This window comes from Streptomyces sp. TG1A-8 (assembly GCF_030499535.1).
Taxonomy (GTDB): Bacteria; Actinomycetota; Actinomycetes; order Streptomycetales; family Streptomycetaceae; genus Streptomyces.
Window position 1 is genome coordinate 5214862 of record NZ_JASTLB010000001.1, and the last position, 461373, is coordinate 5676234.

General features: G+C 73.0%; 389 protein-coding genes, 2 tRNA genes, 3 rRNA genes, 25 pseudogenes and 1 riboswitch (2 of these 420 cut by a window edge). Of the genes and pseudogenes, 257 read left to right on the forward strand and 162 right to left on the reverse strand.

The annotated features are described in order from the left end of the window. From murF to QQY24_RS22950, 12 genes and pseudogenes are all read left to right on the forward strand, one after another. Positions 1-510, forward strand: partial view of a UDP-N-acetylmuramoyl-tripeptide--D-alanyl-D-alanine ligase gene (gene murF, locus QQY24_RS22895; protein WP_301974583.1) — the end only. 897 nt of this gene lie to the left of the window's left edge; the window shows 510 of its 1407 coding nt (coding positions 898-1407); the start codon falls outside the window, past its left edge; it ends in the stop codon at positions 508-510. Continuing rightward, positions 507-1580 (forward strand): phospho-N-acetylmuramoyl-pentapeptide-transferase, encoded by a 1074-nt coding sequence (gene mraY / locus QQY24_RS22900; protein ID WP_301974584.1) that lies wholly within the window; start codon positions 507-509, stop codon positions 1578-1580. Before murF ends, mraY begins: the two co-directional genes overlap by 4 nt. Then, a complete protein-coding gene (murD, locus tag QQY24_RS22905) occupies positions 1562-3001 on the forward strand; it encodes a UDP-N-acetylmuramoyl-L-alanine--D-glutamate ligase (RefSeq protein WP_301974585.1) in 1440 nt (479 codons plus the stop codon). The genes mraY and murD overlap by 19 nt, the downstream gene beginning before the upstream one ends. 86 nt (positions 3002-3087) lie before the next feature. Beyond that, positions 3088-4448: pseudogene (gene ftsW / locus QQY24_RS22910) on the forward strand (putative lipid II flippase FtsW). Positions 4449-4454: 6 nt separating this feature from the next. After that, the gene (gene murG / locus QQY24_RS22915) at positions 4455-5543 is read left to right on the forward strand and encodes an undecaprenyldiphospho-muramoylpentapeptide beta-N-acetylglucosaminyltransferase (protein ID WP_301974586.1); all 1089 of its coding nucleotides are present in this window, start codon (positions 4455-4457) and stop codon (positions 5541-5543) included. Positions 5544-5569: 26 nt separating this feature from the next. Continuing rightward, a complete protein-coding gene (locus tag QQY24_RS22920; RefSeq protein ID WP_301974587.1) occupies positions 5570-6364 on the forward strand; it encodes a cell division protein FtsQ/DivIB in 795 nt (264 codons plus the stop codon). A gap of 279 nt (positions 6365-6643) precedes the next feature. Then, positions 6644-7849 (forward strand): cell division protein FtsZ, encoded by a 1206-nt coding sequence (gene ftsZ / locus QQY24_RS22925; RefSeq protein ID WP_301974588.1) that lies wholly within the window; start codon positions 6644-6646, stop codon positions 7847-7849. Further along, positions 7846-8577: a peptidoglycan editing factor PgeF gene (gene pgeF, locus QQY24_RS22930; RefSeq protein ID WP_301974589.1), complete on the forward strand. Its 732-nt coding sequence runs from the start codon at positions 7846-7848 to the stop codon at positions 8575-8577. Before ftsZ ends, pgeF begins: the two co-directional genes overlap by 4 nt. Before the next feature lie 6 nt (positions 8578-8583). Continuing rightward, positions 8584-9303: a YggS family pyridoxal phosphate-dependent enzyme gene (locus tag QQY24_RS22935; protein WP_301974590.1), complete on the forward strand. Its 720-nt coding sequence runs from the start codon at positions 8584-8586 to the stop codon at positions 9301-9303. Positions 9304-9431: 128 nt separating this feature from the next. Beyond that, positions 9432-10073 carry a cell division protein SepF gene (locus QQY24_RS22940; RefSeq protein WP_301974591.1) on the forward strand — a complete coding sequence of 214 codons (642 nt, stop codon included), beginning with the start codon at positions 9432-9434 and terminating at the stop codon, positions 10071-10073. Positions 10074-10123: 50 nt separating this feature from the next. Beyond that, on the forward strand, positions 10124-10411 hold the full coding sequence (locus tag QQY24_RS22945) for a YggT family protein (protein WP_066992668.1): 288 nt from the start codon (positions 10124-10126) through the stop codon (positions 10409-10411). 55 nt (positions 10412-10466) lie between these two features. Next, positions 10467-11633 (forward strand): DivIVA domain-containing protein, encoded by a 1167-nt coding sequence (locus QQY24_RS22950; protein WP_301974592.1) that lies wholly within the window; start codon positions 10467-10469, stop codon positions 11631-11633. A gap of 219 nt (positions 11634-11852) precedes the next feature. Here QQY24_RS22950 and ileS read toward each other — a convergent pair whose 3' ends face one another. Next, positions 11853-14996 carry an isoleucine--tRNA ligase gene (ileS, locus tag QQY24_RS22955; protein ID WP_301974593.1) on the reverse strand — a complete coding sequence of 1048 codons (3144 nt, stop codon included), beginning with the start codon at positions 14994-14996 and terminating at the stop codon, positions 11853-11855. 596 nt (positions 14997-15592) lie between these two features. On the opposite strand from ileS, the gene QQY24_RS22960 reads away from it, so the two are divergent. From QQY24_RS22960 to QQY24_RS22980, 5 genes are all read left to right on the forward strand, one after another. Beyond that, a complete protein-coding gene (locus QQY24_RS22960; protein ID WP_301974594.1) occupies positions 15593-16627 on the forward strand; it encodes a TraR/DksA C4-type zinc finger protein in 1035 nt (344 codons plus the stop codon). A gap of 67 nt (positions 16628-16694) precedes the next feature. Next, positions 16695-17264, forward strand: coding sequence for a signal peptidase II (lspA, locus tag QQY24_RS22965; RefSeq protein ID WP_301974595.1), 570 nt, complete (start codon positions 16695-16697; stop codon positions 17262-17264). Positions 17265-17350: 86 nt separating this feature from the next. After that, complete coding sequence (locus tag QQY24_RS22970; RefSeq protein WP_301974596.1) at positions 17351-18295, forward strand: RluA family pseudouridine synthase; 945 nt, start codon at positions 17351-17353, stop codon at positions 18293-18295. Positions 18296-18297: 2 nt separating this feature from the next. Next, positions 18298-18759 carry a GNAT family N-acetyltransferase gene (locus QQY24_RS22975; protein WP_301976332.1) on the forward strand — a complete coding sequence of 154 codons (462 nt, stop codon included), beginning with the start codon at positions 18298-18300 and terminating at the stop codon, positions 18757-18759. Positions 18760-18863: 104 nt separating this feature from the next. Then, positions 18864-20450 carry a Na+/H+ antiporter gene (locus QQY24_RS22980; protein ID WP_301974597.1) on the forward strand — a complete coding sequence of 529 codons (1587 nt, stop codon included), beginning with the start codon at positions 18864-18866 and terminating at the stop codon, positions 20448-20450. A 167-nt stretch (positions 20451-20617) separates the two neighbouring features. Here QQY24_RS22980 and QQY24_RS22985 read toward each other — a convergent pair whose 3' ends face one another. Next, entirely contained in the window at positions 20618-21724 is a 1107-nt protein-coding gene (locus tag QQY24_RS22985; protein ID WP_301974598.1) for a mechanosensitive ion channel family protein, read from the reverse strand. A 105-nt stretch (positions 21725-21829) separates the two neighbouring features. On the opposite strand from QQY24_RS22985, the gene QQY24_RS22990 reads away from it, so the two are divergent. Further along, the gene (locus QQY24_RS22990) at positions 21830-22399 is read left to right on the forward strand and encodes a dienelactone hydrolase family protein (protein WP_301974599.1); all 570 of its coding nucleotides are present in this window, start codon (positions 21830-21832) and stop codon (positions 22397-22399) included. A gap of 7 nt (positions 22400-22406) precedes the next feature. Here QQY24_RS22990 and QQY24_RS22995 read toward each other — a convergent pair whose 3' ends face one another. From QQY24_RS22995 to QQY24_RS23010, 4 genes are all read right to left on the reverse strand, one after another. Next, complete coding sequence (locus QQY24_RS22995) at positions 22407-24077, reverse strand: alkaline phosphatase (protein ID WP_301974600.1); 1671 nt, start codon at positions 24075-24077, stop codon at positions 22407-22409. Positions 24078-24169: 92 nt separating this feature from the next. Continuing rightward, positions 24170-25012: a thioredoxin domain-containing protein gene (locus QQY24_RS23000; RefSeq protein WP_301974601.1), complete on the reverse strand. Its 843-nt coding sequence runs from the start codon at positions 25010-25012 to the stop codon at positions 24170-24172. A 103-nt stretch (positions 25013-25115) separates the two neighbouring features. Then, the gene (locus QQY24_RS23005) at positions 25116-25799 is read right to left on the reverse strand and encodes a hypothetical protein (protein WP_301974602.1); all 684 of its coding nucleotides are present in this window, start codon (positions 25797-25799) and stop codon (positions 25116-25118) included. A 68-nt stretch (positions 25800-25867) separates the two neighbouring features. Continuing rightward, complete coding sequence (locus QQY24_RS23010; protein ID WP_367658014.1) at positions 25868-27193, reverse strand: DUF2252 domain-containing protein; 1326 nt, start codon at positions 27191-27193, stop codon at positions 25868-25870. Between the two features lie 224 nt (positions 27194-27417). Between QQY24_RS23010 and dnaE the strand changes: the two genes are divergently transcribed. Next, the gene (gene dnaE, locus QQY24_RS23015; protein ID WP_301974603.1) at positions 27418-30957 is read left to right on the forward strand and encodes a DNA polymerase III subunit alpha; all 3540 of its coding nucleotides are present in this window, start codon (positions 27418-27420) and stop codon (positions 30955-30957) included. A gap of 196 nt (positions 30958-31153) precedes the next feature. Here the strand turns inward: dnaE and QQY24_RS23020 are convergent, their stop codons facing one another. After that, positions 31154-31333, reverse strand: coding sequence for a hypothetical protein (locus tag QQY24_RS23020; RefSeq protein ID WP_301974604.1), 180 nt, complete (start codon positions 31331-31333; stop codon positions 31154-31156). A gap of 236 nt (positions 31334-31569) precedes the next feature. On the opposite strand from QQY24_RS23020, the gene QQY24_RS23025 reads away from it, so the two are divergent. The 4 genes from QQY24_RS23025 (at position 31570) to QQY24_RS23040 (ending at position 35634) form a co-directional block, all read left to right on the forward strand. Further along, positions 31570-32799 (forward strand): NYN domain-containing protein, encoded by a 1230-nt coding sequence (locus QQY24_RS23025; RefSeq protein ID WP_301974605.1) that lies wholly within the window; start codon positions 31570-31572, stop codon positions 32797-32799. A 199-nt stretch (positions 32800-32998) separates the two neighbouring features. Further along, a complete protein-coding gene (locus QQY24_RS23030; protein ID WP_301974606.1) occupies positions 32999-34012 on the forward strand; it encodes an ABC transporter ATP-binding protein in 1014 nt (337 codons plus the stop codon). A 112-nt stretch (positions 34013-34124) separates the two neighbouring features. Next, a complete protein-coding gene (locus tag QQY24_RS23035; RefSeq protein ID WP_301974607.1) occupies positions 34125-34946 on the forward strand; it encodes an ABC transporter permease in 822 nt (273 codons plus the stop codon). Between the two features lie 34 nt (positions 34947-34980). After that, on the forward strand, positions 34981-35634 hold the full coding sequence (locus QQY24_RS23040) for an AAA family ATPase (RefSeq protein WP_301974608.1): 654 nt from the start codon (positions 34981-34983) through the stop codon (positions 35632-35634). 98 nt (positions 35635-35732) lie between these two features. On the opposite strand, the gene ybaK is transcribed toward QQY24_RS23040, so the two are convergent. From ybaK to QQY24_RS23060, 4 genes are all read right to left on the reverse strand, one after another. Beyond that, positions 35733-36233 (reverse strand): Cys-tRNA(Pro) deacylase, encoded by a 501-nt coding sequence (ybaK, locus tag QQY24_RS23045; protein WP_301974609.1) that lies wholly within the window; start codon positions 36231-36233, stop codon positions 35733-35735. A 22-nt stretch (positions 36234-36255) separates the two neighbouring features. Beyond that, positions 36256-36996, reverse strand: a complete 741-nt coding sequence (locus QQY24_RS23050) for an LON peptidase substrate-binding domain-containing protein (protein WP_301974610.1) — start codon at positions 36994-36996, stop codon at positions 36256-36258. Between the two features lie 11 nt (positions 36997-37007). Continuing rightward, entirely contained in the window at positions 37008-38060 is a 1053-nt protein-coding gene (locus QQY24_RS23055; RefSeq protein WP_301974611.1) for a hypothetical protein, read from the reverse strand. A 240-nt stretch (positions 38061-38300) separates the two neighbouring features. Further along, entirely contained in the window at positions 38301-39878 is a 1578-nt protein-coding gene (locus QQY24_RS23060) for an oxidoreductase (protein ID WP_301974612.1), read from the reverse strand. A 200-nt stretch (positions 39879-40078) separates the two neighbouring features. On the opposite strand from QQY24_RS23060, the gene hisD reads away from it, so the two are divergent. From hisD to QQY24_RS23105, 9 genes are all read left to right on the forward strand, one after another. Further along, the gene (gene hisD / locus QQY24_RS23065; protein WP_301974613.1) at positions 40079-41404 is read left to right on the forward strand and encodes a histidinol dehydrogenase; all 1326 of its coding nucleotides are present in this window, start codon (positions 40079-40081) and stop codon (positions 41402-41404) included. Beyond that, positions 41401-42507 carry a histidinol-phosphate transaminase gene (locus QQY24_RS23070; protein ID WP_301974614.1) on the forward strand — a complete coding sequence of 369 codons (1107 nt, stop codon included), beginning with the start codon at positions 41401-41403 and terminating at the stop codon, positions 42505-42507. Before hisD ends, QQY24_RS23070 begins: the two co-directional genes overlap by 4 nt. Then, positions 42504-43097 carry an imidazoleglycerol-phosphate dehydratase HisB gene (gene hisB, locus QQY24_RS23075; RefSeq protein WP_301974615.1) on the forward strand — a complete coding sequence of 198 codons (594 nt, stop codon included), beginning with the start codon at positions 42504-42506 and terminating at the stop codon, positions 43095-43097. Before QQY24_RS23070 ends, hisB begins: the two co-directional genes overlap by 4 nt. Before the next feature lie 4 nt (positions 43098-43101). After that, the gene (locus tag QQY24_RS23080) at positions 43102-43266 is read left to right on the forward strand and encodes a hypothetical protein (protein WP_301974616.1); all 165 of its coding nucleotides are present in this window, start codon (positions 43102-43104) and stop codon (positions 43264-43266) included. Further along, positions 43257-43907 carry an imidazole glycerol phosphate synthase subunit HisH gene (hisH, locus tag QQY24_RS23085; RefSeq protein WP_301974617.1) on the forward strand — a complete coding sequence of 217 codons (651 nt, stop codon included), beginning with the start codon at positions 43257-43259 and terminating at the stop codon, positions 43905-43907. The genes QQY24_RS23080 and hisH overlap by 10 nt, the downstream gene beginning before the upstream one ends. Before the next feature lie 3 nt (positions 43908-43910). Next, entirely contained in the window at positions 43911-44636 is a 726-nt protein-coding gene (gene priA / locus QQY24_RS23090) for a bifunctional 1-(5-phosphoribosyl)-5-((5-phosphoribosylamino)methylideneamino)imidazole-4-carboxamide isomerase/phosphoribosylanthranilate isomerase PriA (protein WP_301974618.1), read from the forward strand. Next, positions 44633-45028: a RidA family protein gene (locus QQY24_RS23095; protein ID WP_301974619.1), complete on the forward strand. Its 396-nt coding sequence runs from the start codon at positions 44633-44635 to the stop codon at positions 45026-45028. The genes priA and QQY24_RS23095 overlap by 4 nt, the downstream gene beginning before the upstream one ends. Next, positions 45025-45780 (forward strand): imidazole glycerol phosphate synthase subunit HisF, encoded by a 756-nt coding sequence (gene hisF / locus QQY24_RS23100; protein WP_301974620.1) that lies wholly within the window; start codon positions 45025-45027, stop codon positions 45778-45780. The genes QQY24_RS23095 and hisF overlap by 4 nt, the downstream gene beginning before the upstream one ends. A gap of 306 nt (positions 45781-46086) precedes the next feature. Further along, on the forward strand, positions 46087-47388 hold the full coding sequence (locus tag QQY24_RS23105) for an MFS transporter (RefSeq protein ID WP_301974621.1): 1302 nt from the start codon (positions 46087-46089) through the stop codon (positions 47386-47388). A gap of 3 nt (positions 47389-47391) precedes the next feature. On the opposite strand, the gene QQY24_RS23110 is transcribed toward QQY24_RS23105, so the two are convergent. Together QQY24_RS23110 and QQY24_RS23115 are read right to left on the reverse strand one after the other, a co-directional pair. After that, the gene (locus QQY24_RS23110) at positions 47392-47790 is read right to left on the reverse strand and encodes a VOC family protein (protein ID WP_301974622.1); all 399 of its coding nucleotides are present in this window, start codon (positions 47788-47790) and stop codon (positions 47392-47394) included. Between the two features lie 28 nt (positions 47791-47818). Next, the gene (locus tag QQY24_RS23115; RefSeq protein ID WP_301974623.1) at positions 47819-48454 is read right to left on the reverse strand and encodes a TIGR03085 family metal-binding protein; all 636 of its coding nucleotides are present in this window, start codon (positions 48452-48454) and stop codon (positions 47819-47821) included. 116 nt (positions 48455-48570) lie between these two features. Between QQY24_RS23115 and hisI the strand changes: the two genes are divergently transcribed. From hisI to QQY24_RS23180, 14 genes are all read left to right on the forward strand, one after another. Continuing rightward, entirely contained in the window at positions 48571-48963 is a 393-nt protein-coding gene (gene hisI, locus QQY24_RS23120) for a phosphoribosyl-AMP cyclohydrolase (protein WP_301974624.1), read from the forward strand. A gap of 11 nt (positions 48964-48974) precedes the next feature. Beyond that, positions 48975-50492 (forward strand): anthranilate synthase component I, encoded by a 1518-nt coding sequence (locus tag QQY24_RS23125; RefSeq protein WP_301974625.1) that lies wholly within the window; start codon positions 48975-48977, stop codon positions 50490-50492. A 25-nt stretch (positions 50493-50517) separates the two neighbouring features. Beyond that, positions 50518-51156 carry a TIGR02234 family membrane protein gene (locus QQY24_RS23130; RefSeq protein WP_301974626.1) on the forward strand — a complete coding sequence of 213 codons (639 nt, stop codon included), beginning with the start codon at positions 50518-50520 and terminating at the stop codon, positions 51154-51156. Positions 51157-51303: 147 nt separating this feature from the next. Further along, the gene (locus QQY24_RS23135) at positions 51304-51561 is read left to right on the forward strand and encodes an HGxxPAAW family protein (protein WP_301974627.1); all 258 of its coding nucleotides are present in this window, start codon (positions 51304-51306) and stop codon (positions 51559-51561) included. 148 nt (positions 51562-51709) lie between these two features. Continuing rightward, positions 51710-52150: a DUF2752 domain-containing protein gene (locus QQY24_RS23140; RefSeq protein ID WP_301974628.1), complete on the forward strand. Its 441-nt coding sequence runs from the start codon at positions 51710-51712 to the stop codon at positions 52148-52150. A 133-nt stretch (positions 52151-52283) separates the two neighbouring features. Next, positions 52284-53093 carry an indole-3-glycerol phosphate synthase TrpC gene (trpC, locus tag QQY24_RS23145; RefSeq protein WP_301974629.1) on the forward strand — a complete coding sequence of 270 codons (810 nt, stop codon included), beginning with the start codon at positions 52284-52286 and terminating at the stop codon, positions 53091-53093. Positions 53094-53112: 19 nt separating this feature from the next. Beyond that, the gene (gene trpM / locus QQY24_RS34810) at positions 53113-53307 is read left to right on the forward strand and encodes a tryptophan biosynthesis modulator TrpM (RefSeq protein ID WP_367658015.1); all 195 of its coding nucleotides are present in this window, start codon (positions 53113-53115) and stop codon (positions 53305-53307) included. Between the two features lie 310 nt (positions 53308-53617). Further along, the gene (trpB, locus tag QQY24_RS23150; RefSeq protein WP_301974630.1) at positions 53618-54901 is read left to right on the forward strand and encodes a tryptophan synthase subunit beta; all 1284 of its coding nucleotides are present in this window, start codon (positions 53618-53620) and stop codon (positions 54899-54901) included. Then, positions 54898-55716: a tryptophan synthase subunit alpha gene (gene trpA, locus QQY24_RS23155; RefSeq protein ID WP_301974631.1), complete on the forward strand. Its 819-nt coding sequence runs from the start codon at positions 54898-54900 to the stop codon at positions 55714-55716. The genes trpB and trpA overlap by 4 nt, the downstream gene beginning before the upstream one ends. A gap of 116 nt (positions 55717-55832) precedes the next feature. Next, positions 55833-56609, forward strand: coding sequence for a thioredoxin domain-containing protein (locus QQY24_RS23160; protein ID WP_301974632.1), 777 nt, complete (start codon positions 55833-55835; stop codon positions 56607-56609). An 83-nt stretch (positions 56610-56692) separates the two neighbouring features. After that, positions 56693-57649, forward strand: a complete 957-nt coding sequence (gene lgt, locus QQY24_RS23165) for a prolipoprotein diacylglyceryl transferase (protein WP_301974633.1) — start codon at positions 56693-56695, stop codon at positions 57647-57649. 463 nt (positions 57650-58112) lie between these two features. Next, the gene (locus tag QQY24_RS23170; protein WP_301974634.1) at positions 58113-58844 is read left to right on the forward strand and encodes a VIT1/CCC1 transporter family protein; all 732 of its coding nucleotides are present in this window, start codon (positions 58113-58115) and stop codon (positions 58842-58844) included. A 405-nt stretch (positions 58845-59249) separates the two neighbouring features. Beyond that, on the forward strand, positions 59250-63845 hold the full coding sequence (gltB, locus tag QQY24_RS23175; protein ID WP_301976334.1) for a glutamate synthase large subunit: 4596 nt from the start codon (positions 59250-59252) through the stop codon (positions 63843-63845). After that, positions 63838-65301, forward strand: coding sequence for a glutamate synthase subunit beta (locus QQY24_RS23180; protein WP_301974635.1), 1464 nt, complete (start codon positions 63838-63840; stop codon positions 65299-65301). The genes gltB and QQY24_RS23180 overlap by 8 nt, the downstream gene beginning before the upstream one ends. Before the next feature lie 373 nt (positions 65302-65674). Here QQY24_RS23180 and QQY24_RS23185 read toward each other — a convergent pair whose 3' ends face one another. Continuing rightward, entirely contained in the window at positions 65675-66556 is an 882-nt protein-coding gene (locus tag QQY24_RS23185; RefSeq protein ID WP_301974636.1) for a hypothetical protein, read from the reverse strand. Positions 66557-66732: 176 nt separating this feature from the next. Here QQY24_RS23185 and QQY24_RS23190 point away from each other — a divergent pair, with 176 nt between their 5' ends. From QQY24_RS23190 to QQY24_RS23200, 3 genes and pseudogenes are all read left to right on the forward strand, one after another. Further along, positions 66733-67083: a chorismate mutase gene (locus QQY24_RS23190; protein WP_301974637.1), complete on the forward strand. Its 351-nt coding sequence runs from the start codon at positions 66733-66735 to the stop codon at positions 67081-67083. A gap of 129 nt (positions 67084-67212) precedes the next feature. Beyond that, positions 67213-69693, forward strand: a complete 2481-nt coding sequence (gene pepN, locus QQY24_RS23195) for an aminopeptidase N (RefSeq protein WP_301974638.1) — start codon at positions 67213-67215, stop codon at positions 69691-69693. A 462-nt stretch (positions 69694-70155) separates the two neighbouring features. Next, positions 70156-70545: pseudogene (locus QQY24_RS23200) on the forward strand (lysine 6-monooxygenase); the annotation flags it as partial. Positions 70546-70671: 126 nt separating this feature from the next. Here QQY24_RS23200 and QQY24_RS23205 read toward each other — a convergent pair. After that, positions 70672-72477 (reverse strand): bifunctional UDP-sugar hydrolase/5'-nucleotidase, encoded by a 1806-nt coding sequence (locus tag QQY24_RS23205; protein ID WP_301974639.1) that lies wholly within the window; start codon positions 72475-72477, stop codon positions 70672-70674. Positions 72478-72625: 148 nt separating this feature from the next. Between QQY24_RS23205 and QQY24_RS23210 the strand changes: the two genes are divergently transcribed. Both QQY24_RS23210 and pyk read left to right on the forward strand, forming a co-directional pair. Then, positions 72626-73321 (forward strand): SIMPL domain-containing protein, encoded by a 696-nt coding sequence (locus tag QQY24_RS23210; RefSeq protein ID WP_301974640.1) that lies wholly within the window; start codon positions 72626-72628, stop codon positions 73319-73321. A gap of 155 nt (positions 73322-73476) precedes the next feature. After that, positions 73477-74913 carry a pyruvate kinase gene (gene pyk / locus QQY24_RS23215; RefSeq protein ID WP_301974641.1) on the forward strand — a complete coding sequence of 479 codons (1437 nt, stop codon included), beginning with the start codon at positions 73477-73479 and terminating at the stop codon, positions 74911-74913. 90 nt (positions 74914-75003) lie between these two features. Here pyk and QQY24_RS23220 read toward each other — a convergent pair. Next, a tRNA-Leu gene (locus tag QQY24_RS23220) sits at positions 75004-75078 on the reverse strand. 100 nt (positions 75079-75178) lie between these two features. Between QQY24_RS23220 and QQY24_RS23225 the strand changes: the two genes are divergently transcribed. Next, positions 75179-75835 carry an ANTAR domain-containing response regulator gene (locus QQY24_RS23225; RefSeq protein WP_301974642.1) on the forward strand — a complete coding sequence of 219 codons (657 nt, stop codon included), beginning with the start codon at positions 75179-75181 and terminating at the stop codon, positions 75833-75835. A 73-nt stretch (positions 75836-75908) separates the two neighbouring features. Here QQY24_RS23225 and QQY24_RS23230 read toward each other — a convergent pair whose 3' ends face one another. The 7 genes from QQY24_RS23230 to QQY24_RS23260 form a co-directional block, all read right to left on the reverse strand. Then, positions 75909-76625: an ABC transporter ATP-binding protein gene (locus QQY24_RS23230; RefSeq protein ID WP_301974643.1), complete on the reverse strand. Its 717-nt coding sequence runs from the start codon at positions 76623-76625 to the stop codon at positions 75909-75911. Next, positions 76622-77503 carry an ABC transporter ATP-binding protein gene (locus QQY24_RS23235; protein WP_301974644.1) on the reverse strand — a complete coding sequence of 294 codons (882 nt, stop codon included), beginning with the start codon at positions 77501-77503 and terminating at the stop codon, positions 76622-76624. The genes QQY24_RS23230 and QQY24_RS23235 overlap by 4 nt, the downstream gene beginning before the upstream one ends. Positions 77504-77509: 6 nt before the next feature. Continuing rightward, the gene (locus QQY24_RS23240) at positions 77510-79330 is read right to left on the reverse strand and encodes a branched-chain amino acid ABC transporter permease (RefSeq protein WP_301976335.1); all 1821 of its coding nucleotides are present in this window, start codon (positions 79328-79330) and stop codon (positions 77510-77512) included. A 5-nt stretch (positions 79331-79335) separates the two neighbouring features. Next, positions 79336-80265, reverse strand: a complete 930-nt coding sequence (locus tag QQY24_RS23245) for a branched-chain amino acid ABC transporter permease (protein ID WP_301974645.1) — start codon at positions 80263-80265, stop codon at positions 79336-79338. 120 nt (positions 80266-80385) lie between these two features. Continuing rightward, positions 80386-81594: a branched-chain amino acid ABC transporter substrate-binding protein gene (locus QQY24_RS23250; RefSeq protein ID WP_301976336.1), complete on the reverse strand. Its 1209-nt coding sequence runs from the start codon at positions 81592-81594 to the stop codon at positions 80386-80388. 692 nt (positions 81595-82286) lie between these two features. Then, positions 82287-82775 (reverse strand): PaaI family thioesterase, encoded by a 489-nt coding sequence (locus QQY24_RS23255; protein ID WP_301974646.1) that lies wholly within the window; start codon positions 82773-82775, stop codon positions 82287-82289. A 47-nt stretch (positions 82776-82822) separates the two neighbouring features. Beyond that, positions 82823-85126 carry an FdhF/YdeP family oxidoreductase gene (locus QQY24_RS23260; RefSeq protein WP_301974647.1) on the reverse strand — a complete coding sequence of 768 codons (2304 nt, stop codon included), beginning with the start codon at positions 85124-85126 and terminating at the stop codon, positions 82823-82825. A 146-nt stretch (positions 85127-85272) separates the two neighbouring features. Between QQY24_RS23260 and polA the strand changes: the two genes are divergently transcribed. Next, entirely contained in the window at positions 85273-87999 is a 2727-nt protein-coding gene (gene polA, locus QQY24_RS23265) for a DNA polymerase I (RefSeq protein ID WP_301974648.1), read from the forward strand. A 215-nt stretch (positions 88000-88214) separates the two neighbouring features. After that, a complete protein-coding gene (locus tag QQY24_RS23270; RefSeq protein WP_301974649.1) occupies positions 88215-88679 on the forward strand; it encodes a hypothetical protein in 465 nt (154 codons plus the stop codon). On the opposite strand, the pseudogene QQY24_RS23275 reads toward QQY24_RS23270, so the two are convergent. Continuing rightward, positions 88579-89436 (reverse strand): annotated as a pseudogene (locus QQY24_RS23275) (DUF4184 family protein). The gene QQY24_RS23270 and the pseudogene QQY24_RS23275 sit on opposite strands and share 101 nt — an antisense overlap. A gap of 339 nt (positions 89437-89775) precedes the next feature. On the opposite strand from QQY24_RS23275, the gene QQY24_RS23280 reads away from it, so the two are divergent. Next, a complete protein-coding gene (locus QQY24_RS23280) occupies positions 89776-91506 on the forward strand; it encodes a lytic transglycosylase domain-containing protein (RefSeq protein ID WP_301974650.1) in 1731 nt (576 codons plus the stop codon). 96 nt (positions 91507-91602) lie between these two features. On the opposite strand, the gene hrpB is transcribed toward QQY24_RS23280, so the two are convergent. Next, positions 91603-94128, reverse strand: coding sequence for an ATP-dependent helicase HrpB (gene hrpB / locus QQY24_RS23285; RefSeq protein WP_301974651.1), 2526 nt, complete (start codon positions 94126-94128; stop codon positions 91603-91605). A gap of 99 nt (positions 94129-94227) precedes the next feature. Beyond that, the gene (locus QQY24_RS23290) at positions 94228-95196 is read right to left on the reverse strand and encodes a class I SAM-dependent methyltransferase (protein ID WP_301974652.1); all 969 of its coding nucleotides are present in this window, start codon (positions 95194-95196) and stop codon (positions 94228-94230) included. Between the two features lie 232 nt (positions 95197-95428). Here QQY24_RS23290 and rpsA point away from each other — a divergent pair, with 232 nt between their 5' ends. From rpsA to QQY24_RS23310, 4 genes are all read left to right on the forward strand, one after another. Continuing rightward, positions 95429-96919: a 30S ribosomal protein S1 gene (gene rpsA, locus QQY24_RS23295; protein WP_301974653.1), complete on the forward strand. Its 1491-nt coding sequence runs from the start codon at positions 95429-95431 to the stop codon at positions 96917-96919. A 395-nt stretch (positions 96920-97314) separates the two neighbouring features. Further along, positions 97315-98253 (forward strand): PAC2 family protein, encoded by a 939-nt coding sequence (locus QQY24_RS23300; protein ID WP_301974654.1) that lies wholly within the window; start codon positions 97315-97317, stop codon positions 98251-98253. 281 nt (positions 98254-98534) lie between these two features. Next, on the forward strand, positions 98535-99182 hold the full coding sequence (coaE, locus tag QQY24_RS23305; protein WP_301974655.1) for a dephospho-CoA kinase: 648 nt from the start codon (positions 98535-98537) through the stop codon (positions 99180-99182). A 91-nt stretch (positions 99183-99273) separates the two neighbouring features. After that, on the forward strand, positions 99274-99654 hold the full coding sequence (locus tag QQY24_RS23310; RefSeq protein ID WP_301974656.1) for a M48 family metallopeptidase: 381 nt from the start codon (positions 99274-99276) through the stop codon (positions 99652-99654). Between the two features lie 61 nt (positions 99655-99715). Here the strand turns inward: QQY24_RS23310 and QQY24_RS23315 are convergent, their stop codons facing one another. Continuing rightward, complete coding sequence (locus QQY24_RS23315) at positions 99716-100018, reverse strand: DUF6343 family protein (RefSeq protein ID WP_301974657.1); 303 nt, start codon at positions 100016-100018, stop codon at positions 99716-99718. 74 nt (positions 100019-100092) lie between these two features. Continuing rightward, positions 100093-100881 carry a hypothetical protein gene (locus QQY24_RS23320; protein ID WP_301974658.1) on the reverse strand — a complete coding sequence of 263 codons (789 nt, stop codon included), beginning with the start codon at positions 100879-100881 and terminating at the stop codon, positions 100093-100095. 262 nt (positions 100882-101143) lie between these two features. On the opposite strand from QQY24_RS23320, the gene QQY24_RS23325 reads away from it, so the two are divergent. Further along, the gene (locus tag QQY24_RS23325) at positions 101144-101836 is read left to right on the forward strand and encodes a bifunctional 2-polyprenyl-6-hydroxyphenol methylase/3-demethylubiquinol 3-O-methyltransferase UbiG (protein WP_301974659.1); all 693 of its coding nucleotides are present in this window, start codon (positions 101144-101146) and stop codon (positions 101834-101836) included. Between the two features lie 183 nt (positions 101837-102019). On the opposite strand, the gene QQY24_RS23330 is transcribed toward QQY24_RS23325, so the two are convergent. After that, a complete protein-coding gene (locus tag QQY24_RS23330; RefSeq protein WP_301974660.1) occupies positions 102020-102658 on the reverse strand; it encodes an RNA-binding S4 domain-containing protein in 639 nt (212 codons plus the stop codon). 88 nt (positions 102659-102746) lie between these two features. On the opposite strand from QQY24_RS23330, the gene QQY24_RS23335 reads away from it, so the two are divergent. Next, entirely contained in the window at positions 102747-103442 is a 696-nt protein-coding gene (locus tag QQY24_RS23335) for a uracil-DNA glycosylase (RefSeq protein WP_301974661.1), read from the forward strand. 264 nt (positions 103443-103706) lie between these two features. Here the strand turns inward: QQY24_RS23335 and QQY24_RS23340 are convergent. Both QQY24_RS23340 and QQY24_RS23345 read right to left on the reverse strand, forming a co-directional pair. Continuing rightward, a pseudogene (locus QQY24_RS23340) lies at positions 103707-104654 on the reverse strand (IS481 family transposase); the annotation flags it as partial. A 121-nt stretch (positions 104655-104775) separates the two neighbouring features. Further along, on the reverse strand, positions 104776-105201 hold the full coding sequence (locus QQY24_RS23345) for a RidA family protein (RefSeq protein WP_301974662.1): 426 nt from the start codon (positions 105199-105201) through the stop codon (positions 104776-104778). Positions 105202-105470: 269 nt separating this feature from the next. On the opposite strand from QQY24_RS23345, the gene QQY24_RS23350 reads away from it, so the two are divergent. The 3 genes and pseudogenes from QQY24_RS23350 (at position 105471) to QQY24_RS23360 (ending at position 108657) form a co-directional block, all read left to right on the forward strand. Next, positions 105471-107339 (forward strand): FUSC family protein, encoded by a 1869-nt coding sequence (locus tag QQY24_RS23350; RefSeq protein WP_301974663.1) that lies wholly within the window; start codon positions 105471-105473, stop codon positions 107337-107339. 240 nt (positions 107340-107579) lie between these two features. Then, positions 107580-108221, forward strand: a pseudogene (locus QQY24_RS23355) (DUF899 family protein). Between the two features lie 259 nt (positions 108222-108480). Then, on the forward strand, positions 108481-108657 hold the full coding sequence (locus tag QQY24_RS23360) for a hypothetical protein (RefSeq protein ID WP_301974664.1): 177 nt from the start codon (positions 108481-108483) through the stop codon (positions 108655-108657). A 34-nt stretch (positions 108658-108691) separates the two neighbouring features. Here QQY24_RS23360 and QQY24_RS23365 read toward each other — a convergent pair whose 3' ends face one another. From QQY24_RS23365 to QQY24_RS23375, 3 genes are all read right to left on the reverse strand, one after another. Further along, complete coding sequence (locus tag QQY24_RS23365; RefSeq protein WP_301976337.1) at positions 108692-110554, reverse strand: ABC transporter ATP-binding protein; 1863 nt, start codon at positions 110552-110554, stop codon at positions 108692-108694. A gap of 263 nt (positions 110555-110817) precedes the next feature. Further along, positions 110818-111246 carry a hypothetical protein gene (locus QQY24_RS23370; RefSeq protein ID WP_301974665.1) on the reverse strand — a complete coding sequence of 143 codons (429 nt, stop codon included), beginning with the start codon at positions 111244-111246 and terminating at the stop codon, positions 110818-110820. Next, on the reverse strand, positions 111243-111989 hold the full coding sequence (locus QQY24_RS23375; RefSeq protein ID WP_301974666.1) for an ATP-binding protein: 747 nt from the start codon (positions 111987-111989) through the stop codon (positions 111243-111245). The genes QQY24_RS23370 and QQY24_RS23375 overlap by 4 nt, the downstream gene beginning before the upstream one ends. Positions 111990-112184: 195 nt before the next feature. Between QQY24_RS23375 and QQY24_RS23380 the strand changes: the two genes are divergently transcribed. The 3 genes from QQY24_RS23380 (at position 112185) to QQY24_RS23390 (ending at position 114198) form a co-directional block, all read left to right on the forward strand. After that, complete coding sequence (locus QQY24_RS23380) at positions 112185-113045, forward strand: helix-turn-helix transcriptional regulator (protein ID WP_301974667.1); 861 nt, start codon at positions 112185-112187, stop codon at positions 113043-113045. Continuing rightward, complete coding sequence (locus QQY24_RS23385; RefSeq protein ID WP_301974668.1) at positions 113046-113300, forward strand: DUF397 domain-containing protein; 255 nt, start codon at positions 113046-113048, stop codon at positions 113298-113300. Positions 113301-113388: 88 nt separating this feature from the next. Then, the gene (locus QQY24_RS23390; RefSeq protein WP_301974669.1) at positions 113389-114198 is read left to right on the forward strand and encodes an SAM-dependent methyltransferase; all 810 of its coding nucleotides are present in this window, start codon (positions 113389-113391) and stop codon (positions 114196-114198) included. 232 nt (positions 114199-114430) lie between these two features. On the opposite strand, the gene QQY24_RS23395 is transcribed toward QQY24_RS23390, so the two are convergent. After that, entirely contained in the window at positions 114431-115918 is a 1488-nt protein-coding gene (locus tag QQY24_RS23395) for a glutamate synthase subunit beta (RefSeq protein ID WP_301974670.1), read from the reverse strand. A 223-nt stretch (positions 115919-116141) separates the two neighbouring features. Between QQY24_RS23395 and QQY24_RS23400 the strand changes: the two genes are divergently transcribed. Continuing rightward, a complete protein-coding gene (locus tag QQY24_RS23400; protein WP_301974671.1) occupies positions 116142-116783 on the forward strand; it encodes a uridine kinase in 642 nt (213 codons plus the stop codon). Between the two features lie 37 nt (positions 116784-116820). On the opposite strand, the gene QQY24_RS23405 is transcribed toward QQY24_RS23400, so the two are convergent. Then, complete coding sequence (locus QQY24_RS23405) at positions 116821-117945, reverse strand: magnesium and cobalt transport protein CorA (RefSeq protein WP_301974672.1); 1125 nt, start codon at positions 117943-117945, stop codon at positions 116821-116823. Between the two features lie 176 nt (positions 117946-118121). Here QQY24_RS23405 and QQY24_RS23410 point away from each other — a divergent pair, with 176 nt between their 5' ends. Beyond that, complete coding sequence (locus tag QQY24_RS23410; RefSeq protein ID WP_301974673.1) at positions 118122-118967, forward strand: methyltransferase domain-containing protein; 846 nt, start codon at positions 118122-118124, stop codon at positions 118965-118967. Here QQY24_RS23410 and QQY24_RS23415 read toward each other — a convergent pair. After that, positions 118954-119925: a carbohydrate kinase family protein gene (locus QQY24_RS23415; RefSeq protein ID WP_301974674.1), complete on the reverse strand. Its 972-nt coding sequence runs from the start codon at positions 119923-119925 to the stop codon at positions 118954-118956. The two genes, QQY24_RS23410 and QQY24_RS23415, sit on opposite strands and share 14 nt — an antisense overlap. Further along, complete coding sequence (locus tag QQY24_RS23420; protein WP_301974675.1) at positions 119910-120818, reverse strand: pseudouridine-5'-phosphate glycosidase; 909 nt, start codon at positions 120816-120818, stop codon at positions 119910-119912. Before QQY24_RS23420 ends, QQY24_RS23415 begins: the two co-directional genes overlap by 16 nt. Before the next feature lie 99 nt (positions 120819-120917). Between QQY24_RS23420 and QQY24_RS23425 the strand changes: the two genes are divergently transcribed. Next, complete coding sequence (locus QQY24_RS23425; protein WP_301974676.1) at positions 120918-121346, forward strand: VOC family protein; 429 nt, start codon at positions 120918-120920, stop codon at positions 121344-121346. Positions 121347-121369: 23 nt separating this feature from the next. Here the strand turns inward: QQY24_RS23425 and QQY24_RS23430 are convergent, their stop codons facing one another. Together QQY24_RS23430 and QQY24_RS23435 are read right to left on the reverse strand one after the other, a co-directional pair. Next, the gene (locus tag QQY24_RS23430) at positions 121370-121924 is read right to left on the reverse strand and encodes a methylated-DNA--[protein]-cysteine S-methyltransferase (RefSeq protein ID WP_301974677.1); all 555 of its coding nucleotides are present in this window, start codon (positions 121922-121924) and stop codon (positions 121370-121372) included. A 45-nt stretch (positions 121925-121969) separates the two neighbouring features. Next, on the reverse strand, positions 121970-122839 hold the full coding sequence (locus QQY24_RS23435) for a glycerophosphodiester phosphodiesterase family protein (RefSeq protein ID WP_301974678.1): 870 nt from the start codon (positions 122837-122839) through the stop codon (positions 121970-121972). Positions 122840-123116: 277 nt separating this feature from the next. Here QQY24_RS23435 and QQY24_RS23440 point away from each other — a divergent pair, with 277 nt between their 5' ends. The 7 genes and pseudogenes from QQY24_RS23440 (at position 123117) to aroQ (ending at position 131988) form a co-directional block, all read left to right on the forward strand. Then, the gene (locus QQY24_RS23440) at positions 123117-124004 is read left to right on the forward strand and encodes an MHYT domain-containing protein (RefSeq protein ID WP_301974679.1); all 888 of its coding nucleotides are present in this window, start codon (positions 123117-123119) and stop codon (positions 124002-124004) included. Positions 124005-124044: 40 nt separating this feature from the next. After that, positions 124045-126201, forward strand: a complete 2157-nt coding sequence (gene uvrB / locus QQY24_RS23445) for an excinuclease ABC subunit UvrB (RefSeq protein WP_301974680.1) — start codon at positions 124045-124047, stop codon at positions 126199-126201. A gap of 153 nt (positions 126202-126354) precedes the next feature. After that, the gene (locus tag QQY24_RS23450) at positions 126355-126933 is read left to right on the forward strand and encodes a TerD family protein (protein WP_301974681.1); all 579 of its coding nucleotides are present in this window, start codon (positions 126355-126357) and stop codon (positions 126931-126933) included. A gap of 55 nt (positions 126934-126988) precedes the next feature. After that, positions 126989-128882: pseudogene (locus QQY24_RS23455) on the forward strand (TerD family protein). Between the two features lie 222 nt (positions 128883-129104). Beyond that, positions 129105-130112 (forward strand): TerC family protein, encoded by a 1008-nt coding sequence (locus tag QQY24_RS23460; RefSeq protein WP_301974682.1) that lies wholly within the window; start codon positions 129105-129107, stop codon positions 130110-130112. Between the two features lie 144 nt (positions 130113-130256). Continuing rightward, the gene (locus QQY24_RS23465; RefSeq protein WP_301974683.1) at positions 130257-131357 is read left to right on the forward strand and encodes a calcium:proton antiporter; all 1101 of its coding nucleotides are present in this window, start codon (positions 130257-130259) and stop codon (positions 131355-131357) included. Between the two features lie 157 nt (positions 131358-131514). Beyond that, positions 131515-131988, forward strand: coding sequence for a type II 3-dehydroquinate dehydratase (gene aroQ / locus QQY24_RS23470; protein WP_301974684.1), 474 nt, complete (start codon positions 131515-131517; stop codon positions 131986-131988). An 11-nt stretch (positions 131989-131999) separates the two neighbouring features. On the opposite strand, the gene QQY24_RS23475 is transcribed toward aroQ, so the two are convergent. The 5 genes from QQY24_RS23475 to QQY24_RS23495 form a co-directional block, all read right to left on the reverse strand. Then, on the reverse strand, positions 132000-132767 hold the full coding sequence (locus QQY24_RS23475; RefSeq protein ID WP_301974685.1) for an amino acid ABC transporter ATP-binding protein: 768 nt from the start codon (positions 132765-132767) through the stop codon (positions 132000-132002). Further along, positions 132764-133699, reverse strand: a complete 936-nt coding sequence (locus QQY24_RS23480; protein WP_301974686.1) for an amino acid ABC transporter permease — start codon at positions 133697-133699, stop codon at positions 132764-132766. Before QQY24_RS23480 ends, QQY24_RS23475 begins: the two co-directional genes overlap by 4 nt. Beyond that, positions 133696-134580 (reverse strand): ABC transporter substrate-binding protein, encoded by an 885-nt coding sequence (locus QQY24_RS23485; protein ID WP_301974687.1) that lies wholly within the window; start codon positions 134578-134580, stop codon positions 133696-133698. The genes QQY24_RS23480 and QQY24_RS23485 overlap by 4 nt, the downstream gene beginning before the upstream one ends. A gap of 286 nt (positions 134581-134866) precedes the next feature. Continuing rightward, positions 134867-135523 carry an MBL fold metallo-hydrolase gene (locus tag QQY24_RS23490; protein WP_301974688.1) on the reverse strand — a complete coding sequence of 219 codons (657 nt, stop codon included), beginning with the start codon at positions 135521-135523 and terminating at the stop codon, positions 134867-134869. A gap of 45 nt (positions 135524-135568) precedes the next feature. Then, positions 135569-136258 (reverse strand): maleylpyruvate isomerase family mycothiol-dependent enzyme, encoded by a 690-nt coding sequence (locus QQY24_RS23495; protein WP_301974689.1) that lies wholly within the window; start codon positions 136256-136258, stop codon positions 135569-135571. A 224-nt stretch (positions 136259-136482) separates the two neighbouring features. Between QQY24_RS23495 and uvrA the strand changes: the two genes are divergently transcribed. Then, on the forward strand, positions 136483-139509 hold the full coding sequence (gene uvrA / locus QQY24_RS23500; protein ID WP_301974690.1) for an excinuclease ABC subunit UvrA: 3027 nt from the start codon (positions 136483-136485) through the stop codon (positions 139507-139509). A 160-nt stretch (positions 139510-139669) separates the two neighbouring features. Here the strand turns inward: uvrA and QQY24_RS23505 are convergent, their stop codons facing one another. Next, a complete protein-coding gene (locus QQY24_RS23505; protein ID WP_301974691.1) occupies positions 139670-140581 on the reverse strand; it encodes a carbohydrate kinase in 912 nt (303 codons plus the stop codon). Further along, positions 140578-141792 (reverse strand): LacI family DNA-binding transcriptional regulator, encoded by a 1215-nt coding sequence (locus tag QQY24_RS23510; protein ID WP_301974692.1) that lies wholly within the window; start codon positions 141790-141792, stop codon positions 140578-140580. Before QQY24_RS23510 ends, QQY24_RS23505 begins: the two co-directional genes overlap by 4 nt. Positions 141793-142050: 258 nt before the next feature. Between QQY24_RS23510 and QQY24_RS23515 the strand changes: the two genes are divergently transcribed. Further along, a complete protein-coding gene (locus QQY24_RS23515) occupies positions 142051-142476 on the forward strand; it encodes a Rieske (2Fe-2S) protein (RefSeq protein ID WP_301974693.1) in 426 nt (141 codons plus the stop codon). Between the two features lie 26 nt (positions 142477-142502). On the opposite strand, the gene QQY24_RS23520 is transcribed toward QQY24_RS23515, so the two are convergent. After that, positions 142503-143456 (reverse strand): hypothetical protein, encoded by a 954-nt coding sequence (locus QQY24_RS23520; protein ID WP_301974694.1) that lies wholly within the window; start codon positions 143454-143456, stop codon positions 142503-142505. Positions 143457-143860: 404 nt separating this feature from the next. On the opposite strand from QQY24_RS23520, the gene uvrC reads away from it, so the two are divergent. The 10 genes from uvrC (at position 143861) to QQY24_RS23570 (ending at position 155160) form a co-directional block, all read left to right on the forward strand. Further along, positions 143861-145936 (forward strand): excinuclease ABC subunit UvrC, encoded by a 2076-nt coding sequence (uvrC, locus tag QQY24_RS23525; RefSeq protein WP_301974695.1) that lies wholly within the window; start codon positions 143861-143863, stop codon positions 145934-145936. Continuing rightward, entirely contained in the window at positions 145933-146958 is a 1026-nt protein-coding gene (gene rapZ / locus QQY24_RS23530; RefSeq protein ID WP_301974696.1) for an RNase adapter RapZ, read from the forward strand. Before uvrC ends, rapZ begins: the two co-directional genes overlap by 4 nt. Next, positions 146955-148040, forward strand: a complete 1086-nt coding sequence (yvcK, locus tag QQY24_RS23535; protein ID WP_301974697.1) for a uridine diphosphate-N-acetylglucosamine-binding protein YvcK — start codon at positions 146955-146957, stop codon at positions 148038-148040. Before rapZ ends, yvcK begins: the two co-directional genes overlap by 4 nt. Then, positions 148031-149020 (forward strand): DNA-binding protein WhiA, encoded by a 990-nt coding sequence (gene whiA, locus QQY24_RS23540; protein ID WP_301974698.1) that lies wholly within the window; start codon positions 148031-148033, stop codon positions 149018-149020. Before yvcK ends, whiA begins: the two co-directional genes overlap by 10 nt. 731 nt (positions 149021-149751) lie before the next feature. Next, complete coding sequence (gene gap, locus QQY24_RS23545) at positions 149752-150759, forward strand: type I glyceraldehyde-3-phosphate dehydrogenase (RefSeq protein WP_301974699.1); 1008 nt, start codon at positions 149752-149754, stop codon at positions 150757-150759. Between the two features lie 134 nt (positions 150760-150893). Then, on the forward strand, positions 150894-152105 hold the full coding sequence (gene pgk, locus QQY24_RS23550; protein WP_301974700.1) for a phosphoglycerate kinase: 1212 nt from the start codon (positions 150894-150896) through the stop codon (positions 152103-152105). Positions 152106-152146: 41 nt separating this feature from the next. Beyond that, positions 152147-152902, forward strand: coding sequence for a triose-phosphate isomerase (gene tpiA / locus QQY24_RS23555; RefSeq protein ID WP_301976338.1), 756 nt, complete (start codon positions 152147-152149; stop codon positions 152900-152902). A gap of 108 nt (positions 152903-153010) precedes the next feature. Beyond that, positions 153011-153247, forward strand: a complete 237-nt coding sequence (secG, locus tag QQY24_RS23560) for a preprotein translocase subunit SecG (protein ID WP_301974701.1) — start codon at positions 153011-153013, stop codon at positions 153245-153247. Positions 153248-153444: 197 nt separating this feature from the next. Then, positions 153445-153780, forward strand: a complete 336-nt coding sequence (locus QQY24_RS23565; RefSeq protein ID WP_003957010.1) for an RNA polymerase-binding protein RbpA — start codon at positions 153445-153447, stop codon at positions 153778-153780. 111 nt (positions 153781-153891) lie between these two features. Further along, positions 153892-155160 carry an MFS transporter gene (locus QQY24_RS23570; protein WP_301974703.1) on the forward strand — a complete coding sequence of 423 codons (1269 nt, stop codon included), beginning with the start codon at positions 153892-153894 and terminating at the stop codon, positions 155158-155160. A gap of 144 nt (positions 155161-155304) precedes the next feature. Here QQY24_RS23570 and QQY24_RS23575 read toward each other — a convergent pair whose 3' ends face one another. Genes QQY24_RS23575 through QQY24_RS23585 form a run of 3 tightly spaced genes read right to left on the reverse strand, consistent with a single transcriptional unit; the run spans position 155305 to position 158900 of the window. Continuing rightward, positions 155305-157587, reverse strand: a complete 2283-nt coding sequence (locus tag QQY24_RS23575) for an ABC transporter permease (RefSeq protein WP_301974704.1) — start codon at positions 157585-157587, stop codon at positions 155305-155307. Positions 157588-157638: 51 nt separating this feature from the next. After that, complete coding sequence (locus QQY24_RS23580) at positions 157639-158388, reverse strand: ABC transporter ATP-binding protein (protein ID WP_301974705.1); 750 nt, start codon at positions 158386-158388, stop codon at positions 157639-157641. After that, on the reverse strand, positions 158385-158900 hold the full coding sequence (locus tag QQY24_RS23585) for a PadR family transcriptional regulator (protein WP_301974706.1): 516 nt from the start codon (positions 158898-158900) through the stop codon (positions 158385-158387). The genes QQY24_RS23580 and QQY24_RS23585 overlap by 4 nt, the downstream gene beginning before the upstream one ends. A gap of 129 nt (positions 158901-159029) precedes the next feature. Here QQY24_RS23585 and QQY24_RS23590 point away from each other — a divergent pair, with 129 nt between their 5' ends. From QQY24_RS23590 to QQY24_RS23610, 5 genes are all read left to right on the forward strand, one after another. Beyond that, positions 159030-160301: an ABC transporter substrate-binding protein gene (locus QQY24_RS23590; RefSeq protein ID WP_301974707.1), complete on the forward strand. Its 1272-nt coding sequence runs from the start codon at positions 159030-159032 to the stop codon at positions 160299-160301. 142 nt (positions 160302-160443) lie between these two features. Beyond that, positions 160444-162105, forward strand: a complete 1662-nt coding sequence (locus QQY24_RS23595; RefSeq protein ID WP_301974708.1) for a glycoside hydrolase family 13 protein — start codon at positions 160444-160446, stop codon at positions 162103-162105. A 39-nt stretch (positions 162106-162144) separates the two neighbouring features. Further along, positions 162145-163470 carry an ABC transporter substrate-binding protein gene (locus QQY24_RS23600; protein WP_301974709.1) on the forward strand — a complete coding sequence of 442 codons (1326 nt, stop codon included), beginning with the start codon at positions 162145-162147 and terminating at the stop codon, positions 163468-163470. 8 nt (positions 163471-163478) lie between these two features. Next, complete coding sequence (locus tag QQY24_RS23605; RefSeq protein WP_301974710.1) at positions 163479-164831, forward strand: ABC transporter permease subunit; 1353 nt, start codon at positions 163479-163481, stop codon at positions 164829-164831. 8 nt (positions 164832-164839) lie between these two features. Next, on the forward strand, positions 164840-165679 hold the full coding sequence (locus QQY24_RS23610; protein ID WP_301976339.1) for a carbohydrate ABC transporter permease: 840 nt from the start codon (positions 164840-164842) through the stop codon (positions 165677-165679). A gap of 100 nt (positions 165680-165779) precedes the next feature. Here the strand turns inward: QQY24_RS23610 and pgl are convergent, their stop codons facing one another. From pgl to tkt, 5 genes are read right to left on the reverse strand one after another with little or no spacing between them, the layout of a single operon-like run. Next, positions 165780-166562, reverse strand: a complete 783-nt coding sequence (pgl, locus tag QQY24_RS23615) for a 6-phosphogluconolactonase (RefSeq protein ID WP_301974711.1) — start codon at positions 166560-166562, stop codon at positions 165780-165782. Beyond that, positions 166559-167644, reverse strand: a complete 1086-nt coding sequence (gene opcA / locus QQY24_RS23620; RefSeq protein WP_301974712.1) for a glucose-6-phosphate dehydrogenase assembly protein OpcA — start codon at positions 167642-167644, stop codon at positions 166559-166561. Before opcA ends, pgl begins: the two co-directional genes overlap by 4 nt. Further along, on the reverse strand, positions 167641-169179 hold the full coding sequence (gene zwf / locus QQY24_RS23625) for a glucose-6-phosphate dehydrogenase (protein ID WP_301974713.1): 1539 nt from the start codon (positions 169177-169179) through the stop codon (positions 167641-167643). The genes opcA and zwf overlap by 4 nt, the downstream gene beginning before the upstream one ends. A gap of 1 nt (position 169180) precedes the next feature. Beyond that, positions 169181-170323, reverse strand: a complete 1143-nt coding sequence (tal, locus tag QQY24_RS23630; RefSeq protein ID WP_301974714.1) for a transaldolase — start codon at positions 170321-170323, stop codon at positions 169181-169183. Between the two features lie 32 nt (positions 170324-170355). Next, complete coding sequence (tkt, locus tag QQY24_RS23635) at positions 170356-172443, reverse strand: transketolase (RefSeq protein WP_301974715.1); 2088 nt, start codon at positions 172441-172443, stop codon at positions 170356-170358. Between the two features lie 373 nt (positions 172444-172816). Here tkt and QQY24_RS23640 point away from each other — a divergent pair, with 373 nt between their 5' ends. From QQY24_RS23640 to QQY24_RS23650, 3 genes are all read left to right on the forward strand, one after another. Next, positions 172817-173773: a heme o synthase gene (locus QQY24_RS23640; RefSeq protein WP_301976340.1), complete on the forward strand. Its 957-nt coding sequence runs from the start codon at positions 172817-172819 to the stop codon at positions 173771-173773. A 57-nt stretch (positions 173774-173830) separates the two neighbouring features. Next, the gene (locus QQY24_RS23645) at positions 173831-174163 is read left to right on the forward strand and encodes a hypothetical protein (RefSeq protein WP_301974716.1); all 333 of its coding nucleotides are present in this window, start codon (positions 173831-173833) and stop codon (positions 174161-174163) included. A gap of 212 nt (positions 174164-174375) precedes the next feature. Beyond that, the gene (locus QQY24_RS23650; protein ID WP_301974717.1) at positions 174376-175482 is read left to right on the forward strand and encodes an amidohydrolase family protein; all 1107 of its coding nucleotides are present in this window, start codon (positions 174376-174378) and stop codon (positions 175480-175482) included. A gap of 119 nt (positions 175483-175601) precedes the next feature. Here the strand turns inward: QQY24_RS23650 and QQY24_RS23655 are convergent, their stop codons facing one another. From QQY24_RS23655 to QQY24_RS23670, 4 genes and pseudogenes are all read right to left on the reverse strand, one after another. Continuing rightward, positions 175602-176615: a heme A synthase gene (locus QQY24_RS23655; RefSeq protein ID WP_301974718.1), complete on the reverse strand. Its 1014-nt coding sequence runs from the start codon at positions 176613-176615 to the stop codon at positions 175602-175604. A gap of 78 nt (positions 176616-176693) precedes the next feature. Next, entirely contained in the window at positions 176694-177410 is a 717-nt protein-coding gene (locus QQY24_RS23660) for an ABC transporter permease (protein WP_301976341.1), read from the reverse strand. 70 nt (positions 177411-177480) lie between these two features. After that, positions 177481-178404, reverse strand: coding sequence for an ABC transporter ATP-binding protein (locus tag QQY24_RS23665; protein ID WP_301974719.1), 924 nt, complete (start codon positions 178402-178404; stop codon positions 177481-177483). A 31-nt stretch (positions 178405-178435) separates the two neighbouring features. Next, positions 178436-179265: pseudogene (locus QQY24_RS23670) on the reverse strand (aminoglycoside N(3)-acetyltransferase). Between the two features lie 182 nt (positions 179266-179447). Between QQY24_RS23670 and QQY24_RS23675 the strand changes: the two are divergent. The 12 genes from QQY24_RS23675 to QQY24_RS23730 all read left to right on the forward strand — a co-directional run bounded on the left by QQY24_RS23675 (position 179448) and on the right by QQY24_RS23730 (position 188830). After that, on the forward strand, positions 179448-180182 hold the full coding sequence (locus QQY24_RS23675; protein WP_301974720.1) for a metalloregulator ArsR/SmtB family transcription factor: 735 nt from the start codon (positions 179448-179450) through the stop codon (positions 180180-180182). Beyond that, a complete protein-coding gene (gene sufB / locus QQY24_RS23680; RefSeq protein WP_301974721.1) occupies positions 180179-181600 on the forward strand; it encodes a Fe-S cluster assembly protein SufB in 1422 nt (473 codons plus the stop codon). The genes QQY24_RS23675 and sufB overlap by 4 nt, the downstream gene beginning before the upstream one ends. A gap of 57 nt (positions 181601-181657) precedes the next feature. Continuing rightward, a complete protein-coding gene (gene sufD / locus QQY24_RS23685) occupies positions 181658-182878 on the forward strand; it encodes a Fe-S cluster assembly protein SufD (RefSeq protein ID WP_301974722.1) in 1221 nt (406 codons plus the stop codon). Beyond that, positions 182875-183192, forward strand: a complete 318-nt coding sequence (locus tag QQY24_RS23690; RefSeq protein WP_301974723.1) for a non-heme iron oxygenase ferredoxin subunit — start codon at positions 182875-182877, stop codon at positions 183190-183192. The genes sufD and QQY24_RS23690 overlap by 4 nt, the downstream gene beginning before the upstream one ends. Before the next feature lie 7 nt (positions 183193-183199). Then, complete coding sequence (gene sufC, locus QQY24_RS23695; RefSeq protein ID WP_301974724.1) at positions 183200-183964, forward strand: Fe-S cluster assembly ATPase SufC; 765 nt, start codon at positions 183200-183202, stop codon at positions 183962-183964. Then, entirely contained in the window at positions 183961-185217 is a 1257-nt protein-coding gene (locus QQY24_RS23700) for a cysteine desulfurase (RefSeq protein ID WP_301974725.1), read from the forward strand. The genes sufC and QQY24_RS23700 overlap by 4 nt, the downstream gene beginning before the upstream one ends. Positions 185218-185233: 16 nt before the next feature. Further along, positions 185234-185701, forward strand: a complete 468-nt coding sequence (gene sufU / locus QQY24_RS23705; RefSeq protein ID WP_301974726.1) for a Fe-S cluster assembly sulfur transfer protein SufU — start codon at positions 185234-185236, stop codon at positions 185699-185701. After that, entirely contained in the window at positions 185698-186030 is a 333-nt protein-coding gene (locus tag QQY24_RS23710; protein ID WP_301974727.1) for a metal-sulfur cluster assembly factor, read from the forward strand. Before sufU ends, QQY24_RS23710 begins: the two co-directional genes overlap by 4 nt. A gap of 205 nt (positions 186031-186235) precedes the next feature. Beyond that, positions 186236-187225 carry a 2,3,4,5-tetrahydropyridine-2,6-dicarboxylate N-succinyltransferase gene (dapD, locus tag QQY24_RS23715; RefSeq protein WP_301974728.1) on the forward strand — a complete coding sequence of 330 codons (990 nt, stop codon included), beginning with the start codon at positions 186236-186238 and terminating at the stop codon, positions 187223-187225. A gap of 190 nt (positions 187226-187415) precedes the next feature. Continuing rightward, the gene (locus QQY24_RS23720) at positions 187416-187556 is read left to right on the forward strand and encodes a hypothetical protein (RefSeq protein WP_301974729.1); all 141 of its coding nucleotides are present in this window, start codon (positions 187416-187418) and stop codon (positions 187554-187556) included. Then, positions 187553-188242, forward strand: a complete 690-nt coding sequence (locus QQY24_RS23725) for a hypothetical protein (RefSeq protein WP_301974730.1) — start codon at positions 187553-187555, stop codon at positions 188240-188242. The genes QQY24_RS23720 and QQY24_RS23725 overlap by 4 nt, the downstream gene beginning before the upstream one ends. Positions 188243-188401: 159 nt before the next feature. Then, positions 188402-188830: a DUF3618 domain-containing protein gene (locus QQY24_RS23730; RefSeq protein ID WP_301974731.1), complete on the forward strand. Its 429-nt coding sequence runs from the start codon at positions 188402-188404 to the stop codon at positions 188828-188830. 81 nt (positions 188831-188911) lie between these two features. Here QQY24_RS23730 and QQY24_RS23735 read toward each other — a convergent pair whose 3' ends face one another. Continuing rightward, a complete protein-coding gene (locus QQY24_RS23735) occupies positions 188912-190747 on the reverse strand; it encodes an endonuclease/exonuclease/phosphatase family protein (RefSeq protein ID WP_301974732.1) in 1836 nt (611 codons plus the stop codon). Between the two features lie 280 nt (positions 190748-191027). On the opposite strand from QQY24_RS23735, the gene QQY24_RS23740 reads away from it, so the two are divergent. Both QQY24_RS23740 and QQY24_RS23745 read left to right on the forward strand, forming a co-directional pair. Further along, positions 191028-192437, forward strand: coding sequence for a hypothetical protein (locus QQY24_RS23740; protein ID WP_301976342.1), 1410 nt, complete (start codon positions 191028-191030; stop codon positions 192435-192437). Positions 192438-192687: 250 nt separating this feature from the next. Then, a complete protein-coding gene (locus QQY24_RS23745; protein ID WP_301974733.1) occupies positions 192688-194148 on the forward strand; it encodes an alkaline phosphatase PhoX in 1461 nt (486 codons plus the stop codon). Positions 194149-194253: 105 nt separating this feature from the next. On the opposite strand, the gene QQY24_RS23750 is transcribed toward QQY24_RS23745, so the two are convergent. The 7 genes from QQY24_RS23750 to QQY24_RS23780 form a co-directional block, all read right to left on the reverse strand. Further along, positions 194254-195450 carry a TerD family protein gene (locus QQY24_RS23750; RefSeq protein ID WP_301974734.1) on the reverse strand — a complete coding sequence of 399 codons (1197 nt, stop codon included), beginning with the start codon at positions 195448-195450 and terminating at the stop codon, positions 194254-194256. Between the two features lie 86 nt (positions 195451-195536). Beyond that, positions 195537-196529, reverse strand: a complete 993-nt coding sequence (locus QQY24_RS23755; protein WP_301974735.1) for a zinc-dependent alcohol dehydrogenase family protein — start codon at positions 196527-196529, stop codon at positions 195537-195539. Next, a complete protein-coding gene (locus tag QQY24_RS23760) occupies positions 196526-197371 on the reverse strand; it encodes a carbohydrate ABC transporter permease (protein WP_301974736.1) in 846 nt (281 codons plus the stop codon). Before QQY24_RS23760 ends, QQY24_RS23755 begins: the two co-directional genes overlap by 4 nt. Next, a complete protein-coding gene (locus QQY24_RS23765) occupies positions 197368-198306 on the reverse strand; it encodes a carbohydrate ABC transporter permease (protein ID WP_301974737.1) in 939 nt (312 codons plus the stop codon). Before QQY24_RS23765 ends, QQY24_RS23760 begins: the two co-directional genes overlap by 4 nt. Beyond that, a complete protein-coding gene (locus tag QQY24_RS23770; RefSeq protein WP_301974738.1) occupies positions 198303-199673 on the reverse strand; it encodes a sugar ABC transporter substrate-binding protein in 1371 nt (456 codons plus the stop codon). Before QQY24_RS23770 ends, QQY24_RS23765 begins: the two co-directional genes overlap by 4 nt. A gap of 78 nt (positions 199674-199751) precedes the next feature. Continuing rightward, entirely contained in the window at positions 199752-200522 is a 771-nt protein-coding gene (locus QQY24_RS23775; RefSeq protein WP_301974739.1) for a DeoR/GlpR family DNA-binding transcription regulator, read from the reverse strand. A 262-nt stretch (positions 200523-200784) separates the two neighbouring features. Beyond that, positions 200785-201594, reverse strand: coding sequence for an NAD(P)-dependent oxidoreductase (locus QQY24_RS23780; protein WP_301974740.1), 810 nt, complete (start codon positions 201592-201594; stop codon positions 200785-200787). 249 nt (positions 201595-201843) lie between these two features. Here QQY24_RS23780 and QQY24_RS23785 point away from each other — a divergent pair, with 249 nt between their 5' ends. The 10 genes and pseudogenes from QQY24_RS23785 (at position 201844) to QQY24_RS23830 (ending at position 210933) form a co-directional block, all read left to right on the forward strand. Beyond that, positions 201844-202785, forward strand: a complete 942-nt coding sequence (locus tag QQY24_RS23785) for a 5-dehydro-4-deoxyglucarate dehydratase (protein WP_301974741.1) — start codon at positions 201844-201846, stop codon at positions 202783-202785. Beyond that, positions 202782-203993, forward strand: coding sequence for a hypothetical protein (locus QQY24_RS23790; protein ID WP_301974742.1), 1212 nt, complete (start codon positions 202782-202784; stop codon positions 203991-203993). Before QQY24_RS23785 ends, QQY24_RS23790 begins: the two co-directional genes overlap by 4 nt. A 61-nt stretch (positions 203994-204054) precedes the next feature. Then, complete coding sequence (locus tag QQY24_RS23795) at positions 204055-204639, forward strand: TIGR03086 family metal-binding protein (RefSeq protein ID WP_301974743.1); 585 nt, start codon at positions 204055-204057, stop codon at positions 204637-204639. A gap of 252 nt (positions 204640-204891) precedes the next feature. Continuing rightward, positions 204892-205548: a GntR family transcriptional regulator gene (locus QQY24_RS23800; protein WP_301974744.1), complete on the forward strand. Its 657-nt coding sequence runs from the start codon at positions 204892-204894 to the stop codon at positions 205546-205548. Then, the gene (locus tag QQY24_RS23805; protein WP_301974745.1) at positions 205545-206456 is read left to right on the forward strand and encodes a dihydrodipicolinate synthase family protein; all 912 of its coding nucleotides are present in this window, start codon (positions 205545-205547) and stop codon (positions 206454-206456) included. The genes QQY24_RS23800 and QQY24_RS23805 overlap by 4 nt, the downstream gene beginning before the upstream one ends. Continuing rightward, positions 206444-208186, forward strand: a complete 1743-nt coding sequence (gene araD, locus QQY24_RS23810; protein WP_301974746.1) for an L-arabinonate dehydratase — start codon at positions 206444-206446, stop codon at positions 208184-208186. Before QQY24_RS23805 ends, araD begins: the two co-directional genes overlap by 13 nt. Before the next feature lie 29 nt (positions 208187-208215). Next, positions 208216-209066: pseudogene (locus QQY24_RS23815) on the forward strand (carbohydrate ABC transporter permease). A gap of 5 nt (positions 209067-209071) precedes the next feature. Beyond that, positions 209072-209425 (forward strand): annotated as a pseudogene (locus tag QQY24_RS23820) (Gfo/Idh/MocA family protein); the annotation flags it as partial. Between the two features lies 1 nt (position 209426). Further along, a pseudogene (locus QQY24_RS23825) lies at positions 209427-209912 on the forward strand (sugar ABC transporter substrate-binding protein); the annotation flags it as partial. A 223-nt stretch (positions 209913-210135) separates the two neighbouring features. Further along, positions 210136-210933, forward strand: a complete 798-nt coding sequence (locus QQY24_RS23830) for an HAD family acid phosphatase (protein WP_301974747.1) — start codon at positions 210136-210138, stop codon at positions 210931-210933. Positions 210934-211008: 75 nt separating this feature from the next. On the opposite strand, the pseudogene QQY24_RS23835 reads toward QQY24_RS23830, so the two are convergent. Continuing rightward, positions 211009-211292, reverse strand: a pseudogene (locus QQY24_RS23835) (sigma factor); the annotation flags it as partial. A gap of 248 nt (positions 211293-211540) precedes the next feature. Next, a complete protein-coding gene (locus QQY24_RS23840; protein ID WP_301974748.1) occupies positions 211541-212314 on the reverse strand; it encodes an IclR family transcriptional regulator in 774 nt (257 codons plus the stop codon). 128 nt (positions 212315-212442) lie between these two features. On the opposite strand from QQY24_RS23840, the gene QQY24_RS23845 reads away from it, so the two are divergent. The 3 genes from QQY24_RS23845 (at position 212443) to QQY24_RS23855 (ending at position 216026) form a co-directional block, all read left to right on the forward strand. Beyond that, positions 212443-213972 carry an aldehyde dehydrogenase (NADP(+)) gene (locus tag QQY24_RS23845; protein WP_301974749.1) on the forward strand — a complete coding sequence of 510 codons (1530 nt, stop codon included), beginning with the start codon at positions 212443-212445 and terminating at the stop codon, positions 213970-213972. A 178-nt stretch (positions 213973-214150) separates the two neighbouring features. After that, positions 214151-214867 (forward strand): DsbA family oxidoreductase, encoded by a 717-nt coding sequence (locus QQY24_RS23850; protein ID WP_301974750.1) that lies wholly within the window; start codon positions 214151-214153, stop codon positions 214865-214867. Positions 214868-214964: 97 nt separating this feature from the next. Further along, entirely contained in the window at positions 214965-216026 is a 1062-nt protein-coding gene (locus QQY24_RS23855; protein ID WP_301974751.1) for an aminotransferase class V-fold PLP-dependent enzyme, read from the forward strand. Between the two features lie 132 nt (positions 216027-216158). Here QQY24_RS23855 and QQY24_RS23860 read toward each other — a convergent pair whose 3' ends face one another. Beyond that, positions 216159-217259: an alanine--glyoxylate aminotransferase family protein gene (locus QQY24_RS23860; RefSeq protein ID WP_301974752.1), complete on the reverse strand. Its 1101-nt coding sequence runs from the start codon at positions 217257-217259 to the stop codon at positions 216159-216161. A gap of 229 nt (positions 217260-217488) precedes the next feature. Here QQY24_RS23860 and QQY24_RS23865 point away from each other — a divergent pair, with 229 nt between their 5' ends. From QQY24_RS23865 to QQY24_RS23880, 4 genes are read left to right on the forward strand one after another with little or no spacing between them, the layout of a single operon-like run. Then, entirely contained in the window at positions 217489-218331 is an 843-nt protein-coding gene (locus QQY24_RS23865) for a transporter substrate-binding domain-containing protein (protein ID WP_301974753.1), read from the forward strand. Positions 218332-218335: 4 nt separating this feature from the next. After that, positions 218336-219169 (forward strand): amino acid ABC transporter permease, encoded by an 834-nt coding sequence (locus QQY24_RS23870; protein ID WP_301974754.1) that lies wholly within the window; start codon positions 218336-218338, stop codon positions 219167-219169. Continuing rightward, the gene (locus QQY24_RS23875) at positions 219166-219960 is read left to right on the forward strand and encodes an amino acid ABC transporter ATP-binding protein (RefSeq protein ID WP_301974755.1); all 795 of its coding nucleotides are present in this window, start codon (positions 219166-219168) and stop codon (positions 219958-219960) included. The genes QQY24_RS23870 and QQY24_RS23875 overlap by 4 nt, the downstream gene beginning before the upstream one ends. Before the next feature lie 18 nt (positions 219961-219978). Next, positions 219979-221070, forward strand: a complete 1092-nt coding sequence (locus QQY24_RS23880; RefSeq protein ID WP_301974756.1) for an amidohydrolase family protein — start codon at positions 219979-219981, stop codon at positions 221068-221070. Between the two features lie 67 nt (positions 221071-221137). Here QQY24_RS23880 and cobC read toward each other — a convergent pair whose 3' ends face one another. Genes cobC through cobM form a run of 6 tightly spaced genes read right to left on the reverse strand, consistent with a single transcriptional unit; the run spans position 221138 to position 227455 of the window. Beyond that, positions 221138-222211, reverse strand: a complete 1074-nt coding sequence (gene cobC, locus QQY24_RS23885; RefSeq protein ID WP_301974757.1) for an Rv2231c family pyridoxal phosphate-dependent protein CobC — start codon at positions 222209-222211, stop codon at positions 221138-221140. After that, positions 222201-223136, reverse strand: a complete 936-nt coding sequence (locus QQY24_RS23890) for a sirohydrochlorin chelatase (protein WP_301974758.1) — start codon at positions 223134-223136, stop codon at positions 222201-222203. The genes cobC and QQY24_RS23890 overlap by 11 nt, the downstream gene beginning before the upstream one ends. Next, complete coding sequence (locus tag QQY24_RS23895) at positions 223133-223720, reverse strand: precorrin-8X methylmutase (protein ID WP_301974759.1); 588 nt, start codon at positions 223718-223720, stop codon at positions 223133-223135. The genes QQY24_RS23890 and QQY24_RS23895 overlap by 4 nt, the downstream gene beginning before the upstream one ends. Continuing rightward, positions 223717-225411: a precorrin-3B C(17)-methyltransferase gene (cobJ, locus tag QQY24_RS23900; RefSeq protein WP_301974760.1), complete on the reverse strand. Its 1695-nt coding sequence runs from the start codon at positions 225409-225411 to the stop codon at positions 223717-223719. Before cobJ ends, QQY24_RS23895 begins: the two co-directional genes overlap by 4 nt. Next, positions 225408-226640 carry a precorrin-6y C5,15-methyltransferase (decarboxylating) subunit CbiE gene (gene cbiE / locus QQY24_RS23905; protein ID WP_301974761.1) on the reverse strand — a complete coding sequence of 411 codons (1233 nt, stop codon included), beginning with the start codon at positions 226638-226640 and terminating at the stop codon, positions 225408-225410. Before cbiE ends, cobJ begins: the two co-directional genes overlap by 4 nt. Further along, positions 226637-227455 carry a precorrin-4 C(11)-methyltransferase gene (gene cobM, locus QQY24_RS23910; protein WP_301974762.1) on the reverse strand — a complete coding sequence of 273 codons (819 nt, stop codon included), beginning with the start codon at positions 227453-227455 and terminating at the stop codon, positions 226637-226639. Before cobM ends, cbiE begins: the two co-directional genes overlap by 4 nt. Before the next feature lie 141 nt (positions 227456-227596). On the opposite strand from cobM, the gene QQY24_RS23915 reads away from it, so the two are divergent. Continuing rightward, positions 227597-228328: a ZIP family metal transporter gene (locus tag QQY24_RS23915; RefSeq protein ID WP_301974763.1), complete on the forward strand. Its 732-nt coding sequence runs from the start codon at positions 227597-227599 to the stop codon at positions 228326-228328. Between the two features lie 14 nt (positions 228329-228342). Here QQY24_RS23915 and cobI read toward each other — a convergent pair whose 3' ends face one another. The 10 genes from cobI to QQY24_RS23965 all read right to left on the reverse strand — a co-directional run bounded on the left by cobI (position 228343) and on the right by QQY24_RS23965 (position 242028). Next, a complete protein-coding gene (cobI, locus tag QQY24_RS23920) occupies positions 228343-229074 on the reverse strand; it encodes a precorrin-2 C(20)-methyltransferase (protein ID WP_301974764.1) in 732 nt (243 codons plus the stop codon). Continuing rightward, complete coding sequence (locus QQY24_RS23925) at positions 229071-230444, reverse strand: cobyrinate a,c-diamide synthase (protein ID WP_301974765.1); 1374 nt, start codon at positions 230442-230444, stop codon at positions 229071-229073. Before QQY24_RS23925 ends, cobI begins: the two co-directional genes overlap by 4 nt. Continuing rightward, the gene (cobO, locus tag QQY24_RS23930) at positions 230438-231037 is read right to left on the reverse strand and encodes a cob(I)yrinic acid a,c-diamide adenosyltransferase (RefSeq protein ID WP_301974766.1); all 600 of its coding nucleotides are present in this window, start codon (positions 231035-231037) and stop codon (positions 230438-230440) included. The genes QQY24_RS23925 and cobO overlap by 7 nt, the downstream gene beginning before the upstream one ends. Further along, positions 231037-233049, reverse strand: coding sequence for a putative cobaltochelatase (locus QQY24_RS23935; protein ID WP_301974767.1), 2013 nt, complete (start codon positions 233047-233049; stop codon positions 231037-231039). The genes cobO and QQY24_RS23935 overlap by 1 nt, the downstream gene beginning before the upstream one ends. Continuing rightward, positions 233046-236699: a cobaltochelatase subunit CobN gene (gene cobN, locus QQY24_RS23940; RefSeq protein WP_301974768.1), complete on the reverse strand. Its 3654-nt coding sequence runs from the start codon at positions 236697-236699 to the stop codon at positions 233046-233048. Before cobN ends, QQY24_RS23935 begins: the two co-directional genes overlap by 4 nt. Next, positions 236696-238228, reverse strand: a complete 1533-nt coding sequence (locus QQY24_RS23945) for a cobyric acid synthase (RefSeq protein WP_301974769.1) — start codon at positions 238226-238228, stop codon at positions 236696-236698. The genes cobN and QQY24_RS23945 overlap by 4 nt, the downstream gene beginning before the upstream one ends. Then, positions 238225-239169, reverse strand: a complete 945-nt coding sequence (locus QQY24_RS23950; RefSeq protein ID WP_301974770.1) for a cobalamin biosynthesis protein — start codon at positions 239167-239169, stop codon at positions 238225-238227. The genes QQY24_RS23945 and QQY24_RS23950 overlap by 4 nt, the downstream gene beginning before the upstream one ends. 117 nt (positions 239170-239286) lie before the next feature. Next, a riboswitch (cobalamin riboswitch) is annotated at positions 239287-239359 on the reverse strand. A gap of 179 nt (positions 239360-239538) precedes the next feature. Further along, on the reverse strand, positions 239539-239766 hold the full coding sequence (locus tag QQY24_RS23955; protein WP_301974771.1) for a hypothetical protein: 228 nt from the start codon (positions 239764-239766) through the stop codon (positions 239539-239541). A 28-nt stretch (positions 239767-239794) separates the two neighbouring features. Further along, positions 239795-241075 (reverse strand): inorganic phosphate transporter, encoded by a 1281-nt coding sequence (locus tag QQY24_RS23960; protein WP_301974772.1) that lies wholly within the window; start codon positions 241073-241075, stop codon positions 239795-239797. 143 nt (positions 241076-241218) lie between these two features. Next, entirely contained in the window at positions 241219-242028 is an 810-nt protein-coding gene (locus tag QQY24_RS23965) for a lysozyme (RefSeq protein ID WP_301974773.1), read from the reverse strand. Between the two features lie 188 nt (positions 242029-242216). On the opposite strand from QQY24_RS23965, the gene QQY24_RS23970 reads away from it, so the two are divergent. From QQY24_RS23970 to QQY24_RS23995, 6 genes are all read left to right on the forward strand, one after another. Continuing rightward, complete coding sequence (locus QQY24_RS23970; protein ID WP_301974774.1) at positions 242217-242885, forward strand: class II aldolase/adducin family protein; 669 nt, start codon at positions 242217-242219, stop codon at positions 242883-242885. Positions 242886-243066: 181 nt separating this feature from the next. Further along, complete coding sequence (locus tag QQY24_RS23975; protein WP_301974775.1) at positions 243067-244194, forward strand: alpha/beta hydrolase; 1128 nt, start codon at positions 243067-243069, stop codon at positions 244192-244194. A 259-nt stretch (positions 244195-244453) separates the two neighbouring features. Beyond that, positions 244454-245872, forward strand: a complete 1419-nt coding sequence (locus QQY24_RS23980; RefSeq protein WP_301974776.1) for a hypothetical protein — start codon at positions 244454-244456, stop codon at positions 245870-245872. A gap of 493 nt (positions 245873-246365) precedes the next feature. Then, a complete protein-coding gene (abc-f, locus tag QQY24_RS23985) occupies positions 246366-247964 on the forward strand; it encodes a ribosomal protection-like ABC-F family protein (RefSeq protein WP_301974777.1) in 1599 nt (532 codons plus the stop codon). Between the two features lie 334 nt (positions 247965-248298). Then, positions 248299-248520 carry a helix-turn-helix domain-containing protein gene (locus tag QQY24_RS23990; protein WP_004002281.1) on the forward strand — a complete coding sequence of 74 codons (222 nt, stop codon included), beginning with the start codon at positions 248299-248301 and terminating at the stop codon, positions 248518-248520. Positions 248521-248648: 128 nt separating this feature from the next. Beyond that, positions 248649-249452 carry an enoyl-CoA hydratase/isomerase family protein gene (locus QQY24_RS23995; RefSeq protein WP_301974779.1) on the forward strand — a complete coding sequence of 268 codons (804 nt, stop codon included), beginning with the start codon at positions 248649-248651 and terminating at the stop codon, positions 249450-249452. A gap of 40 nt (positions 249453-249492) precedes the next feature. On the opposite strand, the gene QQY24_RS24000 is transcribed toward QQY24_RS23995, so the two are convergent. The 8 genes from QQY24_RS24000 to QQY24_RS24035 all read right to left on the reverse strand — a co-directional run bounded on the left by QQY24_RS24000 (position 249493) and on the right by QQY24_RS24035 (position 258365). Further along, positions 249493-250218 (reverse strand): nucleopolyhedrovirus P10 family protein, encoded by a 726-nt coding sequence (locus QQY24_RS24000; RefSeq protein WP_301974780.1) that lies wholly within the window; start codon positions 250216-250218, stop codon positions 249493-249495. Positions 250219-250363: 145 nt separating this feature from the next. Continuing rightward, on the reverse strand, positions 250364-251119 hold the full coding sequence (locus QQY24_RS24005; RefSeq protein WP_301974781.1) for an SDR family oxidoreductase: 756 nt from the start codon (positions 251117-251119) through the stop codon (positions 250364-250366). A gap of 5 nt (positions 251120-251124) precedes the next feature. Further along, complete coding sequence (locus QQY24_RS24010; protein ID WP_301974782.1) at positions 251125-252927, reverse strand: glycoside hydrolase family 15 protein; 1803 nt, start codon at positions 252925-252927, stop codon at positions 251125-251127. Between the two features lie 80 nt (positions 252928-253007). Further along, positions 253008-253805 carry an SURF1 family protein gene (locus QQY24_RS24015; RefSeq protein ID WP_301974783.1) on the reverse strand — a complete coding sequence of 266 codons (798 nt, stop codon included), beginning with the start codon at positions 253803-253805 and terminating at the stop codon, positions 253008-253010. 49 nt (positions 253806-253854) lie between these two features. After that, on the reverse strand, positions 253855-254088 hold the full coding sequence (locus QQY24_RS24020) for a hypothetical protein (RefSeq protein ID WP_301974784.1): 234 nt from the start codon (positions 254086-254088) through the stop codon (positions 253855-253857). Positions 254089-254220: 132 nt separating this feature from the next. Further along, the gene (locus tag QQY24_RS24025) at positions 254221-255207 is read right to left on the reverse strand and encodes a DEDDh family exonuclease (protein WP_301974785.1); all 987 of its coding nucleotides are present in this window, start codon (positions 255205-255207) and stop codon (positions 254221-254223) included. Positions 255208-255377: 170 nt separating this feature from the next. Beyond that, positions 255378-256751 carry a CoA transferase gene (locus QQY24_RS24030; protein ID WP_301974786.1) on the reverse strand — a complete coding sequence of 458 codons (1374 nt, stop codon included), beginning with the start codon at positions 256749-256751 and terminating at the stop codon, positions 255378-255380. A gap of 87 nt (positions 256752-256838) precedes the next feature. Continuing rightward, positions 256839-258365, reverse strand: coding sequence for a S8 family serine peptidase (locus tag QQY24_RS24035; protein ID WP_301974787.1), 1527 nt, complete (start codon positions 258363-258365; stop codon positions 256839-256841). A gap of 246 nt (positions 258366-258611) precedes the next feature. Here QQY24_RS24035 and QQY24_RS24040 point away from each other — a divergent pair, with 246 nt between their 5' ends. The 3 genes from QQY24_RS24040 (at position 258612) to moaA (ending at position 261751) form a co-directional block, all read left to right on the forward strand. Next, positions 258612-258968, forward strand: a complete 357-nt coding sequence (locus QQY24_RS24040) for a DUF485 domain-containing protein (protein WP_301974788.1) — start codon at positions 258612-258614, stop codon at positions 258966-258968. Further along, on the forward strand, positions 258965-260590 hold the full coding sequence (locus tag QQY24_RS24045; RefSeq protein ID WP_301974789.1) for a cation acetate symporter: 1626 nt from the start codon (positions 258965-258967) through the stop codon (positions 260588-260590). The genes QQY24_RS24040 and QQY24_RS24045 overlap by 4 nt, the downstream gene beginning before the upstream one ends. A gap of 171 nt (positions 260591-260761) precedes the next feature. After that, positions 260762-261751: a GTP 3',8-cyclase MoaA gene (gene moaA, locus QQY24_RS24050; protein ID WP_301974790.1), complete on the forward strand. Its 990-nt coding sequence runs from the start codon at positions 260762-260764 to the stop codon at positions 261749-261751. Positions 261752-261855: 104 nt separating this feature from the next. Here moaA and QQY24_RS24055 read toward each other — a convergent pair whose 3' ends face one another. Then, a complete protein-coding gene (locus QQY24_RS24055; protein ID WP_301974791.1) occupies positions 261856-262071 on the reverse strand; it encodes a hypothetical protein in 216 nt (71 codons plus the stop codon). A 329-nt stretch (positions 262072-262400) separates the two neighbouring features. Next, a pseudogene (locus QQY24_RS24060) lies at positions 262401-262700 on the reverse strand (DUF3099 domain-containing protein); the annotation flags it as partial. Between the two features lie 241 nt (positions 262701-262941). On the opposite strand from QQY24_RS24060, the gene QQY24_RS24065 reads away from it, so the two are divergent. After that, positions 262942-263223, forward strand: a complete 282-nt coding sequence (locus tag QQY24_RS24065; protein ID WP_301974792.1) for a GlsB/YeaQ/YmgE family stress response membrane protein — start codon at positions 262942-262944, stop codon at positions 263221-263223. An 83-nt stretch (positions 263224-263306) separates the two neighbouring features. On the opposite strand, the gene tyrS is transcribed toward QQY24_RS24065, so the two are convergent. The 3 genes from tyrS to QQY24_RS24080 are packed head-to-tail and all read right to left on the reverse strand — an operon-like array spanning position 263307 to position 267555. Further along, complete coding sequence (gene tyrS, locus QQY24_RS24070; RefSeq protein ID WP_301974793.1) at positions 263307-264575, reverse strand: tyrosine--tRNA ligase; 1269 nt, start codon at positions 264573-264575, stop codon at positions 263307-263309. Positions 264576-264631: 56 nt separating this feature from the next. Continuing rightward, positions 264632-266035, reverse strand: coding sequence for a metallopeptidase TldD-related protein (locus QQY24_RS24075; protein ID WP_301974794.1), 1404 nt, complete (start codon positions 266033-266035; stop codon positions 264632-264634). Further along, positions 266032-267555, reverse strand: a complete 1524-nt coding sequence (locus tag QQY24_RS24080; RefSeq protein ID WP_301974795.1) for a TldD/PmbA family protein — start codon at positions 267553-267555, stop codon at positions 266032-266034. Before QQY24_RS24080 ends, QQY24_RS24075 begins: the two co-directional genes overlap by 4 nt. A 248-nt stretch (positions 267556-267803) precedes the next feature. On the opposite strand from QQY24_RS24080, the gene fabG reads away from it, so the two are divergent. The 3 genes from fabG to QQY24_RS24095 all read left to right on the forward strand — a co-directional run bounded on the left by fabG (position 267804) and on the right by QQY24_RS24095 (position 269810). Then, complete coding sequence (fabG, locus tag QQY24_RS24085) at positions 267804-268508, forward strand: 3-oxoacyl-[acyl-carrier-protein] reductase (protein ID WP_301974796.1); 705 nt, start codon at positions 267804-267806, stop codon at positions 268506-268508. Between the two features lie 5 nt (positions 268509-268513). Next, positions 268514-269281 (forward strand): enoyl-ACP reductase FabI, encoded by a 768-nt coding sequence (gene fabI, locus QQY24_RS24090; protein WP_301974797.1) that lies wholly within the window; start codon positions 268514-268516, stop codon positions 269279-269281. Positions 269282-269459: 178 nt separating this feature from the next. After that, a complete protein-coding gene (locus QQY24_RS24095; RefSeq protein WP_301974798.1) occupies positions 269460-269810 on the forward strand; it encodes a hypothetical protein in 351 nt (116 codons plus the stop codon). Here QQY24_RS24095 and QQY24_RS24100 read toward each other — a convergent pair. Further along, the gene (locus tag QQY24_RS24100; protein ID WP_301974800.1) at positions 269788-270480 is read right to left on the reverse strand and encodes a FadR/GntR family transcriptional regulator; all 693 of its coding nucleotides are present in this window, start codon (positions 270478-270480) and stop codon (positions 269788-269790) included. The two genes, QQY24_RS24095 and QQY24_RS24100, sit on opposite strands and share 23 nt — an antisense overlap. A gap of 70 nt (positions 270481-270550) precedes the next feature. On the opposite strand from QQY24_RS24100, the gene QQY24_RS24105 reads away from it, so the two are divergent. The 4 genes from QQY24_RS24105 (at position 270551) to QQY24_RS24120 (ending at position 273078) form a co-directional block, all read left to right on the forward strand. After that, positions 270551-271879 (forward strand): CynX/NimT family MFS transporter, encoded by a 1329-nt coding sequence (locus tag QQY24_RS24105; RefSeq protein WP_301974801.1) that lies wholly within the window; start codon positions 270551-270553, stop codon positions 271877-271879. 51 nt (positions 271880-271930) lie between these two features. Then, positions 271931-272047, forward strand: coding sequence for an SGM_5486 family transporter-associated protein (locus QQY24_RS24110; protein ID WP_301974802.1), 117 nt, complete (start codon positions 271931-271933; stop codon positions 272045-272047). Positions 272048-272276: 229 nt separating this feature from the next. After that, positions 272277-272483: a hypothetical protein gene (locus tag QQY24_RS24115; protein WP_301974803.1), complete on the forward strand. Its 207-nt coding sequence runs from the start codon at positions 272277-272279 to the stop codon at positions 272481-272483. A 76-nt stretch (positions 272484-272559) separates the two neighbouring features. Further along, positions 272560-273078, forward strand: coding sequence for a histidine phosphatase family protein (locus tag QQY24_RS24120; protein WP_301974804.1), 519 nt, complete (start codon positions 272560-272562; stop codon positions 273076-273078). A gap of 122 nt (positions 273079-273200) precedes the next feature. On the opposite strand, the gene serB is transcribed toward QQY24_RS24120, so the two are convergent. After that, on the reverse strand, positions 273201-274409 hold the full coding sequence (serB, locus tag QQY24_RS24125) for a phosphoserine phosphatase SerB (protein WP_301974806.1): 1209 nt from the start codon (positions 274407-274409) through the stop codon (positions 273201-273203). A gap of 559 nt (positions 274410-274968) precedes the next feature. On the opposite strand from serB, the gene QQY24_RS24130 reads away from it, so the two are divergent. Next, positions 274969-277536 (forward strand): FHA domain-containing protein, encoded by a 2568-nt coding sequence (locus QQY24_RS24130; protein ID WP_301974807.1) that lies wholly within the window; start codon positions 274969-274971, stop codon positions 277534-277536. A gap of 93 nt (positions 277537-277629) precedes the next feature. On the opposite strand, the gene QQY24_RS24135 is transcribed toward QQY24_RS24130, so the two are convergent. Together QQY24_RS24135 and QQY24_RS24140 are read right to left on the reverse strand one after the other, a co-directional pair. Further along, on the reverse strand, positions 277630-278394 hold the full coding sequence (locus QQY24_RS24135) for a transglycosylase SLT domain-containing protein (protein WP_301974808.1): 765 nt from the start codon (positions 278392-278394) through the stop codon (positions 277630-277632). A 502-nt stretch (positions 278395-278896) separates the two neighbouring features. Next, complete coding sequence (locus QQY24_RS24140) at positions 278897-279688, reverse strand: hypothetical protein (RefSeq protein ID WP_301974809.1); 792 nt, start codon at positions 279686-279688, stop codon at positions 278897-278899. Positions 279689-279839: 151 nt separating this feature from the next. Here QQY24_RS24140 and QQY24_RS24145 point away from each other — a divergent pair, with 151 nt between their 5' ends. The 3 genes from QQY24_RS24145 (at position 279840) to QQY24_RS24155 (ending at position 282226) form a co-directional block, all read left to right on the forward strand. Continuing rightward, entirely contained in the window at positions 279840-280637 is a 798-nt protein-coding gene (locus QQY24_RS24145; RefSeq protein WP_301974810.1) for an ABC transporter ATP-binding protein, read from the forward strand. 59 nt (positions 280638-280696) lie between these two features. Then, on the forward strand, positions 280697-281128 hold the full coding sequence (locus QQY24_RS24150; RefSeq protein ID WP_301974811.1) for an NfeD family protein: 432 nt from the start codon (positions 280697-280699) through the stop codon (positions 281126-281128). 144 nt (positions 281129-281272) lie between these two features. Beyond that, positions 281273-282226 carry an SPFH domain-containing protein gene (locus QQY24_RS24155; RefSeq protein ID WP_301974812.1) on the forward strand — a complete coding sequence of 318 codons (954 nt, stop codon included), beginning with the start codon at positions 281273-281275 and terminating at the stop codon, positions 282224-282226. 227 nt (positions 282227-282453) lie between these two features. Here the strand turns inward: QQY24_RS24155 and QQY24_RS24160 are convergent, their stop codons facing one another. Continuing rightward, positions 282454-283356, reverse strand: coding sequence for a LysR family transcriptional regulator (locus tag QQY24_RS24160; RefSeq protein ID WP_301974813.1), 903 nt, complete (start codon positions 283354-283356; stop codon positions 282454-282456). 126 nt (positions 283357-283482) lie between these two features. On the opposite strand from QQY24_RS24160, the gene QQY24_RS24165 reads away from it, so the two are divergent. From QQY24_RS24165 to QQY24_RS24175, 3 genes and pseudogenes are all read left to right on the forward strand, one after another. Then, on the forward strand, positions 283483-284364 hold the full coding sequence (locus tag QQY24_RS24165) for an NmrA family NAD(P)-binding protein (protein WP_301974814.1): 882 nt from the start codon (positions 283483-283485) through the stop codon (positions 284362-284364). A gap of 187 nt (positions 284365-284551) precedes the next feature. Next, positions 284552-285535, forward strand: a complete 984-nt coding sequence (locus QQY24_RS24170; protein ID WP_301974816.1) for an IS481 family transposase — start codon at positions 284552-284554, stop codon at positions 285533-285535. Between the two features lie 77 nt (positions 285536-285612). Next, positions 285613-285870: pseudogene (locus QQY24_RS24175) on the forward strand (IS5/IS1182 family transposase); the annotation flags it as partial. 283 nt (positions 285871-286153) lie between these two features. Here QQY24_RS24175 and QQY24_RS24180 read toward each other — a convergent pair. The 3 genes from QQY24_RS24180 to QQY24_RS24190 all read right to left on the reverse strand — a co-directional run bounded on the left by QQY24_RS24180 (position 286154) and on the right by QQY24_RS24190 (position 288181). Beyond that, a complete protein-coding gene (locus tag QQY24_RS24180; RefSeq protein WP_301974817.1) occupies positions 286154-286660 on the reverse strand; it encodes an HNH endonuclease in 507 nt (168 codons plus the stop codon). A gap of 154 nt (positions 286661-286814) precedes the next feature. Next, on the reverse strand, positions 286815-287354 hold the full coding sequence (locus QQY24_RS24185) for a YbhB/YbcL family Raf kinase inhibitor-like protein (protein WP_301974818.1): 540 nt from the start codon (positions 287352-287354) through the stop codon (positions 286815-286817). Between the two features lie 44 nt (positions 287355-287398). Next, entirely contained in the window at positions 287399-288181 is a 783-nt protein-coding gene (locus QQY24_RS24190) for a sporulation protein (protein ID WP_301974819.1), read from the reverse strand. 106 nt (positions 288182-288287) lie between these two features. Here QQY24_RS24190 and QQY24_RS24195 point away from each other — a divergent pair, with 106 nt between their 5' ends. The 5 genes from QQY24_RS24195 (at position 288288) to QQY24_RS24215 (ending at position 296792) form a co-directional block, all read left to right on the forward strand. Then, positions 288288-288938 carry a DNA-3-methyladenine glycosylase gene (locus QQY24_RS24195; protein WP_301974820.1) on the forward strand — a complete coding sequence of 217 codons (651 nt, stop codon included), beginning with the start codon at positions 288288-288290 and terminating at the stop codon, positions 288936-288938. Between the two features lie 549 nt (positions 288939-289487). Next, a 16S ribosomal RNA gene (locus QQY24_RS24200) occupies positions 289488-291014 on the forward strand. A gap of 307 nt (positions 291015-291321) precedes the next feature. Next, positions 291322-294443, forward strand: a 23S ribosomal RNA gene (locus tag QQY24_RS24205). Positions 294444-294547: 104 nt separating this feature from the next. Beyond that, positions 294548-294664 (forward strand): 5S ribosomal RNA (gene rrf / locus QQY24_RS24210). The 16S, 23S and 5S rRNA genes sit together here, the layout of an rRNA operon. A 1285-nt stretch (positions 294665-295949) precedes the next feature. Next, positions 295950-296792 carry a tetratricopeptide repeat protein gene (locus QQY24_RS24215; RefSeq protein WP_301976343.1) on the forward strand — a complete coding sequence of 281 codons (843 nt, stop codon included), beginning with the start codon at positions 295950-295952 and terminating at the stop codon, positions 296790-296792. Positions 296793-296879: 87 nt separating this feature from the next. Here QQY24_RS24215 and QQY24_RS24220 read toward each other — a convergent pair. Further along, a pseudogene (locus QQY24_RS24220) lies at positions 296880-298162 on the reverse strand (DUF1015 family protein). Between the two features lie 73 nt (positions 298163-298235). Here QQY24_RS24220 and QQY24_RS24225 point away from each other — a divergent pair. From QQY24_RS24225 to QQY24_RS24270, 10 genes and pseudogenes are all read left to right on the forward strand, one after another. Next, positions 298236-299264 (forward strand): HAD-IIA family hydrolase, encoded by a 1029-nt coding sequence (locus tag QQY24_RS24225; protein WP_301974825.1) that lies wholly within the window; start codon positions 298236-298238, stop codon positions 299262-299264. Between the two features lie 80 nt (positions 299265-299344). After that, positions 299345-300388, forward strand: coding sequence for an iron ABC transporter permease (locus QQY24_RS24230; RefSeq protein WP_301974826.1), 1044 nt, complete (start codon positions 299345-299347; stop codon positions 300386-300388). After that, positions 300385-301431 carry an iron chelate uptake ABC transporter family permease subunit gene (locus QQY24_RS24235; RefSeq protein WP_301974827.1) on the forward strand — a complete coding sequence of 349 codons (1047 nt, stop codon included), beginning with the start codon at positions 300385-300387 and terminating at the stop codon, positions 301429-301431. The genes QQY24_RS24230 and QQY24_RS24235 overlap by 4 nt, the downstream gene beginning before the upstream one ends. Continuing rightward, complete coding sequence (locus tag QQY24_RS24240) at positions 301428-302276, forward strand: ABC transporter ATP-binding protein (protein ID WP_301974828.1); 849 nt, start codon at positions 301428-301430, stop codon at positions 302274-302276. The genes QQY24_RS24235 and QQY24_RS24240 overlap by 4 nt, the downstream gene beginning before the upstream one ends. A 361-nt stretch (positions 302277-302637) precedes the next feature. Then, on the forward strand, positions 302638-302925 hold the full coding sequence (locus QQY24_RS24245; RefSeq protein ID WP_301974829.1) for a hypothetical protein: 288 nt from the start codon (positions 302638-302640) through the stop codon (positions 302923-302925). A gap of 7 nt (positions 302926-302932) precedes the next feature. Further along, complete coding sequence (locus QQY24_RS24250) at positions 302933-303748, forward strand: TlyA family RNA methyltransferase (RefSeq protein WP_301974830.1); 816 nt, start codon at positions 302933-302935, stop codon at positions 303746-303748. Continuing rightward, complete coding sequence (locus QQY24_RS24255) at positions 303745-304650, forward strand: NAD kinase (protein ID WP_301974831.1); 906 nt, start codon at positions 303745-303747, stop codon at positions 304648-304650. Before QQY24_RS24250 ends, QQY24_RS24255 begins: the two co-directional genes overlap by 4 nt. Positions 304651-304830: 180 nt before the next feature. Next, complete coding sequence (recN, locus tag QQY24_RS24260; protein ID WP_301974832.1) at positions 304831-306573, forward strand: DNA repair protein RecN; 1743 nt, start codon at positions 304831-304833, stop codon at positions 306571-306573. 120 nt (positions 306574-306693) lie between these two features. After that, positions 306694-307569: pseudogene (locus QQY24_RS24265) on the forward strand (alpha-amylase family glycosyl hydrolase); the annotation flags it as partial. 967 nt (positions 307570-308536) lie between these two features. Continuing rightward, the gene (locus QQY24_RS24270; RefSeq protein ID WP_301974833.1) at positions 308537-309673 is read left to right on the forward strand and encodes a glycosyltransferase family 4 protein; all 1137 of its coding nucleotides are present in this window, start codon (positions 308537-308539) and stop codon (positions 309671-309673) included. Here QQY24_RS24270 and QQY24_RS24275 read toward each other — a convergent pair. Both QQY24_RS24275 and QQY24_RS24280 read right to left on the reverse strand, forming a co-directional pair. Next, entirely contained in the window at positions 309637-311364 is a 1728-nt protein-coding gene (locus QQY24_RS24275; RefSeq protein WP_301974835.1) for a PucR family transcriptional regulator, read from the reverse strand. The two genes, QQY24_RS24270 and QQY24_RS24275, sit on opposite strands and share 37 nt — an antisense overlap. A gap of 190 nt (positions 311365-311554) precedes the next feature. Then, complete coding sequence (locus QQY24_RS24280) at positions 311555-313357, reverse strand: glycoside hydrolase family 15 protein (protein WP_301976344.1); 1803 nt, start codon at positions 313355-313357, stop codon at positions 311555-311557. A 532-nt stretch (positions 313358-313889) separates the two neighbouring features. Here QQY24_RS24280 and QQY24_RS24285 point away from each other — a divergent pair. From QQY24_RS24285 to der, 15 genes are all read left to right on the forward strand, one after another. Further along, positions 313890-315557: a CTP synthase gene (locus QQY24_RS24285; protein WP_301976345.1), complete on the forward strand. Its 1668-nt coding sequence runs from the start codon at positions 313890-313892 to the stop codon at positions 315555-315557. A 100-nt stretch (positions 315558-315657) separates the two neighbouring features. Beyond that, positions 315658-316284: an NUDIX hydrolase gene (locus QQY24_RS24290; protein ID WP_301974836.1), complete on the forward strand. Its 627-nt coding sequence runs from the start codon at positions 315658-315660 to the stop codon at positions 316282-316284. A gap of 170 nt (positions 316285-316454) precedes the next feature. After that, positions 316455-318512, forward strand: coding sequence for a tetratricopeptide repeat protein (locus QQY24_RS24295; protein ID WP_301974837.1), 2058 nt, complete (start codon positions 316455-316457; stop codon positions 318510-318512). A gap of 139 nt (positions 318513-318651) precedes the next feature. Further along, on the forward strand, positions 318652-319776 hold the full coding sequence (ald, locus tag QQY24_RS24300) for an alanine dehydrogenase (RefSeq protein WP_301974839.1): 1125 nt from the start codon (positions 318652-318654) through the stop codon (positions 319774-319776). Positions 319777-320190: 414 nt separating this feature from the next. Next, positions 320191-321324: a ParA family protein gene (locus QQY24_RS24305; protein WP_301974840.1), complete on the forward strand. Its 1134-nt coding sequence runs from the start codon at positions 320191-320193 to the stop codon at positions 321322-321324. Continuing rightward, the gene (locus tag QQY24_RS24310) at positions 321309-321863 is read left to right on the forward strand and encodes a hypothetical protein (protein ID WP_301974841.1); all 555 of its coding nucleotides are present in this window, start codon (positions 321309-321311) and stop codon (positions 321861-321863) included. Before QQY24_RS24305 ends, QQY24_RS24310 begins: the two co-directional genes overlap by 16 nt. A gap of 39 nt (positions 321864-321902) precedes the next feature. Then, a complete protein-coding gene (locus tag QQY24_RS24315) occupies positions 321903-323066 on the forward strand; it encodes a ScpA family protein (protein WP_301974842.1) in 1164 nt (387 codons plus the stop codon). After that, the gene (gene scpB / locus QQY24_RS24320) at positions 323063-323713 is read left to right on the forward strand and encodes an SMC-Scp complex subunit ScpB (protein WP_301974844.1); all 651 of its coding nucleotides are present in this window, start codon (positions 323063-323065) and stop codon (positions 323711-323713) included. Before QQY24_RS24315 ends, scpB begins: the two co-directional genes overlap by 4 nt. A 12-nt stretch (positions 323714-323725) precedes the next feature. Next, entirely contained in the window at positions 323726-324790 is a 1065-nt protein-coding gene (locus QQY24_RS24325; RefSeq protein ID WP_301974845.1) for a pseudouridine synthase, read from the forward strand. A gap of 154 nt (positions 324791-324944) precedes the next feature. Continuing rightward, positions 324945-325664, forward strand: coding sequence for an NUDIX domain-containing protein (locus tag QQY24_RS24330; RefSeq protein ID WP_301976346.1), 720 nt, complete (start codon positions 324945-324947; stop codon positions 325662-325664). After that, the gene (locus QQY24_RS24335; protein ID WP_301974846.1) at positions 325661-326689 is read left to right on the forward strand and encodes an ADP-ribosylglycohydrolase family protein; all 1029 of its coding nucleotides are present in this window, start codon (positions 325661-325663) and stop codon (positions 326687-326689) included. The genes QQY24_RS24330 and QQY24_RS24335 overlap by 4 nt, the downstream gene beginning before the upstream one ends. Positions 326690-326885: 196 nt before the next feature. Next, the gene (locus tag QQY24_RS24340; protein ID WP_301974847.1) at positions 326886-327971 is read left to right on the forward strand and encodes a prephenate dehydrogenase; all 1086 of its coding nucleotides are present in this window, start codon (positions 326886-326888) and stop codon (positions 327969-327971) included. 114 nt (positions 327972-328085) lie between these two features. Beyond that, positions 328086-328781 (forward strand): (d)CMP kinase, encoded by a 696-nt coding sequence (gene cmk, locus QQY24_RS24345; RefSeq protein WP_301974848.1) that lies wholly within the window; start codon positions 328086-328088, stop codon positions 328779-328781. A 53-nt stretch (positions 328782-328834) separates the two neighbouring features. Continuing rightward, complete coding sequence (locus QQY24_RS24350) at positions 328835-329437, forward strand: 1-acyl-sn-glycerol-3-phosphate acyltransferase (protein ID WP_301976347.1); 603 nt, start codon at positions 328835-328837, stop codon at positions 329435-329437. Between the two features lie 61 nt (positions 329438-329498). Next, complete coding sequence (gene der, locus QQY24_RS24355) at positions 329499-330980, forward strand: ribosome biogenesis GTPase Der (protein ID WP_301974849.1); 1482 nt, start codon at positions 329499-329501, stop codon at positions 330978-330980. A gap of 74 nt (positions 330981-331054) precedes the next feature. On the opposite strand, the gene QQY24_RS24360 is transcribed toward der, so the two are convergent. Both QQY24_RS24360 and QQY24_RS24365 read right to left on the reverse strand, forming a co-directional pair. Further along, on the reverse strand, positions 331055-331450 hold the full coding sequence (locus QQY24_RS24360) for a hypothetical protein (protein ID WP_301974850.1): 396 nt from the start codon (positions 331448-331450) through the stop codon (positions 331055-331057). 67 nt (positions 331451-331517) lie between these two features. After that, positions 331518-332291, reverse strand: a complete 774-nt coding sequence (locus QQY24_RS24365; protein ID WP_301974852.1) for a hypothetical protein — start codon at positions 332289-332291, stop codon at positions 331518-331520. A gap of 541 nt (positions 332292-332832) precedes the next feature. On the opposite strand from QQY24_RS24365, the gene QQY24_RS24370 reads away from it, so the two are divergent. Beyond that, complete coding sequence (locus QQY24_RS24370) at positions 332833-333474, forward strand: transglycosylase family protein (RefSeq protein ID WP_301974853.1); 642 nt, start codon at positions 332833-332835, stop codon at positions 333472-333474. A gap of 172 nt (positions 333475-333646) precedes the next feature. Here QQY24_RS24370 and QQY24_RS24375 read toward each other — a convergent pair. After that, positions 333647-334041 (reverse strand): annotated as a pseudogene (locus QQY24_RS24375) (cbb3-type cytochrome c oxidase subunit I); the annotation flags it as partial. Between the two features lie 425 nt (positions 334042-334466). On the opposite strand from QQY24_RS24375, the gene QQY24_RS24380 reads away from it, so the two are divergent. Continuing rightward, positions 334467-334682 carry an I78 family peptidase inhibitor gene (locus QQY24_RS24380; RefSeq protein ID WP_301974854.1) on the forward strand — a complete coding sequence of 72 codons (216 nt, stop codon included), beginning with the start codon at positions 334467-334469 and terminating at the stop codon, positions 334680-334682. 149 nt (positions 334683-334831) lie between these two features. Here the strand turns inward: QQY24_RS24380 and QQY24_RS24385 are convergent, their stop codons facing one another. Together QQY24_RS24385 and QQY24_RS24390 are read right to left on the reverse strand one after the other, a co-directional pair. Further along, positions 334832-335872, reverse strand: a complete 1041-nt coding sequence (locus QQY24_RS24385) for a phosphatase PAP2 family protein (protein ID WP_301974855.1) — start codon at positions 335870-335872, stop codon at positions 334832-334834. Between the two features lie 237 nt (positions 335873-336109). After that, the gene (locus tag QQY24_RS24390; RefSeq protein ID WP_301974856.1) at positions 336110-337396 is read right to left on the reverse strand and encodes a hypothetical protein; all 1287 of its coding nucleotides are present in this window, start codon (positions 337394-337396) and stop codon (positions 336110-336112) included. Positions 337397-337651: 255 nt separating this feature from the next. Here QQY24_RS24390 and QQY24_RS24395 point away from each other — a divergent pair, with 255 nt between their 5' ends. Further along, complete coding sequence (locus tag QQY24_RS24395; protein WP_301974857.1) at positions 337652-339295, forward strand: MFS transporter; 1644 nt, start codon at positions 337652-337654, stop codon at positions 339293-339295. Between the two features lie 123 nt (positions 339296-339418). After that, a complete protein-coding gene (locus QQY24_RS24400; protein ID WP_301974858.1) occupies positions 339419-340609 on the forward strand; it encodes an acyl-CoA dehydrogenase family protein in 1191 nt (396 codons plus the stop codon). A 36-nt stretch (positions 340610-340645) separates the two neighbouring features. Here the strand turns inward: QQY24_RS24400 and QQY24_RS24405 are convergent, their stop codons facing one another. Beyond that, positions 340646-341083: a cell division protein SepF gene (locus tag QQY24_RS24405; RefSeq protein ID WP_301974859.1), complete on the reverse strand. Its 438-nt coding sequence runs from the start codon at positions 341081-341083 to the stop codon at positions 340646-340648. 312 nt (positions 341084-341395) lie between these two features. On the opposite strand from QQY24_RS24405, the gene QQY24_RS24410 reads away from it, so the two are divergent. Further along, complete coding sequence (locus tag QQY24_RS24410; RefSeq protein WP_301974860.1) at positions 341396-342538, forward strand: DUF5685 family protein; 1143 nt, start codon at positions 341396-341398, stop codon at positions 342536-342538. A 55-nt stretch (positions 342539-342593) separates the two neighbouring features. Here QQY24_RS24410 and QQY24_RS24415 read toward each other — a convergent pair whose 3' ends face one another. Further along, complete coding sequence (locus QQY24_RS24415) at positions 342594-343541, reverse strand: ABC transporter substrate-binding protein (protein WP_301974861.1); 948 nt, start codon at positions 343539-343541, stop codon at positions 342594-342596. Positions 343542-344006: 465 nt separating this feature from the next. On the opposite strand from QQY24_RS24415, the gene QQY24_RS24420 reads away from it, so the two are divergent. The 6 genes and pseudogenes from QQY24_RS24420 (at position 344007) to QQY24_RS24445 (ending at position 351774) form a co-directional block, all read left to right on the forward strand. Further along, complete coding sequence (locus QQY24_RS24420) at positions 344007-344864, forward strand: amino acid ABC transporter permease (protein ID WP_301974863.1); 858 nt, start codon at positions 344007-344009, stop codon at positions 344862-344864. Further along, on the forward strand, positions 344861-346618 hold the full coding sequence (locus QQY24_RS24425; protein ID WP_301974864.1) for an FAD/NAD(P)-binding domain-containing protein: 1758 nt from the start codon (positions 344861-344863) through the stop codon (positions 346616-346618). Before QQY24_RS24420 ends, QQY24_RS24425 begins: the two co-directional genes overlap by 4 nt. Before the next feature lie 35 nt (positions 346619-346653). Further along, positions 346654-347415, forward strand: a complete 762-nt coding sequence (locus QQY24_RS24430; protein WP_301974865.1) for an amino acid ABC transporter ATP-binding protein — start codon at positions 346654-346656, stop codon at positions 347413-347415. Positions 347416-348253: 838 nt separating this feature from the next. Further along, on the forward strand, positions 348254-349153 hold the full coding sequence (locus QQY24_RS24435) for a S1 family peptidase (RefSeq protein WP_301974866.1): 900 nt from the start codon (positions 348254-348256) through the stop codon (positions 349151-349153). A gap of 357 nt (positions 349154-349510) precedes the next feature. Then, a pseudogene (locus QQY24_RS24440) lies at positions 349511-350592 on the forward strand (S1 family peptidase). A gap of 318 nt (positions 350593-350910) precedes the next feature. Further along, entirely contained in the window at positions 350911-351774 is an 864-nt protein-coding gene (locus QQY24_RS24445; protein WP_301974868.1) for a triacylglycerol lipase, read from the forward strand. 63 nt (positions 351775-351837) lie between these two features. Here the strand turns inward: QQY24_RS24445 and QQY24_RS24450 are convergent, their stop codons facing one another. From QQY24_RS24450 to QQY24_RS24465, 4 genes are all read right to left on the reverse strand, one after another. After that, positions 351838-352854: a lytic polysaccharide monooxygenase gene (locus QQY24_RS24450; protein ID WP_301974869.1), complete on the reverse strand. Its 1017-nt coding sequence runs from the start codon at positions 352852-352854 to the stop codon at positions 351838-351840. A gap of 191 nt (positions 352855-353045) precedes the next feature. After that, positions 353046-353180, reverse strand: a complete 135-nt coding sequence (locus tag QQY24_RS24455) for a hypothetical protein (protein ID WP_301974870.1) — start codon at positions 353178-353180, stop codon at positions 353046-353048. Positions 353181-353371: 191 nt separating this feature from the next. Beyond that, a complete protein-coding gene (locus QQY24_RS24460) occupies positions 353372-353872 on the reverse strand; it encodes a DUF402 domain-containing protein (protein WP_301974872.1) in 501 nt (166 codons plus the stop codon). After that, a complete protein-coding gene (locus tag QQY24_RS24465; protein WP_301974873.1) occupies positions 353853-354782 on the reverse strand; it encodes a GNAT family N-acetyltransferase in 930 nt (309 codons plus the stop codon). Before QQY24_RS24465 ends, QQY24_RS24460 begins: the two co-directional genes overlap by 20 nt. An 84-nt stretch (positions 354783-354866) precedes the next feature. Here QQY24_RS24465 and QQY24_RS24470 point away from each other — a divergent pair, with 84 nt between their 5' ends. Beyond that, entirely contained in the window at positions 354867-355238 is a 372-nt protein-coding gene (locus QQY24_RS24470; RefSeq protein WP_301974875.1) for a GntR family transcriptional regulator, read from the forward strand. 13 nt (positions 355239-355251) lie between these two features. Here the strand turns inward: QQY24_RS24470 and QQY24_RS24475 are convergent, their stop codons facing one another. Both QQY24_RS24475 and QQY24_RS24480 read right to left on the reverse strand, forming a co-directional pair. Then, a complete protein-coding gene (locus tag QQY24_RS24475; protein WP_301974876.1) occupies positions 355252-356022 on the reverse strand; it encodes a DUF72 domain-containing protein in 771 nt (256 codons plus the stop codon). 28 nt (positions 356023-356050) lie between these two features. Further along, positions 356051-357145 (reverse strand): DUF5925 domain-containing protein, encoded by a 1095-nt coding sequence (locus tag QQY24_RS24480; RefSeq protein WP_301974877.1) that lies wholly within the window; start codon positions 357143-357145, stop codon positions 356051-356053. Between the two features lie 292 nt (positions 357146-357437). On the opposite strand from QQY24_RS24480, the gene QQY24_RS24485 reads away from it, so the two are divergent. The 3 genes and pseudogenes from QQY24_RS24485 (at position 357438) to QQY24_RS24495 (ending at position 359103) form a co-directional block, all read left to right on the forward strand. Further along, complete coding sequence (locus QQY24_RS24485; RefSeq protein WP_301974878.1) at positions 357438-358241, forward strand: SGNH/GDSL hydrolase family protein; 804 nt, start codon at positions 357438-357440, stop codon at positions 358239-358241. 334 nt (positions 358242-358575) lie between these two features. Then, a pseudogene (locus QQY24_RS24490) lies at positions 358576-358707 on the forward strand (anti-sigma factor); the annotation flags it as partial. A gap of 126 nt (positions 358708-358833) precedes the next feature. Then, entirely contained in the window at positions 358834-359103 is a 270-nt protein-coding gene (locus QQY24_RS24495) for a hypothetical protein (protein WP_301974879.1), read from the forward strand. Positions 359104-359149: 46 nt separating this feature from the next. Here the strand turns inward: QQY24_RS24495 and QQY24_RS24500 are convergent, their stop codons facing one another. The 3 genes from QQY24_RS24500 to QQY24_RS24510 all read right to left on the reverse strand — a co-directional run bounded on the left by QQY24_RS24500 (position 359150) and on the right by QQY24_RS24510 (position 361203). After that, a complete protein-coding gene (locus tag QQY24_RS24500) occupies positions 359150-359431 on the reverse strand; it encodes a CoA transferase (RefSeq protein ID WP_301974880.1) in 282 nt (93 codons plus the stop codon). Next, positions 359389-359919 carry a CoA transferase gene (locus tag QQY24_RS24505; protein ID WP_301974881.1) on the reverse strand — a complete coding sequence of 177 codons (531 nt, stop codon included), beginning with the start codon at positions 359917-359919 and terminating at the stop codon, positions 359389-359391. The genes QQY24_RS24500 and QQY24_RS24505 overlap by 43 nt, the downstream gene beginning before the upstream one ends. 402 nt (positions 359920-360321) lie before the next feature. Further along, positions 360322-361203 (reverse strand): LysR family transcriptional regulator, encoded by an 882-nt coding sequence (locus tag QQY24_RS24510; protein WP_301974882.1) that lies wholly within the window; start codon positions 361201-361203, stop codon positions 360322-360324. A 76-nt stretch (positions 361204-361279) separates the two neighbouring features. Between QQY24_RS24510 and QQY24_RS24515 the strand changes: the two genes are divergently transcribed. From QQY24_RS24515 to QQY24_RS24525, 3 genes and pseudogenes are all read left to right on the forward strand, one after another. Further along, positions 361280-362494, forward strand: a complete 1215-nt coding sequence (locus tag QQY24_RS24515; protein ID WP_301974883.1) for an MFS transporter — start codon at positions 361280-361282, stop codon at positions 362492-362494. A 394-nt stretch (positions 362495-362888) separates the two neighbouring features. Beyond that, the gene (locus tag QQY24_RS24520) at positions 362889-363446 is read left to right on the forward strand and encodes a hypothetical protein (protein WP_301974884.1); all 558 of its coding nucleotides are present in this window, start codon (positions 362889-362891) and stop codon (positions 363444-363446) included. A gap of 32 nt (positions 363447-363478) precedes the next feature. Then, positions 363479-363604, forward strand: a pseudogene (locus QQY24_RS24525) (IS6 family transposase); the annotation flags it as partial. Positions 363605-363811: 207 nt separating this feature from the next. Here QQY24_RS24525 and QQY24_RS24530 read toward each other — a convergent pair. Together QQY24_RS24530 and QQY24_RS34815 are read right to left on the reverse strand one after the other, a co-directional pair. Further along, on the reverse strand, positions 363812-364681 hold the full coding sequence (locus tag QQY24_RS24530; RefSeq protein ID WP_301974885.1) for a fumarylacetoacetate hydrolase family protein: 870 nt from the start codon (positions 364679-364681) through the stop codon (positions 363812-363814). A gap of 115 nt (positions 364682-364796) precedes the next feature. Next, a pseudogene (locus tag QQY24_RS34815) lies at positions 364797-365075 on the reverse strand (GntR family transcriptional regulator); the annotation flags it as partial. Between the two features lie 445 nt (positions 365076-365520). Between QQY24_RS34815 and QQY24_RS24540 the strand changes: the two are divergent. Continuing rightward, positions 365521-366060, forward strand: coding sequence for a YbhB/YbcL family Raf kinase inhibitor-like protein (locus QQY24_RS24540; RefSeq protein WP_301974886.1), 540 nt, complete (start codon positions 365521-365523; stop codon positions 366058-366060). 256 nt (positions 366061-366316) lie between these two features. Here the strand turns inward: QQY24_RS24540 and QQY24_RS24545 are convergent, their stop codons facing one another. Next, entirely contained in the window at positions 366317-367003 is a 687-nt protein-coding gene (locus QQY24_RS24545) for an ABATE domain-containing protein (RefSeq protein ID WP_301974887.1), read from the reverse strand. A gap of 193 nt (positions 367004-367196) precedes the next feature. Here QQY24_RS24545 and QQY24_RS24550 point away from each other — a divergent pair, with 193 nt between their 5' ends. The 10 genes from QQY24_RS24550 to QQY24_RS24595 all read left to right on the forward strand — a co-directional run bounded on the left by QQY24_RS24550 (position 367197) and on the right by QQY24_RS24595 (position 380018). Further along, the gene (locus tag QQY24_RS24550; protein ID WP_301974889.1) at positions 367197-368090 is read left to right on the forward strand and encodes an SDR family NAD(P)-dependent oxidoreductase; all 894 of its coding nucleotides are present in this window, start codon (positions 367197-367199) and stop codon (positions 368088-368090) included. Continuing rightward, complete coding sequence (locus QQY24_RS24555) at positions 368087-369262, forward strand: epoxide hydrolase family protein (RefSeq protein ID WP_301974890.1); 1176 nt, start codon at positions 368087-368089, stop codon at positions 369260-369262. The genes QQY24_RS24550 and QQY24_RS24555 overlap by 4 nt, the downstream gene beginning before the upstream one ends. A 77-nt stretch (positions 369263-369339) precedes the next feature. Beyond that, positions 369340-370089, forward strand: a complete 750-nt coding sequence (locus QQY24_RS24560) for an SDR family oxidoreductase (RefSeq protein ID WP_301974891.1) — start codon at positions 369340-369342, stop codon at positions 370087-370089. A gap of 756 nt (positions 370090-370845) precedes the next feature. Further along, positions 370846-371505, forward strand: a complete 660-nt coding sequence (locus tag QQY24_RS24565; RefSeq protein ID WP_301974892.1) for a GntR family transcriptional regulator — start codon at positions 370846-370848, stop codon at positions 371503-371505. A gap of 558 nt (positions 371506-372063) precedes the next feature. Next, positions 372064-372153, forward strand: a complete 90-nt coding sequence (gene kdpF / locus QQY24_RS24570; RefSeq protein ID WP_301974893.1) for a K(+)-transporting ATPase subunit F — start codon at positions 372064-372066, stop codon at positions 372151-372153. Positions 372154-372185: 32 nt separating this feature from the next. After that, entirely contained in the window at positions 372186-373847 is a 1662-nt protein-coding gene (kdpA, locus tag QQY24_RS24575) for a potassium-transporting ATPase subunit KdpA (protein WP_301974894.1), read from the forward strand. After that, the gene (kdpB, locus tag QQY24_RS24580; protein WP_301974895.1) at positions 373847-375976 is read left to right on the forward strand and encodes a potassium-transporting ATPase subunit KdpB; all 2130 of its coding nucleotides are present in this window, start codon (positions 373847-373849) and stop codon (positions 375974-375976) included. Before kdpA ends, kdpB begins: the two co-directional genes overlap by 1 nt. 5 nt (positions 375977-375981) lie before the next feature. Beyond that, on the forward strand, positions 375982-376650 hold the full coding sequence (locus QQY24_RS24585) for a potassium-transporting ATPase subunit C (protein WP_301974896.1): 669 nt from the start codon (positions 375982-375984) through the stop codon (positions 376648-376650). 130 nt (positions 376651-376780) lie between these two features. Further along, positions 376781-377464 (forward strand): response regulator, encoded by a 684-nt coding sequence (locus tag QQY24_RS24590; RefSeq protein ID WP_301974897.1) that lies wholly within the window; start codon positions 376781-376783, stop codon positions 377462-377464. A 13-nt stretch (positions 377465-377477) separates the two neighbouring features. Continuing rightward, positions 377478-380018, forward strand: coding sequence for a DUF4118 domain-containing protein (locus tag QQY24_RS24595; RefSeq protein ID WP_301974899.1), 2541 nt, complete (start codon positions 377478-377480; stop codon positions 380016-380018). Positions 380019-380211: 193 nt separating this feature from the next. On the opposite strand, the pseudogene QQY24_RS24600 reads toward QQY24_RS24595, so the two are convergent. Next, positions 380212-380919: pseudogene (locus QQY24_RS24600) on the reverse strand (transposase); the annotation flags it as partial. A 109-nt stretch (positions 380920-381028) separates the two neighbouring features. On the opposite strand from QQY24_RS24600, the pseudogene QQY24_RS24605 reads away from it, so the two are divergent. Continuing rightward, positions 381029-381189, forward strand: a pseudogene (locus QQY24_RS24605) (IS5/IS1182 family transposase); the annotation flags it as partial. Here the strand turns inward: QQY24_RS24605 and QQY24_RS24610 are convergent. The 4 genes and pseudogenes from QQY24_RS24610 to hmgA form a co-directional block, all read right to left on the reverse strand. Next, positions 381190-381583, reverse strand: a pseudogene (locus tag QQY24_RS24610) (CoA transferase); the annotation flags it as partial. Between the two features lie 59 nt (positions 381584-381642). Beyond that, the gene (locus QQY24_RS24615; protein ID WP_301974900.1) at positions 381643-382806 is read right to left on the reverse strand and encodes a type ISP restriction/modification enzyme; all 1164 of its coding nucleotides are present in this window, start codon (positions 382804-382806) and stop codon (positions 381643-381645) included. Positions 382807-382832: 26 nt separating this feature from the next. After that, positions 382833-383582, reverse strand: a complete 750-nt coding sequence (locus QQY24_RS24620; protein ID WP_301974901.1) for a GntR family transcriptional regulator — start codon at positions 383580-383582, stop codon at positions 382833-382835. A gap of 45 nt (positions 383583-383627) precedes the next feature. Continuing rightward, a complete protein-coding gene (gene hmgA / locus QQY24_RS24625) occupies positions 383628-384941 on the reverse strand; it encodes a homogentisate 1,2-dioxygenase (RefSeq protein ID WP_301976348.1) in 1314 nt (437 codons plus the stop codon). Positions 384942-385161: 220 nt separating this feature from the next. Here hmgA and QQY24_RS24630 point away from each other — a divergent pair. The 6 genes and pseudogenes from QQY24_RS24630 to QQY24_RS24655 all read left to right on the forward strand — a co-directional run bounded on the left by QQY24_RS24630 (position 385162) and on the right by QQY24_RS24655 (position 392497). Beyond that, positions 385162-385778 (forward strand): annotated as a pseudogene (locus QQY24_RS24630) (TetR family transcriptional regulator). 125 nt (positions 385779-385903) lie between these two features. Continuing rightward, complete coding sequence (locus tag QQY24_RS24635; protein ID WP_301974902.1) at positions 385904-388156, forward strand: molybdopterin oxidoreductase family protein; 2253 nt, start codon at positions 385904-385906, stop codon at positions 388154-388156. Positions 388157-388396: 240 nt separating this feature from the next. Then, the gene (locus tag QQY24_RS24640) at positions 388397-389050 is read left to right on the forward strand and encodes a hypothetical protein (RefSeq protein ID WP_301974903.1); all 654 of its coding nucleotides are present in this window, start codon (positions 388397-388399) and stop codon (positions 389048-389050) included. After that, positions 389037-389750, forward strand: coding sequence for a class F sortase (locus QQY24_RS24645; RefSeq protein WP_301974904.1), 714 nt, complete (start codon positions 389037-389039; stop codon positions 389748-389750). The genes QQY24_RS24640 and QQY24_RS24645 overlap by 14 nt, the downstream gene beginning before the upstream one ends. Positions 389751-390010: 260 nt before the next feature. Then, a complete protein-coding gene (locus QQY24_RS24650; protein WP_301974905.1) occupies positions 390011-391399 on the forward strand; it encodes an aldehyde dehydrogenase family protein in 1389 nt (462 codons plus the stop codon). 15 nt (positions 391400-391414) lie between these two features. Then, positions 391415-392497 carry a Zn-dependent alcohol dehydrogenase gene (locus tag QQY24_RS24655; RefSeq protein ID WP_301974906.1) on the forward strand — a complete coding sequence of 361 codons (1083 nt, stop codon included), beginning with the start codon at positions 391415-391417 and terminating at the stop codon, positions 392495-392497. A gap of 138 nt (positions 392498-392635) precedes the next feature. Here the strand turns inward: QQY24_RS24655 and QQY24_RS24660 are convergent, their stop codons facing one another. Then, positions 392636-393277 (reverse strand): TetR/AcrR family transcriptional regulator, encoded by a 642-nt coding sequence (locus tag QQY24_RS24660; RefSeq protein ID WP_301974907.1) that lies wholly within the window; start codon positions 393275-393277, stop codon positions 392636-392638. A 90-nt stretch (positions 393278-393367) separates the two neighbouring features. Here QQY24_RS24660 and QQY24_RS24665 point away from each other — a divergent pair, with 90 nt between their 5' ends. From QQY24_RS24665 to QQY24_RS24675, 3 genes are all read left to right on the forward strand, one after another. Next, complete coding sequence (locus tag QQY24_RS24665) at positions 393368-394519, forward strand: acyl-CoA dehydrogenase family protein (RefSeq protein ID WP_301976349.1); 1152 nt, start codon at positions 393368-393370, stop codon at positions 394517-394519. A gap of 99 nt (positions 394520-394618) precedes the next feature. Beyond that, on the forward strand, positions 394619-394906 hold the full coding sequence (locus QQY24_RS24670; RefSeq protein WP_301974908.1) for a YiaA/YiaB family inner membrane protein: 288 nt from the start codon (positions 394619-394621) through the stop codon (positions 394904-394906). 100 nt (positions 394907-395006) lie between these two features. Continuing rightward, positions 395007-395651 carry a TetR/AcrR family transcriptional regulator gene (locus QQY24_RS24675; RefSeq protein ID WP_301974909.1) on the forward strand — a complete coding sequence of 215 codons (645 nt, stop codon included), beginning with the start codon at positions 395007-395009 and terminating at the stop codon, positions 395649-395651. On the opposite strand, the gene QQY24_RS24680 is transcribed toward QQY24_RS24675, so the two are convergent. After that, positions 395642-396103 (reverse strand): MaoC family dehydratase, encoded by a 462-nt coding sequence (locus QQY24_RS24680; protein ID WP_301974910.1) that lies wholly within the window; start codon positions 396101-396103, stop codon positions 395642-395644. The two genes, QQY24_RS24675 and QQY24_RS24680, sit on opposite strands and share 10 nt — an antisense overlap. A gap of 105 nt (positions 396104-396208) precedes the next feature. On the opposite strand from QQY24_RS24680, the gene soxR reads away from it, so the two are divergent. After that, a complete protein-coding gene (soxR, locus tag QQY24_RS24685) occupies positions 396209-396667 on the forward strand; it encodes a redox-sensitive transcriptional activator SoxR (RefSeq protein WP_301974911.1) in 459 nt (152 codons plus the stop codon). Positions 396668-396992: 325 nt separating this feature from the next. Here the strand turns inward: soxR and QQY24_RS24690 are convergent, their stop codons facing one another. Next, complete coding sequence (locus QQY24_RS24690; protein ID WP_301974912.1) at positions 396993-397595, reverse strand: hypothetical protein; 603 nt, start codon at positions 397593-397595, stop codon at positions 396993-396995. A gap of 256 nt (positions 397596-397851) precedes the next feature. On the opposite strand from QQY24_RS24690, the gene QQY24_RS24695 reads away from it, so the two are divergent. Continuing rightward, complete coding sequence (locus QQY24_RS24695) at positions 397852-400641, forward strand: penicillin acylase family protein (protein WP_301974913.1); 2790 nt, start codon at positions 397852-397854, stop codon at positions 400639-400641. Positions 400642-400711: 70 nt separating this feature from the next. Here the strand turns inward: QQY24_RS24695 and QQY24_RS24700 are convergent, their stop codons facing one another. Beyond that, complete coding sequence (locus QQY24_RS24700; RefSeq protein WP_301974914.1) at positions 400712-401941, reverse strand: DUF1343 domain-containing protein; 1230 nt, start codon at positions 401939-401941, stop codon at positions 400712-400714. A gap of 166 nt (positions 401942-402107) precedes the next feature. Between QQY24_RS24700 and QQY24_RS24705 the strand changes: the two genes are divergently transcribed. The 3 genes from QQY24_RS24705 to QQY24_RS24715 are packed head-to-tail and all read left to right on the forward strand — an operon-like array spanning position 402108 to position 405184. After that, on the forward strand, positions 402108-402881 hold the full coding sequence (locus QQY24_RS24705; protein ID WP_301974915.1) for an SDR family oxidoreductase: 774 nt from the start codon (positions 402108-402110) through the stop codon (positions 402879-402881). Then, positions 402878-404545, forward strand: coding sequence for a class I adenylate-forming enzyme family protein (locus QQY24_RS24710; protein WP_301974916.1), 1668 nt, complete (start codon positions 402878-402880; stop codon positions 404543-404545). Before QQY24_RS24705 ends, QQY24_RS24710 begins: the two co-directional genes overlap by 4 nt. Before the next feature lie 45 nt (positions 404546-404590). Next, positions 404591-405184, forward strand: coding sequence for a TetR/AcrR family transcriptional regulator (locus QQY24_RS24715; protein WP_301974917.1), 594 nt, complete (start codon positions 404591-404593; stop codon positions 405182-405184). Positions 405185-405244: 60 nt separating this feature from the next. On the opposite strand, the gene QQY24_RS24720 is transcribed toward QQY24_RS24715, so the two are convergent. The 6 genes from QQY24_RS24720 to QQY24_RS24745 form a co-directional block, all read right to left on the reverse strand. Further along, positions 405245-406459 carry an acyl-CoA dehydrogenase family protein gene (locus QQY24_RS24720; RefSeq protein WP_301974918.1) on the reverse strand — a complete coding sequence of 405 codons (1215 nt, stop codon included), beginning with the start codon at positions 406457-406459 and terminating at the stop codon, positions 405245-405247. 6 nt (positions 406460-406465) lie between these two features. After that, complete coding sequence (locus QQY24_RS24725) at positions 406466-407488, reverse strand: phosphotransferase family protein (RefSeq protein ID WP_301974919.1); 1023 nt, start codon at positions 407486-407488, stop codon at positions 406466-406468. A 314-nt stretch (positions 407489-407802) separates the two neighbouring features. Then, a complete protein-coding gene (locus QQY24_RS24730) occupies positions 407803-408126 on the reverse strand; it encodes a DUF202 domain-containing protein (protein ID WP_301974920.1) in 324 nt (107 codons plus the stop codon). Next, entirely contained in the window at positions 408114-408506 is a 393-nt protein-coding gene (locus QQY24_RS24735; RefSeq protein ID WP_301974921.1) for a YidH family protein, read from the reverse strand. Before QQY24_RS24735 ends, QQY24_RS24730 begins: the two co-directional genes overlap by 13 nt. Before the next feature lie 20 nt (positions 408507-408526). Further along, positions 408527-409042, reverse strand: a complete 516-nt coding sequence (locus QQY24_RS24740) for an NUDIX domain-containing protein (RefSeq protein WP_301974922.1) — start codon at positions 409040-409042, stop codon at positions 408527-408529. 42 nt (positions 409043-409084) lie between these two features. After that, entirely contained in the window at positions 409085-409978 is an 894-nt protein-coding gene (locus QQY24_RS24745) for a DMT family transporter (RefSeq protein WP_301974923.1), read from the reverse strand. Between the two features lie 423 nt (positions 409979-410401). On the opposite strand from QQY24_RS24745, the gene QQY24_RS24750 reads away from it, so the two are divergent. The 3 genes from QQY24_RS24750 to QQY24_RS24760 all read left to right on the forward strand — a co-directional run bounded on the left by QQY24_RS24750 (position 410402) and on the right by QQY24_RS24760 (position 412862). Further along, the gene (locus tag QQY24_RS24750; protein ID WP_301974924.1) at positions 410402-411379 is read left to right on the forward strand and encodes a hypothetical protein; all 978 of its coding nucleotides are present in this window, start codon (positions 410402-410404) and stop codon (positions 411377-411379) included. Positions 411380-411463: 84 nt separating this feature from the next. Next, entirely contained in the window at positions 411464-412207 is a 744-nt protein-coding gene (locus tag QQY24_RS24755) for a molybdopterin-dependent oxidoreductase (protein WP_301974925.1), read from the forward strand. Then, positions 412191-412862 (forward strand): cytochrome b/b6 domain-containing protein, encoded by a 672-nt coding sequence (locus tag QQY24_RS24760; RefSeq protein WP_301974926.1) that lies wholly within the window; start codon positions 412191-412193, stop codon positions 412860-412862. Before QQY24_RS24755 ends, QQY24_RS24760 begins: the two co-directional genes overlap by 17 nt. Here QQY24_RS24760 and QQY24_RS24765 read toward each other — a convergent pair. Together QQY24_RS24765 and QQY24_RS24770 are read right to left on the reverse strand one after the other, a co-directional pair. Beyond that, positions 412848-414246 (reverse strand): annotated as a pseudogene (locus QQY24_RS24765) (GntP family permease). The gene QQY24_RS24760 and the pseudogene QQY24_RS24765 sit on opposite strands and share 15 nt — an antisense overlap. A 140-nt stretch (positions 414247-414386) precedes the next feature. Beyond that, complete coding sequence (locus QQY24_RS24770) at positions 414387-414905, reverse strand: gluconokinase (protein ID WP_301974927.1); 519 nt, start codon at positions 414903-414905, stop codon at positions 414387-414389. A 143-nt stretch (positions 414906-415048) separates the two neighbouring features. Here QQY24_RS24770 and QQY24_RS24775 point away from each other — a divergent pair, with 143 nt between their 5' ends. Continuing rightward, positions 415049-415750, forward strand: a complete 702-nt coding sequence (locus QQY24_RS24775) for a FadR/GntR family transcriptional regulator (protein WP_301974928.1) — start codon at positions 415049-415051, stop codon at positions 415748-415750. Positions 415751-415768: 18 nt separating this feature from the next. Here QQY24_RS24775 and QQY24_RS24780 read toward each other — a convergent pair whose 3' ends face one another. Continuing rightward, positions 415769-416146, reverse strand: coding sequence for a YchJ family protein (locus QQY24_RS24780; protein ID WP_301974929.1), 378 nt, complete (start codon positions 416144-416146; stop codon positions 415769-415771). A gap of 125 nt (positions 416147-416271) precedes the next feature. After that, positions 416272-416359, reverse strand: a tRNA-Leu gene (locus QQY24_RS24785). A 198-nt stretch (positions 416360-416557) separates the two neighbouring features. Between QQY24_RS24785 and QQY24_RS24790 the strand changes: the two genes are divergently transcribed. The 3 genes from QQY24_RS24790 to QQY24_RS24800 all read left to right on the forward strand — a co-directional run bounded on the left by QQY24_RS24790 (position 416558) and on the right by QQY24_RS24800 (position 419146). Next, positions 416558-417883: a M20/M25/M40 family metallo-hydrolase gene (locus tag QQY24_RS24790; protein ID WP_301974930.1), complete on the forward strand. Its 1326-nt coding sequence runs from the start codon at positions 416558-416560 to the stop codon at positions 417881-417883. Positions 417884-418047: 164 nt separating this feature from the next. Next, positions 418048-418281: a chaplin gene (locus tag QQY24_RS24795; protein ID WP_301974931.1), complete on the forward strand. Its 234-nt coding sequence runs from the start codon at positions 418048-418050 to the stop codon at positions 418279-418281. 115 nt (positions 418282-418396) lie between these two features. Next, a complete protein-coding gene (locus QQY24_RS24800) occupies positions 418397-419146 on the forward strand; it encodes a chaplin (RefSeq protein ID WP_301974932.1) in 750 nt (249 codons plus the stop codon). A 66-nt stretch (positions 419147-419212) separates the two neighbouring features. Here QQY24_RS24800 and QQY24_RS24805 read toward each other — a convergent pair whose 3' ends face one another. Then, positions 419213-419401 carry a DUF5703 family protein gene (locus tag QQY24_RS24805; RefSeq protein WP_005485166.1) on the reverse strand — a complete coding sequence of 63 codons (189 nt, stop codon included), beginning with the start codon at positions 419399-419401 and terminating at the stop codon, positions 419213-419215. 47 nt (positions 419402-419448) lie between these two features. Between QQY24_RS24805 and QQY24_RS24810 the strand changes: the two genes are divergently transcribed. Then, a complete protein-coding gene (locus QQY24_RS24810; protein ID WP_301974933.1) occupies positions 419449-420156 on the forward strand; it encodes a hypothetical protein in 708 nt (235 codons plus the stop codon). Between the two features lie 74 nt (positions 420157-420230). Here the strand turns inward: QQY24_RS24810 and QQY24_RS24815 are convergent, their stop codons facing one another. Next, positions 420231-422537: a helix-hairpin-helix domain-containing protein gene (locus QQY24_RS24815; protein ID WP_301974934.1), complete on the reverse strand. Its 2307-nt coding sequence runs from the start codon at positions 422535-422537 to the stop codon at positions 420231-420233. Beyond that, the gene (locus tag QQY24_RS24820) at positions 422534-423517 is read right to left on the reverse strand and encodes an aldo/keto reductase (protein ID WP_301974935.1); all 984 of its coding nucleotides are present in this window, start codon (positions 423515-423517) and stop codon (positions 422534-422536) included. The genes QQY24_RS24815 and QQY24_RS24820 overlap by 4 nt, the downstream gene beginning before the upstream one ends. 194 nt (positions 423518-423711) lie before the next feature. Here QQY24_RS24820 and QQY24_RS24825 point away from each other — a divergent pair, with 194 nt between their 5' ends. Further along, positions 423712-424767: an LLM class F420-dependent oxidoreductase gene (locus QQY24_RS24825; RefSeq protein WP_301974936.1), complete on the forward strand. Its 1056-nt coding sequence runs from the start codon at positions 423712-423714 to the stop codon at positions 424765-424767. A 182-nt stretch (positions 424768-424949) separates the two neighbouring features. Here QQY24_RS24825 and corA read toward each other — a convergent pair whose 3' ends face one another. Beyond that, positions 424950-425945 (reverse strand): magnesium/cobalt transporter CorA, encoded by a 996-nt coding sequence (gene corA, locus QQY24_RS24830; RefSeq protein WP_301974937.1) that lies wholly within the window; start codon positions 425943-425945, stop codon positions 424950-424952. A 62-nt stretch (positions 425946-426007) separates the two neighbouring features. Between corA and QQY24_RS24835 the strand changes: the two genes are divergently transcribed. From QQY24_RS24835 to mshC, 4 genes are all read left to right on the forward strand, one after another. Next, complete coding sequence (locus QQY24_RS24835; protein ID WP_301974938.1) at positions 426008-426694, forward strand: histidine phosphatase family protein; 687 nt, start codon at positions 426008-426010, stop codon at positions 426692-426694. A gap of 90 nt (positions 426695-426784) precedes the next feature. After that, positions 426785-427375, forward strand: coding sequence for a DUF3090 domain-containing protein (locus QQY24_RS24840; RefSeq protein ID WP_301974939.1), 591 nt, complete (start codon positions 426785-426787; stop codon positions 427373-427375). Next, on the forward strand, positions 427339-428175 hold the full coding sequence (locus QQY24_RS24845; RefSeq protein WP_301974940.1) for an SCO1664 family protein: 837 nt from the start codon (positions 427339-427341) through the stop codon (positions 428173-428175). Before QQY24_RS24840 ends, QQY24_RS24845 begins: the two co-directional genes overlap by 37 nt. Positions 428176-428277: 102 nt before the next feature. Continuing rightward, positions 428278-429507, forward strand: coding sequence for a cysteine--1-D-myo-inosityl 2-amino-2-deoxy-alpha-D-glucopyranoside ligase (gene mshC, locus QQY24_RS24850; protein WP_301974941.1), 1230 nt, complete (start codon positions 428278-428280; stop codon positions 429505-429507). Positions 429508-429573: 66 nt separating this feature from the next. Here the strand turns inward: mshC and QQY24_RS24855 are convergent, their stop codons facing one another. The 5 genes from QQY24_RS24855 to QQY24_RS24875 all read right to left on the reverse strand — a co-directional run bounded on the left by QQY24_RS24855 (position 429574) and on the right by QQY24_RS24875 (position 436034). After that, the gene (locus QQY24_RS24855; RefSeq protein ID WP_301974942.1) at positions 429574-430602 is read right to left on the reverse strand and encodes a PAC2 family protein; all 1029 of its coding nucleotides are present in this window, start codon (positions 430600-430602) and stop codon (positions 429574-429576) included. Positions 430603-430826: 224 nt separating this feature from the next. After that, positions 430827-432443: a glycerol-3-phosphate dehydrogenase/oxidase gene (locus QQY24_RS24860; protein WP_301974943.1), complete on the reverse strand. Its 1617-nt coding sequence runs from the start codon at positions 432441-432443 to the stop codon at positions 430827-430829. 47 nt (positions 432444-432490) lie between these two features. After that, positions 432491-434029, reverse strand: a complete 1539-nt coding sequence (glpK, locus tag QQY24_RS24865) for a glycerol kinase GlpK (protein ID WP_301974944.1) — start codon at positions 434027-434029, stop codon at positions 432491-432493. Positions 434030-434103: 74 nt separating this feature from the next. After that, the gene (locus tag QQY24_RS24870; RefSeq protein ID WP_301974945.1) at positions 434104-434922 is read right to left on the reverse strand and encodes an MIP/aquaporin family protein; all 819 of its coding nucleotides are present in this window, start codon (positions 434920-434922) and stop codon (positions 434104-434106) included. Positions 434923-435269: 347 nt separating this feature from the next. Next, positions 435270-436034 carry an IclR family transcriptional regulator gene (locus QQY24_RS24875; RefSeq protein ID WP_301974946.1) on the reverse strand — a complete coding sequence of 255 codons (765 nt, stop codon included), beginning with the start codon at positions 436032-436034 and terminating at the stop codon, positions 435270-435272. A 345-nt stretch (positions 436035-436379) separates the two neighbouring features. Here QQY24_RS24875 and metH point away from each other — a divergent pair, with 345 nt between their 5' ends. The 3 genes from metH (at position 436380) to QQY24_RS24890 (ending at position 442799) form a co-directional block, all read left to right on the forward strand. Next, the gene (metH, locus tag QQY24_RS24880; RefSeq protein ID WP_301974947.1) at positions 436380-439895 is read left to right on the forward strand and encodes a methionine synthase; all 3516 of its coding nucleotides are present in this window, start codon (positions 436380-436382) and stop codon (positions 439893-439895) included. A gap of 108 nt (positions 439896-440003) precedes the next feature. Continuing rightward, the gene (locus QQY24_RS24885; protein WP_301974948.1) at positions 440004-440747 is read left to right on the forward strand and encodes an HAD family phosphatase; all 744 of its coding nucleotides are present in this window, start codon (positions 440004-440006) and stop codon (positions 440745-440747) included. A gap of 447 nt (positions 440748-441194) precedes the next feature. Then, on the forward strand, positions 441195-442799 hold the full coding sequence (locus QQY24_RS24890; protein WP_301974949.1) for an ABC transporter substrate-binding protein: 1605 nt from the start codon (positions 441195-441197) through the stop codon (positions 442797-442799). A gap of 94 nt (positions 442800-442893) precedes the next feature. Here the strand turns inward: QQY24_RS24890 and QQY24_RS24895 are convergent, their stop codons facing one another. Together QQY24_RS24895 and QQY24_RS24900 are read right to left on the reverse strand one after the other, a co-directional pair. After that, positions 442894-443565, reverse strand: a complete 672-nt coding sequence (locus tag QQY24_RS24895; RefSeq protein ID WP_301974950.1) for a response regulator transcription factor — start codon at positions 443563-443565, stop codon at positions 442894-442896. A gap of 14 nt (positions 443566-443579) precedes the next feature. Continuing rightward, entirely contained in the window at positions 443580-444698 is a 1119-nt protein-coding gene (locus QQY24_RS24900) for a RecB family exonuclease (RefSeq protein ID WP_301974951.1), read from the reverse strand. A gap of 177 nt (positions 444699-444875) precedes the next feature. Between QQY24_RS24900 and QQY24_RS24905 the strand changes: the two genes are divergently transcribed. From QQY24_RS24905 to QQY24_RS24915, 3 genes are all read left to right on the forward strand, one after another. Then, positions 444876-446363 (forward strand): site-2 protease family protein, encoded by a 1488-nt coding sequence (locus QQY24_RS24905; RefSeq protein ID WP_301974952.1) that lies wholly within the window; start codon positions 444876-444878, stop codon positions 446361-446363. A 58-nt stretch (positions 446364-446421) separates the two neighbouring features. Then, positions 446422-447324 (forward strand): tRNA (adenine-N1)-methyltransferase, encoded by a 903-nt coding sequence (locus QQY24_RS24910; RefSeq protein ID WP_301974953.1) that lies wholly within the window; start codon positions 446422-446424, stop codon positions 447322-447324. A 221-nt stretch (positions 447325-447545) separates the two neighbouring features. Next, complete coding sequence (locus QQY24_RS24915; RefSeq protein WP_301974954.1) at positions 447546-448124, forward strand: hypothetical protein; 579 nt, start codon at positions 447546-447548, stop codon at positions 448122-448124. A gap of 22 nt (positions 448125-448146) precedes the next feature. On the opposite strand, the gene QQY24_RS24920 is transcribed toward QQY24_RS24915, so the two are convergent. Further along, positions 448147-448449 (reverse strand): ferredoxin, encoded by a 303-nt coding sequence (locus QQY24_RS24920; protein WP_301974955.1) that lies wholly within the window; start codon positions 448447-448449, stop codon positions 448147-448149. 519 nt (positions 448450-448968) lie between these two features. Here QQY24_RS24920 and arc point away from each other — a divergent pair. From arc to prcA, 6 genes are all read left to right on the forward strand, one after another. After that, the gene (arc, locus tag QQY24_RS24925) at positions 448969-450735 is read left to right on the forward strand and encodes a proteasome ATPase (RefSeq protein ID WP_301974956.1); all 1767 of its coding nucleotides are present in this window, start codon (positions 448969-448971) and stop codon (positions 450733-450735) included. A 233-nt stretch (positions 450736-450968) separates the two neighbouring features. Next, entirely contained in the window at positions 450969-452480 is a 1512-nt protein-coding gene (dop, locus tag QQY24_RS24930) for a depupylase/deamidase Dop (RefSeq protein ID WP_367658016.1), read from the forward strand. 196 nt (positions 452481-452676) lie between these two features. Continuing rightward, entirely contained in the window at positions 452677-452895 is a 219-nt protein-coding gene (locus QQY24_RS24935; RefSeq protein WP_301974957.1) for a ubiquitin-like protein Pup, read from the forward strand. Between the two features lie 369 nt (positions 452896-453264). Continuing rightward, positions 453265-453348 (forward strand): endonuclease domain-containing protein, encoded by an 84-nt coding sequence (locus QQY24_RS34820; protein WP_367658053.1) that lies wholly within the window; start codon positions 453265-453267, stop codon positions 453346-453348. Positions 453349-453399: 51 nt separating this feature from the next. After that, positions 453400-454245 carry a proteasome subunit beta gene (gene prcB, locus QQY24_RS24945; protein WP_301974958.1) on the forward strand — a complete coding sequence of 282 codons (846 nt, stop codon included), beginning with the start codon at positions 453400-453402 and terminating at the stop codon, positions 454243-454245. Between the two features lie 61 nt (positions 454246-454306). Beyond that, complete coding sequence (prcA, locus tag QQY24_RS24950; protein WP_301974959.1) at positions 454307-455044, forward strand: proteasome subunit alpha; 738 nt, start codon at positions 454307-454309, stop codon at positions 455042-455044. Positions 455045-455170: 126 nt separating this feature from the next. Here prcA and QQY24_RS24955 read toward each other — a convergent pair whose 3' ends face one another. Next, entirely contained in the window at positions 455171-456187 is a 1017-nt protein-coding gene (locus tag QQY24_RS24955; protein ID WP_301974960.1) for a LacI family DNA-binding transcriptional regulator, read from the reverse strand. Between the two features lie 120 nt (positions 456188-456307). Here QQY24_RS24955 and QQY24_RS24960 point away from each other — a divergent pair, with 120 nt between their 5' ends. From QQY24_RS24960 to QQY24_RS24980, 5 genes are all read left to right on the forward strand, one after another. Then, positions 456308-457567 carry an MFS transporter gene (locus tag QQY24_RS24960; RefSeq protein ID WP_301974961.1) on the forward strand — a complete coding sequence of 420 codons (1260 nt, stop codon included), beginning with the start codon at positions 456308-456310 and terminating at the stop codon, positions 457565-457567. 9 nt (positions 457568-457576) lie between these two features. Beyond that, positions 457577-458938 (forward strand): Pup--protein ligase, encoded by a 1362-nt coding sequence (gene pafA / locus QQY24_RS24965; RefSeq protein WP_301974962.1) that lies wholly within the window; start codon positions 457577-457579, stop codon positions 458936-458938. 142 nt (positions 458939-459080) lie between these two features. After that, entirely contained in the window at positions 459081-460085 is a 1005-nt protein-coding gene (locus QQY24_RS24970) for an FKBP-type peptidyl-prolyl cis-trans isomerase (protein ID WP_301974963.1), read from the forward strand. A 94-nt stretch (positions 460086-460179) separates the two neighbouring features. Further along, positions 460180-460560, forward strand: coding sequence for an FKBP-type peptidyl-prolyl cis-trans isomerase (locus QQY24_RS24975; RefSeq protein ID WP_301974964.1), 381 nt, complete (start codon positions 460180-460182; stop codon positions 460558-460560). Between the two features lie 140 nt (positions 460561-460700). Beyond that, on the forward strand, positions 460701-461373 hold the 5' portion of the coding sequence (locus QQY24_RS24980) for a YafY family protein (protein WP_301974965.1). 281 nt of this gene lie beyond the right edge of the window; only the first 673 of its 954 coding nucleotides appear in the window; it begins with the start codon at positions 460701-460703; its stop codon lies off the right edge, out of view.

The window sequence follows — 461373 nt, forward strand, 5'->3', positions numbered from 1 at the left end:
TCCGCGGAAGAGATCGCCACCGCGCTCTCCGAGGCGGGCTCCCTCTCCCGCTGGCGCATGGAGGTCACCGAGCGCCCGGACGGCGTGACCATCGTCAACGACGCCTACAACGCCAATCCCGAGTCCATGCGGGCCGCCCTCAGGGCGCTCGCGGCCATGGGCAAGGGACGGCGCACGTGGGCGGTGCTCGGCAAGATGGCCGAGCTGGGGGACGAGTCGCTCGCCGAGCACGACGCCGTCGGACGGCTGGCCGTCCGGCTCAACGTCAGCAAGCTCGTCGCGGTCGGGGGGATTGAGGCCTCCTGGCTGCAACTGGGCGCATATAACGAGGGTTCGTGGGGTGAGGAGTCGGTGCACGTGTCCGACGCACAGGCGGCGGTCGACCTGTTGCGCAGCGAGTTGCGCCCGGGGGACGTCGTGCTGGTGAAGGCGTCCCGTTCGGTGGGGCTGGAGAGCGTCGCCCAGGCGCTCGTCGAGACGGGTGCCGAGGGTGAGGTCGCCGCCCGATGATGAAGCAGATCCTGTTCTCAGGAGTCATTGGCCTGTTCCTGACGCTGGTCGGCACCCCGTTGCTGATCAAGCTGCTGGCCCGCAAGGGCTACGGCCAGTACATCCGTGACGACGGCCCGCGCGAGCACGCCAGCAAGCGCGGTACGCCGACCATGGGCGGTATCGCCTTCATCCTGGCGACGATCGCCGCGTACTTCCTGAGCAAGCTCATCACCGGCTACGCCCCGACCTACTCCGGACTGCTGGTCCTGGGCCTGATGGCCGGCATGGGCCTGGTCGGCTTCCTGGACGACTACATCAAGATCGTCAAGCGGCGTTCGCTGGGTCTGCGGGCCAAGGCCAAGATGGCCGGCCAGCTGATCGTCGGCATCGGCTTCGCGGTGCTCTCCCTGCAGTTCGCCGACGGCCGCAACAACACCCCGGCCTCCACGAAGCTGTCGTTCATCACCGACTTCGGCTGGACCATCGGCCCGGTGCTGTTCGTCGTGTGGGCGCTGTTCATGATCCTCGCGATGTCGAACGGCGTGAACCTCACCGACGGCCTGGACGGCCTCGCCACCGGCGCCTCCGTCCTCGTCTTCGGCGCCTACACGTTCATCGGCGTCTGGCAGTTCCAGGAGTCCTGCGCCAACGCGACGACCCTGACCAACCCCAACGCCTGCTACGAGGTGCGCGACCCGCTCGACCTCGCCGTGGTCGCCTCCGCCCTGATGGGCGCCTGCCTCGGCTTCCTGTGGTGGAACACCTCGCCGGCGAAGATCTTCATGGGCGACACCGGCTCGCTCGCCCTCGGCGGCGTCCTCGCCGGCCTGGCCATCTGCTCCCGCACGGAGCTGCTGATGGCCATCCTGGGCGGCCTGTTCGTCCTCATCACCATGTCGGTCGTCATCCAGGTCGGCTCCTTCCGGCTCACCGGCAGGCGCGTGTTCCGGATGGCGCCGCTCCAGCACCACTTCGAACTCAAGGGCTGGTCCGAGGTCCTGGTGGTGGTCCGTTTCTGGATCATCCAGGGCATCTGCGTGATCGTCGGGCTGGGCCTCTTCTACGCGGGATGGGCAGCGGACAAGTGACCTCCTCGGTGTCTTCCGGGTTCCAGGGCGAGCGCGTCACCGTCGCCGGTCTCGGCGTCTCGGGCGTCCCGGCGGCCAAGGCGCTGCACGCGCGCGGCGCGGTCGTCACGGTCGTCAACGACGGCGACGACGCACGCGCGCGCGAGCAGGCCGCGGAGCTGGAGGCGCTCGGCATCACCGTGCGCCTCGGCGACGGGGCCTCCCTGCCGGAAGGCACCGGGCTGATCGTCACCGCGCCCGGCTGGCGGCCGGACAAGCCGCTGTTCCTGGCGGCGCGGGAGGCGGGCGTCCCCGTGTGGGGCGACGTGGAGCTGGCCTGGCGCCTCAGGGGACCCGGCGCGGCCCCCTGGCTGGCCGTCACGGGCACCAACGGCAAGACGACCACCGTGCAGATGCTCGCCTCGATCCTGAGGGCGGCGGGCCTGCGCACGGCCGCCGTCGGCAACATCGGCGTCTCCCTGCTGGACGCCGTCCTCGGCGAGGAGACCCACGACGTCCTCGCCGTGGAGCTGTCCAGCTACCAGCTGCACTGGGCGCCCTCCCTGCGGGCGCACTCCGCCGCGATCCTCAACCTCGCGCCCGACCACCTGGACTGGCACGGTTCCATGGAGGCCTACGCCGCCGACAAGGGCCGTGTCTACGAGGGCAACCGGGTCGCCTGCGTCTACAACGTGGCGGACAAGCTCACCGAGGAGCTGGTGCGTGAGGCAGACGTCGAAGAGGGCTGCCGCGCCGTCGGGTTCACCCTCGGCACCCCGGCGCCCTCCCAACTCGGCGTCGTGGATGGCATCCTGGTCGACCGGGCCTTCGTGGCGGACCGGCAGAAGAACGCGCAGGAGCTGGCCGAGGTCCGCGACGTCGACCCGCCGGCCCCGCACAACATCGCCAACGCCCTCGCCGCGGCGGCCCTGGCGCGCGCCTTCGGGGTGCCCGCCCACGCCGTGCGCGACGGCCTGAGGGCCTTCCGGCCGGACGCCCACCGGATCACGCACGTCGCCGACATCGACGGGGTGGCGTACGTGGACGACTCCAAGGCGACCAACACCCACGCCGCGGAAGCCTCTTTGGCGTCATATGAACCGATCGTATGGATTGCGGGTGGTCTGGCGAAGGGGGCGACCTTCGACGAGCTGGTCACCAGGTCCGCCCGGCGGCTTCGCGGTGCCGTCCTCATCGGCGCCGACCGCGCCCTGATCCGCGAGGCCCTGGCGCGACACGCGCCGGAAGTACCCGTGGTCGACCTCGGCCGGACCGACACTGGGGCGATGCTCCAGGCGGTGACGGAGGCGAAGCGGCTGGCTCGGCCCGGTGACACGGTGCTGCTGGCGCCGGCCTGCGCCTCCATGGACATGTTCACCAACTACAACCAGCGCGGTGACGCGTTCGCAGAGGCGGTCCGCGAACTCGGAGCGGGCGCCTGACGGCGGGTCCCGGCCGCTCGGGGTGCTTCGGGACCCTTGGAAGGACGGGGTGACTCGGATGTGGCTGAGGTCGGGAGGAGCCGGTGATGCCCGGTAGCCGGACAGGTCGTCCCCCCTCCAGCGGGCTGCCAGGAGGCCCCCGGCCCCACGGCCCCCGCGCGACAACCCCGTCCGGCGGCTCGTCACCCGGGCGCGCCGGGCCTGGGACCGCCCGCTGACCGCCTACTACCTGATCTGCGGCGGCAGTCTGCTGATCACCGTGCTGGGCCTGGTGATGGTCTACTCGGCCTCCCAGGTCACCGCGCTGCAGCTCTCGCTGCCCGGGTCGTACTTCTTCCGCAAACAGTTCCTCGCCGCCCTCATCGGCGGCACCCTGATGCTCGCCGCCTCGCGCATGCCGGTGAGGCTGCACCGGGCGCTGGCCTACCCGATCCTCGCCGGCGCGGTCTTCCTCATGGCCCTGGTCCAGGTGCCGGGGATAGGGATGTCGGTCAACGGCAACCAGAACTGGATCTCCCTGGGCGGCTCCTTCCAGATCCAGCCCAGCGAGTTCGGCAAGCTCGCCCTGGTGCTGTGGGGGGCGGACCTGATCGCCCGCAAGCAGGAGAGGAAGCTGCTGGCCCAGTGGAAGCACATGCTGGTGCCCCTGGTGCCGGTCACCTTCCTGCTGCTCGGGCTGATCATGCTCGGCGGTGACATGGGCACCGCGATCATCCTCACGGCGATCCTGTTCGGCCTGCTGTGGCTCGCCGGCGCCCCCACCCGGCTGTTCGTCGGCGTGCTGTCGGTCGCCGCCGCGATCGGTGTGGTCCTCATCAAGACCAGCCCCAACCGGATGGCCCGCCTCGCCTGCATCGGCGCCACCGAGCCCAAGTCCGGCGTCGCCGACTGCTGGCAGGCCGTGCACGGGATCTACGCCCTCGCCTCCGGCGGCCTCTTCGGGTCCGGGCTCGGCGCGAGTGTGGAAAAATGGGGACAACTCCCCGAAGCGCACACCGACTTCATCTTCGCCGTCACCGGTGAGGAACTGGGTCTGGCGGGGACTCTGTCGGTGCTCGCCCTGTTCGCGGCTCTAGGCTATGCGGGTATCCGCGTGGCCGGACGCACGGAGGACCCCTTCGTGAGGTACGCCGCGGGAGGCGTGACCACCTGGATCACCACCCAAGCGGTGATCAACATCGGTGCGGTGCTCGGCCTGCTGCCGATCGCCGGCGTCCCGCTCCCGCTGTTCTCCTACGGAGGGTCCGCCCTGCTGCCGACCATGTTCGCCATCGGGCTGCTGATCGCCTTCACGCGCGACGAGCCCGCTGCGCGGGCGGCGCTTGCGATGCGGCAACCCCGCTTTGGTAGAAAGCGGACGGGAGGCTCCGGTGCCGAGCGGGGGCCTCGGAGATGGAACACGATGCGACGGCGCGCCTCGGCGGCGCGCTCGTCCGGAGAGCGGTGAATTTCGGTGCATGTCGTACTCGCCGGCGGGGGAACCGCAGGCCACATCGAGCCCGCGCTCGCCCTCGCGGACGCCCTGCGCAGGCAGGACCCGACCGTGGGGATCACGGCCCTGGGCACGGAGCGGGGGCTGGAGACCCGGCTCGTTCCGGAGCGCGGCTACGAGCTGGCGTTGATCCCGGCCGTGCCGCTGCCGCGCAAACCCACCCCCGAGCTGATCACCGTCCCGGGCCGGCTGCGCGGCACCATCAAGGCCGTCGAGCAGATCATGGAGCGCACCAAGGCGGACGCCGTGGTCGGCTTCGGCGGTTACGTCGCCCTGCCCGGCTACCTGGCCGCCAAGCGGCTCGGCGTGCCCATCGTGATCCACGAGGCCAACGCCCGCCCCGGCCTCGCCAACAAGATCGGCTCCCGGTACGCCGCCCAGGTAGCCGTCTCCACGCCGGACAGCAAGCTCCGCAACGCGCGCTACATCGGCATCCCGCTGCGCCGCTCCATCGCCACGCTGGACCGCGCCGCCGTCCGTCCCGAGGCGCGCGCCCGCTTCGGCCTCGACCCGAACCTGCCCACGCTGCTCGTCTCCGGCGGCTCCCAGGGCGCCCGGCGCCTCAACGAGGTGACCCAGCAGGTCGCCCCGTGGCTGCAGCAGGCCGGCATCCAGATCCTGCACGCGGTGGGTCCGAAGAACGAACTGCCGCAGGTGCACCAGATGCCGGGCATGCCCCCCTACATCCCGGTAAGTTACCTGGACCGGATGGACCTCGCGTACGCGGCGGCCGACATGATGCTGTGCCGCGCGGGTGCGATGACCGTCGCCGAGCTCTCCGCCGTCGGGCTCCCGGCCGCCTACGTCCCGCTGCCCATCGGCAACGGCGAACAGCGGCTCAACGCCCAGCCGGTGGTCAAGGCCGGCGGCGGACTCCTCGTCGACGACGCGGAGCTCACGCCCGAGTGGGTGCAGCAGAACGTCCTGCCCGTGCTCGCCGATCCGCACCGGTTGTACGAGATGTCGCGCGCGGCGAGCGAGTTCGGCCGCCGTGACGCCGACGACCTGCTCGTCGGCATGGTGTACGAGGCGATCGCCTCGCGCCGTTAGGACCGTATGACGAAAGGGCAGTGAGCGTGGCCGGACCGACGACCGCCGAGCGCGGTGAACGCCAGCAGGAGTCGTCCGGCCCGCCGTCCGCCCGCGGACCGGGGAGGGCGCGCCTTCGCGCGGTCGTCGTCCTGGCCGTGGCCGTCGTGCTCCTGGCAGCCGGTACCGGCTGGGTGCTGTACGGCTCCGGATGGCTGCGCGTGGAACACGTCTCCGTCTCCGGAACGCGTGTGCTGACCCCCGCCGACGTCCGCGAGGCCGCCTCCGTGCCCGTCGGGGCGCCGTTGGTGTCCGTCGACACCGGTGCCGTCGAAGCGCGCCTGCGCCGCAGGCTGCCGCGCGTCGACACCGTTGACGTCGTCCGCTCCTGGCCGCACGGGATCGCCCTGGAGGTGACCGAGCGGACCCCGGTGCTCCTGATCCGCGAAGCCGGCAACTTCGTCGAGGTCGACGGGGAGGGGGTCCGTTTCGCCACGGTTTCGCGGGCGCCGAAGGCCGTTCCGGCACTGGAACTGACCGCGTCGCGCACGGGTCCGGCCGCCGCGAGCCTCAGGCGCTTCGGCACCGATCGGCTGAGGCGCGAGGCGGTCCGGGTCGCCGGCGACCTGCCGTCCGCCGTCGCGCGGGACACCCGCGGCGTCCGCGTCCGCTCCTACGACGACATCACGCTGGAGTTGGGCGGGGGGCGCACGGTGGCGTGGGGCAGCGGCGGGAGCGGCGGCGCCAAGGCGCGGGCCCTCACAGCTCTCATGAAAGCAGTTCCCGGCGCACGGCACTTCGATGTCAGCGTCCCCACCGCCCCTGCGGCATCGGGGAGTTGACGCACATTAGTGCAGGCCAGCACCCTGGTTGGGCACCGCCGCGCCTGATCACATAGGGTGAAAAGAAAAACGGGAGGTTCGGCGTGTTCGTTGAACGGGCGCCGCTTGTCGACTTAGTGTCCTGTTCAGAAGAGTCCAGGGAACAGACACACTGGTAACCCTAAACTTCAAGGTTAGGGTTCGGGTCGGCGCTACGGACCGTCCCATTCGGCATCCGTCGTCCCGACGCGGGGCACCGCTCGGCGGCGACAACGTAATTCGAGGCGAGAGGCCTTCGACGTGGCAGCACCGCAGAACTACCTCGCAGTCATCAAGGTCATCGGTGTCGGCGGCGGTGGTGTCAATGCCATCAACCGGATGATCGAGGTCGGTCTCAAGGGTGTCGAGTTCATCGCCATCAACACCGACGCACAGGCACTGTTGATGAGCGACGCCGACGTGAAGCTCGACGTCGGCCGTGAACTCACCCGCGGACTCGGCGCCGGAGCCAACCCGGCCGTCGGCCGCAAGGCCGCCGAGGACCACCGCGAGGAGATCGAGGAGGTCCTCAAGGGGGCCGACATGGTCTTCGTGACGGCCGGCGAAGGCGGCGGCACCGGCACCGGCGGCGCGCCCGTCGTGGCCAACATCGCGCGCTCGCTGGGCGCGCTCACCATCGGCGTGGTCACGCGCCCGTTCACCTTCGAGGGACGGCGCCGCGCCAACCAGGCCGAGGACGGCATCGCCGAACTCCGCGAAGAGGTCGACACCCTCATCGTCATTCCCAACGACCGGCTGCTGTCCATCTCGGACCGCCAGGTCTCGGTCCTGGACGCCTTCAAGTCCGCCGACCAGGTCCTGCTCTCCGGTGTCCAGGGCATCACCGACCTCATCACCACCCCCGGTCTGATCAACCTCGACTTCGCCGACGTGAAGTCGGTCATGTCCGAAGCCGGTTCGGCCCTCATGGGCATCGGATCGGCCCGCGGTGACGACCGTGCGGTGGCCGCGGCCGAGATGGCGATCTCCTCGCCGCTGCTGGAGGCGTCCATCGACGGCGCCCGGGGCGTGCTGCTCTCCATCTCCGGCGGCTCCGACCTCGGCCTGTTCGAGATCAACGAGGCGGCCCAGCTGGTCAGCGAGGCCGCCCACCCCGAGGCCAACATCATCTTCGGCGCGGTCATCGACGACGCGCTCGGCGACGAGGTCCGGGTCACCGTGATCGCGGCCGGCTTCGACGGCGGCCAGCCGCCGGCCCGCCGAGACGTCCTCGGCTCGGCCTCCGGCCCCTCCCCGGTCCCGCGCCGCGAGGAGCCCGCTCCGGTCCGGCAGCCGGAGAGCCGGCCGTCCTTCGGCTCGCTGGGCAGCGTGACCCCCAAGGAGGAGCCGGAGCCGGCGCCCGAGCCGGTCGCGGAGATCCCGGTCGCCCCGCCGATTCCGCCGGCGCCGCGCACCTACGCGGACAGCGCGGCCGAGGAACTGGACGTACCGGACTTCCTGAAGTGATAGGACGGCGCGAGAGCGTGAGCGGCGCGCACTTCGCCTTCACCGACCGGTGGGGCGGGGTGAGCGCCGCTCCGTATGAGGAGCTCAACCTCGGCGGAGCGGTCGGTGACGACCCGGAGGCCGTGCGCGTCAACCGTGAGCTCGCCGCCAAGTCACTGGGTCTCGAACCGGCGCGGGTGGTCTGGATGAACCAGGTGCACGGCAACGACGTGGCCGAGGTGGAGGACGGTCCGCGGACCACCCGGCTCACCCCGCGGGCCGACGGACTGGTGACCGCCGTGCGCGGCCTGGCCCTCGCCGTCCTCACCGCCGACTGCGTGCCGGTCCTGCTGGCCGACCCGGTCGCGGGCGTGGTCGCCGCGGCCCACGCGGGCCGTCCGGGCATGGTCAAGGGGATCGTGCCCGCTGCGATCGGCGCGATGGAGTCGCTCGGCGCCGAACCGGCCAGGATCGTCGCCCGCACCGGACCGGCGGTGTGCGGCCGGTGCTACGAGGTGCCGGAGGAGATGCGCGCGGAGGTGACCGCCGTCGAACCGGCGGCGCACGCCGTGACGAGTTGGGGTACGCCGGCGGTCGACGTGAGCGCGGGGGTGCACGCGCAGCTCGACCGGCTCGGCGTGCGCGACCGGACGCACTCGCCGGTGTGCACGCGGGAGTCGGACGATCACTTCTCGTACCGCCGCGACCGCACCACCGGGCGGCTCGCGGGCTATGTGTGGCTGGACTGATGGGGCATGACGGACCGTAAGACCGAAATCGCCTCGAACCTGGCGAAAGTGGAGCAGCGCATCACCGCCGCGTGCGCGGCGGCGGGACGCGGGCGGGAGGAGGTGACCCTGATCGTGGTCACCAAGACCCACCCGGCGGACGACGTCCGCGTCCTGTCGGGGCTCGGGGTGCGCCACGTCGCCGAGAACCGCGACCAGGACGCGGCCCCGAAGGCCGCGGCCTGCGCGGACCTGCCGCTGAAGTGGCACTTCGTGGGCCAGTTGCAGACCAACAAAGTCCGTTCCGTGCTCGGTTATGCGGATGTCGTGCAGTCCGTCGACCGGTCCCGGCTCGTCACGGCGCTGTCGAAGGAGGCGGTGCGGGCGGGGCGCGAGGTGGGCTGTCTCCTCCAGGTCGCGCTCGACGCCGACGAGAGCGGGCGGGGCGAGCGCGGCGGCGTGGCGCCGTCCGGGATCGAGGAGTTGGCCGACCTCGTCGCCGGGGCCCCGGGGCTGCGGCTCGACGGACTGATGACCGTCGCCCCGCTCACCGGGGAGTACGCGGGGCGCGAACGGGCGGCATTCGATCGGCTCATGGATTTGTCGACCGACCTGCGCCGGGCCCATCCGGCTGCAACCATGGTGTCGGCGGGGATGAGTGCGGATCTCGAACAGGCCGTGGCGGCCGGAGCGACACATGTGCGCGTCGGTACTGCGGTACTCGGAGTCCGACCCAGGCTCGGGTAACGTCGCCAAGAAGTCGGACCACAGCAGAAAATATGGTCAATGTCGCCGAAGACAGGCGCAAGGACCACGTGGATCGCGGGCACTTGGCAGTCGTCAGCCGATCCACCACAGAGCGGAGGACTCAGAGCATGGCCGGCGCGATGCGCAAGATGGCGGTCTACCTCGGCCTCGTGGAGGACGATGGGTACGACGGCCGTGGATTCGATCCCGATGACGACTTCGAGCCCGAGTTGGACCCGGAGCCCGAGCGGGACCACCGGCGGCACGAACCGTCCCACCAGCCGCATGGTGCACATCAGTCGCAAAGGGACGAACCGGTGCGAGTGGTGCAGCCTCCGGCGCCCCGCGATCCGGTTTCCCGCCCGGCTTCGCTACCCGCGGAATCGGGACGTCCGGCGCGTATCGCGCCCGTGGCGTCCATCACACAAGAACGTCAGTCCCTGGAGAAGAACGCACCGGTGATCATGCCCAAGGTCGTGTCCGAACGAGAGCCTTACCGGATCACCACGCTGCACCCGCGGACCTACAACGAAGCCCGTACCATCGGGGAACACTTCCGTGAAGGCACCCCGGTGATCATGAATCTGACCGAGATGGACGACACGGATGCGAAGCGACTTGTCGACTTTGCGGCCGGTTTGGTGTTTGGTCTTCACGGCAGCATCGAGCGGGTGACGCAGAAGGTGTTCCTGTTGTCTCCTGCTAACGTCGATGTCACGGCGGAGGACAAGGCCCGCATCGCAGAGGGCGGGTTCTTCAACCAGAGCTGAGACGTACGACCGGAGAGAAGCACGGGACAGGGGAGAGTGAAGCGCAGGCCATGAGCGTGTTCGCGCAGGTGATCTACATCGCGCTGATGGTGTTCCTCGTCGTGCTCATCTTCCGGCTCGTCATGGACTACGTCTTCCAGTTCGCCCGCTCGTGGCAACCCGGCAAGGCGATGGTGGTCGTCCTGGAGGCCACCTACACTGTCACCGATCCACCGCTGAAGCTTTTGCGGCGGTTCATCCCGCCGCTGCGTCTCGGGGGCGTGGCGCTCGACCTGTCCTTCTTCGTACTGATGATCATTGTCTACATCCTCATCTCCGTGGCACGGAGCTTCCTGTGAGGAGAGTGGACGATACGGTCTTGCCGACTGCCGATGACTACGTTGAGGTGAAGAGATGCCGTTGACCCCCGAGGACGTGCGGAACAAGCAGTTCACGACCGTCCGCCTCCGAGAAGGCTATGACGAGGACGAGGTCGATGCCTTCCTCGACGAGGTCGAAGCCGAACTGACCCGACTGCTGCGCGAGAACGAGGACCTGCGCGCCAAGCTGGCCGCGGCCACGCGCGCGGCCGCGCAGAACCAGCAGAACATGCGCAAGCCGCCGGAGCAGGACCAGCAGCAGCATCCGCAGCAGCAGCATCCGCAGCACCCGCAGCAGCAGCACCCCCAGCAGCAGGGCATGCGAGGTCCCGGCGCGCCGGTGCCCGCCGGGATATCGGGCCCGCCGCAGCAGCAGATGGGCGGCCCCATGGGTGGTCCGCCCCAGCTGCCGAGCGGTGCCCCGCAGCTGCCCGCCGGCCCCGGCGGTCAGGGCGGTCCGCAGGGTCCCGGCCCGATGGGCCAGGGTCCGATGGGTCAGGGCCCCATGGGTCAGGGCCCCATGGGCGGCCAGCCGCCCATGCAGCAGCAGATGGGCATGGGCGGCCCCATGGGTGGACCCGGCATGCCCGGTCAGGGACCCGGCGGCGACAGCGCGGCCCGTGTCCTCTCGCTGGCCCAGCAGACCGCCGACCAGGCGATCGCCGAGGCCCGCTCCGAGGCCAACAAGATCGTCGGTGAGGCCCGCAGCCGCGCCGAGGGCCTGGAGCGCGACGCCCGTGCCAAGGCCGACGCGCTGGAGCGGGACGCGCAGGAGAAGCACCGCGTGGCCATGGGCTCCCTGGAGTCCGCGCGCGCCACGTTGGAGCGCAAGGTCGAGGACCTGCGCGGCTTCGAGCGCGAGTACCGCACGCGCCTGAAGTCGTACCTGGAGTCGCAGCTGCGCCAGCTGGAGACCCAGGCCGACGACTCCCTGGCCCCGCCGCGCACCCCGGCCGCCGCGTCCCTGCCGCCGTCCCCGGCGCCTTCCATGGCCCCGGCGGGCGCCGGTGCCCCGTCCTACGGCGGCAACCAGACGATGGGCGGCAACCCGGGTCCCTCCGGCCCGTCCTACGGCAGCCAGCAGCAGATGACCCCGGCGATGACCCAGCCCATGGCTCCGGTCCGGCCGCAGGGTCCGTCCCCGATGGGCCAGGCCCCCTCGCCGATGCGCGGGTTCCTGATCGACGAGGACGACAACTGACGGGCGGCGACCACCAGTACGACAGGGACGTCGGCAGCGTTCACAGGGCGGGGCCCCGGACTTCGGTCCGGGGCCCCGCCCTTTTCACGCGTGCCGAGAGCGGTGCCGGGGAGGCGCAGGCGTACCGCCCGGGCCGCGCGCGGCACCACCGGTCCGGCACCGGTGACAGCGGGGCCCGGCCCCCGCACGGGGACCGGGCCCCGTCCGCCCGCCGGGTGCTTACGCCCTGCGCAGCCGGAAGGTGAGGGAGAGGCCCTCGTCGGTGAACGGCTCGCCGTAGGTGCCGTCCGCCTCGCCCCGGTCGAAGTCGGTCGACAGGACCTCCTCCGCGATCAGGCCGGTGTGCTCGGTCAGCGCCGCGGTCACCGCCGGGTCCGTGGAGGTCCAGCGCAGCGCGATCCGGTCGGCCACGTCGAGGCCGCTGTTCTTGCGGGCCTCCTGGATCAGGCGGATGGCGTCGCGGGCCAGACCGGCCTGCCGCAGCTCCTCCGTGATCTCCAGGTCCAGGGCGACCGTGGCGCCGGAGTCGGAGGCCACCGACCAGCCCTCGCGCGGAGTCTCGGTGATGATCACCTCGTCCGGGGCGAGGGTGACCGTCTCCCCGTCGACCTCCACCGACGCCGTGCCCCCGCGCAGGGCGAGGGAGAGCGCGGCGGCGTCGGCGTTCGCGATCGCCTTCGCCACGTCCTGCACCCGCTTGCCGAACCGCTTGCCCAGCGCCCGGAAGTTGGCCTTGGCCGTCGTGTCGACCAGCGAACCGCCCGCCTCGGACAGCGACGCCAGGGAGGAGACGTTCAGCTCCTCCGTGATCTGGCTGTGCAGCTCGGGGTCCAGCGCCTCGAAGCCGGCCGCCGCGACCAGTGCCCGGGACAGCGGCTGGCGCGTCTTGACGCCCGACTCCGCGCGCGTGGCCCGGCCCAGCTCCACCAGCCTCCGGACCAGCACCATCTGCCGGGACAGCTCCGGGTCGACCGCCGAGAGGTCCGCCTCGGGCCAGGGGGCCAGGTGGACGGACTCCGGCGCGCCGGGGGAGACCGGCACGACCAGGTCCTGCCACACCCGCTCGGTGAGGAACGGGGTGATCGGCGCCATCAGCTTCGTGACCGTCTCCAGCACCTCGTGCAGCGTGCGCAGCGCGGCCTTGTCGCCCTGCCAGAAGCGGCGGCGCGAGCGGCGGACGTACCAGTTGGAGAGGTCGTCGACGAACGCGGACAGCAGCTTGCCGGCCCGCTGGGTGTCGTAGGCGTCCAGCGCCTGCGTCACCTGGTCGGTGAGCGCGTGCAGCTCCGACAGCAGCCAGCGGTCCAGCAGCGGGCGCGCGGCCGGGGCCGGGTCCGCCGCGCCGGGCGCCCAGCCGGACGTGCGGGCGTACAGCGCCTGGAAGGCGACCGTGTTCCAGTACGTCAGCAGGGTCTTGCGGACGACCTCCTGGATGGTGCCGTGACCGACCCGGCGGGCCGCCCAGGGCGAACCGCCGGCCGCCATGAACCAGCGCACCGCGTCCGCGCCGTGCTGGTCCATCAGCGGGATCGGCTGCAGGATGTTGCCCAGGTGCTTGGACATCTTGCGGCCGTCCTCGGCGAGGATGTGGCCCAGGCAGACGACGTTCTCGTACGACGACCGGTCGAAGACGAGCGTGCCGACGGCCATGAGGGTGTAGAACCAGCCGCGGGTCTGGTCGATCGCCTCGGAGATGAACTGCGCCGGGTACCGGCTCTCGAACAGTTCCTTGTTCTTGTACGGGTAGCCCCACTGCGCGAACGGCATCGAACCCGAGTCGTACCAGGCGTCGATGACCTCCGGCACGCGCGTGGCCCGCCGGCCGCACCCCTCCTGCGGGCAGGCGAAGGTCACGTCGTCGATGTACGGGCGGTGCGGGTCGAGGCCCGACTGGTCGGTGCCGCTCAGCTCGGTCAGCTCCGCGCGGGAGCCGGCACAGGTGAGGTGGCCCTCCTCGCAGCGCCAGATCGGCAGCGGGGTGCCCCAGTAGCGGTTGCGGGACAGCGCCCAGTCGATGTTGTTGTTCAGCCAGTCGCCGAAGCGGCCGTGCTTGACCGTCTCCGGGAACCAGTTGGTCTTCTCGTTCTCCTGGATCAGCCGGTCCTTGACGGCCGTCGTGCGGATGTACCAGGAGGGCTGCGCGTAGTAGAGCAGCGCGGTGTGGCAGCGCCAGCAGTGCGGGTAGCTGTGCTCGTACGGCAGGTGCCGGAAGAGCAGGCCGCGCTCGTGCAGGTCCTCGGTGAGCTTTTCGTCGGCCTTCTTGAAGAAGACGCCGCCGACCAGCGGGACGTCCTCCTCGAAGGTGCCGTCCGGGCGGACCGGGTTGACCACGGGCAGGCCGTAGGAGCGGCAGACCCTGAGGTCGTCCTCGCCGAAGGCGGGGGACTGGTGGACCAGGCCCGTACCGTCCTCGGTGGTGACGTACTCGGCGTTCACCACGTAGTGCGCCGGCTCCGTGAACTCCACCAGTTCGAACGGGCGCCGGTACGCCCAGCGCTCCATCTCGGCACCGGTGAAGGTGCGGCCGGTCCTCTCCCAGCCCTCGCCGAGCGCCTTGTCCACGAGCGGCTCGGCGACGACGAGCTCCTCCTCGCCGTCGGTGGCGACGACGTAGGTGACCTCGGGGTGGACGGCGACCGCCGTGTTGGAGACCAGGGTCCAGGGGGTCGTCGTCCACACCAGCAGTGCGGCCCGGCCGGCGAGCGGGCCGGAGGTGAGGGGGAAGCGGACGTAGACGGAGGGGTCGACGACCGTCTCGTAGCCCTGCGCCAGCTCGTGGTCGGACAGGCCGGTGCCGCAGCGCGGGCACCAGGGGGCGACGCGGTGGTCCTGGACCAGCAGGCCCTTGTCGAAGATCACCTTCAGCGACCACCAGACCGACTCGACGTACTCGGGGTCCATGGTGCGGTAGGCGTCGTCCAGGTCGACCCAGTAGCCCATGCGGGTCGTCAGCTCGGCGAAGGCGTCCGTGTGCCGGGTCACCGACTCGCGGCACCGGGCGTTGAACTCGGCGATGCCGTACGCCTCGATGTCCTGCTTGCCGGAGAAGCCCAGCTCCTTCTCGACCGCCAGCTCCACCGGCAGTCCGTGGCAGTCCCAGCCGGCCTTGCGGCCCACGTGGTAGCCGCGCATGGTGCGGAAGCGGGGGAAGACGTCCTTGAAGACGCGCGCCTCGATGTGGTGGGCGCCGGGCATGCCGTTCGCGGTGGGCGGCCCCTCGTAGAACACCCATTCGGGGCGGCCCGCGGACTGCTCCAGGCTCTTGGCGAAGATCTTCTGCTCGCGCCAGAAGTCGAGTACGGCGTGCTCAAGCGCGGGCAGGTCGACCTGGGCGGGTACCGGGCGGTACGTCGGCGCTGTCATCTGCGGGCATCCTCCAACGGACGTGCTGACTTCCGTCGGAGGGACGAGAGCTTTCCTCTGTACGCCGTGTGCGGCGCGCTCCCGCGGTACCACCCTCCTTGGCCCCCCGGCGCGCCGTGCCCGCCGGTGAGCCCGCTCATTGGGCTCGCGATGCCGGTTCTACTCGCCGCCAGGTGTGCTGCGGCTTTCTTCCGGCGGCTCCGGGGTGATCTTCACGTCGCGCTCGCCCCCGGGCTCACACCGTCCCCGGGTCGCTCTGGGCCGCCTACGCCGCTACTCGTCCCCATCCACGCTTCTCGCTGCGCCCAGTGTACGGCGCCGCGCGGGCAGCGGCCGACCGGTTTCGGGGGCGGTGGGCGGCGGTCGGCCGGCGGAGGGCGCTTGACCCGATCGGCGAGGGTGCGGACGTCCGGATCCGCGGCCGCCGGCGCGGCGATTACCCGGCGGGGAGCTGGGCACAACGCATGCAGACCTGCCGCGCGGGCGCGCGGGGCGGGCGAATCGGGCGGCGTGCCCCGTTGCCGCGGGACTCATGTCGATTTATCGTCCCAGCACGATGCGGGTGCAAGATCACAACATGTGAAGGGGTCGCGGCCATGGTGGCGAAGAAGACCGCCCTGCAGCAGCCGGCGACCGGCCGGTCCAGGGGCGTGGCCGCCCCGGGCGGCGCGGCCTGCGCCGGTGAGGCGGAGGAAACCGGCGGCGGGGACACCACGTGTGCGGACGCGCCTCCGGCCGGCCGGGCCGGGCCGGTGCGGCCGGCCCGGGCACCGGCTCCGGAGGCGGTGCAGGAGTCCCCGGGCGCGGACCCGGCCGCCGCCGCGGGGAAGGCGGGGGCGCGGGAGCGCGGACGGGGCGGGGGTACTTCGCCGCGGACCGGGAAGACGGAGCCGTCCGGGAGCGCCGCGGGGGCGGTGGCGGCCGGGAGGGCCGTGGGCGGGGGCGCGGTGGCCGACGCGGACCGGGCGGTGGCCGGGAAGGCGGCCGGCGGGAAGGCGTCCGCCGCCGGCGGGGGCACCGCCGGGAGCACTGGTGGGGAGGCGGCCGTCGGAGGGGAAGGCGCCCGCGGAGGCGTCGCCACGGGAGCGGACGGGAAGAGCACGGCCAAGAAGGCGGGCGCGGCGCGGGCCGCGAAGCAGACGGGAGCCACGACAGTGGTTGCGAAGAAGACTCCTGGCACGGTCACGGCGGAGCAGAGCCCCGTTCCGAAGGCGCGGGGCGCCGCGGTGGAGCCCGGCGAGCTGGCGGTGCGCCCCGGCGAGGATCCCTGGACCCCGCAAGAGGCCGAGGAGGCCCGCGCGGAGCTGACGTCCGAGGCGGAGCGGCTGAGGAACGAGATCAGCTCCTCCGAGGCGTCGCTCGTGGGCCTGATGCGGGACTCCGGGGACGGCGCGGGCGACGACGACGCGGACACCGGCACCAAGAACATCACGCGCGAGCACGAGATGGCGCTGGCCGCCAACGCGCGCGAGATGCTCGTCCAGACCGAACGGGCCCTGGAGCGGCTGGACGCGGGCACCTACGGCCTGTGTGAGAACTGCGGCGACCCCATCGGCAAGGCCCGCATGCAGGCGTTCCCGCGCGCCACCCTGTGCGTGGAGTGCAAGCAGAAGCAGGAACGCCGCTCCTGAGGCCCGGGGGGTGCCGGAGCGTGCCGTAGTCTCGTCCTCGGTCAGGAACCTAGGTCGAGGGACTCACGTGGCAGAGGCGGAGCGCATCATCGGTACGCCGGACACTCCGGACGACGGCGACGAGCGGCAGGCGCCGGCGCGGCGCACCGGGCGCGGGCGCCGGGTCGCCGTGCTGTTCGCGGTGGCCGCGTTCGCCTACGCCCTGGACCTGGTGAGCAAGATGCTCGTGGTCGCGCGGCTGGAGCACCACGCGCCGGTCCGGGTGTTCGGCGACTGGCTGGAGCTGAACGCCCTGCGCAACCCGGGCGCGGCCTTCGGCTTCGGCGCGGCCTTCACCGTCATCTTCACGCTGATCGCGGCCGCGGTCATCGTGGTGATCGTCCGCCTGGCGCGCAAGCTCCACAGCATGCCCTGGGCGATCGCGCTGGGCCTGCTGCTCGGCGGCGCGCTGGGCAACCTCACCGACCGGATCTTCCGGGCGCCCGGGATATTCGAGGGCGAGGTCGTGGACTTCATCGCGCCCAAGGGCTTCGCGGTGTTCAACCTGGCCGACTCGGCGATCGTGTGCGGCGGCATCCTGATCGTGCTGCTGTCCTTCCGCGGCCTGGACCCGGACGGCACCGTCCACAAGGACTGACGGACCCGGCGGACCCGGCGGGGCGGCCGGGGCGGCCGTCCACGGGCTCGTTCGGCACCGTCGTCGCCGTCCGGCATACTCGACGGGTGAGCACGATTCCCGAGATCCGCACCCTGCCCGTGCCCGACGGCCTGGAGGGCGAGCGCGTCGACGCCGCCATCTCCCGCATGTTCGGCTTCTCCCGCACGAAGGCGGCGGAGCTGGCCGCGGCCGGCAAGGTGCAGGTCGACGGCGCGGTGGTCGGCAAGTCCGAACGGGTGAGCGGCGGCGCCTGGCTCGAGGTGGAGATGCCGCAGGCGCCCGCGCCGGTGCAGGTGGTCGCCGAGCCGGTCGAGGGCATGGAGATCGTGCACGACGACGACGACGTGGTCGTGATCGTCAAGCCGGTCGGCGTCGCCGCGCACCCCAGCCCCGGCTGGACCGGCCCTACCGTCATCGGCGGTCTCGCCGCCGCCGGGTACCGGATCTCGACCTCCGGCGCCGCCGAGCGCCAGGGCATCGTGCACCGCCTCGACGTGGGCACCTCCGGCCTGATGGTGGTCGCCAAGTCGGAGTACGCGTACACGTCGCTCAAGCGCCAGTTCAAGGAGCGCACGGTCGACAAGCGGTACCACACCCTCGTCCAGGGCCACCCGGACCCGACGAGCGGCACGATCGACGCGCCGATCGGCCGTCACCCGAACCACGACTACAAGTGGGCGGTCACGGCCGAGGGCAAGCCCTCGGTGACCCACTACGACCTCCTGGAGGCCTTCCGCGCCGCCTCCCTGCTGGACGTGAAGCTGGAGACCGGCCGCACCCACCAGATCCGGGTCCACATGGCCGCGCACCGCCACCCCTGCGTCGGCGACCTGACCTACGGCGCCGACCCGACCCTCGCCAAGCGGCTGGGCCTGACCCGCCAGTGGCTGCACGCCGTCCGGCTCGGCTTCGAGCACCCGGGCGACGGGCAGTGGGCGGAGTTCTCCAGCGACTACCCCGAGGACCTGCAGCGGGCCCTGGACCAGGTCCGCGAGGAGACGTACGCGTGAGCATGCGGTACACCGTCCGGACCGCCGAGGACCCCGCCGACCGCGAGGCCTGCTTCGCGGTCCGCAAGGAGGTCTTCGTCGGCGAGCAGGGCGTGCCCGAGGACATCGAGTACGACGCCCACGACGCCGTGGCCGTGCACGTGCTGGCGCTCCGCGAGGACGGCGTGCCGCTCGGCACCGGGCGCCTGCTGTACGGGGAGGCGGCCGCCGCGAAGACCGGCGGGGACGCCTCGGTGGGTTCCCTGGGGCGGCTCGCCGTCGCCCGCGAGGCCCGCGGCCTCGGCATCGGCGCGGCCCTGGTGCGGGCCGTCGAGGACGCGGCCCGCGCGCGCGGTCTGACCGCGGTGGACCTGCACGCCCAGACGCACGCCCTCGGCTTCTACGAGCGGATCGGGTACGAGGCGTACGGCCCGGAGTTCCCGGACGCCGGGATCCCGCACCGGGCGATGCGGCGCGCCCTGTAGGCGCACCCCGCCGCCCGGTGCGGGAGGGACGAAGGGGCCGGTCGGCCGGGGACCGTGGCAGGCTGGAGACCTGCACGTGATCATCGACTCCCGGAGCGCTCGCCGTGGATCAGCTGGCCCTGTTGTTCGTGTTGCTGCTCGGGGCCCTGGTGAGCGTCCCGGTGGGGAACCGGTTCGGGGTGCCCTCGCCCGTGCTGATGACGCTGTTCGGCGGCGTGCTGGCGGTGGCCGACTTCGTGCCCAACGTCGACATCCCGCCGGACCTGATCCTCCCCGCGCTGCTGCCGCCGCTGCTCTACGCCGCCGTGCGCCGCACCTCCTGGCGCCAGTTCACGGCCAACAGGCGCCCGATCTTCCTGCTGGCCGTCGCCCTGGTGCTGGTGACGATGGTGTGCGTGGCGGTCGTCGCCCACGCCGTGGTGCCCGGGCTGCCGATCGCCGCCGCACTGGCGCTGGGCGCGCTGATCGCCCCGCCCGACCCGGTCGCCGCGACCGCCGTCGCCGGACAGCTGGGGCTGCCGCGCCGGCTCGTGTCCATCCTGGAGGGCGAGGGCCTCTTCAACGACGTCACGGCCATCGTGCTGTACCACGTCGCGATCGCCGCGGTCGTCAGCGGGACGTTCTCGCCGTGGCGGGCCGGTCTCGAACTGGTGCTCTCGGCCGTCGTCGCGCTCGTCGTCGGCCTGGCGCTCGGCTGGGGCGCGAACAAGCTGATGGACCTGCTGGAGGACCCCACCCTGCAGATCGGGATGACCCTGCTGGTGCCGTACGCCTCCTACGTCCTCGCGGAGGAACTGCACGGCTCGGGGGTCCTGGCGGTGCTCACCACCGCCCTCTTCCTCGCCGAGTACGCCACCGACGCCGACAACGTGATGACCCGGCTGGCCGGGCACGCCTTCTGGGACATCATCGACACGCTCGTCACCGGCGTCGCCTTCGGGCTGATCGGCCTGGAGCTGCACAACGCGATCCGCACGGCCTCGGGACGCTGGGGGGAGATGCTCGGCTGGGCCGTCGCGGTGGTGGGCGTGGTGGTGGTCGTACGGCTGCTGTGGCTGCTGCCCGCGACCTGGCTGACCAAGCGGCTGCACGCCCGGCGGGACAGCGAGGAGGACATCCCGGTGAGCTGGCGGGAGACCGTCGTCATGTGGTGGTCCGGGATGCGCGGGGTGGCCTCGGTGGCGCTGGCGCTGGCGATCCCGCTCAGGACCGACGACGGTTCCCCGTTCCCGGACCGGGACGAGATCGTGTTCATCGCGTTCGGGGTGATCATCGCCACGCTGGTGCTGCAGGGGCTCACCCTGCCGTGGCTGGTGCGGTGGCTCGGGGTGCGGGCCGACTCCGAGCGGGAGAAGGAGTTCGAGAAGGAGCTGGCGGTGCGGGCGTCGAAGGCCGCGAAGCGGAGGCTGCGGGAGATCGAGCAGGTGGAGGAGTTGCCGGAGGACCTGTCCGAGCAGATGCTGCGGCGGGCCTTCGACATCGGGATCCGGATCAATCCGGAGATGGGGGAGGAGGAGCGGCGGGAGGCGCACCAGCAGCGGGTGCGGAGGCTGAAGCGGGTACGGCGGATCCAGCAGGAGATGCTGAGCGCGGCGCGGCACGAGGTGCTGGCGGCGCGCAGCGAGCCCGGGGCGGACCCGGAGGTCGTGGACCGGGTGCTCAGGCATCTGGACGTGCGCAGCCTGCGCTGAGCGTGCGCGCTCTGCCGCCCGCGCACCGCCCGTCGGCCGCGGGACGGGACCGGCGCGCGGGGGCGGGGGCGACGCGCGGGGCGGAGGGGGAAGGGGGCGCCGGCCCGGGCCCGCGCGCGGAGCGCAGGGGGCGCGGGCCCGCCTCCCCCTGCGCACGGGGCGGCGCCTCAGCCCCTGCCGGTGCGGGGGAACTCGTAGGCCTTGCGGAGGGTCGCCCGGTCGGGGGACGGGATGCGGTTCGGCGCGAGGGGCGCGTCGGAGGTGTTGACGCGGGGGAGCGCGTAGGGGTGCTCCGAGGCCAGCCAGGCGATCATCTGCTCGCGCACCGTCACCCGTACCGTCCAGATGTCGTCCGAGTCCTTGGCGGTCACCAGCGCCCGCACCTCGATGGTGTTCTGCGTCGTGTCCGTCACCTGCAGCCCGTAGGCGCGCCCGTCCCAGGCCGGGCAGTGGCGCAGGATGTCGCGCAGCTTCTCCCGCATCGCCTCGACCGGCGCGCTGTGGTCGAGGTACCAGTAGACGACACCGGTCATCTGCGGGGTGCGCCGCGACCAGTTCTCGAAGGGCTTGGAGGTGAAGTACGACACCGGCATGGTGATCCGGCGCTCGTCCCAGGTCCGCACGGTCAGGAAGGTCAGGGTGATCTCCTCGACCGTGCCCCACTCGCCCTCCACCACCACGGTGTCGCCGATGCGCACCATGTCGCCGAAGGCGATCTGCAGCCCCGCGAACAGGTTCGACAGGGTCGACTGGGCGGCCACACCGGCGACGATGCCGAGGATGCCGGCGGAGGCCAGCAGCGAGGCGCCGGCCGCGCGCATCGCCGGGAACGTCAGCAGCATCGAGGCGGCGGCCACGACGATGACGACCGCCGAGACCACCCGCATGATCAGCTCCACCTGCGTGCGCACCCGGCGCACCCGGGCCGCGTCCCGGTGGACGCGCGCGTACCGGCTGTACGACGTCTCGACCACCGCCGCGGCGATCCGGATGGCCAGCCAGGCGGCGGACCCGATCAGCACCAGGGTCAGCGCACGGCCGACGGCGGCCTGGTGGCGCTGCAGGAGCTGCGCCTGGTCGTACGACCCTCTGAGCATGGCCGCGCACAGCACCAGCTGGTAGGGGACGCGCGCGCGGCGCAGCAGCCCCCACAGCGGGGTGCCGTGGTTGCGGTCGTCGGCCTTGCACAGCAGCCGGTCGGTGGCCCAGCCGACGGCCAGGGTCAGCGCGACCGAGCTGCCGATCACGATCAGGGGGCGGAGCAAGTTCTCCATGCCTCCGCTCCTAACCGGCGTCGGCACGCATGAACATGTGAGTTCGGCTACCCAACGGGGTACGGCGGCCCCGGAGCGGTCCCGGCCGGCTGGCACCATGGCCCCATGGACATCATGCTCTTTCACTCGGCCTACGGGCTCAGGCCCGCGGTGCGCGAGGCCGCCGGCCGGCTGCGCGCGGCGGGCCACGAGGTGCGGACGCCAGACCTCTTCGGGGGGCGCACCTTCGACACGGTCGAGGAGGGCGTGGAGTGCTCGGACGCCCTCGGCAAGGACGAGTTGCTGAAGCGGGCGGTGCTGGCCGCCGCGCCGTACTCGGAACGGGGGCTGGTGTACGCCGGGTTCTCGCTCGGCGCCTCCGTCGCGCAGACCCTGGCGCTCGGTGACGTGCGGGCGCGCGGCCTGCTCCTGCTGCACGGCACCTCGGACCTCGCCCCCGACGCCCGCGTGGACGGCCTGCCGGTGCAGCTGCACGTGGCCGAGCCGGACCCGTTCGAGACGGACGACTGGCTCAGCGCCTGGTACCTGCAGATGGGCCGGGCCGGCGCGGACGTCGAGGTGTACCGGTACGCCGGGGCCGGCCACCTCTACACCGACCCCGGCCTGCCGGACTACGACGAGGAGGCCGCCGAGGCCACCTGGCGGGTGGCGCTCGGCTTCCTCGAAGGCCTGTAGCGCGCGGCTACACCGGGTCGTAGGCCCGCTCGACCCGCTGCGTGCCGCTGCGCGTGCGGTACGAGCGCACCCAGGTGGAGGTGGCGTCCGCGTCGGTGCGGTCGGACAGGACGTAGTAGTCCATCTGCGCCCGGTCGGCGGTGACGTCCAGCACGCCGTAGCCGTGGCGGTCGGTGTCCACCCAGTGGACGTGCCGGTTGGCGGCCCTGATGACCGGCGAGGCGATCGCGGAGACGCTGCCCTCGGGCGCGTTCACGGCGTCGTCGAGGTTGTCGGAGGTGATCGAGGTGACCACGAACTCGGTGGCCGCGGACGCCGACAGCGGGTAGGTGCCCGCGTCCACCGGCACGTCGTTGGCCCACGCCATGTGGATGTCACCGGTGAGGAAGACGGTGTTGCCGATGGCGTTCGCGCGCAGGTGGCCCAGCAGTTCGCGCCGGTCGTCGGTGTAGCCGTCCCACTGGTCGGTGTTGACGGCCAGGCCCTCCTGCGGCAGCCCGAGCAGCTTGGCGAGCGGCTTGAGCAGGTCGGCGGAGAGGGAGCCCACGGCGAACGGCGAGATCATCACCGAGTTGCCGACCAGTCGCCACGTGGTGTCGGAGGACTTCAGGCCCGCCTTCAGCCAGTCGAGCTGTGCCCGGCCGGTGAGGGTGCGGTCCGGGTCGTCGACCGAGCCGCCGGCCGCGGACGCCTGCTGCGAGCGGAAGGAGCGCAGGTCCAGCAGGGACAGGTCGGCCAGTTTGCCGAAGCGCAGCCGGCGGTAGGTGGTGCCGGCGACCGCGGGGCGCACCGGCATCCACTCGAAGTAGGCCTGCTTGGCCGCGGCCTGACGGGCCGTCCAGGTGCCCTCGGCGCCCTCGGTGTGGTTGACCGCGCCGCCGGACCAGGCGTTGTCGGCGAACTCGTGGTCGTCCCAGATCGCGATGACGGGCGCCCCCAGGTGCAGCGCCTGCAGGTCGGGGTCGGTCTTGCAGGTGGCGTGCCGGAGCCGGTAGTCGGCGAGGGTGAGGATCTCGTTCGCCGGCGCGTGCGGGCGCACGACCTCGCCCCGGGCCGCGTACCCGCCGGATTCGTACTCGTAGACGTAGTCGCCGAGGTGCAGCCAGGCGTCCAGGTCGCCGCGGGCCGCGAGGTGGCGGTAGGCGGAGAAGTGGCCGGCCTCCCAGTTGGCGCAGGAGACCACGCCGAGGCGCAGACCGGGCACGGCCGCGTCCGCCGCCGGCGCGGTGCGGGTGCGCGCCGCCGGGGAGACGGTGCCGCCGGCCGAGAAGCGGAACCAGTAGTCGGTGGCCGGCTCCAGGCCGCGGATGTCGGCCTTCACGGTGTGGTCGGAGGCGGCCGTGGCGGTGGTGGAGCCCCCGGCGACGACGCTGGTGAACGCCTTGTCCCGGGCGACGACCCAGCGCACCTCGGTGTCCGGGCCCACCCCGGAGCCGGGCGTCGCCTCCGGAACGGGGGTCACCCGGGTCCACAGCAGGACGCCGTCGGGCAGTGGGTCGCCGGAGGCGACGCCGTGCAGGAAGGCGGGGGCGTCCGTGGCCGCGCGCGCCGGGCGGGCGGCGGCGAGCGGGCCCGCGACGAAGGCCGTGCCCGCGGTCGCCGCCGCGGCCTTGACGACCGTGCGGCGGCGGGGCGCGGCGGAGTGGGCGTCCTCGGTTGCTCTGTATCGGTTGGTCACGACCGATCAGGCTACTGATCGGTATGCGCAGGAGCGGGTGAACCCGCGAAGTTCGCCCGCCCTTCACGCGGTGATCCGGTCCTGACGGGAGGTCAGGCCTTCAGGGCCGCGTCCACCACCTTGGTGAAGTCGGCCACCGTCATGGGCGGGTTGCCCTGGCTGTCGGTGGTGAGCATCTTGCCGTTCATCACGAAGCTCGGGGTGCCGGTCACGCCGTCCTTGTTGGTGTCGAAGGTCTTCGACATGGCCAGCGCCCAGGCGTCGTACGTGCCGTTCTTCACGGCCTTCCGGAACGCGGCGTTGCCCTTCAGCGCGGGAACGGTGTCGGCGACCTTGATGAGGTAGGCGTCGCTCTTGAACTTGTCGTCCGTCTCCTCGGGGTGGTACTTCGCTGAGTACAGCGCCGTCTTGTACTCCAGGAAGGCCTCCGTGCCGACGTTCAGCGCGGCGCCCATGGCGCTCATCGCGTTCTTGGAGCCCTCGCCGTTGCTGCCGATCTTCCCCTTGCCCAGCGAGTCGCCGTCGATGAACGTGCCGCCGATGTACTGGATCTTGAACTTGCCGTCGTCGATGTCCTTCTTCACGGTCGGGCCGACCGTCTGCTCGAACTGGGCGCAGATCGGGCAGCGCGGGTCCTCGTAGACCTTGAGGGTCTTCTTCGCGGTGTCCTTGCCGAGGACGACGGTGGTGCCGTCCGTGCCGGTCGTGTGGGCGGGGGCGACCACCCGGGCGTCCTTCAGGCCCTCCCAGTAGCCGGGCTTGTTGGCCTGGACGACGGCGTAGCCTATGCCGCCGGCCGCGGCCAGCACGGCCACGACCGAGGCGGCCACCACGACCTGCCGCCTGGCCTTGGTGCGCCGGGCCTGCCGCTCGCGCTCCTCGCGCAGCCGCTCCCGGGCCGCCGTCTTCGCCACCTGGCTGTTCCGCTTGCTCATGTCGGTGATCCTCCTGTGGGACGCGCACGCGTCGTGCGCGGGATACGTCTGGGGACGGGTCGTGCTCGCGAGCCGTCGCCCGGGCGGGGGCGGATGCCGTCGCTCAGGCGAGGGCGGCCGAGCACGGCGGTCCGCGCCGTCCCAGGGAGTGCACGAGGAGCCGGTCCGCACCGGTGGCGGTGCGCGGGGCGGGGCGCGGCAGCGGGCGCGCGGGGCGGCGCCGCGCGGTGCCCGCGGACACCGCCAGCAGCAGGGGCCGGAAGGTGGACGCGGCCACCGCGCGCAGCAGCTGGACCAGCGCCCGCTCGCCCCGGCGCAGCCAGGCGGCGGCCAGCAGGCCCACGCCGACGTGCGAGGCCAGCAGCAGCCAGGCGGCGGCCGGGCCGGCGTGCGCGAGCAGGGGCCCGGCGCCGTGGCCCGGGGGGCCGGTCACCTGGACGAGCCGGGTACCCACCGTGCCCTCGCAGAGCACGTCCAGGCCCACCGCGCGCAACGGGCCGGCCACCGGGCCGCCGGCCCGGCCGTAGCAGGCGTGCTGACCGGTGGTGAACACCGTGTCCACGGCCAGCTCCAGCGGGACCAGCAGGGCCGCGATCCGGCCGAAGCCGCGCTCGCGGCCCGCCAGCGCGTACGCCGTGGCGAACACCCCGGCCGCGACCGGGGCCACCGCGGCCACCGGCAGCGGGGTCCGGGACAGCAGGACGTGCGACGCGGTGCCGAGCGTCACGACGAAGGCCGTGAACAGCGCCGCGCGCACGGCCCTGAGCTGGTTCCCGGATATGTTCATGGCGGTAGGAGAGTCTGTCACGTACGCGGTTAAGGGACCCCTAAAGAGTGCCTGTGAGTGCGCGAGAGTTACAGCCCCGGGATCCGGCCGTTGCGGAACAGGTCGAGGAAGATCTGGTGGTCGGCGCGCGCGCGTGCGCCGTAGCGGTGCGCGAAGTCCACCAGGAGGGGCGCGAAGCCCTCCTCGTCGGCGGCGAGCGCCGCGTCGATGGCCCGCTCGGTGGAGAACGGCACCAGGGACTCCCCGGACTGGTCGTCCGCGGCGGCGTGCATCGTCGCCGTGGCCCGGCCCAGGTCGGCGACGACGGCCGCGATCTCCTCCGGGTCGTCGATGTCGCCCCAGTCCAGGTCGACGGCGTACGGCGAGATCTCGGCGACCAGCTGGCCCGCGCCGTCCAGCTCGGTCCAGCCCAACCACGGGTCGGCGTGCGCCTGCAGGGCGCGCTGGGAGATCACCGTGCGGTGGCCCTCGTGCTGGAAGTAGCCGGCGATCGCCGGGTCGGTGATGTGCCGGGAGACGGCCGGGGTCTGGGCCTGCTTGACGTAGATCACGACGTCGTTCTCCAGGGCGTCGCTGTGGCCCTCCAGGAGGATGTTGTACGACGGCAGGCCCGCCGAGCCGATGCCGATGCCGCGCCGGCCGACGACGTCCTTGACCCGGTAGGAGTCCGGGCGGGCCAGGGAGGTCTCCGGCAGCGTCTCCAGATAGCCGTCGAAGGCGGCCAGCACCTTGTAGCGGGTGGCCGCGTCCAGCTCGACGGAGCCGCCGTCCGGCGCGAAGCGGCGCTCGAAGTCGCGGATCTCGGTCATCGAGTCCAGCAGTCCGAAGCGGGTGAGCGAGCGGGCGTCGCGCAGCGCGTCCAGCAGCGGCCCCCGCGCGGTGTCCAGGGTGAACGGCGGCACCTCCTCGCTCTTGGCGCCCGTGGCCAGCGCGTGGACGCGCTCGCGGTAGGCGGCCGCGTAGACCGTCACCAGCTCGGTGATCTGCTCGTCGCTGAGCGCCTTGGCGTACCCGATGAGGGCGACGGAGGCCGAGAAGCGCTTCAGGTCCCAGGTGAAGGGGCCGACGTAGGCCTCGTCGAAGTCGTTGACGTTGAAGACCAGGCGGCCGTTGGAGTCCATGTAGGTGCCGAAGTTCTCCGCGTGCAGGTCGCCGTGGATCCACACGCGCGAGGTGCGGTCGTCCAGGTACGGGCCGCCGCGCTTCTCGGCGTCGAGGTCGTGGTAGAAGAGGCACGCCGTGCCCCGGTAGAACGCGAAGGCCGAGGCCGCCATCTTCCGGAACTTCACGCGGAACGCGGCCGGGTCGGCGGCCAGGAGCCGGCCGAAGGCGGTGTCGAAGACGGCGAGGATCTCCTCGCCGCGCTGCTCGTCGTCGAGCTGGGGGACCGGCATCGCGGGTGCCTCCTGGTGCAGGGGTGGTGGTGCGGGAACGTGCTGGGCCGGGTACGACGGCGCTCGCGCCCTCTCCAACGGGCGACGCCACGCCGGAGTGCCCGGTTCCCGCACGACGGTACGCGGGACGGTCCTCCGGGTGCCGGCGGCGGGGCATAGACTTCGAGGCACCCCCCACACCGCCCGCCAGCCCCTCGCCGAGTGTTCCCGTTGGAGGCCACACCGTGTCGAAGCCGCCCTTCACGCACCTGCACGTCCACACCCAGTACTCGCTGCTGGACGGTGCCGCGCGGCTCAAGGACATGTTCAACGCCTGCAACGAGATGGGCATGACGCACATCGCCATGTCCGACCACGGCAACCTCCACGGGGCGTACGACTTCTTCCACTCCGCGAAGAAGGCCGGAATCACCCCGATCATCGGGATCGAGGCGTACGTCGCCCCCGAGTCCCGGCGCAACAAGCGCAAGATCCTCTGGGGCCAGCCGCACCAGAAGCGCGACGACATCTCCGGTTCCGGCGGCTACACCCACAAGACGATGTGGGCCGTGAACCGGACCGGCCTGCACAACCTCTTCCGCCTGTCCTCCGACGCCTACGCCGAGGGCTGGCTGCAGAAGTGGCCCCGCATGGACAAGGAGACCATCGCCCAGTGGTCCGAGGGCATCGTCGCCTCCACCGGCTGCCCCTCCGGCGAGGTGCAGACCCGGCTGCGCCTCGGCCACTTCGACGAGGCCCTGAAGGCCGCCGCCGACTACCAGGACATCTTCGGCAAGGACAAGTACTTCCTGGAGCTGATGGACCACGGCATCGAGATCGAGCGCCGGGTCCGCGACGGCCTGCTGGAGATCGGCAGGAAGCTCGGCATCCCCCCGCTGGTCACCAACGACTCGCACTACACGTACGCGCACGAGGCGGGCGCCCACGACGCCCTGCTGTGCATCCAGACCGGCAAGAACCTCTCCGACCCCGACCGCTTCAAGTTCGACGGCACCGGCTACTACCTGAAGTCCACCGACGAGATGTACGCCATCGACTCCTCGGACGCCTGGCAGGAGGGCTGCGCCAACACGCTCCTCGTCGCCGAGATGGTCGACACCACCGGCATGTTCGAGAAGCGCGACCTCATGCCCAGGTTCGACATCCCCGAGGGCTACACCGAGGTCACCTGGTTCCAGGAGGAGGTCCGCCGCGGCATGGAGCGCCGCTACCCGGACGGCATCCCCGAGGACCGCCAGAAGCAGGCCGAGTACGAGATGGACGTCATCATCCAGATGGGGTTCCCCGGGTACTTCCTCGTCGTCGCCGACTTCATCATGTGGGCCAAGCGCCAGGGCATCGCCGTCGGCCCCGGCCGGGGGTCCGCGGCCGGCTCGATCGTCGCCTACGCCCTCGGCATCACCGACCTGGACCCGATCCCGCACGGCCTGATCTTCGAGCGGTTCCTCAATCCCGAGCGCATCTCCATGCCCGACGTCGACATCGACTTCGACGAGCGCCGGCGCGTCGAGGTGATCCGTTACGTGACCGAGAAGTACGGCGCCGACAAGGTCGCCATGATCGGCACCTACGGCACCATCAAGGCCAAGAACGCGATCAAGGACTCCGCGCGCGTGCTGGGCTACCCGTACGCGATGGGCGACCGCATCACCAAGGCCATGCCCGCCGACGTCCTCGGCAAGGGCATCCCGCTGTCCGGCATCACCGACCCCGACCACCCCCGCTACTCGGAGGCGGGCGAGGTCCGGGCGATGTACGAGAACGAGCCGGACGTGAAGAAGGTCATCGACACCGCGCGCGGCGTGGAGGGCCTGGTCCGGCAGATGGGCGTGCACGCGGCGGGCGTGATCATGTCCAGCGAGACCATCACCGAGCACGTCCCGGTCTGGGTGAGGCACACCGACGGCGTGACCATCACCCAGTGGGACTATCCGAGCTGCGAGTCGCTCGGCCTGCTGAAGATGGACTTCCTGGGCCTGCGCAACCTCACGATCATGGACGACGCGGTCAAGATGGTGAAGGCCAACAAGGGCCTCGACATCGACCTGCTGTCCCTGCCGCTGGACGACCCCACGACCTTCGACCTGCTCCAGCGCGGCGACACCCTCGGCGTCTTCCAGTTCGACGGCGGCCCCATGCGCTCGCTGCTGCGCCTGATGAAGCCCGACAACTTCGAGGACATCTCCGCCGTGTCGGCCCTGTACCGGCCGGGCCCGATGGGTATGAACTCCCACACGAACTACGCCCTGCGCAAGAACGGGCAGCAGGAGATCACGCCGATCCACCCCGAGCTGGAGGAGCCGCTCAGGGAGGTCCTGGACGTCACCCACGGCCTGATCGTCTACCAGGAGCAGGTGCAGAAGGCCGCCCAGATCATCGCCGGCTACTCGCTCGGCGAGGCCGACATCCTCCGCCGCGTGATGGGCAAGAAGAAGCCCGAGGAACTGGCGAAGAACTTCACCATCTTCCAGGCCGGCGCCCGCAAGAACGGCTACAGCGACGAGGCCATCCAGGCGCTGTGGGACGTCCTGGTCCCGTTCGCCGGCTACGCCTTCAACAAGGCGCACTCCGCCGCGTACGGCCTGGTGTCGTACTGGACCGCCTACCTCAAGGCGAACCACCCCGCCGAGTACATGGCCGCCCTGCTGACCTCCGTCAAGGACGACAAGGACAAGTCGGCCGTCTACCTCAACGAGTGCCGCCGCATGGGCATCCGGGTGCTGCCGCCGAACGTCAACGAGTCCGAGGCGAACTTCGCCGCCCAGGGCGACGACGTGATCCTCTTCGGCCTCTCCGCCGTCCGCAACGTCGGCACCAACGTCGTCGAGTCGATCATCAAGTGCCGCAAGGCCAAGGGGAAGTACCTCTCCTTCCCCGACTACCTCGACAAGGTCGACGCGGTGGTCTGCAACAAGCGCACCACCGAATCACTGATCAAGGCGGGCGCCTTCGACACCATGGGGCACACCCGCAAGGGGCTCACGGCGCAGTACGAGCCGATGATCGACAACGTGGTCGCGGTCAAGCGCAAGGAGGCCGAGGGCCAGTTCGACCTCTTCGGCGGCATGGGCGAGGAGACCGGCAGCGAGCCCGGCTTCGGGCTCGACGTCGAGTTCACCGCCGAGGAGTGGGAGAAGACCTACCTGCTCGCCCAGGAGCGGGAGATGCTCGGCCTGTACGTCTCCGACCACCCCCTCTTCGGCCTGGAGCACGTGCTGTCCGACAAGGCCGACGCGGGCATCGCCCAGCTCACCGGCGGCGAGCACGCCGACGGCGCGGTCGTCACCATCGGCGGCATCATCTCGGGTCTGCAGCGCAAGATGACCAAGCAGGGCAACGCCTGGGCCATCGCCACCGTCGAGGACCTCGCCGGCTCCATCGAGTGCATGTTCTTCCCGGCGACCTACCAGCTGGTGTCCACCCAACTGGTCGAGGACGCCGTGGTGTTCGTCAAGGGCCGCCTCGACAAGCGCGAGGACGTCCCCCGGCTCGTCGCCATGGAGCTGATGGTCCCGGACCTGTCCAACGCGGGCGCCAACGCCCCCGTGGTCCTCACCATCCCCGCGGTGAAGGTGACTCCGCCCATGGTCAGCCGCCTCGGCGAGATCCTCAGCCACCACCGGGGCGACAGCGAGGTGCGGATCAAGCTCCAGGGCCCGCGCAGGACGACCGTGCTGCGCCTGGACCGGCACCGGGTCAAGCCGGACCCGGCGCTCTTCGGCGACCTGAAGGTGCTGCTCGGCCCGTCCTGCCTGGCCGGCTGAGCCGGACGCCGCCGGTCGTCCGTGCGGCACCGGCGCCGAGGGGCGCACCCGCGACCGGGTGCGCCCCTCCTGTGCGGTCGGACCGCGACCGCCCGCCGGGGTCCTTCGTCCGGATCGGGCCGGATCAGGCGGGACCGGGCCGGACCGGGGCGCGGTGCCGGGGCCCGCGAGCCCGGCAAGGTCCCGGGGAGAGGCCCTAGTTGTGGCCGAAGCGCTTGTGCCGCTTGCGGGCACCGTCCGCGGGGCCGCCCGGGACGCCCGCCACCGGTGACTCCTGTTCCTCCGGCGACGGGCGCTGCGCGCGCTCCGGCACCTGCTCGCTGCGCGCGGTGCGGTTCTTCGGGCCCGCCTGCTTGCGGTTCTTGTTCTTGGCCATGGTGATCTGCCTCCTGAGGGGGATCTAGGGGCCAGGGCCGGGACCAGGTTCACACACGCCGACATCGGACGCATGTCGGGCAATTACCGTCCGTGACAGGGGAGGTGGCCGGACAAGGGGCGCAAACGCCACGCCGAAGATCGAGTTCGGGCCGTTAACCTCCGCGCGGTCGGGCAGACTCGAAGCGAGTCCGAAGCACGTCCGAAGCAAAGCCTCCCGGGAAGAGGGTGAGTCGCGTGGACCGCTGCATCGTCCTGGTGGACGCCGGGTATCTGCTGGGAGCCGCCGCCAGCCTCCTCGCCGGCGAGCCCTCGCGGTCCCGGATCACCGTCGACCACACCGCCCTGGTCCAGGGCCTGCGTGACCGCGCCGAGTCGGAGACCGGGCACCCGCTGCTGCGCATCTACTGGTTCGACGGCGCCCCCGACCGCGTCCCCCAGCCGGAACACCGGCGGCTGCGCGTGATGCCCCGGGTGACCGTCCGGCTGGGCGCCCTGACCCGCAGCGACGGGCGCTGGGCGCAGAAGGGCGTGGACGCCGCCATGCACGCCGAGCTGACCGAGCTGGCCCGCAACCGCGCCTGTTCCGACATCGTCCTGGTCACCGGCGACGGTGACCTGCTGCCCGGGATGATGGCCGCCAAGGAACACGGCGTCGCCGTACACCTGTGGGCCGTCCAGGCCGCCGACGGCGACTACAACCAGTCCGAGGACCTGGTCGCCGAGGCGGACGAGCGGCGGGTGCTGGACCGGGCCTGGATCACGCAGGCGGTCCGCGCCAAGGAGCTGACCGGCGTGTGCGCCCCGGCGCCCGTGCCCCGCCCCGAGATCGCCGCCATCCTCTCCGCGCCGCTGCCCGAGTCCGCGCTCGGCGGCACGGCCGAGCGGGCCGCCGAGGAGGCCGCCCGCCCCCCGGCGGTCACGGGCGCGCAGAACGGCGCGCAGGAGCGGGTGCCCGCCCCCAAGGGCGTCCCCACCCCCAAGGACCTGGCCGCGCTGCGCGCGCCCGGCGCGCACGCCGTGCACGCCGTGCAGCACCCGGCGACCGCGACCCTCAGGTGGTCCTCCGACAAGGGGTGGGTCGACCGGCCCGGAGCGGTCCCGGAACCGCCCGAGGCGGCCGCCATGCCGACCCTGGCCCAGCTGACCACCGCCGAGCAGCGGTGGGCCGACCGGGAGGAGGACATCACCACCGTCGGCGGCGATCCGTACGAGGTGGGGCAGGTCTTCGCCCGCCGCTGGATGTCCCGGCTCGGCGACCCGGGCCACCTGCAGCGGCTGTCCGCGATGTACCCGCGCATCCCGCACCGCATCGACGGCGAGCTGCTGCGGTACGCCGCCCGCTTCGGGCTGCTCGCGCACAAGGACGACCAGATCGACGAGCACGACCGTTACGCCATCCGGGCGGGTTTCTGGCGCGAGATCGACGTACCGGCCGCTTCGGAGCAGGGTCCTTCCGGGGAGTGACCGGGGCCGGGCGGTCGCCCGGGATGAGCGGCCGGCCGGACGGCCGGGGCGGGTCCGGCGCGGCCGGTCCGTGGCGCCGCGGCCGGTCGCCGGGGCGGCGGGGCCCGGAAGCCGCGGGCGGGCGGGGCGCCGGCGGGGGCGGGGCGATGTGCGGCCCCAAAGACGGGTAAAGGCGTTCGACCCCGTACCCTCGTCCTTTGTGAGCACGCGCGCGGCACAGGCACTTCGGCAGGACGAGGTCGTCCGTGTGCGCGGGCTCGGCAAGACCTACCCGCCCGTGAAGGGGCGGCGCGGCGCACCCGGCACCCCCGAGGTGCGGGCCACCGACGGGGTGGAGCTGGAGGTGCGGCGCGGGGAGGTCTTCGGCCTGCTCGGACCGAACGGCGCCGGCAAGTCCACCCTCGTCCGCCAGCTGACCGGACTGCTGCGGCCCGACACCGGCGGCGTGGAGATCCTCGGCCACGACATCGTGCGCCACCCCGAGCGGGCCGCGCGGCTCCTCGCCTACCTCGGCCAGGAGTCCACCGCCCTGGACGAGCTGACCGTCTCCCTCGCCGCCGAGACCACCGGACGCCTGCGCGGCCTGGACGTACGGCGGGCCCGGGCCGAGCGGGACGCCGTCCTCGACGAACTGGGGCTCGCCCCGATCGCCGGACGGGCGCTGAAGAAGCTGTCCGGCGGGCAGCGGCGGCTCGCCTGCTTCGCCGCCGCCCTGGTCGGCGAGCGCCCGCTGCTCGTGCTGGACGAGCCGACCACCGGCATGGACCCGGTGGCCCGGCGCGCCGTGTGGGCGGCCGTGGACCGGCGCCGCGCCGAGCGCGGCACGACCGTGCTGCTGGTCACCCACAACGTCATCGAGGCCGAGACCGTACTCGACCGGGTCGCGGTCCTGGACCAGGGCCGGGTCATCGCCTGCGACACCCCGGCCGGCCTCAAGGAACAGGTCGCCGGCGAGGTGCGGGTGGAACTGGTGTGGCGGGACCGGCCGCCGCTGGAGGTGCCCGAGGTCGCCGTGCTGCGCGGGCGCGCGGTGGAGTCCGGCCGGCGCTGGACGCTCCGCCTCGCGCCCGAGGAGGCCCGGGCCGCGGTCGCCACCGTCACCGGCGGCGCCGCCTTCGCCGCCCTGGACGACTTCACGCTCGCCACGCCCAGCCTGGAGGACGTCTACCTGGCGCTGGGCGGCGCGGCACGGCAGGGTCTGGTGAGGGCGTGAACGCACCGGGCACCGGATGCGCACGGCCCCGGGAGCGGTCCCGGAGGGGCATCCCGTCGTGGTCCCTGCGGGACGGCGGGGCGACCGTCGTCGGGAAGAGGAGCAACTCGTCGTGAGTGTCGTACCCGCCGAGGTCCTGCCGGGCGGTGCCCGGCCGGTGCCGGAGACGGCCCGCGGCGCGGCCGAACTCGGTCCGTCCGCGCGGCTGTGGCCGTCGCTGGCGGCCGTCTACCGCGCCCAGCTCTCCCGCGCCCGGGTGGCGCGGATCCCGCTGCTGTTCGTGGCGACCTTCCAGTCCGTCGGCATCACCGTGATGATGCGGGGCGTCGTCGACAGCGGCAGCGAGGCCCGGTCCGTGGTGGCCGGCTCCTCGGTGCTGGTCGTCGCGTACGTCGCGCTGAACCTGCTGTCGCAGTACTTCGGGCAGCTCCGGGCCAGCGGCGGGCTCGACCACTACGCCACGCTGCCGGTGCCGCCGGCGGCGGTGGTGCTGGGCGCGGCCGGGGCGTACGCCTCCTTCACCGTGCCCGGGACGCTGGTGACCGCCGTCTTCGGGTGCGCCCTGTTCGGGCTGCCGCTGACCAACCTGTGGGTCCTGCTGGCCGTGATTCCGCTCGCCGGGGGCGCGCTGGCCGGGCTCGGTGCCGCCTGCGGGCTGCTCGCGCCGCGGCCCGAACTGGCCACGCTCCTGGGGCAACTGGGCATGTCGGCCGCGCTGCTGCTCGGTGTGCTGCCGGCCGACCGGATGCCGCAGGCCGTACGGCTGGCACGGGACCTGCTGCCGTCGACGTACGGCGTGGAGGCGTACGCGCGGACCTTCGGGGCGCACCCGGACTGGACCGTCGTCCTCGCTGACCTGGGCGTGTGCGCGGGTGTCGGGGTGCTCTCGCTGGCCGTGGCCGCCCGGGCGTACCGCCGGGCCGCCGTCCGGTGACGCGGCGCGCGGTACGACCTGGCACGATGTCAGGGTGACCGCACCGCTGAACCCACCGCCACCGCCGCACGACGACTCCCCGCACCAGGTCTGGCAGCCCGCCCCCGTCGGGGCGCCGGGCGCGGGCGCGTACGAACAGGACGGCCCAGGGATGAAGACGGAAGCGCGCGAGGCCGCCGTGATCACGGTCGCGCTGGTGCTCGGCGGGGTGCTGCTCGGGCTGGTGTGGTGGTGGCTGGCGCCGCACATACCGCTGGTCGGGAACCAGTCGGGCAAGAGCTGGGTCGTGTACCTGAAGGACAGCGAGGGCGAGCAGGCGGTCGGGGTCGACGGAACGTTCACTCTGCTGGGGCTCGGCTTCGGACTGGTCAGCGCGGTCGCGGTGTTCCTGCTGCGGCGGCGCGGGGGCGTGCCGCTGGTCGTGGCGCTGGGCGTCGGCGGCCTGCTCGGATCGCTGCTGGCCTGGCGGCTGGGGATGTGGCTGGGGCCCGAGTCCGACGTGATCGCCCACGCCAGGGCGGTGGGGAAGGGGGTCACCTTCCCGGCGCCGTTGAAGCTGGGCACGAAGGGCGCGCTGCTGGCCTGGCCGCTGGGCGGGGTGCTGGTACACCTCGTGCTCACGGCGCTGTTCGGGCCCCGGGACCCCGAGGTGCCGTCGCCGTACGGGACACCCGCGCCGCCGGTGTAGCCGTCGGCCCGCCCCGGGCCGCGCCGGCACCGCCGGCCGGCTCCGGCCGGCCGGCACCGCGACGGTCCCCGTCAGCCCCGTCAGCCCCGTCAGCCCCGTCAGCCCCGGCCGATCGGGGCCACGACCGCCCCCGTCAGCCGCGCCAGGGCCTCGGGGGCCAGTTCGACCTCCAGGCCCCTGCGGCCCGCCGAGACGTGGATCGTCGGGTGCGAGCGCGCCGAGTCGTCGAGGACCGTGGGGAGCTTCTTGCGCTGGCCCAGGGGGGAGATACCGCCGCGGACGTAGCCGGTGGTGCGTTCCGCGAGGGCCGGGTCGGCCATGGCGGCCCGCTTGCCGCCCACCGCCGCGGCCAGGGCCTTGAGGTCCAGCGTGCCGGACACCGGGACCACGGCCACCGTCAGGGCGCCGTCCACGTCGGCCACCAGGGTCTTGAACACCCGGTCGGGGGAGACGCCCATCGCCTCGGCGGCCTCCTCGCCGTAGGAGGCGTGGGAGGGGTCGTGGTCGTAGGCGTGCACCGTGTGCTCCACGCCCGCCGCGGCCAGGGCCACGGTCGCGGGCGTTCCTCCGGACTGCTGCTTCTTCGACTTCTTCGCCATCGGGGTATCGGCCTCGGTTCCGTCAGTTCGGACTGGTCGGCGTCCGCGTCAGGTCCTGCGCGGGCAACGACGGCAGATTACGGATGATGGCCGTCTCCGAGCGAAGGAGTTTCAGCTCGTCGCGCAGCCGGGAGGCCGTGTCCGGGGCCTGCAGCAGCCGCTGCTTGGTCGGCGTGTCCAGTGCCATCGCCGCCGCCACCAGGTACGACACCACCGACGGCTCGTCCGGGAGTTCGGCGCTTGCGGTCAAGGAGCGCTCCCGGGCGCCCGCGAGGCGCTTCTGGTACTGCCGGAAGGAGCGCAGGACGCCCTCCGCGAGGGCGCCCGCCCCGTCGCCGGGCTCCTCCGGCAGTTCCTCCAGCTCCGCGGTCAGGAACGGCCCCGAGGCCTCCACGGACAGCAGCCGCACCCGGGTGGTGCCGGTCGCCAGCACCTCGAACGTGCCGTCGGCACGCTCCCGGACGGTCGCCGCGTCCGCCACGCAGGCCACCGCGTGGAAGGCCTTCACGGGGTCGGGGCCGAAGCCCGCGGCCGGGCCCCGGTCGGGCCGCGCGGTCGGGTCCGGCATGCCCGGGGCGCTCGGCGCCACCTCGTGGCCGTCGCGGATCGCCACGACGGCGAACCGGCGGGGTTCGTCCTCGGGCGTCTTCAGCAGGTCGCGCATCATGGCGCGATACCGCTCCTCGAAGACGTTCAGCGGCAGCACGAGCCCGGGGAACAGCACCGAGTTCAGCGGGAAGAGGGGCAGACGGACGGTGGTCACGGCGCCCCAGCCTAATGGTCCGGGGCACCGGCTCGGCCCCGGTGCCCGTTCCCCGGCCGCGGGTGCGCCGGCACCAGCCCGGCGAGGGTGGCCCCGGGAGCGGCCCGCAGCAGTTCCTCGCGCAGCCGCAGGAAGTGGCCGAGCGGGTCCCCGGAGACCCGCTCCCAGGGGAACGAGGTGGCGTACGGGCCGATCAGGCGCAGCTGGGTGCGGGCCTCCTCCCAGCGGTCCAGCCGCGCGAGGACGTACACCAGCTTGTTGCGGACCTCGGCGGGCCGCGGGTCGGCCGCCGGGAACCGGCCGGAGAGCGCGACGGCCCGGTCGGCCGCCGCGTCCAGCCGCTCGCGCGGCACCTCGGGACCGCAGTCGTCCGTCAGGTAGCCGACGGCCGCCCGGGCCGGCAGCGCCTGCACGAGCGAGCCGGCCGGGGCGTCCTGCGCGGCCCGCTCGGCGAAGTCGAAGCACGCGCGGTGCGAGCCGTGCCGGAAGGTGGCCAGGTAGCGCAGGGCGGCCACGTGGCAGCCGTAGTGGTGCGGGGCGCGCCGGACCGCGGCCTCCCACAGCTCCTCGAAGTAGCGGTGGCCGGCCCGGGAGCCGCGCGCGTGGTCGAGCGCGACCCGCCAGGGCACCGGGTCCCGGTGGTCGGCGCGCGCGGCGGCCGTGACCAGCGGGCTCACCTCGCGCAGCAGCTCGGCCCGGGCCGGCGAGGGCCAGGCGCGGTCCACCGCCAGCTGCGCCCCGAGGAGCAGGGCGTCGGGGTCCTCGGGAGCGGCCCGGCGCCACTGCTCGAACCACTCGGGGCGGGAGCGGGCGAAGGCGGCCAGGCGCCTCACGTACTGGTCCCGGTCCTCCCACTCGGCCGCCGCGCGGGTGGCGGCCAGGAGCGCGGAGGCGGCGCCGTGCTCGCCCCGGCCGGCCGCGACCAGCGCGGGCGCGAGGCGGGCGTCGGGCGCGTCGAGGACGGCCTCGTCCCCGGCCGGCCGTGCGGCGGCGGGGTGCGGGGCGCGACGTGTCGTCCGGACGGGGCGCAGGAACGCGGGCAGCAGAGCCATGGTGCCGACCATTGAAGGACGGTGGGCCGGCACCGCGCCAGGGGGACCGGGCAAGTCGTGGAAGGTTGTACGTCGGGCGGTCAAGGGACGGTAAAGGGTGACTGTTCAAGCGTTCCGGCGTCCCCGTCGGCGCCGGACGGCCGCGGGCGGCGCGGTCCGGCCCCTCCGCGCGCCGCCCCGGTCCCGGCACCGGGGCCTTTCGTCCGGCCCCTGCCGGACCCCGCGGGCCCGGCAGGATCCGGACGGCAGGCACTAGCTCCGGCGCAGCAGGCGGGTCGCCCCCGCCGCCACCGTCGTGGCCAGGACCCAGCCCAGCAGGACCATCGCCGTCACCAGCCACTGCCAGTCGCCGCGCAGTTGCCACTGGCCGGCCTGGCCCAGGTCGATCACCGGCAGCAGCAGGTCCAGGGTGAACAGGGCGGGGCTCCAGGCCGGATGGCCGCCGGGGTTCGTCGGCGGGTGGTCGGCGTGCGCGAACGCCAGCGTGCCCGCCGCCCACAGCACCGCCATCCACACCGCGGCCCGGCCCGGCCGGTAGCCGTAGGCCACCACCCAGTCCTGCAGGAACCCCCAGCACTTGGCGGCCGGCGGCAGCGTCTCGCGGCGCCGGCGCTGCTTGGCGAGCAGCACCTCACGGGCGTCCTCGTCCTCCCCGGCCGCGCGCAGCACGGCGGCCAGCCGCTCGTACGGCTCCGGGTTGTACTCGGCGGTGGCCGCCGCCACCCAGTCCAGCCGCGCGGCCAACGGGAACGGTCCCTGTGGCACCAGGTTCTCGTAGGTGAAGCCGCCCATGTGCAGGTGGCCCGGCTCCGGCCAGGCGCCCGCGCGGTCCACCAGGTTGATCACCCGGGCGCCGGACAGCACCACCTTGCCCCGCTGCGGCCGGTCCCCGAGGAAGCGCAGCTCCGGCGTCTGCACCCGGCGCAGGGACAGCTCCTGGTCGTCGGTGAGGGTGAACCCGGCCCGCTCCAGGTCGACCGCGTCCCCGAACCGCCCGTCGTCCAGCCGCACCCCGCCCCGGCACTCGAAGCGCTGGATGCGCGTCCCGCGCGCGGGGGTCGTCCCGCTCAGCAGCGGGTTGCCCACCCCCGCCGGGGTCAGGTACAGCGAGCGCTCGACGGTCAGCTGGGGCGCGTTGAGCGCGAGGCGGGCGTACGGGTTGGCCAGCTTCGCGCCGCGCAGGCTCAGCGAGACCCCGATCTTGGCGCTGCGCAGGCTCAGCTCGCCGTGCGACTCCAGCAGCTCGGCCTGCAGGTCCTGGCCGACGGTCATGCCGTCCGCGGCGAGGGACCGGCCGCTGCGGTCCCGGTACACGACCGCCTGGTTGAGCAGCAGGTCGGTGCCTATGCGCGCGTCCGTCAGCCGCACCCCGTTCTGGAAGCGGCAGCGCGGCAGGTGCAGGTCGCCCTCGGTGTGCACCCGGGCCGCCTCCAGGCGCGGCACCGAGCAGTCCACCAGGCGCACGGTCGTGAAGCGGGCCTCCGGCAGCACGATCTCCGCGTCGAAGCGGCAGCCGTGCATCTCGACGTACGGGGTGACCGTGCCGCCCGCCAGGTCCAGCGAGCCCAGCACCCGCACCCCGACGATTTTCAGCGCGGGCACCCGGCCCGCGAGCGCGGGCGGCCCGTCCAGCAGCAGCCAGCAGATGATGCGCGCCCTGACGCTCCGCTCGGGTCCCCAGGGGTGCCCGCCGTGCGGATCGTCCACGACGGCGTCGCCGCTGCTCAGGTCGTACACACTGCCGTTGCGGAAGGCCTGCCACATGCCGGCCTCGGCCGCGGTCAGGTCGTCCGGCAGGTCTCCGGCGTCCGCGCCGGCTCCCTCGGTCACCGCTGTTCCTTCTTCCTCGGCTACTCGCCAGTCACGTCGTCCTACACCTTTCATGCCCGCTCGGTGACCCCGCGTACACAAGGGGTGAACGGGATCTTCCGGGTTTCGGCCAGGCTGTGTACCGGCCGCTGTCCCGTGTTCTGTATCAGCCATTGATACGCGCGGACGGCTCGCGACGCCGGTCTGAGAGAATTGGAACCGTGATCTCCCGAATCGATCTGCGCGGCGACGCCCTCCCCGAGGGCCCCGCCCTGCGCGACCTGCTGCCCCGAGCCGACTTCGACGTTCAGGCCGCCCTGGAGAAGGTGCGTCCGATCTGCGAAGCCGTGCGTCATCGCGGCGACGCGGCGCTGATCGACTTCGCCGAGAGGTTCGACGGAGTACGGCTGGAATCCGTCCGTGTCCCGGCCGAGGCGCTCGCCGACGCCCTGCGGGCCCTGGACCCGGACGTGCGCGCCGCCCTGGAGGAGTCCGTCCGGCGGGCCCGCCTGGTCCACCGCGCACAGCGCCGGACCGCGCACACCACCCAGGTCGTGCCCGGCGGGTCGGTGACCGAGAAGTGGGTGCCGGTCGACCGCGTCGGCCTGTACGCGCCCGGCGGACGCTCGGTCTACCCCTCATCCGTGATCATGAACGCGGTGCCCGCCCAGGAGGCCGGCGTCGCGTCCATCGCGCTCGCCTCCCCGCCCCAGGCCGAGTTCGGCGGACTGCCGCACCCGACGATCCTCGCCGCGTGCGCGCTGCTCGGCGTGGACGAGGTCTACGCGGCCGGCGGCGCCACCGCCGTCGCGATGTTCGCGTACGGCACCGAGTCCTGCCCGCCCGCCACCATGGTGACCGGCCCCGGCAACATCTGGGTCGCCGCCGCCAAGCGCTTCTTCACCGGCCGGATCGGCATCGACGCGGAGGCCGGCCCCACCGAGATCGCGATCCTCGCGGACCACACCGCCGACCCGGTGCACGTGGCCTCGGACCTGATCAGCCAGGCCGAGCACGACCCGCTCGCGGCGGCCGTGCTGGTCACCGACTCCACCGAGCTGGCGGACGCGGTCGAGAAGGAGCTGGAGCCGCAGGTCGTGGCCACCAGGCACGTCGAGGACCGGATCCGCCCGGCGCTGGCGGGCCGGCAGTCCGCGATCGTCCTCGTGGACGGCGTCGAGGAGGGCCTGCGGGTGGTCGACGCCTACGGCGCCGAGCACCTGGAGATCCAGACCGCCGACGCCGCCGGGGTCGCCGACCGGGTCAGGAACGCCGGCGCGATCTTCATCGGCCCCTGGGCCCCGGTCTCGCTCGGCGACTACGCGGCCGGGTCCAACCACGTCCTGCCCACCGGCGGCTGCGCCTGCCACTCCTCCGGCCTGTCCGTCCAGTCCTTCCTGCGCGGCATCCACGTCGTGGACTACACCAAGGACGCCCTGGCCGAGGTCGCGCACCACGTGGTGACGCTGGCGGAGGCGGAGGACCTGCCCGCGCACGGCGCGGCGATCAAGGCCCGGTTCGACTGGAAGGTTCCCGAGGGCAAGTGACCGGCATCGACGAACTCCCCGTCCGGGACGAGCTGCGCGGCAAGTCCCCCTACGGCGCGCCCCAGCTGGACGTGCCCGTACGGCTGAACACCAACGAGAACCCCTACCCGCTGCCCGAGCCGCTGGTCGACCGGATCGCGGAGCGGGTGCGCAGGGCCGCCCGCGACCTGAACCGCTACCCCGACCGGGACGCGGTGCAACTGCGCACGGAGCTGGCCGGGTACCTGACGAGGACCGGCGGCCACCCGCTCGGCGTCGGGAACGTCTGGGCCGCCAACGGCTCCAACGAGGTCATCCAGCAGCTGCTGCAGGCCTTCGGCGGACCCGGCCGCACGGCGATCGGCTTCGAGCCGTCGTACTCGATGCACGCGCTCATCGCCCGCGGCACCGGCACCGGCTGGCTCTCGGGCCCCCGCAACGAGGACTTCACCATCGACCTCGCCGCCGCCGAGCGGGCCATCGCCGAGCACCGCCCGGACGTCGTGTTCATCACCACCCCCAACAACCCCACGGGCAACGCGGTTCCGCCCGGCACCGTCCTCGCGCTGTACGACGCCGCGCAGGCGGCCAAGCCGTCGATGGTGATCGTGGACGAGGCCTACGTCGAGTTCAGCCACGGCGACTCGCTGCTGCCGCTGCTGGCGGGCCGCCCGCACCTCGTCGTCTCGCGGACCATGTCGAAGGCCTTCGGCGCGGCCGGCCTGCGCCTGGGCTACCTCGCCGCCGACCCGGCGGTCGTGGACGCCGTCCAGCTCGTCCGGCTGCCGTACCACCTCTCGTCCATCACCCAGGCCACCGCCCTGGCCGCGCTGGAGCACACCGACACCCTGCTCGCCTACGTCGAGCAGCTGAAGGCGGAGCGGGACCGGCTCGTCGCCGAACTGCGCGCCATCGGCTACGAGGTCACCGAGTCCGACGCGAACTTCGTGCAGTTCGGCCGGTTCGCCGACGCCCACGACGCCTGGCGGAGGATCCTCGACCGGGGCGTCCTGGTCCGCGACAACGGCGTACCGGGCCGGCTGCGGGTGTCCGCCGGCACCCCGGAGGAGAACGACGCGTTCCTCGACGCGGTGAACCAGTTGAAGAAGGAGCTTGAGGCATGAGCCGCGTAGGACGCGTGGAGCGCACCACCAAGGAGACCTCGGTCCTGGTCGAGATCGGCCTCGACGGCACCGGGAGGACCGACATCGCCACCGGCGTCGGCTTCTGGGACCACATGCTGGACCAGCTCGGCCGGCACGGCCTGTTCGACCTGACCGTGAAGACCGACGGCGACCTGCACATCGACTCCCACCACACCATCGAGGACACCGCCCTCGCGCTCGGCGCCGCCTTCAGGCAGGCGCTCGGCGACAAGGTGGGCATCTACCGCTTCGGCAACTGCACGGTCCCGCTGGACGAGTCCCTCGCCCAGGTCACCGTCGACCTGTCCGGCCGCCCCTACCTCGTGCACACCGAGCCCGAGAACATGGCGCCCATGATCGGCGAGTACGACACCACGATGACCCGGCACGTCCTGGAGTCCTTCGTCGCCCAGGCGCAGATCGCACTGCACGTGCACGTGCCCTACGGGCGCAACGCGCACCACATCGTGGAGTGCCAGTTCAAGGCCCTCGCCCGGGCGCTGCGCTACGCCAGCGAGCGCGACCCGCGCGCGGCCGGCATCCTCCCGTCGACGAAGGGCGCCCTGTAACCCCATGAACGGCCTGTCCACCGTCCTGATCGTCGTCGGCCTCTTCCTGGTCGGCGGCATCGTCTCCTTCGTCAAGCAGAAGATGCCCACGAGCCTCGTCGTGCTGCTCTCCATCGGAGCGGCGATGTGCCTCGTCGCGGGCGTCGTACGGCTGGAGGTGTGGAATTGAGCACCGCGCCCAAGAAGGTCGTCGTCTTCGACTACGGCTTCGGCAACGTCCGCTCCGCCGAGCGCGCCCTCGCGAGGGTGGGAGCCGACGTGGAGATCACCCGCGACTTCGACACGGCGATGAACGCCGACGGCCTGCTGGTGCCGGGCGTCGGCGCCTTCGCCGCCTGCATGCGGGGCCTGCGCGCCGCCCGCGGCGACTGGCTGGTCGACCGGCGGCTGGCCGGCGGCCGGCCGGTGATGGGCATCTGCGTCGGCATGCAGATCCTGTTCGCCCGCGGCATCGAGCACGGCGAGGAGGCCGAGGGCCTGGACGAGTGGCCCGGCACGGTCGGGCCGCTCCAGGCCGGCGTCGTGCCCCACATGGGCTGGAACACCGTCGACGCCCCGGCCGGCTCCCGGCTGTTCGCCGGCCTCGACGCGGACGCCCGCTTCTACTTCGTGCACTCCTACGCCGTCCACGACTGGAGCCTGGAGAGCCACAACCCGGTGATCGAGGCGCCCAGGGTCACCTGGTCCACGCACGGCAAGCCCTTCGTGGCCGCCGTGGAGAACGGCGCCCTGTGGGCCACCCAGTTCCACCCCGAGAAGTCCGGCGACGCCGGAGCCCAGCTCCTCACCAACTGGATCGGAACCCTGTAGAACATGGCCAAGCTCGAACTCCTCCCCGCCGTCGACGTCCGCGACGGGCAGGCCGTCCGCCTCGTGCACGGCGAGTCCGGGACCGAGACCTCCTACGGCTCCCCGCTGGAGGCCGCCCTCGCCTGGCAGCGCTCGGGCGCCGAGTGGCTCCACCTGGTCGACCTGGACGCCGCCTTCGGCACGGGGGACAACCGCGACCTGATCGCGGAGGTCACCGGGGCGATGGACATCAAGGTGGAGCTGTCCGGCGGCATCCGCGACGACGACACCCTCGCCGCCGCCCTCGCCACCGGCTGCACCCGGGTCAACCTCGGCACCGCCGCCCTGGAGACCCCCGAGTGGGTCGCCGGGGTCATCGCCGAGCACGGCGACCGGATCGCGGTCGGCCTCGACGTGCGCGGCACCACCCTGCGCGGGCGCGGCTGGACCCGTGACGGCGGCGACCTCTACGAGACGCTGGAGCGCCTCGACAAGGAGGGCTGCGCCCGCTACGTCGTCACCGACATCGCCAAGGACGGCACCCTCCAGGGCCCCAACCTGGAACTGCTGCGCAACGTGTGCGCCGCCACGGACCGTCCGGTCGTGGCCTCCGGCGGCGTGTCGTCGCTGGACGACCTGCGGGCCATCGCCGAACTGGTGCCCCTCGGTGTCGAGGGCTCCATCGTCGGGAAGGCCCTGTACGCGAAGGCGTTCACGCTGGAAGAGGCACTGGAGGCGGTAGCCAAGTGAGTGACGTACGACGCGTGAGGTCGGGCGCGCCCTGGGAAGAGGAGTTCGGCTACTGCCGGGCGGTGGAGCTGCCCAACGGCCTGGTACTGGTCTCGGGCTGCACGTCCGTCGTGGACGGGCAGATCGCCGGGGGCGGCCCCTACGAGCAGGCGGTCAACTCCTTCAACGTCGCCCTGGCCGCACTGGAACAGGTGGGGCTCGGCCGCGAGGACGTGGTGCGCACGCGCATGTACATCACGCACGCCCGGGACGTGGAGGAGGTCGGCCGGGCCCACAAGGAGCTGTTCGACTCCGTCCGCCCGGCCGCCTCGATGATCATCGTCTCCGGCTTCGTGGACCCCAGCCTGGTCGTCGAGGTCGAGGTGGAGGCGTACCGGGGAGGCCCCGCATGACCCTGGCGGTGCGCGTCATCCCCTGCCTGGACGTGGACGGCGGCCGGGTGGTCAAGGGCGTCAACTTCCAGAACCTGCGCGACGCGGGCGACCCCGTCGAGATGGCCAAGGTGTACGACGCCGAGGGTGCCGACGAGCTGACGTTCCTGGACATCACCGCCTCCTCGGGCGACCGGGAGACCACCTACGACGTGGTGCGCCGCACCGCCGAGCAGGTGTTCATCCCACTGACCGTCGGCGGCGGCGTGCGCACGGCCGGGGACGTGGACAAGCTGCTGCGGGCGGGCGCCGACAAGGTCGGTGTGAACACCGCGGCCATCGCCCGGCCGGAGCTGATCCGGGAGATCGCGGAGCGCTTCGGCAGCCAGGTGCTGGTCCTCTCCGTGGACGCCCGCCGCACGGAGTCGGGCTCCTTCGAGGTCACCACCCACGGCGGCCGCAGGGGCACCGGCATCGACGCCGTCGAGTGGGCGCACCGGGCCGCCGAGCTGGGCGCCGGGGAGATCCTGCTGAACTCCATGGACGCGGACGGCACCAAGGACGGCTACGACCTGGAGATGATCGCGGCCGTCCGCAAGCACGTGACGGTCCCGGTGATCGCCTCCGGCGGCGCGGGCGGGCTCGGCGACTTCCCGCCGGCCGTCGAGGCGGGCGCGGACGCGGTGCTGGCCGCCTCCGTCTTCCACTTCGGCGACCTGTGCATCGGTGAGGTGAAGCAGACCCTGCGGGAGGCGGGCCACCCCGTGCGGTGACCCCGCCCCGGCCGGGACCGGGGAGGAACCGCGCGGCGTCCCCGCGCGGCTCCTCCCCGGTCTCCGCGCGAGCGTCCGGCCCGGAGCGGAGCACCGGGTGGGACGCCGCCCCCGACAGCGCGTCCCGGCCGCATCCGGCTGCATCCGGCCGTACCCGGACCGGGCCATCCGCGTGCCGCACCCGGCCGCCCCGGCCGGCAAGCACGACGCGGGCCGGACCGTCCGAGCCGCCGGTGAACCGGGCGCGAGCACGTCGCGCCGCGCGTGCCCGGCCTCCCGCCTCCGCGTCCGAAGGACCCGCCACCCGTGACCGACACGCTCGCCCCCCAGACCCCCGCCGCCGGGGAGCGCCCCGCCCACCGCGACCCCAACGTGCTGCGCTGGCTCGGTGCCTACGCCTCCTCGATGCTCGGCGACAGCGTCTACCACCTCGCCCTGTCCTGGGCCGCCGTCCAGGCCGGGACACCCGCCCGGGCCGGGGCCGTGATCGCGGCCAGCGCCCTGCCCAGGGCCCTCCTGATGCTCGGCGGGGGAGTCGTCGCCGACCGGCTGGGCCCGCGCCGCGTCGTCATCGGCAGCGACGCCGTGCGCTGCGCGGCCGTCCTCGCCGTCGCCGCCCTGCTCCACGTCACCCGCCCCGGGCTGTGGCCGCTCGCCCTGCTGGCCCTGGTCTTCGGCACCGTCGACGCCGTGTTCCTGCCCGCCGTGGGCGCCCTGCCGGCCCGGATCACCGGCAGGGGACAGCTCGCCCGGGTGCAGGGCATGCGCGGCCTCGCCATCCGCTGCGCCGGCGTGCTCGGCGCCCCGCTGGGCGGACTCGGCGTGGCCGCCGGCGGCGCACCGGCCGCCTTCGCCCTCGCCGGGCTGCTGATCGCCGTCTCCGTGCCGCTGCTGGTCTCCCTGCGCATCCGGGCACTGCCCGCCGAGGAGGGGGCCGGCGGCCGGACCGGCGACGGGACCGAGGAGGGGACCGGTGGCCGGGCCGGCGGCGGACGCCCCGGCGTGCGCTCCGACCTCGTGGCCGGACTGCGCCACATCCGCGGCCACCGCGTCCTCGCCCCGCTGATGCTCACCATCGCCCTCGGCGACATCGGCTTCGTCGGCCCGCTCAACGTCGGCCTGACCCTGCTCGCCGACCGCCGCGGCTGGGGCGCCTCCGGCATGGGCTGGGTGCTCGCCGGATTCGGCGTCGGCGCCGGCGCGGCCTCCCTGCTGATCACGGTGCGCGGACGGCTCCCGCACGCCGGCCGCGCCGCCGGGTGGGCCATCCTCGCCGGCTCCGTCGCGATCGGCGCCCTCGGCCACGTCCCGGCCCTCGCCGGCGCCGTGGCCGTGGCCGTGCTCGTCGGACTGTTCACCGGGCTCAGCGGCGCCCTGTGCGGGGCCCTGCTGCAGACCCAGGCCGATCCCGCCTGCCTCGGCCGGGTCACCGCCGTCGCCGGCCTGGTCAGCCTGGGGCTGGCCCCGCTGAGCATGCCGTTCGCGGCCGCCGCGATCGGCGCCTGGGGCCTCGGCCCGGTGTTCGTCGCCAGCGCGGCCGTCTGCGGACTCGGCGGAGCCGTCGCCCTGTGCGCACCGGACCTGCGGCGCGCCGAACTCCCCGGCTGACGTTCACCCCACCGGCTGGGTGAGCTGCACCAGATTGCCGACCGTGTCGTCGAACACCGCCGCCAGCACCGGCCCCTGGTCCCGCGGCGGATGCGTGAACCGGACACCGAGGCCGCGCAGCCGCTCGTACTCCGCGCGCAGGTCGTCCACCGAGAAGACGATGCACGGGATCCCCGCCTCGTACAGCGCCGTGCGGTACGGCTCCGCGACGGGCCCCCCGCCGGGCTCCAGCAGCAGCTGCAGCTCCCGCTGGGCCCCCTCGGGCGCCCCGACCGTGACGAACGGCGCGCCGTCGCCCGGGTCCACGTGCAGCCGGGTCTCGAAACCGAGGACGCCGGTGTAGAAGGCGTGCGCCCGCGCCACGTCGTCGACGTACACACTGGTCATCGCGACCCTGATCACGACGGCGCCTCCCCGGGGTCCGGTCCGCTCAGATCCCCAGCTCCCCGGACTCGTGCAACCGGGTGACCGCCTCCGCGTCGCCGTCCAGCTCCACCTTCGCCGCGCCCTGCCGCCCGTAGGTGAACAGCAGCAGCTCCGAGGGCTCCCCGGTCGCCGTGACCACCGGGACGCCCCGGTGCGCCACCACCGTCCGGCCGTCCGGGCGGCGCAGCACCAGCCCCGTCGGCGCCTTCCGGCCCATCAGCCGCGCGGTGCGCTCCAGACGCGACCACAGCGTGTCCTGGAACACCTGGTCCAGTTCGCGCGGGGTCCAGTCCGGCTGGGCCCGGCGGACGTCCTCGGCGTGCACGTAGAACTCGACGGTGTTGGCGGCCTCGTCGACCTGCTTGAGCCTGAAGGGCGAGAAGCGCGGCGGACCCGTGCGGATCAACTGGACCAGCTCCTCGTACGGCTTCGCGCCGTACTCGGCCATCACCTTCTCCAGGCGCGGCGCGAGCTGCTTGATCAGGGTGCCCCCGGCCGCGTCCGGACGGCGCTCGCGCACCACCAGGTGCGCGGCCAGGTCGCGCGTCCGCCAGCCGGCGCACAGGGTCAAGGCGTCCGGACCGGCGGTTTCCAAGAGATCGGCGAGCAGGAGCCGTTCACGCTTGGCGAAGGTCGACATGCAGCCAGCCTACGACCGCGCGCGGGGTACGCCCACCCGTCGCCCCGCGGCGCGCCGCGATGACCATCCCGTGGACACGCCGCCGGGTTCCCCGCTCCGGGCGGCACAATGACCCCATGACCGGCACGCCCCCGCCCAGCAGCCTCGCCCCCGACATCGCCGCGCGCCTGAAGCGCAGCGCCGACGGACTCCTGCCCGCCATCGCCCAGCAGTACGACACCGGTGAGGTGCTGATGCTCGGCTGGATGGACGACGAGGCGCTGCACCGCACGCTCACCACCGGCCGCTGCACCTACTGGTCCCGCAGCCGCGGGGAGTACTGGGCCAAGGGCGACACCTCGGGCCACGTCCAGTGGGTGAAGTCGGTCGCCCTGGACTGCGACGCCGACACCGTGCTGGTCAAGGTCGACCAGGTGGGCGCCGCCTGCCACACCGGCGCGCGCACCTGCTTCGACGAGGACGTGCTGCTGAAGGACACCGGTTCGGGCCCCGCGCCCTCGGATCAGTAAGGTCTGCCGCCATGGACCTCGAGACCTTCCGCAAGCTCGCCACCGACCGGCGCGTCATCCCGGTCACGCGAAAGCTCCTCGCCGACGGCGACACCCCGGTCGCGCTCTACCGCAAGCTCGCCGCCGAGCGCCCCGGCACCTTCCTGCTGGAGTCCGCGGAGAACGGCCGGTCCTGGTCCCGCTACTCCTTCGTCGGCGTCCGGTCCGCCGGCACGCTGACGGAACGCGACGGCCGGGCCCACTGGCTCGGCACCCCGCCCGTCGGCGTCCCCGTGGACGGCGACCCCCTCGCCGTCCTGCGCGCCACCCTCCAGGCCCTGCACACCCCGCACCAGGAGGGCCTGCCGCCCTTCACCGGCGGCATGGTCGGTTACCTGGGCTACGACATCGTCCGCCGCCTGGAGAAGATCGGCCCCGGCGAGCGCGACGACCTGCGGCTGCCCGAGCTGACCATGCTCCTGACCAGCGACCTCGCCGTGATGGACCACTGGGAGGGCTCGGTCCTGCTGATCGCCAACGCGATCAACCACAACCACCTGGACACCGGTGTCGACGAGGCCTACGAGGACGCCGTGGCCCGCCTCGACGCCATGGAGGCCGACCTCGGCCGGGCCGTGCCCCAGCCCCCGGCCGTCCTGCCGCCCTCCGAACTGCCCGAGTACACCGCCCGGTGGGGCGGTCCCGACTTCCGGGCGGCCGTCGAGGACGTCAAGGAGCGCATCCGCGCCGGCGAGGCCTTCCAGGTCGTCCCCTCCCAGCGCTTCGAGACGCCGTGCACGGCCAGCGCGCTGGACGTCTACCGGGTCCTGCGGGCCACCAACCCGTCCCCCTACATGTACCTGTTCCGCTTCGACGGCTTCGACGTCGTCGGCTCCTCCCCGGAGGCGCTGGTGAAGGTCGAGGACGGGCGCGCGATGGTCCACCCCATCGCCGGCACCCGGCACCGCGGGGCCACCCCGCAGGAGGACCAGGCCCTCGCCGACGAACTGCTCGCCGATCCCAAGGAGCGCGCCGAGCACCTGATGCTGGTCGACCTCGGCCGCAACGACCTCGGCCGGGTGTGCGAGCCGGGCTCGGTGGAGGTCGTGGACTTCATGTCCATCGAGCGGTACTCGCACGTCATGCACATCGTCTCGACGGTCACCGGCAGGGTCGCCGAGGGCCGCACCGCCTTCGACGTGCTCACCGCGTGCTTCCCCGCGGGCACCCTCTCCGGCGCCCCCAAGCCCCGCGCCATGCAGATCATCGACGAGTTGGAACCGTCCCGGCGCGGCCTGTACGGCGGCTGCGTCGGCTACCTGGACTTCGCCGGCGACTCCGACACCGCCATCGCGATCCGCACCGCCCTGCTCCGGGACGGCACCGCCCACGTGCAGGCCGGCGCGGGGGTCGTCGCCGACTCCGACCCGGTCGCCGAGGACCAGGAGTGCCGCAACAAGGCCGCCGCGGTGCTGCGGGCGGTGCACACGGCCAACCGCCTGGGCACGCAGGGCGCGGGAGCGGGCCGCTCCGCACGCAACCCCGGGTGACGCACCGCCCGGGGTCCAGGCGATAGTGGAGTACGTGACTGCCGTACCTCACTCCCGTTCCGAAGCCGCCGCGCCCGTCCGCTCCGGCCGGCGCAGCCTCGCCACCGCCCTGCTGTGCGGTGCGCTCGGCGCGGCCGTCGCGCTGCTGTCGACCCGCCAGCGCTGGTCGGAGGGCACCGCGACGGTGGCCGGCGGCACGTTTCCGCTGACCGCCAGGGGCAGCGACGTCACCGGCGTCCCCGCGGCCCTCGCCGTGGTGGGCCTCGCGGCGCTCGTCGCCGTCTTCGCCGTGCGCAGGGCCGGCCGCCTCGCCGTCGCCGGGCTGCTCGCCCTGTCCGGCGCCGGTATCGCCGCCGCCGCCCTCGCCGGCGTCTCCGACAGCTCCGCGCTGGACGGGAAGGCCGCCGAGGCCACCGGCGACACCTCGGCCACGGTCGCCGCCCTCAGCCACACCGGCTGGCCCTACGTGGCGGCCGCCGGCGGCCTCCTCCTGCTGCTCGCCGGGCTGCTCGCGCTGCGCTACGGCCGCCTGTGGCCCGCCATGTCCGGCCGCTACGAGCGCGGCACCGACCGCCCGCGCCGCACGGCCCGCCCGGCCGACCCCGAGCGCCCCGAGGAGATGTGGAAGGCGCTGGACCGCGGCGAGGACCCCACCTGCACCTGAGCGCGCCGCGGGGTGTGGCGAACCAGACGCCACCCCCGCGTCCGGCGCGCGCACGCGTACGGGACAATGAGACGAGAACGTCCGGCTCGGACAGTGACGGGCGGGCTCGGAAACGTACGACACGTACACAGCAACGAGGAGCAAGTCATGGCGGGCAGCAGCCACGGTCACACCCCGGCCGCCTGGACCGGCGTCACCATCGCCTTCATCGGTTTCTGCGTCTCGGGCGCCTTCGTGGTGATGGCGCAGCCGGTGGGCTTCTGGGCCGGCATGGTGATCGTGGTGCTCGGCGGCGTCGTGGGCGGCGTCATGCGCGCCATGGGCCTCGGCCAGCCCAAGCAGGAGCGCACCCCGCCGCACCGGGCCCCCGCCGCCACCCGCGAGCCCGCCCACGCCGAGGGCTGAGCACCCCGCCGGCCGGCCTCCCCGGCCGGCACCACCGCTTCCCGCCGGGGGCGGTCCGCACGCCGTCCGGCGCGGGCCGCCCCCCGCGCGCGTGCGGCGCGGGCCGCCCCCCCGCGCGCGTGCGGCTGCCGCGGGGCACAATGCCCGCGTGAACGCCGACAGCCGCACCGCCCCGCGCGCCGCCACGCCCCCGGCCCTCCGGGAGCGCCTCGCCGTCCCGGCCGCCCTCCTCGCGGCCGTCGCCGGCGCCTTCGCCTACGTCGGCGCCGTGGACCCCAACCGGCCCGGTCACTACCCGGTGTGCCCCCTGTACCGGCTCACCGGCCTGTACTGCCCCGGCTGCGGCGGACTGCGCAGCGCGCACGCCCTCGTCCACGGCGATCTCCTCGGCGCCCTGCGGGACAACGCGGCGGGCGTGGCCGCCTACGCCGGTTTCGCGGTGCTGTGGACCGTCTGGGTGGTCCGCGCGGTGCGCGGCCGGCCGGTGCGCCTCGAAGCCGGGCGGACGCAGATGTGGGTCGTCGGGGTGTCCCTGCTGGTCTTCACCGTCGTCCGGAACTCGCCGGCCGGCAGCTGGCTGCATCCCTGAGCGGTCCCGCGGCGTCCGGGCCGCGGGACGGGTGCGGGCCGGATGCAGAGCCTTCGTGGTGCTGCGGATACCATTCAGTGACCACAGGTTCTCGACACCCGAAGGAACCACCGTCTGGAAGGGGGCCGCTCGCGTGAGTGTGCTCGACGAGATCATCGACGGAGTCCGTGCCGACCTCGCGGAGCGGCAGGCACGCGTCAGCCTCGACGAGCTCAAGGAACGTGCGGCCAAGGCCCCCGCCGCCAAGGACGGGGCGGCCGCGCTCAAGGGCGACGGCGTGAAGGTGATCTGCGAGGTCAAGCGCTCCAGCCCCTCCAAGGGCGCGCTGGCCGCGATCGCCGACCCGGCCGGGCTCGCCGCCGACTACGAGGCGGGCGGCGCCGCCGTCATCTCCGTCCTCACCGAGCAGCGCCGCTTCGGCGGTTCGCTCGCCGACCTGGAGGCCGTCCGGGCGCGCGTGGACATCCCGATCCTGCGCAAGGACTTCATCGTCACGTCGTACCAGCTGTGGGAGGCCCGTGCGTACGGCGCCGACCTCGCGCTGCTCATCGTGGCCGCCCTGGACCAGCCCGCCCTGGAGTCGCTGATCGAGCGGGCCGTGTCCATCGGCCTCACCCCGCTGGTCGAGGTGCACGACGAGGACGAGGTCGAGCGGGCCGTGGACGCGGGCGCCCGGGTCATCGGCGTCAACGCGCGCAACCTGAAGACGCTGGAGGTCGACCGCGGCACGTTCGAGCGGGTCGCCCCCGAGATCCCCGACGGCCTCGTGAAGGTGGCCGAGTCCGGGGTGCGCGGGCCGCACGACCTGATCGCCTACGCCAACGCGGGCGCCGACGCCGTCCTGGTCGGCGAGTCCCTCGTCACCGGACGCGACCCGAGGACCGCCGTCTCCGACCTGGTCGCCGCGGGCGAGCACCCCGCGCTGCGGCACGGGCGGGACTGAGCGTCCGGTGGACCCGGCGATGGCGCTCCCGACCACCCCGGCGGCGCGGGACCCCTATGCCCGCCTCGCCCGCGGTTGCCGGCCCCGCGGCTGCCGTGCGCCCGCCCGGCGGGTGCACGGGCGGCGGGTCCGCTATGTGATCGGCGACGAGCCCGGCCAGGTGAACGGCAGGCGATGGCGTCGCCGCGCGTGCGCGTCACCTTCGGTGGGCTGAGCCCCCTCCCGCCGCGAAACGCCGGCCCCCCGGGGCGGCCGACCGCCGCAGGCCCGCGGGCACACCGGTCGTCCGGCACTCCGAGGACCCCGGCGACGGGGTCCGGGCGGAGGCCGCGGCGAGGCGTACCCGGCCGACGGGGCGCCTCCCGGTCGGCGTGAACCCCCGTCACCGGCGCCGGGTGTCCCCGGCCGGGTGAGGGCGGCCTCCCGCCCGCCGGGGACGCCGTCGAAGGACAGCACGCGCACGCGTGATCCACGTATCCCGAGTCCAGCGATCCAGGGCCTCAGGGCCCCTGCGAGGTATCCGTATGCCCAGCCAGTTCTTCATCCCCGACCCCGAGGGCCGGGTCCCCAGTCCCGAGGGCTACTTCGGCGCGTTCGGCGGCAAGTTCATCCCGGAGGCCCTCGTCGCCGCCGTGGACGAGGTCGCCGTCGAGTACGACAAGGCGAAGGCCGACCCCGAGTTCGCCCGTGAGCTGGACGACCTCCTCGTCCACTACACCGGCCGCCCCAGCGCCCTGACCGAGGTGCCGAGGTTCGCCGAACACGCCGGTGGCGCACGGGTGTTCCTGAAGCGGGAGGACCTGAACCACACCGGCTCCCACAAGATCAACAACGTGCTCGGCCAGGCCCTGCTCACCCGGCGCATGGGCAAGACCCGCGTCATCGCGGAGACCGGTGCAGGCCAGCACGGCGTCGCCACGGCCACCGCCTGCGCCCTGTTCGGCCTCGACTGCACCATCTACATGGGCGAGATCGACACCGAGCGCCAGGCGCTCAACGTGGCCCGCATGCGCATGCTCGGCGCCGAGGTCGTCGCCGTGAAGTCCGGCAGCCGCACCCTCAAGGACGCCATCAACGAGGCGTTCCGCGACTGGGTGGCCAACGTCGACCACACCCACTACCTGTTCGGCACGGTCGCCGGCCCGCACCCCTTCCCCGCCATGGTCCGCGACTTCCACCGGGTGATCGGCGTCGAGGCGCGGCGTCAGCTGCTCGAACGCGCCGGCCGGCTCCCCGACGCCGCGGTCGCCTGCGTCGGCGGCGGCTCCAACGCCATCGGCCTGTTCCACGCCTTCATCCCCGACGAGGGCGTCCGCCTGATCGGCTGCGAGCCCGCCGGGCACGGCGTGGGGACCGGCGAGCACGCGGCCACCCTCACCGCCGGCGAGCCCGGCATCCTGCACGGCTCCCGGTCCTACGTCCTGCAGGACGAGGAGGGCCAGATCACCGAGCCGTACTCGATCTCGGCCGGCCTCGACTACCCCGGTATCGGCCCCGAGCACTCCTACCTCAAGGACTCCGGCCGCGGCGAGTACCGCGCGGTCACCGACGACGCCGCCATGCAGGCCCTGCGCCTGCTGTCGCGCACCGAGGGCATCATCCCGGCCATCGAGAGCGCCCACGCCCTCGCCGGCGCCCTGGAGGTCGGCCGGGAACTGGGCGGGGACGGGCTGATCGTCGTCAACCTGTCCGGCCGCGGCGACAAGGACATGGACACCGCCGCCCGCTACTTCGGCCTGTACGACACCGATGCCGAGGTGGCCGCCGACGAAGCCGACACCGCCGAGATCGAGGGGGACGCCAAGTGAGCGGGAAGACGCAGCTGCTGTCGGACACCCTGGCCGCCGCGAAGGCGGAGGGCCGCGCCGCGCTCATCGCCTACCTGCCGGCCGGGTTCCCGACCGTGGAGGGCGGCATCGAGGCCGTCAAGGCCGCCTTCGACGGCGGCGCCGACGTCGTCGAGGTCGGCCTGCCGCACAGCGACCCGGTCCTGGACGGCCCCGTCATCCAGACCGCCGACGACATCGCCCTGCGCGGCGGCGTCAGGATCGCGGACGTCATGCGGACGGTCCGCGAGGCCCACCGGGCCACCGGCAAGCCCGTCCTGGTGATGACCTACTGGAACCCCGTCGACCGCTACGGCGTCGAGCGCTTCACCGCCGAGCTGGCCGAGGCGGGCGGCGCCGGCTGCATCCTGCCCGACCTGCCGGTCCAGGAGTCGGCGCTGTGGCGCGAGCACGCCGAGAAGCACGGCCTCGCGACCGTCTTCGTCGTCGCCCCCAGCAGCAGGGACGAACGGCTCGCGCAGATCACCGCCGCGGGCAGCGGCTTCGTCTACGCGGCCTCGCTGATGGGTGTCACGGGCACCCGCGAGTCCGTCGGCGCGCAGGCCCAGGACCTGGTCGAGCGGACCCGGGCCACCGGCACCGCGCTGCCGGTGTGCGTCGGGCTCGGCGTCTCCAACCCGGCCCAGGCCGCCGAGGTCGCCGGGTTCGCCGACGGCGTCATCGTCGGCTCGGCGTTCGTGAAGCGGATGCTGGACGCCCCGGACCACGCCCGCGGCATCGAGGCGGTCCGGGCGCTGGCCGGCGACCTGGCGGAGGGCGTGCGCGGGCGGGCGTGACCCGGCGCCCCGTCCGGAACGGCCCGTGCCCCGGCGCTCCCACGGCGTTGGTCACTCGAACGGGTGGACCTCGGGCCGGGGAGGCGCGCTGCGCCTCCCCGGTTCGTTCTGGGGGTGTGAGCGAGAACAACCGTGACGGAAAGCGCACCGCCCGGGAGCGGCTGGCGGTCGAGCGCGAGAAGCAGAGGGCCGCGGACAGGCGGCGGCGCACGCTGATCGTGGGAGCGAGCGTCGTCTGCGTCCTCGGCCTCGCGGCGGTGGCCGGCGTGGTCGCCGCGAACGCCGGCAAGGACAAGGGCAGCGACAACGCCGGCCCGGTCGTCGCGCCGTCCGGCGCCCAGGGCAAGGACAGCCTCGCGGTCCCGGTCGGCGGGGACGGCGCGAAGTCGGCACTCACGGTCTGGGAGGACTTCCGCTGCCCGGCCTGCCGGTCCTTCGAGACGGCGTACCGCCCCGTGCTCCACCAGCTGACCGACGCCGGCAAGCTCAGGATCGAGTACCACCTGGTCCGGCTGATCGACGGCAACCTCGGCGGAAGCGGCTCCCTGCGCGCGGGCAACGCCGCGGCCTGCGCCCAGGACGCCGGGAAGTTCCGCGACTACCACGACGTGCTGTACGAGAACCAGCCCGAGGAGAGGGACGACGCCTTCGGCGACGACACCAGGCTGATCGCGCTGGCGGGCAAGGTCGGCGGCCTGGACACGCCCGCGTTCCGGAAGTGCGTCAAGGACGGCACCCACAACAGCTGGGTGGACAAGTCCCACAAGGCCTTCCAGGCCGGCGGCTTCGGCGGGACGCCCACGGTCCTGTTCGGCGGCAGGAACATCTACCAGGACCGGTCGATGACCCCGGCCAAGCTCAAGCAGATGGTGGAGGCCGCCGACGGACGGTGAGCGTGGTTCCCACCTCCCCGTTATGGACCCGTAGCCGGGCGGCCTGCCGCCCCGCGGCCCGGCACGGTAGCGTCAACCCCGCCATGGAACTTGCCTACATTCCCAGTCCGTCGCGCGGGGTGCTGTACCTCGGCCCCATTCCGCTGCGCGGCTACGCCTTCTGCATCATCATCGGCGTCTTCGTCGCCGTCTGGCTCGGCAACAGGCGTTGGATCGCCCGCGGCGGACGGTCCGGCACGGTCGCCGACATCGCGGTCTGGGCCGTGCCCTTCGGGCTGGTCGGCGGCCGGCTCTACCACGTGATCACGGACTACGAGCTGTACTTCAGCGACGGCCGTGACTGGGTGGACGCCTTCAAGGTGTGGGAGGGCGGCCTCGGCATCTGGGGCGCCATCGCGCTCGGCGCGCTCGGCGCGTGGATCGGTGCCCGTCGGCGGGGCGTCCCGATGCCCGCGTACGCCGACGCCGTCGCGCCCGGCATCGCCCTCGCGCAGGCCATCGGCCGCTGGGGCAACTGGTTCAACCAGGAGCTGTACGGCCGCGAGACGGACGTGCCGTGGGCACTGCACATCACCTCGACGGAGGGCGGCCGGGTACCGGGCTACTACCACCCGACCTTCCTCTACGAGTCCCTGTGGTGCGTCGGCGTGGCCCTGCTGGTGATCTGGGCCGACCGCCGCTTCAGGCTGGGCCACGGCCGGGCGTTCGCCCTGTACGTCGCCGCCTACTGCGTGGGCCGCGGCTGGATCGAGTACATGCGCGTCGACGAAGCCCACCACATCCTGGGCCTGCGCCTCAACGACTGGACCGCGCTGATCGTGTTCCTGCTGGCGGTCACCTACATCGTGGTGTCGTCCAGGAAGCGGCCGGGCCGGGAAGCGGTGGTGGAGCCGGGCGTCACGGACGGTCCGGCGCCGAGTGACGGCACGGACGCCGGTCCGGGCGACGCGACCGGCCGGGACACGGCTGCGGACACGGACACGGACACGGCCGCGGACGCGTCGGACGGCGAGGCGGAGTCGGCGGCGAAGCACGGCTGACGGCCGCCGCGAGGACACCGAGGGCGCCCCGGGACCACCGGGGCGCCCTCTGCGTGCACGGGCCGGGGCCGTGGCACGTCCGGCACCGCCGACCGCCGCCGTGCCCCCCCCGGGGCGGTGCTCGGCCCGCGCGCCGGTGGCGGGACCGGCCCCGGGGCCGCCGCGACCACCGGCGCGTCGGCGAAGCGGCCCTCGGACAGCGCCTGGGCGCCGTGGCACGAAGGCCACGGCGCCCAGGCGGATGCGCCCCCACGGCAGGCACACGGATGAGCTCCGACGGGCCACGCGTCACCCGGTCGACATCTGAGGGTTACCTAGCACATATGAGTGAAACTGGCAAAAGTGCAGGTTAGCCGAGCCTTTCCTTGCTGGCGCACGGGAAATGAATGGCGTACGTTCGGTGTTGTCAAAAAATAGAACTCGTCCAAAGTTAGCTTTGGCTAAGCTTCCCCGGGGGTCCCGCATGGCCATCATCGACACCGAGGCCGCGCTGCACGAGGCGCACCGAGACAACCACACGCACCGCGACGTGAACGGCGGCTGGTTGCGCCCCGCCGTATTCGGCGCCATGGACGGCCTGGTCTCCAACCTCGCGCTGATGACCGGCGTCGCGGGCGGCTCCGTCAGCCACCGGACGATCGTGATCACCGGCCTCGCCGGCCTCGCGGCCGGCGCCTTCTCCATGGCGGCCGGCGAGTACACCTCGGTCGCCTCGCAGCGCGAACTCGTCGAGGCGGAGCTGGACGTCGAGCGGCGCGAGCTGCGCAGGCACCCGCAGGACGAGGAGGACGAACTGGCGGCACTCTACGCGGCCCGCGGCGTGGAGCCCGCGCTGGCCCGTGAAGTGGCCCGGCAGCTGTCGAAGGACCCCGAGCAGGCGCTGGAGGTCCACGCCCGCGAGGAACTGGGCATCGACCCCGGCGACCTGCCCTCGCCGCTGGTCGCGGCGGTGTCGTCGTTCGGGTCCTTCGCCCTGGGTGCCCTGCTGCCGCTGCTGCCCTACCTGCTCGGCGCGAGCGCCCTGTGGCCGGCCGTGCTGCTCGCGCTCGCCGGGCTCTTCGGCTGCGGTGCGGTGGTGGCCAGGGTGACCGCGCGCAGCTGGTGGTACAGCGGCCTGCGCCAGCTCGCGCTGGGCGGCGCGGCGGCCGGTGTGACGTACGCCCTGGGCGGCCTGTTCGGAACGGCCGTAGGATGATGCCGCCGGAACTTATGCGCGGGGCCGCATAAGTAGCCGTTACCCGCTGGTTTCGGAAGCTTTACCACCGGGCATGAGCCGTACGCGCCGCGGGCAATGACGCCCGTGACGCACACCTCGGGACAGCGGCGACGCTTCCCCCGGCCCTCCCGGGCCGACGGACACCGATCAGATCGATCTCGTCCGGTCCGGCCCCCATTTTCTTCCGCCGCCCGTGCGCGGCACCCGCCGCGACCCCGTGGCACCCCGCCGGCCACCCCTGCGGCGTCCGCATGATGGAACGCAGTATCCGCTTCCCGAGAACCGTTCCATCATGTAACCTGCACGAAATTTTGCATCCCCCGCAGAGGGCCAACGTCGTCCCTCGGCACCAGCACATGCCACATGACGACGACGGGAGAGCCGATGCGTACGCCGCGCCAGCCGTCCCAGCATTCCTCGAATGGCCAGAAGTGGTCGTTCATGGATGCTCGCCCTGCTGCGCAGGGTATGTACGACCCCCGCAACGAGCACGACGCCTGCGGCGTCGGCTTCGTGGCCACCCTTACCGGCGAGGCGTCCCACACGCTGGTCGAACAGGCGCTCACCGTCCTGCGCAACCTGGAGCACCGCGGTGCCACCGGCTCCGAGCCGGACTCCGGCGACGGCGCCGGCATCCTCTCCCAGGTGCCGGACGCCTTCTTCCGCGAGGTGGCCGGATTCGACCTGCCCGCGGCGGGCTCGTACGCCGTCGGCATCGCCTTCCTGCCGGAGGAGGGCATCGAGGACGCCGTCTCGCACATCGAGGCGATCGCGGCCGAGGAAGGCCTCACCGTGCTCGGCTGGCGCGCCGTCCCGGTCGCCCCCGAGCTGCTCGGCGCCACCGCCCGCTCCACCATGCCGGTCTTCCGCCAGCTCTTCGTCACCGACGGCGCCAGCGCGGGCATCGCGCTGGACCGCAGGGCGTTCGTGCTGCGCAAGCGCGCCGAGCGCGAGGCCGGGGTCTACTTCCCGTCCCTGTCCGCCCGGACGATCGTCTACAAGGGCATGTTGACCACCGGCCAGCTGGAGCCCTTCTTCCCGGACCTGTCCGACCGCCGCTTCGCCTCCGCGATCGCGCTCGTGCACTCCCGCTTCTCCACCAACACCTTCCCCTCGTGGCCGCTCGCACACCCCTACCGGTTCGTCGCGCACAACGGTGAGATCAACACCGTCAAGGGCAACCGCAACTGGATGCGCGCCCGCGAGTCGCAGCTGGTCTCCGACCTGTTCGGCCCGCAGGAGCGGATCGACCGCGTCTTCCCCGTCTGCACCCCGGACGCCTCCGACTCCGCCTCCTTCGACGAGGTCCTGGAGCTGCTGCACCTCGGCGGCCGCTCGCTGCCGCACTCCGTGCTGATGATGATCCCGGAGGCGTGGGAGAACCACGCCTCCATGGACCCGGCCCGGCGCGCCTTCTACCAGTTCCACGCCACGCTGATGGAGCCCTGGGACGGTCCCGCCTGCGTGACCTTCACCGACGGCACCCAGGTCGGCGCCGTGCTCGACCGCAACGGCCTGCGCCCCGGCCGCTACTGGGTCACCGACGACGGCCTCGTCGTCCTCGGCTCCGAGGTCGGCGTCCTCGACATCGACCCGGCCAGGGTCGTCCGCAAGGGCCGGCTCCAGCCCGGCCGCATGTTCCTCGTGGACACCGCCGAGCACCGCATCATCGAGGACGACGAGATCAAGGCGGCCCTCGCCACCGAGAAGCCGTACGCCGACTGGCTGGAGGCCGGCGAGATCGAGCTGGGCGACCTGCCCGAGCGCGAGCACATCGTGCACACCCACGCCTCGGTCACCCGCCGCCAGCAGACCTTCGGCTACACCGAGGAGGAGCTGCGCGTCCTCCTCGCGCCGATGGCCCGCACCGGCGCCGAGCCGATCGGCTCCATGGGCACCGACTCGCCGATCGCGGCCCTGTCCGAGCGCCCGCGGCTGCTGTTCGACTACTTCACCCAGCTGTTCGCGCAGGTCACCAACCCGCCGCTGGACGCGATCCGCGAGGAGCTGGTCACCTCCCTGCGCTCGTCGCTGGGCCCCGAGGGGAACCTGCTGGAGCCGACAGCCGCCTCCTGCCGCACGGTCACCCTGCCCTTCCCGGTCATCGACAACGACGAGCTGGCCAAGCTCATTCACATCAACGCCGACGGCGACATGCCCGGCCTCAAGGCGGCGACCCTCTCCGGCCTGTACCGGGTCTCCGGCGGCGGCGAGGCGCTGGCCGCGCGCCTCGACGAGATCTGCGCCGAGGCCGACGCGGCCATCGGCAACGGCGCCCGCCTGATCGTGCTCTCCGACCGGCACTCCGACGCCGAGCACGCGCCGATCCCCTCGCTGCTGCTCACCTCGGCCGTCCACCACCACCTCATCCGCACCAAGCAGCGCACCCAGGTCGGCCTGCTGGTCGAGGCCGGCGACGTCCGCGAGGTCCACCACGTCGCCCTGCTCATCGGCTACGGCGCCGCCGCGGTCAACCCGTACCTGGCGATGGAGTCCGTCGAGGACCTACTGCGCGCCGGCACCTTCCTGAACGGCATCGAGTCCGAGAAGGCCATCCGCAACCTGATCCACGCCCTCGGCAAGGGCGTGCTGAAGGTCATGTCCAAGATGGGCATCTCCACCGTCGCCTCCTACCGCGGCGCCCAGGTCTTCGAGGCCGTCGGCCTGGACGAGACCTTCGTGGAGAAGTACTTCAACGGCACCGCCACCAAGATCGGCGGCGTCGGCATCGACGTCGTCGCCCGGGAGGTCGCCGCCCGCCACGCCAAGGCCTACCCCGCCTCCGGCATCGCTCCCGCGCACCGCGCGCTGGAGATCGGCGGCGAGTACCAGTGGCGCCGCGAGGGCGAGCCGCACCTGTTCGACCCGGAGACGGTCTTCCGCCTCCAGCACTCCACGCGCACCGGCCGCTACGACATCTTCAAGAAGTACACGGACCGCGTGAACGAGCAGTCCGAGCGCCTGATGACGCTGCGCGGCCTGTTCGGCTTCAAGTCCGGCCGCGCGCCGGTCCCGGTCGAGGAGGTCGAGCCGGTCTCCGAGATCGTCAAGCGCTTCTCCACCGGCGCGATGTCGTACGGCTCCATCTCCAAGGAGGCGCACGAGACCCTCGCCATCGCCATGAACCAGCTGGGCGGCAAGTCCAACACCGGTGAGGGCGGCGAGGACGCGGAGCGACTGTACGACCCCGCGCGCCGCTCGGCGATCAAGCAGGTCGCCTCGGGCCGCTTCGGCGTCACCTCCGAGTACCTGGTCAACGCGGACGACATCCAGATCAAGATGGCCCAGGGCGCCAAGCCAGGCGAGGGCGGCCAGCTGCCCGGCCACAAGGTCTACCCCTGGGTCGCCAGGACGCGGCACTCCACGCCGGGCGTCGGCCTGATCTCCCCGCCGCCGCACCACGACATCTACTCCATCGAGGACCTGGCGCAGCTGATCCACGACCTGAAGAACGCCAACCCGCAGGCCCGCATCCACGTGAAGCTGGTCTCCGAGGTCGGCGTCGGCACGGTCGCCGCGGGCGTCTCCAAGGCGCACGCGGACGTGGTCCTGATCTCCGGCCACGACGGCGGCACGGGTGCCTCCCCGCTGACCTCGCTGAAGCACGCGGGCGGCCCCTGGGAGCTGGGCCTGGCCGAGACGCAGCAGACCCTGCTGCTCAACGGCCTGCGCGACCGGATCGTGGTGCAGACGGACGGCCAGCTCAAGACCGGCCGGGACGTGATCATCGCCGCGCTGCTGGGCGCCGAGGAGTTCGGTTTCGCGACCGCGCCGCTCGTCGTCTCCGGCTGCGTGATGATGCGCGTGTGCCACCTGGACACCTGTCCGGTCGGCATCGCCACCCAGAACCCCACCCTGCGCGACCGCTTCTCCGGCAAGGCCGAGTACGTGGTCAACTTCTTCCGGTTCATCGCGCAGGAGGTCCGCGAGCTGCTCGCCGAGCTGGGCTTCCGCTCCATCGAGGAGGCCGTCGGCCACGCCGAGGTGCTCGACGTCGAGCGCGCGGTCACCCACTGGAAGGCGCAGGGCCTGGACCTAGAGCCGCTGTTCCACGTCCCCGAGCTGCCCGAGGGCGCGGTCCGCCACCGGCTGGTCGCCCAGGACCACGGTCTGGAGAAGGCGCTGGACAACGAGCTGATCAAACTCGCCGCGGACGCGCTCGCCGCCCCGGACGCCGCCGGGGCCCAGCCGGTGCGCGCCCAGGTCGCCATCCGCAACATCAACCGCACGGTCGGCACCATGCTCGGCCACGAGGTGACGAAGAAGTTCGGTGGCGCCGGCCTGCCCGACGACACCATCGACATCACCTTCACCGGCTCGGCCGGCCAGTCCTTCGGCGCGTTCCTGCCGCGCGGCGTCACACTGCGCCTGGAGGGCGACGCCAACGACTACGTCGGCAAGGGCCTGTCCGGCGGCCGGATCATCGTCCGCCCGGACCGCGCGGCCGACCACCTGGCCGAGTACTCGACCATCGCCGGCAACACCATCGCCTACGGCGCCACCGGCGGCGAGCTGTTCCTGCGCGGCCGCACCGGTGAGCGGTTCTGCGTCCGCAACTCCGGCGCGCTGGTCGTCTCCGAGGGCGTGGGCGACCACGGCTGCGAGTACATGACCGGCGGTCACGCCGTCGTCCTCGGCCCGATCGGCCGCAACTTCGCGGCGGGCATGTCCGGCGGCGTCGCCTACGTCATCGACCTGGCCCGCGACGACGTCAACGCCGGCAACGCCGACGCCGTCGAGGAACTGGACGACACGGACCGGCAGTGGCTGCACGACGTGGTGCGCCGCCACGCCGAGGAGACCGGATCGACGGTCGCCGGGAAGCTGCTGGCCGACTGGGACAGGGCCGTGGCGCGGTTCAGCAAGATCATCCCCAGCACGTACAAGGCAGTGCTCGCCGCCAAGGACGCCGCCGAGCGAGCCGGTCTCTCCGAGACCGAGACCACCGAGAAGATGATGGAGGCGGCGAGCAATGGCTGACCCGAAGGGCTTCCTGAACCACGGCCGTGAGGTCGCCAAGACCCGCCCCGTCGCCGAGCGGGTCAAGGACTGGAACGAGGTCTACGTCCCCGGCTCCCTGCTGCCGATCATCAGCAAGCAGGCCGGCCGCTGCATGGACTGCGGCATCCCGTTCTGCCACAACGGCTGTCCGCTGGGGAACCTGATCCCCGAGTGGAACGACTACGCCTACCGCGAGGACTGGGCGGCGGCCTCGGAGCGCCTGCACGCCACGAACAACTTCCCGGAGTTCACCGGCCGCCTCTGCCCGGCTCCTTGCGAGTCGGCGTGCGTGCTCGGCATCAACCAGCCGCCGGTCACCATCAAGAACGTCGAGGTCTCGATCATCGACAAGGCGTGGGAGACCGGGGACGTCGCCCCGCAGATCCCCGAGCGCCTGTCCGGCAAGACGGTCGCGGTCATCGGCTCGGGCCCCTCGGGCCTGGCCGCCGCCCAGCAGCTGACCCGGGCCGGCCACACGGTCGCCGTCTACGAGCGCGCGGACCGCGTCGGGGGCCTCCTGCGGTACGGCATCCCCGAGTTCAAGATGGAGAAGCGGCACATCAACCGCCGCATCGAGCAGATGCGCGCGGAGGGCACCCGCTTCCGCACCGGCGTCGAGGTCGGCCGCGACCTGAAGGCGACCGACCTCAGGAAGCGGTACGACGCGGTCGTCGTCGCCGCCGGCGCCACCACCGCCCGCGACCTGCCGGTCCCCGGTCGTGAGCTCAAGGGCATCCACCAGGCGATGGAGTACCTGCCGCTGGCCAACAAGGTCCAGGAGGGCGACTACGTCACCCCGCCGATCTCGGCCGAGGGCAAGCACGTCGTCGTCATCGGCGGCGGCGACACCGGCGCCGACTGCGTGGGCACCGCCCACCGCCAGGGCGCGGCCTCCGTCACCCAGCTGGAGATCATGCCCCGCCCGAACGAGGAGCGGCACCCGGTCAGCCAGCCCTGGCCGACCTTCCCGATCCTGTACAAGGTCACCTCGGCCCACGAGGAGGGCGGCGAGCGGATCTACTCCGCCTCCACCACCCACTTCGAGGGCGACGAGGACGGCAACGTGCAGTGGCTGCACCTGGCCGAGGTCGAGTTCGTCGACGGCAGGCTGACGCAGAAGCCGGGCACCGAACGCAAGATCCCGGCCCAGCTGGTCGCCCTCGCCATGGGCTTCACCGGCACGGACCGCGAGAACGGCCTCGTGGACCAGTTCGGCCTGGAACTGGACGAGCGCGGCAACATCGCCCGCGACGCCGACTTCCAGACCAACGTGCCGGGCGTGTTCGTCGCCGGCGACGCCGGCCGCGGCCAGTCGCTCATCGTCTGGGCCATCGCGGAGGGCCGCTCGGCCGCCCGTGGCGTCGACCGCTACCTGACCGGGGCCAGTGACCTGCCGGCCCCCGTCCGCCCGACGGACCGCGCCCTGACGGTCTGACGAGCCCCCCGGAACGTCCCGTACAAAGGCGTACGGAACACCAGACGGCGCCTGCCCCCTCACGTCCCCGACCGGACACCGGGGCAGGCGCCGCCTCGTCCTGCCGGGACGGGGCGCCGCGGGCCGCTTGCGCCGCGAGCCCCGGCACCCCGCCCGCGCCGAGCCCGGCGGCGGGGCGGGCAGGAGCACGCACACGCCCGTCCGGCCCGGGGTGCGGCGGGTGTCCCGCGGGGCGCGGGCGTACGCCGGGGCCGAGGACCGCCCCGGACGCGCCGGCGGCCGGACCGTCCGGGGCGAGCGGCGGGACGGGCAGGCGCGCCGGTCGCAGCGCGTGCGGCGGGGAGCCCGGGCCGGCCCGATCCGGACGAAAGTCCTAGGTGTCGCACTCCAGGACCGTCCGGCACAGGCCGCACCGCACCCGGACCCTGCCCCGCACGGGCACCCTGATCCGCTGGTGGCAGGTGGGGCAGGGGAAGGAGACGCGGAGCCGGCCGGCGGGGTCGCAGGAGAAGGCGTAGGGGACCTCCGGCCGGGTGCCCGGGGCCTGCCTGCGGTCGTGGGCGTAGCGGTGGCGGCCCGCCCGGCCGGCCCCGGTCAGCGGAGGCTGCTGCCCGTCGTGGCGGGCGGTGGCCATGCCCCTGCCGTAGGCGGTGTGGGCCTGCGGGCTGGTGAACCACACGGAGGGGTCCTCGTGGAAGGCCAGCGAGCGCTTGGCGAGGACGTAACCGAACTCCTCCGGCGTGAGGTAACCCAGTTTCTGGGAGGAGGCGCCGTCCTCGCGGTAGGCGTCCAGCAGCAGCCACCCCGCGCCGAGGTAGGTCGTCACCGTGTCCGTCAGGATCTCGTTGTGCGCCGTGGTCGGGAAGGACAGGCCGAGGCGGTGCAGGTAGACGTGGGCCACTTCGTGGGCGAGCGCCGCCCCGATGTCCCGGCGATGGGTGCGGAACCGGTCGTTCAGCTCGACGAAGTACTCCGGGCCCGCCGTCAGCTCGACGTTCGCCGCGTGGGTCATCCGCCGGAAGCCGACGACCAGCCGCGCGTCCGGCAACCGGAAGTGCCGCACGATCTCCCGGGCCACCCGCTGGGCCCTGAGGTGCAGGTCGTCGGTGTCGCAGAAGGCCACGTCGGCGGGGGGCACGCTGGCCGCGAAGGTCCGCACGGTGTCGCAGGACAGCCGCCGGTACAGCGCGGTGACGGCGGCCCGCACCGTCTCCAGGTGCGGGTAGCCGTGCTCGACCGGTCCGCCGTTCGCCACGTCCGACCCCCAAGGACACCCGGGACCCCCTTCCCACTGTATGCGGGCGCGCGCCGGCGGGCAGCGGCCGCGCCCCGCGCTCCCCGTGCCTCGTTCCGGCCGATCGGCGCGACGGGACCGATCGCATGCTGGTCGGCCGGTGAGAGGAGCGCGCCGCTCCCCTAGGGTGGACGCCCATGACCATCAGCAACACCGGCACCGGTGACGTGGACCCCGCCGTCCGCCAGGAACTGGAGCGGCTGCGCGAGAGCATCGACAACATCGACGCGGCCGTCGTCCACATGCTCGCCGAACGCTTCAAGTGCACCCAGCAGGTCGGCCGGCTCAAGGCGGCGCACCAGCTGCCGCCCGCCGACCCGGCCCGCGAGGCCCGGCAGATCGAACGGCTGCGCACCCTCGCCGAGAACGCCCGCCTCGACCCGGCCTTCGCCGAGAAGTTCCTGAACTTCATCATCGCCGAGGTGATCCGGCACCACGAACGCATCGCCGACGACACCGCCCACGAGCAACCGGCGTCGGCCGGCTGACCAGCGGTACGGCGGCGGCGCGGCGGGGCCGGTGACCGCCGGTGGCGGCGGGCGGTTGCGGAACCGGACATACACCGTGTAACGAACCACGCCTGTGCGCCGTCGGCGCCATCGGGCAGCATGGCCCGCATGTCCGTACTCACGCGCGACGAAGCGCAGCTCCGAGCACAGCTCCTCGACGTCCACCACTACTCCGTCGAACTCGACCTCACCACGGGGGACGAGGTCTTCGGCTCCCGCACCGGGATCCGGTTCACCGCACGGTCCGACGGGGACACGTTCGTCGAGCTGAAGCCCACCGAGCTGCGCGCCGTCACCCTCGACGGACAGCCCCTCGACCCCGGGGACCTGCGCGAGGGCCGGCTGCCGCTGAAGAACCTCACCGCCGGCGAGCACGAACTGCACGTCGACGCGGCCATGCCCTACTCCCGCACCGGCGAGGGCATGCACCGCTTCACCGACCCCACCGACGGCGAGACCTACGTCTACACGCAGATGTTCATGGACGACGTCCAGCGGGTGTTCGCCGCCTTCGACCAGCCCGACCTCAAGGCCGTCTTCGAGGTCTCCGTCACCGCGCCCGAGGGCTGGACCGTACTCGCCAACGGCGTCACCGAGCACCTCGGCCAGGGCCGCTGGCGGGCCGCCGCGACGCCGCTGATCTCCACCTACCTCGTCGCGGTCGCCGCCGGGCCCTGGCACTCGGTGCGCACCGAGCACCGCGGCCTGCCCTTCGGCATCCACTGCCGCCGCTCCCTCGCCCCGCACCTGGAGGCCGACGCCGAGGAGATCCTCCAGGTCACGCGCGCCTGCTTCGACCGCTACCACGAGAAGTTCGAGGAACCGTACCCCTTCGACTCCTACGACCAGGCGTTCGTCCCCGAGTTCAACGCGGGCGCCATGGAGAACCCGGGCCTGGTCACCTTCCGCGACGACTTCGTCTACCGCTCCGCCGTCACCGACACCGAGCGGCAGACCCGCGCGATGGTCATCGCCCACGAGATGGCCCACATGTGGTTCGGCGACCTCGTCACCCTCAGGTGGTGGGACGACATCTGGCTGAACGAGTCCTTCGCCGAGTACATGGGCTACCAGACCACCTTGGAGGCGACCCGCTTCACCCAGCCGTGGGTCGAGTTCGGCGTTGCCCGCAAGGCCTGGGGCTACGACGCCGACCAGCGCCCCTCCACCCACCCCGTGGCCCCCGAGGCCGTCGACGACACGGCCGCCGCCCTGCTCAACTTCGACGGCATCTCCTACGCCAAGGGCGCCTCCGCGCTGCGCCAGCTGGTGGCCTGGCTCGGCGAGAAGGACTTCCTCGCCGGCATCAACGTCCACATCCGGCGGCACCGCTTCGCCAACGCCACCCTCGCCGACTTCATCGACTCCCTCGCCGCCGCCACCGAACGCGACGTCCACGCCTGGGCCGACGCCTGGCTGCGCACCACCGGCGTCGACACGCTCACCCCGAGGATCGCGTCCGCCGACGGCACCTGCGCCCTGACCGTCGACCGCGCCGGCAGCCGGCCGCACCGCGTCACCGCCGGGCTGTACGACCGCGACCTCACCGACGAGGGCCGCCTCACCCTGCGCGAACGCGTCGACCTCGACGTCCCGCAGGCCGCACCGCAGCCCATCGGCAAGCGGCCCGCGCTGCTCCTGCTCAACGACGGCGACCTGACCTACGCCAAGGTCCGCTTCGACGAGGAGTCCTTCGCGACGGTCCGCACCGGCCTGTCCGGGCTGCCCGACCCGCTCACCCGCGCGGTGGTGTGGAACGCCCTGCGGGACGCCGTCCGCGACGGCGAACTCCCGCCCGGCGCCTACCTGGAGACGGCCCGCGCCCACCTCCCGCTGGAGACCGACCTGGCCCTCGTGGAGGGCGTCCTCGCCTTCGCCTCCGCGCAGATCGCCGGCCGCTACCTCGGCCCCGGGGAGCGCCCGGCCGCCCTCGGCACCCTCACCTCCCTCTGCCGCGACCTGCTGCGCCGCACCGAGGACGGCGACAACCCCGGCCTGCGCCTGATCGCCGTACGGCACTTCGTCGACGCGGCCGTCCACCCCGACACCATCGCCGCCTGGCTCGCCGAGGGCACCGTGCCCGGCGGGCCGGAACTCGACCCGGAGCTGCGCTGGCGCGTCCTCGCCCGGCTCGCCGTCCTCGGCGCCACCGACGAGGCCGCCATCGCCGCCGAGCTGCAGCGCGACCCGTCCGCCACCGGCCAGGAGGGCGCCGCCCGCTGCCGGGCCGCGCTGCCCGACGCGGCGGCCAAGCGCGCGGCCTGGGAGGCGATGTTCGCCGGCGACGACCTGTCGAACTACCTGTTCACCGCCACCGCGCAGGGTTTCTGGCAGCCCGAACAGGCCGACCTGGTCCGGGAGTACGTGCCGCGCTACTACCAGGACGCGGTCGCGGTCGCCGCCCGCCGCGGCCCCGCCATCGCCGCCGCCGCCGGCCGCTGGGCCTTCCCGCACCACGCCGTCGACGCGGAGAACCTCGCCCTCGGCGAGGTCTGCCTGCGCGACGCCGGCCCGACCGCGGCCCTGCGCCGCAGACTCGTCGACGAACTCGACGACCTGGCCCGCGCGCTCCGGGTCCGGGGGGAGTAACCCGGCCGGGGCGGTACCGGGCGCGCGGCCCCGGCCGGGCCGGGCCGGGTGTCCGCCGGCCCGGTCCGTGCGGGGCGCGCGGGGTGCCTGACCCGGCCACCCCCGGGCGCTCCGCCGGGACGGTGCCGGGTGCCGCGGCCCGGCCGGCGCCGGGCGCCCCGGCCGCGGCAGGAACAACCCCACCGCCACCGTGCCGGGCCCCGGGTGATCCCGTACGGCGTCGACCGGGCCGGCGACCGCACCGTCGCGCTCCGGCACCAGGAGCACCTTGCCGTCCGGGTCCGCGCCGTCCGGCAGCGGGTGGAACGGGCTCTGCCCGCCGCCCGGCCCCGACGGCGGCCCCGCCGCCGCGAACCAGTCCCCGCACTCCCGGAACAGCGTCGGCAGCGGCCCCTCGTCCGCGGGGCCGGGCTCGCGCACCAGCACCCGCTCACCGGGCACGCCGAGCCTCCGCACGCCGCGAGGATCGAACTGCACCTGGAACACCCCGCACAGGGCAGCCGCTCCCGCCTGAGCACCGACGCCGTCGTCCTGGCCACCGGCTACCGCGAGCACCCCCTCGGCCGCATCCTCGCCGGACTCGACCCCCACCTGCGCCGCGACGGCAGCGAACGCCCGCGCGTGGACCAGGACTTCCGGCTCGTCCTCGACCCCTCGGCCACCGGATCGGTGTACGTCCAGAACGTGGGACTGCACACCCACGGCGTCGGCGCCCCCGACCTCGCCGCCTGGCGCAGCGCCTGCATCCTCAACCCCCTGACCGGCGGGTGCGCCTACCCGCTCCCCGGCCGGACGGCCTTCACCACCTTCGGCCTCCGGGAGGCCCGGCCCCGGGTGCCGCAGGACCGCCGGGAGCGGCAGCCGGCTCCGTCCGGCGGGAGACGGCGACGGACGGGACGGCGCGGCGGACGGAAGGGCCCGCGGTGGCGGGGCGACGCCGCCCCGCCACCGCGGGCCCTTCGCGGGGACCCCCGCCCGTCAGAAGACCGGCGTGCCGTCGCGGGTGAGCCTCCAGTCCGAGGACGCGAAGTCCTTCGGGTCCAGGACGCCCCGGGCGGTGACCCACTCGGCGATCCGGGTGCGGATCTCCGTCGACTCCGACCACAGCTCCTTGGCCGAGGCGACGTGCGGGAAGGCCCCGCCGCCGTTGGCGCGGTAGTTGTTCACCGCGAACACGAACTGCTGGGCGTCGTCCAGCGGGGCACCGCCGTAGGTCAGGTTCCTGATCCGCGAACCGGCCGGCCGGGCGACGTCGATGTCGTACGCCAGACCCGAGACGTAGTCGTAGTTGTAGTCCGGCCGGCCGCCCGCGTTCGTCAGCTTCTCCACGTCGACCGCCGTCCCGGCGGCGGTCTGCACGTAGTACCCCGCCGAGTACTCCAGGTACGCCCGCACCTGGGCGCCCGTCAGCACCTTGGCGACCAGGGTGTTGTCGTACACGTACAGGCTCGACAGGTCCCGGATCGTCACGTCGCCGGCCGGGATCTGCGAGGTCCGGGAGAACGGCGAGGCCTGTGCGATCACCGGCAGCGAGGCGTACTCGGTGCCGGCCAGCGCGGCCTTGACCACGTCCTCCTGCACCTTGGTGATCAGGTCGATGATCGGGGCGTCCTTGTAGCGCGCCTCGACGGTCGTCAGGGTCTCGGTGGCCCGGCCCACGACCTGGTTGACGTACGCGACGACCTTGGCGTGCTCGTCCTTGAGCAGCTTGGTGATCTTCGGGTCGTCGGCGGCCGTGCCGGAGTTGCGCAGCGAGGCCGAGACCGACTCGACCTCCCAGCGGCCCCTGCTGAACGCCAGCTCGATGTCGAACACGGTGAGCCGCTCGGCGTAGCACAGCGGCTCGGAGAGCACGACCGTCTTCCCGGTCCGCTCGTTGACGACCTTCAGCTCGGGGATCTCCAGGTGCGCGTGCCCGACTAGGATGGCGTCGATGCCCGGCACCTGGCGGGCGACGTTGGCGGCCGCGTCCTCCACGTACGGCAGCTGGTCGCCGTAGGACGAGGTGCCGGAGGTGCCCGAGTGCGCCGACACCACGACCACGTCCGCGCCCAGCGACCGCAGCTTCGGCACCCACTTCGCGGCCTGCTCCTCCAGGCCCGGGAACGCCAGCTTGCCCTGCACGTAGGCCTTGTCCCAGATGGCGATGCCGGGGTTGGTCAGGCCCAGCACGGCGACCTTGACCGGCGGGGCGCCCTGCACGCGGAAGGTCTTGATGACGTAAGGGGGGAAGGCCGGCTTCAGGGTCTTGGCGTCGACCGCGTTGGCGCCGAGCAGCGGGAAGTCCAGCTGGTCCTCGAACCGGCGCAGGGTCTCGATGCCGTAGTTGAACTCGTGGTTGCCGAGGGCCGCCGCGTCGTACCCGATGGCGTTCATCGCCTGGGCCATCGGGTGCACCGGCCCGCCCTCGGCGGTGATCGGGTCGACCTTCGCGTAGTAGTACGTCAGCGGGGTGCCCTGGATCGTGTCACCGGCGTCGACGAGCAGCGTGTTGTGGCGGCCCCGCTCCTGGCGGACCTGCTCGATCAGGGTCGAGACACGGGCCAGGCCCACGGCGTTGCCCGCGGCGTCGGTGTACTCCGCGTCCTTGAAGTAGTCCCAGTTGAAGACGTGCCCGTGCAGGTCGGTGGTGCCCATGACGGTGAGGGAGTACCGCTTGACGTGCTTCGCGGGCCGCCCCGCCTCGGCCGCCCGGGCCGCCGGAGCCGCCGCCGCACCGGCGATCGCCACCCCCGCCCCGGTCGCGGCGGACTTCTTCAGGAACTTCCGGCGGTTCAGCGGCATGGCTGGGTCTCCTCGGGAGCGGGTGAACGACGCGCGTAGATTCTGACCCGGGCGTGGCGGGGGGCAACAGGTCCGAGAGGTTTCGATACGGTGACCTCTTGTGCGAAGTCCCGCCGCCCCGACGGGAAAAACTGACACAGTGGGGCGTATGACCTCTGCGGCGACCGCACGGCACGGCACCCCCGACGCACCCCTCCTCGTCGTCCGCGGGGAGGCGGAGCTGGACGTCGAGCCCGAGGTCGCGCGGATCGGCATCACGGTCGGCGCCCGCGGCCGGGACCGGCGTTCCACCCTGGACGACCTCACCCGCCGCAACACCGCCGTCCTGGACCTCGTGAAGTCCTACGGCCGGGCCGTGGAGGAGCTGTCCACCGGCGCCTTCTCCCTCACCCCCGAACTGGCCGAGCGCGGCCGGGGCGAGCGGGTCCGCAGCTATCGGGGCCGGGTGCACCTGGGCGCCGAGTTCTCCGACTTCACCGTGCTCGGTGAACTCACCACCCGGCTGGCCGACCTGGAGCTGACCCGGGTGGACGGCCCCTGGTGGTCGCTGCGCCCCGGCTCGCCGGTGCACGCCGAGGCGCGGCGGCGGGCGGTGGCCGAGGCCGTGCAGCGCGCCCGGGAGTACGCCGAGGCCCTGGGCACCACCCTCGCCGCGCTGACCGAGCTGGCCGACACGGGTACGGAGCCGTCGCGGCCCGGCCTGTCGTCCTTCGCCCGCGGGGCGCGGCGCATGTCCCGGGCCGACGCCTCCGAGCCCGCCGAGCCGCTCGACCTGGAGCCCGCCCGGCTGCGCGTCGCCGCCGGGGTCGAGGCCCGCTTCACGATGGCGCCGCCGCGGCTGTGAAACACGGGCGGCGCGGGGCGTGCGTCCGGAAACGATTGCTCATCGGAGCGGTTCGCCGCACAATTCAACACTCGTCAGGACTCCTTTGCCCAAGGGTTCTTGAGTGATCATGTGGGCCGGATTCTCTACCGGCGGGTAAGCCCTACGCTCGACTCATGCGCCGAGCAAAAATCGTCTGTACCCTGGGGCCCGCCACCGACTCGTACGACCAGATCAAGGCACTGGTCGAGGCCGGAATGGACGTCGCCCGGTTCAACCTCAGCCACGGCACCCACGCCGAGCACGAGGAGCGTTACCAGCGCGTACGCAAGGCGGCCGACGAGACCGGCCGCAGCGTCGGTCTCCTCGCCGACCTTCAAGGTCCGAAGATCCGGCTCGGCCGCTTCGCCGAAGGGCCCGTACTCCTTGAACGCGGCGACTCCTTCACCATCACCGTGGAGGAGGGCGTCGACGGCGACCGCCGGCGGTGCGGCACCACCTACGCCGGCCTCGCCGCCGACGTCACCCCCGGCGAACGCGTCCTCGTGGACGACGGCAAGGTCTGCCTGGAGGTCACCTCCGTCGACGGTCCCCGTGTGCACACCCGGGTGGTCGAGGGCGGCATGGTCTCCGACCACAAGGGGCTGAACCTGCCCGGCGTCGCCGTCTCCGTGCCCGCCCTGTCCGAGAAGGACGAGGACGACCTGCGCTGGGCGCTGCGCACCGGCTTCGACGTCATCGCCCTGTCCTTCGTCCGCAGCGGCCGGGACGCCGCGGACGTCCACCGCATCATGGCCGAGGAGGGCCGCCGGCTGCCGGTGATCGCCAAGGTGGAGAAGCCGCAGGCGGTGGAGAACATCGACGACATCGTCGCCGCGTTCGACGGCATCATGGTCGCCCGCGGCGACCTCGGCGTGGAGATGCCGCTGCAGCAGGTCCCGATCGTGCAGAAGCGGGCCGTCAAGCTCGCCCGGCGCAACGCCAAGCCGGTCATCGTGGCCACCCAGATGCTGGACTCGATGATCGAGAACTCCCGCCCGACCCGCGCCGAGGCCTCCGACGTGGCCAACGCGGTCCTCGACGGCACGGACGCGGTGATGCTCTCCGGGGAGACCAGCGTCGGCAGGTACCCGATCGAGACCGTGCGGACCATGGCGAGGATCGTCGAGGCGGCCGAGGAGGACATGCTCGCGGCCGGCCTGCCGCCGCTGACCGAGCGGAACAAGCCCCGCACCCAGGGCGGCGCGGTCGCCCGGGCCGCCGCCGAGATGGGCGACTTCCTCGGCGCGAAGTTCCTCGTGGCGTTCACCCAGTCGGGAGACACCGCCCGCCGGCTGTCCCGCTACCGCTCGCCGATCCCCCTGCTGGCCTTCACCCCCGAGCCGGCCACCCGCTCCCAGCTCAGCCTCACCTGGGGCGCGGAGACCTTCCTCGGCCCGCACGTCGGCTCCACGGACGCCATGGTCGGGCAGGTGGACGAACTGCTCCTGAAGTACGGCCGCTGCCGGAAGGGCGACGTGGTGGTGATCACGGCGGGTTCCCCGCCCGGCGTCTCCGGCTCGACCAACATGGTCCGGGTCCACCACATCGGCGAGGACGACAGCCCGAAATAAGGAAAAGGGGCGGCACGCGAAAAGAAGCGGATGTTCACGAGAACGTGGACATCCGCTTGGTGCCGGTAATCTTGGAATCCAAGGAAGAAGTGCCCCGGGTCGGACTCGAACCGACACTGTACGGGTTTTGAATCCGTTGCCTGCTGCCAATTGGGCTACCGGGGCTCGCAGAATCGAAGGTTTTCCCGGACCCTGCGCGCGTCCACCATACCGTAGCTAGGTAGGCTCTTGTCAGCAGTACCCCTGCCCTGAACGAGGAGCCCCCGTGACCGCCGAGTCGCCCCAGCCCGCAGACGTGACCGACGACGACAAGTCGCACGTGCCTCCGCTGACGACCCGCGTCGTCATCGCCGAGGACGAGGCCCTGATCCGGCTCGACCTCAAGGAGATGCTGGAGGAGGAGGGGTACACCGTCGTCGGCGAGGCCGGGGACGGTGAGCAGGCCGTCGAGCTGGCCCGCGAGCACCGGCCCGACCTGGTGATCCTCGACGTCAAGATGCCCAAGCTGGACGGCATCTCCGCGGCCGAGAGGATCGCCGAGGAGTCCATCGCGCCGGTCCTGATGCTCACCGCCTTCTCGCAGCGCGACCTCGTCGAGCGCGCCCGGGACGCCGGCGCCATGGCGTACCTGGTCAAGCCCTTCTCCAAGAGCGACGTCGTCCCGGCGATCGAAATGGCCGTCTCCCGGTTCACCGAGCTGAAGCAGTTGGAGAAGGAGGTCGCCGACCTCACCCAGCGGCTGGAGACCCGCAAGCTGGTCGACCGCGCCAAGTCGATCCTGCAGACCGAGTACGGGCTGACCGAGCCGGCCGCCTTCCGCTGGATCCAGAAGACCTCCATGGACCGCCGCATGTCGATGCAGCAGGTCGCCGAGGCGGTCATCACCGACGCCGAGGAGAAGAAGGCCGCCAAGAAGGGCTGAGCCCGCGCGGCCCGCGGACGTGACGAGGCCCGCGCCCCGACCGGGGCGCGGGCCTCGTCACGTCCGCGGGCGGCTAGTCCTCGCCCAGGTACGCCTTGCGCACCGACTCGTCGTGCAGCAGGTCCCGGCCGGAGCCGGACAGCACGATGCTGCCGACCTCCATGACGTGCCCCCGGTCGGCGAGCGACAGCGCCGCCTGGGCGTTCTGCTCGACCAGCAGGATCGTCGTGCCCTGGGACTTCAGCTCCGCGATCGTCGCCATGATCTTCTGCATCATGATCGGCGACAGCCCCATGGACGGCTCGTCCAGCATCAGCAGCTTCGGCCGGGACATCAGCGCCCTGCCCATCGCCAGCATCTGCTGCTCACCGCCCGAGAGGGTGCCCGCGGCCTGCTTCCTGCGCTCCCCCAGGATGGGGAACAGGTCGTAGGCGCGTTCGATGTCCTTCTCGATGCCCTCCTTGTCCTTGCGGAGGAAGGCGCCGAGCTGGAGGTTCTCGGCGATGGTCAGGCGCGGGAAGATGTGCCGGCCCTCGGGGGAGTGGGCCAGCCCCAGCGCGACGATCTTGTGCGCCGGGACGTCGGTCAGCGGCCTGCCGTCGAAGACGATCCGCCCCGAGACGGGCTTCAGCAGGCCCGACAGGGTGCGCAGGGTCGTCGTCTTGCCGGCGCCGTTGGTGCCGATGAGGGTGACGACCTGGCCGGCCTCGACGCTGAACGAGATGCCCTTGACGGCCTCGATCTTGCCGTAGGCGACCCTGAGGTCCTCGACCTCCAGCAGTGCGGTCACTGGGCCTCTCCCTCGGTGGTGCCGGTGGTGCTCTCCGCGCCGGCGGCCCCGGCCCTCACGGCCCCGGCCTCGGCTGCCTCGACCTCCGCGGCCTCCGCCAGGCCGGGGTCGCCCTCGAAGGGCTCGCCCAGGTAGGCGGCGACGACGCGCTCGTCGGCCTGGACGACGTCGGAGGTGCCCTCGACGAGCTTCTCGCCCTGGACGAGGACGGCGACGCGGTCGCACAGGTTGAAGATGAAGCGCATGTCGTGCTCGATGACGAGCACGGCGATGCCCTTGTCCCGGATGGCGAAGACCAGTTCCTCGGTGGTCCGGGTCTCCTGCGGGTTCATGCCGGCGGTCGGCTCGTCCAGCAGCAGCAGGCCCGGCTCGCTCGCCAGCGCCCGCGCGATCTCCAGCTTGCGCTGCTCGCCGTAGGGCAGGTTGCGCGCCAGGTGGTCGCGCTTGGCGGCGAGACCGACGAACTCCAGCAGTTCCATGGCCTTCGCCTCGGACTCCCGCTCCGCCTTGCGGAAACCGGGGCCGCGCAGCAGCGCGGACCACAGCCCCTCCCGGGTCCGCGTGTGGCGGCCCACCAGGACGTTCTCCAGGACGGTCATGTTGGCGAAGAGCCGGATGTTCTGGAACGTGCGGGCGATGCCCGCCTGGGTCACCAGGTGCGGCTTGGGCGGCAGCACCTCGCCCCGGTAGGCGACCGTGCCCTCGGTGGGGACGTACAGGCCGGTGAGGCAGTTGAAGAAGGTGGTCTTCCCGGCGCCGTTCGGACCGATCAGGCCGACGATCTCGCCGCTGTTGACCGTGAAGTCGACGGACCGGACGGCGGTCAGGCCGCCGAAGCGCATCGTGACGTCACGGGCTTCGAGTACAGGTGTCGTCATGGTTCCTCACGCCCCTGCCTTGGTGACGGCCGGTTCGCCGGTGAGCGTCTTCTGTTCCGGCACGTCCAGCTGGCCGGTCTCGTGGAACTCCAGCTGGCGCCGGCGGTTGGCGATGATGCCCTCCGGCCGGAAGCGCATCAGCAGGATCAGCGCGACGCCGAAGGCCAGCAGCTCGTAGTTCTGCAGGAACTGCAACTTCTCCGGGACCAGGTAGAGCACGCTGGCGCCGAGCAGCGGGCCGCTGACGGTGCCCATGCCGCCGAGGACGACGGCGGCCAGCAGGAACGCCGAGTTGGGCGGGGCGGCGCCGGCGAACTGGTACGGCTGCGGGTTGACGCTGTAGTTGACGTGCGCCATCACGGTGCCGGCGAGGCCCGCGAGGGAGGCGCCGAGCGCGAAGGCGATCAGCTTGACCCGGAAGCCGTTGATGCCCATGGCGGTGGCGGCGGTCTCGTCCTCGCGGATGGCGATCCAGGAGCGGCCGATGCGGGAGTCGGCGGCACGGGTGAAGACGAGTACGACGATCGCCGTGACGATGAGCATCAGGAACAGGTAGTTGGCGAACCGGCCCAGGGTGAACCCGCCGATGTCGTGCGCCTCGCCCAGGTTGAACCCGAGGATGTCCAGGTCCGGGATCTGGGTGATGCCGTTGGGGCCGCGGGTGATGTTCGGCCCGGAGTCGCCGTCGAGGTTGTTGACGGTGATGCGGAAGATCTCACCGAAGCCGAGGGTGACGATGGCCAGGTAGTCGCCGCGCAGCCGCAGCGTGGGCGCGCCGATCAGCACGCCGAAGACCAGCGAGGCGGCCATGCCGGTCAGGGCCGCGGCCCAGAAGGGGAACTGCACGCCGGAGAACCGGGAGTACTCCGAGCCGGAGACGAGGGCGGCCGCGTAGGCGCCGACGCCGAGGAACGCGACGTAGCCGAGGTCCAGCAGACCGGTGAGGCCGACGACGATGTTCAGGCCGAGGGCCACGGTGGCGAAGATTAGGATGTTGGCGCCGATGTTGGCGTTGTGGTCGTCGCTCTGGGTGAAGGGGAAGATCACGGCGGCGGCGAACGCGAGCGCCGCGGCGAAGCCCTTGTGGCGGGCGGAGACGGCCGCGTAGCGGTCCAGCAGGCCGGCGTTGACGAGGGCCCAGGCGCCGAAGACCAGCGCGAGCAGGTAGCCGATGAAGGTCTCGCTCGCGTCGTTGTCGATGCCGATGCCGTAGGTGAACACCACCAGGGCGAGCGCGGTGCCGACGGTGATGGCGAGGCGTTCGGCCAGGGCCGTGGCCGCGGCCCGGCGGGGGTACGCCGGCTTGGTGAGCCGCAGGACGCGCAGCGCGCGGTAGCACACGCCGAGGACCGGGCGCGCCGCCCAGCTCGGCTGCTCCAGGGACGCGGCGGTGCGCCGGTCGAGGGGCAGGCCGAGGGCGCCGGCGGCCAGGACGAGGGCGGCGACGGCGGCGACGAAGCCGCCGGGGTCGACGTTGACCAGGCCGCCGAGGTCGACGGCGATGGCGATGACGGTGAACCAGACGACGGCGAAGGTGCCGAGCGCGAACAGCGCCAGGGTGTTGTTGCTGCCGCTGGGGTTGAGCCGGTCCAGCCCGCGGACGCCGTAGCCGGCGAGGGCGTACACCAGGGCGATCGCGGCGCAGACGAGGGTGATCACCTGCAGCCCCGCCGGGTAGCCGTAGACGGTCAGGTCCCCGGGGAACTCGGACGTCCAGGTCCAGGACATGAACGTGGAGGCGATGGTGAAGACGGCCCCGATCGCGGCCAGGGGGCGTGCGAGGGCCGGGGGGAGCGGGACGACGGGAGTCTTCTCGGTGTCGGTCATGCTGCTCACGCCCTGTCCGCGACGCGTTCGCCGAGCAGGCCCTGTGGCCTGAAGAGGAGTACGAGGATGAGGAGGACGAAGGCCCACACGGCGGCCCAGCCGCCTCCGCCGAGCTGCTGCATGCCGGGGATGTCGGCGATGTAGGCGGTGGCCATGGCCTCGGCGAGGCCGAGGACGAGGCCGCCGAGCATGGCGCCGTAGATGTTGCCGATGCCGCCGAGGACCGCCGCGGTGAACGCCTTCAGACCGGCGATGAAGCCCATGTCGTAGGAGACGGAACCGTACTTCAGGCCGTAGGACAGGCCGGCGACCGCCGCGAAGAAGCCGCCGATGGCGAAGGCGACGACGATGATGCGGTTGGTGTCGATGCCCATCAGCTGGGCGGTGTCCGGGTCCTGCGCGGTGGCCTGCATGGCGCGGCCGGTGCGGGAGAGGCGGACGAAGAAGGCGAGGACGGCCATGCACACCGGGGCGGCGACGATCAGGAAGACGTCACCGCTCTGCACGGTGACCGAACCGAGGTGCAGCGGTCCGAACGGCAGCTGCGGGAAGACCCGGGCCGACTTGGCCTCCGGGTACCAGTTGAAGACCGCCTGCTGCAGGGCCAGCGACAGACCGATCGCGGTGATCAGCGGGGCGAGGCGCGGCGCCCCGCGCAGGGGGCGGTAGGCGAAGCGCTCGGCGCCGACGGCGATGAGCACGGCGACCAGCGCGCCGCCGATGAGCATCGCCGGCAGGGCTATCCACATGGATATGCCGTCCGGCAGGGCGAGGTAGACCGTGAGCGCGCCGAAGCCGCCGGTCATGAAGATCTCGCCGTGGGCGAAGTTGATGAGCTGGACGATGCCGTACACCATCGTGTAGCCGATGGCGATCAGCCCGTACATCGAGCCGAGGAACAGCCCGTTGGCCAGCTGCTGCGGCAGGGTGTTCACCGCATGGCCTCCATGTGGGTGGGGAGAGTCAAGGGGGCTTAGAGACCGGGCCGCGCGGTGACGGTGGTCGGCGCCGCGCGGCCCTGGTGGTGCGGAGTGTTCGGTTTTCTGCCGGTCGGACTACTTCGGGTTGGCGGTGCCGCTCTTGACGGACTTCCACTCACCGTTGGTGACCTGGTAGACGGTCAGCTGCTTGTTGGTGGTGTCACCGAACTCGTCGAACGAGACGTGGCCGGACAGGCCGTCGAAGGAGGACTTCTGGACGGCGTCCACGACCTGGGCGCGGGCGTCGGACGGGAGCTTGCCGTCCTTCACGACCCGGCCGACGGCCTTGATGATCGCGGTGGTGGCGTCGTAGGAGTACGAGCCGTAGGTGCCGTAGTCGCCGGGGTACTTCTTGGCCTTGTAGGTGGCCACGAAGTCCTTGGCGGCGGGCAGGGTGTCGACCGGGACGCCGATGGAGGTCACCAGGTCGCCCTCGGCCGCCTTGCCGGCGGTCTTGATGTAGGTCGGGGTGAACATGCCGTCGCCGCCGAACAGCGGGATCTTGGCCCCCGCGTCCTTGAGCTGCTTGGTCAGCACCTGGGACTCGTCGTACTGGCCGCCGTAGTAGAGCAGGTCCGCGCCCGAGTTCTTGATCTTGGTGACGAGGGTGGAGAAGTCACGGTCACCGGTGTTGACGTGGTCGGTGCCGATGACCTTGCCGCCCTGCTTGACGAACTGCTCCTTGAAGATCTTGGACAGACCCGCGCCGTAGGTCTGCTTGTCGTCGACGACGAAGGCCTTCTTCTTCTTGAGGCCGTTGAAGGCGTAGTCCGCGGCGAAGGCGCCCTGCAGCGCGTCGGTGGTCGCGGTGCGGAAGTAGGTCTTGAACGGGCGGACCTTCTTGGTCTGCCAGTTCTTGCCCTGGCTCAGCTCGGGCGCGGTGTTGGAGGGGGAGATCTGCACCAGGTTCGCCGTGGCGAGGGTCTGCTGCATCTGCGTGGCCACGCCCGAGTTGAGGGGGCCGACCACGCCCAGCACGTCCTTCTCGGCGACGAACTGGGAGGCGTTCTGCTGGCCGGTGGCCGGGATCGCCTTGTCGTCCAGCGCCTTGACCTTGAAGGTCACGCCGGGGACGGTCTTGTTCTTGTTGGCGTCGTCGGCGGCTATCTGGGCGCCGTACTGGATGCCGAGACCCGTCGCGGAGTTCTGGCCGGTCAGCGGGGCGTCGACGCCGATCGTGACCGTCACGTTGCCGCTGTCGCCGTCCTTGCTGTCGTCGTTGCGGGAGCCACAGGCGGTGAGGGTCAGAGCTCCGGTGGTCAGAACGGAGGTAAGAATCACCAGAGAACGCTGTCGCACAATCGATCCTTTCCGCAGGCACGTACGCCCCCTCCGGGGGACGACAGGTGCGGCGCCGGTACCGAACTCCCGATGGAGCGGTGACTGGCCGTGACTCTAAGCCCGGTATGGAGACCTGGCATCGCCGTGCGCTGGCTTGTGACTTTCTTGTTATGACGGCACGGACCGCCGACTTCCGGCCAGGACGCTCTTGGCCGTTTTGGCGGAATTTCCCAGCGGTCCACATTTTGAGAACGCGCACTTCCGGTTGGCCGTGGACCGGGGGTGCGCCCCATCGGCATCCGGGCCCCGCGCGGCGGCGTGAAAAGGACGCCGCGGAACGCTCCGCGAAAGTGGAAACCGGGGTGTTGTATTGCGTACGTGTTACGCAGCGTCACGCCCGGAAAGGGAGGGTCCCGATTCGGTGATCGCGGGCCGGCGGCACGGACGCGGCTCCAGTGATCCTGCGGGCTGGCACGCCCGGATTCTTGAATTCCGTTTATGGCCGGACAAGGGCCCGGGCCGGTCCGGAACGGCGGGGACGGCGCCCGCCGCCGGCGGCGGGGCCGGCGGAACGGCCCGGTCCGCATCCGCGGCGGGGAAAGGCCCGGGCCCACCGACGGGCCGTCCCGCCCGGCGGCCTCGCGACCGGCCCGGTTTCCGCGCGGCCCGGCGGCTCGCCGGGCCGCGCCCCGGCCTCAGCCGGCCTGACGGGGCCCCGCGCCGTTCTCCGCCCCGGCGTCGCGCAGCAGGCACGTCAGCCGGGCGCTGCACACGCGGCGGCCCTCCTCGTCGGTGATCACGGTCTCGTACGTCGCCGTCGAGCGGCCCCGGTGCACGGGCGTGGCCACGCCGGTGACCAGGCCCGAGCGGACGCCGCGGTGGTGCGTGCAGTTCAGGTCGACGCCGACCGCGATCCTCGAACTGCCGCCGTGCAGCATGGCGCCGACCGAGCCCAGGGTCTCCGCCAGCACCGCGGACGCGCCCCCGTGCAGCAGCCCGTAGGGCTGGGTGTTGCCCTCCACCGGCATCGTCCCGACGACCCGCTCCGCCGACGCCTCCACGATCTGCACGCCCATCCGGGTTCCGAGGTGGCCCGCGGAGAACAGGGCGGGCAGGTCCACACCGAGCGCCGCGTAATCGTCGAGGACCTCCTGCGGGAACTTCACGTGCTGCTGCTCACCCATCGGTCCGGCTCCGTCCGTCGTCCAGCGTCATGTGGCTGAGCGAACGCTCAGTCGGCCGCCGATTGTTCCAGACGGCCGTTTGCCCGGCCCTCCAGACGGACCACGACGGACTTGCTCGCCGGGGTGTTGCTGGTGTCGGCCGTGGCGTCCAGCGGCACGAGCACGTTCGTCTCCGGGTAGTACGCCGCCGCGCAGCCGCGCGCGGTCGGATAGTGCACGACGCGGAAACCGGGCGCCCGCCGCTCCACGCCGTCCCGCCACTCGCCGACCAGGTCGACGTAGTCCCCGTCGGCCACGCCCAGCGCCCGTGCGTCCAGCGGGTTGACCAGCACCACCCGGCGGCCGTTCGTGATGCCCCGGTAGCGGTCGTCCAGGCCGTAGACCGTGGTGTTGTACTGGTCGTGCGAGCGCAGCGTCTGGAGCAGGAGGCGGCCCTCGGGCAGCCGCGGGTACTCCACCGGGGCCGCGGTGAAGTTGGCCCTGCCCGTGGCCGTCGGGAAGCGCCGCTCGTCGCGCGGCGCGTGCGGCAGCGTGAAGCCGCCGGGGCGGGCCACGCGCGCGTTGAAGTCCTCGAAACCGGGGACCACGCGCGCGATGCGGTCCCGGACCGCCGCGTAGTCCTCCTCGAACTCCTCCCACGGCACGACGCTCCTGTCGCCGAGCACCCGGCGCGCCAGCCGGCACACGATCGCCGGCTCGGACAGCAGGTGCGGGCTCGCGGGCGCGAGCCGCCCGCGCGAGGCGTGCACCACGCCCATCGAGTCCTCGACGGTGACGAACTGCTCGACGCCGCCGCGCACATCGCGTTCGGTGCGGCCGAGCGTCGGCAGGATCAGGGCGCGTGCGCCCGTGACCACGTGCGAGCGGTTGAGCTTCGTCGACACGTGCACGGTCAGCCGCGCGCGCCGCACGGCCGCCTCGGTGACCTCCGTGTCGGGGGAGGCGGAGACGAAGTTGCCGCCCAGGGCGAAGAACACCTTCGCCCCGCCGTCGCGCAGCGCGCGGATGGCGCGTACCACGTCGAGGCCGTGCTCGCGCGGGGGCGCGAACCCGAACTCCCTCTCCAGCGCGTCCAGGAACGCCGGGGCGGGCCGCTCGAAGATGCCCATGGTGCGGTCGCCCTGCACGTTGGAGTGGCCGCGCACCGGGCACACGCCCGCGCCCGGACGGCCGATGTTGCCGCGCAGCAGCAGGAAGTTGACCACCTCGCGGATGGTCGGCACGGAGTGCTTGTGCTGCGTCAGCCCCATGGCCCAGCAGACGATGGTGCGCCGCGAGTCGAGCACCATCCGCAGGGCCCGCTCGATCTCCGCGCGCGTCAGGCCGGTGGCCGCGAGCGTCTCGTCCCAGTCGGCCGCCCGGGCGGCGGCGGCGAACTCCTCGTACCCGTGGGTGTGCGCGCGCACGAACTCCTCGTCGACGGCACCCCCGGTCTCCACGATCAGCTTGTTCAGCAGGCGGAACAGGGCCTGGTCCCCGCCGATGCGGATCTGCAGGAACAGGTCGGTGAGGGCGGCGCCCCGGAGCAGGCCCCGCGGGGTCTGCGGGTTCCTGAACCGCTCCAGGCCCGCCTCGGGCAGCGGATTGACGCTGATGATCCGTGCGCCGTTCGCCTTGGCCCGCTCCAGCGCGGAGAGCATGCGCGGGTGGTTCGTCCCCGGGTTCTGCCCCGCGACGATGATCAGGTCCGCGCGGTGCAGGTCCTCCAGCAGGACGCTGCCCTTGCCGACGCCGATCGTCTCGGAGAGCGCCGAACCGGACGACTCGTGGCACATGTTCGAGCAGTCGGGCAGGTTGTTGGTGCCCAGCTCGCGCGCGAAGAGCTGGTACAGGAACGCCGCCTCGTTGCTGGTCCGCCCCGAGGTGTAGAAGACGGCCTCGTCCGGGGAGCCGAGCGCGGCGATCTCCTCGGCGACGATGCCGAAGGCCCGCTCCCAGGTGACCGGCTCGTAGTGCTCGCCGCCCTCCGGCAGGTACACGGGGTGCGTGAGCCGTCCCTGCTGTCCCAGCCAGTACCCGCTGCGGGTGGCCAGGTCGGCGACGGAGTGCGTGGCGAAGAACGCCGGGGTGACCCGGCGCAGGGTGGCCTCCTCGGCCACCGCCTTGGCGCCGTTCTCGCAGAACTCCGCCGCGTGCCGGTGGTCCGGCTCCGGCCAGGCGCAGCCCGGGCAGTCGAAGCCGTCCTTCTGGTTCACCCGCAGCAGTGTCAGCGCGGTGCGCCGCACCCCCATCTGCCGCTGGGCCGCGCGCAGGGAGTGCCCGACGGCCGGCAGCCCCGCCGCCGCGTGCTTCGGCTCCGCGACCTGCGGTGCGTCCTGGACCGGATCACCCTTGGGCGGCTTCGTCACCATGGCGCGCTCCTTTTCGACTGCGTGAGCCAAGTACGCCTCCGATCCTGTCACGCCCCGCCGGAAACGGTGCGGCCCGGGAACGTCCGGATCCGGGAGCGGTGCGTGCGCGGGCCGGAGTGTCGGTGGAGCGTGGCAGGATCGGAGGTGTGGCGAAGACAGCATCGAAGAAGACCGACAAGACCTCCGGCGGTACCCGTCCCCGGCTGATGCTCATGGACGGGCACTCGCTGGCCTACCGCGCGTTCTTCGCGCTGCCCGCGGAGAACTTCACGACCGCGACGGGCCAGCCGACGAACGCGATCTACGGCTTCGCGTCGATGCTGGCCAACACCCTGCGCGACGAGGAGCCCACGCACTTCGCGGTGGCCTTCGACGTCTCCCGCAAGACCTGGCGCTCCGAGAAGTTCACCGAGTACAAGGCGAACCGTTCCAAGACCCCGGACGAGTTCAAGGGCCAGGTGGAGCTGATCGGCGAGCTGCTCGACGCCATGCGCGCGCAGCGCTTCGCCGTCGAGGGCTTCGAGGCGGACGACATCATCGCCACCCTCGCCACGCAGGCGGAGGCCGAGGGCTTCGAGGTGCTGATCGTCACCGGTGACCGCGACTCCTTCCAGCTGGTCACCGAGCACACGACCGTGCTGTACCCGACGAAGGGCGTCTCGGAGCTGACCCGGTTCACCCCCGAGAAGGTCGTCGAGAAGTACGGACTGACGCCGACCCAGTACCCCGACTTCGCGGCCCTGCGCGGCGACCCCTCGGACAACCTGCCCGGCATCCCCGGCGTCGGCGAGAAGACGGCGGCGAAGTGGATCAACCAGTTCGGCTCCTTCGCCGAGCTGGTCGAGCGCGTCGACGAGGTCAAGGGCAAGGCGGGGCAGAACCTGCGCGAGCACCTGGAGGCGGTCAAGCTCAACCGCCACCTCACCGAGCTGGAGCGCGGGGTCGAGCTGCCGAAGACGGTCGCCGACCTGGAACGGGCCCCGTACGACCGCACGGCCGTCACGATGGTCCTGGACACCCTGGAGATCCGCAACCCGTCCCTGCGCGAGCGTCTCTTCGCCGTCGACCCCGGCGCCCAGGAGACCGGGACGGCCCCGGCCGCGGCGGCCGGCGTCGAACTGGACGGCGCGGTCCTCGGCACCGGCGAGCTGGCCCCCTGGCTCGCCGGGCACGGCACCGGCACGCTCGGCGTGGCCACCGTCGACGCCTGGGCGCTGGGCACCGGCTCGGTCGCCGAGGTCGCCCTCGCGGCGGCCGGGGGAGCGGCCGCCTGGTTCGACCCCTCCGAGCTGGACGAGGCCGACGAGAACGCGTTCGCGGCCTGGCTCGCCGACGCCGCCAGGCCCAAGGTGTTCCACGACGCCAAGCGCGCCATGCGGGTCTTCGCCGAGCACGGCTGGAGCGTCGGGGGCGTCCACATGGACACCGCGCTCGCCGCCTACCTGGTCAAGCCCGGCCGCCGCTCCTTCGACCTGGACGCGCTGTCGATGGAGTACCTGCACCGCGAGCTGACTCTGGCCGCGGCGGCCGACGGCCAGCTGGCGTTCGGCGCGGACGACGGCGCCGAGGCCGAGGCGCTGATGATCCAGGCCCGCACGGTCCTCGACCTGGGCGAGGCCTTCGGGGAGCGCCTCCAGGAGGTCGGCGCCGCCGACCTCCTGCGGGACGTGGAGCTGCCCACCTCGGTCCTGCTCGCCCGCATGGAGCGCCACGGCATCGCCGCCGACCGCGCGCACCTCGAAGCGATGGAGCAGCTGTTCGCGGGCGCGGTGCAGCAGGCCGTGAAGGAGGCCCACGCGGCGGCCGGCCACGAATTCAACCTGGGCTCCCCCAAGCAGCTCCAGGAGGTCCTCTTCGGCGAGCTGGCCCTGCCGAAGACGAAGAAGACCAAGACCGGCTACACCACCGACGCCGACGCCCTGGCCTGGCTCGCCACCCGAACCGGCAACGAACTGCCGGTGATCATGCTCCGGCACCGCGAGCAGGCCAAGCTGCGCGTGACCGTCGAGGGCCTGATCAAGACGATCGGCGCGGACGGCCGCATCCACACCACGTTCAACCAGACGGTGGCCGCCACCGGCCGGCTGTCCTCCACGGACCCCAACCTGCAGAACATCCCGGTCCGCACCGACGAGGGCCGGGCCATCCGCCGCGGCTTCGTGGTCGGCGAGGGCTTCGAGTCCCTGATGACCGCCGACTACAGCCAGATCGAGCTGCGCGTGATGGCCCACCTGTCCGAGGACGAGGGCCTCATCGAGGCGTTCACCTCCGGCGAGGACCTGCACACCACGGTCGCCTCCCAGGTCTTCTCGGTCGGGCGGGACGCGGTGGACGCGGAGATGCGCCGCAAGATCAAGGCGATGTCGTACGGCCTCGCCTACGGCCTGTCCGCCTTCGGCCTCTCCCAGCAGCTGAACATCGATGCGGCCGAGGCGCGCGCCCTGATGGACACCTACTTCGAGCGCTTCGGCGGCGTACGGGACTACCTGCGCCGGGCGGTCGACGAGGCCCGTGCCACCGGTTACACCGAGACCCTGTTCGGCCGCCGCCGCTACCTGCCCGACCTCAACAGCGACAACCGGCAGCGCCGCGAGACGGCCGAACGCATGGCCCTGAACGCGCCCATCCAGGGCACGGCGGCCGACATCGTCAAGATCGCCATGCTCCACGTCGACCGGGCCCTGCGCGAGGCGGACCTCAAGTCCCGGATGCTCCTGCAGGTGCACGACGAGATCGTCCTGGAGATCGCCCCCGGCGAGCGCCGGGCCGCGGAGGACATCGTCCGCCGCGAGATGGCGGGGGCGGTCCACCTGCGCGCCCCCCTCGACGTCTCCGTGGGCGTGGGCCCGGACTGGGAGTCGGCGGCCCACTGACCGCCCGCTGGGCCGGCCGCCGCGGCCGTGGGCCGGGGACTGCGCGAGGAGGCCCCGCCGCAACGGTGACCAGCCCCACGCGGCGCCCCGGCGCCGCCGCCTCCCGCCGCGCCGCTTCCCACCCGGGCCGTCCCCGCCGGCCCTCCGAGGGGGTTTCACTCATGTGGCCCCCGTCAGGCCGCCCCCCGGGCCTCCCGGCCGCGAGGATGCGGTGCATGGGTATACGCACGCACCACCGCCGGACGCCCGGAGCGGGCGCCCCGGGCCGGGCGCGCGCCGCCTCGGTCCGGGTGGCGCCCGCCCCACCGGTCCCGGCCCTCGCGGCCGGCGCGAGCACCGCCCGCGTCCCCGCCGACCTCGCCACGGCCGTGCGCAGGACCGCGGCGGGCCTGCGACACCGGCTCGCCGCCCGTGCCGCCCGTGCCGCCCGCCCCGGCCGCGTCCCCGACTGGCGGACCTGGGCCGACCTCGCCCGCGCCCACCTCGCGCTGCTGGTCACCCGGGCCCCCCGGGCGCGCCCCCGGCGCACCCTGACCGTGTTCGTGACTCCGGCGGCTCCGGTGACCCCGGCGGCCCCGGTCACCGAGCCGCCGACCGGCCCCGGCCCGCTCCGACCGCTCCGCCGGGACCGCCCGGGTCCCGCGGACCGCCCGCACCCGGGGCGGGACGCCGCACCCTGACCCCGACGGCGTACACCGGCAGCCCCAGGACCAGCCCGGCACCCACCCCGAAGCACAGGGCGGGCGGCAGTTCCCGGGGACCCGCGGACGCGCCCCCCGCGTCCCGCCACCGGTCCGCCCGCCGCACCGCGCCCGCCAGGACGCAGCCGCCGATCACGGCACCGGCCCGCCACCGGTCCCGCACGGACAGCGCGGGCACCCCCGGGGCTCCGGGCGGGCGCCCGCCGCAGGGCCCGTACCAGGAACGCGGCGATCACCACGGCGGCGCCCGCGGAGGTGCCGTACTGCAGCCAGGAGTACAGCGGCACGCCCGCGGCCTCCCGCGCCAGGGCCGGGAGCAGCCGCACCCCCCACCGGTCGTGATGCGTGAACGCGTCCCACACGACATGGGTCAGCGCGCCGAGCACCGCGGAGGCGTAGCCCCGCAGCACGGAAGCGGCCCGCACGCGGCGCACCGCAGGGCGGCGGGCCGGCGCTGCCGGGCCCGGGGCAGCAGCGCCACCAGCGGCTCCCGCACCAGCCGCCACACTCCCACCAGCGCCCAGGAGACGAGCACGTCCACGGTGACCGCCCCGGTCAGGGAGTGCGTGACCGCCCCGAACCCCATCCCGCCCGGCACCGCACCCGCCGTGTGGTACGTCACGTCGGGGGCGAGGGAGCCCGCGACGAGCACCGAGGGCACCAGGCGCCCCCGCCCGCTCCCGTCCCGGCGGACGGCGGGCAGGACGGCCGCCGCGTGGCTGAGGGTGAACGGCAACGGGGTTCCCCGGCAGGGCCGTCGGCCACGGCACCGCGACCGGCCACGCCACCGCGACCGGCACCGGGACCGCGACCGGTGATCGTGCCGTTCCAGTATGCGCGAGGAGCGCCCGATGCAGCCGGAACCGACGGCAGTTGGCCAACCGGTGAAAAGCGGGCACGAACGAGTGCCCACGCCGGACAAGTTGTCGTAGGGTCACCTGGATCGCCGTGCCGGGCGCACGGGCGGACAGCGCAGTGATGAAAGGCGGAACGGGGGCAACCGGAGCACCGGGTCAACCGTCACACCAGTGCGAGGCAGACGGACGCGCGGGCGTCCACGGGAGGGGTTCACTCTATGGCGGCGCATTTCGGCAGGAGGCTGCGCAAGGGAGCGGCGAGCACCGCCGTGGCCGCGGCGGCGGTCGCGGCTCTGTCCGCGTCCCAGGCTCCGGCGGCGACCGGGGACGACCACGGCAGACCGGCCGCGGCCGGCACCGGCACCCCCGCGGCCGACGGCAACGCCACCGGCAACTCGCCCTACTACACGGACCTGCCGCCGCTGAAGAGCCCCGAGCCAGGTCCGGCACCGACGATCGGCACACCCGTCTTCCGGGGGGAGGCCGAGGCCGGCATACCCGCCACCGTCCTAGACGCCTACAAGAAGGCCGAGGCCGAGCTCCGCGCCTCCAAGCCGGGCTGCAACCTGCCCTGGCAACTCCTCGCCGCCATCGGCAAGGTGGAGTCGGGCCAGGCCCGCGGCGGCCGGGTGGACGCGGCGGGCACCACCCTGGGCCGCATCCTCGGCCCGCAGCTCGACGGCAACGGCTTCGCGCTCATCCAGGACACCGACGGCGGCGCGTACGACGGCAACAGCGCCTACGACCAGGCCGTCGGCCCGATGCAGTTCATCCCCTCCACCTGGGCGTGGGCGGGCCGCGACGGCAACGACGACGGCAGGAAGGACCCCAACAACGTCTACGACGCCGCCCTCGCCGCCGGCCACTACCTGTGCCGCAACGGCTGGGACCTGTCCCGCGACGCCGACCTGCACAGCGCGGTCCTCAGCTACAACAACTCGCAGGACTACCTGAACCTGGTCCTGAACTGGCTGGAGTACTACCGCAAGGGCACCCACTCCGTCCCGGACGGCGCCGGCACGCTGCCCGCCCACCGCAGCGACACCACGGGCGGCCCCCGGACCTCCCCGCCGTCCTCGCGGCCGCCGAGGACCACCGGGCCCACCCCGCCCCCGACGAGCAGGCCGGCCGAGCCAGGCAGGCCCGGCACACCCGGCGGCGGCGAGAGCTCCCAGCCGGCCCCGCCCACCCCGCCGACGATGCCCACGCCCACGCCCTCCGAGACCGTGGACCACCTGGTGGACGCGGGCACCGCGAAGCTCACCGCGATGGCCGGGGACGCCTTCGGCCAGCGGATCAGCACCCGCGCCGTGACCGGGGCCGGAGCGGCCGTCGGCAAGGTCAGGGTCCGGTTCACCATCACCGGTGACACCGACGCCACGTTCGCCGGCGGCGAGACCGTGGCCACCGTGGCCACCGACGCCGAGGGCGTGGCGGTCGCGCCGGCCCTGCAGGCGGGCGAGAAGACCGGCGACTTCACCGTCACCACCACCGTCGTCGGCCACAGCGTCAAGGGGGTCGACTACCCGGCCACCGTCACCGCCCGCGCCGCCGACACCCTCACCCGCATCGGCGACACCCCGCTGACCTGCACCCCCGGCGGCGAGTTCGCCGCCGGGGTCCAGGCGAAGGCGACGTACCAGGGCGCCGCCGCGGACAGGGTCGCGGCCACCGCGACGCTCGTGGCGTCGGCCGCCGACGCCACGGCGAGCGACAAGGGCCCCTACTTCAAGGACGCCGGCGGCAGGGCCGTGCGCGCCCTCACCCTCCAGACCGACGACCAGGGCCTGCTCACCCTGCCGAAGCTGTACGCGGACGACACCGCCGGCACCTTCCTGCTCCGCATCACCACCACCGGCGGCGCCACCCTCACGGTGGAGCTGACGGTCGCCGCGGCCGACGCCCCGGCGAGCCCCGGTCCGTCACCGAGCCAGTCCGCGGCCTCCTGACCGGACGCCGGTCCCGGACACGCAGGGGCGCCCCACCGCCACGGCGGTGGGGCGCCCCCCGTTCCCCGGTGCGCGCCCCCGCCGGCCCCGGGCCGGTCAGCGCCCGAGCCGCGCGTTGGTGTGCCGGGTGGGCGCCGCGGTCGCCGGATCCTCGGGCCAGGGGTGCTTCGGATAGCGCCCGCGCAGTTCCGCCCGCACGCTCCGGTAGCCGTCCGCCCAGAAGGAGGCGAGGTCGGCCGTCACGGCGGCGGGCCGCCCGGCGGGGGAGAGCAGGTGGACGAGCAGCGGCACCCCCGCCACGACCGGCGTCTCCCGCAGTCCGAACATCTCCTGCAGCTTCACCGCCAGCACGGGCCGCTCCGGGTCCGCGTAGTCGACCCGGACCGAGGACCCGCTCGGCACGGTGATCCGCTCGGGTGCCAGCCCGTCGAGCCGTGCGGCGTCACCGCTCGCCCAGGGCAGCAGCCGCGCGAGGGCCCGGCCGGCGTCGATCCGCCCGAGATCGGCCCGCCGCCGGGCCCGGCCCAGTTCGGGCTCCAGCCATTCGTCCGCGCGCGCGAGCAGCGCCTCGTCGGACACGTCCGGCCAGGGCTCGCCCAGGTGCGCACGCACGAAGGCCAGCCGCTGCCGCAGCACCCTCGCATCCTGCGACCAGCGCAGCAGCCCCAGTCCCTGCCGGCGCAGCCCGTCGAGCAGGGCGGCGCGGACGAGCGCGGGACCGGCGTCCCCCAGCGGCCGCACGGCCAGCTCGATCGCCCCCAGCCGCTCCACCCGCCGGGCCACCACGTCCCCGTCGGCCCAGTGCACCTCCTCCCGTTCGGCGGCGAGGGCCCCGGCGGCGGCCCGCGCCACGTCCTCGGGCACGGCCGCGCCGAGCCGCACGCGCGCGTGCCCCTTCCCGGCGGCCCGGTCGGCGGCGGCCACGACGATCCACGGCGCCCCGCGCAGCGCCGACCCCTCGCCCAGCTCGGCCCGGGTCCCGGACGCCATGAGGTACGACCCGCCGTCGAGCCGGGCGACGCGCTCGGGGAAGGCGAGGGCGGCGACGGCGCCGGCGAGCCGGTCGTCACCGGCGCCCGCTCCCGGCCGCACGTCCACGGGCGGCCGGCGGTCGTGGACGTGCGGCCGGGACGGCTCCCCGGAGACGGCCCGCAACCGCCGCACCTCACCGCGCCACCGTTCCGCGTAGGCGTCACCCCCGCCCCGGGCACGCCGGAGCGCACCGGCGAGGTCGTCCCCGTACTCCCGCGGGACCTCCTCCGACAACAGGGCCACCACCTCGGCCCCCGCGCCGGGGGCGTCCAGCAGCGCCCGCCCCAGCCGGGGGTGCACCCCCAGCCGCCCGAGCCGCTCCCCGAGCGGGGTGACCCGCCCGGCACCGTCCACCGCCCCCACGGCCGACAGGACAGCGCGCGCCGCCGCCATCGCCCCGCCCGGCGGCGCATCCAGCAGGGCGAGTCCGGAGGCGTCCGGATCGCCCCAGCAGGCCGCCTGAAGGGCGAAGGCGGTCAGATCGGCCACCTTGATCTCCGGCGCCGGGAACGCCGGCAGACGGCCGTCCTCCGCCTCCGTCCAGCACCGGTAGACCGCCCCCGGCGCCTCGCGCCCGGCCCGCCCCGCCCGCTGCCGGCCGGCCGCCCGCGACGCCCGCACGGTCACCAGCCCGCTCAGACCGCGCGCGTGGTCCACCCGCGGCTCCCGCGCCAGCCCCGCGTCGACCACCACCCGCACCCCGGGCACCGTCAGCGACGACTCGGCCACCGACGTGGCCAGCACCACCCGGCGCCGCTCCCCCCGCGTCAGCACCGCGTCCTGCACCGCGGCCGGCGCCCGCCCGTGCACCTGGAGCACCTCGACGTCCCCGAGGTCCCCGAGCCGTCCGGCCACGCGCGCGATCTCGCCCACACCCGGCAGGAAGCACAGCACGTCGCCCGGCCGCTCGGCCAGCGCCCGCCGCACCACCGAGGCCACGTGCGCGAGCAGCGCCGGATCCACCCGCATCCCGTGCGGCGGCCGGACCGGGCGGTCCGGCGGCGCCCACACCACCTCGACCGGATGCGACACGCCCTGCGCCTCGACCACCGGCGCCCCGCCGAGCAGCCGCGACCAGCCCTCGGCGTCCGTGGTCGCCGAGGCGGCCACCAGCCGTAGCTCCGGCCGCAGCGTCTGCCGCACGTCCCACAGGAACGCGGCCACCGTGTCGGCGTCCAGGTGCCGCTCGTGGCACTCGTCGAGCACCACCGCGTCGACGCCCGCCAGTTCCTGGTCGCGCTGCAGCCGCTGCAGCAGCACACCGGTCGTCACGACCTCCACGCGGGTGTGCCGCCCCACCACGCGCTCGCCGCGCACCGTGTAGCCGACGCTCCGGCCGGTCCGCTCCCCGAGCAGCCACGCCATCCGCCGGGCCGCCGCCCGCGCCGCGATCCGCCGCGGTTCGGCCACCACGACCCGCCGCGCCGGACCGCCGCCGGCCAGTCCCGCCAGCACCAGCGGCACCAGCGTCGTCTTGCCGGTGCCCGGCGGCGCCACCAGGACGGCGGTGCCGTCCGCCTCCAGGGCGCCGGCCAGGGCGGGCAGGGCGGTGCGCACGGGCAGCGCGTCGAGGGCGTCGTCACGGATCACGCCCCCAGTGTCGTACGCGCCCGCGGGCCCTCCCCGCGCGTGGGGTGCCCGCGGGCCGCCGGAGCGGCGTGCGGTCCCGGTCCCGTCGCGAGGCGGCGGTCAGTCCCGCTCGCACACGAAGATCGCCGTCCCCGGGATCAGGCTGCCGCGCAGCGGGGACCAGCCGCCCCACTCCGAGGTGTTCCAGGCCGGCCACTCGGGCTCCACCAGGTCCGCCAGGCGGAAGCCCGAGGCCACGACGTCCCGCACGCGGTCGCCGAGGGTCCGGTGGTGCTCGACGTACACCGCGCGGCCGTCCTCGCCCTGCTCGACGTACGGCGTGCGGTCGAAGTACGACGCCGACACCGACAGCCCCTCGGGACCGGGTTCGTCCGGGAACGCCCAGCGGACGGGGTGCGTCACCGAGAAGACGAACCGGCCGCCCGGCCGCAGCACCCGCCGCACCTCGCGCAGCACCCGCCGCGGGTCGGCGACGAACGGCAGCGCGCCGTACGCCGAGCAGGCCAGGTCGAAGGAGCCGTCCGCGAAGGGCAGCGCGCAGGCGTCGGCGCACACGAGGGGGAACGAGCCGCCGATGCGCAGCGCGTGCTGCAGCTGGCGGTGCGAGAGGTCCAGCGCCACCGGGCGGGCCCCCCGGGCGGCCAGCCAGCGCGCGCACTGGGCCGCGCCGGCGCCGATCTCCAGGACCGCCCGGCCCTCCAGCTCCTCCGGCGGTCCGAGCAGTCCGGCCTCCACCTCGTCCAGGCCCTCCGGACCCCACACGAAGCGGTCGTCGCCCAGGAAGGTGCCGTGCTCGCGCTGGTACTCGTCCGCGTTGCGGTCCCACCAGCCCCGGTTGGCCCGGCTGCTCTCCGCTGCCCCGGCGTCACGCCGGGTGGCTTCCGGCTCGGCCCCCTCCGGGCCGGGCGATGCGGGCTCTTGGATGATCGGCTCCCTCGTCGTACTCTTCCGTCCAGCCCGCCGGGCGACGGTGTCTCCCGGCGGGGCCGCGAAGGCCCGCTCGGCCTTCCGGGACGATTCCTGTGCCGGAAATGCGGGGATCCGCCCCGGGTGTGCTCCTTCGCGCATTGACCCTGCCCGGCTGCCCCCGTATGCTACAAGTTGCGCTGCGGGCCTGCGCACCTCAGACGTAGCAGGCTGCGCTCGCATCTGTTGTATGTCCCCTCGGTTGTCGAGGCGCCACCGGGCACCCGGTGCTCAAGTGGCGCTTCCTTGGCTGTCCGGCTTCTGCAGAGCGAAACGGGCTCCCGGCGTAAGCAGTACCTACGACTTCAATGTCCGTACCGGAGCCCTTTCCCACATGACGAGCAGCACCGAGACCACCGCCACCACCCCGCAGGTAGCGGTCAACGACATCGGTAACGAGGAAGCCTTCCTCGCCGCGATCGACGAGACGATCAAGTACTTCAACGACGGCGACATCGTCGACGGCGTCATCGTGAAGGTCGACCGGGACGAGGTCCTGCTCGACATCGGTTACAAGACCGAAGGTGTCATCCCGAGCCGCGAGCTCTCGATCAAGCACGACGTCGACCCGAACGAGGTCGTCGCCGTCGGTGACGAGATCGAGGCCCTGGTCCTCCAGAAGGAGGACAAGGAAGGCCGCCTGATCCTCTCGAAGAAGCGCGCCCAGTACGAGCGTGCCTGGGGCACCATCGAGAAGATCAAGGAAGAGGACGGCATCGTCACCGGTACCGTCATCGAGGTCGTCAAGGGTGGTCTCATCCTCGACATCGGCCTCCGCGGCTTCCTCCCGGCCTCCCTGGTCGAGATGCGCCGCGTCCGCGACCTCCAGCCCTACGTGGGCAAGGAGCTCGAGGCCAAGATCATCGAGCTGGACAAGAACCGCAACAACGTGGTCCTGTCCCGCCGTGCCTGGCTGGAGCAGACCCAGTCCGAGGTCCGCCAGACCTTCCTCACCACCCTCCAGAAGGGCCAGGTGCGGTCCGGCGTCGTCTCCTCGATCGTCAACTTCGGTGCCTTCGTGGACCTGGGTGGCGTCGACGGCCTGGTTCACGTCTCCGAGCTGTCCTGGAAGCACATCGACCACCCCTCCGAGGTCGTCGAGGTCGGCCAGGAGGTCACCGTCGAGGTCCTCGACGTCGACATGGACCGCGAGCGCGTCTCCCTGTCGCTGAAGGCGACCCAGGAAGACCCGTGGCAGCAGTTCGCCCGCACCCACCAGATCGGCCAGGTCGTGCCCGGCAAGGTCACGAAGCTGGTTCCGTTCGGTGCGTTCGTCCGCGTGGACGAGGGCATCGAGGGCCTGGTCCACATCTCCGAGCTGGCCGAGCGCCACGTGGAGATCCCGGAGCAGGTCGTCCAGGTCAACGACGAGATCTTCGTCAAGGTCATCGACATCGACCTCGAGCGCCGCCGCATCAGCCTCTCGCTGAAGCAGGCCAACGAGTCCTTCGGTGCCGACCCGTCCGCGGTCGAGTTCGACCCGACCCTGTACGGCATGGCCGCGTCCTACGACGACCAGGGCAACTACATCTACCCCGAGGGCTTCGACCCGGAGACCAACGACTGGCTGCCGGGCTACGAGAAGCAGCGCGAGGAGTGGGAGCGCCAGTACGCCGAGGCGCAGTCCCGCTTCGAGCAGCACCAGCAGCAGGTCATCAAGTCCCGCGAGGCGGACGCCCAGGCCGTCGCCGAGGGCGGCGAGGCCGCGGCTCCGGCCGCGACCGGCGGTTCGTACTCCTCCGAGGGCGCGGACACCTCCGGTGCCCTCGCCTCGGACGAGGCGCTCGCCGCGCTGCGCGAGAAGCTGGCCGGCGGCCAGAGCTGATCGAGCCGATCGCAGTCCGCCGGGTTCAGCCGGTGACCGAGGGCCCGCACCGTCACGGTGCGGGCCCTCGGCCGTACCCGGCCGGCCCGGCCGCGCGCGTCCCCGTCCTCCCGGGGGAGCAGCCGCCCCCGCCCGGGCGGAACACCCGGCACGCACGGCACGCACGACCGGCTGACGGGCCGTGACCGGCACCCGGGACGCTCGCCGCCCGTCCGGACACGTGCCGCGCCGGCCGCGCCGTACGCGCGCGTGCCGCCGTGGCGCAGCGGGTATCCGGGCAGCTCGTGGATCGGGGCATGAAGAGCCGGTGGGACGTGCCTGATCAGGCGCACGGGTGGGAATGCCCGCGTCCCGCGCCGCGTTGTGCAGTACGGACACGAGGAGGAGCGGTCACTGTGCTTGATCCGCAGGGTTTGTACGCATGGGAGCCGAAGGGCTTGGCCGTGGTCGACACGGCACTCGCCCAGGAGTCGGCCGGCCTTGTCATGCTCTACCACTTCGACGGATACATCGACGCGGGGGAGACCGGCGACCAGATCGTCGACCGGGTCCTCGACTCACTGCCCCACCAGGTCGTCGCCCGGTTCGACCACGACCGGCTCGTGGACTACCGCGCCCGCCGCCCCCTGCTGACCTTCCAGCAGGACCGCTGGACCGACTACGAGGTGCCCGCCATCGAGGTCCGCCTCGTCCAGGACGCCACCGGCGCGCCCTTCCTGCTGCTCTCCGGCCCCGAACCGGACGTGGAGTGGGAGCGTTTCGCGGCGGCCGTCCGGCAGATCGTGGAGCGGCTCGGGGTCCGGATGTCCGTCAACTTCCACGGCATCCCCATGGGCGTCCCGCACACCCGCCCCGTGGGCCTCACCCCGCACGGCAACCGCACCGACCTCGTCCCCGGCCACCGCAGCCCCTTCGAGGAGGCCCAGGTGCCCGGCAGCGCCGAGGCACTGGTCGAGTACCGCCTCATGGAGGCCGGACACGACGTCCTCGGCGTCGCGGCCCACGTCCCGCACTACATCGCCCGCTCGCCGTACCCGGACGCGGCCCTGACCGTCCTGGAGGCCATCACGGCCGCCACCGGCCTCGTCCTGCCCGGCGTCGCGCACTCCCTGCGCACCGACGCCCACCGCACGCAGACCGAGATCGACCGGCAGATCCAGGAGGGCGACGAGGAACTCACCGCGCTCGTCCAGGGCCTGGAGCACCAGTACGACGCCGCCGCGGGCGCCGAGACCCGCGGCAACATGCTCGCCGAACCGGTCGAGATCCCCTCGGCCGACGAGATCGGCCAGGAGTTCGAGCGCTTCCTGGCCGAGCGCGAGGGCGACGGCTAGGGTCTTCCGCTCGGATCCTGCCGGGCCCGCGAGTCCGGCAGGACCCGCGGGCCCGGCGGGAACCGGACGAGAGGATCCGGGTGCGCCGTCCCGGGACGCGGGTGACACGCGCGCCGGGTGCCCGCACGGATGAGGGCCTTCCGGGTTCGGTGCGGACCGCGCCAGCCACGCCCGACCGCAGGAGACCCCCGGGTCCCGCCGTGACGCCCCGCCGACCCCGGCCGGGCGGCCGCGTCCGGCCCGGTGTGTCGTCCACGGCGGCCGGCCCTAAGCTTCCGTCCATGTTGAAAGTGGGCCTGACCGGCGGCATCGGTGCCGGCAAGAGCGAGGTGTCCCGGCTGCTCGTGGAGCACGGGGCCGTGCTGATCGACGCCGACCGCATCGCGCGCGAGGTCGTCGCGCCCGGAACCCCCGGCCTCGCCGCCGTGGTCGACGCGTTCGGCGGGGACGTCCTCGCCGCGGACGGCAGCCTGGACCGCCCCCGGCTCGGTTCCCTCGTCTTCGCCGACCCCGGCAAGCTCGCCGTGCTCAACGCGATCGTGCACCCGCTGGTGGGGGCCCGCTCCCGGGAACTGGAGAGCGCCGCGGACGAGGACGCCGTCGTGGTCCACGACGTCCCGCTCCTCACCGAGAACGGCCTGGCACCGCTCTACGACCTCGTGATCGTCGTGGACGCGCGCCCCGAGACCCGGCTCGACCGGCTGGTCCGGCTGCGCGGCATGACCGAGGAGGACGCACGCGCGCGGATGGCCGCGCAGGCGAGCCGCGAACAGCGCCGGCGGATCGCGGACATCGTGATCGACAACGACGTCCCCCTGGAGGCGCTGCGAAGGCGCGTGGCCGAGGTCTGGGACGACCTCCTGCGCCGGTCCCGCACCCCCGGGACGGCGGGCCGGGACGAACGGCCCGGCGGCGGCACGGCGCAATGACCGCGGCGTGCCGCGGACGACCGTGGTGCGCCGCGGAATAGCGGCCGGGTGCCCGCGCGTTGGACCGGTGCAGTGAGGGAAGGACTTCGCCGTGCCCGAGACCAGCGGTTCGACCGGACGTACACCGGAGACGCACGTCATCGACTTCCGCGCCGCCGAGCAGCTGCTCGGCGCGCGGGACCCACGGGGCGCGGTGAAGCTGCTCGACGGAGTCATCGCCGCCCACCCCGAGAACACGGCCGCCCGCCTGCTGCGCGCACGGGCCTTCTTCGCCGCCGCGCAACTGCGCCCGGCCGAGCTGGAGTTCACGATCGTGCTGGAGCGCGAGCCGGACAACGCGTTCGCGCACTTCGCGCTCGCCCGCACCTACGAACGCCAGGGCCGCCCCGACCAGGCCAAGCGCCACTTCCGGCTGGCCGCCGCGCTGGACCCGAACCCCGAGTACCTGAAGGCGGCCCGCTTCGACTCGTGAAGCGGGCAGGCTCCGCCCGGCCCCCGGGTCCGCGCGGGCTCCCCGGCGGCCTCCCGTCCGGTCACGGGCGCCGGGGGAGCCGCCCACGGGGCGGACCGCCGCGCCGGGCACCGCCGGGCGGGTCGTACGGCGGTACGTCCCGGCCCGGCTGGTAGTGCGGTCCCTGCCGCAGGTGCCGGAGGATCACGGCCAGGTCGGTGGTGACCACCAGCCACAGGACCCCGCAGGCGGCCGCCCAGCCGGGGCGTCCGGCGAGCGCGAACGCCGCCGTGCCGAAGACCGCCCAGACCAGTCCCCACACGCTCAGCCAGAACCGCGCCCGCAGCGCACTGCGGGCGGTGGCCGGTTCACTGCCCGTACGCATCAGGTCCCGTCGCTCCCGTCCTCCAACGTACTCTCCGGCCGGGGCCCCCGCCGATGACCCGCCGGCCGGGGCGCTCACCAGCCCCGGTACCGGCCGAGCCGGTCGATCTCCCGGGCGGCGCCGCGGCAGGCGTCGACGAAGTCACGGGCCGCGCTGGGCGTCACGGCGGCTGGTTCGCGCAGGGCGTCGGCGTTCAGGCGGCGCAGACGGTCCACGACGGTCACGACGTGCGGGGACGCTCCCAGCGAGGTCAGCCTGGCGCCGAATTCCACCGGAGAGGAGGGGGCGGGGAAACCGGCGGTCGTGATCCTGTCGGTGCAGAGGGTGTGCAGCGCGTCCCAGGCCGTGGCCACCGCACCGGCGGGCGCGGCGTCGACCGCGTCCCGGGCCTCGCGCAGTCGCGTCCGCCGGGCCCGGGCGAGGCTTCCGCCCGGGGACCGGGTGCTCCCGGCGGGCGGCGGAGCGGGCACCTGCTGGGAACCTCCGTAGGCGGTACCCGGTTGCGGGGAGGGCGCTCCCCCGGGAGCGGGGTGGCTCCCGGTGCCCGCAGGACCCGGCACGCCGGCAGGTGCGGGCAGCCGTCCGTCGGTGCCGTGCTGCGGGTGCTGCGGGGCGGGGACGGGCTGGGGGACGGGCCACTGGGCGGGGCCGGCCAGGGCGGCGTCGTCCGCCGCGCTCTCCGCCTGCCGGAGCACGTCGCGTGCCGCGGCCGCGAACTCGATCGCGCCGACCGGTGTCTCCACCCGGGTCATCCTGTCGAAGGCGGCCCGCACGTGGGCCCGCAGGAACCAGACCAGGACCAGCGTGACGCAGGGCCAGGCGAGTGCCTGCACGTACTTGAGGACGAGTTCGGCTATGCGCACGGTCTCATGGTGGCGCCTGCCGGCGCCTCGGCGGGGCGGCCACGGAGCCGATCAGGCGCGTCCTGGCCGGTTCCGTGACGACCGTGTCCGGAAACCACCGGTCGAGGGGACTCGAAAGGGGACCGGGCACGGCGGGGAAAGGGCCGGGCGCGCGAGGGAGGCGCGAGGGAGGGACGGGCGGGCCGTCGCGGAGACCCGCACCGGAGGGGAACGGACGCGGACGGACGGGAACGGACGGGCGGTCACCCTCCGTTGGAGGGGCATGACGGAGAAGACGCGTGAGGGATACGACGGCACGGGTCCCGGTGCGATCACCCCGGACGGCTGCGCGGTCGAACTGTACGCACGGCTCCCGGTGGGTGACGAACCGGACGTCATCGCCGCGGCCGTACCCGCGGGGTCGCACATCCTGGAGCTGGGCAGCGGAGTGGGCCGGGTGACCCACGCCCTGCTGGAGCGCGGCTTCGCGGTCACGGCCGTGGACGAGTCGCCGGAGATGCTCGCCCGCGTCCGCGGCGCGCGCACGGTGTGCAGCCCCATCGAGGACCTGGACCTGCCCGAGAGGTTCGACGTGGTGATACTCGCGTCGTTCCTGGTGCACGCCGGCGACCCCGGGGTGCGCCGGGGCCTGCTGCGCACCTGCGCCCGGCACGTCGCGGAGGGCGGCTGCGTGCTCATCCAGCGGGAGCCGGAGGACTACCACTCGAGGGTGCCGAGGGAGCGGACCGACCCGAACGGCTTCACGATCCGGATCCTCTCGGCGGAACCGGTCGGCGACGGGGTCAACTCGGTCCGCGCCGAGTACGTGTTCCCGGACGCGCTCTGGACCCAGACCTTCCTGTCCCGCCCCCTGACCAGGGCGGCCTTCGAGGAGGCCCTGGCGGAAGCGGGGCTGGAGGTGGACGCGTACCTGACACCGGACAGGATGTGGGTGAGGGCGGTTCCGATGGGGTGACGGACGGACGCGCCGGAGGGGAGCGCGGCGCGGACCCGAGGGGGGCCGCCTGCCGCGCTGGAGGCGTGCGGGGTGACGGGCGCAGGCCGCCCCGGCGCCGCCGGCGGTGCCGGGGACCGGGGCCGGGCGGACGTCGTCGGCGGCCGGCGCGGGCCGGTGGACGCGGACCCCGGTGGGGGCCGGTCAGCGGCTCCGGGGCCGTCGGCCCGGGCTGCCGGGTGTGCCGGGGCCCCCGCGGACGCCGGGTCCGGCCGGACCCGGCGGGCCGCCGAGGCCGCCGAGGGCGCGCAGCCGTTCCAGATCACGGCGGTCGCGCTTGGTGGGACGGCCGGCACCGCGGTCGCGCAGCCCGGCGGGGGCCACGGCCTCGCGGGGCGGGGGAGGAGGGGAGTTGTCGACGTAGCACTGGGCGGCCACCGGGGCGCCGACGCGCTTGCGGATCAACCGCTTGACGATGACGATCCGTTCCCGGCCCTCGTTCCGCACCCGCACCTCGTCGCCGACGCGCACGGAGTAGGCGGCCTTCACCCGCTCGCCGTTGACGTGCACGTGCCCGCCCCGGCAGGCGGCCGCGCCCAGCGAGCGCGTCTTGACCAGGCGCACGGCCCAGATCCAGCTGTCGATGCGCACCGACTCCCCGGGGCCCGGTCCGGCGGCCTCGGCCGCGGCCACCGCGGCGGCGACCTTGGGATCGGGCGGCGGGACGTCGGCGGGTGCGGCAGCCGGGACACCCCGGGCGTCCCGGCCGTCCTGCACGGGCGCCGTCGCGTCCGGCCCGCCGGTGTCGCGGTGCACGTCCTCGTCCGCATCCTCACAAGCCATGTCCCGACCTTAACGCGCCGGGCCGGGACGCCGGGCCGGGTTTTCCGCCGGGGCGTGCGGCCGGGCGGGCCGGGCATACGGTGAGGCCATGGAGGACAGCAGCGCCCTGGCCCGGCTCGACCGGCGGGTGGCGGACTGCCGGGCCTGCCCGCGCCTGGTCGACTGGCGCGAGGAGGTGGCCCGGACCAGGCGGGCCGCGTTCGCCGACTGGACGTACTGGGGGCGGCCGGTTCCCGGCTTCGGTCCGGCCGACGCCCGCCTGCTGGTCATCGGGCTGGCCCCGGCCGCGCACGGCGGCAACCGCACCGGCCGCATGTTCACCGGCGACCGCTCCGGGGACGTGCTCTACCGGGCCCTGTACGACGTGGGGCTGGCCTCGCAGCCCACCGCCGTCAGCGCCGACGACGGCCTGGAGCTGTACGGCGTCCGGGTCACCGCGCCCGTGCACTGCGCGCCGCCCGCCAACAAGCCGACCCCCGGCGAGCGCGACACCTGCCGTCCCTGGCTGGTCCGGGAGCTGGAGCTGCTGCGCCCCACGCTCAGGGCGGCCGTCGTGCTCGGTGCCTTCGGCTGGCAGGCCGCGCTGCCCGCGTTCGCGCAGGCGGGCCGGTCCGTGCCCCGCCCCCGTCCCGTCTTCGCCCACGGCGCCCGGGTCGCCCTCGACGGCCTGGACCTGTTCGGCTGCTACCACGTCAGCCAGCGCAACACCTTCACCGGCCGGCTCACCCCCGGGATGCTGCGGGAGGTGCTGCGCACGGCGGCGGACGCGGCGGGGCTGCTGTAGCGGGGCCGGCGCCTGCCGCCGAGGCCGTGGGCAGCGCGTCCGGTCCGGGCCCGCCCCACCGGCGCCGCGGGGACGGCCTGGAAAGCGCGGGACGGCTGGCGACTGCGCCAGCGTGCCCGGCACCGGTACCGGCACCGGCGGCCTCACGACGAGCCGGGCGGGCACCCCAGGCGGGCCGCTGCCGAGGGGCCGGACGCGGGCCGTCCGGCGCAGTGGCCCGGGCCGTGGTGCCCCGCGCAGCCGGCCGGACGACGAGGCCCAGGTGTATCGCCCCGTGAGGTGGGGGACGCGGCTGGCGGGTGGTCGGCCTTTCAGTGCGGTGTGTCCGCGGTGGTGAGTGTAGGTGTGCAGCCGGTCGGGGAATGCCGCACGTCGTTCGGCTTCTGAGCGGTGGGGGCGGGCGTGGGCCCATTCGTGGAGCAGGGTGCGGTTGAAGCGCTCGACCTTGCCGTTGGTCCGCGGCCGGTGGGGCCGGGTGCGCTTGTGGGTGATCTGGGCCTCTGCCGGCAGATCGCGCCAGTGGTGTGAGCGGTAGCAGGAGCCGTTGTCGGTCCGCACCCGCTCGACGGTGATGCGGTGTGCGGTGAAGAAGGTGTGGGCCCGCTGCCGGAAGCCGGTGGCGGTCTCCTTCTTCTCGTCGGTGTGGATCTCGCCGTGGGCCAGGCGGGAGTGGTCGTCGACGGCGGTGTGCAGGTAGCTGGAGCCGGTGCCGGATCGGGTCTTGCGGCCCGCGGCCCGGCCGAGGACCTTGTGGCCGCCGCCGTCGGGGATGTTGCCGGGCTGCTTGATGTCGACGCGAACCGGTTCACCGGGCCGCTGGCGTTCGTGGCGGCGTATGACGCGGCCGGTGGCCCGGTCCGGATGCGACGGGCGGGCCGGGCCGGATCGGGTCAGCACCCGGTGCACGGTCGGGGGCACCCGCCGCAGCGGGCCCGCGATGCGGGCCGGTCCCCAGCGGCGCAGGAGCCGGACCTTGATGATCCGGCGCTCGGTGCGGGTCGGGGTCCGGCGCGGGCTCGTGCGAGGCCGGGAGGAACGGCCGCGCATCCGGGCCTCGCCGGACTGCCGGTAGCGGTCGGCCCAGCGTTGGGCTGCGGTCGGCGAGGGCTGGAAGCGTTCGGCGGCACGTCTGAGGGGCCAGCCGTCCTCGACCACGCGGCGGGCCGGACGCAGACGGCCGGTCTCGGTCAGGGGTGCATCGCGGTGGGGCACGAGGGCCTTTCTGCCGCTGGTGCAGACGTCGCCATCCACACCGGGCCGGAAGGCCCTCACCCATTTCGAGATCACACGTCAGTGATCGCCGTCACCCGTCCCCAACCTCCGTGGACAGTACCTAGACCGGCTCCGGCGCCACGGCCGGCTCCGGCGCCACGGCTGTCGCCGTGATCTCCACCAGCTGCCCGGTGTACCCGAGACAGGAGACGCCGAGCAGCGTGGAGGCGTGCGGCCCCCGGCTGAGCCCCGAGGCCTCCACGACCTCCCACACGGCCGACAGCACCGACGGTTCGCCGGCGACGACGTACACCTCCGTCACCAGCACGTGCTCCAGGCCGCTGCCGACGGCGCGCAACTGCTCCCGGAGATTGGCGATCACCTGTTCGGCCTGCCGCACCGGATCGCCCACGCCCACCACCTCGCCCCTGTCGTCCAGCGGCACGGCCCCCGCGAGGAACGCGAGCCGGGTGCCCGCCTCGACGACGGAGGCGTGCGCATAGGCGGGCGGCGGGAAGAGTCCGGGCGCGGTGACTCGCCGGATCATGACGGCTCCTGGTGGGGTGTGGGTGGTGGCTGACCACCCGATCCTCCTGGTCCCGCCCGGGTCCGCGCACCCGGATTTCCGGGTGGGGTGCCGGCCTGCTCGCGCCGTTCGGGCAGCGTGTTCCCGGAAGGACCACCCCGGCCCGGCGGCTTTCACCTCCGTGAAACGCGATCGTCCCGTTCGTTTCCGGGAAGGCGCCTTACCGTTGAAGCACAGCCCCGGCCACCGGCGTCCGACGGCACTGCCGCCCTCGTACGAACAGGAGCCCCGTGTCGCGTCCCGCAGCCTCCGCTCGTTCCGGCCGCCGGACGGCCGGCCCGCCCCCCTGGCTCGCCCACGCCCTGCGCGCCCAGCGCGGACCCGTGCCCTGGAGCGCCGTCGTCCGGGGCGGGCTCGCCGCCGGACCGCTGCTGCTCGCCGGGGTACTGGGCGGCCGGTCCGGCCTGGGGATCATGGCGGCCATCGGCGCGATGCTCGCCGGCATCAACGACCGGCCCGGCTCCCGGCGGGCCTCCGTCACACGGCTCGGCGTGCCCGCGCTGGCCGGCGCCCTCGGACTGCTCGTGGGGACGTACGGCGGCCAGCAGTTGTCCGCGGTGCCCCTGACCCTGCTGCTCACCGTGCTCGGACTGGCGGCCGGCAGCGTCAGCGCGGTCGGGCCCGTCGCCTCCGCGGCCGGTACCCAGCTGCTCGTCACCGCCGCCTTCGGCGCCGGGATGGCACTGCCCGACACCGGCTGGCAGCGCGTCCTCGCCTTCCTCGCCGGCGCCGGCTGGCTGCTGGCGCTGCGCCTGGTGCTGCCCACGCCCGGGTCGATCGCCGGCGACTTCCGGTTCGACGGGGAGCGGAGGGCGGTCGCCGACGTGTACGAGGCCGTCGCCGCGCTCCTCGACGCCGTGGGCGGCGCCGGCGCCACGGCCCGCCGGGCCGCGCTCACCGCCGCGCTCGACCACGCCCAGGACACCCTCGCCGGGCCCCGGCTGCGCCGGTACGCGAGCTCCGCGGCCGAACGCCGGCTGCACGCCCAGTACGCCGCCGCGCTGCCCCTGGCCGAGGCCGCCACCGCGCTGGCCTGGGCGGGCGAACCCGTCTGTGCACGGGCGGTGCACGGCCCCCGGCGGCTCGCCGCCGCCGTCCGCGGCAACACCGGCACCGGCCCGCTGCCCGCGCCGAACCGGTCCGCACCCGCTCTGCGCGCCCTGGACGACGCCCTGCTGCGGGCCGCCGAGGCCTTCGACCGCGCCGAGGGCGCCGAACACCGGCTGCTCGCCCGGCGCCGCAGCGCACGCAGCGCCGTCCGGGCCGCGCTGGGCGCCGGCGGGCGGGAGTACGGCCTGCGCGTCGCCCTCTGCTTCGGCGCCAGCGCGGCCATCGCCCAAGCCCTCCACCAGGCCCGCTGGTACGGGCACCAGCACTGGTACTGGCTCCCGGCGACCGCCGTCTTCCTGGTCAAGCCCGACCTCGGACCGCTCGCCTCCCGCGTGCTGTGCCGGGCCGCCGGCACCGTGCTGGGCGCCCTGGTGTCCGCCGGACTCGCCCCGCTGCTGCCCCGCCCCGCCGGAGTGATCGCGCTGGTGGCGGTGTGCGGCGCGCTCCTGCCGGTCGCCGTCCGGCACTTCGCCGCCCTGACCGCCGTCGTCACCGTCCTCGTCCTCGCCCTGGTCATGGCCGGCGGCGAGCGGCAGGCCGCCGCCGGCCGGATCGGAGAGACCCTGCTCGCCTGCGCGCTGGTGCTGGTCGTCGGCCATCTGCCGATGCCGGGAAGGCGGGGCGGCGGCGTACGGGCCCGGCTCGCCGCCGCCGGGAGCGCCGCGCACGCCTACCTCGCGCACGTCCTGAGCGAGTCCGGCGACCGGGCCGAACGGTGGGCGCTGCGCCGCGAGGCCTACCGCACCCTCGCCGAGGCCCGCACCGCCATCGCGGTCGCCGCCGCCGAACTGCCCGCCCTGGCACGGCACACCGAGGGCGCCGACGCCGTCGCCGCCGTCCTGGAACGGCTCGTCGACACCACCACCGCCTGCGCCGTGCACCTCGACGACACCGGCCGCCTCGGCCCGCGCCACGTCCTCCGGCTCCACGAGGCACTCGACGCGCTGGAGGACCAGCGCGCCCGGACCGGACTCCCCACCGCCGCGTGAGTGGCAGCCCGGCGCGACCGCACGGGCGTGAGCGGGGGACCCGGGCGCGGCTGCGTGCAGGTGAGGTGAGGGAGCCGGGGTGCGACCGGGTCCGTGTGACCGGGGCGGGCCCGGGGCACGGCCGGACGCGCGTCACCACCGCCCCGCCCCGCGCGCCCCCGCGGGAAAAACTCCGCGCCCGGCGATGAGTTCCGCCGCCGACGGTCACCACCCCGAACCGACCGTCGGACAGGAGGGCCCATGGCACACCCGGAGATCGTCTCGCGCGAGCAATGACGCGCGGCGCGAGGAGTTGCGGAGCAAGGAGGAGGCGGTCAGCAGGGCACGGCAGGCGCTCGCCGCCGAGCGCCGGCGGCTGCCCATGACCGAGGCCGACCCGGAGTACGTCTTCGAGGGCGGCGACGGCGAGTCCACCCTCCTCGACCTCTTCCGGGACCGGTCCCAGCTCGTCGTCCACCACTTCATGTTCGCCCCGGAGCGGGAAGCGGGCTGCGCGTGCTGCGCGGCCTCCCTCGACCAGGTCGGCCACCTCGCCCACCTGCACGCCCGCGACACCTCGTTCGCGGCCGTCTCCCGCGCGCCGTTCACCCGCATCCTGCCGTTCAAGGCGCGGACGGGCTGGGCGGTGCCCTTGTACTCGTCGTGCCACAGCGACTTCAACCGCGACTTCGAGGCGACCGTGGAACGGGACGGCCAACCGGTCGAGCGCCCGGGCCCGAGCTGCTTCCCGCGGGACCACGACCGGGTCTTCCACACCTACTCGGTCCACGACGGCGCACTGGACGCCCTGGGCACCTAGCCGGCCTGCTCGACCTGACCGCGCTCGGTCCGCACCCGCGCGGCGGCGACCGGCTCCGGCTGCACGACGAGCACGACGACTGACACCACCTGGCGCCACCTGACACCTCCTGGCACCGGCCGGCCCGCACGCCGATGCCGCGGACCGGCCCCGGCCGGTCGAGGTCGGAACCCGTCGTGCCTTTCCGATCGCGGAACGTATTCTTCCTGTCCCTAAGTGATAGGAATTTCACTCTCCGTGTCGATCAGGTGTCAACTATGTCTCAGTCCCGTCACCGGACACGCGTTTTCCCCGTTCCAGGGCGTTGAATCCTGCAAACACAATGCTTTCTGGAGGTGCGAGATGGTGAACGGGCGAAAGGTGCTCGAACGCTTTCCCGCCGGTGGCCCGCGGGGATCGTGGCCCGCGGAGGAGTTCGCGCACGCCCGCCGTCTGGAAGGCCTGCCCGCCGAAGTCGTCATGGACCTGTCGACGGACACATTCCTGGTGATCGTGCGCGGCGGCGAGGTCCTGGAGTGAGACGGCCGCCGGGACGGGGCCGGCCGCGGGTGCCTCAGGCCGGTTTCGGAGCCGGCACCCTCGCGGTGAACTGCTCCGCCTGCAGCGCGTACAGCTCCGCGTAGACACCGCCCCTGGCCAGCAGCTCCTCCGGGGTCCCGGACTCCACCAGCCGCCCCTGTTCCAGGACGTGCACCAGATCGGCGTGCCGGACCGAGGCCAGCCGGTGGGTGATCAGGACGACGGTCTGCCCGCTTGCCGCCAGCGCCCGGATCTTCTCGAACACCTCCAGCTCGGCCCGCGCGTCCAGCGCCGCCGTCGGCTCGTCCACGATCAGGATCCGCCCGCGCCGGTACGCGGCCCGGGCGATGCCCAGGCGCTGCCACTGGCCGCCGGACAGCTCGTGCCCGCCACTGAAGTTGCGGGCCAGCAGCGTGTCCAGGCCGCGCGGCAGGTCCGCGACCACCTCCTCGGCCCCGGCCTCGGCGACCGCCGCGGCCAGGCGCTCGTCGGTCAGGGGCACGGAGGAGCGGCCCACGGCGACGTTCACCCGGGCGGTGAACGGCCACCGCTTGAAGTCCTGGGCCACCATGGCGACCCGCTCGGCGAGCAGCCGCCGGTCGGCGCCGGCCGCGTCGACGCCGTCCCACAGGATCCGTCCCCGGTCCGGTGTGTACAGGCCCGCGAGCAGCTTGACCAGGGTGGTCTTGCCCGAGCCGTTCTCGCCGACGAGCGCGATGATCCGGCCCAGGGGGAGGGCGAGGGTCACGTCGTCGAGGGCGGGGCGGGCCGACTCGCCCGGATAGCCGAAGGTGACGTGCTCGAACCGGATCTCCTCGGGGTCCTTCGGCAGCGGCTCCCCGCCGACCGGGATCGCCCGTTCGGCCGCCTCGGCGTACAGGCGTTGCAGGTCGCCGACGAACAGGGCCTCCTCGTGCAGCTGGTTGATCTCCAGGACCAGCGTGTCCAGGCTGGCCGAGCCGGTGCGGATCGCGATGACCGCCGTACCGGCCACCGACAGCGCCATCGTGCCGGTCAGCAGCAGCCCGCCCAGCGTGGCGTACGTGGCGAGTGTCGCCAGGCCCGTCCAGGCCGCCGCGATCAGACCGGTGCGGGCGGCCAGGCGGGACAGCCGGGCCTGCTCCGCCTCCGCGGTCTCCGACATGGACCGGAAGTGCCGCAGCAGGAACGGACCGACGCCGTGCACCCGGATCTCCGGGGCGGCACCCGGCTCGGTCAGCAGGCTGCCGATCAGCTGTCCGGCGCGGGCGTGCTGCACCCAGGTGTGGAAGGACTCGTAGCGGCGCCGGGCGTTGGTCAGGGCACTCCAGGCGCTGGGCAGGGTCATGGTCGCCAGCAGCGGCAGCAGCGCCGGATGCAGCACCGTCAGCACACCGGCCGCGGCGACCAGCGAGATCATCGCGTTGATCACCCGGGTGCCGTACGCGATCATGTGCCGGGCCGAGCGCGCCCCGTACTGGGCGGTGTCCAGCAGTTTGTGGAAGGCGTGGTCCTCGATCGCGGCCAGCTCCACGTTCGCCGCCCGTTCCAGGTACAGCTCGGTCGCCACCCGCTCCACCTTCGGTTCGAGGCGGCCGGTGGCGTAGGTCGAGGCGGCCCGCAGCAGCGCCGCGACCATCATCACGGCGGCCATGACGACCAGGGCGGGGAGCGCGGAGCGCAGCCGCTGCTGGATGTCCGGACCGGCGAGCAGCCTGCCGAGCGCACTGTTCACGGCCAGCAGGCTCACCGCCTGGGCCGCGCCCCGGCCCACCTCGGCGGCCAGCACGGTCCGCGTGGCACGCGGGTCCGCCTGCCGGGCGAGCCGCAGGCTGGACGCCAGCATGCCGGGCAACCGGGCCACCATCGCCCGGAAACCCAGCTCCAGGAAGGCGTCCGCGTGCTCGTTCCACCCCATGTCGTACCGCAGCGGGCCGCCGAACAGCAGCCGCTCCGACTCCGAGACCTCGGGCCCACCCGCCTCCCGCCCCTTGCCCACCGCAGACCTCCCCGGGCCGTGACCGAACGGCCACTATCGCGGGCCGGCCGGCTCCGGGGCAGGGCGCGAGAGGGGGGTAAGGGGGGCGCGGAGGAAGTGGGGGAGACGGAGCCGGTGGACGCACGGCGCCCGGTGGGGAGCAGGGGCGCCGGGGGCGCGGGCCCGGCCGGGCCCGCGCAGCGTCACGCCGAGAGGGGCCGGGACCACTCCGGTGTCGTGCCCGTCACCCGGCACAGGGCCAGGTACAGCGGGATCGGCGGGGTGTACGGCACCGTCCCCTCCGGGCGGTGGATCAGGCGGGCCGCGCCGGGGACCAGGGCGCCGGGGGCGTAGAGGGCGGGGGCCGGCCAGGGGAGGGCGTAGTCGGAGTCCGACGGAACGATCCACCACCAGCGCGCGCCGTCGGTGTACACGCATCCCACCCGCGGCAGGCGCGGAACGATGAGCGGTCCGAGGCGGTCGGGCACGGCCACGGCGTCGCAGCCGAGCGGGACGGTCATGCCCGCGGGGACCGGAAGGCGCCGGACCGGGGCGGACGGGGGCTGACGCCGCCCGAGGTGCACCAGGGTGTCCAGCCCCAGCGGCCGGCCGGGACCGTCGGCGCCGCTCACGGCCGTCCCCAGGCGTGGTGCCGCTCGGCCGCCCCGGTCTCGCGCCGTACCTGCGCCCGCCCGCCCTCGGTGCCGCGCGGGGAACCCGGCTGGTGCTGGTCGGCCCGGGTGCCGTCACGCCGGGCCCGTGCCGCCCGCTCGTCCTCGGCGGGCTTGCGCGCGGAACCCGGCTTGGAGCGGGCACCCCAGCCCAGGTCGCCGTGCGGCTCGGCGGCTTCGCGGACCGCGTCGGTCTGCCGGGCCAGCTCGGCCCACACCAGCAGTCCCGCGCCGTGCTCCTGGGCCCCCCAGGAACGGCACAGCGCGTCGACGAGGAGCAGTCCCCTGCCGTGCTCCTCCTCCGGACGCTGCGCACAGGGGTGCGGCTCGTCGGGCGCACAGCCCTCGTCCCGCACGGCTATGCGCACCGTGTCGTCGTGGTCGTGCAGCTCGCACACCACACGACTGCTCGCGGTGTGCACGATCGCGTTGGTCACCAGTTCGGACATGATCAGGGCCGCGCTGTCGCAGGTGTCCGCGCATACCGACCAACCGGTCAACCGGGCGCGCGTCAGGCGTCTCGCCTGGGCGGGAGAAGCCGGGTGTGCGGCCAGCTCGAAGCGGAACCGGCGCTCGGCGGCGCCCCCACCAGGGGCTGCTCCCGGCGCGGCGCCGAGACCGCGGGGGTCTGCGGCGGCGTCTGTTCCTAAGGGCGCGGGCGGAATCACGCTTGCCACTATCGCCCCGCCATGCACACTTGGCAAGTGTCACTCTGAAAAATGCAGAGTGCTGTGGGACTCTCTGAACGGCCGTGGCACACTGCTCGCAACAGCACCTCGCGCGGCGCCACCCGGGACCGTCGACGATCCGGCCGGATCCTCGAACGGATCTTCGGATGGCGCCGCAGGGCTGTCGGGATTCCTGTGCCGGAGCGTGATTGTCGTGTCGGAGGTGACGGTGTGAGCGAACCGCGGTCCGCGCCGACCGTGGGTCAGGTGGTCCTCGGCCGACGCCTGCTGGACCTGCGGGAACGCGCCGGACTCAAGCGCGAGGAGGCCGCCCGGATCCTCCACGTCGCCCCCGCCACCGTCCGCCGCATGGAGACGGCCGAGGTCGCCCTCAAGATCCCGTACCTGCAGATGCTCCTGAAGGCCTACGGCGTCCCCGGCGACGAGGCCGAACTCTTCGTCCGGCTGGCCGAGGAGGCCAACAGACCCGGCTGGTGGCAGCGTTTCCACGACATCCTGCCGGGCTGGTTCTCGATGTACGTCAGCCTGGAGGGCGCCGCCGCCCTCATCCGCTCCTACGAGCCGCACTTCGTCCCCGGCCTGCTGCAGACCGAGGACTACGCGCGCGGGGTGCTCAGGTCGGGCGCCGTCGGGCAGACCAGCCCGGAGGAGATCGAGCGCCACGTCGCCCTGCGCATGCACCGCCAGGAACTGCTCACCCGTCCCGACGCCCCCCGCTTTTGGACGGTGATGGACGAGACCGCACTGCGCCGGCCCGTCGGCGGCCCGGAGGTGATGCGCGCGCAGATCGACAGACTGCTCGAGGTCACGAAGCTGCCCAACGTGACGCTCCAGGTCGCCCCGTTCGCCAACGGGCCGCACCCGGGCACGTACGGGCCCTTCGTGCTGTTCAGGTTCGCCATGCCGGAGCTGCCGGACATGGTCTACAGCGAGTACCTGACCGGTGCCGTCTACCTCGACGCACGCTCCGAGGTGGCGGCCCACCTGGAGGTCATGGACCGCATGGCGGCGCAGGCCGCCACGGCACAACGCACGAAGGAGATCCTGCGGGATCTCCGCAAGGAGCTGTGAATGGATCGCATCAAACCCCGCGGTCGCGTCTACAACGGCATGCCCGCGCGGGAGCTGGGCAGCGAGGGGTGGCACAAACCCTGGAGCGGCGGCAACGGCGGGAACTGCCTGGAGGCGATGAAACTCGCCGACGGCCGCATAGCCGTGCGCCAGTCCACCGATCCCGACGGACCGGCGCTGATCTACACCACCGACGAGATGACCGCCTTCATCCAGGGCGCCAAGGCGGGGGAGGCCGACTTCCTCCTCTCCTGAACCTGACCGTGATTGTTCTTTTCCCTCAACTTCCTTGTGTTGCAATTAAGTTGATGACTCACCACGCCAGATGCCTACGGAGCGCCGCATGACAGGGCAGGACCCGGCGGCCGCCGGGATCGACACCAGCAGGCCGCATCCCGCGCGCATGTACGACTGGTACCTCGGCGGCAAGGACAACTACCCCGTCGACGAGGAGATGGGGCGGCAGATGCTCGCCCTCGAGCCCAGGGTGCCGGTCATGGCCCGGGTCAACCGCGCCTTCATGCAGCGCGCCACGCGCTGGCTCGCCCAGCAGGGCGTACGACAGTTCCTGGACATCGGCACCGGCATCCCCACCGAGCCCAACCTGCACCAGATCGCCCAGCAGGTCGCCCCCGACTCCCGCGTCGTCTACTGCGACAACGACCCGATCGTGCTGGCCCACGCCGCTGCCCTGCTGCGCAGCACACCCGAGGGCGCGACCGAGTACCTGCAGGCCGACGTGCGCGATCCGGCGACGATCCTCGCGGGCGCCAAGCAGGTCCTCGACCTGGACCGCCCGGTCGCGCTCTCCCTCGTCGCCCTGCTGCACTTCATCTCCGACGACGACGGCGCGCACGACCTGGTCGGCCGGCTGCTGTCCGAACTGCCCTCCGGCAGCTACCTGATGACGACCCACGCCACGGCCGACTTCAGCCCCGAGAAGTCGGCGGTCGCCACCGAGAAGCTCAGGGCGGCCGGCGTCACGCTGGCCCTGCGCTCCCGTGCGGAGTTCGCCCGCTTCTTCGACGGCCTCGACCTGGTGGAGCCCGGCGTCGAGATCGTCCACAAGTGGCACCCCGAACTGGGCGAGCCGGTCGCCGGACAGGACGAGGGGGTGATCCCCGGCTACGGTGCGGTGGCCCGCAAGCCGTAGCCCGCAAGCCGTAGCCCGCGTCGTGCGGGCCCCGCACGACGCGGTGGCCCGCGGGGCGCCCGCCACGCCGGGGCGGGCGTGCCTCGACGGCCCTGCACGCCGCGGACCGCGTCACCCGCGCAGGAACTCGTGGCCCCCACGACCCGCGGTGCCCCACCCGTGCACCGGGCCCCTCATCCGGCCACCGGGCCCCTCGTCCTGCCATCGGGCCCCTCACCCGGTCACCGGGCTCTCACACGGCCATCGGCCGGTCGAACGGCGAGACCGGCGCCGGCAGCCGGGAGTCGCCCGTCAGATGGCGGTCGACGGCCGCCGCCACCGAACGTCCCTCCGCGATCGCCCACACGACGAGCGACTGTCCGCGCGCCGCGTCCCCGGCGGCGAACACGCCGGGAACGCTGGTCGCGAAGCCGCCGTCCCGGGCGATCGTGCCCCGCGCCCCCACGGCCAGACCCAGCTGCTCGACCAGCCCGTCCCTCCGGTCGGGCCCGGAGAAGCCGAGCGCGAGCAGCACCAGGTCGGCGGGCAGCGTCCGCTCGGTCCCCGGAAGGGGCCGCCGCCGCGGGTCGACCTCGACCAGGTGCAGCGCCCGCACCCGCCCGTCGCCGTCTCCGGTGAAGCGGAGCGTGGACGCCGCGAACAGCCGTGCGTCCGCGTTCGCCGCCGGTGCCGTCCGCAGGTCCCGCGCCTCCTCGTGCGCGGCCGACAGCCGGTAGACCCTCGGGTACGTCGGCCACGGCTCGGCCTCCTCGTCCCGCTCGGCGCCCGGCTGCGCGTAGATGTCCAGCTGGGTCACCGACGCGGCGCCCTGGCGCACCGCGGTCCCCAGACAGTCGGCCCCGGTGTCCCCGCCGCCCACGATCACCACGTGCCTGCCGGCCGCCGACAGCGGCGAGACCTCCAGATCCCCCTCCCGCACCCGGTTGGACAGCGGCAGGTACTCCATCGCCTGGTGCACCCCGCCCAGCTCCCGGCCCGGCACCGCGAGGTCCCGCCACGCCGTCGCGCCCGTGGCCAGCACCACGGCGTCGTAACGCGCCCGCAGTGTGGCGGCCGGCACGTCCCGCCCGACCGCCGTCGAGGTGCGGAACCCGGTCCCCTCCGCCCGCATCTGCTCGATCCGCCGCTCCAGATGCCGCTTCTCCATCTTGAACTCGGGGATGCCGTACCGCATCAGCCCGCCGATCCGGTCGTCCTTCTCGAAGACGACCACGGTGTGCCCGGCCCGGGTCAGCTGCTGCGCCGCGGCGAGCCCGGCCGGTCCCGAACCGATCACGGCGACGGTCCTCCCGGACAGCCGCTCGGGCGGGCGCGGCGGGGTGAAGCCCTCCTCCCAGGCCCGGTCGGCGATCGCACACTCGACGTTCTTGATGGTCACGGCCGGCTGGTTGATCGCGAGCACGCACCCCGCCTCGCAGGGCGCCGGACACAACCGCCCGGTGAACTCCGGGAAGTTGTTCGTCGCGTGCAGCCGGTCGCTCGCCGTCCGCCAGTCCTCGCGGGAGACCAGGTCGTTCCACTCGGGGATCAGATTGCCCAGCGGGCAGGCCTCGTGGCAGAACGGGACACCGCAGTCCATGCAGCGGTCCGCCTGCCTGCTGACGATCGGCAGCAGCGCACCCGGGACGCAGACCTCGTCCCAGTCCCGGGCCCGCTCCTCGACGGGCCGCCGCGGCCACTCCTCGCGCGGCGTGGTCATGAACCCCTTGGGATCGGCCATGGTCGTCTTCCTCGCCTGCTCACCCCGGAAGGCACGGGGAGCACGACGGGCCGGGCGGTACCGGCCGGCATCCGTCCGGCGCTCTCGCGGCACTCTTCCCGCCACGATACGTCCGCGCGGACACCGGCGCAGGGTGGCGGACGGGTGCCGCGGGCGAACGCGGCCGACGGTCCACCGCCCTGCCCCGCCCCTCTGCCCCCGCACGCCGGCGCGACCCTGCATCATGGGCTCCGTGCGACTCGAAGCGATCACCTGGGACCGGCTCGCCGACCTGCTCGCCGAGCGGCTGCTCGCGCTGGAGCCGGCCGACGGAAGTGCCTGGCCGCGCGTCGGCTTCGACGGGGCGCCGGCCGCCCGCCCGGACGACCTCGCCGAGCGTGTCGCACAGGCGCTGCGTGTGCGCGGCAGGCCTTCGCTCGTCGTCGGAGCCGAAGGCTTCCTGCGCCCCGCCTCGCTCCGCCTGGAGCACGGACGCCGGGACGTGGAGGCCTACTACGGCGGATGGTTCGACACGGGCGCCCTGTGGCGCGAGGTCTTCGGCCCGCTGGAGCCCGGAGGCGACGGCCGCGTCCTGCCCGACCTGTGGGACCCGGCCACCGACCGCGCCACGCGCAGTCCCTACGTCCCCCTCCCGCCCGGCGGGATCCTCCTGCTCCACGGCCCCCTCCTGCTGCGGCACTGGTTCCCCTTCGACCTGACCGTGCACCTCCTGCTGTCTCCGGGCGCCCTGCGCCGCCGCACACCCGAGGCCGACCACTGGACGCTCCCCGCGTTCGAGCGCTACGAGGCGGAGACCGACCCGGCCGCCACGGCCGACGTCCTCGTCCGCGCCGACGACCCGCGGCACCCCGCCTGGAACGGCTGACGGCACGCCCCGGCGAACCGGCCGGGCTCCGGGCCGGTCAGAGCCAGCCGTTGCGCCGGAAGCCCCGGTACAAGGCGAGGCAGCCCGCCGCCATCACCGACATGACGAGGGGGTAGCCGAAGCGCCAGTGCAGCTCGGGCATGTGGTCGAAGTTCATGCCGTACACCCCGCACACCATCGTCGGCACGGCGATCACCGCGGCCCAGGCCGTGATCCTCCGCATGTCCTCGTTCTGCGCGACCGTCACCTGCGCGAGGTGCGCCTGCAGGATGGAGTTGAGCAGGTCGTCGAACGCGGCTATCTGGTCCCTGGCCCGCATCAGGTGGTCGGACACGTCCCTGAAGTAGGCCTGTATCTCCGGTCCGACCACCCGTATCGGGCGGGTGGCCAGGTCCTCCACCGGGCGGCCGAGGGGCACCACGGCCCGCTTCAATTCGAGGAGTTCGCGCTTGAGCTGGTAGATGCGCCCCGGGTCGGTCCGTGCGCCGTTCTCCGAGAAGACGTCGGTCTCGACCTGGTCGATGTCGGCCTGCACCGCGTCCGTGACGCTCAGGTAGTCGTCCACGACGTGGTTGGCGATCGCGTGCAGCACCGCCGCCGGCCCCTTGGCGAGCTGCTCCGGCTGCGCCTCCAATTCCTCGCGCAGCGGGCCCAGCGAGCCGTGCCGGCCGTGCCGCACCGTGACGACGAAGTCCTCGCCGGCGAAGACCATGATCTCGCCGGTGTCCACCACCTCGCTCGTCGCCGTCAGTTGCTCGTGCTCCACGTAGCAGACCGTCTTGAACACGGCGAACAGCGTCTCCCCGTACCGCTCCAGCTTGGGTCGCTGATGTGCCTCGACCGCGTCCTCCACCGCCAGCGGGTGCAGGTCGAACAACCCGGCGACGCCGGCGAACTCACGCACCGTCGGCTCGTGCAGCCCCAGCCAGACGAAACCCTCGTCGCTCCCGCGCACCTTCTTCACGGCCTCCGCCAGGTCGGTGCACTCCGGTACGCGGACACCGCCCTGGTACATCACCCAGTTCACCACGGACGAACCCAGCGGGGAGCGGGCGGGATGGCTCAGGTCGACACGCCGGCGCCTGGCCAGCCGTGCCACCTTGCGCAGGCCACCGACCCTGCCCAGCCCCGTGACCTTCCGCAGGTTTTCTGCCATGGACATCCGGATCTCCTTGCGTGGATCCCCTCCCGTGACGCTCCCGCGCCCTGCTCCGCAAGTGTGCCAGCCCGGCGCGAGGCGCGGACGAGCCTGTGGGAACAGCGCATTCCGCTTCGTTTCCGCCTGTGGACGACGCCCCGTCCGCCACGGACGCCCCGGGCGACCGGGATGATCGCCGTATGACACAGGACGACGGGTACCTCCTGAACAACCGGCAGAACGAGGCGGGACGGCGCTTCGACGCCCTCGCCGCCCTCTTCGACCCCACGACGTTCCGGCACCTGGAGGGACTGGGAGCGGGACCCGGACGGCGCTGCTGGGAGGTCGGGGCGGGCGGCACTTCCGTGGTGTCCTGGCTCGCCGGGAGGGTCGGCCCGACCGGGAGGGTCGTCGCCACCGACATCGACACCTCGCGGCTCGCCGCCGCGGCCCGTCCGCCGGTCGAGGTGCGCGTCCACGACGTGGGGGCCGAGGAGCCGCCCGGGGAGGACTTCGACCTGGTCCACGCCCGGCTGGTCCTCGTCCACGTCCCGGACCGGGAAAGGGCGTTGCGGTCCATGGTCAAGGCGCTGCGGCCCGGCGGACGACTGCTGGTCGAGGACGCCGACCCGGCCCTCCAGCCACTGATCTGCCCCGATGAGCACGGCCCGGAGCAGCGGCTCGCCAATCGGCTGCGGCAGGGCTTCCGCGAGCTCCTCGCGGAACGCGGTGCCGATCTGGCCTACGGCCGCAAGCTGCCCCGCCTGCTCCGCGAGGCCGGACTGCACGAGGTGGGGGCCGACGCCTACTTCCCCGTCGCCTCGCCGGCCTGCACGGCCCTGGAGGCCGCGACCGTCCGTCAGATCCGCGGCCGGCTCGTCACCGCGGGCCTGGCCACCGACGAGGACGTCGACCGCCACCTCGCCAACGTCGAGGCAGGCGGCATGGACCTGGTCACCGCCCCACTGGTCTCGGCCTGGGGACGCAAGGGCCGGGAACCGGTACTCCGGGCGGGGGCCCCCGGGGGCCCGGTCACCCGTGCCTGAACGCCCCGCCGCCCCGGGGCCCGGCCGCCCCGCCCGGACGCGGTGGACGGCCCCCCACGCGCTCCACCGCCCGCGCGCCCGCTTCGCACCCCCGCGCCGCCGCCTCCCGCGGATCCGCGCCCGCGCCCAGCGCGGCGAGGAACGCGCCGGTGAAGGCGTCCCCGGCGCCCGTGGTGTCCTGCGGGGACGCCGGCACGGCGGGTACGCGGGCGAGCACGGTGCCGCAGCGGGCCACCAGGGCACCCTGCGCACCCGACCTGGCCACCACCAGCGGGACGAGCCGGCTCAGCCCGGCCGCCGCGTCCGCCCAGTCCGGCAGTCCGGTCAGCAGACACGCCTCGTCCCGGCTGGGCAGGAGCACGTCCAGGCCGCCCGCGAACGCCAGGAAGCGGTCCACCCCCAGCCGCGCGAGGAAGCCCGCCGACGCCGGATCCAGGCTGACCGGCACCCCCCGCGCGCGTGCCGCCGCGAGCGCCACCTCCGCCAGCGCCCGGCTCGGCTCGGCGAACAGCAGGTAGCCCGACAGGTGCAGCCGGGCCACTCCGTCGAGCAACGTGTCCGACCAGTCGGCGGGTTCGAGTCGCAGGGACGCCCCGCTGTCGGTGAGGAAGGTGCGCTCGGCCGACGCCCCCGCGTCGACCAGGCAGATCACCGTGCCGGTCGTCGCCTCCGCATCGACCACCAGCCGGGGCCGCACCCCGGCCGCCAGCAGCTCCCTCTCGTGCCACCGCGCGGCGTCCGCGCCCACCCGGCCCAGCAGCCGTACGTCCGCGCAGCCCGCGTGGGCGGCCCAGCAGGCCACGTTGGCGCCCGCACCGCCGGGCAGCGTACGGATCACGGCGGCCGTGTCGGTGCCCGTGGCGAGCGGACCCCGGTGCCGGACCACGACGTCGGTGACGACGTCCCCCACCACCAGCAGTGCCCCGTTCCGCCGGCCCGCCGTCACCTCCGGGCCCACGCCGTGGCGATCCGGGCCGCCAGCCGGACGTTGCCGCGCACCGCCGCCAGGTTGGCGCGGAGCGAGGCGCCGTCCGTGTGCCGGACCAGGTGGTCGAGGAGGAACGGCGTGACCGCCTGGCCGGTGATCCCCTCCTCCGCGCAGGCGCGCAGCGCGTCGGCGAGCACGCGCGCGTGCAGCGCGGGATCGAGTTGCTGCTCCTCCGGGACGGGGTTGGCGACGATCAGCGCCGACTCCCGCCCGCCGAGCCCGTCCTGTGCCCGCATGACCTCGGCCACCTGCTCCGGAGTGCGCAGCGTCCAGTCGACGGGATGGCCGGAGTCGGACAGGTAGAAGCCGGGGAACCGGTCGGTCCGGTACCCGGCGACGGTCACACCCAGCGTCTCCAGGCGCTGCAGGGTCGCCGGCACGTCCAGGATCGACTTCACGCCCGCGCACACCACGGTGATCCGGGTCCGTGCCAGCAACCCCAGGTCGGCGGACTCGTCCTGCGTGAGCGTCCACTCCCGGTGCACGCCGCCCAGTCCGCCCGTGGCGAACACCCGGACGCCGGCCAGTGCCGCCAGCTGTGCCGTCGCCGACACCGTGGTCGCCCCGCTCGCCCCCACGGCCACGGCCGGCGGAAGGTCGCGGTGGCCCAGCTTGCGGATGCCGTCCCCACCGGCGATCCGCTCCAACTGGTCCTCGTCCAGGCCGACGCGGGGGCGGCCGTCGAGCACGGCGACGGTCGCGGGCACGGCGCCCTCCCGCCGCACCGCGTCCTCCAGTTCCAGCGCCACCCGCAGATTGCGCGGACGGGGCAGCCCGTGCGCGATGATCGTGGACTCCAGGGCGACCACCGGCCGCCGCGCGCCGATCGCTTCCCGGACCTCTTCCGACACCACCAGCACCACGTGCCCGCCTCCCGTCCGCCGCTCCTTCCTCATCCCTGGCGGGCGGAACGCCGGGCCAAACGCTTGCGGCCCCCGGGGCACGCCATCAGCCTGGACCGCATGACGAACAACACCACGCGCCTCGACCACGTCGTCCTGTGGGTGTCCGACCCCGTCGCCGCGGCCGGCTTCTACGAGGACGCCGTCGGCCTGGAGCCCCTCAGGGTCGCCGAGTTCACCGGGGGAGAGGTGTCGTTCCCCTCCGTGCGCGTCAACGAGGAGACCATCCTGGACCTGGCCCCGCGCGCCCTCGCCGACCGCATGACCGTGCTTCCCGGCTCCGCCGGCAGCGCGGGCCACCCCGTCAACCACGTCTGCCTGGCACTTCCGTCCGAGGGCTTCGACGCCCTGCGCGCCCGCCTCGACGCACACGGCGTCCCCATGACCGGCATCGGGCACGACTCCTACGGCGCCCGCGGGAACGCCCTGCGCAGCTTCTACTTCCGGGACCCGGACGGCAACGTCGTGGAGGCCCGGCACTACGCGTAACCGGCCCCGGACGGCCGGAGCCGTCAGAACAGCGGCTCGGGCAGCACGCCCTCCAGGGCGAGCAGCTTCCGCTTGGTCTCCAGACCGCCGCCGAAACCGCCGATGCGGCCGTCGCGCTCCACCACCCGGTGGCACGGCACGACGACCGGCAGCGGGTTGGCACCCATCGCGGCACCCACCGCCTGCGCCCCGCCCGGCTGCCCGACCCGGTCGGCCAGGTCGCCGTACCCCACCACCGTGCCGTACGGCACGCCGGCGGCCAGCTCGCGCAGCACCCGCCGGTTGAAGCCCGAGATCAGCGACCAGTCCAGCGGCAGGTCGAAGTCGTGGCGCAGGCCCGCCAGGTACGCCTCGACCTGCCGTACCGCCTCGGCCAGCACGGGTGCGCCCGGGTCCTCGACGGGCTCGGTGCCCAGCCGGGCCGCCAGCCGCTCCAGCGCCCGGTCCCGCACCGCGTCCGTGGCGTGGAAGACGATGTTGACCAGGCCGTCACGGGTGGCCGCCAGCATCAGCGGGCCGATGCCGGTGCCCACGACCGTCCACCCGACCCGCCGCTCGTCCTGCTCAGGGCTGTCCATGCGCCCACGGTACGGCCCGCCACCGACAACGCCCGCCGCCCCGGCTCAGTCCGCGCCCAGGGCCGCCCGCACCACCTCGGGTTCGTTGGTGATGATCCCGTCGACGCCGTAGCCCGCGACCCGCCGGGCGGACGCCGCGTCGTCCACCGTCCAGGCGAACACCCCGAGCGCCTTGCCGTGCGGCCCCTCGAAGCCGTGCACGGCGGAGACGTAGGCGGCGGACACCGATGCGTACGAGGGATTGACCAGGTCGGCGAAGACCGCGTACCGGGGGAGCTCGGTCACGGCCGGCCGGCCGAGGTAGGCGGTGGTGACGGCCGGTTTCAGTTCGTGGACGGTCCGCACGCTGTCCGCGCTGAAGCTCTGCACGACCAGCCGCTCCAGGTGGTCCCGGTCCAGCCAGCCCTCGTTGCCGAGGAGCTTGAGGGTCTGCTGCTCGACACCGGGGTACAGCTCCGGGTTCTTGATCTCCAGGAGGAGCTTCTCGTGGTTGTGCTCGACCCGGCGCAGGTACTCCGTCAGGGTCGGCACACGCGTGCCCGCGTACGCGGGGGAGAACCAGCTGCCCGCGTCCAGCCGGGCGATCTCGGCGGCGGTGAAGTCCTTCACCTTCCACGGCGCCCGCCCGGGGAAGACCTCCTCCGCGTTCGTGGTGCGTTCCAGGCTGTCGTCGTGGATGACGACCAGTTCACCGTCCCTGGTGCGCTGGACGTCGTTCTCGACCCAGGAGAAGCCCAGCTCCGCCGCCTTGTCGATGGAGGCCAGGGTGTTCTCGGGGGCGTGGGACGAGGCCCCCCGGTGGGCGATCACCGTGGGGGCGCCGACCTCGCCCGCCCGGGCGTCGGGCACCGGGCTCAGCAGGGCGGCCGCTCCCAGGACGGCGGCGGCCGCGGTGGCGCCTGCGCGCGCGTGCATGCGTACTCCTCGCGTCGAGCGAATACCGACGGCACCAGCTTGACAGCAGAGGGTGAACGCCACGCGGGTGCGGGACGGCCACAGGGGGAAGGGAGGCGCACGGGTGCGCTCACCGGTACACCACATCTGCGGCAGGAGCGTGCTTCTTTGCCGGATAATCGTTCGACCGTTCCGGTGGGGTCATAGTCTCTGCGGCACCCCGGCCGCTCCCGCGGCGCCGGAACGGGGGCACGTCGCAGGGATCTTCGAACGCAGGAAAGCGGGAGGGCAGCCGCGCATGCAGGGCACGGTCGACGGAATCAGCTACGGGGTGGTCACCCCGCTGGTGGCCTATCTGATGGCCTGCCTCGGCGGCGCCCTCGGCCTGCGCTGCACCACACGGTCCCTGCTGGTCACACATGCCCGGCGCCCCGCCTGGCTGGCCCTCGGGTCGGCCGCGATCGGCTCCGGCATCTGGACGATGCACTTCATCGCCATGATGGGCTTCACCATCGACGGGACGTCCATCCGCTACGACGAACCGATGACCTACGCGAGCCTGGGCCTCGCCATCGGCATGGTGGGTGTGGGCGTCTTCATCGTCGGCTACCGGGGCGCCAGCGGCACCGCCCTGTTCACCGGCGGCACGATCACCGGTCTGGGCGTCGCCTCGATGCACTACCTCGGCATGGCGAGCATGCACTTCGGCGGGCGGTTCACCTACGACACCCTCACCGTCGCGGCCTCCGTCGTCATCGCCGTCGTCGCCGCCACTGCCGCCCTGTGGGCGGCCGGACGCGTCCGGGGCTTCCTGTGGAGCGTGGGGGCGAGCCTCGTCATGGGGCTCGCCGTCAGCGGCATGCACTACACCGGCATGGCCGCGCTCAGCGTCCACCTGCACGGCGCCCCCGGCGCCCCCGCGGGCGGCCCGACGACCACGCCGCTCGCGCCGATGCTGATCGGCCCGCTGGCCTTCCTGCTCCTCGCCGGCGTCGTCGTGCTGTTCGATCCGCTCATGGTCACGGGCGGGCCGGGCCGGGCCGTCATCGAGCACAAACCGGGCGTCCCGGCCGCCGCCCTCGCCGCCCGCCCGGACCGCCACGCGCCGCACCACCCCGGCCGGCGGCCGGTCCACCACCCCGCGCACCCCGCGCACCACGGCTCCCGCACCCCGCAGAACCGCTGACCGGGGCAGGTTGTCGGTGGGGGGCCGTACGGTGGATGGCATGCGGCCCGTTTCCCACATCGAACGCACGGTGGCGCCCTTCGAGGTCGTCAGCCCCTACCAGCCCAGCGGTGACCAGCCGGCGGCCATCGCCGAGCTGGCCAAGCGCGTGGAGGCCGGCGAGAAGGACGTCGTCCTGCTCGGCGCGACCGGCACCGGCAAGTCCGCCACCACCGCGTGGATGATCGAAAGACTCCAGCGCCCCACCCTGGTCATGGCGCCGAACAAGACGCTGGCCGCCCAGCTGGCCAACGAGTTCCGCGAGCTGCTGCCGAACAACGCGGTCGAGTACTTCGTCTCGTACTACGACTACTACCAGCCCGAGGCCTACGTCCCCCAGTCGGACACCTACATCGAGAAGGACTCCTCGATCAACGAGGAGGTCGAACGGCTGCGCCACTCGGCGACGAACTCGCTGCTCACCCGCCGTGACGTCGTCGTGGTCGCCTCCGTCTCCTGCATCTACGGCCTCGGCACCCCCCAGGAGTACGTGGACCGGATGGTCCCCCTCCGGGTCGGCGACGAGATCGACCGGGACGAGCTGCTGCGCCGCTTCGTCGACATCCAGTACACCCGCAACGACCTGGCCTTCACCCGGGGCACCTTCCGGGTCCGCGGCGACACCATCGAGATCTTCCCGGTCTACGAGGAGCTGGCCGTCCGCATCGAGATGTTCGGTGACGAGATCGAGGCGCTGTCCACGCTGCACCCGCTCACCGGCGAGATCATCAGCGACGACCGGCAGCTGTACGTCTTCCCCGCCTCCCACTACGTCGCCGGCCCCGAACGCATGGAGCGGGCCGTCAACGGCATCGAGAAGGAGCTGGGGGAGCGCCTCGCCGAGCTGGAGAAGCAGGGCAGGCTCCTGGAGGCGCAGCGCCTGCGGATGCGCACCACGTACGACATCGAGATGCTCCGGCAGATCGGCACCTGCTCCGGCGTGGAGAACTACTCGATGCACTTCGACGGCCGCCTGCCCGGCTCCCCGCCCAACACCCTGCTGGACTACTTCCCGGACGACTTCCTGCTCGTCATCGACGAGTCGCACGTGACCGTCCCGCAGATCGGCGCCATGTACGAAGGTGACGCCTCCCGCAAGCGCACCCTGGTCGACCACGGCTTCCGGCTGCCCTCCGCACTGGACAACCGCCCCCTGAAGTGGGAGGAGTTCCAGGAACGCATCGATCAGACCGTCTACCTGTCGGCGACCCCGGGCACCTACGAGCTGTCCCGCGCGGACGGCGTGGTCGAGCAGATCATCCGCCCGACCGGCCTGGTCGACCCCCAGGTCGTGGTCAAGCCCACCGAGGGCCAGATCGACGACCTGGTGCACGAGATCCGCAAGCGCACCGAGAAGGACGAGCGCGTCCTCGTCACCACGCTCACCAAGAAGATGGCCGAGGACCTCACCGACTACTTCCTGGAACTCGGCATCCAGGTGCGCTACCTGCACAGCGACGTGGACACCCTCCGCCGGATCGAGCTGCTGCGCGAACTGCGCTCCGGCGAGTTCGACGTCCTGGTGGGCATCAACCTCCTGCGCGAGGGCCTCGACCTGCCCGAGGTGTCCCTGGTCGCCATCCTGGACGCCGACAAGGAGGGCTTCCTGCGCTCCGGGACCTCGCTGATCCAGACCATCGGCCGCGCGGCGCGCAACGTCTCCGGCGAGGTCCACATGTACGCCGACAAGATCACGCCGGCGATGGAGAAGGCCATCGACGAGACCAACCGGCGCCGGGAGAAGCAGGTCGCCTACAACACGGCCAACGGCATCGACCCGCAGCCGTTGCGCAAGAAGATCAACGACATCGTCGCGCAGATCGCCCGCGAGGAGGTCGACACCGAACAGCTCCTCGACTCCGGGTACCGCAAGCTGAAGGACGGCAAGGGCGCCAAGGCACCCGTGCCGGCGCTCGGCGGGAAGGCGGCCGCGGGCGCGAAGGCCGGCGGGACCGCCAGGTCCGCCAAGGGCGGGGCCACGGCCACGGTGCCCACGGACCGTCCCGCGGCCGAGCTCGCCGAGCAGATCGAGGCGATGACGGAGCGCATGCGGGCGGCCGCCGCGGAGCTCCACTTCGAGGTTGCCGCCCGGCTGCGCGACGAGGTCTCCGAGATGAAGAAGGAGCTGCGCCAGATGCGCGAGGCGGGACTGGGCTGACCCCCGCCGCCGTGCCGGCACCGGCCCGCGCGCAGTGTTGCAACACCGCCACAAAGCGCGGGCCGGGCCTCGGCGCCGCCGGTGCCGCTGCGTAGGGTTCTGGACAGCCGCGCGGTGCGCGGCAACAGGGGAACACCGAGAGGGGAATCAGCCGTGACCGTCAACATGACCAAGGGTCAGGCCATCAGCCTGGAGAAGAAGGACGGGGCCACCCTGACCGCGGTCCGCATGGGTCTCGGCTGGCGGGCGGCCAAGCGGCGCGGTCTGTTCGGCTCCCGCACGCGCGAGATCGACCTGGACGCCTCGGCGGTGCTGTTCGCCGGGAAGGAGCCGGTCGACGTGGTCTTCTTCCGTCACCTGGTGAGCGACGACGGCTCCGTGCGCCACACCGGTGACAACCTCGTCGGCGGCGTCGGCCAAGGCGGTGACGACGAGGCCGTCCTCGTGGACCTGCAGCGCGTCCCGGTCCACGTCGACCAGATCGTCTTCACCGTGAACTCCTTCACCGGCCAGACCTTCCAGGAGGTGGAGAACGCCTTCTGCCGTCTCGTGGACGAGACCAACGGCCAGGAACTCGCCCGCTACACGCTGGCCGGCGGCGGCCAGTACACCGCCCAGATCATGGCGAAGGTGCACCGGTCCGGCTCCGGCTGGACGATGACCGCCCTGGGAGCCCCGGCCAACGGCCGCACCTTCCAGGACCTCATGCCGGCGATCCAGCCGCACCTGTAGGACCGGCGCCCGCCCGTGCGGCACGCACGACATCGGACATGAGGGGGCGTCGGCGATGACGGCCGAGCTGGTGCGGGGGCAGAACCACCCGCTGTCCCGGATCCGTCTGGAGATCCGGATCTCGGCCGCGGTACCGGTGCTCACGGGGGCCACGCTCGGCGACGAGCACGGCAGGGTGCCGGACGCGCGGTGGGTGGCCCGTCCCGGCGCCCCCGCACTGCCCGGGCTCGAGGTCGGCGGGCAGTCCGCCACCGATCACCGCCTGGCCGTCGACCTGGCCGCCCTGCCCGAGGCGGTCCACCGGGTCTCCGTGCTGATCGCCCTGCCCGCACACCCGGCCGGTCCGCTCCGGTTCGGCGCGGTCGCCGCCCCGACGGTCCACGTCACCGGCGTCGACGGCACCGGGATCGCCCGCTTCCCCCTCACCGGTCTGGACGAGGAGTCGGCCGTCGTCGCCCTGGAGCTGTACCGGCGGCAGGGCGCCTGGAGGATACGCGCGGTCGGCCAGGGCTACGCGCACGGCCTCACCGCCCTCCTCGCCGACCAGGGGCTGTCCGGCGCCGGCGAACTCGCGGCGGCCGTCCAGGAGGCGGCGGCACGCGGTCCGGCCCCCGCGGTGCCGGCACCGCCCCCGGACCTTCCGGGCGCGGTGACGCCGCGGCCGGCGCAGCCGTACGGCCACCGGGAACCGCCCGGCTCCCACGGTCCGCACCGCACGCGGGCACCGGGGGGAGTCTGCCGACCACACCCGTCCCGGCCGCCGCGCACCCGCCGCACCGCCCGCGCCCGCCGCCTCCCCCGCTCCGGGCGGGCAGCCCGGAGACCCCGTCGCGGGAGACGCGGTGGGCTGGTCGATGGAGGAGCGCCTGTACAACCAGGTCTGGGGGATGTTCGAGGACCTGGCCCGTACGACGGCGGCCTACCGCGGCGCCGTCGCCTTCGCCGACTCCCGCCTGGACGAGGAACTCGGCCAGGCCCTCGCCGACCCGCGCAGCCGCCTCGGCACCGCGGGCGACACCGCACGCGAGGCGGCCCGTGCCCGCCGCACCCAGCTGGTGGGCCGGGCACGGGAGGCCCTCGACCGGGACCTGGCCCAGCTCACCGCCGAGTCGCAGGTGGTGGAACCCGCGCTCCCGCCGGCGTACGCCCGTTGGGACGCCCCGGTCTGGCACGGCTACCGCGTTCCGGCCGAACCGGCGATGGCCCTCAGGCTCGGCGATCTCCACCTTCCCGAGAGCGCGTCCCTGCGCATCCCGATGCTGGTCGGGCTCCCGCTGCAGCGAGGTCTGTGGATCGACAGCGGGCCCGCGGCGGGAGCCGACGGCACCGTCCCGGGCCCCGCCGAGCTGCGCCGGCTCGCCATGGAGGCGGCGGTGGCACTCGTGGTCCGGCTGCTCGCCGTCCATCCGGCGGGGCAGTTCGCCGTGGAAGCCGTCGACCCGGCGGGGTGCGGTGCCCGGGCGCTGCTGCCGCTGACCCGCTCCGGTGCTCTGGCGGCACCGCCCGCGACCGGTGTCACCGGGGTGGCGGACGTCCTGGAACGGCTCGTCCGACGTGTCGACCTGGTGCAGATGGCGGTCCGCGCAGGCGCGGCCGGATCACTGCCGGTGGGCGTCGGGACCGCCGGGCACCTGCTGGTGGTCAACGACTTCCCGCACGGCTTCGACGACCGGGCCGTGATCCGGCTGCGCCATCTCGCCGACGAGGGCCCGGCCGCCGGCGTCCACCTGCTGCTGGTCGCCGACCGCGGGGACGCCGCGGCCCGCGGCCCCTCGGCCGACCCGCTGTGGCGTTCGCTCCTGCGACTCACACCGGTGCCCGACGACCACGTGGCCGACCCGTGGATCGGCCACGCGTGGACCTACGAGCCCTCACTCGTGCCGCCCGGCAGCGGGGTCCTGCAGCATGTGCTCACTCGGGTGACCCAAGGCCGCACCAAGGGTAAGTAAAGTCCATCTGAGCAGGTGATTTGGGGTTTCCTCGCCGATCACTTTACCTTTTCTTGGTGATTCGGGTACTGTTTCACCTACGGAGGGGAGTACTCCCTGAGTGCGGCGCACCCGTCAGTACGGATCCACGCGGATCCCGGGGCGCCGGCCCGAAGCGGGTGGAGGAGACCTCCGGCAGCGACAGCGCTGATGTGTTCGCCGTTACGCAATGCCGGAGGTGCAGTGAACGTTTCACCGACCCTGTGGGTCCTGACCATCGCGGGCCTTGCCGCCCTGATCGCGGTCGACTTCCTCATCGGGCGCAAGCCCCATGACGTGTCGGTCAAGGAAGCCGGGATCTGGACCGGCGTCTGGATCGCCCTGGCCGGTCTCTTCGGCCTCGGGCTGCTGCTCTTCGGCGGCGGCCGGCCCGCCGGGGAGTTCTTCGCGGGCTTCATCACCGAGAAGTCCCTGAGCGTCGACAACCTCTTCGTCTTCGTCCTGATCATGGCGAAGTTCGCCGTGCCCACGCAGTACCAGCAGCGGGTCCTGCTCGTCGGCGTCCTCATGGCCCTGGTCCTGCGCGCCGTCTTCATCGCCGCGGGCGCCGCCATCATCACCAGTTTCTCGTGGGTGTTCTTCCTCTTCGGCGCCTTCCTGATCTGGACCGCCTGGAAGCTCATCCAGGAGGCGCGCGCCGAGGAGGAGGACGAGGAGTACGAGGAGAACAGGCTGCTGAAGGCCGCCGAGCGGAAGTTCGGCGTGGCCGACCGCTACCACGGCACCAAGCTGTGGATCCAGCAGAACGGCAAGCGGGTCATGACCCCGATGCTGGTCGTGATGCTCGCCATCGGCACCACGGACGTGCTGTTCGCGCTGGACTCCATTCCGGCGATCTTCGGCCTCACCCAGGACCCGTACATCGTCTTCACCGCGAACGCCTTCGCCCTGATGGGGCTGCGGCAGCTGTACTTCCTCATAGGCGGCCTGCTGAAGAAGCTGGTCCACCTCTCCTACGGTCTGTCGGTCATCCTCGGCTTCATCGGCGTCAAGCTGGTGCTGCACGCGCTGCACGAGGCAGGCGTCCACGTCCCCGAGATCAGCATCCCGGTCTCGCTCGGCGTCATCTGCGCGGTCCTGGTCGTCACCACCGTCACCAGTCTCGTCGCCACCCGGAAGCAGGCGGAGCAGGCCGAGGGCGAGACGGAGCGTAGCGGTGACGGCGCCGCGAAGGACCGCGTAGACGCCTGACCGCACCGAACGCGGAACCACGAATCCGCGGGGGCGCGGCCGGACCGGCGGACGCCCCCGCGCGGTGAGGTGAAAGGCCGGACGGGAGCCGGGAAAGGCGGCGGACGGAATGCGGAGCCCGTGCGCATCTGTCACCATCGCTGCATGATCACTCGGCTCGGGGTGTTCGCCGCGCGGTGGACGCTCCTCGTCCCGGTGCTCGCGGTGGTCCTGCTCGTCCTCACCTGGGGCCGTGATCTGTCGGGCGTGCTGGTCGTCCTGGTCACCCTGGTTCTCGCGGGATCCGTCCTCGCAGCGGTCCACCACGCGGAGGTGGTCGCCCACCGCGTGGGCGAACCCTTCGGCTCCCTGGTGCTCGCCGTCGCCGTCACGATCATCGAAGTGGCCCTGATCGTCACTCTCATGGCCGACGGCGGCGACAAGAGCTCCACCCTGGCCCGGGACACCGTCTTCGCCGCCGTGATGATCACCTGCAACGGAGTCGTCGGCCTCTGCCTCCTCGTGGCCTCCCTGCGGCACGGGACCGCGGTGTTCAACCCGGAGGGCACCGGGGCCGCCCTGGCCACCGTCGCGACCCTCGCCACGCTCAGCCTGGTGCTGCCCACCTTCACCACGAGCAAGCCCGGCCCCGAGTTCTCCACCGTGCAGCTGACCTTCGCCGCGCTGTCCTCACTGATCCTCTACGGCCTGTTCGTGGCCACCCAGACCGTCCGGCACCGCGACTACTTCCTCCCGGTCACCCGGCAGGGCGCGGTCGTCACCGTGGACGACCACGCCCGCCCCCCGACGGCGCGCGCCGCCCGGACCGGCCTCGTCCTGCTCGGCCTCGCCCTGGTCGGCGTGGTCGGCCTCGCCAAGAGCGTGTCGCCCACCATCGAGTCCGGTGTGCAGGCGGCGGGCCTGCACCAAGCGGTCGTCGGTGTGGTCATCGCCCTGCTCGTGCTGCTGCCCGAGACGATCGCCGCGCTGCGCTCCGCCCGTCGGGACCGGGTCCAGACCAGCCTCAACCTCGCGCTCGGCTCGGCGATGGCCAGCATCGGCCTGACCATCCCCGCCGTGGCCCTGGCCTCCGTCTGGCTGTCCGGACCCCTCGTCCTGGGCCTGGGTCCCACCCACATGCTGCTGTTCGCGCTGACGGTGCTGATCAGCTCCCTGACGGTGGTCCCCGGCCGGGCCACACCCCTGCAGGGCGGTGTCCACCTCGTCCTGTTCGCGGCCTACCTGGAACTGGCGGTCAATCCGTAGCGCGCCCGTCCGGCCCGTCACCGGCCCCGCCCGCCGGGAGGCCGCCGACCGTGCCCGGCAGGGCCAGCCGGTGGCGGGACCGTCCGCGCCGGGACCGTGATAGACCGGGTCCGAGCAGCGGTCGCAGACGCACCGCCCCGAACGGACCGGAGGAACCGTGCCCCGCACCCTGGCCAACGCCCCGATCATGATCCTCAACGGGCCCAACCTGAACCTCCTCGGCCGGCGCCAGCCCGAGATCTACGGCAAGGACACCCTCGCCGACATCGAGGCCATGTGCGCCAAGGCGGCGGCCGCGCACGGCGGCACGGTGGACTTCCGGCAGTCCAACCACGAGGGCGAGCTGGTCGACTGGATCCACGAGGCACGGCTCGGGCACTGCGGGATCGTCATCAACCCCGCCGCCTACACCCACACCTCGGTGGCGATCCTGGACGCGCTCAACACCTGCGACGGCATGCCCGTGGTGGAGGTCCACCTCTCCAACGTCCACCAGCGCGAGTCGTTCCGGCACCACTCGTACGTCTCGCTGCGCGCCGACGGCGTCATCGCGGGCTGCGGGGCGCAGGGCTACGTGTTCGGCGTCGAGCGGGTCGCCGCCCTGGCGGGGGCGGCGCGGGCCGACGCGTAGCCCCGCGGCGCCTACAGGCGGCCGGCCTCCACGATCCGCCGCAGGAAGCGCCGCGTCCGCTCCTGCTGCGGGTCGCCGAAGACCTGGTCCGCCGTGCCCCGCTCCCCCACGACCCCTCCGTCCAGGAAGCACACCTGGTCGGCGACGTCCCGGGCGAAGCCCATCTCGTGCGTCGCCAGCACCATGGTCATGCCCTCGGCCTTCAGACCACGGACCACGTCCAGCACCTCGCCGACGAGCTCGGGGTCGAGTGCGGCGGTGATCTCGTCGAGCAGCAGCAGCCGGGGCCGCACGGCGAGGGCGCGCACGATGGCCACGCGCTGCTGCTGGCCGCCGCTCAGCCGGTCCGGGTAGGCGTTCGCCCTTCCACCCAGCCCGAGGCGCTCCAGCAGCTCCCTGGCCCGCTCCTCGGCCCGGGCGCGGGGGACGCCGTGCACCCGGCGCGGAGCGAGCGTGACGTTGTCCAGCACGGTCATGTGCGGGAAGAGGTTGTACGCCTGGAAGACCACGCCGATCCGGCGCCGCACCGCGTCCTGGTCGGCGCGCGGACCGGTGATCTCCTCGCCGTCCAGCCAGATCGCGCCGTCGTCGACCTCCTCCAGGAGGCCGGCGCACCGCAGCAGCGTGGACTTGCCCGACCCCGAGGCGCCGATCAGCGCCGTCACCGTGTGCGGGGCGACCTCCAGGTCGACGTCCCGCAGCACGACCGAGCCCGCGAAGGTCTTGCGGACGGATTCCATCCGCAGCACGGGGCCGCCGCCCCGGGGTGTCGTACTCATGCCGGTCCTCCCTGGGCCCGCTGCCGGTCCATCCGGGCCGTCACCCAGTCCGTGAAACGGGTCATCGGGATGGTCAGCGCCACGAACACCAGCCCCGCGACGATGTACGGCGTGTAGTTGAGGCTCCGGCCCACGATGATGTCGGCCGCCCGCACGGCGTCCACCGCGCCGCCGATCGACACCAGACCGGTGTCCTTCTGCAGCGACATCAGGTCGTTGAGCAGCGGCGGCACCTGGCGGCGCACCGCCTGGGGCAGCACGACGTGGCGCAGGGTCTGGCGGTTGGTCAGCCCCAGGGAGCGGGCCGCGGCGCGCTGCGAGGGGTGGACGGACTCGATGCCGGCCCGGAACACCTCGGCCACGTAGGCCGCGTACGTCAGTGTCAGCGCGGTGCCGCCCAGCAGTACCGGGTCGACGGTCACGCCCTGCAGCCGCAGTGCGGGCACGCCCAGGACCACGATCATCAGGTTGATGATCAGCGGCAGGCCGCGGAAGAAGTCGGTGTACGCCGCGGCCAGCACCCGCAGCGGGAAGAACACCGGGCCGCGCAGCGTCCGTGCGACGGCGACCAGCATGCCCAGGACCAGGACGGCGGGGCCGCAGACGCACAGGAGGCGGACGTTCAGCCACAGCCCCTGGAGGACCTTCGGCAACGCCTCGCGCGCGTAGCGCGCGCTGAGGAACGTCTGCTCGGTGCGCGGCCAGCCCGGCGCGCCGACGACGACCAGATACAGCACGGCGGCCGTGACGAGCGTCGAGAGCGCCGCGACGGCGGTGGCGCGGCGGGCACGGATCCGCTTGTGGCGCTCCCGCTCCAGCCGCCGTGCGGAGGGCACGTAGCCGTCGTCGGCGCCCGCGGCGCCGCCGGCCGTCTTCGTCTCCCCCCTGCCGTCCGCCCCGTCCCGGCCGGACCCGCCCCCGACGACCGTCACTTGAGCACCGGGGCGTCGACCGCGTCGGAGAGCCACCGCTTCTCGATCCCGGCCAGGGTGCCGTCCTCGCGCAGGGCGTCGACGGCGCCGGACACGCACGGCGTGAGCGCGCTGCCCTTGTCGAGCACGAGCCCGAACTGCTCGGGCGAGCCGCCCCGGTTCTCGAACTGGCCGACGATCTCCGCGTCCGTCACCTCGGTGGCGGTGATGTAGAAGGCGGTCGGCAGATCGGTGACCACGGCGTCGACCTGACCGTTCCTCAGCGCCGACTTGGCCTGGTCGTTCTTGGCGTACACGGCGGCCTGCCGCCCGGGCTTCACCACGCCGGTGATGTAGTCGAGGCTCGTGGTGCCCACCTGAGCGCCCAGCCTGAGGCCCCTCAGGTCCGCGATGCTCCTCGCCCCGGCGGCCTTGCCGCCCTTCAGCGCGATGACGGCCTGGCGCACGTCGTAGTAGCCGGACGAGAAGTCCACGGCCTTCCTGCGCTCGGCGCTGATCGACACCTGGTTGATGTCGAAGTCGAAGGTCTTCGCACCCGGCGCGAACGCCTTGTTGAAGGGCACGCTCTGCCAGACCACCGCGTCCTTGCCGTACCCCAGCCGCTTCGCCACGGCGTAGGCGACCGCCGACTCGAAGCCCTTGCCGTTCGCGGGCCTGCCGTCCCTGAACCACGGCTCGTACGCCGGTTCGTCCGTCGCGATCGTCAGCCTGCCGGGCGTCTTGGTGGCCGGCCCGCCTCCGGCACAGCTCTTCGCGGCCGGCCCGGAGGCGGCGGCCGACACCTTGTCCTCGGGCTGCGGAGCACAGCCGACGGCGGTGGCGAGCAGGGCTACGGTCGCGGCGGTTACCGCGCGGCGCGGGGCGCGAAGGGCAGGACGCATGGCGGGAGATTGGCAGCGAACCCCGCGGGTGTCCAGGTCACCGCGGTGATTGTCCGCATGGTGGGAACGGGTGTTGCCGTCGTGTGAACGACGCCCGCCTGCGGCGTCCCGCCCAGGCCGCCGCAGGTGGGAGCGCCCGGCGCGTACGAGGGGGTTCACGCATCAGGGCGCGACGGGAAAAACGCACGGCGCACGAGCCCGCACGAGCGGCACACGCCGGAGGCCCGGGGCCGTGTCCCCTGCCTCCCGGACCGGCGCGCCCTGCGGGCGACGGGTGCGCTCGGCGTCACCACCCGCGCGCGTGCCACTCCGGAAGGTGCGGCCGCTCGGCGCCCAGCGAGGTGTCGTTGCCGTGCCCCGGGTACACCCAGGTCTCGTCCGGCAGCACGCCGAAGATCTTCGTCTCGACGTCGTGGATCAGGCTCGCGAACGCCTCCGGGTCCTTGCGGGTGTTGCCGACCCCGCCCGGGAAGAGGCAGTCCCCGGTGAAGACGTGCGGATGCCCGTGCGGGTCGTCGTAGACCAGCGCGATGGAGCCCGGGGTGTGCCCGACGAGGTGGCGGGCGGTGAGGCGCACCTGCCCCACCGTGATGACGTCGCCGTCGTCCACCAGGACGTCGGTGGGCACCGGGATGCCGGGGGCGTCCTCCCGGCCGGCGTACGTGCGGGCACCCGTGGCCGAGACCACCTCGGCGAGCGCCTGCCAGTGGTCGCCGTGCTGGTGCGTGGTGACGACGGACGCGATGCCGTCGTCACCGATCAGGGTGAGGAGCGTCCGCGCCTCGGCCGCGGCGTCGATCAGGAGCTGCTCGTCGGTGGCCCGGCAGCGCAGCAGGTAGGCGTTGTTCTGGAACGGGCCGACCGCGACCTTCGTGATCATCAGGTCCTTCAGCTCGTGCACGTCCGCCGGTCCGCCGACCGTGACCTCTCCGCTGTACGTCATGGCGGTCAGCCTATAGCGGGGCGGCGCCGCGGGGGCGCGGACGTGCTACAGCGGCGGGAGCGCCGGCAGGCCGCCGCCCGCCACGCTCAGCCCGGAGCCGTCGCGGCGGCCGGCGAGCCAGCCCAGCAGCTCGGCGGCCGGCCCCTCGACGCGGACCGGCCCGCCCGCCGCTTCGCCGCCGGTGCTCCAGGTCGCGCCGCCACCGGTCCGCAGCCTGGTCCCGGGCACCTCCGGGTGCCCCGCGAAACGCTGCGCGAGGAAGTCGATCTCCCGCTCCGTGAACTCCGCCGGAAGGTCCTCCAGCTCGTAGCCGATCCCGAGGTCCACGTGGTGCAGCTCGACCTCGGCCCATCGCCGGAACGGAACCCGGGCCGCGGATTCGGTCACGCCGTTGCGCAGCTCCACCGTGCGGGTCCAGTCGGCCGGCGCGTCCCCCGCCTCCTGGAAGCGGGCCGCGCTCCTGCGCACGTCGGCGAGCTGGACGTCCAGGGGCCGCGGGGCGTCCCGCTCGATGTCGGCGTCGCGCGCCTCGGCGCTCGCGTACATGGGACCGCCCTCGAAGGCGTTCACGAGCGCGTCCGCGTTGCGGGCGAGGTGGGCCAGGACGTGCCCGCGGGACCAGCCGGGCAGCCGTGACGGCTCGGCGAGCGACGCGTTGTCCAGTCGGGCGACCGCGGTGAGGAGTCGTTCGGTCGCCTCACGTACACGGGCCAGGTCGTGAGTATGGTCCATCATGCGCCCGACCCTAGTCCTGTCACACATTCGGGTGAAGGTGACGGACCTCGCCCATGATTCGAAAGCACGTGCTATATCGTCGAGGGCGGCGTCGGGCATGCTTGAGGGTCCGGGATTGTTACCCGAGTGGGAATCCGACCGGCGTTGTCAGTGGCTCCCCCTAACCTCGAAGAAGCACGGGGGCCCCGCCCCTGTCATTTCTCCAAAGAAAGGTGCGGACCGGCGTGGCCGACCGTCTCATCGTCCGTGGCGCGCGAGAGCACAATCTGAAGAACGTCTCGCTCGACCTGCCTCGTGACTCGCTCATCGTCTTCACGGGCCTGTCCGGGTCGGGTAAGTCCTCCCTGGCCTTCGACACGATCTTCGCCGAGGGCCAGCGCCGCTACGTGGAGTCGCTCTCCTCGTACGCCCGGCAGTTCCTCGGCCAGATGGACAAGCCGGACGTCGACTTCATCGAGGGTCTGTCCCCGGCCGTCTCCATCGACCAGAAGTCGACCTCGCGCAACCCGCGCTCCACGGTCGGCACCATCACCGAGGTCTACGACTACCTGCGCCTGCTCTTCGCGCGCATCGGCAAGCCGCACTGCCCCGAGTGCGGCCGCCCCATCTCCCGCCAGTCGCCGCAGGCCATCGTGGACCGGGTGCTGGAGCTGCCGGAGGGGAGCCGCTTCCAGGTGCTGTCGCCGCTGGTGCGCGAGCGCAAGGGAGAGTTCGTCGACCTCTTCGCCGACCTGCAGACCAAGGGCTACTCCCGCGCGCGCGTGGACGGACGGACGGCCCAGCTCTCCGAGCCGCCGGTCCTGAAGAAGCAGGAGAAGCACACCATCGAGGTGGTCGTGGACCGCCTCACGGTGAAGGACTCCGCCAAGCGCCGCCTCACCGACTCCGTCGAGACCGCCCTCGGGCTGTCCGGCGGCATGGTCGTGCTCGACTTCGTCGACCTGCCCGAGGACGACCCCGAGCGCGAGCGCATGTTCTCGGAGCACTTGTACTGCCCCTACGACGACCTGTCCTTCGAGGAGCTGGAGCCGCGCTCCTTCTCCTTCAACTCGCCCTTCGGCGCCTGCCCCGAGTGCACCGGCATCGGCACCCGCATGGAGGTCGACCCGGAGCTGATCGTCCCGGACGAGGACAAGACCCTGGACGAGGGCGCCATCCACCCCTGGTCGCACGGGCACACCAAGGACTACTTCGACCGCCAGATCCACGCCCTGGCGTCCGCGCTCGGCTTCCGTACGGACATCCCGTTCGCCGGCCTGCCCCAGCGCGCCAGGAAGGCCCTGCTGTACGGCCACAAGACGCAGATCGAGATCCGCTACCGCAACCGGTACGGCCGCGAGCGCGTGTACATGGCCTCCTTCGAGGGCGCCGTCAACTTCGTCAAGCGCCGGCACGGCGAGGCCGAGAGCGACGCCAGCCGCGAGCGCTTCGAGGGCTACATGCGCGAGGTGCCCTGCCCCTCCTGCGAGGGCACGCGCCTGAAGCCGGTCGTCCTCGCGGTCACCGTCATGGGGAAGTCGATCGCCGAGGTCTCCGCGATGTCGATCAGCGACTGCGCGGAGTTCCTGGGCGAGCTGAAGCTGACCGCGCGCGACAAGAAGATCGCCGAGCGGGTGCTGAAGGAGGTCAACGAACGGCTGCGGTTCCTGGTCGACGTCGGCCTCGACTACCTCTCCCTGAACCGCGCGGCCGGCACGCTCTCCGGCGGCGAGGCCCAGCGCATCCGCCTGGCCACCCAGATCGGCTCCGGCCTCGTCGGCGTCCTGTACGTCCTCGACGAGCCGTCCATCGGCCTGCACCAGCGTGACAACCACCGGCTGATCGAGACCCTGGTCCGCCTGCGCGACATGGGCAACACGCTCATCGTCGTGGAGCACGACGAGGACACCATCAAGATCGCCGACTGGATCGTGGACATCGGCCCCGGTGCCGGCGAACACGGCGGCAAGGTCGTGCACAGCGGTTCGGTGAAGGAACTGCTCGCCAACACCGAGTCGCAGACCGGCCAGTACCTCTCCGGCCGCAAGGCGATCCCGCTCCCCGACGTGCGACGTGCGCAGGACCCCTCCCGCAGGCTCACCGTGCACGGCGCCCGGGAGAACAACCTGCGGGACATCGACGTGTCGTTCCCGCTGGGGGTCTTCACGGCCGTCACCGGTGTGTCCGGATCCGGCAAGTCGACGCTGGTCAACGACATCCTCTACACGCACCTGGCCCGCGAGCTGAACGGCGCCCGGACCGTCCCCGGACGGCACACGCGCGTGGAGGGCGACGACCTCGTGGACAAGGTGGTGCACGTCGACCAGTCGCCCATCGGCCGCACCCCGCGGTCCAACCCGGCGACCTACACCGGCGTCTTCGACCACGTCCGCAAGCTGTTCGCCGAGACCACCGAGGCGAAGGTCCGCGGCTACCTGCCGGGCCGCTTCTCCTTCAACGTCAAGGGCGGCCGCTGCGAGAACTGCGCCGGCGACGGCACGATCAAGATCGAGATGAACTTCCTCCCGGACGTCTACGTCCCGTGCGAGGTCTGCCACGGCGCCCGGTACAACCGGGAGACCCTGGAGGTCCACTACAAGGGCAAGTCCATCGCCGAAGTCCTGAACATGCCGATCGAAGAGGCGATGCACTTCTTCGAGGCCGTCCCGTCGATCTCCCGCCACCTCAGGACGCTCAACGACGTCGGCCTCGGGTACGTCCGGCTCGGCCAGTCCGCGACCACCCTGTCCGGCGGTGAGGCACAGCGCGTGAAGCTCGCCAGCGAGCTGCAGAAGCGCTCCACCGGCCGGACGGTCTACGTCCTGGACGAGCCGACGACCGGTCTGCACTTCGAGGACATCAGCAAGCTGCTGAAGGTCCTCTCCGGCCTGGTCGACAAGGGCAACACGGTCATCGTCATCGAGCACAACCTCGACGTGATCAAGACCGCCGACTGGGTCGTCGACATGGGGCCGGAGGGCGGTGCCGGCGGCGGCCTCGTGGTCGCCGAGGGCACGCCCGAGCAGGTCGCCGGGGTCCCGGCCAGTCACACCGGCAAGTTCCTGCGCGAAATCCTGGGCGCCGACCGCATCAGCGACGCGGAACCGGTGAAGGCACCCCGGGCCGCGGCGTCCCGGAAGACGGCCGCGGCCGCGTCGCCGGCGAAGAAGACGGTCACGGCCAAGGCCAACGGCGCGACGGCCAAGAAGGCGGCCGGAGCCACCAGGAAGGCGGCCCCCGCGAAGAAGGCGACGCGGGCGCGCAAGGACTGAACCGGTCCGAGCGCCCTGTCCCGGTGGTCCGTCGAGGAGCGGCGCCCCGCGGGAACTCCCCGCGGGGCGCCGCTCGTTCCCCTGACGCCCGTCCCGGCCCGCGGCGCGACGGGCCCCGCGAACCGCGGGTCCGGCCGCGCCGTGACAGCCGTGGTTCAGTTCACAGCTCGCCCAGCTCCGCTGCGTACGGCGGCTCGGCCCCCGCGCGCGAACAGGTGACCGCCGCCGCGCGCGCCGCGAACCGCAGCAGCCGCCCCCAGCCGTCCCCGTCCAGGGCGGCGACCGCGTCCCGGGACAGCGCGTCCTGCGCGGACAGGCCGTGCAGCAGGGCCGCGTTCACCGTGTCCCCGGCACCGATGGTGTCCACGACGTCGACCTTCTCACCCGGTACGGAGTACTCCCCGCCGTCCCGGGTGTGGGCGGTGAGGCCGTCGCCGCCCCGGGTGACGACGACGGCCGACGGTCCCGCGGCCAGCCACTCGCGCGGGGTGCCGCCCAGCCACTCGGCGTCCTCCGCGGAGAGCTTCAGCAGCGTCACCCAGGGCAGCCAGTTCCTGAAACGCGCCCGGTAGGCGTCCGCGTCCGGGATCAGCCCCGCCCGGACGTTGGGGTCGAGCGCGGTGAACAGTCCCTGCGCGGCCGCCGTCCGCATCAACTCCTCGTAGGCGCTCGCCCCCGGTTCCAGGACGAGCGAGCAGGTGCCGAAGGACACCGCGCGGGTGCCGGCGGGGAGACCGGCCGGGGCGGTGAAGAGGCGGTCGGCGGTGCCGTCGACGTAGAAGGAGTAGGCCGCCGAACCGCCGGCGTCGATCGTGGCGACCGCCAGCGTGGTCGGCTCGGGACCGCGCTGCACCTCCGACACGTCCACGCCCGCCTCCCGCAGCCCGTCCAGCAGGGCCTCCCCGAAGGCGTCGCGGGAGGTCCGGGAGCAGAAGGCGGTCGGGGAGCCGAGACGGCCGAGGGCCACGGCGGTGTTGTACGGACCGCCGCCGAGCGCCGGCTTCAGCTCCGCCAGGGCACCCCGCCCCTGCGGTACCAGGTCGATCAGTGCCTCACCGGCGACGACGATCACGAGGCGGTTCCCTTCTCGGACAACGCGGATGGTTCGGTTCGTCCGCCGGGCCCGGCCACCGGACCGGGACTGTCGGTGCCTGCGGGTGCTTCCGGGCACCCGCAGGAGCTGCGGTGGACGAAGGTGCAGGGCAGCCGGAGGAGCCGGGCGGGCCGCTCCGGCGCGGCCAGTCGGTCCAGGAGGACCCGGACGGCCCGGGCGCCGATCTCCCGGCTCGGCTGGGCGACGGCGGTCAGCCGGGGCGCGAACAGGTCGGCCCAGGCGAAGTCGTCGAAGCAGCACAGGGCGATGTCGTCCGGCACGGCCAGACCGGCGCGGCGCAGCGCGCGCAGGGCGCCGATGGTCATGGTGTTGTTCGCGGTGACCAGCGCCGTGGGCGGAGCGGGCAGCGCGAGCAAGGCGGCCGTGGCCCGCTCGGCGCCGGCCGACTCCGAGTGACCGGAGACCACGAGGTCGTCGTCGGGGACGAGACCGGCGGCGGCGAGGGCCTGCCGGTAGCCGGTGATCCGCTCACTGGTGGTGCTGAGCCCGGGCAGCCCGGCGACCAGGCCGATCCGGCGGTGGCCGAGCCCGGTGAGGTGGGTCACCAGCCGGGCCGTCGGACCGGCGTTCTCGGCGCACACCTGATCGAATCCGGCCCACCCCGGCCCGGTCGCCCCCGATCCGGAGGGCTCCGCCCCGGTCCACTCCGGACCGGCCTGTCCGAAGCCCGCTCCGGTGCCGGCCCCGTGGGTGTGCGGGGCGCCGGGGCCGTCGTGGCCGGGGGCGATCACCCGGTCCAGGAACACGGTCGGCACGGCGTGGCGGCGCAGGTAGGCCAGGAGGGCATCCGGCTGGGCGGAGGGGGCGACGATCATGCCGTCCACCCGGCGCTCGTGCAGCAGCCGGACGACCTTCCGCTCGTGTGCGGGGTCGTCGTGCGGATCGGCGATGAGCAGGCCGTAACCCGCCTCCAGGGCGGCGGCCTCGACGCCCTGGAGGATGTCCGTGAAATAGGGGTTGCTGATCGCCGACACCGCGAGGCCGATGGAGCGGGTGCGCGAGGTGACCAGGGAACGCGCGAGGGTGTTGGGGGTGTAGCCGAGGGCGTCGACGGCGTCCAGGACCGCCCGGCGGGTGTGGGGCAGCACCGGACGCGTGCCGTTGAGCACGTGGGAGACCGTCGCCACGGAGACTCCGGCGCTGCGCGCGACGTCGGCCATCGTGGCCATCGCGATCCCCCTCCCTCCGGTTCTCTCCGGCTCTTCCCGGGCCGCCGAACCCGCGATCCGGCCGATCCGGCCGCCGTGCCCTTCCGGCCGGGAAGGTATCCCATCGCCGCCTTCCGCGTAAACGCTTGCGCAAGCGTTTACGCGGAGGAGCGGAACCCGCCCGGGTCCGTCCCGCGCGGCGGGCGGCGCCCCCCTTCCGGGCCGGGCGTTCTGCCCGGGTATCGTCGGCCTGCACGCCCCCGACCCGTGGAGTCCCAGATGCCCGCCCGTTCGTCCGCGAGCCGTCGTACCGTCCTTCGAGGAGCCGCCGCGGTCCCGGTGGCCGGGCTCGCGCTCGCCGCCTGTGGGCCGGGCGACGACGCCCAGGGGGCGGCTGCCCCCACCGCGCCGGTGGACCTCGGAGCCGGGAGCGAGGTCGCCAGGGGCGGCGCGAAGCTGTACCGGGACCACAACGTGGTGGTCAGCAGGGACGCGAGCGGCGCCCTGAAGGCGTACAGCACGGTGTGCACGCACGCGGGGTGCCCCATCAACGAGCTCCGGGGCACGACCCTCGTCTGCCCGTGCCACGGCAGTGAGTTCGACGCCGTGACCGGCAAGGTGGTGCGGGCCCCGGCCACCGAACCGCTGACCGAGCTGCCGGTGAAGGCCGCCGGCGGCAGGATCATCGCCGGGCCGGGTGCCTGAGCCGGGCGGTCCCCGACGGACGCCGCCTACTCCCAGTCCCAGGCGATGCCGACCATGCCCGGCCGGATCCGGGGTTCGACCACGTGGACGCTGTGGTGCGGCCCGCTGACGGACAGCTCGTGCCGGGCGGTGCGCGGGGCCGCGGGCGAGTGCTGGCTGAAGCGGTGACAGCGCGCCGGGAGTGCGCCCGGGTCGAAGCGCACCTGGAGCGCGTACTGGCCGCCCGGGTGAGCGGAGCAGTGGACGTACTCGCGTGAGACGCCGGCCGTGCCGTCCTCGACGCCGTAGCGGAAGAGGAACGTCTCGCCGGAGCGCAGCCGGGTGCCGAAGAGGAGTTCGGCCACCAGGACGCCGGTGTCCTGGTCCAGGCGGACGCGTCCCGTGCGGCAGTTCTCCAGGGCGTGCACGGCGACGTCGTGCGGGCTGCAGCCCGGGTCGCCGTGGTGGACGGCGACGAAGCGGTGGACGCCGTCGTGGCGGGCCCGCACGATGTGGTGGGCCTCGCGGCCGGCCAGCTCGCGGCGGGCGCCGATCCGGACGCGCTCGTGGTGACCCAGGGTGCGCAGCCCGCCGTCGGCTAACCAGCCCAGCTCGCCCTGGAGCCGGTGGAGCGCGTCGGAGGCCCGGAGCAGGGAGCGGTACGTGCGGACCGCGGGACGGACACCGGCGCGCCCGCCGGGTCCGTCGGGCTCGGCGAGCAGCCGGATCAGTGACTCGTCCGGCAGCCGGAGGATCTCCTCCAGCACCCGCACGGCCCGCAGCGACTCCGGCCGCTGCGGGCGGCGGGCCCCCTGCTGCCAGTAACTGAGGCTGGTGACGCCGACCTTCACCCCGTGGCGCGACAGGTGGTGCTGCACGCGCTGCAGCGGCAGTCCGCGGGCGGCGATCGCGGCGCGCAGCGCCACGTGGAAGGGGCCGCCGCGCAGGGCCGTGTCGAGTTCCGCGGTGGGGGCGTCCGTGTGCTCGGGGGCGTGCCACATGCACAGGGGCCTTTCTGTGAGGTGTCACTACGGCTGGTCGGACCGCAGGCGCGGTGTGCGGGGCCACCCCCGTGGGCGCCGGACGCCCGCACGCGCACGCCGCGTCGGCGCGACGGCGTGCACGGCCCCGAGTTCCCCCGCATTGAAGCGTGTTGACGGGGCCCCGACAACACCGCGGGACCGGCCGCCGTGCACTCCCGGCCGGACCGCGGCCCGGCCGGGCAGGCGCCCGGGCCACCGCGGTCCGTCGAACCGTCCTGGAAGCGCGCCCGCGGACGCACCTGCGGGCGGACCGGACGGGGCGTGTCGGCGCCGGCGCCGTCCACAGGCGCCGGGACGAGCCGGCACCGGGGTTGTCCACAGGCCACGGCGCGGTGTCGGTGCGCGCCAGTAGGGTGTGAGACATGGCCGACCCCTCCAGCTACCGCCCCAGGCCGGGTGAGATCCCGGACTCTCCCGGGGTGTACAGGTTCCGTGACGAGCACCGCCGGGTGATCTACGTCGGAAAGGCGAAGAGTCTGCGCCAGCGCCTGGCGAACTACTTCCAGGACCTGGCGAACCTGCACCCGCGCACCCGGTCGATGGTGACCACCGCCGCCTCCGTGGAGTGGACGGTGGTGTCCACCGAGGTCGAGGCGCTGCAGCTGGAGTACTCCTGGATCAAGGAGTACGACCCCCGGTTCAACGTCAAGTACCGCGACGACAAGAGCTACCCGTACCTCGCGGTGACGATGAACGAGGAGTTCCCGCGCGTGCAGGTGATGCGCGGTCACAAGAAGAAGGGCGTCCGGTACTTCGGCCCGTACGCCCACGCGTGGGCCATCCGGGACACCGTCGACCTGATGCTGCGCGTCTTCCCGGTGCGCACCTGCTCGGCCGGCGTCTTCAAGAACGCCGCCCGCACCGGCCGGCCCTGCCTGCTCGGTTACATCGGCAAGTGCTCCGCCCCCTGCGTGGGCCGGATCACCCCCGAGGACCACGGGGACCTCGCCGACGAGTTCTGCGACTTCATGGCCGGCCGCACCGGCACCTACCTGCGCCGTCTGGAGAAGCAGATGACGGAGGCGGCCGAGGAGATGGAGTACGAACGGGCGGCCCGCCTGCGGGACGACATCGGGGCCCTGAAGAAGGCCATGGAGAAGAACGCGGTCGTGCTCGCCGACGCGACCGACGCCGACCTCATCGCCGTCGCCGAGGACGAGCTGGAGGCGGCCGTGCAGATCTTCCACGTGCGCGGCGGCCGGGTGCGCGGCCAGCGCGGCTGGGTGACCGACAAGGTCGAGGAGATCACCACCGGCGCCCTCGTCGAGCACGCCCTGCAGCAGCTCTACGGCGAGGAGACCGGGGACGCCGTCCCCCGGGAGGTGCTGGTCCCGGCGCTGCCCGAGCCGGCCGAGCCGGTCCAGGAGTGGCTGACCGGCCGCCGCGGGTCCAACGTCTCGCTGCGCATCCCGCAGCGCGGCGACAAGCGGGCGCTGATGGAGACCGTGCAGCGCAACGCCCAGCAGTCCCTCGCCCTGCACAAGACCAAGCGCGCCTCCGACCTCACCACCCGCTCGCGTGCCCTGGAGGAGATCGCCGAGGCCCTCGGCCTGGACAGCGCCCCGCTGCGCATCGAGTGCTACGACGTCTCGCACCTCCAGGGCGACGACGTGGTCGCCTCCATGGTCGTCTTCGAGGACGGCCTGCAGCGCAAGGGCGAGTACCGCCGCTTCCAGATCAAGGGCTTCGCCGGCCAGGACGACGTCCGCTCCATGCACGAGGTGATCACCCGCCGCTTCCGCCGCTACCTCGCCGAGAAGGAGCGGACGGGGGAGTGGGCCGAGGCGGACGGCGCGCAGGACGCGCCGGCCGACGGCGCCCCGCCCGCCGACGGCCCCAAGGACGACGACGGCCGTCCCAGGAAGTTCGCCTATCCGCCCCAGCTGGTGGTGGTCGACGGCGGCCGGCCGCAGGTCACGGCGGCCCGGCGGGCACTGGACGAACTGGGCATCGACGACATCGCGGTGTGCGGCCTGGCCAAGCGCCTGGAGGAGGTGTGGGTGCCGGACGAGGACGACCCGGTGATCCTGCCCCGCACCAGCGAGGGCCTCTACCTGCTCCAGCGCGTCCGCGACGAGGCCCACCGCTTCGCCATCGCCTACCAGCGCGTCAAGCGCTCCAAGCGCTTCCGCTCCAGCCCCCTGGACGACGTGCCCGGCCTCGGCGAGACCCGCAAGCAGGCGCTCATCAGGCATTTCGGCTCGATGAAGAAGCTGCGGACCGCCACGGTGGAGCAGATCCAGGAGGTGCCCGGCATAGGCCGGAAGACGGCCGAGACCATCGCCGTGGCCCTCGCCCGCGCGGTGCCGGCCGCACCCGCCGTGAACACGGCGACCGGAGAGATCATCGAGGACGGGGAACCCGACACGACGGGGGGTTCCCCGGAGCGACCCGTGACCGCGGGCGCTCCGGACGAACGACGGGGGCAGGAGACATGACCGAGCACGACGCGCGGCCCGCAGCGGACCACCGCGACCCGGCGCCCAGGGAAGCAGGCGAGAATCAGCCACGACAGGCGGCCGAGGACCGGCAGCACGCGGCACAGGAAAACGGAGCACAGGTGAGTACGGACGTCACACCGGCAGGGGCCCCCGAAGCGGCCATCCCCGAGCTGGTGATCATCTCCGGCATGTCCGGAGCGGGCCGGTCCACCGCGGCCAAGTGCCTGGAGGACCTCGGCTGGTTCGTCGTGGACAACCTCCCGCCCGCCCTGATCCCGACCATGGTCGAGCTGGGCGCCCGCTCCCAGGGCAACGTGGCGCGGATCGCGGTCGTCGTCGACGTGCGCGGCCGGCGTTTCTTCGACAACCTGCGCGAATCGCTCGCCGACCTCGACACCCGGGGCGTCACCCGCCGGATCGTCTTCCTGGAGTCCTCCGACGAGGCCCTGGTGCGCCGCTTCGAGTCGGTGCGCCGCCCGCACCCCCTCCAGGGCGACGGCCGCATCGTCGACGGCATCGCCGCCGAGCGCGAGCTGCTGCGCGAGCTGCGCGGCGACGCCGACCTGGTGATCGACACCTCCAGTCTGAACGTGCACGAGCTGCGCGCCAAGATGGACGCCCGGTTCGCCGGCGAGGAGGAGCCCGAACTGCGGGCCACCGTGATGTCCTTCGGCTTCAAGTACGGTCTCCCGGTCGACGCCGACCTGGTCGCGGACATGCGGTTCCTGCCCAACCCGCACTGGGTCCCGGAACTGCGCCCCTACACCGGCCTCAACGAGGAGGTCGCCGCCTACGTCTTCAACCAGCCCGGCGCCAAGGACTTCCTCGACCGCTACGCCGAACTGCTGCGGCTGATCGCGGCCGGCTACCGGCGCGAGGGCAAGCGGTATGTGACCATCGCCATCGGCTGTACCGGCGGCAAGCACCGCTCGGTGGCCATGTCGGAGAAGCTCGCCGCACGCCTGGCGGCCGAGGGCGTGGAGACGGTGGTCGTACACCGGGACATGGGACGCGAATGACGGAACGTACACCGCGGCTGAGCAGGCTGCGCCGGGTGGTGCCGGAGGGCCGCGCGGCGGCCGGGACCCGGGCGGCCGGGCCCGCCGAGGTCCGCGGCGGCCGGCCGCGCCGCCGCGGCGCCCAGCCCAAGGTGGTCGCCCTCGGCGGCGGCATGGGCCTGTCCGCCTCGCTCGCCGCGCTGCGCCGGATCACCGGCGACCTCACCGCCGTGGTCACCGTCGCCGACGACGGCGGCTCCAGCGGACGCCTGCGCGACGAACTGGGCGTGCTGCCGCCCGGCGACCTGCGCAAGGCGCTGGCCGCGCTGTGCGGCGACGACGACTGGGGCCAGACCTGGGCCCGGGTCATCCAGCACCGCTTCCAGTCCCAGGGCGACCTGCACGACCACGCGGTCGGCAACCTGCTGATCGTCGCCCTGTGGGAGCAGCTCGGCGACCACGTCCAGGCCCTGGACCTGGTCGGCAGGCTGCTCGGCGCGCACGGGCGCGTGCTGCCCATGTCGGCGGTGCCGCTGGAGCTGCAGGCCCTGGTCAGGGGACACGACCCGGAGCGCCCCGAGGACGTCGACACCGTGCGCGGGCAGGCGACCGTCGCCCTCACGCCCGGCGAGGTGCAGTCCGTGCACCTCGTGCCGCACGGCCCGCCCGCCGTCCCGGAGGCCGTCGCCGCCGTCCTGGACGCGGACTGGGTGGTGCTCGGTCCCGGCTCCTGGTTCTCCTCGGTCATCCCGCACCTGCTGGTCCCCGAGCTGCTGGACGCCCTCACCGAGACCAAGGCACGCCGTGTCCTGTCCCTGAACCTCGCGCCGCAGCCCGGAGAAACCGAGGGCTTCTCCCCGCAGCGTCATTTGGAGGTTTTGGGGCGACACGCCCCTAAACTCGCCCTGGACGTGGTGCTGGCCGACGAGGCCGCGGTGCCCGACCGCGACTCGCTCACCGAGGCCGCCGAGCGGCTGGGAGCCGCGGTCGAGCTGGCGCCGGTGGCCCGGGCCGACGGAAGCCCCCGGCACGACCCGGAGCTGCTGGCCGCCGCGTACGACCGTATTTTTCGGATGCATGGAAGGATCGGCCCATGGCGATGACGGCAGCGGTGAAGGATGAGATCTCCCGGCTCCCCGTCACCCGGACCTGCTGCAGGAAGGCGGAGGTCTCCGCCATTCTGCGGTTCGCCGGCGGCCTCCACCTGGTGAGCGGGCGCATCGTGATCGAGGCGGAGCTGGACACCGCGATGGCGGCCCGCCGCCTCAAGCGGGACGTCCTGGAGATCTTCGGCCACAGCTCCGAACTGATCGTGATGGCGCCCGGCGGGCTGCGCCGCGGCTCCCGCTACGTGGTGCGGGTCGTCGCGGGCGGAGACCAGCTGGCCCGCCAGACGGGCCTGGTGGACGGCCGGGGCCGGCCGATCCGCGGTCTGCCCCCGCAGGTGGTCTCGGGGGCCACCTGCGACGCGGAGGCGGCCTGGCGCGGCGCGTTCCTGGCGCACGGCTCGCTGACCGAGCCCGGCCGCTCCTCCTCCCTGGAAGTGACCTGTCCCGGCCCCGAGTCCGCGCTCGCCCTGGTCGGTGCCGCCCGCCGGCTCTCCATCGCGGCCAAGGCCCGCGAGGTGCGCGGTGTGGACCGGGTGGTGGTGCGCGACGGCGACGCGATCGGCGCCCTGCTGACCCGGCTCGGCGCGCACGAGTCCGTGCTCGCCTGGGAGGAGCGCCGGATGCGCCGCGAGGTGCGGGCCACCGCCAACCGACTCGCCAACTTCGACGACGCCAACCTGCGCCGCTCGGCCCGGGCCGCCGTGGCCGCCGGTGCACGGGTGCAGCGGGCCCTGGAGATCCTCGGTGACGAGGTCCCCGAGCACCTCGCCGCCGCCGGCCGGCTGCGCATGGAGCACAAGCAGGCCTCCCTGGAGGAGCTGGGCGCCCTCGCCGACCCGCCGCTCACCAAGGACGCGGTCGCCGGCCGTATCCGCCGTCTGCTGGCGATGGCCGACAAGCGCGCCTCCGACCTGGGCCTGCCGGGCACGGAGGCGAACCTCTCGGAGGAGCTGGCGGACAACCTCGTCGGCTGACCGGCGCCGCGTCGACCCACCGGTTCCGCAGGCCCCCCGCGGATCCCGGCGCCGGCACCGGGCCGCCGTGGACGAGCCGGTGCAGGGGGCCGTGCGGGTCGACGGCCCGGCCCGCCGGTTCGCCGGAGGCGACGCGGCGGGTGCGGCTCCGGCCGAGCGGGGTGCCGGGCGCCCCACCGAGGGCGCCGGCGGTGGTGAGCCCGGGGGCCCGGCGAGGGCCGGACCGCCCACCGGCGCCACGGCCCTCGACAGGCCCCCGGAAACGACTCGCGGCACCCGGCCCCTCCCGCACCGCGCCGCCCACGACGAGCGAGGCGCCGCGGGTGGGCCCGCGGCACCCGCGGCCGAGGACCGCCGGGCGTCGGCGCCCGCGGTGCGGGCCGCGACGCGACGGCAGGGGCCCCGCCGCGGAAGGCGTGCGCCCCGCGCGACGGGTGAGCGGGGGCGCTCCTCAGCGGTGCGCGCGAGCCCACTCCATCAGGTGAGCCCACCCGGTCACGAACGAGTGGAACGGGCGTCGAGGGTACCGTCACTTCCGGGCAGAACGGAGCGAAAGGCACTCCGATCCGAGATGATCCGTACCCCTACTGGCGGGTACGGACCGCTTGCCTTTTATGCGGCATCTCGATGTCACTCCGGGAGTCGCGGAGAGGTAGGGTCGGGAGTGGTCGGGGACATCCCAAGTACAGCTCGCCGGTACCTGGCCGGCGCACCAACGAGGAGATCGGTTCGTGACGATCCGCGTAGGCATCAACGGCTTCGGCCGCATCGGCCGTAACTACTTCCGTGCACTGCTGGAGCAGGGTGCGGACATCGAGGTTGTGGCTGTCAACGACCTGGGTGACACGGCGACGACCGCCCACCTGCTGAAGTACGACACGATTCTGGGCCGCCTCAAGCAGGAGGTCACCCACACCGCCGACACGATCACCGTCGACGGCCACACCATCAAGGTGCTCTCGGAGCGCAACCCGGCCGACATCCCCTGGGGAGAGCTGGGCGTCGACATCGTCATCGAGTCGACCGGCATCTTCACCAAGAAGGAGGACGCCGCCAAGCACCTCGCCGGCGGCGCCAGGAAGGTCCTCATCTCGGCTCCGGCCAAGGGCGAGGACATCACGATCGTGATGGGCGTCAACCAGGACCAGTACGACGCGGCCAACCACCACGTCATCTCCAACGCCTCCTGCACCACCAACTGCGTGGCACCGATGGCGAAGGTCCTGGACGAGAACTTCGGCATAGTCAAGGGTCTGATGACCACGGTGCACGCGTACACGAACGACCAGCGCATCCTGGACTTCCCGCACAAGGACCTGCGCCGCGCCCGTGCCGCCGCCGAGAACATCATTCCGACGACCACGGGTGCCGCCAAGGCCACCGCGCTGGTCCTGCCGCAGCTCAAGGGCAAGCTGGACGGCATGGCCATGCGCGTGCCGGTCCCGACCGGCTCGGTCACCGACCTGGTCGTGGAGCTGTCCCGCGAGGTCACCAAGGAAGAGGTCAACGCCGCCTTCCAGAAGGCCGCCGAGGGCGAGCTGAAGGGCCTCCTCGACTACACGGAGGACCCGATCGTCTCCTCCGACATCGTCAACGCCCCGGTGTCCTGCACCTTCGACTCCTCTCTGACCATGGTCCAGGAAGGCAAGAGCGTGAAGGTCATCGGCTGGTACGACAACGAGTGGGGCTACTCCAACCGCCTCGTCGACCTCACGGTCTTCGTCGGCGACCAGCTCTGACCGGCCCAGCAGGACCTCGGAGCGGGAGCAGGGCTCGGGCAGCGTACCGTCGCGCTGTCCGAGCCCTGCTTCCGCGTACGGATCACGCCCCCATACGATCAGGGCATCACGAGCCCTCCTCAGGAGCCCACTCAATGAAGACGATCGACGAACTCCTCGCCGACGGCGTGAGCGGAAAGCGGGTCTTCGTCCGCGCCGACCTCAACGTGCCGCTGGCGGGCGGCACCATCACCGACGACGGTCGCATCCGCGCCGTGCTGCCCACCGTCAGGGCCCTCGCGGACGCGGGCGCCAAGGTGGTCGTCGCCTCGCACCTGGGCCGCCCCAAGGGCGCCCCGGACCCCGCCTTCTCCCTCGCTCCGGCCGCCGCCCGCCTGGGTGAACTCCTCGGCTCCGGCGTGGCCTTCGCGGCCGACACCGTCGGCCGGTCCGCCGCGGACACGGTCGCGGGCCTCTCCGACGGCCAGGTCGCCGTCCTGGAGAACCTCCGCTTCAACCCCGGCGAGACCTCCAAGGACGACGCCGAGCGCGGCGCGTTCGCCGACCAACTGGCCGCCCTCGCCGACGTCTACGTCGGTGACGGCTTCGGCGCCGTGCACCGCAAGCACGCCTCCGTCTACGACCTCCCGGCCCGTCTGCCGCACTACGCCGGCCATCTGATCGCCACCGAGGTCGGCGTCCTGAAGAAGCTCACCGAGGACGTCAAGCGCCCCTACGTCGTCGCGCTCGGCGGTGCCAAGGTGTCCGACAAGCTCGCCGTCATCGACCAGTTGCTCGGCAAGGCCGACCGCCTGCTCATCGGCGGCGGCATGGCCTACACCTTCCTCAAGGCCCAGGGCCACGAGGTCGGCATCTCCCTCCTGCAGGAGGACCAGGTCCCGGCCGTCGCCGAGTACCTGCAGCGCGCCCAGGAGCAGGGCGTGGAACTGCTGCTCCCCGTCGACGTCGTGGTCTCCCCGGAGTTCCCGGACCTGAAGGCCAAGGCGTCGACCGAGCACACCGTGGTCGACGCGGACGAGATCCCCGCCGACCAGGAGGGCCTGGACATCGGCCCGAAGACCCGAGAGCTGTACGCCTCGAAGCTCGCCGACGCCGGGACCGTCTTCTGGAACGGCCCCATGGGCGTCTTCGAACACCCCGACTACGCCGAGGGCACCCAGGCGGTCGCCCAGGCCCTCCTCGACTCCCCGGGCTTCACCGTGGTCGGCGGCGGCGACTCCGCCGCGGCCGTGCGCACCCTGGGCTTCGACGAGAACGCATTCGGCCACATCTCGACCGGTGGCGGCGCCTCCCTCGAATACCTCGAGGGCAAGACGCTCCCCGGCCTCGCCGCACTGGAGGACTGACCTCAATGGCTGCACCCGATCCGTCCGTCCGCACACCGCTGATGGCGGGCAACTGGAAGATGAACCTCAATCACCTCGAGGCCATCGCGCACGTCCAGAAGCTCGCCTTCGCCCTGGCCGACAAGGACCACGAGGCCGTCGAGGTCGCCGTCCTGCCGCCGTTCACCGACCTGCGCTCCGTGCAGACCCTGGTCGACGGCGACAAGCTGAAGATCAAGTACGGCGCCCAGGACATCTCGCAGCACGACTCCGGTGCCTACACCGGCGAGATCTCCGGCGCCATGCTGGCCAAGCTGAAGTGCTCCTTCGTGGTCGTCGGCCACTCCGAGCGGCGCCAGTACCACGGCGAGGACGACTCCGTCGTGAACGCCAAGGTCAAGGCCGCCTACAAGCACGGTCTCACCCCGATCCTGTGCGTCGGCGAGGAGCTGGACGTCCGCGAGGCGGGCGACCACGTCTCCCACACCCTCGCCCAGGTCGAGGGCGGTCTGCGGGACCTTTCGGCCGAGCAGGCCGAGACCGTCGTGATCGCCTACGAGCCCGTGTGGGCCATCGGCACCGGCAAGGTCTGCGGCGCCGAGGACGCCCAGGAGGTCTGCGCCGCCATCCGCGCCAAGGTCGCCCAGCTGTACTCGCAGGACGTCGCCGACAAGGTCCGCGTCCAGTACGGCGGCTCCGTGAAGTCCGGCAACGTCGCCGAGATCATGGCGCAGGCCGACATCGACGGCGCCCTGGTCGGCGGGGCCTCGCTGGACGCCGACGAGTTCGTCAAGATCGTGCGCTTCCGCGACCAGTGAGCCCGCCGGTGAGTAGGCGGTAGCGACGGAACGTCGTACTCTTGCGGGGGCACGGCGACAACGCCGTGCCCCCGTCGTCCATCCGCATCCGAGGAAGTTGGTCCAGCCGTGGTTTTGGGGTTCTCGATCGCCCTGATCGTCTTCAGCCTGCTGATGATGCTGCTGGTGCTGATGCACAAGGGCAAGGGCGGCGGTCTCTCCGACATGTTCGGTGGCGGCATGCAGACGTCCGTGGGCGGCTCCTCGGTCGCCGAGCGCAACCTCGACCGCATCACCATCGTGGTCGGGCTGCTGTGGTTCGCGTGCATCATCGTCCTCGGCATGCTGATGAAGTCGAACAGCTGACCGCAATACATTCCGTACGTAACGCCCCATGTTCGGTACGTGCCCCTGAGCGCGGCCTATCATGGGGCGTGCGTCTGGGTGCGGGGGCGGTAACTCCCATCACCGGACGCGCGTTGGGCCTTACACAGACTGAGGCGCTCGCGGCGAAGCGGAACGCCGACTCGCTTCGCGGCACCATCACGCAGGGAGTTACGACCGTGGCAAGTGGCAACGCGATCCGAGGTAGCCGGGTCGGGGCGGGGCCGATGGGCGAGGCCGAGCGCGGCGAGTCCGCGCCGCGTCTGCGCATCTCCTTCTGGTGCTCCAACGGGCACGAGACGCAGCCGAGCTTCGCCAGCGACGCGCAGGTCCCCGACACCTGGGACTGTCCGCGCTGCGGCTTCCCGGCCGGCCAGGACCGGGACAACCCGCCGGACCCGCCGCGCACCGAGCCGTACAAGACGCACCTCGCGTACGTACGGGAGCGGCGCAGCGACGCGGACGGCGAGGCGATCCTCGCCGAGGCGCTCGCCAAACTGCGGGGCGAGATCTAGACATCGAGGTCCGGCTGGACACCTCCGGGTGACCGGCCGGTTCTGCTTTCCGGGCCGCTTGTCAGTGGCGCCCCCTACGGTTCGCGTACCAGTGGATCGTGAGGGGGAGACATGGCGGCGGTCGAGGTGGCCGGGGTGCGCGCGCCCGTGTGGCGCGGGGGGTTCGGGCGGTTGTGGACGGCCGCCGTGGTCTCCCGGTTCGGGGATGCGCTGCGGTCCTCCGCGCTGCAGCTGCTCGCCGTGCGGCTCAGCGACGAGCCGCTGGTCATCGCCTCCGTCACGGCCTGCGGCTATCTGCCCTGGCTGGTGTTCGGGCTACTCGGCGGAGCCCTGGCCGACCGGGTCGACCAGCGGCGGGCGATGTGGGCGGTGGACACGCTGAGGGGCCTCCTGGTCGCCGCCTTCGCCCTCGCCGTGGCACTGGGACACGCCTCGGTCCTCCTGCTGCTCGCCCTCGCCCTCGCCCTGACGACGCTTCAGACGCTCTTCGACAACGCCGCCACGGCCCTGCTCCCGGCCCTGGTCGACGCGGAGGCCCTGGGCGCGGCCAACGCCCGTCTGATGACCGGTCAGCAACTCGCGGGCGGCCTGCTCGCGGGCCCGTTCGTCCCCGTCCTGCTGGCCGTCGGCGCCGGTGTGCCCTTCGCCGCCGACGCGGTCACCTATCTGGCCGCCGCCGCGCTGGTCGCGTCCCTGCGCACCCGCCCGCCGCGGCGGGCGCCCCGCCCCGCGGGCAGCACGCTGCGCGCCGAGACCGGCGCGGGTCTGCGCACGCTGTGGAGCGACCGGGTGCTGCGGGCGGTCCGCCTGGCCACACTGCTGTGCAACATCGGCATGGGCGCCCTGATCGCGACCCTGGTCCTGCACGTCACGCGCTGGCTGCACGGCGGCGACACGGCCTACGCGGCCACCATGACGGCGTACGCGGCGGGCAGCCTCGCCGGCGGTGCCGTCGCCCAGCGGATCGCGCGCCGCGCCGGCCGGGCCCGGGCCCTGCTGCTGGGCGGAACCGTCCAGACGGCCTCCCTCCTCCTGATCGGCTCCGTACGGCACCTGGGCGCCCTGCTGGCTGGCATGGCGCTGCTCGGTGCGATGAGCGTGGTCTGGAACGTCAACCAGGTCACGCTGGTGCAGCGGCGCAGCCCCGCCGCCATGGTGGGCCGGATCTCCGCCGCCTTCCGCACGGCCTCCACCTCCGGCGCCCCGCTGGGCGCGCTCCTCGGCGGAGTCGCGGCCCGCGCCTTCGGGCCGAACGCCCCGGCCCTGTTCACCGCCGCCCTGCTCGCCCTGGCGGTCTGCGCGCTGGTACCGGTGCGCAGACCGGACGTCCCCGGCGCCGCCGGCGCGGAGGGCGTCGCGTCCGCCCGCCCCGCGCGCTGACCGGCGGTCACCCGGTCCGGGGCCCGTCCACGGACGCGGGGGACCGCGGGGCCGGCGCCGGCCCGGACGCACGTCCGGGTCCGGGACCGGCCAGCGGACCTCGCCGGGGCCGCCACCTGCGGGCCGGCGGTCCCGGCCGGCCCCTCACAGCACCGAGTTCAGCGTGTCCGTCAGTCTGCGCCGCGCCGCGCGGGCCGCCGGCACGGCGGCGAGGGCGGTGGCCCCCAGGACCGCGGACAGGGCCACGGTGAGCAGGAGCAGCGGGGACGGCGCCTGGGCGATGCCGGCGCCGATGCCGGTGGAGGTGCCCTGGGCGTCGATCAGACGGCGGGCCAGGGGTAGGCCCAGGGCCGTGCCGGCGATCGCGGCGGCCAGGGTCGTCAGGCTCGTCGCGGTGACGGTGACCGCGGTGATCTGCCGGGGCGACATGCCGATCGCCCGCAGCGCCAGCACGTCCCGCTCGCTCTCCCGGACGCTGCCGCCGATGGCGCTGAGCAGTTCGACCAGCCCGATGAGGGCGAGCACGGCGATCAGCCCGGCGACGACCCCGCGCAGCGGGGACAGCCCGTCGGCCGGGTTCGTCACGGCGTGCACGTCCAGATGGCCGACGCCGGCCGCGGCGAGCGAGGACGCCACCTGGTGCGGGTCGGCGCCGGGGCGCAGACGCAGCTGGTAGAACGCGGGGGACAGGCGCGGGTCGTTCTCGCGCAGGGTGTCCAGGGAGGTCGTCACGACCCGGCCGGCGTTCTGCGGTTCGATGGCGCGGCCCACGATGTGCAGGATCTGCGGCTGCTCGCCGACCGTCATCCGCACCCAGTCCCCGACACGCACGTGCAGCAGGTCCAGCAGGCCCTGGCCGGCCACCGCCTCGTCCGGTCCGTGCGCGGCCCGGCCCTCGGCGAGGGCGTACGGATACGGCCGGGCGCGGGTGCCGAGGCCGCGCAGCGCGATCGTGCCGGTCTGGCCGGGGACGAGCGCGGCCACCTCGACGCCCGGATAGACGGCGGTGATCCGGCGGTCCGCCGCGAGCAGCCCGCGTACGTCCGTGCCGGTCAGGGAGCCGTCCGAGCGGACCGTGAGCGCTGTCGGCAGGCCCATCCGGCCGGGGGCGCTGTGGAAGCGGTCGAGGGTGGTCCACGCGCTGAGCGCCACCACGATCAGCAGCAGTGGCAGCGTCAGCCGGGCCACTGTGGCCAGGGACCGGCCGCGGCCCGCGAACGCCTTGTGGCAGCCGAGGACCAGCGCGGCCGGCAGCCGCAGTCCGAGGGCCTGCCGGGCCGGGCCGGTCAGCCGGCCGCCCGCGGACGCCGACGGGCGCGGCACCGGGACCGGGGGCACCCGGCCCGCGCGCCAGGCGGCGAGGCCCGTCGTCAGGCCGATGAACAGCACCGCGCCCACGGACACGGCGCCGAGCGTCACGGTGCGCCCCGGCAGCCCCTGCCACACCCCCACCGCGTCGCCGAGCCGGCCGGGTATCCGCCGGCCCGCCCCCTCGGTGAGCGCCGCCCCGGCCACCGCGCCGAGCAGGGCGTAGGCGAGGTGCTGCAGCAGGAAGACGCGTACGACCTGGCCGGGGGTGAAGCCGATCGCCTTCAGCACCGAGATGTCCCGCAGGTGGCCGCGGATGCGGGTGCTGATCGCACCGTGCACGGCGAGGCCCGCGGCGGCCAGGGCGCCCAGCCCGAACAGGGCGAGCACCTGGCCGAGGAGCCGGTCGTCGCCCTGCGCCTCGGCCCGGGCCTGCTGCCAGGTGGAGACCTCGCCGACCGCGCCCGCCCCCAGCAGGGTGACGGCCCGCTGGACCGCGTAGTCGGTGTCGCCCGGATCGTTCAGCCGCAGCCCGGTGACCTGGCCGTCGGGGGCGCGCACGGCGGCCGGCAGCGCCCAGACGAGGCCCGGCTGCTCGCCCGGGCTGTAGCGGGGTTCGGCGCTGTCGGCGATGCCCTCGACGGTCAGCGTGCGGGCGGTGCCGGGCAGGGAGAGGGTGTCGCCGGGTTCGGCCAGCAGGGCCCGGGCCAGTTCGCCCTCCAGCACGACGCCGTCCGGTTCCGCCGGGTCCAGCCAGTGGCCGGCGGTGAGCAGCGGGCGGCCGGTGGAGGGCAGCCGCGCGGTGGCGCGCAGTTCCACGGCGGCGTGGGTGCCGCGGGAGGCGACGGTGACGGACTCGGTGGGGTAGGGCCCGGCGACGGACTCCACGCCGTCGAGCCGGGCCAGCGCGCGGGCATCGGCGGACGGGGCCGTGTGGATCCACACGTGTGCCCCGTGCGCCTGGGCGAAGGTCCGCTGCCAGGGGTTGGTGGCGTAGCCGAACAGGGCGGCGGCCAGCAGCAGGGAGGCGACGATGCCGGCGGTGGCGAGCGTGATGAACAGCGCCTCGCCGCGGTGCGCGCGCAGATCGGAGTGCGCCCAGCGCAGGGTGGCACGCACGGGCTCAGCTCCTCGTCCCGCGCCGCTGCGCCAGGTGCTCGTACACCGCGATCAGTCCTTCAGTTCCAGCACGCCCGAGATGCCCGGCCGGCGGGACGGGGCACCGTCCAGCGCGGCGTCGTCGGCCATGCGGCCGTCGAAGAAGCTGATCACGCGATCGGCGGCGCTCGCCAGCCGGGCGTCGTGGGTGACGAGCACGATGCTCTGCCCGCGCCGGTGGAAGCGGGACAGCAGCCGCATCACCTCGCGGGTGCCCTTGCTGTCGAGGCTGCCGGCGGGTTCGTCCGCCAGCAGCAGCGGCGGGTGGTTGACCAGGGCGCGGGCGAGCGCGACCCGCTGCTGCTCCCCGCCGGACAGCTCGCCCGGCATGCTGCGCTCCTTGCCGTCCAGGCCCAGCTCGGCCAGGAGCGCCTCGCGTTCGGCCCGGGCCCGCTTCGGGGGCACGCCGGCGAGCAGCGCGGGCAGTTCGACGTTGTCGGCGACCGACAGGTTGGACACCAGGTTGAAGAACTGGAAGACGATCCCGATGGCCTTCCTGCGCTCCACCGCCCAGCGGGCCTCGCTGTAGGAGTCGGTGCACTCGCCGTCCAGCCAGATGCTGCCCGCGTCGGGCCGCTGCAGCCCGCCGAGCAGGTGCAGCAGGGTCGACTTGCCGGCGCCGGACGGTCCGGTGACCGCCACGAACTCGCCCCGGGCCACGCTCAGGTCGACACCGCGCACGGCACGGACGGGGGCGCCCTCGCCGTGGTGGGTCTTCACCAGGCCCTCGGCCCGCAGTACCGGAGGGTGGTCCTCGCTCACGGCAGCTCCTCCAGTTCCTCCTGGCACCGCTCCAGCCAGTCGAGGTCGGCCTGCAGATGCAGCATCGCGCCCTCGATGAGCAGCTGGGCGATGCGGTTGTCCCGGTTCTCGGCCACGGCCAGTTTCGACAGGTTGCGCATGGTGTTGAGGTACTGGCGCCGCTGCTTGTTGATGAGGGTGATCTGGTCGGCGAGGCCGGTCTGCGAGGCGAGGGCGAGCTTCATGAAGAACTCGTCCCGCACCCGCGGCTCGCCCTCGGTCTCCTCGAACCAGGCGTGCAGCGCCTCCCGCCCGGCGTCGGTGAGGTGGTAGACCTTCTTGTTGGGCCGGCTCGACTGCTCGACGTCCTCGCCCTCGATCAGCCCGGACTTCTCGAGGCGGCCGAGGGTCACGTAGATCTGGCCGACGTTCGGCTGAGGGTACGCGGAGCCCAGCAGTTGCTCAAGCTCCTGCTTCAGCTCGTAGCCGTGGGCGGGGCCGCGCGCGAGGAGGGCCAGGAGGGGCAGGCGCACCTGTGCTGTCCTCCTGTCTGCGGCAATGTGCTCCAGGCCCTAGTATCGCCCATACCTAACAGGTATACATGGCCTCTGACTCCGGACAAGGGTGCCCGGGGCCGGGTGTACGTGTTCGGGGAGGAACCTATGCGGTGGATGCGCGCCGCCGGTAGGGGTCTTCTCGCCCTCGCCGTGGTCCTGACCGGTTGTGTCGCCTCGGGAGCCCGGGCCGAGGAGGGCGCGGGCGGTGGCCGCGGGCCGCTCACCCTGGCCACGGCCGGTGACCTCACCGGTTACCTCGGCCCGCTGCTGCAGGGCTGGAACCGCACCCATCCGGCCGAGAAGGTCACCCTGGTCGAACTGCCGGACTCCGCCGACGAGACCCACGCGCAGATGACCACCGATCTGCGCGGCGGCGACCGGGGCCGCTTCGACGTCCTGAACATCGACGTCAACTGGACCCCGGAGTTCGCGGCGGCCGGCTGGATCCGCCCGCTGCCCCGCGACCGCTTCCCGCTGGGCGCCTTCCTGCCCCCGGTCGTGGACACGGCCACCTACGACGGGCGGCTGTACGCCGTCCCGTACGTCACCAACGCCGGACTGCTGCTGTACCGCAAGGACGTCCTCGCCGAGGAGGGCGTGCCGCCGCCGCGGACCTGGGCCGAGCTGGAGCACGACGCGAAGACCATCGCGCCCAGGCACGGGCTCGACGGCTACGCGGGCCAGTTCCTGCCCTACGAGGGGCTCACCGTCAACGCGGCCGAGGCCGTGTACTCGGCGGGCGGCACGATCCTCGGCGACGAGGGGGCCCGCGTCACCGTCGACTCGGACGCCGCCCGCGAGGGCATCGGCTTCCTCGCCCGCGGCCTCAGGGAGGGGTGGATCCCGAAGGCGGCACTGACGTACAAGGAGGAGGAGTCCAAGCAGGCCTTCCAGGACGGCCGGCTGCTCTTCCTGCGGAACTGGCCCTACGCCTACGCAGTCGCCTCGGCCAGGGGCTCCAAGGTCGCCGGGAAGATCGGCGCCGTACCGCTGCCCGGGCCGCACGGGCCGGGGAAGAGCGTCCTGGGCGGCTCCAACCTGGCGGTCAACACGCACGCCCGGCACCCCGATTCGGCCGCCCGGCTGATCGCGTACCTCACGAGCGGGCCCGTCCAGCGCCAGGTGCTCACACGGGGCGCGCTGCCGCCCGTGCGCGCCGCGCTCTACGAGGACCCGGCGCTCGTGAAGCGGTTCCCCTACCTGCCGACCCTGCGCGCGGCCGTGCGCACCGCGGCGCCCCGGCCCAAGAGCCCGCACTACGAGCAGGTCAGCCTGGTGGTGCAGGCGGTCGTGCACGACGCGCTCACGGGCCACGAGACGCCCGCTGCGGCGGTGCGGCGGCTGGCGCGCGAACTCGACGCCGTCGCCCGCCGGTGACGCTCCCTTGGTTACCTGTTAGGTAACGCGAACGTCTCATCTCGACTCTCCGTGTCCGGGTAAGTCCCCTTTTGGCGGGGTGACCGTCCGGTAGTTTCCGTTCGCTTCATTGACACCCTCGCGACACCGCTACCTAACATGCATGCACAACAGCAGCCCTTCGCAGAGACAGGTCAATGGGTTGAACAGGCACCACTGGTGGCGCGACGCGGTGATCTACCAGGTGTACGTCCGCAGCTTCCTGGACAGCACCGGCGACGGCATCGGCGACCTGGCCGGGGTCCGCGCCGGGCTGCCGTACCTGAAGAAGCTCGGCGTCGACGGCGTCTGGCTGAGCCCGTTCTACCCCTCGCCCCAGCACGACCACGGCTACGACGTCGCCGACTACTGCGACGTCGACCCGGTCTTCGGCGACCTCGCCGAGTTCAACCTGCTGATGGACGCGGCCCGCCGACTGGGCATCAAGGTGCTCTTGGACATCGTCCCCAACCACTGCTCCAGCGCCCACCCCTGGTTCCGCGAGGCGCTCGCCTCCGCGCCCGGCGGCCCGGCCCGCGCCCGCTTCCACTTCGCCGACGGGCGCGGCCCCGACGGCGGCGAGCCGCCCAACAACTGGCACGCCATGTTCGGCGGCCCGGCCTGGACCCGGGTCACCGAACCGGACGGCCGCCCCGGCCAGTGGTACCTGCACATGTTCACGCCCGAGCAGCCCGACTGGAACTGGCGCAACCCCGCGGTGCCCGCCGAGTTCGACCGCGTCCTGCGCTTCTGGCTGGACCGGGGCGTCGACGGCTTCCGCATCGACGTCGCCGCCGGCCTCTACAAGCACCCCGAACTGCCCGACTCCGACGACCCGGAGGCCGACGCCCGCACCCGTGACTCGGTCAACCCGCTCGCCTGGAACCAGCCTGAGGTGCACGAGGTGTGGCGGCACTGGCGCTCGGTCTGCGAGGAGTACGCCGCCCGCGACGGCCGCGAACGCCTCCTCGTGGGCGAGGTGTCCGTGCCCACCGCCCGCGAGCACGCCCGGTACGTCCGCCCCGACGAACTCCACCAGGCCTTCTTCTTCGACCTGCTCAGCGCCCCCTGGGACCCCGACGCCTTCCGCAAGGTCATCTCCGAGGCCATGCAGGACATCGCCGGCACCGGCTCGACGGTCACCTGGGTCCTCAACAACCACGACCAGGTCCGCACCGTCACCCGCTACGGCGAACCCGCCACCGAGGGCAGCGGCCTGGGGGCCGCCCGCGCCCGCGCCGCCGCGCTGCTCATGCTGGCGCTGCCCGGAGCCGCGTACATCTACCAGGGCGAGGAACTGGGCCTGCCCGAGGTCGTCGACCTGCCCGACGACGTGCTCACCGACCCGATCTTCCGCCGCACCGGCAGCCGCGCCCGCATCCGCGACGGCTGCCGGGTGCCGCTGCCCTGGTCCGGGCAGGCCTCCCCGTTCGGCTTCACCTCCGGGGCCGAGGGCGCCAAGCCGTGGCTGCCGCAGCCGTCGTACTTCGCCGAGCACGCCACCGACCGCGCCCTCGCCGACACCCGCTCCTTCTGGCACCTGTACCGCGACGGCCTCCAGTTGCGCTCCTCCCTGCCCCAGCTGGGCGAAGGCTCGCTGCGCTGGCTGGACACCCCGCCCGGCGTCCTCGGCTTCGTCCGGGGCGACGGCCTGGTGTGCGCCGTCAACTTCGGCACGGCCCCCACGCCCGCGCCGGTCGCCGGCACCCCGCTGCTCACCAGCGGCTCCTGCCCGCCCGGCGTCCTGGCGGGTTCGACCGCGGCCTGGTGGCTCACCGACCTGTGACCGCTTTGCCCACTCCCACCCCCTGAAGGGACATCAACGATGATGCGACGACGTACCACCCTGCTCACCGGCTGCACCGCGCTGGCCCTCGCGTTCGGCGCGACCGCCTGCGGCGGCGACTCCGTCTCGGCCGGCGGCGGCGACAAGGCGCTCAGCGGCCAGACCGTCACCGTGGCCGGTGTCTGGTCCGGCAGCGAGCAGAAGAACTTCCAGAAGGTGCTGGACGCGTTCACCGCCAAGACCGGCGCCAAGACGCAGTTCGTGTCCACCGGCGACAACGTCTCCACCGTCGTCGGCAGCAAGATCGAGGGCGGCAACGCGCCCGACGTCGTGATGGTGCCGCAGGTCGGCGTGCTCCAGCAGTTCGCGAAGAAGGGCTGGCTCACGCCGCTGTCGAAGACCGCCCGGCAGACCATCACCGCCGACTACGCGCCCGTGTGGCGCACGTACGGCAGCGTCGACGGCAGCCTCTACGGCCTCTACTTCAAGGCCGCCCACAAGTCGACCGTCTGGTACAGCCCCGACGCGCTCACCCAGGCCGGCGTCAAGCCGCCGACCACCTACGACGAGATGCTCAAGGCCGGGCACACCGTCTCCGACTCCGGGCTCGCCGCCTTCTCCGTGGCCGGCCAGGACGGCTGGACGCTCACCGACTGGTTCGAGAACATCTACCTCTCCCAGGCCGGCCCCGACAAGTACGACGCCCTGGCCGCCCACAAGCTGAAGTGGACCGACCCCAGCGTGGTCGAGGCGCTCACCACGCTCGGCAAGCTGTTCAAGGACAAGCAGCTGATCGCCGGCGGTCAGAAGGAGGCGCTCAACACCGACTTCCCCGGTTCGGTGGAGAAGGTGTTCGGGCCCAAGCCCGAGGCCGGCATGGTCTACGAGGGCGACTTCGTCGCCGGCGTCGCCCACGACCAGTACCAGAAGGCCATCGGCAAGGACGCCGACTTCTTCCCGTTCCCCCCGGTCGCCGGCGGCACGGCACCGGTGGTCAGCGGCGGTGACGCGGCGGTCGTCCTCAAGGACGGCAAGAACAGCAAGGCCGGCATGAAGCTCCTGGAGTACCTGGCCACCCCCGAGGCCGCGGCCGTGTGGGCGAAGGCGGGCGGCTTCCTGTCCCCGAACAAGAAGCTCAGCCTCGACGCGTACGGCGACGACGTCACCCGGGCCATCGCCAAGTCCCTGGTCTCGGCCGGTGACACGGTCCGCTTCGACATGTCCGACCAGGCACCGGCGTCCTTCGGCGGCACGAAGGGCACCGGCGAGTGGAAGCTCCTGCAGGACTTCCTGCGTGACCCGTCCGACCCCAAGGCGACCGCGGCGAAGCTGGAGTCCGCGGCGGCCAAGGCCTACCAGGACTGAGCGGACCGATGACCGCCACCACACTCGTCAAGCCGCGGACGGGCCCGCCGGCCGCCGGGCCGGACCGGGCGCGCCGCAGCCGGCGGCGCGCCCGGACCGTCGCCCTGCTCTTCGTCCTGCCCGCGCTGCTCCTGCTCGGCGCGCTCGTCGTCTACCCGGTGCTGTTCTCCGTCGGCCGCAGCTTCTTCGACGCCTCCGGCACCCGCTTCGTCGGCGGCGACAACTACACCGGGATGTTCCGCGACCCGGCGACGCTCAAGGCCATCCGCAACACCGCGATCTGGGTGGTCGTCGCCCCGGCCCTGCTGACCGGCCTCGGCCTGATCCTGGCCGTGCTGGTGGAGAAGGTCCGCTGGGCGACGGCGTTCAAACTGCTGCTGTTCATGCCGATGGCGGTCTCCTTCCTCGCCGCCGGCATCATCTTCCGCCTCGCCTACGACGAGGACCCGGACAAGGGCGTCCTCAACGCCGCCGTCGTCTCCGTCCACGACGCCTTCAAGGACGAGTCGACCTATCCGACGGCCCGCGGACGCACCGGAGTGCTGACCGGGGACCGGGACGGCTCCTACCGCACGACCGCCTCCCCGGGCGACGCGGTGCGGCTGCCCATGGTCGGCGTGCTGCCCAAGGACCTGCCGCGGCAGGCCCGGCCCGCCTACCCGGCCGCCGCGCGCAAGGCGGCGGCGGGTGAGGTGCGCGGCGTCGTCTACCTGGACTTCACGCCCGGCGGGGGAGGGACGCAGGGCAGGGTCGACCCGAAGGAGAGCGGCCTGCCCGGCATGAAGGTCCAGGTACTCCGTGACGGCAGGACGGTCGCGAGCACCACGACCGCCGCCGACGGCTCCTTCCGCTTCGCCGGCCTCGCCGGCGGCTCCTACACGGTGAGGCTGCCGGAGTCGAACTTCGCACCGCCCTACCAGGGCGTCTCCTGGCTCGGCCCGGCACTCGTCACCCCGGCGATCATCGGCGCCTACCTGTGGATCTGGACCGGCTTCGCGATGGTGCTGATCGGCGCGGGCCTGGCCACGCTGCCCCGGGACGCGCTGGAGGCGGCCCGGATGGACGGGGCGAACGAGTGGCAGATCTTCCGCCGCATCACCGTCCCGCTGCTGGCGCCCGTGCTCACGGTGGTCTTCGTGACCCTCGTGATCAACGTGATGAAGGTGTTCGACCTCGTCTACATCATCGCGCCCGGACCGGTGCAGGAGGACGCGACCGTGCTGGCCACCCAGATGTGGCTGGTGTCCTTCGGCGGAGGCAACAACCAGGGCCTCGGCAGCGCCCTCGGCGTCCTGCTCCTGCTCCTCGTCGTCCCCGCGATGGTCTTCAACGTCCGCCGTTTCCGAAGGAGCCAGCGATGAGCGCAGCGATGAACACGCTCCGGCGCGGCCTGGGCAACGGTCTGGTGCAGGCGTTCCTCGTGGTGATCGGCCTGGTCTGGCTGACCCCGCTGGCCGGTCTGTTCCTCTCCTCCCTGCGGTCGGCCCAGGACACCGCGAAGGGCGGCTGGTGGACGTCGCTGGCCAGCCCCGGCCAGCTGTCCTTCGACAACTACTCGGCGCTGCTGGAGAACTCCGGCATGACGCGGTCCCTGTGGAACACCGTGCTGATCTCGGTGCCGGCGACCACCCTGGTCGTCGTCATCGCGGCGCTCGCCGGATACGCCTTCGCCTGGCTGGACTTCCCCGGCCGCGAGCCGCTCTTCCTGCTGGTGGTGGCCCTGCTGGTGGTGCCGGTCCAGATCGGCCTGCTCCCGGTGGCCAAACTCTTCGGCGCCCTGGGCCTGTTCGGCACGATCCCGGGAGTCGTCCTCTTCCACGTGGCCTACGGGCTCCCCTTCGCGGTGTTCCTGCTGCGCAACTACTTCGCGGAGATGCCGAAGGAGATGCTGGAGGCCGCGCGCATGGACGGCGGCAGCGAGTGGCGGATCTTCACCCGGCTCGTCCTGCCGGTGGGCCGCCCCGCCATCGCCAGCCTCGCCATCTTCCAGTTCCTGTGGGTCTGGAACGACATGCTGGTCGCGCTGCTCTTCGCCGACAGCTCCGCCCAGCCGCTGACCGTGGAACTGCAGTCCCAGATACGTCAGTTCGGCAGCAACATCGACGTGCTCGCCCCCGGTGCCTTCCTGTCCCTGATCGTGCCGGTGGTGGTGTTCTTCGCCTTCCAGCGGCACTTCGTGCAGGGAGTCATGGCGGGCTCGGTGAAGTAGGCGCCCCGCCTCGCCCCGGCCCCCGCCCCCGGCCGTCCGATCCGGACGGCCGGGGGCGGGGGCCGGGGCACGGAGCGTGGGATTCCCCCGGGCGCCCGGGCTACGGCGTCGCCGGCGGGTACAGCGAGCGCGGCAACTGCGAGGCCGCGGCGGCGTCCAGCAGCCACAGGGTGCGCTGCCGGCCGTAAGCGCCCGCCGCCGGGGCCTGGACCTCACCGGCGCCGGACAGGGCGATGGCCGCCGCCCGGGCCTTGTCCTCGCCGGCCGCGAGCAGCCAGACCTCGCGGGCCGCGCGGATCGCGGGCAGGGTCAGGCTGATCCGGGTCGGCGGGGGCTTGGGCGCGCCGTGGACGCCGACCACCGTGCGCTCGGTCTCGCGGACGGCCGGCAGCTCCGGGAAGAGCGAGGCCACGTGCGTGTCCGGGCCGACGCCCAGCATCAGGACGTCGAACGAGGGCACCGGGGCGTGGTTCTCCGGCGCGGCCGCCTCGGCCAGCTCCGCCGCGTAGGCCGCCGCCGCCGCCTCCACGTCCGCGCCGTGCGGCCCGTCGGAGGCGGGCATGGCGTGCACCCGCTCCGGGTCCAGCGGCACGGAGTCCAGCAGGGCCTCGCGGGCCTGCGTGACGTTGCGTTCCGGATCGCCCTCGGGCAGGTAGCGCTCGTCGCCCCACCACAGGTCCAGCCGGCCCCAGTCGACGGCGTCCCGGGCCGGGGCGGCGGCCAGCGCGGCCAGCAGGCCGTTGCCGTTGCGGCCGCCGGTGAGGACCACGGACGCGTGGCCCCGGGAGGCCTGCGCGTCCACGATCCTCGTGATCAGCCGGGCCGCGGCGGCCTGCGCCATCAGCTCCTTGTCGTGGTGCACGACCAGCTGCGGAGTGCTCATTCGGCCGTCGCCTTCTTCGCCGGGGCCTTCCGGGCCTTCCGGGTCGTCGCCGTCTTGGCGGGCGCCTTCGCGGCCTCCTCCTCCGGCTGCGGCACGGCGGCCGCTCCCGCGGCGGCGGACTGCTCCCCGGACTCCGGTCCCGGCCGCGACGCGGACCCGGTGTCCAGCCGCTCCACGCCGTAGCGCAGCGCCGAGGCGTAGGTGTCGTCCGGGTCGAGCCGGCGCAGCTCCTCCGCGATCAGCTCGGCGGTGTCCCGCCGCTTGAGCGCCACCGCGCGGGCCGGCTGGCCCTCGATGGACAAGGTGGCCAGCGAGCCGTCCGCCCGGTCCAGCACGACCGGACCCCGGCTGGTCTCCATCCGCACGGCCGTCAGACCGGGGCCGGCGGACAGCGACCGCTTCACGGGCACGTCCAGGCGGTCCGCGAGCCACATCGCCAGCAGCTCGCAGCTCGGGTTGGACTCCTCGCCCTCCACCTCGACGGCCCGCACCGCGCAGTCGACCTGGTCCAGCGCCGCGGCCAGCATCGAGCGCCACGGCGTGATCCTGGTCCAGGACAGGTCGGTGTCGCCCGGCGTGTAGGCCTCGGCCCGGGAGGTCAGCTCGCGCACCGGCTGCTCGGCCGCGTAGGTGTCGGTCACCCGGCGCTGGGCGAGCGCGCCCAGCGGGTCCCTGGCCGGGTCCGGCGGGGCGTTCACCGGCCACCACACGACCACCGGGGCGTCCGGCAGCAGCAGCGGCAGCACGACCGAGTCGGCGTGGTCGACGACCTCCCCGTACAGCCGCAGCACGATCGTCTCGCCGGTGCCCGCGTCCGCGCCCACCCGCACCTCGGCGTCCAGGCGCGAGGACGTGCGCCCGCGCGGGGTGCGGGAGACGCGCTTGACGACCACCAGCGTGCGCGAGGGGTGCTCGCGGGAGGCGTCGTTCGCCGCCTTCAGCGCGTCGTAGGCGTTCTCCTCGTCGGTGACGATGACGAGGGTGAGGACCATGCCGACGGCGGGGGTGCCGATGGCGCGCCGGCCCTTGACGAGCGCCTTGTTGATCTCACCGGCGGTGGTGTCGGTCAGGTCGATCTTCATGGCCTGCGCCAGCTCCGTCCGTCTCGTGCGAGCATCTCGTCCGCCTCCGCGGGACCCCAGGTGCCCGACTGGTACTGCGCGGGCCTGCCGTGCTTGTCCCAGTACTCCTCGATCGGGTCGAGGATCTTCCAGGACAGCTCGACCTCCTCGGTGCGCGGGAACAGGTTGGCGTCGCCCAGCAGCACGTCCAGGATCAGCCGTTCGTACGCCTCGGGGCTGGACTCCGTGAAGGACTCGCCGTAGGCGAAGTCCATCGACACGTCCCGGATCTCCATGGACGTGCCCGGCACCTTCGAGCCGAAGCGGACCGTGATGCCCTCGTCGGGCTGGACGCGGATGACGACCGCGTTCGAGCCCAGCTCCTCCGTCGCCGTGTGGTCGAAGGGGGAGTGCGGGGCCCGCTGGAAGACGACCGCGATCTCGGTGACGCGGCGGCCCAGCCGCTTGCCGGTGCGCAGGTAGAACGGCACGCCCGCCCAGCGGCGGTTGTCGATCTCCAGCTTGACGGCCGCGTAGGTGTCGGTCTTCGACTTCGGGTCGATGCCGTCCTCTTCGAGGTAGCCGATGACCTTCTCGCCGCCCTGCCAGCCGGCCGCGTACTGCCCGCGGACCGTGCTGTGGCCCAGCTCCCTGGGCAGCCGCACGGCGCCGAGGACCTTGGTCTTCTCCGCCGCCAGCGCGTCCGCGTCGAAGGAGGCGGGCTCCTCCATGGCGGTCAGCGCGAGCAGCTGCAGCAGGTGGTTCTGGATGACGTCGCGGGCGGCGCCGATGCCGTCGTAGTAGCCGGCCCGGCCGCCGATGCCGATGTCCTCGGCCATGGTGATCTGCACGTGGTCCACGAAGGACCGGTTCCAGATCGGCTCGAACATCGTGTTGGCGAAGCGCAGCGCCAGGATGTTCTGGACGGTCTCCTTGCCGAGGTAGTGGTCGATCCGGAACACCTGGTCCGGCTCGAACACCTCGTGCACGACCTTGTTCAGCTCCTCGGCCGAGGCCAGGTCGTGGCCGAACGGCTTTTCGATGACCGCGCGCCGCCAGGAACCGCCGGTCTGGTCGGCCAGCCCGTGCTTCTTGAGCTGCTGGATGACCACCGGGAAGGAGCGCGGCGGCACCGACAGGTAGAAGGCGAAGTTGCCGCCCGTGCCCTGGGCCTCGTCCAGTTCCTCGATGGTGGCGCGCAGCCGCTCGAACGCCTCGTCGTCGTCGAAGGTGCCCTGGACGAAGCGCATCCCCTGGATGAGCTGCTGCCAGACCTCCTCGCGGAACGGCGTCCGTGCGTGCGCCTTGACGGCGTCGTGCACCTCGGCGGCGAAGTCCTCGTGCTCCCACTCGCGGCGGGCGAAGCCCACCAGGGAGAAGCCCGGCGGCAGCAGACCGCGGTTGGCCAGGTCGTACACCGCGGGCATCAGCTTCTTGCGGGACAGGTCGCCCGTGACACCGAAGATCACCAGGCCCGACGGCCCCGCGATGCGCGGGAGCCGTCGGTCGGCGGGGTCACGAAGCGGGTTCGCTCCGGATCCTGCGAGAGGTGACAACTCAGCCCTCCGAGGGGGCGAGGCGCTGCAGCTCCGCCTCGGTCGACTTCAGCAGCTCGGTCCAGGACGCCTCGAACTTCTGGACGCCCTCCTCCTCCAGCGCCTGTACGACGTCGTCGTAGGAGATCCCGAGCTCCTCGAGCGCGTCGATGTCGGCGCGGGCCTGCTCGTAGGTGCCGGCGACGGTGTTGCCGGTGATCTCGCCGTGGTCGGCGGTGGCCTCCAGCGTGGCCTCCGGCATGGTGTTGACCGTGTTCGGCGCGACCAGTTCGGTGACGTACATCGTGTCCGGGTAGGCCGGGTCCTTCACGCCGGTGGACGCCCACAGCGGACGCTGCTTGTTGGCGCCCGCGTTCTCCAGCGCGCTCCAGCGGTCGGAGGACGGCGTCGAGCCGTCGGCGGAGCCGAACACCTCCTCGTACGCCTGGTAGGCCAGGCGCGCGTTGGCGAGGGCGGCCCTGCCGCGCAGCGCCCCGGCCCCGTCGGTGCCCAGGGCGTCCAGCCGCTTGTCGATCTCGGTGTCCACGCGGGACACGAAGAACGACGCCACGGAGTGGATCTCCGACAGGTCCAGGCCCCGCTCCCTGGCCTTCTCCAGGCCCGAGAGGTAGGCGTCCATGACGGCCCGGTAGCGCTCCAGGGAGAAGATCAGCGTGACGTTGACGCTGATGCCGAGGCCGATGACCTCGGTGATCGCCGGCACGCCCGCCATGGTGGCCGGGATCTTGATCAGGGTGTTCGGGCGGTCCACCAGCCAGGCCAGCTGCCTGGCCTCGGCGACGGTCGCCTTCTCGTCGTGCGCGAGCCGGGGGTCCACCTCGATGGAGACGCGGCCGTCCTGGCCGCCGGTGGCGTCGAAGACCGGGCGCAGGATGTCGGCGGCGTCCCGGACGTCCGCCGTCGTGATCATGCGGATGGCCTCTTCGACGCTGACCTTGCGGTGGGCGAGGTCGGACACCTGCTGGTCGTAGCCGTCGCCCTGCGAGATCGCCTTCTGGAAGATCGACGGATTGGTGGTGACGCCCACGACGTGCTGCTGGTCGATCAGCTCGGCGAGGTTGCCCGAGGTGATCCGCTTGCGCGACAGGTCGTCCAGCCAGATCGCGACGCCCTCCTCGGAGAGGCGCTTGAGTGCGTCTGTCATGGAATTACATCTCCTACGGTCGTGTATGAGCGTCAGCGCTGGGCGGCGGCGAGGGATTCCCGTGCCTTGGCGGCCACGTTCTCGGCGGTGAAGCCGAACTCCCGGAAGAGCACCTCGCCGTCGGCGGAAGCACCGAAGTGCTCCAGGGAAACGATGCGGCCGGCGTCCCCCACGTACTTGTGCCACGTGAGCCCGATGCCCGCCTCGACGGCGACCCGGGCCTTCACGGACGGCGGCAGCACGGAGTCCCGGTACCCCTGGTCCTGCTCCTCGAACCACTCCACGGACGGCATGGACACGACTCGCGTCGGCACCCCGTCGGCCTGGAGCTGCTCACGCGCCTCCACGGCCACGTGCACCTCGGAACCGGTGGCGATCAGGACGACCCGGGGCTCGCCGCCCTCGGCCTCGAACAGCACGTAGCCGCCACGGGCGGCGTCGTCGTTGGGCTCGTAGACCGGCACGCCCTGGCGGGTCAGCACGAGGCCGTGCGGGGCGCCCTTGCCGAACTCCTTGGTGTGGCGCGTGAGGATCTCGCGCCAGGCGGTCGCGGTCTCGTTGGCGTCCGCCGGGCGGACGACGTTCAGGCCGGGGATGGCGCGCAGCGAGGCCAGGTGCTCGACCGGCTGGTGGGTGGGGCCGTCCTCGCCCAGGCCGATGGAGTCGTGCGTCCACACGTACGTCACCGGCAGGTGCATCAGGGCCGACAGGCGCACCGCGTTGCGCATGTAGTCGGAGAACACCAGGAAGGTGCCGCCGTAGACGCGCGTGTTGCCGTGCAGGGCGATGCCGTTCATCTCCGCGGCCATGGAGTGCTCGCGGATGCCGAAGTGCACGGTACGGCCGTACGGGTCCGCCTCCGGCAGCGGGTTGCCCGCGGGCAGGAAGGAGCTGTCCTTGTCGATGGTCGTGTTGTTGGAGCCGGCGAGGTCGGCCGAACCGCCCCACAGCTCCGGGATCACCGCGCCGAGCGCCTGCAGCACCTTGCCGGAGGCGGCACGCGTCGCGACGCCCTTGCCCGTCTCGAAGACCGGGAGCTTCTTCTCCCAGCCGGTGGGCAGCTCGCCCTTGCTGATCCGGTCGAACTCGGCGGCGCGCTCGGGCTCGGCCTCCCGCCACCGGCGCAGCGACTCCTCCCAGGCGGCCTTCGCCTCGGCGCCGCGCCGCCCCGCCTGCCGGGTGTGGGCCAGGACCTCCTCGGAGACCTCGAAGGTCCTCTCCGGGTCGAAGCCGAGGACGCGCTTGGTGGCCGCGACCTCCTCCTCGCCCAGCGCCGAGCCGTGCGCGGCCTCGGTGTTCTGCGCGTTCGGGGCCGGCCAGGCGATGATCGAGCGCATCGCGATGAAGGACGGCCGGTCGGTGACCGCCTTGGCCTCCTGGATCGCCGCGTAGATCGCCCGCGGGTCCAGGTCGCCGTTCTCCTGGGCCGCCACGCGCTGCACGTGCCAGCCGTAGGCCTCGTACCGCTTGACCGTGTCCTCGGAGACGGCCGTCTCGGTGTCGCCCTCGATCGAGATGTGGTTGTCGTCCCACAACAGGATGAGGTTGCCGAGCTTCTGGTGACCGGCCAGCGAGGACGCCTCGGCGGAGATGCCCTCCTGCAGGCAGCCGTCACCGGCGATGCAGTAGACGAAGTGGTCGAAGGGTGAATCGCCCTGCGGGGTCCGCGGGTCGAACAGACCGCGCTCGTAGCGGGCGGCCATCGCCATGCCCACCGCGTTGGCCACGCCCTGGCCGAGCGGACCGGTGGTGGTCTCCACGCCCCTGGTGTGCCCGTACTCCGGGTGGCCCGGGGTCTTCGAGCCCCAGGTGCGGAAGGACTTCAGGTCCTCCAGCTCCAGGCCGAAGCCGGCCAGGTAGAGCTGCGTGTAGAGGGTCAGGGACGAGTGTCCGGCGGACAGCACGAAGCGGTCGCGTCCCACCCACTCCGGGTCGGCGGGGTCGTGCCGCATCACCTTCTGGAAGAGGGTGTACGCGGCCGGGGCCAGGCTCATCGCCGTACCGGGATGGCCGTTGCCGACCTTCTGTACGGCGTCGGCGGCCAGGACCCGGGCGGTGTCCACGGCCCGCTGGTCCAGCTCGGTCCACTCAAGGTCTGCGGTGGTCGGCTTGGTGCTCACCCTGGGTCAGGGCTCCTCTCCACATGTCGGTTGCCGGTCTTCGGGCCACGCGCCCAGCCGGCCGCCGGTGCACTGCGCGCCCACCGGCCGCTGTCGAGCCTACCCCCGTGAGGACGTGCGTCTTTCGAGTGTTCACAGACTGCCGTGCCCGCCCGCGATCCGCCCGCCGACGTGCCGGGGCGGCGTCCGGCGCGTGAATCCGGAGCCGCCCGCGCGACCGCTCGATCGAGCGGCGCCCGCCTCGTGTGCGGCGTCCGCGAACACGACCCACCCCCGCGGAGGCCGGGGTATGGGCAACGTCTAAAGTGGCGTGGTACGCGCGAGCCTTCGCCCCGCTTCCCGCGGGGGGCTCGCTGGGATGTCTCTGTCAGGGGTGTGCGTGACGGCCGTCGAATCCCGTCCCACGGGTGTGCTCGGTGGTGCGAGCAAGGGCCCGGTTCACCGGCCGTTCGGGGCCCGTGTCAAGGCATTCGTGGCACTGACCAAGCCGCGGATCATCGAGCTGCTGCTCATCACCACCGTTCCGGTCATGTTCCTGGCCCAGCGGGGCGTGCCCGACCTCGGGCTGGTCCTGCTCACCTGTGTGGGCGGTTACCTCTCCGCGGGCGGCGCAAACGCGCTGAACATGTACATCGACCGGGACATCGACGCGCTGATGGACCGCACCTCGCAGCGGCCGCTGGTGACCGGCATGGTCAGCCCGCGCGAGTGCCTGGCCTTCGGCATCGCCCTGGCCGTCGTCTCGACGCTGCTGTTCGGGTTCGCCGTCAACTGGCTGTCCGCCTGGCTGTCGCTCGGAGCGCTCCTCTTCTACGTCGTCGTCTACACGATGATCCTCAAGCGGCGTACGTCGCAGAACATCGTGTGGGGCGGTATCGCCGGCTGCCTGCCGGTGCTGATCGGCTGGTCCTCGGTCACCGACTCGATGTCCTGGGCGCCGGTCGTCCTCTTCCTCGTCATGTTCTTCTGGACGCCGCCGCACTACTGGCCGCTGTCCATGAAGGTGCGGGAGGACTACGCGCGCGTGGGCGTGCCGATGCTCCCGGTCATCGCCTCCAACAAGGTCGTGGCCCGGCAGATCGTCATCTACAGCTGGGTGATGGTCGCCGTCTCGCTGCTGCTGACCCCGCTCGGCTACACCGGCTGGTTCTACACGGTGGTCGCCCTCGCGGCCGGCGGCTTCTGGCTCTGGGAGGCGCACGGCCTGCAGAACCGGGCGAAGGCCGAGGTGACCGGGGTCAAGCTGAAGGAGATGCGGCTCTTCCACTGGTCGATCACCTACGTGTCGATCCTGTTCGTCGCCGTCGCCGTGGACCCGTTCCTGCGCTGAGCCACGTCACACGGGTCTGCCCTCGCCAGCCGATCTACCCGTCGGTAGCATCCTGGTATGGCAGAGACGCAGCAGGTTGACCCGAAGACCGAGCGCGCGGCGGCGAAGCTCGCCCGGCAGATCAGCGCCTTCTCCGAGGCGCACGGCGGTGCCGAGGGCCAGGTGGCCCACCTCGGCGAGCGCGGTGCCCGCATCGTGCTCGTCGGCGAGGACGGCGGCTGGGGCGACGTGGTGGCACGCACCACCGGGATCGCCGAGCTGGCGGTGCGCAAGGCCGGCATCACGGTCCACGAGGCCTTCGACGGCGAGTTCGCGGCGAAGGTGCGGACCGGACCCTACGAGTGGAGCCGGATGGCGGGGATCCAGGTCGGCGGCCCGCGCAACGACTGAGGGCCCACCCGCGCGGGGCGTCACCCCCTGCCGCCGAACGGCTCGGACGCGTGAGCACCGGCGGACCCGGCCGGGCCCGCACCCTCCGGCCGGGCCGCACCGGCCGTCCCGGACCCGGGTCCGCCGGCGGACCCGCGTTCCGGACCCGCCCGCGACCTCGCGCCCCGTTCACCCGTTAGGCCCGGTGAGGCCGCGTCCCACGGGGAGTCCGGATGATCGAAACGCCGTCCCTCGTGGACCAGTACTGCCACGGCGTACTGCGGACCGAGCTGGGCCTCGGCACCTTCGAGGCCCAGCTCGCGCGCACCGAGGGCCCGCCGGCCCCGGGCACCACCCTCTTCGACACGCAGACCGGCTTCGCCGTACGCCGCTGGTGCCCGCCCCTGCTCGGCCTGGAGCCGCACTGCCCGCCCGCCCTGTACCTGGCCCGGCGCCGCGAACTGGGGGTCCTGGAGGCGGACCGCAGGCTGCTGCGGGGCAGCGGCATCACCACCTACCTCGTCGACACCGGCCCGCCCGGCGACCTCGCCGGACCCGCCGAGATGGCCGGCGCGGGCGACGCCGCGGCCCGCGAGATCGTCCGTCTCGAACTGCTCGCCGAGCGGGTCGCCGACACCTGCGGCACCGTCGAGTCCTTCCTCGCCGGCCTGGCCGAGTCGGTGCTCGGGGCCGCCGCGCAGGCGGTCGCCTTCACCTCCGTCGCCGGCCTGAGGCACGGCCTCGCCCTCGCGCCCGAGCCGCCGGGACCGGGCGAGGTGCGGGGCGCGGCCGGCCGCTGGCTGGGCGCCCGCCCGCCGGGCGGCGCGCTGACCGACCCGGTGCTGCTGCGGCACCTGCTGTGGATCGCCGTCGCCTCGGGGTTGCCCCTGCAACTGCACGCCGGGCTGGACGGGCCGGGCTCGCGCGCCGACCGCGCGGACCCGGTCCTGCTCACCGACTTCGTCCGGGCCACCGCGGGCCTCGGCACGGACCTGGTCCTGCTGCACGGATACCCGTACCACCGCCACGCGGCCCACCTGTCCGCTGCCTTCCCGCACGTGTACGCCGACTCGGGCGCCGCGCTGGTGCGCACCGGCGCCCGTGCGGCCTCCGTCCTCGCCGAGACCCTGGAGCTGGCCCCCTTCGGCAAGATCCTGTTCTCCAGCGGCGGCCGCGGCCTGCCCGAGCTGCACGTCGTCGGCGCCCGTCTGTTCCGCGAGGCCCTGGACCGGGTGCTGGGCACCTGGGTCGCCGAGGGCGCCTGGTCCCTCGCTGACGCCCGGCGGGTGGCGCGCATGGTCGCGGCGGACAACGCGCGCCGGGTGTACGGGCTGGAGTGAACCGCGCGCACGGTCTGGTCCCGCGGCGGCCGGTCACCCCGGCGGTCCGGCGCGGGCTGCGGGGCGGACCGCCGGCCCTCGCCCGCGCGGGGGCATCCCCCGCGCGGGCGAGGGCCGGCTCACACGCGCGTGCCCACCGCCACCCCGGCCGGCGGGCCGGGCAGGCCGGCGACGACGGCCTCCGGGCGCTCGCGCAGCGACAGCAGGACCCGCAGGACGCCGATCCAGACCAGGCAGGAGCCGAGCATGTGCAGGCCGACGAGGATCTCGGGCAGGTGCGTGAAGTACTGGACGTAGCCGATGACGCCCTGGCCGAGCAGGACCAGGAAGAGGTCACGGGTGCGGCCGAGGGGGTTTCGGGGGGCGTCGACCGCCTTGAGCACGAACCACAGCGCGAACGTCAGCGTCACCACGATCCAGGCGAGCACCGCGTGCAGCTTGGCCACGGTCTCCCAGCCGATGGGGATCCGGTCGACCTCGCTGGAGTCGCCCGCGTGCGGCCCGGCCCCGGTCACGACGGTGCCGACCGCGATGAGCAGCACGGACGCGACCACCAGGAACCACACCAGTTGCCGGACCGCCTGGCCGACCAGCGGGCGCGGCGCCGCGTCGCCCTCCCGGGTGCGCTGCCACATCACCGTGGCGACCGTGATGAGCGCCGTCGACAGCAGGAAGTGCGCGGCGACCGTGTACGGGTTCAGGCCCACCAGGACGACGATGCCGCCGAGCACCGCGTTGCCCATGACCACCCAGAACTGCGCCCAGCCCAGCCGGGTCAGGCCGCGCCGCCACGGCTCGGCGGAGCGGGCGGCGACGATGGCCCAGCCGACGGCGGCGCACAGCACGTACGTCAGCATGCGGTTGCCGAACTCGACGGCCCCGTGGAAGCCCATGGCCCGGGTCGTGGTCAGCGAGTCGCCGGTGCAGGTGGGCCAGGTCGGGCAGCCCAGGCCCGAGCCGGTCAGGCGGACCGCGCCGCCCGTGACCACGATGACCACGGACATGACGAGCGCGGCGAGGGCCGCCCGCCGTACCGTCCGGGGCGCGGGGGTCCAGCGTGCGGCGATGAGGGCGAGCGGGTTGCGCAGGGCCGCCAGGGCGTCGGCGCGGGTCAGCTTTGGCACGCCCACCATGGTAGGCCGCGCGCTTGTGCACGCGTTCACGAGGGTGCCGTACCCGCGTCCGCTCCCGCGCGGGGCCCGGGCCCGCGCCTACTCCCAGCGGAAGAACCTGCCCGCCGCGGCCAGCCCCACGACCGCCCACACGGCGAGGACGCCCAGGTCGCCCCAGGGGATCCCGGAGCCGTGCTGGAGCACGTCCCGCAGGCCGTCGGAGAGCGCGGAGATGGGCAGCAGCCCGAGCACGTGCCGGACGCCCGGACCGAACTTCTCCAGCGGCACGATCACCCCGCCGCCCACGAGCAACAGCAGGAAGACCAGGTTGGCGGCGGCCAGCGTCGCCTCGGCCTTCAGGGTGCCCGCCATCAGCAGACCGAGCCCGCAGAAGGCGGCCGTGCCGAGGACGAGCAGGAGCAGCACCGTGGCGGGGTCGCCGTGCGGGGACCAGCCCAGCGCGAAGGCGATGACCGTCAGCAGGATCACCTGCAGGACTTCGGTGACCAGCACGGACGCCGTCTTGGCGGCCATCAGGCCCCAGCGTGGCAGCGGGGAGGACGCCAGTCGCTTCAGGACGCCGTAGCGGCGTTCGAAGCCGGTCGCGATGGCCTGCCCGGTGAACGCCGTCGACATCACCGCGAGCGCCAGGACGCCGGGCGTGAGGAAGTCGACCGCGTCGCCGGCACCGGTGTCGATGATGTCCACGGAGCTGAACAGCACCAGCAGCAGGGCCGGGATCACGACCGTCAGCAGGAGCTGCTCGCCGTTGCGCAGCAGCATCTTCGTCTCCAGTGCCGCCTGGGCCGCGATCATGCGGGGGAGGGGGGCGGCACCGGGCTTCGGCGCGTACGTACCCGCGGTCACGAGCGCCGCTCCTTGCCGGTCATGAGCGCAGCTCCTTGCCTGTGAGCTCGAGAAAGACGTCTTCGAGGGTGTGCCGTTCCACCGAGATCCGGTCCGGCACCACGCCGTGCTGGGCGCACCACGAGGCCACCGTGGCCAGCAGCTGCGGGTCGACCTTGCCGACGACCCGGTAGCCGCCCGGGGTCAGCTCGGCGGCCGTGCAGTCGGCCGGGAGCGCCTTGAGCAGGGAGCCGACGTCGAGGCCGGGACGGCCGGAGAAGCGCAGGGTGTTCTCGGCGCCCCCCTTGCACAGATCCTCCGGCGAGCCCTGGGCGATGACCCGGCCGCCGTCGATGATGGCGACGTCGTCGGCGAGCTGCTCGGCCTCTTCCATGTGGTGGGTGGTGAGGATCACCGAGACGCCGTCGGCGCGCAGGTCCCGCACCAGGTCCCAGGTGGCCCGGCGGGCCTGGGGGTCCAGCCCGGCGGTCGGCTCGTCCAGGAACACCAGTTCCGGGCGCCCGACGACGGCCATGGCGAGCGCGAGCCGCTGCTGCTGGCCGCCGGACAGCCGGCGGTAGCCCGTGCGGCCGCAGCCGCCCAGGCCCAGCCGCTCGATCAGCGCGTCCACGTCCAGCGGGTGCGCGTGCAGCCGGGCCACGTGGCGCAGCATCTCGTCCGCCCTGGCCCCCGAGTACACCCCCCCGGACTGGAGCATCACGCCGATGCGGGGACGCAGGAGGGCGGACTGGCGGACCGGGTCGAGGCCCAGGACGCGCACCGTGCCGGCATCCGGCTTCCGGTACCCCTCGCAGGTCTCGACCGTGGTGGTCTTCCCCGCCCCGTTGGGACCGAGGACGGCGGTCACCCCCGGCCGGGCCGCCAGGTCGAGGCCGTCCACCGCGGTTTTCGTGCCGTACCGCTTCACCAGGGCCTGGACCTGGACCACGGGCTCGCTTCGCATATTCCCCGAGTCTAGGGAGGTGCCGGACCGCTCAGGCGGGCGGGTGCGCGAACTCCCCCTCACGGGGGCGGTGCACGGGCAGCCACCGCTCGGCGTAGGCCACCGCGTCGGCCACCGGGAACAGCCGCACGTCGGCCGCGCCGGCCCTGCCGCGCACGACCGGCCGGTCCCGTTCGAAGTCGTGGCCCAGTTCCTCCAAGCGCTCCGAGGTGACGGACACCTCCGTCACCGTCTCCCGGCCGCCGCCCGGTGCCGGCCGCCGGCCGGTCCGCACCCGCGGGGAGGGGATGCGGTACTCGGCCAGGTGGAAGCTGGTACAGGCGGCGTAGCCGGCCCCGAGCGGCAGGCCCCGAGCGGCAGGACCCGGGCGCCGGCCCGCTCCAGCCGCGCCAGCGGGCTGCGCTCGCCCAGCCGGCAGTCGGTGGCGTGGCCGTCGGTGGGCTCCGGGGCGCGGGCGCCGAGGGCCGCGAAGGAGGTCTGCGGGTGGGCGCTGCGCCGGGCGCCGGGCCAGGTCCGCACGGTCTCCGGGACGACGCCGACCCAGCGGGAGGGGTGGATCGCCGGGTCGTGGGCGGGCGTGGTGGCGCGGATCGTCGCCCACCACTGCTCGGGCACCGCGGGGCCGCCCCCAGGGCCGGGTCGCTCCGGTCGCCCGGCTGGGCCGGCACGACGAGCGTGCCGGACGGACCGAGGACGTCCAGCAGGCCCTGGACGACGGCGACGGCACCGCCGTTCACCCGGCCGAGGGAACTCGGCGAGGTGTGGGCGAGGAGGATCTCGCCGGGTTCGACCCCCAGTCGGCGCAGGTGCGCCGAGGCTGTCCCGGGTGACGAGAGGGCCGGTCGGAAGGGGTGCGGGCATGGTCCGGGAGTCCTGCGGACGACCGCGTGCCGCGCCACCGGTGTGCCGGACGGGGGGTCGCCGGCGGCCGGTCGGGAGATCGTTTTCCCAGGTTGGATTAGGTATGCCTAAGTGACGCAGGGCACCGCCCGGTGATCCGGAGCGGCTTGTCAGGCCCCGAAGAATTACGCAACAATGGCGTTGTGAAAAACGTCGGTGAGGCTCGGGAGGCCCCCGCGGGGACCCCGCAGGAGGACCTCGCGACCGGTGAGCGCTCCACGCGCAACCGCGTCGCGCGATCCATCCTGGACCACGGCCCGTCGACCGTCGCCGAACTGGCCGGCCGGCTGGGACTCACCCAGGCCGCCGTACGGCGCCATCTCGACGCCCTCGTCGCCGACGACGTCGTGCAGGCCCGCGAGCAGCGGGTGTACGGCACCCGGACCCGGGGCCGCCCCGCCCGGGTCTTCGCGCTCACGGACTGCGGCCGGGACGCCTTCGACCAGTCCTACGACAAGCTCGCCGCGGACGCCCTGCGCTGGATCGCCGAGCGGGAGGGCGGCCCGGAGGCGGTCTCCGCCTTCGCGCGCGCGAGGATCGCCGCCCAGGCGGGCGCGTACCGCGCGGCGATCGAGAGCGTGAGCCCCGACAAGCGCGCGGAAGCACTGGCCAAGGCCCTGAGCGCGGACGGGTACGCTGCCACGGCGCGCAGCGCACCGGTCGGTGAGCAGCTCTGCCAGCACCACTGCCCGGTCGCCCACGTCGCGGAACAGTTCCCCCAGCTGTGCGAGGCGGAGACGGAGATCTTCGCCGAGCTGCTGGGCACCCACGTCCAGCGACTGGCGACCATCGCGCACGGCGACGGCGTCTGCACGACGTTCATCCCCAAGATTTCCACTGACGCACCTGCAAGCACGGCCGGGAGGAACCCCGCATGACTCTCCCCACGGAGACTGCCCACCCCGAACTCGAGGGCCTGGGCAAGTACGAATACGGCTGGGCCGACTCCGACGTGGCCGGTGCCTCCGCCAGGCGCGGCCTCGGCGAGGACGTCGTCAAGGACATCTCCGCGAAGAAGTCCGAGCCGGAGTGGATGACCAGGCTCCGCCTCAAGGGCCTGAAGCTCTTCGAGAAGAAGCCCATGCCGAACTGGGGCTCGGACCTGTCGGGCATCGACTTCGACAACATCAAGTACTTCGTGCGCTCCACGGAGAAGCAGGCGGAGTCCTGGGAGGACCTCCCCGAGGACATCAAGAACACCTACGACAAGCTGGGCATCCCGGAGGCCGAGAAGCAGCGCCTGGTCGCCGGTGTCGCCGCGCAGTACGAGTCGGAGGTCGTCTACCACCAGATCCGCGAGGACCTGGAGGAGCAGGGCGTCATCTTCCTCGACACCGACACCGCCCTGAAGCAGCACCCGGAGCTCTTCAAGGAGTACTTCGGCACGGTCATCCCGGCCGGCGACAACAAGTTCGCCGCGCTGAACACCGCCGTGTGGTCCGGCGGCTCCTTCATCTACGTGCCGAAGGGCGTGCACGTCGAGATCCCGCTCCAGGCCTACTTCCGCATCAACACGGAGAACATGGGCCAGTTCGAGCGGACCCTGATCATCGTCGACGAGGGCGCCTACGTGCACTACGTCGAGGGCTGCACGGCCCCGATCTACAAGTCGGACTCGCTGCACAGCGCCGTGGTCGAGATCATCGTCAAGAAGAACGCCCGCTGCCGCTACACCACCATCCAGAACTGGTCGAACAACGTCTACAACCTGGTCACCAAGCGCGCCGTGGCCTACGAGGGCGCGACCATGGAGTGGGTCGACGGCAACATCGGCTCCAAGGTGACGATGAAGTACCCGGCCGTCTACCTGATGGGCGAGCACGCCAAGGGCGAGACCCTGTCCATCGCCTTCGCGGGCGAGGGCCAGCACCAGGACGCCGGCGCCAAGATGGTCCACATGGCCCCGAACACCTCGTCCAACATCGTCTCCAAGTCGGTGGCGCGCGGTGGCGGCCGCACCTCCTACCGCGGTCTGATCGAGATCGGTGAGGGCGCCCCGGGCTCGAAGTCGAACGTGCTGTGCGACGCGCTGCTGGTCGACACCATCTCCCGCTCGGACACCTACCCGTACGTGGACGTCCGCGAGGACGACGTGTCCATGGGCCACGAGGCGACCGTCTCCAAGGTCTCCGAGGACCAGCTCTTCTACCTGATGAGCCGCGGCCTGTCCGAGGACGAGGCGATGGCGATGATCGTGCGCGGCTTCGTCGAGCCGATCGCCAAGGAGCTGCCCATGGAGTACGCGCTGGAGCTCAACCGGCTGATCGAGCTGCAGATGGAAGGCGCGGTGGGCTGACGCCCGCCCCGTCCGCCGGCACAGGTCTTACTCAGGAAAGAGAGCACTACGACAGCCATGGCTGAGGCCCAGAACTCCCCCACTCTCGGCTCCGCTCGAGCGGGGGGACCCCCACCCGTGGGTTCCACCACCGCGGGCTCGATCGCGGTCGCCGCGGAATCGACCGTCGTCTCGCGCATGAGCGCGCCCCCCTCCTTCGACGTGGCGGACTTCCCGGTCCCGCACGGCCGCGAGGAGGAGTGGCGGTTCACCCCGCTGGAGCGCCTGCGCGGCCTGCACGACGGCACCGCGACCGCCACCGGCGAGGGCGTGAAGGTCGACGTGCAGGCCCCCGAGGGCGTCACCGTCGAGACCGTCGGACGCGACGACGCCCGGCTCGGCCGGGCGGGCACCCCCGTGGACCGCGTCGCCGCCCAGGCGTACTCCGCCTTCGAGAAGGCCTCGGTCGTCACCGTCCCCAAGGACACCGTCCTCACCGAGCCGATCCGCATCGCGGTGCACGGCCGGGGCGGGACCGCCTACGCCCACCAGGTGATCGAGCTGGGCGCCTTCGCCGAGGCCGTCGTCGTCATCGACCACACCGGCGACGCGGTGCTCGCCGCCAACGTCGACTACCTCCTCGGTGACGGCGCCAAGCTGACCGTCGTCTGCGTCCAGGACTGGGACGACGAGGCCGTGCACGTGGCCCAGCACAACACGCTGGTCGGCCGGGACGCCTCCTTCAAGTCCGTGGTCGTCACCTTCGGCGGCGACGTGGTGCGCCTGCACCCGCGCGTCGAGTACGCCGCCGCCGGCGGCGAGGCCGAGCTGTACGGCCTGTACTTCACCGACGCCGGGCAGCACCAGGAGCACCGCCTCCTGGTCACCCACAACGCCCCGCACTGCAAGTCGAACGTCGCCTACAAGGGCGCGCTCCAGGGCGAGGCCGCGCACGCGGTCTGGATCGGTGACGTGCTCATCGAGGCCGCGGCCGAGGGCACGGACACCTACGAGATGAACCGCAACCTGGTCCTCACGGACGGCGCGCGCGTCGACTCGGTGCCGAACCTGGAGATCGAGACCGGCGAGATCGTCGGCGCCGGCCACGCCTCCGCCACCGGCCGTTTCGACGACGAGCAGCTCTTCTACCTGATGGCCCGCGGCATCCCGCAGCACGAGGCCCGCCGGCTGGTGGTCCGCGGCTTCTTCGCCGAGCTGGTCCAGCACATCGGCGTCGCCGACATCGAGGAGCGCCTGCTCACCAAGATCGAGCAGGAGCTGGAGGCGTCGGTCGCATGACCTTCGTACGCGCCTGCGGGCTGAGCGAGCTGACGGACGACACCCCCAAGCGGGTGGAACTCGACGGCACGCCGGTCTCGGTCGTCAGGACCGAGGGCGAGGTGTTCGCGATCCACGACATCTGCTCCCACGCGAACGTCTCCCTCTCCGAGGGCGAGGTGGAGGACTGCCAGATCGAGTGCTGGCTGCACGGCTCCGCCTTCGACCTGCGCACCGGCAAGCCGTCCGGCCTCCCCGCGACGCGCCCCGTCCCCGTATACCCCGTAAAGATCGAAGGGGACGACGTGCTCGTCTCCCTCACCCAGGAGTCCTGAGGCACCCATGGCAACGCTTGAAATCCGAGACCTGCACGTCACCGTCGAGGCCGACAACGCCACGAAGGAGATCCTCAAGGGCGTCGACCTCACCGTGAAGCAGGGCGAGACGCACGCCATCATGGGCCCCAACGGCTCGGGCAAGTCGACCCTCGCCTACTCCCTGGCGGGTCACCCGAAGTACACGGTCACCGGCGGCAGCGTGCTGCTCGACGGCGAGGACGTCCTGGAGATGTCCGTCGACGAGCGCGCCCGCGCGGGCCTGTTCCTGGCGATGCAGTACCCGGTCGAGGTCCCCGGCGTCTCGGTCTCCAACTTCCTGCGCACCTCCGCCACCGCCATGCGCGGCGAGGCCCCCAAGCTGCGCACCTGGGTGAAGGAGGTCAAGGAGGCCATGGAGCGCCTCCACATGGACCCCGCCTTCGCCGAGCGCAACGTCAACGAGGGCTTCTCCGGCGGTGAGAAGAAGCGCCACGAGATCCTCCAGCTGGAGCTGCTCAAGCCGAAGGTCGCCGTCCTGGACGAGACCGACTCCGGCCTGGACGTCGACGCGCTGCGCATCGTCTCCGAGGGCGTCAACCGCGTCCGCGGGACCGGCGAGGTCGGCACCCTGCTGATCACGCACTACACACGCATCCTGCGCTACATCAAGCCCGACCACGTCCACGTCTTCTCCGCCGGCCGCATCGTCGAGTCGGGCGGCCCGGAGCTCGCGGACAAGCTGGAGAACGAGGGCTACGAGGCATACGTGAAGGGTGGCGCATCCGCGTGACACAGCTGCCGGGCCTCCTCGACACCGAGGCGCTCCGCAAGGACTTCCCCATCCTGGACCGCACGGTCCACGACGGCAGGAAGCTCGTCTACCTCGACAACGCGGCGACCTCGCAGACCCCGCGCCAGGTCATCGACGCCCTGGACGAGTACTACGAGCAGCACAACGCCAACGTCCACCGTGGCGTGCACGTCCTCGCCGAGGAGGCCACGGAGCTGTACGAGGGCGCGCGGGACAAGGTCGCGGAGTTCATCAACGCGCCGAGCCGCAACGAGGTGATCTTCACCAAGAACGCCTCCGAGTCGCTGAACCTCGTGGCGAACATGCTGGGCTGGGCCGACGAGCCCTACCGGGTGGACCACGAGACCGAGATCGTCATCACGGAGATGGAGCACCACTCCAACATCGTCCCGTGGCAGCTGCTCGCGCAGCGCACGGGCGCGAAGCTGAAGTGGTTCGGCCTCACCGACGACGGCCGGCTCGACCTGTCCCGCATGGAGGAGGTCATCACCGAGAAGACGAAGATCGTCTCCTTCGTGCTGGTGTCGAACATCCTGGGCACGGTCAACCCGGTCGAGGCGATCGTGCGCCGCGCCCAGGAGGTCGGCGCGCTCGTCTGCGTCGACGCCTCCCAGGCCGCTCCGCACATGCCGCTGGACGTGCAGGCCCTCCAGGCCGACTTCGTGGCCTTCACCGGCCACAAGATGTGCGGTCCGACCGGCATCGGCGTCCTGTGGGGCCGCCAGGAGCTGCTGGAGGACCTGCCGCCGTTCCTCGGCGGCGGCGAGATGATCGAGACGGTGTCGATGCACTCCTCGACGTACGCCCCCGCGCCGCACAAGTTCGAGGCGGGCACCCCGCCGATCGCGCAGGCGGTCGGTCTGGGCGCGGCGATCGACTACCTCAACGCGATCGGCATGGACAGGATCCTCGCCCACGAGCACGCCCTGACCGAGTACGCCGTCAAGCGGTTCGCCGAGGTGCCGGACCTGCGGATCATCGGCCCCGCCACGGCCGAGGACCGCGGCGCCGCGATCTCCTTCACCCTCGGGGACGTCCACCCGCACGACGTGGGCCAGGTCCTCGACGAGCAGGGCATCGCGGTCCGGGTCGGCCACCACTGCGCGCGCCCCGTCTGCCTGCGCTACGGAATTCCCGCGACCACGCGAGCGTCGTTCTACCTGTACTCCACGCCGACCGAGATCGACGCTCTGGTCGACGGACTGGAGCACGTACGGAACTTCTTCGGCTGAAGGGCGTGCTGAAACCGTGAAGCTGGACTCCATGTACCAGGAAGTCATCCTGGACCACTACAAGAACCCGCACGGGCGTGGTCTCCGGGACGGCGACGCCGAGGTGCACCACGTGAACCCGACGTGTGGCGACGAGATCACCCTCCGGGTGAAGTACGACGGCACGACCATCGAGGACGTCTCGTACGAGGGCCAGGGCTGTTCCATCAGCCAGGCATCGGCGTCCGTCCTCAACGAACTCCTCGTCGGCAAGGACGTGTCCGAGGCGCAGCGGATCCAGGAGACCTTCCTGGAGCTGATGCAGTCCAAGGGCCGGATCGAGCCGGACGACGCGATGGAGGACGTCCTGGAGGACGCCGTGGCGTTCGCCGGCGTCTCCAAGTACCCCGCCCGGGTGAAGTGCGCCCTGCTGAGCTGGATGGCGTGGAAGGACGCGACGGCCCAGGCGCTGGGCGGCGCCGAGGCCGAAAGGAAGACGGCATGACCGACACCGCTGAGATGAAGCCGGCCTCGGAGGAGGAACTCCGCGAGGCCCTGATGGACGTGGTCGACCCCGAGCTGGGCATCGACGTCGTCAACCTCGGCCTCATCTACGGCATCCACGTCGACGACGCGAACATCGCGACCGTCGACATGACCCTGACCTCCGCGGCCTGCCCGCTGACGGACGTCATCGAGGACCAGGCCAGGTCCGCCACGGACGGCCTCGTCAGCGAGTTGCGCATCAACTGGGTCTGGATGCCGCCGTGGGGCCCCGACAAGATCACGGACGACGGCCGCGAGCAGCTCCGGGCGCTCGGGTTCAACGTCTGAGGACTCCCGCGGGCACGGAGCGGAGGCACCCGACGGGGTGCCTCCGCTCCGTGCCCCCCGTGGTGTGCCGTGCCCGCCGCGGGGCACGGACGGCCCCTCCGCACGAGCGCCCCACCGGTGAGGACGGCGGGCCGTGCCCGGGGCGGGGGTCCGGCACGCGGGACGGGGTTCGCCCCGGCGGCCCCGCCCACGTTAGGTTTCCTGCATGACCGACTCGACTGCTTCTCGCACCACCGGCGCCGTCGCCGCCGGCCTCGCCACCATCGCCTCCGACGGCACCGTTCTCGACACCTGGTTCCCCGCCCCCGAGCTGGTGGCGGAGCCGGGCCCCTCCGGCACCGAGCGCCTCTCCGCCGAGCAGGCCGCACAGCAGCTCGGCGGCGGCGCGACCGCGGCCATCGGCCCGGACGCCCGCCGGGGGGTCGAGGTGGTCGCGGTCCGTACGGTCATCGCCTCGCTCGACGAGAAGCCGCTCGACGCGCACGACGTCTACCTGCGCCTGCACCTGCTCTCGCACCGCCTGGTCAAGCCGCACGGCCAGAGCCTGGACGGCATCTTCGGACACCTCGCCAACGTCGCCTGGACCTCGCTCGGCCCGGTCGCCGTGGACGACGTCGAGAAGGTCCGGCTGAACGTCCGCGCCGAGGGCCTGCACCTCCAGGTCACCTCGATCGACAAGTTCCCGCGCATGACGGACTACGTCGCCCCCAAGGGCGTCCGCATCGCCGACGCCGACCGGGTCCGCCTGGGCGCGCACCTCGCCGAGGGCACCACGGTCATGCACGAGGGCTTCGTCAACTTCAACGCCGGCACGCTCGGCACGTCCATGGTCGAGGGCCGCATCTCCGCGGGCGTCGTGGTCGGCGACGGCTCGGACATCGGCGGCGGCGCGTCCACCATGGGCACGCTGTCCGGCGGCGGCGACGTGATCATCTCGATCGGCGAGCGCTGCCTGGTCGGCGCCGAGGCGGGCGTCGGCATCGCGCTGGGCGACGAGTGCGTGGTCGAGGCCGGCCTGTACGTCACCGCGGGCACCCGCGTCACCATGCCCGACGGCCAGATCGTCAAGGCGCGCGAGCTGAACGGCGCGTCCAACATCCTCTTCCGCCGCAACTCGGTGACCGGCGTGGTCGAGGCCCGCCCGAACAACGCGGTGTGGGGCGGCCTGAACGACATCCTGCACAGCCACAACTGACGCGGCCGGCCCGGCGGCGGCGCGCGCGGGTGCGTCGCCGCCGCGGTGGAGCCGTGCTCGACGTGCCTGCGCCGCACCGCTCGGAATCCGCCGGGATCGTGCGGGCGGCCGGAGGCCCTGTGTCCAATTCGGCCCTTCATGGGTCACCATGGGCAGGGAGGGTCATCCACCGTCGGTCATGGGAGGCACCATGAAGCTCGGCAAAGCACTGGCCACCGGAATCGCCGAGGAGCGGCCGCTCGTCCAGGAGGAGGAGCTGCGGCTCCCCGAAGACCCCGTCCGCACCGAACCGGCCGAGCCGGCCCGTGAAGAGGTCCCGGCGGCCCGATGAGGCTGCGGCTCCCGGTGGAACGCCCGACGGAGCCGCCGACCGGATACAAGATCGCCCACCCGGTGCTGTCCCAGGACGGCACCCGGGCCGGGTTCACCGGTGTGTCCCTGGGCGGCGCGCTGCCGTACGGCGTGCTCGACGACGCTTCCTGCGTCTACGGCCGGCGGCACCGCGCGCCCGCGCGGCTGTGCGACTGCGGCTTCCACTGCGTGCACGACCGCAGGGCCGCCGAGGCCCTGCTGTGCACCGCCGAGCACCGGGGCGCGACCTTGCTGGAAGTGTCCGTGCTCGGCGCCTACATCCGCTTCGAGCGCGGTTTCCGCTACGCCCGGCAGCGGGTGCGCACGGTGAGCGTCGGCCCGTGCGCCTGCGGTGCCCCCGCCGTCGCGCTCGCCGACGCCGGCTGGGGCCGACCCGGCTGGCGGGTCCTCGCCCCGGTCTGCGCGAACTGCGCGCGCGGCCGGGCGTCCGTCTCGCCGGCGGGGTTCGCCCGGCTGGCCGGGGAGGGCCTGCGGGTGGTGACGGAAGCCGGCGGTACGCCGCCCGCGCCGGTCGCCGGCGCGGAACCGGGCGTGCCCGAACTCGTCGCCGAGGCCGCCCTCCTGCAGGCGCGGCTCGACTGGTTCCAGACCCAGCTCGCCCGGCTCGGCGAACACGGGAGCGGAGGCGGCGCGGAGCGGGGCTGAGGCGGGTCCAGCGGGGCTGAGGCGGTTCCTGCGGGCCGGGCCGGTCCGTCCGGGCCGTCCCGTCCGGAAGACACTCCTCTGACGGCCGGCAGCCGGGGTACTCGGCCGTTCCGACCGGGAGAGGGGCGGCGGACGACCGACCAGGGAAAGGGCACACCGATGACGGACAGGATCCCGCACGGTTCGGGCGCCAAGGGCCCCGACGAGCTGCGGCAGCAGATCGAGCGGACCAGGCACGAGCTCGGCGACACCGTGGCCGAGCTGGTCGGCAGGACCGATGTGAAGGGCCGGGCGCTGGCCCGGGCCGCCGACCTCAGGGACAAGGCCGGGGCCATGACGGTGCAGCTGCGCACCAGTGCCGCCCAGGCGGGGCACGCCGTGCAGCACAAGGTGGCCAGGACCGGCCACGCGGTGCAGGACCGGGCCGGGCACGTGGGCCGCGCCGCGCGGGACACCGTCCCCGAGCCCCTGCGCGACGTGCTGCGGACGGGTCCGCGCCGCCCGGGTCCGTTCGTGGCCGCGGGCGTCCTGGGGCCCGCCGCGGCGGCCGCGGGCTTCGTGTGGGGCCGGCGGCGCCGCTGTGCGTGACCGGAAGCGACCGGTCCCGCCGGACCGCATCCGGCCGGCGGGACCGGCCGGGCGGTGTGCCCGGCCGGTCCCGCCGTGGCCTCACGGGCGGAAGCGCAGCACCTGCGGGTCGTGGTCGCTGATCTGGTCGTGGAACTCCGAGTTGACGTGCACGCTGTCGTACTCGAAGCCGGAGCCGCGCCGGATCGCCGGGCTGATCAGGATCTGGTCCAGGACCTGCTCGTTGCCCTGGTAGTCGTAGGTGTACCGCTCGTCCCGGGGCAGCGACTTGATCGCCGACCACAGCTCGCCGTGGCCCTCCAGGATCCGGGCGGTCCCGGAGAACTCGAAGTCGTTCATGTCGCCGAGCGCGATGACGTCCGCGTTCCCCTGCGCGGACAGGATGTCCCCCACGAACGCGTTGACCTCGGCGGCCTGTGCGTGGCGCTGGACCTCCGAGCTGCGCACCGGCGGCTGGTACTGCCCGGTCAGCCCCTGGTCGCCGCCCTTGGAGTTGAGGTGGTTGGCGATCACGAAGACGGTCTCGCCGCGGAAGACGAACTCGCCGACGAGCGGCTTGCGGCTGTTGTTCCACGCCGCGTTCGCCGGGTCGATCCGGCCGGGGGAGGCGGTCAGCCGCGCCTTGCCGTGCACCTTGGTGACGCCGACGGCGGTCGTGGAGCCGCCGCCCGCGCGGTCGGTGAAGGACACCCGCTGCGGGTTGAACAGGAACACCTGGCGGATGTTCCCGCCCGGCTCGCCGCCGTCCTGGTCGTTGACCGGGTCGATCGAGCGCCAGTCGTACCGCGGGCCGCCCGCCGCGACGATCGCGTCGATCAGCTTGCCGACCGTCGCGCTCGCGTCGACGGTGCCGTCGTCCGTGGCGCCGTTGTCGTCCTGTATCTCCTCCAGGGACACGATGTCCGGGGACTGCAGGTTGTGCACGATCGCCGCGGCGTGCGCCTCGAAGGTGGCGTCGGATGGGTCGAGGTTCTCGACGTTGTACGTCGCCACCGCCAGCTCGCGGCCGGACTGCTTCCGGGTCGTCTCGCGCTCCAGACCGGCGCTCCTCAGGGTGCCGAGCCCGCTCGCGACGAGGGTGTAGCCGCCGAACTGGTTGTAGTCCATCGGGCCCGTGGTGGCGCCCTGCAGGGTGTCGCCGACGTTCGCCACCGGGAAGCCGGCGGTCGGGCCCAGCGACTGGATCTGCAGCCGGCCGGTGTTCTGGGAGTCGTAGGAGCCGTAGACCGTGCCGCCGCGGCGGCTGCGGTGCTCGTCCGGCTTCACCGTCACCCACAGCTCGCTGTATGGATCGGTGGCGGTGACCACCCGGGCGTCGGAGACCTGGACGTTCATGCCCTCCAGGGACTCGTAGTAGTCCAGGGCGTAGGCCGACGGGTCCAGGGTCAGGCCGTTGACGGAACCGGCCGCGGCCGGGTCGCCCGCGGGGGCGTACACGTCCGGGACCGCGTCCTCGTCGATGACGACCGGCGCCGGGACCGCGTTGCCGGTGGAAACGGTGGTGGTCACCGGCTTGGTGATCTCCGTGACCGACTGGTTGCCGCTGGAGGCGCCGCCGGGGACGTACTCGGAGACCGTGCCGGTCACCGTGACCGCGTCGCCCACCGCGACCTTCGGCGTGGAGCTGGTGAAGACGAACACGCCCTCGCTGGTGGCCGGGTCGTCGTCCGGGGCCGTGTCCTGGAGCCAGAACCCCTTGGAGGAGCCGTAGGTGCGCGTGGCCGTGACGACGCCGGGCACGTCGGTCACCTTCTGGCCGGCGAACGGCGAGGTGCGGGTGGTGCCCTGGACGTCGTGGACGCGCACCGAATCGGCGTGTGCGGGGGTGGGGAGGACGACTATCTGGCTGGCTGCCGCCGCGCTGCAGACGGCGGCGACGGTGAGCGCGGCGAGGCGCGTGGAAGACCTGCTCGGCAAGGGATGCCTCCGGGGGCGTGCGTGAGCGCCGGGACGAGGGTGGGACCAAGGCGTGCGGGGCTCGTGGCCCTGGGTGACACGCGTAGAATCGAGTGAACAGTCGTCCCCCGACTTCTACGCGCGTCAATCTCCTGCCTCGCGCCCGGAGTTGTCAAGGTTTCGGCCGGATACGGTCCCTGACGGGGAGATGAACCGGGTGGCATGGGTGGAAATCCGTCTAGGCTGAGCGGCTGAGTCCTTCACGGCCCGAGGAGAACCAGCCGATGTCAGACAGCTCCCCCTGCCGCCCGTACGGCTGCATCCCGAAGCGGAGCTGGCGCGTGCCGCACTGTCCACCCCGTTGCTGTCCCGGGCCGCCCGCCTCGCCCGCTGGGCCGGCCCCGCCACCCGCGTGGACGCGGGTGGCGGCCTGGTCGAGGAGCAGCTGCCGGCCGCCGCCGAGCTGCTCGGGCTGAGCGGGGAGGACGCCGCCGCCCGCGCGAGCGAGGCCTGGCGGATCGCCGTGGACGCCGGGCTGGTCGAGATCACCGGCGAGGAGGGCGGGACCGTGACGGCCGGCGGGGAGCTGGCCCTGCTCACCGGCGGCTCCCCGCACGACGTGCTCGGCGTGTGGCTCGCCGCCCTGGAGGCCGTCGTCGCGGACGCGAGCGTCCCGGACCTCGACGGACTGGCCGACGCCCTGGAGGGGAACGGCGAGGTCGATTTCTCGTCACTCGGCTGGGACCCGCAGGCCGAGGCGGATTTCCTCGACGGCGTCCTCGGCAACCTCTACCTGCTCACCCTCAGTGAGGACGGCCCCGGTGACAGCCCCGTCCCGCTGCCCGCCCTCGTCGCCTCGGTGATCGCGCCCGGCGACATGGCCGACCCCACCAACGACGTCCTGGAGCGGATCTCCGACGCGATGATGCGCCTGGACGACCAGTTCCGGATGCTGGAGCCGATCGGGCTGGTCGCCTACCAGCCCGTGGACGAGGCGCTGCTGACCGACTCCGGCGAGGAGCCCGCGGAACCGCTGGACGACACCGACGTCGCCCGCTACGGCATGGTCCGGCTCACCCCGCTCGGCGTGTACGGACTGCGGACGCGGCTGCTGGAGGCCGGGTTCACGGCCCCCGCCGTCGGCGAACTCGCCGACAAGGGCGCCGACGCGCTGCTCGACGGCACCGCGCGCTTCGGGCAGTCCGCCGCACGCGCCGAGACCGAGCAGTGGCTGGCCCGCCGCGAAGCGCCGGCCGCAGCGCGGGAGCTGCTGGCGGCGGCGCGGGGCACCGACCCGGGCGCCCCGCTGCGCCGGCTGCGCTGCCAGCAGGCGCTGTCGCTCATCGGCACGGAGGCCGAGCCGGCCCTGCGCGAGGTCCTCGGCGATCCCGAACTGGGCGGGCTCGCCCGGGTCTGGCTCAGCGAACGGGGCGCCTGCGACGTGCCGGCGCCGTCACCGGAGCTGGTGTTCTGGCTGACCGTCGACACCATCGCCGCGCAGCTCCAGGCCGAGGGCAACTCCGAGGAACTGCAGGCGCTGGTGGAGGGCCTGGCCGAGCAGCACAGCGGGTTCTTCGCGGCGGCGTGGCGGGTCGGGCACCCGGCGACCCCGGACGTGCTGGAGGCCATGGGGCGGCTGCACCCGGACAAGAAGGTGGCCAAGGAGGCCCGCAAGGCGGCCTTCAAGGCCCGCTCCCGGCAGGGGGCGTGAGGGCCGGGCCGGACGCGGGGACCGGCCCGGCGGCCGCGCGGGGCATGACCGTGCACGGGGCGCGAGCGCGGACGGGCGGAGGAAGCCGGCCGGTGCTTTGACTTGCCGTGGTGCGGCGCATGCGGATTCATGGAACGAACACCCCGGACGCGGTCCGGTGTTCAGCTCCCGTTCAGCCACGGCCGGGAGCGTGTCGCCGGAATCGGAGCCCGCCACCCTCCACGGCACTTCCACCGTCTCAGGAGACACCATGTCGCTCACCCGCAGGGACTTCGCCAGAAAATCCGCGATCACCGGTGCCGGGATCGCCCTGGCGGGCAGCGTCGGCGCGCTCGCCACCGCTCCCCACGCCCTCGCGTCCACCGGGACCGGCACCGACGGCGCCGACGGCACGGGCGCCGCGTCGGCACCCGGCCACCACGGCATCGGCTACGGGCCGCTCGTCCCGGACCCGGACGGCATCCTCGCCCTGCCCGCGGGCTTCTCCTACGAGATCGTCACCTACAGCGGCCGGACCAGGCTGGAGTCCGGCGAGTTCACCCCGTCCAACCACGACGGCACCGCCGCCTTCCAGGGTCCCCGCGGCACCACCCTGCTCGTCAACAACCACGAGCTGAAGGGCCCGCGCGCCGACTGGCAGCACCCGGTGCCGCTCACCGAGGGCCTGGTCTACGACCCCGCCGCCGCCGGTGGCTGCACGGTGGTCGAGGTCCGCCGCGACCACGTCGCCGAGTGGGTCGGCATCGCCGGCACCTCCACCAACTGCGCGGGCGGCAACACCCCCTGGGGCACCTGGCTCACCTGCGAGGAGACCGAGGACAGGGCCGGCCAGAACGGCATGACCAAGGACCACGGCTACGTCTTCGAGGTCGACCCCGCCGACCGCCGGGCCAACCGCGGCCCCAAGCCCGTCAAGGCGCTCGGCCGCTACGCCCACGAGGCCGTCGTGGTCGACCCCGGGCGCGGCCACCTGTACCTCACCGAGGACGCCTCCGGCCCCAACGGCCTGCTCTACCGCTGGACCCCGCCGGAGGGCTTCCGCCACGGCCGCGGCAGGCTGCGCACCCTCGCCGACGACGCCGGTGTGCTCCAGGCCTTCAGGTGCTTCGACTCCGGCGGCAAGTTCGTCGACGACCTCTCCCGCGCCACGCGGACCGGCACGGTCTACGGCGTCGACTGGGTGGACGTCCCCGACCGGGACGCCGGGACCGTCCCGGTGCGCAAGCAGTTCGCCGACGGCCGGGTCACCCGCGCCCGCAAGCTGGAGGGCATGTGGTGGGCCGACGGCGGCGCCTACGTCGTCTCCTCCTACGCCCGCGGGGAGAGCCCGGTCCAGCACGACGGACAGGTCTGGTTCTACGACCCCAAGCGGCGCACCCTCACCCTGAAGGTCCTGCTCGGCGTGAACCCGGACGCCTCCGCCGACGGCGCCTTCGACGGCCCGGACAACATCACCGTCTCCCCGTACGGCGGGCTCGTCATCGCCGAGGACGGCGAGGGCGTCCAGCACCTGTTCGGCGCGACCGACAGCGGCCGCACCTACCCGATCGCCCGCAACGAGCTGAACATCGGCACCGAGGAGGAGCCGGAGTACAGCGAGTTCACCGGCGTCACCTTCTCGCCCGACGGCCGCACCCTGTTCGCCAACATCCAGACCCCGGGCATCATGCTGGCCGTCACGGGGCCCTGGAAGCGGCAGAAGCGCGGCTGAGGCCCGCGCCGGCACCGGCGCTCCCGCCCCTCCCGCGGCCTGCCCGCCCCCGGTGGGCGGGCCGCGGGCGCGCGCCGGGGCCGGGGACCCTCCCGCGGCCGGGAGCTACAGGGCGCGGGCTCCGGGATCCACCATGTTGCGCACCGTGCGGGCCTTCACGAAGTCGCCCAGGGCCGTCATGTCCCACTCGCCGGAGAACTGGCGGACGAGCTTGGCCATGAGCACGCCCGTCTGCGGCTGGGCGCCGGTGAGGTCGAAGCGGACCAGTTCCTCGTCCGTGGCCGCGTCCACCAGGCGGCAGTAGGCCTTGGCGACCTCCGTGAACTTCTGGCCGGAGAAGGAGTTGACCGTGAAGACCAGGCCGGTGACCTCCTGCGGGAGCCGACCGAGGTCGACCGTGATCACCTCGTCGTCGCCGCCGCCCTCACCGGTGAGGTTGTCGCCGGAGTGCTTGACCGCGCCCTTCAGGATGGTCAGCTTGCCGAAGTAGCAGCTGTCGATGGGGTTGCGCTGCGGGCCGTAGGCGATGACCGAGGCGTCCAGGTCGATGTCCCTGCCGCGGAACGCGGGCTCCCAGCCCAGGCCCATCCGCACCTGGGACAGCAGCGGGCGGCCCCCCTTGACGAGGGACACCGTCTGGTTCTTCTGCAGGCTGACCCGGCCCTTGTCCAGGTTGACCTTCCCGGCGCCGGGCGCCGGGGCGGGCGGGGCCGGGGGAGCGGCGGGCGGGGCGGGGGCGGCGACCGGGGGCTGCGCGGCGGGGGCCGGCGGGGCGGGCGGCTGCGGCGCGGCGGCGGGGGCGCCGGCCGGCTCCTCCACGCTCACGCCGAAGTCGGTCGCGATGCCGGCCAGCCCGTCGGCGTACCCCTGGCCGACGGCCCGGACCTTCCACTGCTCGCCGCGCCGGTAGATCTCCACGACCACCAGCGCGGTCTCCCCGCCGAGCCGCGGGGGCGTGAAGGTGGCCAGGACCGCACCGCCGTCGGCGTCGCGGACCGTGGCCGTCGGCTCGATGCCCTGGAAGGTCTGGCCGGCCGCGTCCGGGCTCGCCGTGACGACGATCTTCTCGATGCCCGGCGGTACGGCGGCGGTGTCGACCGTGATCGCGTCGGGGGCGGCACCGCCGCCGGACCGGTACGTCACGCCCGGTCCGGCGGGCTGGTTGTAGAAGATGAAGTCGTCGTCGGAGCGCACCTTGCCGTCGGCGGTGAGCAGCAGGCCCGACACGTCGAGCCGTACCGGCGCGGCGACGTCCACCGCCACGCGGGCGGCCGGCAGGGGGATGTTCGAGCCAGGGGTCATAGCTGTCATGCCGGATGAACGAGCGGGGGCGCTTTGCCGTTCCCTTACCCTGGCATCCGGGTCCCCGTCCGCCGGGTGAGCCGGTGCTACGACGGCACCACCACGATCTTGCGCCCCACCCCGGCCGCGAACTGCTCCAGCGCCTGCGGGTACCGGTCGAGCGGGATCCGGTCGCTGATGAAGACGTCCGGGTCCAGCACCCCGCCCGCGAACAGCTCGGCCGCCCGCTCGAAGCTGTGCAGCACCGCCATGGAGCCGGTGATGGTGATCTCCTGGTTGTAGATGCGGTACGGGTCGATCGTCACCCGGGTCGCGTAGTCGGCCACCCCGAACTGCAGGAACGTGCCGGCCTTCGCCACCCGGCCCAGGCCGTCCTGGATCGCCGCCGCGTTGCCCGTCGCGTCGACCACGATGTCCCAGCCCCGCGGCCGGTCCAGTTCGTCCGCGCCCGTCGCCGCGGCCGAGACGCCGAGCCGGCGGGCGGTCTCCAGGCGGGCCGGGTTGACGTCCACCATGTCGACGCTCGCCGCGCCCGTCCGCTTGGCCAGCTCCAGCATCATCAGGCCCATGGTCCCGGAGCCGTAGATCAGCACGTGGGCGCCCAGCCTGGACCGGAGGATGTCGTAGCCGCGCACCGCGCAGGACAGCGGCTCCACCAGGGCCGCGTCCTCGGTGCGCACGTGCTCGGGCAGCTTCACGCAGTTGGCCACGGGCGCCACCGCGTACTGGGCCGCGCCGCCCGCGGTCGTCACGCCGATCGCGGCCCACCGCTCGCACATGTTGTTGTGGCCGTCGCGGCAGTAGCGGCACTCGTAGCAGTACAGCGAGGGGTCCACGGCCACCCGGTCGCCGACCGCGACCTCGGTGACCTGGGTGCCGACCCCGACCACCGTGCCCGCGAACTCGTGCCCGGGGACGATCGGCAGCTTGGGCGCGAACTCGCCCTGGAGGATGTGCAGGTCCGTGCCGCACAGGCCGCAGGCGGCCACCTCGACGACGACGTCCCGCGGCCCCGGGGTCGGGTCGGGGACCTCGGTGACGACGGCGCGGCCCACGGACTCGATGACGGCGGCCTTCATTTCACGGCTCCCAAAGACAGGCCCTGGACCAGCTTGTCCTGGGCGGCGAATCCCGCGGCGAGCACCGGCAGGGAGATGACGAGCGACGCGGCGCACACCTTGGCCAGGAACAGGCCCTGGCTGGTGATGAAGCCGGTCAGGAAGACGGGGGCGGTCTCGGCGACCACGCCCGTGAGGACCCGGGCGAACAACAGTTCGTTCCAGCTGAAGATGAAGCAGATCAGGGCGGTGGCGGCGATGCCGGGCAGGGCGATCGGGGCCACCACGCGCGCCAGGACCGTCGGCAGGCGCGCACCGTCCACCCGGGCCGCCTCGATCACCGCGACCGGGACCTCGGCGAGGAAGGACTGCATCATCCACACCGCGATCGGCAGGTTCATGGAGGTGTAGAGGATGACCAGCAGCCAGATGTTGTCGAGCATGCCGGCGTTCTTGGCGAACAGGTAGACGGGCAGCAGGCCCGCCACGGCCGGCAGCATCTTCGTGGACAGGAAGAAGAACAGGACGTTCGTCCACTTGCGGACCGGCCGGATCGACAGCGCGTAGGCGGCCGGCAGGGCGAGCAGCAGCACGCACAGCGTGGAGACCAGCGAGGCCACCGCCGAGTTGATCAGCGCGGGCCACGGGCTCGCCCCGCCGCCGGCGCCGAAGAAGTCGCGGTAGCCGTCCAGGGTGAGGGAGGCGGCGAAGGACGGCGGGTTGGTCGCCGCGTCCGCCTCGGAGTGGAAGGACGTCAGGGCCATCCACGCGACGGGCAGGAAGAACAGGATGCCGGCCAACCAGGCCACCAGGCCCAGGCCGCGTCCTTTGAGTGCCTTGCGGCGTACGGCCGTGGTGCTCATGCGCGGGACACCTCCTCGCGAAACAGGGACGACACCACGCGCAGGGCGAAGGTCGCGATGACGATGGAGCCGATGACCACCAGGACGCCCGCGGCCGAGGCGAGGCCGTTCTCGTGGGCCTGGTAGAAGCTCTGGTAGACGGTGTAGGGCAGGTTGGCGGTGCCGAGACCGCCGGAGGTGATGGTGAACACCGCGTCGAAGTTCTGGACGATGTAGATGGAGCCCAGCAGGGCGCCCAGCTCCAGGTAGCGGCGCAGGTGGGGCAGGGTGAGGTGGCGGAAGATCTGCCAGTCGCTGGCGCCGTCGACCCGGGCGGCCTCGATCTGCTGCTGGTCCCGGCTCTGCAGCCCGGCCAGCAGGATCAGCATCATGAACGGCGTCCACTGCCACACCAGGGAGGCCTCGACCGCGAGCAGCGGGGTCTTCGAGATCCAGTCCGGCTGGGGTCCGCCCACATAGTGCAGCAAGCCGTTGAACAGGCCGTATTCAGGGTTGTAGAGCACATGCTTCCAGAGCAGGGCCGCGGCGACGGGCACCACCAGGAAGGGGGCGATGAGGAGGGTGCGCACGATCCCCCGGCCGCGGAACCTGCGGTCCAGCAGCAGGGCCAGTGCCAGGCCGAGGACCAGGCTGGCCAGCACCACCCCCACCGTGAGCAGCACGGTCGTCCACACCGAGTGGCGCAGGTCCGCGTCGCTCAGCACCTGGCGGTAGTTGTCGAACCAGGTGAAGCGGCGGGCCTTGGGGTAGAGGGCGTTCCAGTCGAAGAAGGAGATCACCAGCGTGGCCACGAACGGCAGCTGGGTCACCGCGATCATGAAGATCAGGGCCGGCAGGAGCGGGGCCCGGGTGGCCCAGGCGCGCAGCCGGGCCGGGGGCTGGTTCAGCGTCCGCGCGGGGGCGGTCGCCATCGGTGCCGTGGTCGTGGCGGTCATCGTCCCTCGTACTCCTTGGCGATCTTCTCGGCGAGCTGCTGGGACTTCCTCAGGGCCGACCCGACGGACTGGCGCCCGGCGATGGCCGCGCTGATCTCCTGGGAGACCTTCGTGCCCAGGTCGGTGAACTCGGGGATGTCCACGAACTGGATGCCGGGCGCCGGACGCGGCTGCACACCGGGGTCGTTCGGGCGGGCGCTCTCGATGGCCTCCTTGGTCATGTCCTGGAAGGCGGCCGCCTCCTTGCGGTACGCGGCGTTGGTGTACGTCGACGCGCGCTTGCCCGCCGGGACGTTGGACCAGCCGCTGGTGTCGCCGACCAGTTGCTCGTAGCCCTTGCCCGATGCCCAGGAGACGAACTTCCAGGCCTTGTCGGGGTTGCGGGAGGCCTTCTGGATGCCCCAGGCCCAGGTGTAGAGCCAGCCGGAGGACCCGGTCTTCTCCACGGGGGCGGGGGCGTAGCCGAGCTTGCCCTTGACCGGGGACTTGGCGGCCTCCAGCAGTCCGGCCGCCGAGGTGGCGTCGTACCACATGGCGACCTTGCCCTGGGTCATGTCGTTGAGGCACTCGGCGAAGCCGGACTGGGCCGCGCCCGACTCGCCGTGCTGCCGGACCAGGCCGACGTAGAAGTCGGTCGCCTTCTCGAACTCGGGCGAGTCCAGGCGTGCCTTCCAGTCCTTGTCGAACCAGGTGCCGCCGAAGGTGTTCACCACGGTGGTCAGCGGTGCCATCAGCTCGCCCCAGCCGGGCAGGCCGCGCAGGCAGATGCCCTTCATGCCCGGCTCGGCGCCGTCCGCCTTCGCGGCCAGGTCGGCGACCTGCTGCCAGGTGGGGTGCGCGGGCATCTTCAGGCCCTTCGCCGCGAACACGTCCTTGCGGTACATCAGGAAGGACGACTCGCCGTAGAAGGGCTGCCCGTAGAGCTTGCCGTCGTCGCCGGTGAGGGACTGGCGCATCGGCTTCAGCACGTCCTGCTGGTCGTACGCCCGGTCCCGGGCGGCGTACGTGTCCATGTCGCGCAGCCAGCCGTTGCGGGCGTAGATCGGTATCTCGTAGTTGGACAGGGTGGCCACGTCGTACTGGCCGGCCTGGTTGGCGAAGTCCTGGCTGATCTTGTCGCGGACGTCGTTCTCGGGCAGCACCGTGAAGTTGACCTTGATGCCGGTCTCCTTCGTGAAGTGCGCCGCGGTCAGCTTCTGCAACTCCGTCATCTGCGGGTTGTTGACCATCAGCACGTTGATGGAGTCGCCGCCTGACCCGGTCCCGCCCGCTCCGGCCCAGCAGCCGGAGAGCAGCGGGGCGAGCAGCGTCCCAGCGGCGGCCATGGCGAGCGTGACTCGCGGCCTCCGTCGGCTCGGGGTGCGCATGGATCGCTCCTGGATGTATGGGGAGATAAGGGGCGTCCGTGGGTGCGGAGTGCCCCTTCACAGGGGTGGGGTGAAACGTCAGACCCGGATGACCTGCGGGCCCAGCAGGGAGTAGCGGTGCGCCTCGGCCGTCGGCAGCAGCGTGCTCGTCACGATCGTCTCCAGGGCGCCGACCTCGGCGAACCGGCAGAAGCTGACCGCTCCGAACTTGGTGTGCACGCCGGTGAAGACCGTGCGCCGGGCGGCGCGCACCGCCTGGGCCTTGACCTCGCTGACCGCGGGATCGGGGGTGGTCAGGCCGTGCTCGCGCGAGATGCCGTTGGCACCGATGAAGGCGAGGTCGATGACGAAGCCGGACAGCATCCTCGTCGTCCAGTGGTCGACGGTCGCCAGCGTGCCGGGGCGGACCCGGCCGCCGAGCAGCAGGACCGACACGTTCCCGGTCTTGGCGAGCGCGCCCGCGACCGACAGGGACGCGGTGACCACGGTCAGCGCCCGGTCCGCCGGCAGGGCCTCGGCGATGAGCTGCGGGGTGAAGCCCTCGTCGATGAACACCGTCTCGGCGTCGCCGAGCAGTTCGGCCGCGGCGGCCGCGATCCGGCGCTTCTCGGGGACGTGGCTGGTGGCCCGGAAGGCGAGCGTCGTCTCGAAACCGGCGCTCTCGACCGGGTAGGCGCCGCCGTGCGTACGGCGGACCAGGCCGTGGTCCTCCAGAGCGCGCAGATCGCGCCTGATCGTCTCCTTGGCCACGCCCAGCTCTTCGGCGAGCGCGGTGACGTCGACCGAGCCGGCGGTGCGTGCGGCGCGCACGATCTCCCGCTGACGCTCCTCGGCCGTCCGCGTGCTCATGGATGTCACCCACTTCCCTGTGGTGCTGCCCGTTCGGGCTCGTGGGAAGTTCTACAGCGGGTGGGCGGCGCCTGACCAGGCCTGTTGGGGGCCCGATCCTGCCCGGGTGTGCCCGGTTGCCCGGTGACGTGCCCCACCCGGACCTGCGCCGCTGCCGGAGGGGGAGTGGGAGCGGGCACGCCGGATGCCCGATTGGGCGGACCGCCGCGCCTGTTCGGTGCCCGCGTGCCCGCGCGGACGGCGATTTTCCGCCGCCGGGAGGTCAGTACGGCCAGAGCGGCGGGTCCGTGAGGAAGGTGCCGCCGAGGTGGTGCCGGGCCGGGTCCCGCGGGTCCGCTTCGCCCTGCTCGGCGAGCAGTTTCCCCGCGTACGGCTCGGAGTCGTCCTGCGGGTCGTAGCCGAGGGCCCGGGCGCTGGTCAGGTCCCACCACAGGCGGGTGTTGGCCGAGGAGCCGTAGACCACGGTGTGGCCGACGCCCTCGGCGGTCAGGGCCGCGTGGAAGAGGCGGGCGCCGTCGGCGGGGCTCATCCACAGCGAGAGCATGCGCACGCTGGTCGGCTCCGGGAAGCAGGAACCGATGCGCACGGAGACGGTCTCCAGGCCGTGCTTGTCCCAGTAGAGCTGGGCGAGGTCCTCGCCGAAGGACTTGGACAGGCCGTAGAAGGTGTCGGGCCGGCGCGGGGTGTCGACCGGGATCGGGGCGTCGCCCACACCGGGGACGGGGGTGAAGCCGACGGCGTGGTTGGAGGAGGCGAAGACGATCCGCGGGACGCCCTCCTGGCGGGCGGCCTCGTAGAGGCGGTAGGTGCCCTCGATGTTGGACTTCAGGATCTTCTCGAACGGGGCTTCCAGGGAGATGCCCGCGAGGTGGAGGACGGCGTCCACGCCCCGCACCGCCTCGCGCAGCGCCTCCGTGTCGGTGAGGTCCGCGGTGATCGCGCCGGGCTCGTCCTCGATCGGGCGGACGTCGAACAGGCGCAGCGCGTAGCCGTACTCCGGCAGCAGGGACCGCATCAGGGTGCCGAGCCCGCCGGCGGCGCCGGTGAGCAGAAGGGTGCGGGGAGCGGGCATCCTCGATCTCCTCGATGTCCTCGGAAGCGCCGGGTCGCCGCCGCGTGCGTGGACGGCATTCACATGCATGGACACGCTAGAGAGCCTTCGGGTGCGGGTCAAGGGTGCCGCGGTGTGCGGACACTGCCCCTGTGTTGCGCGATCGACCGCTTGACCGGCGCGGAGGGCTGCCCGTAGCGTGCAGTCGTTCAGGAATGTAAACATTGATCATAGACATGCACCAATGGCGTGCATCGACAGGGAGCGCCCGTGACGCCAGCCCCTCTCGCCGCCCGGCTCCGCGACCCCAGCGGGCCGCTCTTCTTCCCCGTCACCGCCTACGGCCCCGACGGCTCCGTCGACCTGGGCGCCTACCGCACGCACGTCCGTGAGGGCATCGCGGCCGGTGCCGCCGCCGTGTTCGCCTGCTGCGGCACCGGAGAGTTCCACGCGCTGCTGCCGGAGGAGTTCCAGGCGTGCGTTCGGGCCGCCGTGGAGGCGGCCGGCGGGCGGGTCCCGGTCGTCGCCGGCGCCGGCTACGGCACCGCGCTCGCCGTCCGCTACGCCCGCCTCGCCGAGGACGCGGGCGCCGACGGACTCCTCGCGATGCCGCCGTACCTCGTGCTCGCCGGCCAGGAGGGCCTGCTGCGGCACTACCGGGAGATCGCCGCCGCCACCGGCCTGCCGGTGATCGTCTACCAGCGCGACAACGCCGTCTTCACCCCCGCGACGGTGGTCCGGCTGGCCCGCACCGACGGGATCATCGGCCTCAAGGACGGCCTGGGCGACCTGGACCTCATGCAGCGCGTCGTCAGCGCCGTCCGCACCGAGGTCCCCGGCGACTTCCTCTACTTCAACGGCCTGCCCACCGCCGAGCAGACCCAGCTCGCCTACCGCGCGCTCGGCATCACCCTGTACTCCTCGGCGGTGTTCTGCTTCGCACCCGAAATCGCCCTCGCCTTCCACCGGGCCCTGGCCGCGGGCGACGGGGCGACCACGGCCCGCCTCCTGGACGGCTTCTACCGCCCGTTCGTCGAACTGCGCGCCCAGGGCCGCGGTTACGCCGTCTCGCTGGTCAAGGCGGGCGTGCGGCTGCGCGGCCTGGACGTCGGCGGGGTGCGGCCCCCGCTGCAGGAACCGGCCGAGGACCACGTCGAGCAGCTCGCCCGGCTCATCGAGCGGGGGCGGGCGCTGCTGGGGGAGGACGCGTGAAGGCGTCGGCGTTCGTCTACCCCTGGGACGTCAACGGCGACCCCGGGGCCCCGGCCCGGATCGCCGCGCTCGGCGTGGAGCAGGTGACCCTCGCCTCCGCCTACCACTCCACCCGCGCCCTGACCCCCCGCCACCCGCGCCACCGCGTCGTCACCGCCGAGTACGCGGCCGTCCTCTACCCGCCGGGCGACCGCTGGGCCGGCCGCGGCCTGCGGCCCCACCCGGCCGGCCGCTGGGCCCCGGGGGACGCCCACGGCGAGGCCGCCGGGGCGCTCGCGGCGGCCGGCCTGGAGGTGCACACCTGGGTCGTCCTCGCGCACAGCTCACGCCTGGGCGCCGAACACCCCGCCACCTCGGTCGTCAACGCCTACGGCGACCCCTACCCGTGGGCCCCCTGCATCGCCCAGCCCGCCACCCGCTCCTACCTGGCCGAGCTGGCCGCCGAGGCCGCCGTGCGCCCCGGCGCGCGCGGCACCGAACTGGAGTCCCTGGGCTGGTACGGCCTCCAGCACCTGCACGCCCACGACAAGATCTCCGGGGTCGGGCTCGGGGAGGCCGGGCAGTACCTGATGTCGCTGTGCTTCTGCCCCTCCTGCCGGGCCGGGTACGGCGAACGGGGCGCCGACGCGGACGAGCTGGCCGCCGCCGTGCGGGCCGCGCTGGAGCCGCTGTGGCGGGGCGCGGCGGACGACGGGGGCTGGCCCGCGGTCGAAGGGCTCCTGGGGGAGGACGGGGCGGCCACCACGCGGGCGTGGCGCGAGGCGACCGCCCGCGGCCTGCAGGAGGAGACCGTCGCCGCCGTGCGCGCCGCCGCGCCCGAGGGTTTCCAGGTGCTGCTGCACGCGGACCCGGTGCCCTACCACTGCGGCGCCAACGCGGGCGTGGACCCCGCCCACATCCTGTCCGTCGCGGACGGCGTGGTGGTGCCGTGCACGGGCGGTACGGCCCTGCTGGCTCCCTTCGCCGGGCACGCGCGCGAAGGGACCGTGCTGGCCGCCAACCTCACGGTCGTCTCCGGGATGGGCGGCAGCCCCGGCACCCTCGCGGCGGACGCGGCCCGCGCGCGTGCGCACGGCGCGACGGAGCTGCGGCTCTACCACGCCGGGCTCGCCTCCGACGCGGACCTGGCGGCGGTGCGCGAGGCGCTGTCCGCGCGCTGGGCGGACGGGCCGGCCGCGGGCCCGCCCGGGGGAGCCGGTCACCGATGAGTTCGGGGGGCGGCGCCGGTCGGCACTCCGTACGGGTACCGCCACCCTGAAGGAGCACGACATGACCATGGTCGACCTGGGCCCGCAGACCCGCGTTGTGGCGGGGCTCGCCGGGGCGGTGGGCGACGGGCAGCTGTCGGCCCCCACCCCGTGCCCGCGCTACGCGGTGCGCAACCTGCTGGGCCACCTGCAGATGCTGGCCGTCGCCTTCCGGGACGCCGCCCGCAAGGACCTCGGGGCGACCACCGGCACCGGTCCGGACGCCGCCGTCCCGGACCTCGGCCCCGGCTGGCGCGAGGAGCTGCCCGCGGCGCTGCGCGAACTCGCCGGGGCCTGGCGCGACCCGGCCGCCTGGACCGGGTCCACCCGTGCGGGCGGCGTGGACCTGCCCGGCGAGGTGGCGGGCGCCGTCGTCGCCGACGAACTGGTGATCCACGGCTGGGACCTGGCCCGCGCGCTCGGCCTGCCCTACGAACCCGATCCGGCCGCCCTGGAGGCGGCCCGCACCTTCCTGGACGCCGCCGCGGGCGACCCGGACGGGGGCGACGGCATCTTCGGCCCGCCCGTCCCGGTCCCGGCAGGGGCGACCCCGCTGGAGCGCGCGGTGGGCCTGAGCGGCCGGGACCCGGGCTGGCGCCGGCCGTAGGACCCCGGGGCCGGCCGCCCCACGCCCCGTCCGGCCCGCGCGGCCCCCGGTCCGCTCCGGACCCCACCGGCCCGCGTGCGCCGGCCGGCCCCGTGTCACCCGGGCCCGTGCGGCCCGCCCCGCCCCTGCTCCGCGCCGACGGGGCCCTCCCGTGCCGGAGGCATTGACGAAAGCCGGACTCCCTCCTACCTTCGGGCATCGTACTTCGTACGTCATATACGAGACGCGATACACGATATCCGAGAGGACCGCATGACCTCCCCGCCCGCCCCGATCCCGTCCCGCACGCAGTACGTGCTGGAGGCGATCAAGCACCGCATCCTCACCGGGCGGCTGACGCCCGGGCAGGCCCTGGTGGAAGTGGAGCTGGCCGCCCAGTTCGGGGTGTCCAAGACCCCGGTGCGCGAAGCGCTGAAGACCCTCGCCGGTACCGGTCTGGTCGTGATGAACCAGTACCGGGGCGTCACGGTGCGCATGGTGGACGCGGACATGGCGCGCGAGGTCTACGACGTGCGGCTGCTCCTCGAACCCGAGGCACTCAGACGCGTCGTGCTGCGCGGCGCCCCCCTGGACGCCGCCCGCGACGCGCTGACCCGCGCCGACGCGGCCACCGACACCGCCGAACGCTCGCTCGCCAACCGCGAGTTCCACCGCGCCCTGTACCTGCCCTGCGGCAACCCGCTGCTCGGCCGGATGCTCGACCAGGTGCGCGACCAGGCCGCCCTCGTGTCGGCCGTGGCCTGGGCGGCCGACCCGTCCTGGCGACGGGAGGCCGCCGAGCACCGGGACATCCTGCGGCTCGCGCTGGACGGCGACGCGGACGGCGCGGCGAGCGCCCTGCACGCCCACATCGCGTCCTTCGTCCGACGGGCTTTCCCCGAGCCCCGCCCAGAGGAGGGCCACCCGTGACCGGCGTGACGTTCGAAGCCCAGCGGGCGGCCCTGGCCGACGTGGTGGCCATCCCGGTGACCCCCTTCGCCGCGGACGGCACCGTCGACCGGAGCGCCCACCGGGCCCTGCTGCGCCGCCTGCTCGACGCCGGGATCAGGACCCTCACCCCGGGCGGCAACACCGGCGAGTTCCACGCCCTCGCCCCCGAGGAGCGCCGCCTGGTCACCGAGTCGGCCGTCGAGGAGGCCGCCGGCCGGGCCGAGGTCCTCGTGGGCGTCGGCCACGACCTGCCCACCGCGATCGCCTCCGCCCGGCACGCCCGCGACCTCGGCGCCCGGATGGTGATGGTCCACCAGCCCGTGCACCCCTACGTCTCGGCCGCCGGCTGGGTCGCCTACCACCGCGCCGTCGCCGAGTCCGTGCCGGAGACCGGCGTGGTCCCCTACGTCCGCGACGCCCGGCTGCCCGGTGCCCGCCTCGCCGAACTCGCCGGCCACTGCCCGAACGTGATCGGCGTCAAGTACGCCGTCCCGGACGCCGCCCGCTTCGCCGCCTTCGCCCGCGACGCCGGCCTGGACCGCTTCGTCTGGGTGGCGGGCCTCGCCGAACCGTACGCGCCCTCCTACTTCTCGGCGGGCGCCACCGGCTTCACCTCCGGGCTCGTGAACGTCGCCCCGGTCCTCTCGCTGAACATGATCGAAGCGCTTCGATCCGGCGACTACCCGGCCGCCATGAAGGTGTGGGAGCAGGTCCGCCGCTTCGAGGAACTGCGCGCCGCCCACGGCTCCGCCCACAACGTCACCGTCGTCAAGGAGGCCCTCGCCGCCCTCGGCCTGTGCCGGCGGGACGTGCGCCCGCCGAGCAGTCCGCTGCCCGAGCAGGAACGCGCCGAGGTCGCCGCCATCGCCGCCGGGTGGTCGCTGTGAACGCCCCCCGCAAGAACCCCGAGGACCTGCGCAGCCACCAGTGGTACGGCACCGGGGGACTGCGCTCCTTCAGCCACCGCGCCCGCACCCGCCAGCTCGGCTACCTCCCCGAGGAACACCTCGGCAAGCCCGTCGTCGCCGTCCTCAACACCTGGTCCGACATCAACCCCTGCCACGTCCACCTGCGCGAGCGCGCCCAGGCCGTCAAGCGCGGGGTGTGGCAGGCGGGCGGCTTCCCGCTGGAGTTCCCGGTCTCCACCCTCAGCGAGACCTTCCAGAAGCCGACCCCCATGCTCTACCGCAACATGCTCGCCATGGAGACCGAGGAACTGCTGCGGTCCTACCCCGTCGACGGCGCGGTCCTCATGGGCGGCTGCGACAAGACCACCCCCGCCCTGCTCATGGGCGCCGCCTCCGCGGACCTGCCCGCCGTCTTCGTGCCGGCCGGGCCCATGCTCCCCGGTCACTGGCGCGGCGAGGTCCTCGGTTCCGGCACCGACATGTGGAAGTACTGGGACGACAGGCGGGCCGGACTCGTCGGCGACTGCGAGATGGCCGAACTGGAGAGCGGCCTGGCCCGCTCGCCCGGCCACTGCATGACCATGGGGACGGCCTCCACGCTGACGGCCGCCGCGGAGGCCCTCGGCGTGACCGTGCCGGGCGCCTCCAGCATCCCGGCGGTGGACTCCGGACACGACCGCATGGCGGCCCGGGCGGGCCTGGCGGCCGTCGAACTGGTGCACCGGGACCGGACGCTGAGCCGGATCCTGACCCGGGAGGCCTTCGAGGACGCCGTCACCACCGTCCTCGGCCTCGGCGGCTCCACCAACGCCGTGATCCACCTGATCGCCATGGCGGGCCGGGCCGGGGTGCGGCTCACCCTGGACGACTTCGACCGCATCGCCCGCACGGTCCCGGTCCTCGCCAACGTCCGCCCCGGCGGGCAGCGGTACCTGATGGAGGACTTCCACTTCGCGGGCGGCCTGCCCGGCTTCCTCTCCCGGATACCCGACCTGCTCCACCTCGACCGGCCGACGGTCACGCACGACACCCTGCGCGAGCAGCTCGCCGGGGCGCGGGTCCACGACGACGACGTGATCCGGCCCCGCGACAACCCGGTCGCCCCCGAGGGCGGGGTCGCCGTCCTGCGCGGCAACCTCTGCCCGGACGGCGCCGTCATCAAGCACATCGCCGCCGAGCCCCGCCTGCTCCGGCACACCGGCCCCGCGGTCGTCTTCGACGACTACCGGACGATGCAGCGCACCATCGACGACCCGTCCCTGGGCATCACCGCCGACAGCGTGCTCGTGCTGCGCAACGCCGGCCCGAAGGGCGGCCCCGGCATGCCCGAGTACGGCATGCTCCCGCTCCCCGGCCACCTGCTCAAGCAGGGCGTGCGGGACATGGTGCGGATCTCCGACGCCCGGATGAGCGGCACGAGTTACGGCGCCTGCGTGCTGCACGTGGCACCGGAGTCGTACGTCGGCGGGCCGCTGGCCCTGGTGCGCACCGGGGACCTGATCACCCTGGACGTCGCGGCGCGCACCCTGTGCCTGCGCGTGGACGAGGAGGAGCTGGCGCGCAGGCGGGCCGCGTGGACGCCGCCGCCCGCGCGCTACGAGCGCGGCTACGGCGCGCTCTACAGCGAACAGATCACCCAGGCCGACACCGGCTGCGACTTCGAGTTCCTGGCCCGCCCCGGCCACGTGCCGGACCCCTACGCAGGCTGATCCCCCGCGCCCCCGAGCGCGCGGTGTCCGTGCCCGCCCGTCCGCGCGGGCGGCGCCGCACCCGGGACCAGGTCCCGCTGCGGTACCTCCACGTCCCTTTGGGGATCTACCTGCTGTTCACCCTCGTCCCCTTCTACTGGATTTCTACTGGATCCTGCTCTTCGCGCTGCGCCCGGCCGGTTCCACCTCGCTCGTGCCCTGGCCGGCGACCTGCGACCACTTCCGCAAGGTGTGGACCGAGCGCAGCTTCGCCACCTACTTCGCCAACAGCGTCTGCGTCGGCGTCGCCACCCTGGTGCTGACCACGGTCGTCGCACTGGCCGGCGGCTACGCGCTCGCCCGGTTCGACTTCACGGCCAGGCGCGGCTTCGTGCTGGCCCTGCTGTGCTCCCAGTTCGTGCCGGGCGCGCTGCTGCTGGTGCCGCTGTTCCAGGTCTTCGCCGGGCTCCGGATGATCAACTCGCTGGGCAGCGTCGTCCTCGCCGAGACCGTCTTCCCGCTGCCGCTGCCGATGATCCTGATCAGCGGGTTCATCCGGAACGTGCCGTACTCCCTGGAGGAGGCCGCCTGGGTGGACGGCTGCAACCGGCTGACCGCCTTCCGGGCCGTCGTGCTGCCGCTGCTGCGGCCCGGGCTCATCGCCGTCGGCTCCTTCGCCTTCGTGCACGCCTGGAACCACTTCCTGTTCGCCCTGATGTTCCTGTCCGACCGGAGCAAGCAGACCATCCCGGTCGGCCTGAACACCCTGATGAGCGCGGACAGCGTCGACCTGGGCGCCCTGGCCGCGGGCGGCGTCGTCGCCGCCCCCGTGGTCGTCGTGTTCGCCTTCATCCAGAAGTGGCTGATCACCGGCTTCAGCGCGGGGGCGGTGAAGGGATGACCGCGACACCGCTGCCGGTCGTGCTCGTCGGCGCGCGCGGCCACGGCCGCCGGCACCTGGACAACATCCGCCGGCTCCGGGAAGAGGGCCTGCTCCGCCTGGCGGGCATCTGCGAACTGACCCCGCCGACCGGCGAGGAGATCCCCGACGGGCTCGGCGTCCCCGAGTAGTCCACCGACCTCGGGGCGCTCCTGGACTCCACCGGCGCCCGGATCGCCGTCATCTGCACACCGATCCCGACCCACACCGACCTCGCCCTGACCGCCGCCGCGCGCGGGGTGCACCTGCTGCTGGAGAAACCGCCCGCGCCCTCCTACGCCGCGTACCGGCGCATGGCCGGCAAGGTCGCCGAGGCCGGGCCACAACCTCGGGTCCCGCACCGACCACGAGAAGGCGCTCAGGGGCAGGTTCCGGGGCATCCCCAACCCGACGCTGGACGGCGGGAGGCGGGTGCAGGTGTCCAACCCCGTCGACGGACTGGCCCTGTTCAGGTCCGGCCGGAACGAGGCGGCGGCCTGGAAGTTCATCGAGTTCGCCGCGTCCCACGAGGCCAACAGCGAGTGGAACGAGACGGCGGGGCAGGTGCCGGCCAACACGCGGGCGGCACGGGACGCGTGGGTGCGGGCGTCGGAGCCGACGAAGCTGGCGGCCGAGGCGCTGAACGGGTCCAGGACGAAGATCGTGCAGCTCCCGTACTACCTGCCCGACTGGAACACCCTCTCCAAGGCGGGCAACGAGCCGAACTTCCAGAAGGTGCTGCTCGGGAGGCTGAGCGCGAAGGACTTCCCGGACACGCTGGCCGGCGAGCTGAACAAGGCGCAGGCGGAATGGCGGAGGAACCACTGAGGCGGACCGGCACGGCGCCGGCCCCGCCGGCCCCTCGGACGTCGCCGGCACCGTCACCGGCCCGCCGCCGGCCGGGCCGGTGACGGTGCCGGGGGAGGCGCGCCCCGGGGACCGGGCCCCGGGGACGGAGGCCGGTGCCCGCCCTCCCCCGTGCGGTGATGGCTTGATATCGATCGGGCAACGGGTCTCGCGCTCACCCGGATGACGCGCGTAGAAACCTGTCATGCATAAAACATTGCGGATCGCGGCGGTCACCGCCGCCTGTGCCCTCGCCGGCGGCGCCCTGTACGGGGCCGGCGCGGCCACCGCCGGGCAGTCGACGGCGAACTCGACCCACGAGCCCTACAACATCGGGCTCCTGACGCAGGACATCGACGCCTACTACGGCACCACCACCGACGGCAACGGCGTGTACCAGGCGTCCCCCGACAGCCCGTACGCCAAGGACCTGGCACGGATCGACGCCGACGCCGAGCGCTACATCGACCGGGCCGCCCGCACCGCGCGCCACCACGGCGAGAAGCCGGCCGTCGTCTTCGACATCGACGACACGCTGCTGCTCAGCCTGGACTACGAGAAGCGCAACAACTACGGCTACAACGGCGCCACGTGGGCCGACTACGTGAACCGGGCCGACCGCCCGGCCGTCTTCGGCAGCCCCCAACTGGTGAACTACGCCGAGTCCAAGGGCGTCGAGGTCTTCTACAACTCCGGTCTGAGCGAGGCCCAGCGCACCGCCGCCGTGGAGAACCTGAAGAAGGTCGGCGCCGACGTGAACCTCGACACCGGCCACATGTTCCTCAAGGACAAGGAACACCCGCCGGCCTATCTGGGCGAGTGCGCCGCCCCGGGCGCCTGGACCTGCACGACCGTGCAGTTCAAGGCCGGTACCCGCAAGCACATCGAGGACGACCTCGGCTACGAGATCGTCGCCAACTTCGGCGACCAGTACTCGGACCTGGACGGCGGCCACGCCGACCGCACCTACAAGCTGCCGAACCCGACGTACTTCGTGTCCTGACCGGCCGCCCGGCCGCGGGGGGCGCAGGGGTGCGGGGAAGGGGGCGAGCAGCCCTCCCCCCGCACCCGCGCTCCCGCGGGGCGACCAGCACGGCGCGGCCCGGCGGCGCTCGCGCACCGCGCCGCGGATCCGGGTCCGGGCAGGTTGGCCACCACGCCCCGGACGCGGGCCGGCGGGTGGCCGGCCGCGCGCACCCGGTCCCAGCGGTGCCACAGCGCCAGCAGGGCGTCCGCGACCAGGCCGTCGGCGGCGTCCGGCCCGCCGGTCAGCAGGCGGGCGAGACGGGACAGTTCGGCGTGGTGCCGCTCGAAGAAGGCGTGGAACTCCGCGGAGGCGGCGTCGTCGGCGACCGTGCCCACGGGGACCTCTTCTCGGTACGACCTGCGCATGTCATGTCGGCGACAGGCGCCGTACGGGGTTGCGGACAGCGTATGGCCCGCCGAACCGCCGCACCACGAGCGGGCCCGATCCCGTCGCACGGACAACCCGAAAGCGGCGTGACGGGGGAACGATCCGGCCGCCACCCGCACCGCCGGCCCCGCGCTCCTCGGGGTGAAGTGGGCGGGCCGGAGTGGACCGGTCCCGCGAGGGGGCGCCCGCCCTCCGCTCAGAGCCGGCGGGTCGCCAGGGTCAGCCGGTCCCTCGCGTCGAACAGCGCGTCCTTGATCATCTGTTCGTGGGCCGGGGTCAGCCGGGCCACCGGGACCGAGCAGCTGACGGCGTCGCGGGCCGGGGTGCGGTAGGGGATCGCGATGCCGAAGCAGCGCAGGCCCAGCGTGTTCTCCTCGCGGTCCACGGCGAAGCCCTGCTCGCGGACCTGGTGCAGTTCCCCGATCAGCTCCTCCCGGTCGGTGATCGTGTGCTCGGTGAGCGCGGGCAGCGTCTCCGGGAGCAGCTTGCGCACCTGCTCGTCGGTGTGGGTCGCGAGCAGCGCCTTGCCGAGGGAGGTGGAGTGCGCGGGCAGCCGGCGGCCGACCCGGGTGAAGGGCCGCAGGTAGTGCTGCGACTGGCGGGTGGCCAGGTAGACCACGTTCGTGCCGTCGAGCCGGGCCAGGTGGATCGTCTCCGTGGTGTCGTCGGAGAGCCGGTCCAGGGTCGGGCGGGCCGCGGCCACCACCTCGTCGCCGTCGATGTAGGAGGTGCCGACCAGCAGGGCCCGCACCCCGATGCCGTACCGCGTGCCCGTGGCGTCCGTCTCCACCCAGCCCAGCTCCACCAGCGTGCGCAGCAGCATGTACAGGCTGGACTTGGGGTACCCCACGGCCTCCTGGACGGCCGCGAGGGAGTGCATACCGGGTCGGCCGGCGAAGTACTCGAGCAATTCCACGGTCCGCACCGCGGACTTGACCTGCGCCCCGCCGCCTGTCTCGCCTGCCGACATCGCCCTTGACCCCTTCGTTGGACGGGAAATAGTCTCCGAGCAGCATATTCATCATCAGAGACGGCGTTCAGTATATCGAACGCGACTGATGGGTGACCTGGAAAGCGCCTCAACTGGAGGGACCCGCGGTGGCAGCAGCACCAGTCTGGAGTGTCGACCCGCGCACCGGGAAGCAGCGGGAACAGGTCGCGGTCGAGGCCACGGCCCAGGAGGTGGACGAGGTCGTCACGGCGGCGCACGCCGTGCGCGGCGCCCTCGCCGACCGCGCGGTCCGCGCCGCCTTCCTGCGCTCGGCCGCCGCCGGCCTGGACGCGGCCGGGGAACAGCTGATCGAGGTGGCCGACGCCGAGTCCGCGCTCGGCCCGGTCCGGCTGAGCGGCGAACTCGCCCGCACGACCTACCAGTTGCGGGCCTTCGCCGACATCGTCGACGAGGGCGCCTTCCTGGACGTCGTCATCGACCACCCCGACGACACCGCCACCCCGCCCGTCCCGGACCTGCGCCGCTACAAGGTCCCGCTGGGCGTCGTGGCCGTCTACTCCGCCTCCAACTTCCCCTTCGCCTTCTCCGTCGCCGGCGGTGACACCGCGAGCGCGCTGGCCGCGGGCTGCCCGGTGGTCGTCAAGGCGCACCCCGACCACCCGGCCCTGTCCGAACTGGTCGCCCGGGTGCTGCGCCGGGCCGCCGCCGGGCACGGCGTACCCGAAGGCGTCGTCGGCCTGGTGCACGGCTTCGAGGCGGGCGTGGAACTGATCGAGCACCCGCTGGTCGCCGCCGCGGGCTTCACCGGTTCCGTGCGCGGCGGACGCGCCCTGTTCGACGCCGCCGCCGCCCGTCCGGTGCCCATCCCGTTCCACGGCGAGCTGGGCTCGCTGAACCCGGTCGTGGTCACGGAGGCCGCGGCGGCCGAGCGCGGCGGGGCCATCGGCTCCGGGCTCGCCGGGTCCATGACCCTGGGCGTCGGCCAGTTCTGCGTGAAGCCCGGACTGGTGCTGGTGCCCTCCGGCGCGGCCGGCGACCAGGTGGTGAAGTCCCTCACCGACGCCGTCAGCGACACCGACCCGGGCGTCCTCCTCGACCACCGCATGCGGGACAACTTCCTCGCGGGCGTCGCCGAGCGCGCGGAACTGCCCGAGGTGGGGTCGCCGGTCACGCCGGGCGCGGGCGGCGAGCACACGGTCAGCGCGGGCTTCCTCACCGTGGCGGCGGACAGGCTGACCGAGCGGGGGGCGCACGACCTGCTGCTGGAGGAGTGCTTCGGACCCGTCACCGTGGTGGTCCGCTACGCGGACGAGGCCGAGGCCACGGCGGTGCTGCGCCGGCTGCCGGGCAATCTCACGGCGACCGTCCACCTGTCCTCGCGGGAGGCCGCCGGGCAGGGCCGGGGCGCGGAGATCCTGGCCGAGCTGACGCCGCTGGCGGGACGCGTGCTGGTCAACGGATGGCCGACGGGCGTGGCCGTGGCGCCGGCCCAGCACCACGGCGGCCCGTACCCCGCGACCACCTCCACGGCCACCTCCGTGGGCGGCACGGCCATCGAGCGGTGGCTGCGGCCGGTCGTCTACCAGAACGCGCCCGAGGCGCTGCTGCCGCCCGAGCTGAGGGACGGCAACCCGCTGGGCCTTCCCCGGCGCTTCAACGGGGTGCTGGAGCGGTAGCGGGCGCGGCGGCGGGCCGCGCCGGGCGGCCGCCGCGCCCAGGGACCGGGCGGCCGGGGCACGTCCCCGCCCCCCGTACCCGCGCTTCGCGGGCCCGGGGAATCAACCCGGCTGCTTGAACGTTCACGCACCGGGCGGAGGGGGTCTCCGCGCCGCCGTGACCTGGAGAGCCGAAGACATGCGCGTGGAGATCTGGAGCGACATCGCCTGCCCCTGGTGCTACGTGGGCAAGGCCCGCTTCGACAAGGCGCTGGCCGCCTTCCCGCACCGCGACCGGGTCGAAGTGGTGCACCGCTCCTTCGAACTGGACCCGGACCGCCCGAAGGGCGAGGTCGAACCCGTGCTCACCATGCTCACCCGCAAGTACGGCATGAGCGAGGAACAGGCCCGGGCCGGCGAGGACGGCCTGGGCGCGCAGGCCGCCGCCGAGGGCCTGGCCTACCGCACCCGCGGCCGCGACCACGGCAACACCTTCGACCTGCACCGCCTGCTGCACCTCGCCAAGGAGCACGGCCGGCAGGACGAACTGCTCGCCCTCCTGTACCGGGCCAACTTCGCCGAGGAGCGCTCGCTGTTCACCGGGGGCGACGAACGCCTCGTGGCGCTGGCCGTCGAGGCCGGCCTGGACGCCGGGGCCGCCCGCGCGGTGCTCGCCGACCCCGACGCGTACGCCGACGCGGTGCGCGCCGACGAGCGCGAGGCCGCCCGGCTCGGCGCGAACGGCGTCCCCTTCTTCGTCCTCGACCGCACCTACGGCGTCTCCGGCACCCAGCCCGTCGGCGTCTTCGCCCAGGCGCTGGCCCGGGCCTGGGAGGAGCGGCCGTCGCCCGAACCGGTCGGTCGAGCCGGTGCCGAGGCGTGCGGCCCCGACGGCTGCGCGGTGCCGCGGCACTGAGGAACCGCAGGCCGGCGCCGATGTATAAGGCTTCCTGGGGGAAACCACGCGAGAAAGTGTGATGGACGGGACACGCCCCGGACCGCACAGTGGTCCCATGGAGACCACGGAGACGTTCGAGAGCCTCGTCCGCGCGGAGTTCACCCCGAGGAGCACCTACCTCAACACCGCCAGCAACGGCCTGCTGCCCGCCCGCACCGTCGCCGCCCTGCACCGGGCGGCGCTGCTGCGGGCCGAGGGCCGGCCGCTGACGCCGCTGCACGAGGACGTCGAGGCCTGCCGGGCCGCGTACGCCCGGCTCACCGGCGTGCCCGCCACCCGGGTGGCCGCGGGCGCCTCGGTCGCCGCGCACACCGGGGTGATCGCCGCCTCGCTGCCCGCGGGCGCCGAAGTGCTCACCGTCGAGGAGGACTTCACCTCCGTGCTGAACCCGTTCCACGTGCGCGGCGACCTCAAGGTCCGCACGGTCCCGCTGGAGCGGGTCGCCGAGTCCGTCCGCCCGGGCACCGCGCTCGTCGCGCTCAGCGCCGCGCAGTCCGCCGACGGGCGGATCGCCGACCTGTCCGCCCTGCGCGAGGCCGCCCGCGCGCACGGGGCGCGCACGTACGTGGACTTCTCCCAGTCCGCCGGCTGGCTGCCGGCCGACGCGGACGCCTTCGACTTCACCGCCGCGGTCACCTTCAAGTGGCTGCTCGGCCCGCACGGGTCGGCCTTCCTCACCCTCCCGGAGGACTTCGGCGGACTGACCCCGGTGCTCGCGGGCTGGGTCGCGGGCGAGGACCTCTGGCGCAGCTGCTACGGCCCGGTCACCGACCTCGCCCGCTCGGCGCGGCGGTTCGACCTCACGCCCGCCCTGTTCAGCTACGCCGGGCTGCGCCGCTCGCTGGAACTGGTCGAGGAACTCGGGGTGCCCGCGCTGCACGCGCACGCCGTGGGGCTCGCCGACCGGTTCCGGGCCGGGCTCGCCGGCCTCGGCCACGAGCCGCTGCCCGCCCCCGGCTCGGCGATCGTCTCGGTGCCCGGGCTGGGCTCCAGGCAGCCGGGGCTGAGCGAGGCGGGCATCGAGGTCTCCGACCGCGCCGGCAACCTGCGCGCGGCCTTCCACCTGTACAACACGGCCGCCGACGTGGACCGCCTGCTGGACGCGCTGTCCGGCTGACCGGGCGGGACCCGGCCCGGGGACGGTGTTCCCGGGAGCGGCGCCGGCCCCCTGCGCGGCCCCGCGCCCGGCGGCGGGGCGCGCCGGCCCCTCCGGCGCCACCGCGTCCCGGGGCCGTGGCGGCGGAGCCCGCTACCGCCAGGCGTCCTCCGCCGCCTGCCGCGCCGCCCCGGGGTCCACGGCCAGCCCCTCCCCGGCGAGTGCCGCGCCCAGCGCCGCCAGGGCCCCGTGCACCGCACCCGGCGTCGCGTCGGGTCCGTAGTGGTTGACCCGGACCATCTCCCGGGACAGGGCACCGCCGCCCGCGGCCAGCGGCAGCGCCGGGTCGTCCTCCAGCGCCCGCGCCACCAGCTCCGACGCCACCACCCCGGAGGGCACCCGCAGGGTCGTGGCGACCGGCGCCGCGTCCCCCGCCTCGTACACGTACGGCTCCAGGCCCCCGCCCAGCGCCACCGCCCCGGCCCGCGTGGCCAGTGCCGCGCTGCGGTGCCGGGCCATCACCGCGTCCAGGCCGTCCGCCTCGATCCGCTCCAGGCACGCCTCCAGCGCCAGCATCTCCAGCTGCGCCGGAGCGTGCAGCAGCGCCTTGCGGCCGCCGTCGATCCAGCGCTCCTTCCAGTCGAGCAGGGAGAGGTAGGAGCGGCGCGGGGCGTGCGGGTTGGCCGTCATCCGGGCCCACGCCCGCTCGCTCACCGAGATCGCCGACACGCCCGCCGGGCCGCCCATCGCCTTCTGCGCCCCGATCACGCACAGGTCGACGCCCCACGCGTCCGGCAGCACCGGCTCCGCCCCGACGGAGGCGACCGCGTCGAGGTAGAACAGCGCGCCCTGCTCGCGCACCGCCTCGCCGATCTCGGCGACCGGGTTGGTGTTGCCCGTCGCGGCCTCGGCGTGCACCAACGACACGAAGTCGACGTCCGGGTGCTCGGCGAACGCCTCCCGGACCTGCGCGGCCGTCACCGCCGTGTGGAAGGGCACGGACACGTCGTGCACCGTCGCGCCGCAGTCGCGCAGCCAGTCGCCGAAGGTCTGCCCGTACGGGCCCGTGATCACGTTCAGCGCCACCGTGCCGGGGCCGGCCGCCGCGCGGATCGCGCCCTCCAGCGGCAGCAGCGCCTCGCCCTGGGTGATCACGACGTCCTGCCGGGTGCCGAGCAGCCGGGCCACCCGGTCCGCGATGGCGGCGAACCGCTCGGCCGTCAGCGGGGGCAGATCCAGGAGGGGGTGGGTCACGGCGGTGCTCTCTTTCCGCTCACGAGGGTCACGGGGACCGGTCCGACGTCGACGCAGACGAGGGTAACGCCCGTCCCCGGCCCCCCTCCGGCCGGTGACCCACGGTGACCCGCCGGCAGCCACCGGCGACTTCTCAGGCCGGACGGCCCCGTTGCCATGGGTTTGGTTTGAGGGACCCAAACATCTCCTTATAATCAGAACCCACAGTTATCCATAGGAGATCTCCCCCATGAAAACGCTCCTCGGGCGCCGGACCCGCCTCCTGGCTGCCACCACCGCGACGGCCGGGCTCGTGCTCGTGGCCGGCTGCTCCTCGGACGACGGGGGGAGCGGCAAGACCACCGTCAAGGGGGTCCACCTGGTCAAGGCGGGTCAGCTGACCACCTGCACCCACCTGCCGTACCCGCCGTTCCAGTCGGAGATCGACGGCAAGGTGCAGGGCTTCGACGTCTCCCTCATCGACCTGGTCGCCAAGGACCTCGGCGTCAGGCAGCAGATCCTCGACACGCCGTTCGAGAACTTCAAGACCGGCGCGTTCCTCAACTCCGGGCAGTGCGACCTGGCCGCCGCCGGCATGACCATCACCGCCGAGCGCAAGAAGAACGTCGACTTCTCCGACCCGTACTTCGAGGCCACCCAGGCCGTCCTGGTCGACAGGAAGAGCGGCCTCACCTCCCTCGCGGACGTGCGGGCCAAGGGCAGGAAGCTCGGCGCCCAGGCGCAGACCACCGGTGAGGACTACGCCAAGGCCAAGGGCTACGACCCGGTCTCCTTCGAGTCGTCGGACGCGGTCCTCAACGGCCTGCGCACCGGGCAGGTCCAGGCCGTCGTCATCGACTACCCGGTCGTCCAGGGCTGGCTGAAGGACAAGGCGAACGCGAGCGCCTTCAAGGTCGTCGACAACCTCAAGACCGGCGAGCAGTACGGCTTCACGGTCAAGAAGGGCAACACCGGGCTGCGCGAGGCACTTGACAAGGCCATCGCCGATGCCAAGGCCGACGGCACGTACAAGAAGCTGTACGAGAAGTGGATCGGCCCCTACGACGCCTCCGCCGCCTCCCCCGCCGCCTGACCCCATGACCGACACAGACGCGAAGACCGGGCCCGTCACCAGGGGACTGACCCGCCGCCGGAAGCGCCGGCTGTCACGGGCCGTCCAGTACGTCGTCTTCGTCGCCGCCGTGATCGCCGCCGCGGTCACGGCGGACTGGGGGCGGCTGCAGAACCAGTTCGCGCAAGTGGACATCGCCCGGCAGATGTTCCCGGACGTCATCACGCTCGCGCTGAAGAACACCGTGCTGTACACGGCGTCCGGCTTCGCTGTGGGACTGGCCCTCGGCCTCGTCATCGCCCTGATGCGGCTGTCCTCCGTCGGCCCGTACCGCTGGCTGGCCGGCCTCTACATCGAGATCTTCCGCGGCCTGCCGGCCCTGCTGATCTTCATCTTCATCGCCGTGGCCGTGCCGCTGGCGTTCCCGGGCACGCAGATCGTCGGCGGCACCTACGGCAAGGCGGCCATCGCGCTGGGCCTGGTGGGCGCCGCGTACATGGCCGAGACCTTCCGCGCCGGCATCCAGGCGGTGCCCAAGGGGCAGATGGAGGCGGCCCGCTCCCTCGGCTTCTCGCCCGCCCGCGCGATGGTCTCCGTCATCATCCCGCAGGCCGTGCGGATCATCCTCCCGCCGCTGACCAACGAACTCGTGATCCTCTTCAAGGACTCCTCGCTGGTCCTGCTGCTCGGCGTCACGCTGGAGGAACGGGACCTGTCCAAGTTCGGCCGCGACCTGGCCAGCACGACCGCCAACTCCACGCCGATCCTGGTGGCCGGCCTGTGCTACCTGCTGGTCACCGTCCCGCTCGGCTTCGTCGTGCGCCGCCTGGAGGCCAAGGCCCAGAAGGAGATCAAGTGAGCCGCCCCGAGATCCGCGTCCAGGGGCTGCACAAGTCCTTCGGCGACAACCACGTCCTGCGCGGCATCGACCTGGAGATCGGCCGGGGCGAGGTGGTCTGCGTCATCGGGCCGTCCGGCTCCGGCAAGTCGACCCTGCTGCGCTGCGTGAACCTCCTGGAGGAGCCCACCCGGGGCCGGGTCTTCGTCGGGGGCACCGAACTGACCGACCCGGACGTCGACATCGACGCCGCACGCCGCCGCATCGGCATGGTCTTCCAGCAGTTCAACCTCTTCCCGCACCTGTCCGTCACCGAGAACCTCACGCTGCCCCAGCGCCGGGTGCTCAAGCGGGACAAGGCGGAAGCGGCCCGGATCGCCGCCGAGAACCTGGCCCGCGTCGGCCTGTCCGAGAAGGCCGACGCCCACCCGGCCTCCCTCTCCGGCGGCCAGCAGCAGCGCGTCGCCATCGCCCGCGCCCTCGCCATGGGACCCGGGGTGATGCTGTTCGACGAGCCGACCTCCGCGCTCGACCCCGAGCTGGTCGGCGACGTCCTCGCCGTCATGCGCGGGCTCGCCGAGGAGGGCATGACCATGATGGTCGTCACGCACGAGATGACCTTCGCCCGCGAGGTGGCCGACCGGGTCGTCTTCATGGACGGCGGCGTGATCGTGGAGGACGGCAGCCCCGAGCGGGTCATCGGCGCCCCGCGGCACGAGCGCACCCGCCACTTCCTGTCCCGCCTGCTCGACCCGGCGATGGCGGAGGTGGAGGAGGGGGCCCCGGACCGGGTGGACAGGGCGGAACCGTAGCTCACTAAGGTGCGGTGCATGAGCGATGACGCGGTGCTGCACGTGAAGGGGCGGGTCCTCGCCGGACCCGAGGACGTCCGCGACGGGCTGTGGGTGGTCGGGGGCCGCGTCTCCTACGACCGCCCCGCCGGCGCCCGGGACGTCCGGACCGTCGAGGGCTGGGCGCTGCCCGGCCTGGTCGACGCGCACTGCCACGTCGGCCTCGACGCCGAGGGCCCGGTCGACGCGGAGACCGCCGAGAAGCAGGCCCTGGCCGACCGCGAGGCGGGCACCCTGCTGATCCGCGACGCGGGCTCGCCCGCCGACACCCGCTGGATCGACGACCGCGACGACCTCCCGAGGATCATCCGGGCCGGCCGGCACATCGCCCGCACCCGCCGCTACATCCGCAACTACGCCCACGAGATCGAGCCGGACGCCCTCGTCGACCACGTCGCCCGGGAGGCCCGGCGCGGCGACGGCTGGGTCAAACTGGTCGGCGACTGGATCGACCGCGACCTCGGCGACCTGGCGCCCTGCTGGCCCCGGGAGGCCGCCGGGGCGGCCATCGCCGAGGCCCACCGCCTGGGCGCCCGCGTCACCGCGCACTGCTTCGCCGAAAGCTCCCTGCGCGACCTGGTGGAGGCGGGCATCGACTGCGTCGAGCACGCCACCGGCCTGACCGAGGACCTGATCCCCCTGTTCGCCGAGCGGGGCGTCGCGATCGTCCCGACCCTCGTCAACATCGCCACCTTCCCGCAGCTCGCGGCCGGCGGCGACGCCAAGTACCCGCGCTGGTCGGCGCACATGCGCCGACTGCACGAGCGCCGCTACGACACCGTGCGCGGGGCCCACGACGCCGGCATCCCGGTGTACGTCGGCACGGACGCCGGCGGCTCGCTGGCCCACGGCCTGGTCGCGGCGGAGGTGGCCGAACTGGTCACCGCCGGCATCCCGCCGCTGGCCGCCCTGGCGGCGGCGAGCTGGGGCGCCCGGGCCTGGCTGGGCCGCCCCGGACTGCAGGAGGGGGCGCCGGCCGACCTGGTCGTGTACGAGTCCGACCCCCGGGCGGACGTCCGCGTCCTGGCGGCACCGCGCCGGGTGGTACTGAACGGGCGCGTCGTGGAGTAGGGGAACGCCCGTGCCCGGCGGTCCGAAGGCGCGCCGGGCGACGGCGTCCGGGGCCGCGGGACCCCGGTCAGGCCAGCGCGGCCGACAGCGCCCGCAGGAACCCGTCCGCCGTCGCACGGTCCCGCACGGCGACGCGCACCCAGTCCGCGCCGAGCCCGGGGAACGTGTCCCCCCGCCGCACCGCGTACCCCAGCTCGCGCAGCCGCCGCCGCACCCCCTCGGCCCCCGCCATCCGCACCAGCAGGAACGGCCCCTGCGCGGGCCCCACCACCCGCACCCCGCGCCCGGCGAACGCGCCCAGCCCCGCCACCAGGTGGGCCCGGTCCGCGGAGATCCGGTGCGCCGCGTGCGCCGCCTCCGCCAGCGCCCGGGGCGCCACGCACGCCCGCGCCGCGGCCAGCGCCGGCGTGGACACCGGCCACAGCGGCTGCGCCCGTTCCAGTTCCGCGATCGTCCCCGGGGCCGCCAGCACGTAGCCGATGCGCAGCCCCGCCAGCCCCCACGTCTTGGTCAGGCTGCGCAGCACCACCAGCCCCGGCACGTCCGTCCGCCCGGCCAGCGACTCCCGCTCGCCCGGCACCGCGTCCATGAACGCCTCGTCCACCACCAGCGTCCGCCCGGGACGCGCGAGCCGTGCCAGGACGCCGGCCGGGTGCAGCACCGACGTGGGATTCGTCGGGTTCCCGACCACCACCAGATCGGCCTCCTCCGGCACGGCCGCCGGATCGAGCCGGAACCCGTCCGCCTCGCGCAGCAGCACCCGGTCCACGCTGTGCCCGGCGTCGCGCAGGGCCGCCTCCGGCTCCGTGAACTGCGGGTGCACCACGACCGGCCGACGCACCTCCAGCGCCCGCGCCAGCAGCACGAACGCCTCGGCCGCGCCCGCCGTCAGCAGCACCCGCCGCGCCGGCAGCCCGTGCCGCGCGGCCACCGCCGCCCGCGCGGCCCGCCCGTCCGGGTAGGCGGCGAGGGAGGACAGCGACGCGGCGATCTCCTCGCGCAGCCAGCCCGGAGGCGTGTCCGCGCGGACGTTGACGGCGAGGTCGGCCAGCCCGGCCCCGTCATCCCGGACCTCGGCGTCCCCGTGGTGCCGCAGGTCGGGCCCGGCGCCGGCGGTGCTCCCGGTGTCCTCAGTGAGCATGGCTGTGCGTGTGCCCCCCGTGGTGGTGCCCGTGCCCGTGCCCGTCCCCGTGGTGGTGCCCGTCGTCGTCCGGGTGGAAGTGCGGCTGCTGCGGCAGCCCCACCTTGTCCTCGAAGCCGGGCAGGGCGATGCGGTACACGCACGAGTCGCAGTTCATGCGCAGGTCGCCCCCGACGGCCTCCTCGTACCGTTCCATGACCAGGTCCAGCAGTTCCGGCTCGGGTCCGACGACGTCCGCCGAGCGCACCTCCAGCTCCGGGTGCGCGGCCGCCCAGTCCCGCGCCTGCCGCTCCACCCGGTCCGGCAGGATCCCGGTGAACAGGAAGTAGGGCAGGACGACGATCCGCCGCGCCCCCAGCCGCGCGCACCGGTCGAGCCCGCTCGGCACGTCCGGCGCCGCCAGCGACACGAACGCCGTCTCCACACCGGCGTAGCCGCGCCCCTCCCACAGCAGCCGCGCCGCCTTGTGCACCTCGGCGTTGGCGTCCGGGTCGGTGGAGCCGCGTCCGACCAGCAGCACGGTCACGTCGGACCGCTCGCCCGACGTGCCGGCCAGCGCCTCCTCCAGCCGCCGCTCCAGCACGCGCAGCAGCGCCGGGTGCGGGCCGAGCGGACGGCCGTAGGTGTACGAGATCCCCGGGTGCCGCTCCTTCTCGCGGGCCAGCGCGGCCGGGATGTCCCCCTTGGCGTGCCCGGCGGACACCAGCATCAGCGGCACCGCCGCGAACCGCCGCACGCCCCGCTCGACCAGCTCGGCGACGGCCTCGCCCAGCGGCGGCGGGGACAGCTCGATGAAGCCGCCCGCGACGGGCAGGTGGGGGTGGCGGCGGCCCAGTTCCCGCACGAAGTCGCGGAACGCCTCGGCTCCGGCCTCGTCCCGGGTGCCGTGTCCGGCGATGAGCAGAGCGGGCGGCGGGGTGGTCACGTGGTCTCCTCGGTGGACATCGGGTGGTACAGCAGGGCGTTGAGCGCGGCGGCGGCGACCGCCGAGCCGCCCTTCTCGGACACGTTGCTCACGGCGGGCAGACCGCTCGCCCGCAACGCGGCCTTGGACTCGGCCGCGCCGACGAAGCCGACGGGCAGGCCGATGACGAGCGCGGGGGAGGCGTCCAGGGCGAGCAGCTCCTCCAGGGCGGTCGGCGCGCAGCCGATCACCCACAGCGCCCCGGGCCCGACCTGCTCGTGGGCGAGCCGGACGGCGTGGGCCGAACGGGTCAGCCCCGGTGCGGACCTGGCGTCCCGCAGCCGGCAGACGGTCTCGCGCCGGGTGATGCCGGCCGCGACCATCTCGACGTCGACGACGACGGGCGCCCCGGCGTGCAGCGCCGCGTGCCCCCTGGCCAGGTCGTCCTCGTCGGTGACGAGGTCGGTGGCGTACTCCGGGTCGGCGGCGGAGTGGATGACCCGCTCCACCACCGCCCGGGTCAGCGGCGGGAAGTGCGAGGTGTCCAGGCGGGCGCGCAGCCGCCGGAAGGACTCCTCCTCGATGGGGTGGACCACGCGGTTCACTGGGCGTCCTCCTGCGTGCTGTGCTGCCAGCGGTAGCCGCGCGGGGTCACCATGCGCCCCGCGACGGTCCGGGTGGCCGTGTTGCCGACGGTGACGACCGTCATCATGTCGACGACCGCCGGGTCGAGTTCCGCCAGGGTGGTCACCCGGCTGGACTCGTCCGCCCGCGAGGCGTTGCGGACGACACCGACCGGCGTGGCCGGCTCCCGGTGCTCCGCGAGGATCGCGAGCGCCTTGGGCAGCTGCCAGTGGCGGCCCCGCGAGCGCGGGTTGTAGAAGGTGACGACGAGGTCCGCCTCGGCCGCCGCCCGCACCCGCCGTTCGATGACCTCCCACGGCGTGTGCAGGTCGGACAGGCTGATCGACACGTGGTCGTGGCCCAGCGGCGCCCCCAGGACCGCCCCGGCCGCCAGCGCGGCCGTCACGCCGGGCACCCCGACCACGTCGATGTCGCAGGAGGCCTCGGCGAGCGCGGGGGAGGCCATCGCGTACACGCCCGCGTCCCCGCTGCCGATCAGCGCCACCGCGTGCCCCCGGCGGGCCTCGGCGACGGCCGTACGGGCCCGCTCCTCCTCCGCGCCGAGCCCCGACTCCAGCACCCGGGTGCCCGGCCGCAGCAGGTCGCGGATCTGGTCGACGTACTGGTCGAGCCCGACCAGCACCGAGGCCCGCCGCAGCTCGGCGGCGGCGCGCGGGGTGAGCAGGTCGCGGGCGCCGGGGCCGAGCCCGACCACCGCGAGCCGCCCGCGCCCCGGACGCCGTGCGACGGCACAGGTCGCCATGGCCGGCCGCGCCGCGGACCTGCGCTTGGGCACGAGGAGTTCGCCGCCGCCCACCAGGGCCGCCGCCTCGGCGACCGACGGGGTGCCGACGGCGGCGAGCGGCGCGTCGGACGGGTTGGGCACCTCGACGGCCGCCAGCCGTCCGGCCGGGTACGTCACCAGGGGCACCCCGAGCCGTTCGGCGGCCGCGACGATGCCGGGCTCCTGCGACTTGGCGTCCACGGTGGCCAGTTCGGCCACGGACCGCACCGAGAGCCCCGCCTCGCGCAGCGCCTCCCCGATCAGCCCCAGGACCTCCTCGGCCGGCGCGCCCCTGGACGCGCCGACCCCGACCACCAGGGACGGCGGCCTCAACAGCACCTCCCGCTCGCCGGGTTCGACGGCGCGGTCGGTGAGCCGGACGGTGTACGACCCCCGCACCGAGGTCGGCAGCGCCGGCAGCGGCCACGGCACCTCGGCCTCCAGCGCCACCGGTTCGCCGTCCAGCAGGGCCCGGGACACCGCGGCGACCGCACCCTCGAAGGGCAGCCCGAGGGTGTCGAGCCCCGGCAGGTCCACGGCGTCCGTGGCGGTCGTCACCACCGGCTCGGCACCCAGCAGCGCGCCCACCTCACGGGCGAGTTCGTTGGCGCCCCCGCCGTGCCCGCCGACCAGGGACACCGCGAACCGGCCGCCCTCGTCGACGCAGACGACGCCCGGGTCGTCCGCCTTGCCGCCGAGCAGCGGGGCGAGCAGCCGTACCGTCGCGCCCGTCGCCAGGAAGCACACCAGCTGCCCGCACTCGGCGAACGCGCTCCGCACGGCCTCCCCGACGGGGCCGTCGTACACCCGTGTGCGGTCCGGCCAGGCCGCGGCCAGCCGGTCCCGCGCCGCCGCCCCCGCCGCGGTGGCGGAAATGAGGCCGATCACTGGACAACTCCTTCACTAGACGACGGGGTTCTGGCACCCCAGAGCAGAAACACGGGATTGGTGGCCGCGAGCCGGGTCACGTCCCCGGGCAGCGGCGCCAGCCGCGACGACTGCAGCAGCACGCCGTCGCAGCCGAACCCGGCGGCCGTGAGCGCCTCGCGCACCACCGGCACCCGGTCCAGCGCGGCCACGGCGACGACCACGGTCCGCCGCGCCCGCCGTGCGCAGGCGGTGACGACGGCGGGCAGTTCGCGCCCCCCGCCGCCGATGAACACGGCGTCGGGATCGTCCAGGCCGGACAGTGCGGCCGGTGCCGTGCCGTGCACCACGTCCACGTCGACGCCGTGGGCGCGCGCGTTGGCGCGGATCCGCCCGGCCCCGTCCGGGGTCTTCTCGACGGCGACGACGGCCGCGCCGAGCCGGGCGCACTCCACGGCCACCGAACCCGATCCGGCGCCCACGTCCCACACCAGGTCTCCCAGGCGCGGCCCCAGCCGGGCCAGCGCCAGGGCCCGCACCTCGAACTTGGTGATCATCGAGTCCCGGTGCGCGAAGGCGGCCTCGTCCAGCGCCCACCGGTCCGGTCCCGCGCGCACCCCGGCGACCGTCCGCGCCGGTGCCGGCGCCCGGCCCTCGTCCAGGCACAGCACCACGCTCACCGCCGCGCCCCAGTCCCGCCGGGCGGCCTCGGCGGGCGTCACCCGCTCCACCCGCTCCCGCTCCGGGTCGCCGAGCGAGCTCGCCACCACGAGGACGCGGCCGTCCGGCAGCGCGGCCCCCAGCTCGGCGGGCCCGGCCCCCGGCCCGGTCAGCACGGCCACCTTGGGATGCGCGCGGCACGCGTTGACCGCCGTACGCAGCTCCCGGCCGTGCGCGCTGACCACCACCGCGTCGTCCCACGGCAGTCCGGCCCGGGCGAACGCGGCGGCCACCGAGGACACCCCCGGCCGCACGTCCAGCCGCCCGGCCCCGAACCGCTCGGCCAGCGCCCGCACGATCCCGAAGAACCCGGGGTCCCCGGAGGCCAGCACGCAGACCGGCAGGTCCTTCTCCGCGTACCGCGCGATCGCGTCCAGGGCGGGCGCCAGCGGCCCGAGCACGATCCGCTCCGCGCCCGCGGGCAGCCGCACCGCGTCCAGGTGGCGGCGCCCGCCGACCACGAGCGCGGCCCCGGCGAGCGCGCCGGGCGGGACCGGCGCTCCCGTCCCCGTGCCGACGACCGTGATCAACTCTTCGCCCCCCGCTCGCGCAGGGCCCGCCGCGCCTCGGGGTCGGCCTTGCGGTGGCCGTGGAAGTGCCCCGGGTGGTACAGGTGCGAGCGGGTGCCGTGGGCGTCCAGGGCCGGGCCGACCAGGAAGAGCGTGTGCTTCCAGAACCTGTGCTCCTTGACGGTCTCCTCCAGCGTGCCGATGGTGCACCGCACGATCAGCTCCTCCGGCCAGGTCGCCTGGTGGGCGACGATCACCGGGGTGCCGGCCGGGTAGCCGCCCTCCAGCAGCTCGCGCACCAGCTGGCCGCTGCGGGCCGCCGACAGGAAGACCGCCATGGTGGTGCCGTGCCGGGCGAACTCGCGCACCTCCTCGCCGGGCGGCATCGGCGTCTTGCCGCCGCCCAGCCGGGTCAGGACCACGGACTGGGCCACCTCCGGGACGGTCAGCTCGCGCCGGACGAGCGCGGCGACCGCGGAGAAGGACGACACCCCCGGTACGACCTCCGTGGCGATCCCGATGTCGGCGCACCGGTCCAGCTGCTCCTGCGTGCCGCCCCACAGCGCCGGGTCGCCGGAGTGGATGCGCGCCACCCGCAGCCCCTCGGCGTGGGCGCGCCGGTAGACGGCCACCACGTCCTCCAGGGACATGACGGCCGAGTCCAGGATCTCCGCGCCCTCGCGCGCGTGCTCCAGGACCTCGGCCTGGACCAGGCTGGCCGCCCAGATCACCACGTCCGCCTCCGCGATCGCGCGCGCGGCCCGGAACGTCAGCAGGTCGGCGGCGCCGGGGCCGGCACCGACGAACGTCACCTTGCCGGTGGGGGCATCGGCCATGGGAAGGGTCCTCTCCTACGGAAGCTCTGGACGTGGTCTCCCGCACACCGGGCGGGAGGATCAGGGGGAATGTCAGGGTTTGGCGGTGCGGTGAACGCGCTGGATGTGCGCTGGGGCGCCTCCATCGGATAGCAAGGGCCCATGGCGGTCTTCGTCGCGCTCGGCGCGTTCTTGATGACGCTGGCCGGCGGCTGGACGGCACAGCGGGTGACCGACCGCCGCCATCTCGTCCTGGGGCTGGCCGGCGGGCTGATGCTGGGCGTGGTCGGCCTGGACCTGCTGCCGGAGGCGCTCGACGCGGCCGGCCGCGAGGTCTTCGGCGTGCCCGCGGCCCTGCTGCTGTTCGTGGCCGGGTTCCTGCTGGCCCACCTGGTGGAGCGCACGCTGGCCGCGCGCCAGGCGGCCCACGGCGGTGACGAGCACACCCACCGGGCGCCCCAGGTGGGCCTGACGGCGGCCGGCGCGATGGTCGGCCACAGCGCCATGGACGGCGTGGCGATCGGCGCGGCCTTCCAGGTGGGCGGCGGCATGGGCACGGCCGTGGCGCTCGCCGTGATCGCGCACGACTTCGCCGACGGCTTCAACACCTTCACCCTCACGAGCCTGTACGGCAACGCCCGCCGCCGGGCGCTGGCGATGCTCCTGGCCGACGCCTGCGCCCCGCTCGCGGGCGCGCTGTCGACCCTGTTCTTCCACCTCCCGGAACAGGCGCTCGGCGGCTACCTCGGTCTCTTCGGCGGTGTCCTGCTCTACCTCGCCGCCGCCGAGATCCTCCCCGAGGCCCACCACGAGCACCCCGCCCGCTCCACCCTGCTGTGCACGGTGGCCGGCGCGGCCTTCGTCTGGCTGGTGGTCGGCCTCTCCGGCGGCTGAGCGCACCGTCCGCCTCACAGCTTCCCGCCCCGCCCGCCGTCGCGCCGCGGCGGCGCGATCAGCGTCGAGAGGTAGGGCAGCGGCACCCCGTCCAGCTCGCCGGCGGGCCGCACCGACTCCTCCGGCAGCCCGAGCGCCGACCCCCACACCGCGTCCCCGAGCCGCCCGGTCCGCCGCAGCGCCTCGGCGACCTCGGCGGCCTGCCGCCCGAACTTGTACGCCACGACCGTCCCAGGCCCGGCCAGTGCCTCCTCGAGCACGGCCGAGCCCGCCGTCACCGGCACCAGCGTCAGCGGCTCGGTGCCCTCCGTCAGCACGGCACCGGAGCGCGCCGCGAGGTCCTGCATCGCGGTGATGCCCGGCACCGTCTCCACCGCGATCCCGGGCACCAGTTCCGCGACGGTCTGCGCGAGATAGGTGAACGTCGAGTACACGTTCGGGTCGCCGATGGTGGCGAAGGCCACGCACCCGTACCGGCCGAGCAGCTCGGCGACCCGGGCGCCCGCCGCGTCCCAGGCGGCCTCCCGGCGCGCCCGGTCGGTCCGCTCGTTCAGCGCGAACACCACCCGGACGATCTTCTCGCCGGGCACGTAGTGCGCCACGGTCGCCTCGGCCCGCCCGCGCTCGCCCGTGTCCATGACGGGCACGACGACGATGTCGGCCGCGCGCAGGGCGTTGACCCCCTTGACGGTCACCAGCTCCGGGTCACCGGGACCGACCCCGACTCCGACCAGCCTGCTGCTCATGACGTCCGGCACCTCTCCACGAACCGACGGGCCACACCGGGCTCGGCCGCCCAGTGCGTGTGCAGGTAACTCGCGTGCACGCCCTGCTGTACGAAACCCTCGACCCGCCGGACCGGGGCCCGCACGCCCCAGGCGGGGACCGCGCCGGCGCCGGGCTCGACGGCCGTGCGGTGGAACTCGTGCCCGCGCAGCCGCGTCCCCGCGCCGGCCAGCACGCTGTCCGCGACCGCGACCGCGTCCCGGTAGCCGAGGGTGAGCCGTTCGGTCATCCGCGCGGTGGCGTCCAGCACCCCGCACATGGGCAGCCCGTCCAGCTCCCGGCACAGGTAGAGCAGTCCGGCGCACTCGGCGGCCACCGGCGCCCCGCCCAGGGCCAGTGCGGCGACGGCCCGGCGGAGCGGCTCGTTGGCGGCCAGTTCGGCGGCGTACACCTCGGGGAAACCCCCGCCGACGACCAGCCCGGCCGTCCCCTCGGGCAGCCGCTCGTCCCGGAGCGGGTCGAAGGTGACGACGTCCGCCCCGGCGGCGGCCAGCAACTCGGCGTGCTCGGCGTAGGAGAAGGTGAACGCCGCTCCACCGGCGACGGCGATCCGCGGCGCCCGCGTCCCGGCCGTCCCGGCCGACGCGTGCACGGCCGCTGCCGCGTCCCAGGCCGCGTCCGGCAGCGCGCCCGCACCGCGGGCCAGCGCCACCAGCGCCTCCAGGTCGCACCCCTGGGCCACCTGTGCCGCCATGGCCCCGACGGCGTCGACCGCGGCCGGCCGACGCTCGGCGGCCGGCACCAGCCCCAGGTGCCGCGACGGCGTGTCCACTTGCGGCGCCCGCCGCAGCACCCCCAGCACCGGGACGCCGGCCGAGTCCAGTGCCTCCCGCAGCAGCGCCTCGTGCCGGTCGGAGCCGACCTTGTTCAGGATCACGCCCCCGATCCGCACCCCCGGGTCCCAGGACGCGAACCCGTGCACCAGCGCCGCCACCGACCGCGACTGCGACGAGGCGTCCACGACCAGCACCACCGGCGCGCGCAGCAGCTTGGCGACCTGGGCGGTGGAGGCGAGCTCCCCCTCGCCCGCGGCCCCGTCGAACAGCCCCATCACGCCCTCGACGACGGCGATGTCGCACCCCCTCGCCCCGTGCAGGAACAGCGGGGCGACCAGCTCCGGCCCGCACAGGTACGCGTCGAGGTTCCGCCCCGCCCGCCCGGTCGCCAGCGCGTGGTACCCGGGGTCGATGTAGTCCGGGCCGACCTTGTGCGGGGACACGGCGAGCCCCCGCGCGGCCAGCGCGGCCATCAGCCCCGTGGCGACGGTGGTCTTGCCGCTGCCCGACGACGGCGCGGCGACGACCAGCCGGGGCACCGGCACACTCACCACTCGATGCCCTTCTGGCCCTTCTGCCCCACGTCCATGGGGTGCTTGACCTTGGACATGTCGGTCACGAGGTCGGCGAAGTCCACCAGCCTCCCGGGCGCGTTCCGCCCGGTGATCACGACGTGCTGGGTGCCGGGGCGGTCGCGCAGCACCTCGATTACCTCGTCGGTGTCGATCCATCCCCAGTGCATCGGGTACGCGAACTCGTCCAGCACGTACAGCCGGTACGTCTGGGCGGCCAGGTCCCGCTTGACCTGCTCCCAGCCCTCGCGGGCCTTGTCCTCGTTGTCCATCTGGGAGTCCCGCTGGACCCAGGACCAGCCCTCGCCCATCTTGTGCCAGTCGACGGTCCCGCCCTGCCCGGAGGCGCCCAGCACCCGCAGCGCGTTCTCCTCGCCGACCTTCCACTTGGCCGACTTCACGAACTGGAACACCCCGATGGGCCACCCCTGGTTCCAGGCCCGCAGCGCGAGCCCGAACGCGGCGGTGGACTTGCCCTTGCCGACGCCGGTGTGCACGACGACCAGCGGACGGTTGCGCCGCTGCCGTGTCGTCAGCCCGTCGTCCGGCACCACACTCGGCTGTCCCTGCGGCATTACGCGGCCCTCCCCGAAGTCCCCTGCACATCCCTGACCAGCCCGGCGATCGAGTCGGCCCGCAACTCCTCCAGCGTGACGGCCGTACCGCCCAGCTCACCCGCGAGCCGCCCGGCGAGCCCGAGCCGCACCGGCCCCGACTCGCAGTCCACGACCACGCAGGCGGTCCCGTCGGCCGCGAACAGCCGCGCCGCCCGCCCGGCCAGCGCGACCGGCTCCGGGCCGCCGGTGGCCCGCCCGTCGGTCACCACCACGACCAGTGCCCGCCGCGCCGGGTCCCGCAGCCGCTCCACGCGCAGCACCTCGTGCGCCCTGAGCAGCCCGGCCGCCAGCGGCGTCCGGCCGCCGGTCGGCAGCGACTCCAGCCGGGCGGCGGCCGCGTCGACGGATGAGGTGGGCGGCAGGGCGACGTCCGCGCCGGCGCCCCGGAACGCCACCAGCCCCACCTTGTCCCGCCGCTGGTAGGCGTCCAGCAGCAGGGACAGCACGGCCCCCTTCACGGCGCTCATCCGCTGCCGTGCCGCCATCGACCCGGAGGCGTCCACGACGAACAGCACGAGGTTGCCCTCGCGCCCCTCGCGGGCCGCCTGGCGCAGGTCGTCCCGGCGCAGCACCAGTCCCGGCCCGGACCGGCCGCGCGCCCGCTGGTGCGGGGCGGCGGCCCGCACGGTGGCCGCCAGGTGCAGCTTGGTCAGCGCCCCCCGGGGGCGGTGGGCCCCGGTGGTCCGGCCGTGCTCGGTCCGCGCCCGCGAGCGCCGCCCGGCGGCGCCCTCGCCGATGCCGGGCACGCTCAGCGCCCGGGCCCTGAACGGCTCGGCGGCCCGCGCCGGAGCCTGCTCGCCCGAGCCGGCGCCGGACGCCTGGGGCTCCCCGCCCTCGCCGGCCTCCGGCCGCGCCCCGGTGTCGCCGCCGGACGGGGCACCCTCGTCCCGCGGGGGCTGCCCGCCGCCACCGGGACCGCCGGGATCGGGGTCCTCGTCGGGGTCCTCGTCGCCCGAGGGGCCGCCGAACCGCTCCAGCGTCTCGTCGAGCCTGTCCTCGTCCAGACCGGGCGCGTCGAACGGGTTGCGCCGGCGCCGGTGCGGCAGCGCGAGCAGCGCGGCCTGCCGGACGTCCTCCGCGAGCACGTCCGTGCGCCCCGCCCACGCGGCCAGCGCGGTCGCGGTGCGGGCCATCACGATGTCGGCCCGCATGCCGTCCACCTCGAAGGCCGCGCAGGTCGCCGCGATCTGCCGCAGCGCCCCGTCGCCCAGCCGCACCTGCGGCAGCAGCTCCCGCGCCGCGAGGATCCGCCGGCGCACGTCGGCCTCCTCCTGTGCCCAGCCCGCGGCGAACCCGTCGGGATCGTCGTCGTACGCCAGCCTGCGCCGCACCACCTCCACGCGCTGCTCCGGCTCCCGCGAGGCGGCGACCTCCACAGTGAGCCCGAACCGGTCCAGCAACTGCGGCCGCAGCTCGCCCTCTTCGGGGTTCATGGTGCCGACCAGCAGGAAACGGGCGGCGTGCCGCACGGAGACGCCCTCGCGCTCGACGTACGAGGCACCCATCGCCGCCGCGTCCAGCAGCAGGTTGACCAGGTGGTCGTGGAGGAGGTTGACCTCGTCCACGTACAGGATCCCGCGGTGGGCGTCGGCGAGCAGCCCGGGCTCGAACGCCTTCACGCCCTCGGCGAGCGCCCGCTCGATGTCGAGGGCGCCCACCAGCCGGTCCTCGGAGGCGCCGACGGGCAGCTCGACCATCCGCGCGGGGCGCGACGCGCGGGCGCCCGGCGGGTGCGGGCCGTCCGGGCAGCCGGGGTCCGGGGCGGCGGGGTCGCAGGAGAAGCGGCAGCCGGGGGCGACGTCCACGGCCGGCATGAGCGCCGCGAGCGCCCGCACGGCCGTCGACTTGGCGGTGCCCTTCTCACCGCGCACCAGCACACCGCCGACCGCCGGCGACACGGCGTTCAGCAGCAGCGCGAGCCGCAGGTCGTCCTGGCCGACCACGGCCGTGAACGGAAAGGGGGTACTCACTTCTCGTCGCCCTCCAAGTCGCCTTCCAGCTCCAGATAGGTGGCGCGCAGCCGCTCCAGCGTGTCCGCGTCCGGCTCCGCCCACAGCCCGCGGTCCGCCGCCTCCAGCAGCCGCTCGGTGATGCCGCGCAGCGCCCACGGGTTGGACTTCTTCATGAAGTCCCGGTTCTCCGGGTCGAAGACGTACTCGGCGCTGAGCTTCTCGTACATCCAGTCGTCGACCACGCCCGCCGTGGCGTCGTAGCCGAACAGGTAGTCCACGGTCGCCGCCATCTCGAAGGCGCCCTTGTAGCCGTGCCGGCGCATGGCCGCCATCCAGCGCGGGTTGACCACGCGCGCGCGGAACACGCGGTGCGTCTCCTCGCCCAGCGTGCGGGTGCGCACCTGGTCCGGTACGGCGCTGTCGCCCACGTACGCCTCGGGGTTGGCGCCGGTCAGGTGCCGGACCATGGCGACCATGCCGCCGTGGTACTGGAAGTAGTCGTCCGCGTCCACCAGGTCGTGCTCACGGGTGTCGACGTTCTTCGCGGCGACCGCGATCCGCCGGAACGCGGTCTCCATGTCCCCGCGCGCCGCCCGCCCGTCGAGCCCGCGGCCGTAGGCGTAGCCGCCCCACACCGCGTACACCTCGGCGAGGTCGGCGTCCGAGCGCCAGTTGCGGGCGTCGATCAGCGGCAGCAGCCCGGCGCCGTACGCGCCCGGCTTGGACCCGAAGACGCGGGCCGTGGCGCGCCGCCGGTCGCCGTGCCGTGCCGTGTCCTCCTCGACGTGCGCCCGCACGTAGTTGGACTCGGCCGGCTCCGCCAGCTCGGACACCGCCCGCACCGCGTCGTCGATCAGGGCGACCACGTGCGGGAACGCGTCCCGGAAGAAGCCGGAGATGCGGACCGTGACGTCGATGCGCGGCCGGCCCAGCTCGGCCGGTGGGATCACCTCGAAGCCGGTCACCCGGCGCGAGGCGTCGTCCCAGACCGGGCGGCAGCCCAGCAGCGCCAGGATCTCGGCGATGTCGTCGCCCTGGGTGCGCATCGCGGAGGTGCCCCACACCGTCAGCCCGACCGACTTCGGGTAGGCGCCGGTGTCCTGCAGGTACCTCTGCACCAGGGAGTCGGCCAGCGACTGGCCGACCTCCCAGCTCAGCCGGGAGGGGATGGCCTTGGGGTCGACCGAGTAGAAGTTGCGGCCGGTCGGCAGCACGTTGACCAGGCCGCGGGTCGGCGACCCGGACGGGCCGGCCGGGACGTAACCGCCGTCCAGGGCGTGCAGGATGTGCCCGATCTCGTCGGTGGTCCGCGCCAGGCGGGGCACGACCTCGCGGCAGGCGAACTCCACCACCGCGACCGCGTCCGGGAGCTCGGCGCCCAGCACCTCCCGCACCAGCGCGGCGCCCTCGGCGACCGCCCAGTCCCGGGCCTCCATCCCCTCCGCGATCCGCCGGCACAGCTGCTCCAGCAGGTCGACCGTGTCGGCGGCCGTCCGTGCCGGGCCCGCCACCAGGTCCGTCAGCTCCGCCGGCACCTTCACGGCGGCGCCCGGCTCGGCGAGCAGCTCCTTCTCGTCGAACCCGAAGTGGGCCGCCAGCGAGGCCCGCAGCCCCGGCAGCGCGTGCGCCTGCCCGCCCCACACCTGGGAGGCGCGCAGGACGGCCAGCACGAGGTTCACCCGCGGCTCGCCGACCGGGCCGCCGCCGAGGACGTGCAGGCCGTCACGGATCTGCACGTCCTTGATCTCGCACAGGTAGCCGTCGATGTGCATGACGAACTCGTCGAACGCCTCGTCGTCCGGCTGCTCGTCCACGTGCAGGTCGTGGTGCAGCTCGGCCGCCTTGACCAGTGTCCAGATCTGCGCGCGCACGGCCGGCGCCTTCGCCGGGTCCAGGTCGGAGACGAGCGCGTACTCGTCCAGCAGCTGCTCCAGTTTGGCCAGGTCGCCGTAGGTGTCGGCCCGTGCCATCGGCGGCACCAGGTGGTCGACCACCGTGGCGTGGCCGCGCCGCTTGGCCTGGGTGCCCTCGCCGGGGTCGTTCACGATGAAGGGGTAGACCAGCGGCAGGTCGCCGAGCACCGCGTCGGGCGCGCAGCCGGCGCTCAGGCCGAGGCCCTTGCCCGGCAGCCACTCCATCGTGCCGTGCTTGCCCATGTGCACGACCGCGTCCGCGCCGAAGGCGTTCTCCAGCCAGCGGTAGGCCGCCAGGTAGTGGTGGGACGGCGGCATGTCCGGGTCGTGGTAGATCGCGATCGGGTTCTCGCCGAAGCCGCGCGGCGGCTGGATCATCACCACGACGTTCCCGAACCGCAGGGCGGCGAGCACGATGTCGTCGCCGTCCACGTACAGGCTGCCCGGCGGCTCGCCCCACGCCTCCCGCATGGATTCCCGCAGCCCGGGGTCGAGGGCGTCGAACCACGCCCGGTAGTCGGCGAGCGGCACCCGCGCGGGCGCGGCGGCCAGCTGCTCCTCCGTCAGCCACTCCACGTCGTGCCCGCCGGCCTCGATGAGCCGGTGGATCAGTTCGTCGCCCCCGGCGGGGTAGTCGGTGAGCGAGTACCCCGCGTCCCTGAGCGCGTCCAGCACCCGTACCGCCGAGGCGGGCGTGTCCAGGCCGACCGCGTTGCCGACGCGGGAGTGCTTGGTCGGGTAGGCCGTGAAGACCAGCGCGATCCTTTTGTCCGCGTTCGCCTTGTGCCGCAGCCGCGCGTGCCGGACGGCGATGCCGGCCACCCGGGCGGCCCGCCCGGGGTCGGCGACGTACACCGGGACGTCGTCGGGCCCCTGCTCCTTGAAGGAGAACGGCACCGTGATCAGGCGCCCGTCGAACTCCGGGATCGCGACCTGCATCGCCGCGTCCATGGGGGACAGCGCGGCGTCCGACTCCTCCCAGGCGGCCCGCGAGGAGGTCAGGCAGAGCCCCTGCAGCACCGGGACGTCGAGGTCGGCCAGCACCCCGACGTCCCAGGACTCCTCGTCGCCGCCCGCCGAGGCCTGCGAGGCGTGCGTGCCGCCGGCCGCCAGCACCGTGGCGACCAGCGCGTCGGTCCCGTCCAGCAGCTCGTACAGACCCCGGTCCGCGCCCCGCAGCGAACCGCAGTACACCGGCAGCGCGTTGGCGCCGTGCGCCTCGATCGCGTCGCACAGGGTGTCCACGAAGGCGGTGTTGCCGCTCAGCTCGTGCGCCCGGTAGAAGAGCACGCCGACGGTCGGCCGGTCCGCGTCCCGCACCCGTGCGCCGTGGACGCCGTACGCCGGCATCCGCCGCGGCTCCTCGAAGCCCTCACCGGTCAGCAGCACGGTGTCCGACAGGAACCGGGACAGCTCCAGCAGGTTCTGGGGGCCGCCCTCGACCAGGTACTTCAGCGCCTCGGCCACCACACCCGCGGGGACCGAGGAGTCGGCCATCAGCTCGGCGTCCGGCACCGACTCGCCGCCCAGCAGCACGGTCGGGATCCCGGACGCCCGCAGCGCGGCCAGCCCCTCCTCCCAGGCGCGCTTGCCGCCCAGCAGCCGCACCACCGCGACGTCCGCGCCCTCGACCAGGCCCGGCAGCTCACCGGCGACGTCGACCCGGGTGGGGTTGCCGATCCGGTAGCCGGCGCCGGAGGCCCGGGCCGCCAGCAGATCGGTGTCGGCGGTCGACAACAACAACACTGTGCTCATACGGGCGCTCCCGGTGGGATGAAGGGCAGTCCTTGCGGCGCGCCCGACTCGATGAGCCGCCACAGCGCGTCCGTGTCCGCGTGCTGTTCGATCAGGTCGCCGAGCCGGTCGAGCTGCTCCTCGCGCAGCGCGGCGAACGAGGTGTCGGGGGCCGGTACGAAGCGGCGGCCCGCGGCGGCGGCCACCTCGCGCAGGAAGGCCCGCCGGAAACCGTCGCACTCCAGGGACCCGTGCCAGTGCGTCCCCCAGGTCTGCCCGACCCGGCAGCCGTCCAGGCCGTGTCCCCGGCCGTCGGTGATGAAGTCCTGTCCGCCCAGCACCTCGGCGACCCCGTGGTGGATCTCGTACCCCTCGACCCGCTCGCCGAGGGCCTCCCCGGCCGGCCGGGCCAGGGTCTTGTCGCGGGCGAACCGCACCCGCACGGGCAGCACGCCGAGCCCCGGGACGGCGCCGGCGCGCGACTCGACCTCGTCCTCGATGTGCTCGCCGAGGATCTGGAAGCCACCGCAGACGCCGAGGACCGGGCGTCCTTCCGCGGCCCTCCTGACGAGGGCGTCCGCGAGCCCGCGGGCGCGGAGCCAGGCCAGGGCCCGCACGGTGCCCCGGGTGCCGGGGACCACGGCCAGATCGGCGTCGGCCAGCTCCTCGGGCCGGTCCACGAACCGCACCACGACGCCCGGTTCGGCGGCCAGCGCGTCCACGTCGGTGAAGTTCGACATCAGCGGGAGCGCGCACACGGCGACCCGCAGCACGTCCTCGCCGGCCGGCGGCGCCACGGCGGACTCCCGGACGGTGCCGCGCAGCGACACCCTCAGCCCGTCCTCCTCGTCGATGCCGAGGCCGTGCCGGAACGGCAGCACCCCGTAGGAGGGCCGGCCGGTGAGTCCGCGCAGCATGTCCAGGCCCGGCTCCAGCAGGGAGACGTCCCCGCGGAACTTGTTGACGAGGAAGCCGGCGACGAGTTCCTGGTCCTCGCGCGACAGGAGGGCGACCGTGCCGAAGAAGGAGGCGAAGACACCGCCGCGGTCGATGTCGCCGACCACGAGCACGGGCAGCCGCGCGTTGCGCGCGATGCCCATGTTGACGATGTCGGTGCGCCGCAGGTTGATCTCCGCCGGACTGCCCGCCCCCTCACAGATCACCGCGTCATACGTGCCCCGCAACTCGGCCAGGCAGTCCAGCACGGTGCCGAGCAGCCGCTGCTGGCGCCCTCCGTGGTAGCCGCGCGCGCTCAGCTCGCCCACCGGCCTGCCCAGCAGCACCACTTGGCTGCTCTGCTCGCCGCCGGGCTTGAGCAGCACCGGGTTCATCAGCGCGGTCGGCTCGGTCCGGCAGGCCTGGGCCTGCATGGCCTGCGCCCGCCCGATCTCCGCGCCCTCGCGGGTCACGAACGAGTTGAGGGACATGTTCTGCGCCTTGAAAGGCGCCACCTTGACGCCCTGCCGCACCAGCCACCGGCAGATGCCGGCGGTCACGACGCTCTTGCCCGCGTCCGAGGTGGTGCCGGCGACCAGCAGACCACCGTTCACTTCCCACGTCCCTTCAGAAGGAGGCGCGCGCCGGCCGTGACGCCGAGCGCGAGCAGGCCGACCCGGCGCGAGAGCCGTACGGCCCGGTCGATGTCGCGGACTCGTACGGCCCGCCCGCCGGCCCCGTTGAGCACGGGCCGGTGCTCGACCCGGCCGCCGTAGGAGAGCGTGCCGCCCAGCCGCACGCCGAGGGCGCCCGCGAACGAGGCCTCGACCGGCCCGGCGTTGGGGCTCGGGTGCCCGTGCGCGTCGGCCCGCCAGGCGCGCAGGGCGCCCCGGGGGTCGGGCCCGGCCGCGGCGGCGAGCACGGCGGTCAGCCGGGCCCCCGGCCAGCCGGCCAGGTCGTCCAGGCGGGCCGAGGCCCAGCCGTAGCGGCGCAGGCGGGGCGACTTGTGCCCCACCATGGCGTCCAGCGTGTTGACGGCCCGGAAGCCCAGCAGGCCCGGCACCCCGCCCACGGCGCCCCACACCAGCGCGCCCACGACGGCGTCGGAGGTGTTCTCGGCGACCGACTCCACGACGGCCCGGGCGATCCCGTCGGCGTCGAGGGCCTCGGGGTCCCGCCCGCACAGGTGCGGCAGCCGTGCCCGCGCCGCCGTCACGTCCCCGGCCCGCAGGGCGAGTCCGACGGCCCTGGCCTCGCGGGCGAGCGAGGTGCCGCCGACGACCGCCCAGGTGGCGACGGCGGTCAGCGCGGCGGAGGCGGCGGGGGAGCGGCGCGCGGCCCGCTCGGCCACGGCGCCGAGGGCGACGGCGCCGCCGGCGCACACGGCGGTGTGCAACGTACCCCAGCCGCGGTGGTCGTGCCACAGCGCGCGTTCCACGGCCGAGGCCGCCCGCCCGAACGCGGCGACCGGGTGCCCGTGGCGGGGATCACCGAGGAGCAGGTCACCGAGGAGGCCGGCGGCGGCGCCGTACGCGTAGGAGCGGTCGGCACCCATCGGCTCAGCCGGCCGTGGGCACGGAGACGGGCCTGGTGGTCCTCGTTCGGCAGCCGAGCATGGCGATATGTCCTCACTCAGGGTGTCCGCGCCCTGGTTCGACGAGACCGGCGGCGAGAGTTCCTGGCTCCCGGGGGTGGTTCCCCGGTGACAGTGGCGGGACCGCGCCGGATTCGCACCGGCTTCCTCTCCTGCCGCCGTACATGGCCCGGGCAGTCCACCATGCGTCCGGAAGGGCCGTCAACCTGCCGCTGACCTGCGGGGGGAGAGTGTGCTGAGCCCCACACCCGGCGGGACGGGACGCGGCGGAGGCCCCCGCCCGGACACGCGCCGGGAAGGAGCCTCGCCGAAGGTGCCGGTGGTGCCCGGTCAGGCCTTGACCACGATCAGGTACATGCCGTAGGCCACCGCCGCCGCGCAGGTCGCGAAGCACAGGCAGGCACCGGTGGCGGCGAGGGCGGCGGAGCCGCCCTGGGCCGCGGCCCTCTCCCGGCGGGAGAGGGCGGTGACGCCGAGGGTGAACAGGGCCACCAGGCCGACGGCGACCACGAGGCTGACGCCGAAGACGGAGCCGAGGGCCGCCCAGTCGATCTTCATGGATGGTTTCCTTCCGTGTCCGGCCGGATCAGACCGCGGCGGCCGGCGGGGCGGCCGGGGCGGACTCCGCCGGTGAGCCGGTGATCTGGGACGGCATGGTGATCGTGGCCGGGATGGTGGCCGTGAGGCCTTCGGCGACCGCGCCCGCCGGGGGCGGGGCCACGGCGGCGAGGGCGGCGGTGACCACGCCGGCCGGCTCCGCGGCGTCCCCGGGAGCGACGACGTTGGTGTGGTCGACGACCTCGCGGCGGGAGACCTTCCAGATCGCGGCGCAGGCGGCGACCAGGAGGACGGCGACCAGCCCGGTGCCCCAGTCACCCAGTCCGGTGACCGACTCGGCGCCCGCGCCGACCAGGGCGGCGGCGGGCAGCGTGAGCACCCAGGCGACGGCCATGCGGGTCGCGGTGGACCAGCGCACCACGCCGCCCCTGCGGCCCAGGCCCGCGCCCATCACCGAGCCGGAGACGACGTGGGTGGTGGACAGGGAGAAGCCGAGGTGGGAGGAGGCCAGGATGGCCGTGGCCGCGCTGGTCTGGGCGGCGAAGCCCTGCTGCGGCTGCAGGTCGGTCAGGCCCGTGCCCATGGTGCGGATGATGCGCCAGCCGCCGATGTAGGTACCGAGCGCGATGGCCAGGCCGGCGGAGAGGATCACCCAGGTGGGAGGGTTGGAGCCGGGGGCGACGGCACCGCCCGCGACCAGCGCGAGGGTGATGATGCCCATCGTCTTCTGGGCGTCGTTGGTGCCGTGGGCCAGGGAGACCAGGCCGGCGGAGGCGATCTGGCCGGCCCGGTAGCCCTTGCGGGAGGCCTCGCCCCGGGCGCCGCCGCCGATGCCGTAGGAGAGCCGGGTGGCGAGCATCGCCGCGATGCCGGCGACGGCCGGCGCGGCGACGGCCGGCAGCAGCACCTTGGTGACCAGGGCGTCGCCGTGCACGGCGCCGAAGCCCGCGGAGGCGACGGTGGCGCCGATCAGGCCGCCCATCAGGGCGTGGGAGGAGCTGGAGGGCAGGCCCACCAGCCAGGTCAGCAGGTTCCAGAGGATCGCGCCGACCAGGGCGGCGAAGATGACCTCGGGACGGATGCCGGTCTCGTCGACGAGACCCTTGGAGATCGTGTTGGCGACCTCCACGGAGAGGAAGGCGCCCACCAGGTTGAGGGCGGCGGACATGGCCACCGCGACCTTGGGCTTGAGCGCGCCGGTCGAGATGGTCGTGGCCATCGCGTTGGCGGTGTCGTGGAAACCGTTCGTGAAATCGAACGCGAGTGCGGTTATCACCACAATCGCGAGGATCAGCGAGAAGCTTTCCATTTACCCAGGCAATCGTTCGAGGTCATTGGCGCGTCGAAGGTAAGCAACCTGGGTGAACGGAAGATGAACTGGGACGGGCTTCACGGTGTCGGTAACGGGGGGTCGGGATTCCGTTCCGGTTCGGCGCCCGGGCGTCCCATGGACTAGCGGCCCCGCGCGAAGGACCGCAGCCGGCCCGTCGACCCGTTGAAGAGATCCTGGTCACCCGGCAGCCGGCCCCTCGTGCCGCGCTGCCAGAAGGTCCAGTAGCGCCATCCGCCCGGCAGCGCTCCCGGGCCCGAGCTGCCGTGGCGGGCGATCCACAGGGCGTGGCTCCGGGCGAACGCGCGGCTGTCGCCGGTGCAGTCGCGCCACCAGTGGGCGGTGGTGTAGATCACCGGGCGGCGGCCGGTCCGCCGGCGGACCTCGTCGCTGAAGGAACGGATCCAGCGCACCATCCGCGACCGGCCCAGCCCGTAGCACGGGTGCTTCCGCTTGTACGGGTTGTATTCGATGTCGAGCGCGGGCGGCAGGGTCCGGCCGTCGGCCCGCCAGCCGCCGCCGTGCCGCACGAAATAGGCGGCCTGCCGGGCGCCCGAGGACCGGTCCGGAAGCGCGAAGTGGTACGCGCCCCGGATCAGTCCCGCCTTGCGCGCGCCGGTGTACTGCCCGCTGAAATAGGGGTTGCGGTAGGTGGTGGACTCGGTCGCCTTGACGTAGGTGAACCGGGCGCCCCCGGCGCGGGCGGCGGACCAGTCGACGGCACCCTGGTGCGAGGACACGTCGTGCCCCCGGGGCCGACGCGCCGTGTGTGCCGTGTGTGCCGTATGCGCCGTATGCGCCGTATGCGCCGCGTGCGCCGCGTGCGCCGGCGGTCCGGCCGACGCGGGCTCGGCGCCCGCGAGGGCGAGCGCCGCGGTGGCCGCCGCGACGGCGCCCGCGCGACGGCGGGTGGGTGTGCGGTCGCGGGTCATGGGGTCCCCCTGGCGTGGCGGTGGTACGGCGTCCGGCGGGCGGGAAAGGCCATTGAATGCCCGGATGTCGACAAATCGGTTGTCCGTGCGGTGTTTCACGGCGATGTCCGCCCGTTCGGGGGCATGAAATCCCATCGGAAGACCGCGGCCCGCTCCCCTGCCGCCCGGCCGGCTGGCAGGATCGCCGCATGGCTGAGCCGCGACGGAACACGGAAGACGAAGAAGCGCGCGCCTGGGAGGAACTGGTCGCGACGGCCCGCCGGTCGGTCGCCGACGGCCTCGTGGTCGGCACCTCGGGGAACGTCTCGGCGCGCGTCGGGGACGTTGTCCTCGTCACGCCCTCGGGCGTGCCCTACGACCGGCTGACCCCCGGCGACCTCACCGGCGTCGGTCTCGACGGGCGCCAGGTGCGGGGCACCCTGGTGCCGACCAGCGAACTGCCCATGCACCTGGCGGTCTACCGCACCACCGGCGCCCGCGCCGTCGTCCACACCCACGCCGTGCACGCCACCGCCGTCTCCGCCCTCGTGCCCGAGCTGCCGCTGGTCCACTACATGGCCGCCGCCCTCGGCGGACCCGTCCGGGTCGCCCCCTACGCCACCTACGGCACCGACGAACTGGCCGAGAACATGCTGCGCGCCCTCGCCGGCCGCTCCGGCTGCCTCCTGCAGAACCACGGCACGGTCACCTACGGCGACACCCTCGACCAGGCCTACGACCGCACCGCCCAACTGGAGTGGATGTGCCGCCTGTGGCTGGTGGCGTCCTCGGTGCCCGCACTGACGCCTTCCGTGCTGACGGAGGCACAACTCGCCCAGGCGGGGGAACGCTTGAGGGGGTACGGCCAACGGAGGTGACCCCTTGCTGCCCAGCCCCCTGCCCCGGCCCCTGCTCGCGTCGCTCGCCCCACCGCGCCGCGGCGCCGCCCCGGCCCGCCCCGCGCGCCCGGTGGTGCCACCCCGGCCCGCCCAGCGCCGGACGTCACCCCGCCCGCCCCTTCCGCTGGCCGCCCGCCCCGGTCCCGCCGACACTGGACCCGTGCGCACCGTCAAAGCGACCGCCACCGCCCTCGGCGCCGTCCTGGCCGCCGGCGCGGCGTCCGTGGCCGCCGGCCGGCTCGCCAGCGACGCGGCGCTGAAGGCGCCCGCGGGCCGTCCGCTGCCCACCGAACCCCGGCTCACCGTGCACGGCACGGCCGCGGGCCACATCACGCTCACCCGTGACCTGGCCACGCTGCGCCCCGGGGTCTACGGCCTCGCCGGTGACGGCTCCCACGCGGTCGTCGGCCCCGTCGCGAAATCGGCCGAGCACACCGCCGACACCGTCGTACGCCGCCTGGAGCGCGTCACGCACGGCACCTTCGCGGCCGGTGACGCCGTGTGGCTCACCCCGAACGTGTACGTCGGCAATCCGGGAGACGCCCTCGGCCTCGAGTGCGCCGACGTCGACGTGCCCGGCGAACTCGGCGCCCTGCCCGCCTGGTTCGTGCCCGCCCACCGGGACACCTGGGTGATCGCCGTGCACGGCCTGGGGGCCACCCGCGAACAGGCCATGAACGTCATGCCGTTCCTGCACGACCGCCGCCTGCCGGTACTGGCCCTCGCCTACCGCGGCGACCCCGGTGCCCCGCGCTCCCCGGACGGCCTGCACCACCTCGGCGAGACCGAGTGGCGCGACGTGGACGCCGCGATCCGCCACGCCGTCCGCCACGGCGCCCGCCGGGTCGTCCTCCTGGGCTGGTCCACCGGCGCCACCATGGCCCTGCACGCGGCCCGGCACTCCCCGCTGCGCCACCACATCGCCGGGCTGGTGCTCGACTCGCCGGTGCTCAGCTGGGAGGCCACCCTGCGCGCCCTCGCCCGGGCCCGGCACACCCCCCCACCGCTGCTCCCGCTCGCCGTCCGGGCCGCCCAGGGCCGGGCCGGCCTGCACGCCGACCGGGCCGCAGCGACCGGGGACCCCGGCCTGCCGGCCGTGCCGATGCTGGTCGTCCACGGCCCGGACGACCGGGTGGCCCCCTGGGAGCACTCCCGCCGCTTCGCCGCCCGCTTCGCCGGCCACGTGGTCCTGCACACGGTGCGCGGCGCCCCGCACGCGGCGATGTGGAACGCGGACCCCGAACAGTACGAGGAGCGCCTTCGCCGGTTCCTGACGCCGCTGATGTGAGGTCCCGGCGGGGTGGTGCGAGGCTCCCGGCGGGGTCGCGGTCAAGGCTCGTCCCAGCCGTCCCGCAGGCTCCGCCGAGGCGGTCCGAGCGGACCCCGAGCGATCCGGAGGCCCTGATTCCGGTCATTCCGTTCCGGGCCGTACCACTGGCCTGATCACGTCCGTCGGCCCGGCGCCGCCGCCGGCCCCTCGGCCACCCCCGCCGCCCCCCGTGACATTCCGTTTGGGTTTTCGGACCGTCAACCGGAAGACTGCACCCGTGACGTCCCGTATCCCGCGCGACTCCAGGCTTCGACTCGTCCGACCGCGACCCCTGGCCGCCGCCCCCAGAGCTGTGAACCAGCGGCGCACGCGCCGCCCCGCACCCCGGCCGCCGGAGGGCACCCCCGCCCCCGCCGAACTGGCCAGAATGGCCCGCGCCGGTCTGGCCGGTGCCGTCCGCGTCGCCCGCTGGGCCGACGCCGTCCTCGGCCCCGGCCGCACCGGGGCCACCGCCGACGGCAAGGCCACGCTCTCCGACGAGACCGCCGCGCGTGCCGCCGCCGACCTCGGCCTGACCACCGCCCAGGTGTGCGCCGACTGGGACACCGCCCGCCTCGCCGGACTGGTCGAGGTGCACGGGGACAGCGCGCGGCCCGGCTGGCGGCTGCGCGCCTGGGACCGCGACGACAGTGCCGTGCTGCGCGGCTGGGTCGCCCTCTTCGACGCCTGGTCGCTCGCCTGCCCGGAGCCCGGGGGCGAGGAGCCGGCCGCCGTCGCCGAGGTCGTCTCGGCCATGCCCCAGGTGCTCTCCTTCCTCCAGCTGTCCGCCGGTCCCGTACCGGTGGAGCAGTTGCTCGACCTGCTCCAGCAGCGGGTCACCGAACTGCGCACCGAGCGCTGCGAGGTCTCCTACGAGCCCGGTTCCGGCGGGCCCGCCGAGGCCTCCCGCCCGGCGCGGACCGCCCCCGCCGCGGACACCCCGCTCGAACCCCTGCTCGACTGGGCGCTCAAGGCCCTCGCCGGCGTCGGCGCCCTGACCTACGGCGACGGCCAGGCCACCCTCACCCCGCTGGGCAGCTGGGCGGTCTGGGTCAAGCTGGAGCAGATCTGCGTGGCCGCGCAGAGCCCGGCCGGCAACATCGAGCAGTCCGCCGAGGACATGCTCCGCGGCTGCGCCCAGCTCCGCCCCAACGCGGCCCGCGCCGAATACCGCGCCTGGCTCGCCGCCCGCCCCGTCGGCAGTGCCGTCGGCCGGCTCATCGACGCCGCCCGCGGCGAGGACGCCCTGCTGCGCGGCCTCGCCTTCGAGGCGCTGCGCGTCGTCGGCGCCCCCGCCGAGCCCGACGTGCGCGCCGTCGTCGACGAACCCGCGCTGCGGCCGTACGCCCTGCTGTGGCTCGCCGAGCACGACGGCGTCGACCCGGAGGACGCCCACGAGGTCCTCACCCGCGAGGAGGCCACCTGGCTGTGGGTCGACACCGCGGCCGCCGTCGCCGACCACGGCGAGGCACCGATGCTGGTGCGGCACCTGGAGGCCGCCGTGCAGCCCACCGTCCCCGCCCTGCTCGACGAGGTCCGCGCCGTCGGCCACCCGCGCACCGTGCAGGTCCTGGTCGCGCTCGCCGCGGCCCACCCCGACCCGGCCCTCGCCAAGGCCGTGCGGCGGGCCGCCTTCCAGGTGCACACCGGGGGCTAGCGGGGGCCGGCCCCCGGGGCGGGGGCGCACGCCCCGGGCCCCGGACGCCGTCCCCGGTGCCTCCCCGGCCGGGTGGTCCCGCGGGCCGTGGCCCCGGTCCGCCGGGGGCGCCGGTGCCCGCGCGTCCCCACGCCCTGCTCCACGGCCCGCCGGCGGTGGGCGCCGGCGTCGTCCACCACGACACGCGCCCCCGCGGCCCCCGCCCCTCCTTCGCCGTGCCGAGGAGGCCGCCGCGGCCCCGGCGCCCGCTCCCGCCGCGCCACTGCCCCGCACCGGCCCGGGTGCGTGCCCCGCACCGGCCCGGTGCGCGTCACCGTGCCGTCCGCCGCCCCGCACCGCGGCCGCCCGGCGGCCGCCCCGGAGCCGCGGAGGCAGCACAACCCCTTGCACGGCCCCGTTAGACTTGGCCCATGGCCATTCTCCTCGCGCATTAGACGGCGGGAACGTCCGCAGCCGCCCACCCGCCAATCCCTGTACGCCCAGGAGTCTGTCCGTGATCTCCGCCTCCGGTATCGAGCTGCGCGCCGGTGCGCGCGTCCTCCTCGAGAACGCCACCTTCCGCGTCGTCAAGGGCGACCGCATCGGCCTCGTCGGCCGCAACGGCGCCGGCAAGACCACACTCACCAAGTGCCTCGCCGGCGAGGGCATCCCCGCGGCCGGCACCATCGCCCGCTCCGGCGAGGTCGGTTACCTCCCGCAGGACCCCCGCACCGGCGACCTCGACATCCTCGCCCGCGACCGCATCCTCTCCGCCCGCGGCCTCGACGTCCTGATCCGCAAGATGCGCGAGAACGAGCAGCGCATCGCCAACGGCCAGGGCGCCACCCGCGAGAAGGCCCTCCGGCAGTACGAGCGCCAGGAGACGGAGTTCCTCACCAAGGGCGGGTACGCCGCCGAGGCCGAGGCCGCCACCATCGCCGCCGCGCTCAACCTGCCCGACCGCGTGCTCGGCCAGCCCCTGCACACGCTCTCCGGCGGTCAGCGCCGCCGGATCGAGCTGGCCCGCATCCTCTTCTCCGACGCCGACACCCTGCTGCTGGACGAGCCGACCAACCACCTCGACGCCGACTCGATCGTCTGGCTGCGGGACTACCTGAAGACCTACCGCGGCGGCTTCATCGTGATCTCCCACGACGTCGACCTGGTCGAGACGGTCGTCAACAAGGTCTTCTACCTGGACGCCAACCGGTCGACGATCGACGTCTACAACATGGGCTGGAAGCTCTACCAGCAGCAGCGCGAGGCCGACGAGAAGCGCCGCAGGCGCGAGCGCGCCAACGCGGAGAAGAAGGCCGCCGCGCTGAACGCGCAGGCCGACAAGATGCGCGCCAAGGCCACCAAGACCGTCGCCGCGCAGAACATGGCCCGCCGCGCCGAGAAGCTGCTCTCCGGCCTGGAGGACGTCCGCCAGTCCGACAAGGTCGCCAAGCTCCGCTTCCCGGAGCCCGCGCCCTGCGGCAAGACCCCGCTGATGGCCGAGGGGCTGTCGAAGTCGTACGGCTCGCTGGAGATCTTCACCGACGTCGACCTGGCCATCGACAAGGGTTCCCGGGTCGTCATCCTCGGCCTCAACGGCGCCGGCAAGACCACCCTGCTGCGCCTCCTCGCCGGTGTCGAGCAGCCGGATACCGGCGCGGTCGTCCCCGGCCACGGCCTCAAGCTCGGCTACTACGCCCAGGAGCACGAGACCCTGGACGCCGACCGCACGGTCCTGGAGAACATGCGCTCGGCCGCCCCGGACATGGACCTCGTGGAGGTCCGCAAGGTGCTGGGCTCCTTCCTGTTCTCCGGCGACGACGTCGACAAGCCGGCCGGGGTCCTCTCCGGCGGTGAGAAGACCCGTCTCGCCCTGGCCACCCTGGTCGTCTCCTCGGCGAACGTGCTGCTGCTGGACGAGCCGACCAACAACCTCGACCCGGCCAGCCGCGAGGAGATCCTCGGCGCCCTGCGCACCTACCAGGGCGCGGTCGTCCTCGTCACCCACGACGAGGGCGCCGTCGAGGCGCTCCAGCCGGAACGGATCATCCTCCTGCCGGACGGCGTGGAGGACCTGTGGAGCTCCGGCTACGCGGATCTCGTCGCCCTGGCGTGATCGAACGCCTGCTCCCCGGGTATGGATCATTCGGCCGACCGGTGATCCCTCATCTGTGTGAGATCTCCTCGTACCGAGGTGTGTCCTACACGGATTTCACGGCCGATCCCCCCATCGCGCGGGGATCGGCCGTTTCGCGTCCCTGACCTGCCACTTCGTGAATCCGACGGGCTGGTCCGACCCGTGCCCGGCGACGGAATTCACGATTCCGCATGTGGGGACGCGCTCCTGTCGTCACAACCTCGTCCCACGGACCTTGCCGAATGGGTGGCCATCCCGCCCCGGAGGGGTGATCATGAGAAGACCAGAGCGCACTTCCCATGAGGAGGCACGGGTGGCCGAGACTCTGAAGAAGGGCAGCCGGGTGACCGGCGCCGCGCGCGACAAGCTCGCGGCAGACCTGAAGAAGAAGTACGACTCCGGTGCGAGCATCCGGGCGCTGGCCGAGGAGACCGGCCGCTCGTATGGCTTCGTGCACCGGATGCTCAGCGAGTCGGGCGTCACGCTGCGTGGGCGTGGCGGAGCGACCCGGGGCAAGAAGGCCGCATCGTCCTGACTCCGGGCGGCCCATCGGCTCCGATGGTGGCCACCCGGTCGGTTCACTGACCGACCGGGTGGTTACTGTGCAGTCACTTGGCATGCCGTACGGCAATGCGAGACGACCGCACCCATCGGAGGCGCCCCATGGCTTCGCCCGACCAGGACCTCGCTCCTGCACTCGACAAGGACGGCGTACGGCTCACCGTCGACGACGCGCTCGCCACGGTGACGCTGACCAACCCGGCCAAGCGCAACGCGCAGAGCCCCGCCCTGTGGCGGGCGCTGGCCGAAGCGGGCCGGCTGCTGCCGGGCTCCGTCCGCGTCGTCGTGCTGCGCGGCGAGGGCAAGTCCTTCTCCGCCGGACTGGACCGCCAGATGTTCACTCCGGAGGGGATCCCGGGCGAGCCAACCTTCATCGAGCTCGCGCGCCGCGACGACGCCGGGCTCGATGCGGCCATCACCGCGTACCAGGAGGCGTTCACCTGGTGGCGACGGAACGACATCGTGTCCGTCGCCGCCGTACAAGGACATGCCGTGGGCGCCGGGTTCCAGCTCGCGCTCGCCTGCGACCTGCGGGTCGTCGCCGACGACGTGCAGTTCGCCATGCGCGAGACCAGCCTGGGCCTCGTCCCGGACCTGACCGGCACGCACCCGCTGGTCGGGCTGGTCGGCTACGCCCGCGCGCTGGAGATCTGCGCGACCGGGCGCTTCGTCCAGGCCGAGGAGGCGGTCGTGTCCGGGCTGGCCAACCTCGCGGTGCCGGCCGGCGAACTCGACGGCGCGGTCGCGGACCTGGCCGCGGCGCTGCTGGCCGCCCCGCGCGACGCCGTGGTGGAGACCAAGGCGCTGCTGCGCGGTGCCGCCGACCGCACCTACGACGAGCAGCGCGCGGCCGAACGGGCCGCCCAGGCGCGGCGGCTGCGGGACCTGGCCGGCGTCGGCGAGTGAGCCGCCCGCGCCCCCGCACGGCCCCGGACCCCGCCCCGGCTCAGTCCACCCCGGTGACCAGAACCGACACCGTCGGGTGATCCTCCAGCGCGTCCCGTACGGCCGCGCGGACCCGCCGGGCCACGTCCACCGCCCGCTGGTCCGCGCCCGTCGCCAGCTCCACCCGCACGTGCCGGTGCGGCAGTGCCGCGGCCTGCGCGTGCTCCTCGACGTGCACCGCCCGGCCCAGACCGCCCAGTGACCCCGTCAGACGGGTGACTCCGGGCACCGCGAGCGCGGCGGCGGCCACCCGGGACGCGACCGGATCAGCCGTCGCGCGGGCGGTCGGCGCCCGCGGCGCCGGTTCCTCCGGGGCCGGCCGGTCCGCCGCCAGCAGGTCCGTCACCCGCAGGTCCACCTCCGTGACCGTGAGGCCCAGGCGCAGCGCCGCGGCCGTCGCCAGGCTCTCGCGCAGCCGGGCCGCCGTCACCGGCAGCGGCTCGACGGCCCCGGCCGCGAAGTCCGCCGTCACCCGCAGCGCGCCCGGCGGCAGGCCGCTCGGCGGCGGCGGCACCACCGGCTCCCCGACCTTCTGCGGATCGGCGAGCGCGATCCGCAGCGCCCCCAGCCGCGCTCCCGGCACTTCGCGCGCCGCCGCGCGCCTGAGCACGGCCCCGGCCGCGGCCTCCGTGATCCACGCGCCGTCGCCGGCACCGCCGAGCGGCAGCAGCCTGCCCAGCCCCAGCTGCCGCCGCACTTCCCCGGTCCATCCGTCTGCCGCCGTCATCCCTCCAGCCTGCCGCATCCCCGGCGCGCGGTCGCGCAGCCGTGCGCGCGGCGGCCGCGGGAGGGGACCGAAGGGACGTACGGCGGCGACCGGGCCGGCCACGGGGCCGGCCGCCGAGGGAGGTGCGGGGAGCGGGCCGGGGGCTTCAGAAACCGTGCCGCATGCCCCCGTCCACCGGCACCATGACGCCCGTCAGGTAGGACGCGGCGGGGGACAGCAGGAACGCGGCGACCCGGCCGAACTCCTCCGGCCGGCCGTACCGGCGCAGCGGGATCCGGGACTCGTTGGCCGTGCGCGTGGCCACCGGGTCCGCGGACAGCGCGTCCAGCTCCCGCACGCGGTCGGTGTCGATCCGGGCCGGCAGCAGCCCCACCACACGGATCCCGCGCGGTCCCAGTTCGTCGGCGATCGACTTGGCGAACCCCGCGAGCCCCGGCCGCAGCCCGTTGGACACGGTCAGCCCCGGGATCGGCTCGTGCACCGAACCGGACAGCACGAACCCGACGACCCCGCCCGCCGCCAGCTCGGCCGCCGCGGTGCGGGCGAGCCGCACCGCGCCGAGGAACACCGATTCGAACGCCTCGCGCCACTGCTCGTCCGTGTTGTCCGCGACGAACCCGGGCGGCGGCCCGCCGACGCTGACGAGGATGCCGTGGAAGCCGCCGAAGTGCTCCCGGGCGGCCGCGATCAGCCGCTCGGGGGCTCCGGCGTCGGCGTTGTCGACGGCCACGCCCACCGCGTTCGGGCCCAGTTCGGCGGCGGCCTCGGCGACCCGCTCCCCGGCACGGCCGGTGACGACCACCTTCGCCCCGTCGGCGACCAGTTCCCTCGCGGCGGCGTTGCCCAGCCCGCGCGTGGCACCGGTGACCACGTACACCCGGTCCTTCAGTCCTAGATCCATGGCCCCTATCCTGCCCGGTCGGCCCCTTCGCCGCGGAAGAGGGTGAGGGCGGTGTTCACCAGCGCGATGTGGCTGAACGCCTGTGGGAAGTTGCCCAGCTGGCAGCCGTGCACGGGGTCGTACTCCTCGGCCAGCAGACCCACGTCGTTGACCAGCCCGGCCAGCCGCTCGAACAGTGCGAGGGCCTCGTCCGTGCGGCCCGTCAGGTGCAGGGCGTCGGCCAGCCAGAACGAGCAGGCCAGGAAGGCGCCCTCGCCCTGCGGCAGCCCGTCGACGACCGGCTCCCCGGCCCCCCCGGTGTCGTAGCGGCGCAGGAAGCCGCCGTGACCCAGGGCGGCGCGGACCGCGTCGATCGTGCCGGCCACCCGGGGATCGTCGGGGGGCAGGAACCCCACCCGCGGGATCAGCAGCAGCGCGGCGTCCAGTTCCCGCGAGCCGTAGTACTGCGTGAAGGTGTTGCGCCCGGGGTCGTAGCCCTTCTCGCACACCTCCCGGTGCACCTCGTCGCGCAGCGCCCGCCAGCCCGCCAGGTCGCCCCTCAGCCCCGGGTGCTCCTGGAGGGTGCGCACGGCACGGTCGGCGGCCACCCACACCATCACCTTGGAGTGCACGAAGTGGCGCCGGCCGCCCCGCACCTCCCACAGCCCCTCGTCCGGCTGCCGCCACTGCGACGCCAGGAAACCCATCAGGGACCGCTGCAGGGCCCACATGTGCGGGCGGCCGGACAGGTCGGAGGCGCGGGCCAGCGACAGGGTGTCCATCACCTCGCCGTACACGTCCAGCTGGAGCTGGTTCACGGCGTCGTTGCCGATGCGGACGGGCGCGGAGCCGGCGAAGCCGGACAGCCAGGGCAGTTCGGTCTCCGGCAGCCGGCGCTCGCCCGCCACCCCGTACATGATCTGCAGGTCGGCCGGTTTGCCCGCCACCGCCCGCAGCAGCCAGTCGCGCCAGGCCGCGGCCTCCTCGTGGTAGCCCGCGGACAGCAGGGCGTTGAGGGTCAGGGTGGAGTCGCGCAGCCAGCAGAAGCGGTAGTCCCAGTTGCGCACGCCGCCCGGCATCTCGGGCAGCGAGGTGGTCGGCGCGGCGACGATCCCGCCGGTCGGCCGGTAGGTGAGGGCCTTGAGGGTGATCAGGGACCTGACGACGGCGTCCCGGTACGGGCCGTCGTAGCGGCAGCGGGACGCCCAGCGCCGCCAGTCCGTGACGCTTCCGCTGAGCGCCTCGTACGGGTCGACGAGCGGGGGGCGCGGCTCGTGCGAGGGGTGCCAGGTGAGCACGAACGCGACCCGCTCGCCGCGGGCGACGGTGAACTCCGAGTGGGTGCCGAAGTCCTCGCCCCAGGTGCGCACGGCCGGCTCGCTGCGCAGCCACGCCGCGTCGGGGCCGGCGACGGCCACCCGGTGGCCGTCCAGGCGGCGCACCCACGGCACGATGGAGCCGTGGTCGAACCGCAGGCGCAGCGTGCTGCGGACGGTGACGCGCCCGCTGACGCCCTCCACGATGCGGATGACGTCGGGGGCGCGGTCGCGCTGCGGCATCAGGTCGACGACGCGCACCGCGCCCTCGCCGGTCTCCCACTCGGTGTCCAGGACGAGGGTGTCGGGCCGGTAGGCGCGGCGTGCGCAGGTGTCCGCGCCCTTCGGCGCGATCCTCCAGTAGCCGTTGTCCTCGTCGCCCAGGAGCCGGGCGAAGCAGGCGCCGGAGTCGAAGCGGGGCAGGCACAGCCAGTCGATCGAGCCGTCCCGGCCGACCAGGGCCGCGGTCTGTTGGTCGCCGATGAGGGCGTAGTCCTCGATGCGCGCGTTCACGGGATCCGGTTTCCCGCGGGTCCGGGGGGCCAACCCGGGGTGTCCCGGGGGAGTGGCCCCGCCCACGGTGCGCGCGGCCGTCACACGGCGGCCGGTTCGCCCTCCCGGGGCGACCGTTCGGCCGCCGCCTCCTCCCGGTCCCGGACCTCGCGCCGGACCAGGAACCACCAGCCCACCGGCACCGCCGCGGCGAACAGCCACCACTGGATCATGTAAGCGAAGTTCAGCGGGGCGTCCTCGGTGCCCGGGTCGGAGATCTGCTCCGGCGAGCCGCCCGCCGGCCCGGGCGCCGTCTGCTCGACGTACCCGCCGAGCACCCGCGCGTCCAGCCGCCGTGCCTCTTCCGCGCTGTTGATCAGCATGATCTGCCGGTCCGGCAGGCCCCTGACGTCCTTGATGCCGCTCGCCGCCGTGGTCTCGTCGGCCATCAGCCGCCCGCGGACGGTGACCCGGCCGGCCGGGGGCGCGGGGACCTTCGGGAAGGCGGTCTGCTCGTCGGCCGCGGGGACCCAGCCCCGGTTGACGAGCAGCACCGTGCCGTCGGTGAGGACGAGGGGGGTCAGCACGTGGAAGCCCACCTCGCCGTCGGCGCTGGTCCGGCGCCGGACCACGACCTGGCGGGCGGTGTCGAAGGTGCCGGTCGCGGTGACCGTGCGGTACCTCTCGGTGCGGGTCACGGCGTGGCCGGGGGAGGTGAGCCGCTCCACGGGGACCGGGTCGGCGTGCAGTGCCCGGGCGACCAGGTCGTTGCGGGCGGTGCGCTCGTCGTACCGGTGCTGCTGCCAGAACCCGAGCCGGATCATCGTCGGGACCAGCGCGATCGCGACGAGGGTGAGGACCACCCACTGGCGGGTCAGCAGGAAGCGGTAGCGGTGCACCCCACGACGGTACCCCCGGGCCGCGGGACGCCCGCGCGCGGGTGCCGGGTCACACCCGGTCGACGATGCCCGTCCTCCCCTCCGCGCGGGCGCAGTGGGCGCCGCAGAACCAGTGGCCCTCCACCTCCACGCCCTGGCCGATGATCTGCACCCGGCAGTGCTCGCAGAGGGGGGCCATGCGGTGGATCGCACAGGAGAAGCAGTCGAAGACGTGCACCGCGCCCTGCGCGTGCACCTCGAAGGTCATGCCGTAGTCATTGCCGCAAACTTCGCATCTCGCCATGCGCCACAGGGTGAGCCGTCGGCCGCGCCCGGGCGAGCCGGCGCTGGGCGAGTCGCCGGGAATCACCCGTCCGCGCGGCCGTTCGCCCGGCCGCGGTCGCGCGGTCGTCCGCCGGCGTCCGCCCGGCCGCGCTCACCCGTCGGCGGGCTCCACGTCCCGGAGGAGCTGGCCGAAGGCCGCCTCGTCGACGACCGGTGTGCCGAACTGCCGGGCCTTGGCCGCCTTGGAGGTGCCCGAGTCGGGGTCATTGGTGACCAGCAGGCTGGTCAGCCGGGACAGGCTCGTCGCCACGTGCAGCCCGGCCTCGGTGGCCCGGTCCTCCAGCAGTTCGCGGTCGGTGGAGGTGTCCCCGGAGAAAGCCACCCGCATGCCCTGTTTGAGGCGCTTGCCCTCCTCGTACCGGCCCGGGTTGGGGTGGGGGCAGGCGGGCCGCTTCCGGGACGGACGCCAGCCGCCTCCCCGGTGGCCGCCGTGCCCCCCGCCCGCCTGCAGGCCGACCCGGGGCGTGTCCGACCACTCCGTCAGCGGCCGGCACTCCAGCAGCGGCAGCCGTAGGCCGCCCGCCGCCGCGGCCCGCAGACTGGGCCGGAACGCCTCGGCGAGCACCCGCGCGTCGTCCAGGGCGTGGTGCGCCCGCTGCTGCACGACCCCGAAGTGCGCCGCCAGCGACTCCAGCTTGAAGTTGGGCAGCGGCAGGCCCAGCTCCTTCGACAGCGCGATGGTGCACAGCCGCTGGCGCACCGGCGCCTCGCACCGGGCGCGCGCGTACTCCCGCGCGATCATCTGCCAGTCGAAGACCGCGTTGTGCGCGACGAGCACCCGGCCGTCGAGGCGGGCCGCGAACTCCCCGGCGATGTCCGCGAACAGCGGCGCCCCTTCGAGCACCTCGCTGGTCAGTCCGTGTATCCACACGGGCCCCGGATCGCGCTGCGGGTTGACGAGCGTGTACCAGTGGTCCTCGACCTCGCCGCGCGCGTCCAGCCGGTAGACGGCGGCGGAGACGATGCGGTCGTCCCGGGCCAGGCCGGTGGTCTCCACGTCGACGACCGCGTACCCCCGGGGGTACGCGGCCGGCCACGGGGCGGCGGACGACACTGCGGTCGGACGGTCTTCGAGCATGGTTCACGAGGATACGGGCCGCGACTGACAGCGCCGCGCCCCAGGTGTCGCGTCGGGCACCGCGCGCGCCGGGGCGGACACCGGGAACGCGGCGCCGCCGGCCCGGTGTTCCGAAGGGCCCGCGCGCCGGTGCCGCCCCGGCCGGGGCGGCACCGGCGCGCGGGCCGCGTTCACCAGCGCGCGGTGTCCGACCCCCACGGCACCGGAGGCCGCGCCCAGTCGGCGGGGCCGCCGGCGAACGACACCGGCGGCAGGACGTACCGCAGCCGGCCGAGCCGGCTGTCCGTCTCCGCCAGCCGGGCGTCCGGCCCCTCGTCCCCGGCACCCGCGGCCGGCTCCGGCCGGATCTCGTCGGTCAGCCAGTGCGCGGTCCGGGCGAGCGCGACCCGCACGTGGCGGCCGCACCCGTCGTACGACCGCTCGGTCAGCGCCCGCAGCACGGCCGCCGCCAGCAGCAACCCGGAGCCGTGGTCGAGCGCCTGCGCGGGCAGGGCGCCGGGCCGGCCGGCCGTTCCCTCGGTCGCCGCGATGCCGGTCGCGGCCTGCACCAGGCTGTCGAAGCCGCGCCGACCGGCCCACGGCCCGTACGCGCCCCACGCCGACACCTGCGCCACGACCAGGCCTGGGCGCCGCCCGGCCAGCGCCTCGGGGTGGAGCCCGAACCGGTCCAGGGCGCCCGGCCGGTAGCCGGTGACCACGACGTCCGCCGAGGCCAGCAGGTCCTCGAAGACTCCGGGATCGGTGGCGAGGTCGAGGACCGCCGACCGCTTGCCGAAGCCCGTGTCGGCGTGCTGGTCGGCCGGCTCGGGCAGGTGGGGCGGGTCCAGGCGCAGCACGTCCGCGCCCAGTAGGGCCAGGGTGCGGGTGGCGACCGGACCGGCCAGCACCCGGGTCAGGTCCAGGACGCGCAGCCCGGCGGCGGGCAGCAGGGGAGCGGCGGCCGGGTCCAGCGGCGGGAGCACGCGCGCGCGTGCCGTGTGCAGCCGCCCGCGTTCGACCAGCGGCCGGGCGGCCACCTCGGCGGCCTGCGCGTGCCGCGCCCACTCCCGCGGGCGGCGCAGGGCCACGGCGAGACCGCCGGCGCCGTGCACCGTCTCCTCCACGTCCAGCGCGCAGCGCCCGGCGATCCGGGCGGCCACCTCGTCGGCGGAGGCGGTGTCCGGCAGTCCGAGCGCGCCGAGCAGCCGCGCCCGGTGGTGCGGATAGTTGGCGTGGCTGCGCACCCAGCCGTCGGCCGCCCGCCAGAACCGGGACAGCGGCGCGAAGGCGACCGGGGCCCGCCCGTCGATCCGCAGCAGCCGCTCGCTGTGGAAGGCGGCGGCGACGGCGCCGTCGTCGACCCGGACCCCGGGCACCGCGGCGAGCCCGGCCCGCCGCGCCCCCAGCTCGGCGGCGGCGAGCGCGCACGCGCCGGTGCAGGCACGCGCCAGCTCCCGTACGGGCAGGCGCGCCGTGAGCGCGCCCTCCCGCACCACGGTGGTGACCCGTTCGAGGGCGGCGGGGGGCCCGCCGACGGCGGACCAGGCCAACTTGATGGCAGTCATGAATGCACTATGCACGATTGACTGAATCAATATGAATCCGTGCCCCGTCCGCCCCGTCCGCCCCGGTCGGCCCGCCCCCTCGTTCGCCTACTTGGTCACCGCGGCCAGGGCGTCCGCCGTGCCCCGGCCGTAGAAACCGTTGTAGTTCCTCGACCCCTTGCACACCGCGTCGACCTTGCCGTCGCCGTTGATGTCGTACGGGTCCGTGCACGGCGTGGCGTTGGCCTCGGCGTACAGCAGGGCCTTCACCAGGGCGGCGGAGGCGTGCGGATGGGTTGACTTGATCAACGCGGCGACGCCGGCCACGTGCGGGGTCGCCATCGACGTACCGGCCATGTAGCCCCAGGTGCCGCCCGGCAGCGGACCCAGGATGAGACCGCTGGTCGCCGGCGGCTGCGGCGCCTGGTAGGCCGTCGAGTCACCGCCGGGCGCGGCGATGTCGATCACACCGAGGCCGTAGTTGGAGAACGACGACTTCAGGCCCTTCGCACCGGTCGCGGCCACGGTCACCACACCCGGCAGCTGCGTCGGTATGTCGAAGCACCGGTGCGGGTCGATCACCCGGTCCGACGGAGTGCCGTCGTTGGGGGAGACCGGGTCGGTGATCGAGTCGGACGCGAGGTCGTAGTTCTCGTTGCCCGCCGCCGCGACGTTGACCGTGCCCTTGCGCTCCGCGTACCGCGAGGCCCGGGTGATGGCGTCGACGAGCGCCTTCTGGTCCGGGTCGGTGGTGCAGTTGAAGTACCACGGGTCGGTGTAGTAGCTGTTGTTGGTCACGTCGACGTGGTGCTCCGCCGCCCACACGAAACCGCAGACCACGGCCTCCGTGTAGAAGAACCCGTCCGGGTTGGCGACCTTGATGCCCGCCACCTTGACGCCCGGGGCCACGCCCGTGATCCCGACGCCGTTCTTGGCGGCGGCGATCTCGCCCGCCACGTGCGTGCCGTGCGGGCTCTCCGACGCGCTCGGCCGCCAGGCGCCGTCCGTCGTGTCCGCCTTGCCCGACACGCAGTTGGCGGACGCCTCCCGGTCGAAGTTGGGCGCGATGTCCGGATGGGTGTCGTCCACGCCCGTGTCGATGACGGCGACCGTGACGTCCCGGCTGCCCAGGGTCTTCTCGTGCGCCTTGTCCGCCTTGATGGCCGGCAGGTCCCACTGGAGCGGTTCCAGCGGGTCCTGGTCGCCGGCCGCCCGGGCACCGGCCTCGGCCACCTGGTCCGCGCCGAGCGCCTTCGGCGTGCCGACGTCGGTGGTGGACTGGGCGGGCAACGGCGCGTTGCGCGTGGCACCGGCCGAGTCCACACCGCGCACCGCGCGGATCGCCCGGGCGAAGCCGGGGTTCGCCGAGTGGACGACGATCACGCCGATCCGGTCGTAACTCGTCACGACCGTACCGCCGTTGCGGGCGATCGCCCGGCGCACCGACTCGACCGTCCGGTGATCGGCGCGGGTGTTGACCACGTACGAGAGGTTCGGGCCGTCCGCGGCCGGCGCCGCCTCGGCCGCCGGGGTCGCCGCCGAGGCCACCGTCGGCAGGAAACCGAGCGAGGCGGTCAGGGACAGCACGACCGGCACGGCGAGCGCGAGCCGGTGCCGGGAACGCAGATGAGCCATGGGATCTCCACTTCATGCGGATACGGGACGACCCGAGACACGATGATTTTCGGGCAGGTACATGACGTATGGCGCAGAGTGAAGCTATCTCCCCGTGCTGATCTCCGAAAGAGCCGGAGGGGTTTGAACCGCGCCGTGCGCGGTGCCGTGACCGTGGGAGGGGGCGCACCGGACCGCGACCCCCGCCGGAATCACGCCGCCAGGCATGGGGCCGGCAAGCCCACGTCCGTGACGCGAGGAGACATCGTGGCTTCCGAGACACCGCCCCCGGCGACCGCCCGACCGCCCCTGCCCTCCGCCGAGGAGTTCGCCGAGGTGCAGCGGAGCGCGGAATTCGGTGAACTACGCCGTTCCCACCGCTCCTTCGCCTTCCCGCTCACCCTCGCCTTCATCGCCTGGTACCTGCTGTACGTCCTGCTCTCCGGCTACGCGGGCGACCTCATGGGCGCCAAGGTGATCGGCAACCTCAACGTGGCCCTCGTCCTCGGCCTCGCCCAGTTCCTCACCACCTTCCTGATCGCCTGGTGGTACGCGCGGCACGCCGCCACCAGGCTCGACCCCAAGGCCGAGGCCATCAAGTCCCGGATGGAGGACGCGGCATGAGCCCCGCACAGCACACCCTGCTGGCCGCCGGTGAGGCCAGTGAGCACCGCACGCTGATCGTCACCCTGTTCGCGGTGTTCGTCGCCGCGACCCTCGTCATCACCGTCTGGGCCGGCCGGCAGACCAAGGACGCCGCCGACTTCTACGCCGGCGGACGCCAGTTCACCGGCTTCCAGAACGGCCTGGCCGTCTCCGGCGACTACATGTCCGCCGCGTCCTTCCTCGGCATCGCGGGCGCCATCGCCCTCTTCGGCTACGACGGCTTCCTGTACTCCATAGGCTTCCTCGTCGCCTGGCTGGTCGCCCTGCTCCTGGTCGCCGAGCCGCTGCGCAACTCCGGCCGTTACACGATGGGCGACGTGCTGGCGTACCGGATGCGCCAGCGGCCCGTCCGCACGGCCGCCGGCGTCTCCACCATCGTCGTGTCGATCTTCTACCTGCTCGCCCAGATGGCCGGCGCCGGCGTCCTGGTCTCCCTGCTCCTCGGCATCACCAGCGACGGCGGCAAGATCGGCGTCGTCGCCCTGGTCGGTGTCCTGATGATCGTGTACGTCACCATCGGCGGCATGAAGGGCACCACCTGGGTCCAGATGGTCAAGGCCGTCCTGTTGATCATCGGCGCCCTGCTGCTGACCTTCCTGGTCCTGCTGAAGTTCCACTTCAACGTCTCGGAGCTGCTCGGCAGGGCGGCCGACAACAGCGGCAAGGGCTCGGCGTTCCTGGAGCCCGGCCTGAAGTACGGCGCCACCGGCACCACCAAGCTGGACTTCCTCTCCCTCGGCCTCGCCCTGGTCCTCGGCACCGCGGGCCTGCCGCACATCCTGATCCGCTTCTACACCGTCCCCACCGCCAAGGCCGCCCGCAAGTCCGTGATCTGGGCGATCGGCCTGATCGGCGCCTTCTACCTGATGACCCTCGCCCTGGGCTTCGGCGCCGCCGCGCTGATCGGACCGGACGAGATCACTGCCTCCAACAAGGCGGGCAACACGGCCGCGCCCCTGCTCGCCCTCCACCTCGGCGGGGTGGACTCCACCTGGGGCGCCGTCCTGCTCGCGACCATCTCGGCGGTCGCCTTCGCCACGATCCTCGCGGTCGTCGCCGGCCTGACCCTGGCCTCCTCCTCGTCCTTCGCCCACGACATCTACGCGAACGTCATCAAGAAGGGGCGGGCGAGCGAGAAGCAGGAGATCAACGCGGCCCGCTACGCGACCGTCGGCATCGGGGCCGTCTCCATCCTCCTGGGCGCCCTGTCCCGCGACCTGAACGTGGCCGGCCTGGTGGCCCTCGCCTTCGCGGTCGCCGCCTCCGCCAACCTGCCGACCATCCTCTACAGCCTGTTCTGGAAGAGGTTCACCACCGCGGGCGCCCTGTGGTCGATCTACGGCGGCCTGGTCACCGCGGTCGGCCTGGTGCTGTTCTCACCGGTCGTCTCCGGCAAGCCGACCTCGATGTTCCCCGACGCCGACTTCCACTGGTTCCCGCTGGAGAACCCCGGCATCATCTCGATCCCGGTCGGCTTCCTGCTGGGCGCCGTGGGCACCCTGCTGTCGAAGGAGGTCCCCGACCCCGGCAAGTACGCCGAACTGGAGGTGCGGTCCCTGACCGGCACCGGCGCGCACTGAGCCCCTCACGGCACGGCCGCGTCGAGGGGGGACCGCACGGACCCGCGACGCGGCCCTGCCGCACCCCGGGGGACCGGGGCGCCGTGGATGTCAGCGCGGTCGCGTAGGCTCACAAGTGACGGGCGACGCGACGCCGAAGGACAAGGGATCGTCCGGAGAGGGAGGGGCCCCGTGCTCATCGATACCTACGGCCGAGTGGCCACCGACCTGAGGGTCTCGCTGACCGACCGGTGCAACCTGCGCTGCACGTACTGCATGCCCGAGGAGGGCCTGCAGTGGCTGGCCAAGCCCGACCTGCTCACGGACGACGAGATCGTCCGCCTCATCGACATCGCGGTCCGCCTGCTGGGCGTCGAGGAGGTCCGCTTCACCGGCGGCGAGCCCCTGCTGCGCCCCGGCCTGACCGGCATCGTCGAGCGCGTCGCGGCCCTCGCCCCGCGCCCCCGCACCTCCCTCACCACCAACGGCATCGGCCTCGGGCGCACCGCGTCCGCCCTGAAGGCGGCGGGTCTGGACCGGGTCAACGTCTCGCTGGACACCCTCCGCCCGGACGTCTTCAAGACCCTGACCCGCCGCGACCGCCACAAGGACGTCCTCGAAGGCCTCGAAGCCGCCCGCGCGGCGGGCCTCACCCCGGTCAAGGTCAACTCGGTCCTGATGCCGGGCCTGAACGACGACGAGGCCCCGGACCTGCTGGCCTGGGCGCTGGAGCACGAGTACGAGCTGCGCTTCATCGAGCAGATGCCCCTGGACGCCCAGCACGGCTGGAAGCGCGAGGGCATGGTCACCGCCGGGGACATCCTCGCCTCCCTGCGCACCCGCTTCGACCTCACCCCCGAGGGCGCGGACGAGCGCGGCTCGGCACCGGCGGAACGCTGGCTGGTCGACGGCGGCCCGCAGCGGGTCGGCGTGATCGCCTCGGTCACCCGACCGTTCTGCGCGGCCTGCGACCGCACCCGCCTCACCGCCGACGGCCAGGTACGCACCTGTCTGTTCGCCACGGAGGAGACCGACCTCCGCGCGGCCCTGCGCGACGGCGCCCCCGACGAGGAGATCGCCCGCCTCTGGCGTCTGGCGATGTGGGGCAAGAAGGCGGGGGCCGGCCTGGACGACCCGTCGTTCGTCCAGCCGGACCGGCCGATGTCGGCGATCGGCGGCTAGCCTCTTTCGTCCGGCTCTCGCCGCGGACGCGGTGCCTGGCACGCGCATCTGCGGCGCTGACGGACGACCGTCGGCGCCCTGCGGCCTGGTCCAGACGGCAGGCTCTAGGAGACCCCGGGCTCCTGCCAGTCCTCGAACCGCACGACGTCCTTCAGGAACCCCCGCACGCCCAGGAACTGCGAGAGGTGCTCGCGGTGCTCCTCACAGGCGAGCCACGTCTTGCGCCGCTCGGGCGTGTGGATCTTCGGGTTGTTCCACGCCAGCACCCACACGGCACCGGCCCGGCAGCCCTTGGCTGAACAGATGGGCGCGTCACTCACAGGTCCGTCACTGGCTTCCGTCTCGCAGAAGTCCCCGCACACAGGGCGACGCCGGGCAGCCACGGGGGGAGCTGCCCGGCGTCGGTCCGTCGCTCCGACGGGGGATGCGGAGCGCGTACGAAGTATGTCACGGGCAACCCGTGGCCCGGCACTGGAACCGCGTGATTGATCTGAGGTTTTCCTGAGCTTGAAACGGAGCGCGGCCCGCCGTTTCCCCGGCCGCCGGGCTCAGGGCCGCTCGGGTCGCTCCGGCCGCTCCCCCGCACTCCGGCCGCCGGATCCGGCGGCCCGTCCTGGACGCCGTCCCCCGCGTCCTGCGCGCGCGGTTCCGCGATCATCGGCCGCAGGGGCGCGGTGACGAAGGTCGACGGGAGGGAGGGCGGCCGTTCCCGGCCCGCGTTCGCGATCACCACGGCGATGTAGGGGAGGACCGCGCCGAGCACCAGCGCCACGATCGCGACGTACCGCTCGACGTTCCACAGCGAGGCCGCGAGGATCACCGAGACGGTGCGGACCGACATCGAGATCACGTACCGCCGCTGCCGGCCGCGCACGTCCTCGGCGAGCCCGGTACGGGCGCCGGTGATCCGGAACACCTGGGCGCCGCTGCCGCCGTGCTGCTTCCGCATCGCATTCCACCATCCGCCCGCATCGGCCCGTCCCCGGCCCGCACCTTCGTCCGCCCGGCGAGGAACCCGCCCGCAATCCCCTCCACGGTACGCCGCGCCCGCCCCGCGTACGAGACCGGGGCGCCCCCACCCCCGCGCGCCCGCCGGGGCGTCCCGCGCACGGGGGAAGCCGACGTGCGCCGTTCGGCGCAGGGACCGACACTGGCCGTGATGCTCGCGTCGAGCCGTACAGGAGGCAGCCATGGGCTGGTTGTGGGCGATCATCGTGGGATTCGTGCTGGGCCTCATCGCGAAGGCGGTCATCCCGGGCAAGCAGCACAGCCCCCTGTGGCTGACTACGATCTGCGGCATCCTGGGCGCCCTCGTGGGCAACGCGATCGCCCGTGCCGTCGGCGTCGGGGCGACCCGGGGCATCGACTGGAGCCGGCACATCTTCCAGCTCGTCGCCGCGATCGTCATCGTCGCCGTCGTCGACATGCTCTACACGGCGACCCTGGGAAAGCGGAGACGGCAGCGGGTCTGAGAGCGGGCACGGACGGGGCGCGCGGGACGGCCTCCGCACCGGAAGCCGCCCCGGGCGGAACCGGGCGGCCCCGGCCCCGCGCCTCAGGCGGTTGCGACCTCGACCGCCGCCAGGTTCCTCTTGCCCCGGCGCAGCACCAGCCAACGGCCGTGCAGCAGGTCCTCCCTGGCCGGGACGGCGTCCTCGGAGGTGACCTTCGCGTTGTTCACGTAGGCCCCGCCCTCCTTGACCGTGCGCCGCGCGGCGGACTTGCTGGTCACCAGGCCGACCTCGGCGAACAGGTCGACCACCGGGCTCAGCTCCGCGACGCGGACGTGCGGCACCTCCGACAGGGCCGCCGCCAGCGTCCGGTCGTCCAGCTCCGCCAGCTCGCCCTGACCGAACAGGGCCCTGGACGCGGCGATCACGGCGGCCGTCTGGCCGGCGCCGTGCACCAGCGTCGTCAGTTCCTCGGCGAGCGCCCGCTGCGCGGCCCGGGCCTGCGGACGCTCCCGGGTCTGCCGCTCCAGCTCCTCCAGTTCCTCGCGGGACCTGAAGGACAGGATGCGCAGGTACGGGGAGACGTCCCGGTCGTCCACGTTCAGCCAGAACTGGTAGAACGCGTACGGCGTCGTCATCTCCGGGTCGAGCCAGACGGCGCCGCCCTCGGTCTTGCCGAACTTGGTGCCGTCCGCCTTGGTCATCAGCGGGGTGGCCAGGGCGTGCACCTCGGCGTCCGGCTCCAGCCGGTGGATCAGGTCGAGCCCCGCCGTGAGGTTGCCCCACTGGTCGCTGCCGCCCTGCTGGAGCGTGCAGCCGTAGCGCCGGTACAGCTCCAGGAAGTCCATGCCCTGCAGGAGCTGGTAGCTGAACTCGGTGTAGCTGATGCCCTGGTCGGACTCCAGGCGGCGGGCCACGGAGTCCTTCGTCAGCATCTTGTTGACGCGGAAGTGCTTGCCGATGTCCCGCAGGAACTCGATCGCGGAGAGGCCCGCGGTCCAGTCCAGGTTGTTCACCATGACCGCCGCGTTCTCACCCTCGAAGGACAGGAACGGCTCGATCTGGGCGCGCAGCCTGCCGACCCAGCCGGCCACCGTCTCCGGGTCGTTCAGCGTCCGCTCGGCGGTCGGACGCGGATCGCCGATCAGGCCGGTCGCGCCGCCCACCAGCGCCAGCGGCCGGTGCCCGGCCTGCTGGAGCCGGCGCACGGTGAGCACCTGCACCAGGTGCCCCACGTGCAGGGACGGCGCCGTCGGGTCGAAACCGCAGTAGAACGTGACGGGACCGTCCGCGAGCGCCTTGCGCAATGCGTCCTCGTCGGTGGACAGGGCGAACAGCCCGCGCCACTTCAGCTCGTCGACGATGTCCGTCACGGTTCTCGTGTCTCCTCGATGATCCTCGGGCGGTCGGGTGACAGCCGACTACGAGGTTATACGCCCTGGCTGACGGAGCTCATGTTGAAATCCGGGATCCGCAGCGCGGGCATCGAGGCCCGGGTGAACCAGTCGCTCCACTCCCGCGGCAGCGTCTTCTCGGTCCGCCCCGCCTCCGTGGCCCGCCGCAGCAGGTCCACGGGCGACTCGTTGAACCGGAAGTTGTTCACCTGCCCGGTGACCTCACCGTTCTCCACGAGGTAGACCCCGTCCCTGGTCAGACCCGTGAGCAGCAGCGTGGCCGGGTCGACCTCGCGGATGTACCACAGGCAGGTCAGCAGCAGGCCCCGCCCGGTGGCGGCCACCATCTCCTCCGGCGAGCGGCCGTCGCCGCCGTCCAGGATCAGGTTGCCGAGCGCGGGGGCCACCGGCAGCCCGGTCAGGGCCGCGCTGTGCCGGGTGGTCGTCAGGTGCTTCAGCTCACCCCCGGCGATCCACTCGGTGGCGTGCGTGGGCAGCCCGTTGTCGAACACCGACTGGTCCCCGCCGGAGGAGTGGGCGATCACGAACGGCGGGCACTCCAGGCCCGGCTCGTCCGGGTCGCTGCGCAGGGTCAGCGGCAGCTCGGTCAGCCTCTCGCCGACCCGGGTGCCGCCGCCCGGCCTGGAGAACACCGTGCGCCCCTCGGCCGCGTCCCGGCCCGAGGCCGACCAGAGCTGGTAGATCAGCAGGTCCGCGACCGCGGTCGGCGGCAGCAGCGTCTCGTACCGGCCCGCGGGCAGCTCCACCCGCCGCTCCGCCCAGCCCAGGCGCACGGCCAGCTCGGCGTCCAGCGCACCCGGGTCGACGTCCTTGAAGTCCCGCGTGGACCGGCCGGCCCAGGCCGAGCGGACCCGGTCCGGGGACTTGGCGTTCAGCTCCAGGGTGCCGGTGGGCTGGTCGTGCCGCAGCCGCAGTCCGGTGGACGTGCCCAGGTACGTCGACACCATCTCGTGGTTGGCGAAGCCGTACAGCTCACGGCCGCCCGCACGCGCGCGGGCGAAGGCCTCGCCGAGGGCCGGGGCGAAGTCCGCGAACACGGCGGAGGAGGTCTCGGCGGGCGCGTCGGTGAAGTCCGGCGACCCGGGCACGCCGCCGACGAGCGGCTGCGCGTCCTCGGCCGGCCCGGCCCCCCGCGCGGCGGCCTCGGCGGCCCGCACCAGCGGCTCCAGCTCCTGCGCCGTCACCGCCGACCGCGACACGACACCCGAGGCCGTGCCCTCCCGGCCGTCCACGGTCGCGATCACCGTGAGCGAACGGCCCCGGGTCACGCCGTTGGTGGTCAGCGCGTTGCCCGCCCAGCGCAGGTTCGCGGTGGAGTACTCGTCGGCGATGACGACGCACCCGTCGGCCCGGGACAGCGCGAGGGCCTGCTCGACGACCTCGTGCGGCTTGTGCGCCCTGCTGCTGCGCGCGCTCATCGACCGGCCTCCTGCGTGGTGTTGAGGATGTTGATGCCCCGGAACAGGGCGGACGGGCAGCCGTGGGAGACGGCGGCGACCTGGCCCGGCTGGGCCTTGCCGCAGTTGAAGGCACCGCCCAGGACGTAGGTCTGCGGACCGCCCACGGCGGCCATCGAGCCCCAGAAGTCGGTGGTCGTGGCCTGGTAGGCGACGTCCTTGAGCTGCCCGGTGATCCGGCCGTTCTCGATCCGGAAGAAGCGCTGCCCGGTGAACTGGAAGTTGTACCGCTGCATGTCGATCGACCAGGACCGGTCGCCCACGACGTAGATGCCCCGGTCGACCCCCCCGATCAGGTCCTCGGTGGACAGCCCGGCCGGGTCCGGCCGCAGCGACACGTTGGCCATGCGCTGCACCGGCACGTGCCCGGGGGAGTCGGCGAACGCACACCCGTTGGACCGCTCGAACCCGGTCAGCCGGGCGATCCGGCGGTCCAGCTGGTAGCCCACCAGCGTGCCGTCCCTCACCAGGTCCCAGGACTGCGCCTCGACGCCCTCGTCGTCGTACCCGACGGTCGCCAGGCCGTGCTCGGCGGTGCGGTCACCGGTGACGTTCATCGCCTCGGAGCCGTACCTGAGCCTGCCCAGCTGGTCGAAGGTGGCGAAGGAGGTGCCGGCGTAGGCGGCCTCGTAGCCGAGCGCGCGGTCCAGCTCGGTGGCGTGGCCGATGGACTCGTGGATGGTCAGCCACAGGTTGGAGGGGTCGACCACCAGGTCGTACGGGCCGGGCTCCACGCTCGGCGCCCGCATCTTCTCGGCGAGCAGCTCCGGAATCCGCTCCAGCTCGCCGTCCCAGTCCCAGCCGGTGCCGGTCAGGTACTCCCAGCCGCGCCCCACGGGCGGGGCGAGGGTCCGCATGGAGTCGAACTCGCCGCTGGACTCGTCCACCGACACGGCCGTCAGCTGCGGGTGCAGCCGCACCCGCTGCTGGGTCGTCACGGTCCCGGCCGTGTCGGCGTAGAACTTGTTCTCGTGCACGGTGAGCAGCGAGGCGTCGACGTGGTCGACACCGTCCGCCGCCAGCAGCCGCGCGCTCCAGTCGGCCAGCAGCGCGGCCTTCTCCTCGTCGGGCACCGTGAACGGGTCGATCTCGTACGACGAGATCCACGTCCGGTCGGCGTGCACCGGCTCGTCGGCCAGCTCCACCCGCTCGTCCGACCCGGCGGCCCGGATCACCCGCGCGGAGAGCTGTGCCATCGCCACCGCCTGCGAGGCGACCTTGGCGGCCGCGTCCAGGGTCAGGTCCACCCCGGACGCGAAGCCCCACGTGCCGCCGTGCACGACCCGGACCGCGTACCCGAGGTCGGTGGTGTCCGACGTCCCCGCGGGCCGGGCGTCCCGCAACCGCCAGGACGCGCTGCGCACCCGCTCGAACCGGAAGTCCGCGTGCTCGGCCCCGAGCGCCCGCGCACGGGCGAGCGCGGCGTCCGCCAGGGCCTTGAGCGGCAGAGCCGTGAAGGCTTCGTCGATGGAATGAGGCACGGAGGTCTCCCTGCTGTCGTGGCCTGTCGCGTCCGATCATGTCGCGGGAGCCGACCGCCGGACCACACCTTCGGCCGCGGTGCCGTGCCTTTCTGTAGGGACCCGACAGTGACTTCCGCGCGCCACTGTCGGTGCCCGCTTGCCCACGGAAGGAGCGCTACCGATAGGTTTCCGGTGAAGCCGCCTGCCATCCAGGTGTCCGGGCGGGTTGTCGGACCGCTGCAGACCGCTATCGAAAGGGTGATCCGTTGAGCCGCTCGGTTCTCGTCACCGGAGGCAACCGGGGCATCGGCCTCGCCATCGCCCGCGCTTTCGCCGACGCCGGCGACAAGGTCGCGATCACGTACCGCTCGGGTGAGCCACCGGCCGGCTTCCTGGCCGTCAAGTGCGACATCACCGACGCCGAACAGGTGGAGCAGGCCTACAAGGAGGTCGAGGACCAGCACGGACCGGTCGAGATCCTGGTCGCCAACGCCGGGGTCACCAAGGACCAGCTCCTGATGCGCATGTCCGAGGACGACTTCACCTCGGTCATCGACACCAACCTCACCGGCACCTTCCGGGTCGTCAAGCGCGCCAACCGCGGCATGCTGCGCGCCAAGAAGGGCCGCGTCATCCTGATCTCCTCCGTCGTCGGCCTGCTCGGCTCGGCGGGACAGGCGAACTACGCCGCCTCCAAGGCCGCCCTGGTCGGCTTCGCGCGCTCCCTCGCCCGTGAGCTGGGCTCGCGCAACATCACCTTCAACGTCGTCGCGCCCGGCTTCGTCGACACCGACATGACCAAGGTGCTCAGCGAGGAGCAGCGCGCGAACATCGTGGCGCAGGTCCCGCTCGGCCGTTACGCGCAGCCGGACGAGATCGCCGCGGCGGTGCGGTTCCTCGCCTCGGACGACGCCTCGTACATCACTGGAGCCGTCATCCCCGTTGACGGCGGACTGGGAATGGGTCACTGATCACCATGAGCGGAATCCTCGAGGGCAAGCGCATCCTGATCACGGGTGTGCTGATGGAGTCCTCCATCGCCTTCCACGTCGCCAAGCTCGCCCAGGAGCAGGGCGCCGAGATCATCCTGACCGCGTTCCCGCGGCCCACGCTCACCGAGCGCATCGCCAAGAAGCTGCCCAAGCCGGCCAGGGTCATCGAGCTGGACGTCACCAACGACGAGCACCTCGGCCGCCTGGCCGACGTCGTCGGCCAGGAGCTGGGCGGCCTCGACGGCGTGGTCCACTCCATCGGCTTCGCCCCGCAGGACGCCCTCGGCGGCAACTTCCTCAGCACGCCGTTCGAGTCGGTCGCCACCGCGATGCACGTCTCGGCGTTCTCCCTGAAGTCGCTGACCATGGCCTGCCTGCCGCTCATGCAGGACGGCGGCTCGGTCGTCGGCCTCACCTTCGACGCCCAGTACGCCTGGCCGCAGTACGACTGGATGGGCCCGGCCAAGGCCGCCCTGGAGGCGACCAGCCGCTACATGGCGCGCGACCTGGGCAAGCAGAACATCCGCTGCAACCTGATCTCCGCGGGCCCGATCGGCTCCATGGCCGCCAAGTCCATCCCGGGCTTCGCCGAGCTGGCGTCCGTGTGGGACACCCGCGCCCCGCTGGAGTGGGACCTGAAGGACCCGGAGCCGGCCGGCCGCGGCGTCGTCGCCCTGCTGAGCGACTGGTTCCCGAAGACCACCGGCGAGATCGTCCACGTGGACGGCGGTCTGCACGCCATCGGCGCCTGACCGCGCCGGGTCACGACCCGCGACCGAGGCCCGCACCCTTCGGGGGGTGCGGGCCTCGGCGCGTGGGAACGTCACCCGTTCGGCTCACCGGCCGGGCGGACCCCGCCCCCAACGGCGCACATTGGATTACGCGTTCACCCCACGCGTCCCTCCGCAGCCCGGCCGAGGAGGTTCCCTTGTGCGCCTGTCCCGCAGCCTGGCCCCGGTGACCGTGGCCCTGATCCTCGTCCTGACCCTGCCCTCCGGTGCGGTGCCCCGCCCCCGCGTGTCCGACGGCGGGCCGCCCGCGCCGCGGCTGTTCGGCGCCGCCTGCCGGACCACCGTGCACGGCTCCGAGGTGGTGGCCCACTGCCACAACCCCTACGTCGACACCGACCGGGTGCGCCTGCACGTCGAGTGCGCCCGCTGGTGGGACATCGACACCGACAGTGCCCCGGCCGACGTCGGGGCCGCCATGACCGTCCGGCTGACCGGCCGGTGCTGGAAGGAGGTCGGCCCGGTGTGGATCAGCCACCAGAGGGTGCGCTGAACCGGCCCGGACGGCACAGGAACGGATAGCTCGCGGCCTCCGCGGCCGCCGCCTGCGCCTGCCCGTCGCGGATCGCGTCCACCAGCCGGGTGTGGTCCATGTGCGACTCCGGCGCCAGCTCCGCGCCGACGTCCGCGCGCAGCCAGTCCCGCAGCACCTCGCCCAGGTCGGCGTACATCGCCGTCATCACGTCGTTGTGGGAGGCGGCCACCACGGCCAGGTGGAAGGTGGCGTCGGCCGCCACGAAGGTCTCCGCCTCACCGCTCTCCCAGGCCTCCTCGCGCCGGGCCAGGAGCGTGTCCAACTGCTTGAGGTCCTTCTCGGTGCGCCGCTCGGCGGCGAGCTTCGCCGCCGCCGACTCCAGCGTGGAGCGCAGCTCGGCGATGTGCCGGGGGTCGGCGCCGGCGAACCGGCGGTGCATCACGCCGGCCAGCTCGCTCGTCGCCACGACGTACGTGCCCGAACCCTGGCGGATGTCCAGCAGACCGTTGTGCGCCAGCGCCCGCACGGCCTCGCGGACCGTGTTGCGCGCGACCCCGAGCTGCTCCACCAGTTCCGGCTCGGTCGGGATCCGCGCGCCGACCGGCCACTCGCCCGAGGCGATCTGGTTCCGCAGCTCCGCGATGACCTGTTCGGAGAGCGCCGAACGGCGCGGGTGGCTCAGAGGCATGGCCCACCTTCGCACGAGGGGCCCGGGCCGAAAGACCCCGGGACTGGACAGTCAATCATCCTATGATTCTATGATGGGCGGCATGGCTGGTGAGGAAACACGTACGACGGGCACCCGCGCTCCGGCGCCCCCCCACGACCGGGGTGCGCCCGCCGCGGCGCACGCACCCGGCGCGAACGGCCGTCCGGCGGCACCCGCGTGGGCGGCCCGGCTGGTCGTCGTCGGCATCGTGCTGGCGGCGCTGAACCTCCGCCCGGCCATCACGAGCGCCGGCGCGCTCCTGGAGGAGGTCCGCGACGGACTCGGCATGGGCGGCGGCGCGGCCGGGCTGCTCACCTCCGTGCCCCCGCTGTGCTTCGCCGTCTTCGGCGTCGCCGCGCCCCGCCTGGCCCGCCGCTTCGGGCCCGGCGCGGTGGTGTGCGCCGGGATGGCCGCCATCACCGCCGGCCTGCTGGTACGGCCGTACGCCGGGGGCACGGCGGGCTTCCTGGCCGCCAGCGCGCTCGCCCTGATGGGCATCGCCGTCAGCAACGTGCTCATGCCCGTCATCGTCAAGCGCTGGTTCCCGGACCGGGTCGGCTCCATGACCGGCCTGTACTCGATGGCCCTGGCGCTCGGCACCTCCCTGGCCGCCGCGGTGACCGTGCCCGTGACCGACGCCCTGGGCGGCGACTGGCGCTCCGGGCTCGTCGTCTGGGCGGGCCTCGCCGCCGTCGCCGTCCTGCCCTGGCTGCCGCTGGCACGGGAGCGGGGCACGGCCCCCGCCCCGGAGCGGCCGGCGCCCGCGTCGGGCGAGGACGGCCGGGCACCGCTGCGGATCACCCGGAGCCGCACCGCCTGGGCGCTGGCCGTCTTCTTCGGCCTCCAGGCCACCGCCGCCTACATCACCATGGGCTGGATGGCGCAGATCTTCCGTGACGCCGGGGTCGCCGCGGGCACGGCGGGCCTGCTCCTCGCCGTCACCATGGTCATGGGCGTGCCGCTGGCCTTCGTCATCCCCCGGCTCGCCACCCGGCTGCCCCACCAGGGGCCGATCGTGCTGGCCCTGGGCCTGTGCGGCCTCGCCGGATACGCCGGCCTGTACGTCGCCCCGGCCGGCGGCGCCTGGGCCTGGGCGCTGCTGCTGGGCGTCTCCAACTGCGCCTTCCCGCTGGCGCTGACGATGGTCGGCATGCGGGCCCGGACCGGCCCGGGCGTCGCCCAGCTGTCGGCGTTCGCGCAGAGCACCGGCTACCTGATTTCCATCCCCGGCCCGCTGCTGGTCGGCGTGCTCTACCAGGAGAGCGGCGGCTGGGGGCTGCCGATCGCCCTCATGGCCGCCCTCATGCTGCCCCAGATGGCGGTGGGCTTCCTGGCGGGCCGCGACCGCACGGTGGAGGACGAGGCGACGGGGCGCTGACCGGGCGGCCCCGGCGCCGGGGCCGCGGCCGAGAGGTGCGACACTGACCGCATGCCAGTGCTCGACCCGAACCCGCGCAACGGCCAGAAGAAGATGCTGCTCGTCTTCGGCTCGTTCCTCGCCATCTTCCTGATCATCGCCGTCATCGCGACCATCGCCTCGCCCTGACCCGGCCGGACCGGCTGGTCCCGGACCGGCGGTGGGCGACCGGTGGGGGCGACCCGGCCGTGTGCGGCCCCGCCGGTGGTGGGGCGGACCCCCCATCCCCTAGGGGGCCGGGGTCAGGGTCGAGTGGGTGGGTCTCCGGATGGGACGGCGGCCCGCGACTCCGTAACTTCGAATTCGAAGGTGACCGCGGCAGACGGTCACCGAGCACTCGAGGACCACGGAGGCGACCATGCCGGCCCGCACCCGCACCCCGGCCCACCCGGCGACCACGGGCGGCGTCGACGCCCGGCTGCGCTGGTGGGCGCTCGCCCTGCCGGCGCTGGCCTTCGTCGCGCTGCTGGCACTGGTGGTGAACCCGTCGGACGCCCACGCGGCGGGCGGCGACCCGGCGGTGACCCACCTCATGGAGCGCCTGCAGCGGTTCCTCACCCGCTGACGGGAAGCCCGTGCGCGGCGAATCCCCACGTCAACTCCCTGCGCCGCACGGCTTGTTTCATGCGAAGCTGGGACGCATGAGCGTCGCAGAACCCCGCAGGATCGTCCTCTTCCGGCATGCGAAAGCCGACTGGCCCCAGGTGTCCGACCACGAGCGTCCGCTGGCCGAGCGGGGCCGCAAGGACGCCGCGGTCGCCGGACGCAGGCTCGCCGACACGGGGCTCGCCCTCGACCTGGCCCTGTGCTCCACGGCGGTGCGGACGCGTGAGACCTGGAAGCTCGCCGTCCACGAACTGGCGCACCGGCCCAGGACCGTCTACGAGGAGCGGGTCTACGAGGCCTCGCCCGGCGAGCTGATCGCCCTGCTCAACGAGATCCCGGACGACGTGCGCAGCGTGATCCTGATCGGCCACAACCCGGGCGTGCACGGCCTGGCCGACATCCTGGCCGGCGCCGCCGAGGGGGACGCCCGCACCCGGATGAACCGCCGGGGCTTCCCCACCGCCGCCTTCGCCCTGCTCTCCTTCGACGGCGCCTGGAAGGGGCTGGAGCCGGGCACGACCACCCTGGCGGACTACTGGGCGCCCTCCGAGTAACGGCGGTAACGGGGCACCCACCGGCTGGGCCGCACCACGGTGGCACCGCCCCCGCCTCGCCGCCGACAGCCGGTCCGCCGGCGCCGGGGCCCGCTCCCGCCGGCCGCGGTTCCGGCTGCGGCTCAACCCCCGTCGTGCGTGTCGGCCGCCTCGACCTCCTCACGGGTGATGCCCAGCAGGTACAGGACGGTGTCGAGGAAGGGGAAGTTCACGGCGGTGTGCGCCGCCTCGCGCACCACCGGTTTGGCGTTGAAGGCGACGCCCAGACCGGCCGCGTTCAGCATGTCCAGGTCGTTGGCACCGTCACCGATCGCCACGGTCTGCGCCAGCGGCACCCCGGCCTCCGCGGCGAACCGGCGCAGCAGCCGCGCCTTGCCCGCCCGGTCCACTATCTCCCCGACGACCCGGCCGGTCAGCTTGCCGCCGGCGATCTCCAGGGTGTTGGCCTGCGCGAAGTCCAGCCCGAGCCGGTTCTTGAGGTCGTCCGTGACCTGCGTGAAGCCGCCGGAGACGACCCCGACCTGGTAGCCGAGCCGTTTCAGCGTGCGGATCAGCGTACGTGCGCCCGGCGTCAGCCGGACCTCGCTGCGCACCTTCTCCACCACCGAGGCGTCCAGCCCCTCCAGCAGGGCGACGCGTGCGTGCAGCGACTGCTCGAAGTCCAGCTCCCCGCGCATCGCCGCCGCCGTCACCTCGGCGACCTGGTCCTCGCAGCCGGCGTGCGCGGCGAACAGCTCGATGACCTCGTCCTGGATGAGGGTGGAGTCCACGTCCATGACCACCAACCGCTGGGCCCGCCGGTGCAGCCCGGCCGAGACGACGGCGATGTCGACACCCAGTGCCGCCGACGCGGAGGCGAGCGCCGTGCGCAGCGGCTCGGTCTCCACCCCGGAGACGGCGAACTCCACCGCGGTCACCGGATACTTCGCCAGGCGGAAGATGCGGTCGATGTTGCCGCCGGCCTTGGCGATCCGGGCGGCGACGGCGGCCGTGGACTCGGCGGTGAGCGGATGGCCGAGGACGGTCACCAGGGAGCGCCCGAGACCGCGGGGGCGGTTGTCGCCGTGGCCCGAGATGATCTCCGCCTGCATCTTCATCGACTCGGCCCAGCTGTGCACGGTGGCCCGCAGACCACCCTCGACACCCGCCGACGGCTGTGTGACCAGCGCGCACAGGACCAGACGGCCCCGGGTGACGACCTGCTCGATGTCGACCACGTCGACCTGGTAGGCGGCGAGGGTGTCGAAGAGACCGGCCGTGATGCCCGGCCTGTCCTTGCCGAAGATCTTGACGAGGAGAGTGGGGACCTCGGGGGTCTGCGAAGCGCTCATGGTGGCACCACCGTATCCGGCACCCGGTGCCCTCCGCCCCTGTGGTCCGCCTGGCGGACACGGAACAACGGGTGTCCGGCGGGTGCCGCGGATCCGGCCCGCCGGTGACGGCCCGGTCCGCCCGGTCCGGCCCCGGCGGCCTTCCCTCCGCGACCCCTCACCGCCGCCGGTGAAACCGGGGGAGGGACCACGACCGCAGCGAGTCCGGAGCCGGGTTCGCCCCGGTGGCGCGATCTCGACGGCGCCGCGGACCCCGGCGCCCGCCGGTCCGCACGCCGCCCCCCGCCCGGCGTCGGGGCCGGTACTCCTCCAACGCCCGGCGCTCCTGCCTGTTCGCGGCACGGCACGGCGGCCGCGCCCGCCCCTCTGCGCAAGGACACCGGGCTCCGGCCCGCCTCCACCCCCTTTCGGCGGGACGAGCCGGAGCGTGCCCGCGCCCGTCCGGCAAGGCCCGGATTTCGGTCACGGGTCCGAGCCTGAAATAGTTCCCCACGATGTTCGACATCCCTAGACTCCCCGCGACGGGGGCAATTCGGGGGACAACTCAGTGGGGCATGGAGTGCCGGAACTCGTACTGCAAACAAACGGACGGACCTGGACGCTCGATCCGTCCAAGTCCTACATCCTGGGCCGCGATCCCCGGGGTGACATCGTCTTCGAGGACGCCAGGGTGTCCTGGCGCCACGCCACGGTCGCTTTCGACGGCCGCAGTTGGGTCGTCGAGGACCACGGCAGCACCAACGGCACGTACGTGCGGGGGCGGCGGGTCAGCCGGACGGAGATCGGCCCCGGCTCGGTGGTGCACCTCGGCAACGCCACCGACGGACCCGGCCTGAACCTCTCCGCCGTCGACGCCGCGGTCGCCCCGTCCCACCAGCAGGCGGCACCGCACGGGGCACAGGCCGCGAGCGCCGGATGGGCACAGCAGGCCCCGCAGCAGCAGATCCCGCACCAGGCCGCGGCGCACCAGCACGCTCCGCAGGCCGACTGGCAGCCGCCGCAGCAGGCCGCGCCGTTCCCGCCCCGGCAGGGCGGACCGGCCGGGGGGCACGCCCAGGCGGTGCCCGGCGAAGCCGCGGGGGCGCCGCCGGTCCACGGCGACCGCAGCCCGACCACGTTCCACCAGTTCGCCGTCGGCCGGGTGATGCGCATCGGCCGTGCCCTGGAGAACGAACTGGTCGTCTCCGACCTGCAGGTCTCCCGCCACCACGCCGAGTTCCACTCCACGCCCGAGGGCCGCTTCGAGATCCGTGACCTGGGCTCGCACAACGGCACGTACGTCAACGGCCAGCCGATCGCCAAGGGCGGTACGGCGCTGCTCGGCCCGAACGACATCGTCGGCGTCGGCCACTCCACCTTCCGCATCGTCGGCGACCGCCTCGAGGAGTTCGTCGACACCGGTGAGATCTCCTTCTCCGCCCGCCACCTGACCGTCACGGTCGACGGCGGCAAGCAGATCCTCAAGGACGTCTCCTTCGGCGTCCCGGAGAAGTCCCTGGTCGCGGTCATCGGCCCGTCCGGTTCCGGCAAGTCGACCCTGCTGAAGGCGCTCACCGGTTACCGGCCCGCCAACCAGGGCGAGGTGCTGTACGACAACCGCGATCTGTACAAGCAGTTCGCCGAGCTGCGCCAGCGCATCGGCCTGGTGCCGCAGGACGACATCCTGCACAAGGAACTGACCGTCAAGAAGGCCCTGAAGTACGCGGCCAAACTGCGCTTCCCGGCCGACACCACCGCGCAGGAGCGCGACGCCCGCATCGACGAGGTGCTGCGCGAGCTGAAGCTGGACATACACAGGGACAAGAAGGTCACCTCCCTGTCCGGCGGCCAGCGCAAGCGGGTCTCGGTGGCCCTGGAACTGCTCACCAAGCCGTCGCTGATCTTCCTGGACGAGCCGACCTCCGGCCTCAACCCGGGCATGGACCGCGACGTGATGCAGCTGCTGCGGGGGCTGGCCGACGACGGCCGCACGGTCCTGGTGGTGACCCACTCGGTGGCCGAGCTGGCGCTGTGCGACAAGCTCCTGGTGATGGCGCCGGGCGGCGCGGTCGCCTACTTCGGGCCGCCCGAGGAGGCGCTGAACTTCTTCGGCTACGACAGCTGGGCCGACGTCTTCTCCGCCTTCGAGAACTACCGCGACTACGACTGGGCGGGCCGCTGGAAGGGCTCGCAGCACTACCAGATGTACGCCGCCGACCTCGACGCCGTCGCCCCGCCGGCCGCGCCCGTGCCCCCGCCGCAGGCCGTCCGGCCGCCCAAGCCGCAGGGCTGGGGCTCGCAACTGCTGACCCTGGTCCGGCGGTACGTGTCGGTCATCGCCTCCGACAGGGGCTTCCTGGCCCTGACGGTGATCCTGCCGGCGGTGCTCGGCGCGGTCAGCCTGCTGATCAACCACGATCAGGGCCTGCTGGTGAACAAGGCGGTCAACCCCAGGACCGGGGCGCACGTCCCGAACGGCACGGCCACCACCGTCCTGATGATCCTCGCGGTCGGCGCCTGCTTCGCCGGGGCCGCGAACTCCGTCCGCGAGCTGATCAAGGAACGGGTCATCTACGAGCGGGAGCGCGCCACCGGTCTGTCCCGCTCGGCCTACCTGATGTCCAAGGTGGTCGTCCTCGGCACCGTCACCGTGCTGCAGGGCCTGCTGGTCGGGCTGATCGGCTTCGCCAGCCGGAAGATCCCCGGGCGGGGACTGGTCCTGGGCGGCTCCACCCTCGTCGAGCTGTGCCTGCCGATCATGGCGCTCGGCTTCACCGCGATGATGGTCGGCCTGGTGATCTCCTCCCTGGTGAAGACCGCGGAGAAGACCATGCCGCTGCTGGTGATGTTCGCGATCATCCAGGTCGTGTTCACCGGCTGCCTGTTCGCCCTGCACGGCACGCCCGGCGTCAACGAGTTCTCGTACCTGATGCCGTCGCGCTGGGCGGTGGCGGCCGCGGGCACCACGCTGGACTTCAACGACATCGCGCCCAACACCGACGACCCGGCCAGCACCGACCCGCTGTGGGACCACCAGGCCGCCGCCTGGGGCCTGGACATGGCCGCGCTGATCGCGCTCGGCGTGGCCTGCGGCTTCCTCGTGGCCCGCTTCCTGCGCCGGCACGAGCCGGAGGTCATGCGGAAGTGACCGCGCCGCCGCCGGCCGCGGCAGGGCGACGTGAAGGGCGGCACCCCCGAGGGGTGCCGCCCTTCCGCGTCGGTCCAGAGGCCCGCGCCGGCCTCAGTACGCGCTGTTGACGTTGTCGATCGAGCCGTACCTGTCGGCCGCGTAGTTGGCGGCCGCGGTGATGTTGGCGACCGGGTCGTAGATGTCCCACGAGGTCCCGGCGACGTGGTACGCGTTGAACGTGGGCGGGATGACCTGCAGCAGGCCCTTGGACGGGATGCCGTTGATCGCGTTGACGTCCCAGCCGTTGATGGCCCGGGGGTTGCCGGAGGACTCGCGCATGATGTTGCGGTGCAGCCCGTCGTAGCTGCCCGGGATGCCCCTGTCCCGCATGATGTCCAGGGCGTGCCGGATCCAGCCGTCCAGGTTGTCGGCGTAGGTCCTGGCGGCGATCGTCTGCATCGCGGGGCGCTGCACGGAGCGGCTCGCGACCCGCTCGGCGGCGCGCGCCTCGGCGGCGCGCTCCTGCGCGGCCTTCCGGGCGGCCCCGGCGGCGGCCTTCCTCCTGGCCGCTTCGGCCTCGGCCCGCTTCCTGGCGGCGTCGACGGCGGCCTCGTGCTTCGCGGCGAGGGCGTCCAGCTTGACGGTCTGGGGTGCGAGCTGGTCGGTGAGCGAGCCCCGGATGTCCTTCACCCCGCCGGTCGCGACGGTGACCTGGGCGGTCGTGGCCGGCGCACCCGTGGTGAGGGTGTCGCCGTGGCCGGGGGCGGCCGAGAGGGCGAGGGCGGCGGCGCCGAGCGCGCTCACACCGGCGATCGCGATCCGCTGCCGCTTGGTCGGGTTCGGACTGGGACGACGGATGAGGATGTTCTTGGGCATGGCTGATGGACCTCTTCGAATGGCGCGGAGGTCGCTCCTGCGTCCGCCGGGGGAATCGGCTCCTCCCGCACGAGCGCCGCGGGGCGGACCCGCGGCGCTGAGCGACGGAAGCCATTCTTAGCGGGCGCAAAATGCCCAGGCAAAGGTGTGACGTACGATCCCCGGTAGTGGATCAGGGAAGGGCAAAACGGGACAGAACATAGTGTCTTTCCCGTTCATTCGGGGGTGCCGTCTCTCCTATGTCCCGTCGTACGTGATGTGCACCCTATGCCGGGGCTCACACCACTGGATCGCGGGTCTCACCGCGAGTTGCCATCGCAATGCCCTGTGTGAGGATCCTGCGACGGCGGGAGCAGAGGGACGCCCCCGCATCGGTGCCGCAGGCACCGGCCCCACGGCCCGCACGGACGCCGTCCCGGTCACGCCCCGCGCCCCGCCGTGCCCCGCCGCCCGCACGGCGTCGCCCAGCACGCCGGCGTCCCCGGCCGGCCCGGCCGGCGGTTCAGCGGACGCCCCGCTCCCGCTCCTCCACGGCGGAGTTGTACGCCGCCACCTGCGCGCGCCGGGCCGTGCGCTCCACCGGCCGCAGCGCCTCCGCCCGGGCCGCCATCTCGGCGGAGCTGACCGCACCGCCGTGCCCGCTGCCGTGCGCCAGGGACACCAGCAGTCCCACCCGCCGCGCCAGCTCCAGCACCCGCACCGCGCGCGGCGGGTACCCCGGCGCCAGCACCTCCCGCCCGGTCGCCCCGGCGCGCGCCCGGTACGCGTCGATCGCCGCCTCCGCCACCGGCCCCGAGGCGGCGACGTCCAGCCTGGACAACGCCTCGGTCGCCTCCCTCAGGGCCTGGGCCAGCTCCCGCTCCGCCTCGCCCAGCGAGGGCACGTCGGCGGGCGGCGCCTCCCGCACCGGCAGCACGTGCCACACCACCTCGGTGTGCACGTCACCCGCGGGCCCCGCCTCGGACACCTGCGGCACCAGCCCGAGCGCGGCACCGAAGCAGACCACCGCCTCCCCGGCCTCCAGCGCCCGCGCGTTGAACTGCGGCGGCCCGCTCAGCCCCAGCGGATGCCCCGGCGCGGGCAGCGCCATCCGCAGACCGCTCACGCCCAGTGTCCGCAGCCGGCCCAGTGCCAGCGTGAGCCCCACCTGCGCCGGCTCACCCGGCAGTCCCTCCACCCGGTGCACCGCGTCCTCACCCACGACGGCGAGCACGGCGTCATCCGGCGAGACGAATCCCCCCAGAAGGGAATTCCCCCAAGCGACAAGGCGTCCTGAACGCGGTTCCGAGAGCATGCCCCCACCCTAAGGACCGGACCGATGGAATGGAGCCGGGCGCCCGTGGCGTAGATTTCATATGGGCTGCGCCCGTGGGCGCGGCGGACCCGAGCCACAGGCGTACGCGACAGCCGGGAACGGCCACACTGCAAGGGGAGACAACGCGCTCATGAGCGATGTTCTGGAGCTTCAGGACGTATCCGTGGTCCGCGAGGGCCGGGCTCTGGTGGACCAGGTCTCCTGGTCGGTCAAGGAGGGCGAGCGCTGGGTCATCCTCGGCCCCAACGGCGCCGGCAAGACCACCCTCCTGAACGTCGCGTCGAGCTACCTCTTCCCCAGCAAGGGCACCGCGACCATCCTGGGCGAGACCCTCGGCAGGCCCGGCACCGACGTCTTCGGGCTGCGCCCCCGCATCGGCGTGGCCGGCATCGCCCTGGCCGACAAGCTCCCCAAGCGCCAGACCGTCCTGCAGACCGTCCTCACCGCGGCCTACGGCATGACCGCCGCCTGGCAGGAGGAGTACGAGGACATCGACGAGCGGCGCGCCCGCGCCTTCCTCGACCGCCTCGGCATGAGCGACTACCTCGACCGCCGCTTCGGCACCCTCTCCGAGGGCGAGCGCAAGCGCACCCTGATCGCCCGCGCCCTGATGACCGACCCCGAGCTGCTCCTCCTGGACGAGCCCGCCGCCGGCCTCGACCTCGGAGGCCGGGAGGACCTGGTCCGCCGCCTCGGCCGGCTCGCCCGCGACCCCATCGCGCCCTCGATGATCATGGTCACCCACCACGTCGAGGAGATCGCCCCCGGCTTCACCCACGTCCTCATGATCCGTCAGGGCAAGGTCCTCGCCGCGGGCCCGATCGAGCTGGAGCTCACCTCCCGCAACCTCTCCCACTGCTTCGGCCTCCCGCTCGTCGTGGAGCAGGCCGGCGACCGCTGGACCGCGCAGGGCCTGCCCCTGTCCTGACTCGTTCCGTACGGTGCGCGCCCTGTCCGCGGCCCCGGCCGCGGTCCTACCATGACCCCGTGAACGACATCGACGCATGGGTGTGGTGGCTCATCGGCGCGGCGGCGCTCGGAATCCCGCTCGTGGCCACCGCCCTGCCGGAATTCGGGATGCTCGCGGTGGGAGCCGTCGCGGCCGCCGTCACCGCCGGTCTCGGCCTCGGCGCCGTCGTCCAGGTGCTGGCCTTCGTCCTGGTCTCGGTCGCCCTCATCGCCGTCGTCCGGCCCATCGCGGCCCGGCACGGCGCCCAGCGACCCCGGCTCGCCACCGGCGTCGACGCGCTGAAGGGCAGGCAGGCCGTCGTCCTGGAACGCGTCGACGGCTCCGGCGGACGCATCAAGCTCGCGGGAGAGGTCTGGTCGGCCCGCTCCCTCGACACCGGCCGCGCCTACGAAGTGGGCCAGGAGGTGGACGTCGTCGACATCGAAGGAGCCACCGCGCTCGTCCTTTGAGTCGTCCTGCCCGACCTCGCGACACCCAACTGCACGGAATCGTTCACGAGTTGCGCGACGGTCTGTCAGACTCGACCAGCAAGATCTTCGACAGCCACAGGATCTGCCGAAGGCGCCGAGGCGGAGAGGGGTACGGGGAACACGATGGAACCGGTCATCATCGTCCTGGTCATTCTGGTGGTGTTGGTCTTCATCGCCCTGATCAAGACCATCCAGGTCATCCCACAGGCCAGCGCGGCCATCGTCGAGCGCTTCGGCCGCTACACGCGGACCCTGAACGCGGGCCTGAACATCGTGGTCCCGTTCATCGACACCATCCGCAACCGCATCGACCTGCGCGAACAGGTCGTGCCGTTCCCGCCCCAGCCGGTGATCACCCAGGACAACCTGGTCGTGAACATCGACACGGTCATCTACTACCAGGTCACCGACGCCCGGGCCGCGACCTACGAGGTCGCCAGCTACATCCAGGCCATCGAGCAGCTCACCGTCACCACCCTGCGCAACATCATCGGCGGCATGGACCTGGAGCGCACCCTGACCTCCCGCGAGGAGATCAACGCGGCCCTGCGCGGCGTCCTCGACGAGGCCACCGGCAAGTGGGGCATCCGCGTCAACCGCGTGGAACTCAAGGCCATCGAGCCGCCGACCTCCATCCAGGACTCGATGGAGAAGCAGATGCGCGCCGACCGTGACAAGCGCGCCGCGATCCTCACCGCCGAAGGCACGCGCCAGGCGGCCATCCTGACCGCCGAGGGCGAGAAGCAGTCCCAGATCCTGCGCGCCGAGGGTGAGGCCAAGGCCGCCGCCCTGCGCGCCGAGGGTGAGGCCCAGGCGGTCCGCACGGTCTTCGAGGCGATCCACGCCGGCGACCCGGACCAGAAGCTCCTGTCCTACCAGTACCTGCAGATGCTCCCCAAGATCGCCGAAGGCGACGCCAACAAGCTCTGGATCGTCCCCAGCGAGATCGGCGACGCCCTCAAGGGCCTGTCCGGCGCGATGGGCAACTTCGGCCCGATGGGCGGAGGGTCCGGCAACAGCGGCCCGTCGGCGAACGGCGGGGGCACGGAGCGCCGCGAGAAGCCGCAGATCGACTGACGTCGGCCACACCGCCCCGGACACCACCCCGCGCCCCGAAGGCGCGGGGTGGTGCGCGACCGGCCGCACCCGGGCGAAAGGCCCCGGATGTATTGACCACAAGCGTTGTTGACAACGGACAGACGACTCGATTGCCTGTCACAGGCATACGATCCGACTCGCTGCTGTGGGCCCGACCCAGCGGCCGGTGTTTGCATCGCCGGTGTTTGCATCGATGGTGCCGGTGCTCAGGCGGTCGTGCTCTGCATGTGGGTGTCCGCTTGTGCGTTGTGCGCGGCTGCGATCGCGCAAGCGGCGCGTACGAAGGCGGCGACGGCCGGGGAACGGGCTTCCTGGGGCCAGGCAACGGCCAGTGTGCAGTTCGGCAGGTCACTGACCGGCCGGTAGGCAACCCCAGGGCGCGGGTTGCGTCGGGCGACTGAGGTGGGTGCGAAGAACACGATGCTGCCCGTCTCGACGAGACTGAAGATCTCCGACAGGTTGGAGGCCTGTCTTGTCGCCCCGGATGGGGACGGCGCGGTTTGGCCGTCCTCGGCCGGCGCGCCGTTGGGGAGGTTCCGGCCGGCCAGGTCGGCCAGGCACAACTGGGTACGGGCGGCCAGTGGGTCGGTGGCGGCCATCGCGACCAGGACCGGCTCGGTCAGCAGCGGTTCACTGTCCAGCCCTCGGTCATCCACGGGGCGGAGCATGAGTGCCACATCGGCGAGGCCGTCGCGCAGTGCCTGGGGTTGATCGCCGAACCCTCCGAGGACCAGTTCGGGGGGCAAAGCTGCGGGGTCGGTGCCGTACGCGTCCAGGATCTGCGGCAGCAGGCCGCCGTCGATGTCGGCCTTGAGGGCGATCCGCAGCCGGGGCGAGGCGCTGCCTGCGTGCCGGGCCCGGTGGGCGGCGGCGGTGACCGCCTCCAGGGCCGTCCTGGCGCCGCGCAGCAGGACCTCTCCGGCACTAGTGAGTTTCACCTGCCGGGTGGTCCGCTCGAACAGTGTCACGCCGAGCTGTCGTTCAAGGTCGCGGATCGTGCGGGACAGCGGGGGCTGCGCCATGCCCAGCCGATCGGCGGCCCGCCCGAAGTGCAGTTCCTCCGCGACCGCGACAAAGTAGCGGAGCTGCCGCACCTCCAGATCATTCATACCTCCAGGGTATCAACAGCAACCAAGGTGGTCCTTCACCCGCACCGTTGCGCGAGGTTCACTCGAAAGCGACCGCCCGGCACGCCCCCTGGGATTCGCCGCCGACCGCCACGCATGGAGGCACTCATGATCGTTATTACTACGCCGACCGGTGACATCGGCCGACAGGTCCTGGACCGGGTTCTGGACAGCGGTGAACCGGTGCGGGTGATCGCCCGCGATTCCTCCCGCCTCGCGGAGCACGTGCGCGCGCAGGCGGAGGTGGTGGAGGGCTCACACGCCGACGCGGACACGATCGCGAAGGCGCTGGAGGGCGCTGACCGCCTGTTCTGGCTCGTGCCCCCGGCCGGCTTCCGGGACGCCGGCCCCGCCGGGAGCTACTACCTGGACTTCACTCGGGCCGCCGCCCAGGAAGCCGCAAGCCGGGGCGTGCGGATGGTGCACGTCACCTCCCTGGGCCACGGATACAACGGCGCGTCCGGCCTGCTGTCGGCCGCGCTCGACATGGACGAGCTGATCGAGAGCACCGGCGTGCAGTGCCGGGCGCTGGCGCTGCCGTTCTTCATGGAGAACGTCCTCCACCATGCCCAGCCGATCGCACAGCAGGGCGTGTTCTCCATGGCGAACGCCGCGGACCGGCCGTTGCTGACCGTCGCCACCCAGGACGTGGCCGCCGCCGCGGCAGACCTTCTGCTGGACACCACCTGGAACGGTCAGGCCCGCGTTCCCCTGGTCAGCCCGGACAGCCTGACCCCCGACGCCATGGCCGAGATCATCACCGAAACCCTGGGCCGCACGGTGCGCTACCAGCAGGTGCCGCTCGCGGACTTCCAGGACCGGATGGTGCAGCGCGGCGCGAGCCCTTCGCTGGCCCAGGACATGGCCGACATGGTCAACGCGCAGAACAACGGCATTTACGACGCCGAACCGCGCGACCCGGCCTCCGCCACCGCAACCGACTTCCGCCAGTGGTGCCAGAACGTCCTGAAGCCGGCCGTCCAGTCCTGACCGGCACGCCGGTCAGTGCCCGGCGCAGCCGCCTCATCCGGCACCGGAGGAAGCGGCCCCGCACACCACCATCGGGCGATGCCGCCCCTCCAAATGATCAATAGGATCGCGTGCCGCGACCGGGACGTTCGCCAGAGCGTCCCGGTCGCGGTCTGCTCTCCAGATCCTCACACCCCCAGAGGCGCAGGTGCCCCACCCCAATGCACGGCTGACGGTCCGCGGCAGGCGTCTCCTCGTTGAGCGAGTCCGCGGCGGTAGGCCCGTCGCCCATGTCGCCGATGAGATGGGCATTTCTCGCGCCACCGCCCACAAATGGGTCCGGCGCTGGCGAACCGAAGGCGACGCGGGGTTGTACGACCGCTCCAGCCGCCCGCCGACGACACCGCACCGCACCCCCGCCGACATCGAGAGCCGCATCTGCGAGCTCCGGCGCGAACGCAGGCTCGGCCCCGCACGTATCGGTCCGATCCTGTCCATGCCCGCCTCGACAGTCCATCGCGTTCTCACCCGCCACCAGCTGAACCGGCTGCGCTGGATGGACCGGCCCACCGGCCAGGTCATTCGCCGTTACGAGCGCGAGCGTCCTGGCGGACTGGTACACGTCGACATCAAGAAGCTCGGCAACATCCCCGACGGCGGAGGCCGCCGGATTGTGCCTCGCCAGCAGGCCGCCACCAACCGGCAGGCCACGACCGACGCGCGCAAGGGCGGTAGTCCCGTGATCGGCTACAGCTTCGTCCACACCGCCGTCGACGATCACTCCCGGCTCGCATGCAGCGAGGTCCTGACCGACGAACGCAAGGAGACTGCGGCCTCCTTCTGGGAGCGCGCGAACGCCTTCTTCTCCGCGCACGGCATCACCGTCGAGCGCGTCCTAACCGACAACGGCTCCTGCTACGGATCCCGGCTGTTTGCCCAGACGCCCGGCGCCGCCGGAATCGTCCATAAGCGCACGCGACCCTGTCGCCCGCAGACGAGCGGCAAGGTCGAGCGCCTGAAGCGCACTCCGCTCGGCGAATGGGCGTACGTTCGCCCGTACTCCGGCAACGCCGAACGCACCGAGGCTCTGGCGGACTTCCTCCATACCTACAACTACCACCGGTGCCACACCGCACTGGATGGCCGACCACCCGTCAGACGCGTCAACAACTCTGCGGATCAATACACCTAGAAGGCTGATGAAGGTGTTGGGTTCTGGCCCTGCCGCGTCAGTGGCAGGGCCAGACTCGTCATCAGGAACTGCGGTGCGACCTGCGGTGGAAGGCGGCCTGCGGGCTGGGCCTGCACGACATGGCCTTCGACCCGTCGCTGCTGGCCTGCTTCCGCCGCCGGCCGGCCCGTTCCGCCCGCCCGAACCGTGTTTTCGACGCCGTGCGCGAGGTCGTGAAGGCCACCGGCGTTCTCAAGGGCAAGCACCGCGGGGCGCTGGACTCCACCGTGCTGGACGACGCGGTCGCCACCCAGGACACCGTCACCCAGCTCATCGCCGCCGTCCGCGCCGTCCGCCACCGACCCCGGCTGGCAGGCCGCCTACCGCCGCCGGCGGCCCCCGGTCGAACGCGCCGTCGCCCGGCTCGTCCACCACGGCAACCGGCGCCTGCGCTACCGCGGCACCCGTAGGAACGACACCTGGCTCCACACCCGAGCCGCCGCCCTCAACCTCCGCCGACCGATCAACCTCGGACTCACCCGCATCGACGGAACCTGGACGATCAACCCAGCCACCGCAGAGACCGAGGGGCCCCGGCCTGCGGCCGGCTGGCCCCTCACCAAGATCTTCACGAGCCTCCTAGGCGGCGTCCCGCGCCAGCCACTCCGGCAGCGCCGGGAACCCCTCGCGTCCCAGGGACAGCAGCACCGCGTCGGTGGGCGTCGGCTCGAAGGGCTGCCGGAGCAGCGTCATCCCCGCCTCCTCCGGGGTCCGGTCCGCCTTGCGGTGGTTGTCCTGCGCGCACGCGGCCACCGTGTTCAGCCACGTGTCCCGCCCGCCCCGCGCCCGCGGCACGACGTGGTCCACGGTCGTCGCCCGGCCCCCGCAGTACGCGCACCGGTGCCGGTCCCTGACCAGCACACCGCGCCTCGACCACGGCGCTCGTCTTTGGAACGGCACCCGTACGTACCGGCACAGCCTGATCACCCGGGGCGCGGGTATGTCCACGTCCGCGCCGCGCAGCCGCAGTTCGGGGTGGGCCTGCTCGACGACGGCCTTGTCCTGGAGCACCAGGACGACGGCCCGGTTCAGCGTCACCGTCGACAGCGGTTCGAAGCTCGCGTTCAGAACCAGCGTGTCCCGCATGGAGCCCACCTCCCGTGTGCACTCGCCCGCCCCCCGGCGGACCCGGATCAACTCTGGACGGGCGCGCCGGGATGGACAACGCAATAAAAACTGCCCGCCTCCGATCACTTCCAGGACCGGAGGCGGGCAGACGTTCGGTGAACGCTCGGCTCGATCAGCCTTCCCCGGGGTTCTCGTACTCCCCGACGAGCTGGGCCCGCGCGATGGTGCGGAACCGCAGGTTGAAGCCGACCACGGCCGGAGAGGCGTCCGAGTCCGGGCCCAGCTTCTCCTGGTCCACCGCGTAGACCGTGAAGACGTACCGGTGCGGGCCGTCCCCGGGCGGCGGGGCGGCGCCGCCGAAGTCCTTCGTCCCGTAGTCGTTCCGCGCGTGCACCGCGCCCTCGGGCAGGCCCTCGAACCCGCCGCTGCCCGCACCGGCCGGCAGCTCCGTCACCGAGGCCGGGATGTCGAACACCACCCAGTGCCAGAACCCGCTGCCGGTCGGCGCGTCGGGGTCGTAGCACGTCACGGCGAAACTCCTGGTCTCCGCGGGGAAGCCCTCCCACCGCAGGTGCGGCGAGGTGTTCCCCTCCGCCTGGACCTGGGCGCCCTTGAGCGTCGCCCCCTCCTCGACGTCCGCACTCGTCACCGTGAACGACGGCACGGGCGGATGGAAGTCGTGGGGGAGCGGCCGCCGCTTGAGCTCGGTCACCTCGGTACCTCCTGATCGATCAACGGAATCAGTGGGTCCCGAGCCTAGAACCAGTTCCGCCTGCTGCCGACCTCGGACAGCCACTGGTTCAGGTACGCCGCCCAGTCGGTCCCGTGGAAGTCGTGCAGACCGACCTGGAAGGACCGGTAGGTGTCCGAGCCCTCGCCGAACAGACCCGGCTTCTTGTCCATCTCCAGCACGACGTCCATCGCGTGCTCGTCGGCCACGAAGCTCAGCTCGACCTGGTGCAGACCCCGGTACTGCGACGGCGGGAAGAACTCGATCTCCTGGTAGAACGGCAGCCGCTGCCGGGTGCCCCGGATGTGGCCGCGCTCCATGTCCGCGTTCTTGAAGCGGAAGCCGAGCTGGACGAAGGCGTCCAGGATCGCCTGCTGCGCCGGCAGCGGATGCACGTTGATCGGGTCCAGGTCGGAGGAGTCCACCGCACGGGCGATCTGCAGCTCGGTGGTCACACCGATGTGCATCCCGCGCAGCGCCTGGCCGTCGATCATCGTCACCGGCGTCTCCCACGGGATCTCCAGGCCGAACGGCACGGCGTGCACCGCCCCGGCCTGCAGCTCGAAGGCACCACCGAGGCGCACCTTGGTGAACTCGATGCTCTGCTTGTACTCCTCGTCGCCGCTCTCCACCTCGACCCGGGCCTGCAGGCCGACGGACAGCCCCTCGATGTCCTGGTTCACCGACCCGCCCTGGATCCGCACCTCACCCTGGACGACACCGCCCGGCACGACGTTGTCCTCGGTCAGCACCGTCTCGACCGAGGCACCGCCGGCCCCGAGGCTCGCGAGCAGCTTCTTGAACGCCATGACACTCCCTTTGAGAATGGACCCTCGACCCCTACGAACGCGATCCGGCCGCGACCGGTTCCGTCCCCGTCCCCGTCCCGCCCCGCCTCAACTACCCTCGGACGGCATGATCGCGCCCACGGACCGTACGCCACTGCCCCGGGAGTTCTTCGACCGCCCCGTGCTGGAGGTCGCTCCCGACCTCCTCGGCCGCACCCTGGTCCGGACGACCCCCGACGGCCCGATCGCCGTCCGCCTCACCGAGGTCGAGGCCTACGACGGCCCGAACGACCCCGGCTCGCACGCCTACCGGGGCCGCACCGCCCGCAACGCGGTGATGTTCGGACCGCCCGGACACGTGTACGTCTACTTCACCTACGGCATGTGGCACTGCATGAACCTGGTGTGCGGCCCCGAGGGCCGGGCGAGCGCGGTCCTGCTCCGCGCCGGCGAGATCGTCGAGGGCGCCGAGCTGGCCCGCACCCGTCGGCTCTCGGCCCGGAACGACAAGGAACTGGCCAAAGGCCCGGCCCGTCTCGCCACCGCCCTGGCGATCGACCGTGCCCTCGACGGCACGGACGCGTGCGCACCCGGGGAAACCCCGCTGCGGATACTGACCGGCACCGCCGTCCCCGCCCGGCAGGTACGGAGCGGCCCGCGCACCGGGGTGGCCGGCGAGGGCGGAAGCGGCGACCTCCACCCGTGGCGCTTCTGGGTGGCCGACGACCCGACGGTCAGCCCGTACCGCGCCCATGCGCCGAGGCGGCGCCGGAGTTGACTCGCTCTTGGGAGACGCGTAATGTAGTCCGAGCCGCTGAACCGGGTACGGCGATCGCCTGCAGCCGGAGCGGCCAACCCACTACCTAGCTCCACCCCTCAGCGGGGTCGGTTCCGACGCGTCCGCGCGCCCGAAATCGAATCCGCGGGACTCGATTATGAGTTGTCGAGGGAATCCGCTAGCGTAGTGAATGTCGAAAGGCCGACGGGCGAAAGCCCGAAGGCTTTGAGACTTCCCGCCGACCGGGAATCAGACCCCGAAAAGGATCTGGTAGAGTCGGAGACGCAGGACCGAAGGGAAGCGCCCGGAGGAAAGCCCGTGAGGGTGAGTACGAAGGAAGCGTCCGTTCCTTGAGAACTCAACAGCGTGCCAAAAGTCAACGCCAGATATGTTGATACCCCGTCCGTCGGAGGTTGTTTTCCGATGGTCGAGGTTCCTTTGAAGTAGACACAGCGAGGACGCTGTGAACGGCTGGGCTTATTCCGCCCGGCTGTTCCGCTCTCGTGATGTGTGCACCGGATGTGCTGGTTGCATGGTCCGGGGTGAGCATTCACGGAGAGTTTGATCCTGGCTCAGGACGAACGCTGGCGGCGTGCTTAACACATGCAAGTCGAACGATGAACCTCTTTCGGGAGGGGATTAGTGGCGAACGGGTGAGTAACACGTGGGCAATCTGCCCTGCACTCTGGGACAAGCCCTGGAAACGGGGTCTAATACCGGATATGAGGATCATGGGCATCTGTGGTTCTGGAAAGCTCCGGCGGTGCAGGATGGGCCCGCGGCCTATCAGCTTGTTGGTGAGGTAATGGCTCACCAAGGCGACGACGGGTAGCCGGCCTGAGAGGGCGACCGGCCACACTGGGACTGAGACACGGCCCAGACTCCTACGGGAGGCAGCAGTGGGGAATATTGCACAATGGGCGAAAGCCTGATGCAGCGACGCCGCGTGAGGGATGACGGCCTTCGGGTTGTAAACCTCTTTCAGCAGGGAAGAAGCGAAAGTGACGGTACCTGCAGAAGAAGCGCCGGCTAACTACGTGCCAGCAGCCGCGGTAATACGTAGGGCGCGAGCGTTGTCCGGAATTATTGGGCGTAAAGAGCTCGTAGGCGGCTTGTCGCGTCGGTTGTGAAAGCCCGGGGCTTAACCCCGGGTCTGCAGTCGATACGGGCAGGCTAGAGTTCGGTAGGGGAGATCGGAATTCCTGGTGTAGCGGTGAAATGCGCAGATATCAGGAGGAACACCGGTGGCGAAGGCGGATCTCTGGGCCGATACTGACGCTGAGGAGCGAAAGCGTGGGGAGCGAACAGGATTAGATACCCTGGTAGTCCACGCCGTAAACGGTGGGCACTAGGTGTGGGCAACATTCCACGTTGTCCGTGCCGCAGCTAACGCATTAAGTGCCCCGCCTGGGGAGTACGGCCGCAAGGCTAAAACTCAAAGGAATTGACGGGGGCCCGCACAAGCGGCGGAGCATGTGGCTTAATTCGACGCAACGCGAAGAACCTTACCAAGGCTTGACATACGCCGGAAAACCCTGGAGACAGGGTCCCCCTTGTGGTCGGTGTACAGGTGGTGCATGGCTGTCGTCAGCTCGTGTCGTGAGATGTTGGGTTAAGTCCCGCAACGAGCGCAACCCTTGTCCCGTGTTGCCAGCAGGCCCTTGTGGTGCTGGGGACTCACGGGAGACCGCCGGGGTCAACTCGGAGGAAGGTGGGGACGACGTCAAGTCATCATGCCCCTTATGTCTTGGGCTGCACACGTGCTACAATGGCCGGTACAAAGAGCTGCGATACCGTGAGGTGGAGCGAATCTCAAAAAGCCGGTCTCAGTTCGGATTGGGGTCTGCAACTCGACCCCATGAAGTCGGAGTCGCTAGTAATCGCAGATCAGCATTGCTGCGGTGAATACGTTCCCGGGCCTTGTACACACCGCCCGTCACGTCACGAAAGTCGGTAACACCCGAAGCCGGTGGCCCAACCCCTTGTGGGAGGGAGCTGTCGAAGGTGGGACTGGCGATTGGGACGAAGTCGTAACAAGGTAGCCGTACCGGAAGGTGCGGCTGGATCACCTCCTTTCTAAGGAGCACTTCTTACCGGGCCTGGCCCGGTCAGAGGCCGGTGCATCGGCGAGTGTCCGATGCCGGTTGCTCATGGGTGGAACGTTGACTATTCGGTTCGGTTCTCGGGTCGGGGGCTGTTAGTACTGCTCGTAAGGGCGTGGAACGCATGGTCTTCGGGCGGGGTTGGATCGGGCACGCTGTTGGGTGTCTGAGGGAATGGGTTTTTTTCCTCAGGTGCCGGCCCCAGTGCACTCGGACGGTGGTCCGGGGTGATGGGTGGCTGGTCGTTGTTTGAGAACTGCACAGTGGACGCGAGCATCTGTGGCCAAGTTTTTAAGGGCGCACGGTGGATGCCTTGGCACCAGGAACCGATGAAGGACGTGGGAGGCCACGATAGTCCCCGGGGAGTCGTCAACCAGGCTTTGATCCGGGGGTTTCCGAATGGGGAAACCCGGCAGTCGTCATGGGCTGTCACCCGCTGCTGAACACATAGGCAGTGTGGAGGGAACGCGGGGAAGTGAAACATCTCAGTACCCGCAGGAAGAGAAAACAACCGTGATTCCGGGAGTAGTGGCGAGCGAAACCGGATGAGGCTAAACCGTATACGTGTGAGACCCGGCAGGGGTTGCGTGTGCGGGGTTGTGGGATCTCTCTTTCACGGTCTGCCGGCCGTGGGACGAGTCAGAAACCGTTGATGTAGGCGAAGGACATGCGAAAGGTCCGGCGTAGAGGGTAAGACCCCCGTAGTCGAAACGTCAGCGGCTCGTTGGAGAGACACCCAAGTAGCACGGGGCCCGAGAAATCCCGTGTGAATCTGGCGGGACCACCCGCTAAGCCTAAATATTCCCTGGTGACCGATAGCGGATAGTACCGTGAGGGAATGGTGAAAAGTACCCCGGGAGGGGAGTGAAATAGTACCTGAAACCGTGTGCCTACAAGCCGTGGGAGCGTCGGAGTGGAGTTTTCTTCATTCTCGTGACTGCGTGCCTTTTGAAGAATGAGCCTGCGAGTTTGCGGTGTGTTGCGAGGTTAACCCGGGTGGGGAAGCCGTAGCGAAAGCGAGTCCGAAGAGGGCGTTTTAGTAGCACGCTCAAGACCCGAAGCGGAGTGATCTAGCCATGGGCAGGTTGAAGCGGAGGTAAGACTTCGTGGAGGACCGAACCCACCAGGGTTGAAAACCTGGGGGATGACCTGTGGTTAGGGGTGAAAGGCCAATCAAACTCCGTGATAGCTGGTTCTCCCCGAAATGCATTTAGGTGCAGCGTCGTGTGTTTCTTGCCGGAGGTAGAGCACTGGATAGGCGATGGGCCCTACCGGGTTACTGACCTTAGCCAAACTCCGAATGCCGGTAAGTGAGAGCGCGGCAGTGAGACTGTGGGGGATAAGCTCCATGGTCGAGAGGGAAACAGCCCAGAGCATCGACTAAGGCCCCTAAGCGTACGCTAAGTGGGAAAGGATGTGGAGTCGCACAGACAACCAGGAGGTTGGCTTAGAAGCAGCCACCCTTGAAAGAGTGCGTAATAGCTCACTGGTCTAGTGATTCCGCGCCGACAATGTAGCGGGGCTCAAGCGTACCGCCGAAGTCGTGTCATTGACATATATAGCCCCAACGGGTGTGTTGATGGGTAGGGGAGCGTCGTCTGCCGGGTGAAGCAGCACCGGAAGGTAGTTGTGGACGGTTGACGAGTGAGAATGCAGGCATGAGTAGCGATACAAACGTGAGAAACGTTTGCGCCGATTGACTAAGGGTTCCTGGGTCAAGCTGATCTGCCCAGGGTAAGTCGGGACCTAAGGCGAGGCCGACAGGCGTAGTCGATGGATAACCGGTTGATATTCCGGTACCCGCTGTGAAGCGTCAAACATCGAGCATCGTGATGCTAAGGCCGTGAAGCCGTTCCGGACCCTTCGGGGAATGGAAAGTGGTGGAGCCGCCGGACCAAGCGGTTAGTAGGTGAGTGATGGGGTGACGCAGGAAGGTAGTCCATCCCGGGCGGTGGTTGTCCCGGGGTAAGGGTGTAGCCCGAGTGGTAGGTAAATCCGCCGCTCATGCAGGGTGAGACCTGATGCCGAGCCGATTGTGGTGAAGTGGATGATCCTATGCTGTCGAGAAAAGCCTCTAGCGAGTTTCATGGCGGCCCGTACCCTAAACCGACTCAGGTGGTCAGGTAGAGAATACCGAGGCGTTCGGGTGAACTATGGTTAAGGAACTCGGCAAAATGCCCCCGTAACTTCGGGAGAAGGGGGGCCACGTCTGGTGAGAGCATGTGCTGCTTGAGCTGGGGGTGGCCGCAGAGACCAGCGAGAAGCGACTGTTTACTAAAAACACAGGTCCGTGCGAAGCCGTAAGGCGATGTATACGGACTGACGCCTGCCCGGTGCTGGAACGTTAAGGGGACCGGTTAGCTCCATTTCGGTGGGGCGAAGCTGAGAACTTAAGCGCCAGTAAACGGCGGTGGTAACTATAACCATCCTAAGGTAGCGAAATTCCTTGTCGGGTAAGTTCCGACCTGCACGAATGGCGTAACGACTTCTCGACTGTCTCAACCATAGGCCCGGTGAAATTGCACTACGAGTAAAGATGCTCGTTTCGCGCAGCAGGACGGAAAGACCCCGGGACCTTTACTACAGTTTGATATTGGTGTTCGGTTCGGCTTGTGTAGGATAGCTGGGAGACTGTGAAGCAGGCACGCCAGTGTGTGTGGAGTCGTCGTTGAAATACCAGTCTGGTCGTGCTGGATGTCTAACCTGGGTCCGTGATCCGGATCAGGGACAGTGTCTGATGGGTAGTTTAACTGGGGCGGTTGCCTCCTAAAGAGTAACGGAGGCGCCCAAAGGTTCCCTCAGCCTGGTTGGCAATCAGGTGTTGAGTGTAAGTGCACAAGGGAGCTTGACTGTGAGACCGACGGGTCGAGCAGGGACGAAAGTCGGGACTAGTGATCCGGCGGTGGCTTGTGGAAGCGCCGTCGCTCAACGGATAAAAGGTACCCCGGGGATAACAGGCTGATCTTCCCCAAGAGTCCATATCGACGGGATGGTTTGGCACCTCGATGTCGGCTCGTCGCATCCTGGGGCTGGAGTCGGTCCCAAGGGTTGGGCTGTTCGCCCATTAAAGCGGTACGCGAGCTGGGTTTAGAACGTCGTGAGACAGTTCGGTCCCTATCCGCTGTGCGCGTAGGAGTCTTGAGAAGGGCTGTCCCTAGTACGAGAGGACCGGGACGGACGAACCTCTGGTGTGCCAGTTGTCCTGCCAAGGGCATGGCTGGTTGGCTACGTTCGGGAGGGATAACCGCTGAAAGCATCTAAGCGGGAAGCCTGCTTCGAGATGAGGACTCCCACCCACTTGATGGGGTAAGGCTCCCAGTAGACGACTGGGTTGATAGGCCGGATCTGGAAGCACGGTAACGTGTGGAGGTGACCGGTACTAATAGGCCGAGGGCTTGTCCTCAGTTGCTCGCGTCCACTGTGTTAGTTCTGAGGCAACGACCGTTGCCGGCTTTGAGCAGAACGCATAACTGAAGAGTGTGCTTGTTCGCTCGAAACCATTAGGGTTTCGGTGGTCATAGCGTGAGGGAAACGCCCGGTTACATTCCGAACCCGGAAGCTAAGCCTCACAGCGCCGATGGTACTGCAGGGGGGACCCTGTGGGAGAGTAGGACACCGCCGAACAATCTTTGGAGGACCCCTGGTCACCAGCGTTCAGCTGGGACCGGGGGTCCTTTTGTTTTTACAATGCTTGTGATACCGAAGACAGGAGTCACCGATGTCCACCAACTCTCCCGACGATCGACCGGAGCGCGACCAGCGGCGACGGGACAGTGGTGACCGCGGCGACCGTGGCGGCTTCCGTCGCGACAACGACCGCGGTGGCTACGGCCGGCGCGACGACAACCGCGGTGATCGCGGTGGCTTCCGGCGTGATGACAGTCGCGGTGATCGCGGCGAGCGGAGCGGCTACGGCCGTAGGGACGATCGTCGTGAGGGCGATCGGGGTTCGCGTCCGGCGTTCCAACGGGACGACCGCGATCGCGGGCCGCGTCGTGATGACCGTGGTGGGGAGCGTCCGCCTTTCCGTCGTGACGATCGTCGTGATGACCGTGGTGGGGACCGTCCGTCCTTCCGTCGCGACGACCGCGGGGAACGTCCGTCCTTCCGTCGTGACGATCGTCGTGATGACCGTGGTGGGGAGCGTCCGTCCTTCCGTCGTGACGATCGTCGTGATGACCGTGGTGGGGAGCGTCCGCCTTTCCGTCGTGACGATCGTCGTGATGACCGTGGTGGGGACCGTCCGTCCTTCCGTCGTGACGATCGTCGTGATGACCGTGGTGGGGACCGTCCGTCCTTCCGTCGTGACGATCGTCGTGATGACCGTGGTGGGGACCGTCCGCCTTTCCGTCGTGACGATCGTCGTGATGACCGTGGTGGGGACCGTCCGTCCTTCCGTCGCGACGACCGCGGGGAACGTCCGTCCTTCCGCCGTGACGACCGTCGTGATGACCGTGGTGGGGAGCGTCCGCCTTTCCGTCGTGACGATCGTCGTGATGACCGTGGTGGGGACCGTCCGTCCTTCCGTCGCGACGACCGCGGGGAACGTCCGTCCTTCCGTCGTGACGACCGTGGTGGGGAGCGTCCCTCTTTCCGTCGTGACGACCGTCCGTCCTTCCGTCGCGATGACCGTGGTGGGGAGCGTCCGCCTTTCCGTCGTGACGACCGTCGTGACGACCGCGGGGACCGTCCGTCCTTCCGTCGTGACGACCGTCGTGATGACCGTGGTGGGGAGCGTCCGCCGTTCCGTCGTGACGACCGCGGGGGCTTCCGGGGCCGGGACGACCGGGGTGGCCGTCCCGGTGGTTTCCGCGGGCGGGACGGTGGCCGGGACGGGCGTGACGACCGGCGCGGTGGCGGTGGCCGCTTCCGTGACGAGCGTGACCGCGACCGGGAGCCGATCAAGCGGCTGCCGATTCCCGAGGACGTCACCGGCGACGAGATCGACAAGGACGTCCGGCAGGAACTGCAGAGCCTGCCCAAGACGCTCGCGGAGGACGTCGCCAAGAACCTGGTGATGGTCGCGCGGCTCATCGACGAGGACCCCGAGGGCGCCTACGGTTACTCCCGGGTGGCCCTTCGCCTGGCGTCCCGCGTGGCCGCCGTCCGCGAGGCCGCCGGGTTCGCCGCGTACGCCAATCAGAAGTACAGCGAGGCACTCGCCGAGTTCCGGGCCGCGCGGCGCATGACCGGCAGCGTGGACCTGTGGCCCGTGATGGCCGACTGCGAGCGTGGGCTCGGGCGGCCGGAGAGGGCCATGGACATGGCCGGCGCCCCCGAGGTGCACAAGCTGGACAAGGCCGGACAGGTCGAGATGCGGCTCGTCGCGGCCGGTGCCCGGCGTGACATGGGGCAGCTGGACGCGGCCATCGTGACCCTGCAGAGCCCCGAGCTGGCCTCCCACTCGGTTCAGCCGTGGACCGCGCGCCTGCGTTACGCCTACGCCGACGCCCTGCTGGCCGCCGGCCGGGAGGGCGAGGCGCGGGAGTGGTTCGCCAAGGCCGTCGAGGCCGACCGGGACGGCAGCACGGACGCTTCCGACCGGCTCGCCGAGCTGGACGGCGTGGAGTTCGTCGACGCCCTCGACGACACCGAGGACGAGCCCGGGACCGAGCTCGGGACCGAGCCCCGGATCAAGACCGGGACCGGACCCGAAGCCGCGGCCGAGAGCCGCGACGCCGGCGGCGAGCACGCGGCCGAGGAGAGCCCCGCCGGTCAGGACGCCGCCGAGCAGGAGCGGCACGGGGACTGAGTCCGGGCGGTGACCGGGTGACTGGAAGGGCGGGACCGAACGGGTCCCGCCCTTTCGCGTGTCCGGGCCCCGTACGCCGCGCGCCGGTCAGATGTCCAGGGCCCGCAGCACCAGGCCCGAAGCCGGCTTCGGGCCGAACGAGGTCGACTTGCGGGGCATCGTCACGCCCTGGCGGGCCAGGTCGCGGACGACGTCCTCGCGGACCGGGTGCATCAGGACGGCCGTACCGCCGTCGCGCTCCGCCTTCGCGACCGTGGCGGCCGCGTCGTGGATGTACGTGACGTGCGCGGGCGAGTCCTCGGGGACGTGCCAGACGTGGTCGAGCAGCGCGGCGTGCAGGACCGCGGCGTCCAGACGGCGCCAGGCGGCCGGGCGGTCGGCCGGGACGGTCCGGGCCAGCAGGCCCGGGTCCGGGCGGTCGATCAGGTGGAAGGCGCCGTCGCCGGCCAGCAGGAAGGCGTTGCCCGCGCCGGCCGCGTCCGCCAGCGCCCGCAGCGCCTCGGGCAGCGGGGCCGCCAGGCGCCGTACCCGGAACAGGCCGTCCACGGCCCTGAGCGCGTCCGCGACCGGAAGGCCGTGCAGCAGGCGGTGGATGGCGCGTACGCGCAGCGGGTAGCGGGCGGTGTCGACCAGCAGGACCAGACCGTGGTCCCAGGGGCTGGGGGAGGGGTGCTCCGCGCGCAGCCGCCGGTAGGTGGCCCAGCGGTGGTGGCCGTCGGCGATCAGGGCCTGCTGCCGGGCCAGGTCCGTCCGTATGCGGGCGAGGTCGGCGGGTTCGGTGACGGACCACAGTCGGTGGTGGAAGCCGTCCTCGGTGGTCGTGGCCAGCAGTGGCGGACGCCGCGCCGTGCGCTCGACGACCTCGGCCGCCGTGCCGTCGCCGCGGTAGGTCAGCAGCAGCGGTTCCAGGTTCGCGCGGGTGGCGCGCATCAGGGCCGCGCGGTCGGCCACCACCGGCGGCATGACGTCTTCGTGGGGCAGCACCACGCCCTCGGACGGCTCCGACACGCGCAGGGCGCCGATGATCCCGCGCTGCAGCACGCCCTCGCCGTCCCGCTGCTCGTACACGTACAGGGCGGGCTGCGCGTCGACGGTCAGGACGCCCTCGGCCAGCCAGCGGCGCAGGGTGCCGGCCGCCTGGTCGTTGCGCGCGCTGGGCGTGCCGGCCTGGGGGAGGATCAGCCGGACGACGTTGTGCGGGTCGGCGGACTGGAGGTGGTGCAGGCCGTCGGGGCGGACGACGACGTCGTACGGGGGGACGTGACGGAGGCCAGGCTGCCGACCCGGTCGGGGTCGTAGCGGAGGCCTCGGAACGGGGTGAGTTCCAGGCCTCGGTGCGCCGTTGCCTCCGAGTGACCTGCTGAGTTCATCCCGGCATCGTACGTGCGACGGCGGCGTGCGGGATGATCGGGGGAAAGACGGCCGAACGAGGAGCGATGCGGAATGAGCCAGGGCGTCAGGACGAGGCCCGAGGGCAGTGGACGGCCCCTGAGCGAGGCGTACGACACGGCGCTGCTCGATCTGGACGGGGTGGTGTACACGGGCGGGAAGGCGATCGCGCACGCCGTCGACTCACTGGCGAGCGCCCGTGAGGGCGGCATGCGCCTGGCGTACGTCACCAACAACGCGCTGCGGACCCCGGACGTGGTGGCCGGTCACCTGACGGAGCTGGGCATACCGACGGGCGCGGACGACGTCATCACCTCGGCGCAGGCGGTCGCGCGGCTGGTCGGTGAGCAGGTGCCGGCCGGGTCGCGGGTGCTGGTGATCGGCGGTGAGGGGCTGCGGGTGGCGCTGCGTGAGCGCGGTCTGGTGCCCGTGGAGTCGGCGGACGACGATCCGGTTGCGGTCGTGCAGGGGTACGGCGGACCGGACCTGACCTGGTCGCGGTTGGCGGAGGCGTCGTACGCCGTGGCCAGGGGGGTGCCGTGGTTCGCGTCGAACACCGACCTGACGATCCCGAGCGGGCGCGGCATCGCGCCGGGCAACGGGGCGGCCGTCGAGGTCGTGCGGATCGCGACCGGCGCCGAGCCGCAGGTGGCGGGCAAGCCGCTGCCGCCCATGCACCGGGAGACGGTCATCCGGACCGGTGCCGAGCGGCCCCTGGTGGTGGGGGACCGGCTGGACACGGACATCGAGGGGGCGTTCAACGGCGGGGTGGACTCGCTGCTGGTGCTCACCGGCGTCACCGACGGCGCCCGGTTGCTCGCCGCGCCGCCACGGCACCGGCCCACGTTCGTGGACGCCGATCTGCGCGGGTTGCTCGGCGGTCAGCCGGAGGTCGCCGGGGAGGGCGGCCGGTTCCGCTGCGGAGGGTGGACGGCGTCGGCCGGGCGGGAGGAACTGGAACTGGACGGCGACGGGAAGGCCCTGGACGGGCTGCGGGCGCTGTGCGCCGCGGCCTGGACGGCGGCCGGGAACGGGGCGTGTGCGCTCGACGCGGGGAAGGCCCTGGCCAAGCTCGGGTTGTGACGCCGGCTTCCGTCCGCCCGGGGCCTGTTCACCGGCACCGGACATCGTGAAGGGATGGGAGGGTAGGCTAACCTAACCTCGTGTTGGTCGACAGTCCTCCGGAACAGCGCGCGGAGACCGCCCCCGCGCCCCCGACCCGCCGGGCGGCGCGGGTGCTCGGGCTCCTCGCCGGCGCCGTGCTCCTGGTGCTCGTCGCCGCGGTGAGCATCGCGATCGGGGCGAAGGCCCTGTCGCCGGACCAGGTCTGGCACGGTCTGTTCCACGACACAGGGACCTACGGGGACGTCGTCGTGGACCAGCGGCTCGCGCGGACCGTCCTCGGCCTGCTGGCCGGGGCCGCGCTCGGCCTGTCCGGGGCGGTGCTGCAGGCGCTCACCCGCAATCCGCTGGCCGACCCCGGGCTGCTCGGCATCAACGCCGGCGCCTCCGCCGCCGTCGTCACGGCCCTCACCTGCTTCGGCGTCACCAGTCTCACCGGCTACGTGTGGTTCGCCTTCGGCGGGGCGGCGGCGGTGGGGGCGCTGGTGTGGTTCCTCGGCGGCAGCCGCAGCGCCACACCGGTGCGGCTCGCGCTCGCCGGGACCGCCGTCAGCGCCGCCCTCTACGGCTACCTCCAGGCCGTGATGATCATGGACGGCGCGGCGCTGGGCAAGATGCGCTTCTGGACGGTCGGTTCGCTCGCCTCGGCCACGGACTCGACCATCGTGCAGGTCCTGCCGTTCCTCGCGGCCGGGACCCTGCTCGCGCTCGGGCTCGCCCGGCCGCTGAACGCCATGGCGATGGGCGACGACACCGCCCGCGCCCTCGGCGCCCACCTGGGCCGCACCCGCGCACTGGCCATGCTGGCCGCCACCGTGCTGTGCGGCGCCGCGACCGCCGCCTGCGGCCCGATCGTGTTCATCGGCCTGATGGTTCCGCACGCCGTGCGCTCCTTCACCGGGCCCGACCTGCGCTGGATCCTGCCGTACGCCGCGGTCCTGTCGCCGGTGCTGCTGCTCGGCGCCGACGTCCTCGGCCGGGTCGTCGCCCGGCCCTCGGAACTCCAGGTCGGCATCGTCACCGCGATCATCGGCGGTCCGGTGTTCATCCTTCTCGTACGACGACGCAGGACGGCCCAGCTGTGAAGACCGGACGGACCACCCGAGCCGTGCGCACCCCGGGCGGGCTGTCGGTGCGCCTGGACGTCCGCGCCCTGACCGCCGTCGTGCTGCTGCTGGCCGCCGCCGGCGCCGCGGGCGTGGCCCTGATCGGCACCGGCGACGCGAAGATCCCGGCGGCCGACGTGCTGCGCACCCTGGCCGGAGACGGCACCGCCTACCAGGACTTCATCGTCAACGAGCTGCGCCTGCCCCGCGTCCTGGTCGGCCTGCTGGTCGGCGCCTCGCTCGGCCTGGGCGGCGCGCTGTTCCAGTCGGTCTCCCGCAACCCGCTGGGCAGCCCGGACGTCCTGGGCCTGTCGCAGGGGTCGACGGCCGGCGCGCTGGTCGTCATCGTGCTCATGTCCGGCAGCCCCGCCCAGGTCACCGCCGGCGCGCTGGCCGGCGGCCTGCTGACCGGCACCGCCATCTACGTCCTCGCCTGGAAGCAGGGGGTGCACGGGTACCGGCTCGTCCTGGTCGGTATCGGCGTCTCCGCGATCGCCACGGCCGTCAACGGTTACCTGCTCACCAAGGCCGACCTGGTCGACGCGACGCGTGCGGTGGTGTGGATGACCGGTTCCCTCGACGGCCGCGACTGGGACCAGGTGCGGCCGCTGCTCGGGCTGTGCGCCGTGCTCTTCCCGGTGGTCCTCGTCCACGCGCGCGGCCTGCGGATGCTGGAGATGGGCGACGACACCGCCAACGCCCTCGGGGTGCGCGTGCAGCGCGTCCGGCTGGTGGCGATGGTCTGCGCCGTCCTGCTCACCGCCGCCGCCACCGCCGCCGCGGGGCCCGTCAGCTTCGTCGCGCTGACCGCCCCGCAGCTCGCCCGGCGCCTGACCCGCTCGCCCGGCCCGAACCTGGTGCCCTCCCTGTGCATGGGCGCCGCCCTGCTGGTCGCCGCCGACTGGGCCTCGCAGCGCGCCTTCGGCGCCGACCAGCTGCCCGTGGGCGTGGTCACCGGCGTGCTGGGCGGCGGCTACCTGCTGTGGCTGCTGGTCGCCGAGCGCCGGGCGGGCCGGATATGAGCGGCACGAACGCGAACACCCCGAGGAGCACTGTGAACCGCCTGTCCGCCCAGAACGTCACCCTCGCCTACGACCAGCGGGTCATCGCCGAGCGGTTGTCGGTGGAGATCCCCGACCGGTCCTTCACGGTGATCGTCGGCCCGAACGCGTGCGGCAAGTCGACGCTCCTGCGGGCCCTGTCGCGGATGCTGAAGCCGAGCGGGGGCCGGGTCCTGCTCGACGGGCAGGCCATCCAGTCCCTGCCGGCGAAGAAGGTCGCCCGCACCCTGGGCCTGCTGCCGCAGTCCTCCATCGCGCCGGAGGGCATCACGGTCGCCGACCTGGTGGGCCGCGGCCGCTACCCGCACCAGGGCCTGCTGCGCCAGTGGTCCGCCGAGGACGAGCGGGTCGTGCGCGAGTCCATGGCGCAGACCGGGGTCGCCGAACTCGCCGACCGGTACGTGGACGAGCTGTCCGGCGGCCAGCGGCAGCGCGTGTGGATCGCGATGGCGCTCGCCCAGCAGACCCCGCTGCTGCTCCTGGACGAGCCGACCACCTACCTCGACATCCAGCACCAGATCGACGTCCTCGACCTGTGCGCGGAGCTGCACGAGAACCGGGGCCGGACCCTGGTCGCCGTCCTGCACGACCTCAACCACGCCGCCCGGTACGCCACCCACCTCGTCGCCCTGCGCGGCGGACGGGTGATCGCCCAGGGCGCCCCGGACGACATCGTGACGGCCGAGCTGGTCGAGGAGGTCTTCGGGCTGCGCTGCCAGGTCATCGACGACCCCGAGACCGGGACCCCGCTGGTGGTGCCGGCGGCCCGCAGGAGGCGCACGGCGAGGGTCACGGCAGCTTCCTGAGCCGGAGCAGGTCCACCAGGCCGCCTCCGGCCGCGCCCGCCTCCGGGTGGTCGCGGAGTCCGGCCCGCCGCCCACCAGGGCCACCAGGCCGTCGCCGGCCACGGCGAGCCCTGTCCGGGCCCCGCGCGCGGCGGCCCGGGACGGATGCCGTCCACCCGATCCGGCCGCCGGCCGGCCGGTGAAGCTGGCGTCCAGGCCGGTGACGTGGCGGCTCACCGAGCGGCCCCAGGGCGGCGGCCGCGCGGACGTCGCCCCCGGCGCCCCGCACGTTCCGCGGGAGCCGTCCCAGCGCGGCGCGGCACTCCCCGATCGTGGCCATCGGCCGTGACGGTACCCCGGCGGTTCGAGGTAGCGTCTGGGCATGAACGACTCGGCACCGCAGACGGAGACCCCCGGGGAGGGGGCGCGGGCGCCGCGGGAGGACGACCCCGCCGCCCCCGCCCCCCTGAACGTCCCGCGCACCCCCACGGGCGACGCCGGGGTGGACGCCGGGCTGGAGCGGCTGGCCGACGCCGACCACCTGGCCACCGACGGACACCTGGAGGTGTACGAGGATGTGCACCGGGGGCTGCGCGACGCGCTCACCGCGCTCGACGTCCGCCCGGGACCTCCGGGGCCCCCGCCGCCGCACCACCAGAGCAGGAGCTGAACCGAACGTGGCAGGAGTCGCACGCCGCCGTCTGGACGCGGAGCTGGTCCGCCGGAAGCTCGCGCGTTCGCGGGAGCACGCCAGCCAGCTCATCGCCGCCGGGCGGGTCACCGTCGGCAGGACCGTGGCGACCAAGCCGGCCACACAGGTGGAGACCGCGGCGGCGATCGTGGTCCGGGCCGACGACAGCGACCCCGACTACGTCTCCCGCGGCGGGCACAAGCTCGCCGGAGCGCTGGAGGCGTTCGTCCCGCAGGGGCTCGTCGTCGCGGGCCGGCGCGCGCTGGACGCCGGCGCGTCCACCGGGGGCTTCACCGACGTCCTGCTGCGCGCGGGCGCCGCGCACGTCGTCGCCGTGGACGTCGGATACGGCCAACTCGCCTGGTCCCTGCGGCAAGATGAACGCGTCACCGTCAAGGACCGTACGAACGTACGGGAGTTGACGCTGGAGGTGATCGACGGGAAGCCGGTGGACCTTGTCGTGGGTGATCTGTCCTTCATCCCGCTCGGCCTGGTGCTGCCCGCCCTGAAGCGGTGCGTCGGGCCGGACGCCGACCTGGTGATGATGGTCAAGCCGCAGTTCGAGGTGGGCAAGGAGCGGCTCGGCAGCGGGGGGGTCGTACGGAGCCCGCAGCTGCGGGCGGAGGCCGTGCGGGCGGTGGCCGGGCGGGCCTGGGAGCTGGGGCTCGGGGTGCGGGGCGTCACCGCGAGCCCGCTGCCCGGCCCGTCGGGCAATGTCGAGTACTTTCTCTGGCTGCGAGCCGGTGCTCCCGCACCGGACCCGGCCGACGTCGACCGAGCAGTGGCGGAGGGGCCGCGTTGACACAGAACCGAGCGCGTACTGTTTTCCTGCTCGCCCACACCGGGCGGCCCGCGGCGATCCGCAGCGCGGAGCTCGTGGTCAAGGGACTACAGCGGTCCGGCATCGGAGTGCGGGTGCTGGAGGAGGAGGCGCGCGACCTGCCCCTGTCCGGCGAGGTGGAACTCGTCACGGAGGCGACACCGCAGTGCCTCGACGGCTGTGAACTGCTGATCGTCCTCGGCGGCGACGGCACGCTGCTGCGCGGCGCCGAGTTCGCGCGGGCCTCCGGGGTGCCGATGCTCGGCGTCAACCTCGGGCGCGTCGGCTTCCTGGCCGAGGCCGAGCGGGACGACCTCGACCGGGTGGTGGACCGGGTGGTGGCGCGGTCGTACGAGGTCGAGGAACGGATGACCGTCGACGTCGTCGTGCACCGCAACGGCGACATCGTGCACACCGACTGGGCGCTGAACGAGGCGGCCGTGCAGAAGGCCGGCGCCGAGAAGCTGCTGGAGGTCGTGTTGGAGATCGACGGGCGGCCGGTGACGGGCTTCGGGTGCGACGGGATCGTCCTGTCCACGCCGACCGGGTCCACCGCGTACGCCTTCTCCGCCGGGGGGCCCGTGGTGTGGCCGGAGGTGGAGGCGCTGCTGATGGTGCCGATCTCCGCGCACGCGCTGTTCGCCAAGCCGCTGGTCACCTCGCCGGACTCGGTGCTCGCCGTGGAGGTCCTGCCGCACATCCCGCCGGGGGTGCTGTGGTGCGACGGGCGGCGCACCGTCGAACTGCCGCCCGGGGCGCGGGTGGAGGTGCGGCGGGGTGCCGTGCCGGTGCGGCTGGCCCGGCTGCACCACGCCTCGTTCACGGACCGGCTGGTGGCGAAGTTCGCGTTGCCCGTCGCCGGGTGGCGGGGGGCGCCCCACTAGGGCCCGCGTCCGGAGCGGGCCGGACCCCCGCGGGGTCCGGCCCGCTCCGGACGGAAGGCCCCGGCCGTCCGCGCGTGCCGCCTCCGGTTCCGCCGGCGGTGCGGGTGCCGCGCGCCACCGCGGGGGCACTCCCCGCAGTGGCGCGGGCGGGCCGTGTGCACTCTCCCGCCCGGACCTCGTATGGTCTGTTCCGTGCTGGAGGAAATGCGGATACGGTCACTCGGGGTCATCGACGACGCCGTCGTGGAGCTGTCGCCGGGGTTCACCGCCGTCACCGGTGAGACGGGCGCGGGCAAGACCATGGTGGTCACCAGCCTGGGACTGCTGCTCGGCGGGCGGGCGGACCCGGCGCTCGTACGGATCGGGGCCGGGAAGGCGGTCGTGGAGGGGCGGATCGCCGTGCCCGCGGACGCCGCCGCCGTCGTACGCGCCGAGGAGGCCGGGGCCGAGCTGGACGACGGGGCCCTGCTGATCAGCCGCACCGTGTCCGCCGAGGGCCGCTCCCGGGCGCACCTGGGCGGGCGCAGCGTGCCCGTGGGACTGCTCGCCGAGCTGGCCGACGACCTGGTGGCCGTGCACGGGCAGACCGACCAGCAGGGGCTGCTGAAGCTGTCCCGGCAGCGACAGGCGCTCGACCGGTACGCCGGTGACGCCGTGGCCGGGCCGCTGGCCAAATACGCCGAGGCCCACCGGCGGCTGCGGACCGTCTCCGCCGAGCTGGAGGAGATCGTCACGCGCGCCCGTGAGCGCGCCCAGGAAGCCGACATGCTGCGCTACGGCCTGGACGAGATCGCCGCCGTGGAGCCCCGGGCCGGGGAGGACGTGGAGCTGGCCGAGGAGGCGGAGCGGCTGGGGCACGCCGAGGCCCTGGCGTCCGCCGCCACCGTCGCGCACGCCGCCCTCGCGGGCAACCCCGAGGACCCCGAGGGCATCGACGCCTCGACCCTGGTGGCGGGCGCCGGCCGGGCGCTGGAGGCCGTGCGGTCCCACGATCCGGCGCTGGCCTCGCTGGCCGACCGGATCGGGGAGATCGGCATCCTGGTGGGCGACGTCGCCGGCGAGCTGGCGGGATACGCCGACGACCTGGACGCCGATCCGCTGCGGCTGGCCGCCGTGGAGGAGCGCCGGGCCGCGCTCAACGCCCTCACCCGCAAGTACGGCGCCGACGTGGGCGCGGTGCTCGCCTGGGCCGAGCACAGCGCCGCGCGGCTCACCGAACTCGACGGCGACGACGAGCGGATCGAGGAGCTGACCGCCGAACGGGACGCGCTGCGCGTCGAGCTGGGTGCCCTCGCGCAGGCCCTGACGGACGCGCGGGCGGAGGCCGCCGGGCGGTTCGCCGCCGCGGTGACCGCCGAGCTGGCCTCGCTGGCGATGCCGCACGCGCGGGTGTCCTTCGACATCCGGCAGACCGAGGACCCCGAAGGCGTCGAGGTCGGTGGGCGCACGGTCGCGTACGGGCCGTCGGGCGTGGACGAGGTGGAACTGCTGCTCGCCCCGCATCCGGGAGCGCCGCCGCGGCCCATCGCCAAGGGCGCCTCCGGCGGCGAGCTGTCGCGCGTGATGCTGGCCGTGGAGGTCGTGTTCGCGGGCACGGACCCGGTGCCGACGTACCTCTTCGACGAGGTCGACGCCGGTGTCGGCGGCAAGGCGGCCGTCGAGATCGGGCGGCGCCTGGCGAAGCTCGCCAGGACCGCGCAGGTCGTCGTCGTCACCCACCTCCCGCAGGTCGCCGCGTTCGCCGACCGGCACCTGCTGGTGGAGAAGACGAACGACGGGTCCGTCACCCGGTCCGGTGTGAAGGTGCTCGAGGGCGAGGAACGGGTCCGGGAGCTGTCCCGGATGCTGGCCGGCCAGGAGGACTCGCAGGCGGCCCGGGCCCACGCCGAGGAACTGCTGGCCACGGCCCGTGCCGAGGCCTGAGCACCACCGTGGCGGACGGCAGGGGCAGGTGCCGCCCGTCGCGCACCCGGTGGACCGCCTCGCCGACCCACCGGGCGGCCGCTCCGGCCGCCCGGCCCGAACCCGCTGACGGAGGCTTCCGTGCCCTGGTCCGACCACGCCATCTGGTGGCACGTCTACCCCCTCGGCTTCCTCGGTGCCGAACGCGCCGCCCTGCCCCCGGGCGAGCCGCCGCGCCACCGGCTGCCGGCCCTGGCCGACTGGCTGGACCACCTGCTCGGGCTGGGCTGCAACGGCCTCGCCCTCGGCCCGGTCTTCGCCGCCGAGACGCACGGCTACGACACGGTCGACCACTTCCGGATCGACCCCCGCCTGGGCACCGAGGACGATCTGGCCGAGCTGGTCGCGCGCGCGGCCGAGCGCGGCGTACGGGTCCTGCTGGACGGGGTCTTCAACCACGTGGGCCGGTCCTTCGGACCGTTCGCCGACGTGCTGCGGAACGGTGCCGCCTCGCCGTACGCGGACTGGTTCGTGCCCGACGGCGACGACTTTCGCACCTTCGAGGGGCACCGCCACCTGGTCGCCCTCGACCACTCCAGCCCCGCCGTCGCCGACCACGTGGTCTCCGTCCTGGAGTACTGGCTCGACCGGGGCGTGGCCGGCTGGCGGCTGGACGCCGCGTACGCCGTGCCGCCGCCCTTCTGGCGCACCGTCACCGACCGGGTGCGGGTCCGGCACCCCGGGGCGTGGTTCAGCGGGGAGGTCATCCACGGGGACTACGCCGCGTACGTCACGGAGGGCGGCCTGGACTCCGTCACCCAGTACGAGCTGTGGAAGGCGATCTGGAGCTCGCTCAACGACGTCAACCCGCACGAACTGGCCTGGGCGCTCACGCGCCACAACGCCATGCTCGGCACCTTCGTGCCGCAGACGTTCGTCGGCAACCACGACGTCACCCGGATCGCCAGCAGGCTGCGCGAGCCCCGGCACCTGGCACACGCCCTCGCCGTGCTGTTCACCGTCGGCGGCGTCCCGTCCGTGTACGCCGGCGACGAGCGCGCCTGGCAGGGGGTCAAGGAGGACCGAGCGGGCGGGGACGACGCCGTCCGCCCGGCGTTCCCGGCCGACCCCGCGGACCTCGGCCCCGACCGGCTGGGCGCGGAGCGGCTCCACCGGACCCTGGTGGGCCTGCGCCGGCGCAACCCCTGGCTGGTGCGGGCGCGGACGGAGGTCCACACCCTGGACGACGCCGTGCTCGGCTACACCCTCACCGATCCCGCAGGGGGAGCCGCCGTCGCGGTCGGACTCAACTTCGCCACCGCGCCCGCGGTGGCCGCGGTGCCCGCAGCCTCCTGGACGCCCGAGGCGGGGAGGGCGCCGTCGACGCCCCGTCCGGAACCCTGTCCCTGCCGGGGCTCGGCTGGTGCGTGGCCACGGCTCCGGGAATCCCGTAGGGGCGCCGTGAAGGGGGCACCGCGCCCCCTCCGCGCGATCCCCGGGCCCCCGTACGGCGACGGCATGAGCACACCGGCCCGCCGCCGGCCCGGTCGCGGGCGCGCTGCCGGGGCCCGGGCGCGGTACCCGGCACCGCCGTCGTCGCGGGCGGCGGGCGGGCCCGCCCGCGCACGCCGTCGCCGTCGCCGTCGCGGCCGCCGCCGGGCACCGGGACCGGGTGGGAGCGCGGGCGCGGGTGCTGTGGGTGTCCACCTCGGGACGCGGTGGGGGAGGGGAGAACGGGACGGCTCGGCCGGACCGGGCCCCCTCACCCGGCCGGGTGATGCGCCCCGGCGCGTGGCCCCGGCCGCCGCACGCTGTGCCGGGCCGGATCTCCCGCAACGCCCCTGTGTCCTGGCATGCTTGACGGAGAACGCGGTCCGCGCGGCAGGCGCGCGGCACGTCCTTCGCGCCCTCCGCGCCCGCTGCACCCGCTACCTTCTGTACGTTCCCCCGCGACCGCCCCGCGCCACATCAGGAGCCCCGGCCCGTGAGCCCCGTGAGCAGCAACGCACCGCACGGCCAGACGCCGCTGCGCACCGTGCAGGTGCTGGGCGGGGGCAGCGCCGGCAGCAGTGCGCACGTGCGCTCCCTGACCGAGGGCCTCGTCTCGAGGGGCGTGCGGGTCAGGGTGTGCGCCCCCGCGGAGGCCGACCGCGCCCACGACTTCACCGGGGCCGGCGCCGAGCACGTGCACGTGCCGCGCAGCGGCGACCCGGCCTCCGTGGCCGCGCTCCGGGCGGCCTGCGCGGAGGCCGACCTGGTGCACGCGCACGGCCTGCACGCGGCCTTCCGCGCCGTGCTCGCGCTCGGCGGACGCAACACCCCCCTGGTGGTGACCTGGCACAACCGCGTCCGGGCGGAGGGGGCGCGGGCGCACCTGCTGCGGCTGCTGGAGCGGCGCGTGGCGCGGGCGGCCGCCGTGGTCCTCGGCACCACCTCCGACCTGGTGGACCGGGCACGCCGGACCGGCGCGCGGGACGCCCGGCTCGCCGCGGTGACCCTGCCCGGGCGGCGCCCGCCCGTCGACCCCGCCGACCCCGACCGGCTGCGCTCCAAGGTCCGCGCCGACCTCGGCGCCACCGGACGCCCGCTGCTCATGGCGGTCGGCTCCCTGGACCGGCAGGGCGGCCACGAGGTCCTGCTGGACGCGGCGCGGACGTGGCGGGACCTCGACCCCGTCCCCCTGGTGATCGTCGCCGGGGAGGGACCGCTGCGGTCGGTGCTGCAACGGCGCATCGAGGACGAGGAGTTGCCGGTACGGCTCGTCGGACGGCGCGAGGACGTGCCCGAACTGCTCACCGCTGCCGACCTGGTGGTGCTGACCAGCAGGTGGGAGGCGCGTTCCCTGCTCGCCCAGGAGGCGCTGCACGCGCGCGTACCGCTCGTCGCCACCGCCGTCGGCGGCGTCCCGGAGCTGGTGGGCGACGCCGCCGAACTCGTCCCGTACGGCGACGCGGAGGTCCTCGCGGGCGCCGTCGTACGCCTGCTCGCGGACCCGCGGCGGCGGGAACTGCTGCGCGAGCGGAGCGTCAGGCAGACGGCGACCTGGCCGACCGAGGAGGAGACGGTCGCGCACGTGCTCAGCGTCTACGACGAGCTCACCCAGCCCCGGCCGCTCGCCTGAGCCGGGCCGGGTGCCTGGACCACGTGCCGGCGGGCGCGCAGGGCCAGGCTCAGCGCCAGCACGGTCTGCGGGTCGTCGAGGTCGGTGCCCAGCAACTCCCCGATGCGGGCGAGCCGGTTGTACAGGGTCTGGCGGTTGAGGTGCAGTTCGCGGGCGGTCTCGGCCTTGCGGCCGGCGTGCGCCAGGTAGGTCTCCAGGGTCGGCAGCAGGGGCGGCCTGGCGCGGTCGTCGTGGTCGCGCAGCGGGCCGATCGCCCGGTCCACGAAGGCCGCGAGGCCGGGATGGTCGCGCAGCCGCCACAGCAGCAGGTCGATGTCGAGGCGGCGGGCGTCGTACCAGGGGCGGTCGGGCAGTCCCCGGGCCGCGGTCGCCGTCTCCGCCGCGTGCCTCAGCCCGGCCGACGCGGTCGCCCAGTCACCGGCCGCCCCGACCACCACGACCGGCGGCGGGGCGTCCGGACGCCGCATCCCGGCCCGCTCGGCGCCCGCCCGCAGCGCCGCCGCCACCCGGTCCGCGACCGCCGGCCGGTCCGCCTGCGCGCGCAGTCCGAGCAGCACCGGCACCCGGCCCTCGACCGGCCGCACCCCCAGCAGCGCCGGTACGCCCACCGAGGCCAGCTCCTCGGCGACCGCGCGGGCGAGCACCGCCCAGCCGCTCCCGTCCCCGGCACCGCCCGCGCGGGCGGTGCCGTCGAGGGGGAGGGGGTCGCCGACGCGCATGACGACCGGGAGCAGCGGGCCGTCGCCGGGCCTGAAGCCGAGGACACGGGCCTGCGCCGGGGCATCCTGCGCCGTGACGCGGCCCTCGGCGAGATCGGTGAGGAAGTCGCCGCGCCCGCGCGCCGCCAGCTCCTCCTCCTGCCGGGCCTGCATCAGCACCACCGCCAGGGTGCCCGCGGCCCGCTCGGCGGCGATCCGGTGCACCGCCGCCAGCGGCGAGCGGACCGGCAGCAGCACCAGACGGGCCCGCACCGAACCGGCCCCGGGCCCGCCGCCGGGCACGTCCACCAGCACCGAGCCCGCCGGCGGCGGCGCGTCCTTGTGCGGGCCGCGCAGCCCCTCCCACACCTGCAGCGGGTCCGTGCCCTCGGGTCCGGCCCCGGCGGCGTACAGCAGCCGGCCGTCCGCCGTCTCCAGGAACACCGGGTTGTCGCCGAAGCCGGCCAGGACCTCCAGCACCTGCGGCACCCCGCCCCCGTCCAGCAGCGCCCCGGTGCAGCGGCGGTGCACCTCCTCGGCCCGCTGGAGCAGCGCGTAGTGCCCGTTGACGATCTCGGTGTGGATCTCCTCGGTGACGGCGACGAACGGCACCTCGCGGTGCAGCTGGACCAGCGGCAGTCCGGCGGCGCGGGCGGTGTCCACCAGGGCGGCCGGCAGTCGGGTGAAGCGCGGGCCCAGCTCCACCACCAGGGCGGCGATGCCCCGCTCGGCGAGCGTGCGCACGAACGCCCGCTGCTCGGCCGGGCGGCTGCCCAGGCCGTACCCGGTGGTCAGCAGCAGTTCGCCGCCCTTGAGCAGTGAGGCGATGTTCGGCACCTCGCCCGCGTGCACCCAGCGCACGGTCCGACCCAGCCGGTCCGCGCCCGCCACGGTCTCCGGCAGCCCGCTGCGCAGCCCGGGCAGTTCGAGGGCCCGCTGCACGGTGATCCCCGCGCCCTGGGTGTCGAATCGGTGGTCCGTGCGGCTGTCCATGCGGCGGACGCTACCCGTGGACACGTTCAGGTGACACCTCCGCGAGGCCGCGGAGGCCGCGGTGCCCGGGGGACGCGAGGCCGCAGGGCGGGGGGAGGGAGAACGACGGGCACCGGCCCGCCGGGCACGGCACGGCGCCCCCGTGGTCCGGCGGCGGTGCGGGGACCACGGGGCGCCGTGCGGGGGCGGCTCAGCCGCCGTAGGCCCCCGACGCCGTAAGCCGCAGCGCGGTGTCGATCAGCGGGACGTGGCTGAAGGCCTGGGGGAAGTTGCCCACCTGGCGCTTCAGGCGCGGGTCCCACTCCTCGGCGAGCAGACCGAGGTCGTTGCGCAGGGCGAGCAGCTTCTCGAACAGCCGGCGGGCCTCGTCCACCCGGCCGATCATCGCCAGGTCGTCCGCCATCCAGAACGAGCACGCGAGGAACGCGCCCTCGTCGCCGGGCAGACCGTCGACGCCCGCGTCCTGGCCCTCGGTCGGGTAGCGCAGGATGAACCCGTCCGGGGTGGACAGCTCGCGCTGGATCGCCTCGATGGTGCCGATGACCCGCTTGTCGTCCGGCGGCAGGAAGCCCATCTGCGGGATGAGCAGCAAGGACGCGTCCAGCTCCTTGGAGCCGTAGGACTGGGTGAAGGTGTTGCGCTCCTCGTCGTAGCCCTTCTCGCACACGTCCCGGTGGATGTCGTCGCGCAGTTCGCGCCAGCGCTCCAGCGGGCCGTCCGCGTCACCGGACTCGATCAGCTTGATGGTGCGGTCCACCGCCACCCAGGCCATCACCTTGGAGTGCACGAAGTGCCGGCGCGGCCCGCGCACCTCCCAGATCCCCTCGTCCGGGTCCTGCCAGTGGCCCTCCAGGTAGCTGATCAGCTTCAGCTGGAGCAGGGAGGCGTAGTCGTTGCGGGCCAGACCCGTCATGTGCGCCAGGTGCAGGGCCTCGGTGACCTCGCCGTACACGTCCAGCTGGAGCTGGTGCGCGGCGCCGTTGCCGACCCGGACCGGGGCCGAGCCCTCGTAGCCGGGCAGCCAGTCCAGCTCGGCCTCGCCCAGCTCGCGCTCACCGGCGATGCCGTACATGATCTGCAGGTTCTCCGGGTCGCCGGCGACCGCGCGCAGCAGCCACTCGCGCCAGGCGCGGGCCTCCTCGCGGTAGCCGGTGCGCAGCAGCGAGGACAGGGTGATCGCCGCGTCCCGCAGCCACGTGTAGCGGTAGTCCCAGTTGCGCACGCCGCCGATGTCCTCGGGCAGCGAGGTGGTGGGGGCCGCGACGATGCCGCCCGTGGGGGCGTACGTCAGGGCCTTCAGGGTGATCAGCGAGCGGACCACCGCCTCGCGGTACGGGCCGTGGTACGTGCAGTGCTCGACCCACTCGCGCCAGAAGTCCTCCGTCGCCTCCAGCGACTGCTCCGGCTCCGGAAGCGGCGGCGGCTGCTTGTGCGAGGGCTCCCACGAGATCGTGAAGGCGATCCGGTCACCCGGGGCGACCGTGAAGTCCGCGTACGTGGTCAGCGCCTTGCCGTAGGTGTCGATCTCCGTGTCGAACCACACGGAGTCGGGTCCGGCGACCGCCACCGTCCGGCCCTCGTGCTTGTGCACCCAGGGCACCACGCGGCCGTAGGAGAAGCGCATCCGCAGCGCCGAGCGCATCGGCACCCGGCCGGTGACGCCCTCCACGATCCGGATCAGCTGGGGGGCGCCGTCACGCGGGGGCATGAAATCGGTCACGCGGACCGTGCCGCGCGGGGTGTCCCACTCCGATTCCAGGACCAGCGAGTCGCCGCGGTAGCCGCGCCGGGCCGCCCTGGGCGGTTCCGCGTCGGCCGCGTGCGCCGGGCCGAGCCGCCAGAAGCCGTGCTCCTCGGTACCCAGCAGACCGGCGAAGATGGCATGCGAGTCGAAGCGGGGCAGGCACAGCCAGTCCACTGTGCCGTCCCGGCAGACCAGGGCTGCGGTCTGCATGTCTCCGATGAGTGCGTAGTCTTCGATGCGCCCGGCCACGTGCAACTCCAGTCGAACGGCCACGTCACCCCCCGAGCAGGGGGCTGTCGCTGATGAGGTCAGGGGGGTTGTTGTTGTGCGTCGTTGAGCGGTGAAGCAAAGCAGCCCGCCGAGTCCTAGGGCAAAACGGCAGTCTTTGCTCAACGAACTGCCGCGCTCTCGTTGTTCCGGAGGATGCGGGCGGGGGTGTGCCGTCGTTCCGGCCGGGCTCGGCAGTGAGTGTCCGAGCAGGATACGACGCGACCAGATGATCTGTGTGCCGCTCCGGACAACCCGTGTGGGCCGAACGGGTGAGCGCCGGGTGATGCCGGGTGGTCGTGCGGGCCCGGGACGGCCGGGTTGCGGGCGCTGGGTGTCCGCGCGGGTGCGGAGCGTGGCCGGGGGGCCATCTCCCTGCGGCGCTGATACCCTGGTAGCCCGTGGACCGGTGGGCGAGAAAACCCCCGAACCGCAGCGACGGCACCTCCGGCAGCGTCCGGGACGGCAGCCGCACCGCACGACAGACCGCGACCACGGGAGCCCCCTCTTGGCCATGCCGCCCGCTGCTTTCCGAAACAGCTCAGCCACGACGACCAAGCACATCTTCGTCACCGGGGGCGTCGCCTCCTCGCTCGGCAAGGGCCTCACCGCCTCCAGCCTGGGCATGCTGCTCAAGGCCCGCGGCCTGCGCGTCGTGATGCAGAAGCTGGACCCCTACCTGAACGTCGACCCGGGCACGATGAACCCCTTCCAGCACGGTGAGGTGTTCGTCACCAACGACGGCGCCGAGACCGACCTGGACATCGGGCACTACGAGCGCTTCCTCGACCGTGACCTGGACGGCTCCGCCAACGTCACCACGGGACAGGTCTACTCGACCGTGATCGCCAAGGAGCGGCGCGGCGAGTACCTGGGCGACACGGTGCAGGTCATCCCGCACATCACCAACGAGATCAAGCACCGCATCCGGCGCATGGCCACCGACGAGGTGGACGTCGTCATCACCGAGGTCGGCGGCACGGTCGGCGACATCGAATCGCTGCCGTTCCTGGAGACCGTCCGCCAGGTCCGCCACGAGGTCGGCCGGGACAACGTCTTCGTGGTGCACATCTCCCTGCTGCCGTACATCGGCCCCTCGGGCGAGCTGAAGACCAAGCCGACCCAGCACTCCGTGGCGGCGCTGCGCAACATCGGCATCCAGCCGGACGCGATCGTGCTGCGCTGCGACCGCGAGGTGCCGACCGCGATCAAGCGCAAGATCTCGCTGATGTGCGACGTCGACGAGGCCGCCGTGGTCGCCTGCCCCGACGCCCGCTCGATCTACGACATCCCCAAGACCGTGCACGGCGAGGGCCTGGACGCCTACGTGGTCCGCAAGCTGGACCTGCCCTTCCGGGACGTGGACTGGACGACCTGGGACGACCTGCTCGACCGCGTCCACAACCCCGACCACGAGATCACCCTCGCCCTGGTCGGCAAGTACATCGACCTGCCCGACGCCTACCTGTCGGTCACCGAGGCGCTGCGCGCCGGCGGCTTCGCCAACCGGGCCCGCGTGAAGATCAAGTGGGTCACCTCGGACGACTGCAAGACCCCGGCCGGCGCGGAGGCGCAGCTCTCCGACGTCGACGGCATCTGCATCCCGGGCGGCTTCGGCGACCGCGGCGTGCTCGGCAAGGTCGGCGCCATCCGCTACGCCCGCGAGAACAGGATCCCGCTGCTCGGCCTCTGCCTGGGCCTGCAGTGCATCGTGATCGAGGCCGCGCGCAACCTCGCCGGCGTCCCGGACGCCAACTCCACCGAGTTCGACCCGGCCACCGCCCACCCGGTCATCTCCACCATGGCCGAGCAGCTCGACATCGTCGCCGGCGAGGGCGACATGGGCGGTACCATGCGGCTCGGCATGTACCCGGCGAAGCTGGCCGAGGGCTCGATCGTGCGCGAGGTGTACGACGGCAAGGAGTACGTCGAGGAGCGGCACCGCCACCGCTACGAGGTGAACAACGCCTACCGCGCGGAGCTGGAGAAGAAGGCCGGCATCCTCTTCTCGGGCACCTCCCCGGACGGCAAGCTCGTGGAGTACGTCGAGTACCCGCGCGACGTCCACCCCTACCTGGTCGCCACCCAGGCGCACCCCGAGCTGCGCTCGCGGCCGACCCGTCCGCACCCGCTGTTCGCCGGCCTCGTGAAGGCCTCCGTCGAGCGGAAGAATTCCAGGTGACGCACCAGTTGTACGGTGGCCGGGGTACTCATCCGCGAGGTGGGCACCCCGGTCGTCGTACGAGGCCGGTTTTCCTCTCGCACGTGTGGAAGGACAGGGCATGACGATCAAGGACATCCCCGAGGAGTGGGAGATCCGGGCGACCACGACCCCGTTCACCGGCAGCAAGACCTCCGTCCGCACCGACGACGTGGTCATGCCCGACGGCTCCGTGGTCCACCGCGACTACCAGGTGCACCCCGGCTCGGTCGCCGTCCTCGCCCTGGACGAACAGGACCGGGTCCTGCTCATCAACCAGTACCGCCACCCGGTGCGGCACAAGCTGTGGGAGATCCCGGCCGGCCTGCTCGACGTGCCCGGCGAGAACCCGCTGCACGCCGCACAGCGCGAGCTGTACGAGGAGGCGCACGTCAAGGCCGGGGACTGGCGGGTGCTGACCGACGTGTACACCACTCCCGGCGGCTGCGACGAGGCCGTGCGGATCTTCCTCGCCCGCGAGCTGTCCGACGCCGAGGGCGAGCGCTTCGAGGCGGAGCACGAGGAGACCGACATGCAGCACGCGCGCGTGCCGGTCGACGAGCTGGTGCGCCGGGTGCTGGCCGGGGACGTGCACAACAACTGCCTCGTCGTCGGCGTGCTGTCCCTGGTCGCCGCGCGCGGCGGGGACGGACTGGACGTCCTGCGCCCGGCCGACGCCCCCTGGCCCGCGCGCCCCTTCACCTCCTGACGCCGCGGGGGCGACATCCGGCCATCCGGTGTGACGATCGCCTGATCCGATCGGGGGATGCGCCCGCCGCGCTCCGCGGGGAACGCCACGGAGCCTGAACTAGGCTCTGGAAAACGCCCGTACCGGAGACCCGGCGGGCTTGCGCGTGCGGTGGGACGGGAGTGTGGCCCGTGACGGATCAGGCGGTGGACGCAGGTGGTGTGCGGTTGTCGGCGCACTCGGCCACGGGGGGCCATTTCCTGGGGCGCACACGGGAGTTGAAGGAACTGCGTGCGGACATCGAGCGCGCGGGCCTGGACACCCTCTCCGGCCGCAAGGCCCCCCGCGCGCGCGTCCTGCTCATCGCCGGCCGTCCCGGCTCCGGCCGCAGCGCCCTCGCCGCGGAACTCGTCCGCCAGGTCGCCGACCGCTACCCCGACGGAGTGCTGCGGGCCCGGCTCAGCGACCCCGACGGCACCCCGGTCCCGGTCGAACGCACCGCCCGCGAACTGCTCGCCGCGCTGGACGTGCGGGCCCCGGCGGGAGCCGCCGAGGACGACCTGACCGAGGCGCTGCGCGCCGCCCTCGCCGGGCGGCGGGCGCTGCTCCTGCTGGACGACGCCGCGGGCGCCGAACAGGTCGACGCGCTGCTCCCGGACGCCCCCGACTGCCTGGTCGTGGCCGTCTCCCGCGGTCCGCTCACCGGCATCGCCGACGTCCGCCCCTGCACCCTGGGCGGCCTGGACACCAAGTCGTCGGTGCAACTGCTCACCCGGTACGCCGGCGCGGTGCGCGTCACCGTCGACCCGCGGTCGGCCGAGAGCCTGGCCGAGGCCTGCCAGGGCCAGCCGGCCGCGCTCACCCTGGCCGGCGGCTGGCTCGCCGCCCGCCCCACGGCCGCGCTCTCCGACCTCGCCAAGCGCCTGCACGCCGACACCGGCGACGGCACCCCGCTCGCCCGCGTCTTCCGGCTCGTCCACGAGCAGTTGCCCGCCCCGGCCGCCCGGATACTGCGGCTGCTGTCGCTGGCCCCGGCCGGGCTGATCGACCCGCACACCGCCTCGGCCCTCGCCGGCTGCTCGGTCGGCGGCGTCCGCGCCACCCTGGACGAGTTCGTCACCCTCGGCCTGCTGCACGCCGTGGACTCCCCGCTGCCCGAGTACGACGTCCCCGGCTGCCTGCACCCCATGCTGCGCGCCCTCGCCGAGAGCCGGGACCGCCCGGCCGAGCTGCAGCTGGCCCGCGCCCGGATGCTGGAGCGGACCGTCCGGCTGCTGCAGGCCTGCCGGGCGATCACCGGGACGGACGACCCGCAGTCCCGGGAGAAGCTCGGCGGGCTGCCCCCCGAGCTGCGCTTCCCCACTCCCCGCGCGGCCGCCGACTGGCTGCGCGTCCGGCGGCCCGCGCTGCTGGCCGCCGCCCGTCTCGCGGTGGCCGACGGCGAGCTGGACACCCTCGCCCGGCGGTTGATGTCCCAGCTGGTCAGGGCCCTCGTGGCGCACGAGGGCACCCAGGCCGCCGCGGCCGACCTGTACGGCGTCCACGGCCTGGTCCTCGACGTCGCCGAGCGGCGCGGACTGCCCCGGGAGAAGGCCGCGGCCCTGCTGAACCTGGGCGACCTGGACGCCCGGACCGGCCGCACCCGCGACGCGCTGGCCCGCTACCGGGCCGCCCTGGACGCGGGACGCGAGGCGAACGACCCGTATGCGACCGGCCGCGCGATGGAATCCGTAGGCGGCGCCTACCAGGAACTGGCCGACCACGACCGGGCCGCGGACTGGTTCGGCCGGGCGCTGGCCGAGCGGCTGGCCCGGGGCGAGCGCGCGCAGGCCGCCCGGCTGTACGGCCGGATCGCCACCGCCCACACCTACGCGGGCCGCTACGGCGAGGCGCTCAGGAACTGGCGGGCCGCCGCGGCCGGACACCGCAAGGAGGGCGATGTGGCCGCCCACGCGCGCGCGTTGAGCGAACTGGCCCGGGTCCAGGAGTACGCGGGGCGGCCCGAGGAGGCGCTGCGCACCTGCCTGGAGGCGGTGGAGTGGGCGCGGCGCGCCGAGGACGCGCGGCTGCAGGCGGCGCTCCAGCTCCGGCTGGCCGACACCCTGGACCGGCTCGGCGACCCCGCGGCGGCCCGTCTGCACCGCTCGGCGGCCGCGCGCATGCTGGACGAGGGGCCCCCGGAAGGCGAAGCAAGCCAGGAACAATCCGCTAACGCCTGCGAAATCCGCAGTGCATCCGACGAAGATTGATGCAATGGAAGGCTAGACAGTCGGAACACCTTCATTAAACTGGCTCTGCCGCACGTTCTCCTGCGGTGTCTCCCGGTGTGCCCCGCATGCCTGGGTATGTCATGCATCACACCCCTCCATACCCTCTGAGCCAAGGACCGTGATCGACGTGAAGGTCGGCATCCCCCGCGAGGTCAAGAACAACGAGTTCCGGGTGGCCATCACCCCCGCCGGTGTGCACGAGCTGGTGCGCCACGGGCACCAGGTCGTCGTCGAGCGGGGCGCCGGCCTCGGTTCCTCGATCACGGACGCCGAGTACGTGGCCGCCGGCGCCGGGATCCTGGACACCGCCGACGAGGTCTGGGCCGCCGCCGACCTGCTGCTGAAGGTCAAGGAGCCCATCGCCGAGGAGTACCACCGCCTCCGCAAGGACCAGACCCTCTTCACCTACCTGCACCTGGCCGCCTCCCGGGAGTGCACGGACGCCCTGCTGGCGTCCGGGACCACGGCGATCGCCTACGAGACCGTCGAGCTGCCCGGCCGCGGGCTGCCGCTGCTCGCCCCCATGTCCGAGGTCGCGGGCCGCCTGGCCCCGCAGGTCGGCGCCTACCACCTGATGCGCGCGGCCGGCGGCCGCGGCGTGCTGCCCGGTGGCGTCCCGGGCGTCACCCCGGCCAAGGCCGTCGTCATCGGCGGCGGTGTCTCCGGCTGGAACGCCACCCAGATCGCCGTCGGCATGGGCTTCGACGTGACCCTGCTGGACCGCGACATCAACAAGCTGCGCGAGGCCGACAGGATCTTCGGCACCCGGGTCAAGGCGATCATGTCCAACTCCTTCGAGCTGGAGAAGGCCGTCCTCGACGCCGACCTGGTCATCGGCGCGGTCCTCATCCCGGGCGCCAAGGCCCCGAAGCTGGTCACCAACGAGCTGGTGTCGCGGATGAAGCCCGGGAGTGTCCTTGTCGACATCGCGATCGACCAGGGCGGCTGCTTCGAGGACTCCCGCCCCACCACGCACGCCGAGCCGACCTTCCGGGTCCACGACTCGGTCCTCTACTGCGTCGCCAACATGCCCGGAGCGGTGCCGAACACCTCCACCAACGCCCTCACCAACGCGACGCTGCCCTACATCGTCTCCCTCGCCGACAACGGCTGGGCGGAGGCGCTGCGCCGCGACCGCGCACTCGCCAAGGGGCTCAACACCCACGACGGCAAGGTCGTGTACAAGGAGGTCGCCGAGGCGCACGGCCTGGAGCACGTGGAGCTGGACTCCCTGCTCGGCTGAGCCGACCGGCCCGCGGAGTCGCCAAGTCGCCGTTGTGCAAAAGGCGATTCGTCAACTCGGGTCGTCAACCGCACGCGTCCGGCCGGACCTTGCCCGACAAGGTCCGGCCGGATGTGTGTATGGTCACTTTGCGGCACTCGGCCTTCTCGTCTCGAACGCGCCCCTTCAGCCGATTCGTACACCACCGAAATCCGCCGCGCGACGGCCGTACGCCCTTGACAGAGGGATGTTTCATTGCCGACACATCCTGCCGGGTCCGGCGGATTGTGTTGCTGCGGACCGCCGACACGCCATAGAGTCGCCAACCGTCGGCATGGTGCCACGCTGACCTTGTCTAGAAGTTCCCTGGTCACCAAGGAGGTAAGACGACTTGTGAATGAGTCGACATTTTCTCCCGGGGGTGGTCAACCAGGAATGCCTGTACGGGGCCAGGGCTCCGCGGGATTCGAGGCTGTCGGCTCCGTCGCTGTGCGCACCTTCGCAGCCCACCAGAGTCCGGGCTCGCAGCCGGCCCGGAGAGCACACCAGAGCATGGATGGCCATCACGTGAACGCCATGGCCGGCGACGGAAGTGGCGCGCCCCACAACCATTTCGCCGACTACGACGAACTGCCCGAGGGGCACTTCTACGACCCCGACGCCGAGTACGAGCCCGATCCCGAGTACGCGGCCACGCTCGCGCCCGACGCGGCCCGCCAGCGCCGTGAGCGCATCGGCCCGACCGGACGCCCCCTGCCGTACTTCCCGATCCCGGGCCCGCTGACCGACCACGGTCCCGCGAAGATCATCGCGATGTGCAACCAGAAGGGCGGCGTCGGCAAGACGACGTCGACCATCAACCTGGGTGCCGCGCTCGCGGAGTACGGCCGGCGCGTGCTGCTCGTGGACTTCGACCCGCAGGGCGCGCTGTCGGTGGGTCTCGGTGTCAACCCGATGGAGCTGGACCTCACGGTCTACAACCTGCTCATGGAGCGGGGCATGTCCGCGGACGAGGTCCTGCTGAAGACGGCGGTCCCCAACATGGACCTGCTGCCCAGCAACATCGACCTGTCGGCCGCCGAGGTGCAGCTGGTCTCCGAGGTCGCGCGCGAGTCGACGCTGCAGCGCGCCCTGAAGCCGCTGCTGCCCGACTACGACTACGTCGTCATCGACTGCCAGCCCTCGCTCGGCCTGCTCACGGTCAACGCACTGACGGCCGCGCACAAGGTGATCGTGCCGCTGGAGTGCGAGTTCTTCGCCCTGCGCGGCGTGGCCCTGCTGACGGAGACCATCGAGAAGGTCCAGGAGCGGCTCAACCCCGAGCTGGAACTGGACGGCATCCTCGCCACGATGTACGACTCGCGCACGGTGCACAGCCGCGAGGTGCTGGCCCGCGTGGTCGAGGCCTTCGACGACCACGTCTACCACACGGTCATCGGCCGCACGGTCCGCTTCCCGGAGACCACGGTCGCCGGTGAGCCGATCACCACCTACGCCTCCAACTCCGTCGGCGCCGCCGCCTACCGCCAGCTCGCCAGGGAGGTGCTCGCCCGGTGTCACGCCGAGTGAGTCTGCCCGGGGCCGACGAACTGTTCCGCACGACCGGGGGGATGGCGCTCCAGCCGTCCACGCCCCGGCGCGGGGCCAACGGTGAGGCCCGGGTGCCGGCTCCCGCGGGGGAGAGCGACGAGGCGGCCGCCGCCGAGGACGTGCCGCAGTCGGTGCCCGTCCAGGGCGGCGACGGAGAGGGCGCGGAGCACGTCGCGGCGGACGCCGAGCAGACCGGGGCCGGCGAGTCCCGCGCCCGCCCGGCGCGGCGGCAGACGGCACCGGACGACGCTCCCGCGGCGGCGGCGCAGCCGGGCAAGCGGGGGCGGGGGGCCACCCGGCGGCCCAGCGGGCGCGAACGCCACGACGAGAAGATCACGGTGTACGTCTCGGCCGAGGAACTGATGGACCTGGAACACGCCCGTCTGGTGCTCCGGGGCGAGCACGGACTGGCGGTGGACCGCGGGCGCATCGTCCGCGAGGCGGTGGCCGTGGTCCTGGCCGACCTGGAGTCCCGGGGCGACGCGAGCATCCTGGTACGGCGGCTGCGGGGCCGCTAGCCGGTTCCCCGGGCGGCAAGCGGTAGCCTGACGACGGCCATGACCCCGAACGACGCTCCCGCCCCCGGTCGCAGACGCGCACTGGGCCGGGGCCCCGGAGCACCTCCGCCCGAACCGCGCGCACCCCGCACCGGGGAGCACCCGCCGTCCCCCGGGCCGCTGCCCTGCGAGCCACCCCCCTGCACGGGCGAGCCGCGGCGCGGGACCGCGGGCGCTCCCCGGCCCGTGGCGGAACCGGAGCCCGAGCCGGCCCGGGCGGGGACACCGGAGCGCGGGCCGCGGCCCGCCGGTGGGCCCGGGCCGGGTGCCGGCACCGCAGCCGGGCCGGGTGCCGGCGGTGCCCCCGGGCCGGCGGCCGGGCACGTGGCCGGGGCGGGCGGCGAGGCGTTCGGCGAAGGGGTCTTCAAGGTCCGGCTCGCCAACTTCGAGGGCCCCTTCGACCTGCTCCTCCAGCTGATCTCCAAGCACAAGCTGGACGTCACCGAGGTGGCCCTGTCCAAGGTCACCGACGAGTTCATGGCGCACATCCGGGCCGCGGGGCCGGACTGGGACCTGGACCGGACGACCGAGTTCCTGGTCGTGGCCGCCACCCTGCTGGACCTGAAGGCGGCCCGGCTGCTGCCCGCCGCGCAGGTCGAGGACGAGGCCGACCTGGCCCTGCTGGAGGCCCGGGACCTGTTGTTCGCCCGCCTCCTGCAGTACCGCGCCTACAGGCGGGTCGCCGACATCTTCGCCGCGCGCCTGGACGACGAGGCCCGCCGCCGTCCCCGTACCGTGGGCCTGGAACCCGAGCACGCCGAGCTGCTGCCCGAGGTCGTCCTCGGCATCGGTCCCGAGGGCTTCGCCCGGCTCGCGGTCAGGGCGATGCGGCCCCGGGTGGAACCGCAGGTCCGCGTGGACCACATCCACGCCCCGCTGGTCAGCGTGCAGGAGCAGGCCGGGATCGTGGTCGCGCGGCTCAGGGAACTGGGCGAGGCCAGCTTCCGGGCCCTCGTCGCGGACACCGGCGACACCCTCACCGTGGTGGCCAGGTTCCTCGCCCTGCTGGAGCTGTACCGCGAGAGGGCCGTCGTCCTGGAGCAGGAGACCGCGCTCGGCGAGCTGCTCGTGCGCTGGGCCGGCGGTGACGGGGACCGGGCGCCGGCGGTCACCGACGAGTTCGACCGGCCCCCGCACGGGCCCGAGGAGGAGGGGAAGCCGTGAACGAGGAGACCGCCGGGGCCCCGGCCGGCCCGCCCGCCGTCGCCGGACCCGACCTCAAACCCGCCCTGGAGGCGGTCCTCATGGTCGTGGACGAACCCGTGACCGAGGAGCGCCTGGCCGGGGTCCTGGAGCGGCCGAGGCGGCAGGTCGCGGCCGCGCTGCGCGAGCTGGCCGACGAGTACACCGCGCAGGGCCGCGGCTTCGAGCTGCGGTTCGTCGCGGGCGGCTGGCGCTTCTACACCCGCGCCGAGTACGCCGCCGCCGTCGAGCGCCTCGTGCTGGACGGCCGGACGGCCCGCCTCACCCAGGCCGCGCTGGAGACCCTCGCGGTCGTCGCCTACCGCCAGCCGGTCAGCCGCAGCCGCGTCTCCGCCGTGCGCGGGGTCAACTGCGACGGCGTGATGCGCACCCTCCTCCAACGCGGTCTGGTCGAGGAGGCGGGCGCGGAACCCGAAACAGGTGCGATCCTGTACAGGACGACGAACCACTTCCTGGAGCGGATGGGCCTGCGCGGCCTGGACGAGCTTCCGGAACTCGCGCCCTTCCTCCCGGAGGCGGAGGCGATCGAGGCCGAGACCCAGGAGGGGGTTCTGTCGCTCGACCCGGACGCGCCCGACGCGCCCGGCGGTCAGGACGCGGACGACTAAGACGGAACTTTGATGCGAAGCAGCGGCAGCGGCAAGAGCGGCGGCGGGCGCGGTAACTACCGCGGTGCCGGCAACGACAGGGACGACAAGCAGGGGCAGGGCCGTCCCCGCAGGCCCCGCCCCGAGGAGCGCCGCTACGACGTGGGCCCCGGCGCCACCAAGGACGGCCCCAAGGCCGGGCGCGGCGGCGCGGCCCGCGGCGGCGCCAAGGGCGGCCCCAGGCGGCCCCAGCAGGACGGCCGTACGGCCCCGGCGCGCTCCCGCGAGTACGAGACGCGGGTCGAGGAGCGCAACCGGGAGCGGTACGCCGGCAAGAAGGAGGTCAAGCTCCCGAAGACCTTCCCCGGCGCCGAGCAGGAGGGCGAGCGGCTGCAGAAGGTCCTCGCGCGCGCGGGCTACGGCTCCCGGCGCGCCTGCGAGGAGCTGATCGACCAGGCCCGGGTCGAGGTCAACGGCGAGATCGTCACCGAGCAGGGCAAGCGGGTCGACCCGGAGAGGGACGAGGTCAAGGTCGACGGCCTGACGGTCGCCACGCAGTCGTACCAGTTCTTCTCGCTGAACAAGCCCGCCGGCGTGGTCTCCACGATGGAGGACCCGGAGGGCCGTCAGTGCCTCGGTGACTACGTCACCAACCGCGAGACGCGCCTGTTCCACGTGGGCCGGCTCGACACGGAGACCGAGGGCGTCATCCTGCTCACCAACCACGGCGAGCTGGCGCACCGCCTCACCCACCCCAAGTACGGCGTGAAGAAGACCTACCTCGCGCACATCGTCGGCCCGATCCCGCGCGACCTCGGCAAGCGGCTGAAGGACGGCATCCAGCTGGAGGACGGCTACGCGCGCGCGGACCACTTCCGGGTGGTGGAGCAGACCGGCAAGAACTACCTGGTCGAGGTGACCCTGCACGAGGGCCGCAAGCACATCGTGCGGCGCATGCTGGCCGAGGCGGGCTTCCCGGTCGACAAGCTGGTGCGCACCGCGTTCGGTCCGATCACCCTGGGCGACCAGAAGTCGGGCTGGCTGCGCCGCCTGTCCAACACCGAGGTCGGGATGCTCATGCAGGAGGTCGACCTCTAGCGGGCGCCCGCACGTCCGCGACGGCCGGTCCCGGGTTCCCGGGGCCGGCCGTCGCCGTGTGCCGGACGGGGCCGCCGGGGGTTGCGGACGGCACCCGATACCATTTAAAGTCAATCTGACTATTAATGGGAGCGGTGATTCGGGGGTGCCGGACGTGGAGGGCTACGACAAGTACGCCTACGAACCGTTCGCCGTGACCGTCGACCTCGCCGTCCTCACCGTCCGCGACGCCGCCCTGCACGTCCTGCTGGTCGAGCGCGCGCAGGAGCCGTACGCCGGGCACTGGGCGCTGCCCGGCGGCTTCCTGCTGCCCCACGAGTCCGCGGAAACGGCCGCCCGGCGCGAACTGGCCGAGGAGACCGGCCTGGCCGGCGTCCGCCGCCTGCGCCTGGAGCAGTTGCGCACCTACAGCGAGCCGGACCGCGACCCCCGCATGCGGGTCGTGTCCGTCGCGTTCACCGCGCTGCTGCCCGCGCCCCCCGAACCGCGCGGCGGCGGCGACGCGGCCCGGGCGCGCTGGCAGCCGTACGACTCGGCGGGACCGCTCGCCTTCGACCACGACCGGATCCTGGCCGACGCCCGCGAGCGGATCGGCGCCCGGCTGGAGAACAGCCCCGCCGCCACCGCCTTCTGCCCGCCCGAGTTCACCCTCGGCGAGCTGCAGCAGGTCTACGAGACCGTGTGGGGCACGGCCCTGGACCGGCCCAACTTCCGCCGCAAGGTGCTCGCCGCGCCCGGCTTCGTCGAACCCGTCCGCGGCGCCGCCCGGCTGACCGGCGGCCGGGGCAAGCCGGCCGCGCTCTACCGCGCGGGCACCGCCACCGCCCTGCACCCGCCCCTGCTCCGACCGTCCCGGGAAGGACGCCCCGCATGACCACGACCCGGGCGGGCGCGCGCGCCGCCACCGGCTCCCTGCTCGGCCTCGCCCTCGGCGACGCCCTCGGCTTCCCGACCGAGTTCGACGACGTGCCCTCGATCCTCGCCCGGTACGGACCCTGGCGCGAGAGGGAACTGCCCGGGCGCGCCCTCGTCTCCGACGACACGCAGATGACCCTCGCCCTCGGACGGGCGCTCAGGACGGCCATGGAACCCGGCCCCGGCACCCTCGCGCCCGAGCGGCTGGAGCGGCCCCTGCGCGAGGAGTTCGTGAGCTGGTACCGGTCACCGGAGAACGACCGCGCCCCCGGACGCACCTGCCTGACCGCGTGCGCCCTCCTCCAGGACGAGGAGCGGCCCTGGCAGCAGGCCGGCCAGGTCGGCTCCAAGGGCTGCGGCGCCAACATGCGCGTGGCCCCGATCGGGCTCGCACCCGGCCTGAGCGACGAACAGCGCGCCGGCGCCGCCCAGTTGCAGTCCGCGCTCACCCACGCGCACCCCACCGCACTGGCCGCCTCCGACCTCACCGCGCGCGCCGTCCACCTGCTCGCCCGGGGCGCCGCCCCGGACGGCCTCGTCGCACAGCTGCGCTCCTACGCCCACGACCACCGCACCCACTACCACCACGACTGGCTCGGCGACCTGTGGACCCGTGCCCAGGACCCCGGTCCCGAGCACTACATCGCACGCGGCTGGGACGAGTGCCTGCGGATCCTGGACCGCCTCCAGGAGGCCCTGCGCACGGTCTCCCCGGAGACCGACCCGTGCCTGGCCACCGGCGAGGGCTGGATCGCCGAGGAAGCCTTCGCCACCGGCCTGCTGTGCTTCCTGCTCTTCCCCGACGCACCCGTCACCGCCCTGCGCCGGGCCGCCTGCTCGCGCGGCGACTCCGACTCGATCGCCTGCCTCACCGGCGCCTTCGCGGGCGCCCGGCTGGGTGCGGACGCCTGGCCGGCGAACTGGACCGACCGCATCGAGCACCGCGCCGAGCTGCTGGAACTCGGCGCGCCCTGGGACGCCTGAGCGGACCGTCTCAGCGGGCGGGCGGGGCACGTCCCGGCCGCGCGGCCCGACTAGGCTGTACGGGCCAGAGCCGAAGCACGTCAGCGAGGAGCAGCACCGTGGCGGTACGAGCGGTCCGGGGGGCCGTCCGGCTCGGACGGGACGAGGCCGGGCACCAGGACGAGCAGGTGGGCGCACCGCACGGGGACGCCGCCCGGTGAGGACCGCACTCGTCATCGGCACCGGCCTCATCGGCACCTCCGCCGCGCTCGCCCTGACCGGGCGGGGCGTCACCGTCCACCTCGCCGACCACGACCCCGGGCAGGCGCGCACGGCCGCCGCGCTCGGCGCCGGCACCCACGAGACGCCCGGGGAGCCGGTGGACCTGGCGATCGTCGCCGCCCCGCCCGCCCACGTGGCCGGCGTCCTCGCGGACGCCATGTCCCGCGGCCTGGCGCGCGGCTACGCCGACGTGGCCAGCGTCAAGGGCGGCCCGCGCCGCGAGCTGGAGGCCCTCGGCCTCGACCTGTCCGCCTACATCGGCACCCACCCCATGTCCGGCCGCGAGAAGTCCGGTCCGCTCGCCGCCAGCGGCGACCTCTTCGAGGGCCGTCCCTGGGTGCTCACCCCCACCCGGGACACCGACACCGAGGTGCTGAACCTCGCTCTGGAGCTGGTCTCGCACTGCCGCGCCGTGCCGGTCGTCATGGACGCCGACGCCCACGACCGCGCCGTGGCCCTCGTCTCCCACATGCCCCACCTGGTCTCCAGCATGGTCGCCGCCCGCCTGGAGCACGCCGAGGAGGCGGCCGTGCGGCTGTGCGGGCAGGGCATCCGGGACGTCACCCGGATCGCCGCCTCCGACCCCCGGATGTGGATCGACATCCTCTCCGCCAACCCCGGCCCGGTCGCCGACCTCCTCGCGGACCTCTCCGCCGACCTCGACGGGACCGTCCGCGCCCTGCGCGCCCTGCAGTCCCGCGACGAGGACGAGCGGCGCGAGGGCAGCACGGGCATCGAGGAGGTGCTGCGGCGCGGGAACGCCGGCCAGGTGCGGGTGCCCGGCAAGCACGGGTCCGCGCCGCGGGCCTACGAGGTCGTGGCGGTGCTGATCAGCGACCAGCCGGGACAGCTGGCCCGGATCTTCGCCGACGCGGGACGGGCCGGGGTCAACGTCGAGGACGTGCGCATCGAGCACGCGACGGGGCAGCAGGCCGGCCTCGTGCAGCTGATGGTGGAGCCGAAGGCGGTGCCGGTGCTGAGCGCCGCGCTGACCGAGCGGGGCTGGTCCCTGCGGCAGTAGGCGGCCGGTGCCGCGGGCGGCCGTCCGTTCGGGTCACCCGCACACAGTAATCTGGTGCGGGGGCCCTCGCTCCTGCCCCCCGCTCACCGCACCGCACCAGGAAGGTGTCCCTCCGTGGAAAACGGCGCCGCCCCGACCGCCAAGCCCGTGATCGTCGCGATCGACGGCCCCTCCGGCACGGGCAAGTCGAGCACGTCGAAGGCCGTGGCCGCACAGCTCGGTCTGAGCTACCTGGACACCGGCGCCCAGTACCGGGCGATCACCTGGTGGATGGTGACCAACGGCATCGACCTGAGCGACCCGACCGCCGTCGCGGCCGTCGCCGGCAAGCCGGAGATCGTCTCCGGCACCGACCCGGCCGCCCCCACCATCACGGTCGACGGCGTCGACGTGGCCGGCCCGATCCGCACCCAGGAGGTCACCTCCAGGGTCAGCGCCGTCAGCGCGGTGCCCGAGGTGCGCGCCCGCATCACCGAACTGCAGCGCTCCCTGGCCGCCGGCGCCGAGCGGGGCATCGTGGTCGAGGGCCGGGACATCGGGACGACCGTGCTGCCGGACGCCGACCTGAAGATCTTCCTCACCGCCTCCGCGGAGGCCCGCGCGGCCCGCCGCAGCGGTGAGCTGCAGGGTGCCGACGTCGCCGCCACCCGCGAGGCGCTGATCAAGCGGGACGCGGCCGACTCCAGCCGCAGCGCCTCGCCGCTGGCCAAGGCCGACGACGCGGTCGAGGTGGACACCACCGCCCTCACCCTCGCCCAGGTCGTCGAGTGCGTCGTCACCCTGGTCGAGGGGAAGCGGGCCGCGCGGTGAGGGTCGCGTCCGAGCGGGGCGCCGAGGTCGGGCGGCGCATCGGCGTCGGCCTGATGTACGGACTGTGGCGACCGCGGGTGCTGGGCGCCTGGAAGGTGCCCGCGACCGGCCCGGTCATCCTCGCCGTCAACCACGCGCACAACATCGACGGCCCGATGGTCATGGGCGTGGCGCCCCGGCCGACGCACTTCCTCATCAAGAAGGAGGCGTTCGTCGGCCCGCTGGACCCGTTCCTCACCGGGATCGGCCAGTTGAAGGTGGACCGCGCCCGCGCCGACCGCACGGCCATCACCCAGGCGCTCGGCGTCCTGGCGGACGGGGGAGTGCTGGGCATCTTCCCGGAGGGCACCCGGGGCGAGGGCGACTTCGCCTCGCTGCGCGCCGGGCTCGCCTACTTCGCGGTCCGCAGCGGGGCGCCGATCGTGCCCGTGGCCGTGCTGGGAAGCTCCGACCGCCCGGGACGGTTGATAAAGGCGCTGCCCCCGCTGCGCTCCCGCGTCGACGTCGTCTTCGGCGACCCGTTCGGGGCGGGCGACGGCAGCGGGCGGCGTACGCGCGGCGCGCTGGACGAGGCGACCGGGCGCATCCAGGAGCGGCTCACGGTCCACCTGGAAAACGCCAGGCGCCTGACCGGGCGCCGGGCGACACTTGAGTAGTGGAACGGCCCCGCCGGGGCCTTCCACCGATCACCACGATGAACGACGAGGTACGGACTTCATGAACGACCAGATCCAGCCCGACGGCTCGGCCGAGCACGAGTACGAGCACGGGGCACTCGGCGATGCCGAGTACGCGGAGTTCATGGAGCTCGCCGCGGAAGAGGGCTTCGACCCGGCGGACGTCGAGGGCGCCATCGAGGCGGCCGGCCACGGTCCGCTGCCCGTGCTCGCCGTCGTCGGCCGCCCCAACGTCGGCAAGTCGACCCTGGTGAACCGGATCATCGGCCGCCGTGAGGCGGTCGTCGAGGACCGGCCGGGCGTCACCCGCGACCGCGTCACCTACGAGGCCGAGTGGGCGGGCCGCCGCTTCAAGGTGGTCGACACCGGCGGCTGGGAGCAGGACGTCCTCGGCATCGACGCCTCCGTGGCCGCCCAGGCCGAGTACGCGATCGAGGCGGCCGACGCGGTCGTCTTCGTCGTCGACGCCAAGGTCGGCGCGACCGACACCGACGAGGCGGTCGTACGGCTGCTGCGCAAGGCCGGCAAGCCGGTCGTGCTGTGCGCCAACAAGGTCGACGGCCCGAGCGGCGAGGCCGACGCGGCCTACCTGTGGAACCTCGGCCTGGGCGAGCCGCACCCCGTCTCGGCGCTGCACGGCCGCGGCACCGGCGACATGCTGGACGCCGTCCTGGAGGCGCTGCCCGAGGCGCCCGAGCAGAGCTTCGGCACCGCTCCCGGCGGCCCCCGCCGCATCGCCCTGATCGGCCGCCCCAACGTCGGCAAGTCCTCGCTGCTGAACAAGGTGGCCGGCGAGGAGCGCGTCGTCGTCAACGAACTGGCCGGCACCACCCGCGACCCGGTGGACGAGATCATCGAACTGGGCGGCAGGACCTGGAAGTTCGTGGACACCGCCGGCATCCGCAAGCGCGTCCACCTCCAGCAGGGCGCCGACTACTACGCCTCCCTGCGCACCGCCGCGGCCGTGGAGAAGGCCGAGGTGGCGGTCGTCCTGATCGACGCCGCCGACACCATCTCCGTACAGGACCAGCGGATCGTCACCATGGCCGTCGACGCGGGACGTGCCCTGGTCATCGCCTACAACAAGTGGGACACCCTGGACGAGGAGCGCCGCTACTACCTGGAGCGGGAGATCGAGACCGAGCTGGGCCAGGTCGCCTGGGCACCCCGCGTCAACGTCTCGGCGCGCACCGGCCGGCACATGGAGAAGCTGGTCCCGGCGATCGAGACCGCGCTCGCGGGCTGGGAGACCCGGGTTCCGACGGGCCGGCTGAACGCCTTCCTCGGCGAGCTGGTCGCGGCCCACCCGCACCCGGTCCGGGGCGGCAAGCAGCCGCGCATCCTGTTCGGCACCCAGGCCGGCACCAGGCCCCCGCGGTTCGTGCTGTTCGCCTCCGGCTTCATCGAGGCGGGCTACCGGCGCTTCATCGAGCGCCGCCTGCGCGAGGAGTTCGGCTTCGAGGGCACGCCGATCCACATCTCGGTGCGGGTGCGCGAGAAGCGCGGCGCGAAGAAGAAGTAGAAGGGGCGGCGCGCACACGGAGAAGGGGCGGCCCCGGTGAGGGGGCCGCCCCTTCTCCGTGTGCGCGCCGTCCGTCACACGCCTCGGCGCGGACCGGGCGGCAGTGCCGCCGGAACGTGGTGCATCCCGGTGTCCTGCTGCCGCCCGAGCGCACCGACCCGCTGCCACTGCGGCGGCTGCTGCTGCTGACCGCCGCCGTGGCGGGCGCTCTGGGCCCCGGCGCTGTAGGCGCCGTAGACGTTCGCGCGGTAGGAGCCGGTGCCGTGCGGGGCGTGCCCGAAGGTGTTGAACCCCAGCTCCTCCTCACCGCTGCGGTCGCCCGGCAGCGTGCGGAAGGTCTTGACCCACTCCGCGTAGAGCCGGTCGTAGATCGGCGTGGCCGAGGGGCCGCCCGGAGCCTCCTGCGCCGACCGGGCGGGGGGAACGGAGGAGAAGGCGGGCCGGTGCGGAGGAGTGTCGTATGCGTGCACGTATGTCCAAACGACCGGGTCCGCAAAGGGATGCGGTCCGGGCGGCGGGGCTCGCGGCCGGGCGCCGTCAGGTGCCCGCGAGGGGCAGCGCCGCCGCCACCAGCTGGCCGTTCGCCGCCGCCCTGTCGAGGGAGGCGCGCAGCAGGTCCTCCCGCGGCTGCCGTCCGATGGACCCCACCGGCGCCGCGAACATCAGCACCTGCTGACGCTTGTTGGCGGCCGCCCGCCAGTCGTTCGTGGCCTGCAGCGGCTGGTGGGCCTGCCACCAGGCGACCGGCCGGCCGCCGTGCACGTCGGGCTGGAGCACCGCGTGCAGCTGACCCGCGGCCAGCAGCACCGACCAGCCGTGCAGGACCGGCGGAACGGACGTCAGCCCGGTCACCGGCATGAAGCCCTGCTCGATGAGCAGGGGCAGGAAGTCGTCGCCGGCCCCGAAGGATCCCGGGCGGGCGATGGGGGCGGTCGGCTCGACCACGAGCGCGGGGTGCAGTTCGCCCTCGATCAGGACGAGCCCGCTGGTCACGCCGAGCACGGCCTGCTCGGGGACGGTCCGGGGCGGCTCGGCGGCGTCGCCGATGGAGCGGACGGCGCCCTGCAACTGCTCCTCGGTGACCTGGACGACCTGCGAGGGCAGGCAGCCGGCGTGGGCGAAGGCGAGGACGGCGGTCTCGTCGCCGACGAACAGAACGGTGCTGGTGCGCTCCTGCTCGGAGTCGCCCGGGGTGCGGCAGGACGTGCAGTCGTAACCGCCCGGGGCGTTCTCTCCGGCGAGCAGCCGGTCGGCTTCTTCGTCGCCGATCTCGGCGCGTACGGCGTCGCTGACGTCGAGCATGCGCGGCACGGTGGCTCCCTCGGGATGCGGTGCTGGGCCGGCCGGGTGGCTACCGGCCGCTGAGCGCCAGGGGGTTCGGGCTCATGAAGGAGACAACGGGCGTCCTGTGGTGGGGGTCACGCCCCGGCACGAACGGAATCGAACCACCCGGCGCGCAGGGTCACCCCCGCCCCGGAATCGGCCACGCACCGTCAACTCCGCGCGTACCGCGGGGGTCTGAACGGGTGAAGTGGCTCACACGCCGTCGCGACGTGTGATCGAAAAATCATGAAATCAGGGTATAAAGGTGCTGGCCGGAAATCGACGATACCGGCAGTAACACGCAACTGGCCTGGAATGACGAGGAGTTGGTTGATATCGGCGGCTCGGGCTCCCTAGATTCCTCCGCCGTGTGCAACGAGCACCGCTCGGGCACGTCCGCCGGCCGGCACCGGGCAGAGCGCCAGTGCCGAACCGGCTGCGGCGGACGGGGCGGGCGCGCCGAACCGCGGTCCTGACCGGCAAGGTGCGATCCGTCCGGGGGAGCCCGGGTTCGTGGAGAGGGAACTACATGTCCGAGTGTGCCGATACCACCAACACCGCCCGTCACGACAGCGCCCGCAGGGGCCGCACGACGGCCGCGCTGGCCGGAGCCGCACTGCTGGCCCCGCTGGGGCTGCTGGCCGCGACCGGCAGCGCCGCCGCGGCGGACGACGGGGTGTGGGACCGCATCGCCCGGTGCGAGAGCGGCGGCAACTGGCACATCAACACCGGCAACGGGTACTACGGCGGACTCCAGTTCTCCGCCTCCACCTGGCGCGCGTACGGCGGCGGCGCCTACGCCCCGACGGCCGACCAGGCCTCCAGGAGTGCCCAGATCGCCGTCGCCACCAGGGTCCAGCGGGCCCAGGGCTGGGGTGCCTGGCCGGTCTGCTCGGCCCGCGCCGGGGCCTTCGGCACGGCACCGGCCGTGTCCTCCGGCGCGACCGCCTCCAGCAGTGCGCAGGCCACCCGGAAGGACGTGCCGGCGAAGAAGCCGCAGCGCACCCACCACGGTGCCGGCCGGGGCGGCTACACCGTCCGCGAGGGCGACACCCTGAGCCTCATCGCCGCCCGGCACGGCACCACCTGGCAGCGGATCTACGCCGCCAACAAGTCGGTCATCGGCGACGACCCGGACCTGATCACGCCCGGCCGGCGCCTCGTGCTCTGACGGGAGCCCGGCGCCGGGCACCCGGCGGGGGACGGTCGGTCGCCGCTGCGGTGCCCCTTCGGCTCGGGCTGCGGCGCCTGTGCCGCGTACTCCGGGTGGTGCAGGTCGAACGCGGGGGACTCGGAGCGGATGCGCGCCAGGGTGACGAAGTTGTGCCGGGGCCGCCGGCCGTGAGCAGCGAGCCCGGCACGATCGGGCCGCCGAACAGGAACAGCCAGGACGAGACGGCGTGTTCAACCGCGGGAACGCCACGTCCGGCGCGCCGATCCGCAGCGGCATCAGCTCGTTGGCGAAGCCCGGTGCCGGGAACAGCGGCATGATCGTGCCGTGCAGCGTGAACGGCTGGTCGTACTGCTCGCCGTTCGTGATCTGCGGGCCCGGCCGGGCGAGCTCGGCGCGCATCGTCAGCGCCGTCACGCCGGCGGCCGGGAAGAGCACGAAGGACGTGATCAGGCGGAGGTGGCCGGTCCCCTTGCGGTCCGTGGTGATGGGCCACTCCACCACCAGGCGGCCGGGCCGCCGCCCGCCGCGCACCGGTTCCGCCGCCCCCACGGTCCCGGTCCCCAACGCCCGCCCCTTCGTTCCTCGCGCCCGGGTCCGCCACGGCACGCGTACCCGCGGGCCGGTCCCGTGGTGCTCGCGCGGGCGCGGTCCGGCAGCGGTGCACGGCGGTCGTGTGCGGAATCCGTGAATTTCTCATGCGGCACCGGCCGCCACCGCGCCGACCGGATTCCGCGGGGAATCGCGCCCGGACCCGCGCCGGTCCCCACGGCGGCACTTTCCACCGGACAATAAGAGGGGGCGGCCCGACACGCGGAAATCCTGTTCACTTACCCCCGGAAGCGGTACGGAAACCCCCGTACGTGTGACGGAGTTCGCGGAAACGGATACCGGGAACCTGTGACAGAAGTGTGACAGGGCGGGGACGCGGAAGGCCGGCTCCGGCCCGGCCGCGGCTTCCGCCGCCGCCGGATGCCGCCTAGCGTGGCCGCATGGCACCGATTCCCACTCCGCCAGCGGAGCCCCAGGACAGCCCCGACGGATACGTCGGCCTCGACGCCGCGCACGCCGAGCGGCTCGCCCGGGAGCGGGGGTGGCCGACGGTGCGATCGCTGCCGCCGGGCGCGATCATCACCATGGAGTACCGGGCGGGCCGGCTGAACTTCGAGGTGCGCGACGGCCGGGTGGCCCGTGCCTGGAAGGGTTAACGCCCCCGGCGGTGCGGGCCGGACGGGCCCGCACCGCCGGGTGGGAACCGTCACGGCGAAGGCCCCGTCCCTCCGACGGGGGACGGGGCCTTCGCCGCCGCGGCGACGGGGCTTGGTCGTGCGCACCGGGTCCCGCCGCCGCGGTGCCGTCAGCCGCCCGTCAGGGGGCGGGCCGACGGAGAGGTGCCGCGCGGCAGGCGGTCGGCGTGCGGCGGGCGGCGGCTGCCCGCCGGGGTGACCGGGGTGCGCTCCGAACGGGTCGTGTGCGGCCCCGGGGCCAGGTGCGCCGGGGCCAGGTGCGCCGGGGCCCGGGGAGCGCGGCCCGACGACACCGGCTCGCGTGCCGGCGGGGACTGCTCGGCCGGCGCGCTGCGCGGCTTGACCACCACCGGGGTGACCGGCATGGCCGGAACCGGTGCCGTGCGTCCGCGGCGGGCGCGCCAGCGGTCACGCAGGTCGAACAGGGTGGTCTCGGCCCTGGTGATGAGCGGCTCGAACCACGGCAGGGCGAGCAGGATCAGCAGACCCGCGGCCCAGCCCAGCAGTACGTCGCTCAGCCAGTGCGTACCGAGGTAGACGGTGGTGAGGCCGACGCCGAGCGAGGTGACCGCCGACAGGGCGGACAGCCAGCGCCGCGCCCGCGGGCTGGAGGCCAGGTAGGCCAGGATTCCCCAGGTCACGACCGCGTTGGCGGTGTGGCCGCTGGGAAATATGTCGCCGCCCAGGCCCATCTCGTTGGAGCCGATCACGGTCGCGTAGTGCGGACCGAGCCGCCCCATGCCGATCTTGGCGGCGCCGACCGTGATGTTCAGCAGCAGCAGGGAGGCGGCCAGCGTCAGCAGCGGGCGGAGGGTGTGCTGGCGCCAGGAGCGCCAGCCGAGCCAGGCCGCGACCATCACGGCGGTGGGGCCGCGCTGGCCGAGCACCACGTAGTAGTCGAGGAAGGCGTGGATCTCGGGCCACTGCTGGTACGGCCGGAAGAACATGACCTGCCAGTCGAGCCGGACCAGCCACGAGGTGATCACCACGGCCCACACGATCGCCAGGTAAAAGGCGAGGGTCGCGGTGAACAGCACGACCCGGTGCCGGCTCATCCTGGGCACATCGATGTGAGCCGGTCGTTCCGGCTCACGGTCCAGTCTGGCGAACACCCGGTCCAGACGCCGGGTGAGGTTTCGTTCGGTACGCACCCAATCGACGTTACAGCGAGTGAGCTGTGGGCCCGGTCGAAACAGCGGCTTTGTGATGACGATGTGATGTGGGAAACCTCTCAGGAGTGCTTCGAATTCCTGAGAATCCGCAATCCTGTGCGGCTGGTTCCTGCAATTCCTTTGATCATGCCGGAGTCGGTTTTATGCCACTTATGAATTCGTTCACCGAATGATCGGCTGGATTTCTCCGGCCGCTCACACACCGTGAGAGCCCGGTCAGGGCGGACCGGAGCCGTTCAGCCAGAAGGCGCCGTAGGCCGCGGCGAGGACGGCTGTGCCTGTTGTGACCAGCGCGAACCGGGCGCCGCGCAGCCGGGCGAGGGCCTGGGCCACGGGGAACAGCAGCGGGAAGGCGGGCAGCAGCAGGCGCGGCTTGGAGCCGAAGTAGCCCGACGCGCACAGGGCGAGCGCGAGGACGACACCCGTGTACACCAGCAGTTCCACGGGCTGGCGCCGGCGGACGCCGGCCATGTACAGCCGGATCAGGAGGGCGACCCCGGCGACCAGGCCCGCGCCCGCGAGGGCCGACGGAAACGACGTGAACTTGCCGGCGGTGAAGCGGGCGAAGGCGTACCCGCCGTCGAACCCGTTGCGCCACCCGGCCTGCACGTCCAGGTACCCGAGCGGCCCCCCGCCGGTGTGGTGCCCGACCCACAGCACGTAACCGGCGGCGCCCAGCGGGGCGAGGAGCATGCCGAGGGCACGGCGCCGGACGGGGGCACGGGGTGCCTCCCGTGCGCCTGCCCGAGCGCAGGGCGCCCCGGTCTGCCCGGGTGCGCCCCGCGCGGACGGGACACGCCCGGCCTCCGCCGGAAAGGGGGCGCGCCCGCCGCCCCGCGCGCCGTGCCCGTGGCGCGCGCTTCGCTCCCGCACGAACGGGGCCACCCCCGCCGCCCACACCGCCGCGACCACCGCGAGCCCCACCGGCCGGGTCAGCCCGGCCAGCGCGGCCAGGGCGCCCGCCCCCACCCACCGGCCGGTCAGCACCGCGTACAGCGACCACGCGGCCAGCGCCGTGAAGAGGGACTCGCTGTACGCCATCGACTGCACGATCCCGACCGGCAGCACCGCCCACAGCAGCACCGCGCAGACTCCCGCCCGGGGCCCGTACACCCACTCCGCGACCGCGAAGATGCCACCGGCGGCGGCGAGCGAGGCGAGCAGGCTCACGACGAAGCCCGCGTCCGCGTACGACAGCGGCGTGAGCGCGTGCAGCAGCCGCTCCAGCCACGGCAGCAACGGGAAGAAGGCCAGGTCGGAGTGGACGTCGCCGTTCGGCAGCCGCACCTCGTGGCCGTACCCGGCTCCGGCCACCCGCGCGTACCACAGCGCGTCCCAGCGCGCGGTGAGCAGCGTGTACGCGCTCGTGCCGCGCGCCGTGCTCCACACCGCGAGCACCGCCAGGCCCAGGGCGCGGATCGCCGCGTACCCGAGGAGGGCCGGGGTCGCCCGGCGCGGGAGTGCGGCGCGGGGCGCGGCCGCGCGCCGTCCAGGATCGGTCACGGGCCCGATTATCGACCGGCCGGGGAGCCGGGCCGTCCGTCGGGGCGCGGCCCGGGACGGGCGGTGGCGCACGCCACACCGGTTCGGCCGGACGGGTGAGAGGTCCGCCACGTGCCCGCGCGGCGGACTCGCGTACGCTGACCAGTCACCCGCGCGGGGTCGCGCGGGCCGGAGACACCGCCTGACCGGCCGTACGGCAGGGGGCCCCGCCCCGCCGGTCCGCCGCACGCGAGGGATCACCTGGGAGGTACGCGCATGTCCGGGACGACCACGGCTGCCGCAGGGCCGCGCCGCCGGGCGGCCGGGGCCGGCGCGAGCCGCTGGGCCGTCCTCGTCGTCCTCTGCGTGAGCCTGCTGCTCGTCGCCCTCGACGCGACCGTGCTGCACGTGGCGGTCCCCGCCGTCACCGAGGACCTCAGGCCCGGCGCCGTGGAACTGCTCTGGATCGTCGACGTCTACCCGCTGGTGTGCGCCTCGCTGCTGATCCTGTTCGGCACGCTGGGCGACCGCGTCGGACGCAGGCGCGTCCTGCTGCTCGGCTACGCCCTGTTCGGCGTCGCCTCCGCCGCGGCCGCCTTCGCGCCGAGCGCCCGGACGCTGATCCTCGCCCGGGCGCTGCTCGGCGCCGGCGGCGCGATGATCATGCCCGCGACCCTGTCGATCCTCCGCCAGGTCTTCCCCGACCGGCGCGAGCGGGCGCTCGCGATCGGCATCTGGAGCGCGGTCGCCGCCGTCGGCGCGGCGGTCGGCCCACTGCTCGGCGGCTTCCTGCTGGAGCACTTCTGGTGGGGTTCGGTCTTCCTGGTCAACATCCCGCTGATGCTGGTGAGCCTGCCGGTCGGGCGGATCCTGCTACCCGAGTCGCGCGGCGGAGGCGACGGTCCGTGGGACGTGACCGGCGCGCTCATGGCGGCGGCCGGTCTGTTCGGCGCCGTCCTCGGCGTCAAGCGGATCGGCGGCGGCGAGCCGCCGGCCGGCCCCCTGACCCTCGGGCCGCTGCTGGCCGGCGCGGCCCTCCTCCTGCTCTTCGTACGGCGTCAGCGCCGGCGCCCGCACCCGCTGGTCGACCTGCGGATGTTCCGCCGCCCGGCGTTCAGCACCTCGGTGGGCTGCATCGTGCTGGCGATGCTCGCGCTGGTCGGCCTGGAGCTGATCGCGGCGCAGTACCTGCAGCTGGTGCTCGGCCTGTCGCCGCTGCGGACCGGCCTCAGGCTGCTGCCGCTGACCGTCGCGGCGATGGCGGCGGGTCTCGCGGGCGCGCGGATGCTGCGCCGCTTCGGGCCGCGCCGGATGGTCTGCTGCGGTTTCTGCCTCACCGCCGCGGCCGTCGTCGCGCTCACGGCGATGGGCGGCGGCGACGACCCGGCCCTGCTGCTCGGCGGTTTCGTGCTGCTCGGCTTCGGTCTGGAGACGACCCTGTTCGGGGCGTACGAGTCGATGCTCAGCGAGGCCCCCGTGCACCAGGCGGGCGGGGCGGCGGCGATCGGCGAGACCTCCTACCAACTGGGCGCCGGCATCGGGATCGCCCTGCTCGGCAGCGTGATGAACGCGGCCTACGCACCCGGTCTCGCCTCGGTGCCGGGCGTGTCCCCGCGCGCGTCGGCGGCGGCCGGGCACTCGCTCGGCGAGGCCTACGAGGTCGCCGGACGCCTCGGCGGGTCCGCGGGGTCCGCCCTGCGCCGGGCGGCGCGCGACTCCTTCGTGCACGGGCTGCACGTGACCCTGCTGGTGAGCGCGGGACTGCTGCTGCTGGGTGCCGTGATGGCGCTCCGGCTGCCCCGGACCGCGCAGTGCGGGGAGCACGGGGCGGACCGGGAGGGCGGGGGGTACGGGGAGGGGGCCGCGGGGGTGGGGCTGCCGTCCCCGCGCGGGGCGGAGAAGCCGAGGGTGTCGGCCTGACCCCCGGCCCTGGACGTGCGGGACACCGAGCCGTAACGTCGGCCGCGGAATCGTAACTAGCGTTGCTAGTTTTCCTGTGTCCCGCCGCGCCTCAGCGTGCCCCAGTGTTCCGGAGGGTGTTCCATGTCCGCGTCCGCGAAGTTGCCCCCGTTCGACGCCGCCGACCCGCTCGGGATCGACGACCTGCTGGACCCGGAGGACCTGGCCGTCCGGGACACCGTCCGGGGCTGGGCGGCCGACCGGGTGCTGCCCCGCGTCGCCGACTGGTACGAGAAGGGCGAGCTGCCCGTCGTCAGGGACCTCGCGCGCGAACTCGGCGCCCTCGGCGCCCTCGGCATGTCCCTGACGGGCTACGGCTGCGCGGGCGCCTCCGCCGTGCAGTACGGCCTGGCCTGCCTGGAGCTGGAGGCGGCCGACTCGGGCATCCGGTCCCTGGTCTCGGTGCAGGGCTCCCTCGCGATGTACGCGATCCACCGGTTCGGCAGCGAGGAGCAGAAGCAGGAGTGGCTGCCCCGCATGGCCGCCGGCGAGGTGATCGGCTGCTTCGGCCTCACCGAGCCCGACCACGGTTCCGACCCCGCCTCCATGCGCACCCGCGCCAGGCGGGACGGCGGCGACTGGGTGCTCGAGGGCCGCAAGATGTGGATCACCAACGGGTCCGTGGCCGGGGTCGCCGTCGTGTGGGCGCAGACGGACGACGGCATCCGCGGGTTCGTCGTGCCGGCCGGCAGCCCCGGCTTCTCGGCGCCCGAGATCAAGCACAAGTGGTCCCTGCGCGCGTCCGTCACCAGCGAACTCGTCCTGGACGGCGTACGGCTGCCCGCCACCGCCGTCCTGCCCGGGGCCACCGGCCTGCGCGGACCGCTCAGCTGCCTCTCGCACGCCCGCTACGGCATCGTCTGGGGCGCCATGGGCGCGGCGCGCAGCAGCCTCGAGGCGGCCCTGGAGTACGCGAGGACGCGGGAGCAGTTCGGGCGGCCCATCGGCGGCTTCCAGCTCACCCAGGCCAAGCTCGCCGACATGGCGGTGGAACTGCACAAGGGGATCCTGCTCGCCCACCATCTGGGGCGGCGGATGGACGCCGGCCGCCTGCGTCCGGAGCAGGTCAGCTTCGGCAAGCTCAACAACGTCCGCGAGGCCATCGAGATCTGCCGGACGGCGCGGACGATCCTCGGTGCCAACGGGATCTCCCTCGAATACCCCGTCATGCGGCACGCGACCAACCTGGAATCGGTGCTCACCTACGAGGGCACCGTGGAGATGCACCAGCTCGTGCTGGGCAAGGCGCTCACCGGGCAGGACGCGTTCCGGTGAGCCCCGGGGCGAGCGGGGCCGGTGGGCGGCCCCGGCTCAGCTCTGGTTGAAGAAGCCGTCCTCGCGGTGGGCCGCGGGCTCACCGCTGACGATCTGGGTGTTCGCGGGCGTCAGCAGGAAGACCCGGTTCGCGACCCGCTCGATCGTGCCTCTCAGGCCGAAGGTCAGCCCGGCCGCGAAGTCGACGACACGCTTGGCGTCGGCGGGCTCCATCGCCGTGAGGTTCATGATGACCGGGATCCCGTCCCGGAACAGCTCGCCGATGGCGCGGGCGTCCCGGAAGCTGTCCGGGGTGACCGTGCCGATCCGCCGGCCCCTCTCCTCGGCCGTGTCCGTGGCCACCCTCACCCGGGGGTCCGTGACCCAGGCGTCCCCGGACCCGGTGCCCTCGGTGTACTCGTCGTCGTAGTAGCGCTCGTCATCGTTGTCGTCGACGAGGCCGAGCCACGCACTCGCCTTGCGTACCGATCCCATGGACGCCTCCTCTCACAGCGGTCTTCCTTGCTTTCCGCATCCCTATGGTCATCCATGATGCGGACGGCGCGCCAAGTGGATAGTCGCCGCGCGGGGGGTTTGTGACGCTACTGGTGCACAGGCGATCCGTCGAGAGTCCTTGTGCCCCAAGGGTCGTGACTCATACGGCTGCTGACTGTGAGTGAAATATGATTGTCGTTGGCGGACGGGTGAGGCGCGGTGCGTACGGGTGAACGCGGCGCCTCGTACGAGCAGACAGTCGGCCGATACGATGCCGCGGCTCAACACCGCGCCACACCGCGGGGAATCGTCGTGTTCGGAATCGTCAGACCGTGCGGCCACCGGCTCGGGAAGGGCCTCACGGCCCAGTGGGCCGCGCACTTGTGCGGGCTCTGCCTCGCCCTGCGCGAGGACCACGGGCAGCTCGCCCGGGTCGTGACGAATTACGACGGGCTGCTGCTCTCCGTCCTGACGGAGGCTCAGACCGGCACGGCCGGCGGGTCCCGGCGGACGGCGGGGCCGTGCGCGCTGCGCGGGCTGCGGACGGCGTCCGTCGCACAGGGTGAGGGCGCGCGGCTCGCCGCCGCCAAGGTGCGCGACCACGTCGCCGACCGGGACGGACTGCTGGCCCGCCGGCCGGTGGCGGCCGCGGCCCGCCGGGTCGCCGAGAGCTGGGGGCGGGCCGGGGCGCGCGGCGGCTCGGCGGTCGGCTTCGACACCGGCGTCCTCCTCGACGCCGTCGACCGGCAGGGCGGCATAGAGGCCCGGGCCGGCCCCGGCACCCCGCTGCTCACGGTCACCGAGCCCACCGAGACCGCCACCGCGGCGGCCTTCGCGCACACCGCGGTGCTGGCCGGGCGGCCGGGCAACGCCGCACCGCTGGCCGAGGCGGGCCGCCTCTTCGGGCGGCTCGCCCACCTCCTGGACGCCGTCGAGGACCGGGAGGCCGACGCCGCGGCGGGCGCATGGAACCCGCTCGCCGCCACCGGCACCCCCCTCACCGAGGCCCGCCGGCTCGCCGACGACGCCGTGCGCGGCATCCGGCCGGCCCTGCGCGGGACCGGGTTCGCGGACGGCCGGCTCGCCCACCTGCTGCTCGTGCACGAACTGCCGCGCTCGGTGGACCGCGCGTTCGCCACCCGGACCTGCGCCCACGCGCCCGAGGCCTCCTTCGGGCCGCCCCCGGGCCGCCACGCGCCCAAGGCGCCGGCGCACCCCCGCGGCAACCCCTTCGGCGGTGAACCGCCGCGCCCGGACAAGCGGGGCCTGTGGGCCGGGTGCGCGGCCGCCCTCGGGCTGTGCTGCACCTGCAAGGTGTGCTGCGCCGACGAGTTCGAGGGCCCCTGGTCGCGCAAGAAGCGCAAGGGCTGGTGCGACGGCTGCGACTGTTCGTGCTGCGAGGCCTGTGAGTGCTGCGAGTGCTGCGAGTGCTGTTCGTGCTGCGACGGCTGCTAGCGGCACCGCCGCCGTCCCGCGCCCGCCCGGGGCGCGGGGGCCGTTCCCCGGTTCCTCAGTTCCCCAGCTCCGGCGGGCTGATCTCCGACCTGCTGATCGCCGAACCGGTCGTCCCCCACTTCTTCAGGATCCTGGCGTACGTGCCGTCGGCGATCAGCCTGTCGACCGCGGCCCGGAAGGCCGGCGCCAGCCGGGTGCCCTTCCGGAAGGCGAAGCCGACGTCCAGGCGGCGGAACTCGTTGAGGAACTTCAGGCCCCGCTGGTGGGCCACCGCGTAGCGCAGGCCGTTGATGGTGGACATCACGACGTCGCTGCGGCCCTGCTGGACCGAGGACCAGACCGCGCTCGGCTCGGAGTACGCCTGCACCCGGTACGCCTTCCTGCCCGCGTCCGCGCACACGTGCTCGTTCTCCTCCAGCGTGGCCTCGAAGGTCGTGCCGGCGCCGGTGGCGACGTTCAGGCCGCACAGCTGCTTCAGGTCGGTGATCCGGGACAGCCCGCTGTCCTCGCGGGTGGCGAAGCCCTGTCCGTCGTTGACGTAGGTGACGAAGTCGATGGTCCTGCGGCGCTCGTCGGTCACCCCGAAGTTGCTGGCGCCGACGTCGTACTTGCCGCTGTCCAGTGCGGGCAGGATCGCCTCGAAGCTCGCCTGCTCCACCTTCAGCCGGAGCCCCAGCACCTTGGCGACCGCCTCGGTGAAGTCGACGTCCTGCCCGGTCAGGGTCTTGCCGTCGGGCAGGTAGGTGGTGCCGGGCGGCGTGCCGCCGACGCTGATCGCGACGGTGAGCCGCGTGACGCCCGCGGGCAGCAGCCGCGCGGCCGCGCCGTCCTCGCGGACGGCGGAGACCACGTCCGTGGTCGGGACCCCGTCGGCCCGCGCGGCGACGCCGGCCGCGCCGGTTCCGGCCGGGCCTCCGGAACCCGAACCGCAGGCGGTGAGGAGGAGGACGGACGACGTGATCGCGGCAAAAGGCACAAAAAGCCGATAGGTGGGCGTGCGCATGGGGAAGCGGTCTCCTGGGAGCGGAAGCGGGCGGAGCGCGAGGGGAGGGGTGCGCGTGTGAAGGCGGGGAGGAAGAGAAAGGAAGAAGGGGGGATGAGGAGAAGGGGGAACGCGCAGGCCGCCCGCTCAGGAGGCGGGCACGCAGGGGGTCAGCTCAACAGGACGAGGACCACACGCGACCGAAGTCGATGTGGGAGCGGGTGACCAGCCACTGCTGTGGACGCATGGCCCAAGTGGAACAGGCATCCGATGTCACGTCAACCGCCCTGAGACGTCCGGCTCACAGTGCGGACACCCTTGACAGCGCACCGAAACGCCCGCGTACCCTCGTCGGGCGGCCCTGCTGAGGGGCTCGGCCGTGTCCGCGCCGCGAGGCGCTCCCGTGTGAAGGCACCACCCGTGTTCGTTCCCCGCTCCCGGCCCCGGTCGAGCGGGAGGGACTCCCAGCCGCCACGGAGCCTTCGCATGTCATCCGACACCCTCGCCCAAGTCCCCGCCGCCCCCGAGGCGTCCGAACACGCGGACGCCCTCAGGACCGTCCCGCAGCGCCGTCCCGGGCAGTGGGCGGCCGCCGTCGCCGTCCTGGTGCTGCTCGCGCTCGCCGTCACCTCCGTCCTGCGCAACAAGGCGTTCCAGTGGGACGTGGTGGCCGACTACTTCGCCTCGGACTCCGTGCTGCGCGGACTGTGGCTCACGCTGTGGCTGACCGCGGTGGTCATGGTCCTCGGCTTCGCCCTCGGCACCCTGCTCGCCGCGTTCCGACTCTCCGCCAACCCCGTGCTCCGCTGGGTCGGCCGGGGCTACGTGTGGCTGTTCCGTTCGATCCCGCTCCTGGTGCAACTGCTGCTGTGGTTCAACATCGGCGCCCTGTACCCGCGGGTCCTCGGGGTCAGGACGGTCGACCTGCTCAGCCCGGTCGCCGTCGCGATCGTCGGCCTCACCCTGCACGAGGCCGCCTACGCCGCCGAGGTCGTCCGAGGCGGCATCCTCTCCGTGGACCGCGGGCAGGTCGAGGCCGCCCAGGCGCTCGGCCTGAGCCGGCGGCGGCGCTGGTGGCGCATCGTGCTGCCGCAGGCCATGCGCTCCATCGTGCCGCCCGCCGGCAACATGCTGATCGGCACCCTCAAGGGCACCTCCATCGTCAGCGTCATCGCGGTCGACGACCTGCTGTTCTCCACCCAGTTGATCTACCACCGCACCTATCAGGTCATCCCGCTGCTGATGGTCGCCACCCTCTGGTACACCGCCGTCACCTCGGTGCTCGGCGTCGGCCAGTACTACGTCGAGAGGCACTACGCGCGCGGCACGGAGGCCGCACGATGAAGCCGCAGCTGGTGATCGTGGGAGCCGGGCCGCGGGGGACCGGACTGCTCGAACGCATCGCCGCCAACGCCCCCGACCTGTACGCCGGTTCGTCCCTCGACATCCACCTGGTCGACCCCCATCCGCCGGGCGGCGGCCGCATCTGGCGCGAGGCGCAGTCACCGCTGCTGTGGATGAACTCGCACGCCGAGGACGTCACCATGTTCACCGACGAGACGGTGGCCATGGACGGCCCGGTGCGCGCGGGCCCCACCCTGCACGAGTGGGCCGGCCTGGACGGCCGTACCTTCGCCGACCGGCGGATCCAGGGCCGCTACCTGCGGTGGTGCTACGAGCGGGCGGTCGCCGAACTGCCCCCGGGCATCACCGTCCACCACCACCCCCGGCGCGCCGTGCGGATCGGCGGCCCGCGCGGGGGACGCCAGCAGGTGTGGCTGGAGGGCCGCCCGCGCCCCCTGCTCGCCGACCTGGTCGTCCTCGCCCTCGGCCACCTAGACTCCGAACCGGACGACGAGCAGACCGGGCTGGCCGCGTACGCCCGCGCCCACGAACTGGTCCACCTGCCGCCCGACTTCACCGCCGACAGCGACCTGTCCGCGCTGCGGCCCGGTGAACCCGTCCTGGTACGGGGCTTCGGGCTGGCCTTCGTCGACCTGATGGTGCTGCTCACCGAGGGCCGGGGCGGACGGTACGAAGGGGACGCCTACGTTCCCTCCGGCCGCGAGCCGGTGCTGTACGTGGGCTCACGGCGCGGGGTGCCGTACCACGCGAAGATCGGCTACGACTGGACCGGGGAACGGCCGCCGCTGCCCCGCTTCTTCGGCCCCGACGAGGTCCGGGCGCTGCTGGCCAGGCCCCAGGGGTTCGACTTCCGCGCCGATGTGTGGCCGCTGGTGGAGAAGGAGCTGGGCTTCGCCCACTACCACCGGCTCTTCACCGCCCACGCCGGGCGCACGGCGATGGACTGGGCCGGCTTCGAGGAGGAGTACGCGGCCGCCACCGGCCCCGACGAGGTCCGGGCACTCGTCGCCGCCGCCGTGCCGGACCCCGCCGACCGCCTCGACCTCGCAGCGCTCGACCAGCCCCTGGACGGGGTGCGGTACGCCTCGCACGAGGAGTTCCAGGAGGGCCTGCGCGGGTACGTCGAGGCGGACCTGACCCGCCGCCACGACCCGCGCTTCAGTCCCGACCTGGGCGTCTTCCTCGGACTGCTGTCCGTCTACGGGCAACTGGTGCGGCTCGGGAACGTGGGTCCCCGGTGGCACGGATTCTTCAGTTTCCTGGCGTCCGGCCCCCCCGGACCCCGGCTGCGGCAGATGCTCGCCCTGTCCCGGGCCGGTCTGCTGAGGTTCGTCGGCGCCGGCATGACCGTCACCGCAGAGGACGGGGTGTTCCGGGCGGCCAGCGCGACCGTGCCGGGGTTCTCCGTCGAGGCGCGGGCGCTGGTCGAGGCACGGCTGCCCGAGCCGACCGTGGCGCGCGCCCGCGACGGCCTGCTGCGGGAGCTGCACGCCGACGGTGCCGCCGAGACCCCCGACGGGCTGCTGCGCGTCGACCCCGCCGACGGCCGGATCCTCGACGGCGCCGGCCGCCCGCACCCGAGGCGCTTCGCGCTCGGCCCGTACACCGACGGCCGCACCCCCGGCGCCTTCACCCGGCCGCGCACCGGCGGACCCGCGTTCCGGCAGAACGACGCCACCGCCCGGGCCGCCCTGTCCTTCCTGCGGGAGCGGGCCGACCGCGCCGCCGCCTGACCCCCGATCCGCCTCCCGAGAAAAGGAACCCCGCGATGACCGTCATGGTCGACATCAGGTCGGTGCACAAGAGCTTCGGCTCCCTGGAGGTCCTCAAGGGCATCGACCTCCAGGTCCGCGCCGGCGAGGTCACCGTCGTGCTCGGCCCCTCCGGTTCCGGCAAGTCCACGCTGCTGCGCGCCGTCAACCACCTGGAGAAGGTGGACCGGGGGGCGGTCAGCGTGGACGGCGTGCTCATCGGCTACCGGCGCTCCGGCGACAAGCTGTACGAACTGCCCGAGCGCGAGGTGCTCCGGCAGCGCACGCACATCGGCTTCGTCTTCCAGAACTTCCACCTCTTCCCGCACCTCACCGTGCTGGACAACGTCGTCGAGGCCCCGGTGTCCGCGCTGAGGCGGCCCCGCGGGCAGGCCGTGCGGGACGCCCGCCGGCTGCTGGAGCGGGTGGGGCTCGGCGACAAGGCCGACGCCTACCCCCGGCAGCTGTCCGGCGGCCAGCAGCAGCGCGTCGCCATCGCGCGGGCGCTCGCCCTGGAACCGAAACTGCTGTTGTTCGACGAGCCGACCTCGGCGCTGGACCCCGAGCTGGTCGGCGAGGTGCTCGATGTCATCCGGGACCTGGCCCGGCAGGGCACGACGATGATCGTCGTCACGCACGAGATCTCCTTCGCCCGGGAGGTCGCCGACACCGTGGTGTTCATGGCCGACGGCCGGATCGTCGAGCAGGGGCCGCCCGACGAGGTGCTGGGCGCTCCGCGCGAGGAGCGGACACGGGCGTTCCTGGCGAAGGTGCTGTGAGGGAGGGCCGCCCCGGGGCGCGCCGCGCCCGGCGCCGCCGGCCCCGGCCGCCGTGCCCGCCGGCGCGGCGCGGCGCGACGGTCCCCGCGTCCTGCGGCCCGCTCGCGCCGACCGTCCCACTGCATCGGAGGGCTTTTCGGAAGGGCGACTTCCGGACACCCCCGGAACACGGGTGACGGATGAGCACGGAGCGCCGCCCACCGCCGTCCAGGGCCGACGGCCCGGCCCTGGACGGCCATCCCCGCGGGGGAGGCCCGGCCGGGCGCCGGCCCCGGTCCAAGGGTGCGGGCACGGGTCGCGCCCGGCGGGGAACGGCTGGTCGTGCCGGTCCGCGAGGGGGTCCGGGGGTGCGGGTGCACGGCCCCGGTCGGCGGGCCGCCGCGCCTTCCGGGGCATCGCGGCCACCCCGTACGACCCGCGCCGGCCGGTGCCCGGACGCTGCACGCCGCACGGCGCCACCCGCACCGCGTGCGCCGGCGACGCCGACGGACGGGAGCGCGCCCCGCCCCCGCCGGCGCCTCGCCTTCTCCGACCCCGGCATCCGCCCCCGCCCGGCGCCGGGCAGCCGGCCGGACGCGGCCGCCGGGGCCGCGGCGGAGCGCACCCCGCGCCGGACCTCACGCCCGTCCGTCGTGGAAGCTGAACGCGCGTAGTGCGGGGGACGGTCGAGGACCGCACGGCCGAAAGGCACCCTTGCGCCGACCGTCCGTTCGGCCGAATACTCCCCCTCAGCGCTTGTCAGGGGCATGTACGTTCGGAACCCTGGTACCGACCCTGGCTGCGCCTCACGGGCCCCGACCCCACGCGGCCCCCGACTTCCCCTGGGAGGGAACGACAAGTGAGGATCAAGCGCACCACTCCTCGCGGCGGCACCGCCAGACGGACCCGGCTGATCGCCGTGGCCACCGGCTTCCTGGCCGCGGCCGCGTTCGCCGCCCCCACCGCAAACGCCAGCGACGTCCACACGTTCAGCGCCACCCAGCTCACCAAGGCCGGCGACTCCGTTCTCCAGGCCGACGTCCCGGGCACGGCCTGGGCGGTGGACAGCAAGACCAACCGTGTCGTCGTCACCGTCGACAGCACGGTGTCGCAGGCCGAGATCGCCAGGATCAAGAGCGAGGCCGGCAGCAACGCGGGGGCGCTGACCATCAAGCACACCCCCGGCAAGTTCAACAAGCTGATCACCGGTGGCGACGCCATCTACGGCGGCTCCTACCGCTGCTCGCTCGGCTTCAACGTGCACAGCGGCAGCACGTACTACTTCCTGACCGCGGGCCACTGCGGCGAGGTCGTCTCCACCTGGTACAGCAACTCCAGCAAGACCACGCTGCTCGGGACCAACGTCAACTACAGCTTCCCGGGCAACGACTACGCGCTGGTGCGCTACACCAACACCTCGATCGCGCACCCGAGCGCGGTCGGCAGCCAGACCATCACCAGCGCGGCCACGCCGAGCGTGGGCACGACGGTGTACCGCCGCGGCTCCACCACCGGTACGCACAGCGGCCGGGTCACCGCGCTGAACGCCACGGTCAACTACGGCAGCGGCGACATCGTCTCCGGTCTGATCCAGACCACGGTCTGCGCCGAGGGCGGCGACAGCGGCGGCCCGCTCTACGGCGGCTCCGTGGCCTACGGCCTGACCTCCGGCGGCAGCGGCGACTGCACCTCCGGCGGCACGACCTTCTTCCAGCCGGTCACCGAGGCGCTGAGCGCGTACGGCGTGAGCGTCGGCTGACGATCCCCCCACGGGACCGGGTCGAACCCCGGAACGGGCCCCCGCACGCAACCGGCGTGCGAGGGCCCAGTCCTGTCCGGACCGCACCGGTGGGCGGCCGCCCACCGAAGAGGGACGACTTTCGGCCAGGAGCGTCGGTGACGGTCCGTCGAGTGGTTACGCGTACGTAGTGTCTGCACTGCGCATCTCCCTGGGATGACTTCTCCTGCTGAGCGGAACGCGCGGTGTCCCCGTACGCGCGTCCGGAAGTCGACCTCGTGTGTCCCCTGCGGGCCCCGGAGCGGCGGGCGTCCGTCCAACCCTCCGGCCCGCGATTCCCCGCACGAACCGGGTCGCCCCCCCGCAGGAGGACATGAGGTGAAGCACCGACGCACAGCCGGACGGCGAGCCGCCGTGGCCGGCGCGGGAACCGCCGCACTCGTGGTCGCGGGTGCCGCCTTCCGGACCGCGAACGCCGGTGAGGCGGCGGATCCCCCCGCGGAACCGCGGTTTCCGTCCGCCCCGGCGGCCGGAAACCGCGCCCCGGCACTCACCGGGGACCTCGGCCCCGGTGCGGCGGGCGGCCACGACGACGCCCGGACGAGGCACCTCGTCGCCCACGTCCCCGCCGCCACCGCCGTCCGGTCCGTCCCGGCGGCCGGCGCCCGGACCGGAACCGTCGCCCACTCCCTCGCCGAACTCGACGACGCCCGCGCGACGCCCGAGAGGGGCGCGGCCGTCCCCGGCACCTCGTGGGTGACCGATCCGGTCATCGGCAAGGCCGCCGTCACCGCCGGCGCGACGGTCTCCGGCGCGCGGTGGGCAAACTCTCCGAGGTGGTCAGCGGACTCGGGGGCAAGGCCGAACTGCGGCGGATCGGAGGGAAGTGCGAACCCTCCGTGGCCGGTGGCGGCGCGATCACCGGCTCGGGCGGGCGCTGCCCACTCGGCTTCAACGTGGTCAAGGACGGACAGCCGTACCTCCTGACCGCGGGCCACTGCACCGGGGCCGTCTCCGACTGGTCGGACTCCGCCGGCAACCCGATCGGGCAGAACGAGCGGTCCGGCTTCCCGGGCGACGACTTCGGCCTGGTCAGGTACACGGCCCAGGTGGGCCACCCGGGCGAGGTCGACCTCTACGACGGCTCGGCCCGGCAGATCACCGGCGCGGCCGGGGCCACCGTCGGCGTGACGGTCACCCGCAGCGGCCCGACCACCCGGGTGCACGGCGGCACGGTCACCGACCTGGACGCCACCGTCAACTACGCGGAGAACTCCGTCGGCGGTCTGATCCAGACCGACGTGTGCGCCGGGCCCGGCGACAGCGGCGGTCCGCTCTTCGCGGGCGGCAGTGCCCTCGGCCTGACCTCCGGCGGCACCGGCGACTGCACCGCCGGTGGTACGACCTTCTTCCAGCCGGTACCCGAGGCCCTGCCGGCGGCGGGCACCCGGATCGGCTGACCCGGCCGCTCCCGCCTTCCGTGCGGCCCGCCCCGCGCACGAGGGCGGGATCGCGGGCGGCCGGCCCGGCCGCTCCCGCCGCCCGCGACCCGGGGGAGGGGCGCAGGGCCCGTGGCGGGAAGGGGGTCGTGGCACCGGAGCCCGTGACACCGGCCCCCGGGCGCCACAGCGGGCACGGACGCCACGGCGACTTTTTACTGACGCGTAACTTCACACTTGCACTACTCACCCGTAACTTGACGGGTGAACAGCATCCTCGTGATCCGGATCACTGGGTTAGGCCGTCGCACCTCCCCTGAGCCGCAAGGAGATCACACGATGCTGCCCTGGAAACGAGTGCTCAGACCGCTCGCCGCAGCGCTCCTCACCGCCGCCGTCGCCGTCGTCCCCGCCGCCACCGCCGACGCGTCGACCGGCGTACCCAGCAGCGGCTGGAACGACTGGTCCTGCAAGCCCTCCGCCGCCCATCCCCGCCCGGTCGTCCTCGTCCACGGCACCCTGGGCAACTCCGTCGACAACTGGCTGTCCCTCGCGCCCTACCTGGAGGACCGCGGGTACTGCCTCTACTCCCTGGACTACGGCCAGCTGCCCGGCGTGCCCCTCTTCCACGGCCTCGGCCCCATCGACAAGTCGGCCGAGCAGCTGTCCGCCTTCGTCGACCGGGTGCTCACCGCGACCGGAGCCGCCAGGGCCGACCTGGTCGGCCACTCCCAGGGCGGCATGATGCCCCGCTACTACCTGAAGTTCCTCGGCGGAGCCGCCAAGGTCAACGCCCTCGTCGGCATCGCCCCCGACAACCACGGCACCGACCTGAGCGGCCTGACCAACCTGCTGCCGTACTTCCCCGGCGCCGAGGGCCTGATCGAGGCCACCACTCCGGGCCTCGCCGACCAGATCACCGGCTCCGCCTTCCTGACCAAGCTCAACGCGGGCGGCGACACCGTCCCCAAAGTGCACTACACGGTCATCGCCACCCGGAACGACGAGGTGGCCACGCCCTGGCGCACCCAGTACCTGAGCGGCCCGGACGTCCGCAACGTGCTGCTCCAGGACCTGTGCCCGCTCGACCTGTCCGAACACGTGGCGATCGGCCTGTTCGACCGGATCGCCTTCCACGAGGTGGCCAACGCCCTCGACCCGGCCCACGCCACCGCCACCACCTGCGCGTCGGTCTTCGACTGAGCACGGCCGGGGGCCGTCCGGCCTGAGCCGCCGGACGGCCCCCGGGGTCCTGCCGTGCGGCGCTCAGCGACCGTGCCGCCCGCCGCCCGCCGCACGGCGCCGCACCGAGAGGAACAGCGCCGCCGACCCGAGCGCCAGCGCCGCCGCGCCGCCGGCCGCGGCGTACGAGGTGCCGGCCCCCGCGCCGGTCTCGGCGAGGTCCGCCGCGGCACCTGCGGTCTCCGGCGCGTTGCCGGCCGGGGCCGCCGCGGCCGGGGTGTGCGCCGCCGCGGGTCCCGCCGGCGTGCCCGCGTCGCCGTCGCCGTGTCCGTGGTGCTCGACCGTCGACCTGTCGGCGCCGGCCGCCACCTGCGCGTCGGAGGGCGCGGAGGCGACGGGTGCCGGGGTGGTCCCACCGGTCGTGCCGTCGGCCGCCGCACCGGCCCCGTCACCGTCGCCGGTGCCGCCGCCGAAGTCGACGTCGGAGCAGGAGTAGAACGCCTCCGGGCTGTCCGAACGCTGCCAGACCGCGTACAGCAGCTGCCTGCCGGTGCGCTGCGGGAGGGTGCCGGAGAAGGTGTAGAAGCCGTCCGCGGCGACCGGGTCGGTGACCGTCGCGACGGGATGCTCCAGGTCCAGGGCGGACCAGCCCAGCGGCTTCGCCGGGTCGTACCCGGGCCGGGTGAGGTACACCGTGAAGGTGCCCCGGTGCGGGGCGGTCACGCGGTACCTGAAGGCGTACGCGCCGCTGTGCACGCTCGTCGCCGGCCAGTCCGCGCGGGCCAGGTCGAGGCCCTTGAACTCGTCGTCGCCCGCGCTGCACAGCTCGCCGTCCGGGATCAGCTGCCGGTGCCGGCCGGCGGCGTCACCGATCCGGATGCCGTTCCAGTCGTACAGCGCCTGGGTGCCGCCGGCCGCCACCGCCGCCCGGCACGCCGCCGACCCGGGACTCTCCGGACCCTCCGCGTAGCACTGGCCGACCCGGCTGACCGGGTCGGCCATCGAGCCGTGCGCGGACGCGGGGGCGGCGGCGAGCGCGGCCAGCGCGAGCGGCACCGCACCGAGCACGGCGGCGACGGCGGCCTTGCGGCGAGCGGGCATGCGAACTCCTCGGAACGGTCCTCTGAGGTGGATCCCGTGGGCTGGATCCCGTGGGGGTGGTCAGAAGCTAACCCCGAGAAGGCGCGGAACCGCCTGTTCGAAGGCCGTGGGGGAGATCTTTATGGTCGCCTTAAGGACCGGATCAGGCTGCGCTCAGGCAGCGGGCGTCCCGGGGCGTGCCCGGGCCGGGCTCACCCGGCGGGCCACCAGGTGCGCGCGATGTCCTTGCGCACCTCCGGACGTGCCGCGGGGCGGTCCTCCGCCTCGTCGCGGCCCCGGCGGCCGTCCGTCCTCTTCAGGGGCTTCTGCACGGTCACACGGCGCATGGCTGCCTCCTTCGGCGCCCACCGGGTTCCGCGTCGTCACGGAGGTAGGCCCCCGGGGTGAGAATTCCTCATCGAAACGGCCGTGTCAGTGGCGGGTGTCACTCCGGGGGGCACGGTGATCGGGGGTGAGCGCCCGGTCGCGAACGGTGGCGGCGCGGACCGGGGCGCGCGGGCCGCCGCCCGGGGCGGCGTCAGGCCGTCAGGGTCCCGAAGCCGCCCCCGCGGGCCAGCGTCTCCAGTTCGGCCAGTGCGGCCAGGGCCGCGGAGGCGGCCCGGGGGTCCCGTTCCGCCAGGCCGCTCCCGGCGAACTCGTCCTCGTCCAGGCGCCGTACGTCCCTGCCGTCGGCGGAGCGCCACAGGTCCAGGTCGAGGTCCTCCACGACCAGTTCGGTGCCGGACAGGACCGCGGGGCGGGTGACGTCGCAGTACCAGCCCTTGACGGTGCCGTCCGCCGCGCGCACCTGCTTCACGGAGTACCACCGGTCCCGCCAGTAGTGCTCGGTGAACACGTCACCGGGCTCGAAGCGCACGAAGCCGAAGTCCCGCACGCCGTCGCCCGCCCACGGCGCGCGCACGGACACCCGGGTGCCGTCGTCGCCGAGCAGTTCCGCCGGATAACTGATCTTCGTCCGGCCGCCCTTGACCAGGACGACCGTCACCCGGGCCGGGCCCTCAGCCGATTTCGCGGACATAACGCACCTCCGTGGCGCAGACCTCGTAGCCGAGCCACCTGTTGACGGCGATCATGGGGTCGTTGCGGGCGTCGTTGCCGGTGAAGGCCTCGGTGAGACCCGCCGCGCGGGCCCGGTGCAGGGAGTGGGCCTTGGCGAGCTTGGCCAGACCGCGGCCGCGGTGGGCACGGGCGGTACCCGTCATCGCGGTGGCGTAGCGGGTGCAGCCGTCGGTGTGGGCCACGGTGAAGGCGGCCGGACGGCCGTCGACGACCGCCACCGTGGTCAGCTCGTGGTCGAGCAGCGGATGCCTCCAGTTCTGCTCGATCCACGCGTCGTAGTCGGTCAACTCCACGGCGGTCTCGCCGGGTTCGTCCGCCACCGTCTCCGCGTCCAGTTCGAACAACGGGCGCGGGTCGTCCGCGAAGTCGGCGGACGTGCGCAGCTCGACACCCGGCGGGACGGCGGGCGGCGGCGGAAGGGTGCCGTGTGCCAGGTCCAGGCGCAGGAAGTGGGCCGGGCGGCCCCTGGTGTAGCCGTGCCGCACGGCGAAGGCGTGGTGGGCCGGTCCGTCCAGGACCCAGGTGAACAGCTCCGTCGCACCGGCGGCGGCGAGGTGCTCCTCGGCGGCGCGCACCAGGAGCCCCCCGGCCCCGCGTCCGGTCCGGTCGGGTCGCACGTACACGTTGGCGTACCCCTGGCCCGGCCGGGGGCTGTCGTGCGCCAGGCCGGCCTGGGCCGTGCCGATCACCTCGCCGTCCTCCTCCGCGACGAGCGGGCGGAAGCGGGAGCCGGGACGGCTGCGGGTGACGAGGTGCCGGACCGAGTCCGGGGTGAACAGGATGTACGGGAGGGCGAGGCGGCGGACCCGGGCGAAGCCCTCGGTGTCGGCCGGTACGTCGGGACGCAGGTCGCGCACGATCACGGTCATGGGCAGGCACCGTACGCACGGGGACGCCGGGGCCGCCTCCCCTTTCCCGGGATGCCGCCGGCTTGGGTGAGGGACAATCGGCCTGTGAGCCTGAAGATCCACATCGATGACAGCGCGCCGCCGTACGAGCAGGTGCGGGCACAGATCTCCGAGCAGGCGCGGTCGGGGGCGCTGCCGGTGGGGCACCGGCTGCCGACCGTGCGCGGCCTGGCCGAGTCGCTGGGGCTCGCGGTGAACACGGTCGCCAAGGCGTACCGGGCGCTGGAGGGCGACGGGGTCGTCGAGACCCGGGGGCGCAACGGAACGTACGTCGCCGCCGCCGGTTCGGCCGCGGTGCGCGAGGCCTCCCTGGCCGCTCAGGCCTACGCCGAGCGGGTGCGGCGGCTCGGTCTGGGGCAGGAGGAGGCGCTGAGCGCCGTACGGGACGCCCTGCGGGCGGCCTACGGGGCGGGCTGAACCGGGCACCGGCTCAGCGCGGCCGTTCCGGCTCCGGGACCCGCGCCACCGTCAGGCCCGCCCCGGCCGCCGCCCTGCCGAAGGCCGCCGCGTCCGCCACCGCCGCCCCGCCCGGGTCGTTGTTGAAGTACGCGTACACGTCCCGGCCCCCGGGCCAGGCGCCCGCGACCCGGTCCGCCCAGGTCTCCAGCGACCGCCTGCCGTAGCGCGGCCAGGGCTGGGCGCGGCCCTGGTGGAAGCGGACGTAACCCCAGTCGGCGGTGCGCCACAGCGGGGTCGCCGGCCGGGCCCGGACGTCCGCCCAGCACAGGGCCGCTCCCCGGGCCGTCAGCACCCCGCGCACCCCGGCCGTCCACCACGAGGCGTGGCGCGGCTCCACCGCCACCCGCGTGCCCGGCGGGAAGCAGGCCAGGCAGGCGTCCAGCAGGGCAGGGTCGGCGCGCAGGGTCGGCGGGAGCTGGAGGAGCACCGGGCCGAGCCGGCCGCCCAGGCCCGCCGCGTGGGCCATCAGGCGGTGGACCGGTTCCCCGGGATCCTTCAGGCGCTTGACGTGGGTCAGGAAACGGCTGGCCTTGACGGCCACCACGAAGTCCGCGGGCACCCGCTCCCGCCAGGCGGCGAAGGTGTCGTACGACGGCAGCCGGTAGAAGGCGTTGTTGATCTCCACGGTCGCGAAGAGCCGCGTGTACTCCTCCAGCCACAGCCGCGCCGGGACCCCGGCCGGGTACACGCGCTCCCGCCAGTCCTTGTACTGCCACCCCGATGTGCCGGCGAACACGGTCATACGCCCATGGAAGCACCGGCGGCGGCCGTTACAGGTACAGCCCCGCGTCCGCCCCCTCCCGCGCGCCCGGCACCGACGTCGGCGCCGAGCCCCGGCGCAGCGCGTACAGCTCGGCCAGCGTCGCGCCCTCCCGGCCGACGCCCTCCTCCGTGCCGAGCCAGTCCACCGCCTCCCGGCGGGTCAGCGGGCCCACCTCGATGCGGGCCAGACAGCGCCCGGGGCGGACCACGGCCGGGTGCAGGCGCTCCAGGTCCTCGTTGGTGGTGACGCCGACCAGGACGTTGCGGCCCTGGCCGAGCAGGCCGTCGGTGAGGTTGAGCAGCCGGGACAGGGCCTGCCCCGCCGTGTGCTTGGCCTCGCCCCGGATCAGTTCGTCGCAGTCCTCCAGCAGGAGCAGCCGCCAGCGGCCCTTGCCCGCGCCGTCCTCCTCGCCGATCGCGATGTCCATCAGGTAGCCGACGTCGGAGAACAGCCGTTCCGGGTCCAGGACGCAGTCCACCTGGCACCAGTCGCGCCAGGAACGGGCGAGCGTGCGCAGCGCGGAGGTCTTGCCGGTGCCGGGCGGGCCGTGCAGGAGCAGCAGCCGGCCGGCGATGTCCTGCGGGGTGGTCTTCATCAGCCGGTCCATCGCGTCCGCCACCGGCGCCGTGTAGTTGGGCCGGACCTCGTCCCAGGTGCCCGCGGAGATCTGCCGGGTGGTGCGGTGCGGGCCGCGCCGGGGGGAGACGTACCAGAAGCCCATGGTGACGTTCTCCGGCTGCGGTTCGGGCTCGTCGGCCGCGCCCTCCGTGGCCCGGTCGAGGACCGACTGCGCCAGTTCGGCGCTGGTCGCGGTGACGGTGACGTCCGCGCCGCGGTTCCAGCGGGACACCAGCAGGGTCCAGCCGTCGCCCTCGGCGAGGGTCGCGCTGCGATCGTCGTCGCGGGCCACCCGCAGCACCCGGGCGCCCTCCGGCAGCAGGGTCGCGCCGGAGCGGACGCGGTCGATGTTCGCCGCGTGCGAGTACGGCTGCTCGCCCGTCGCGAAGCGGCCGAGGAACAGCGCGTCGACGACATCGGACGGCGAGTCGGAGTCGTCGACGTTGAGCCGGATCGGCAGAGCGTCGTGTGGGTTCGCAGACATGCCGCCATGATCCGGCACGGATGCGCTCCACGCACGGCATTTCCGCCGCTCGTCCCGGGGCGTCCCCACCGCATCCGCCGGGCGCCGCTTCCCGGCCGTGCCTTCCCCGCGGCGGAATTGACGGAGCATCAACACGACAGCGGTGAAAGCGCAATACGCGGGTGGGTGAACGTCCGGGGCCGATGTCGTCGAGAAGTCGTCGAGTCGGCAAAAGTTTTGACATGAACACTTCCCGTCAACGCGCGTAGCTGATACCTAAGTTGTCGCAGCGATCCTGCTAAAGGGAGGTGCCATGAGACGTTCCCGCGTCACGGCATACGTGACCTCGTTCCTACTCGCCACCGGCCTCGCCCTCACGGGGGCCGCCACCGCACAGGCCTCGACGGCCGTGAGCGGTGGGTATGTGGCACTGGGTGACTCCTATTCCTCCGGAGTCGGCTCGGGCAGCTACATCAGCTCCAGCGGTGACTGCGACCGCAGCACCAAGGCGTACCCGTACCTCTGGAACGCCGCGCACCAACCGTCCTCGTTCGCCTTCAACGCCTGCTCGGGCGCCAAGACGGGGGACGTGCTCGCCAATCAGCTCGGTTCGCTCAACTCCTCCACCGGCCTGGTCTCGATCAGCGTCGGCGGCAACGACGCCGGTTTCGCCGATGTCATGACGACCTGTGTGACCAGCTCGGACAACACCTGCGTCGCCAAGATCAACACCGCCATGTCGTACGTCGACACGACGCTGCCCGGCAAGCTCGACACCGTGTACAACGCGATCCGCGCGAAGGCCCCGTCCGCCCGCGTCGTCGTCGTCGGCTACCCCCGCTTCTACATGCTCGGGCAGACCTGCCTCGGCCTCTCCGAGACCAAGCGGTCCGCGATCAACGACGCGGCCGACCACATGGACAACGCCATCCAGAAGCGCGCACTGGACCACGGCTTCGTCTTCGGCGACGTCCGCACCACGTTCTCCGGCCACGAGATCTGCTCCGGCAGCTCCTGGCTGCACAGCGTCAACCTGCTCGACCTCACCGAGTCGTACCACCCCACCGCGGCCGGCCAGTCCAGCGGCTACCTGCCGGTGTTCACCAACGCGGCCTGAACCGGATGCGCGGGTCGCGCCGGTGAGCCGCACGGGCGGGCCGCGCGTGCGCCCGTCAATCGGTGGCTCCCCGCGGACCGGTCCGTCAGGGTGAACCGGCCGGGACCGGCCGCGGCGGACCCGGAGGCGAAGCGGCGGCGGAGGCCGCGTCCCCCGGGGCCTCCGCCGCCGTCGTGCGGGGCGCCGGGCCCGCCGAGGCCGGCCCGGCGCCCCGCACCGCGGGCGGTGCGGACACCCCCACGGCCGCGGAACCGGGGCGGCCGCCCGCGGGCCGGAGCGGCGGACCGCCGTCGCACCCGTCGTGCGGGACGCGGCGCCCGCCGGGCGACACGCCCTTGCGGCGACAGGGCTCGGCCCGTCCGCGACGTCACTCGCCGTGACCGCCGGACCCGGCGGCGGCCCGGCGCGACCCGCCGGTCGGCCCGTTGTCCAACTGACCCTGAAATTGGCCGGATTCGGAGAGTAGTCGACGAGGGATGGCCAACCGCCTTACGGGGAAGGTGAATCCTGTGGCCGAGATACACGGGTGCCCCACTGGGACGATAGGGTTACCCTGCCCGGGCCGGGTGGACTCGTACGGGTGGGGAGTGACATGGAGCAGATAACAGTGCGCAGCAGGGCCAGGATCCCTGCGATCACCTGCGGGAGCAGCGCGACCAGTTCGCGGCTCGACCGCCATCTGGCGGTGCTGGCGGGTCCCGCCATACCGCAGCGGGAGACCGTCGAGGCGACCTCCCTGATGCGTGAGCTGACGGCGCGTGACACCCCGCACCGGCGCAGCGACCGGGGACGGCGGGTCAGCGGCGTCTCCCTCTTCGCACCGCTGCGCCGGCTGCGCCGCTCGCTGTTCGGCGGGCACTGAGCGGCCGCCGCGCACCGGCACCCCCGGACGCCCTCCGGGGCCGCGCTCAGGCCACCGCACCGTCCCGGCGCAGTGCCGCGCTCTCGCCGTCCGTCATTCCCGCGGCGCGCAGCAGTGCCCCGGTGTGCTGACCCAGCGCGGGCACGCCACCCATGCGGGCCTCCTCTCCGCCCGGCAGGGTGAGAGGAGGCAGCAGCGCCCTCAGCGGCCCGGCCGGCGACCCCACCCGACGCCACCGCTCCCGGGCCGCCAGCTGCGGTTGCTCCGCCAGGTCGTGCACGTCCCTCAGCCGCGCACAGGCGATGCCCGCCTCCTCCAGCCGGGCCACCGCCCCGTCGGCGCCCAGGCCCCCAGCGGCCGTGCGACCGGCTGGTCCGTCCGCGCCCGGTGGGCCGCCCGCGCCGCGTTCGTCGCGCCGGCCGGATCCGTCCCCGGCTCCGGTCGGCCGATGACCCGCTTGGCCAGCCGCCGCCACTCCCGGTCGTTCTGCACCGACAGCAGCACCTGCCCGCCGTCCGCCGTCGGACAGGCGTCGTACGGCGCGATGACGGCGTGCGCGAGGCCGGTGCGCGCCGGGGGCTCGCCGCCGTGCATCGCGTGGTGCGGCGGATGCCCCGTCCACCCGGCCAGCGCCTCCAGCATCGACACCTCCACCGGCCCCCCGCCCGGTCGTGCCGCGCCGCACCAGCGCGGCCAGCCCCCGGAGAAGGCGTACGTGGCCGCCGCGATGTCCGCCACCGGGACGTCCGCCGTGACCGGCTGCCCGGGCGTGCCGGTCACGGACACCAGCCCGGCCTCGCACTGAGCCTTTTCCAACCTGGCCGTCAGCCCTGCTGAGCACCTCCAGTGGAACGTCCCGGGTCGCCGCGACCGACTAGGGACCTGCTGGTCAGGACTTCGTCGCCGGGCGGTGCGTTCAGCCGTCAGCAGGCTGGTGACCAGCGCGGACATCAGGTTGGAAAGGGCTCACTGCCGACCAGCCCGCTGGCACGGACCCGACACATCGCAGCCGGCCGGACGGTCGGGTAAGAACCCTCGTACCTGAGACAGCATCAGCTGTTATGCGATAAAGCCCCACGACAGCGATCCCACCCATCGATCTCTCACCTCGTAACGGCGGCTCACCCACCCACAAACAACCGCTGACCAGCACCAGAACACCCCACCCCGAAACACCACCGACTCTCACCACCACCGACACGAAACCGAGAGATCGCATCAGGATGCTGCGGAACCAAGGGCGAGGAGCGCCCGCAGGGGCCGGGCGGCCCGCAGGGTGCCCCGCCAGATCAGCGCCTTGCGGTAAGTGAGGGAGGGACTGACCGGGACAGCACTGACCCGGGGGTTACCGGCGAGAGCCCGGTCGGTACCCACCGACAGGGAGACGCCGACACCCGCCTCCACCAGAGCGACATGGAGGGCCCCGTCGTTGGTCGCGTACCGGGTGGTGAAGTCGATGCCCGCGGCATCGAACGCGGACTGCAGCCATGGCCGCAATCCGCTGTCCTGCCCGTAACTGATCAAAGTTTTTCCGGACAGCAGCTCGATGGGAATGCTTTTTCGGCCCGCCAGCGGAGAGTCCGCCGGGACGACGGCCACGATCTCGTCTTCGAGCATGACCACGCTGCGCAATCCTTCGGGCAGAGACCTCTCCGGAAGGGCCACCACGGCGGCGTCCAGCTCGCCGTTCTCGACGCGTGAGATGAGCTCGGCGCTGCGCCCGTCGACGAGTTGCACGGTGACGCCCGGGTACTGGCGGTGGAAGGCGCCCAGGAGCGTGGGCAGGCGGGTGTGCTCGACCCCGTCCACGGTGCCCAGGACGAGTGTGCCGGTGACCAGCGCGGTGCGGGAGGCGAACTCGGCGGTCACCCTGTCGGCGTCGGCGAGAGTCTGGGTGGCCATGGGAAGCAGCACCCGGCCTGCCTCGGTCAGGCGGACGCTGCGCGCGTTGCGTTCGAAGAGCGCTTCGCCGAGTTCCTTTTCCAGGGAGCGGATCTGGTGACTGACGGCGGGCTGTGCGACCGACAGCCGCTCGGCGGCACGGGTGAAGCTCTGCTCCTCGGCCACGGCAACGAAGAACCGCAAGGTTCTCAATTCCACGATCATTCACCTCGTTTATTGCTGACATCAAAAAATGGTCTTTGACCTCAGTGCTGTTTATCTTCACTGTAGAGGCATGACCGATGTGCAACAGGCGTCGAAGCGCCTTGACGGGGGCGACCCGAAAACTGCGGGCACCCCTGACCGGGCCGGACTCAGCAGCGGGCACGTGATGTGGATGTCGATCGCGGCCGGCGTGAGCGTCGCCAACGTCTACTACCTGCAGCCGCTATTGCGCCCGCTGGCCACCTCCTTCGGCGTCTCTGACGCGCTCGTCGGACTGCTGCCGATGATCACTATGGTGGGCTACGCGACAGGGCTGCTCCTGGTGGTGCCCGTCCTGGAAAGGTCCGGGCTGCACCGGCTGATGCGCTGGCTGAACGCGGGCAGGCTGATCGCCCTGGCTCTGGCGGCATCCGCGACTGGCTACCCGGTGTTCGCAGCGGCATCGGTGCTGCTGGGAGCAACGAGCGTGCTGGCACAGATCCTCATGCCGGCGGCCGCGTCGCTGGCGCCGCGGGAGGCCGTGGGGCGCACCACTGCGCGCATCACGGCCGGCCTCTTCGGCGGCATCGTGGGTGCCCGCGTCATCGCCGGGGCGCTCGACGGTCTCGTCGGCTGGCGTTCGGTGTATGTGCTGTCGGCACTGATGACGCTGGTCGTGCACCTCGCGCTGCGACGGTTGCCCGAGCCGCCCGTGCGCCACGGGCTGAGCTACCGGGCCCTTATGGCGTCGCTTCTTCCCCTCCTGCGCAGCGAGCGCGGTCTGCGTCGAGCGGCGCTCACCGCGGCCGCCGGTTTCGCCGCGTTCAACGTCTTCTGGACGGCGGTGACGTTGTATGTGACCGGTCCGGCGCACAACTGGTCGACGGCCGGTGCGGGGCTGCTGGGCTTGGTGGGCGTCATAGGCACCGCCACGGTGCTGGCCATCAGCCGGTTCCTCGACCGGGGGATGCAGCGGGGTCTCGCCGTGGCGGCCGCCGGTGTGATGGCTCTCGGTCTCCTCATCGCCGGTCCGTGGGGCTCCTCGGCCGGCGCGCTCATCGTCGGGGCACTGCTGCTGGACTCCGGTGCGCGCGTGAGCAACGTCGCCAATCAGACGCAGGCCCTCAGACAGCGCCCCGAGGCGCGCGCTCGCCTCAACACCCTTTACATGACCGCCTACTTCGCAGCCGGGTCCGTCGGTTCCGCGGCGGGGGCACTACTGTTCGCACACGCCGGCTGGACCCTCGCCGCCCTGGTCGCGGCGGCCCTGGCCACCCTCGGTGCCGCGCTCGCAGCCAGGGCGTAGCGAGGGGTTCGACAGCGTCCTCGATGCCGAGTACGCCCATCGGCACGCAGGCCCTGCCCAGCAGGACCGTGACCTGCGGCTTCATGTGCATGATGCACTACGGGCGCATTGGCGGTGCACTGACGGGCATGCGCCTCTGGTCCACCGGTTCTACGCTGATGGCATCCGAAGAATGCGAGCAGACGCCGCATCCGACGCCATGGCGCCGGTGATCCTGATGCTGGAAACCGCGGCGACGCCGAGCCCGTACCACCCCTCCCCCCTTAGCCCTCATCGAAGGCGACTAGGCGGTCGGCGGACTACCGAGGGCGGTCGAACCGACAGTGTCCGCACAGCCTTCCCTGCACAAACCGGCCCGGCTCCAGCTGCGGCCCTCACCGAAGGAAGCGAACAAGTGAGTGATTCGAAAAAGGTCCTGTCCGATCTGGTCCTGTCCACCTCGACGGAACACGCCCCGCTCGACGCGCCCTGGGACGCGATCGACATCGCCGACTGGCTGCTGAACCTCCCGGACAAGGAATACCAGCGCTGCGCTCCGCCCGACCACAAGGCGGCCGGTTACACCACGACCGACGACGGCCGGCCGATGTCGATCAACGTGGAGATGATTGGCACCGGGCTGGTGATCCAGCACTACGTCGCCGAGATCGCCGAGAAGCACCACTGCCACATGGTGTCCCTCTCCGATGTGCTCACCCCGCACGGCTGGACGACGGTCCAGGTGATCTGGGACCTGTCGGCCAAGGACGACGGCGACGGCACCGTCACCTACACCAACCAGGTCACCAGCCACCCCACCCAGGAGTTCATGGAGTTCAACGAGAAGAACGGCGGCACCTTCGAGGAGGCCGCGGCCGCACGGCAGGCCGCCTCCGGTGATCACAACCGGCGGGAAACACCGCTGTTCGCCGCGAGCATCGCACGCCACGCCATGGCACGGAGCTCACGATGACCACGCAGCCCGAGCTGCATTCCACGCCTCCGTCGCCCCGGGAGCACTTCCGGCCCCGCCGCCACCTGATGACCGCCTCTGCCCATCGCGCCGAGATGACCCTCCGCTTCGCCATCCGGGAGCAGGTCACCGGCGTCGGCCGGCCCACCACGGCCTGAACACAGGTCCGAGCCGCGGGCCCACCACACCCGACACACCATCAGACAGTCACACGCCCAACAACGTGACTGTGAGGATGATCGGGTGCCGCTCCGGGAGGTGGCTTGACTCGCAACGTGACTGGCCGTGTGCCTTGGCATTGGTCTGTCGGCTACTGCAGCGCACCGGGTTCCTCGGCGCCTCACCGCCTGCCGTGCACGAGCTCGTCAGTCGGTGGCCGCCTCCTGTGCGGTGTCGGTGCGGGTGAAGCGCTGGGTGAGAGTGCCGATGTGGTCGATGTGCGTGGTGAGGATGTCGCCGGGGGCAAGGTAGCGCGGCGGCTTGCGGCCCCAGCCGACGCCCGCAGGGGTGCCGGTGAGGATGACGTCGCCCGGGTGGAGGGTGATCACCTGGCTGAGGCGGGCGAGCAGGACCGGCACGGGGAGGACGAGGTCCCGAGTGTTGCCGTCCTGGACGATCTCGCCGTTGAGGGCACACGTCAGGCGGAGGTCGCCGGGGTCGGGGATCTCGTCCGGCGTGACAAGCCAGGGGCCGAGGGGAGTGAAACCGCAGAACGACTTGGCCAGGCCGAACTGGGGGACGGGACCGGACATCTGCATTATGCGCTCGGTGAGGTCCTGGGCGGCGGTGTAGCCGGCGATGTGCTGTGCGGCCTCCGCTTCGGTGACGTGGCTGGCGGTGGTGCCGATGACGACGGCGAGTTCGGCCTCCCAGTCGACGTTGCCCCGGGGCAGACCGACGGTGGTGTGGGGACCAGAAATGGAGGAGGTGAACTTGCCGAACACCGTGAGCAGTTCCTCCGGAACGGTGACTCCGGTCTCGGCCGCGTGGTCGTGGTAATTGAGGCCGACGGCCACCAGTTGTGCGGGGGCGGGTGCGGGCGAGCCGAGCTCGGCGGGCTCGAAGGGCTGTCCGCCGGGGAGTTCCGCCTGCTGCTCCCATGCTCTGAATTCCTCCCACCGGGCGTAGACCTTCTGCGGATCGGCGTCGAACCTGCCGCCGCTGGCCGTGGCGACGTCGACGGCTCCGGTGCTGGTGATCAGGTGCAGACGTCCGGCTTTGTTCGCTGTGCGCATCAGATTTCCTCCGGGGCTCATCGGGGACATCGGCCGAGGGAACGGCCGCGGTGGTGGTCAGGTGCTGGACTAGGGCTTCGGCGGCGGCATCGGTGTCATGGGCCGGGACTGCCCGTTCCCGGCGGCGATGCCCGCCGGCTGCGTCGCGGTCGGTGGTGTGGTGGCCCGACCGCCGGCGCGTCGGTTCACTTGCCGTCCGCATCCGGTCGAAGGTGCCCGGCAGCACGGAGTCGTGCGCCGCCCCCAGCAGCGTGTGGTGGAAGACGTGGTGGGCCGTGGGGCGGGCGGCGCTGAAGTACGGCCCCTCGCCCGACGACCACATCGGCGTACGGGCGAACCGGTGGTGGACGGCGTACGCGCATCCCTCCTTCGGGTCACCGCACCCCACCGGCATGCGCAGCACGATCGGTTCCACGGTCCGGCGGGCCTCGGCGACTTCCCGCCGGTGGTACTCGGGGAAGGCCGCTGTGGCGAACCCGCGATCGGGCAGCCGCTCGGGGAGTCCGTCCCCCACCCACCGCACCGACGCGCTTCGCGCGTCACCGCCAGGCTCACATCTTGCTCCTTCGTCGGTCCCTGCGGCTCGAGGACTTCGCCCGGAATCCGGCCCCCGAGCACGATCGCCACCCGCAGTCGGTCGCGGGCCGGCTCGGACAGCATCCGTCTGCTCGGCAGTAGTGAGGGCCGGCCGCCGACATCATGCATCATCATCGATGATCAAAACAATAATCGATTATCAGTGTTACAGTCGATTTATTGGTGCCCGTTCGAACGCTCCGGAGGATCCGGAGCGCGCTCCTTTGCCGGGCGGGACCTCAGCGCGTGAGAGGAAAACCGTGATGCCCGCGAATAACCCCTTCGCCCGCCTCCCCGAGGCGGCGACCTTCAGCGTCACCAGCACCAGCGTGTCCGACGGTGCAGCATGGGGCATCGAGCAGATGTCCGGGATCATCGGCGTCCCCGGTGGTAAGGACGTCTCCCCGCAGTTGTCGTGGAGCGGCGCCCCTGAGGGCACCAAGAGCTACGCGGTGACGGTGTACGACCCCGATGCCCCGACGGGGTCGGGCTTCTGGCACTGGGCGGTGGTGGACATCCCCGCCTCCGTCACCGAGCTCGCGGAGGGCGCGGGCGACGACACCGGCTCCGGCCTGCCCGAGGGGGCTTTCCAACTGCCCAACGATGCCCGCGCGGCCCGCTACATCGGCGCTGCACCACCCGCCGGTCACGGCGTGCACCGATACTTCGTCGTCGTGCACGCCCTCGACACCGAACACATCGGCGTCCCCGCCGACGCCACGCCGGCCTACCTGGGCTTCACCCTGGCCGGTCATGTCCTGGGCCGCGCCGTACTGACCGCCACCGCCGAGACTCCGGCCTGACGCGCAGCCGGTCCCGCGGTAAACCGTCCGGGCCGCCGCTCGCCGGCGCGCGAGCCGACGGGCGGCCGTACGGCCATCGGCCCGGCGGCGGACCGTCGGGCGGCGCATGCCCGGTCGCCCGGTGGTACGACGCCCGCGGGAGCGCGACGGCGGCCGGGCGGTGCTGCGACCGGCTCCGGGGGACTGCCTGCCGGCCCGGCTCGGGCACAGCCCCGCCGACCGGTCCACAACCGCACTCGGTCCCGGTGGAATCCGCTCACTGCCGAGGAGTCGCCTCGGGTGCGGCATCTCCGGCGTTCCCCGGGGTCGCGGCACCGGCGCGGTGACGGTTTCGGTAGTTGCGCATGGCGACTTGCGAACTGCAGGTAGTGGTGCAGTAGGCGCCGGAGGTGTTGCGGCTGCGGTCGTAGAAGGCGAAGTGGCAGGGCGGGTTGCGGCAGGCCTTCAGGCGTTGCCAGGCACCGGTGAGGGCGAGTTCCGCCGCCGAGGCCAGGATGCCGGCCAGTACGCCGGGGAGTCCGTCGTGTCCGGGGACCAGGCGGGCACCGTACCGGTCGAGGACGGCGGCGAGCGGATAGCGGGCCGCCGCGCGGCGCAGGAGGTGCTCGGCGCGCGTCAGGGCCTGCTCGCTGGTGCGGGGATCGGCGGAGTGGCCCAGCAGGACGGTCACCAGGGCGTCGCGCAGTTCGCGGACCGCGGCGGCGTCGGCCTCGCTCACGTCGGCCGCCGCGTCGGGCAGACCGTTGTCCGTCAGCCACCGGGCCAAGCCCTCGGCGTCCGCGAACCGCTCCTGGCGACCGCCGGCGTCGGCATGGGTGTTGGCGAACGCCAGCACGGCGTCCGCGGCCGCGGAAGGGGCGGAAGGGGTCCTGTGCGGCTTCGCGCTGGGCGTCGTGTCGGCCGCCCCGCCCGTCGGTGCACTGCGTGTCGTGTCGCTCGCCATGCCTTCACCTTACCGCCACACAGCTGAGTGTGTGATGTTCGTAGCCGCAAAACTCATAACCAGTGAGTCAAAACAAGAGTTGAAGTTATGACTGTAACGTGTATGGTCTTAACGGCGAATGGAAGAGTGAAACCAGTCGCCACACCAGCTTTCACGGGGCCTTGCACGCCTCGCAGACGATCAGGAGCACATCGTGACCACGCACACCAAGACCACGGCCGCCCGCCCCGCCGCGCACGGCGGCGTCCGCACCTGGTTCATCACCGGTGCCACCTCGGGCATCGGCCTTGCCCTGGCCCGCGCGGCGGCCGAGCGGGGCGACAACGTCGCAGCCCTGGCCCGCCGCACCGACGCCCTCGCGCCCCTCACCGAAACCCACGGCCCCCGGGTGCTGGCACTGGCCGCCGACGTCCGCAGCGCTGAGGACCTCCGCACCGCGGTCACCACGACCCTCCAGGCATTCGGCCGGATCGACGTGGTCGCCAACAACGCCGGATACGGTCTGTTCGGCGCCGTCGAGGAGAGCACCGACGCCCAGGCGCGCGACATCTTCGACACCAACGTCTTCGGTGTCCTCAACGTCCTGCGCGCCACCCTGCCCGTCCTGCGCGCCCAGGGCGGCGGCCACATCCTGCAGGGGTCGTCCTACTACGGTCAGACCGCCCATCCCGGCGTCGGCCTGCTTGCCGCCACCAAGTACGCCGTCGAAGGACTCACCGACGCCCTCGTCGGCGAACTCGCCCCCCTCGGCGTCAAGGTGACCGTCGTCGAACCCGGCCCCACCGCCACCGCCTTCCTGTCCAACCTCGACGTCGCCGACACCCTCACCGACTACGACCCCACCGTCCGCGCCATCCAGAAGAGCATCGGTGAACTGCCCGCCTCGGCCTTCAACTCCGCCGACCGCGTCGCCACCGCCGTCCTCGCCGCAGTCGACGCCGACCGGCCGCCCCTGCGCCTGGCCACCGGCACCACCGCTGTCACCGAGATCCGCGCCGCCCTTGACGCCCGCCTGGCCGAACTCGACGCCTGGGAAGCCGTCAGCACCGCCGTCGACACCCCCACCACTCAGTCCGACCAGGCATGACGTCCGACCGCGGAGGGACTCGCGCCGCCGACGTGACAGCGTTCTCCCTTCACGTCGGCGACGCCGAACTGGAGGACCTGCGCCGCAGGCTGCGGTCGGCCCGGTTCCCCGAACCGCAGCCGCCCGCGCCGGACGGCTCGGGCGACCACTGGACGCAGGGCGTTCCGCTGGATCACCTGCGGCACCTGGTGGAGTACTGGGCCGACGGCTACGACTGGCGTCGGACGGAGGCCGAACTGAACCTGGCGGGCCAGTGGACGACCGTGATCGGGGACCTGGACGTCCACTTCCTCCACCTGCGGTCCGACCGGACCGGTGCGCGCCCACTGCTGCTCACCCACGGCTGGCCGGGCAGCGTGGCCGAATTCCTGGACGTGGCCGGTGAGCTGGCAGTCCCGTCCCGTCCCGACGCACCGGCCTTCCACGTCGTCGCCCCCTCCCTGCCCGGCTTCGGCTTCAGCGGCAAGCCGCGCACCACCGGCTGGGGCGTCGCACGGATCGCCGACGCCTGGGCCACGCTCATGGAGCGCCTGGGGTACCCGTGCTTCCTCGCCCACGGAGGCGACTGGGGCGGGGCGGTCGCCACTGAGCTGGCCGTCCGCCACCCCCGGCGCGTCCGGGCACTGCACACCACCTTCCCCCAGGCACTGCCCCCGCCGGACTGGCGTGAGGAGGACCTCGACCCCGAGGAGGCACGCCGGTGGCAGGAGACACGGCACTTCTGGCGGGCCCGGACCGCCTACGCGATGCAGCAGGCCACCCGCCCGCAGACCCTCGGGTACGGCCTGGTGGACTCACCCGTGGCCCTGCTCGCCTGGATCGTCGACAAGTTCCACGAGTGGACCGATCCACGGGCCGGTCCTCTCGGAGGTATCAGCCGGGACCGGATCCTGGACAACGTCATGCTGTACTGGCTCGGTCGCTGCGGGGCGTCCGCCGCCAGATTGTACTGGGAGAGCTACGGCCGCCTCGACAAGAACACTCCCGTCCTGACACCCACGGTGGTGTCGGTCTTCCCGTACGAGATCGAGAAGCCGCCCCGGGCGTGGGTGGCCGCTCGGTACCTGGCGATCGCCGACTGGCGGACCCCCGGCAGGGGTGGGCACTTCCCCGGCCTGGAGGTGCCCGACGTCTTCATCGAGGAGATCCGCGCAGCCTTCCGGCTGCCCTGAGGACGGCGACCCCGGCCAGGGCCGCCGTCCCCCACTCCCCACTCACCGGACAACGAGCACCAAGGAGCACCCCGGCCATGACCGTCAGGAAGAACGTACTCATCACCGGAGCCAGTTCCGGCCTCGGGGAGGCCATGGCCCGCAAGCACGCCGCACGCGGCAGCGACCTCGCCCTGTGCGCGCGGCGCGCGGACCGACTGGAGACCTTGAAAGCGGAATTGACCGCCGTCCACCCCGGTATCAGGATCGAAGTGCACACCCTCGACGTCAATGACCACGATCAGGTCTTCAGGGTCTTCCGGTCGTGCCGCGGGACGCTGGGCACTCTCGACCGGGTCGTCGTCAATGCCGGAGTCGGTCACGGGTCGCCCGTCGGCACCGGCGGGTTTCCGGCCAACGCGAGAATCCTGCAGACGAATCTCGTCGCGGCCCTGGCCCAGTGCGAGGCGGCCGTCGAAATCTTCCGCGACCAAGGCAGCGGTCACCTGGTGGTGATCTCCTCCATGAGCGCGATGCGCGGGCTGCCGCACCTCACCGCATACGGGGCGAGCAAGGCCGGCGTCGCCACACTGGCCGAGGGCATTCGCGCGAGCTTGCTGGGGACCCCCATCAAGGTGACGACCCTCTTTCCGGGATACATCGAGTCCGAGATGACGACCACCGGGAACGAGCCCACCCCGATGATGGTCTCCACGGAAAAGGGGGTGACGTCGATGATGAAGGCCATCGAGGCCGAGCGCGCCCAGGCCAAGGTTCCTGCCTGGCCCTGGATTCCCATGGGGTTCGTCATGCGCCACGCCCCCCTGCGGATCGTGGCCAAGTCCTGAACCGGGGCTGCCCCGAACGGGGCGCCGAGAGTTTCCCGCCGATCGGCGGGAAACTCTCGTGGCCGGCGTACGTCGTGTTCGGTGCGCCCTCGGACGGTGGTTCAGGCCCACCGCGCGAGTGCTGCCGAGTCACGGCGGACGGCGCGGGTTTTCGCGCGGCGCGTTCCGCTCCGCAGTCCGCTCTCCCGGCCCGGCAGTGCCGCGTGCTCCGTTCCTGCCGCTGCCCGTGCATGTCCGCACGAGCAGCGGCGAACCCGATTCCGAGCAATGGGCGGCGATACGGCGTACCGGCCCCGGGGCCGGTACGCCCCGGGCACGCGCCTCGGTGCCGCGCTGTCCGCGTGGGTCGGTGTCCGGGCCGGCGGCCCACTCGGCCGTCGTTTCCGCCGCCGGGTCCGGCGGCCGACGTCACGTGGTGTGGCGACCGCCGTGCGGTGGAGGAAGTCCTCGGCGCGGTCCCATGACCAGCAACCTCGTGGACCGTCTCGTGGACCACGCACAAGGGATCCGGGCTCAATGCGCAGCGCCGGGCCGGAGAACCGCACCGCACGGGGGTCTTCGCCCCCCTGATGCCTGGCTGACTGCCCCCGGCAGGTGGCTGCCGACCGCACGTGTCCGCCCAGGCCGGGTCCTCCCGTTCGTACCGTGCAGCCCACGACCCCTGAACCGGTGCGCGGTCGGCGGGCGGCAAGTCTGTTCGATGACTCCGCGCAATGAAAATAATCGATTATCACTCGGATTGGTTATGCTGAGGGCATGACCGGGACGACGAAGCAGATGCTCTCCGAGCGCGTGTACAGCGAGCTGAGGGACGCGGTCATGCGGGGCGAATTCGCTCCTGAGGAGGCTCTCAAACCCCAAGAACTGGCCCGCAAGTACGCGGTCAGTCTGGCCGTGGTGCGTGAGGCGCTGGTCCAGTTGGTCGGCGATGGGATCGCCGACCGGTTGCCCAACCGCGGCTTCGCCGTTTCCGCCTTCTCCGACCAGCGGTGGCAGGAGGTCGCCCAGGCCCGTTGCGCCATTGAGCCCGTCATGCTGCGCATGTCCATCGAGCGGGGGGACCTCGACTGGGAGGCGCGGGTGCGTGCCGCGCACCACAGGCTGGCCCGCACTCCGATGTACCGGCCGGAGGAGGGTGAGTACTTCAGCGCCGCCTGGTCACGTGCCCACCGGGACTTCCACCGGGTTCTGCTGGAAGGCTGCGGCAACGACGTCCTGTTGGACACCTTCGACCGTCTCTGGATGGCCAGCGAACTGGCCCGCCGGTGGTCGGCGAACCGCACCCCGAACCGCGACGCCGAAGCCGAGCACCGCCGCCTGGAACAGGCAGCCCTGGCTCGTGATGCCGACACCGCCGCCGCGGTCCTCGGCCGACATCTGACCCTCACCGCCGCCGGCCTGACCGCCCCCCGTTGATCCTGACGAACACCTCGTCCAGATGCCCTGTGTCCCCGGGCATCACCGTTCGCTTCGCAGTCCGGGAGCAGATCACCGGCGTCGCCGGCCTCGCTGTCACGGCCTGAGCACAACCCGGAACCGGGGTCCACCACGCCGCGCCGCACCATCAGGCACTTCCCATCCAACAACGTGACAGCGTCCCGTTCCGGGTCCAGTAGGGACTCTGATGTGCTTTGGAACCAGCGGGGTGCGGTGGATTGCGCACGCCGTGCCACGGGAAACGGGCGCGGTGATCTGCTGGCTTCGGTTCCAGCTGTTGTGAAGCGACTCACCTGCATCTCGGAATCCTACTCGCTGGTAACAATGCGTGGCGTATGAGTTCCGTCAAAATGCTCCGCAATGCCGTAAGGGAGTCGTCAATGGACGATCCGATCCGGCCACAAAAGCGCTTTGCTCTACTCGTCCGTTCAACCGAGTCTGACTCCAGGAGTTCGCGGTGGCCGATCTGGCCTTCGTTGTCACCATGCTCGCGGGTTTCGCGCTGGTGGCCCTTGTCGCCAAGGGGGTGACGAAGCTGTGACCGTCGAGAACATCGTCGGCATGGTAATAGCCGTCTGCCTGCTGGGCTATCTCGTCCTTGCCCTGATCTTCCCGGAGAGGTTCTGACGGTGACATCAGCCGCTACCGCGGCGGGCAGCATGGGTCCCGTAACCGCCGGTGTGCTCCAACTGTTCGCCTTGATAGGCGCACTGGCGCTTGTCCACATCCCTCTCGGCACCTACATGACCGGGGTCTACTCGTCGAAGAAGCACCTTTGGGTCGAGAAGTGGATCTACAAAGGCATTGGCGCCGACCCCGACACTGAGATGACCTGGACGGCGTATCTGCGCGGTGTCCTCGCCTTCTCGGTGATCGGCGTCCTCTTCCTCTACGGCCTCCAACGGCTCCAAAGCGTCCTGCCCGGCTCGCTCGGCTTCGCCTCGATCGACCCGGACCAGGCGTTCAACACCGCCGTCTCCTTCGTGACGAACACCAACTGGCAGTCGTACTACGGCGAGCAGGCCATGGGCCACGTTGTGCAGACCGCTGGGCTGGCTGTGCAGAACTTCGTCTCGGCAGCCGTTGGCATGGCCGTCGCGGTCGCGCTGGTGCGCGGTTTCGCACGATCCCGCTGCGGTGAGCTGGGCAACTTCTGGTCGGACCTGGTGCGCGGTGTCGTGCGCATCCTGATGCCTCTGGCGTTCGTCGCCGCTATCGTGCTGGTCGCCTGCGGCGCGATCCAGAACTTCTCCGGCATTCACGAGGTCGGCCAGTTCATGGGCGGCTCGCAACAGTGGAACGGCGGCGCGGTCGCCTCGCAGGAGGCCATCAAGGAGCTGGGTACCAACGGCGGCGGCTACTTCAATGCCAACTCCGCCCACCCCTTCGAGAACCCCACCCCGTTCTCCAACCTGTTCGAGATCTTCCTGATCCTGGTCATCCCGTTCTCCCTGACCCGCACCTTCGGCGCCATGGTCGGCAGCGTGAAGCAGGGGTACGCGATCCTCGCCGCGATGGGCACGATCTGGATCGGCTTCGTCCTGCTGATGATGTGGACCGAGTTCTCCCACCACGGCCCGGCCTTCAACCTGGCGGGCGGGGCGATGGAGGGCAAGGAGGTCCGCTTCGGCATCGGTGGCTCCTCGATCTTCGCCGTGTCGACCACAATGACTTCCACCGGCGCGGTGGACTCCTTCCACTCCTCCTTCACCGGCCTGGGCGGCGGCATCACCCTGCTCGGCATGATGCTCGGCGAGATCGCGCCCGGCGGCGTCGGCTCCGGCCTCTACGGCATGCTGATCATGGCGGTCATCGCGGTGTTCCTCGCCGGCCTGATGGTCGGCCGCACCCCCGAGTACCTGGGCAAGAAGATCGGCACCCGCGAGATCAAGCTGGCCGCCCTGTACATCCTGGTCACCCCGGCGCTCGTGCTGGTCTTCACCGCCGCCGCGATGGCCCTGCCGACCCCGGCTAACTCCATGACCAACAGCGGTGCGCACGGCTTCTCCGAGATCCTCTACGCCTACACGTCCGCCTCGAACAACAACGGCTCGGCCTTCGCCGGCCTGAACGCGGACACCCAGTGGTTCAACAGCACTCTGGGCCTGGCCATGCTGTTCGGCCGCTTCCTGCCGATGGTGTTCGTGCTGGCGCTCGCCGGCTCGCTGGCCCGGCAGACGCCGGTGCCGGTCACTGCGGGCACCCTGCGCACGGAGAAGCCGCTGTTCACCGGCCTGCTGGTGGGCGCCATCCTGATCCTCACCGGTCTCACGTACTTCCCCGCCCTCGCGCTGGGTCCGCTCGCCGAGGGGCTGGCGTGATGACCGCTCGTACAGAGAAGTCAGAGGACTGCATGTCCACTCCCACTCTGGCGCCCCACCAGGACGCGCCGACGGGTCACAAGACCCCCGGGGGTCGTGTCGGCGCGGGCCTGTTCGACCCCAAGCAGCTGCTGAGGTCATTGCCGGACGCGTTCGGCAAGCTCGACCCGAGGGTGATGATCAAGTCTCCCGTGATGTTCGTGGTCCTCGTCGGATCGGTCCTGACGACGGTCTTCTCCTTTACGGACCCGGGCGATTGGTTCGGCTGGACGATCAGTGCCTGGCTGTGGCTCACCGTGATCTTCGCGAACCTTGCCGAGGCGGTAGCCGAGGGCCGCGGCAAGGCACAGGCCGACACTCTGCGCAAGGCCAAGACCGACACCGTGGCGCGCCGACTGGGCAGGGGCGGCTCCGAGGAGCAGGTCCCCGGCACCGAGCTGAAGGTCGGTGACCTGGTCGTCTGCGAGGCTGGCGACGTCATCCCCGGCGACGGCGATGTCGTCGAGGGCGTCGCGAGCGTGGACGAGTCGGCGATCACCGGTGAGTCGGCGCCGGTCATCCGGGAGTCGGGCGGTGACCGGTCGGCGGTCACCGGCGGTACCAAGGTCCTCTCCGACCGCATCGTCATCAGGATCACGACGAAGCCGGGGGAGACCTTCATCGACCGGATGATCAATCTGGTCGAGGGCGCGGCCCGGCAGAGGACGCCCAACGAGATCGCGCTGAACATCCTGCTTGCCTCGCTGACGATCGTCTTCCTGCTGGCGGTGGCGACCCTGCCGCCGTTCGCGGCGTACGCCGGCTCCGAACTCGGCATGGTCGTCCTGGTGGCACTGCTCGTCTGCCTCATCCCGACCACCATCGGCGCCCTGCTCTCCGCGATCGGCATCGCGGGCATGGACCGCCTCGTCCAGCGCAACGTGCTGGCCATGTCCGGCCGTGCGGTCGAGGCCGCCGGCGACGTCTCCACCCTGTTGCTCGACAAGACCGGCACCATCACCCTCGGCAACCGGCAGGCCGCCGAGTTCGTGCCGGTGCGCGGTACCACAGAGGCCGAAGTCGCCGACGCCGCGCAGCTGTCCTCGCTGGCCGACGAAACACCCGAGGGCCGCTCCGTCGTCGTCCTGGCGAAGGCGAAATACGGGCTGCGCGAGCGCTACCAGGGCGAACTGGTGGGCGCCGAGTGGATCGAGTTCACCGCGCAGACCTGCATGTCGGGTGTGAACATCGACGGCAAGAAGATCCGCAAGGGTGCGGCCGGTTCGGTCATCGCCTGGGTCGAGGAGCGCGGCGGCCAGGTTGCCGAAGACGCCGAAACCGTCGCCAACCGCATTTCCGAGGCCGGCGGCACCCCGCTGCTGGTCGCCGTCGAGGACACCGGCGGCGCCCGGGTCCTGGGGGTCATCCACCTCAAGGACGTCGTCAAGGACGGCATGCGCGAGCGGTTCCAGGAACTGCGCCGCATGGGCATCAAAACCATCATGATCACGGGCGACAATCCCCTGACCGCCAAGGCGATCGCCGAGGAGGCCGGCGTCGACGACTTCCTCGCCGAGGCCACTCCTGAGGACAAGATGGCCCTGATCAAGCGGGAGCAGGCCGGCGGCAAGCTGGTGGCCATGACCGGTGACGGCACCAACGACGCCCCTGCGCTCGCGCAGGCGGACGTCGGCGTAGCGATGAACACCGGCACATCGGCCGCCAAGGAGGCCGGCAACATGGTCGACCTCGACTCCAACCCGACCAAACTCATCGAGATCGTGGAGATCGGCAAGCAGCTGCTGATCACCCGCGGCGCGCTGACGACGTTCTCCATCGCCAACGACGTCGCCAAGTACTTCGCGATCATCCCGGCCCTGTTCACGGCCGTCTACCCGGGCCTGGACAAGCTCAACATCATGAACCTGTCCTCGCCGCACTCCGCGATACTCTCCGCCGTCATCTTCAACGCGCTGATCATCATTGCGCTGGTGCCACTGTCACTGAAGGGCGTGCAGTACCGGCCGGTCAGCGCCGACAGGATGCTGCGCCGCAACCTCACCGTCTACGGCTTGGGCGGACTGGTCGCTCCCTTCATCGGCATCAAGACCATCGACCTGCTCATCTCCCTCATCCCCGGAATCGGCTGATCGTCATGAACAACTCGGTCACGAACACCGCCCGATTGCTCGGAGCGGGCCTGCGTGCCCTCCTCGCGCTGACCCTGGTGACCGGCGTCATCTACCCGCTCATCGTCACGGGCATCGCGCAGGGGCTGTTCAGCGACAAGGCGAACGGCTCGGAGATCACGTCCGATGGCAGGGTCGTCGGCTCTTCTCTGATCGGCCAGGCGTACCACCTGCCGCTCAAGAAGGGCCGGGAGACCCCCGGGCCCGACCTGAAATGGTTCCAAGGCCGTCCGCAAAACGGCCTCGGCACCAACAGCGTCAATACCCAGTACTCGATCATCCTGTCCGGCGCGACCAACCGGTCCGGCGACAACGAAGAACTCATCCAGTGGGTGAAGGACGCCAAGACTGCCGTCATCAAGGACAACTCCACCGCCGACTACAGGGTCAAGCCGTCCGAGGTGCCCGCCGACGCGGTCACCTCCTCCGGGTCCGGCCTCGACCCGGACATCTCCCCGCAGTACGCGCTGATCCAGATCCACCGGGTCGCCCGGAAGAACCGTCTGCCCGTCGCCGAGGTCCACAAGCTGGTTGACGCACACACCAAGGGCCGTACGCTCGGCTTCATCGGTGAGCCACGGGTGAACGTGCTCGAGCTCAACATCGCCCTCAGGGCGCTTGTCGCCGAGAGCTGATGGCGTCAGGCGATCCCCACAGGAGTCGGCGAACCCGAAGACCTTCCGGACCCGCTGACTCCCACAGGCATGAAGCCGGTGCTCCAGCCGGCGCGCACGGCCCGACGTACGACAGGAGAGGTACACACCCATGACCCGGGTGCTCGTGGTAGAGGACGACCCGCAGCTCGTGCGGGCCCTCGTGATCAACTTGCAGGCACGTCACTACGGCGTGGACGCCGCCCCCGACGGGGCCACGGCGCTGCGGCTCGCCGCCGCGCGTCAGCCCGACGTGGTCCTGCTGGACCTGGGACTGCCCGATATGGACGGCGTCGACGTCATCAAGGGCCTGCGCGGCTGGACCCGGGTGCCGATCCTTGTCCTGTCCGCCCGCCAAGCGTCCGACGAGAAGGTGTCCGCGCTCGACGCAGGTGCCGATGACTACGTCACCAAGCCGTTCGGCATGGATGAACTGCTGGCCCGGCTGCGCGCCGCCGTCCGCCGCACCGAGGACACCCCGGCCGGTCCGGCGACAACGCTCGTCGAGACGGAGGACTTCAGCATCGACCTGGTCGCCAAGAAGATCGTGCGCGAGGGGCAAGACGTGCGGCTCACCCCGACCGAGTGGCACCTGTTGGAGATCCTGGTCACCAACCCCGGCCGACTTGTCACGCAGAGGCACCTGCTGAAGGAGGTCTGGGGCGTCTCCCAAAGCAGCAAGACCAACTACCTGCGCGTCTACATGGCCCAGCTGCGGCGCAAACTGGAGAAGGATCCATCCCATCCCCGCTATCTGATCACCGAGCCCGGTATGGGTTACCGCTTCGAAGGCTGACCGAGAGAAACACATGGCACGCGGCAAACTCCGGATCTACCTCGGCGCGGCACCCGGCGTCGGCAAAACGTACGCGATGCTGGCGGAGGCACACCGCCGTGTCGAACGGGGCACCGACTGCGCCGTCGCCTTCCTCGAGCACCACAACCGATCGCGCACCGAGGCGCTGTTGCACGGCTTGGAGCAGGTGCCCCGCAAGGAGATCGTCCACCGGGACGCCGTCTTCACCGAGATGGACGTGGACGCCGTTCTGCGCCGCGCCCCCGCAGTCGCCCTGGTCGACGAGCTGGCCCACACCAACGTGCCCGGCTCGCGCAACGCCAAGCGCTGGCAGGACGTGGAGGAACTGCTCGCCGCGGGCATCGACGTGATATCGACCGTGAACATCCAGCATCTGGAGTCGCTGGGCGATGTGGTCGAGTCGATCACCGGGGTACGGCAGCGTGAGACCGTCCCCGACGAAGTCATACGGCGGGCCGATCAGATCGAGCTGGTCGACATGTCCCCGGAGGCGCTGCGCCGCCGCATGGCGCACGGCAACATCTACCGAGCGGACAAGGTCGACGCGGCCCTGGCCAACTACTTTCGGCCCGGCAACCTCACCGCCCTGCGAGAGCTGGCACTGCTGTGGGTGGCCGATCGGGTCGACGCATATCTGACCGAGTACCGCAGCGAGCACCGCGTCTCGGCCATCTGGGGTTCGCGTGAGCGCATCGTCGTCGGCCTGACCGGCGGGCCCGAGGGGCGCACCCTCATCCGGCGGGCCGTGCGACTGGCCGAGAAGGGCGCCGGCGGTGAGGTGCTCGCCGTCTACATATCCCGCAGCGACGGCCTCACCGCCGCCTCCCCGAAGGAGCTGGCCCTCCAGCGCATTCTGGTCGAGGACCTCGGCGGCACCTTCCACCACGTCATCGGCGACGACATACCGGCCGCCCTCCTCGACTTCGCCCGGGGAGTGAACGCCACCCAGATAGTCCTCGGCGTCTCCCGGCGCAAGAGTTGGCAGTACGTCCTCGGGCCGGGCGTCGGAACCACGGTCGCCCGCGCCTCCGGCCCCGACCTCGACGTCCACCTCATCACGCACGACAAGGTAGGTAAAGGCCGCGGACTGCCCGCGGCGCGCGGAGCGCGCCTGGGACGCTCGCGCGTGGTCAGCGGCTGGCTGGTCGGCGTACTCGGCCCTGTCCTGCTTACCTGGCTCCTTACGCGGGTAGCGCCGGACGTCGGCCTCGCCAACGACGTGCTGCTCTTCTTGGCCCTGACGGTGGCGGCGGCCCTGCTGGGCGGTCTCTTCCCGGCGCTGGCCTCTGCGGTGGTGGGATCGCTGCTGCTCAACTGGTTCTTCACCCCGCCCGTGCACACCTTGACGATCGCCGACCCGAAGAACATCTTCGCCATCGTCGTCTTCGTCAGCGTGGCCGTCTCGGTGGCCTCGGTGGTCGACCTCGCGGCCCGGCGCACCCACCAGGCCGCCCGGCTACGCGCCGAGTCCGAGATCCTCTCCTTCCTGGCGGGCAACGTCCTGCGCGGCGAGACCGGCCTCGAGGCTCTCCTGGAGCAGGTCCGCGAGACCTTCGGCATGGAGTCGGTGGCACTGCTGGAACGGACCGGCGAGGCGAACCCCTGGACCTGCGCCGGCAGCGTGGGACCGCAGCCCGCCGAAATCCCCGAGGACGCGGACGTCGACGTCCCCGTGGGCGACAACATGGCCCTCTCCCTGCGCGGCAGGTTGCTGCCGGCCGCCGACCGCCGGGTGCTGGCCGCGTTCGCCGCCCAGGCCGCAGTCGTCCTGGACCGCCGACGGCTGCGTGAGGAGGCCGACCGGGCCAAGGAACTCGCCGAGGGCAACCGCATCCGCACCGCTCTGCTCGCCGCCGTCAGCCACGACCTGCGCACCCCGCTCGCCGGTATCAAGGCCGCAGTGTCCTCCCTGCGCTCCGACGACGTCGACTGGTCCGAGGAGGACGAGGCGCAACTGCTGGAAGCCATCGAGGATGGCGCCGACCGACTCGACCAGTTGGTCGGCAACCTGCTCGACATGTCCCGGCTCCAGACCGGCACCGTCACCCCCATCATCCGCGAAACCGACCTCGACGAGGTCGTGCCCATGGCACTCGGCGGGGTGCCCGAGGACAGCGTCGACTTGGACATCCCCGAAACGCTGCCCATGGTCCACATCGACCGGGGACTGCTGGAGCGGGCCGTCGCCAACATCGTCGAGAACGCCGTCAAGTACAGCCCGCCGCACAAGAAGGTCCTGGTATCGGCGAGCGCCCTCGGCGACCGGGTCGAGGTAAGGGTCGTCGACCGCGGGCCCGGCGTCCCCGACGAGGCCAAGAGCGGGATATTCGAACCGTTCCAGCGGTACGGCGACGCGCCCCGCGGCACCGGCGTCGGCCTCGGCCTCGCGGTCGCCCGTGGCTTTGCCGAGGCCATCGGCGGCACCCTCGACGCCGAGGACACGCCCGGCGGAGGCCTGACCATGGTCCTCGCCCTGCGGACGGCACCACAGCGGCGTGCGAAGCAGGCGGACCTCTGGACAGCAACGACCTGAGGCGTTCATGCCCTGAACGGTACGTCCGTGGGTTCCCTGACCATATGACCGGCGGCCAGCCGCAGCCGGCAGACGGTACGCCGACGGACGGCCGTCAGGGCCTCCAGCTGCGACCTCGTCGGTCGCCCGCACGTGACCGCCGTACACAACGGCCACTCCCGCGCAGCGACGGCTGATCTTGGTTGTTGGTCGGTCAGTGGGTGGCCGGGGTGAGCCGGCCTTCAAGTGGATCCGGAAGGCGTTCAGTGGGGCCTTCCCGCACATGGTCCAGCGCTTGCGGCCCTTGCCTGTCGGGTCCAGGGACAATCAGCGCCGTATAGACGCACTTCATGGCGGCCTGTTCGTTCGGGAAGTGCCCGCGGGCGCGGACGGCCTTGCGGATCCGTGCGTTCACGCGCTCGATCGCGTTGGCCGAGCAGATGACCTGGCGGATCTCGACATCGAAGGAGCGGAAGGGCACGGACTCCGCCCAGGCGTCCTCCCCGGGCCGGACGATCGCGGGATACTTGGCGCCCCGCTCCTCCTGGAACTCGGTGAAGCGGGCTGTGGCCGTGGCCTCGTCCGGCGCGGTGCGGGCCGGCTTCAGCTTTTTGACGATCCCGTCCCCGTCCTGACGGGCCGCACAGCGGAAGCTGTTGCCCAGCGGATGGATCACGCAGGTCTGAACAATTGTTCGGGGCCAGACCGTTTCGACGGCGTCCGGAAGGCCCTTCAGGCCGTCGCAGACCAGCATCAGCACGTCGTCCACGCCGCGGTTCTTCAGCTCGGTGAACACGTGCAGCCCGTACTTTGCGCCCTCCCCGCCGTCACCGGCCCGGATCCCCAGGACGCCGCGACGGCCTTCGACCGTGACGGCCATGACCACGTAGATCGGCCGGTTCGCGACCTGACCGTCCCCCATCGGGGTTCTGTCGACGATCTTGTGATCCGGACGGCTGAGCACGTTGCTCCGCCTGTTCGCGATCATGCGTCGCGTGCTCTGACGATGTGCTCATGAAGCTGTTTCCGCGAGCACGGTCTACCGCTACATCAGCGAATCGTCGACCTGCTGGCCGCACTCGCACCGACCCTCGACGAGGCCGTCCAGGCTGCTTCGACGAAGGCGTACGTCCTGCTCGACGGGACGCTTCTGCCGATCGACCGGATCGCCGCCGACCGGCGGTTCCACTCACTGCACGAGCATGTCGTACGCTGGCTTTTCCGCGAACGGCCCCCGGTTCCGTACCGGAGACGTCCACGGCGATCAGCCGCGGGTGCGCGACGCGGGCGAGGTTCTGCACGAACACGTCCGCGTCCGCGACCAGCCGGCGCACGACGTCGAGGCCGCGCGGGTCCTTCAGGTCCACGCGATGGACTCCTTGCCGCGGTTGCACCACACGAAGTGCGGGGCGAGCCCGCGGGCCGCGGTGTCGTAGCCGCGCGCGAAGTCACCGCCGTCCACCCGCTCGACCTTGACGACCCTGGCACCCGGGTCGGCGAGCTGCCGGGTCGCGAAGGGCGCCGACACGGCCTGTTCCGCGGCGACGACGGTGATGCCCTGCCAGGGGCAGCGGGGGACGGTCCACGGGGTGGATGGTCCCCTCCGGCCCGCTGCCGTGTCAGCACCGGGTCACCGGCACCGGTTCTAGAGCAGCGCGAACTGGCCCTCCGGCCCCTCCTCCCGGTGGCCCAGGACCGAGGCGGGGCGGCGGGAGGCGGAGGGGGGCGGGAGGACGCCCGCCCGGCCGAGGTCCGTCCTCGTCACCGGCGAGGCCACCGCCGGTCCGACGCGCAGCGGACGGACCTCCGCCAGCAGGGTCAGGACCGTGATCAGCTCCAGGAGTTCCGACGTCCAGGACTGCGGCCAGACCGCGGGACGGATCGCCGCCAGGGTGCCGGGGGCGGCCGGGGCGGTGCGGGCGGTGAACCAGGCCTCCAGGACCCGGACTCCGGCCACCCGGTGGTCCCAGGCCTGCGGCGGCACGGGGGAGACGCGGCCCCCGTCGAGGTGGAGGGTCTCCTCGTCGCGGTCGTAGCGGAGGGTCAGGGGGCGCGCGGGAAGCGGCGCGCGGACGTACGGGCGGCGGCCGCCGGGGAGCCTGGGCCGTTCGCCGTCGCGCCGCATCAGCCACAGCGTCCGGCGTCCCAGCTCGACGCCCCGCGTCCACAGCCCGGCGTCCCCGGTGAGCGGCACGGTCAGGTCCGGGCGGACCGCCGCCAGGATCCAGGCCAGCAGGTCCAGGGCCGTCACGCGCTCACCGAGGCGGTCCGACAGGTGCTCCGCCAGGCCCGGCGCCACGTTCGGTTCCGTGCCGCCCGGGCGGCGGTACAGCGGGCGGACGCGGCCCGCGCGGAGGGCGGGCAGCAGCGAGGTCGCCAGCAGCGCAGCGCCCTCGGCGGACCCCGCGCCCGTCTCCACCACGAACACCTGCCGCCCGTCCGCCACCCGCCACAGCTCCGGGCGGGCCGCGTCGAGCAGCCGGTGGTCCGGGATCAGCCACTGCTCGTCGAAGGGCGCCGCCAGGACGCGCACGGGCTCCGCGCAGGGCCCCTCGGCCCGCGCCAGCCGCTCCGTGCCGCCCACCCGGCCCGGCAGCTGTCCCACGGCGGTGTGCAGCGTGCGGGAGCGGGTGGGTTCGAACAGCGCCTCCCGGTCCGGTCCCCGGGCCTTGAGCAGGGCGTCCCAACGGGCCCTCAGGCACGCCGGGTCGGGCGCCGTCGGCCAGGCGCGGCCCGGCCGCAGCGGTGCGACGGACCACGGCATGAGGTCCGCCAGCGGCGGAGCGTCGTCGTGCGTCACGCTGGGCATCGTAGAGCCTGCCGCGGGCGCCCGGATCAGTTGGCGTCCAAGGTGACCGTGAAGGAGAACCGGTCGCCCCGGTAGTGGATGACCGCCACGTCCAGCGCACGGCCCGCGGCGTCGTACGTCACGCCCGTGTAGTGCAGGATCGGGCTCAGCAGCGGCACCCGCAGCAGCCGCGCGGTCTCCGGGTCGGCGAGCCGGGCCTCCACGGTGTCCGTGATGCGGCCGATGTCCGCGCCCGCGACGTCCCGCAGCACCTTCGTCATCGGCCAGCGGACCAGGTCCTCCAGGTCGATCCGCGCGGCCAGTTCGGGACGGACGTGGTTGCGGGCGTGGTTGGTCGGCTCGCCGGTCTTCTCGTCGCTGCGCAGGCGGTGGTAGGTCGCCACCTCCGCGAGGCCGGGGAAGTACTCGGCGAGTTCCCCGGGCACGGCAGCCCTGCCGTGCCCCAGCAGCTCGGTCGCCATGCCGGACTGCTGGGCCACGATCGCGTCCACCGAGCCGAGCAGCCGCACCGGCGCCCCGCGCCGCGCCCCCGGCTCGATGAACGTGCCGCGCCGCCGGTGCCGGCTGATCAGCCCCTCGTCCTCCAGTTCCTTCAGCGCCTGGCGCATGGTCAGCACGCTGACCCCGTAGTGCTCCGCCAGCCGCTCCTCGGTGGGCAGGCGCAGCGGGTCCTGCGGTGAGCGCCCGAGTATCGAGGCGCGCAGCGACTGCGACACCTGGTACCAGAGCGGCAGCTTGCGGTTCAGGACGATCGAATCCGGGGCGAAGGAGGTCACGCGGCTATCCGTATCCGTCGGAGGACGTTCGGCGCAACGCCGGCGTCACGGCGTGCGGAAGTGGCGTTCGAGACCCCGCCACACGTCGTCGTACCCCTGCTGCAGGTGCTCCGCCCCGGCCGCCTGCGGGGTGAGCGCCACCGGCCAGCGGGTCTCGAACATGAACGCCAGTCCGTCGTCGACCTTCTGCGGCCTCAGCTCCGCCGCGCTCGCCCGGTCGAAGGTGTCCCGGTCGGGCCCGTGCGCCGACATCATGTTGTGCAGCGAGCCGCCGCCCGGCACGAAACCCTCGGCCTTCGCGTCGTAGGCGCCCTCCACCAGGCCCATGTACTCGCTCATCACGTTCCGGTGGAAGTACGGCGGCCGGAAGGTGTCCTCGCCCACCAGCCAGCGCGGCGCGAAGACCACGAAGTCGACGCCCGCCAGGCCCGGGGTGTCCGACGGGGAGGTCAGCACGGTGAAGATCGACGGGTCCGGGTGGTCGTAGGAGATGCTGCCGATCACATTGAAACGGCGCAGGTCATAGACGTACGGCACATGGTTGCCGTGCCAGGCGACCACGTCCAGGGGGCTGTGGTCGTACGTGGCCGTCCAGAGGTTGCCGCAGAACTTGTTCACCACCTCCACCGGGCCCTCCACGTCCTCGTACGCCGCCACCGGTGCGCGGAAGTCACGGGGGTTCGCCAGGCCGTTGGCGCCGATCGGGCCGAGGTCGGGCAGTTGGAACGGTGCCCCGTAGTTCTCGCACACATAGCCGCGCGCGGACGCGTCCAGCAGCTCCACACGGAAGCGCACCCCACGCGGAACCAGTGCCACCTGTGCGGGCTCCACATGCAGCAGTCCGAACTCGGTGCGCAGCAGCAGCCCGCCCCGCTCCGGCACGATCAGCAGCTCCCCGTCGGCGTCGGAGAAGACCCGCTCCATCGAGGCGTTGGCGTGGTACAGGTGCACGGCCATCCCGGCGCGCAGGCCCGCGTCGCCGTTCCCGCCCAGCGTCCACAGGCCGGCCAGGAAGTCCGTGCCGGCGGGCGGCTCGGGCAGCGGGTTCCAGCGCAACCGGTTGGGGTCGGGCACCGTCTCGGTGAAGGGGGCGGTGCGCACCGCGCCGTTGCCGGTGCGGGTGAACGCCGGGTGCGCGGCCGAGGGGCGGATCCGGTACAGCCAGGAGCGGCGGTTGCGGGCCCGCGGCTCGGTGAAGGCCGTACCGCTCAACTGCTCGGCGTACAGGCCGAGCGGCGCCCGCTGCGGCGCGTTGCGGCCCTCGGGCAGCGCGCCCGGCACCGCCTCGGAGGCGTGTTCGTTGCCGAACCCGGCGAGGTACGACAGTCCCTCGGCGGTCTTCCGCGCGTCCCCGTGCATGATCGCTCCCTTGCGGTCCTCATTCCTCTGCATCACCGTAGGAATGAGCGGGGGCGCGCGCAAGGGGACGGGCGGCCGCCGTCCGGCAGGGGGCGGGAACCGGACTCCAGGGGGATCCGGGGCGGGGCGTTGTCCCCGCCCTCCCGGCCGCGGTGAGCGGGCCGGCGGTCCGCGCCCGTACCGGGGGGCGAGGTTCACCGGACCCCGGCGGAAAGGCATCATGAAACCCGTGCCCCACGCGAGCTCCCTGCGCCGCGCGCCCGTCCAGCGGCGCAGCGCCGAACGGCTGACCAGAATCCTCGACGCCTGCGCCGAACTCCTCGACGAGGCCGGCTACGACGGCCTGAGCACCCGGGCCGTCGCCCTGCGCGCCGGAGTGCCCATCGGCTCGGTCTACCGGTTCTTCGGCAACAAGCGGCAGATGGCCGACGCCCTCGCCCAGCGCAACCTGGACCGGTACGCCGGGCGGGTCGCCGAGCGCCTGGAGCGGGCCGGACGGGGGACTGGCGGGCCGCCATGGACGCCGTACTGGACGAGTACCTGGACATGAAGCGCACCGCGCCCGGTTTCTCCCTGGTGGACTTCGGCAACCAGATACCCGTCGGCGTCCACCGGGCCGAGCCCAACACCCGCGTCGCCGACCGCCTCACCGACCTGCTCTCCGGTTTCCTCGGCCGCACCCCCGACGACGAGCTGCGCCGTGTCTTCCTGATCGCCGTGGAAAGCGCGGACACCCTCGTCCAACTGGCGTTCCGGGCCGACCCGCAGGGCGACGAGGCGATCCTCGGGGAGGCCCGGGAACTGCTGCGGGCGTACCTGGGGCGCGTGCTCGACTGAGTCCCCCGGGCGTCGCCGGAACCGGCCGACGGCGAGGACTCCCCTCCATGCCAACCGGTCGGTATGCTCGCGTCCAGGGCCCGCCTGTGCCGGCCCGGCACCGTCGCCGACCCCCGGGAGGACCCGTGTCCCGCACCGCCCTGCGAATCTGCCCCCTGTGCGAGGCCACCTGCGGGCTGACCCTCACCATCGAGGGCACCCGTGTCACCGGCGCCCGCGGCGACCGCGAGGACGTCTTCAGCAAGGGCTTCGTCTGCCCCAAGGGCGCCTCCTTCGGCGCCGTCGACGGCGACCCCGACCGGTTGCGCACCCCGCTCGTCCGCAGGGACGGCGCGCTGCGCGAGGCCACCTGGGAGGAGGCCTTCGACGCGGTCGCCGCCGGCCTGCGCCCGGTCGTGGAGCGCCACGGTCCCGACAGCCTCGGCGTGGTCCTCGGCAACCCCAACGCGCACACCATGGCCGGCGCCCTCTACCCCGGCGTCCTGCTCGGCGCGCTGCGCACCCGCAGCCTGTTCACCGCCTCCACGGTCGACCAGATGCCCAAGCACGTCTCCAGCGGGCTGCTCTTCGGCGACGCCCACGCCATCGCGGTACCGGACCTGGACCACACCGGCCACCTGCTCCTCATCGGCGCCAACCCGCTGGAGTCCAACGGCAGTCTGTGCACCGCCGCCGACTTCCCCGGCAAGCTCAGGGCGCTCAGGGCCCGCGGCGGCCGGCTCACCGTCGTCGACCCGCGCCGCACCCGCACCGCCAGGCTCGCCGACCGCCACGTGGCGATCCGCCCCGGCACCGACGCCCTGCTGCTCGCCGCGATGGCCACGGTGCTCTTCGAGGAGGACCTGACCGACCCCGGGGACCTCGCCCCGCACGTGCAGGGCGTGGACGAGGTCCGCGAAGCCCTGCGGGACTTCACCCCCGAAGCCGTCGCCGGGGCCTGCGACGTCGACGCCGGCCTCATCCGCACCCTCGCCCGCGACCTGGCCGCCGCCCCCACCGCGGCCGTCTACGCCCGCATCGGCAGCTGCACCGTCCCGCACGGCACCCTGGCGAGCTGGCTGGTCGACGTCCTCAACGTCCTCACCGGCAACCTCGACCGGCCGGGAGGCGCCCTGTTCCCGCAGGCGGCCACCGACCGGACCCCGCGCCCGGCCGGCCCCGGCCGGGGCTTCGCGCTCGGCCGCTGGCACTCGCGGGTGCGCCGGCTGCCCGAGGCCAAGGGGGAGTTGCCGCTCTCCGCGCTCGCCGAGGAGATCGACACCGCCACCGAGGAGGGCGAACCCGTCCGCGCGCTGGTCGTGCTCGCCGCCAATCCGGTGCTGTCCGCCCCCGACGGCGACCGCCTCGGCAAGGCCCTGGACGCACTGGACTTCATGGTCAGCGTCGACCCGTACCTGAACGAGACCTCGTGCCACGCGGACGTCGTCCTGCCCCCGCCCCCGCCCTCCCAGAGCCCGCACCACGACTTCGTCTTCAACACCTTCGCCGTGCGCCACCAGGTCCGCTACAGCAGGCCCGCCGTCCCCCTGGAAGCGGGCTGCATGGCCGAGACGGAGATCTGGGCCCGGCTGATCCTGGCCGTCACCGGCAGGCACGGCGCCGACCCGGCCGCCGTGGACCGGGCGGTGATCGAGCAGACCCTCGGCAAGGCCGTGCGCGAACCCCACTCGCCGGTGCACGGCCGCGACCCGGGGGAACTCGCTGCCCGGTTGCACGGCGACACCGGACCCGAGCGGCGGCTGGACCTGATGCTGCGCCTCGGCCCCTACGGCGACGGCTTCGGCGCCCGGCCCGGCGGACTGACGCTGCGCGAACTGCTCGCCCACCCGCACGGCATCGACCTCGGGCCGCTGCGCCCCCGCCTGCCGCAACCGCTGAAGACCCGCAGCGGCAAGGTCGAACTGCTGCCGGAGCCCATCGCCGGCGACCTGCCCAGGCTCCGCGCGGCCCTGCGCGAGCGGCCCGCCGGACTCGTCCTCGTCGGCCGCCGCCACCTGCGCTCCAACAACAGCTGGATGCACAACGTGCCCGCCCTCACCGGCGGCAGCAACCGCTGCACCCTGCACCTGCACCCCGAGGACGCCGAACGGCTCGGCGTGCGCGACGGGGAGCCGGTGCGGGTGAAGGGCGCCGGGGGAGGGGTGACCGTGCCCGCCGAGGTCACCGACGAGGTCCGGCGGGGCGTGGTGAGCCTCCCGCACGGCTGGGGCCACCACCGCCCCGGCACCCGGCTCGGCCACGCCGCCACCGTCCCCGGCGTCAACGTCAACCAGCTCCTGGACGGCAGCCTGCTCGACCCGCTGTCGGGCAACGCCGTCCTCAACGGGGTGCCGGTCGAGGTGAGCGCCGTGCCGGGGACGCCTGCCCCGGTGGGCTGAGCAGGGGACCGGCCCGGAGCCTCCCGCCCGCGGGCCGGTGCCCCGCCGGCGGCGTCGCGCCGCGGCCACCGGGTGCCGGACGGGGCGGGGGCGGGTCCGGCGCGAGCGCCCGGGGTTGCGCCGCACGAGCGACATCCGGCGGCGCGTCCGGCGTTGGTGCCCCGGGCCGCGGTGCGCATGCGTGAGAGTCCAAACCGAAGAGCGATTTGTATGAAAATCGTCCAACTCGGAGGAGCTTGCATGCCCACCCTGACAGTTCCACGAACCCTCCCCCGCGCGGGCGCCACCGTCGTCCTGACCACCCTCGCCGCGGCCGGCGTGTCATGGGCGGCGGCGCCGTACGCGAGGGCCCAGGGGGAGAACGGCGACATCCGGGTGCACCGCGTGGGCGTGCCCTTCGGCGTCTCCAAGGACGATCCGGTGGTCTGCAGGTTCTACCTGGACGCCGTCAACTTCGACGTCCTGCCGGCCATCACCTACACCATCCAGGCGCAGCCCCCGCTGCCCACCGCCGCCACCGTCACCGGCACCATCCAGCTCGCCGGGGGCGCCGGGCACACGGACCCGCTGGGCCTGGCCGACGGCCAGTACCGGATCACCTGGGTCGTGGCCGGCGCTCCCCGCGAGAAGGTCTTCCGGGTCAACTGCCACGACGGCAAGCAGGACGGGGGGCACGACCGGAACAACCAGATCGAGGACCACCAGCGTGCCGACACCTCCTGGGGCCAGGGCGACGACCCGAACGGCCCGAGGGGCGGCGTCCACGCGGGCGGCGGCGGCCTCATCGACACCGTGGGCGCCTTCTCGCCGGTGGCCGCCGCCGCGGCGGTGGTCGCGGCCGGCGCCGCCGTGTACGTCCGGCTGGTCCGCCGGCGGCCCCATGGCGCCGCGTAGGCGCGGGCGCAGGCCCTGGTACCGGACGCGCGCCTACCGCCTCGCCAGGACGGCCCTGCTCGCGGTCGTCCTGGTGGCGGTGGGCGTCCGGTCCGGGGAGCACGACGGGGCCCGGGGACCCCTCCGGGCCGCGGGACGGGGCACCGCCCCGGACTCCGCCCGCGCCGACGGGCGCGGCGCCGGCCGGGACGGGACCGGCCCGGACCGCGCCGCGCCCCGCCCGGCACCCCCGCCCCGTCCGCTGGCCCGGTCCCGGCCGACGTCCCTGCGCATCCCGTCCCTGGGCATCGACGCGCCCGTCGTCGCCGTCCGGCTCGACGGCGACCGGCAGCTGGCGACCCCGCCGGTCGACAGGCCCAGGCTGGTCGGCTGGTACGAGGGCGGCCCCACCCCGGGGGAGCCCGGCACCGCGGTCGCCGTCGGCCACCGCGACACCAGGACGGGCCCCGCCGTCTTCGCCGCGCTCGCCCAGGTCGAGCCCGGCAGGCGTATCGAGGCCCGGCGCGCCGACGGCCGCACCGCCGTCTACACCGTGGACCGGGTGAAGGTCTTCGACAAGGCCGGCTTCCCGGACGAGGAGGTCTACGGCCCGGTCCGGCGCCCGGAGCTGCGCGTGCTCACCTGCGGGGGCCTGTTCAGCAGGCGCACCGGCTACACGGGCAACGTGGTCGTCTTCGCCCACCTGACCGCCACGAGGTGACCGCACGGTGCGGGCCGCGGCGCCCGCACCGGCGGCGCGCGGCTCCCCGGCGGCCCGGACCGGCTCCCCCGCTCCCCGTCCCGCCCGGGCGAAGCGCCCGATGCCGTGCCACGCCTCCTCCCGCTCCCCGCCCGCCCGGCCCGGAGGCCCCGGCCCGGCGGGCGCGTCCCGGCGCGTCCGGTGGCCGGGACGTCTGGCGCACAAAAACTAACACCGCTAGTTTGGAGGTGGACGACGCCGACCCGCCGGGAGGAAGCACCATGAAGGCACACGACGGCCTCTACATCGACGGCGTCTGGCGCCCCGCCGGGAGCCGTGACGTGATCGAGGTCGTGAACCCGGCCGACGAGCAGGTCATCGGCCGGGTCCCGGCGGGCGGCGCCGCGGACGTCGACGGCGCGGTGCGCGCGGCGCGCGCCGCCCTGCCCGGCTGGGCCGCCACGCCCCCCGCCGAGCGGGCCGCCCGCCTGGCCGCCCTGCGGGACGTCCTGGCGGCGCGCAAGGACGAGATCGCCGCGACGGTCACCGCCGAACTGGGCTCCCCGCTGCCGTTCTCGCAGGCGGTGCACGCGAGCGTGCCGATCGCGGTCGCGGGCTCCTACGCCGAGCTGGCCGCGGCCCACTCCTTCGAGGAGAGGGTCGGCAACTCCACCGTCCTGCACGAGCCCGTCGGCGTCGTCGCCGCGATCACCCCCTGGAACTACCCCCTGCACCAGATCGTCGCCAAGGCCGCCCCGGCGCTGGCCGCCGGCTGTACGATCGTCCTCAAGCCGGCCGAGGACACCCCGCTCACCGCGCAGCTCTTCGCCGAGGCCGTCCACGAGGCGGGCCTGCCGGCCGGCGTGTTCAACCTGGTCACCGGTCTCGGCCCGGTCGCCGGGCAGGCCCTCGCCGAACACCCGGACGTCGACATGGTCTCCTTCACCGGTTCCACGGCGGTCGGCCGGCGGATCGGCGCGGTGGCCGGCGCGGCCGTGAAGAAGGTCGCCCTCGAACTCGGCGGCAAGTCGGCCAACGTCATCCTGCCCAGCGCCGACCTCGCCAGGGCCGTCAACGTCGGCGTGGCCAACGTGATGGCCAACTCCGGCCAGACGTGCAGCGCCTGGACCCGCATGCTGGTCCACCGCGAGCAGTACGCCGAGGCCGTCGAACTGGCCGCCACCGCCGCCGCCAAGTACGGCGACCGCATCGGCCCGGTCGTCAACGCCAAGCAGCAGCAGCGGGTGCGCGGTTACATCGAGAAGGGCATCGCCGAGGGTGCCCGCCCGGTCGCCGGCGGTCCCGAAGCCCCGCGCGAGAAGGGCTACTTCGTCAGCCCGACCGTCCTCGCGGACGTGACCCCCGGCATGACCGTCGCCCAGGAGGAGATCTTCGGCCCGGTCCTGTCGGTCCTGCGCTACGAGGACGAGGACGACGCCCTGCGCATCGCCAACGGCACGGTGTACGGCCTCGCGGGGGCCGTCTGGGCCGGTGACGAGAGCGAGGCGGTGGCCTTCGCCCGCCGCATGGACACCGGCCAGGTCGACATCAACGGCGGCCGGTTCAACCCCCTCGCCCCCTTCGGGGGGTACAAGCAGTCCGGGGTCGGCCGGGAACTCGGCGCGCACGGACTCGCCGAGTACCTCCAGACCAAGTCCCTCCAGTTCTGAGGAAGTCAGCGAGCCATGGTCGTACGAGCCGCCGTCCTGCCCGCCATCGGCGCCCCCCTGGAGATCACCGCGATCGAACTGCCCGACCCCGGACCCGGACGGGTCCGGGTCCGCCTCGCCGCCGCCGGCGTCTGCCACTCCGACCTGTCCCTGACCAACGGCACCATGCGGGTGCCGGTCCCGGCGGTCCTCGGCCACGAGGGCGCGGGCACGGTCGTCGCCGTGGGGGAGGGGGTCACCGGTGTCTCACCCGGCGCCGCCGTGGTCCTCAACTGGGCACCGGCCTGCGGGGAGTGCCACGCCTGCGCACTCGGTGAGGTCTGGCTGTGCGCCAACGCCCTCAACGGCGCCGGCGCCCTCCACGCCCGCACCGCCGACGGCACCGAACTCCACCCCGGCCTGAACGTCGCCGCGTTCGCCGAGGAGACGGTCGTCCCCGAGTCCTGCCTGCTGCCCCTGCCCGACGGCGTCCCGCTCACCGACGCGGCCCTGCTCGGCTGCGCCGTCCTCACCGGCTACGGCGCCGTCCACCACTCGGCACGGGTCCGGCGCGGGGAGACGGTCGCCGTGTTCGGTGTCGGCGGCGTCGGCCTGGCCGCCCTGCAGTCGGCCCGGATCGCGGGCGCCTCCCGCATCGTCGCGGTCGACGTCTCCCCCGAGAAGGAGGAGCTGGCCCGCGCGGCCGGTGCCACCGACTACGTCCTCGCCTCCGCCACCACCCCCCGCGAGATCCGCGCCCTGACCGGCAAGCAGGGCGTCGACGTCTCCGTGGAGTGCGTGGGTCGCGCGGTCACCATCCGCGCCGCCTGGGAGTCCACCCGCCGGGGCGGCCGCACGACCGTCGTCGGCATCGGCGGCAAGGACCAGGAGGTCACCTTCAACGCCCTGGAGATCTTCCACTGGGGCCGCACCCTGTCCGGCTGCGTCTACGGCAACTGCGACCCGGCGCGCGACCTGCCGGTACTCGCCGAACACGTGCGGGAGGGCCGGCTGGACCTCTCCCGGCTGGTGACCGAGCGGATCACCCTGGAGGGCATCCCGGCCGCCTTCGACAACATGCTCGCGGGCCGGGGCGGCCGGGCGCTGGTGGTGTTCTGAGGGACACCCGGCCGGCGGCGCCGGGACCCGGGCGGGCGCGACGGCGGACCGTGCGTGCGGGGCGCACGGGAGACCGCCCGCCCCGCCCCTCGCGGCCCCGCGCCCCCGGTGTGCGGTGCCCGCCCCGCGGCCGCCGCGCTACGACCCCTGCCGCACCTGCTCGTACTGCCGCGCCAGCCCGTCCAGCAGCGCCGTGAGCCCCGTCTCGAAGGCCCGCTCGTCGATCTTCTCCTGCTGCTCGGCCAGCAGGTGCGCCTGCTGGAGGTGGGGGTAGTCGGCGGGGTCGTACGCGCTCGCGTCGTCCACGAAGCCCGCCGCGAAGGAGCCCAGCGCGGAGCCCATGATGAAGTAGCGCATCAGCGCCCCGATGGAGGTGGCCTGCGCGGGCGGCCAGCCCGCGTCGACCATCGCGCCGTAGACCGCGTCGGCCAGCCGCAGCGCGGCCGGGCGGCGACCGGGGCCGCGGGCCAGGACCGGGACGATGTTCGGGTGGTCGCGCAGGGCGGCCCGGTAGGAGGCGGCCCAGTCGTGCAGCGCGGTCCGCCAGTCCCGGGCGTCCTCGAACATCGACAGGTCCACCAGCGCGCTCACCGAGTCCGCGACCGCCTCCAGGATGTCGTCCTTGGTGCGGAAGTGGTTGTACAGCGAGGGCCCGCTCACTCCCAGTTCGGCGGCGAGCCGCCGGGTGGAGACGGCCGCCAGGCCCTCCGCGTCCACGAGTTCCCGGGCCGTCTCGACGATCCGGTCGGTGCTGAGCAGGGGCTTGCGCGGTCGGGCCATGGCGCACATAGTAGGGCTGCGACAAGAAACTAGCAGTGCTAATTTAAGGGTACGGCTTTCAAGATCTGTCTGGTGCGGGGTGATCGCGTGGTGAACCTGGAGCTGAGCGAGGAGCAGGCCGCCGTACGGCAGCTCGCCCGGGACTTCGTGGAGCGCGAGATCGCCCCGCACGTCGTCGCCTGGGACCGGGCCGAGGAGGTCGACCGGGGCATCGTGAGGAAGCTCGGCGACGTCGGCTTCCTCGGCCTGACCATCGACGAGGAGTACGGCGGCTCGGGCGGCGACCACCTCGCGTACTGCCTGGTCACCGAGGAGCTGGGTCGCGGCGACTCCTCGGTGCGCGGAATCGTCTCCGTCTCGCTCGGACTGGTCGCCAAGTCCGTCGCCGCCTGGGGCAGCGAGGAGCAGAAGCGCCGCTGGCTGCCCGGTCTGACCGCCGGGGAGTACGTCGGCTGCTTCGGCCTCACCGAACCCGGCACCGGCTCCGACGCCGGCAACCTCACCACCCGGGCCGTGCACGACGGGGACGACTACGTCCTCAACGGCACCAAGATGTTCATCACCAACGGCACCTGGGCCGACGTCGTCCTGCTCTTCGCCCGTTCCACCGACGCTCCCGGCCACAAGGGCGTCTCCGCCTTCCTGGTGCCCGCCGACACCCCCGGCCTGTCCCGCCGCACCGTCCACGGCAAGCTCGGCCTGCGCGGCCAGGCCACCGCGGAACTGGTCCTGGAGGACGTCCGGGTGCCCGCCTCGGCGATGGTGGGTGCGCAGGGCAAGGGCTTCTCCGTCGCCATGTCCGCGCTCGCCAAGGGGCGGATGTCGGTGGCCGCGGGCTGCGTCGGCATAGCCCAGGCCGCGCTGGACGCGGCCGTCCGGTACGCCGGCGAGCGCGAGCAGTTCGGCAAGCCGATCGCCCGCCACCAGCTGGTGCAGGAACTGATCAGCGACATCGCCGTCGACGTGGACGCGGCCCGGCTGCTGACCTGGCGGGTCGCCGACCTGATCGACCGGGGGCAGCCCTTCGCCGTGGAGTCCTCCAAGGCCAAGCTGTTCGCCTCCGAGGCCGCCGTGCGCGCCGCCAACAACGCCCTGCAGGTCTTCGGCGGCTACGGCTACATCGACGAGTACCCGGCCGGCAAGCTGCTGCGCGACGCCCGCGTGATGACCCTCTACGAGGGCACCAGCCAGATCCAGAAGCTCCTCATCGGGCGGGCGCTGACCGGGGTCTCGGCCTTCTGAGCGCGCCCCGCCGCGCCCGCCGGCCCCGCCCGTCCTGAGTACCCGTCCTGAGTACCCCGGCGGATGCGGTGCGGGCCGCCCGGGGCCGATGCTCGTCCCATGAGCGACACACCGGTCAAGCAGCAGAGCACGGCCGCCTTCTACGGGCAGGCCGTCGCGTCCTTCGCCGTCGCCATGGCGGCCGCCACCCTCGGCATCGTCCGCCTGCACGCCGACGCCTGGGTGCGCGGCTTCCTCGGCATCGCCGTGCTCTACCTCGTCACGTCCGCGTTCACCCTCGCCAAGGTGATCCGCGACCGCCAGGAGGCCGGGCAGATCGTCAGCCGCGTCGACCAGGCGCGGCTGGAGAAGCTGCTCGCCGAGCACGACCCCTTCGAGAAGCTCTGAGCGCTCCGGCGGCCCGGACCGCGCCGGACGGCCGCCCTAAGCGAGCGCTCAGCTTCGGCGGTATGGTGGTGCTCCTGTCACCGGAAGGGGCGAGCGAGCGATGAGTACGGCGCAGGAGACGACCGGCGGCGAGGTCGAGCCGTGGGAAGAGGTCACCCCCGACGCGGCCCGGCGGCTCCTCGTCGCCGCCGTGGAGGCCTTCGCCGAGCGCGGGTACCACGCGACGACGACCCGCGACATCGCGGGCCGGGCCGGCATGAGCCCGGCCGCGCTCTACATCCACTACAGGACCAAGGAGGAGCTGCTCCACCGGATCAGCCGGATCGGCCACGACAAGGCCCTGGACATCCTGCGCACGGCGGCCCGGCGCGAGGGCAGCCCCGCCGAGCGGCTGGCCGACGCGGTCGGCTCCTTCGTCCGCTGGCACGCCGGCCGGCGCACCACGGCGCGGGTCGTGCAGTACGAGCTCGACGCGCTCGGCCCCGGGGCCCGCGCCGAGATCGTGGCGCTGCGCCGCCAGGTCGACGCCGAGGTGCGCGGGATCATAGAGGACGGCGTGGCCTGCGGCGAGTTCCAGGTGGCGGACGTCCAGGGCACCACCCTGGCCGTATTGTCGCTGTGCATCGACGTGGCCCGCTGGTTCAACGTGGAGGGGCCGCGCACCCCCGAGGAGGTCGGCGCGCTCTACGCCGACCTCGTGCTGCGGATGGTGGGCGCCGAGCGGGCGCCCGGCGCTCAGAGGTAGTACCGGGACACCGACTCGGCGACGCAGACCGGCTTGTCGCCGCCCTCGCGCTCCACGGTGAAGGCAACCGCCACCTGGACGCCTCCGGGCACGTCCTCGACCCCGGTGATGGCGGCGGTGGCGCGCAGTCGGGAGCCGACCGGGACGGGGGAGGGGAAGCGGACCTTGTTCGTCCCGTAGTTCACGCCCATCTTCACGCCCTCGACGCTGATCAACTGCGGCCCGAACAGCGGGAGCAGGGACAGGGTGAGGTAGCCGTGCGCGATGGTGGTCCGGAAGGGCCCGGCGGCGGCCTTCTCCGGGTCGACGTGGATCCACTGGTGGTCCCCGGTGGCGTCGGCGAACAGGTCGATCCGCTTCTGGTCGATCTCGACCCAGTCGGTGTACCCGAGCTGCTCGCCCACGGCGGCCCTCAGCTCGTCGGGGGAGGTGAAGGTCCTCGGTTCTGCCATGTTCCCGGCCTCTCGCTCGCATGTCTAAGCAACTGCTTAGCATGGTCGGGTGCGGAGTCCCTGTCAACGGACCGCGGCGGACGGCGGGTCGGTAGGCTCTGCGGGGTGCCGCAGATTCCCGAGAAGATCCACGAGCTGACCGTCGGCCAGGTGTCCGCGCGTAGCGGCGCCGCCGTGTCCACCCTGCACTTCTACGAGTCCAAGGGGCTGATCAGCAGCCGCCGCACCCCCGGGAACCAGCGCCGCTACACCCGTGACACGCTGCGCCGGGTGGCCTTCGTGCGCGCGGCCCAGCGGGTCGGCATCCCGCTGGCCACGATCCGCGAGGCGCTCGCGCAGCTCCCCGAAGAGCGCACCCCGACCCGCGAGGACTGGGCCCGGCTGTCACAGGCCTGGCGCTCGGAACTGGACGAGCGCATCAAGCGGCTGAACCGCCTGCGCGATCACCTGACCGACTGCATCGGGTGCGGGTGCCTGTCGCTGGACACCTGTGTGCTGTCCAACCCCGGCGACGCGTTCGGCGAGCGGCTGACCGGGTCACGGCTGCTGGCGGAGGGGCGGTAGCGGGCGGTGCGCGGCACTGCCGGACCGGTGCGTGCTCCCGGGCCGGTTGCCGCGCACGGCGGGCCGTCGGCCGGGGCCGGCACCCGTCGCGGCCGGTCGCGCCCGTGTGGGGCGGCCCCGCCTCACCGGCCCGGACCGCCGGGTCCGACCGACCGGCCGGGCCCCGGACCGGTGCGGCCCCGCGTGCCGTGCGGCGGCACCGGGCGGCCGCGCCCCCAGTGGTCCCGGCCGGCCGGGACCACGCCGGCGCCCCGGCGGTGACGGGGGCCGGGCCGGCCGTCCCGGCGGGCGCCCGCCGCGCCCCCGGGCCCCGCGGGCCGGTCGCTCACGCCGACATCAGCAGCCGTTCCCGCTCGGCGTACGCCAGTGCCTGCGGGGTGAGCACGGGCCGGGGCACGAGGATCCCGCAGTCCGCGCAGACCGGACCGGAGGAGGGTTCGTGGTCCAGGCCGTACCTCCAGACGAGGTGCTCGCCGCCGCACACCGGGCAAGCCGCGCCCGGCTCGCGGTTCAGTGCGGCGATCAGCCGGCGCAGCACCTCGGCCAGCGGCGCGCCGGGGTGGACCCGCGGGTCGTCGCACCACGCGACCCCGAATCCGCCCCAGGTCATCCGGTGCCAGTCGTCCACGCTGCCCGGCCGGCGCAGCCCGTCGTGCTTCTCCTTCTTGCGGCGCTCGGCGAACTCGGCCTCGTAGCCGAGCCAGACCGCCCGCGCCTCCTCCAGCTCCTCCAGCGCGGCCACGAGCCGCGCCGGATCTGGGGCCCGGTCCTCCGGGCCGAAACCGGCCCGGGAGCACAAATGGTCCCACGTCGCCCGGTGCCCGTAAGGAGCGAACCGCTCCAGGCACTTGCGCAGTGAATAGCGCCGCAGCGCCAGGTCGCACCGCGGGTCGCGCACCTGTCTCGCCAGGCTTCGGAATCCGGCCATCGCCCTGCACCTCCGTCACACCTGCGTTCGCACTTCGGTCACTTCGGCGTCGCCGTACGGGTTCCGCGCGACGTCGACCAGTAGACGTACCGATACGCGATTCGGCTCCATCCGATCGGTGACGCCTCCGGGCCGGGCGTCCCGGTTCCTCCACCCGGCACCATCCCCAGTCACCCCCGAAGTTGACGCATGTTCATCTTTGTCCCCGGGGATACCGGCGGTAACGTCCGGCTCACCCCCGTCGGGAGGAGCTGCCATGCCACGGCACACCCCACACAACGTGTCGCTCCACGAACGGAGAACTCCCCGCAGACTCAACGGGTTCCTGAAGTCGGCGTCGATATGCGTGCTCGTCGCCGGACTTCTCTCCCCGGTCACCCGGGCGGCGGCAGCGCAGGACGCCCCGGCCTCGAACGACCACTGCGGCGGCCGGTGCTCGGACATCCTGCCGCCCGGCGAGAACGGCAACGCCACCCTCGCCCAGATCCTGCTCAACAAGGCCTTCGGCACGCAGCCCCCGCACGCCGGGGACCAACTCGGCCCCTACGCCGGCCTGGCCACCGGTTACCCGGGCCTCACCGATGAGAAGATCAACACCTTTTTCAACGACGCCTCCTTCGGCGTCCCCCCCGACCAGGTCGCCTCCACGGAGAAACCGGCCGGCCGCACCGACGTGACGATCGTGCGCGACAAGAAGGCCGGCGTGCCGCACATCACCGGCACCACGCGCTACGGCACCGAGTTCGGCGCCGGATACGCGGCCGCCGAGGACCGGCTGTGGCTCATGGACGTCTTCCGGCACGTGGGCCGCGGACAGCTCACCTCCTTCGCGGGCGGCGCCGCCGCCAACCAGGGCCTGGAACAGGAGTTCTACCGCAACGCCCCGTACACCGAGGCCGACCGGCAGGCGCAGATCGACGACGCCGTGGCGAAGAACGGCGCCCGCGGCCAGCAGGCCCTCGCCGACGTCAACGCCTACACCGACGGCATCAACGCCTACATCGACGCCTCCGACGGCGGGCGTTACTTCCCCGGCGAGTACGTCCTGACCGGTCACAAGGACTCCCTCACCAACGCCGGCACCATCGACCACTTCAAGGTCACCGACCTGGTGGCCCTGGCCTCGGTCGTCGGCTCGCTGTTCGGCTCCGGCGGGGGCGGCGAGGTGGACAACGCCCTCTCCCTGATCGCGGCCCAGGCCAAGTACGGCGTGGAGGAGGGCGCCAGGGTCTGGGAGTCCTTCCGCGAACGCAACGACCCCGAGGCCGTCCTCACCGTCCACGACGGCCGGAGCTTCCCGTACGGCACCAGGCCCGCCGACGCCCGGGGCGAGGCCCTGCCCGACGCCGGCTCGGTGACCACGGAGCCACTGGTGTACGACCGCACGGGCAGCGCGACCGGCGCGGGCGCCCGGAGCGCCACCGCCACGGCCGCCAGGACCACCCTCGGCTCCGCCCGGCGCGGCATGTCCAACGCCCTCGTGGTGAGCGGTGAGCACACCGCCGGCGGCCACCCGGTCGCCGTCTTCGGGCCGCAGACCGGCTACTTCGCCCCCCAGCTGCTGATGCTCCAGGAGATCCAGGGTCCGGGCCTCAGCGCGCGCGGCGCCTCCTTCGCGGGCCTGAGCATGTACGTCGAACTCGGCCGCGGCCAGGACTACTCCTGGAGCGCGACCACCTCCGGCCAGGACATCATCGACACCTACGCCGTCGAGCTGTGCCAGGACGACCACCACTACCTGTACCGCGGCACCTGCACCGCCATGGACCAGGTCGAGCAGAAGAACGCCTGGTCGCCGACCGTGGCCGACGGCACGGCCGCCGGCTCCTACACCATGCGGGTGTGGCGCACGAAGTACGGGCCGGTCGAGTACCGCGCGACCGTCGGCGGCAAGAAGGTCGCCTACACCACCCTGCGCTCCTCGTACCTGCACGAGACCGACTCGATCGTCGGCTTCCAGATGCTGAACGACCCGGACTACGTCAAGGGTCCGCAGGACTTCCAGACCGCGGCCCAGCACATCAACTACACCTTCAACTGGTTCTACGCCGACTCCCGGCACACCGCGTACTACAACAGCGGTGACAACCCGGTCCGTGCGTCCGGCGTCGACGCCGAGTTCCCGGTGTGGGCGCGGCCCGCGTACGAGTGGCGCGGCTGGGACCCGGCCCGCAACACCGCCGACCACACGCCGCCCTCCGCCCACCCCGCCTCGGTCGACCAGGACTACTACGTCTCCTGGAACAACAAGCAGGCCGAGGACTACGCGGCCGCGCCCTGGGGCGAGGGCTCCGTGCACCGCGGCAACCTGCTCGACGACCGGGTGAAGAGGCTGGTGGCGGCCGGCGGGGTGACCCGCTCGGCACTGGTGAAGGCCATGGCGGACGCGGCCCTGGCCGACCTGCGCGCCGAGGACGTGCTGCCGGAGCTGCTGAAGGTGGTCGACTCCTCGCCGGTGACCGACCCCGCGGCCGCCGCGGCGGTGGACGAGCTCCGGACGTGGCTGACGGCGGGCGCCAGGCGCACGGAGACCTCGGCCGGTTCGAAGACGTACGCCCACGCGGGCGCCATCCGCATCCTGGACGCCTGGTGGCCGCTGCTGGTGAAGGCGGAGTTCGAGCCCGGCCTGGGCAGCGACCTGTACGGCGCCTTCACCGCCAACCTGCCCGTCGACGAGGCCCCGTCCGCCGGACACGGCCCGACCGGCTCGCACGCCGGCAGCTCCTTCCAGTACGGCTGGTGGAGCTACGTCGACAAGGACATCCGGGCGGTGCTCGGTGAGTCCGTGAAGGGCGGCCTGGCGCGGACGTACTGCGGCGGCGGCAGCCTCGGCGCGTGCCGGGACGTCCTGATCGGCACCCTGAAGCAGGCGGCCGGGACGACCGCCGCCCAGGTCTACCCGGGCGACGACCAGTGCTCGGCCGGCGACCAGTGGTGCGCCGACTCGATCGTGCAGCGCACCCTGGGCGGCATCGGGCACGGCCGCATCGGCTGGCAGAACCGGCCGACCTTCCAGCAGGTCGTGGAGTACACCTCGCACCGGTAGCGCCCCCGGCGGCGCGTGCGGCGGACCGGGCGTCCCGGCCCGCCGCACGCACCCCGAAAGGGGGCGCGGCTCACGCGTAGAGCAGGTACGCCTCCCGCGTCCGCCGGAACGCCGCCAGTTCCTCCTGCCAGGCGCCCACCACCTCCTCGGTACCGGCTCCCGCGTCGATCATCGTGCGCACCCGGGCGGAGCCGGTGAGCCTGTCGATCCAGTTGTCCGGGCGCCAGGCGAAGCCGTCCCACGCCTTCCGGGCGGTCACCAGCAGTGCGATCCCGGTGCGGACGGGGTCGTAGGCCGCCCGGTCCCGCACGTGGACCTGCAGCCCGCCGACGGTGCGGCCTTCGAACTTGGAGAAGGCCGGCGTGAAGTACGCCTCCCTGAACCGCACCCCGGGCAGGCCGAGTTCGCCGGCCGCGGCGGCCCAGCGTCCGTCGAGGCCCTCCGCGCCGAGGAGTTCGAAGGGCCTGGTCGTACCGCGCCCCTCGGACAGGTTGGTGCCCTCGAACATGCAGGTGCCGGAGTACACCAGGGCCGTGTCCGGCGTCGGCATGTTCGGGCTCGGCGGCACCCAGGGCAGGCCCGAGGCGTCGTGGAAGTCGTGGCGCCGCCAGCCGGTCATCAGCACGGTCTCCAGCGGCACCGGGTTGCCCAGGAACTCGCCGTTGAACAGCCGGGCCAGTTCGGCGACCGTCATGCCGTGCGCCTGCGCGATCGGTTGCCGGCCGACGAAGGTGGCGAACTCCCGGTGCAGGACGGGTCCCCGGGCCGAGCGCCCGGTGACCGGGTTCGGGCGGTCCAGGACGACGAACCGCTTGCCGGCGAGCCCGGCCGCCTCCATGCAGTCGTAGAGCGTCCAGACGTAGGTGTAGAAGCGGGCGCCCACGTCCTGGATGTCGAAGACGACCGTGTCCACGCCGGAGGCGGTGAACACGTCGGCCAGCGGCCGGCCGCTCTTCAGGTACGTGTCGTAGACCGGCAGCCCCGTCGCCGGGTCGTCGTAGCGGCCCTCGGAGCCGCCCGCCTGCGCGGTGCCCCGGAAGCCGTGCTCGGGGCCGAAGACCGCCGTCAGGCGCACACGGGGGTCGGCGTGCATGACGTCGACGATGTGGCGCACGTCGCGGGTGATGCCGGTGGGATTGGTGACCAGACCCACCCTCCGGCCGGCCAGGAGGGCGTAGCCGTCGGCGGCCAGGCGCTCGAAACCGGTTCTCAGGCGGCGGCCGGAGCGGGCGGCGGCGGGGGCCGCCGGCACCACCGCCGTCGAGGCCGATGCGAGAAGGTGCCGTCGGGACAGGCGCATGGGGTGACCTCCGTAGGTGGGGAAGGTGCAGGCCGAGTGTGGCCGCTCGCGCGGCTCCCCGCGCCCCCCGGACCGGAGCGGTCACCCTTCCTTTACACATACCGACTGGTTAGTCTGGTGGGGCCAGAGTCGACGCGCGCCGCGCGAAGTCGTGTCAAGGAGACCGATGGTGGAAGCCGTGCAGGATGCGGGAGTGGTCGTCACCGGGGCGGGCGGGGGGATCGGGGCCGCGCTGGCCCGCAGGTTCGCCGCCGAGGGCGCCCGGGTGGTGGTCAACGACCTGGACGCCGGGAAGGCCGAGGCGGTCGCCGAGGAGATCGGCGCGACCGCCGTGCCCGGTGACGCCTCCGCGATCGTCGACGACGCGCGGGACGCCCTCGGCGGCACCGTGGACGTCTACTGCGCCAACGCCGGCGTCGGCTTCCAGGACGGGGACGCGGCCGGACCGCTCGACGAGAAGAGCTGGGCGCTGTCCTGGGACGTCAACGTGATGGCCCACGTCCGGGCCGCCCACCAGCTGCTGCCCGGCTGGCTGGAGCGGGGCCGCGGCCGGTTCGTCTCCACCGTCTCGGCCGCCGGCCTGCTCACCATGATCGGCGCCCCCTCCTACAGCGTCACCAAGCACGGGGCACTGGCCTTCGCCGAATGGCTCTCGCTCACCTACCGCCACCGGGGCCTGAAGGTCCACGCGATCTGCCCGCAGGGCGTGCGCACCGACATGCTGGCCGCCACCGGCAGCGCGGGCGACCTGGTGCTCCAGCCGACCGCGATCGCGCCGGAGGCCGTCGCCGACGCCCTGCTCCGGGGCATCGAGGAGGACCGCTTCCTGATCCTGCCGCACCCCGAGGTCGCCGAGTTCTACCGGGCGCGGGCCACCGACCCCGACCACTGGCTGGGCGGCATGAACCACCTCCAGCGCCAGTGGGAGGCGACCCGGTGACCGTCTCCCGGTACGCCGCCCGCCCCTGGCTGGCCCTCCTCGACGAGGCCCAGCGCGCCCCGGTCGAGCCCGCCGACTCCCTCGTGCACGCCCTGCGCCACGCCGTCGCCGAGGCCCCCGGGCGCACCTTCCTCACCTACTTCGACGCCCGTCTGAGCTACCGCGAGGTGGACCGGATGAGCGACTCCGTCGCCGCCCACCTCGCCGGGCGCGGCCTGGAGCGCGGGGACCGGGTCGCCGTCCTGCTGCAGAACTCCCCGCACTTCGTGCTGGCGGTCCTCGGCGCCTGGAAGGCGGGCGCGACCGTCGTGCCCGTCAACCCCATGTACAAGTCGGCGGAGGTCTCCCACGTCCTGCGCGACGCCGGGGTGGCGGCGCTGGTCTGCTCCGACCGGGCCTGGGAGTCCTACCTGCGCGCCACGGCCGCCGACTCGCCGGTGCGGACCGTGCTCACCGCGTGCGAGCTGGACTTCCAGACGCGCGACGACACGCGCGTGCTGGGCTTCGAACGGCTGCCCCCGGCCGCGGACGCCGACGACCTCGTGGCCGTCGCCCGGCGGGGCGGCACGGCCCCCGCGGGCCGCGACCCGCACCCCGGCGACACCGCCCTGATCAGCTACACCTCCGGCACCAGCGGCACCCCCAAGGGCGCCACCAACACGCACGGCAACATCATGCACAACGCCGAGCGGCAGCGCACCGGGCTCGGCCTGCCCGAGGCGCCCGTCTACCACGCGCTGGCGCCCCTGTTCCACATCACCGGAATGGTCTGCCAGCTCGGCGCCTGCCTCGACAGCGCGGGCACGCTCGTGCTCACCTACCGCTTCGAGGCCGGGGTCGTCCTGGGGGCGTTCGCCGAGCACCGCCCGCACTACACGGTCGGCCCGTCCACCGCGTTCATGGCGCTGGCCGCCCACCCCGACGCCACCCGCGACCACTTCTCCTCCTTCGTGCACATCTCCTCCGGCGGCGCCCCCCTGCCGCCCGCCCTGGTGGAGATGTTCCGCGAGCGCTTCGGGCCGTACATCCGCAACGGCTACGGCCTCACCGAGTGCACCGCCCCCTGTGCCTCCGTCCCGCCCACCCTGGAAGCGCCCGTCGATCCGGCCTCGGGAACCCTGGCCGTCGGCGTGCCCGGCGCGGACACCGTCGTGCGCGTCCTGGACGAGCGGGGCGCGGAGGTCCCCTTCGGCGAGCAGGGCGAGATCGCCGTCCGCGGACCGCAGGTCGTCCCCGGCTACTGGCGGCGGCCCGACGCCACCGCCGAGACCTTCCCGGACGGCGAACTGCGCACCGGCGACATCGGGTTCATGGACGCGCAGGGCTGGCTGTACGTCGTCGACCGCAAGAAGGACATGATCAACGCGTCCGGCTTCAAGGTGTGGCCGCGCGAGGTCGAGGACGTCCTCTACACCCACCCGGCGGTGCGCGAGGCGGCCGTCGTCGGGGTCCCGGACGGCTACCGCGGGGAGACCGTGAAGGCCTACATCAGCCTCCGGCCGGACGCGGAGGCGGACCCGGAGGAACTCGCGGTGTACTGCAGGGAGAGACTGGCCGCCTACAAGTACCCGCGCCAGGTGGAGATCCTGCCCGAGCTGCCCAAGACGGCCAGTGGGAAGATCCTGCGGCGGGAACTGCGTTCCCGTACGCACGGGGACCGGTAGACGCGCACGACAGCCAGTGGAACGACGGAAAGGCAGGTGGCGGCAGTGCCCAGGACGACGGACGGAGACGGGACGCCCGTTCCGCAGAGGCTGCTGAACGCCGCCACCCGCCTCTTCGCCGAGCAGGGTTACGACCGCACCTCGGTGCAGGAGATCGTGGAGGCGGCCGGCGTCACCAAGGGGGCGCTGTACCACTACTTCGGCTCCAAGGACGACCTCCTGCACGAGGTGTACGCACGCGTGCTGCGCGTCCAACAGGAGCGGCTGGACGCCTTCGCGGACGCGGACGAGCCGGTCGAGCGGCGTCTGCGGGGCGCGGCGGCGGACGTGGTCGTCACCACGATCGAGAACCTCGACGACGCGTCGATCTTCTTCCGCTCCATGCACCACCTGAGCCCGGAGAAGAACAAGCAGGTCCGCGCCGAGCGCCGGCGCTACCACGAACGCTTCCGCGCGCTCGTCGAGGAGGGCCAGCGCGAGGGCGTCTTCTCCACCGCGACCCCCGCCGACCTGGTCGTGGACTACCACTTCGGCTCCGTCCACCACCTGTCCACCTGGTACCGCCCCGACGGCCCCCTGGCCCCGCAGGAGGTCGCCGACCACCTCGCCGACCTGTTGCTGCGGGCCCTGCGGCCGTGAGCGCACGGGTGGGGGGCGGCCACCGGGCACCGCCCGCGACCGTCCCCCGCCCGTGTGCGCTCACAGGTACTTCTTCAGCTCCCTGCGGGCCAGCGAGCGCTGGTGCACCTCGTCCGGCCCGTCGGCGAGCATCAGCGTGCGCGCTCCGGCGTACAGCTCGGCCAGCGGGAGGTCCTGGCTCACCCCGGCCGCGCCGTGCAGCTGGATCGCGCGGTCGATGATGTCCACGACCGCCCTCGGCGTGGCGATCTTGATGGCCTGGATCTCCGTGTGGGCGCCCCGGTTGCCGACGGTGTCCATCAGCCAGGCCGTCTTGAGCACCAGCAGCCGCAGCTGCTCGACCGTCACCCGGGCGTCCGCGATCCAGTTGTGGACCACGCCCTGCTGGGCCAGCGTCTTGCCGAAGGCCGTGCGGGACACCGCGCGCCGGCACATCAGCTCGATCGCCCGCTCGGCCATGCCGATCAGCCGCATGCAGTGGTGGATCCGGCCGGGACCCAGGCGGGCCTGGGCGATGGCGAAGCCGCCGCCCTCCTCGCCGATCAGGTTCGCCACCGGCACGCGGGCGTGGTCGAAGACCACCTCGGCGTGCCCGCCGTGGTGGTGGTCCTCGTAACCGAACACCCCCATGGCCCGCTTCACGGTGACACCCGGGGTGTCGCGCGGGACCAGCACCATGGACTGCTGGCGGCGCACGTCCTGCCCGTCCGGGTCCGTCTTGCCCATCACGATGAAGACCGCGCAGTCCGGGTTCATCGCCCCGGAGATGTACCACTTGCGGCCGGTGACGACGTACTCGTCGCCGTCCCGCTCGATGTGCGTGGTGATGTTCGTGGCGTCGGACGAGGCCACCTCGGGCTCCGTCATCGCGAACGCCGAGCGGATCCTGCCCGCCAGCAGCGGCTCCAGCCACTGCTTCCGCTGCTGTTCGTCGCCGAACTGCGCCAGCACCTCCATGTTGCCGGTGTCGGGCGCCGCGCAGTTCAGCGCGGTGGGCGCGAGCTGCGGGGAGCGGCCGCTGATCTCGGCGAGCGGCGCGTACTGGAGGTTGGTCAGCCCGGCGCCGTACTCGGCGTCCGGCAGGAACAGGTTCCACAGGCCCTGCCGGCGCGCCTCGGCCTTCAGCTCCTCGACCACGGCCGGGGTGTCCCACGGCGAGGCCAGCGCGGCCCGCTGCTCCTCGGCCACCGCCTCCGCCGGGTAGACGTACTCGTCCATGAAGGCGAGGAGCCTGGCGCGCAGTTCCTCCGTGCGCGCGTCGAACGCGAAGTCCATGTCGGGTCAGCCTTCCTGCAGAGTGGTCAGTCCGTGGTGGATGAAGACGGGCACCAGCTCGCCGATCCGGTCGAAGCCGTGTCCCACCGTCCGGCCCAGCGTGTACCGGTAGTGGATGCCCTCCAGGATCACGGCGAGCTTGAACCAGGCGAACGCCGTGTACCAGGAGACGGCGGAGACGTCGCGCCCCGAGCGCGCGGCGTACCGCTCGACCAGCTCGGCCGGGGAGGGGTGCCCCGGGGCCTCGGCCGTGGTGGAGACGGGCGACTCGGGCATGCCCAGCGGCCGGCTGTACATCACCAGCAGGCCCAGGTCGGTGAGCGGGTCGCCGAGCGTCGACATCTCCCAGTCGAGGATCGCCCGGATCCGGTCGTCCTCGCCGATGAGGACGTTGTCGAGCCGGTAGTCGCCGTGCACGACGGCCGGCGCGGGGGAACGGGGCAGGGCGCGCCCGAGGGCCGCGTGCAGTTCGTCGATGCCGGCCAGCTCGCGGTTGCGGGAGGCGTCCAGCTGCTTGCCCCAGCGGCGCAGCTGCCGGTCCAGGAAGCCCTCCGGCCGGCCGAAGTCCGCCAGGCCCACCCCGGCGGGATCCACCGCGTGCAGCTCGACCAGTGTGTCCACCAGGGACAGCACCGCGTCGCGGGTGCGCTCCGCGCCGAGCGGGACGAGCTGCTGGGCGGTGCGGTACGGGGTGCCCTCCACGAACTCCATGACGTAGAACGGCGCGCCGAGCACCTCCTCGTCCTCGCACAGCAGCACCGGGCGGGGGACGGGCACGGACGTCGGGTGCAGCGCGCTGATCACCCGGTGCTCGCGCTTCATGTCGTGCGCGGTGGCCAGCACGTGGCCGAGCGGCGGGCGCCGCACGACCCACTTCGAGGTGCCGTCGGTGACCGCGTAGGTGAGGTTGGACCGTCCGCCCTCGATCAGCCGGCCGGTCAGGGGGCCGCCGACCAGACCGGGGCGCTCACGGTCCAGCAGGGCGCACAGCCGGTCGAGATCGAGCCCGGGCGGGTGGTCGGCGCTCATACATCACTCCTACGAACGGGTGAACAACGACGTGGTTCATGATGCCGACCGGTCGGTATGCAGTCCAGTGCGCGTACCGAACACGGACGCAAACGTGACCGGAGCCACGAGGGGACGACGGCCCCCGGTCCGCGGCGGCTGCCCGCCCCTGCGGCCGCCTGCGTCCGCGTGCCGCCCGCCCGGGTGCCGGCCGCGCGCGGTCACGGTGGTGGGGCGCGGTCACGGGGGTGGGCTCCGGGAGCGCGGGGGCCTCGGAAACGGCCGACGCGCGACCGGCACGCGCCCGGGCACCACGGCCCGGCCCGCCGGTGCCGCTAGACCACCAGGACGACCGCGCACCCGGCCAGCGCCACCGCGCACAGCACCGCCGCCGTGGCGTGCCGGGCCCCCAGTGCGGGCGGCCGGGCCCCGGCGGCCAGGGCGCGGATCCGGTGCTGGGCCACCCGCAGGAAACCCAGCCACTGCGCGCAGCACAGCGCGCACGTGACGACGCCCGTGGGGGACGCCCCGCCGTGCAGGGCGGTGCGCGCGGCGAGGACGGCGGCCACGGTGGCCGACAGCGTCGTGCGCCGCCACGCCAGCCGGGTGCGCTCCGGCTGGAGCCCCGGGTCCCGGCCCGCCGGGCTCACCCCGCCCATCCGGCCAGCACCACCACGACCATCGCCGCGGCCACCACCGCGACCACCACGCCCAGCAGGGCCGGGAACCGGGAGGCGGGCAGGTCCTCGCCGCGCCGCATGGCCCGCTCGCAGCGCACCCAGTGGTTCACCGCGCGCAGCGCGCACAGCGCACCGGCGCCGAGCAGCGCGAGCGCCAGGCCCACCCGCCAGGCCCAGCGGAGGCCCGGCAGGAACTGGTCGACCGCGAAGCCGCCCCCGATCAGCGCCAGCGCGGTGCGCAACCAGGCCAGGAACGTGCGCTCGTTGGCCAGCGAGAACCGGTAGTCCGGGGTGCCCCCCTCGTCCCGCACCCGCTCCGGTGCGAACCACAGCCGCACGTTCCGCACAAGTCCGCTCACGCGCAGGACCCTACCGGGGCTCAGCGGGCCGACCGGAACGCCCGCAGCCGCTCGTACGCGGCCAGCCCGTCGGGCACCCACTCCCACGTGCCGAGCAGCCGCCGCACCTCCTCGTCGGGCAGGAAGCCGTACCACGCGACCTCCTCGGCCTGCGGCCGCACCGGCAGCGCGCAGCGCAGCTCGTACACCGCGGACCACCAGCTCTTCCCGGCGCCGTCGTCGTACAGGAACTTGAAGAGGAAGGACGGCTGCGGCAGTCCGCTCACGCCCAGTTCCTCCTCCGCCTCCCGCAGGGCGGCCGCGTCGTAGGACTCGCCGGCGCCCACGACCCCGCCGACGAACATGTCGTGGCGGGAGGGGAACACCAGCTTGGTGGCGGTGCGCCGGTGGACGAAGAGCCGGCCGTCCGGGTCCCGGGCCTCGATGAACACGCAGCGGTGGCGCAGCCCCCGGGCGTACGCCTCGCCGCGCGGGCACCGGGCGACCACCCGGTCGTTCTCGTCGACGACGTCGAGGATCTCGTCAGCAGGGTTCATGCCCGTATCCAAGCAAAGCCGGCCGGCCGGCCCGGCACGGGCTCAGCGGGCCTGGAAGTCCCGGGCGGGCTCCCGTTCCGTCGCGCCGCACGGCATCGCCGGGTGCAGCCCGAGCAGCACGATGCCCGTGACGACCGCCGCGAGTCCCGCCGCCTCCCAGGCCAGCGCCCCGGTGTCGGTGCGCAGCCGGTCGCCGAGGAAGCCCACCCCGCACAGGATGCCGGCCAGCGGTTCGGCGGCGGTCAGCGCGGGCAGCGACATCCGCAGGGAGGCGGTCTCGAAGGCGCTCTGCACCAGGACCAGGCCGGTGACGCCGCACGCCAGCACGCCGTACGGCTGCCAGCCGGTGAACAGCTCCACGAGGCCGCCGTCGGAGAAGCGGGTGCCGCTCACCCGGGTCAGGGCGTCCTGCACGCCGTACAGGAGCCCGGCCGCGGTGGCCAGCAGCACGGGGCCCCAGCTCAGCCGCGACCGCTTGGCGTACGCCGTCAGCACCAGGGCCGCGCCGACCGTCACGCCGATGATCAGCCAGTGCCGCAGCGGGTCGGTGACCGCGCTGCCGCCGCGCGGTTCCCCGGCGATGATGAACGCGCCCACGCCGCCCGCGAGCAGCACGAGGCCGGCCCAGCCCTGGCGGCCCAGGGACTGTCCGGTCTGGTGCCGGGACAGGGCGAGGGCGAACAGCAGGTTCGTCGCGAGCAGCGGTTCGACCAGGGAGATCTCGCCCTTGCCGAGCGCGACCGCGCCGAGCACCATGCCGGCCACCATCAGCGCCAGGCCGCGGAGCCAGCGCGGCACCCGCACCAGGTCGAGCAGCAGCCGGAAGGACAGGAAGTCACTGAGCGGTGCCCGCTGCGCGGCGTTCTGCTGGAGGACGAATCCGAAACCCAGGCAGCACGCGGCACTCACGGAGAGAAGGAGAACCAGTACGGACACGCTGCCTACCTCGATCGTCCGGCCGGGCCACGGGTGCGCAGTGGCCGACTGTAGCGTTACCGGGACCGCATTGCCCCGGAGAGTACCCGGAAGGGAGCCTTTGACGCGGTCCCGGTGCCCGCCCCGCGCGGACGGGGCCGGGGGCGGCGGGGCCGTGCGGCCATGTTCCGCGCCCCGGGCGTCCGGCGCCATGGCGTACGCCACACAAATCGTCCCGAATCCCGCGCGGTGGCACGGCTCGCGGGGCCCGTCGCCCGGCGTGCCCCGCCGGGCGCGGTGACCGACGACGGCAGCGACGAGGGTGACGACGGCGACGACGACGGCAACATCGTCGTTACCGTCGTTCAGCTTGACGCGACCCTTGGCTCGGGGTTTGCTGTGCGTGACCGGCCGATGGCAGCCCGAGAAACAGGAAGTCCTGCGGTGCCCCCAATCCCGTCCCTGCTCGGCGCTCGCCGGGCCCCCGCGGAACCGTCCGGTGACACCGGCCCGGACGACTCCGGCGCCTTCGACGACGCGCTCGACGACCCCGCACTCCCCTCCGCCCGGGCCGCCCTGACCCAGGGCCGCTGGCAGACCGTGCGCTCGCTGCTGCTGCACACGGGTGACGAGTGGGACCGCCGCGGCCACCGGGTCACCGTGCTCGCCCGGGAGCCGTACGCCGCCGCCTGGGCCCGGCAGTGGCTGCTGCGCGAACCCGGCTCCGCCGACGCAGCCACGCTGCTCGCGCTCGCCCTCGTCCACCGCGCCCTGCGCGGCAAGGAGGAACCCGGCACCGCCCGCGAGGCCTGCCGCACCGCCGCCGCGCTCGCCCCCGCCGACCCCACCCCCTGGCTCGGCCTGCTCCTGCTGGCCCGCACCCACGGATCCGAGGACGAGCTGCTGCACGCCTTCGGGGAACTGCGCCGCCGCCACCGCGAGCACCACCACGGCCACCACCTGCTGGTCTCCCGCCTCGCCGAGCGCCCCCAGGGCGGTGGGGCCGAGTCCCACGAGGTGTACGACCTCGCCGAGCGGGCCGCCGCCGAGGCCCCCGCCGACTCCCCGCTGGCCGTCCTGCCGGTGGTCGCGTACGCCGAGCGCTACCGGGTCCTGGCCGCCACCGGCCTCGCCCCCGCCGACCCGGCCGCTTCCGGACACTGGTCCGGCCCCCGGGCCCGGCGGATCCTGCGGGCGTCGTTCGACTGGTGGCTGGAGTGGGAGCACGACGACCACCCCCGCCGCCACGTCGACCTCAACCACCTCGCCTTCGCCATGTCCTGCGCCGGCCGCCCGGCCGAGGCGGCGGCCCTGTTCCAGCGCATCGGCCGGCACGCCACCCCGGACCCCTGGTCGTATCCGCACCGCGACCCGTGGACGGCCTTCCGCACGGCCCGCGCCCGGGTGCTCCGCCCACGGTGAGGGACCGGCGGGAAGTCCTTACGGAACGCTGACCGACGGCCGTCCCCCCTGGCCCCGGCGGGCCCGAGGTGCTCGAATGAACGGGTGAACCCCGAACCGGCCGAACCGTCCGAACCGTCCGACGCCCGGGGCCGGCCCATCGGCCGCCGTGTCCTCCTCGGCACCCTGGGCCTCGGCGCCCTCGGCGTGGCCGCCGCGCCCGTGCTGCAACGCGGTCTGGAGGACTTCCTCGGCGGCGTTTCCGGCAAGGACCCCACGGGCCTGACCGGCCTGCTGCCCAACGGCGGCGGCTTCCGCTACTACTCGGTCGCCGCGTCCGTCCCGCGCCGGAGCGCCGCCGACTACCGGCTCACCGTCGACGGCCTGGTCGACCGCCCGGCCACCCACACCCTCGCCGACCTGCGCGCGCTGCCGCAGACCCGGCTGGTCAGGGACGTCCAGTGCGTCACCGGCTGGCGGGTCCCGGGCACCCCCTTCGAGGGCGTACGGCTCTCCCGCCTGCTGGACGCGGCGGGTGTCCGCGGCTCCGCCCGGGCCGTCCGCTTCACCTGCTTCGACGGCACCTACAGCGAGAGCCTCACCCTCGACCAGGCCCGCCGTCCCGACGTCCTGGTCGCCCTGCGCATGCAGGACGACGACATCGGCCACGACCACGGCGGTCCGGTCCGCCTGTACGTCGCCCCCATGTACTTCTACAAGTCCGCCAAGTGGCTCTCCGGCATCACGGTCACCGACCACGTCCGGCCCGGCTACTGGGAGAACCTCGGCTACGACGTCGACGCCTGGGTGGGCCGGTCGAACGGACGCACCGATGAACCCACGAACTGAGACCCCGGCGCCCCCGGACACCCGGGTGCGCCGCTTCACCACCGCCGAACGGTGGGTGCACCGCACCACGGCCGCGCTCATGGCCGGGTGCGTGCTGACCGCGGCCGTCCTCTACGTGCCGCAGCTGGCCGTGCTCGTCGGCCGCCGCGCACTGGTCGTCCGCGTCCACGAGTGCGCCGGGCTCGCCCTGCCCGTCCCCGTCCTGCTGGGCCTGGCCTCCCGCGCCTTCCGGGCAGACCTGCGCTTCCTCAACCGCTTCGGCCCGCACGACCGCGTGTGGCTGCGCGCCGCGCTCCGCCGTGACAAGCGGCCCTCCTCCCGGCCGGCGGGTAAGTTCAACGCCGGCCAGAAGGTTTACGCGGCCTGGATCGCCGGCGCGGGCCTCGTCATGCTCGGCACCGGCCTGCTGATGTGGTTCACCCGCCTCACGCCCCTGGTGTGGCGCACCTCGGCGACCTTCGTCCACGACTGGCTGGCCCTGACCGTCGGCGTGGTGCTGGCCGGCCACATCGGCATGGCGCTGGGGGACCCGGAGGCCAGGCGGGGACTGCGCACGGGCTCGGTCAGCGCGCGGTGGGCCGGGACCGCGCACCCGTTGTGGCGCCCCGGGGACCGGGGCGCCACAACGGGCCGGCGGGCCTCAGACCACCAGTGACAGCAGCAGGACCAGGCCGCCGGCGACCACCGAGATGATCGTCTCCATCACCGACCAGGTCTTGACCGTCTGTCCGACGCCCAGCCCGAAGTACTCCTTCACCAGCCAGAAGCCGGCGTCGTTGACGTGGCTGAAGAACAGAGATCCGGCACCGATGGCGAGGACCAGCAGGGCCGAGTGGGTGGTGGACATGTCGGCCGCCAGCGGCGCCACCAGACCGGCCGCCGACACGGTCGCGACCGTCGCCGAGCCGGTGGCCAGCCGGATCACCACCGCGATCAGCCAGCCCAGCAGCAGGGCCGGGATCGACCAGTCCCTGGAGACGTCCAGGACCATCTGCCCCACTCCGCAGTCGATCAGCGTCTGCTTGAAGCCGCCGCCCGCGCCGACGATCAGCAGGATGCCCGCGATGGGCATCAGGCTCGTCTCGAACCGTCTGCTGGATCCGCTCCTTGCCGAAGCCGGCGGGCCGGCCCAGCGTGAAGATGGCGACCAGCACGGCGGCGAGCAGCGCGATCAGCGGGGAGCCGGCGACGTCGAAGACCCGCTGGGTGAGGTCCGCCGGGTCGTCCACGACGATGTCCACCAGCGCCTTGGCCAGCATCAGCACCACCGGCAGCAGCACGGTGCCCAGCGTCGCGCCGAACCCCGGCCGGCGCTGCAGGTCCTGCGAGGGGCGCTGCGGCAGCATCCGGTCGGGAGCGGGCACGTCCACCCAGCGGGCGGCGGCACGGGAGAACAGCGGTCCGGCGATGACCACCGTCGGGACGGCGACGAGGATGCCGAACGCCAGGGTCACGCCCAGGTTGGCCCCCACCGCGTCGATCGCGGTCAGCGGGCCGGGATGCGGCGGGACCAGGCCGTGCATCACGGACAGACCGGCCAGCGCCGGGATGCCGATGCGCATCAGGGAGTAGTTGCCGCGCTTGGCGACCATCAGCACGACCGGGATCAGCAGCACGATGCCGACCTCGAAGAACAGCGGCAGGCCGATCACGGAGGCGATCAGCACCATCGCCCACGGCATCGCCCGTCCGCCCGCCTTCGCGAGGATCGTGTCCACGATCTGGTCCGCGCCCCCGGAGTCGGCGAGCAGCTTGCCCAGGATCGACCCGAGCGCGATCAGGACACCCACGCCGGCCACCGTGGAGCCGAGTCCGGTGGTGAAGCTGGTGATCGCCTTGTCGAGCGGCGCTCCGGCGACCGCCCCGAGGACGAGCGAGCCGATGGTGAGCGACAGGAAGGCGTGGAGCCTGAACCTGGTGATGAGCAGGACGATGACGGCGATGCCCACGAGGACGGCGATGCCCAGCTGGGCATCGCCGGCGGAGGTGATCGGCGCAGGTGCGTCCGCTGCCAGCACCTCGACGCTGAGTCTGGTCACGGGGTTCCCTTGCAGGTACGGGGACGGGGGGATGGAGGGGAAGGAGGGGAAGGAGGGGATGGAGGGGGCAGAGAGGGACAGAGGGGTACGGAGAGGGGAGGAGAGAGCAGGAGGGAGCGGGGGCGCGGGGCTGCGGGGCGTTACCCCGGGGTGCCGGGCAGGGACGCCAGCGCCTTCACCGCGCGCTCGACGATCTCCTCGGGACCGCCGCCGACGTCCACGGCGACGCCCGCCTCGTCGGCCTGCAGCGGCTGGAGCGCGGCGAACTGCGAGTCCAGCAGCGCGGTCGGCATGAAGTGGCCCCGCCGCTGGGACATCCGGTCCCCGATGAGCTCGCGGTCCCCCGTCAGGTGGACGAACACGACCCCGGGAGCGGCGGCCCTGAGCCGGTCGCGGTACGACCGCTTCAGCGCCGAACTGCTGACCACCCCGCCGAGCCCGGCCCGGCCGTGCGCCCAGGCGCCGATGGCGTCGAGCCACGGCCACCGGTCGGCGTCCTCCAGCGGGACACCGGCCGACATCTTGTCGATGTTGGCCTGCGGGTGGAAGTCGTCGCCCTCGGCGTACGGGACGCCCAGCCGGGCGGCGAGCAACGGGCCGATCGTGGTCTTGCCCGTCCCGGCGACGCCCATCACGATGACGACGTGGGGGGTGCGCATCACTGCCTCGCTGTCTTCCTCGGCACACGGCGCCGACATCCGGCGTCGGCCACACTGAAACCCATTAGGTACGATGAATTCAAGAGCCTGTGACATACAAGTCTGACTTTTTGGCTCCGTGATCCAGGCCGTACGCTGAGTGCATGAGCACACCGGGCCGGGGGCTGCACGGCCGTGTCCTGGACACACTCGGCCCCGCGATCACCGCGGGCGAGTACCCGCCGGGCAGCGTTCTGCGCACCGACGAACTGGCGCAGCACTTCGAGGTGTCACGCTCCGTGATGCGCGAGGCGGTCCGCGTCCTGGAGTCCATGCACCTGGTCGAGTCCCGCCGCCGGGTCGGCGTGACGGTCCGCCCCCGGGCCGAGTGGAACGTCTACGACCCGCAGGTCATCCGCTGGCGCCTGGCGGGCGCCGACCGCCCCCACCAGTTGCGCTCCCTGACCGTGCTGCGCTCGGCGGTCGAGCCCGTGGCGGCGGGTCTGGCCGCCCGGCAGGCCACGGCGGAGCAGTGCGCCGAACTCACCGAGTGCGCGCTCGGCATGGTGGCCAACTCGCGCGGCCACCGGCTGGAGCAGTACCTGGTCCACGACATCGCCTTCCACCGCGTCGTCCTCAACGCCTCGGGCAACGAGATGTTCGCCCGCCTCGGCGACGTCGTCGCGGAGGTGCTGGCCGGCCGCACCCACCACGAGGTCATGTTCGAGGACCCCGCCCCGGCCGCCGTCACCCTGCACGTCCAGGTCGCCGAGGCGGTCCGGGCGCGCGACGCGGCCCGCGCCGAGGAACTGACCCGGCAGATCACCGTGGGCGCCCTGCGGGAACTGGACGTCCTGGCCCCTTGAGGGCCGGGCCGCGGGCGGTCAGCCGGGGAAGTCCCCGTCGACGTAGGCCCACGCGCCGTCCGCCCGCTCGAACCGGCTGCGCTCGTGCAGTGAGCCGCCCCGGTAGGAGGCCCGGAAGGTCACCGTTCCGGTGGCGTGGAAAGCCGACCCGCCGGTCGTGCCGAGGATCTCCAGACCCGTCCAGCGCACCCCGGGATCCAGCTCCAGCGGCTCCGGCCGGGTCCGCGGGTGCCACGTCCGCAGCAGGTACGCCGCGTCCCCGCGCACGAACGCGCTGTAGCGCGAGCGCATCAGCGCCTCCGCCGTCGGCGCCGCGGCGGAGCCGGAGTGGAAGCGGCCGCAGCAGGCGCCGTACGGCCCGGGCAGCCCGCAGGGGCAGGAGGAACGCGTGCTCATGGCCCACATTCTGCCCCCACCGCGGTGGGGCGCCCGGGCGCCCCGCCGCCCTGGGCGGTGCCGGGTGCGAGGAACGGGGAACACCCCAGGTGCCGACCGGAATCCGGCGGCACCTGGGGTGTCGGTGGTGTCCGAGGGGGGACTTGAACCCCCACGCCCGATAAAGGGCACTAGCACCTCAAGCTAGCGCGTCTGCCATTCCGCCACCCGGACAAGGTGTCTGTCGTGCGGGATCTCCCCCGCGGCGACGGAGGAAACATTACCAGGCTTTCCGGGGCGGCCGATCACACCCCGTCCCCGGGACCCGGTCCGCGTGAACGGCGTGTGACGGGCCGGGCCCGCTCTTGGGCCCGGGCGGGCGCGGAGGCAGGATGAGGGGGACCACCAGCAGGGACAGCGGGAGGAAGCAGCGTGAGCGAGACGGACACGACCAGGGGCGTCACCGGCGAGGACGAGGTCGTGGACCTCTGCCGCGAGCTGATCCGGTTCGACACCAGCAACTACGGCGACCACTCCGGCCCCGGCGAGCGCCAGGCCGCCGAGTACGTCGCCGAGAAGCTCGCGGAGGTCGGCCTGGAGCCGGAGATCTTCGAGTCGCACCCGGGGCGCGCCTCCACCGTGGCCCGCATCGAGGGCGAGGACCCCTCCCGGCCCGCGCTGCTGATCCACGGCCACCTGGACGTCGTGCCGGCCAACGCCGACGACTGGACCCACCACCCGTTCTCCGGCGAGGTCACCGACGGGTGCGTGTGGGGGCGCGGGGCCGTCGACATGAAGGACATGGACGCCATGACCCTCGCGGTCGTGCGCGACCGGCTGCGCAGCGGGCGCCGCCCGCCCCGGGACGTCGTGGTGGCCTTCCTCGCCGACGAGGAGGCCGGCGGCACCCACGGGGCCCGCTACCTGGTGGACCGGCATCCGGAGCTGTTCGAGGGCGTCACCGAGGCGATCAGCGAGGTGGGCGGGTTCTCGTTCACCGTGGACGAGCAGCGCCGGCTCTACCTGATCCAGACGGCAGAGAAGGGCATGCACTGGATGAAGCTGACCGTGGCCGGCACCGCCGGGCACGGCTCGATGATCCACCGCGACAACGCCATCACCGAACTGTCCGAGGCCGTCGCCCGCGTCGGCCGCCACAGCTTCCCGGTGCGGGTCACCAAGACCACCCGCGCCTTCCTCGACGAACTGGGCGACGCGCTCGGCACCGAGCTGGACCCCGAGGACATGGAGTCCACCCTCGCCAGGCTGGGCGGCATCGCCAAGCTCATCGGCGCCACCCTCAGCAACACCGCCAACCCCACCCAGCTGAACGCCGGGTACAAGGTCAACGTCATCCCGGGCGAGGCCACCGCGCACATCGACGGACGCTTCCTGCCGGGACACGAGGAGGAGTTCCTGGCCGACCTCGACCGCCTCCTCGGACCGAACGTGCGGCGCACCGACGTCCACGCCGACAAGGCGGTCGAGACCACCTTCGACGGCGCGCTGGTGGAGGCCATGCAGTCCTCGCTGCTGGCCGAGGACCCCACCGCCAAGGCGATCCCCTACATGCTCTCCGGCGGCACCGACGCCAAGTCCTTCGACGACCTCGGCATCCGCGGCTTCGGCTTCGCCCCGCTCAGGCTGCCCCCGGAGCTGGACTTCGCCGGCATGTTCCACGGCGTGGACGAGCGGGTGCCGGTGGACGGGCTGCGGTTCGGGGTGCGGGTGCTCGACCGGTTCCTCGACGCCTCGTGAGGGCGGCGGACGGGCGCGACCGCATCGGCCGCCGTAATCGGACACCCGTGCGGGACCGACTGGAAAGGGTGATTGCGACCATAAGTTCGTAGCTCCATTCATTCCTTCTCGTTACAGGTGTTGCGGTCCGCTGCTTGGGACCGCATTGCCAACTAGGAGGAACAATGATCAAGAAGGTCGTCGCTGCCGCGGCTGCCACCGGTGGTCTGGTGCTCGCGGGTGCGGGCCTGGCCGTTGCCGACGCGGGTGCCCAGGGTGTCGCCACCCAGTCGCCGGGCGTCGCGTCCGGCAATGTCATCCAGGTGCCGGTCCACGTGCCGGTGAACGTCTGCGGCAACACGGTCAACGTGATCGGGCTCCTGAACCCCGCCTTCGGCAACACCTGCGTCAACGACTGACGTCGGCTCCCCGAGGGGCGTCCTTTACGAGCCGTCGGCCTCGGAGCGCGCGCCACGCGCTCCGGGGCCGACCGGCTTTCTCCACAGCGATTTCGAAGGCAAGGGGCACTCCCGAATGCGACAGGGCACCCGTAAGGGCCTGATGACCATGGCCGCCGCCACCGGTGTGATCGCCGCCGCGAGCGGCTACGCCCACGCCGACGCGGGCGCGGCCGGAACCGCCGCCGGCTCGCCCGGCGTACTGTCCGGCAACACCGTGCAGGTACCGGTCGACGTGCCGGTCAACGTGTGCGGCAACACCGTGGACGTCGTCGGGCTCCTCAACCCGTCGGTGGGCAACGCCTGCGTCCAGCGGGGCGGCGGCACACCGGAGGGTCGCCACGCCGGCGCACCCGGCGCCCACGTCGGCACACCCGGCGCGTACGCGGGCGGCCGGAGCGAGGGTGCGTCCAGCACCCACGGCGGCGCGCACGCGGCCGGAACCGCCGCCGGCTCGCCCGGCGTACTGTCCGGCAACACCGTGCAGGTACCGGTCGACGTGCCGGTCAACGTGTGCGGCAACAGCGTGAACGTCGTCGGCCTCGGCAACGCCACCGCCGACAACGCCTGCGCGAACGGCGGCCACCACGTCCAGCCGCCCGAAACCCCGGCCCGTCCGGACCACCCGGGCACGCCGGCCGCCCCGCCCGCCAAGGGCCCCGGCGCGCCCCACGGCCCGTCCCGGGCCGGGCATCCCCGGCCGCAGGCCGACGCCCAGCTCGCGCACACCGGTAGCGGCCTGCCGCTCGGGCTCACCGCGTCGGCGGGCGCCGGCGCGCTGCTCGCGGGCGCGGTGCTGTACCGCAAGGCGCGCGCCGCGGTGTGACGCGGACCACCGGGAACGCAGCGGGCCCCGCCGCACGGCGGGGCCCGCTGCGTCATGTGCCCTGTCTCACCACGTGGCACGCACCTGGCGGATGATCCGCCGGCGCAACCGCACCCTGCGGCTGCCGTCGCGGAGCAGGCTCAGTCGGTCCAACTCCCAGTGTCCGTACTCTGCATGGTCGGTCAGCAGACGCGTCGCATCCTTGCGGGACACCCCGCGAGGTACGTACACGTCGACGAATTCGTATTCCGGCATCGCATCTATTGTGCGGGCTGGTGCCCGGTACGGATAGCGTCTGCACTATGTCTGATGCTGCGCAGCCCACCGCTGCCGAGGTACGTGCCGCCGCCGAGGCGGTCAAGACCGCGCTCGACCGCCACCTGGCCGCGGTCGAACGCCGGTCGGGCGAGGACGATCCGGCCGTCTACGAAGCGTTCAACCAACTGGCCGCCGCCGCCGAGGTGTACGACGAGCTGCTCTACGACCGCTACGACGAGGTCACGCCCTTCGAGATCCCCGGTGCGGAGGACGCGCTGCCGCCGTACGCGGGGCCCGGGGAGCCGCACGCGATCAGCGTGCTGATCCGCCGCGACTACACCGTGGCGGAGCCCCAGCGGCTGCTCGCGCAGGCCCAGCGGGTCGAGGCGGCGGAGTACGGGGACGGCGGCGCGGGCGAGGAGGCCGCGGCCACGGTCCCCGGCGCGCTGAGCACCCTGTTCGGTGAGTTCGAACCGGACGAGATCGCCTCCCGGCACGCGGAGTTCGGCCTGGAGGAGGGCGACTCCACGCTCTGGGTCACCGCCGCCGAGGGGCCCGCCGAGGCCGGGGAGTGGCTGGAGGCGCCGTTCGAGCAGGTCGACGCGCAGCAGGTGGTGTGCCGGTTCGACGTCAGTGCGGTGTTCGACGACGAGGCCGACGAGGACGACGAGGCCGGCCCGGCCGCCGGGGCCGACGAGCTGGACCTCGTCGCGGACGAGGACGATCTGGAGCCGCTCGACTCCGACCGCTGAGCCGTGCCGGCGGTGCCGTGGGGCGGGGCCGGCACGGTCCCGCGGCACCGCCGCGTTCCGCCTCCGCGGGCCGGTCAGTCCGCCGCCGGGACCTGGGCGCGCAGCAGGGCCGGCAGGCGGGTGGTGCGCGGTCTGGCGGGGACCTCGGCCACCGCCCTCGGCAGGGCCTGTTCCACGCCGTGCACCACGGACAGGTGACGCTCGGCCCGGCCGAACGCCGTGTACACCCACGGCCGGCTGAGCGTCCGTGCGGCGTCGCCGGGCAGCACCACCACCGCGGCCGGCCAGCGGACGCCCACCGCCTGGTGCGCGGTCAGCGCCCAGCCGTGCCGTACGGACCGCTCCACCCGCTCCCTCGGCACGACGACGGGGGCGCCCGCGCACTCCAGGTGCAGCCCTTCCGCGTCGGCGGTCACCACCCGCCCCGGCACCGTGCGTCCCGGCGCGGGGGAGTAGGCGACCCGGTCGCCGGGGTCGAAGCCCGCGAAGCGGCCCGGGCCCGGATTGAGGCGTTCCTTCAGCGCGGTGTTGAGGACGCGGGTGCCGGCCGCGCCGCCGTGCCCCGGGGTGATCACCACCGTCTGCTCGGGCGGAACGCCGATCGCCCGCGGCACCGAGTCCGCGACCAGTTGCACGGTGCGGTGCACGGCCTCGCCCGCGTCCCGCACCGGCACGACGACGATCTCCTTGCCGGGCGCCCCGACCTGGTTCAGCTCGCCGACGCCGATGCCGGAGACCAGCTCGCCGAGGGGGCCCGGGTCGGGGGTGCGGGAGGCGATCTGCGGGCACGCGCGGGCCGTGAGCAGGTCGGCGAAGACCCGCCCGGGTCCGGCGGACCACAGCACCGCCGGGTCACCGCTCAGCACCAGCCGGGCCCCGTCGGACAGCGACTCCACCAGCATCGCGGCGCTCTCGACGTCGAGCTGGGGCGCGTCCGGCACGATCAGCAGGTCGAGGTCCAGGGCGCCCTCCGCGTCCCGGCCGGGACCCTCGGCGCCGGAGAGCAGGCCGGCGACCGTGCCGACGGGGGCGGGGTCGCCGGCCGTGCCGAGCAGCGCGGCGAAGCGGCGGTGCCCGTCGGCGGTGTGGCAGGCGGCGAAGGCGCGCAGGCCGGCGGTGCGGGCGGCGCCGAGCAGCGCGGCCGGTTCGGCCCGGGCCGCCTCGCCGCCGGTGTGCAGCACCAGGCCGTGCCCGGCGACCGCGCGGACCAGCTCGGCGGCACCGCCGGACATCCCGGCCGCGGCCGCCTCCCAGGCCCCGGGGGCTTCCTTGGGCGGGGAGTTGACCAGCCGGGCCAGGCCGTCGGCGAGGCTCTCCTCGGCGAGCGCGTAGCGCTCCAGGCCGATGAGGACCCGGACCGGCCGCTCCTCCTCCGCCGCCTCCTCGCCCCGCTCCGCCGGGTCGGGCACCGGCTGCCGGGCCGGGGCGCCGGGTTCCTCCACGGCGTCCTGGAAGGCCAGCGCCTCGCCCTCGGCGAGCGTGCTCTGCACGGCCGCGTCCGGGTCCGGCACGCCCTGCCGGGCCAGTGCCGCGGTGAGCGCCGGCAGGTCCAGGGCGGTGTGTCCGGCGAGCGCCGCCTGCTCCAGCAGCCAGACGGTCACCGCGCGGACCCGCCGCTCGTCGGCCGGGCCGCAGGCCGCGCCGAGCAGCCCCCGCGCGAAGCCGTCGGCCTGCTCCGGCCGTACGCCGGGGACCCGCAGCAGCTGCCAGGGGTCCTCGCGGAGCACGGCGTCGGCCCCCTCACCGAGGTCCGCGGCGACCTGGGCGGCCAGGGTCCCGGGGGCGCCGCCCTCGCCCAGTACCCGCCGTACGGCCTCGACGGCCTCCGGGGCGGGGACCGGGGTGCCGGGCGCGGCGGCGGGCGCGGGCCGGCGCACGGGCTCCGGGGCGGGGCGGGACGCAGCCGACCCGGGCTCCGCGAACACCGCGGCCACCGGCTTTTGGCCGCTCTCCACCGCCCGTACCGCGGCGAGCAGGTCGGCCGCCGTGCCGCTCAGCTTGGTGCCGCTCTCGATGGAGCCCTGCCGCTCGGCCTTGCGCCGCTCGATCCGCTCCCGCTCCAGACGCTGCGCGGCCAGTTCGGCCTCGGCCTCGGACATCCGGGCGGCGGCGCCGTCCGCACCGGCCCCCTCGGCGTCCCCGCTCCCGGCACCGCCCGCGCCGGGCGGTCCGCCCGGTCCTCCGGGGGTGTTCGCCCCCGAGTCCGAGCCGGGCGGACCGTCCCCCGCATCCCCGGCGCCGTCACCCGCGTCCGAGCCGGCCGCAGCCGGACCCCCGCCCCCGGGCACCCCCTGCGCGCCGTCGCCGGTTCCCGCCTCCGGTGCGGGGGCCCCCGGGGTCCCCGGCCCGGTTTCCTCCGTGGTCTCCGGCTCCGTGCTCACAGCGTGCTCCAGTCGTGATCGGGATAGCGGTGCACGGGCGCCGACACATCGTCCAGCGCCCGGCAGATCTCGTCAGGAAGACTAAGCGCCTCCACTGACAACGCCGCCGTGAGCTGCTGGGCGTTGCGCGCGCCGACGACCGGCGCGACCACGCCGGGCCGGTCCCGGACCCAGGCGAGGGCCACCTGCAGCGGGGTGACCGCGAGCCCGTCCGCGGCCGTGGTGACCGCGTCCACGATGCGGGTCGCCGCGTCGTCCAGGTACGGCTCGACGAACGGCGCCAGGTGTTCGGAGGCGCCGCGCGAGTCCGACGGGGTGGCGTGCCGGTACTTGCCGGTCAGCACGCCCCGGCCCAGCGGGGAGGAGGGCAGCAGGCCGACGCCCAGGTCCAGCGCGGCGGGCAGCACCTCGCGCTCGATGCCGCGCTGGAGCAGCGAGTACTCCATCTGCGTGCTGGCCAGCCGGGTGCGGGTGCCCGGTGCGGCCAGCTGCCAGGTGGCCGCCTTGGCGAGCTGCCAGCCGCAGAAGTTGGACACGCCGGCGTAGCGGGCGCGGCCGCTGCTCACGGCCAGGTCCAGGGCCTGGAGCGTCTCCTCCAGCGGGGTGCCCGGGTCGAAGGCGTGGACGTGCCACAGGTCGACGTAGTCCGTGCCGAGCCGGGCCAGGGAGGCGTCGAGCGCGGCGAGCAGGTGGCCGCGCGAGCCGTCGAAGCGGCGGCCGGGGTCGGGCACGCTGCCCGCCTTGGTCGACACGACCAGGTCCCGGCGCGGCACCAGGCCCTCCATGAGCTGCCCGAGCAGGTACTCCGCCTCCCCGCCGCCGTACACGTCCGCGGTGTCGACCAGGGTTCCGCCGGCTTCCCAGAACGCCTTCAGCATGTCCGCGGCGTCGTGCTGGTCGGTGTCCCGGCCCCAGGTGAGGGTGCCGAGTCCGATCCGGGACACGCGCAGGCCTGTGCGGCCGAGATGCCTCTGCTCCATGTGCGCGAGATTATCTGGCCGGAACTGTCCCGTGGGTGGCCTGTGGACAACCGGTCCCGGACCCGCGGCCCGGTTCCGGCGGCGCGCCCGCCCGCGCGGCCGGGCGCCGCCCGCGCGGGTCCCCTGCCCCGGGCCGTGGCCCCCGCGCTAAGGTCTGCGCCAAGGGACGTTACTGACTGGTAAGGGGATCGGCCATGCAGCTCGGGATCAACCTCGGCTACTGGGGTGCCGGGATGGACGCGGACAACCTGGCCGTGGCGCAGGAGGCCGACCGGCTGGGCTACGCCGTGTGCTGGGCCGCCGAGGCGTACGGCTCCGACGCGGCCACGGTGCTCAGCTGGGTCGCCGCACAGACCGAGCGCATCGACGTCGGCTCGGCCATCTTCCAGATCCCGGCCCGGCAGCCGGCGATGACCGCGATGACGGCGGCGACGCTGGACTCGCTGTCCAGGGGCCGCTTCCGGCTCGGTCTCGGCGTCTCCGGGCCGCAGGTCTCCGAGGGCTGGTACGGCGTCAAGTTCGACAAGCCGCTGGCCCGCACGCGCGAGTACGTGGAGATCGTCCGCAAGGCGATGACGCGCGAGCGGCTGTCGTACGAGGGCGAGCACTGGACGCTGCCGCTGCCCGGCGGCCCGGGCAAGCCGATCAAGCTGACCGTGCACCCGCAGCGCGAGCACATCCCGCTCTACGTCGCCGCGATCGGCCCGAAGAACCTGGAGCAGACCGGCGAGATCGCCGACGGCGCGCTGCTGATCTTCCCCTCCGCCGACCACCTGGAGGAGACCACGGTCCGGCACCTGCGCGCGGGCCGGGAGAAGGCGGGCCTGACCCTGGACGGGTTCGACATCTGCCCGACCCTGCCGCTCGCCGTCGGCGACGACCGGGACGTGGCCCGGCTGGCCGACGCCTTCCGCCCCTACACCGCGCTCTACGTGGGCGGCATGGGCAGCCGCAGGCAGAACTTCTACAACCAGCTCGCCCAGCGCATGGGCTACGAGAAGGAAGCCGCCGAGATCCAGGAGAAGTACCTGTCCGGTGACAAGCAGGGCGCCGCGGCCGCCGTCCCGCAGGACCTCGTCGACCGGACCGCCCTGCTCGGCTCGGTCGACCGCATCGCCGACCGGATGAAGGCCTACGCCGCCGCCGGGGTCACCACCCTCAGCCTCGCTCCCGCGGGCTTCACGCTGGACGAGCGCCTCGCCTCCCTGCGGGCCGGCAGCGAGGCCCTGGAGCGCGCCGGACTGGCGTAGGGAGGTCCGCGGCCGTGGTGGGGGCTCGGGGAGTCCTCCCCGCCACGGCCGTCACGGGGAACAACGCGCCGGGCCCCGCGCGGTTACGACTCCGGCCCCCGCCCCTCCCGGCCGTGCGGGCCGGCCGGGAGGGAGGGGCGGACGTGCCGCCGCGCCGGCCGCCGGTCGCGCCCGCGCGGCGGTCACAGCCAGCCGCGCCGCTGGAACAGCCGGTACAGCAGCACCTCCAGCACGGCCATCACCGCGATCACGGCCGGGTACGACCACACCCAGTGCAGCTCGGGCATGTGCTCGAAGTTCATGCCGTAGATCCCCGCGATCATCGTGGGGACCGCCGCCATCGCCGCCCACGCGGAGATCTTCCGCATGTCGTCGTTCTGCCGCACGCTCATCTGCGCCAGGTGCGCCGACAATATGTCCGACACCAGCCGGTCCAGGCTCTCCACGGACTCGTTCACGCGGGTGAGGTGGTCGTGGACGTCCCGGAAGAAGGGCCGCGCCTTGTCGTCGACGAACGGCACCCCGCCGCCCAGTGCGCTCGCGCCGGCCAGCCGGTTCAGCGGCACCGCCAGCGGTCCGGTGGCCCGCCGGAACTCCAGCACCTGCCGCTTGAAGGTGTAGATCCGCGACGCCGTGTGCCGCGAGCCGCCGCCGTCCGGCGAGAACACCTCCGTCTCCAGTTCCTCCAGATCCGTCTGCAGCTCCGTCGCGACCTCCAGGTAGTGGTTGACGACGGCGTCGGAGATCGCGTACATCACGGACGTGGGGCCCTTGCCGAGCATCTCGGGCTCCGCCTCCAGCCGGTGCCGCACCGCCGCGAGCGGCGCGCCCTCGCCGTGACGGACGGTCACCGCGAAGCAGTCGCCGATGAAGATCATCACCTCGCCGGCCGACACGGTGTCGCTCTCGGGCTCGTACACCACCGGCTTGAGGACCATGAACAACGAGTCGTCGTACACCTCCAGCTTGGGCCGCTGGTGCGCCTTGAGGGCGTCCTCGACGGCCAACGCGTGCAGCCCGAACTCCTGGGTGACCAGGTCGAACTCCCGTTCCGACGGCTCGTGCAGCCCGATCCACACGAACCCGCCCGCGGCCCGTGCCTCGGCCAGTGCGTCGGACAGGTCCTCCGGTCCCTCGGTGCGGTGCCCGTGCCGGTAGATGGCGCAGTCCACGATCACGGAGCGCATTCTCCCTTCGTCCGACGTCCTGCGCATGCCCCGATGCGCTTACTCTGGGCCGCATGCCCACGTTGATCCTCGTCAGGCACGGACGTTCCACCGCCAACACCTCCGGCGTGCTCGCCGGCTGGACCCCGGGCGTCGCCCTGGACGAGCGCGGGGTCGCGCAGGCCCGGGCGCTGCCCGGCCGGCTCGCCGGGCTGCCGGTCCACGAGGTCGTCACCAGCCCCCTGCAGCGCTGCCAGGAGACCGTACGGCCGCTGCTCGACGCCCGTCCCGGGCTGCGCGCCCACACCGAGGAGCGGATCGGGGAGTGCCACTACGGCGACTGGTCCGGCCGCAAGCTCGCCGAGCTGAAGGACGAGCCCCTGATGGAGGTCGTGCAGGCCCACCCGTCGGCCGCCGCCTTCCCCGGCGGCGAGTCCATGCGCTCCATGCAGACCCGCGCCGCCGAGGCCGTGCGCGAGTGGAACGCGCGCGTCGAGCGCGACCACGGCGCCGACGCCGTCTACCTGATGTGCTCGCACGGCGACGTCATCAAGTCGCTCGTCGCGGACGCCCTCGGCATGCACCTCGACCTCTTCCAGCGGATCTCCGTGGAACCGTGCTCCGTCACCGCGATCCGCTACACCCGCCTGCGGCCCTACCTCGTCCGCCTCGGCGACACCGGCGACTTCGCCTCGCTCGCGCCGCGCGGGGAACCCGGGGAGGGCGACGCACCGGTCGGCGGTGGTGCGGGCGCACCGTGATCGTCTGCCGCAGTAGGGTGAAGCGGTCCGCACGGCCGCGCACACAGTGACCGGCACCGCCGAAACCCCCGATCCCCATGGAGACAGGACGTGTCCCGTCAGGTGTTCCTCTACGATCCGCCGGACCGTTTCGTGGCCGGCACGGTCGGACTGCCCGGACGCCGTACGTTCTTCCTCCAGGCCACCGCAGGCACCCGGGTGACCAGCGTGGCCCTGGAGAAGACCCAGGTGGCCGCGCTCGCCGAGCGCATGGAAGAACTGCTCGACGAGGTCGTACGGCGCAGCGGCGGCAACGCCGCCGTCCCCGCCGTGGCGCCCACGGAGATCGCCGACACCGCCCCGCTGGCCACCCCCGTCGAGGAGGAGTTCCGCGTCGGCACCATGGCTCTGGCCTGGGACGGCGAGGAGCAGCGCATGATCGTCGAGGCGCAGGCCCTGGTCGAACTGGACGCCGACACCGACGAGGACCTCGCCGAGGCCGAGGAGCGGCTCCTGCAGGACGAGGAGAACGGGCCCCCGATGCTGCGGGTCCGGCTGACCGGCGCGCAGGCCAGGGCCTTCGCCAAGCGCGCCCTCGACGTCGTCAACGCCGGGCGGCCGCCGTGCCCGCTGTGCAGCCTCCCGCTCGATCCGGAAGGACACGTATGTCCGCGCCAGAACGGATACCGCCGCGGAGCGTGACGGCCGCCGACCCGGCGACCGCCGCGCGGCTGCTCGCCCACGGTGAACTGACCGTGCGCGGCCGCATCCGCGAGGCGTCCAACGCCGCCCTGTTCTGCACGGTCGCGCTCGACGGCCAGGAGGCCGGCTGCGTGTACAAGCCCGTGGCCGGCGAACGCCCGCTGTGGGACTTCCCCGACGGCACCCTGGCCGGCCGTGAGGTCGCCGCCTACGAGGTCTCCGAGGCCACCGGCTGGGGACTGGTCCCGCCGACCGTGCTGCGCGGGGGCCCGTACGGCGAGGGCATGTGCCAGCTGTGGATCGAGACGAGCGCCGACGCCGGACTGCTCGCGCTGGTGGACGGCGAGGAGCCGGAGCCGGGCTGGAGGGCCATCGGCCTCGCCGAGGTCGGCGAGGACCGGACGGCACTGCTCGTGCACGCCGACGACGAGCGGCTGCGCCGGCTCGCCGTCCTCGACGCGGTGATCAACAACGCCGACCGCAAGGGCGGCCACCTGCTGCCCACCGCCGACGGACGCCTCTACGGCATCGACCACGGCGTCACCTTCAACGTCGAGGACAAGCTGCGCACGCTGCTGTGGGGATGGGCCGGGGAACCCCTGCCCGGGGACGCCGTCGACGTGCTCGAAGGGCTGCGCGCCTCCCTCGCCGGGGGCGGCGCCCTGGCCGCACGGCTGGCCCCCCTGATCACCCCGGCCGAGATCGCGGCCACGCGCGCCCGGGTCGAGGCCCTGCTCGCCTCCGGCCGCCACCCGGAGCCGGGCGGGGAGTGGCCGGCGATCCCCTGGCCCCCGGTGTGAGCGCCCCCGCGGTGCACCGTGCCCCGGTCCGACGGGGCACAACCGGCCATCCGACGCGATCCGGTTCGTAAGCGCAGCTCGCGGGCGGTTAGGCTCATGTACATGCATGCCTGGCCCGCTTCCGAGGTCCCCGCCCTGCCTGGTCAGGGCCGCGACCTGAGGATCCACGACACCGCGACCGGCGGCCTGGTCACCCTCGCTCCCGGTCCCGTCGCCCGTCTCTACGTCTGCGGCATCACGCCGTACGACGCGACCCACATCGGTCACGCGGCGACCTACAACGCGTTCGACCTCGTCCAACGCGTGTGGCTCGACACCAAGCGCCAGGTCCACTACGTCCAGAACGTCACCGACGTCGACGACCCGCTGCTGGAGCGCGCGGAGCGGGACGGCGTCGACTGGACCGCCCTCGCCGAGCAGGAGACGGCCCTCTTCCGCGAGGACATGACCGCCCTGCGGATGCTCCCGCCGCAGCACTTCGTGGGTGCCGTCGAGGCGATACCCGGCATCGTCCCGCTCGTGGAGCGGCTGCGCGACCTGGGGGCGGCCTACGAACTGGAGGGCGACGTCTACTTCTCCGTCGGGGCCGATCCGCACTTCGGCGGGGTCTCGCACCTCGACGCCGCCGCGATGCGCCTGCTGTCCGCCGAGCGCGGCGGCGACCCGGACCGGCCGGGCAAGAAGAACCCGCTCGACCCGATGCTGTGGATGGCGGCCCGCGACGGGGAGCCCAGCTGGGACGGCGGCTCCCTCGGCCGGGGACGCCCCGGCTGGCACATCGAGTGCGTGGCCATCGCCCTGGACCACCTGGGCATGGGCTTCGACGTCCAGGGCGGCGGCTCCGACCTGGCCTTCCCGCACCACGAGATGGGCGCCTCGCACGCCCAGGTGCTCACCGGCGAGTTCCCGATGGCCAAGGCGTACGTCCACGCCGGCATGGTCGCCCTGGACGGCGAGAAGATGTCCAAGTCCAGGGGCAACCTCGTCTTCGTCTCCCGGCTGCGCCGCGGCGGCGTCGACCCGGCCGCCGTCCGGCTGGCCCTGCTCGCCCACCACTACCGCTCCGACTGGGAGTGGACCGACCAGGTGCTGCGGGACGCCGTCGACCGGCTCGGCCGCTGGCGCGCCGCGGTCTCCCGGCCCGACGGACCCGGTGCCGACGCGCTCGTGGAGGAGATCCGCGACGCGCTGGCCCACGACCTGGACGCGCCCGCCGCGCTGGCCGCCGTGGACCGCTGGGCGGACCGCCAGGACACGGAGGGCGGTACCGACACCGGCGCCCCCGGCCTCGTGACCCGGGCGGTGGACGCCCTGCTGGGCGTGGCCCTGTAACCGTACGGCGGCACGGCCGGAAGGGGAGCGGTTCCCGCGACCCGCGGGAACCGCTCCCCTTCGCGCTCACTCCTGCGACGTGCCCTCGTCGTCGCCCTCCGCGGGACCTTCCGCGGAACCCTCCGCAGGGCCTTCGGCCGCTCCGGGGGCTCCCGGCCGCGGCGCCCGGGGCGGCCGGGACCTGCCGCCCGGACCGTCGCGCCGGTACGAACCGCCGTCCCCGCCGTCGGCCGTCGCGTGCCCGCCGGGCGGGCTCACGTCCCGCCGCCGCAGGTACCGTTCGAACTCGCGGGCGATCGCCTCGCCGGAGGCCTCCGGCAGTTCGGCGGTGTCCCGGGCCTCCTCCAGCGTCTGGACGTACTCGGCGACCTCGCTGTCCTCCGCGGCCAACTGGTCCACGCCCACCTGCCACGCGCGCGCGTCGTCGGGCAGCTCGCCCTGCGGGAGGCGCAGGTCCAGCAGGTCCTCCAGGCGGTTGAGCAGGGCCAGCGTGGCCTTGGGGTTGGGTGGCTGGGAGACGTAGTGCGGCACGGCCGCCCACAGCGACACCGCCGGGACGCCGGCGTGCGTGCACGCCTCCTGCAGGACGCCGACGATGCCCGTCGGGCCCTCGTACTTGGTCTCCTCCAGGTCCATCCGGCGGGCCAGGTCCGGGTCGGAGGTGACCCCGCTGACCGGGACCGGGCGCGTGTGCGGGGTGTCCCCGAGCAGGGCGCCCAGGATGACCACCAGCTCCACGCCCAACTCGTGCGCGAAGCCGAGAAGTTCGTTGCAGAACGACCGCCAGCGCATGGACGGCTCGATCCCGCGGACCAGCACCAGGTCGCGCGGCTTGTCACCACCGACGCGGACCACCGACAACCGGGTCGTCGGCCAGGTGATCTTGCGCACTCCGTCGTCCATGAACACCGTGGGGCGGTTCACCTGGAAGTCGTAGTAGTCCTCGGCGTCCAGCGCCGCGAACACCTCGCCCTTCCACTCGCGCTCCAGGTGCGCCACCGCCGTGGAGGCGGCGTCGCCGGCATCGTTCCAGCCCTCGAACGCGGCCACCATGACTGGGTCGATCAGCTCGGGAACCCCCTCCAGCTCGATCACCCAGTGCCTCCTTCCGACGTGCCCTCGCTTGACGTCCCAACCTTACGGCGTCCGGCGGGAGCGCCCGCAGCCCCTTCGAACGGGGCTGAACGGATCACTGCCCCGTTCGCCACCGGGGAACACCCCCGACCGGCGGCACTGCCCGGGCCCGGTGCGGCGGCATCCGGTGCCGGGGCGGCGGCCGGTCCCGGTCGGGGGAGGGGGGACCGGCCGCCGCGCCGGGCCTACTTCCTGTCGAGCAGGTCCTGGACCCTGGCGCGGACCTCGTCCGTGGCCAGGCCGCGGACGGTCAGCGTGGTGCGGCGGCGCAGCACGTCGTCCGGCGTCTGGGCCCACTCGTGGTCGCGGGCCCAGACGACCTGCGCCCAGATCTCCGGGGCCTCCGGGTGCACCCGTTCGGCCAGCGCCGGGTTCTCGTTGGCCAGGCGGGCGATGTCGAAGGCCAGGGAGCCGTAGTGGGTGGCCAGGTGCCTGGCGGTGTCGGCGGCCATGCGCGGGCCGGGCGCCGGGCGGTCCACCAGCAGCCGGTGCGCCACCGCCCTCGGGTTGGCGATACCGGGCAGCGGCAGCTTCCTCGGCAGCGAGGAGACCGGCTCGAAGTCGTCGCCGAGCGGGTGGCCCGGCAGCTCCTCCAGCTTCTTCAGCACCGTGCGGCCGATGTGCCGGAAGGTGGTCCACTTGCCGCCCGCGACGGACAGCATGCCGCCCCTGCCCTCGGTGACGACGGTCTCGCGCTTGGCCTTGGCGGTGTCGCCCGGACCGCCCGGCAGCACCCGCAGGCCGGCGAAGGCGTAGGTCATCAGGTCGCGCCGCAGCTGCCGGTCCCGGACGGAGAACGCGGCCTCGTCCAGGATCTGGGCTATGTCCGACTCGGTGACCGCGACGTCGCCCGGGTCGCCCTCGTACGCCTCGTCGGTGGTGCCGAGCAGCAGCATGTCCTCCCAGGGGAGGGCGAAGGTGATGCGGTACTTGTCGATGGGGGTGGCCAGCGCGGCCTTCCAGGGGAAGGTCCGCTTCAGCACCAGGTGCGCGCCCTTGGACAGGCGGATGGACGGCGCCGCGCCCGGGTCCTCCATCCGGCGCAGGTGGTCGACCCAGGGTCCGGTGGCGTTCAGCACCAGGCGGGCGTTGGCCCCGAACTCCTCACCGGTCAGCCGGTCCCTGAGGTCGGCACCGGTGACCCGGCCCCGGGTGAAGCGCAGTCCGGTGACCTCGGCGTGGTTGAGCACGACCGCGCCCGCCTCGACGGCCGCGCGGACCGTCATCAGCGCCATCCGCGCGTCGTTCATCTGGTCGTCGCCGTACACGGCCACGGCCTTGAGGTTGTCGGTGCGCAGCTCGGGCACGTCCTGCGCGGCCCGGGCGGGGGAGAGCAGGTGGCCCACGCCGTCGCCGAACGCGGAGAGCGCGGAGTAGGCGAAGACGCCCGCGCCGAGCTTGGCCGCGCCGTGCGGCCCGCCCTTGTACACGGGGAGGTAGAAGGTGAGCGGGTTCGCCAGGTGGGGGGCCACCTGGCGGGAGACCGCACGGCGCTCGAAGTGGTTCTCCGCGACCAGCTTCACCGCGCCGGTCTGCAGGTAGCGCAGGCCGCCGTGGAGCAGCTTGGAGGACGCGGAGGAGGTGGCGCCGGCGAAGTCGCCGGCGTCGACCAGCGCCACCCTGAGCCCGGATTGCGCGGCGTGCCAGGCGGTGGAGATGCCCAGGATGCCGCCGCCGATCACAAGGAGGTCGTACGACGCCTTGGCGAGCTGCTCCCTGGTCTCGGCGCGGCTCGGGAGGGAGCCGGAGGCCGGGTGCGTCCCCAGGGCGGGCAGGGTCTGCGGGGTGGGCTGACTGGTCATGTCGGGTCTTACTCCTCGTCAGGGCTGTCGGAGCTGTCGCGAGCCGCTCAGCCCTCGTCCTCGATCCAGCCCATGGTCCGCTCGACGGCCTTGAGCCAGTTCTTGTACTCACGGTCGCGGGTCTCCGCGTCCATGCGGGGGGTCCACTCGGCGGCCCGGCGCCAGTTGGCGCGCAGTTCGTCGGTGCTGGACCAGAAGCCGACGGCGAGGCCGGCGGCGTAGGCGGCGCCGAGGCAGGTGGTCTCGGCGACCATCGGGCGCACCACGGGCGCGTCCAGGACGTCGGAGAGCGTCTGCATCAGCAGGTTGTTGGCGGTCATGCCGCCGTCGACCTTGAGGGTCACCAGTTCGTCGCCGGAGTCCTTCACCATGGCGTCGGCGATCTCCCGGGTCTGCCAGGCGGTGGCCTCCAGGACGGCGCGCGCGAGGTGCGCCTTGGTGACGTACCGGGTCAGGCCGGCGATCACACCGCGGGCGTCGGCACGCCAGTGCGGGGCGAACAGCCCGGAGAAGGCCGGCACGAAGTAGGCGCCGCCGTTGTCCTCGACGGAGAGCGCGAGCGTCTCGATCTCGGCGGCGGTGGAGATCAGGCCCATCTGGTCGCGCATCCACTGCACCAGCGAGCCGGTGACGGCGATGGACCCCTCCAGGGCGTACACCGTGGGCTGGTCGCCGATCTTGTAGCCGACGGTGGTCAGCAGGCCGGCGTAGGAGTTGATGATCTTCTCGCCGGTGTTCATCACCATGAAGGTGCCGGTGCCGTAGGTGGACTTGGTCTCGCCCTCGGAGAAGCAGGTCTGGCCGAACAGGGCCGCCTGCTGGTCGCCGAGCGCGGAGGCGACCGGGATGCCGCCGAGCAGGTCGCCCAGCCTGCCGCCGGTGACCTCGCCGTAGACCTCGGCGGAGGAGCGGATCTCCGGGAGCATCGTCAGCGGGACCCCGATGGACTCCGCGATCCTGGTGTCCCACTGCATGGTGTGCAGGTTCATCAGCAGGGTGCGGGAGGCGTTGGTGACGTCGGTGACGTGCCGGCCGCCGTCGACACCGCCGGTCAGGTTCCAGATGACCCAGCTGTCCATGGTGCCGAAGAGGATGTCGCCCGCCTGGGCGCGCTCCTTGAGGCCCTCGACGTTGTCCAGCAGCCAGCGGGCCTTGGGACCGGCGAAGTAGGAGGCCAGCGGGAGGCCGGTCTCGCGGCGGAAGCGGTCCTGGCCGACGTTGCGGCCCAGCTCCCGGCAGAGGTGGTCGGTGCGGGTGTCCTGCCAGACGATGGCGTTGTGGACGGGCTCACCGGTGTTCTTGTCCCACAGCACGGTCGTCTCGCGCTGGTTGGTGATGCCGATGGCCTTGATGTCGTCGCGGGTGATGCCGGCCTTCTCGACGGCTCTGGCGACGACTTCCTGGACGTTGGTCCAGATCTCGGTGGCGTCGTGCTCGACCCAGCCCGGCTTGGGGAAGATCTGCTCGTGCTCCTTCTGGTCGACGGAGACGATCCGGCCGTCCCGGTCGAAGACGATGCAGCGCGAGGAGGTCGTGCCCTGGTCGATAGCCGCGATGAACGGGCCTGCGGTGTGGGCGTCGGTCACTGTGTGCTCCTGGGGGTCCGTGGTGGGGGCTGTGCGTGCGGTGCGTGCGCGGGGGGCCTCGCCGCGGGGCGGCGTCAGGCGAAGGCGGCGTTGTAGATGCCCGCGGCGATCACGGCGCCGATCAGCGGGCCGACCACCGGGACCCAGGCGTAGCTCCAGTCGGAACCGCCCTTGTTGGGCAGCGGCAGGAGGGCGTGGACGATGCGCGGACCGAGGTCGCGGGCGGGGTTGATCGCGTAGCCCGTGGGGCCGCCGAGGGACAGGCCGATCGCCACCACCACGAGTGCGGTGATCAGGCCGCCCAGGACGCCGAGGCCGTCGCCCTTGGCGTTCAGCCCCTGGGTGAGGACCGCGAGGATCAGCACGAGCGTGCCGATGATCTCGGTCACGAGGTTCTGGACCGCGTTGCGGATCTCCGGACCGGTGGAGAAGATGCCGAGGACCGGGCCGGCCCCCCGCTCCTGGGCCTCGACGGCCTTGACTGAGGTGGCCTGGGCGCCGGGGCCGCCGACTGCCTCCCGGTCGGTGAGGTCGACGATCCCCCGGTCGGTGAGGTGCGCGTGGAACTGGCCGTAGTAGGCCGCCCACACCAGGGTCGCGCCGATCATCGCGCCGAGCAGCTGGCCGGCGAGGTAGACCGGGACGTCGCTCCAGTCGCCGTTCGTGAGGGCCAGGGCGAGCGTGACGGCCGGGTTGAGGTGGGCGCCGGAGAGCGGCCCGGAGATGTAGACGGCCGTCATGACGGCGAAGCCCCACCCGAAGGCGATGGCGAGCCAGCCGGCGTTGCGGGCCTTGGAGGCCTTCAGCGTCACGGCGGCGCAGACACCGCCGCCGAGCAGGATGAGTACGGCGGTACCGATGGTCTCGCCGATGAAGATGTCGGAGCTGGACACCCGCGACTCCTTTGTCCTTCGTCCAGGGAAGCCGAACCCCGGGTCCCACCGGGGGTTCTGGTGCCCTCGGGTGAGAGCGATGCCGGCCCTTGGCGTTGTCACACTCTAGCGCGTATTGCCGTTAGGTGTTCGACAATGCCGACCGATGGACGGGAGTCTTGTTCGGCGTCCCGCATGCGTCAAGGGTTCCGTTATCGAAAACAGGATCGTTATTGATCGCCATCGGTTATCGCCCTGCGGGTACTGAGGGGCATGTGCGCCCCATTTGTCCGTTCAAGCGTAGGGCGAGAACCGGGACGCCGCCTCGCGTCCCGGTCGCCCGGTTCCCGGCCGCCCGGCCGCGCCGCTCAGAACCGCCCGGCGCCCAGGTCCCGAGACACCGCGCGGGCGCAGTCCCGCACCGCCGCGATCAGTTCCGGGCGCAGCCCGCCGTCGCGGCACAGCCGCTCCACCGCGCCGGTGACCCCGACCGCGCCCACCGGCATGCGGCGCCGGTCGTGGATGGGTGCGGCGACCGACGCCACGCCCTCCCAGGTCTCCTCCACGTCCGCCGCGTACCCCCGCGCGCGCGTGAGGTCCAGCAGGCGCTCGAAGTCCCCGGGGTCGCACACCGTGCGCTCCGTGAAGGGCTTGCGGTCGGCCTCCAGGGCCTCGCTGTGCGCCACCGGGTCGTACGCGGACAGCACCTTGCCCAGCGCCGTGGAGTGCAGCGGCTGCATGGCCCCGATCTCCAGCACCTGCCGGCTGTCGTCCGGCCGGAAGACGTGGTGCACGATCAGCACGCCCTGCTGGTGCAGCACGCCCAGGTACACGCTCTCCCCGCTGGAGCGGGCCAGGTCGTCCGTCCACACCAGGGCCCGCGCGCGCAGCTCGTGCACGTCCAGGTAGGTCGTGCCCAGCCGCAGCAGCTCCGCGCCCAGCTGGTAGCGCCCCGAGGCGTCGTCCTGCTCCACGAACCCCTCCTGCTGCAGGGTGCGCAGGATGCCGTGCGCGGTGCCCTTGGCGAGGCCCAGTGACGAGGCGATGTCCGAGAGGCCGAGCCGTCGCTCGCCGCCCGCGAGCAGCCGCAGCATCGCGGCCGCCCGTTCGAGCGACTGGATGTTCCGTGCCATCGCCGTCCTGCCTCCGTCCCCTTCGACCGCCGACGACCGCCGACACGCGCGGTGGGCGTCGACGGCCGTTGACGAACCCTGTCGTACACCGTCGCCTGTATCGTTCGGCAATGCCGAACACTACCGGTCCATGCCGACCTCCCGCCAATGGTTCGGCCGGCACCTGTCGCATTCCGGGCGGCCCGCCGACGGCCTTCGGCCACCCGGGTCACTCCGGCGCGTCCGCCTCGTGGACGCCGGTGCCCATCCAAGCCCACTCCCGGTTACTCTGACGCCGTGCCCTCGCCCGGCCCCCGCCGGGGAAGCCGCATAGCCGACAGCCGTCGCACCCCAGGGAGTCCCCACATGGCCTCGTCGCCGACGTCCCCCTCCGCCGACAGCCGGACCCGTGCGTCCGCGCTCCGCGAGGCGCTCGCCACCCGTGTGGTGGTCGCCGACGGAGCCATGGGCACGATGCTCCAGGCCCAGGAGCCGACCCTCGACGACTTCCAGCAGCTCGAGGGCTGCAACGAGATACTCAACATCACCCGCCCCGACATCGTCCGCTCCGTCCACGAGGCGTACTTCGCCGTGGGCGTCGACTGCGTCGAGACCAACACCTTCGGCGCCAACCACTCCGCCCTCGGCGAGTACGACATCCCCGACCGCGTCCACGAGCTGTCCGAGGCGGGTGCCCGCGTCGCCCGCGAGACCGCCGACGACTTCACGGCACGGGACGGCCGCCCCCGTTGGGTCCTGGGCTCCATGGGCCCCGGCACCAAGCTTCCCACCCTCGGTCACGCCCCGTACACCACCCTGCGCGACGCCTACCAGCGCAACGCCGAGGGCCTGGCCGCCGGCGGCGCCGACGCGCTGCTCGTGGAGACCACCCAGGACCTGCTGCAGACCAAGGCGGCCGTGCTCGGCGCCCGGCGCGGCCTGGAGGCCCTCGGCCTGGACTTGCCGGTGATCGTCTCGGTGACCGTGGAAACCACCGGCACCATGCTGCTCGGCTCCGAGATCGGCGCCGCCCTCACCGCGCTCGAACCGCTCGGCATCGACATGATCGGCCTGAACTGCGCCACCGGCCCGGCCGAGATGAGCGAGCACCTGCGCTACCTCGCCCGCCACGCCCGCGTCCCGCTGTCCTGCATGCCCAACGCGGGCCTGCCCGTGCTCGGCAGGGACGGCGCCCACTACCCGCTGACCGCGCCGGCCCTGGCCGACGCCCAGGAGACCTTCGTCCGCGAGTACGGCCTCTCCCTCGTCGGCGGCTGCTGCGGCACCACCCCCGAGCACCTGCGCCGGGTCGTCGAACGCGTCCGGGGCCTCACCCCGCCCGAGCGCCACCCGCGGCCCGAGCCGGGTGCGGCCTCCCTCTACCAGTCGGTGCCCTTCCGCCAGGACACCTCCTACCTGGCCATCGGTGAGCGCACCAACGCCAACGGCTCCAAGAGGTTCCGCGAGGCCATGCTGGAGGGCCGCTGGGACGACTGCGTGGAAACGGCCCGCGAGCAGATCCGCGAGGGCGCGCACATGCTCGACCTCTGCGTGGACTACGTCGGCCGGGACGGCGTCGCCGACATGGAGGAGCTCGCCGGCCGCTTCGCCACCGCCTCCACCCTGCCCATCGTGCTGGACTCCACCGAGGTCGACGTCATCCGGGCGGGCCTGGAGAAGCTCGGCGGCCGCGCGGTGATCAACTCCGTGAACTACGAGGACGGCGACGGACCCGACTCCCGCTTCGCCAGGGTCACGCAGCTGGCCCGGGAACACGGCGCCGCCCTGATCGCGCTGACCATCGACGAGGAGGGCCAGGCCCGCACCCCGGAGAAGAAGGTCGAGATCGCCGAACGGCTGATCGCCGACCTGACCGGGAACTGGGGCATCCGTGAGGAGGACATCCTCATCGACACCCTCACCTTCACCATCTGCACCGGCCAGGAGGAGTCCCGCAAGGACGGCGTCGCCACCATCGAGGCGATCCGCGAGCTGAAGAGGCGGCATCCGAACGTGCAGACCACGCTCGGCCTGTCGAACATCTCCTTCGGCCTCAACCCGGCCGCCCGCATCCTGCTGAACTCCGTCTTCCTGGACGAGTGCGTCAAGGCCGGCCTGGACTCGGCGATCGTGCACGCCTCCAAGATCCTGCCGATCGCCCGGTTCGGCGAGGAGGAGGTCCGCACCGCCCTCGACCTGATCCACGACCGCCGCAGCGAGGGCTACGACCCCCTCCAGAAGCTCATGCAGCTCTTCGAGGGCGCCACCGCCAAGTCCCTCAAGGCCGGCAGGGCCGAGGAACTGGCCGCGCTGCCGCTGGAGGAACGCCTCGAGCGCCGCATCATCGACGGCGAGCGCAACGGCCTGGAGGCCGACCTGGACCAGGCCCTGCGGGACCGGCCCGCCCTGGACATCGTCAACGACACCCTCCTGGAGGGCATGAAGGTCGTCGGCGACCTCTTCGGCTCCGGCCAGATGCAGCTGCCGTTCGTCCTGCAGTCCGCCGAGGTCATGAAGGCCGCCGTCGCCCACCTCGAACCCCACATGGAGAAGACGGACGACGAGGGCAAGGGCACCATCGTGCTCGCCACCGTGCGCGGCGACGTGCACGACATCGGCAAGAACCTCGTCGACATCATCCTGTCCAACAACGGCTACAACGTCGTCAACCTGGGCATCAAGCAGCCGGTCTCCGCGATCCTGGAAGCGGCCGAGGAACACCGCGCCGACGTCATCGGCATGTCCGGCCTCCTGGTGAAGTCCACGGTGATCATGAAGGAGAACCTGGAGGAGCTGAACCAGCGCGGCCTCGCCGCCCGCTTCCCCGTCATCCTCGGCGGCGCCGCCCTCACCCGGGCCTACGTCGAACAGGACCTGCACGAGGTCTACGACGGCGAGGTCCGCTACGCCCGCGACGCCTTCGAGGGCCTGCGCCTGATGGACGCCCTGATCGGCGTCAAGCGGGGCGTGCCCGGCGCGAAGCTGCCCGAACTCAGGCAGCGCCGGGTGGCCGCGGCGCCCGCCGCCGAGGCGGAGGAGCGCCCGGAGGAGGGCCACGTCCGCTCCGACGTCGCCACCGACAACCCCGTGCCGGCCCCGCCGTTCTGGGACACCCGCATCGTCAAGGGCATCCAGCTCAAGGAGTACGCGAGCTGGCTGGACGAGGGCGCCCTGTTCAAGGGCCAGTGGGGACTCAGGCAGGCCCGCACCGGCGACGGCCCGTCCTACGAGGAACTCGTCGAGACCGAGGGCCGGCCCCGCCTGCGCGGCCTGCTCGACCGGCTCCAGACCGAGAACCTGCTCGAAGCGGCCGTCGTCTACGGCTACTTCCCCTGCGTGTCCAAGGACGACGACCTGATCATCCTGGACGAACAGGGCAACGAGCGCACCCGCTTCACCTTCCCGCGCCAGCGCCGCGGCCGCCGCCTGTGCCTGGCCGACTTCTTCCGGCCCGAGGAGTCCGGCGAGACCGACGTCGTCGGCTTCCAGGTCGTCACCGTCGGTTCGCGCATCGGCGAGGAGACCGCCAGGCTCTTCCAATCCGACTCCTACCGCGACTACCTCGAACTGCACGGCCTGTCCGTCCAGTTGGCCGAAGCGCTCGCCGAGTACTGGCACGCCCGCGTCCGCTCCGAACTCGGCTTCGCCCACGAGGACCCCACCGCTGTCGAGGACATGTTCGCCCTGAAGTACCGCGGCGCCCGCTTCTCCCTCGGCTACGGCGCCTGCCCCGACCTGGAGGACCGCGCCAAGATCGCCGACCTGCTCCGGCCCGAACGGATCGGCGTCCACCTGTCGGAGGAGTTCCAGCTCCACCCCGAGCAGTCCACCGACGCGATCGTGATCCACCACCCGGAGGCGAAGTACTTCAACGCCCGCTGATCCTCCACCGGGCACCACGGCCGACGGCGACGTACACTGGTCGGTCCACTGCAGGCCGGTTCCCCGCGCGGGAACCGGCCTGGTCGTCCCTCAAGGAGGTGCGCCCGGATGACCAGTACGGTCCCCGCGCCCGGAGACCTTCCCCCGGTCCCCGGTCCCGCTCGGACGGGGAGGGCCCCGGCGGCGGAAGGCTCCGCCCTGCAAGCGGTCCTCCTCGACATGGACGGCACCCTGGTCGACACCGAGGGCTTCTGGTGGGACGTCGAGGTCGAGGTCTTCGCCGCCCTCGGCCACACCCTCGACGACTCCTGGCGGCACGTCGTGGTCGGCGGGCCCATGACCCGAAGCGCCGGCTTCCTCATCGAGGCCACCGGCGCCGACATCACACTCGCCGAACTCTCCGTCCTGCTCAACGACGGCTTCGAGGCCCGCATCGGCCGCTCCCTGCCGCTGATGCCGGGCGCCGCCCGGCTGCTCGCCGAACTCCACCGGTACCGCATCCCCACCGCCCTGGTCTCCGCCTCCCACCGGCGCATCATCGACCGCGTGCTCGGCGTGCTCGGCCCGCACCACTTCACCCTCTCCATCGCCGGTGACGAGGTGTCACGCACCAAGCCCTACCCGGACCCCTACCTGCTCGCCGCCGCCGGACTCGGCGTGGACCCGGCCCGGTGCGCCGTCGTCGAGGACACCGCGACCGGTGTCACCGCCGCCGAGGCCGCCGGCTGCCACGTCGTCGCCGTCCCCTCCATCGCCCCCATCGCCCCCGCCGAGCGGCGCACCGTCGTCCGCTCCCTCGAAGAGGTCGACCTGGCGTTCCTGCGCGGCCTGATCGCCGAGAGGGTCCTGTGACGCAGAGGCGCCCGGCCGTTCACCGGGCGTGCGAAGCGCACGGAACGGCCGGACACGTCTCCGGAGGAGCACACCGGAGAAGGAGGGCGAAGCCGGTCGCCCGACCGAGTACCACCGGGCGCCGGAACCGCCACGCATGTGACCTTCCCCACGCGCCCACCCCTCGACAGCACTGCCCGGGTGTGCAGACCACCCCTGTCCGGGAGGGAACGCCGGCCCCTTGTGTCCCGATTGGTGAATCGCTGCACCAATCCTGCCACTGTCTGGTTTTCGGTGTGTCCGCACCCGGTTCCACTGCGTGATGGTGCCTCAGCTCATGTGGCCTCCGACCCCGCTGCGGGCGCGGACTAATCTCGTCGCGAGAACATCGCCGTAACCCCCGTCACCCGCCGCGCCACCCATGCGTGCCAGGTACACGGACTCGAACAGCTCTGGAGAAACCCCCGCATGAACCGCAAGACTTTGGTGCTGCCGGCAGTGGCCGGCCTGCTCACGCCGGTTCTCGCCGCATGCGGCGGATCCGACAGCGGGAGCCGGAGTGGCGACGCCATCGTCGTGGGCACCACCGACCGGTTCACGGCCACCAGCGCAGCTCCGGCGCCCCTCGACCCCGCCTACGCCTACGACGTCGGCACCTGGAACATCCTGCGCCAGAGCGTGCAGACCCTGATGACCCAGCCCAAGGGCGAGGGCAACCCCGTTCCCGAAGCCGCCGAGAGCTGCGCCTTCAGCGACAGCGGCAACGAGCGCTACGCCTGCAAGCTGCGCCCGGGCCTGAAGTTCGCCAACGGCGACGCGGTCACCGCCGCCGACGTCAAGTACTCCATCGAGCGCGCCCTGCGCCTCAAGGCCGACAGTGGTGTCTCCGCCCTGCTGAACACCATCGACACCATCGAGACCCAGGGCGACCGCGAGGTCATCTTCCACCTCAAGACGGCCGACGCCACCTTCCCGTACAAGCTGTCCACCCCGGTCGCCGGCATCATCAACCCCAAGGACTACCCCAAGGACAAGCTGCGCACCGGGTTCCGGGTCGACGGCTCGGGTCCCTACACCTTCAAGGCCGACGTCAAGAACAACGCGATCGTCAGCGCCATCTTCACCAAGAACCCCTCCTACAAGGGCAGTGTGACGGTGAACAACGACCAGGTCGTGATGCGCTCCTACGACAGCGCGGAGGCCATGGGCACCGCCATCGACAAGGGCGACATCGACGTCATGACCCGCACCATGTCGCCGGCGCAGATCCAGAAGCTCGACTCCGGCGCCGACGAGAAGGTCGACCTCGTCGACATGCCCGGCATGGAGATCCGCTACCTGGCCTTCAACACCAACGCGCCCACCGTGAAGAACAAGGCCGTCCGCCAGGCCATGGCCCAGGTCATCAACCGCGGCGAACTCGTCTCCAAGGTGTACGGCACCCAGGCCGAGCCGCTGTACTCGCTCGTCCCGGCCACCGTCACCGGGCACTCCAACTCGTTCTTCAACAAGTACGGCAACCCCAGCACCGCCAAGGCCAAGAGCCTGCTCGCCGGGGCCGGCATCACCACCCCGGTGAAGCTGACCCTGCACTACACCACCGACCACTACGGCCCGGCCACCAAGCAGGAGTTCGAGGTCCTGCAGAAGCAGCTCAACGCCACCGGCCTGTTCGACGTCGACATCCAGGGCCACCCCTGGGCGACCTTCCGGCCCGCCGAGCAGAAGGGCCGGTACGACGTCTACGGCATGGGCTGGTTCCCCGACTTCCCGGACGCCGACAGCTTCCTGGCGCCCTTCCTCGACAAGGACAACTTCCTCGGCTCGCCGTACTCCAACAGCACCATCCAGCGCACGCTGATCCCCGAGTCCCGGCGCGAGGCCAACCGGCTCGACGCCGCCACCAGCCTGACGGACATCCAGGAGATCGTCGCCGACGACGTCCCCCTGCTGCCGCTGTGGCAGGGCAAGCAGTACGTCGCCGCGCGCGACAACGTCACCGGCGTCTCCTACGCCGTGAACTCCTCCTCCTCGCTCCAGCTGTGGGAGCTGGGCCGCGGCGTCGACGGCTGACCCGCGTCCGCGCCGGCCGCCGCGTCGGCCACCGGCCGACGGAAAGGGCGCCCCTCCCCGCCGGGAGAGGCGCCCCTCACCGTCGTCCCCCGGCCTACTGCGCGCCGGGACGCACCAGCCCGCTCTCGTACGCGTACACCGCGGCCTGCACCCGGTCCCGCAGACCCAGCTTCGTCAACACGTGCCCCACGTGCGTCTTCACCGTGGTCTCGCTCACGAACAGGTCCGCGGCGATCTCCGCGTTCGACAGGCCGCGCGCCACCAGCTTCAGCACCTCGACCTCACGGTCCGTCAGCGTGTGCAGCGTGTCCGGCACCGGCTCCTCGCCGGAGGGCAGGTGCGTCGCGTACTTGTCCAGCAGCCGGCGCGTGATGCTCGGCGCCAGCATCGCCTCCCCGGCCGCGACCACCCGGATGGCCTGCACCAGCTCGTCGGCGGGCGCGTCCTTGAGCAGGAACCCGCTGGCCCCCGCCCGCAGCGCCTCCACCACGTACTCGTCCAGGTCGAAGGTCGTCAGCACCAGCACCTTCGCCGGGCCGTCCCGCTCCGGCCCGGTGATCCGCCGGGTGGCCTCCACCCCGTCCATCCGCGGCATGCGGATGTCCATCAGCACGACGTCCGGCTGCAGGGCCCGCACCTGGTCGAGGGCCTGCAGACCGTCACCGGCCTCGCCCACGACCGCGACGTCCTGCTCGGCCTCCAGGATCATCCGGAAACCCGTACGCAGCAGGGGCTGGTCGTCGACCAGTAGGACGCGGATGGCCACGTGACACTCCTTCGCTAGTCCGGCCCCATTCTGCCCCGGACGCCCGCGCCGGTCCCCGCCGCCCTCAGCGGCAGCGGATACGGCGGGGGAGTGCCGCCGAACTCCGGGCACAGCGACTGGTGGTCGCACCAGCCGCACAGCTTCGTCGGCCGCGGCCGCCACTCGCCCGTCTCCGTCGCCCGCCCGATGGCCTCCCACAGCGCCAGCAGCTTGCGCTCCACACGCTCCAGGTCAGCCGGGACCGGGTCGTACGTCAGCACGTCCCCGCTGCCGAGGTACACCAGCTGCAGCCGGCGCGGCACGACCCGCTTCAGCCGCCACACGACCAGGGCGTAGAACTTCATCTGGAACAGCGCGCCCTCGGCGTACTCCGGCCGCGGCGCCCTGCCCGTCTTGTAGTCGACGATCCGCACCTCGCCGGTGGGGGCCACGTCCACCCGGTCGATGATCCCGCGCAGCCGCAGTCCCGACTCCAGCTCGGTCTCCACGAACAGCTCCCGTTCGGCCGGCTCCAGCCGCGTCGGGTCCTCCAGCGTGAACCAGCGCTCCACGAGCCGCTCGGCCTCGCCCATCCAGCGGGCCAGCCGTTCCCCGTCCGGATCCTGCGCGAACAACTCCCCGACCTCGGGCCTGCTCTCGCGCAGCCGGTCCCACTGCCCCGCGATCAGCGCCTTGGCCCGCGGCGCGGTCCGTTCCCCGGCCGGCGCGTCGAACAACCGCTCCAGCACGGCGTGCACCAGCGTCCCGCGGGTCGCCGCCTCGCTCGGCCTCTCCGGCAACCGGTCGATCACCCGGAACCGGTACAGCAGCGGGCACTGCATGAAGTCACCGGCCCGGGAGGGCGACAGCGAGGTGGGCGCCACGGCGACGCGCCCGGCCGCGGACGCCGCCGGCGGCCCGCCCGCGGACACGGCAGCCCGTCCGGCACCCCGGGGCCCGGCTCCCGCCGGGGCATCCCCGGCACCCCCGGTACCGGCCTGCGGCACGGCAGGACCTCCGGTGCTTCCCGGTCCGGCCGGCGCCCCGGCCACCGGGCCCGCCGCCTCCCCGGCCACCGGTTCCGCCCCGGCCACCGGGCCCGTCCCCTCGGCCCCGTCCGACCGGGCGCCCGCGTCCTCGATGCTGCTCTCCATGACCACCGACCATACGGGCCGCCACCGACAGCGGGCCGTCCGCGGGCCGCGCCGGCCGGGCACCGGCGGAGCGAACACCCGGGTGCCGAGGCGGAACGCACCGCCACGGCCGCATACCATCGAACCGAGACCCTTCCGCCCGGCCGGCGCGGAAGACGCTTCGAACGAGGGGACACCGTGGACGTGAGCGGCGGGAGCGGACAGCCGCGGTCCGGCAACGACGAGCCGGCCGAGCGTCCCACGGACCCCACGACCGGCTCCACCGACCCGGCGCGCCCCGGCCGGCCCGCCCCCCGCGAGCCCGGAGCCGGCCGCCCGGAGCCGGAGTCCGGCCGTGAGACCGGCGGCGGCACCCGCCCGGAGCCGGAGTCCGGCCACGGGACCGATGACAGCACCCGCCCGGAGGCGCGGACCGGTGGCCCCGGGGACGCCCCGCGGGGCGGCGCCGACGAGCACCGCTCCCTCGCGCACTCCAAGATGGCCAAGGGCGCGCCGCCGCAGCCGCGGCCCAAGGAGCCCGGCGGCGGTCTCCTCATGGGCCGCCCCTTCGGCGTGCCCGTGTACGTGGCGCCCAGCTGGTTCCTCGTCGCCGCCCTGATCACCTGGGTCTTCGGCGGCCAGCTCGACCGCGTCCTGCCCGAGCTGGGCGCCGCGCGCTACCTGGTCTCCCTGTTCTTCGCGGTCGCCTTCTACGCCTCCGTCCTCGTCCACGAGCTGGCCCACACCGTCGCCGCCCTCCGCTTCCGGCTCCCGGTCCGCCGCATCCAGCTCCAGTTCTTCGGCGGCGTCTCCGAGATCGAGAAGGAGGCCGAGACGCCCGGCCGGGAATTCGTCCTGGCCTTCGTCGGCCCCCTGCTCTCCCTCGTCCTCGCCGGCCTGTTCTACCTCGCGATGAAACCCGTCGAGCCCGCCACCGTGCCCGGCGTCCTGCTGGCCGGCCTGATGGTCTCCAACCTCATCGTCGCCGTCTTCAACCTGCTGCCCGGCCTCCCCCTGGACGGCGGCCGCATGCTCCGCGCCGTCGTCTGGAAGATCACCGGCCGGCCCATGAGCGGCACCGTCGCCGCCGCCTGGGTCGGCCGCGCCCTCGCCGTCTGCGTCCTGATCGGCCTGCCCCTGCTCAACCAGTCCGGCGGTTTCGGCGGCGACGGCCAGGACGTCAGCGGCATGGACACCGTCACCGACGCCCTGCTCGCCGCCATCCTCGCCGCGATCATCTGGACCGGTGCCGGCAACAGCCTGCGCATGGCCCGCCTGCGCGAGCACCTCCCCGAACTGCGGGCCCGCACGCTGACCCGGCGGGCCGTACCCGTCGAGGGCGACACCCCCCTGTCCGAGGCGCTGCGCCGCGCCAACGCCGCCGGCGCCCGCGCCCTGGTCGTCGTCGACGCCGACGGCACGCCCCTCTCCCTCGTCCGCGAGGCCGCCATCGTCGGCGTGCCCGAACACCGCCGCCCCTGGGTCGCCGTCAGCGGCCTCGCCCAGGACCTGACCGACGGCATGCGCGTCTCCGCGGAGCTGGCCGGCGAGGACCTGCTGGACGCCCTGCGCGCCACCCCGGCGACCGAGTACCTCGTGGTCGAGGAGACCGGAGAGATCTACGGCGTCCTGTCCGCCGCCGACGTCGAACGCGCCTTCGTCAGGGCCATGGCCCGCCCCAGCTGACCACCGTCCTGCCGAAACGGTGGTCGGCGGCCCCCTCCGGTGCCGGTACGCTGGTCACATGTCCGAACCGACCGGTGCCGCCCGCAGGCGCGGGCCCTTCAAGGTCGGGGACCAGGTACAGCTGACCGACCCCAAGGGCCGCCACTACACGTTCACGCTCGAAGCCGGGAAGAACTTCCACACCCACAAGGGCTCCTTCCCGCACGACGAACTGATCGGCGCTCCCGAGGGCAGCGTTGTCCGCACCACCGGCAACGTCGCCTACCTCGCGCTGCGCCCCCTGCTCCCCGACTACGTCCTGTCCATGCCCCGCGGGGCGGCCGTCGTCTACCCGAAGGACGCGGGGCAGATCCTCGCCTTCGCCGACATCTTCCCCGGCGCCCGCGTCGTGGAGGCCGGCGTCGGCTCCGGCTCGCTCAGCAGCTTCCTGCTGCGCGCCATCGGCGACCAGGGCATGCTGCACTCCTACGAGCGCCGCGAGGACTTCGCCGACATCGCCCGGCAGAACGTCGAACGCTACTTCGGCGGCCCGCACCCCGCCTGGCAGCTCACCGTCGGCGACCTCCAGGACAACCTCTCCGACACCGACGTCGACCGCGTCGTCCTCGACATGCTCGCCCCCTGGGAATGCCTTGAAGCCGTCTCCAAGGCGCTCGTCCCCGGCGGCATCGTGTGCTGCTACGTCGCCACCACCACCCAGCTCGCCCGGACCGTCGAGTCCATCCGCGAGATCGGCTGCTTCAACGAGCCGACCGCCTGGGAGACGATGATCCGCAACTGGCACATCGAGGGCCTGGCCGTCCGCCCCGACCACCGGATGATCGGCCACACCGGCTTCCTGCTCACCGCCCGCCGCCTCGCCGACGGCGTCGAGCCGCCCATGCGCCGCCGACGCCCCGCCAAGGGCGCCTACGGCGAGGACTACGCCGGACCCAACGCCGAGGGCGGCACCGGCCGCTGACCGGCACCGCACCCGCACAACGCAAGGGCGCCGTTGCCCCGTTCCCGACCGAACCCGGGAACCCGGCAACGGCGCCCGCGCGTTGACACGGCACCGGGATCCCCGAGGGGCCCCGTGTCCCGCACACATCCCGGACCGACCCCGCCGTTCCCCCGCACTGTGACGTGTGGCACCATGCTGGCCACCCCCCACCGGCACAGCCCTCACAGGAGACACTCCTAGTGCAGCAATCCGCCGTTCCGGAGCTCGCCCACACACGTGCCCGGCCCATCCACTGGGTCGCCACCGCCACCGCGGTCGCCGGTGTGATAGCCCTGTCCTCCGTCGTCCAGCCCGGATCGGCCACGGCCGCCCAGAGCACCGCCGGCACCCCCGCCGCCCCCGCTCCCGCCGCGCCGCCGCCCAGCACGGCCGGCGTCCGCTTCCCCCTCGCCTGCGGACCGGTCGAGGCCGTCGTGGCGAGCACGGCAAGCGGAGACCTGGACGGCGACGGCAGGCCGGAAACGGTCGCCGTGGTCCACTGCGACGCCGCCATGGGCACCCCGCCCGACGGCGTCTACGTCCTCACCCGGGGCACCGACGGCGGCACGGCACGCCTCGTCGCCACCCTCGTCGACCCGAAGGACCGGCTCACCGCCACCGGCGTCACCGTCCGTGCACGCGCCGTCTCCGCCACCCTGCTGGGCTACTCCTCGGCCGACGTGCCCAATTGCTGCCCCGACGTGAGGACCCCGGCCAAGTGGCAGTGGAACGGCACCGCGTTCGTCCGTTCCACCCCCGCCGGGGCCCACAGCGTCTGAGCCGCCCCGCCCTGACCGCTCCTCACCCCGCGTCCGGTCCGTACATCTCGGTCCCGTCCACCACCCGGCGCACGTGGATGCATTCGCCTGGGCACTCCTTGGCCGAGTCCACCACGTCCGTCAGCAGCGGCAGCGGCACCGGCACCGCCGCCCCCGGGGCCTGCAGCAGTTCCTCGTCCGCGCCCTTCACGTAGGCCAGCCCGTCGATGTCCAGCTCGAACACCTCCGGCGCGTACTGGGCGCAGATGCCGTCGCCCGTACACAGGTCCTGGTCGATCCAGACCTCCAGCGCCTCGCCGTCCGGGGCCTCCTGCTGCACGGTCACCTCTCCTGCCGTCGGTTCGCCGGACGGCGCCCCGGGCACGAAGACCAGCCGGGTCCGCTCCAGCGGCTGTTGGACACCCCCGACCCTACCCCCGCCCGGATTCCGGCCGGGTTCGACGACCAGGAGGTTTCCGCCCGCACCTGGGGGGTACGAGCGCTCGACCGGGGAAGGGAGCCCCGCCGGTCGCGAACGAACGCTTCAGGCCACCCCGACCGTGACACCAGCCGGCCGGACCGTCGCTCTGCGTGAGGACCGCACGAGCGCCCTGTGGTGCGCCCGCGTACCGGCCGACCGGTCCGGAACGGACAACTCCAGCCGCTTCCGAAGGGTTTCGACGCGCCGTCCCTGGAACAAGCGGCTTCCGAATCACGTTGAGTGGGTATCCCCTTCGGCGTGAGGGAGGGCGCACCGGGTGACCGACGACACACCTTGACAGTCTTTGTGATCTAGGGGTTTCAATCGACACCCACCCAGGTAGGGTCTGGAAGCGTCCAGCTCCCCTTGGAGGAGGTGAGGACCGTGGCAGCCCACGACGACGACATGAACCGCGGCATCCGCCCGGGACGAGGGTCCGACGACCCGACCGGGCAGATCGCCTACCTTGAGCAGGAGATCGCCGTCCTGCGACGCAAGCTCGCCGACTCTCCGCGACACACGAGGATTCTCGAAGAGCGGATCGTCGAGCTGCAGACCAACCTGGCCGGCGTGTCCGCCCAGAACGAACGACTGGCCAACACGCTCCGTGAGGCCCGCGACCAGATCGTCGCCCTCAAGGAGGAGGTCGACCGGCTCGCCCAGCCGCCGGCCGGCTTCGGTGTCTTCCTGCAGGCGAACGAGGACGGCACCGCCGACATCTTCACCGGCGGCCGCAAGCTCCGGGTGAACGTCAGCCCCGGCGTCGAGCTCGACGAGCTCCGGCGCGGCCAGGAAGTCATGCTCAACGAAGCGCTCAACGTGGTCGAGGCCATGCAGTTCGAGCGCGTCGGCGAGATCGTCACCCTCAAGGAGATCCTCGAGGACGGCGAGCGCGCCCTGGTGCTGGGCCACACCGACGAGGAACGGGTGGTGCGGCTCGCCGAGCCGCTGCTGGACGTCACCATCCGCGCCGGCGACGCCCTGCTGCTCGAACCCCGCTCCGGCTACGTCTACGAGGTCGTGCCCAAGAGCGAGGTCGAGGAACTCGTCCTCGAAGAGGTGCCCGACATCGGCTACGAGCAGATCGGCGGCCTCGGCGGCCAGATCGAGGCCATCCGCGACGCGGTCGAGCTGCCGTACCTCTACCCCGACCTCTTCAAGGAGCACGAGCTGCGCCCGCCCAAGGGCGTCCTGCTCTACGGCCCCCCCGGCTGCGGCAAGACGCTCATCGCCAAGGCCGTCGCCAACTCGCTCGCCAAGAAGGTCGCCGAGGTCACCGGCCAGGCCGCCGGCAAGAGCTTCTTCCTCAACATCAAGGGTCCCGAGCTGCTCAACAAGTACGTCGGCGAGACCGAGCGGCAGATCCGCCTCGTCTTCCAGCGTGCGCGTGAGAAGGCCAGCGAGGGCACCCCCGTGATCGTCTTCTTCGACGAGATGGAGTCCCTCTTCCGCACCCGCGGCTCCGGCGTCAGCTCGGACGTGGAGAACACCATCGTCCCGCAGCTCCTCGCCGAGATCGACGGCGTCGAGGGCCTGCAGAACGTGGTCGTCATCGGCGCCTCCAACCGCGAGGACATGATCGACCCCGCCATCCTGCGCCCGGGCCGCCTCGACGTGAAGATCAAGATCGAGCGCCCGGACGCCGAAGCGGCCAAGGACATCTTCGGCAAGTACCTCACCGAGCGCCTCCCGCTCCACTCGGACGACCTCGGTGAGCACGGCGGCGACAAGGGCGCCACGGTCCAGAACATGATCCAGACCGCGGTTGAGCACATGTACGCCGAATCCGAGGAGAACCGCTTCCTGGAGGTCACCTACGCCAACGGCGACAAGGAAGTCCTCTACTTCAAGGACTTCAACTCCGGCGCCATGATCGAGAACATCGTCGGCCGCGCCAAGAAGATGGCGATCAAGGATTTCCTGGAGAAGGACCAGAAGGGCCTGCGCGTCTCCCACCTGCTCCAGGCCTGCGTGGACGAATTCAAGGAGAACGAGGACCTCCCCAACACCACCAATCCCGACGACTGGGCCCGCATCTCCGGGAAGAAGGGCGAGCGGATCGTCTACATCCGCACCCTCATCACCGGAAAGCAGGGCGCCGACACCGGGCGCTCCATCGACACGGTGGCGAATACTGGTCAGTACCTGTAAAGGCAGGGCGGCTGCGGGTGCCCTCCACGGGGTACCCGCAGCCGACTGTTTTTCTGGCCACGACCGGAGCAGGCAATGACGAAAATGATCTCCCCACCAGCACAAAGGCGTTCTAGGCTCTTTCCTACCGCCGAGTCGCGCAGTGCGGGGTCGGGCACCGCACACGCACCGGAGCGCCAGCGGTACTTGAGCGGCGTCCACGACCGAGGGTGCCGCCGGGCAAGGAGGGCCGCATGACCGTACGGCGAGTAATGGGCATCGAGACGGAGTACGGGATCTCCGTCCCCGGTCACCCGAACGCCAATGCCATGCTCACCTCGTCCCAGATCGTCAACGCCTACGCGGCGGCGATGCACCGGGCCCGCCGGGCCCGCTGGGACTTCGAGGAGGAGAACCCGCTACGGGACGCGCGAGGCTTCGACCTCGCCCGAGAGGTCGCCGACGCCAGCCAGCTCACCGACGAGGACATCGGCCTCGCCAACGTGATCCTCACCAACGGCGCACGCCTCTACGTCGACCACGCCCACCCCGAGTACAGCGCCCCCGAGGTCACCAACCCCCGTGACGCCGTCCTGTGGGACAAGGCCGGTGAACGCATCATGGCCGAGGCCGCCGAACGAGCCGCCCAGCTCCCCGGCGCCCAGCCCATCCACCTCTACAAGAACAACACCGACAACAAGGGCGCCTCCTACGGCACGCACGAGAACTACCTGATGAAGCGGGAGACCCCCTTCTCGGACATCGTGCGCCACCTCACGCCCTTCTTCGTCTCCCGCCAGGTCGTCACCGGGGCCGGCCGCGTAGGCATCGGCCAGGACGGCCACGAACACGGCTTCCAGCTCAGCCAGCGCGCCGACTACTTCGAAGTCGAGGTGGGCCTCGAGACCACCCTCAAGCGCCCCATCATCAACACGCGCGACGAGCCGCACGCCGACGCCGAGAGATACCGCCGCCTCCACGTGATCATCGGCGACGCGAACCTCTCCGAGATCTCCACCTACCTCAAGGTGGGCACGACCGCCTTGGTCCTGTCCATGATCGAGGACGGCTTCATCGCCGTCGACCTGGCCGTCGACCAGCCCGTCCGCACCCTCCACCAGGTCTCCCACGACCCGTCGCTCAAGCGCCTGGTCGCGCTGCGCAGCGGCCGCACGCTCACCGCGGTCCAGTTGCAGATGGAGTACTACGAGCTCGCGCGCAAGTACGTGGAGGAACGCTACGGCGCCGACGCCGACGACCAGACCAAGGACGTCCTGACCCGCTGGGAGGACACCCTCAACCGGCTGGAGAACGACCCCATGAGCCTGGCCGGCGAACTGGACTGGGTCGCCAAGCGCGAGCTGATGGAGGGCTACCGGCGCCGCGACGACCTCGACTGGGACGCCGCCCGCCTCCACCTGGTCGACCTCCAGTACGCCGACGTACGGGCCGACAAGGGCCTGTACAACCGCCTGGCGGCCCGCGGGCGCATGAAGCGGCTCCTGGACGAGGCCGAGGTCGACAGGGCGCGCACGAAGCCTCCGGAGGACACGCGCGCCTATTTCCGGGGCCGCTGCCTGGAGCAGTACGCCGACGACGTGGCGGCGGCGAGCTGGGACTCCGTGATCTTCGACCTGCCCGGCCGGGACTCACTGCAGCGCGTGCCAACCCTGGAACCGCTACGCGGAACGCGAAATCACGTCAAGGAGCTGCTGGACCGCTGCCGCACCGCGGGTGACCTGGTCAAGGTCCTGTCGGGCGGATGAGTGCGACCTGCGGACACGCGTACCGGCCCGGGCGGGCGGGGTGGAAACCCCGCCCGCCCGGGAATCATCGAGACGGCCCCCGCACGTTGTGCGAAGTGCGGGGCCGATGTCGGACCCGGCTTGTAGGGTCTGATCATCACCAATCGGCAGACGCCGACCCGTCGATCCTGTCGGGCGAACTGAGCGGGGTGAGGTTATGGCAACCAAGGACACCGACGGCGGCCAGCAGAAGGCCACACGCTCCACCGAGGAGGCCGAGGAGCAGGCGCAGGACGCGCAGGCGACCGAGGACCTCAAGGAGCGCCACGAGAAGCTGAGCGACGACGTGGACTCGGTCCTGGACGAGATCGACGACGTGCTTGAGGAGAACGCCGAGGATTTCGTGAGGTCGTTCGTACAAAAGGGCGGAGAGTAAAAGCCCTCATACCGCTTCCACCTTCGATGTGAAGGTGACAGGGGTGAGGGTGGCCGGTGGATCGAGCGGGAAGCGCTGCGGGAGGTGCGGGCGCGACCTGTCTTCCGCCGCCTGCGCGCGGGACGGGAACAGGCGTGGCGGTCCGCGGGCCCAGCACCGGGAGCGCGCGGCGCGGTACGGCGCCGCGCACTCCCGGCCCCGCAGGGGAGCGGGGCGAACAGGCCCGGAGAAGGCGGACCTCCCGGCCGGTCCCGCGCCGCACCGGGCGTGCGGCGGGGCCGAGCCGCACGGGGACGACGGGACCGTCCGGGGCGGCGGCACGGGATCACCGGGGCCGGGTGCGACGGTCCGGCAGCCCCGCAGGCGTATGTGGATCACTGCCGTGGGACGGGTAGGGTCCGTGGCGTACTGTGCTTCAGCTGCAACGGCAACGCTGCACTGGGGCAGTTCTAACGATCAGCCCGAGGTCGTAAGGCGGGCTGCAGCATACGTGGAAGGAATCGCGTGGAAGCCAACACTCGTAGCACCGGGCGTCTACCAGCTGCCTTCCTGACGCCAGGATCCTCGTCGTTCATGGACTTCCTCTCCGAGCACCAGCCCGAGCTGCTGCCCGGCAACCGGCGGCTGCCGGCGACCCAGGGCGTGATCGAGGCGCCGCACGGGACGACCATCGTGGCCGTCACGTTCCCCGGGGGCGTGGTGCTCGCGGGTGACCGCCGGGCCACCATGGGCAACGTCATCGCCCAGCGGGACATCGAGAAGGTCTTCCCGGCGGACGAGTACTCGGCCGTCGGCATCGCCGGCACCGCCGGTCTCGCCGTGGAGATGGTCAAGCTCTTCCAGCTGGAGCTGGAGCACTTCGAGAAGGTCGAGGGCGCCCAGCTGTCGCTGGAGGGCAAGGCGAACCGGTTGTCGACCATGATCCGTTCCAACCTCGGCATGGCCATGCAGGGCCTGGCCGTGGTGCCCCTGTTCGCCGGGTACGACGTGGACCGGGAGAGGGGGCGCATCTTCTCCTACGACGTCACGGGCGGGCGCTCCGAGGAGCACAACTTCGCGGCGACGGGTTCCGGCTCGGTGTTCGCGCGCGGTGCGATGAAGAAGCTGTTCCGTGACGACCTGACCGAGGAGCAGGCCACGACCCTGGTGGTCCAGGCCCTGTACGACGCGGCCGACGACGACTCGGCGACCGGTGGTCCCGACGTCGCCCGCCGGATCTATCCGATCATCACCGTGATCACCGAGGACGGTTTCCGCCGGCTCACCGAGGACGAGGCGTCCGAGCTGTCCCGTGCGGTGCTGCAGCGGCGCCTGGAGGAGCCGGACGGCCCGAAGGCCGCCCTGCTCTGAGCGCGGGCCCGGTTCTTATCAAGGTGATCCAGTGACCATGACAGAAAGGGACGGATAACCGGTGTCGACGCCGTTCTATGTCTCACCCCAGCAGGCCATGGCCGACCGCGCGGAGTACGCGCGCAAGGGCATCGCCCGCGGTCGCAGCCTGGTCGTGCTGCAGTACGCCGACGGAATCGTGTTCGTCGGCGAGAACCCGTCCCGCGCGCTGCACAAGTTCAGCGAGATCTACGACCGGATCGGCTTCGCCGCGGCCGGCAAGTACAACGAGTACGAGAACCTGCGGATCGGCGGGGTGCGGTACGCCGACCTGCGCGGGTACACCTACGACCGCGACGACGTGACCGCCCGCGGCCTGGCCAACGTCTACGCGCAGACGCTGGGCACGATCTTCTCGTCGGCGGCGGAGAAGCCGTACGAGGTGGAGCTGGTCGTCGCCGAGGTGGGGGAGACCCCCGAGGGCGACCAGATCTACCGGCTGCCGCACGACGGTTCCATCGTGGACGAGCACGGCTCGGTCGCGGTGGGCGGCAACGCGGAGCAGATCAGCGGCTTCCTGGACCAGCGCCACCAGGACGGCATGAGCCTGGCGGAGGCGCTGAAACTGGCCGTGCAGGCCCTGTCCCGGGACACCAACGGCAGTGAGCGGGAGATTCCCGCGGAGCGCCTGGAGGTCGCGGTGCTGGACCGCACGCGCCCGCAGAAGCGGAAGTTCAAGCGCATCGTCGGCCGGCAGCTGGCTCGCCTGCTGGAGGCGGGCGGCGCGTCCACGGAGGCGGAGAGCTCCGAGGAGGAGTGATCCACCCGCCCGTTGCGCGGTGCCCCGGCGGTCCGTCCGCCGGGGCACCCGGCGTTTCGGGCCCGGGGCCCTCCGCCCGGACCGGGCCGGACCCGGCGAGCCCGGCAGGATCCGGACGGAGCGGTCCTAGTCCCGGCGTGGCGGCGCCGTGGAGCCCCGGACGACGAGGTCGACCGGGATGTCGCCGGCTTCGGGTTCCCGGCCGTCCAGGACGGCCAGGAGGGCGAGCATGCCGCGTTCCCCGAACAGCTCGGCGTCGAGCCGCACGGTCGTGAGTTCCGGATCCAGGGCGGTGGCGAGGGCGATGTCGTCCAGGCCGGTGACGGAGACGTCGTCCGGGACGCGCAGGCCGAGGCGGCGCAGGGCCTTGTAGGCGCCGGCGGCGAGTTTGTCGTCGTCGCAGACCACGGCGGTGGGGCGGGGGCCGGGGGCGGTCAGGGCGGCCTCGGTGGCCGTGCGGGCTCCCTCGACGGAGATCGGTGCGCGGGCCGTGCGCAGGCGGGTGCCCGGCACGGCGGCCAGCCGGGTGGCCAGTTCGCGGGCGCGCACGTCGAAGGTCCAGGAGGGGATGTCGGCGGCCAGGTGGAGGACGCTGCGGTGGCCGAGGCCGAGGAGGTGCGCGGCGGCCTGGCGGACGCCGTCGGCGATGTCGAGGTTGACGGTGGCGGCGCCGAGGCTGCCTTCGGGGTCGCTGTCGAGCATGACCAGGGGCAGCTGGTCGCCACGGATGGCGGTGAGGGCGTCGGCGGCCATGGAGGAGGCGATGACGCCGTCCAGGGCGGCCTGGGCGGAGGCGAAGGGGTCGCGGGCGGGGCCGATGCCCTCGGGGGAGGAGTAGAGGACGACGCCGAAGCCGTGCTGGGCGGCGACGCGTGCGGCGCCGGTGTAGACGCCGGCGAAGAACTCGGTGGTCAGGGCGGGGACGACGAGCAGGACGGTGCGGGTGCGGCCGAGGCGCAGGTTGCGGGCGGCGAGGTTGGGCCGGTAGCCGAGGTCGCGGGCGGCTGCGCGCACCCGTTCGGCGGTGGCTTCGGAGACCCGGCCGCGCCACTTGCCGCCCAGCACGAGCGAGACGGCGGCCTGGGAGACCCCGGCGGCCTGGGCGACGTCCCGGCTGGTCGGGCGCGTGCTGCTGCGTGCCACCGTGGGCGTGCTCCTTCGTCTGGACGTGTGAACAGCGCACATGGTACGTATGAGAGCGCAAGTTATACGTACAACTTCGGGTCGCCGGGGCGCCCCGGGCGAGCCGCTGAAGGGCAGGACATGGCCACGGGGTACCTGGAGATCCTCCGCACGAGGCACGCGCTGCGGCTGCTGGCCGGCACCCTGGTGGGGCGGCTGCCGAACGCGACCGCCGCCATCGCGCTGGTGCTGTTCGTGCGCGCCGGGGGCGGTACGTACAGCCTGGCCGGCGCCCTGGCGGCCGTGTACGGGGTCGCCAACGCCGTCGGCCAGCCCGTGCTGGGCCGGCTGGTGGACCTGTACGGCCAGCCGCGGGTGCAGCTGCCGGCGGCCGTGCTGTCGGCCCTGGCCATGACGGCCTTCGCCTTCACGGGCACCGGCCCGCTGCCGTTCGCGTACGCGGCCGTGGCGGCGGCCGGCCTCTTCGCGCCGCCGCTGGAGGGGGGCCTGCGGGCCCTGTGGCCGTCGGTGCTGCGGCGCGAGGAGCGGGTGCACACGGCGTACGCCATGGACGCCGTCGCGCAGGAGGTCATGTTCACGGTCGGCCCGCTGCTGGTGACCCTGTGCGCGTCGCTGTGGTCGGAGCGCGCGGCCCTGCTGGTGCTGAACGCGCTCGGCGTGTTGGGGGCGCTGTCCGTGGTCTGCTCGGCGCCCTCGCGCGCCTGGCGCTCCGCACCGCGCGAGGCGCACTGGCTGGGCGCCCTGCGCTCGCCCGGCCTGCTCGCGCTGCTCGGGGCCTTCCTGTTCGTCGGCATCGCGCTGGGCTCCATCACGGTGGCCTCGGTGCCCTACGCCGACGGCCACGGTGGTGACGCCGTGTACGGCTGGCTGATGGCCGCGCTCGGTCTCGGGGCGCTGCTGGGCGGATCCGTCTACGGGGCCCGCCGGTGGAGCGGCGCGCCGGAGCGGCGGCTGCGGGTGCTGGTCGGGCTCCTGGCGGTGTGCTACCTGCCGCTGATGCTGATGCCGGGCGCGGTGGCCATGGTGCTGCTCACGGTGGTCTCGGGCGTGTTCCTCGCGCCGTGCATCGCGTGCGCGTTCATCATCGTCGACCGGCACGCTCCGGTCGGGACCGTCACCGAGGCGTTCTCCTGGGTGGTGACGACGTTCACCGTGGGCGCGTCGGTCGGAACGGGCCTGGCCGGACCGGTGGTTCAGGCCGGTGGCGCGCTGTGGGGTTTCGCGCTGCCGGGTGCGGCGGGGGCCGTGTCGCTGCTGGTCCTGCTGGCCACCGGCGGGGTCCTCGCAGCTCCCGTGCGGGGAGGGGTCGTTGCGGTTTCACCGGAAAATGATCCCGATCGTGCTGCCGATCCCCGTTTCAGCCCGGGGGATCGGGCGTAATGTTCACTCATGGACCGCCGCATTTTCGGGCTGGAGAACGAGTACGGCGTCACGTGCACGTTCAGGGGACAGCGCCGCCTGTCTCCTGACGAGGTGGCGCGGTACCTCTTCCGCCGTGTCGTGTCATGGGGCCGCAGCAGCAACGTCTTTCTGCGAAACGGCGCCCGGCTCTATCTCGACGTGGGCTCACATCCGGAATACGCGACCCCCGAATGTGACAACGTGACCGAACTGGTCACCCACGACAAGGCCGGCGAGCGCATTCTCGAAGGACTCCTGGTGGACGCGGAACGACGCCTGCACGAGGAGGGAATCGCGGGCGACGTCTACCTCTTCAAGAACAACACCGACTCGGCGGGCAACTCCTACGGCTGCCACGAGAACTACCTGGTGGCCCGGCACGGGGAGTTCTCCCGGCTCGCGGACATCCTCATCCCGTTCCTGGTGACGCGGCAGCTGCTGTGCGGAGCGGGCAAGGTGCTGCAGACCCCGCGTGGCGCGGTGTACTGCGTCAGCCAGCGGGCGGAGCACATCTGGGAGGGCGTCTCCTCGGCGACGACCCGCTCCAGGCCCATCATCAACACCCGCGACGAGCCGCACGCGGACGCCGAGCGCTACCGCCGGCTGCACGTCATCGTGGGCGACTCGAACATGTCCGAGACGACCATGCTGCTGAAGGTCGGCGCCACCGACCTGGTGCTGCGCATGATCGAGGCGGGCACCGTGATGCGCGACCTCACGCTGGAGAACCCGATCCGGGCGATCCGCGAGGTCAGCCACGACATCACCGGCCGGCGCAAGGTGCGGCTGGCCAGCGGCCGGGAGGCGTCCGCGCTGGAGGTGCAGCGGGAGTACTTCGACAAGGCCGTGGACTTCTGCGACCGCCGGGGCATCCGCACGGGCACGGTCGCGCAGGTGCTGGAGCTGTGGGGCCGCACCCTGGACGCGATCGAGACCGAGGAGCTGGACCGGATCGGCACCGAGATCGACTGGGTCATGAAGTACAAGCTCATCGAGCGCTACCGGGCCAAGCACAACATGACCATGTCGCACCCGCGGGTCGCGCAGATAGACCTCGCCTACCACGACATCCACCGTCGCCGGGGACTGTACTACCTGCTGGAGAAGAAGGGCCAGGCCGCCCGGATCTGCAACGACCTGAGGATCTTCGAGGGCAAGTCCGTTCCGCCGCAGACCACCCGGGCGCGGCTGCGCGGTGACTTCATCCGCCGGGCGCAGGAACAGCGCAGGGACTTCACGGTCGACTGGGTGCACCTGAAGCTGAACGACCAGGCACAGCGCACCGTGCTGTGCAAGGACCCGTTCCGTTCGGTGGACGACCGGGTGGAGAAGCTGATCGCCGGGATGTGACGGGTACCGGTGCGTCAAGCGTCCCGGCATCGCGATGCCGGAACGCCACACGGGTGCCGTACGTTTACCGTACGGCGCCCTTCCCACACCGTAGAGTTGCGCGCACGCCAGTCCACAAGATCGACCGATTACGAGGCCTCCCGTGCGCCGACGCTCACTCCTCCTCGCCGCCGTACCCGCCGCGCTGGTCACGCTCGCCGGCTGCGGTGACGACAAGTCCGGCACCAGCAGGGCCTCCGCGTCGCCGTCGTCCTCGGTGTCGGCCGCACCTCCGCCGAAGATCGTGGACGGGCCGGTGCCGGCGATCACGGCGGGGACGAAGTTCGGGGAGAAGCCGGCCGTCGCCAAGGGACCGGGCGATCCCTCGAAGAACCTCGCGGTGAAGACGGTGATCGCGGGCGGCGGGCCCACGGTCGCGGAGAACGACTTCATCCGGGCGGACTACCTGGGCCAGATCTGGAGCACGGGCAAGGTCTTCGACAACTCCTACGACCGCAAGCGGCCGCTGGTGATGCAACTGGCGCAGGGCAGCATCATCGACGGCTGGCGGTACGCGCTGGCGGGCAGGAAGGCCGGCAGCCGGGTGGAGATCGCGGTCCCGCCCACCTGGGGCTACGGCACCTCGGGCAACGCGCAGGCGGGCATCAAGGGCACGGACACCCTGGTGTTCGTCATCGACCTGATCGACGTGTTCAACTCCAAGAGCTCCGCCAAGGGCAGGCCGGTCGCGCAGAGCGGCGCCGCGCTGCCGGCGGTGGGCACGAACACGGACGGCGCCGCTCCGAAGATCAAGGTGCCGAAGGCGGACCCGCCGAGGAAGCTGGTGTCCGCCTACGTCCTGGAGGGCGACGGTGCCGAGGTCAAGGCGGACCAGACGATCCTGTGCCAGTTCGAGGGCGTGGTCTGGGACAGCGGCAGGACGTTCCAGCAGACGTACGGCTCCGGACGGCTCAGCCAGTTCTCGCTGCAGCAGATGGAGCAGGTCGTCAAGGGCCTGTCCCAGGGCGTGACCGGCAAGAAGGTGGGCAGCAGGGTCCTGGTCGTCGTACCGCCGGACCTGGGCTACGGCGACACCCCGCCGAGCGGTGGCGCCATCAAGAAGGGCTCCACGCTGGTGTTCTCGGTGGACATCCTCGCGGCGATGTAGCCGGGCCGCGCGGCGGCGTCCGTGGGGGGCGCGAGGTCCGCGGGGATGAAAGACTGTCCGCGTTTCGTGTCGTACACAAGCAGGAGCTTTTGACGTGAGCATCGAGAAGCCCGAGATCGACTTCCCGGGCGGCGAGCCCCCGGCGGACCTGGAGATCAAGGACATCTGGGAGGGTGACGGCGAGGTCGCCGAGGCGGGGGACGTCGTCAAGGTCCACTACGTGGGCGTCGCGTTCTCCACCGGTGAGGAGTTCGACGCCTCCTGGAACCGCGGCACCCCGCTGGAGTTCCAGCTCGGCATCGGCCAGGTCATCAAGGGCTGGGACAACGGCGTGCAGGGCATGAAGGTCGGCGGCCGCCGGCAGCTGACCATCCCCGCGCACCTCGCCTACGGCGACCGCGGCGCCGGCGGCCGCATCGCTCCGGGGGAGACGCTGATCTTCGTCTGCGACCTGGTGGGCGTCGGCAAGCGCTGACCGCCACCGGTCGAAGGAGGGCCCGTGCCGTCCGCACGGGCCCTTCCGCTTTGCTCCACCTTTGCTCCGACTTTTGCCGCGACACCGCGGAGCGGTACGGTCATCGGTCGGAAGCACCATAGGGAAGGCGAAGGGCGTCGATGGCCATTGCCAAGGCCGAGCGGCTGATGAACCTCGCGCTGTGTCTGCTCGGGACGCGGCGGCCGCTCAGCAAGCGCGAGCTGCGCGGGTCCATCGAGGCCTACCTCGAGGCCGGGAGCGACGACTCCTTCAACCGGATGTTCGAGCGGGACAAGGACGACCTGCGCGAGCTGGGCCTGGTCATCGAGACCGTGGAGAACCTGGACGGCGAGGTGGGCTACCTCGCGCGCCGGGACAGCAACCGGCTGCCGCCCATCACCCTGGACGCCGAGGAGGCCGCCGCCCTGGGGCTGGCCGCCAAGGTCTGGCAGCAGGCGCGACTGGCCGGCGCGGCCAGCGGCGCCCTGCAGAAGCTGCGCGCGGCCGGGCTGCCCGAGGACGTCGACCCGTACGGGGCGCACGGCGCCCTGGAGCCGCGCATTCCCGTGCACGAGGCCGCGTTCGAGCCGCTGATGCTGGCCTGCCGCGACCGCCGCCCGGTGCTCTTCGACTACCGCAAGGCCTCCGCCGCCCGCCCCGAGCCGCGGCACGTCGAACCGTGGGCGCTGGAATGCTGGCGCGGCCACTGGTACCTGGCCGGTTTCGACCGCGACCGGGGCGCCGAGCGCGTGTTCCGGCTCTCCCGGATCACCGGCAGGGTCCGGGCGCGCGGCAGCGGCTTCACCGCGCCGG

Excerpts from the sequence above, each read along its gene's own strand:
- QQY24_RS23255 (WP_301974646.1), bottom strand. The coding sequence starts at position 82,775 with ATGGGTGAGCAGCAGCACGTGAAGTTCCCGCAGGAGGTCCTCGACGAT.
- QQY24_RS24190 (WP_301974819.1), bottom strand. The coding sequence starts at position 288,181 with ATGGCGTTCAAGAAGCTGCTCGCGAGCCTCGGGGCCGGCGGTGCCTCG.
- QQY24_RS24275 (WP_301974835.1), bottom strand. The coding sequence starts at position 311,364 with ATGGACAGCCGCACGGACCACCGATTCGACACCCAGGGCGCGGGGATC.
- QQY24_RS23770 (WP_301974738.1), bottom strand. The coding sequence starts at position 199,673 with ATGCGCACCCCGAGCCGACGGAGGCCGCGAGTCACGCTCGCCATGGCC.
- QQY24_RS24590 (WP_301974897.1), top strand. The coding sequence starts at position 376,781 with ATGACCCGGGTGCTCGTGGTAGAGGACGACCCGCAGCTCGTGCGGGCC.
- QQY24_RS23665 (WP_301974719.1), bottom strand. The coding sequence starts at position 178,404 with ATGCGAAGCGAGCCCGTGGTCCAGGTCCAGGCCCTGGTGAAGCGGTAC.
- sufC (WP_301974724.1), top strand. The coding sequence starts at position 183,200 with ATGGCAACGCTTGAAATCCGAGACCTGCACGTCACCGTCGAGGCCGAC.
- QQY24_RS24245 (WP_301974829.1), top strand. The coding sequence starts at position 302,638 with ATGAACGACTCGGCACCGCAGACGGAGACCCCCGGGGAGGGGGCGCGG.
- metH (WP_301974947.1), top strand. The coding sequence starts at position 436,380 with ATGGCCTCGTCGCCGACGTCCCCCTCCGCCGACAGCCGGACCCGTGCG.
- QQY24_RS23610 (WP_301976339.1), top strand. The coding sequence starts at position 164,840 with ATGAACACGCTCCGGCGCGGCCTGGGCAACGGTCTGGTGCAGGCGTTC.
- QQY24_RS23435 (WP_301974678.1), bottom strand. The coding sequence starts at position 122,839 with ATGCACGCGCGCGCAGGCGCCACCGCGGCCGCCGCCGTCCTGGGAGCG.
- QQY24_RS23180 (WP_301974635.1), top strand. The coding sequence starts at position 63,838 with ATGGCTGACCCGAAGGGCTTCCTGAACCACGGCCGTGAGGTCGCCAAG.
- sufD (WP_301974722.1), top strand. The coding sequence starts at position 181,658 with ATGGCTGAGGCCCAGAACTCCCCCACTCTCGGCTCCGCTCGAGCGGGG.
- QQY24_RS24395 (WP_301974857.1), top strand. The coding sequence starts at position 337,652 with ATGTCCGGGACGACCACGGCTGCCGCAGGGCCGCGCCGCCGGGCGGCC.
- QQY24_RS24350 (WP_301976347.1), top strand. The coding sequence starts at position 328,835 with ATGTACGGACTGTGGCGACCGCGGGTGCTGGGCGCCTGGAAGGTGCCC.
- QQY24_RS24565 (WP_301974892.1), top strand. The coding sequence starts at position 370,846 with ATGACCGGGACGACGAAGCAGATGCTCTCCGAGCGCGTGTACAGCGAG.
- QQY24_RS24730 (WP_301974920.1), bottom strand. The coding sequence starts at position 408,126 with ATGGGCGGGGTGAGCCCGGCGGGCCGGGACCCGGGGCTCCAGCCGGAG.
- QQY24_RS24180 (WP_301974817.1), bottom strand. The coding sequence starts at position 286,660 with ATGCGGGACACGCTGGTTCTGAACGCGAGCTTCGAACCGCTGTCGACG.
- QQY24_RS24025 (WP_301974785.1), bottom strand. The coding sequence starts at position 255,207 with ATGCTCGAAGACCGTCCGACCGCAGTGTCGTCCGCCGCCCCGTGGCCG.
- QQY24_RS24540 (WP_301974886.1), top strand. The coding sequence starts at position 365,521 with ATGCCCGCGAATAACCCCTTCGCCCGCCTCCCCGAGGCGGCGACCTTC.
- QQY24_RS23005 (WP_301974602.1), bottom strand. The coding sequence starts at position 25,799 with ATGAACATATCCGGGAACCAGCTCAGGGCCGTGCGCGCGGCGCTGTTC.
- QQY24_RS24795 (WP_301974931.1), top strand. The coding sequence starts at position 418,048 with ATGATCAAGAAGGTCGTCGCTGCCGCGGCTGCCACCGGTGGTCTGGTG.
- QQY24_RS24005 (WP_301974781.1), bottom strand. The coding sequence starts at position 251,119 with ATGGATCTAGGACTGAAGGACCGGGTGTACGTGGTCACCGGTGCCACG.
- QQY24_RS23345 (WP_301974662.1), bottom strand. The coding sequence starts at position 105,201 with ATGATCCGGCGAGTCACCGCGCCCGGACTCTTCCCGCCGCCCGCCTAT.
- QQY24_RS24835 (WP_301974938.1), top strand. The coding sequence starts at position 426,008 with ATGCCCACGTTGATCCTCGTCAGGCACGGACGTTCCACCGCCAACACC.
- QQY24_RS23325 (WP_301974659.1), top strand. The coding sequence starts at position 101,144 with ATGACGGAGAAGACGCGTGAGGGATACGACGGCACGGGTCCCGGTGCG.
- serB (WP_301974806.1), bottom strand. The coding sequence starts at position 274,409 with ATGAGCGCTTCGCAGACCCCCGAGGTCCCCACTCTCCTCGTCAAGATC.
- tpiA (WP_301976338.1), top strand. The coding sequence starts at position 152,147 with ATGGCGGGCAACTGGAAGATGAACCTCAATCACCTCGAGGCCATCGCG.
- QQY24_RS23260 (WP_301974647.1), bottom strand. The coding sequence starts at position 85,126 with ATGGTGACGAAGCCGCCCAAGGGTGATCCGGTCCAGGACGCACCGCAG.
- QQY24_RS23010 (WP_367658014.1), bottom strand. The coding sequence starts at position 27,193 with ATGCCGGTCCCCCAGCTCGACGACGAGCAGCGCGGCGAGGAGATCCTC.
- QQY24_RS23830 (WP_301974747.1), top strand. The coding sequence starts at position 210,136 with ATGCATAAAACATTGCGGATCGCGGCGGTCACCGCCGCCTGTGCCCTC.
- QQY24_RS24675 (WP_301974909.1), top strand. The coding sequence starts at position 395,007 with ATGAGTACGGCGCAGGAGACGACCGGCGGCGAGGTCGAGCCGTGGGAA.
- QQY24_RS23570 (WP_301974703.1), top strand. The coding sequence starts at position 153,892 with ATGGCGGCGGTCGAGGTGGCCGGGGTGCGCGCGCCCGTGTGGCGCGGG.
- ileS (WP_301974593.1), bottom strand. The coding sequence starts at position 14,996 with ATGACAGCGCCGACGTACCGCCCGGTACCCGCCCAGGTCGACCTGCCC.
- QQY24_RS24810 (WP_301974933.1), top strand. The coding sequence starts at position 419,449 with ATGTCTGATGCTGCGCAGCCCACCGCTGCCGAGGTACGTGCCGCCGCC.
- trpB (WP_301974630.1), top strand. The coding sequence starts at position 53,618 with ATGCCCAGCCAGTTCTTCATCCCCGACCCCGAGGGCCGGGTCCCCAGT.
- hisI (WP_301974624.1), top strand. The coding sequence starts at position 48,571 with ATGACCGGCACGCCCCCGCCCAGCAGCCTCGCCCCCGACATCGCCGCG.
- QQY24_RS23710 (WP_301974727.1), top strand. The coding sequence starts at position 185,698 with ATGACCGACACCGCTGAGATGAAGCCGGCCTCGGAGGAGGAACTCCGC.
- QQY24_RS24875 (WP_301974946.1), bottom strand. The coding sequence starts at position 436,034 with ATGGCACGGAACATCCAGTCGCTCGAACGGGCGGCCGCGATGCTGCGG.
- QQY24_RS24285 (WP_301976345.1), top strand. The coding sequence starts at position 313,890 with ATGCCGCCCGCTGCTTTCCGAAACAGCTCAGCCACGACGACCAAGCAC.
- QQY24_RS23475 (WP_301974685.1), bottom strand. The coding sequence starts at position 132,767 with ATGAGTACGACACCCCGGGGCGGCGGCCCCGTGCTGCGGATGGAATCC.
- QQY24_RS24305 (WP_301974840.1), top strand. The coding sequence starts at position 320,191 with ATGCCTGTACGGGGCCAGGGCTCCGCGGGATTCGAGGCTGTCGGCTCC.
- QQY24_RS23115 (WP_301974623.1), bottom strand. The coding sequence starts at position 48,454 with ATGTCGACCTTCGCCAAGCGTGAACGGCTCCTGCTCGCCGATCTCTTG.
- QQY24_RS23775 (WP_301974739.1), bottom strand. The coding sequence starts at position 200,522 with ATGAGCACGCGGACGGCCGAGGAGCGTCAGCGGGAGATCGTGCGCGCC.
- ybaK (WP_301974609.1), bottom strand. The coding sequence starts at position 36,233 with ATGGCGAAGAAGTCGAAGAAGCAGCAGTCCGGAGGAACGCCCGCGACC.
- QQY24_RS23210 (WP_301974640.1), top strand. The coding sequence starts at position 72,626 with ATGACCTCTGCGGCGACCGCACGGCACGGCACCCCCGACGCACCCCTC.
- QQY24_RS23385 (WP_301974668.1), top strand. The coding sequence starts at position 113,046 with ATGGATCGCATCAAACCCCGCGGTCGCGTCTACAACGGCATGCCCGCG.
- QQY24_RS22950 (WP_301974592.1), top strand. The coding sequence starts at position 10,467 with ATGCCGTTGACCCCCGAGGACGTGCGGAACAAGCAGTTCACGACCGTC.
- QQY24_RS23080 (WP_301974616.1), top strand. The coding sequence starts at position 43,102 with ATGAACGGCCTGTCCACCGTCCTGATCGTCGTCGGCCTCTTCCTGGTC.
- QQY24_RS24465 (WP_301974873.1), bottom strand. The coding sequence starts at position 354,782 with ATGACCGTGATCGTGCGCGACCTGCGTCCCGACGTACCGGCCGACACC.
- QQY24_RS23645 (WP_301974716.1), top strand. The coding sequence starts at position 173,831 with ATGGCAGAGACGCAGCAGGTTGACCCGAAGACCGAGCGCGCGGCGGCG.
- gltB (WP_301976334.1), top strand. The coding sequence starts at position 59,250 with ATGCGTACGCCGCGCCAGCCGTCCCAGCATTCCTCGAATGGCCAGAAG.
- QQY24_RS23315 (WP_301974657.1), bottom strand. The coding sequence starts at position 100,018 with ATGCGTACGGGCAGTGAACCGGCCACCGCCCGCAGTGCGCTGCGGGCG.
- QQY24_RS22945 (WP_066992668.1), top strand. The coding sequence starts at position 10,124 with ATGAGCGTGTTCGCGCAGGTGATCTACATCGCGCTGATGGTGTTCCTC.
- QQY24_RS23955 (WP_301974771.1), bottom strand. The coding sequence starts at position 239,766 with ATGAAGATCGACTGGGCGGCCCTCGGCTCCGTCTTCGGCGTCAGCCTC.
- QQY24_RS24720 (WP_301974918.1), bottom strand. The coding sequence starts at position 406,459 with ATGGACTTCGCGTTCGACGCGCGCACGGAGGAACTGCGCGCCAGGCTC.
- priA (WP_301974618.1), top strand. The coding sequence starts at position 43,911 with ATGGCCAAGCTCGAACTCCTCCCCGCCGTCGACGTCCGCGACGGGCAG.
- QQY24_RS24335 (WP_301974846.1), top strand. The coding sequence starts at position 325,661 with ATGACCACGACCCGGGCGGGCGCGCGCGCCGCCACCGGCTCCCTGCTC.
- QQY24_RS24775 (WP_301974928.1), top strand. The coding sequence starts at position 415,049 with ATGAGCACACCGGGCCGGGGGCTGCACGGCCGTGTCCTGGACACACTC.
- QQY24_RS24225 (WP_301974825.1), top strand. The coding sequence starts at position 298,236 with ATGAGCCAGGGCGTCAGGACGAGGCCCGAGGGCAGTGGACGGCCCCTG.
- QQY24_RS24315 (WP_301974842.1), top strand. The coding sequence starts at position 321,903 with ATGACCCCGAACGACGCTCCCGCCCCCGGTCGCAGACGCGCACTGGGC.
- QQY24_RS24065 (WP_301974792.1), top strand. The coding sequence starts at position 262,942 with ATGGGCTGGTTGTGGGCGATCATCGTGGGATTCGTGCTGGGCCTCATC.
- QQY24_RS23915 (WP_301974763.1), top strand. The coding sequence starts at position 227,597 with ATGGCGGTCTTCGTCGCGCTCGGCGCGTTCTTGATGACGCTGGCCGGC.
- QQY24_RS24960 (WP_301974961.1), top strand. The coding sequence starts at position 456,308 with ATGGCCACGGGGTACCTGGAGATCCTCCGCACGAGGCACGCGCTGCGG.
- QQY24_RS24725 (WP_301974919.1), bottom strand. The coding sequence starts at position 407,488 with ATGAGCGCCGACCACCCGCCCGGGCTCGATCTCGACCGGCTGTGCGCC.
- QQY24_RS24515 (WP_301974883.1), top strand. The coding sequence starts at position 361,280 with ATGACCGATGTGCAACAGGCGTCGAAGCGCCTTGACGGGGGCGACCCG.
- QQY24_RS24780 (WP_301974929.1), bottom strand. The coding sequence starts at position 416,146 with ATGAGCACGCGTTCCTCCTGCCCCTGCGGGCTGCCCGGGCCGTACGGC.
- mraY (WP_301974584.1), top strand. The coding sequence starts at position 507 with ATGATGAAGCAGATCCTGTTCTCAGGAGTCATTGGCCTGTTCCTGACG.
- QQY24_RS24615 (WP_301974900.1), bottom strand. The coding sequence starts at position 382,806 with ATGCCCAGCGTGACGCACGACGACGCTCCGCCGCTGGCGGACCTCATG.
- cobC (WP_301974757.1), bottom strand. The coding sequence starts at position 222,211 with ATGCTCACTGAGGACACCGGGAGCACCGCCGGCGCCGGGCCCGACCTG.
- QQY24_RS23055 (WP_301974611.1), bottom strand. The coding sequence starts at position 38,060 with ATGGTCGGCACCATGGCTCTGCTGCCCGCGTTCCTGCGCCCCGTCCGG.
- QQY24_RS24045 (WP_301974789.1), top strand. The coding sequence starts at position 258,965 with ATGAGCCCCGCACAGCACACCCTGCTGGCCGCCGGTGAGGCCAGTGAG.
- tal (WP_301974714.1), bottom strand. The coding sequence starts at position 170,323 with ATGACAGACGCACTCAAGCGCCTCTCCGAGGAGGGCGTCGCGATCTGG.
- hisB (WP_301974615.1), top strand. The coding sequence starts at position 42,504 with ATGAGCCGCGTAGGACGCGTGGAGCGCACCACCAAGGAGACCTCGGTC.
- trpM (WP_367658015.1), top strand. The coding sequence starts at position 53,113 with ATGGCGCTCCCGACCACCCCGGCGGCGCGGGACCCCTATGCCCGCCTC.
- QQY24_RS24660 (WP_301974907.1), bottom strand. The coding sequence starts at position 393,277 with ATGGCCCGACCGCGCAAGCCCCTGCTCAGCACCGACCGGATCGTCGAG.
- QQY24_RS23170 (WP_301974634.1), top strand. The coding sequence starts at position 58,113 with ATGGCCATCATCGACACCGAGGCCGCGCTGCACGAGGCGCACCGAGAC.
- QQY24_RS23745 (WP_301974733.1), top strand. The coding sequence starts at position 192,688 with ATGTCGCTCACCCGCAGGGACTTCGCCAGAAAATCCGCGATCACCGGT.
- QQY24_RS23335 (WP_301974661.1), top strand. The coding sequence starts at position 102,747 with ATGGAGGACAGCAGCGCCCTGGCCCGGCTCGACCGGCGGGTGGCGGAC.
- QQY24_RS24135 (WP_301974808.1), bottom strand. The coding sequence starts at position 278,394 with ATGCCCAAGAACATCCTCATCCGTCGTCCCAGTCCGAACCCGACCAAG.
- QQY24_RS23205 (WP_301974639.1), bottom strand. The coding sequence starts at position 72,477 with ATGCCGCTGAACCGCCGGAAGTTCCTGAAGAAGTCCGCCGCGACCGGG.
- QQY24_RS23855 (WP_301974751.1), top strand. The coding sequence starts at position 214,965 with ATGGAGACCACGGAGACGTTCGAGAGCCTCGTCCGCGCGGAGTTCACC.
- QQY24_RS23970 (WP_301974774.1), top strand. The coding sequence starts at position 242,217 with ATGGCTGAGCCGCGACGGAACACGGAAGACGAAGAAGCGCGCGCCTGG.
- QQY24_RS23720 (WP_301974729.1), top strand. The coding sequence starts at position 187,416 with ATGAAGCTCGGCAAAGCACTGGCCACCGGAATCGCCGAGGAGCGGCCG.
- QQY24_RS24910 (WP_301974953.1), top strand. The coding sequence starts at position 446,422 with ATGTCCGAACCGACCGGTGCCGCCCGCAGGCGCGGGCCCTTCAAGGTC.
- QQY24_RS22960 (WP_301974594.1), top strand. The coding sequence starts at position 15,593 with ATGGTGGCGAAGAAGACCGCCCTGCAGCAGCCGGCGACCGGCCGGTCC.
- QQY24_RS24650 (WP_301974905.1), top strand. The coding sequence starts at position 390,011 with ATGAAGGCACACGACGGCCTCTACATCGACGGCGTCTGGCGCCCCGCC.
- QQY24_RS23135 (WP_301974627.1), top strand. The coding sequence starts at position 51,304 with ATGGCGGGCAGCAGCCACGGTCACACCCCGGCCGCCTGGACCGGCGTC.
- QQY24_RS23125 (WP_301974625.1), top strand. The coding sequence starts at position 48,975 with ATGGACCTCGAGACCTTCCGCAAGCTCGCCACCGACCGGCGCGTCATC.
- QQY24_RS23795 (WP_301974743.1), top strand. The coding sequence starts at position 204,055 with ATGACCATGGTCGACCTGGGCCCGCAGACCCGCGTTGTGGCGGGGCTC.
- mshC (WP_301974941.1), top strand. The coding sequence starts at position 428,278 with ATGCATGCCTGGCCCGCTTCCGAGGTCCCCGCCCTGCCTGGTCAGGGC.
- QQY24_RS23330 (WP_301974660.1), bottom strand. The coding sequence starts at position 102,658 with ATGGCTTGTGAGGATGCGGACGAGGACGTGCACCGCGACACCGGCGGG.
- QQY24_RS23485 (WP_301974687.1), bottom strand. The coding sequence starts at position 134,580 with ATGCGTCCTGCCCTTCGCGCCCCGCGCCGCGCGGTAACCGCCGCGACC.
- QQY24_RS24075 (WP_301974794.1), bottom strand. The coding sequence starts at position 266,035 with ATGAGCGCGCGCAGCAGCAGGGCGCACAAGCCGCACGAGGTCGTCGAG.
- QQY24_RS24420 (WP_301974863.1), top strand. The coding sequence starts at position 344,007 with ATGTCATCCGACACCCTCGCCCAAGTCCCCGCCGCCCCCGAGGCGTCC.
- QQY24_RS24195 (WP_301974820.1), top strand. The coding sequence starts at position 288,288 with ATGATCGCGCCCACGGACCGTACGCCACTGCCCCGGGAGTTCTTCGAC.
- QQY24_RS23235 (WP_301974644.1), bottom strand. The coding sequence starts at position 77,503 with ATGACGACACCTGTACTCGAAGCCCGTGACGTCACGATGCGCTTCGGC.
- QQY24_RS23000 (WP_301974601.1), bottom strand. The coding sequence starts at position 25,012 with ATGAGCAAGCGGAACAGCCAGGTGGCGAAGACGGCGGCCCGGGAGCGG.
- pgl (WP_301974711.1), bottom strand. The coding sequence starts at position 166,562 with ATGAGCACTCCGCAGCTGGTCGTGCACCACGACAAGGAGCTGATGGCG.
- QQY24_RS22985 (WP_301974598.1), bottom strand. The coding sequence starts at position 21,724 with ATGGAGAACTTGCTCCGCCCCCTGATCGTGATCGGCAGCTCGGTCGCG.
- QQY24_RS24450 (WP_301974869.1), bottom strand. The coding sequence starts at position 352,854 with ATGCCCGCTCGCCGCAAGGCCGCCGTCGCCGCCGTGCTCGGTGCGGTG.
- QQY24_RS24405 (WP_301974859.1), bottom strand. The coding sequence starts at position 341,083 with ATGGGATCGGTACGCAAGGCGAGTGCGTGGCTCGGCCTCGTCGACGAC.
- QQY24_RS23865 (WP_301974753.1), top strand. The coding sequence starts at position 217,489 with ATGAAAACGCTCCTCGGGCGCCGGACCCGCCTCCTGGCTGCCACCACC.
- QQY24_RS24475 (WP_301974876.1), bottom strand. The coding sequence starts at position 356,022 with ATGACCGTGTTCGCCGGCACATCGGGGTGGCAGTACAAGGACTGGCGG.
- QQY24_RS24640 (WP_301974903.1), top strand. The coding sequence starts at position 388,397 with ATGCCCACCCTGACAGTTCCACGAACCCTCCCCCGCGCGGGCGCCACC.
- QQY24_RS23240 (WP_301976335.1), bottom strand. The coding sequence starts at position 79,330 with ATGACCGACACCGAGAAGACTCCCGTCGTCCCGCTCCCCCCGGCCCTC.
- whiA (WP_301974698.1), top strand. The coding sequence starts at position 148,031 with ATGGCGATGACGGCAGCGGTGAAGGATGAGATCTCCCGGCTCCCCGTC.
- QQY24_RS23690 (WP_301974723.1), top strand. The coding sequence starts at position 182,875 with ATGACCTTCGTACGCGCCTGCGGGCTGAGCGAGCTGACGGACGACACC.
- QQY24_RS23730 (WP_301974731.1), top strand. The coding sequence starts at position 188,402 with ATGACGGACAGGATCCCGCACGGTTCGGGCGCCAAGGGCCCCGACGAG.
- QQY24_RS23780 (WP_301974740.1), bottom strand. The coding sequence starts at position 201,594 with ATGCCCGCTCCCCGCACCCTTCTGCTCACCGGCGCCGCCGGCGGGCTC.
- QQY24_RS24290 (WP_301974836.1), top strand. The coding sequence starts at position 315,658 with ATGACGATCAAGGACATCCCCGAGGAGTGGGAGATCCGGGCGACCACG.
- QQY24_RS23020 (WP_301974604.1), bottom strand. The coding sequence starts at position 31,333 with ATGGCCAAGAACAAGAACCGCAAGCAGGCGGGCCCGAAGAACCGCACC.
- yvcK (WP_301974697.1), top strand. The coding sequence starts at position 146,955 with ATGACGGAACGTACACCGCGGCTGAGCAGGCTGCGCCGGGTGGTGCCG.
- QQY24_RS24760 (WP_301974926.1), top strand. The coding sequence starts at position 412,191 with ATGAACCCACGAACTGAGACCCCGGCGCCCCCGGACACCCGGGTGCGC.
- QQY24_RS24155 (WP_301974812.1), top strand. The coding sequence starts at position 281,273 with ATGGAACCGGTCATCATCGTCCTGGTCATTCTGGTGGTGTTGGTCTTC.
- kdpA (WP_301974894.1), top strand. The coding sequence starts at position 372,186 with ATGGGTCCCGTAACCGCCGGTGTGCTCCAACTGTTCGCCTTGATAGGC.
- rpsA (WP_301974653.1), top strand. The coding sequence starts at position 95,429 with ATGACGAGCAGCACCGAGACCACCGCCACCACCCCGCAGGTAGCGGTC.
- QQY24_RS24105 (WP_301974801.1), top strand. The coding sequence starts at position 270,551 with ATGATGGGCGGCATGGCTGGTGAGGAAACACGTACGACGGGCACCCGC.
- rapZ (WP_301974696.1), top strand. The coding sequence starts at position 145,933 with ATGACCGAGCACGACGCGCGGCCCGCAGCGGACCACCGCGACCCGGCG.
- QQY24_RS23605 (WP_301974710.1), top strand. The coding sequence starts at position 163,479 with ATGACCGCCACCACACTCGTCAAGCCGCGGACGGGCCCGCCGGCCGCC.
- opcA (WP_301974712.1), bottom strand. The coding sequence starts at position 167,644 with ATGAAGATCGACCTGACCGACACCACCGCCGGTGAGATCAACAAGGCG.
- QQY24_RS24825 (WP_301974936.1), top strand. The coding sequence starts at position 423,712 with ATGCAGCTCGGGATCAACCTCGGCTACTGGGGTGCCGGGATGGACGCG.
- QQY24_RS23290 (WP_301974652.1), bottom strand. The coding sequence starts at position 95,196 with ATGCGCGAAGGAGCACACCCGGGGCGGATCCCCGCATTTCCGGCACAG.
- hisF (WP_301974620.1), top strand. The coding sequence starts at position 45,025 with ATGACCCTGGCGGTGCGCGTCATCCCCTGCCTGGACGTGGACGGCGGC.
- QQY24_RS23390 (WP_301974669.1), top strand. The coding sequence starts at position 113,389 with ATGACAGGGCAGGACCCGGCGGCCGCCGGGATCGACACCAGCAGGCCG.
- QQY24_RS24530 (WP_301974885.1), bottom strand. The coding sequence starts at position 364,681 with ATGCGCACAGCGAACAAAGCCGGACGTCTGCACCTGATCACCAGCACC.
- QQY24_RS23490 (WP_301974688.1), bottom strand. The coding sequence starts at position 135,523 with ATGACGTACAGCGGAGAGGTCACGGTCGGCGGACCGGCGGACGTGCAC.
- QQY24_RS23655 (WP_301974718.1), bottom strand. The coding sequence starts at position 176,615 with ATGGTGGGCGTGCCAAAGCTGACCCGCGCCGACGCCCTGGCGGCCCTG.
- QQY24_RS23425 (WP_301974676.1), top strand. The coding sequence starts at position 120,918 with ATGACGAACAACACCACGCGCCTCGACCACGTCGTCCTGTGGGTGTCC.
- QQY24_RS24935 (WP_301974957.1), top strand. The coding sequence starts at position 452,677 with ATGGCAACCAAGGACACCGACGGCGGCCAGCAGAAGGCCACACGCTCC.
- QQY24_RS24030 (WP_301974786.1), bottom strand. The coding sequence starts at position 256,751 with ATGACTGCCATCAAGTTGGCCTGGTCCGCCGTCGGCGGGCCCCCCGCC.
- QQY24_RS24480 (WP_301974877.1), bottom strand. The coding sequence starts at position 357,145 with ATGTCTGCGAACCCACACGACGCTCTGCCGATCCGGCTCAACGTCGAC.
- QQY24_RS24425 (WP_301974864.1), top strand. The coding sequence starts at position 344,861 with ATGAAGCCGCAGCTGGTGATCGTGGGAGCCGGGCCGCGGGGGACCGGA.
- QQY24_RS24560 (WP_301974891.1), top strand. The coding sequence starts at position 369,340 with ATGACCGTCAGGAAGAACGTACTCATCACCGGAGCCAGTTCCGGCCTC.
- QQY24_RS24700 (WP_301974914.1), bottom strand. The coding sequence starts at position 401,941 with ATGCGCCTGTCCCGACGGCACCTTCTCGCATCGGCCTCGACGGCGGTG.
- QQY24_RS24805 (WP_005485166.1), bottom strand. The coding sequence starts at position 419,401 with ATGCCGGAATACGAATTCGTCGACGTGTACGTACCTCGCGGGGTGTCC.
- coaE (WP_301974655.1), top strand. The coding sequence starts at position 98,535 with ATGTTGAAAGTGGGCCTGACCGGCGGCATCGGTGCCGGCAAGAGCGAG.
- QQY24_RS23660 (WP_301976341.1), bottom strand. The coding sequence starts at position 177,410 with ATGATCGCGGCCCAGGCGGCACTGGAGACGAAGATGCTGCTGCGCAAC.
- QQY24_RS23765 (WP_301974737.1), bottom strand. The coding sequence starts at position 198,306 with ATGACCGCCACGACCACGGCACCGATGGCGACCGCCCCCGCGCGGACG.
- QQY24_RS24670 (WP_301974908.1), top strand. The coding sequence starts at position 394,619 with ATGAGCGACACACCGGTCAAGCAGCAGAGCACGGCCGCCTTCTACGGG.
- QQY24_RS23595 (WP_301974708.1), top strand. The coding sequence starts at position 160,444 with ATGCACAACAGCAGCCCTTCGCAGAGACAGGTCAATGGGTTGAACAGG.
- QQY24_RS24800 (WP_301974932.1), top strand. The coding sequence starts at position 418,397 with ATGCGACAGGGCACCCGTAAGGGCCTGATGACCATGGCCGCCGCCACC.
- QQY24_RS23880 (WP_301974756.1), top strand. The coding sequence starts at position 219,979 with ATGAGCGATGACGCGGTGCTGCACGTGAAGGGGCGGGTCCTCGCCGGA.
- lgt (WP_301974633.1), top strand. The coding sequence starts at position 56,693 with ATGGAACTTGCCTACATTCCCAGTCCGTCGCGCGGGGTGCTGTACCTC.
- sufB (WP_301974721.1), top strand. The coding sequence starts at position 180,179 with ATGACTCTCCCCACGGAGACTGCCCACCCCGAACTCGAGGGCCTGGGC.
- QQY24_RS22990 (WP_301974599.1), top strand. The coding sequence starts at position 21,830 with ATGGACATCATGCTCTTTCACTCGGCCTACGGGCTCAGGCCCGCGGTG.
- QQY24_RS24495 (WP_301974879.1), top strand. The coding sequence starts at position 358,834 with ATGGAGCAGATAACAGTGCGCAGCAGGGCCAGGATCCCTGCGATCACC.
- QQY24_RS24115 (WP_301974803.1), top strand. The coding sequence starts at position 272,277 with ATGCCGGCCCGCACCCGCACCCCGGCCCACCCGGCGACCACGGGCGGC.
- QQY24_RS23965 (WP_301974773.1), bottom strand. The coding sequence starts at position 242,028 with ATGACCCGCGACCGCACACCCACCCGCCGTCGCGCGGGCGCCGTCGCG.
- QQY24_RS24160 (WP_301974813.1), bottom strand. The coding sequence starts at position 283,356 with ATGAATGATCTGGAGGTGCGGCAGCTCCGCTACTTTGTCGCGGTCGCG.
- QQY24_RS23760 (WP_301974736.1), bottom strand. The coding sequence starts at position 197,371 with ATGAGCACCACGGCCGTACGCCGCAAGGCACTCAAAGGACGCGGCCTG.
- murD (WP_301974585.1), top strand. The coding sequence starts at position 1,562 with ATGGGCAGCGGACAAGTGACCTCCTCGGTGTCTTCCGGGTTCCAGGGC.
- QQY24_RS24415 (WP_301974861.1), bottom strand. The coding sequence starts at position 343,541 with ATGCGCACGCCCACCTATCGGCTTTTTGTGCCTTTTGCCGCGATCACG.
- QQY24_RS23270 (WP_301974649.1), top strand. The coding sequence starts at position 88,215 with ATGGGTATACGCACGCACCACCGCCGGACGCCCGGAGCGGGCGCCCCG.
- QQY24_RS24845 (WP_301974940.1), top strand. The coding sequence starts at position 427,339 with ATGTCCGCGCCAGAACGGATACCGCCGCGGAGCGTGACGGCCGCCGAC.
- QQY24_RS24770 (WP_301974927.1), bottom strand. The coding sequence starts at position 414,905 with ATGCGCACCCCCCACGTCGTCATCGTGATGGGCGTCGCCGGGACGGGC.
- QQY24_RS24485 (WP_301974878.1), top strand. The coding sequence starts at position 357,438 with ATGAGACGTTCCCGCGTCACGGCATACGTGACCTCGTTCCTACTCGCC.
- QQY24_RS23495 (WP_301974689.1), bottom strand. The coding sequence starts at position 136,258 with ATGATGGACCATACTCACGACCTGGCCCGTGTACGTGAGGCGACCGAA.
- QQY24_RS24430 (WP_301974865.1), top strand. The coding sequence starts at position 346,654 with ATGACCGTCATGGTCGACATCAGGTCGGTGCACAAGAGCTTCGGCTCC.
- QQY24_RS23800 (WP_301974744.1), top strand. The coding sequence starts at position 204,892 with ATGACCTCCCCGCCCGCCCCGATCCCGTCCCGCACGCAGTACGTGCTG.
- pepN (WP_301974638.1), top strand. The coding sequence starts at position 67,213 with ATGTCCGTACTCACGCGCGACGAAGCGCAGCTCCGAGCACAGCTCCTC.
- QQY24_RS22975 (WP_301976332.1), top strand. The coding sequence starts at position 18,298 with ATGCGGTACACCGTCCGGACCGCCGAGGACCCCGCCGACCGCGAGGCC.
- kdpB (WP_301974895.1), top strand. The coding sequence starts at position 373,847 with ATGACCGCTCGTACAGAGAAGTCAGAGGACTGCATGTCCACTCCCACT.
- recN (WP_301974832.1), top strand. The coding sequence starts at position 304,831 with ATGGTCTGTTCCGTGCTGGAGGAAATGCGGATACGGTCACTCGGGGTC.
- QQY24_RS23430 (WP_301974677.1), bottom strand. The coding sequence starts at position 121,924 with ATGGACAGCCCTGAGCAGGACGAGCGGCGGGTCGGGTGGACGGTCGTG.
- QQY24_RS24545 (WP_301974887.1), bottom strand. The coding sequence starts at position 367,003 with ATGGCGAGCGACACGACACGCAGTGCACCGACGGGCGGGGCGGCCGAC.
- QQY24_RS24000 (WP_301974780.1), bottom strand. The coding sequence starts at position 250,218 with ATGACGGCGGCAGACGGATGGACCGGGGAAGTGCGGCGGCAGCTGGGG.
- QQY24_RS24100 (WP_301974800.1), bottom strand. The coding sequence starts at position 270,480 with ATGCCTCTGAGCCACCCGCGCCGTTCGGCGCTCTCCGAACAGGTCATC.
- QQY24_RS24455 (WP_301974870.1), bottom strand. The coding sequence starts at position 353,180 with ATGCGCCGTGTGACCGTGCAGAAGCCCCTGAAGAGGACGGACGGCCGC.
- QQY24_RS24380 (WP_301974854.1), top strand. The coding sequence starts at position 334,467 with ATGGCACCGATTCCCACTCCGCCAGCGGAGCCCCAGGACAGCCCCGAC.
- QQY24_RS23950 (WP_301974770.1), bottom strand. The coding sequence starts at position 239,169 with ATGGGTGCCGACCGCTCCTACGCGTACGGCGCCGCCGCCGGCCTCCTC.
- dop (WP_367658016.1), top strand. The coding sequence starts at position 450,969 with ATGACCGTACGGCGAGTAATGGGCATCGAGACGGAGTACGGGATCTCC.
- QQY24_RS24165 (WP_301974814.1), top strand. The coding sequence starts at position 283,483 with ATGATCGTTATTACTACGCCGACCGGTGACATCGGCCGACAGGTCCTG.
- QQY24_RS24240 (WP_301974828.1), top strand. The coding sequence starts at position 301,428 with ATGAGCGGCACGAACGCGAACACCCCGAGGAGCACTGTGAACCGCCTG.
- der (WP_301974849.1), top strand. The coding sequence starts at position 329,499 with ATGAACGACCAGATCCAGCCCGACGGCTCGGCCGAGCACGAGTACGAG.
- QQY24_RS23515 (WP_301974693.1), top strand. The coding sequence starts at position 142,051 with ATGCCCGCCCGTTCGTCCGCGAGCCGTCGTACCGTCCTTCGAGGAGCC.
- QQY24_RS24585 (WP_301974896.1), top strand. The coding sequence starts at position 375,982 with ATGAACAACTCGGTCACGAACACCGCCCGATTGCTCGGAGCGGGCCTG.
- QQY24_RS24370 (WP_301974853.1), top strand. The coding sequence starts at position 332,833 with ATGTCCGAGTGTGCCGATACCACCAACACCGCCCGTCACGACAGCGCC.
- QQY24_RS24460 (WP_301974872.1), bottom strand. The coding sequence starts at position 353,872 with ATGTCCGCGAAATCGGCTGAGGGCCCGGCCCGGGTGACGGTCGTCCTG.
- QQY24_RS23520 (WP_301974694.1), bottom strand. The coding sequence starts at position 143,456 with ATGTGGCACGCCCCCGAGCACACGGACGCCCCCACCGCGGAACTCGAC.
- pgk (WP_301974700.1), top strand. The coding sequence starts at position 150,894 with ATGAAGACGATCGACGAACTCCTCGCCGACGGCGTGAGCGGAAAGCGG.
- QQY24_RS24740 (WP_301974922.1), bottom strand. The coding sequence starts at position 409,042 with ATGAACCCTGCTGACGAGATCCTCGACGTCGTCGACGAGAACGACCGG.
- uvrC (WP_301974695.1), top strand. The coding sequence starts at position 143,861 with ATGGCCGACCCCTCCAGCTACCGCCCCAGGCCGGGTGAGATCCCGGAC.
- QQY24_RS23750 (WP_301974734.1), bottom strand. The coding sequence starts at position 195,450 with ATGACCCCTGGCTCGAACATCCCCCTGCCGGCCGCCCGCGTGGCGGTG.
- QQY24_RS23840 (WP_301974748.1), bottom strand. The coding sequence starts at position 212,314 with ATGTCGGCAGGCGAGACAGGCGGCGGGGCGCAGGTCAAGTCCGCGGTG.
- QQY24_RS23410 (WP_301974673.1), top strand. The coding sequence starts at position 118,122 with ATGACACAGGACGACGGGTACCTCCTGAACAACCGGCAGAACGAGGCG.
- QQY24_RS23360 (WP_301974664.1), top strand. The coding sequence starts at position 108,481 with ATGGTGAACGGGCGAAAGGTGCTCGAACGCTTTCCCGCCGGTGGCCCG.
- QQY24_RS23190 (WP_301974637.1), top strand. The coding sequence starts at position 66,733 with ATGACCATCAGCAACACCGGCACCGGTGACGTGGACCCCGCCGTCCGC.
- cobO (WP_301974766.1), bottom strand. The coding sequence starts at position 231,037 with ATGCCGCAGGGACAGCCGAGTGTGGTGCCGGACGACGGGCTGACGACA.
- QQY24_RS23405 (WP_301974672.1), bottom strand. The coding sequence starts at position 117,945 with ATGTCCATGGCAGAAAACCTGCGGAAGGTCACGGGGCTGGGCAGGGTC.
- QQY24_RS24705 (WP_301974915.1), top strand. The coding sequence starts at position 402,108 with ATGGTGGAAGCCGTGCAGGATGCGGGAGTGGTCGTCACCGGGGCGGGC.
- QQY24_RS23755 (WP_301974735.1), bottom strand. The coding sequence starts at position 196,529 with ATGAAGGCCGCCGTCATCGAGTCCGTGGGCCGCGCCGTCGTCACCGAG.
- QQY24_RS24035 (WP_301974787.1), bottom strand. The coding sequence starts at position 258,365 with ATGGCTCATCTGCGTTCCCGGCACCGGCTCGCGCTCGCCGTGCCGGTC.
- QQY24_RS24110 (WP_301974802.1), top strand. The coding sequence starts at position 271,931 with ATGCCAGTGCTCGACCCGAACCCGCGCAACGGCCAGAAGAAGATGCTG.
- QQY24_RS23590 (WP_301974707.1), top strand. The coding sequence starts at position 159,030 with ATGCGGTGGATGCGCGCCGCCGGTAGGGGTCTTCTCGCCCTCGCCGTG.
- QQY24_RS22935 (WP_301974590.1), top strand. The coding sequence starts at position 8,584 with ATGACGGACCGTAAGACCGAAATCGCCTCGAACCTGGCGAAAGTGGAG.
- QQY24_RS22940 (WP_301974591.1), top strand. The coding sequence starts at position 9,432 with ATGGCCGGCGCGATGCGCAAGATGGCGGTCTACCTCGGCCTCGTGGAG.
- dapD (WP_301974728.1), top strand. The coding sequence starts at position 186,236 with ATGACCGACTCGACTGCTTCTCGCACCACCGGCGCCGTCGCCGCCGGC.
- QQY24_RS24645 (WP_301974904.1), top strand. The coding sequence starts at position 389,037 with ATGGCGCCGCGTAGGCGCGGGCGCAGGCCCTGGTACCGGACGCGCGCC.
- QQY24_RS24680 (WP_301974910.1), bottom strand. The coding sequence starts at position 396,103 with ATGGCAGAACCGAGGACCTTCACCTCCCCCGACGAGCTGAGGGCCGCC.
- QQY24_RS23995 (WP_301974779.1), top strand. The coding sequence starts at position 248,649 with ATGGCTTCGCCCGACCAGGACCTCGCTCCTGCACTCGACAAGGACGGC.
- QQY24_RS23510 (WP_301974692.1), bottom strand. The coding sequence starts at position 141,792 with ATGGCCACGATGGCCGACGTCGCGCGCAGCGCCGGAGTCTCCGTGGCG.
- QQY24_RS24695 (WP_301974913.1), top strand. The coding sequence starts at position 397,852 with ATGCCACGGCACACCCCACACAACGTGTCGCTCCACGAACGGAGAACT.
- QQY24_RS24655 (WP_301974906.1), top strand. The coding sequence starts at position 391,415 with ATGGTCGTACGAGCCGCCGTCCTGCCCGCCATCGGCGCCCCCCTGGAG.
- QQY24_RS24595 (WP_301974899.1), top strand. The coding sequence starts at position 377,478 with ATGGCACGCGGCAAACTCCGGATCTACCTCGGCGCGGCACCCGGCGTC.
- QQY24_RS24900 (WP_301974951.1), bottom strand. The coding sequence starts at position 444,698 with ATGGAGAGCAGCATCGAGGACGCGGGCGCCCGGTCGGACGGGGCCGAG.
- QQY24_RS24555 (WP_301974890.1), top strand. The coding sequence starts at position 368,087 with ATGACGTCCGACCGCGGAGGGACTCGCGCCGCCGACGTGACAGCGTTC.
- QQY24_RS23395 (WP_301974670.1), bottom strand. The coding sequence starts at position 115,918 with ATGGCCGATCCCAAGGGGTTCATGACCACGCCGCGCGAGGAGTGGCCG.
- QQY24_RS24860 (WP_301974943.1), bottom strand. The coding sequence starts at position 432,443 with ATGACCAGTCAGCCCACCCCGCAGACCCTGCCCGCCCTGGGGACGCAC.
- QQY24_RS23465 (WP_301974683.1), top strand. The coding sequence starts at position 130,257 with ATGATCACTCGGCTCGGGGTGTTCGCCGCGCGGTGGACGCTCCTCGTC.
- QQY24_RS24120 (WP_301974804.1), top strand. The coding sequence starts at position 272,560 with ATGAGCGTCGCAGAACCCCGCAGGATCGTCCTCTTCCGGCATGCGAAA.
- pafA (WP_301974962.1), top strand. The coding sequence starts at position 457,577 with ATGGACCGCCGCATTTTCGGGCTGGAGAACGAGTACGGCGTCACGTGC.
- cobN (WP_301974768.1), bottom strand. The coding sequence starts at position 236,699 with ATGAGCACAGTGTTGTTGTTGTCGACCGCCGACACCGATCTGCTGGCG.
- QQY24_RS23280 (WP_301974650.1), top strand. The coding sequence starts at position 89,776 with ATGGCGGCGCATTTCGGCAGGAGGCTGCGCAAGGGAGCGGCGAGCACC.
- hmgA (WP_301976348.1), bottom strand. The coding sequence starts at position 384,941 with ATGCACGGGGACGCGCGGAAGACCGCCGAGGGACTGTCGTACCTCGCC.
- QQY24_RS24890 (WP_301974949.1), top strand. The coding sequence starts at position 441,195 with ATGAACCGCAAGACTTTGGTGCTGCCGGCAGTGGCCGGCCTGCTCACG.
- QQY24_RS24690 (WP_301974912.1), bottom strand. The coding sequence starts at position 397,595 with ATGGCCGGATTCCGAAGCCTGGCGAGACAGGTGCGCGACCCGCGGTGC.
- fabI (WP_301974797.1), top strand. The coding sequence starts at position 268,514 with ATGAGCGGAATCCTCGAGGGCAAGCGCATCCTGATCACGGGTGTGCTG.
- QQY24_RS24820 (WP_301974935.1), bottom strand. The coding sequence starts at position 423,517 with ATGGAGCAGAGGCATCTCGGCCGCACAGGCCTGCGCGTGTCCCGGATC.
- QQY24_RS23725 (WP_301974730.1), top strand. The coding sequence starts at position 187,553 with ATGAGGCTGCGGCTCCCGGTGGAACGCCCGACGGAGCCGCCGACCGGA.
- QQY24_RS23870 (WP_301974754.1), top strand. The coding sequence starts at position 218,336 with ATGACCGACACAGACGCGAAGACCGGGCCCGTCACCAGGGGACTGACC.
- QQY24_RS24445 (WP_301974868.1), top strand. The coding sequence starts at position 350,911 with ATGCTGCCCTGGAAACGAGTGCTCAGACCGCTCGCCGCAGCGCTCCTC.
- QQY24_RS24325 (WP_301974845.1), top strand. The coding sequence starts at position 323,726 with ATGCGAAGCAGCGGCAGCGGCAAGAGCGGCGGCGGGCGCGGTAACTAC.
- pyk (WP_301974641.1), top strand. The coding sequence starts at position 73,477 with ATGCGCCGAGCAAAAATCGTCTGTACCCTGGGGCCCGCCACCGACTCG.
- QQY24_RS23850 (WP_301974750.1), top strand. The coding sequence starts at position 214,151 with ATGCGCGTGGAGATCTGGAGCGACATCGCCTGCCCCTGGTGCTACGTG.
- QQY24_RS23650 (WP_301974717.1), top strand. The coding sequence starts at position 174,376 with ATGATCGAAACGCCGTCCCTCGTGGACCAGTACTGCCACGGCGTACTG.
- QQY24_RS23960 (WP_301974772.1), bottom strand. The coding sequence starts at position 241,075 with ATGGAAAGCTTCTCGCTGATCCTCGCGATTGTGGTGATAACCGCACTC.
- QQY24_RS24885 (WP_301974948.1), top strand. The coding sequence starts at position 440,004 with ATGACCAGTACGGTCCCCGCGCCCGGAGACCTTCCCCCGGTCCCCGGT.
- QQY24_RS24400 (WP_301974858.1), top strand. The coding sequence starts at position 339,419 with ATGTCCGCGTCCGCGAAGTTGCCCCCGTTCGACGCCGCCGACCCGCTC.
- QQY24_RS23600 (WP_301974709.1), top strand. The coding sequence starts at position 162,145 with ATGATGCGACGACGTACCACCCTGCTCACCGGCTGCACCGCGCTGGCC.
- QQY24_RS23400 (WP_301974671.1), top strand. The coding sequence starts at position 116,142 with ATGGGCTCCGTGCGACTCGAAGCGATCACCTGGGACCGGCTCGCCGAC.
- QQY24_RS23365 (WP_301976337.1), bottom strand. The coding sequence starts at position 110,554 with ATGGGGTGGAACGAGCACGCGGACGCCTTCCTGGAGCTGGGTTTCCGG.
- uvrB (WP_301974680.1), top strand. The coding sequence starts at position 124,045 with ATGCGGCCCGTTTCCCACATCGAACGCACGGTGGCGCCCTTCGAGGTC.
- QQY24_RS24140 (WP_301974809.1), bottom strand. The coding sequence starts at position 279,688 with ATGCTCTCGGAACCGCGTTCAGGACGCCTTGTCGCTTGGGGGAATTCC.
- cobM (WP_301974762.1), bottom strand. The coding sequence starts at position 227,455 with ATGGCCGATGCCCCCACCGGCAAGGTGACGTTCGTCGGTGCCGGCCCC.
- QQY24_RS23440 (WP_301974679.1), top strand. The coding sequence starts at position 123,117 with ATGCAGGGCACGGTCGACGGAATCAGCTACGGGGTGGTCACCCCGCTG.
- QQY24_RS24145 (WP_301974810.1), top strand. The coding sequence starts at position 279,840 with ATGAGCGATGTTCTGGAGCTTCAGGACGTATCCGTGGTCCGCGAGGGC.
- QQY24_RS24020 (WP_301974784.1), bottom strand. The coding sequence starts at position 254,088 with ATGGCGAGATGCGAAGTTTGCGGCAATGACTACGGCATGACCTTCGAG.
- cobI (WP_301974764.1), bottom strand. The coding sequence starts at position 229,074 with ATGAGCAGCAGGCTGGTCGGAGTCGGGGTCGGTCCCGGTGACCCGGAG.